457 protein-coding genes and 14 pseudogenes (2 of these 471 cut by a window edge) are annotated in these 451,572 nt (G+C 63.0%); 221 read left to right on the top strand and 250 right to left on the bottom strand.

The window, feature by feature from the left end; genetic code table 11:
* Window positions 1–103, top strand: partial view of a threonine--tRNA ligase gene (gene thrS / locus V1294_RS22325; RefSeq protein ID WP_334500187.1) — the end only. The gene continues 1,109 nt to the left of window position 1, outside the view; the window shows 103 of its 1,212 coding nt (coding positions 1,110–1,212); its start codon lies off the left edge, out of view; the stop codon is at window positions 101–103.
* 263 nt (window positions 104–366) lie between these two features.
* Window positions 367–735: a hypothetical protein gene (locus V1294_RS22330; RefSeq protein WP_334500189.1), complete on the top strand. Its 369-nt coding sequence runs from the start codon at window positions 367–369 to the stop codon at window positions 733–735.
* Between the two features lie 329 nt (window positions 736–1,064).
* Here the strand turns inward: V1294_RS22330 and V1294_RS22335 are convergent, their stop codons facing one another.
* The 7 genes and pseudogenes from V1294_RS22335 to gvpJ all read right to left on the bottom strand — a co-directional run.
* Window positions 1,065–1,370 carry a gas vesicle protein K gene (locus V1294_RS22335; protein ID WP_334500191.1) on the bottom strand — a complete coding sequence of 102 codons (306 nt, stop codon included), beginning with the start codon at window positions 1,368–1,370 and terminating at the stop codon, window positions 1,065–1,067.
* Entirely contained in the window at window positions 1,367–1,564 is a 198-nt protein-coding gene (locus tag V1294_RS22340; protein WP_334480564.1) for a gas vesicle protein, read from the bottom strand. Before V1294_RS22340 ends, V1294_RS22335 begins: the two co-directional genes overlap by 4 nt.
* Window positions 1,561–2,352, bottom strand: coding sequence for a GvpL/GvpF family gas vesicle protein (locus V1294_RS22345; RefSeq protein ID WP_334500193.1), 792 nt, complete (start codon window positions 2,350–2,352; stop codon window positions 1,561–1,563). Before V1294_RS22345 ends, V1294_RS22340 begins: the two co-directional genes overlap by 4 nt.
* On the bottom strand, window positions 2,349–2,663 hold the full coding sequence (locus tag V1294_RS22350; RefSeq protein WP_334500195.1) for a gas vesicle protein: 315 nt from the start codon (window positions 2,661–2,663) through the stop codon (window positions 2,349–2,351). The genes V1294_RS22345 and V1294_RS22350 overlap by 4 nt, the downstream gene beginning before the upstream one ends.
* Complete coding sequence (locus tag V1294_RS22355) at window positions 2,660–2,914, bottom strand: gas vesicle protein GvpG (protein ID WP_334500198.1); 255 nt, start codon at window positions 2,912–2,914, stop codon at window positions 2,660–2,662. Before V1294_RS22355 ends, V1294_RS22350 begins: the two co-directional genes overlap by 4 nt.
* Complete coding sequence (locus V1294_RS22360; RefSeq protein WP_334500200.1) at window positions 2,911–3,645, bottom strand: GvpL/GvpF family gas vesicle protein; 735 nt, start codon at window positions 3,643–3,645, stop codon at window positions 2,911–2,913. The genes V1294_RS22355 and V1294_RS22360 overlap by 4 nt, the downstream gene beginning before the upstream one ends.
* 117 nt (window positions 3,646–3,762) lie before the next feature.
* Window positions 3,763–3,954 (bottom strand): annotated as a pseudogene (gvpJ, locus tag V1294_RS22365) (gas vesicle protein GvpJ); the annotation flags it as partial.
* A 517-nt stretch (window positions 3,955–4,471) separates the two neighbouring features.
* Here gvpJ and V1294_RS22370 point away from each other — a divergent pair.
* On the top strand, window positions 4,472–5,074 hold the full coding sequence (locus V1294_RS22370; RefSeq protein ID WP_334480559.1) for a DUF4337 domain-containing protein: 603 nt from the start codon (window positions 4,472–4,474) through the stop codon (window positions 5,072–5,074).
* Window positions 5,075–5,437: 363 nt separating this feature from the next.
* Here the strand turns inward: V1294_RS22370 and V1294_RS22375 are convergent, their stop codons facing one another.
* The 6 genes from V1294_RS22375 to epmA form a co-directional block, all read right to left on the bottom strand.
* Window positions 5,438–5,794 carry a DUF6665 family protein gene (locus V1294_RS22375; protein WP_334500202.1) on the bottom strand — a complete coding sequence of 119 codons (357 nt, stop codon included), beginning with the start codon at window positions 5,792–5,794 and terminating at the stop codon, window positions 5,438–5,440.
* A 132-nt stretch (window positions 5,795–5,926) separates the two neighbouring features.
* The gene (locus tag V1294_RS22380; RefSeq protein WP_334500204.1) at window positions 5,927–7,120 is read right to left on the bottom strand and encodes a lanthionine synthetase C family protein; all 1,194 of its coding nucleotides are present in this window, start codon (window positions 7,118–7,120) and stop codon (window positions 5,927–5,929) included.
* Between the two features lie 175 nt (window positions 7,121–7,295).
* Window positions 7,296–7,547 (bottom strand): hypothetical protein, encoded by a 252-nt coding sequence (locus V1294_RS22385; RefSeq protein ID WP_334480554.1) that lies wholly within the window; start codon window positions 7,545–7,547, stop codon window positions 7,296–7,298.
* A 28-nt stretch (window positions 7,548–7,575) separates the two neighbouring features.
* Window positions 7,576–7,782, bottom strand: a complete 207-nt coding sequence (locus tag V1294_RS22390; RefSeq protein WP_334480553.1) for a hypothetical protein — start codon at window positions 7,780–7,782, stop codon at window positions 7,576–7,578.
* 6 nt (window positions 7,783–7,788) lie between these two features.
* Window positions 7,789–8,880 carry a lysine-2,3-aminomutase-like protein gene (locus tag V1294_RS22395; protein ID WP_334500206.1) on the bottom strand — a complete coding sequence of 364 codons (1,092 nt, stop codon included), beginning with the start codon at window positions 8,878–8,880 and terminating at the stop codon, window positions 7,789–7,791.
* A complete protein-coding gene (gene epmA / locus V1294_RS22400) occupies window positions 8,877–9,929 on the bottom strand; it encodes an EF-P lysine aminoacylase EpmA (protein WP_334504765.1) in 1,053 nt (350 codons plus the stop codon). Before epmA ends, V1294_RS22395 begins: the two co-directional genes overlap by 4 nt.
* Window positions 9,930–10,539: 610 nt before the next feature.
* On the opposite strand from epmA, the gene efp reads away from it, so the two are divergent.
* Window positions 10,540–11,106 (top strand): elongation factor P, encoded by a 567-nt coding sequence (gene efp / locus V1294_RS22405; RefSeq protein WP_214489432.1) that lies wholly within the window; start codon window positions 10,540–10,542, stop codon window positions 11,104–11,106.
* Between the two features lie 51 nt (window positions 11,107–11,157).
* Window positions 11,158–12,741: a M23 family metallopeptidase gene (locus V1294_RS22410; protein WP_334504766.1), complete on the top strand. Its 1,584-nt coding sequence runs from the start codon at window positions 11,158–11,160 to the stop codon at window positions 12,739–12,741.
* Between the two features lie 106 nt (window positions 12,742–12,847).
* Here the strand turns inward: V1294_RS22410 and V1294_RS22415 are convergent, their stop codons facing one another.
* Together V1294_RS22415 and V1294_RS38070 are read right to left on the bottom strand one after the other, a co-directional pair.
* Window positions 12,848–13,378, bottom strand: coding sequence for a hypothetical protein (locus V1294_RS22415; RefSeq protein WP_334500207.1), 531 nt, complete (start codon window positions 13,376–13,378; stop codon window positions 12,848–12,850).
* 133 nt (window positions 13,379–13,511) lie between these two features.
* Window positions 13,512–13,805 carry a hypothetical protein gene (locus V1294_RS38070; protein ID WP_442895371.1) on the bottom strand — a complete coding sequence of 98 codons (294 nt, stop codon included), beginning with the start codon at window positions 13,803–13,805 and terminating at the stop codon, window positions 13,512–13,514.
* 4 nt (window positions 13,806–13,809) lie between these two features.
* On the opposite strand from V1294_RS38070, the gene V1294_RS38075 reads away from it, so the two are divergent.
* Window positions 13,810–14,007: a DUF805 domain-containing protein gene (locus tag V1294_RS38075; RefSeq protein WP_442895372.1), complete on the top strand. Its 198-nt coding sequence runs from the start codon at window positions 13,810–13,812 to the stop codon at window positions 14,005–14,007.
* A gap of 151 nt (window positions 14,008–14,158) precedes the next feature.
* Here the strand turns inward: V1294_RS38075 and V1294_RS22425 are convergent, their stop codons facing one another.
* Window positions 14,159–14,905 (bottom strand): C13 family peptidase, encoded by a 747-nt coding sequence (locus V1294_RS22425; protein ID WP_334500211.1) that lies wholly within the window; start codon window positions 14,903–14,905, stop codon window positions 14,159–14,161.
* Window positions 14,906–15,048: 143 nt separating this feature from the next.
* The gene (locus V1294_RS22430) at window positions 15,049–15,528 is read right to left on the bottom strand and encodes a carboxymuconolactone decarboxylase family protein (RefSeq protein ID WP_334480540.1); all 480 of its coding nucleotides are present in this window, start codon (window positions 15,526–15,528) and stop codon (window positions 15,049–15,051) included.
* Between the two features lie 191 nt (window positions 15,529–15,719).
* On the opposite strand from V1294_RS22430, the gene V1294_RS22435 reads away from it, so the two are divergent.
* Window positions 15,720–16,169 (top strand): MarR family winged helix-turn-helix transcriptional regulator, encoded by a 450-nt coding sequence (locus V1294_RS22435; protein ID WP_442895373.1) that lies wholly within the window; start codon window positions 15,720–15,722, stop codon window positions 16,167–16,169.
* Window positions 16,170–16,236: 67 nt separating this feature from the next.
* Window positions 16,237–17,464, top strand: a pseudogene (locus tag V1294_RS22440) (lytic murein transglycosylase).
* A gap of 99 nt (window positions 17,465–17,563) precedes the next feature.
* Here V1294_RS22440 and V1294_RS22445 read toward each other — a convergent pair.
* Together V1294_RS22445 and recJ are read right to left on the bottom strand one after the other, a co-directional pair.
* On the bottom strand, window positions 17,564–18,370 hold the full coding sequence (locus V1294_RS22445) for an SDR family NAD(P)-dependent oxidoreductase (RefSeq protein WP_334500214.1): 807 nt from the start codon (window positions 18,368–18,370) through the stop codon (window positions 17,564–17,566).
* Window positions 18,371–18,403: 33 nt separating this feature from the next.
* Window positions 18,404–20,245 carry a single-stranded-DNA-specific exonuclease RecJ gene (gene recJ / locus V1294_RS22450; protein WP_334500215.1) on the bottom strand — a complete coding sequence of 614 codons (1,842 nt, stop codon included), beginning with the start codon at window positions 20,243–20,245 and terminating at the stop codon, window positions 18,404–18,406.
* 305 nt (window positions 20,246–20,550) lie between these two features.
* On the opposite strand from recJ, the gene V1294_RS22455 reads away from it, so the two are divergent.
* The gene (locus V1294_RS22455) at window positions 20,551–21,645 is read left to right on the top strand and encodes a methyl-accepting chemotaxis protein (protein ID WP_442895374.1); all 1,095 of its coding nucleotides are present in this window, start codon (window positions 20,551–20,553) and stop codon (window positions 21,643–21,645) included.
* Window positions 21,646–21,959: 314 nt separating this feature from the next.
* Here V1294_RS22455 and V1294_RS22460 read toward each other — a convergent pair whose 3' ends face one another.
* A complete protein-coding gene (locus V1294_RS22460; protein ID WP_334500217.1) occupies window positions 21,960–22,916 on the bottom strand; it encodes a Bug family tripartite tricarboxylate transporter substrate binding protein in 957 nt (318 codons plus the stop codon).
* 259 nt (window positions 22,917–23,175) lie between these two features.
* Window positions 23,176–24,000: a molybdate ABC transporter substrate-binding protein gene (gene modA, locus V1294_RS22465; protein WP_334500219.1), complete on the bottom strand. Its 825-nt coding sequence runs from the start codon at window positions 23,998–24,000 to the stop codon at window positions 23,176–23,178.
* Between the two features lie 170 nt (window positions 24,001–24,170).
* Here modA and V1294_RS22470 point away from each other — a divergent pair, with 170 nt between their 5' ends.
* Window positions 24,171–25,130 carry a helix-turn-helix transcriptional regulator gene (locus V1294_RS22470; protein WP_334500221.1) on the top strand — a complete coding sequence of 320 codons (960 nt, stop codon included), beginning with the start codon at window positions 24,171–24,173 and terminating at the stop codon, window positions 25,128–25,130.
* 159 nt (window positions 25,131–25,289) lie between these two features.
* Window positions 25,290–26,006, top strand: a complete 717-nt coding sequence (locus tag V1294_RS22475) for an IS5 family transposase (RefSeq protein WP_334500223.1) — start codon at window positions 25,290–25,292, stop codon at window positions 26,004–26,006.
* Here the strand turns inward: V1294_RS22475 and V1294_RS22480 are convergent.
* From V1294_RS22480 to V1294_RS22500, 5 genes are all read right to left on the bottom strand, one after another.
* Complete coding sequence (locus tag V1294_RS22480; protein WP_334480524.1) at window positions 26,003–26,722, bottom strand: haloacid dehalogenase type II; 720 nt, start codon at window positions 26,720–26,722, stop codon at window positions 26,003–26,005. The two genes, V1294_RS22475 and V1294_RS22480, sit on opposite strands and share 4 nt — an antisense overlap.
* 140 nt (window positions 26,723–26,862) lie before the next feature.
* Entirely contained in the window at window positions 26,863–27,864 is a 1,002-nt protein-coding gene (gene glpX / locus V1294_RS22485) for a class II fructose-bisphosphatase (protein WP_334500226.1), read from the bottom strand.
* A 75-nt stretch (window positions 27,865–27,939) separates the two neighbouring features.
* Window positions 27,940–29,259, bottom strand: coding sequence for a homoserine dehydrogenase (locus V1294_RS22490; RefSeq protein WP_334500229.1), 1,320 nt, complete (start codon window positions 29,257–29,259; stop codon window positions 27,940–27,942).
* Between the two features lie 27 nt (window positions 29,260–29,286).
* The gene (locus tag V1294_RS22495; protein WP_334480520.1) at window positions 29,287–30,507 is read right to left on the bottom strand and encodes an LL-diaminopimelate aminotransferase; all 1,221 of its coding nucleotides are present in this window, start codon (window positions 30,505–30,507) and stop codon (window positions 29,287–29,289) included.
* 288 nt (window positions 30,508–30,795) lie between these two features.
* Complete coding sequence (locus V1294_RS22500) at window positions 30,796–31,089, bottom strand: hypothetical protein (RefSeq protein ID WP_108522482.1); 294 nt, start codon at window positions 31,087–31,089, stop codon at window positions 30,796–30,798.
* A gap of 293 nt (window positions 31,090–31,382) precedes the next feature.
* Between V1294_RS22500 and V1294_RS22505 the strand changes: the two genes are divergently transcribed.
* Window positions 31,383–33,188: a PHA/PHB synthase family protein gene (locus V1294_RS22505; RefSeq protein WP_334500232.1), complete on the top strand. Its 1,806-nt coding sequence runs from the start codon at window positions 31,383–31,385 to the stop codon at window positions 33,186–33,188.
* A gap of 70 nt (window positions 33,189–33,258) precedes the next feature.
* Window positions 33,259–33,657 carry an MAPEG family protein gene (locus tag V1294_RS22510; protein ID WP_334480515.1) on the top strand — a complete coding sequence of 133 codons (399 nt, stop codon included), beginning with the start codon at window positions 33,259–33,261 and terminating at the stop codon, window positions 33,655–33,657.
* Window positions 33,658–33,668: 11 nt separating this feature from the next.
* On the opposite strand, the gene V1294_RS22515 is transcribed toward V1294_RS22510, so the two are convergent.
* The 9 genes and pseudogenes from V1294_RS22515 to V1294_RS22555 all read right to left on the bottom strand — a co-directional run bounded on the left by V1294_RS22515 (window position 33,669) and on the right by V1294_RS22555 (window position 41,182).
* Window positions 33,669–34,262 carry a class I SAM-dependent methyltransferase gene (locus tag V1294_RS22515; protein WP_334500234.1) on the bottom strand — a complete coding sequence of 198 codons (594 nt, stop codon included), beginning with the start codon at window positions 34,260–34,262 and terminating at the stop codon, window positions 33,669–33,671.
* A 14-nt stretch (window positions 34,263–34,276) separates the two neighbouring features.
* Window positions 34,277–35,326 (bottom strand): N-acetyl-gamma-glutamyl-phosphate reductase, encoded by a 1,050-nt coding sequence (gene argC / locus V1294_RS22520; RefSeq protein ID WP_334480512.1) that lies wholly within the window; start codon window positions 35,324–35,326, stop codon window positions 34,277–34,279.
* A gap of 123 nt (window positions 35,327–35,449) precedes the next feature.
* Window positions 35,450–36,442 (bottom strand): N-acetyl-gamma-glutamyl-phosphate reductase, encoded by a 993-nt coding sequence (argC, locus tag V1294_RS22525; protein ID WP_334500237.1) that lies wholly within the window; start codon window positions 36,440–36,442, stop codon window positions 35,450–35,452.
* Complete coding sequence (locus V1294_RS22530) at window positions 36,439–37,125, bottom strand: FMN-binding negative transcriptional regulator (RefSeq protein ID WP_334480509.1); 687 nt, start codon at window positions 37,123–37,125, stop codon at window positions 36,439–36,441. The genes argC (V1294_RS22525) and V1294_RS22530 overlap by 4 nt, the downstream gene beginning before the upstream one ends.
* Window positions 37,126–37,394: 269 nt before the next feature.
* Entirely contained in the window at window positions 37,395–38,384 is a 990-nt protein-coding gene (locus V1294_RS22535; protein ID WP_334500239.1) for an MBL fold metallo-hydrolase, read from the bottom strand.
* Window positions 38,385–38,588: 204 nt separating this feature from the next.
* A pseudogene (locus V1294_RS22540) lies at window positions 38,589–38,806 on the bottom strand (DedA family protein); the annotation flags it as partial.
* On the bottom strand, window positions 38,803–39,792 hold the full coding sequence (locus V1294_RS22545; protein WP_334500240.1) for an MBL fold metallo-hydrolase: 990 nt from the start codon (window positions 39,790–39,792) through the stop codon (window positions 38,803–38,805). The gene V1294_RS22545 and the pseudogene V1294_RS22540, both read right to left, overlap by 4 nt.
* A 195-nt stretch (window positions 39,793–39,987) precedes the next feature.
* Window positions 39,988–40,518, bottom strand: a complete 531-nt coding sequence (locus V1294_RS22550) for a DedA family protein (RefSeq protein ID WP_334500241.1) — start codon at window positions 40,516–40,518, stop codon at window positions 39,988–39,990.
* A gap of 220 nt (window positions 40,519–40,738) precedes the next feature.
* On the bottom strand, window positions 40,739–41,182 hold the full coding sequence (locus V1294_RS22555) for a PEGA domain-containing protein (protein WP_334500243.1): 444 nt from the start codon (window positions 41,180–41,182) through the stop codon (window positions 40,739–40,741).
* Between the two features lie 214 nt (window positions 41,183–41,396).
* Between V1294_RS22555 and parE the strand changes: the two genes are divergently transcribed.
* The gene (parE, locus tag V1294_RS22560) at window positions 41,397–43,454 is read left to right on the top strand and encodes a DNA topoisomerase IV subunit B (protein ID WP_334500244.1); all 2,058 of its coding nucleotides are present in this window, start codon (window positions 41,397–41,399) and stop codon (window positions 43,452–43,454) included.
* A gap of 233 nt (window positions 43,455–43,687) precedes the next feature.
* Complete coding sequence (locus tag V1294_RS22565) at window positions 43,688–44,500, top strand: outer membrane protein (protein WP_334480499.1); 813 nt, start codon at window positions 43,688–43,690, stop codon at window positions 44,498–44,500.
* A gap of 85 nt (window positions 44,501–44,585) precedes the next feature.
* On the opposite strand, the gene V1294_RS22570 is transcribed toward V1294_RS22565, so the two are convergent.
* On the bottom strand, window positions 44,586–45,239 hold the full coding sequence (locus V1294_RS22570) for a hypothetical protein (protein WP_334500245.1): 654 nt from the start codon (window positions 45,237–45,239) through the stop codon (window positions 44,586–44,588).
* Window positions 45,240–45,403: 164 nt separating this feature from the next.
* Here V1294_RS22570 and V1294_RS22575 point away from each other — a divergent pair, with 164 nt between their 5' ends.
* From V1294_RS22575 to V1294_RS22585, 3 genes are all read left to right on the top strand, one after another.
* Window positions 45,404–45,589: a hypothetical protein gene (locus V1294_RS22575; protein ID WP_108522470.1), complete on the top strand. Its 186-nt coding sequence runs from the start codon at window positions 45,404–45,406 to the stop codon at window positions 45,587–45,589.
* A 56-nt stretch (window positions 45,590–45,645) separates the two neighbouring features.
* A complete protein-coding gene (locus V1294_RS22580; protein WP_334500246.1) occupies window positions 45,646–46,416 on the top strand; it encodes an SDR family NAD(P)-dependent oxidoreductase in 771 nt (256 codons plus the stop codon).
* A 267-nt stretch (window positions 46,417–46,683) separates the two neighbouring features.
* Window positions 46,684–47,397 (top strand): outer membrane protein, encoded by a 714-nt coding sequence (locus tag V1294_RS22585; protein WP_334500247.1) that lies wholly within the window; start codon window positions 46,684–46,686, stop codon window positions 47,395–47,397.
* Between the two features lie 134 nt (window positions 47,398–47,531).
* Here the strand turns inward: V1294_RS22585 and V1294_RS22590 are convergent, their stop codons facing one another.
* From V1294_RS22590 to leuC, 7 genes are read right to left on the bottom strand one after another with little or no spacing between them, the layout of a single operon-like run.
* Window positions 47,532–48,746, bottom strand: coding sequence for an FAD-dependent oxidoreductase (locus V1294_RS22590; RefSeq protein WP_334500248.1), 1,215 nt, complete (start codon window positions 48,744–48,746; stop codon window positions 47,532–47,534).
* A gap of 48 nt (window positions 48,747–48,794) precedes the next feature.
* Complete coding sequence (locus tag V1294_RS22595; protein WP_108522465.1) at window positions 48,795–49,667, bottom strand: ABC transporter permease; 873 nt, start codon at window positions 49,665–49,667, stop codon at window positions 48,795–48,797.
* 13 nt (window positions 49,668–49,680) lie between these two features.
* Entirely contained in the window at window positions 49,681–50,514 is an 834-nt protein-coding gene (locus V1294_RS22600) for an ABC transporter ATP-binding protein (protein ID WP_334480490.1), read from the bottom strand.
* Window positions 50,511–51,557 (bottom strand): ABC transporter substrate-binding protein, encoded by a 1,047-nt coding sequence (locus V1294_RS22605; RefSeq protein ID WP_334500249.1) that lies wholly within the window; start codon window positions 51,555–51,557, stop codon window positions 50,511–50,513. The genes V1294_RS22600 and V1294_RS22605 overlap by 4 nt, the downstream gene beginning before the upstream one ends.
* Window positions 51,557–52,708 (bottom strand): 3-isopropylmalate dehydrogenase, encoded by a 1,152-nt coding sequence (leuB, locus tag V1294_RS22610; protein ID WP_334500250.1) that lies wholly within the window; start codon window positions 52,706–52,708, stop codon window positions 51,557–51,559. Before leuB ends, V1294_RS22605 begins: the two co-directional genes overlap by 1 nt.
* On the bottom strand, window positions 52,705–53,352 hold the full coding sequence (leuD, locus tag V1294_RS22615) for a 3-isopropylmalate dehydratase small subunit (RefSeq protein WP_334500251.1): 648 nt from the start codon (window positions 53,350–53,352) through the stop codon (window positions 52,705–52,707). The genes leuB and leuD overlap by 4 nt, the downstream gene beginning before the upstream one ends.
* A 1-nt stretch (window position 53,353) precedes the next feature.
* Entirely contained in the window at window positions 53,354–54,763 is a 1,410-nt protein-coding gene (gene leuC / locus V1294_RS22620; RefSeq protein ID WP_334500252.1) for a 3-isopropylmalate dehydratase large subunit, read from the bottom strand.
* A 1,248-nt stretch (window positions 54,764–56,011) separates the two neighbouring features.
* Here leuC and V1294_RS22625 point away from each other — a divergent pair.
* The 4 genes from V1294_RS22625 (at window position 56,012) to V1294_RS22640 (ending at window position 59,757) form a co-directional block, all read left to right on the top strand.
* On the top strand, window positions 56,012–57,706 hold the full coding sequence (locus V1294_RS22625; protein ID WP_334500254.1) for a sulfatase-like hydrolase/transferase: 1,695 nt from the start codon (window positions 56,012–56,014) through the stop codon (window positions 57,704–57,706).
* A gap of 353 nt (window positions 57,707–58,059) precedes the next feature.
* Window positions 58,060–58,302: a hypothetical protein gene (locus V1294_RS22630; RefSeq protein ID WP_334500255.1), complete on the top strand. Its 243-nt coding sequence runs from the start codon at window positions 58,060–58,062 to the stop codon at window positions 58,300–58,302.
* A 718-nt stretch (window positions 58,303–59,020) separates the two neighbouring features.
* Window positions 59,021–59,317, top strand: a complete 297-nt coding sequence (locus V1294_RS22635; protein ID WP_334480476.1) for a hypothetical protein — start codon at window positions 59,021–59,023, stop codon at window positions 59,315–59,317.
* A 209-nt stretch (window positions 59,318–59,526) separates the two neighbouring features.
* Window positions 59,527–59,757: a hypothetical protein gene (locus V1294_RS22640; protein ID WP_334500256.1), complete on the top strand. Its 231-nt coding sequence runs from the start codon at window positions 59,527–59,529 to the stop codon at window positions 59,755–59,757.
* A gap of 90 nt (window positions 59,758–59,847) precedes the next feature.
* On the opposite strand, the gene V1294_RS22645 is transcribed toward V1294_RS22640, so the two are convergent.
* Window positions 59,848–61,116, bottom strand: coding sequence for an O-antigen ligase family protein (locus tag V1294_RS22645; protein ID WP_334500257.1), 1,269 nt, complete (start codon window positions 61,114–61,116; stop codon window positions 59,848–59,850).
* 734 nt (window positions 61,117–61,850) lie between these two features.
* Window positions 61,851–63,323, bottom strand: a complete 1,473-nt coding sequence (locus V1294_RS22650; protein ID WP_334500258.1) for a caspase family protein — start codon at window positions 63,321–63,323, stop codon at window positions 61,851–61,853.
* A 416-nt stretch (window positions 63,324–63,739) separates the two neighbouring features.
* Here V1294_RS22650 and V1294_RS22655 point away from each other — a divergent pair, with 416 nt between their 5' ends.
* Together V1294_RS22655 and V1294_RS22660 are read left to right on the top strand one after the other, a co-directional pair.
* On the top strand, window positions 63,740–65,263 hold the full coding sequence (locus tag V1294_RS22655; protein ID WP_334500259.1) for a DEAD/DEAH box helicase: 1,524 nt from the start codon (window positions 63,740–63,742) through the stop codon (window positions 65,261–65,263).
* 127 nt (window positions 65,264–65,390) lie between these two features.
* Window positions 65,391–66,458 carry a GGDEF domain-containing protein gene (locus V1294_RS22660; RefSeq protein ID WP_334500261.1) on the top strand — a complete coding sequence of 356 codons (1,068 nt, stop codon included), beginning with the start codon at window positions 65,391–65,393 and terminating at the stop codon, window positions 66,456–66,458.
* A gap of 7 nt (window positions 66,459–66,465) precedes the next feature.
* On the opposite strand, the gene V1294_RS22665 is transcribed toward V1294_RS22660, so the two are convergent.
* From V1294_RS22665 to V1294_RS22705, 9 genes are all read right to left on the bottom strand, one after another.
* On the bottom strand, window positions 66,466–66,900 hold the full coding sequence (locus tag V1294_RS22665) for a TfoX/Sxy family protein (protein ID WP_334500263.1): 435 nt from the start codon (window positions 66,898–66,900) through the stop codon (window positions 66,466–66,468).
* A gap of 26 nt (window positions 66,901–66,926) precedes the next feature.
* A complete protein-coding gene (locus V1294_RS22670) occupies window positions 66,927–67,316 on the bottom strand; it encodes a HesB/IscA family protein (RefSeq protein WP_108521123.1) in 390 nt (129 codons plus the stop codon).
* A gap of 129 nt (window positions 67,317–67,445) precedes the next feature.
* Window positions 67,446–67,859, bottom strand: coding sequence for a VOC family protein (locus tag V1294_RS22675; RefSeq protein ID WP_334500265.1), 414 nt, complete (start codon window positions 67,857–67,859; stop codon window positions 67,446–67,448).
* A 9-nt stretch (window positions 67,860–67,868) separates the two neighbouring features.
* Window positions 67,869–68,240, bottom strand: coding sequence for an SUF system Fe-S cluster assembly protein (locus tag V1294_RS22680; RefSeq protein WP_334480468.1), 372 nt, complete (start codon window positions 68,238–68,240; stop codon window positions 67,869–67,871).
* Window positions 68,237–69,484 carry a cysteine desulfurase gene (locus V1294_RS22685; RefSeq protein ID WP_334500267.1) on the bottom strand — a complete coding sequence of 416 codons (1,248 nt, stop codon included), beginning with the start codon at window positions 69,482–69,484 and terminating at the stop codon, window positions 68,237–68,239. Before V1294_RS22685 ends, V1294_RS22680 begins: the two co-directional genes overlap by 4 nt.
* Window positions 69,481–70,806: a Fe-S cluster assembly protein SufD gene (gene sufD, locus V1294_RS22690; protein ID WP_334500269.1), complete on the bottom strand. Its 1,326-nt coding sequence runs from the start codon at window positions 70,804–70,806 to the stop codon at window positions 69,481–69,483. Before sufD ends, V1294_RS22685 begins: the two co-directional genes overlap by 4 nt.
* A gap of 17 nt (window positions 70,807–70,823) precedes the next feature.
* Window positions 70,824–71,576: a Fe-S cluster assembly ATPase SufC gene (gene sufC, locus V1294_RS22695; RefSeq protein ID WP_334480466.1), complete on the bottom strand. Its 753-nt coding sequence runs from the start codon at window positions 71,574–71,576 to the stop codon at window positions 70,824–70,826.
* 125 nt (window positions 71,577–71,701) lie between these two features.
* Window positions 71,702–73,183 (bottom strand): Fe-S cluster assembly protein SufB, encoded by a 1,482-nt coding sequence (gene sufB / locus V1294_RS22700; RefSeq protein WP_334500270.1) that lies wholly within the window; start codon window positions 73,181–73,183, stop codon window positions 71,702–71,704.
* 88 nt (window positions 73,184–73,271) lie between these two features.
* Window positions 73,272–74,426, bottom strand: a complete 1,155-nt coding sequence (locus V1294_RS22705; protein ID WP_334500271.1) for a cysteine desulfurase family protein — start codon at window positions 74,424–74,426, stop codon at window positions 73,272–73,274.
* 292 nt (window positions 74,427–74,718) lie between these two features.
* Here V1294_RS22705 and V1294_RS22710 point away from each other — a divergent pair, with 292 nt between their 5' ends.
* Entirely contained in the window at window positions 74,719–75,366 is a 648-nt protein-coding gene (locus tag V1294_RS22710) for an alpha/beta hydrolase (protein WP_025589847.1), read from the top strand.
* Window positions 75,367–75,483: 117 nt separating this feature from the next.
* Here V1294_RS22710 and V1294_RS22715 read toward each other — a convergent pair whose 3' ends face one another.
* Both V1294_RS22715 and V1294_RS22720 read right to left on the bottom strand, forming a co-directional pair.
* Window positions 75,484–76,161, bottom strand: coding sequence for a glutathione S-transferase family protein (locus V1294_RS22715; RefSeq protein ID WP_334500272.1), 678 nt, complete (start codon window positions 76,159–76,161; stop codon window positions 75,484–75,486).
* Between the two features lie 117 nt (window positions 76,162–76,278).
* Complete coding sequence (locus V1294_RS22720; RefSeq protein ID WP_334500273.1) at window positions 76,279–77,379, bottom strand: anhydro-N-acetylmuramic acid kinase; 1,101 nt, start codon at window positions 77,377–77,379, stop codon at window positions 76,279–76,281.
* A 176-nt stretch (window positions 77,380–77,555) separates the two neighbouring features.
* Between V1294_RS22720 and tyrS the strand changes: the two genes are divergently transcribed.
* From tyrS to V1294_RS22755, 7 genes are all read left to right on the top strand, one after another.
* Window positions 77,556–78,809 (top strand): tyrosine--tRNA ligase, encoded by a 1,254-nt coding sequence (tyrS, locus tag V1294_RS22725; protein ID WP_334500274.1) that lies wholly within the window; start codon window positions 77,556–77,558, stop codon window positions 78,807–78,809.
* Between the two features lie 69 nt (window positions 78,810–78,878).
* Window positions 78,879–80,126 (top strand): MFS transporter, encoded by a 1,248-nt coding sequence (locus V1294_RS22730; RefSeq protein ID WP_334500275.1) that lies wholly within the window; start codon window positions 78,879–78,881, stop codon window positions 80,124–80,126.
* A gap of 112 nt (window positions 80,127–80,238) precedes the next feature.
* The gene (locus tag V1294_RS22735; RefSeq protein ID WP_334500277.1) at window positions 80,239–82,536 is read left to right on the top strand and encodes a TonB-dependent siderophore receptor; all 2,298 of its coding nucleotides are present in this window, start codon (window positions 80,239–80,241) and stop codon (window positions 82,534–82,536) included.
* Window positions 82,537–82,558: 22 nt separating this feature from the next.
* Entirely contained in the window at window positions 82,559–83,287 is a 729-nt protein-coding gene (locus V1294_RS22740; protein WP_334500279.1) for a cobalt ABC transporter substrate-binding protein, read from the top strand.
* Window positions 83,284–83,565 carry a DUF3649 domain-containing protein gene (locus V1294_RS22745; RefSeq protein WP_334480456.1) on the top strand — a complete coding sequence of 94 codons (282 nt, stop codon included), beginning with the start codon at window positions 83,284–83,286 and terminating at the stop codon, window positions 83,563–83,565. Before V1294_RS22740 ends, V1294_RS22745 begins: the two co-directional genes overlap by 4 nt.
* Window positions 83,566–83,630: 65 nt before the next feature.
* Window positions 83,631–85,205, top strand: a complete 1,575-nt coding sequence (locus V1294_RS22750; protein ID WP_334504771.1) for a PepSY-associated TM helix domain-containing protein — start codon at window positions 83,631–83,633, stop codon at window positions 85,203–85,205.
* Entirely contained in the window at window positions 85,202–85,480 is a 279-nt protein-coding gene (locus V1294_RS22755; protein WP_334500281.1) for a DUF3325 domain-containing protein, read from the top strand. Before V1294_RS22750 ends, V1294_RS22755 begins: the two co-directional genes overlap by 4 nt.
* A gap of 242 nt (window positions 85,481–85,722) precedes the next feature.
* Here the strand turns inward: V1294_RS22755 and V1294_RS22760 are convergent, their stop codons facing one another.
* A complete protein-coding gene (locus V1294_RS22760; protein WP_334500284.1) occupies window positions 85,723–89,394 on the bottom strand; it encodes a YhdP family protein in 3,672 nt (1,223 codons plus the stop codon).
* On the opposite strand from V1294_RS22760, the gene V1294_RS22765 reads away from it, so the two are divergent.
* From V1294_RS22765 to V1294_RS22775, 3 genes are all read left to right on the top strand, one after another.
* The gene (locus V1294_RS22765) at window positions 89,338–90,378 is read left to right on the top strand and encodes a peroxiredoxin (RefSeq protein ID WP_417021139.1); all 1,041 of its coding nucleotides are present in this window, start codon (window positions 89,338–89,340) and stop codon (window positions 90,376–90,378) included. The genes V1294_RS22760 and V1294_RS22765 overlap by 57 nt on opposite strands.
* 100 nt (window positions 90,379–90,478) lie before the next feature.
* Window positions 90,479–91,834: a M23 family metallopeptidase gene (locus tag V1294_RS22770; protein WP_334480451.1), complete on the top strand. Its 1,356-nt coding sequence runs from the start codon at window positions 90,479–90,481 to the stop codon at window positions 91,832–91,834.
* Between the two features lie 234 nt (window positions 91,835–92,068).
* Window positions 92,069–92,518, top strand: coding sequence for an SRPBCC family protein (locus V1294_RS22775; RefSeq protein ID WP_334500285.1), 450 nt, complete (start codon window positions 92,069–92,071; stop codon window positions 92,516–92,518).
* A gap of 125 nt (window positions 92,519–92,643) precedes the next feature.
* On the opposite strand, the pseudogene V1294_RS22780 reads toward V1294_RS22775, so the two are convergent.
* Window positions 92,644–93,865, bottom strand: a pseudogene (locus V1294_RS22780) (ABC transporter substrate-binding protein).
* A 189-nt stretch (window positions 93,866–94,054) separates the two neighbouring features.
* Between V1294_RS22780 and V1294_RS22785 the strand changes: the two are divergent.
* On the top strand, window positions 94,055–96,223 hold the full coding sequence (locus V1294_RS22785; protein ID WP_334500287.1) for a carbamoyltransferase C-terminal domain-containing protein: 2,169 nt from the start codon (window positions 94,055–94,057) through the stop codon (window positions 96,221–96,223).
* 108 nt (window positions 96,224–96,331) lie between these two features.
* Here the strand turns inward: V1294_RS22785 and V1294_RS22790 are convergent, their stop codons facing one another.
* The 8 genes from V1294_RS22790 to V1294_RS22825 form a co-directional block, all read right to left on the bottom strand.
* Window positions 96,332–96,757 (bottom strand): cupin domain-containing protein, encoded by a 426-nt coding sequence (locus V1294_RS22790; RefSeq protein WP_334500289.1) that lies wholly within the window; start codon window positions 96,755–96,757, stop codon window positions 96,332–96,334.
* Window positions 96,754–97,437, bottom strand: coding sequence for a helix-turn-helix domain-containing protein (locus tag V1294_RS22795; RefSeq protein WP_334500291.1), 684 nt, complete (start codon window positions 97,435–97,437; stop codon window positions 96,754–96,756). The genes V1294_RS22790 and V1294_RS22795 overlap by 4 nt, the downstream gene beginning before the upstream one ends.
* A gap of 83 nt (window positions 97,438–97,520) precedes the next feature.
* Window positions 97,521–98,426, bottom strand: a complete 906-nt coding sequence (locus V1294_RS22800) for a DMT family transporter (protein WP_334500293.1) — start codon at window positions 98,424–98,426, stop codon at window positions 97,521–97,523.
* Between the two features lie 73 nt (window positions 98,427–98,499).
* Entirely contained in the window at window positions 98,500–99,369 is an 870-nt protein-coding gene (locus V1294_RS22805) for an NAD(P)-dependent oxidoreductase (protein ID WP_334500295.1), read from the bottom strand.
* A 3-nt stretch (window positions 99,370–99,372) separates the two neighbouring features.
* A protein-coding gene (gene prfB, locus V1294_RS22810) for a peptide chain release factor 2 (protein WP_108521180.1) occupies window positions 99,373–100,504 on the bottom strand; the annotation gives its coding sequence in 2 pieces (ribosomal slippage) (window positions 99,373–100,434 and window positions 100,436–100,504; 1,131 coding nt in all).
* A gap of 177 nt (window positions 100,505–100,681) precedes the next feature.
* Complete coding sequence (locus V1294_RS22815; protein WP_334500298.1) at window positions 100,682–103,204, bottom strand: penicillin-binding protein 1A; 2,523 nt, start codon at window positions 103,202–103,204, stop codon at window positions 100,682–100,684.
* Window positions 103,205–103,372: 168 nt separating this feature from the next.
* The gene (locus V1294_RS22820; RefSeq protein WP_334480438.1) at window positions 103,373–105,886 is read right to left on the bottom strand and encodes a penicillin-binding protein 1A; all 2,514 of its coding nucleotides are present in this window, start codon (window positions 105,884–105,886) and stop codon (window positions 103,373–103,375) included.
* Window positions 105,887–106,126: 240 nt separating this feature from the next.
* Window positions 106,127–107,476, bottom strand: coding sequence for an N-acetylmuramoyl-L-alanine amidase (locus V1294_RS22825; protein WP_334500299.1), 1,350 nt, complete (start codon window positions 107,474–107,476; stop codon window positions 106,127–106,129).
* Window positions 107,477–108,212: 736 nt separating this feature from the next.
* Between V1294_RS22825 and V1294_RS22830 the strand changes: the two genes are divergently transcribed.
* The gene (locus tag V1294_RS22830) at window positions 108,213–111,359 is read left to right on the top strand and encodes an Rne/Rng family ribonuclease (RefSeq protein ID WP_334500301.1); all 3,147 of its coding nucleotides are present in this window, start codon (window positions 108,213–108,215) and stop codon (window positions 111,357–111,359) included.
* A 170-nt stretch (window positions 111,360–111,529) separates the two neighbouring features.
* On the opposite strand, the gene V1294_RS22835 is transcribed toward V1294_RS22830, so the two are convergent.
* The 3 genes from V1294_RS22835 to V1294_RS22845 all read right to left on the bottom strand — a co-directional run bounded on the left by V1294_RS22835 (window position 111,530) and on the right by V1294_RS22845 (window position 114,836).
* A complete protein-coding gene (locus V1294_RS22835) occupies window positions 111,530–112,858 on the bottom strand; it encodes a dicarboxylate/amino acid:cation symporter (protein ID WP_334480435.1) in 1,329 nt (442 codons plus the stop codon).
* A gap of 113 nt (window positions 112,859–112,971) precedes the next feature.
* The gene (locus V1294_RS22840) at window positions 112,972–113,589 is read right to left on the bottom strand and encodes a biotin transporter BioY (protein ID WP_417021138.1); all 618 of its coding nucleotides are present in this window, start codon (window positions 113,587–113,589) and stop codon (window positions 112,972–112,974) included.
* 59 nt (window positions 113,590–113,648) lie between these two features.
* Entirely contained in the window at window positions 113,649–114,836 is a 1,188-nt protein-coding gene (locus V1294_RS22845) for a pyridoxal phosphate-dependent aminotransferase (RefSeq protein WP_334500303.1), read from the bottom strand.
* A 225-nt stretch (window positions 114,837–115,061) separates the two neighbouring features.
* On the opposite strand from V1294_RS22845, the gene V1294_RS22850 reads away from it, so the two are divergent.
* The 3 genes and pseudogenes from V1294_RS22850 (at window position 115,062) to V1294_RS22860 (ending at window position 118,337) form a co-directional block, all read left to right on the top strand.
* A complete protein-coding gene (locus V1294_RS22850) occupies window positions 115,062–116,468 on the top strand; it encodes a M48 family metalloprotease (RefSeq protein WP_334500305.1) in 1,407 nt (468 codons plus the stop codon).
* A gap of 126 nt (window positions 116,469–116,594) precedes the next feature.
* Window positions 116,595–117,363 (top strand): annotated as a pseudogene (locus V1294_RS22855) (DsbA family protein).
* Between the two features lie 191 nt (window positions 117,364–117,554).
* Window positions 117,555–118,337, top strand: a complete 783-nt coding sequence (locus V1294_RS22860) for a DUF1236 domain-containing protein (protein ID WP_334480427.1) — start codon at window positions 117,555–117,557, stop codon at window positions 118,335–118,337.
* 90 nt (window positions 118,338–118,427) lie between these two features.
* Here the strand turns inward: V1294_RS22860 and V1294_RS22865 are convergent, their stop codons facing one another.
* A complete protein-coding gene (locus V1294_RS22865; RefSeq protein WP_334500306.1) occupies window positions 118,428–119,567 on the bottom strand; it encodes a helix-turn-helix transcriptional regulator in 1,140 nt (379 codons plus the stop codon).
* A 480-nt stretch (window positions 119,568–120,047) separates the two neighbouring features.
* Here V1294_RS22865 and V1294_RS38080 point away from each other — a divergent pair.
* The 9 genes and pseudogenes from V1294_RS38080 to V1294_RS22905 form a co-directional block, all read left to right on the top strand.
* A pseudogene (locus V1294_RS38080) lies at window positions 120,048–120,281 on the top strand (adhesin); the annotation flags it as partial.
* Between the two features lie 98 nt (window positions 120,282–120,379).
* Window positions 120,380–121,219, top strand: a complete 840-nt coding sequence (locus tag V1294_RS22870) for a YadA-like family protein (protein ID WP_334500308.1) — start codon at window positions 120,380–120,382, stop codon at window positions 121,217–121,219.
* 43 nt (window positions 121,220–121,262) lie between these two features.
* On the top strand, window positions 121,263–121,856 hold the full coding sequence (locus tag V1294_RS22875) for a hypothetical protein (protein ID WP_442895375.1): 594 nt from the start codon (window positions 121,263–121,265) through the stop codon (window positions 121,854–121,856).
* A gap of 302 nt (window positions 121,857–122,158) precedes the next feature.
* Window positions 122,159–122,626: a type II 3-dehydroquinate dehydratase gene (gene aroQ / locus V1294_RS22880; protein WP_334500310.1), complete on the top strand. Its 468-nt coding sequence runs from the start codon at window positions 122,159–122,161 to the stop codon at window positions 122,624–122,626.
* A 78-nt stretch (window positions 122,627–122,704) separates the two neighbouring features.
* Entirely contained in the window at window positions 122,705–123,196 is a 492-nt protein-coding gene (accB, locus tag V1294_RS22885) for an acetyl-CoA carboxylase biotin carboxyl carrier protein (protein WP_334500312.1), read from the top strand.
* A 23-nt stretch (window positions 123,197–123,219) separates the two neighbouring features.
* Window positions 123,220–124,578, top strand: a complete 1,359-nt coding sequence (gene accC, locus V1294_RS22890) for an acetyl-CoA carboxylase biotin carboxylase subunit (protein WP_108521207.1) — start codon at window positions 123,220–123,222, stop codon at window positions 124,576–124,578.
* Window positions 124,579–124,694: 116 nt separating this feature from the next.
* A complete protein-coding gene (locus V1294_RS22895) occupies window positions 124,695–126,227 on the top strand; it encodes a sensor histidine kinase (protein WP_334480412.1) in 1,533 nt (510 codons plus the stop codon).
* Complete coding sequence (locus V1294_RS22900; protein WP_334480410.1) at window positions 126,224–126,664, top strand: response regulator; 441 nt, start codon at window positions 126,224–126,226, stop codon at window positions 126,662–126,664. The genes V1294_RS22895 and V1294_RS22900 overlap by 4 nt, the downstream gene beginning before the upstream one ends.
* Window positions 126,661–127,752 (top strand): sensor histidine kinase, encoded by a 1,092-nt coding sequence (locus tag V1294_RS22905; protein ID WP_334480408.1) that lies wholly within the window; start codon window positions 126,661–126,663, stop codon window positions 127,750–127,752. Before V1294_RS22900 ends, V1294_RS22905 begins: the two co-directional genes overlap by 4 nt.
* Before the next feature lie 4 nt (window positions 127,753–127,756).
* On the opposite strand, the gene V1294_RS22910 is transcribed toward V1294_RS22905, so the two are convergent.
* The gene (locus tag V1294_RS22910; protein WP_334480406.1) at window positions 127,757–128,551 is read right to left on the bottom strand and encodes an IclR family transcriptional regulator; all 795 of its coding nucleotides are present in this window, start codon (window positions 128,549–128,551) and stop codon (window positions 127,757–127,759) included.
* 166 nt (window positions 128,552–128,717) lie between these two features.
* Between V1294_RS22910 and V1294_RS22915 the strand changes: the two genes are divergently transcribed.
* The 6 genes from V1294_RS22915 to V1294_RS22940 are packed head-to-tail and all read left to right on the top strand — an operon-like array spanning window position 128,718 to window position 133,358.
* Window positions 128,718–129,695, top strand: a complete 978-nt coding sequence (locus tag V1294_RS22915; protein ID WP_334480404.1) for a Bug family tripartite tricarboxylate transporter substrate binding protein — start codon at window positions 128,718–128,720, stop codon at window positions 129,693–129,695.
* Between the two features lie 11 nt (window positions 129,696–129,706).
* Window positions 129,707–130,324: a flavin reductase family protein gene (locus V1294_RS22920; RefSeq protein ID WP_334480402.1), complete on the top strand. Its 618-nt coding sequence runs from the start codon at window positions 129,707–129,709 to the stop codon at window positions 130,322–130,324.
* 57 nt (window positions 130,325–130,381) lie between these two features.
* Entirely contained in the window at window positions 130,382–131,242 is an 861-nt protein-coding gene (locus V1294_RS22925; protein ID WP_334500314.1) for a fumarylacetoacetate hydrolase family protein, read from the top strand.
* Window positions 131,243–131,245: 3 nt separating this feature from the next.
* Window positions 131,246–132,049: a 2-oxo-hept-4-ene-1,7-dioate hydratase gene (hpaH, locus tag V1294_RS22930; protein ID WP_334500316.1), complete on the top strand. Its 804-nt coding sequence runs from the start codon at window positions 131,246–131,248 to the stop codon at window positions 132,047–132,049.
* A 28-nt stretch (window positions 132,050–132,077) separates the two neighbouring features.
* The gene (locus V1294_RS22935; protein WP_108521225.1) at window positions 132,078–132,458 is read left to right on the top strand and encodes a RidA family protein; all 381 of its coding nucleotides are present in this window, start codon (window positions 132,078–132,080) and stop codon (window positions 132,456–132,458) included.
* A gap of 24 nt (window positions 132,459–132,482) precedes the next feature.
* Window positions 132,483–133,358 (top strand): amidohydrolase family protein, encoded by an 876-nt coding sequence (locus V1294_RS22940; protein WP_334480398.1) that lies wholly within the window; start codon window positions 132,483–132,485, stop codon window positions 133,356–133,358.
* 22 nt (window positions 133,359–133,380) lie between these two features.
* Here V1294_RS22940 and V1294_RS22945 read toward each other — a convergent pair whose 3' ends face one another.
* Window positions 133,381–134,322: an AEC family transporter gene (locus tag V1294_RS22945; protein WP_334500318.1), complete on the bottom strand. Its 942-nt coding sequence runs from the start codon at window positions 134,320–134,322 to the stop codon at window positions 133,381–133,383.
* A 134-nt stretch (window positions 134,323–134,456) separates the two neighbouring features.
* Between V1294_RS22945 and aat the strand changes: the two genes are divergently transcribed.
* On the top strand, window positions 134,457–135,137 hold the full coding sequence (aat, locus tag V1294_RS22950; protein WP_334480395.1) for a leucyl/phenylalanyl-tRNA--protein transferase: 681 nt from the start codon (window positions 134,457–134,459) through the stop codon (window positions 135,135–135,137).
* A 52-nt stretch (window positions 135,138–135,189) separates the two neighbouring features.
* Here the strand turns inward: aat and V1294_RS22955 are convergent.
* Both V1294_RS22955 and V1294_RS22960 read right to left on the bottom strand, forming a co-directional pair.
* Window positions 135,190–136,225: pseudogene (locus tag V1294_RS22955) on the bottom strand (aldo/keto reductase).
* Between the two features lie 28 nt (window positions 136,226–136,253).
* Window positions 136,254–137,435, bottom strand: a complete 1,182-nt coding sequence (locus V1294_RS22960; protein WP_334500319.1) for an MFS transporter — start codon at window positions 137,433–137,435, stop codon at window positions 136,254–136,256.
* A gap of 103 nt (window positions 137,436–137,538) precedes the next feature.
* On the opposite strand from V1294_RS22960, the gene V1294_RS22965 reads away from it, so the two are divergent.
* Window positions 137,539–138,498, top strand: a complete 960-nt coding sequence (locus tag V1294_RS22965; RefSeq protein WP_334500320.1) for a LysR family transcriptional regulator — start codon at window positions 137,539–137,541, stop codon at window positions 138,496–138,498.
* 42 nt (window positions 138,499–138,540) lie between these two features.
* On the opposite strand, the gene V1294_RS22970 is transcribed toward V1294_RS22965, so the two are convergent.
* The gene (locus tag V1294_RS22970) at window positions 138,541–139,530 is read right to left on the bottom strand and encodes a DUF2155 domain-containing protein (RefSeq protein WP_108521301.1); all 990 of its coding nucleotides are present in this window, start codon (window positions 139,528–139,530) and stop codon (window positions 138,541–138,543) included.
* Between the two features lie 317 nt (window positions 139,531–139,847).
* On the opposite strand from V1294_RS22970, the gene V1294_RS22975 reads away from it, so the two are divergent.
* From V1294_RS22975 to V1294_RS22995, 5 genes are all read left to right on the top strand, one after another.
* On the top strand, window positions 139,848–140,627 hold the full coding sequence (locus tag V1294_RS22975) for an SDR family NAD(P)-dependent oxidoreductase (protein WP_334500321.1): 780 nt from the start codon (window positions 139,848–139,850) through the stop codon (window positions 140,625–140,627).
* Between the two features lie 101 nt (window positions 140,628–140,728).
* Window positions 140,729–141,676: an alpha/beta hydrolase gene (locus tag V1294_RS22980; protein WP_334500322.1), complete on the top strand. Its 948-nt coding sequence runs from the start codon at window positions 140,729–140,731 to the stop codon at window positions 141,674–141,676.
* 60 nt (window positions 141,677–141,736) lie between these two features.
* Window positions 141,737–142,957 (top strand): citrate transporter, encoded by a 1,221-nt coding sequence (locus tag V1294_RS22985; protein WP_334500323.1) that lies wholly within the window; start codon window positions 141,737–141,739, stop codon window positions 142,955–142,957.
* A 174-nt stretch (window positions 142,958–143,131) separates the two neighbouring features.
* The gene (locus V1294_RS22990; RefSeq protein ID WP_334500324.1) at window positions 143,132–144,031 is read left to right on the top strand and encodes a hypothetical protein; all 900 of its coding nucleotides are present in this window, start codon (window positions 143,132–143,134) and stop codon (window positions 144,029–144,031) included.
* A 268-nt stretch (window positions 144,032–144,299) separates the two neighbouring features.
* On the top strand, window positions 144,300–144,710 hold the full coding sequence (locus V1294_RS22995; RefSeq protein ID WP_334500325.1) for a hypothetical protein: 411 nt from the start codon (window positions 144,300–144,302) through the stop codon (window positions 144,708–144,710).
* A gap of 16 nt (window positions 144,711–144,726) precedes the next feature.
* Here V1294_RS22995 and V1294_RS23000 read toward each other — a convergent pair whose 3' ends face one another.
* On the bottom strand, window positions 144,727–145,665 hold the full coding sequence (locus V1294_RS23000; protein WP_334500326.1) for a GlxA family transcriptional regulator: 939 nt from the start codon (window positions 145,663–145,665) through the stop codon (window positions 144,727–144,729).
* A gap of 128 nt (window positions 145,666–145,793) precedes the next feature.
* Between V1294_RS23000 and V1294_RS23005 the strand changes: the two genes are divergently transcribed.
* Window positions 145,794–146,498, top strand: a complete 705-nt coding sequence (locus tag V1294_RS23005; RefSeq protein ID WP_334480377.1) for a DJ-1/PfpI family protein — start codon at window positions 145,794–145,796, stop codon at window positions 146,496–146,498.
* A gap of 462 nt (window positions 146,499–146,960) precedes the next feature.
* Here V1294_RS23005 and V1294_RS23010 read toward each other — a convergent pair whose 3' ends face one another.
* From V1294_RS23010 to V1294_RS23020, 3 genes are all read right to left on the bottom strand, one after another.
* Complete coding sequence (locus V1294_RS23010) at window positions 146,961–147,656, bottom strand: hypothetical protein (protein WP_334500327.1); 696 nt, start codon at window positions 147,654–147,656, stop codon at window positions 146,961–146,963.
* Window positions 147,657–147,726: 70 nt separating this feature from the next.
* Window positions 147,727–148,134, bottom strand: coding sequence for a MarR family winged helix-turn-helix transcriptional regulator (locus V1294_RS23015; protein WP_334500328.1), 408 nt, complete (start codon window positions 148,132–148,134; stop codon window positions 147,727–147,729).
* Window positions 148,135–148,240: 106 nt separating this feature from the next.
* The gene (locus V1294_RS23020; RefSeq protein WP_334480373.1) at window positions 148,241–148,651 is read right to left on the bottom strand and encodes an NADH:ubiquinone oxidoreductase subunit NDUFA12; all 411 of its coding nucleotides are present in this window, start codon (window positions 148,649–148,651) and stop codon (window positions 148,241–148,243) included.
* A 265-nt stretch (window positions 148,652–148,916) separates the two neighbouring features.
* Between V1294_RS23020 and V1294_RS23025 the strand changes: the two genes are divergently transcribed.
* Window positions 148,917–149,648, top strand: a complete 732-nt coding sequence (locus tag V1294_RS23025) for a BA14K family protein (protein ID WP_334500330.1) — start codon at window positions 148,917–148,919, stop codon at window positions 149,646–149,648.
* Between the two features lie 62 nt (window positions 149,649–149,710).
* Here V1294_RS23025 and V1294_RS23030 read toward each other — a convergent pair whose 3' ends face one another.
* A complete protein-coding gene (locus V1294_RS23030) occupies window positions 149,711–150,601 on the bottom strand; it encodes a DMT family transporter (protein WP_334480370.1) in 891 nt (296 codons plus the stop codon).
* A 176-nt stretch (window positions 150,602–150,777) separates the two neighbouring features.
* Here V1294_RS23030 and V1294_RS23035 point away from each other — a divergent pair, with 176 nt between their 5' ends.
* Both V1294_RS23035 and V1294_RS23040 read left to right on the top strand, forming a co-directional pair.
* Window positions 150,778–151,182 (top strand): response regulator, encoded by a 405-nt coding sequence (locus tag V1294_RS23035; RefSeq protein ID WP_334500332.1) that lies wholly within the window; start codon window positions 150,778–150,780, stop codon window positions 151,180–151,182.
* A gap of 18 nt (window positions 151,183–151,200) precedes the next feature.
* Entirely contained in the window at window positions 151,201–153,435 is a 2,235-nt protein-coding gene (locus V1294_RS23040; protein ID WP_334500334.1) for an ATP-binding protein, read from the top strand.
* 24 nt (window positions 153,436–153,459) lie between these two features.
* Here the strand turns inward: V1294_RS23040 and V1294_RS23045 are convergent, their stop codons facing one another.
* Window positions 153,460–153,834, bottom strand: coding sequence for an MmcQ/YjbR family DNA-binding protein (locus tag V1294_RS23045; RefSeq protein WP_334480365.1), 375 nt, complete (start codon window positions 153,832–153,834; stop codon window positions 153,460–153,462).
* 131 nt (window positions 153,835–153,965) lie between these two features.
* Window positions 153,966–154,484 (bottom strand): DUF1993 domain-containing protein, encoded by a 519-nt coding sequence (locus tag V1294_RS23050; RefSeq protein WP_334480364.1) that lies wholly within the window; start codon window positions 154,482–154,484, stop codon window positions 153,966–153,968.
* Window positions 154,485–154,781: 297 nt separating this feature from the next.
* Between V1294_RS23050 and V1294_RS23055 the strand changes: the two genes are divergently transcribed.
* Entirely contained in the window at window positions 154,782–155,258 is a 477-nt protein-coding gene (locus V1294_RS23055) for a MarR family winged helix-turn-helix transcriptional regulator (RefSeq protein WP_334500337.1), read from the top strand.
* A 163-nt stretch (window positions 155,259–155,421) separates the two neighbouring features.
* The gene (locus tag V1294_RS23060) at window positions 155,422–155,754 is read left to right on the top strand and encodes an HNH endonuclease (protein WP_334500339.1); all 333 of its coding nucleotides are present in this window, start codon (window positions 155,422–155,424) and stop codon (window positions 155,752–155,754) included.
* Window positions 155,755–155,976: 222 nt separating this feature from the next.
* Here V1294_RS23060 and V1294_RS23065 read toward each other — a convergent pair whose 3' ends face one another.
* From V1294_RS23065 to V1294_RS23080, 4 genes are all read right to left on the bottom strand, one after another.
* Window positions 155,977–156,492 carry a hypothetical protein gene (locus V1294_RS23065; protein ID WP_334500341.1) on the bottom strand — a complete coding sequence of 172 codons (516 nt, stop codon included), beginning with the start codon at window positions 156,490–156,492 and terminating at the stop codon, window positions 155,977–155,979.
* 107 nt (window positions 156,493–156,599) lie between these two features.
* Window positions 156,600–157,661, bottom strand: coding sequence for a ketopantoate reductase family protein (locus tag V1294_RS23070; RefSeq protein WP_334500343.1), 1,062 nt, complete (start codon window positions 157,659–157,661; stop codon window positions 156,600–156,602).
* A gap of 187 nt (window positions 157,662–157,848) precedes the next feature.
* A complete protein-coding gene (locus tag V1294_RS23075) occupies window positions 157,849–159,252 on the bottom strand; it encodes an MFS transporter (RefSeq protein ID WP_334500346.1) in 1,404 nt (467 codons plus the stop codon).
* 53 nt (window positions 159,253–159,305) lie between these two features.
* A complete protein-coding gene (locus tag V1294_RS23080; RefSeq protein ID WP_334500347.1) occupies window positions 159,306–160,199 on the bottom strand; it encodes a DMT family transporter in 894 nt (297 codons plus the stop codon).
* A 714-nt stretch (window positions 160,200–160,913) separates the two neighbouring features.
* Between V1294_RS23080 and V1294_RS23085 the strand changes: the two genes are divergently transcribed.
* The 3 genes from V1294_RS23085 (at window position 160,914) to V1294_RS23095 (ending at window position 166,221) form a co-directional block, all read left to right on the top strand.
* Window positions 160,914–164,657 carry a vitamin B12-dependent ribonucleotide reductase gene (locus V1294_RS23085; protein ID WP_334500348.1) on the top strand — a complete coding sequence of 1,248 codons (3,744 nt, stop codon included), beginning with the start codon at window positions 160,914–160,916 and terminating at the stop codon, window positions 164,655–164,657.
* A gap of 107 nt (window positions 164,658–164,764) precedes the next feature.
* A complete protein-coding gene (locus tag V1294_RS23090; RefSeq protein WP_334500350.1) occupies window positions 164,765–165,412 on the top strand; it encodes a DUF4145 domain-containing protein in 648 nt (215 codons plus the stop codon).
* 104 nt (window positions 165,413–165,516) lie between these two features.
* Window positions 165,517–166,221: a hypothetical protein gene (locus V1294_RS23095; RefSeq protein ID WP_334500352.1), complete on the top strand. Its 705-nt coding sequence runs from the start codon at window positions 165,517–165,519 to the stop codon at window positions 166,219–166,221.
* A gap of 161 nt (window positions 166,222–166,382) precedes the next feature.
* Here the strand turns inward: V1294_RS23095 and V1294_RS23100 are convergent, their stop codons facing one another.
* Window positions 166,383–166,781 carry a hypothetical protein gene (locus tag V1294_RS23100; protein ID WP_334500354.1) on the bottom strand — a complete coding sequence of 133 codons (399 nt, stop codon included), beginning with the start codon at window positions 166,779–166,781 and terminating at the stop codon, window positions 166,383–166,385.
* An 849-nt stretch (window positions 166,782–167,630) separates the two neighbouring features.
* Here V1294_RS23100 and V1294_RS23105 point away from each other — a divergent pair.
* The 6 genes from V1294_RS23105 to V1294_RS23130 all read left to right on the top strand — a co-directional run bounded on the left by V1294_RS23105 (window position 167,631) and on the right by V1294_RS23130 (window position 171,708).
* Window positions 167,631–167,936, top strand: a complete 306-nt coding sequence (locus V1294_RS23105) for a hypothetical protein (RefSeq protein WP_334500356.1) — start codon at window positions 167,631–167,633, stop codon at window positions 167,934–167,936.
* 431 nt (window positions 167,937–168,367) lie between these two features.
* On the top strand, window positions 168,368–169,150 hold the full coding sequence (locus V1294_RS23110) for a DUF6968 family protein (RefSeq protein WP_334500358.1): 783 nt from the start codon (window positions 168,368–168,370) through the stop codon (window positions 169,148–169,150).
* A gap of 193 nt (window positions 169,151–169,343) precedes the next feature.
* Window positions 169,344–170,144 (top strand): transglycosylase SLT domain-containing protein, encoded by an 801-nt coding sequence (locus V1294_RS23115; RefSeq protein WP_334500360.1) that lies wholly within the window; start codon window positions 169,344–169,346, stop codon window positions 170,142–170,144.
* Window positions 170,145–170,426: 282 nt separating this feature from the next.
* Window positions 170,427–170,570: a hypothetical protein gene (locus V1294_RS23120; RefSeq protein WP_334500361.1), complete on the top strand. Its 144-nt coding sequence runs from the start codon at window positions 170,427–170,429 to the stop codon at window positions 170,568–170,570.
* Between the two features lie 126 nt (window positions 170,571–170,696).
* Window positions 170,697–171,542, top strand: coding sequence for a hypothetical protein (locus V1294_RS23125; protein ID WP_334500364.1), 846 nt, complete (start codon window positions 170,697–170,699; stop codon window positions 171,540–171,542).
* 7 nt (window positions 171,543–171,549) lie between these two features.
* Window positions 171,550–171,708 carry a DUF3096 domain-containing protein gene (locus tag V1294_RS23130; protein ID WP_334480340.1) on the top strand — a complete coding sequence of 53 codons (159 nt, stop codon included), beginning with the start codon at window positions 171,550–171,552 and terminating at the stop codon, window positions 171,706–171,708.
* 45 nt (window positions 171,709–171,753) lie between these two features.
* On the opposite strand, the gene V1294_RS23135 is transcribed toward V1294_RS23130, so the two are convergent.
* The 5 genes from V1294_RS23135 to V1294_RS23155 all read right to left on the bottom strand — a co-directional run bounded on the left by V1294_RS23135 (window position 171,754) and on the right by V1294_RS23155 (window position 176,229).
* Window positions 171,754–172,425: a hypothetical protein gene (locus V1294_RS23135; RefSeq protein WP_334500366.1), complete on the bottom strand. Its 672-nt coding sequence runs from the start codon at window positions 172,423–172,425 to the stop codon at window positions 171,754–171,756.
* Window positions 172,426–172,695: 270 nt separating this feature from the next.
* Entirely contained in the window at window positions 172,696–173,670 is a 975-nt protein-coding gene (locus tag V1294_RS23140) for a tripartite tricarboxylate transporter substrate binding protein (RefSeq protein ID WP_334500368.1), read from the bottom strand.
* A 171-nt stretch (window positions 173,671–173,841) separates the two neighbouring features.
* Window positions 173,842–174,150 (bottom strand): cytosolic protein, encoded by a 309-nt coding sequence (locus V1294_RS23145; protein WP_334480334.1) that lies wholly within the window; start codon window positions 174,148–174,150, stop codon window positions 173,842–173,844.
* A 141-nt stretch (window positions 174,151–174,291) separates the two neighbouring features.
* A complete protein-coding gene (locus V1294_RS23150) occupies window positions 174,292–175,347 on the bottom strand; it encodes an SH3 domain-containing protein (protein WP_334500370.1) in 1,056 nt (351 codons plus the stop codon).
* Window positions 175,348–175,515: 168 nt separating this feature from the next.
* A complete protein-coding gene (locus tag V1294_RS23155) occupies window positions 175,516–176,229 on the bottom strand; it encodes an ROK family protein (protein ID WP_334480330.1) in 714 nt (237 codons plus the stop codon).
* Window positions 176,230–176,298: 69 nt separating this feature from the next.
* Between V1294_RS23155 and V1294_RS23160 the strand changes: the two genes are divergently transcribed.
* Window positions 176,299–176,568 (top strand): hypothetical protein, encoded by a 270-nt coding sequence (locus V1294_RS23160; protein ID WP_334500372.1) that lies wholly within the window; start codon window positions 176,299–176,301, stop codon window positions 176,566–176,568.
* A 14-nt stretch (window positions 176,569–176,582) separates the two neighbouring features.
* Window positions 176,583–177,278: a BA14K family protein gene (locus V1294_RS23165; protein WP_334500374.1), complete on the top strand. Its 696-nt coding sequence runs from the start codon at window positions 176,583–176,585 to the stop codon at window positions 177,276–177,278.
* A 2-nt stretch (window positions 177,279–177,280) separates the two neighbouring features.
* On the opposite strand, the gene V1294_RS23170 is transcribed toward V1294_RS23165, so the two are convergent.
* Together V1294_RS23170 and V1294_RS23175 are read right to left on the bottom strand one after the other, a co-directional pair.
* Window positions 177,281–178,216, bottom strand: coding sequence for an oxygenase MpaB family protein (locus V1294_RS23170; RefSeq protein ID WP_334504776.1), 936 nt, complete (start codon window positions 178,214–178,216; stop codon window positions 177,281–177,283).
* 33 nt (window positions 178,217–178,249) lie between these two features.
* Window positions 178,250–179,248, bottom strand: a complete 999-nt coding sequence (locus tag V1294_RS23175; RefSeq protein ID WP_334500376.1) for a Bug family tripartite tricarboxylate transporter substrate binding protein — start codon at window positions 179,246–179,248, stop codon at window positions 178,250–178,252.
* 40 nt (window positions 179,249–179,288) lie between these two features.
* On the opposite strand from V1294_RS23175, the gene V1294_RS23180 reads away from it, so the two are divergent.
* Entirely contained in the window at window positions 179,289–179,477 is a 189-nt protein-coding gene (locus V1294_RS23180; protein ID WP_334500378.1) for a hypothetical protein, read from the top strand.
* Window positions 179,478–179,755: 278 nt separating this feature from the next.
* Window positions 179,756–180,100, top strand: a complete 345-nt coding sequence (locus V1294_RS23185) for a tRNA-binding protein (RefSeq protein ID WP_334500380.1) — start codon at window positions 179,756–179,758, stop codon at window positions 180,098–180,100.
* Between the two features lie 130 nt (window positions 180,101–180,230).
* On the opposite strand, the gene V1294_RS23190 is transcribed toward V1294_RS23185, so the two are convergent.
* On the bottom strand, window positions 180,231–181,151 hold the full coding sequence (locus tag V1294_RS23190; protein WP_334500383.1) for a DMT family transporter: 921 nt from the start codon (window positions 181,149–181,151) through the stop codon (window positions 180,231–180,233).
* A 152-nt stretch (window positions 181,152–181,303) separates the two neighbouring features.
* Between V1294_RS23190 and V1294_RS23195 the strand changes: the two genes are divergently transcribed.
* Window positions 181,304–181,477, top strand: coding sequence for a hypothetical protein (locus V1294_RS23195; protein WP_166816488.1), 174 nt, complete (start codon window positions 181,304–181,306; stop codon window positions 181,475–181,477).
* A gap of 478 nt (window positions 181,478–181,955) precedes the next feature.
* Here V1294_RS23195 and V1294_RS23200 read toward each other — a convergent pair whose 3' ends face one another.
* On the bottom strand, window positions 181,956–182,225 hold the full coding sequence (locus V1294_RS23200) for a DUF2312 domain-containing protein (RefSeq protein ID WP_108519202.1): 270 nt from the start codon (window positions 182,223–182,225) through the stop codon (window positions 181,956–181,958).
* Window positions 182,226–182,336: 111 nt separating this feature from the next.
* On the opposite strand from V1294_RS23200, the gene pdxY reads away from it, so the two are divergent.
* Window positions 182,337–183,230: a pyridoxal kinase PdxY gene (gene pdxY / locus V1294_RS23205; protein ID WP_334500385.1), complete on the top strand. Its 894-nt coding sequence runs from the start codon at window positions 182,337–182,339 to the stop codon at window positions 183,228–183,230.
* An 86-nt stretch (window positions 183,231–183,316) separates the two neighbouring features.
* Window positions 183,317–184,381 (top strand): histidinol-phosphate transaminase, encoded by a 1,065-nt coding sequence (gene hisC, locus V1294_RS23210; protein ID WP_334500386.1) that lies wholly within the window; start codon window positions 183,317–183,319, stop codon window positions 184,379–184,381.
* A gap of 69 nt (window positions 184,382–184,450) precedes the next feature.
* Here hisC and V1294_RS23215 read toward each other — a convergent pair whose 3' ends face one another.
* Together V1294_RS23215 and V1294_RS23220 are read right to left on the bottom strand one after the other, a co-directional pair.
* Window positions 184,451–185,851 carry an adenylate/guanylate cyclase domain-containing protein gene (locus tag V1294_RS23215; protein WP_334500387.1) on the bottom strand — a complete coding sequence of 467 codons (1,401 nt, stop codon included), beginning with the start codon at window positions 185,849–185,851 and terminating at the stop codon, window positions 184,451–184,453.
* Window positions 185,852–186,004: 153 nt separating this feature from the next.
* Window positions 186,005–186,280, bottom strand: a complete 276-nt coding sequence (locus V1294_RS23220; protein ID WP_334500390.1) for a hypothetical protein — start codon at window positions 186,278–186,280, stop codon at window positions 186,005–186,007.
* Between the two features lie 157 nt (window positions 186,281–186,437).
* Here V1294_RS23220 and V1294_RS23225 point away from each other — a divergent pair, with 157 nt between their 5' ends.
* The 3 genes from V1294_RS23225 (at window position 186,438) to V1294_RS23235 (ending at window position 188,987) form a co-directional block, all read left to right on the top strand.
* Window positions 186,438–187,349, top strand: coding sequence for a ketopantoate reductase family protein (locus V1294_RS23225; RefSeq protein WP_334500392.1), 912 nt, complete (start codon window positions 186,438–186,440; stop codon window positions 187,347–187,349).
* A 296-nt stretch (window positions 187,350–187,645) separates the two neighbouring features.
* A complete protein-coding gene (locus tag V1294_RS23230; RefSeq protein WP_334480313.1) occupies window positions 187,646–188,731 on the top strand; it encodes a hypothetical protein in 1,086 nt (361 codons plus the stop codon).
* Between the two features lie 13 nt (window positions 188,732–188,744).
* Window positions 188,745–188,987, top strand: coding sequence for a hypothetical protein (locus V1294_RS23235; protein WP_334500395.1), 243 nt, complete (start codon window positions 188,745–188,747; stop codon window positions 188,985–188,987).
* A 160-nt stretch (window positions 188,988–189,147) separates the two neighbouring features.
* Here V1294_RS23235 and V1294_RS23240 read toward each other — a convergent pair whose 3' ends face one another.
* The 5 genes from V1294_RS23240 to V1294_RS23260 form a co-directional block, all read right to left on the bottom strand.
* On the bottom strand, window positions 189,148–189,630 hold the full coding sequence (locus V1294_RS23240) for a septal ring lytic transglycosylase RlpA family protein (RefSeq protein WP_334500397.1): 483 nt from the start codon (window positions 189,628–189,630) through the stop codon (window positions 189,148–189,150).
* A 337-nt stretch (window positions 189,631–189,967) separates the two neighbouring features.
* Complete coding sequence (locus tag V1294_RS23245; RefSeq protein WP_108519209.1) at window positions 189,968–190,150, bottom strand: hypothetical protein; 183 nt, start codon at window positions 190,148–190,150, stop codon at window positions 189,968–189,970.
* Window positions 190,151–190,271: 121 nt separating this feature from the next.
* Window positions 190,272–190,625: a hypothetical protein gene (locus V1294_RS23250; RefSeq protein WP_334500399.1), complete on the bottom strand. Its 354-nt coding sequence runs from the start codon at window positions 190,623–190,625 to the stop codon at window positions 190,272–190,274.
* Between the two features lie 164 nt (window positions 190,626–190,789).
* Entirely contained in the window at window positions 190,790–191,380 is a 591-nt protein-coding gene (locus V1294_RS23255) for an NADPH-dependent FMN reductase (protein ID WP_108519210.1), read from the bottom strand.
* A gap of 230 nt (window positions 191,381–191,610) precedes the next feature.
* Window positions 191,611–191,979, bottom strand: coding sequence for a hypothetical protein (locus V1294_RS23260; RefSeq protein WP_108519211.1), 369 nt, complete (start codon window positions 191,977–191,979; stop codon window positions 191,611–191,613).
* 325 nt (window positions 191,980–192,304) lie between these two features.
* Between V1294_RS23260 and V1294_RS23265 the strand changes: the two genes are divergently transcribed.
* On the top strand, window positions 192,305–192,538 hold the full coding sequence (locus V1294_RS23265; protein ID WP_108519212.1) for a DUF6894 family protein: 234 nt from the start codon (window positions 192,305–192,307) through the stop codon (window positions 192,536–192,538).
* Window positions 192,539–192,547: 9 nt separating this feature from the next.
* Window positions 192,548–192,730 carry a hypothetical protein gene (locus tag V1294_RS23270; protein ID WP_334480306.1) on the top strand — a complete coding sequence of 61 codons (183 nt, stop codon included), beginning with the start codon at window positions 192,548–192,550 and terminating at the stop codon, window positions 192,728–192,730.
* Here V1294_RS23270 and V1294_RS23275 read toward each other — a convergent pair.
* On the bottom strand, window positions 192,727–193,488 hold the full coding sequence (locus V1294_RS23275) for an alpha/beta fold hydrolase (protein ID WP_334500401.1): 762 nt from the start codon (window positions 193,486–193,488) through the stop codon (window positions 192,727–192,729). The two genes, V1294_RS23270 and V1294_RS23275, sit on opposite strands and share 4 nt — an antisense overlap.
* Before the next feature lie 226 nt (window positions 193,489–193,714).
* On the opposite strand from V1294_RS23275, the gene V1294_RS23280 reads away from it, so the two are divergent.
* Window positions 193,715–194,737 carry a hypothetical protein gene (locus V1294_RS23280; protein ID WP_334500403.1) on the top strand — a complete coding sequence of 341 codons (1,023 nt, stop codon included), beginning with the start codon at window positions 193,715–193,717 and terminating at the stop codon, window positions 194,735–194,737.
* 197 nt (window positions 194,738–194,934) lie between these two features.
* Here the strand turns inward: V1294_RS23280 and V1294_RS23285 are convergent, their stop codons facing one another.
* Window positions 194,935–195,120 (bottom strand): hypothetical protein, encoded by a 186-nt coding sequence (locus V1294_RS23285; RefSeq protein WP_190241952.1) that lies wholly within the window; start codon window positions 195,118–195,120, stop codon window positions 194,935–194,937.
* A 242-nt stretch (window positions 195,121–195,362) separates the two neighbouring features.
* Here V1294_RS23285 and V1294_RS23290 point away from each other — a divergent pair, with 242 nt between their 5' ends.
* Together V1294_RS23290 and V1294_RS23295 are read left to right on the top strand one after the other, a co-directional pair.
* Window positions 195,363–195,596 (top strand): DUF6894 family protein, encoded by a 234-nt coding sequence (locus V1294_RS23290; protein WP_108519215.1) that lies wholly within the window; start codon window positions 195,363–195,365, stop codon window positions 195,594–195,596.
* A gap of 9 nt (window positions 195,597–195,605) precedes the next feature.
* Window positions 195,606–195,764, top strand: a complete 159-nt coding sequence (locus V1294_RS23295; RefSeq protein ID WP_334505010.1) for a hypothetical protein — start codon at window positions 195,606–195,608, stop codon at window positions 195,762–195,764.
* 72 nt (window positions 195,765–195,836) lie between these two features.
* On the opposite strand, the gene V1294_RS23300 is transcribed toward V1294_RS23295, so the two are convergent.
* Window positions 195,837–196,628, bottom strand: a complete 792-nt coding sequence (locus V1294_RS23300; protein ID WP_334500405.1) for an SDR family NAD(P)-dependent oxidoreductase — start codon at window positions 196,626–196,628, stop codon at window positions 195,837–195,839.
* Window positions 196,629–197,067: 439 nt separating this feature from the next.
* Here V1294_RS23300 and V1294_RS23305 point away from each other — a divergent pair, with 439 nt between their 5' ends.
* Window positions 197,068–197,502, top strand: coding sequence for a hypothetical protein (locus V1294_RS23305; RefSeq protein WP_334500407.1), 435 nt, complete (start codon window positions 197,068–197,070; stop codon window positions 197,500–197,502).
* A 28-nt stretch (window positions 197,503–197,530) separates the two neighbouring features.
* Here V1294_RS23305 and V1294_RS23310 read toward each other — a convergent pair whose 3' ends face one another.
* Complete coding sequence (locus V1294_RS23310; protein WP_334500409.1) at window positions 197,531–197,770, bottom strand: hypothetical protein; 240 nt, start codon at window positions 197,768–197,770, stop codon at window positions 197,531–197,533.
* A 228-nt stretch (window positions 197,771–197,998) separates the two neighbouring features.
* Here V1294_RS23310 and V1294_RS23315 point away from each other — a divergent pair, with 228 nt between their 5' ends.
* Window positions 197,999–198,256, top strand: coding sequence for a hypothetical protein (locus V1294_RS23315; protein ID WP_334500411.1), 258 nt, complete (start codon window positions 197,999–198,001; stop codon window positions 198,254–198,256).
* Between the two features lie 298 nt (window positions 198,257–198,554).
* Window positions 198,555–200,636 (top strand): methyl-accepting chemotaxis protein, encoded by a 2,082-nt coding sequence (locus V1294_RS23320; protein WP_334500413.1) that lies wholly within the window; start codon window positions 198,555–198,557, stop codon window positions 200,634–200,636.
* A gap of 151 nt (window positions 200,637–200,787) precedes the next feature.
* Here V1294_RS23320 and V1294_RS23325 read toward each other — a convergent pair whose 3' ends face one another.
* From V1294_RS23325 to V1294_RS23340, 5 genes and pseudogenes are all read right to left on the bottom strand, one after another.
* Window positions 200,788–201,576, bottom strand: a complete 789-nt coding sequence (locus tag V1294_RS23325; RefSeq protein WP_334500415.1) for an acyl-CoA dehydrogenase family protein — start codon at window positions 201,574–201,576, stop codon at window positions 200,788–200,790.
* Between the two features lie 73 nt (window positions 201,577–201,649).
* Window positions 201,650–201,715 (bottom strand): annotated as a pseudogene (locus V1294_RS38085) (hypothetical protein); the annotation flags it as partial.
* A 235-nt stretch (window positions 201,716–201,950) separates the two neighbouring features.
* Window positions 201,951–202,628, bottom strand: coding sequence for a nitroreductase (locus V1294_RS23330; protein ID WP_334504777.1), 678 nt, complete (start codon window positions 202,626–202,628; stop codon window positions 201,951–201,953).
* Window positions 202,629–202,664: 36 nt separating this feature from the next.
* Window positions 202,665–202,871 (bottom strand): hypothetical protein, encoded by a 207-nt coding sequence (locus tag V1294_RS23335; protein WP_334500418.1) that lies wholly within the window; start codon window positions 202,869–202,871, stop codon window positions 202,665–202,667.
* Between the two features lie 81 nt (window positions 202,872–202,952).
* Window positions 202,953–203,615, bottom strand: coding sequence for an MBL fold metallo-hydrolase (locus V1294_RS23340; protein WP_334500419.1), 663 nt, complete (start codon window positions 203,613–203,615; stop codon window positions 202,953–202,955).
* A gap of 42 nt (window positions 203,616–203,657) precedes the next feature.
* Here V1294_RS23340 and V1294_RS23345 point away from each other — a divergent pair, with 42 nt between their 5' ends.
* The gene (locus V1294_RS23345; RefSeq protein ID WP_442895376.1) at window positions 203,658–204,671 is read left to right on the top strand and encodes a glycerophosphodiester phosphodiesterase family protein; all 1,014 of its coding nucleotides are present in this window, start codon (window positions 203,658–203,660) and stop codon (window positions 204,669–204,671) included.
* Between the two features lie 90 nt (window positions 204,672–204,761).
* Here the strand turns inward: V1294_RS23345 and V1294_RS23350 are convergent, their stop codons facing one another.
* Window positions 204,762–206,384: an ABC-F family ATP-binding cassette domain-containing protein gene (locus V1294_RS23350; RefSeq protein ID WP_334500422.1), complete on the bottom strand. Its 1,623-nt coding sequence runs from the start codon at window positions 206,382–206,384 to the stop codon at window positions 204,762–204,764.
* Between the two features lie 238 nt (window positions 206,385–206,622).
* Between V1294_RS23350 and V1294_RS23355 the strand changes: the two genes are divergently transcribed.
* From V1294_RS23355 to V1294_RS23375, 5 genes are all read left to right on the top strand, one after another.
* Window positions 206,623–207,072, top strand: a complete 450-nt coding sequence (locus V1294_RS23355; protein WP_334500423.1) for a DUF2267 domain-containing protein — start codon at window positions 206,623–206,625, stop codon at window positions 207,070–207,072.
* A gap of 87 nt (window positions 207,073–207,159) precedes the next feature.
* Window positions 207,160–207,342: a hypothetical protein gene (locus V1294_RS23360; RefSeq protein WP_334480284.1), complete on the top strand. Its 183-nt coding sequence runs from the start codon at window positions 207,160–207,162 to the stop codon at window positions 207,340–207,342.
* 15 nt (window positions 207,343–207,357) lie between these two features.
* Entirely contained in the window at window positions 207,358–207,600 is a 243-nt protein-coding gene (locus V1294_RS23365) for a hypothetical protein (RefSeq protein ID WP_334500424.1), read from the top strand.
* A complete protein-coding gene (locus V1294_RS23370) occupies window positions 207,597–208,103 on the top strand; it encodes a hypothetical protein (protein ID WP_334480282.1) in 507 nt (168 codons plus the stop codon). Before V1294_RS23365 ends, V1294_RS23370 begins: the two co-directional genes overlap by 4 nt.
* Before the next feature lie 5 nt (window positions 208,104–208,108).
* Complete coding sequence (locus V1294_RS23375) at window positions 208,109–208,333, top strand: hypothetical protein (protein WP_334480280.1); 225 nt, start codon at window positions 208,109–208,111, stop codon at window positions 208,331–208,333.
* A 27-nt stretch (window positions 208,334–208,360) separates the two neighbouring features.
* On the opposite strand, the gene V1294_RS23380 is transcribed toward V1294_RS23375, so the two are convergent.
* Together V1294_RS23380 and V1294_RS23385 are read right to left on the bottom strand one after the other, a co-directional pair.
* The gene (locus V1294_RS23380) at window positions 208,361–208,738 is read right to left on the bottom strand and encodes a response regulator transcription factor (protein ID WP_334500425.1); all 378 of its coding nucleotides are present in this window, start codon (window positions 208,736–208,738) and stop codon (window positions 208,361–208,363) included.
* Window positions 208,735–209,610 carry a S1C family serine protease gene (locus V1294_RS23385; protein ID WP_334500426.1) on the bottom strand — a complete coding sequence of 292 codons (876 nt, stop codon included), beginning with the start codon at window positions 209,608–209,610 and terminating at the stop codon, window positions 208,735–208,737. The genes V1294_RS23380 and V1294_RS23385 overlap by 4 nt, the downstream gene beginning before the upstream one ends.
* Before the next feature lie 540 nt (window positions 209,611–210,150).
* On the opposite strand from V1294_RS23385, the gene V1294_RS23390 reads away from it, so the two are divergent.
* The 4 genes from V1294_RS23390 (at window position 210,151) to V1294_RS23405 (ending at window position 214,229) form a co-directional block, all read left to right on the top strand.
* Window positions 210,151–212,400: a TonB-dependent siderophore receptor gene (locus tag V1294_RS23390; RefSeq protein ID WP_334504779.1), complete on the top strand. Its 2,250-nt coding sequence runs from the start codon at window positions 210,151–210,153 to the stop codon at window positions 212,398–212,400.
* Between the two features lie 57 nt (window positions 212,401–212,457).
* Complete coding sequence (locus V1294_RS23395) at window positions 212,458–213,561, top strand: PepSY-associated TM helix domain-containing protein (protein WP_334500427.1); 1,104 nt, start codon at window positions 212,458–212,460, stop codon at window positions 213,559–213,561.
* The gene (locus V1294_RS23400; RefSeq protein ID WP_145963683.1) at window positions 213,558–213,758 is read left to right on the top strand and encodes a hypothetical protein; all 201 of its coding nucleotides are present in this window, start codon (window positions 213,558–213,560) and stop codon (window positions 213,756–213,758) included. Before V1294_RS23395 ends, V1294_RS23400 begins: the two co-directional genes overlap by 4 nt.
* Before the next feature lie 96 nt (window positions 213,759–213,854).
* On the top strand, window positions 213,855–214,229 hold the full coding sequence (locus V1294_RS23405; RefSeq protein ID WP_334500428.1) for an avidin/streptavidin family protein: 375 nt from the start codon (window positions 213,855–213,857) through the stop codon (window positions 214,227–214,229).
* A gap of 61 nt (window positions 214,230–214,290) precedes the next feature.
* Here V1294_RS23405 and V1294_RS23410 read toward each other — a convergent pair whose 3' ends face one another.
* On the bottom strand, window positions 214,291–214,995 hold the full coding sequence (locus tag V1294_RS23410; protein WP_334480272.1) for a GrlR family regulatory protein: 705 nt from the start codon (window positions 214,993–214,995) through the stop codon (window positions 214,291–214,293).
* 374 nt (window positions 214,996–215,369) lie between these two features.
* Here V1294_RS23410 and V1294_RS23415 point away from each other — a divergent pair, with 374 nt between their 5' ends.
* Entirely contained in the window at window positions 215,370–215,813 is a 444-nt protein-coding gene (locus V1294_RS23415; RefSeq protein ID WP_334500430.1) for a DMT family transporter, read from the top strand.
* Window positions 215,814–215,826: 13 nt separating this feature from the next.
* Here the strand turns inward: V1294_RS23415 and V1294_RS23420 are convergent, their stop codons facing one another.
* The 4 genes and pseudogenes from V1294_RS23420 to V1294_RS23435 form a co-directional block, all read right to left on the bottom strand.
* Window positions 215,827–216,651 carry a tetratricopeptide repeat protein gene (locus tag V1294_RS23420; protein WP_334500432.1) on the bottom strand — a complete coding sequence of 275 codons (825 nt, stop codon included), beginning with the start codon at window positions 216,649–216,651 and terminating at the stop codon, window positions 215,827–215,829.
* Window positions 216,652–216,683: 32 nt separating this feature from the next.
* Window positions 216,684–217,371, bottom strand: a pseudogene (locus tag V1294_RS23425) (substrate-binding domain-containing protein).
* Window positions 217,372–217,376: 5 nt separating this feature from the next.
* The gene (locus V1294_RS23430; protein WP_334480266.1) at window positions 217,377–218,081 is read right to left on the bottom strand and encodes a GrlR family regulatory protein; all 705 of its coding nucleotides are present in this window, start codon (window positions 218,079–218,081) and stop codon (window positions 217,377–217,379) included.
* Between the two features lie 192 nt (window positions 218,082–218,273).
* On the bottom strand, window positions 218,274–219,311 hold the full coding sequence (locus V1294_RS23435; RefSeq protein WP_334500435.1) for a glutamine synthetase beta-grasp domain-containing protein: 1,038 nt from the start codon (window positions 219,309–219,311) through the stop codon (window positions 218,274–218,276).
* Between the two features lie 568 nt (window positions 219,312–219,879).
* Between V1294_RS23435 and V1294_RS23440 the strand changes: the two genes are divergently transcribed.
* Window positions 219,880–220,080, top strand: a complete 201-nt coding sequence (locus V1294_RS23440) for a DUF2735 domain-containing protein (RefSeq protein WP_334500437.1) — start codon at window positions 219,880–219,882, stop codon at window positions 220,078–220,080.
* Window positions 220,081–220,170: 90 nt separating this feature from the next.
* Here V1294_RS23440 and V1294_RS23445 read toward each other — a convergent pair whose 3' ends face one another.
* Both V1294_RS23445 and V1294_RS23450 read right to left on the bottom strand, forming a co-directional pair.
* The gene (locus V1294_RS23445; protein WP_334480261.1) at window positions 220,171–220,491 is read right to left on the bottom strand and encodes an MliC family protein; all 321 of its coding nucleotides are present in this window, start codon (window positions 220,489–220,491) and stop codon (window positions 220,171–220,173) included.
* Window positions 220,492–220,572: 81 nt separating this feature from the next.
* Window positions 220,573–222,162 (bottom strand): CYTH and CHAD domain-containing protein, encoded by a 1,590-nt coding sequence (locus V1294_RS23450; RefSeq protein WP_334500439.1) that lies wholly within the window; start codon window positions 222,160–222,162, stop codon window positions 220,573–220,575.
* A 402-nt stretch (window positions 222,163–222,564) separates the two neighbouring features.
* Between V1294_RS23450 and V1294_RS23455 the strand changes: the two genes are divergently transcribed.
* Together V1294_RS23455 and V1294_RS23460 are read left to right on the top strand one after the other, a co-directional pair.
* Window positions 222,565–222,687 carry a hypothetical protein gene (locus tag V1294_RS23455; protein ID WP_256474405.1) on the top strand — a complete coding sequence of 41 codons (123 nt, stop codon included), beginning with the start codon at window positions 222,565–222,567 and terminating at the stop codon, window positions 222,685–222,687.
* A 201-nt stretch (window positions 222,688–222,888) separates the two neighbouring features.
* On the top strand, window positions 222,889–223,644 hold the full coding sequence (locus V1294_RS23460) for a tyrosine-protein phosphatase (protein WP_334500441.1): 756 nt from the start codon (window positions 222,889–222,891) through the stop codon (window positions 223,642–223,644).
* Window positions 223,645–223,658: 14 nt separating this feature from the next.
* Here V1294_RS23460 and V1294_RS23465 read toward each other — a convergent pair whose 3' ends face one another.
* A complete protein-coding gene (locus V1294_RS23465) occupies window positions 223,659–224,345 on the bottom strand; it encodes a hypothetical protein (protein WP_334500442.1) in 687 nt (228 codons plus the stop codon).
* Window positions 224,346–224,412: 67 nt separating this feature from the next.
* A complete protein-coding gene (locus V1294_RS23470) occupies window positions 224,413–224,613 on the bottom strand; it encodes a hypothetical protein (protein WP_057839937.1) in 201 nt (66 codons plus the stop codon).
* 253 nt (window positions 224,614–224,866) lie between these two features.
* Between V1294_RS23470 and fabG (V1294_RS23475) the strand changes: the two genes are divergently transcribed.
* Window positions 224,867–225,547, top strand: a complete 681-nt coding sequence (gene fabG, locus V1294_RS23475) for a 3-oxoacyl-ACP reductase FabG (protein WP_334480254.1) — start codon at window positions 224,867–224,869, stop codon at window positions 225,545–225,547.
* On the opposite strand, the gene V1294_RS23480 is transcribed toward fabG (V1294_RS23475), so the two are convergent.
* Window positions 225,544–226,257 (bottom strand): GrlR family regulatory protein, encoded by a 714-nt coding sequence (locus V1294_RS23480; protein WP_334500444.1) that lies wholly within the window; start codon window positions 226,255–226,257, stop codon window positions 225,544–225,546. The two genes, fabG (V1294_RS23475) and V1294_RS23480, sit on opposite strands and share 4 nt — an antisense overlap.
* Window positions 226,258–226,449: 192 nt before the next feature.
* Between V1294_RS23480 and V1294_RS23485 the strand changes: the two genes are divergently transcribed.
* The 3 genes from V1294_RS23485 (at window position 226,450) to V1294_RS23495 (ending at window position 227,853) form a co-directional block, all read left to right on the top strand.
* Window positions 226,450–227,136, top strand: a complete 687-nt coding sequence (locus V1294_RS23485) for a DUF2161 domain-containing phosphodiesterase (RefSeq protein ID WP_334500446.1) — start codon at window positions 226,450–226,452, stop codon at window positions 227,134–227,136.
* A gap of 27 nt (window positions 227,137–227,163) precedes the next feature.
* Window positions 227,164–227,463, top strand: a complete 300-nt coding sequence (locus V1294_RS23490; protein ID WP_334500448.1) for a putative quinol monooxygenase — start codon at window positions 227,164–227,166, stop codon at window positions 227,461–227,463.
* An 87-nt stretch (window positions 227,464–227,550) separates the two neighbouring features.
* Window positions 227,551–227,853: a hypothetical protein gene (locus V1294_RS23495; protein ID WP_108519253.1), complete on the top strand. Its 303-nt coding sequence runs from the start codon at window positions 227,551–227,553 to the stop codon at window positions 227,851–227,853.
* A 123-nt stretch (window positions 227,854–227,976) separates the two neighbouring features.
* On the opposite strand, the gene V1294_RS23500 is transcribed toward V1294_RS23495, so the two are convergent.
* The gene (locus tag V1294_RS23500; protein ID WP_108519254.1) at window positions 227,977–228,597 is read right to left on the bottom strand and encodes a GNAT family N-acetyltransferase; all 621 of its coding nucleotides are present in this window, start codon (window positions 228,595–228,597) and stop codon (window positions 227,977–227,979) included.
* Between the two features lie 258 nt (window positions 228,598–228,855).
* Here V1294_RS23500 and V1294_RS23505 point away from each other — a divergent pair, with 258 nt between their 5' ends.
* From V1294_RS23505 to V1294_RS23515, 3 genes are all read left to right on the top strand, one after another.
* Window positions 228,856–229,809 (top strand): helix-turn-helix domain-containing protein, encoded by a 954-nt coding sequence (locus V1294_RS23505; protein WP_334500450.1) that lies wholly within the window; start codon window positions 228,856–228,858, stop codon window positions 229,807–229,809.
* 164 nt (window positions 229,810–229,973) lie between these two features.
* On the top strand, window positions 229,974–230,987 hold the full coding sequence (locus tag V1294_RS23510) for a carbon-nitrogen hydrolase family protein (protein ID WP_334500452.1): 1,014 nt from the start codon (window positions 229,974–229,976) through the stop codon (window positions 230,985–230,987).
* Between the two features lie 30 nt (window positions 230,988–231,017).
* Window positions 231,018–232,067: a phenylacetaldoxime dehydratase family protein gene (locus V1294_RS23515; protein WP_334500454.1), complete on the top strand. Its 1,050-nt coding sequence runs from the start codon at window positions 231,018–231,020 to the stop codon at window positions 232,065–232,067.
* Window positions 232,068–232,069: 2 nt separating this feature from the next.
* On the opposite strand, the gene V1294_RS23520 is transcribed toward V1294_RS23515, so the two are convergent.
* Complete coding sequence (locus V1294_RS23520; RefSeq protein ID WP_334480241.1) at window positions 232,070–232,468, bottom strand: PaaI family thioesterase; 399 nt, start codon at window positions 232,466–232,468, stop codon at window positions 232,070–232,072.
* Between the two features lie 139 nt (window positions 232,469–232,607).
* Here V1294_RS23520 and V1294_RS23525 point away from each other — a divergent pair, with 139 nt between their 5' ends.
* Entirely contained in the window at window positions 232,608–233,396 is a 789-nt protein-coding gene (locus V1294_RS23525) for a cobalamin-binding protein (RefSeq protein ID WP_334500457.1), read from the top strand.
* A gap of 142 nt (window positions 233,397–233,538) precedes the next feature.
* On the opposite strand, the gene V1294_RS23530 is transcribed toward V1294_RS23525, so the two are convergent.
* The gene (locus tag V1294_RS23530; protein ID WP_334500459.1) at window positions 233,539–234,816 is read right to left on the bottom strand and encodes an ArgE/DapE family deacylase; all 1,278 of its coding nucleotides are present in this window, start codon (window positions 234,814–234,816) and stop codon (window positions 233,539–233,541) included.
* A 56-nt stretch (window positions 234,817–234,872) separates the two neighbouring features.
* Window positions 234,873–235,598 carry a pyridoxamine 5'-phosphate oxidase family protein gene (locus tag V1294_RS23535; RefSeq protein ID WP_334489657.1) on the bottom strand — a complete coding sequence of 242 codons (726 nt, stop codon included), beginning with the start codon at window positions 235,596–235,598 and terminating at the stop codon, window positions 234,873–234,875.
* Window positions 235,599–235,674: 76 nt separating this feature from the next.
* Here V1294_RS23535 and pdxR point away from each other — a divergent pair, with 76 nt between their 5' ends.
* The 3 genes from pdxR to V1294_RS23550 all read left to right on the top strand — a co-directional run bounded on the left by pdxR (window position 235,675) and on the right by V1294_RS23550 (window position 237,688).
* Entirely contained in the window at window positions 235,675–237,180 is a 1,506-nt protein-coding gene (gene pdxR / locus V1294_RS23540) for a MocR-like pyridoxine biosynthesis transcription factor PdxR (RefSeq protein WP_334500461.1), read from the top strand.
* An 86-nt stretch (window positions 237,181–237,266) separates the two neighbouring features.
* The gene (locus tag V1294_RS23545; protein WP_334500463.1) at window positions 237,267–237,419 is read left to right on the top strand and encodes a hypothetical protein; all 153 of its coding nucleotides are present in this window, start codon (window positions 237,267–237,269) and stop codon (window positions 237,417–237,419) included.
* Between the two features lie 11 nt (window positions 237,420–237,430).
* Complete coding sequence (locus tag V1294_RS23550) at window positions 237,431–237,688, top strand: DUF6719 family protein (RefSeq protein ID WP_334480234.1); 258 nt, start codon at window positions 237,431–237,433, stop codon at window positions 237,686–237,688.
* Between the two features lie 36 nt (window positions 237,689–237,724).
* On the opposite strand, the gene V1294_RS23555 is transcribed toward V1294_RS23550, so the two are convergent.
* The 3 genes from V1294_RS23555 to V1294_RS23565 all read right to left on the bottom strand — a co-directional run bounded on the left by V1294_RS23555 (window position 237,725) and on the right by V1294_RS23565 (window position 238,993).
* Window positions 237,725–238,174 carry a nuclear transport factor 2 family protein gene (locus tag V1294_RS23555; protein WP_334500465.1) on the bottom strand — a complete coding sequence of 150 codons (450 nt, stop codon included), beginning with the start codon at window positions 238,172–238,174 and terminating at the stop codon, window positions 237,725–237,727.
* 172 nt (window positions 238,175–238,346) lie between these two features.
* Window positions 238,347–238,751 carry a hypothetical protein gene (locus V1294_RS23560; protein ID WP_334500467.1) on the bottom strand — a complete coding sequence of 135 codons (405 nt, stop codon included), beginning with the start codon at window positions 238,749–238,751 and terminating at the stop codon, window positions 238,347–238,349.
* 80 nt (window positions 238,752–238,831) lie between these two features.
* Window positions 238,832–238,993 carry a hypothetical protein gene (locus V1294_RS23565; protein ID WP_334480231.1) on the bottom strand — a complete coding sequence of 54 codons (162 nt, stop codon included), beginning with the start codon at window positions 238,991–238,993 and terminating at the stop codon, window positions 238,832–238,834.
* A 380-nt stretch (window positions 238,994–239,373) separates the two neighbouring features.
* On the opposite strand from V1294_RS23565, the gene V1294_RS23570 reads away from it, so the two are divergent.
* Window positions 239,374–239,634, top strand: a complete 261-nt coding sequence (locus tag V1294_RS23570; protein WP_334500469.1) for a hypothetical protein — start codon at window positions 239,374–239,376, stop codon at window positions 239,632–239,634.
* Window positions 239,635–239,692: 58 nt separating this feature from the next.
* On the opposite strand, the gene V1294_RS23575 is transcribed toward V1294_RS23570, so the two are convergent.
* Window positions 239,693–240,241: a CreA family protein gene (locus V1294_RS23575; protein ID WP_442895377.1), complete on the bottom strand. Its 549-nt coding sequence runs from the start codon at window positions 240,239–240,241 to the stop codon at window positions 239,693–239,695.
* A 328-nt stretch (window positions 240,242–240,569) separates the two neighbouring features.
* Between V1294_RS23575 and V1294_RS23580 the strand changes: the two genes are divergently transcribed.
* From V1294_RS23580 to V1294_RS23610, 7 genes are all read left to right on the top strand, one after another.
* Window positions 240,570–242,213, top strand: a complete 1,644-nt coding sequence (locus V1294_RS23580) for a L,D-transpeptidase family protein (protein WP_334500471.1) — start codon at window positions 240,570–240,572, stop codon at window positions 242,211–242,213.
* 144 nt (window positions 242,214–242,357) lie between these two features.
* Window positions 242,358–242,930, top strand: coding sequence for a glutathione peroxidase (locus V1294_RS23585; protein ID WP_334500473.1), 573 nt, complete (start codon window positions 242,358–242,360; stop codon window positions 242,928–242,930).
* Window positions 242,931–243,087: 157 nt separating this feature from the next.
* The gene (locus tag V1294_RS23590; RefSeq protein WP_334500475.1) at window positions 243,088–244,032 is read left to right on the top strand and encodes a polysaccharide deacetylase family protein; all 945 of its coding nucleotides are present in this window, start codon (window positions 243,088–243,090) and stop codon (window positions 244,030–244,032) included.
* 67 nt (window positions 244,033–244,099) lie between these two features.
* The gene (locus V1294_RS23595; RefSeq protein ID WP_334504785.1) at window positions 244,100–244,609 is read left to right on the top strand and encodes a dihydrofolate reductase; all 510 of its coding nucleotides are present in this window, start codon (window positions 244,100–244,102) and stop codon (window positions 244,607–244,609) included.
* Window positions 244,610–244,837: 228 nt separating this feature from the next.
* A complete protein-coding gene (locus V1294_RS23600) occupies window positions 244,838–245,860 on the top strand; it encodes a TRAP transporter substrate-binding protein (RefSeq protein WP_334480223.1) in 1,023 nt (340 codons plus the stop codon).
* Window positions 245,861–245,927: 67 nt separating this feature from the next.
* Entirely contained in the window at window positions 245,928–246,521 is a 594-nt protein-coding gene (locus tag V1294_RS23605; RefSeq protein WP_334500477.1) for a TRAP transporter small permease subunit, read from the top strand.
* Window positions 246,521–247,936 (top strand): TRAP transporter large permease, encoded by a 1,416-nt coding sequence (locus V1294_RS23610; RefSeq protein ID WP_334480221.1) that lies wholly within the window; start codon window positions 246,521–246,523, stop codon window positions 247,934–247,936. The genes V1294_RS23605 and V1294_RS23610 overlap by 1 nt, the downstream gene beginning before the upstream one ends.
* A 27-nt stretch (window positions 247,937–247,963) precedes the next feature.
* Here the strand turns inward: V1294_RS23610 and V1294_RS23615 are convergent, their stop codons facing one another.
* On the bottom strand, window positions 247,964–248,416 hold the full coding sequence (locus tag V1294_RS23615) for a DoxX family protein (RefSeq protein ID WP_334480220.1): 453 nt from the start codon (window positions 248,414–248,416) through the stop codon (window positions 247,964–247,966).
* A 380-nt stretch (window positions 248,417–248,796) separates the two neighbouring features.
* Window positions 248,797–251,106 (bottom strand): NADP-dependent malic enzyme, encoded by a 2,310-nt coding sequence (locus V1294_RS23620; RefSeq protein ID WP_334500480.1) that lies wholly within the window; start codon window positions 251,104–251,106, stop codon window positions 248,797–248,799.
* 261 nt (window positions 251,107–251,367) lie between these two features.
* On the opposite strand from V1294_RS23620, the gene V1294_RS23625 reads away from it, so the two are divergent.
* Window positions 251,368–253,347 carry a hypothetical protein gene (locus V1294_RS23625; protein ID WP_334500482.1) on the top strand — a complete coding sequence of 660 codons (1,980 nt, stop codon included), beginning with the start codon at window positions 251,368–251,370 and terminating at the stop codon, window positions 253,345–253,347.
* A gap of 12 nt (window positions 253,348–253,359) precedes the next feature.
* Here V1294_RS23625 and aspS read toward each other — a convergent pair whose 3' ends face one another.
* The gene (gene aspS / locus V1294_RS23630; RefSeq protein ID WP_334480216.1) at window positions 253,360–255,135 is read right to left on the bottom strand and encodes an aspartate--tRNA ligase; all 1,776 of its coding nucleotides are present in this window, start codon (window positions 255,133–255,135) and stop codon (window positions 253,360–253,362) included.
* A 191-nt stretch (window positions 255,136–255,326) separates the two neighbouring features.
* On the opposite strand from aspS, the gene V1294_RS23635 reads away from it, so the two are divergent.
* From V1294_RS23635 to rnd, 4 genes are all read left to right on the top strand, one after another.
* The gene (locus V1294_RS23635; protein WP_334500483.1) at window positions 255,327–256,799 is read left to right on the top strand and encodes a protein adenylyltransferase SelO; all 1,473 of its coding nucleotides are present in this window, start codon (window positions 255,327–255,329) and stop codon (window positions 256,797–256,799) included.
* A gap of 422 nt (window positions 256,800–257,221) precedes the next feature.
* A complete protein-coding gene (locus tag V1294_RS23640; RefSeq protein WP_334500484.1) occupies window positions 257,222–257,476 on the top strand; it encodes a type II toxin-antitoxin system prevent-host-death family antitoxin in 255 nt (84 codons plus the stop codon).
* 9 nt (window positions 257,477–257,485) lie between these two features.
* Complete coding sequence (locus tag V1294_RS23645) at window positions 257,486–257,911, top strand: hypothetical protein (protein ID WP_334500487.1); 426 nt, start codon at window positions 257,486–257,488, stop codon at window positions 257,909–257,911.
* 160 nt (window positions 257,912–258,071) lie between these two features.
* Window positions 258,072–259,220, top strand: coding sequence for a ribonuclease D (gene rnd, locus V1294_RS23650; RefSeq protein ID WP_334480210.1), 1,149 nt, complete (start codon window positions 258,072–258,074; stop codon window positions 259,218–259,220).
* A 47-nt stretch (window positions 259,221–259,267) separates the two neighbouring features.
* Here rnd and V1294_RS23655 read toward each other — a convergent pair whose 3' ends face one another.
* The 4 genes from V1294_RS23655 to purM all read right to left on the bottom strand — a co-directional run bounded on the left by V1294_RS23655 (window position 259,268) and on the right by purM (window position 263,137).
* The gene (locus tag V1294_RS23655; protein WP_334500490.1) at window positions 259,268–260,413 is read right to left on the bottom strand and encodes an autotransporter outer membrane beta-barrel domain-containing protein; all 1,146 of its coding nucleotides are present in this window, start codon (window positions 260,411–260,413) and stop codon (window positions 259,268–259,270) included.
* Between the two features lie 215 nt (window positions 260,414–260,628).
* Window positions 260,629–261,360, bottom strand: a complete 732-nt coding sequence (locus V1294_RS23660) for a glutathione S-transferase family protein (protein WP_334480207.1) — start codon at window positions 261,358–261,360, stop codon at window positions 260,629–260,631.
* Window positions 261,361–261,413: 53 nt separating this feature from the next.
* Window positions 261,414–262,067, bottom strand: coding sequence for a phosphoribosylglycinamide formyltransferase (gene purN / locus V1294_RS23665; protein ID WP_334480206.1), 654 nt, complete (start codon window positions 262,065–262,067; stop codon window positions 261,414–261,416).
* Entirely contained in the window at window positions 262,064–263,137 is a 1,074-nt protein-coding gene (gene purM, locus V1294_RS23670) for a phosphoribosylformylglycinamidine cyclo-ligase (protein WP_334500493.1), read from the bottom strand. The genes purN and purM overlap by 4 nt, the downstream gene beginning before the upstream one ends.
* A 149-nt stretch (window positions 263,138–263,286) precedes the next feature.
* Between purM and V1294_RS23675 the strand changes: the two genes are divergently transcribed.
* The 6 genes from V1294_RS23675 to V1294_RS23700 all read left to right on the top strand — a co-directional run bounded on the left by V1294_RS23675 (window position 263,287) and on the right by V1294_RS23700 (window position 271,048).
* The gene (locus V1294_RS23675; protein ID WP_108519281.1) at window positions 263,287–263,829 is read left to right on the top strand and encodes a CDP-alcohol phosphatidyltransferase family protein; all 543 of its coding nucleotides are present in this window, start codon (window positions 263,287–263,289) and stop codon (window positions 263,827–263,829) included.
* A gap of 98 nt (window positions 263,830–263,927) precedes the next feature.
* A complete protein-coding gene (locus V1294_RS23680) occupies window positions 263,928–264,605 on the top strand; it encodes a chromosomal replication initiator DnaA (protein ID WP_334480202.1) in 678 nt (225 codons plus the stop codon).
* A gap of 149 nt (window positions 264,606–264,754) precedes the next feature.
* Entirely contained in the window at window positions 264,755–266,950 is a 2,196-nt protein-coding gene (locus V1294_RS23685; RefSeq protein WP_334500496.1) for an RNA degradosome polyphosphate kinase, read from the top strand.
* A gap of 12 nt (window positions 266,951–266,962) precedes the next feature.
* Complete coding sequence (ppx, locus tag V1294_RS23690) at window positions 266,963–268,465, top strand: exopolyphosphatase (protein ID WP_334500498.1); 1,503 nt, start codon at window positions 266,963–266,965, stop codon at window positions 268,463–268,465.
* Between the two features lie 387 nt (window positions 268,466–268,852).
* Entirely contained in the window at window positions 268,853–269,509 is a 657-nt protein-coding gene (locus V1294_RS23695; RefSeq protein ID WP_334500500.1) for a TRAP transporter small permease subunit, read from the top strand.
* Between the two features lie 3 nt (window positions 269,510–269,512).
* Complete coding sequence (locus tag V1294_RS23700; RefSeq protein WP_334480196.1) at window positions 269,513–271,048, top strand: TRAP transporter large permease; 1,536 nt, start codon at window positions 269,513–269,515, stop codon at window positions 271,046–271,048.
* A 214-nt stretch (window positions 271,049–271,262) separates the two neighbouring features.
* Here the strand turns inward: V1294_RS23700 and V1294_RS23705 are convergent, their stop codons facing one another.
* From V1294_RS23705 to V1294_RS23715, 3 genes are all read right to left on the bottom strand, one after another.
* Complete coding sequence (locus V1294_RS23705) at window positions 271,263–272,375, bottom strand: TRAP transporter substrate-binding protein (RefSeq protein WP_334500503.1); 1,113 nt, start codon at window positions 272,373–272,375, stop codon at window positions 271,263–271,265.
* Window positions 272,376–272,620: 245 nt separating this feature from the next.
* Window positions 272,621–273,232 carry a class I SAM-dependent methyltransferase gene (locus tag V1294_RS23710; protein WP_334480194.1) on the bottom strand — a complete coding sequence of 204 codons (612 nt, stop codon included), beginning with the start codon at window positions 273,230–273,232 and terminating at the stop codon, window positions 272,621–272,623.
* Window positions 273,233–273,324: 92 nt separating this feature from the next.
* Window positions 273,325–274,650, bottom strand: coding sequence for an NAD(P)/FAD-dependent oxidoreductase (locus V1294_RS23715; RefSeq protein ID WP_334500506.1), 1,326 nt, complete (start codon window positions 274,648–274,650; stop codon window positions 273,325–273,327).
* A 503-nt stretch (window positions 274,651–275,153) separates the two neighbouring features.
* On the opposite strand from V1294_RS23715, the gene V1294_RS23720 reads away from it, so the two are divergent.
* Window positions 275,154–277,262: a methyl-accepting chemotaxis protein gene (locus tag V1294_RS23720; RefSeq protein WP_334500508.1), complete on the top strand. Its 2,109-nt coding sequence runs from the start codon at window positions 275,154–275,156 to the stop codon at window positions 277,260–277,262.
* A 50-nt stretch (window positions 277,263–277,312) separates the two neighbouring features.
* Here V1294_RS23720 and V1294_RS23725 read toward each other — a convergent pair whose 3' ends face one another.
* Together V1294_RS23725 and V1294_RS23730 are read right to left on the bottom strand one after the other, a co-directional pair.
* Window positions 277,313–277,528 carry a hypothetical protein gene (locus tag V1294_RS23725; RefSeq protein ID WP_334480189.1) on the bottom strand — a complete coding sequence of 72 codons (216 nt, stop codon included), beginning with the start codon at window positions 277,526–277,528 and terminating at the stop codon, window positions 277,313–277,315.
* Window positions 277,529–277,748: 220 nt separating this feature from the next.
* Window positions 277,749–278,480 carry a Crp/Fnr family transcriptional regulator gene (locus V1294_RS23730; RefSeq protein ID WP_334480187.1) on the bottom strand — a complete coding sequence of 244 codons (732 nt, stop codon included), beginning with the start codon at window positions 278,478–278,480 and terminating at the stop codon, window positions 277,749–277,751.
* A gap of 130 nt (window positions 278,481–278,610) precedes the next feature.
* On the opposite strand from V1294_RS23730, the gene V1294_RS23735 reads away from it, so the two are divergent.
* Entirely contained in the window at window positions 278,611–278,814 is a 204-nt protein-coding gene (locus tag V1294_RS23735; protein WP_334480185.1) for a hypothetical protein, read from the top strand.
* A gap of 53 nt (window positions 278,815–278,867) precedes the next feature.
* Here the strand turns inward: V1294_RS23735 and V1294_RS38090 are convergent.
* The 3 genes and pseudogenes from V1294_RS38090 to V1294_RS23745 form a co-directional block, all read right to left on the bottom strand.
* Window positions 278,868–279,014: pseudogene (locus V1294_RS38090) on the bottom strand (DUF6894 family protein); the annotation flags it as partial.
* A 606-nt stretch (window positions 279,015–279,620) separates the two neighbouring features.
* Window positions 279,621–279,878: a hypothetical protein gene (locus tag V1294_RS23740; protein WP_334480181.1), complete on the bottom strand. Its 258-nt coding sequence runs from the start codon at window positions 279,876–279,878 to the stop codon at window positions 279,621–279,623.
* Window positions 279,879–280,073: 195 nt separating this feature from the next.
* On the bottom strand, window positions 280,074–281,207 hold the full coding sequence (locus tag V1294_RS23745) for an alpha/beta fold hydrolase (RefSeq protein ID WP_334500510.1): 1,134 nt from the start codon (window positions 281,205–281,207) through the stop codon (window positions 280,074–280,076).
* Between the two features lie 162 nt (window positions 281,208–281,369).
* On the opposite strand from V1294_RS23745, the gene V1294_RS23750 reads away from it, so the two are divergent.
* From V1294_RS23750 to V1294_RS23760, 3 genes are all read left to right on the top strand, one after another.
* Window positions 281,370–281,492 (top strand): hypothetical protein, encoded by a 123-nt coding sequence (locus tag V1294_RS23750; protein WP_334480177.1) that lies wholly within the window; start codon window positions 281,370–281,372, stop codon window positions 281,490–281,492.
* A 58-nt stretch (window positions 281,493–281,550) separates the two neighbouring features.
* The gene (locus V1294_RS23755) at window positions 281,551–282,078 is read left to right on the top strand and encodes a hypothetical protein (protein WP_334480175.1); all 528 of its coding nucleotides are present in this window, start codon (window positions 281,551–281,553) and stop codon (window positions 282,076–282,078) included.
* Window positions 282,079–282,177: 99 nt separating this feature from the next.
* Entirely contained in the window at window positions 282,178–282,708 is a 531-nt protein-coding gene (locus V1294_RS23760; RefSeq protein ID WP_334500512.1) for a DUF2938 family protein, read from the top strand.
* Between the two features lie 10 nt (window positions 282,709–282,718).
* Here V1294_RS23760 and V1294_RS23765 read toward each other — a convergent pair whose 3' ends face one another.
* The 7 genes from V1294_RS23765 to V1294_RS23795 form a co-directional block, all read right to left on the bottom strand.
* The gene (locus V1294_RS23765) at window positions 282,719–283,363 is read right to left on the bottom strand and encodes a DUF1109 domain-containing protein (protein WP_334500515.1); all 645 of its coding nucleotides are present in this window, start codon (window positions 283,361–283,363) and stop codon (window positions 282,719–282,721) included.
* Window positions 283,360–283,917 carry a sigma-70 family RNA polymerase sigma factor gene (locus tag V1294_RS23770; RefSeq protein ID WP_334500517.1) on the bottom strand — a complete coding sequence of 186 codons (558 nt, stop codon included), beginning with the start codon at window positions 283,915–283,917 and terminating at the stop codon, window positions 283,360–283,362. Before V1294_RS23770 ends, V1294_RS23765 begins: the two co-directional genes overlap by 4 nt.
* A 139-nt stretch (window positions 283,918–284,056) precedes the next feature.
* Window positions 284,057–284,761 carry a c-type cytochrome gene (locus tag V1294_RS23775; RefSeq protein ID WP_334500519.1) on the bottom strand — a complete coding sequence of 235 codons (705 nt, stop codon included), beginning with the start codon at window positions 284,759–284,761 and terminating at the stop codon, window positions 284,057–284,059.
* A gap of 46 nt (window positions 284,762–284,807) precedes the next feature.
* Window positions 284,808–288,002 (bottom strand): efflux RND transporter permease subunit, encoded by a 3,195-nt coding sequence (locus V1294_RS23780; RefSeq protein ID WP_334500521.1) that lies wholly within the window; start codon window positions 288,000–288,002, stop codon window positions 284,808–284,810.
* Window positions 287,999–289,399: an efflux RND transporter periplasmic adaptor subunit gene (locus V1294_RS23785; protein WP_334500522.1), complete on the bottom strand. Its 1,401-nt coding sequence runs from the start codon at window positions 289,397–289,399 to the stop codon at window positions 287,999–288,001. The genes V1294_RS23780 and V1294_RS23785 overlap by 4 nt, the downstream gene beginning before the upstream one ends.
* Window positions 289,396–289,749: a FixH family protein gene (locus V1294_RS23790; protein ID WP_334504787.1), complete on the bottom strand. Its 354-nt coding sequence runs from the start codon at window positions 289,747–289,749 to the stop codon at window positions 289,396–289,398. Before V1294_RS23790 ends, V1294_RS23785 begins: the two co-directional genes overlap by 4 nt.
* Window positions 289,750–289,885: 136 nt before the next feature.
* The gene (locus V1294_RS23795) at window positions 289,886–290,260 is read right to left on the bottom strand and encodes a hypothetical protein (protein WP_334500523.1); all 375 of its coding nucleotides are present in this window, start codon (window positions 290,258–290,260) and stop codon (window positions 289,886–289,888) included.
* 230 nt (window positions 290,261–290,490) lie between these two features.
* On the opposite strand from V1294_RS23795, the gene V1294_RS23800 reads away from it, so the two are divergent.
* Window positions 290,491–290,895, top strand: coding sequence for a four-helix bundle copper-binding protein (locus tag V1294_RS23800; RefSeq protein WP_334500525.1), 405 nt, complete (start codon window positions 290,491–290,493; stop codon window positions 290,893–290,895).
* A gap of 19 nt (window positions 290,896–290,914) precedes the next feature.
* Here the strand turns inward: V1294_RS23800 and V1294_RS23805 are convergent, their stop codons facing one another.
* The gene (locus V1294_RS23805; RefSeq protein WP_334500527.1) at window positions 290,915–291,562 is read right to left on the bottom strand and encodes a class I SAM-dependent methyltransferase; all 648 of its coding nucleotides are present in this window, start codon (window positions 291,560–291,562) and stop codon (window positions 290,915–290,917) included.
* Between the two features lie 234 nt (window positions 291,563–291,796).
* On the opposite strand from V1294_RS23805, the gene V1294_RS23810 reads away from it, so the two are divergent.
* From V1294_RS23810 to V1294_RS23835, 6 genes are all read left to right on the top strand, one after another.
* Entirely contained in the window at window positions 291,797–292,120 is a 324-nt protein-coding gene (locus V1294_RS23810; protein ID WP_247515881.1) for an ArsR/SmtB family transcription factor, read from the top strand.
* Window positions 292,117–292,548, top strand: a complete 432-nt coding sequence (locus V1294_RS23815) for an SRPBCC family protein (protein WP_334500531.1) — start codon at window positions 292,117–292,119, stop codon at window positions 292,546–292,548. The genes V1294_RS23810 and V1294_RS23815 overlap by 4 nt, the downstream gene beginning before the upstream one ends.
* A 46-nt stretch (window positions 292,549–292,594) precedes the next feature.
* Window positions 292,595–292,801: a hypothetical protein gene (locus V1294_RS23820; protein WP_334500533.1), complete on the top strand. Its 207-nt coding sequence runs from the start codon at window positions 292,595–292,597 to the stop codon at window positions 292,799–292,801.
* Between the two features lie 25 nt (window positions 292,802–292,826).
* Window positions 292,827–293,297 carry a DUF1801 domain-containing protein gene (locus tag V1294_RS23825; RefSeq protein WP_334504789.1) on the top strand — a complete coding sequence of 157 codons (471 nt, stop codon included), beginning with the start codon at window positions 292,827–292,829 and terminating at the stop codon, window positions 293,295–293,297.
* 44 nt (window positions 293,298–293,341) lie between these two features.
* A complete protein-coding gene (locus V1294_RS23830) occupies window positions 293,342–293,773 on the top strand; it encodes a hypothetical protein (RefSeq protein ID WP_334500535.1) in 432 nt (143 codons plus the stop codon).
* Window positions 293,774–293,874: 101 nt separating this feature from the next.
* Window positions 293,875–294,324 (top strand): DUF1801 domain-containing protein, encoded by a 450-nt coding sequence (locus tag V1294_RS23835; protein ID WP_334500537.1) that lies wholly within the window; start codon window positions 293,875–293,877, stop codon window positions 294,322–294,324.
* A 79-nt stretch (window positions 294,325–294,403) separates the two neighbouring features.
* On the opposite strand, the gene V1294_RS23840 is transcribed toward V1294_RS23835, so the two are convergent.
* The 6 genes from V1294_RS23840 to ndk all read right to left on the bottom strand — a co-directional run bounded on the left by V1294_RS23840 (window position 294,404) and on the right by ndk (window position 299,707).
* On the bottom strand, window positions 294,404–294,817 hold the full coding sequence (locus tag V1294_RS23840) for a GFA family protein (RefSeq protein WP_334480142.1): 414 nt from the start codon (window positions 294,815–294,817) through the stop codon (window positions 294,404–294,406).
* Window positions 294,818–294,852: 35 nt separating this feature from the next.
* Window positions 294,853–295,317: an SRPBCC family protein gene (locus V1294_RS23845; protein ID WP_334480140.1), complete on the bottom strand. Its 465-nt coding sequence runs from the start codon at window positions 295,315–295,317 to the stop codon at window positions 294,853–294,855.
* Between the two features lie 2 nt (window positions 295,318–295,319).
* Window positions 295,320–295,634: an ArsR/SmtB family transcription factor gene (locus tag V1294_RS23850; RefSeq protein WP_065745037.1), complete on the bottom strand. Its 315-nt coding sequence runs from the start codon at window positions 295,632–295,634 to the stop codon at window positions 295,320–295,322.
* 234 nt (window positions 295,635–295,868) lie between these two features.
* On the bottom strand, window positions 295,869–298,217 hold the full coding sequence (locus V1294_RS23855) for a xanthine dehydrogenase family protein molybdopterin-binding subunit (RefSeq protein ID WP_334500539.1): 2,349 nt from the start codon (window positions 298,215–298,217) through the stop codon (window positions 295,869–295,871).
* Window positions 298,218–298,384: 167 nt separating this feature from the next.
* Window positions 298,385–299,221: a TerC family protein gene (locus V1294_RS23860; protein ID WP_334480135.1), complete on the bottom strand. Its 837-nt coding sequence runs from the start codon at window positions 299,219–299,221 to the stop codon at window positions 298,385–298,387.
* 63 nt (window positions 299,222–299,284) lie between these two features.
* Entirely contained in the window at window positions 299,285–299,707 is a 423-nt protein-coding gene (ndk, locus tag V1294_RS23865; protein ID WP_108519317.1) for a nucleoside-diphosphate kinase, read from the bottom strand.
* 326 nt (window positions 299,708–300,033) lie between these two features.
* On the opposite strand from ndk, the gene V1294_RS23870 reads away from it, so the two are divergent.
* The 3 genes from V1294_RS23870 (at window position 300,034) to V1294_RS23880 (ending at window position 302,648) form a co-directional block, all read left to right on the top strand.
* Entirely contained in the window at window positions 300,034–300,291 is a 258-nt protein-coding gene (locus V1294_RS23870) for a sulfur globule protein precursor (RefSeq protein ID WP_334500541.1), read from the top strand.
* A gap of 206 nt (window positions 300,292–300,497) precedes the next feature.
* On the top strand, window positions 300,498–300,671 hold the full coding sequence (locus V1294_RS23875) for a hypothetical protein (protein WP_334480131.1): 174 nt from the start codon (window positions 300,498–300,500) through the stop codon (window positions 300,669–300,671).
* 114 nt (window positions 300,672–300,785) lie between these two features.
* Window positions 300,786–302,648 (top strand): ABC-F family ATP-binding cassette domain-containing protein, encoded by a 1,863-nt coding sequence (locus tag V1294_RS23880; protein ID WP_334500543.1) that lies wholly within the window; start codon window positions 300,786–300,788, stop codon window positions 302,646–302,648.
* Window positions 302,649–302,669: 21 nt separating this feature from the next.
* Here V1294_RS23880 and V1294_RS23885 read toward each other — a convergent pair whose 3' ends face one another.
* The 3 genes from V1294_RS23885 to V1294_RS23895 all read right to left on the bottom strand — a co-directional run bounded on the left by V1294_RS23885 (window position 302,670) and on the right by V1294_RS23895 (window position 305,298).
* Entirely contained in the window at window positions 302,670–303,158 is a 489-nt protein-coding gene (locus tag V1294_RS23885; protein ID WP_108519366.1) for a hypothetical protein, read from the bottom strand.
* A gap of 169 nt (window positions 303,159–303,327) precedes the next feature.
* On the bottom strand, window positions 303,328–303,780 hold the full coding sequence (locus V1294_RS23890) for a DNA polymerase III subunit chi (protein ID WP_108519320.1): 453 nt from the start codon (window positions 303,778–303,780) through the stop codon (window positions 303,328–303,330).
* Between the two features lie 15 nt (window positions 303,781–303,795).
* A complete protein-coding gene (locus tag V1294_RS23895) occupies window positions 303,796–305,298 on the bottom strand; it encodes a leucyl aminopeptidase (RefSeq protein WP_334500545.1) in 1,503 nt (500 codons plus the stop codon).
* A gap of 346 nt (window positions 305,299–305,644) precedes the next feature.
* Here V1294_RS23895 and lptF point away from each other — a divergent pair, with 346 nt between their 5' ends.
* The 9 genes and pseudogenes from lptF to V1294_RS23940 all read left to right on the top strand — a co-directional run.
* Window positions 305,645–306,814: an LPS export ABC transporter permease LptF gene (gene lptF / locus V1294_RS23900; RefSeq protein WP_334500547.1), complete on the top strand. Its 1,170-nt coding sequence runs from the start codon at window positions 305,645–305,647 to the stop codon at window positions 306,812–306,814.
* Window positions 306,811–307,908, top strand: a complete 1,098-nt coding sequence (lptG, locus tag V1294_RS23905; protein WP_334480124.1) for an LPS export ABC transporter permease LptG — start codon at window positions 306,811–306,813, stop codon at window positions 307,906–307,908. Before lptF ends, lptG begins: the two co-directional genes overlap by 4 nt.
* Before the next feature lie 98 nt (window positions 307,909–308,006).
* On the top strand, window positions 308,007–310,403 hold the full coding sequence (locus V1294_RS23910; protein ID WP_442895457.1) for an LPS-assembly protein LptD: 2,397 nt from the start codon (window positions 308,007–308,009) through the stop codon (window positions 310,401–310,403).
* 72 nt (window positions 310,404–310,475) lie between these two features.
* Entirely contained in the window at window positions 310,476–311,423 is a 948-nt protein-coding gene (locus tag V1294_RS23915; protein WP_442895458.1) for a SurA N-terminal domain-containing protein, read from the top strand.
* 44 nt (window positions 311,424–311,467) lie between these two features.
* Complete coding sequence (gene pdxA / locus V1294_RS23920; RefSeq protein ID WP_334504792.1) at window positions 311,468–312,487, top strand: 4-hydroxythreonine-4-phosphate dehydrogenase PdxA; 1,020 nt, start codon at window positions 311,468–311,470, stop codon at window positions 312,485–312,487.
* Window positions 312,484–313,350 carry a 16S rRNA (adenine(1518)-N(6)/adenine(1519)-N(6))-dimethyltransferase RsmA gene (rsmA, locus tag V1294_RS23925; protein ID WP_334500554.1) on the top strand — a complete coding sequence of 289 codons (867 nt, stop codon included), beginning with the start codon at window positions 312,484–312,486 and terminating at the stop codon, window positions 313,348–313,350. The genes pdxA and rsmA overlap by 4 nt, the downstream gene beginning before the upstream one ends.
* Window positions 313,351–313,380: 30 nt before the next feature.
* On the top strand, window positions 313,381–314,439 hold the full coding sequence (locus V1294_RS23930; RefSeq protein WP_334480118.1) for an alcohol dehydrogenase: 1,059 nt from the start codon (window positions 313,381–313,383) through the stop codon (window positions 314,437–314,439).
* Window positions 314,440–314,953: 514 nt separating this feature from the next.
* Entirely contained in the window at window positions 314,954–315,367 is a 414-nt protein-coding gene (locus V1294_RS23935) for a hypothetical protein (RefSeq protein ID WP_334500556.1), read from the top strand.
* Window positions 315,368–315,588: 221 nt separating this feature from the next.
* A pseudogene (locus V1294_RS23940) lies at window positions 315,589–315,752 on the top strand (alcohol dehydrogenase); the annotation flags it as partial.
* A 141-nt stretch (window positions 315,753–315,893) separates the two neighbouring features.
* Here the strand turns inward: V1294_RS23940 and V1294_RS23945 are convergent.
* The gene (locus V1294_RS23945; protein ID WP_334500558.1) at window positions 315,894–316,268 is read right to left on the bottom strand and encodes a hypothetical protein; all 375 of its coding nucleotides are present in this window, start codon (window positions 316,266–316,268) and stop codon (window positions 315,894–315,896) included.
* A 268-nt stretch (window positions 316,269–316,536) separates the two neighbouring features.
* Window positions 316,537–316,767, bottom strand: coding sequence for a hypothetical protein (locus V1294_RS23950; protein ID WP_334500560.1), 231 nt, complete (start codon window positions 316,765–316,767; stop codon window positions 316,537–316,539).
* Between the two features lie 290 nt (window positions 316,768–317,057).
* On the opposite strand from V1294_RS23950, the gene V1294_RS23955 reads away from it, so the two are divergent.
* Complete coding sequence (locus V1294_RS23955) at window positions 317,058–317,285, top strand: hypothetical protein (protein WP_108519329.1); 228 nt, start codon at window positions 317,058–317,060, stop codon at window positions 317,283–317,285.
* 165 nt (window positions 317,286–317,450) lie between these two features.
* Here V1294_RS23955 and V1294_RS23960 read toward each other — a convergent pair.
* Both V1294_RS23960 and V1294_RS23965 read right to left on the bottom strand, forming a co-directional pair.
* Window positions 317,451–317,662: pseudogene (locus V1294_RS23960) on the bottom strand (HigA family addiction module antitoxin); the annotation flags it as partial.
* 93 nt (window positions 317,663–317,755) lie between these two features.
* On the bottom strand, window positions 317,756–318,229 hold the full coding sequence (locus V1294_RS23965) for an Lrp/AsnC family transcriptional regulator (RefSeq protein WP_334500563.1): 474 nt from the start codon (window positions 318,227–318,229) through the stop codon (window positions 317,756–317,758).
* 39 nt (window positions 318,230–318,268) lie between these two features.
* On the opposite strand from V1294_RS23965, the gene V1294_RS23970 reads away from it, so the two are divergent.
* Both V1294_RS23970 and V1294_RS23975 read left to right on the top strand, forming a co-directional pair.
* Complete coding sequence (locus tag V1294_RS23970) at window positions 318,269–318,877, top strand: RBBP9/YdeN family alpha/beta hydrolase (protein WP_442895378.1); 609 nt, start codon at window positions 318,269–318,271, stop codon at window positions 318,875–318,877.
* A gap of 341 nt (window positions 318,878–319,218) precedes the next feature.
* A complete protein-coding gene (locus V1294_RS23975; protein ID WP_334500567.1) occupies window positions 319,219–320,328 on the top strand; it encodes a hypothetical protein in 1,110 nt (369 codons plus the stop codon).
* Window positions 320,329–320,346: 18 nt separating this feature from the next.
* On the opposite strand, the gene gmk is transcribed toward V1294_RS23975, so the two are convergent.
* The 10 genes from gmk to V1294_RS24025 all read right to left on the bottom strand — a co-directional run bounded on the left by gmk (window position 320,347) and on the right by V1294_RS24025 (window position 329,595).
* Complete coding sequence (gmk, locus tag V1294_RS23980; protein ID WP_334480101.1) at window positions 320,347–321,000, bottom strand: guanylate kinase; 654 nt, start codon at window positions 320,998–321,000, stop codon at window positions 320,347–320,349.
* A gap of 3 nt (window positions 321,001–321,003) precedes the next feature.
* Window positions 321,004–321,891, bottom strand: a complete 888-nt coding sequence (locus tag V1294_RS23985) for a YicC/YloC family endoribonuclease (protein WP_334500569.1) — start codon at window positions 321,889–321,891, stop codon at window positions 321,004–321,006.
* Between the two features lie 127 nt (window positions 321,892–322,018).
* Window positions 322,019–323,299 (bottom strand): endolytic transglycosylase MltG, encoded by a 1,281-nt coding sequence (gene mltG / locus V1294_RS23990; protein ID WP_108519336.1) that lies wholly within the window; start codon window positions 323,297–323,299, stop codon window positions 322,019–322,021.
* A 126-nt stretch (window positions 323,300–323,425) separates the two neighbouring features.
* Window positions 323,426–324,691 carry a beta-ketoacyl-ACP synthase II gene (fabF, locus tag V1294_RS23995; protein ID WP_334500571.1) on the bottom strand — a complete coding sequence of 422 codons (1,266 nt, stop codon included), beginning with the start codon at window positions 324,689–324,691 and terminating at the stop codon, window positions 323,426–323,428.
* A gap of 103 nt (window positions 324,692–324,794) precedes the next feature.
* On the bottom strand, window positions 324,795–325,034 hold the full coding sequence (locus tag V1294_RS24000) for an acyl carrier protein (RefSeq protein ID WP_008969609.1): 240 nt from the start codon (window positions 325,032–325,034) through the stop codon (window positions 324,795–324,797).
* Between the two features lie 304 nt (window positions 325,035–325,338).
* Complete coding sequence (gene fabG, locus V1294_RS24005) at window positions 325,339–326,076, bottom strand: 3-oxoacyl-[acyl-carrier-protein] reductase (RefSeq protein WP_334480093.1); 738 nt, start codon at window positions 326,074–326,076, stop codon at window positions 325,339–325,341.
* A 21-nt stretch (window positions 326,077–326,097) separates the two neighbouring features.
* On the bottom strand, window positions 326,098–327,051 hold the full coding sequence (gene fabD, locus V1294_RS24010; RefSeq protein ID WP_334500573.1) for an ACP S-malonyltransferase: 954 nt from the start codon (window positions 327,049–327,051) through the stop codon (window positions 326,098–326,100).
* 112 nt (window positions 327,052–327,163) lie between these two features.
* Window positions 327,164–327,790, bottom strand: a complete 627-nt coding sequence (locus tag V1294_RS24015; RefSeq protein ID WP_334480089.1) for a LysE family translocator — start codon at window positions 327,788–327,790, stop codon at window positions 327,164–327,166.
* Between the two features lie 72 nt (window positions 327,791–327,862).
* On the bottom strand, window positions 327,863–328,888 hold the full coding sequence (locus V1294_RS24020; protein WP_334500575.1) for a fatty acid desaturase family protein: 1,026 nt from the start codon (window positions 328,886–328,888) through the stop codon (window positions 327,863–327,865).
* Window positions 328,885–329,595 carry a TetR/AcrR family transcriptional regulator C-terminal domain-containing protein gene (locus tag V1294_RS24025; protein WP_334500577.1) on the bottom strand — a complete coding sequence of 237 codons (711 nt, stop codon included), beginning with the start codon at window positions 329,593–329,595 and terminating at the stop codon, window positions 328,885–328,887. Before V1294_RS24025 ends, V1294_RS24020 begins: the two co-directional genes overlap by 4 nt.
* A gap of 338 nt (window positions 329,596–329,933) precedes the next feature.
* Between V1294_RS24025 and rpsF the strand changes: the two genes are divergently transcribed.
* From rpsF to rplI, 4 genes are all read left to right on the top strand, one after another.
* Complete coding sequence (gene rpsF / locus V1294_RS24030) at window positions 329,934–330,410, top strand: 30S ribosomal protein S6 (protein ID WP_334489649.1); 477 nt, start codon at window positions 329,934–329,936, stop codon at window positions 330,408–330,410.
* Between the two features lie 5 nt (window positions 330,411–330,415).
* The gene (rpsR, locus tag V1294_RS24035; RefSeq protein WP_002711478.1) at window positions 330,416–330,655 is read left to right on the top strand and encodes a 30S ribosomal protein S18; all 240 of its coding nucleotides are present in this window, start codon (window positions 330,416–330,418) and stop codon (window positions 330,653–330,655) included.
* Between the two features lie 130 nt (window positions 330,656–330,785).
* The gene (locus V1294_RS24040) at window positions 330,786–331,733 is read left to right on the top strand and encodes a hypothetical protein (protein ID WP_334500579.1); all 948 of its coding nucleotides are present in this window, start codon (window positions 330,786–330,788) and stop codon (window positions 331,731–331,733) included.
* Window positions 331,734–331,785: 52 nt separating this feature from the next.
* Window positions 331,786–332,385: a 50S ribosomal protein L9 gene (gene rplI, locus V1294_RS24045; protein WP_334480080.1), complete on the top strand. Its 600-nt coding sequence runs from the start codon at window positions 331,786–331,788 to the stop codon at window positions 332,383–332,385.
* 40 nt (window positions 332,386–332,425) lie between these two features.
* Here the strand turns inward: rplI and V1294_RS24050 are convergent, their stop codons facing one another.
* The 3 genes from V1294_RS24050 to V1294_RS24060 form a co-directional block, all read right to left on the bottom strand.
* Window positions 332,426–332,890 (bottom strand): PaaI family thioesterase, encoded by a 465-nt coding sequence (locus V1294_RS24050; RefSeq protein ID WP_334500581.1) that lies wholly within the window; start codon window positions 332,888–332,890, stop codon window positions 332,426–332,428.
* Window positions 332,887–333,492 (bottom strand): TetR/AcrR family transcriptional regulator, encoded by a 606-nt coding sequence (locus tag V1294_RS24055; RefSeq protein WP_334500583.1) that lies wholly within the window; start codon window positions 333,490–333,492, stop codon window positions 332,887–332,889. Before V1294_RS24055 ends, V1294_RS24050 begins: the two co-directional genes overlap by 4 nt.
* 104 nt (window positions 333,493–333,596) lie before the next feature.
* Entirely contained in the window at window positions 333,597–334,640 is a 1,044-nt protein-coding gene (locus tag V1294_RS24060) for a hypothetical protein (protein WP_334500584.1), read from the bottom strand.
* Window positions 334,641–334,892: 252 nt separating this feature from the next.
* Between V1294_RS24060 and V1294_RS24065 the strand changes: the two genes are divergently transcribed.
* The gene (locus V1294_RS24065) at window positions 334,893–336,143 is read left to right on the top strand and encodes a cyclopropane-fatty-acyl-phospholipid synthase family protein (protein ID WP_334500585.1); all 1,251 of its coding nucleotides are present in this window, start codon (window positions 334,893–334,895) and stop codon (window positions 336,141–336,143) included.
* 21 nt (window positions 336,144–336,164) lie between these two features.
* Here the strand turns inward: V1294_RS24065 and V1294_RS24070 are convergent, their stop codons facing one another.
* Window positions 336,165–336,371: a transcriptional regulator gene (locus V1294_RS24070; RefSeq protein WP_334500586.1), complete on the bottom strand. Its 207-nt coding sequence runs from the start codon at window positions 336,369–336,371 to the stop codon at window positions 336,165–336,167.
* A gap of 590 nt (window positions 336,372–336,961) precedes the next feature.
* Here V1294_RS24070 and V1294_RS24075 point away from each other — a divergent pair.
* The gene (locus V1294_RS24075; protein WP_334480067.1) at window positions 336,962–338,464 is read left to right on the top strand and encodes a replicative DNA helicase; all 1,503 of its coding nucleotides are present in this window, start codon (window positions 336,962–336,964) and stop codon (window positions 338,462–338,464) included.
* A 52-nt stretch (window positions 338,465–338,516) separates the two neighbouring features.
* Window positions 338,517–339,752 (top strand): alanine racemase, encoded by a 1,236-nt coding sequence (gene alr / locus V1294_RS24080; RefSeq protein ID WP_334500587.1) that lies wholly within the window; start codon window positions 338,517–338,519, stop codon window positions 339,750–339,752.
* Window positions 339,753–339,914: 162 nt separating this feature from the next.
* On the opposite strand, the gene V1294_RS24085 is transcribed toward alr, so the two are convergent.
* On the bottom strand, window positions 339,915–340,136 hold the full coding sequence (locus V1294_RS24085) for a cysteine rich repeat-containing protein (RefSeq protein WP_334480063.1): 222 nt from the start codon (window positions 340,134–340,136) through the stop codon (window positions 339,915–339,917).
* A 47-nt stretch (window positions 340,137–340,183) separates the two neighbouring features.
* Between V1294_RS24085 and V1294_RS24090 the strand changes: the two genes are divergently transcribed.
* A complete protein-coding gene (locus V1294_RS24090) occupies window positions 340,184–340,954 on the top strand; it encodes an exodeoxyribonuclease III (RefSeq protein WP_334500588.1) in 771 nt (256 codons plus the stop codon).
* Window positions 340,955–340,968: 14 nt separating this feature from the next.
* On the opposite strand, the gene V1294_RS24095 is transcribed toward V1294_RS24090, so the two are convergent.
* Together V1294_RS24095 and V1294_RS24100 are read right to left on the bottom strand one after the other, a co-directional pair.
* Window positions 340,969–343,233: a fused MFS/spermidine synthase gene (locus V1294_RS24095; protein WP_334500590.1), complete on the bottom strand. Its 2,265-nt coding sequence runs from the start codon at window positions 343,231–343,233 to the stop codon at window positions 340,969–340,971.
* 137 nt (window positions 343,234–343,370) lie between these two features.
* Window positions 343,371–343,820 carry a cupin domain-containing protein gene (locus V1294_RS24100; protein ID WP_334480057.1) on the bottom strand — a complete coding sequence of 150 codons (450 nt, stop codon included), beginning with the start codon at window positions 343,818–343,820 and terminating at the stop codon, window positions 343,371–343,373.
* A 165-nt stretch (window positions 343,821–343,985) separates the two neighbouring features.
* On the opposite strand from V1294_RS24100, the gene V1294_RS24105 reads away from it, so the two are divergent.
* Window positions 343,986–344,714: an adenylate/guanylate cyclase domain-containing protein gene (locus tag V1294_RS24105; RefSeq protein ID WP_334504794.1), complete on the top strand. Its 729-nt coding sequence runs from the start codon at window positions 343,986–343,988 to the stop codon at window positions 344,712–344,714.
* A gap of 21 nt (window positions 344,715–344,735) precedes the next feature.
* Here the strand turns inward: V1294_RS24105 and V1294_RS24110 are convergent, their stop codons facing one another.
* Window positions 344,736–345,104 carry a GFA family protein gene (locus V1294_RS24110; RefSeq protein WP_334480055.1) on the bottom strand — a complete coding sequence of 123 codons (369 nt, stop codon included), beginning with the start codon at window positions 345,102–345,104 and terminating at the stop codon, window positions 344,736–344,738.
* A 93-nt stretch (window positions 345,105–345,197) separates the two neighbouring features.
* On the opposite strand from V1294_RS24110, the gene V1294_RS24115 reads away from it, so the two are divergent.
* The 7 genes from V1294_RS24115 (at window position 345,198) to V1294_RS24145 (ending at window position 353,393) form a co-directional block, all read left to right on the top strand.
* Window positions 345,198–345,920 (top strand): sulfite exporter TauE/SafE family protein, encoded by a 723-nt coding sequence (locus V1294_RS24115; RefSeq protein WP_334500592.1) that lies wholly within the window; start codon window positions 345,198–345,200, stop codon window positions 345,918–345,920.
* Between the two features lie 137 nt (window positions 345,921–346,057).
* Entirely contained in the window at window positions 346,058–346,942 is an 885-nt protein-coding gene (locus tag V1294_RS24120) for a prohibitin family protein (RefSeq protein ID WP_334480050.1), read from the top strand.
* A 215-nt stretch (window positions 346,943–347,157) separates the two neighbouring features.
* Entirely contained in the window at window positions 347,158–348,561 is a 1,404-nt protein-coding gene (locus V1294_RS24125) for an adenylate/guanylate cyclase domain-containing protein (protein WP_334500593.1), read from the top strand.
* A 108-nt stretch (window positions 348,562–348,669) separates the two neighbouring features.
* Window positions 348,670–350,145 carry a DNA repair protein RadA gene (gene radA, locus V1294_RS24130; protein ID WP_108517477.1) on the top strand — a complete coding sequence of 492 codons (1,476 nt, stop codon included), beginning with the start codon at window positions 348,670–348,672 and terminating at the stop codon, window positions 350,143–350,145.
* Window positions 350,146–350,309: 164 nt separating this feature from the next.
* Window positions 350,310–350,939, top strand: a complete 630-nt coding sequence (locus V1294_RS24135; protein ID WP_247778316.1) for a CvpA family protein — start codon at window positions 350,310–350,312, stop codon at window positions 350,937–350,939.
* A 31-nt stretch (window positions 350,940–350,970) separates the two neighbouring features.
* Window positions 350,971–352,476, top strand: a complete 1,506-nt coding sequence (purF, locus tag V1294_RS24140) for an amidophosphoribosyltransferase (RefSeq protein WP_442895459.1) — start codon at window positions 350,971–350,973, stop codon at window positions 352,474–352,476.
* Between the two features lie 176 nt (window positions 352,477–352,652).
* Complete coding sequence (locus V1294_RS24145) at window positions 352,653–353,393, top strand: SDR family NAD(P)-dependent oxidoreductase (protein ID WP_334500599.1); 741 nt, start codon at window positions 352,653–352,655, stop codon at window positions 353,391–353,393.
* A gap of 40 nt (window positions 353,394–353,433) precedes the next feature.
* On the opposite strand, the gene V1294_RS24150 is transcribed toward V1294_RS24145, so the two are convergent.
* Window positions 353,434–354,420 carry an IS481 family transposase gene (locus tag V1294_RS24150; protein ID WP_334494773.1) on the bottom strand — a complete coding sequence of 329 codons (987 nt, stop codon included), beginning with the start codon at window positions 354,418–354,420 and terminating at the stop codon, window positions 353,434–353,436.
* Window positions 354,421–354,707: 287 nt separating this feature from the next.
* Here V1294_RS24150 and V1294_RS24155 point away from each other — a divergent pair, with 287 nt between their 5' ends.
* Both V1294_RS24155 and V1294_RS24160 read left to right on the top strand, forming a co-directional pair.
* Window positions 354,708–355,775, top strand: a complete 1,068-nt coding sequence (locus V1294_RS24155) for a hypothetical protein (RefSeq protein ID WP_442895460.1) — start codon at window positions 354,708–354,710, stop codon at window positions 355,773–355,775.
* A 93-nt stretch (window positions 355,776–355,868) separates the two neighbouring features.
* Window positions 355,869–357,107: an ABC transporter substrate-binding protein gene (locus V1294_RS24160; RefSeq protein ID WP_334500604.1), complete on the top strand. Its 1,239-nt coding sequence runs from the start codon at window positions 355,869–355,871 to the stop codon at window positions 357,105–357,107.
* 83 nt (window positions 357,108–357,190) lie between these two features.
* On the opposite strand, the gene V1294_RS38095 is transcribed toward V1294_RS24160, so the two are convergent.
* The 6 genes from V1294_RS38095 to V1294_RS24190 form a co-directional block, all read right to left on the bottom strand.
* A complete protein-coding gene (locus V1294_RS38095; protein WP_442895461.1) occupies window positions 357,191–359,260 on the bottom strand; it encodes an autotransporter outer membrane beta-barrel domain-containing protein in 2,070 nt (689 codons plus the stop codon).
* A complete protein-coding gene (locus V1294_RS24170; protein ID WP_334500606.1) occupies window positions 359,148–360,461 on the bottom strand; it encodes a beta strand repeat-containing protein in 1,314 nt (437 codons plus the stop codon). Before V1294_RS24170 ends, V1294_RS38095 begins: the two co-directional genes overlap by 113 nt.
* 188 nt (window positions 360,462–360,649) lie before the next feature.
* Window positions 360,650–361,906 carry a TCR/Tet family MFS transporter gene (locus V1294_RS24175; RefSeq protein ID WP_334500608.1) on the bottom strand — a complete coding sequence of 419 codons (1,257 nt, stop codon included), beginning with the start codon at window positions 361,904–361,906 and terminating at the stop codon, window positions 360,650–360,652.
* Window positions 361,903–363,288: a ribosome biogenesis GTPase Der gene (gene der / locus V1294_RS24180; RefSeq protein ID WP_334500610.1), complete on the bottom strand. Its 1,386-nt coding sequence runs from the start codon at window positions 363,286–363,288 to the stop codon at window positions 361,903–361,905. Before der ends, V1294_RS24175 begins: the two co-directional genes overlap by 4 nt.
* A gap of 55 nt (window positions 363,289–363,343) precedes the next feature.
* On the bottom strand, window positions 363,344–363,859 hold the full coding sequence (locus V1294_RS24185) for a hypothetical protein (protein WP_108517493.1): 516 nt from the start codon (window positions 363,857–363,859) through the stop codon (window positions 363,344–363,346).
* A gap of 33 nt (window positions 363,860–363,892) precedes the next feature.
* Window positions 363,893–364,546 (bottom strand): tetratricopeptide repeat protein, encoded by a 654-nt coding sequence (locus V1294_RS24190; protein ID WP_334480034.1) that lies wholly within the window; start codon window positions 364,544–364,546, stop codon window positions 363,893–363,895.
* A gap of 235 nt (window positions 364,547–364,781) precedes the next feature.
* Here V1294_RS24190 and V1294_RS24195 point away from each other — a divergent pair, with 235 nt between their 5' ends.
* On the top strand, window positions 364,782–365,648 hold the full coding sequence (locus V1294_RS24195; RefSeq protein WP_334500611.1) for a hypothetical protein: 867 nt from the start codon (window positions 364,782–364,784) through the stop codon (window positions 365,646–365,648).
* Between the two features lie 12 nt (window positions 365,649–365,660).
* On the opposite strand, the gene V1294_RS24200 is transcribed toward V1294_RS24195, so the two are convergent.
* The 7 genes and pseudogenes from V1294_RS24200 to V1294_RS24230 all read right to left on the bottom strand — a co-directional run bounded on the left by V1294_RS24200 (window position 365,661) and on the right by V1294_RS24230 (window position 372,659).
* Window positions 365,661–367,253, bottom strand: coding sequence for a class I adenylate-forming enzyme family protein (locus tag V1294_RS24200; protein WP_334500612.1), 1,593 nt, complete (start codon window positions 367,251–367,253; stop codon window positions 365,661–365,663).
* 12 nt (window positions 367,254–367,265) lie between these two features.
* Window positions 367,266–368,088, bottom strand: a pseudogene (panB, locus tag V1294_RS24205) (3-methyl-2-oxobutanoate hydroxymethyltransferase).
* A 1-nt stretch (window position 368,089) separates the two neighbouring features.
* A complete protein-coding gene (locus V1294_RS24210) occupies window positions 368,090–368,674 on the bottom strand; it encodes an NnrU family protein (RefSeq protein ID WP_108517505.1) in 585 nt (194 codons plus the stop codon).
* A gap of 86 nt (window positions 368,675–368,760) precedes the next feature.
* The gene (locus tag V1294_RS24215; RefSeq protein ID WP_334500615.1) at window positions 368,761–369,363 is read right to left on the bottom strand and encodes a hypothetical protein; all 603 of its coding nucleotides are present in this window, start codon (window positions 369,361–369,363) and stop codon (window positions 368,761–368,763) included.
* A gap of 70 nt (window positions 369,364–369,433) precedes the next feature.
* Window positions 369,434–369,991, bottom strand: a complete 558-nt coding sequence (locus V1294_RS24220; protein ID WP_334480024.1) for a TetR/AcrR family transcriptional regulator — start codon at window positions 369,989–369,991, stop codon at window positions 369,434–369,436.
* Between the two features lie 55 nt (window positions 369,992–370,046).
* A complete protein-coding gene (locus tag V1294_RS24225; protein ID WP_334500617.1) occupies window positions 370,047–370,772 on the bottom strand; it encodes a crotonase/enoyl-CoA hydratase family protein in 726 nt (241 codons plus the stop codon).
* Window positions 370,773–371,039: 267 nt separating this feature from the next.
* Window positions 371,040–372,659 (bottom strand): peptide chain release factor 3, encoded by a 1,620-nt coding sequence (locus V1294_RS24230; RefSeq protein ID WP_334500618.1) that lies wholly within the window; start codon window positions 372,657–372,659, stop codon window positions 371,040–371,042.
* Between the two features lie 155 nt (window positions 372,660–372,814).
* Between V1294_RS24230 and sugE the strand changes: the two genes are divergently transcribed.
* On the top strand, window positions 372,815–373,138 hold the full coding sequence (gene sugE / locus V1294_RS24235) for a quaternary ammonium compound efflux SMR transporter SugE (RefSeq protein WP_334500620.1): 324 nt from the start codon (window positions 372,815–372,817) through the stop codon (window positions 373,136–373,138).
* Here sugE and V1294_RS24240 read toward each other — a convergent pair.
* The 7 genes from V1294_RS24240 to V1294_RS24270 form a co-directional block, all read right to left on the bottom strand.
* Window positions 373,130–374,134: an inorganic phosphate transporter gene (locus V1294_RS24240; RefSeq protein WP_334480019.1), complete on the bottom strand. Its 1,005-nt coding sequence runs from the start codon at window positions 374,132–374,134 to the stop codon at window positions 373,130–373,132. The two genes, sugE and V1294_RS24240, sit on opposite strands and share 9 nt — an antisense overlap.
* Window positions 374,135–374,148: 14 nt before the next feature.
* Window positions 374,149–374,793, bottom strand: coding sequence for a DUF47 domain-containing protein (locus V1294_RS24245; RefSeq protein ID WP_334500621.1), 645 nt, complete (start codon window positions 374,791–374,793; stop codon window positions 374,149–374,151).
* A 142-nt stretch (window positions 374,794–374,935) separates the two neighbouring features.
* Entirely contained in the window at window positions 374,936–375,904 is a 969-nt protein-coding gene (locus tag V1294_RS24250; protein ID WP_334480015.1) for a branched-chain amino acid ABC transporter permease, read from the bottom strand.
* Between the two features lies 1 nt (window position 375,905).
* The gene (locus V1294_RS24255; RefSeq protein ID WP_334480013.1) at window positions 375,906–376,793 is read right to left on the bottom strand and encodes a branched-chain amino acid ABC transporter permease; all 888 of its coding nucleotides are present in this window, start codon (window positions 376,791–376,793) and stop codon (window positions 375,906–375,908) included.
* 89 nt (window positions 376,794–376,882) lie between these two features.
* Entirely contained in the window at window positions 376,883–378,103 is a 1,221-nt protein-coding gene (locus tag V1294_RS24260) for an ABC transporter substrate-binding protein (RefSeq protein ID WP_334480011.1), read from the bottom strand.
* Window positions 378,104–378,142: 39 nt separating this feature from the next.
* Window positions 378,143–378,886: an ABC transporter ATP-binding protein gene (locus V1294_RS24265; protein WP_334500622.1), complete on the bottom strand. Its 744-nt coding sequence runs from the start codon at window positions 378,884–378,886 to the stop codon at window positions 378,143–378,145.
* A complete protein-coding gene (locus tag V1294_RS24270) occupies window positions 378,879–379,634 on the bottom strand; it encodes an ABC transporter ATP-binding protein (protein ID WP_334500623.1) in 756 nt (251 codons plus the stop codon). The genes V1294_RS24265 and V1294_RS24270 overlap by 8 nt, the downstream gene beginning before the upstream one ends.
* A gap of 373 nt (window positions 379,635–380,007) precedes the next feature.
* Between V1294_RS24270 and V1294_RS24275 the strand changes: the two genes are divergently transcribed.
* Window positions 380,008–380,610 (top strand): PAS domain-containing protein, encoded by a 603-nt coding sequence (locus V1294_RS24275; protein ID WP_334500626.1) that lies wholly within the window; start codon window positions 380,008–380,010, stop codon window positions 380,608–380,610.
* A gap of 26 nt (window positions 380,611–380,636) precedes the next feature.
* Here V1294_RS24275 and V1294_RS24280 read toward each other — a convergent pair whose 3' ends face one another.
* Window positions 380,637–381,008: an ArsC family reductase gene (locus tag V1294_RS24280; protein ID WP_334500627.1), complete on the bottom strand. Its 372-nt coding sequence runs from the start codon at window positions 381,006–381,008 to the stop codon at window positions 380,637–380,639.
* Window positions 381,009–381,122: 114 nt separating this feature from the next.
* Here V1294_RS24280 and V1294_RS24285 point away from each other — a divergent pair, with 114 nt between their 5' ends.
* Window positions 381,123–381,281 carry a DUF5993 family protein gene (locus V1294_RS24285; protein WP_190241895.1) on the top strand — a complete coding sequence of 53 codons (159 nt, stop codon included), beginning with the start codon at window positions 381,123–381,125 and terminating at the stop codon, window positions 381,279–381,281.
* 7 nt (window positions 381,282–381,288) lie between these two features.
* Window positions 381,289–381,846: a disulfide bond formation protein B gene (locus V1294_RS24290; RefSeq protein WP_334500628.1), complete on the top strand. Its 558-nt coding sequence runs from the start codon at window positions 381,289–381,291 to the stop codon at window positions 381,844–381,846.
* On the opposite strand, the gene V1294_RS24295 is transcribed toward V1294_RS24290, so the two are convergent.
* Window positions 381,843–382,547, bottom strand: a complete 705-nt coding sequence (locus V1294_RS24295; RefSeq protein ID WP_334500630.1) for a glutathione S-transferase family protein — start codon at window positions 382,545–382,547, stop codon at window positions 381,843–381,845. The genes V1294_RS24290 and V1294_RS24295 overlap by 4 nt on opposite strands.
* Window positions 382,548–382,625: 78 nt before the next feature.
* Between V1294_RS24295 and V1294_RS24300 the strand changes: the two genes are divergently transcribed.
* The 3 genes from V1294_RS24300 (at window position 382,626) to V1294_RS24310 (ending at window position 386,153) form a co-directional block, all read left to right on the top strand.
* Window positions 382,626–383,492 carry an SDR family oxidoreductase gene (locus V1294_RS24300; RefSeq protein WP_334500632.1) on the top strand — a complete coding sequence of 289 codons (867 nt, stop codon included), beginning with the start codon at window positions 382,626–382,628 and terminating at the stop codon, window positions 383,490–383,492.
* Window positions 383,493–383,513: 21 nt separating this feature from the next.
* Window positions 383,514–384,149, top strand: coding sequence for an HAD hydrolase-like protein (locus V1294_RS24305; protein WP_334500634.1), 636 nt, complete (start codon window positions 383,514–383,516; stop codon window positions 384,147–384,149).
* 651 nt (window positions 384,150–384,800) lie between these two features.
* The gene (locus V1294_RS24310; protein WP_334500637.1) at window positions 384,801–386,153 is read left to right on the top strand and encodes a S41 family peptidase; all 1,353 of its coding nucleotides are present in this window, start codon (window positions 384,801–384,803) and stop codon (window positions 386,151–386,153) included.
* Window positions 386,154–386,464: 311 nt separating this feature from the next.
* Here the strand turns inward: V1294_RS24310 and thpR are convergent, their stop codons facing one another.
* Window positions 386,465–387,007: an RNA 2',3'-cyclic phosphodiesterase gene (gene thpR / locus V1294_RS24315; RefSeq protein ID WP_334500639.1), complete on the bottom strand. Its 543-nt coding sequence runs from the start codon at window positions 387,005–387,007 to the stop codon at window positions 386,465–386,467.
* A 100-nt stretch (window positions 387,008–387,107) separates the two neighbouring features.
* Between thpR and V1294_RS24320 the strand changes: the two genes are divergently transcribed.
* Window positions 387,108–387,257, top strand: a complete 150-nt coding sequence (locus V1294_RS24320) for a hypothetical protein (protein ID WP_334500641.1) — start codon at window positions 387,108–387,110, stop codon at window positions 387,255–387,257.
* An 81-nt stretch (window positions 387,258–387,338) separates the two neighbouring features.
* Here the strand turns inward: V1294_RS24320 and V1294_RS24325 are convergent, their stop codons facing one another.
* The 4 genes from V1294_RS24325 to V1294_RS24340 all read right to left on the bottom strand — a co-directional run bounded on the left by V1294_RS24325 (window position 387,339) and on the right by V1294_RS24340 (window position 391,874).
* A complete protein-coding gene (locus V1294_RS24325) occupies window positions 387,339–387,923 on the bottom strand; it encodes a hypothetical protein (protein ID WP_334500643.1) in 585 nt (194 codons plus the stop codon).
* Window positions 387,924–387,927: 4 nt separating this feature from the next.
* Window positions 387,928–389,616: an SWIM zinc finger family protein gene (locus V1294_RS24330; protein WP_334500644.1), complete on the bottom strand. Its 1,689-nt coding sequence runs from the start codon at window positions 389,614–389,616 to the stop codon at window positions 387,928–387,930.
* 93 nt (window positions 389,617–389,709) lie between these two features.
* Window positions 389,710–391,431: a dihydroxy-acid dehydratase gene (gene ilvD, locus V1294_RS24335; RefSeq protein ID WP_334500646.1), complete on the bottom strand. Its 1,722-nt coding sequence runs from the start codon at window positions 391,429–391,431 to the stop codon at window positions 389,710–389,712.
* Between the two features lie 92 nt (window positions 391,432–391,523).
* Window positions 391,524–391,874 (bottom strand): Lin0512 family protein, encoded by a 351-nt coding sequence (locus tag V1294_RS24340; protein ID WP_214490882.1) that lies wholly within the window; start codon window positions 391,872–391,874, stop codon window positions 391,524–391,526.
* A gap of 180 nt (window positions 391,875–392,054) precedes the next feature.
* On the opposite strand from V1294_RS24340, the gene V1294_RS24345 reads away from it, so the two are divergent.
* Window positions 392,055–392,621, top strand: coding sequence for a putative glycolipid-binding domain-containing protein (locus V1294_RS24345; protein WP_334500649.1), 567 nt, complete (start codon window positions 392,055–392,057; stop codon window positions 392,619–392,621).
* 21 nt (window positions 392,622–392,642) lie between these two features.
* Here V1294_RS24345 and V1294_RS24350 read toward each other — a convergent pair whose 3' ends face one another.
* The 5 genes from V1294_RS24350 to V1294_RS24370 form a co-directional block, all read right to left on the bottom strand.
* Entirely contained in the window at window positions 392,643–393,503 is an 861-nt protein-coding gene (locus tag V1294_RS24350; RefSeq protein WP_334500650.1) for an NAD(P)H-dependent oxidoreductase, read from the bottom strand.
* Window positions 393,504–393,626: 123 nt separating this feature from the next.
* A complete protein-coding gene (locus V1294_RS24355; RefSeq protein ID WP_334500651.1) occupies window positions 393,627–394,328 on the bottom strand; it encodes an IclR family transcriptional regulator in 702 nt (233 codons plus the stop codon).
* Window positions 394,329–394,588: 260 nt separating this feature from the next.
* The gene (gene kdgD, locus V1294_RS24360) at window positions 394,589–395,539 is read right to left on the bottom strand and encodes a 5-dehydro-4-deoxyglucarate dehydratase (RefSeq protein ID WP_334500653.1); all 951 of its coding nucleotides are present in this window, start codon (window positions 395,537–395,539) and stop codon (window positions 394,589–394,591) included.
* Window positions 395,540–395,634: 95 nt separating this feature from the next.
* Window positions 395,635–396,528, bottom strand: coding sequence for a LysR substrate-binding domain-containing protein (locus V1294_RS24365; RefSeq protein ID WP_334500655.1), 894 nt, complete (start codon window positions 396,526–396,528; stop codon window positions 395,635–395,637).
* A 93-nt stretch (window positions 396,529–396,621) separates the two neighbouring features.
* On the bottom strand, window positions 396,622–396,846 hold the full coding sequence (locus V1294_RS24370; RefSeq protein ID WP_334500656.1) for a hypothetical protein: 225 nt from the start codon (window positions 396,844–396,846) through the stop codon (window positions 396,622–396,624).
* Here V1294_RS24370 and V1294_RS24375 point away from each other — a divergent pair.
* Genes V1294_RS24375 through V1294_RS38100 form a run of 4 tightly spaced genes read left to right on the top strand, consistent with a single transcriptional unit; the run spans window position 396,839 to window position 399,890 of the window.
* Complete coding sequence (locus tag V1294_RS24375) at window positions 396,839–397,720, top strand: Bug family tripartite tricarboxylate transporter substrate binding protein (protein WP_334500657.1); 882 nt, start codon at window positions 396,839–396,841, stop codon at window positions 397,718–397,720. The genes V1294_RS24370 and V1294_RS24375 overlap by 8 nt on opposite strands.
* 37 nt (window positions 397,721–397,757) lie before the next feature.
* A complete protein-coding gene (locus V1294_RS24380) occupies window positions 397,758–398,216 on the top strand; it encodes a tripartite tricarboxylate transporter TctB family protein (RefSeq protein ID WP_334479974.1) in 459 nt (152 codons plus the stop codon).
* A gap of 1 nt (window position 398,217) precedes the next feature.
* Window positions 398,218–399,717, top strand: a complete 1,500-nt coding sequence (locus V1294_RS24385) for a tripartite tricarboxylate transporter permease (RefSeq protein ID WP_334500660.1) — start codon at window positions 398,218–398,220, stop codon at window positions 399,715–399,717.
* Window positions 399,714–399,890, top strand: coding sequence for a hypothetical protein (locus V1294_RS38100; protein WP_442895379.1), 177 nt, complete (start codon window positions 399,714–399,716; stop codon window positions 399,888–399,890). The genes V1294_RS24385 and V1294_RS38100 overlap by 4 nt, the downstream gene beginning before the upstream one ends.
* A gap of 76 nt (window positions 399,891–399,966) precedes the next feature.
* Here V1294_RS38100 and V1294_RS24395 read toward each other — a convergent pair whose 3' ends face one another.
* The 4 genes from V1294_RS24395 to V1294_RS24410 form a co-directional block, all read right to left on the bottom strand.
* Window positions 399,967–400,716 (bottom strand): DUF899 domain-containing protein, encoded by a 750-nt coding sequence (locus tag V1294_RS24395; protein WP_334500662.1) that lies wholly within the window; start codon window positions 400,714–400,716, stop codon window positions 399,967–399,969.
* Window positions 400,717–400,755: 39 nt separating this feature from the next.
* On the bottom strand, window positions 400,756–401,289 hold the full coding sequence (locus tag V1294_RS24400) for an SRPBCC family protein (RefSeq protein ID WP_334500664.1): 534 nt from the start codon (window positions 401,287–401,289) through the stop codon (window positions 400,756–400,758).
* Between the two features lie 3 nt (window positions 401,290–401,292).
* Complete coding sequence (locus tag V1294_RS24405; protein WP_334489647.1) at window positions 401,293–401,646, bottom strand: ArsR/SmtB family transcription factor; 354 nt, start codon at window positions 401,644–401,646, stop codon at window positions 401,293–401,295.
* A gap of 85 nt (window positions 401,647–401,731) precedes the next feature.
* Window positions 401,732–402,817, bottom strand: a complete 1,086-nt coding sequence (locus V1294_RS24410) for an adenylate/guanylate cyclase domain-containing protein (protein WP_334479968.1) — start codon at window positions 402,815–402,817, stop codon at window positions 401,732–401,734.
* 118 nt (window positions 402,818–402,935) lie between these two features.
* Here V1294_RS24410 and V1294_RS24415 point away from each other — a divergent pair, with 118 nt between their 5' ends.
* A complete protein-coding gene (locus V1294_RS24415; protein WP_334479966.1) occupies window positions 402,936–403,391 on the top strand; it encodes an SRPBCC family protein in 456 nt (151 codons plus the stop codon).
* Between the two features lie 34 nt (window positions 403,392–403,425).
* Here V1294_RS24415 and V1294_RS24420 read toward each other — a convergent pair whose 3' ends face one another.
* The 3 genes from V1294_RS24420 to V1294_RS24430 all read right to left on the bottom strand — a co-directional run bounded on the left by V1294_RS24420 (window position 403,426) and on the right by V1294_RS24430 (window position 405,745).
* The gene (locus tag V1294_RS24420; protein WP_334479964.1) at window positions 403,426–404,118 is read right to left on the bottom strand and encodes a GNAT family N-acetyltransferase; all 693 of its coding nucleotides are present in this window, start codon (window positions 404,116–404,118) and stop codon (window positions 403,426–403,428) included.
* 40 nt (window positions 404,119–404,158) lie between these two features.
* Complete coding sequence (locus V1294_RS24425) at window positions 404,159–405,136, bottom strand: SDR family oxidoreductase (protein ID WP_334500667.1); 978 nt, start codon at window positions 405,134–405,136, stop codon at window positions 404,159–404,161.
* A gap of 63 nt (window positions 405,137–405,199) precedes the next feature.
* Complete coding sequence (locus V1294_RS24430) at window positions 405,200–405,745, bottom strand: MarR family winged helix-turn-helix transcriptional regulator (RefSeq protein WP_334500669.1); 546 nt, start codon at window positions 405,743–405,745, stop codon at window positions 405,200–405,202.
* Window positions 405,746–405,897: 152 nt separating this feature from the next.
* Here V1294_RS24430 and V1294_RS24435 point away from each other — a divergent pair, with 152 nt between their 5' ends.
* The 3 genes from V1294_RS24435 (at window position 405,898) to V1294_RS24445 (ending at window position 407,819) form a co-directional block, all read left to right on the top strand.
* Window positions 405,898–406,575, top strand: coding sequence for a VOC family protein (locus V1294_RS24435; RefSeq protein ID WP_334479957.1), 678 nt, complete (start codon window positions 405,898–405,900; stop codon window positions 406,573–406,575).
* An 85-nt stretch (window positions 406,576–406,660) separates the two neighbouring features.
* A complete protein-coding gene (locus V1294_RS24440) occupies window positions 406,661–407,152 on the top strand; it encodes a cupin domain-containing protein (protein WP_334500671.1) in 492 nt (163 codons plus the stop codon).
* Window positions 407,153–407,603: 451 nt separating this feature from the next.
* Window positions 407,604–407,819 (top strand): hypothetical protein, encoded by a 216-nt coding sequence (locus V1294_RS24445; protein WP_334500674.1) that lies wholly within the window; start codon window positions 407,604–407,606, stop codon window positions 407,817–407,819.
* Between the two features lie 395 nt (window positions 407,820–408,214).
* Here the strand turns inward: V1294_RS24445 and V1294_RS24450 are convergent, their stop codons facing one another.
* The 11 genes from V1294_RS24450 to V1294_RS24500 form a co-directional block, all read right to left on the bottom strand.
* Window positions 408,215–408,781, bottom strand: coding sequence for a histidine phosphatase family protein (locus V1294_RS24450; RefSeq protein WP_334500677.1), 567 nt, complete (start codon window positions 408,779–408,781; stop codon window positions 408,215–408,217).
* 20 nt (window positions 408,782–408,801) lie between these two features.
* Window positions 408,802–409,227, bottom strand: a complete 426-nt coding sequence (locus tag V1294_RS24455; protein ID WP_334500679.1) for a hypothetical protein — start codon at window positions 409,225–409,227, stop codon at window positions 408,802–408,804.
* A gap of 69 nt (window positions 409,228–409,296) precedes the next feature.
* Window positions 409,297–409,653 (bottom strand): DUF6152 family protein, encoded by a 357-nt coding sequence (locus V1294_RS24460; RefSeq protein WP_334500681.1) that lies wholly within the window; start codon window positions 409,651–409,653, stop codon window positions 409,297–409,299.
* Between the two features lie 97 nt (window positions 409,654–409,750).
* Window positions 409,751–409,972 carry a hypothetical protein gene (locus V1294_RS24465; RefSeq protein WP_334500683.1) on the bottom strand — a complete coding sequence of 74 codons (222 nt, stop codon included), beginning with the start codon at window positions 409,970–409,972 and terminating at the stop codon, window positions 409,751–409,753.
* 36 nt (window positions 409,973–410,008) lie between these two features.
* Window positions 410,009–410,233, bottom strand: coding sequence for a hypothetical protein (locus V1294_RS24470; RefSeq protein ID WP_334500685.1), 225 nt, complete (start codon window positions 410,231–410,233; stop codon window positions 410,009–410,011).
* Between the two features lie 109 nt (window positions 410,234–410,342).
* Window positions 410,343–411,440: an ABC transporter ATP-binding protein gene (locus tag V1294_RS24475; RefSeq protein WP_334500687.1), complete on the bottom strand. Its 1,098-nt coding sequence runs from the start codon at window positions 411,438–411,440 to the stop codon at window positions 410,343–410,345.
* A gap of 80 nt (window positions 411,441–411,520) precedes the next feature.
* A complete protein-coding gene (locus V1294_RS24480) occupies window positions 411,521–412,807 on the bottom strand; it encodes an extracellular solute-binding protein (protein ID WP_334500689.1) in 1,287 nt (428 codons plus the stop codon).
* 45 nt (window positions 412,808–412,852) lie between these two features.
* Complete coding sequence (locus V1294_RS24485; protein ID WP_334500691.1) at window positions 412,853–413,689, bottom strand: carbohydrate ABC transporter permease; 837 nt, start codon at window positions 413,687–413,689, stop codon at window positions 412,853–412,855.
* Window positions 413,690–413,693: 4 nt separating this feature from the next.
* On the bottom strand, window positions 413,694–414,587 hold the full coding sequence (locus tag V1294_RS24490; protein ID WP_334479933.1) for a carbohydrate ABC transporter permease: 894 nt from the start codon (window positions 414,585–414,587) through the stop codon (window positions 413,694–413,696).
* A 351-nt stretch (window positions 414,588–414,938) separates the two neighbouring features.
* Window positions 414,939–415,454 carry a transcriptional regulator LdtR gene (ldtR, locus tag V1294_RS24495; RefSeq protein WP_028345688.1) on the bottom strand — a complete coding sequence of 172 codons (516 nt, stop codon included), beginning with the start codon at window positions 415,452–415,454 and terminating at the stop codon, window positions 414,939–414,941.
* A 498-nt stretch (window positions 415,455–415,952) separates the two neighbouring features.
* Window positions 415,953–416,426 carry a DUF6163 family protein gene (locus tag V1294_RS24500; RefSeq protein WP_334479931.1) on the bottom strand — a complete coding sequence of 158 codons (474 nt, stop codon included), beginning with the start codon at window positions 416,424–416,426 and terminating at the stop codon, window positions 415,953–415,955.
* A gap of 196 nt (window positions 416,427–416,622) precedes the next feature.
* Here V1294_RS24500 and hemB point away from each other — a divergent pair, with 196 nt between their 5' ends.
* The 3 genes from hemB (at window position 416,623) to V1294_RS24515 (ending at window position 419,554) form a co-directional block, all read left to right on the top strand.
* Window positions 416,623–417,684, top strand: a complete 1,062-nt coding sequence (hemB, locus tag V1294_RS24505; RefSeq protein WP_334500693.1) for a porphobilinogen synthase — start codon at window positions 416,623–416,625, stop codon at window positions 417,682–417,684.
* Window positions 417,685–418,026: 342 nt separating this feature from the next.
* Window positions 418,027–418,617, top strand: a complete 591-nt coding sequence (locus V1294_RS24510) for an RDD family protein (RefSeq protein WP_334500695.1) — start codon at window positions 418,027–418,029, stop codon at window positions 418,615–418,617.
* Between the two features lie 160 nt (window positions 418,618–418,777).
* Window positions 418,778–419,554, top strand: coding sequence for an arginyltransferase (locus tag V1294_RS24515; protein WP_247786093.1), 777 nt, complete (start codon window positions 418,778–418,780; stop codon window positions 419,552–419,554).
* 93 nt (window positions 419,555–419,647) lie between these two features.
* On the opposite strand, the gene V1294_RS24520 is transcribed toward V1294_RS24515, so the two are convergent.
* A complete protein-coding gene (locus tag V1294_RS24520) occupies window positions 419,648–421,045 on the bottom strand; it encodes an Nramp family divalent metal transporter (protein ID WP_442895380.1) in 1,398 nt (465 codons plus the stop codon).
* 122 nt (window positions 421,046–421,167) lie between these two features.
* Here V1294_RS24520 and V1294_RS24525 point away from each other — a divergent pair, with 122 nt between their 5' ends.
* The 6 genes from V1294_RS24525 (at window position 421,168) to V1294_RS24550 (ending at window position 429,828) form a co-directional block, all read left to right on the top strand.
* The gene (locus tag V1294_RS24525) at window positions 421,168–422,298 is read left to right on the top strand and encodes a PspA/IM30 family protein (protein WP_334500700.1); all 1,131 of its coding nucleotides are present in this window, start codon (window positions 421,168–421,170) and stop codon (window positions 422,296–422,298) included.
* A complete protein-coding gene (locus V1294_RS24530; RefSeq protein WP_108517633.1) occupies window positions 422,295–422,954 on the top strand; it encodes an OB-fold-containig protein in 660 nt (219 codons plus the stop codon). Before V1294_RS24525 ends, V1294_RS24530 begins: the two co-directional genes overlap by 4 nt.
* Before the next feature lie 3 nt (window positions 422,955–422,957).
* Window positions 422,958–424,724, top strand: a complete 1,767-nt coding sequence (locus V1294_RS24535; protein ID WP_334500703.1) for a flotillin family protein — start codon at window positions 422,958–422,960, stop codon at window positions 424,722–424,724.
* 212 nt (window positions 424,725–424,936) lie between these two features.
* Window positions 424,937–426,958 carry a peroxidase family protein gene (locus V1294_RS24540; RefSeq protein WP_334500705.1) on the top strand — a complete coding sequence of 674 codons (2,022 nt, stop codon included), beginning with the start codon at window positions 424,937–424,939 and terminating at the stop codon, window positions 426,956–426,958.
* Window positions 426,959–427,114: 156 nt separating this feature from the next.
* Window positions 427,115–428,359 (top strand): MFS transporter, encoded by a 1,245-nt coding sequence (locus V1294_RS24545; RefSeq protein WP_334500706.1) that lies wholly within the window; start codon window positions 427,115–427,117, stop codon window positions 428,357–428,359.
* A 245-nt stretch (window positions 428,360–428,604) separates the two neighbouring features.
* Window positions 428,605–429,828, top strand: a complete 1,224-nt coding sequence (locus V1294_RS24550) for a multidrug effflux MFS transporter (RefSeq protein ID WP_334500708.1) — start codon at window positions 428,605–428,607, stop codon at window positions 429,826–429,828.
* Here V1294_RS24550 and V1294_RS24555 read toward each other — a convergent pair.
* The 5 genes from V1294_RS24555 to V1294_RS24575 are packed head-to-tail and all read right to left on the bottom strand — an operon-like array spanning window position 429,825 to window position 433,113.
* Window positions 429,825–431,084 (bottom strand): adenylate/guanylate cyclase domain-containing protein, encoded by a 1,260-nt coding sequence (locus V1294_RS24555; RefSeq protein WP_334500709.1) that lies wholly within the window; start codon window positions 431,082–431,084, stop codon window positions 429,825–429,827. The genes V1294_RS24550 and V1294_RS24555 overlap by 4 nt on opposite strands.
* Window positions 431,085–431,131: 47 nt before the next feature.
* Window positions 431,132–431,539 (bottom strand): arsenate reductase (glutaredoxin), encoded by a 408-nt coding sequence (gene arsC / locus V1294_RS24560; protein ID WP_334500710.1) that lies wholly within the window; start codon window positions 431,537–431,539, stop codon window positions 431,132–431,134.
* Complete coding sequence (locus V1294_RS24565) at window positions 431,536–432,231, bottom strand: MIP/aquaporin family protein (RefSeq protein WP_334500712.1); 696 nt, start codon at window positions 432,229–432,231, stop codon at window positions 431,536–431,538. Before V1294_RS24565 ends, arsC begins: the two co-directional genes overlap by 4 nt.
* Window positions 432,231–432,758: an arsenate reductase ArsC gene (locus tag V1294_RS24570; protein ID WP_334500715.1), complete on the bottom strand. Its 528-nt coding sequence runs from the start codon at window positions 432,756–432,758 to the stop codon at window positions 432,231–432,233. Before V1294_RS24570 ends, V1294_RS24565 begins: the two co-directional genes overlap by 1 nt.
* Window positions 432,751–433,113 (bottom strand): ArsR/SmtB family transcription factor, encoded by a 363-nt coding sequence (locus tag V1294_RS24575; RefSeq protein ID WP_334500718.1) that lies wholly within the window; start codon window positions 433,111–433,113, stop codon window positions 432,751–432,753. Before V1294_RS24575 ends, V1294_RS24570 begins: the two co-directional genes overlap by 8 nt.
* Window positions 433,114–433,238: 125 nt before the next feature.
* On the opposite strand from V1294_RS24575, the gene V1294_RS24580 reads away from it, so the two are divergent.
* From V1294_RS24580 to V1294_RS38105, 5 genes and pseudogenes are all read left to right on the top strand, one after another.
* The gene (locus V1294_RS24580) at window positions 433,239–433,556 is read left to right on the top strand and encodes an ArsR/SmtB family transcription factor (protein ID WP_334479909.1); all 318 of its coding nucleotides are present in this window, start codon (window positions 433,239–433,241) and stop codon (window positions 433,554–433,556) included.
* Window positions 433,557–433,610: 54 nt separating this feature from the next.
* Window positions 433,611–434,975 carry an NAD(P)-binding domain-containing protein gene (locus V1294_RS24585; protein WP_334500720.1) on the top strand — a complete coding sequence of 455 codons (1,365 nt, stop codon included), beginning with the start codon at window positions 433,611–433,613 and terminating at the stop codon, window positions 434,973–434,975.
* 52 nt (window positions 434,976–435,027) lie between these two features.
* Window positions 435,028–436,197: an MFS transporter gene (locus V1294_RS24590; RefSeq protein ID WP_334504799.1), complete on the top strand. Its 1,170-nt coding sequence runs from the start codon at window positions 435,028–435,030 to the stop codon at window positions 436,195–436,197.
* Window positions 436,194–437,372 carry an MFS transporter gene (locus V1294_RS24595; protein WP_334500722.1) on the top strand — a complete coding sequence of 393 codons (1,179 nt, stop codon included), beginning with the start codon at window positions 436,194–436,196 and terminating at the stop codon, window positions 437,370–437,372. Before V1294_RS24590 ends, V1294_RS24595 begins: the two co-directional genes overlap by 4 nt.
* Window positions 437,373–437,702, top strand: a pseudogene (locus V1294_RS38105) (RidA family protein); the annotation flags it as partial.
* A gap of 69 nt (window positions 437,703–437,771) precedes the next feature.
* Here the strand turns inward: V1294_RS38105 and V1294_RS24605 are convergent.
* The gene (locus V1294_RS24605) at window positions 437,772–438,653 is read right to left on the bottom strand and encodes a DMT family transporter (RefSeq protein WP_334500727.1); all 882 of its coding nucleotides are present in this window, start codon (window positions 438,651–438,653) and stop codon (window positions 437,772–437,774) included.
* A 290-nt stretch (window positions 438,654–438,943) separates the two neighbouring features.
* On the opposite strand from V1294_RS24605, the gene V1294_RS24610 reads away from it, so the two are divergent.
* From V1294_RS24610 to V1294_RS24620, 3 genes are all read left to right on the top strand, one after another.
* Complete coding sequence (locus V1294_RS24610) at window positions 438,944–439,675, top strand: sulfite exporter TauE/SafE family protein (RefSeq protein WP_334500728.1); 732 nt, start codon at window positions 438,944–438,946, stop codon at window positions 439,673–439,675.
* Window positions 439,676–439,886: 211 nt separating this feature from the next.
* Window positions 439,887–440,141 carry a hypothetical protein gene (locus V1294_RS24615; RefSeq protein ID WP_334500731.1) on the top strand — a complete coding sequence of 85 codons (255 nt, stop codon included), beginning with the start codon at window positions 439,887–439,889 and terminating at the stop codon, window positions 440,139–440,141.
* Window positions 440,142–440,521: 380 nt separating this feature from the next.
* Window positions 440,522–441,412: a DUF1259 domain-containing protein gene (locus tag V1294_RS24620; protein WP_334500733.1), complete on the top strand. Its 891-nt coding sequence runs from the start codon at window positions 440,522–440,524 to the stop codon at window positions 441,410–441,412.
* Between the two features lie 15 nt (window positions 441,413–441,427).
* Here the strand turns inward: V1294_RS24620 and V1294_RS24625 are convergent, their stop codons facing one another.
* Entirely contained in the window at window positions 441,428–442,654 is a 1,227-nt protein-coding gene (locus V1294_RS24625) for an MFS transporter (protein ID WP_334500735.1), read from the bottom strand.
* A gap of 349 nt (window positions 442,655–443,003) precedes the next feature.
* Between V1294_RS24625 and V1294_RS24630 the strand changes: the two genes are divergently transcribed.
* Together V1294_RS24630 and chrA are read left to right on the top strand one after the other, a co-directional pair.
* Window positions 443,004–443,822 (top strand): chromate resistance protein ChrB domain-containing protein, encoded by an 819-nt coding sequence (locus V1294_RS24630; protein WP_334504801.1) that lies wholly within the window; start codon window positions 443,004–443,006, stop codon window positions 443,820–443,822.
* Window positions 443,822–445,225, top strand: a complete 1,404-nt coding sequence (gene chrA / locus V1294_RS24635; RefSeq protein WP_334500738.1) for a chromate efflux transporter — start codon at window positions 443,822–443,824, stop codon at window positions 445,223–445,225. The genes V1294_RS24630 and chrA overlap by 1 nt, the downstream gene beginning before the upstream one ends.
* A 26-nt stretch (window positions 445,226–445,251) precedes the next feature.
* Here the strand turns inward: chrA and V1294_RS24640 are convergent, their stop codons facing one another.
* The 4 genes from V1294_RS24640 to recO form a co-directional block, all read right to left on the bottom strand.
* On the bottom strand, window positions 445,252–446,199 hold the full coding sequence (locus V1294_RS24640; protein WP_334500741.1) for a cation diffusion facilitator family transporter: 948 nt from the start codon (window positions 446,197–446,199) through the stop codon (window positions 445,252–445,254).
* 65 nt (window positions 446,200–446,264) lie between these two features.
* The gene (locus V1294_RS24645; RefSeq protein WP_334500743.1) at window positions 446,265–448,202 is read right to left on the bottom strand and encodes a PQQ-binding-like beta-propeller repeat protein; all 1,938 of its coding nucleotides are present in this window, start codon (window positions 448,200–448,202) and stop codon (window positions 446,265–446,267) included.
* Between the two features lie 173 nt (window positions 448,203–448,375).
* Complete coding sequence (gene parC / locus V1294_RS24650) at window positions 448,376–450,631, bottom strand: DNA topoisomerase IV subunit A (protein WP_334479889.1); 2,256 nt, start codon at window positions 450,629–450,631, stop codon at window positions 448,376–448,378.
* 206 nt (window positions 450,632–450,837) lie between these two features.
* Window positions 450,838–451,572: the 3' portion of a DNA repair protein RecO gene (gene recO, locus V1294_RS24655; RefSeq protein ID WP_334500745.1), read on the bottom strand. Its footprint extends 18 nt past the window's final position; the window shows 735 of its 753 coding nt (coding positions 19–753); its start codon lies off the right edge, out of view; its stop codon occupies window positions 450,838–450,840.

The raw sequence follows: 451,572 nt of genomic DNA on the forward strand, positions 1-451,572 counted from the left end.
GCGCGAGCGCGACGGCTCACAGGCCGACGTTCCGCTGGCCGAGGCGGTGTCCCGCCTGCAGGCGAGGGCCCGGCCGGGCGCCCTTGTGGCTGAAGCCTTGTAGCTGGCGGACGCAGGATCCTAGGCGAGCAAGCCCTGGCAAGAGGGGTATGTCGCATGCTGGCGACACCTATCGTGGCCTAATCCAGCTGATAATGTCCGCTCACGGGGCTGAAGCGGGCTTCAAGCAATCGCTTGTGGCCCATCGGCGCACTGCCTTTGTGTACCGATCTGCATAACTTTAGGACGCTGCGAGCATATGCAAATTTATTTACGCGGGGCCAACGCGCGGTCCCCGCAGTTCCCTACGCTCTCGGGAGGACCCTGATGACCGATTGCGGAGGGACGCCATCCTTCGACGGTCAGCGTTTTCATGTATCGTCCGATTTGACCGGCGGAGATACGAACATGCGATACGTTTTCGTCATCCCGATGTTGCTTGGGTCGACGCTTCTTGCTCAGGCGGAGCCTATCGATCGTAACAAGTGGATCGCCCAGACTGAAAGAGCGAACAAATCATGCCTCGCTAAATTTCGGCAGAAATTCAGAGAAGACAAGGGCCACAATTACTCAGGCTGTGTGACAGATCAAACCAACAAAGCGATCGATGACTGCGTTGGCAGGAGTGAGTTTTCTAACTGTGTTTTAGAAAAATCATTGAAGGTATTGGAAGTCTGCGACCTATCGAACTGTTGAAAGTACACGTCTCAAGTTACCTTACCTCATACCGTGAAAGAGCCTCTCGCAACCAACGGATTTGAGACATGCCGACGGGCGCTGAGAATGTCCGTTGATCGGGGCGAACCGGAAGTGGCTGGCCCACGGTCAAAGTGACACGAATGACCCAAGCAGACATGGCGCGGTGTCAGCCCAGGGGGGCCCTCCGCAAATTAGGGGTTTGCAAATGCAGACTTCGCTTGCTCAAAGAGCTGCTTGACCAAAACGACCCCGCTTCCGCAGCGGTTACGGGGTGACGCCTGCGTCTTGGCGTCAACGCGGAACGCTTGATGCGCATCCGCTTTGCATCAGCGCAGAAGTAGTGGACCGAGAGGTCCCAGGTCGATATTCAGGTCCTCGGCGGCGAGCCCGAAGTGCTCCCGCAGGCGCGACATGCGATCGTCTAGAAGCAACAGCGTCATGCCGACGCGCTCCTCCTCCGCTTCGGTCAAACCGCCCTCGTCGAGACGCCGAAGCGCCTGCCGCTCCATGAGCTGACGCAGCAACTCCACGACGGTGAGCACCAGGCGGGCCAGATCTCGTTCGACCGTGTCAGGCGCCATCGAAATGCGCTGGCGCAGCCCCGGCTCATAATCAGCGACGCTGGCGCTCATGCGTCTCGCTCCGCTACGCCAGGTCGCGTGGTCCGGCCGAGCGACGTGATCAGGGCGCGAAGAGAGATCTGCACCATGTCGATGTCGGCGATCGCCAGCGTGATGTCTCCGGTCAGCACGATGCCGCCCGCCAGGAGCCGGTCGAGCAGGTCGACGAGCGCGATCTCTCGGGCCGGGAGCGCGGCGGGGCTCACGTGCGCTCCCCGTGTTCGCTGCCGGTGAACGAATAGGGCGGCCAGGGACCCGTGACCTCGATCGTCACGTGCGGGTTTTCGGCACCCAGTCGCCGTGCACGGGCGGCGAGCTCTTCGGCGCGCCCGGCATCCACCAAGTAGGCTGCGTTGAATACATTTTCGCCTGGAGCAGCGAACAGCTCGGCGCTCTGCGTTCGGTGTTGGCGGCGATCGATGGCAAGCCCGGCGAGAACGGCGTCCATCTGCTCGGCCGCAGTGGTTGCGCGCCGCCACGCGTGCTGGCGCCGATCGCGCTGCTCGCGGCGGTAGCGCAGGTAGTCCTTGCCCACGCGCGCCGATCCGGACCCGCGGGCTCTCTCAGCCACGGACATCGCATCGGCAGATGCGTCCGCGTGCTGCACGTAGATCTTCACCCCCACCTCCACGCTGCCCGCAAGGCGATCCAGCGTCTCGCGGAAGCGCCGATACTCCCGGCGCAGCAACTGCGCAACGCGGTCGTCGCTGCGGTGAACGGTCGCGAGGCGGAACGGCAGCGTTGGTGTGCACGCGGCAACCGCCGCCACGACCCTGTGGTGTGTACGTGCGATCGCCTCCAGCTCCGCCAGCGTCTCCAGCCTGGCTCGCAGCGCGGTCTCGTCGGCGTCGGCAGGCGCAAGCGGACTGACCACGGCGACCAGGTCTTGGTGGCGGACCAGGTGAATCGCGGCGCCGTCGACGCCGACGAGGCCGGCCGCCCGGGTTGGATCGAACGGGCGCGCGACCGCGTATGTATAGCTCGCCGCACTCATCGCCGTACCTTCAGAGTGCCGGTTTCCAGCGCCCTGACCTGCTTGCGCAATCGCGCGTTCTCGGCCGCGAGCTGCCGCGGCCGCTGGTGGGAAAGCGCCGGATCGTGCTCCCACCAGTCGATCCCCATCGCCTTGGCCTTGTCCATCGACGCGACCAACAGCCGGAGCTTGATGGTCAGAAGCTCGATGTCGAGCAGGTTGATCTTGATGTCGCCGGCGATGATCAACCCCTTGTCCAGAACCCGCTCCAGAATGTCAGCCAAATTCGGCGACGCACCCTGGCGTTCGTGCCACAGACCTTGTTCCATCATGCGATCAGCCCTCGCTTTCGTCCCTCGTCCAGCCGGTCGAGGAGCTCGTCCTCGCGTCGATCGAATTCCTCGGCATCGATTAACCCTTGATCGAGTTGCCGCGAAAGCTCGGCCAGTTCGCGCCGGACGGCTGCCGGGCCGCAATGCTGTTCGGCGGCGGCGTCGACCACCCGGTCGATGGTCCACAGTGCGAAGCGGGCTGGCGCGAGCGGCAGCAACAAGAGATGCGACAGGAGCCCCACCACCGTCACTTCTCCGCTTCGTTGCCGACGAAGCTGTAAGGCGGCAAAGGCCCGTACAACCCGACGCTTGCGTAGCCGGGCAGCTCGCCGCGCAGCCGTGACAGTGCACCGTCGAAGTCCGGCCGGGCACCGGACGCCACCAGGAACGACACGTTGACGAAGCACTCGTCGACCGGCGGGCCCCGGCGCACCTGTGCGGCATGTGGTTGCAGGCGGGCGATGACCTGGCCCGCGTCACGCGCGCTCCGTTCCGCGACGGTGGCGGCCACCTGCTCGCCGAACGCCACTCTATCCTGGTGGCCACCGCCGCCTGCGGCGCGCAGTGCTTGATTCCGCACGCGTAGCTGGTCGTTCTGGAGCAAGACGTCGCGGAGAAGAGCTTCCTCCGCATGTACGCCCTTAACGTTGAGCTCGACGTGGCCATCGATGCGGGACAGTAGTTCGCCATAACGGCGCGCCCCCGATCGAAGCTCCGTCCGCACCGCCTCGTCATCGGGCGCGATCATCCCGAACCGCATCGGCAGCACGGTGCCGGCTGCATACGCCCGTCCGATGACCGCATCGTGCTTCACCAGATCGCGCCGCTTCGCGCGCAAGTTCTCCGGCGCGTCGCTAACCACCGCGACGAGATCCTGCTCGCGCACGAGCCGGAGGGCGGGGGCGTGCTCCCCCACCCCCACCGCCCCTTCGAGCGGTAGCGGATGGGAGGCACGCGTGACACAGTAGACGTAGTTGCTCATCAGTCATCCTTTCCGTTGCGTCGCTCCGATTTCCGTGCGCGCCGGCAGCTCGAGCGGCAGCGCGCGGCCGGGCAGCAAGTGGCCGATCCGGGGGCTGCTGCCGGTGAGATCGAGGCGGCCACACACCTCGGCGAAGCGCAGGTAAGCATCGACGCCGGCAACGACGACCCGCGCATCGATGGTGAGCACTTCGAGACCGATCACCGACACACGCACGAACACGTCGATGACCAACCCGCGGTCCAGGATCAATTCAACGACCTTGTACAGTTCGCCCGACAATCTGCCGCCGCCGGTTGCTTGAGGCATTTGAGTCATTGCCATTTCAGTCATACGGTTGTCTCCTTCCGGAGGGCCACGATGGTCGCGGCGAGTGCGATACGAAGGTTGTTCAGCATCATCGTTCTCCCTTTCGATGCGTTTGCACGAGATACTGAGGGCCTCTGCGATGAGTTTTGGCCTGGCGGTAAAACATCTGTGAGGGAGTTAGACCTTCACGACGGCTGCCAAGTAGGAAGCCGCCCGGTTGCCCGAGAGGCCTCTTTGGCATTGCCGGATGGTGCAACTCGGGGAGTGAACCGCCAATCGGCGAGGCGAAACCTAACGCCGCCCGCCTATCCCGCGCGCGTGTCCTGTGACGCTTGAACTCAAGCATCCGAAGGTTTGCGTAAACCTTGATCGCTGCGTGGGAATTGCCGATCCCTTCGTATGACCGATCGCGCCTGCCGCATTCTGCGGAACAAATCAACGTGCTCGTGCGTCGCGATGGTGACATAACGCCGTTGTTTATCGTGCCTAATCTTTAGGAGCGAGAAGGAGCCGATCGATGAAAGCCGAAGACGCCGCGGACATGATGGATCAGGAGAAGGAGAACGACCGCTTCAAGCAGCGCGCGGCAGTCGGCATCGCCATTCTGGCGATGCTGCTGGCCATCACCGGGCTTGGCGGCGCCAACGCCGACAAGGAGGCGACCAACAACAACATCTATGCCGCGAACCACTATGCCTTCTACCAGGCCAAGAACATCCGCCAGACCGACTACAACCTCGCCGCCGACGCGATCGAACTGGCGTTCCTGCAGGACGGAAGCCTCAACGCCGAGGCCAGGACGGCCCTGAAGGCAAAGGCGGAGGCCTATCGCAAGACGGCGGCACGCTACGAGTCCGAGCCCGAGACGCAGGAGGGCAAGAAGGAATTGATGGCGCGGGCCAAGGACTACGAGAGCAGGCGCGACCATGCGCTGAAGCAGGATCCCTACTTCGACTATGCCGAAGCTCTTCTGCAGATCGCCATCGTGCTGATCTCGGTCTCGATAGTCGCGACGCTGCCCTGGCTTGCGATCGTCGGCGGCATCGTCGGTGCCGCGGGTGGCCTGCTGATGGTCAACGGCTATACGCTGGCGGTCGAGATACCGTTTCTGGCAGCATAGTGGTCCGCACGCACGCTGCGCCGGTCGGATGGGTGCTGTTTGGCAAGGACGAGGGGAGCACTAGACTGAGGCCGCTTCAGTTGACGGGTTCTTTCACTTCGCGAATGTCACCTGTTGGCACAAAGCAGGGATGGAAGCGAGTTTGACGAACGCGAAATAATTGGCGGCGAGCTTGTCATATCGGGTGCCGCCGATGCCCTGAATTTACTTCCGCTTGCGGCAGCACAGCTGATATCGCCGGACTTGCTACTTGCTACGGGCTCGACGGTCGTCAGCGCCCCTTGCAACCATGCCTACGAGCGTTTGACGGGCTGCGCCGCTGCATGTCGCAAGACAGCGGCGGCCCGCCGCGAAAGGCGAGTCTTAGAACAATGGCGCCCGCGCTTCTGCAGCCCCTATGGTCCTGGTTGGATGCATGCTCGGCATGGCCAATGGCCCCATGCGGGCAACCACCTCGTTCGGCACCCCGTAGACCTGTATCACGTGGTCGATTCTGTTGAGACCGCAGGCCTCGCGCTGCACGACGAAGAGCCAAAGCGCATACCCCGCCTGTTCGACGAGACCATCGCGGATTTTTCGATCCGAATTGGCCGTCCGCGGGCATGCGGCAAGTGCCGTCAGCGCAGCCTCAAGCCGCTGTCCAAGCCGCGCGAGCGCTGAGACCCTCTCCTCGGCGATTTCGTATTCGAGAGCCGCGTATCCGAAACGAAGCGGATGCATAGCCGCACTCCGAAAAATGGTCTGCCAATTATCTCTGATATTATTATTCGGCAGGGAGCCGTTCAAGACATAATACTTTTGCTCATTCCTGGCGCGCGCATTTGCCAACTCTGACGTGCCGCCGTGTTCGGGTCAGAACACGTCGATCGTCGGGAAACGAGGCTCCCCGGTGATGCAATCCCAAAGGTAAATTGCAAGGCCGACGTCGCCGGTCCAAAGCGTATACCGTCCGCGGCCAACGGCCAGCTGAGAGCCGCGATACTGGACGATGGCCGTCATAGCGAACTGGCGTGCGCGGTCGAGCCAAATCGGGTCGTTCGTGCGATGGTAGAGCTTGAGGAATGCGTAGCCATTCCCACCCGTGCCGTGGCAAAGGCCCGGGCCCTTGATAAGTGGTCCTGCGGCCCAGGTGAAGCGACCGCCATCCACAAGAAGTGCGTCAAATTCAGGAGTAGCAAAGGGCGCATCCGCAAATGTCGTCACCATACCAGGTGCGCCGTGACAATGCTGACATATCCGAAGCCACTTCTCACGCTTGCTTCTCGGGCCCCACGTTGTTCCAACCTCAGACCGCCACGCATTCGCCGCAAGTGTCTTCGGCACAAACTCGGCCACCTGCGCCTGCTGCGCCGGCGTCAACCAATCCCACCCGCGCAATAGCGGAATAACGTTGCCGGCGAAGCCGTGAACAGGCCCGAGAAAACGGTCGCGCTGGCCATAGAGATCCTGTGTCCATAGCGGGCCTTGCGGCGTGTCCTCCAGATCGGCCAGCAGCAGGGCCGCCTGCACCTCGAATAGCTGGCGCCATCGCGTTTCCTGGATCATCTCGGCCATGTGGATGGCGGCCAGCATGGACCCGGGCATGCCCCACATCAGTTCCCGGATCGGCAGTCCATTATTTGCTTCTGCGCGCGTATGCACCAGATCAGCCAGGCTCGGTGTGGGCGCCAGGCGCATGGCGAGGAGTGCCGCACCCATGTCGCCACGGAGCAATGAGCCATGTTTCGCGTAATCGGCCGACGAACTGGCTTCGAAATCGGTGATGGTCCGCTCCAGAAGCTTCGGGAGCACAGGTCGAAAGTCTGCAGCGACGCTGACAGCACCGATGCGATGCAAATAATCCAGCGCCCAGATGACGCCGGCCGCGCCCTTGTAGAAACTGGGGTCACCGTCTTCCTCCCGTTCGCCACTGGGGTGACCCGGCCAGAACGTGTCGGGATCGAAATCGGCGATGGCATCGGTCGCGATTTCTTCGATCGCAGCCCGGACAGCCAATTCACTCCAGGCGTCCTGCGCAAGCGGACGATGACGATCGAGGACAATCATGCCTGAGGGGCTCCTGAGCGCGATCCATCTTGTTTCTTCAGACGAGGGAGTTAAGGATCGCACGATTAAGCGCAACGTATCCAAAAGCGCTGCGCGCGGCAGACAGCGGCAACCGCAATCATTCGCAACGTTCCCGCGGGCACGCGACCTCCCATGTCCGATTTGGGTACGCGCCCTAGCAGCCGCGGCAGATGCTCTTGATCTTGCGGTCGAGCGCTGCGTTTTCCTTGCTCAGTGGGTCGTTCGGATCGCTCAGGTTCTTTTCGCTGGGCACATCGCTGGCGCGTGGCTGGCGATGACCGACCGGCGCCTGCGGTATCGGCTTGTCCGGGTTCTTCGTCACCGTCGACGATCCACCTTGCGCAAGGGCCTGCGGGCTGCCGCCGATCAGAACCATCAGCGCCATCAAAAGGATTGTTTTTCGCATGTTGGTCCTCTCGTCTTTCTGTTTCTTCCTATCGCACTGGCGCATCGATCGTTGCGCAATTGCGGCGTCCCTGGGCGGCGCAGTCCTGCGCCTTTCGTACATCGGCCATGGTGGCGAGCAACCAGATTCCGGCGGCCACCAGCACCACGAAGAAGCCGAGCATCACGGCGTTTTCGATTCCGCGATGGCCCTCATCTTCCGGCGGCTCCCGTTTCTCCTCGCCGTCCTCCGTCATCACGGGTCACGGCTTTGGCGGATAGAGGTGAACGTCGCCGCAATAGTCGACGATACGATACTGCGTTTCCGAGGATAGATCACTTTCCCCGGAACTTGCATGCGACAAATAATTCGGGCCAATCGGCGCCTTTCCGTGGCCACCGGGAATATCGAGCACATAATCCGGCTGGCACAGGCCGGAGACACGGCCTCGCAAACGGCGCATCAGTTCCTGGCCTTCTGCAATCGTAGTGCGCAGATGCGCGGTTCCCGGCGCTAGATCGCCATGATGCAGGTAATACGGTTTGATTCGATTTTCGACAAAAGCCCGCATCAGCGCTTCCAGGACTTTAGCATCGTCATTGACGCCGCGCAGCAGCACCGTCTGGCTCACCAGGGGGATGCCGGCATCCGCCAGCCGCGCGCAGGCCAGGCGCGCCTCGCCCGACAATTCGCGCGGATGATTGGCATGAACGGCGACCCAGGTCGTTGCGCCGTCAACACGCAACGCCTTGATCATGTCCTCATCGATGCGCGCAGGCGCCGCCACGGGCACGCGGGTATGGAGGCGGATAATCTTGACGTGATCGATGGCGGCGAGGTCCGTCATGATCTCGGCCAGCCGCCGTGGCGACAACATCAGCGGATCGCCGCCGGTCAGGATGACTTCCCAGATTTCGGTGTGCTCACGAATATAGTCCAGCGCGTCGCGATAAACCGCCTCCGGCAGCGCCGTTGCCTTGCCCGGCCCGACCATCTCGCGACGAAAGCAGAACCGGCAATACACCGCGCAGACATGCACCAGCTTGAACAGCACGCGGTCGGGATAGCGGTGGACGATGCCGGGGACGGGCGAATGCGCGTCGTCGCCGATCGGATCGGCGTTTTCGCCTGATCCGCTCACCAGCTCCAGCGCGCTCGGAATGAATTGCCGTGCGATCGGATCGTCGGGGTTTTCAGTGTCGATCAGGCCGGCGATATCAGGCGTTACGGCGATCGCATAGCGCGCGGCGACCCGCTCGAGGTCGGCGAGATCGGTAGCCTTCGCCAACCCGCGCTCGACGAGTTCGGCGGGCTGCCGCAGCGTTGCCGCCCATTTCGGATCTATCCTGTTCATGTCTCTCCTGCCGGTGGCGTCCACACCACCTGGTCGACCCGCAGCGCGCCGCTGGCCAGCATCACCAGCCGGTCGAAACCGAGGGCTACGCCGCTCGACGGCGGCATCGCGGCAACCGCTGCGAGAAAATCCTCGTCCAGCGGATAGCGCTCGCCGTAGCGCCGCTCCTTCTCGTCCATCGCAGCGGCGAAACGGCGGCGCTGTTCAGCGGCGTCGGTCAATTCGCCAAACCCATTGGCGAGCTCGACGCCACAGGCATAGACCTCAAACCGTTCGGCGACCCTCGGATCAGCCGCCTTCGTCCGCGCCAGCGCCGCCTCCGGCGCCGGATATTCGAACAAGACGGTCAAACGCCCCTGCCCCAAATTCGGTTCGACATGCTCGACCAGCACCTTGCTGAAAATGTCCGACCAGGTGTCATCATCGGTGATCCGCACCCGTCCATTTGCCGCCGCAGCGAGCGCCGCGCGGTCGCCCTCGCCATTCGCAATCGTGGGCAAAAGATCGATTCCGGCAAAACGCTCGAAGGCCGCCGCCACCGTCAACAGTTCCGGCTCAGTGAAGGGATCGGCCGTTCGCCCCCGGAACGAAAACCGGCCGATTCCGGTCGCCTGTGCGGCATGTGCGATCACGACGACGGTGTCGGCCATGACAGCGTCATAGCTTGCGTCGGCGCGGTACCATTCCAGCATCGTGAATTCGGGCAGATGCAGATCGCCGCGCTCGCGGTCGCGGAACACGCGCGCGAACTCGAATATTTTGGCCTCACCGGCGGCGAGCAGCTTTTTGGCGGCGAACTCCGGCGACGTCCGCAAATAACGCGTCGCCCGCATGCCGTCGTTGCCGACAATCTCGGTGCGGGGGGCGTGCAGATGCGTCTCGTTGCCCGGCGATACCTGGAGCATGGCGGTCTCGACCTCGGTAAAGCCCTGTTCGTCGAACCAGGCCCGCACCGCCCTTGTGATCGCGCCTCGCGCCATCAGGAACGGCTTCCGATCGGCGTGCCGCGCAGGCGACCACCATGGCGAAGGCTGGTCGGTCCCGACCATCAGCCACGGTCCTTGCTGAGCCACGGAGCGACCTCCGCCGCGCCTAAACCGGCATTCAAGGAATCGGAAAATACCATTGAAATCGTTCGACTTTCTCTGTGATGCCCGCTCAAGACGGCAACCTCCCGCGCTTCATCCATCCTGTCATGGCGAAACCCGCTCACCTTGTCCATTCCACTCGATGGAGGGGCCCTGAGTGCTGAACCTTCTGGCCGGTTCCGCAGTCCAATGGCGAGAATTTACAACAGGATACGAGCATGTCTGGCGGCTGGTTGGGAAGAACTGCAATTCTTTTGTTAGTCGGCCTTCGTCACGGTGGCGTCAGCGAGCGCGGATAGTCCCGATCGAAAATTCAAGCCTTTGACGGAAGAGACCTTCACCTCTCCAGAGAGCGCCGACCACAACGCGAAGGCCCTCAAACGGCGCGATCAGGCCAGCCGTAAACCCGGCGAAACCGGGCCGCTTGCAGCCTCCGGCGGACACCGGAACGGTAGTAAAACGGCTGGCATCGACGGGCAAAATCAGTATGTTGCAGCCCGAAACCGCCCGATCGGCCCCACGGACGCCCATGTCCGGACTCGCCGAAGGCCAGAAATTCAGGAAAACAGCTTTGAAAGTCATCGCCAGTTCTATTCGCAAGGGCAACATCATCGAGCAGGACGGCCGGCTTTACGTCGTCCTCACCGCCGAAAACATCCATCCCGGCAAGGGAACTCCGGTCAGCCAGATCGAAATGCGCCGCATTGGCGACGGCGTGAAGATTTCGGAACGCTACAAGACCACCGACCAAGTCGAGAAGGCGACCGTCGAGGATCACAATTTCAATTATCTGTACGAAGATGCCGACGGCTTCCATTTCATGAATGCCGAGACTTACGACCAGGTCCAGGTTTCCAAGGAAATCGTCGGTTCGTCCGCGCCCTATCTGCAGGAGAACATGACCGTGAAGCTGTCGCTCCACGACATGAATCCGGTCGCGATCCAGCTCCCGCAGCGCGCGACGCTGGAAGTCGTGGAAACCGAGCCGGTCACCAAGGGTCAGACCGCGTCTTCCTCCTACAAACCTGCTATCCTCTCCAACGGCGTTCGCACCGCAGTGCCGCCGCACATTGGAACGGGAACGCGGATCGTGGTCATGACCGAGGATGGCTCTTACGTCGAGCGCGCGAAGGATTAGTACCGCGCACTGGAAGTAAGGGGCACGCCGGGGGGCGATGCATTGAATACGATGGCTGTCTGCTTGCTCAGGCGTTGGCTGGCAGCCCTTTGTTTGCTCCCGGCCGGGCTCACAGCCGCCGCCGCCGAGTTCCGGACGCCGTCGATCACGGCCGTCCGCGTCGAATGGCGGGCGGTTCTCGATCGGCTCCGCACCGAGATCGCCACCCAACCGGCGATCGCTTCCCGATTTACGTTCGCCGGCCAGCGGCGCGTGCCGGCATGGGATCCGCGCTCGACGCCCGCGCTGGTGCAACTGAACGCCATCAACGCAAGCCTGTTCGCCGGGATTGGACGCAGTCCGGTGCCGGTGCTGTTGCCGTTCGATACCGCAGGCTATCTCGAAGGCGAGGCCAACGGCACACAGCTGCCGCTGTCGCGCTACCAAGCCGATTTCCGCCCCGCCGACCTGTTCCACGCCGGCCCTTCCGGCTACGACGCGGTGTTTTCGCTGCAGCCCGGCGCAAGCGGCGGTCTGCCGTCGCGAATCTTCGCCAGGCCGGTCGAAGTGCAGATTACCGGCTCGATCCTCGTCTACGACCTCGCCGATCCGCGCGGCGGCAGGGGCGAGCCGGTCAAGGCGCTGGCGTCGCAGTTCCCCGACATGCGCCGCTTCATCCGTGAAGGCTATGTGCGCTACGCCTTCACGCGCTTTGGCGTGCCCTATGTGGTGTCGATCCAGTGTCTCGATTCAACGCCGCGGGCGCGTCGGCTGGCCTGCCGCGAGGCCTATCCCATTGCCGAGCGTTTTCTGAAAGCCTTGCGCATCGCGGGCGGACAACCGGCGCAGCCACGCCACGACATTTCGTCCGATATCGTTGAACGGCCGACGGCGGTTTCGCCCGACTTCACCTATTACCCGGGCGGCGACATCATCGCCCGTAGCAGCGTGCGTCGGCGCGGCGGACGCGCCGATTTCGCCGCCTATTCGCAAATCCGTTTTCCGCTCGCGAAAACCCCGACCGCCGTCCGCTCGCAATCCTTCGGCAGCAAAAAGTCCGAGGGGGGCCGCGGCGTCTATCCGTGGCGGGACAATTTTTGCGAATCCCGCAGCTTCCAGGTCGGGCAATGCGCCGCCGGCTTCGGGCATCAGGGCCAGGACATCCGTCCCGCGCCCTGCCCGCCGAACAGCAACAGCGAAAGCAGTTGCCATCCGAGGAAGCAGGCCGTCGTGGCCGTCCGCGACGGCATCGTGATCCGCTCACTGAAGCAGCAGGCGGCGACGCTGCAGATCAACACCCGCAACGAGCACATCCGTTTCCGCTACATGCACATGAACCCGTCAGCCATGGATGCGGACGGCATTCTCAACGGGCGCCGGGTCGCCGAGGGCGAAAAGATCGGCGTGGTCTCCAACTATCTCGATTTCCCGAACGGCACCTCGTACCATCTCCACTTCGACATACAGGTGTTCACGCGCGACGGCTGGATCTGGGTCAACCCCTACACCACCCTGATCGCGTCCTATGAACGGCTGATCCGCGGCCGCGGCCGCGAGATCGGCACCGATTCGCCTGCGGTCGCCGCCGTGGTGCGCGCTGTACCGGAAGACGGCCTGCGCCACAGCGCCCGGCAAGGGGAAGGCCGCGAGAACTAGGGCAGGAGCCGATAACCGCAGAAAGGCCGATGGCCGCCGAAGGCGCGGCCCAGCCCAACCGCGCGAGGTCAGCCACGTGCGCAGACGCTGACCCGTGCTTGATCTATTAGCGATGAGGGGATTTCATTCGCTGTAGTTCATAGTCCGATCTTTCCGCGTACCATTGAGCGTATTGTTCCAGGCTGATCGGGAACGAAGCAAGCCGGTGCAGGCCATCGTCTGACGAATAGATCACTGCCGTGTACTCCCGACCACGTTGATCGGGTGTGTGGGGATAGGCAAAATCCCGGTAGTCGTTCCGCAATCCCATTCTGACATCAAACACCTGCCCAATTTCAGCGCTGCCTCGTTTGACCTCCACGATCTTCACGCGGGTGAAGAAGATGTCGTTGGTACAGCCCTCACAGTGACGGCCTCCGAGCCAAATTGCCTGTTCCACAAAACGCACCTTGGCGACGATGACATCCTTTGCATTGCTGGGCAGATTGGCCGGCACGTCAGCTGCGTCCGACGCCTGATCGAGAAAATAGGCGACCGGCATCTTGTGTTCGGCCGCAGTCGCCGAATGCGGCGCCTGCACGGCCGCACCGGAAATGGCAATGGCAATCAAGGCAATCGGGAGCTTAAGCGAACTCATTCATCACCTTCATGACGCGCGCGAAGGCCGCGAGAATTAAGGATCGGACAACCGCAATCTGATTTTGCCAACGTATCCTGGATCAACCTCGAATTGAAGTCGTAATATTTCCCGATCTTTAACCCTCCGGCATCTAGGAATTTTGGTAGCCGGCGGTAGCGCGCCGTGACGTCGCGATGGCCACATGCATTCCATTTTTGCCTGGTATTTCCTTTCCCTCACCGGCCGCATCAAGTGTCAGGAGTTCGCGCTTGGCTGTTTCGGCTTGCTGGCCATGTGCGGCGTTCTCACCCGGCTGTTGACGGAAGTCGCATTCTTCAACACGGCGGGCCGCAACTGGCGTTACGAAGACCTCATGGTCGCGCTGAGCCTGCCGTTCCTGTTCGCGTTTCATCCTGATTTGGCCGTTCGCCGCGATCACGGTCAAGCGATTGCACGATCTCAATCTGTCTGGCTGGTGGGCGCTCCTCGCGCTGGCAATCCCGTTTGCCGCAAAGCTGATCGGTGTGAACCCAGGGACATTGCAGCTGATGGGTTTTGTGCTCCTGGCTTCGCTGCCGGGATCATCAGGCAATAACCGGTTTGGCATCGACCCGCACACAAAGGAGCGCCCCAATACGCAGGGCTAACTTTTATCTCATGATGCCGCCGCGCCGAACCTGTTCCAGACCTTGATCGAGGCCACGGCCGACGTGAGTTGATATGCAAGCGCCTTCTCTGAAAACCCGGCGCTCGCTTGCACAGCAAGCCAGTGCTCATGGATGCAACGCGGCCGATTGTTCAAGGACTCGCAATGAGCAACGGCTGCACGTTTGCTCCGCCTGCCATCAGGGGATTCGACGGCTCGAAGTGCTCGCGCAGTTCTCGCTTCCGGACGAGCGCGCGCGCAACAACAAAGGCTTCCTTCAGGCTTCTAGCTCGCCGGAGCGCAACGTTGAAAAAGGCATCGCCGAAATAGGTCCACTTGGCCTTGTCTTGGCAGCCGAACGATGGATGGTCGGCATCGGCCGCGGTGATGACCAGGACATCGGGGTTAGCAAGACGAGGGATAAAGACGCCGGAATAGCAGGCCGAGATGACCACCACCTTGTGTCGCACGCTCGTCCGCGCCAACATATCGGCGAGATTGGACGGCGTGAGCGTTTGCGTGAGTCGCCCCGCTTTGACTGCAAGACCGTCGCGGGAGCCATGCGAGGTCAGAATCAAGAACAGAACGTCGTTCTCGGCGTCCATCCCATTGGCTGCCACTTGCAACGACATGGCCAGGGCCTCGATCGTTGCGCCTCCGCCTTTCTTCGAATTGTATTGCACGTTGACTGGGCCGCTCCCGAAACGGCCCGCCACGACCTGTGCTGCGCCGGTCGCCTCGCGTCTAAACACGCCTTGATCGCCGAAAAGGCCAAAGGACACCACGCTCACCCTGGGAGCGTCCTCAACCGCGTGCGTCGGCGAAACCGACGGCACGACCGTCAGGACGAGCGCGATGAGCGGTGCGCCGAGCCGGCTGATCCAGGAGTTGGACGTCATTGCGAACCTTGTCTCGTCATGGCTACCATAGCATGGCAGCCCAGTCCGTGACACGCGCGTTGGCCAACTATCTGGCCTTCATCAAACTTACACCAATCAGCATCCTGTTCGGCGGCGCTAGTAAGTCCGCGCGCCCCTGAATTCTATGACGCTGCCGCGTCCACGGCCTGCTTCCGCGCCGGGGGTGTCCAACGAAAGGCGGCGCCGAACCTGTTCCAGACATTGATCGACGCCACCGCCGACGTGAGATAGGCGAGTTCCTTCTCCGAGAACTCGGCGCTCGCCTCTGCATAGACCTCGTCGCTGACGCCCTCGCTGAGCGATGTCAGCGCCTCGGTCCATGCCAGTGCCGCACGCTCGCGCTGCGAGAACTGCGGCGCCTCGCGCCAGACCACCACGAGATTGAGTTTATCGGTGGGCACGCCGAGCTTCTCGCTCTCCAGGATGTGATACTGCACGCAGAAGGCGCAGCCATTGATCTGTGAGGCACGTAGCTTGATCAGTTCGAGCAGTTGCTTGTCCATGCCCGCCTTGCCCGCGACCTGGCTCAGCGCCAGCACGGCCTCGTAGGCGTCCGGCGTCAGCGACATGAAGTCTCTGTATTCTTTGCGGGCGTGTGACATCTCTTGTGCCTCATGTTATCAGGGCTCTGATTAATTATAAGAGCACTGATATGCTGCGCAAGGCACCACGGGACACCGCGGCGCGATCGCAAAATGCTCCGGCGAACAATCCACAGCGGGCGCCAAAACCGGTAGCCGGGAGCGCCGGCCGACGGTCGCGGCAAACATCCGCCGGCAACCCCGCCCCGTTGATGCTTCGTCCGCCGCCGCCCGGCGAAGGCAAACGCGGCGAGCAAGGCTACCTCGCCTACCTGCTGCGCCAGGCCCAGGCCGCGACGCGGCTCGCAATGGAGCGGTCGCTGGCCGACCTCGGCGTGACCCCGCCGCAATTCGTCGTACTGACCATGCTCAGGGCCTATCCCGGCCTGTCCGGCGCCGAGCTTGCGCGGGTGGCAATGCTGACGCCGCAGACGGTCGGCGTCATCATCCGCAATCTCGAGCGCGACGACGCCATCAAGAAGACCCCGCACCCCATTCATGGCCGGGTGCTGCAGTGGACGGTGACGCGGCGGGGTGCTGCTTTGCTCGACAGGTGCAAGCGACACGCGCAAGTGATCGAGCAACGGCTGACGGCCGGGCTGTCTGCCAGGGACCAGGCTATGATCCGCCGCTGGCTCGCCAAAATCGCCGCGGATTTGTGAGGGAATCGCTGGTTCCCGCGGCGTCATGGCTTTTGGCACCGGCCCGCCGCGCCGCTAGACTGACGGCATGAAACAGCCCGATTCCCCTGATGCCCCGACCCGCCGCGCCGTGCTGAAGGCCGGCATCGGCGCAGGCACCCTGCTCGCCACACCGCTTGCCGCGTTTGCAGCCCCACCCGGCTTCGACCAGTGGTGCGACAATTTTCGCGCGCGCGTAATTGCAAAAGGCATTTCGGACGCGACCTGGACGCGGGTGATGGGCCGCATCGAGCCCGATATGAGCGTGTTCCGGCAGATGCAGAAGCAGCCGGAATTCCACGAGCAGATCTGGCAATACATCAACCGCCGCGCCTCGGACTGGCGCATCATCCACGGCCGCGAAGCCCTGAAGAAGCACGAGGCGCTGTTCGCCCGCATCGAGCAGGATTTTGGCGTCGAACGCGGCACGCTGCTGGCGCTGTGGGGCGTTGAATCAGCCTATGGCGATCCGCTGGTGCAGCAGAACCATATGCGTCCCATTTTTCCAGCGCTGGCTGCGCTTGCCTGGAACGAGCCGCGCCGCCGCAGCTATTGGGAAACCGAGCTGATCAATGCGCTGAAGATCGTCGACCGCGGCTGGGGCACGCCGGAGGAAATGCGCGGCTCCTGGGCCGGCGCGATGGGCCATACGCAGTGGATGCCCGAAGTCTGGCTCAATGTCGGCATGGACTACGACAAGGACGGCCGCGTCTCGCCGTTCGGCAAGCCGGACGATGCACTCGGCTCCAGCGCACGCTATCTGCTCAACCGCGGCAAGTATCATCGCGGCGAGCATTGGGGCTATGAGGTCCGCGGAGGGTCTTCGAGCGGCAGCCGGACCTACGCGGCATGGGCCAGCGCCGGCGTCACGCGCGCCGACGGCAAGCCGTTCCCGCAACCGAACGCGTCCGCGCAGATGTGGGTGCCGGTCGCCGGCGGACCTTCGTTTCTGCTGGGCCCGAATTTCTATTCGGTGAAAAGCTACAACCCGTCGATGAATTACGCGCTGGCAATCTGCCATCTCGGCGACCGCATTCTGGGTGCGCCCCCCTTCATCCAGCCCTTCCCCGGCTCCGAACGCGCACTGACGCTCGCAGAGGTGCAGGAGCTGCAGACGCGGCTGACAAAGGCCGGCTTCGACACCGGCGGGCACCGACGGCCGCGTTGGCAACGACACCATGAAGGCGGTGAAGGATTATCAGACCAAGATGGGGCTGTTGCCGGCTGACGGCTATGGCGGGCTCAAGGTGCTGGCGCGGTTGAGGCAGGGCGGGTAACCGCCCCCGCCGTCATTGCGAGGAGCGAAGCGACGAAGCAATCCATGTCTCTGCGCGAAGAAAGATGGATTGCTTCGCTGCGCTCGCAATGACGAGCAGCTACCTCCGGGCAACCCCACCCGCATACATCCCGCCATCGATGACGAGTTCCGTCCCCGTCACGTAGCGTGACGCATCGGACGCGAGATACAGGACGCCCTGCGCGATCTCTTCAGCGTGGCCGGCGCGCCCGAGCGGTGTCACCATTTTCGCGCGTTCCTCCGGATCGACCGGCGCGTTCTGTCCGGCGCCCGCCGCTCCCGTCGGGATCTTGCCCCAGATCGGCGTGTCGATGATGCCGGGATGCACCGAGTTGACGCGGATCCCGTCGCCAAACGTAGCGCACTCCATCGCGATCGACTTGGCGAACAGCCGGACACCGCCCTTGGTCGCGGAGTAACCGGAAAGACCGGCCGCGCCGCGCAACCCCGCCAGCGACGACATCATGATGACGGAGCCGCCGCCGGTCTTGCGCATCGCCGGCAGGCAATGCTTCACGGATAAAAATACGCCGTCAAGATTGACCGCGTTCTGCCGCCGCCAATCCGCCAGCGACATCTCGGTGATCGTCGGAACGGAGATTCCGATGCCGGCGTTCGAGACCAGCACGTCCAGCCGCCCGTAGCGCTTCATCACGTCAGCCACGACCTCGATCCAGCGTTCCTCGTTGGTGACGTCGTGATGCCAAAAGCTCGCCTCTCCACCCGCCTTCTTGATCCGCGCGACGACCTCGGGACCTTTCAAATCGTCGACGTCGGTTACGGCAATTGAGGCGCCTTCGCGCGCCAGCAATTCGCAAACCGCCTCCCCAATGCCGGACGCACCACCCGTCACCAGCGCGACCTTGCCCTGAACCTGTCCTGTCATTTCTTCTCCCGTTTGTTGTTCTTGGTTGTCAAATTACCTGATCAAGGCCGGTCCCGGATCCGGCACTGCGACGTCGGTCACGCGCAACTGCACGCGTTCCGAGCCCTGAAAGCGATCGACCGCGAGCGAGCCTGCCACATGCAGCGGCTGGCCGCGGTTCTGCGTCAGCGCGTGGCCGAGCTTCTGCCCGACCGAGCGAAACGCGATGCCGTTGACGATGGCGCCGTCGCCCGACTTGAAGCGCAGGCGCAGATGCGCTTGCCCCACTTCGTCGGCATAGACCAGCTGATGCGCCGGCAGCGCGATCACGGGCTCTGGATTGGCCGCCCCGAACGGCCCGGCGCGATTTAACATGTTGGCGAACTCCACGGTTACGCTGCGCGCGCTCACCGCACCGTCGATGAACAGCTCGTGCTCGTGACGGGAGTTGGCGACGTCCTCGGCCAGCGCGCTTTCCATGAAGGCACGAAATTCCGCAAGCTTCTCCTTGCGCAGCGTAACGCCCGCGGCCATGGCGTGGCCGCCGCCCTTCATCAAGAGCCGCTCCTTCACCGCCTGCCGCACGGCCTTGCCGAGATCGACGCCCGAGATCGAGCGGCCCGAGCCGGTGCCGATGCCGCCCGGCTCCAGCGCAATCGCAAAGGCGGGACGTGCAAACTTCTCCTTCAGCCGCGAGGCGACCAGACCGACGATGCCGGGATGCCAGCCCTCGGCGGCGGTCACGATCACCGCGCCCTTGTCTTCGAGCCCGAGCGAAGCCAGCGCTTCGGCCTCGGCTTGCGCCTCCGCCGCCTGCTCGATGATGCGGCGCTCGCTGTTGAGCCGGTCGAGCTCGGCTGCGATCCGCGCGGCCTCCGAGATGTCGCCTTCCAGCAGCAGCCGCACCCCGAGATCGGCGCGGCCGATGCGACCGCCGGCATTGATGCGCGGCCCCAGCATGAATCCGAGGTGCCAGGCTTCCGGCGGCCCGTTCAGCCGCGCCACATCCATCAGCGCGGTATGGCCGATATGGTCGCGGCGGCGCATCGCGATCAGGCCCTTGGCGACGAAGGCGCGGTTGAGCCCGGTCAGGGGCGCGACGTCGGCGACGGTGCCGAGCGCCACATGGTGCAGCATGCCGAGCAGATCCGGCTCCGGCCGCTCGGCATTCCAGAAGCCGCGGCTACGCAATTCCCGGTTCACCGCCACCAGCGTGATCAGCACCAGGCCGACGGCAGCCAGATGACCGAGGCCGGAGAGATCGTCAGGCCGGTTCGGGTTCACCAGCGCATCGACCTCCGGCAATTCGTCGCCGGTCTGGTGGTGGTCGATGACGACCACCGACATGCCGAGCTTCCGTGCTTCCGCCAGCGGCTCGAGGCTGGTGGTGCCGCAATCGACGGTGACGAGCAGCGTCGCGCCTTTGCCGGCGAGCCCCCGCACCGCGTCGACATTGGGGCCATAGCCCTCGAAGATGCGGTCGGGGATGTGGATCAGCGGATCGAGCCCGCAATGGCGCAGATGCCAGGCCAGCAGCGCCGCCGAGGTCGCGCCATCGACGTCGTAATCGCCGAAGATCGCGACCTTCTCGGCGCGCGCGGCTGCGTCGGCAATGCGCCTCGCCGCCGTCTCCATCGCCGTCACGGTGTGGGGATCGGGCATCAGTTTGCGGATGGTCGGATCGAGAAAATCCTCGACCTCGTCGATCCCGACATCGCGCCCCGCCAGCACGCGCGCCAGCATCTCCGGCAATTGGTAGCGCTGCGTGATCGCCAGCGCCCGCGCCGCCCCCCTGGCATCGAGCCGGTCGCGCCACAATTTGCCGGTCGCCGAACGCAAGACGCCGAGAAACGCCGGCGGCAGTTCAACGGGCAGTGCGGATACGGGGAGCGTCATGATTCCTTCGAGTGATAGGGACAAAGCCGCCGATCGGCAAACTCGGACCATGGCGTGGTACGGCTCCGCGCGAATCGCTGCGACCAAGCCGACACAATCCCGGCCGCACCAGCTTTGAGTCTATGCCGATAAAAACGACTTGCACAAAGAAGATGCAACTTGTCCCCGCAATACTACCCGCGGGAGGCAGAAATTAAACCAATCGTTAGCCATGATCCCCGACAAAGGAGTCAATACGCACTCGTTGAGTCCCGCCGATCCGCAGAAGATCGACATCCGCACAAAGACTGAGGAATTTCCCGCCAATGTCCGTCGCGCTTCGCTCCCAGACAGCAATGATCGCAAAACAGCCAGCCAATGCAGCGGGCGCCGAGGACGAGGCCGACGTTTCCACGCTGATCGCCAGATTGACCGCCGAGGTCAATCAGGTCGCCTGCGAGAAGACCAAGTCGATCCAGAAGATCACCAACCAGATGAAGATGCTGGCGCTGAACGCGCTGATCGAGAGCTCACGCGCAGGCGCCCAGGGTGCGGGCTTTGCCGTGGTGGCGCAGGAAGTTCGCAACGTCGGCCAGCAGGTCGAGACCATTGCCCGCGAGCTCGAAAGCCAGCTCACCAACCGGACCGGCAATCTGATGAATTCGATCGCGCAGATGGCCGACCGCTCGCGCGGCGAGCGCATGGTCGATCTGTCGCTGAACGCCATCGAGCTGATCGACCGTAATCTCTATGAGCGCACCTGCGACGTGCGCTGGTGGGCGACCGATTCCGCCGTCGTCGATTGCGCCGCGGTGCCGGAGGCTGCCGCTGTCGCCCATGTCTCGGAACGGCTGGCCGTGATCCTCGGCGCCTATACCGTCTATCTCGATCTCTGGCTGTGCGATCTCGACGGCAAAGTGCTCGCCAACGGCCGCGCCGATCGCTTCAACGTCGTCGGCCAGAACGTGGCTTCGACAAAATGGTTTCGCGCCGCGCGGGGCCTGCGCTCCGGCGACGATTACGCCGTCGGCGACGTCGAATGCCAGCCCCTGCTTGGCAACGCCCAGGTCGTGACCTATTGCGCCAGCGTTCGTGCCGGTGGCAAGGCCAACGGCAAACCGACCGGCGTGCTGGCGGTCCACTTCGACTGGGAGCCGCAGGCCCGCGCCATCGTGCAAGGCGTGCGCGTCGGCGCCGCCGACAAGGCGCGCGTGCTGCTGGTCGATTCGAATTTCCGGGTAATCGCGGCGTCCGACGGCCAGGGCCTGCTCACCGAGCGCGTCTCGCTTCCACTGGAGGGACGGCGCTCCGGCTTCCATCAGGACCGCTCCGGCGCGCTGGTCGCGTTCCACGCCACACCGGGCTACGAAACGTATAAGGGCCTCGGCTGGTTCGGGGTGATCCAGGGCGGGGTGGGATAGGTTGCGCGGAATAGTCAGGACGGTCTCAGCTCGTAGGATGGGTGGAGCGAAGCGATACCCATCAGCCGCGGTCCGCAAAGGTGATGGGTCTCGCAAGGGCTCAACCAATCCTACGTGCTGCAGTGTGTGCGAAGATGATGGGTATCGCTTCGCTCCACCCATCCTACGTCCGGGCCACGTAGTAAGAACTAGGGCGCGTACTCATAAATTCGTCATGTCCGCTTCGCCCCTAAAAACGACCGAGATATTGCGCTACGGCGATATGACGCGAAGGGCCATGGGCGGTTTGCCAGGGGCCTGAAGTCAGGCGCCCATTATTCCAGGGTGATGCCGGTCGCTTTGATCGGGGCAGTCCATTTGGCGATCTCGTCTTTGAGAAAGCGAGCCAAGTATTCCGGGTTGCGATGCTCTGAGGCAACAACTTCGACACCGAGACCGTTCAATCGGTCGCGGAACGATGGCGTATCCAGCGCCGCGGCCGCTACGTCGCGGAGCTTCTGCACGATCGATGGCGGAGTGTCTTTTGGCAAGAAGAGCCCGTACCAATCAGCGACGTCGAAACCGGCGAGGCCCTGCTCATCTGCAGTCGCCAGATCGGGGAGCATCGGCGAGCGCGATCGCGAGAGGTTGGCGATCGCCTTGGCCGTGCCGCTTTTGACGTGCGGTATCACGTCTTGGATCAGGTTACAGATGTAGTCGATGCGGCCGGCAATCATGTCCTGCATCGCCGGCGCAACACCGCGATAGGGCACGTGCGTGACCTCCGCGCCGATTGCAAGGTTGAGCATGACGCAGCCCAAATGCGACGAGGAGCCAGCGCCGGCAGAACCGAAGCTCACAGTCTTGTTTGCTTTCAAGTGGCGAGTGAATTCCTGCAAACTCTCGGCCGGCAAATCCTTGGGCGCAATCAGCACCAGTGGCTGGCGCGTCAGCAGAGCTACCGGAGCGAAGTCGGTGACTGAGTTAAAGAGCGGCTTCTTGTAGAGAAGCTGGCTGTAGGTCATTGCGCTGCCGATGAAGAGAGCCCGATAGCCGTCGGACGCTGCCTGCGCCACGCGACTGGCGCCGGTTGTGCCACCGGCTCCGGAGACGTTCTCAACGACGATTGGACGACCTAAACTCTCGCTCATTTGCTGTGCGAACAAGCGCCCGACCGCATCGGTCGGCCCTCCGGCTGGATATGGAACGACCAGCGTGATTGGCCTCGTCGGCCAGTCCTGAGCGCGAGCGGCGCCGCAGGTGACGAGGACCACTGCCAAAACGATTTGCATCCCACAGCGCATTTGAACCGGAATTCTACGACCGCCCGCCCTGCGAAGGCAACGACAGTGATGGGCGCCGTGATGTAGGCGCCGGGCGCGGGACTTCTCTGCCGATCAGTCGATATGGCCGAGGGGAGTGGACGCCCCGCTTCAAGGCTTGGCGGTGCCAGTATAGAGCCTTTGGATGAACCCGCTTTTCTCCAACTCGTCGATGAAGGACGAATCGACAAAATTCGGGGCCCGCACGAAGAGCGCCCCCCAAGAGTCATCACCGACCGGGGGGCTCCATGCCTTTCGCCCTGATGACTGCTGCGGCCTCTGGTGTCGTAAGATGCTTGATCAGCGCCCCGGCGGCGTCCGGTTGCCTGGCAGTGGCACTGACGCCTGCAGTGTTGACGAACCAGTTCTGCAGCTCGGCCGGGAACAGACCGACAAACTGCACATTCTTGGCGGACGCCAGCACAGGGCCAGCGCCAATTGCTAGGTCAGCTTCTCCCGCGGCGACGACCTGCGCAATGCGGTCGGGGCCACTTGGCACGAGCTTGCCCTTCACCTGATCAGCGATCCCAAGGCGATCGAGCAGCTTGAGAAAATGCTCGCCGGTCGCGTCTACTGGTCCGTAAGTGATTGACTTCACGCTGAGCAGCATGCGCTTGAAAGCGTCGACCGAACTGATGTCGGGCTTGGGGGCACCTTCGCGTACAGCCACGCCTATGCCGACCCGGACGATGTCCATACGGCTATCACCAGCAATCTTGCCTTGCTTGATAAGATCATCCACTCGTTCGGAAGCGATGATAGCCAGGTCGAATGCCTCACCAGCCTCGATTTGTTGTCTTAAAGCCGCCCCCGGTCCGTACTGGGCTACGATCTTGTGTCCCGTGGCTCGCTCAAATTGAGGGCCAAGCTCCGCGAATACTCCGGGCATCACGGCACCGGCCAAGACCTTGACTTCAGCAGCGTTCGCCGCGACGCCTTGCGCTAACAGCGCGATGAACCCGAATTTTGCGGCGAGCAGATGTAGTGATTTTCGCCGAGAGGGGGTGCCAGGGCCGTACTCTTGTCCTGCGAGATGGCTAACGAGGTTTTTCACGGTCTGCTCCATCCATTTGCAAGCCTGCGAGCATAGCGTTTTCACGTCTGGCTGGCTTGGATTGGGCGGGAACACCACTGGGACTGGACGGGACTCCGTGCTGATTGCTACGCTCGGCGAAGTGCCTCCGCTGAAGATCGGCGAGGGAGAGCGGGACGAGGCAACACGAGATGGCCCACCCTACCGTAGATGCCTTGCGTGTAAAAGCACACGGCGATGCCGTGCGAACCCTCCACGACCAAGGCTTGACCTGGGTAACGTTCGAACCAATTCCGGACCTTGTCTGCGATATCGACTTCGGTACCCGCAAACTGCCCGAGCTTGGCCTGCTATCCGGAACCGTGCGGGGTGTGCAACATGTGCATGCGCATCGCGATAGCGGTGACGGAAACGACGATTTCAGCTTTCATCTAAACGTAAGCGGGCTCAGCACGGTGGTGAGCCGCCGCGGGGAGACGACCCTGCGAGATGGCGACGCCATGCTGCTGAGCTATTCGGCCGGACGGACGATTAAAAGACCAGCGCTTGTTGACCATCGCGTCATCCGACTGCCCCGTGCGTCGCTGCGCCCGCTGGTGCGCGACATCGATGATGCCGTTCTGCGCCCAATTCCACGCGGCACGGGCATGTTGAACCTGTTGAAAGCTTACGCCGACGCGTTGTTCGATGATCCGATGCTCGGCGCGCCGGACGTGCGGCAACTGTTGGCGACCCAACTTTGTGATCTCGTCGCTGTCACTCTGGGCGCAACCAGGGATGCGACCGCCGTCGCCGAGGGTCGCGGCATCCGCGCGGCTCGGCTGCGCGCCATCAAGAGTGACATCGAGGCTCACCTCGCCCACGGCGATCTTTCGCCGGCTGCGGTTGCGAAGCGCCAGAGGATATCAGACAGCTACATCCGCAAACTGTTCGAAGGCGAAGGAACTTCCTTTTCGGAATTCGTTCTTGCCCGCCGGCTCGTGCGCGCGCACCGCATGTTAACCGATCGGCGGTGGGCCGACCGGAATGTTGCGTGGATTGCATTCCAGTCCGGCTTTGGGGACCTGTCCTATTTCAATCGCACATTCAAACGTTTCTACGGCTCACCCCCGTCCGAAATCCGAGCGGCAATTGATCGCCAGGATATCTGAACATCGAGTGTCCTCGCCGTACTTCCAGGACAACCACCTTTTCCGTTCGATGTCTCCCGTGGGTCATTCTCAACATTGCGAATTATTCGCATGTCCGCTTCACCCCAAAAGCGAGCTGGGACGTGGCGGCAAAATTGAAGGTCCGTTGCCATTAAGCCGATGCTGCCGAATAAGCCGCGCGGCGTGCCACGGGTGAATGACCGGCGTGTTCTCAATGGCATCTTCTGGGTCTTGCGATCTGGAGCACCGTGGCGCGACCTTCCAGTCAACTTCGGTCCATACACGACCTGCTACAATCGGTTCGTCCGCTGGCGACGGGCGGGCGTAAGGGCCAAGCTCATGAGCGCACTGGCCGGCGCCCATGATGCCGCGGTGCAGATGATCGACACGTCTATTGTTCGCGTACATCAACATGGGGCGTGCATCACCCGGAATCGGAAACAGTCGATGGGACGGTCACGAGGTGGATTGACCAGCAAGATTCATGCGCTGGTCGATACCAACGGCCTGCCGGTCCGGCTCGCGCTGACGGCCGGTGAGGCGCACGATAATCGGCTTGCCTACAAACTCCTGTCTCGCCTGAAGTCGAAAACGCTGCTGTTGGCCGACCGAGGTTATGATGCAGATTGGATCAGAGCACTTGCCGCCAAGAAGGGCGCCTGGGCCAACATCCCACCGCGGCGCAATCGAAGCGAGCCGATCTGCTTCAGCCCGCATCTCTACCGTGCTCGGAACTTGGTCGAGCGCTTCTTCAACAAGATCAAGCACTGCCGCCGGGTTGCAACGCGCTACGACAGGCTCGCCGCGAACTACCTTGCGTTCGTTCAACTCGCTTCGATCAGACTATGGCTGCGCGTTAATGAGTCCGCGTCCTAGCACCCCAACCGGTCGGCGATGCCGCCAAAATCCTTGGCGACGATGTCCCAGTCGCCTTTCGCCTCGAAGTCATATTTCTGATGCGGGCCGTATTCGGTGGGACGCGCGACGAAGGCGGTCTTGAGGCCGAGCTTCTGCGCGGCCTTCAGATCGTTGTTGTGCGCAGCGACCATCATCACCTCACCCGGCGGCAGGCACAGCAATTTGGCGGCGCCGAGATAGGTTTCCGGATCGGGCTTGTAATGCTCGAACAATTCCGCGGACATGATGAGGTCCCACGGGAGGCCGGCGAACTTGGCCATGTTGGTCAGCAGCGCGACATTGCCGTTGGAGAGCGGCGAGATGATGTATTTCTTTTTCAGCCGCGTCAGCCCCGGCACGCTGTCGGGCCAGGGATGCAGGCGGTGCCAGCCCATCGTCAGGTAGTGCAGATCGGCGTCGCTCAAGCCTTGAATTGAAAACTGCGCGACCAGTTTTTCCAGCGATTGCCGGTGCAGCGTATCCAGGATCTGATAGCCGCGTTCGGGATGCTTGCGCACCTCGTCCATCGAGGCGGAGTAGACCGCACGCCAGCCATCGACCAACGCGGTCCAGTCGGCCTCGATGCCGGAGGTTTCCGACCATTTGGTGAAATCGTTGATGAGGCTGGTGCGCCAGTCGACGACGGTGCCGAACACGTCAAACACCAGCGCCTTCACCGCTGATACGTCGGACATACGAGCCCTCCCCTTGTTTTTCTTGTCGTCATTCCGGGGCGATGCGGAGCATCGAACCCGGAATCTCGAGATTCCCCGGTGCGCAATTGCTGAGGTCTGGTGCTGGCGCACCATCCCGGAATGACGAGGAGGCACCCTCCTCAATCCAAATGGAATTTATCCAACTGCCGGTGCTCGGCCTTGATGTAGCGCACCGTGCCCGTCACCGAGCGCATCACCACCGTTTCGGTCTCGATCACGTCATCCTTGCGGAATTTGACGCCCGTGAGCAGCGAACCCGTGGTGACGCCGGTTGCCGCGAACAGACAGTCGCCGCGCACCATGTCCTCGATGCCGTAGATCATCTTCGGATCGGTCACGCCCATCTTGTGCGCGCGCTCGCGCTTCTCCTCGCTGTCGAGGATCAGCCGGCACTGCATCTGGCCGCCGATGCAACGCAGCGCCGCCGCGGCCAGCACGCCCTCGGGCGCGCCGCCGGTGCCGATATACATGTCGACGCCGGTGTTATCAGGATCGGCACAATGGATCACGCCCGCCACGTCGCCGTCGGTGATCAGCCGCACCGCGGCGCCGGTCGAGCGGATGCTGGCGATGATATCGGCGTGGCGCGGGCGGTCGAGTACCAGCACCGTGATCGCGCCAGGCTCGACGCCTTTGGCCTTGGCGAGCCGGCGAACATTGTCGGCAGGCGATGCGTCGAGCTCGACCACGCCCTTGGTGTAGCCCGGGCCGATCGCGAGTTTCTCCATATAGACGTCGGGTGCGTGCAGCAGCGTGCCGCCATCGGCCATCGCCATGGTCGCGATCGCGCCCGGCATGTTCTTGGCACAGAGCGTGGTGCCTTCCAGCGGGTCGACGGCGATATCGACCTGGGGGCCGGCGTTGAGCCCGACCTTCTCGCCGATGAACAGCATCGGCGCCTCGTCGCGCTCGCCCTCGCCGATCACGACGGTGCCTTCGATCGGCAGCTTGTTGAGTTCGCGACGCATTGCGTCCACGGCCGCCTGGTCGGCGGCCTTCTCCTGGCCGTGGCCGCGCAACCGCGCTGCCGAAACAGCCGCGCGTTCCGTCACCCGCACGATCTCGAGCGTGAGAATGCGCTCGAGCAATAGCTGCGGCGGAACGGAAATATGGGTCGACATCGGCTCACTCCTTTAAACCTGCACGGGGCCCCGGCCCGATCTATCGTTCAACGCGCAACTCATGCAAATCGCGCGCTAGTTTTTCTCGATTCGTATCACCTGCGGCCGGCCGCTGATCACCTTATCGCGCTGTACCGCCTCTAGCGCACGGTACACCGCATCCTCGGAGGTTGCGTAGGTAATCAGGATGACCGGAACCGGTGACGCTTTTTTCGTGGCGCCATTCAGGTCTACACCTTCGGGATGACGCTGCACGATCGATTCCAGTGAAATCTTCTGTTCGGCGAGGCGGGTGGCGATGGTGGCGGCGGTGCCGGCGAGATCGCGCGCCATCAGGCGGATGTAGTAGCCGCCCTCATGGCGCTCCATCGGCGCCTTGGTGGTGTCGCGCAACCGCTCCACGGGACGTCCGAACGGCCTTGCGCGAATACCGCGCGCCACATCGGCGATGTCGGCAACGACGGCGGAAGCGGTGGCACTGCCTCCGGCGCCAGGCCCCACCAGCGTGATCGGCGGGATACCCTCGCCGTCGATAGTCACCGCGTTTGTAACACCCATCACCTGCGCAATCGAGGATGATTTAGGCACCATGGTCGGATGCACGCGCTGCTCGATGCCCTTGGCGGTCCGCACCGCCACGCCAAGCAGTTTGACGCGGTAGCCCAGTTCCTCAGCCGCGCGCAAATCTTCCGGCGCGATCGAGGAGATGCCTTCGACATAGACCGCGCTCTGCGCCACCTTGGTGCCGAAGGCGAGGCTCGCCAGGATCGCAAGCTTCTGCGCGGTGTCGTGGCCGTCGACGTCGAAGGACGGATTGGCTTCGGCATAGCCGAGCCGCTGCGCGTCCTTCAGACATTCGGCAAATGACAGACCCTCCTGCTCCATCCGGGTCAGGATGTAATTGCAGGTGCCGTTGAGGATGCCGTAGACGCGGTTGACGCCGGTACCGGCAAGCCCTTCACGAAGGGTCTTGATGACGGGAATGGCCGCGCCAACGGCGGCCTCGTAGTTGAGCGCGCCGCCATGCTTCTCCGCAGCCTTGGCCAGCCGAATTCCGTGCTTGGCGATCAGCGCCTTGTTGGCGGTCACCACCGACTTGCCGGACTTCAGAGCGGCCTCGATCGCCGACAGCGCCGGCTCGCCGGAGCCGCCCATCAGTTCGACAAAGCAATCGATGTTGGGGTCAGAGGCCAGCGCCAGCGGGCTTTTGGCCCAGTCGACGCCGCGTAGATCGAGCGAGCGCTTCTTTGCCTTCGAGCGCGCCGTGACGGCAACGACGCGCACGCCGCGTCCGCTGCGCTCGGACAGCGTCCGCGACTGCTCTTCGATGAGGCGGACGACTTCGGCGCCAACAGTGCCGAGCCCCGCGATACCCACTTTCAGGGGTGCGACCATGAATGAGAGAACCTGCAATAAAAGGAATTAGCGCCGGTTGGCGAGAGGAACCACGTTGTGCAACGTTTCAATGCCGCTTTCAAGGAAGCGGCGCACCCCGCGGGCCGCCTGGCGGATACGTTGCTCGTTTTCCACCATGGCGATGCGGACATAGCCCTCGCCATGCTCGCCGAAGGCGACGCCGGGCGAAACCACCACGCCGGATTTCTCCACCATCAGGGTCGCGAACTGCATGCTGCCGACGCCCTCGAAGGTCTTGGGCAGCGGCGCCCAGGCGAACATCGAGGCCTGCGGCGGCGGAATCTCCCAGCCCGCCCGGCCAAACGATTCGACCAGCGCGTCGCGGCGCTTGCGGTAGGTGTCGCGCATTTCCTTGATGCAATCGTCCGGCCCGTTCAGCGCGGCGGTGGCGGCGACTTGAATGGGGGTGAACGCGCCGTAGTCGAGATAGGATTTCACCCGCGCCAGCGCCGCGATGATCCGCTCGTTGCCGACGGCAAAGCCCATGCGCCAGCCCGCCATAGAGAACGTCTTCGACATCGACGTGAACTCGACGGTGACGTCCATCGCGCCGGGAACCTGCAACACCGAGGGCGGCGGATTGTCGTCGTCGAAATAGACTTCGGCATAGGCCAGATCCGACAGGATGAAGATCTCGTGCTTCTTCGCGAATGCCACCAGATCCCTGTAGAAATCGAGGTCGGCGACATAGGCGGTCGGATTGGAGGGATAGCAGACGATCAGCGCGATCGGCTTCGGGATCGAGTGGATGATCGCGCGTTCCACCGCCTCGAAGAATTGCGGCGTCGGTTCCGAGGGCACCGAGCGGATCACGCCGCCCGCCATCAGGAAGCCGAAGGCATGTATAGGATAGCTCGGATTGGGGCACAGCACGACGTCGCCGGGCGCGGTGATCGCCTGCGCCACGTTGGCGAAACCTTCCTTCGAGCCGAGGGTTGCCACGACCTGGGTGTCCGGATTGAGTTTCACGCCGAACCGCCGCCCATAATAGGCGGCTTGCGCCTTGCGCAGGCCGTTGATGCCGCGTGAGGCCGAGTAGCGGTCGGTCCGCGGCTTGCCGAGCGTCTCCTTCAGTTTCTCCAGCACATGGGGCGGCGTCGGCAGGTCCGGATTACCCATGCCCATGTCGATGATGTCGGCCCCGGCATTGCGCGCGGCCGCCTTGGCCTGGTTGACCTTCTCGAACACGTAAGGCGGCAGACGGCGGATGCGATAAAAATCTTCCATGGGACCCTTGCTCCGACAACCGGCAGGACAGAATCGGGGAACCTTCGCGGCTATCGAAACCGATCGGGCTTCGGTCAGAAGTCGCGCTCAATCAATGATTTAGAGCGAATTCAGGCGCGAGATCCTTTGAGCTCTGGACCCGCAATGCGGTTGAATTGGGTTCTTTTACCACGGGAGCCCGGCAGCGCCAGTTTTTATGGCGTTTTCAAGCAGCCCCAGACTGGTCCGGGTTTGGCCGGTTCGCGCCAGGAGAATGCGCCAGGATAGCGCGTCAAACCGACGAGCCCCTCACTTCTTGGCTGGTTTTGCCGGGGTGGAAGCCGTCGCCTGACGGTCGCGGGCGGCTGTCAAATCTGACTGAATTTTGGCCAGCTCGGCCGGCTTGATCGCCTCCTCGTTGCGGTCCGGCGGCAGGTCATGCACCGGTAGATAGCCACCGGCTTCCTTCGGACGCTCGGGCGCGTCTGCCGGCACGCCAAGGGCCGGCATATCCGCGATCTGCGTCGAGCAGCCGCCAAGCGCGAATGCCGACGCAAACAGCGCGGCAATCGACCACAGCCTTATCGTTCGATCTGCCGGCATCCGTCCGGAAATCCCCAACTACCTGCGCACCCCCGCATCGCGATGGCATCTATGCGCTGGTACGAGCTTTGCAACGCAGAATCGTCCCGCTGCGTTGATTTCGCTAGAACCGTTCAAACCATTGTCGCCCGAAACGATTAAAGCCAAAAGAGCAAATGTGATCGGTGCGGCTGCAATGTGTGCAACATGTGTGAACACGCAAACTTTATCGCAGTGCAACAGGGTTAACCCCAACCCTCTCGCCGTCAATCGACGCGGTGACGAACGCGAAATGAAGTTATAGTGTCCTTGATATGAGCGACGTCAACACCGAAACCCAAGGTTTGAAGACCTTCAACGCCGAAGCCTTCGCCATGAACATCGCCAAGGCGATGGAGACGAGCGGTCAGGCGCTCGCGGCCTATCTCAGGCCGCGCGAGGACGGGGAACCGAAGGACAAGCCGCCGAGCGAGATCGGTGAGGTCATCAAGACCTTCACCAAGGTGGCTGAATACTGGCTGACGGACACGCAACGCGCCGAAGACCTGCAGACCCGGATGGGCAAGGCCTATCTCGATCTCTGGGGCCAGGCCGCGCGCCGCATGGCCGGCGAAGCGGCCAAGCCGACGATCGAGCCGTCGCCGCGCGACAAGCGCTTCAAGGATCCGGAGTGGAAATCGAACCAGTTCTTCGATTTCGTGCTGCAGCTCTATCTGCTCACCGCGCAATGGGCGCAGGAACTGGTGAAGAACGCCGAAGGCGTCGATCCGCACACGCGCAAGAAGGCCGAGTTCTACGTCCAGCAGATCACCAACGCGATCGCGCCATCGAATTTCATTCTCACCAATCCCGAAGTGCTGCGCGAGACGCTGGCCTCGAACGGCGACAATCTCGTGCGCGGCATGAAGATGCTCACCGAGGATATCGAAGCCGGCCGCGGCACGCTTCGTATCCGCCAGTCCGACCCGACGAACCTTGTCGTCGGCGTCAACATGGCGACGACGCCGGGCAAGGTGATCTTCCAGAACGAGCTGATGCAGCTGATCCAGTACACGCCGACCACCGAGACAGTGCTGCGCACGCCGCTCCTGATCGTGCCGCCCTGGATCAACAAGTTCTACATTCTCGATCTCAAGCCGGAAAAATCCTACATCAAATGGTGCGTCGACCAGGGCATCACCGTGTTCGTGATCTCGTGGGTCAACCCCGACAAGGAACTCGGCAAGAAAACCTTCGACGACTACATGAAGGAAGGCCCGCTCACCGCGATGGACATCATCGAAAAGGTGACGGGCGAGATGAAGGTCCATACCGTAGGCTACTGCGTCGGCGGCACGCTGCTTGCCTCGACGCTGGCCTGGCTCGCCGAGAAGCGGCGCCAGCGCGTCACCTCGGCGACGTTCTTTGCGGCGCAGGTCGACTTCACCCATGCCGGCGATCTCCTCGTGTTCGTCGATGAAGACCAGATCTCGGCGCTCGAGCGCGACATGCAGGCGGCCGGCGTGCTCGAAGGCAGCAGGATGGCGATGGCCTTCAACATGCTGCGCTCCAACGACCTGATCTGGTCGTATGTCGTCAGCAACTATCTGAAGGGACAGGCGCCCTCCTCGTTCGACCTGCTGCACTGGAATTCCGACGCCACGCGGATGCCGGCCGCCAACCATTCCTATTACCTGCGCAACTGCTATCTGGAAAACCGGCTCTCCTCCGGCAGCATGGTGCTCGACAACACGCTGCTCGACCTGTCGAAGGTCAAGGTGCCCGTCTACAATCTGGCGACCAAAGAGGATCACATCGCGCCGGCGGACTCGGTGCTCTACGGCTCGCAGTTCTTCGGCGGCCCGGTGAAGTACGTGCTGTCTGGGTCAGGCCACATCGCAGGCGTAGTTAACCCGCCGGAGGCTGGCAAGTACCAGTACTGGACCAACGACAACATCAGGGATGTCACCCTCGCCGACTGGCTGAAGAACGCGACCGAACACAAGGGTTCGTGGTGGCCCGACTGGCGGCAATGGCTGGAGAGCCTGGACGCCGAGCAGGTGCCCGCGCGCCCCGTCGGCTCCGAGGAACTGCCCCCGATCGAGGACGCGCCCGGCAGCTACGTCAAAGTCCGCGCATAGCGCCGAGGCAGGCGGTTCGCTATAATCAGCCGTCCCGCGCCGGGATTCGAAATCGTTTGAGGGGAAACCAATGACGCGTGAATTGTTCTGGCTCACTCTGACCGTGATTTTGACCGGGTTGTTGTGGATCCCCTACATCATCAATCGCTGTCAGGTGCGCGGCCTTTCCGGCGCCATGGCCAACCCCTCGCGCAACGACAAGCCGCACGCCGACTGGGCCAACCGGCTGATGTTCGCGCACGACAACGCGGTCGAGAACCTCGTTATCTTCGCGCCGCTGGTCCTGATCCTCAACGCCATCGACTATTCCGACAAATGGACCGTGATGGCCTGCGCCGTGTATTTCTGGTCCCGCGTCGCGCACCTTATCGTTTACACGCTCGGCCTGCCGGTGTTCCGCACGCTGGCCTTCACCGTCGGTTTCCTGGCGCAGGCCGCGCTGGCGCTGGCGATCTTCAAGGTGGTGTGAGCGGCTAAAGCTCAGCCGCCTTTGCGCGCGACGACAAACAGCATCGATGCCACTTTGTCGTCGAATCCCATGACCTCGCCGCTTTCGATCGACAACGCGTTCCAGTTCCCCGCCACGGCGTAGGTCGCACGCAGCCATTCGGGCGAGGGATAATTGTAGTAGCGATCGAGCGTATCGCGGCCGTCGCCATCGCCTTCCTTGTAACTGGCGTAGAAGACGCCCTCGGCCTTCAGCGCGCGCCAGATTCTCGCCAGAACATCCGCGAGCTCCGTCCTCGGAACATGAAGCAGGCAGGCATTGGCCCAGACGGCGTCATAGGCCTCGATCTCGTCGAGTTCATGAAACAGCAGCGTCTCGACGGGGCGGCCGAGATGCTTTGACGCGACGGTAGCCATTTCCGGCGACCCGTCCGTCGCGCGCACATCGAACCCGCGCGCCAGCATTTCCGCCGTGTCGCCGCCGGCGCCACATCCAAGTTCGAGGATGCAAGCACCGGGCGGAAGCTGCGCCAGAAACGCCATCAGCCGCGCCTGGCGCGAGGTGAACGTGCGCTTGGCGTAGGCCTCGGCATTGCTGCGGTAAAATCGCAGCGTCGCTTCGTCCACTGCGGCACCTCCTGTCACGGGAACAGTGCGATCTGCTCCAGCCCCGCGGTCTCGGGCAGCCCGAACATCAGGTTCATGTTCTGGATCGCCTGACCGGCCGAGCCCTTCACCAGATTGTCGAGCGTGGAAATCACGATCGCCCGGTTCTTGATGCGGTCGGCGATGACGCCGATCTGCACATAGTTCGAGCCGCGCACGTTCTGGGTCTGCGGCAGCACGCCCTTCCTGGCCACATGCACGAAGGGTTCGTTGGCGTAAGCCTTCTCCAGCGCGGTCCGCAGATCGTCCGGCGTCGCGCCGTTGAGCTTGACGTAGGACGTGCAGAGTTCGCCGCGCGCCATCGGGATCAGATGCGGCGTGAAGTTGATCGTCACCGCCGAGCCTGCGGCGACGCCGATCTCCTGCTCGATCTCAGGCGCGTGCCGATGGGTGCCGACCGAATAGGGCGACAGCCCCTCGCCCGCCTCGCTGAACAGCGTGTTCTGCTTCAATCCGCGCCCGGCGCCGGTAACACCCGATTTTGCGTCGATGACGATGTCGTCGACGTCGATCAGTTTTGCCTTTGCCAGCGGCACCAGCGCGAGCAGCGCAGCCGTCGGATAGCAGCCGGGACAAGCGACCAGCCGTGCGGAAGTGATCTTCTCCCGGTAAAGCTCGGTGAGGCCGTACACGGCTTCGCCCTGCAGTTCGAGCGCCCGGTGCTCGTGGCCGTACCATTGCGCATAGGTGTCCTTGTTGCGCAGCCGGAAGTCGGCCGACATGTCGAGAACCTTGATCTTCGGGTTGTCCTTGAGGACGGCGGCGATGATCTCCTGCGTGGTGCCGTGCGGCAACCCGCAGAACACTGCGTCGAGGCTGGTCCAGTCGACTTTCTCCCATTCGACCAGCTTCGGCAGATCCAGCATGAAGAAGTGCGGAAACACGTCGCCCATGGCCTTGCCGGCGTGGGTATTGGCTGTCAGAGCCGTGATCTCGGCATTCGGATGCCGCGCCAGCAGGCGCACCGCGTCGGCTCCGGTGTAGCCGGATGCACCGAGAATGCCGACCTTCTTCTTCGAGCTCATCACGCGTTCCTTTCAGGCGTCATTTGCAGGCATCATTTGCAAGCGTCTTTTGATCGTCTTGCCGCGGAAGGATTGCAGCGTCGCTTCGTCCACCGGGCTCGCCTCGCAGCAACGCCCGATCAGCTACTTACCGGCAAGTCCCAGCATCAGCCGCATGTTTTGCACGGCTGCGCCCGACGCGCCCTTGCCCAGATTGTCGAGCCGCGCGACCAGCACTGCCTGACGATGTTTCTCGCTGGCAAAGACGTAAAGCTCCAGTCTGTTGGTCTCGTTGAGTGCCTCGGGCTCGATCCGGCCGCCCTTGGTCGCCGCGTTCTCGAGCGGCATCGCCGAGACATAGGTGCTGCCGGCGTAGCGCTTGGCCAGCGCGGCATGCAGGTCGGCTCCGCTGGGCTTGCCGGGAAGCGTGTCGAGATGCAGCGGCACCGAGACCAGCATGCCCTGCCGAAAATTGCCGACCGATGGCACGAAGATCGGCCGCCGCGTCAGTTTTGAGTAGAGCTGCGTCTCCGGCAGATGCTTGTGCTCGAAGCCGAGGCCATACAATTCGAAGGACGGCGCACTGCCATCCTCGAAACTTGCGATCATCGACTTGCCGCCGCCCGAATAGCCGCTCACCGCGTTGATGGTGACGGGATAGTCCGCAGGCACGAGCCCCGCATCGACCAGCGGCCGCAGCAGCGCAATGCCGCCGGTCGGATAGCAGCCGGGATTGGAGACCTTGCGCGCGGCCCGGATTTTGTCGGCCTGGTCAGGCGTGAGTTCGGGAAAGCCGTAAGCCCAGTCGCTGGCTACCCGAAACGCCGTCGACGCGTCGAGCACCTTGGGCGCCGAGGCGCCCATGCTGTCGATCAAAGCAACGGTTTCCTTGGCGGCATCGTCAGGCAGACAGAGGATGACGAGATCCACCTCCTCCATCAGCGCCCGCTTGGCGCCCGCATCCTTGCGCTTCTCCTCGGCGACGCTTTTTACGACGACGTCGTTGTGCAGCCGAAGGCGCTCCTGAATGCCGAGCCCCGTCGTTCCGGATGCGCCGTCAACGAACACGGCGGGCTTGGTCGCGGCGCCGGCGGTCTTGCCGGTGACCTTGGGCTGCTGGCTGTCGGTGAGGGTCATGGCACGCTCCTTTCGAGCTGGTTCGTTTCGTCGGCAAAGGCCCCTTGGTTTGCAAACGCGTTGGGCCGCGCCTCTTTCATCAAATGCGCGATCTGCTGCGCGCCGGCATCGGCCTGCGCGGCCAGCGACCCTGCTACCGCTGCATAGTCGGTCTCGGATTTGTGCTGGTTCAGCTTGAAGCTGCCCTCCACTTCTTCAACCGTCATCTCCATGCCCACGATCGCTTTCTTCATCGCTTCCAGCCGCCCGGCGGTCATCTTCGACGACAGCCACGGCTTTTTCGGCAGCAGCCGCTGTTCGAACTTGGCGCTCAGCGTGTCGATCTGCACGGCGAGTTCGTCGTCGGACAAGACACGCACCGGGCCGGTCAGGTGCACCGCCTGATAGAGCCACGTCGGCACCTGGTCCGGCGAGAGGTACCAGTCCGGCGACACATAGGCGTCCGCGCCCGTCACGGCCAGCAGCCACGACGCCTTCCCGTCCGCCAGCTTTACCAGCGGATTGTGACGCGCGACGTGAAACAACGCGCGCGGCGTGCCGTCATTGGCCGAGGTCAGATAGAACGGCAGCGACGAAGCGACGGGCTTGTTGCCGTCCCACGCACAAGCCAGGCCAAAGCCGCGCGCTTCCGCGAACGCGAGGCTCGCGGTGCGGTCGGACTTGAACGGTGGAGGCGTATACATCTCAAACTCCTGCTTGACGTAGGAGCCGCCAGTTCAGACCGCGTTTTCTGGAAAAGGAAGAAGCCGCGGGACCCGATCCGGCGGCAGGGGCGACGATCTCAAACGCAGACGTCCGCCCATACCGCGATAATGCGGCGGCGGCGAGCGATGGTCATGGTCGCGGCGATAGTCATGGGCGCGGCTATAAGGCCGCGCCCGCCTGGCGTCAAGTTTTTCCACGTCATTCCCGGGCGCACGCGAAGCGGGCGAACCCGGAATGACGCCCTAGGTCAGATCACCGGATTCCACGGTGCGGGGATCACCCGGTAGCCGTTGCCGTCCTTCTCGACGTTGCCGAGCCCCGGGAACGGGTAGTGGAAGCCCTGCACCTGGAGCTTGTCCGCCACCAACATGTCATAGGTCTTGCGGCGGGCCGTTTCGGCCATGGCGGCGTCCTGGTCGAAGAAGGCGTGCCAGCCGGGATTGGCCGCAAACAGGTAGGGAATGTTAGTGACGTCGGACTGGATGAACACCTTGCCCGAGCCAGACGACAGCACGTAGGAGGTATGGCCCGGCGTGTGGCCGGCGGTCTCGACCGCGAGCAGGCCGGGAGCTACTTCCTTGCCCCACTCATAAGGCGTCACCTTCTTCTTGAGCCCGGCCTCCAACACGCGTCGTGCGTTCTTGAACACACCCTGCATGCGCTCGCTGGTCTGCTTGGCCATTTCGCCATCGTCCATGAAGTATTTCCACTCGACGGACGGCACCAGCACTTCGGCGTTGGCGAACGCGGGCGCACCTTCGGCGTTGAGCAGACCGTTGATATGGTCGCCATGGAAATGCGAGATCACCACCATGTCGACGTTCTTCGGATCGAAGCCGGCCGCGGCCATGTTGGTGGCGAATTGGCCGACAGCGCCCTTGCTGGATGCAAACGCGCCCGGACCGTTACCGGTGTCGAGGACGATCAGCTTGCCGCCGGAATTGATGACCAGCGGCCCGAACTGGATGCTGACCTTGTCCTTTGGCATGTAGGCTTTCTCGAGCGCCGCGGCGACCTCGTCCTTCTTCGCGTTGAGGACGAAGCTGTCGCCGAGCGCGAACGTATTCACGCCGTCGGAAATGACGGTCACCTGCACGTCACCCACCTTGTAGCGATAGAAACTCGGCGCCTGCTTGTCGGCCATCGGCGCGGCGGCGTTGGCGAGCACAGAAGGCAGCAAGGGCGAAGCGGCCAGAGCCGCAGCTCCGGCGAGAGCGTGACGACGTGTCAATTCCATGTGAAGTTCTCCCAGTAAGACGATGAATGCGGTTCGCGAGATTCTTCCGCTTCTAGCCGTGTCCTTGGTTGCCTAGAACTATCAATGATTCTGCGATAGCGCGACGACGGCTACGCGACGGCCGTGCCAAGATGGCTCCGATCTACGTATGTTGGGGCTAACACCCCTGTCATCAGCTTATTCCAGCCTGTCCTACGCCGCCCATCACAGCCATTCGGCGAACTTGCCCATCACGTCGCCGAACAGCAGCAAGGCCGCCGACCAGACCAGCGCCGAGATGGAATTGGCGATCTGGAACGGCCAGTAGGACATCTCGAAAATGCCGGCCGCGAGCGGCACCGAAGCCCGCAGCGGCCCGAAGAACCGGCCGATGAAGATCGAGCGCACGCCCCCTTTTTCACGAACGCCTCGCCGGGTGTCAGATCACCGGACTCCACGGCGCGGGGATCAGCCGGTAACCGTTGCCGTCCTTCTCGACAAAGCCATTGGCCGGGAACGGATAGTGGAAGCCCTGGACCCGCATCTTGTCGGCGACCAGCATGTCGTAGACCCGGCGGCGGGTCTTTTCCGCCAAAACCGGATCCTGGTCGAACTGCTGGTGCCAGCCCGGATTGGTGACAAACAGCGCCGGGACGTTGGTGACGTCGGACTGGATGAACACCTTGTCCGAGCCGGATGCGAGAATGTGGGAGGTGTGGCCGGGCGTGTGGCCGATGGTTTCCACCGCCGTCAGTCCGGGAGCGATTTCCGTGCCCCACTCATAGGGCGTCACCTTGTTCTTGAGCCCGGCCTCGAACACGCGGCGGGCGTTCTTGAAATTGTTCTGCATCCGCCCCTCGGGCGCTCGGCTCATCTCGCCCTCATCCATGAAGTATTTCCATTCCGCCGCCGGCACCAGCACTTCGGCATTGGGGAAAGCAGGCGTGTTCTCGGCGGTCAAAAGGCCGTTGATGTGGTCGCCGTGGAAGTGCGAGATCACGACGATGTCGACCGCCTTGGGGTCGAAGCCCGCGGCGACCATGTTGGCGCCGAACTGCCCGACATTACCCTTGCTCGATGCAAAGGCGGCGGCGCCGTTGCCGGTATCGACCACGACCAGCTTGCCGCCGGTGTTGATCACCAGCGGCGCGAACTGGATCGACATCCTGTCCTTCGGCAAGAAGGCCTTTTCGAGCGCCGCGTTGACTTCGTCCTTCTTGGCGTTGAGCACGAAGGTGTCAGACAGCGCAAAGTTGTTGACGCCATCCGAAATCGCCGTCACCTGAGCATCGCCCACCTTGTAGCGGTAGAAGCTCGGCGCCTGCTTGTCCGCCACAGGGGCAACCGCCCTGGCGGGCGCTTGCGGCAAGAGCGGCATGGCGGCGAGCGCTGCGGCGCCGGCGAGTGCGTGACGACGTGTCAATTCCATGGAGATGTTCTTTCAGTTGAGACGATGAGTGAGGCGGCGGGATCCCCGCCGATGCGTGCCCTTGGTTCGGTTGCCGCAGAATCTATCAAACGTTTCTGCGATAGCGCGACGACGGCCAAGCGACGGAAATGCGAAGATGGTCGGCTCTGCGTATGTTGGGGCTAACACCCCTATCATCAGTCTATTCCAGCTTGTCTAGGCCGCCCGCCACAGCCATTCGGCGAGCTTGCCCATCACGTCACCGACCAGCAGCAGAACGGCCGACCAGATCAGCGCCGAAATGAAATTGGCGATCTGGAACGGCCAGTAGGACATCTCGAAAATGCCGGCGGCGAGCGGCACCGAGGCGCGCAACGGCCCGAAGAACCGGCCGATGAAGATCGAGGGCACGCCCCATTTTTTCACGAACGCCTCACCGCGCGGCAGGATCTCGGGATAGCGCGACAGCGGCCACATCTCGGCGACGTGCTCCTTGTAGCGGTAGCCGAACCAGTAGGAGACCCAGTCGCCCAGCGCCGCGCCGAGGCCGCCGGCCAGCCAGACCGGCCAGAAGCTGATGCCGCTGACGCCGATCAGCGCGCCGATCGCGACCAGCGCGCCCCACGCCGGCACCAGCAGCGAGATGAAGGCGAGCGATTCGCCGAACGCCAGCAACAGGACGATTGGGACGGCCCAGGCCTGATTGTCGCGCACGAAATCAGCCAGAGCACGCACATAATCATCCATTCCGAGCCCTTTCCGCCCCGATTCCTGTCTTTGAACCCTTCTACCGGTTCCGCCGGGAAGAACAGGTAAGCCAGCCCCTTCCGCGACATCAAGTCACAAAGGCGGGCACGGGATGTGATTACAGGCGGCCTGCCCCCGGCCCGGGACGGCACCGCGCTCCGTATCCCGGCAAGACCTGGTGCCAAGGCCTTTGGACCTGCCCCCGGCACCTCGAATCCGGTCAGCTCTGGGGCGGCGGCGTCCGTCTTGGCGGCCGTGGCCGGCGGGCCTGCGGCGCGACCGGTTGCAGGGTCACGATGACCGGATTCGGCTTGTGATCCATTGCGGCGCCGGTGGCGGCGTCGACGCCCATCCCGACCAGGCCGCCGAGAAGAACATTGCCCGCGAAACCGGCTGCACCACTACCGGGGATTTCCTTGGTCAGCGGAATGATCTGGGGCTCATATCCTTCCTTGTTCACAGTGACGGTGATGTCGGCGTTGCGCTTTGCCTGAACCACGCACGGAGTAACGCAAGTTGTTGGAATCTCTAGCCCGGTAATCTCAGCCGTCGCGCCCGCCGGTGTGCTCGAAATGGAGATATTCTCGGTCGTTCCCCGCGTCACGGACGCGCAGCCGACACACGGCGCCGCGATTGCAGCAGCCAGCAATACTCTGATGATCATTTACAGCCCCCCGCCCGCCAAAACATTCGGGCAACCCTAACGCGAACGCAAGGGGGGACCCTCGCTGGCATTGAGATATTGTTAACCGCTTGGTCCGGCCGTGAACCTCCGGGCCCCGGGTTTTCCAGCCCGGCCGTCACTTTTTGAGCCCATCCATGGCATAGTCAGCGTAACCGATTCGGCACGCCGCGCCGCGTGCAACACACAAAGAGCCATGTCCAAACCATTGAAATCAGCTGCGAAAACCAAATCTGCCAACGACCTGTTTGGAGCGGAACCGAAGGGCCGGGCCCCGGCCCGCGCCGCCGCCTCGCGAGCGACCAGCGCCGAGGCCGGCTACACCGCGGCCGACATCGAGGTGCTGGAAGGATTGGAGCCGGTACGCCGGCGCCCCGGCATGTATATCGGCGGCACCGACGAAAAGGCGCTGCATCACCTGTTCGCCGAAGTCATCGACAACGCCATGGACGAAGCCCTGGCCGGGCATGCCTCGTTCATCGAGGTGGAATTGAGCGCCGACGGATTTCTGACCGTCACCGATAACGGCCGCGGCATCCCGGTCGATCCGCATCCGAAATTTCCGAAGAAGTCCGCGCTCGAAGTCATCATGTGCACGCTGCATTCCGGCGGCAAGTTCGACTCCAAGGTCTATGAGACCTCGGGCGGCCTGCACGGCGTCGGCGTCTCCGTGGTCAACGCGCTGTCCTCGCGTCTCGAGGTCGAAGTCGCGCGCAGCCAAAAGCTCTATCGGATGAGTTTCGAGCGCGGCCATCCCAAGGGCAAGCTCGAAGACCTCGGCAAGATCAACAACCGCCGCGGCACCCGCATCCGCTTCAAGCCCGACACCGACATCTTCGGCGCCAAGGCCACCTTCAAGCCGCAGCGCCTGTTCAAGATGACGCGCTCGAAAGCCTATCTGTTCGGCGGCGTCGAGATCCGCTGGCGCTGCGATCCCGCGCTGTTGAAGGGCATCGAGGATGTGCCGGCCGAGGATAGCTTCCACTTCCCCGGTGGCCTGAAAGACTATCTCGGCGCCGCCATTCACGCCGACACGCTGGTGCATCCGGATATCTTCTCCGGCAAATCGGGACGCAACGGCGCCCACGGCGCCTGCGAATGGGCGGTCGCCTGGACGGCAGACGCCGACGGCTTCCTCTCCTCCTACTGCAACACGGTGCCGACGCCCGACGGCGGCACCCATGAATCCGGCATGCGCAGCGCGATGCTGCGCGGCCTGAAGGACCACGCCGAGCGCATCGGCCAGGGCAAGCGCGCCGCGCCCATCACCTCGGAAGACGTCATGGTGGGCGCTGCCGTGATGTTGTCCGTGTTCGTGCGCGAGCCGGAATTCCAGGGCCAGACCAAGGACCGCCTTGCCACCGCGGAAGCCCAGAAGATCGTCGAACAGGCGATCAAGGATCCGTTCGACCACTGGCTGTCGGGCAATCCGCTGCAGGCCAACAAGCTGCTGGATTTCGTCATCGAGCGCGCCGACGAACGGCTGCGCCGCCGCGCCGAAAAGGAAATCTCGCGCAAGACTGCGGTGAAAAAACTGCGCCTGCCCGGCAAGCTTACGGACTGCACCAATACGGCCGCGGAAGGCTCCGAACTGTTCATCGTCGAGGGCGACTCGGCGGGCGGCACCGCCAAGCACGCGCGCGACCGCAAGACGCAAGCGATACTCCCCTTGCGCGGAAAAATCCTAAACGTTGCATCCGCCGGCAAGGACAAGCTCACCGCCAACGCCCAGCTCTCCGACCTGATGCAGGCGATCGGCTGTGGCACGCTTGCGCATTATCGCGAAGAGGATTTGCGCTATTCGCGCATCATCATCATGACCGACGCCGACGTCGACGGCGCGCATATCGCCTCGCTCTTGATCACGTTCTTCTACAGGCTCACGCCGCGGTTGATCGACGAGGGGCACCTCTACCTGGCGGTGCCGCCGCTCTACAAGCTGACCCACGGCAGCAAGACGATCTACGCCCGCAACGACGCCCACAAGGACGCGCTTCTAAAGAGCGAGTTCAACGCCAATGCCAAGGTCGACGTCAGCCGCTTCAAAGGGCTTGGCGAGATGATGTCGGCGCAGCTCAAGGAAACCACCATGGATCCGGCCAAACGCACCCTGCTCCGCGTGGTGCTGCTGGCCGACGACCGCGAAGGCACCGCCGATTCGGTCGAGCGGCTGATGGGAACCAAGGCCGAGGCCCGGTTCGCCTTCATCTCCGACAAGGCGGAATTCGCCAGCGACGACCTGCTGGATGTCTGATTTCACCCTGAGAGACGACTTTCGGACGATTTCCGGGACTTTTGGCCGGCTAGCGCCCGAATTTGCGCGTTTTCGGGGCATTTTCCGGTCATTCGTTTTCCGGTGGCTGTGTTCCTCCCGCAACAGCTTTTTGGGCTGAACTGCGTATAGTCACGACACTGGGTTTTGGGAATCGGGTGCTCGCGCATCGTTAGAGCGATCAGATTTGACGCTTCTGGACTGAGGGAATGAATATGAAAAAGGCACTGCTCGCTCTGACCGCGCTGGCGGCTTTCACTGGATCGGCCGTTGCGGCTGACCTCGGGGCTCGCCCCTATACCAAAGCCCCCGCGCCGGTTGCCCCAGTGTATAACTGGACCGGCTTCTACATCTTCGGCGGCGCCGGCGGCGGATTGTGGAACGCGGACAGCAACGTTCAGACCTCCTTCCCCACCGTTCCCGCTGGAGTTGCGCTCACGCGCGATCAGCGCGTTGGCGGCGATGGCTGGTTCGGGACGGTGGGCATCGGATACGATTGGCAGTTCAACCGTTGGGTGGCCGGCGTCTTCGCTGACGGCCAGTTCGGCGAACTAAAGGGCTCGATGAGCGACCCCTTCTTTTTCCTCGAAGGCAGTGTGAAGCTCCGCACCAGCTACGCCGCTGGCGCGCGGATTGGCTATCTCGTTGCCCCCCAAGTTCTGTCCTATGTTAACGCCGGCTACTCCGGTTCGGAATGGTCGGGCTCGAGCCTCTCGGACTTGGGTGCCGCCGGCGGTCCGACCATTGCGACCACGCCTTCTTTCCGTCGTGATGGCTGGTTCATCGGCGGCGGCGTCGAGAACAACCTCGACTTCTTTGGCATCTCGGCACCCGGCTGGTTCATGAAGACCGAATATCGGTCGGCATTCTATGACCGCATCTCCCTGCCCGAGACTTTTGCTCCGGCTAGTGGCTTCGCGGGCCTGACGGGTACGGCCGTCACCTTCAAGCCTTGGGTGCAGACCATCAGCACTTCGCTGGTCTACCGCTTCAACTGGGGTGGCGCTCCGGTCGCCGCCAAGTACTGATCTCTGCTAAATCAGCAGCTCAAAAGCCCCGGCATCGTCCGGGGCTTTTTTGTTGCCTGGAATACGAGTCCGCTTTCGGACCGCGTCAGTTCCCCGCCACCGCCGTCTTCAGCGACCGGTACGCGCGGCGCAACCGGCACTTGATCTCTGACCAGTCCGGATCCGTCATCGCCTGCCCGCGCGCGTCGCGATAGGCCATCGCCTCGGCGCGGCCGATGCCTGATATCAGGAGCGACGGGTCATCCGCCGGCTTGCCGTAGGTGATCGCAGCGACGCGGGCGACCGTCACGCCGTATTGCCTTGGCCTTACGGCTTCGCGCCTCGCCTGCCACCAATCGAGCTCAAGCCGCGCCGCCTCCCCGGCATCGAAGCCGCCGGGCGTGGCGGATGCGAGCAGGCGGTAGTAGCTCACGAGCGCCGGCAGCGCGGCGTTGGCCGCCTCGCGGGAGCGCGTCGGCTGAAAGGCTTTCGCGGCCTGAGCAGCCGCCAGTGCGATGCGAAAACTATCCAGCGGCGAGAAGCCGAACTGCGTCCGCGACAGTTCGTAGAGATGGCCGAACAGCGCGCCATAGCGCTTCTCGTAATAGTCGCGCCACATCGCCGTCTCCAGCCGTGCGATGTCAGCCGGCTCGAAGCGGCGCAAATCCGCATGCCGCGGCCACGCCGCGTAGATGCCGATGGCGGCCAGGAAAAACGCGAAGACAAGCGCGAGCGCGAGAATGAGCGTCCGGCGGCTCATGATGGCCCCTGGGAATCGCGGTGCAACGACTTCCGGCCTTGCGAAGCCGGCCGGCTTTGTATTCGATCGGAAGCTACGGCCGCCGCGGGCAACGGTTTCCTCGCAGCGACGCATAACAAAGCCGCGGCCGCGACCAGGTCCGAGACGGCAACAGGGAGAAATCCATGGCCAGATCGCTTTCGATCATCGGTTTTCTGGCGCTTGCGATCGGCCTGTTGTGGATCGGTCAAGGCACCGGCGTGATTCCTTGGCCGCCATCGAGCTTCATGATCAATCAACTGCAATGGGCCGGATATGGCGCCGTGCTCGCCGCCGTCGGCCTGATCCTGATCTGGCAAGGCAATCGCTAGCTGTCGCCGTCATGGCCGGGCTTGTCCCGGCCATGACGAAGAAAAGGACAACCACCATGAACACAAAACTATTCGATCTCTCAGGCAAGGTGGCCATCGTCACCGGCGGCAATGGCGGCATCGGGCTCGGCATGGCCCGGGGGCTTGCACAGGCCGGCGCGGCGATCGCGGTGGTGGGCCGCAATGAGGCCAAGTCGGCGGCTGCGGTCGCGGAGCTTGCGCAAGCCGGCGCCAAGGCGATTGCGGTCGCGGCCGACGTCACCGACAAGGAAGCGGTCGCCGCCATGGCCGGCCGCGTCGCCGGCGAGCTCGGCCGAATCGATATCCTCATCAACAATGCCGGCATCAATATCCGCAAGCCGCCGCATGCGCTCGATATCGCCGAGTGGAACAGCGTGATCCAGACCAACCTCACCAGCGCCTTCCTGTGCTCGCAGGCGGTCTATCCCGCCATGAAGGCGGCCGGCCGCGGCAAGATCATCAATATCGGCTCGATGATGTCGATCTTCGGCGCCAGTTTTACGCCGGCCTATGCCGCCAGCAAGGGCGGCATCGTGCAGTTCACCCGTTCCTGCGCCTGCGCATGGGCCGCCGACAATATCCAGGCCAACGCCGTGCTACCGGGCTGGATCGATACCGATTTGACCAAGCGCGCCCGCAAGGAAATCGACGGCCTGCACGACCGGGTGCTGGGGCGCACGCCCGCGGCGCGCTGGGGCGGCATTGACGACTTTGCAGGTATCGCCGTGTTTCTCGCCTCGCCGGCGTCCGACTTCGTCACCGGCACCGCGATTCCCGTCGATGGCGGGTATTCCGTTATGGGATAGGGCTGTTTGTTAGGCTCCCCCCTAACGCTGAGGGAAAGCGATTCGCCGGGAAGGTGGTTTCCCGGCGCCGACCGAACAGCCCAATCGCTCAAATCTCCCCCGTTTTCATCTTCGGAGCCGAATCGCGGCCGTCCTTCGGCAATCTATTGGTGTAACGGTGTTGGAAGTTCCACGACTGTGGCGTGCAGGTGACAGTTTTGGCGCGACTCCTGAGATATGTAGAACAACATGCATTGCTCGCGTTACTTGTCTGGATTGGAGAAAATAATGAAAAAGTTCGCTATCGCCGCTGCTGCCTTGGTCGTCGGCACTGTCAGCGCCTCGGCCGCGGATCTGGCCGCCCGCCCGTACACCAAGGCGCCCGCGCCGATCGCTGCGGTCTACAACTGGACCGGCTTCTACATCGGCGCCGACGTCGGTTACGGCTGGGGCCGTTCGACCGGCACGTTGACCAACGCTGCTGGATTTTTCCCGGTGCCGTACAGCCTCGATCCAAGCGGCTTGATCGGCGGCGGTTTTGTTGGCTACAACTGGCAGGTCAGCAATGTCGTGCTCGGCATCGAAGCGGATTGGCAGGCTGCGGATCTGAACGAGAGCGGCAACTTCCTGCTGGGTGGCGTCCCCACCTATACCATCGGCACCAAGGTCAAGGATTACGGCTCGGTCCGCGGCCGGCTTGGCTTTGCCTTCGACCGCTGGATGGTGTTTGGCACGGCGGGCGCTGCGTGGGGTAGGTGGGACACCTCGTATGCGTTGATCGGCGGCGTTCCCTTTGTCACTGCCAGCACCAGTTCGAACGTAGGCTGGACGGCCGGCGCCGGTGTCGAATACGCCTTCACCAACAACTGGCTGGGCCGCGTCGAGTACCGCTACACCGACCTGGGCCGCTCCAGCTTCATTTCTGCCGCGACGAATAGCAGGGAACTCGGAAACCGGGTCACGGTCAACGACGTTCGCGTGGGCATCGCCTACAAGTTCTAGTGGCCTTGGCCCGGTCGTACTGATCTTATTACGTACTGGTCTGGCTGAACTTCAGCAACTCAAAGCCCCGGCGTCGTCCGGGGCTTTTTGTTGCGCCCGACACACGGGTGTTCGTCCTGCGCCGCAAGCATCGCCTATTCGGAGTGGACAGGCGACTGCACATGCTCAGGCCGTACGCCAAGACCTACAAACCGCGCCGTGATGCCCTGCAGCCAGGGCACGGCGGTGACGAGCCGCATCACGAGCGGGACCTTCAGCGGCTGATTGCCGGGCTTGAGCGCAGCGTTGATGATATTGTTCTGCACCACGACCTGCATCCGCTGCGTCATCTTCACCGGGAATTCGCGGCGCCGGCGGACGGCGTCGAGCTCGTCCTCCGACGGACATCCATGCGCCAGCTTCGCTGCCAGCAGGTTCGCGGTAGCAACCGCATCCTGCACCGCGAGGTTGACGCCGACGCCGCCGATCGGCGACATCGCATGCGCGGCGTCGCCGATGCACAACAACCCCGGCCGCGTCCAGCGCCTCAGCCGGTTGACCGCAACCGTCAACAGCTTCACCTCATCCCAGCTCTTCACCTCTGATAGCCCCGATTTCAGGATCGGCGCCATCCGCGCGATGTCGTCGAGCAGCGCCGCCAGCCCCCTCGCCTTCACCGCGTCGTGCTGCCCCTTCGGAATCACGTACGCGCATTGCCAGTAATCGCCGCGATCAAAGGTCACCATCATCTTGCCAGGATCGACCCGCGCAAACAGGTTTTCGTTTTCGCCCTCCCGCTTGCCGGCGCGAAACCACAGCACATCCATCGGCGCGCCGATTTCCTCGACCTCGAGGCCCGCGCGTTCACGCACCAGCGAATGGCGGCCGTCGCAGGCAATGGTCAGGTCGGCCTCGATATCGACCACCCCGTCCGGCGTCTTCGCCCTCACGCCCGTGACGCGCTCGCCGTCACGAACGAGATCGATCGCCTCCGTCGACATCATCACTTTCAGCGAAGCGAACCGCTTGCCGCTCTCGCGCAGGAAATTGAGAAAGTCCCACTGCGGCATGAAGGCGATGAAGGGATATTTGACGTTGAGCCGGCCGAGATCGGCGATCCGCACCGTCTCGCCGCCGAACATCCCCTCCATCTTCTGCAGGCGCTGATGCGGCAGTTTCAGGAAGCCGTCGATCAGCCCGAGTTCGTCCATCACCTGCAGCGTGGAGGGGTGCACGGTGTCGCCACGAAAATCGCGGAAGAAATCCGCGTGCTTTTCCAGCACCACGACGTCGACACCGGCACGCCCGAGCAGGTAACCGAGCATCATGCCGGCCGGGCCGCCGCCGACGATGCAGCAACGTGTTTTCATCGCTCGCTCCCTCGCTTCGGTAGAGCCGAGCCTATGCTACCATCAAGCCTATTCAACCATATTGTGTTGCTGCCAGCGCAGCAGATGGGCCTGTAACCGCCAGATCACCGCCGAAAGCGCCACGCCCACCAGCATCAGCACGATCACCGCAACCATCATCCCCGAAGCTTCCGCCCGTGCCTCGGACTCGATGATCAGGCGGCCGATACCACGCTCCGCGCCGATGAATTCGCCGACGATGACGCCGATCAGCGCAAAGGAGATCGCCGGCGAGAGCGAGGCAAACACCCAGGCCATGGTCGAGGGGATCACGACGGTGCGGGTGATCTGCCATTCGCTCGCTCCCAGCAGCCGCGCGGCATTGATAAAGCCTTCGTCGATCGACCGGGCGCCCTCGAAGGTGTTAAAGAACACCAGGAACACCACCACGATCCACGAGGTCACGATTTTCGAGGTGTCGCCGATCCCGAATGCCAGCACGATGATCGGCGCCAGCGCGATCCGGGGTATGGAATTCACCGCCGTAATGAAAGGCTGAAAGATCGCGCTGAGCCGGTCCGAACGTCCCAGAATAAGCCCCGCGACAAAGCCGCTCGACACGCCCGTGACGAAACCGAAGAAGGTGTTCTTCAGCGTGATCGCGGTCGCGATCCAGAGGTTGTTCTCGTTGCGCACCATGCACTTGGCAAAGTCGCCATTGAACCAGCCGTTGAAGGCGCCGAGCTTGGATTTGAGGCAGCTCAGGATCAGGAAGTGCTCGAAGATCTGCGAGGGCTTTGACACGAAATAGGGATCGAGCAGATCGGGGACCAGCCAAGGGACTTTGGCATGGAAGTCATATCCCCATTGCCAGATCGACAGCACGGCGACGCAGATAAAGATCTGCCAGGCCAGCGTATTGCCGATGCGACGATTCCTCATGGGTGACGTGTCCTCATGGCTTGCGTCCCTTGACGAACTCCTCGCCGAGCGAGTGCCAGATGTGCTGGAACAGCTCGGCATAGCGCGGCGTCTCGCGCACCTTGACCGCATCGCGCGGCCGCGCAAAGTCGACCTCGAACATGTCCTTGATCCGGCCCGGGCGCGCCGAGAACAGGATGATGCGGTCGGCCAGCGTCAGGGCTTCGCCGAGGTCATGGGTCACGAACAGAACGGTTTGCTGCTCGCGCTCCCAGATCCTGAGCAGCACGTCATGCATGTCGATCTTGGTGTGGGTGTCGAGCGCGCCGAACGGCTCGTCCATGAGCAGGATCTGCGGCTCCACCACCAGCGTTCGCATCAGCGCCGCACGCTGACGCATGCCGCCCGACAGCGCCGAGGGATAAGCGTGTTCAAAACCCTGGAGGCCTGCCTGCGCCACGCAGGCCGCGATGCGTTCCTTGCGCGCCGCTTCCGCAACGCCCGCCAGCTCCAGGCCGTAGCCGATATTGTCGGCAACCGTGCGCCAGGGAAACAGCGTGTCGCGCTGAAAGATGTAACCGACATTGGGCGTCGCCTTGCCCGCAATGACCGGCACGCCGTCAATCAGGATTTGACCGCTGGTCGGCTTTATCAAGGTCGCGATCATGTTGAGAACGGTGCTCTTGCCGGAGCCGGACGGCCCCAGAAGTGCTACGAACTCGCCGCGGCGGACACCGAAGGAAACATCCCGCACCGCCTCGATCGCGGTGCCGGCGAGCTGAAACGATTTGCTCAATCCCCTGACGTCAATGCGCTGGAGATTTGATTGTCCATCCGGCAGCGGCGTGGAAAGGTTCTGGACGTTCAAGCCGGGTACGCCTTTCGGGCTGCCTCGATGAAGGTCGGGCTGACCAGATCGGCCGGCGTCAGCGGCTTGATGCCGGTCATTTCCCGGAACCAGACCTTCTCGCCGCGGGCGAAAGCCGCAGCATCGATCGACGCATCGTAGTCGACGACCTTTTGCAATGCCGTGATCTCGAGAATGTTGGCGGCGCGCGAGGTGCTGCCGACATATTGCTCGATGGTGTCGTGAATTTCGTCGGGCGAATGTTTCCTGATCCATTGCGTCGCCCGCCAGATCGCGGTGACGAAGGCCTGCATCTTGGGCGGGTCCTTGTCGATGGTCGCCTGCAGCGTGAAATGCGCCGTCACCGGGACCTTGCCGCCGATATACTTGTTCCAGATCGTTTCATCGGTGCCGTCGAACAGCAGCGTGCCCCAGCCTTGCTCCTTCGAATCGTTGAGCAGCGACAGCGAACTGACGAGGACATCGACCTGCCTGGTCTTCAGGGAACCCATCATGGTGTCGACATTGCCGGTGCCGATCCAGGTCACCTTCTGGTCGAGCCCCATCGTCTCCATGTAATAGGACGACCAGACGTGGTTGGTGCCGCCCAGCGACGACACCGAGACGATCGGCTTGCGCCCGTCGGGCCGCTTCCATTCCGTCAACTTCTCGAGCGAGGTGATGCCCTGGTCCCAGAGGTCTTTGCGGATGATGAACATCACCGAAGAGGAACGGGTATCGACCGGCATCAGCACGCGTCCATGGCGGCCGCGATTAGAGAGCTGCATCGGATGCGTGATATCGCCGATGCCGATGTCGCCCTGCGCGGAGGCAATGATTTCGCGCGTCTTGACGCCGCTGCCACCCTGGATCAGCTTGCAGTCGAGGCCGGCCTCCTTGAAGTATCCCAATCTGTCGGCGACGAATTGCGTCTGATAGACCGGCACCGCGACCGGATAGATCACGCGGCCGGGCTTGTCCTCAGCCCACACTTTGCCTGAAGCGATCGAGGCGCCGCCGGCCGCGATGACCGTCAGCGCCGAACGTCTGGTGAAATGTGCCATCACGCGCGCTCCTTTTCCCTGTCTTTTTCTTTGCCAGCGACCTTCTCTAGCGCGCTCAGCACCGCGTCGCCCATTTCCTGCGTTGAAAGTCGCTTTGCTCCCGCCTCGGCAATGTCGGCGGTTCGCGCGCCGCCTGACAAGGCACCCGCCACGGCCTTTTCCAGCAGGTCCGCGTCCTCGGGCCGGTTCATCGTCATACGCAGCATCATCGCGACGCTGAGGATGGAGCCAAGCGGGTTGGCAATGCCCCTGCCCGCGATGTCGGGTGCGCTGCCATGCACCGGCTCGTAAAGCGCCTTGCGTCGGCCGAACTTGTCGACCGGGCCCAATGAGGCCGACGGCAGCATGCCGAGCGAGCCGGACGCCATCGCCGCGCAATCGGACAGGATGTCGCCGAAGATATTGCCGGTGACCATCACATCGAATTGCGCCGGCTCCCGCACGATCTGCATCGCGGCGTTATCGACATACATATGCGTGAGCTCGACATCGGAAAATTCCGCGGCGTGCAAGGCAATGACTTCCTCGCGCCACACCACGCTGGTTTCGAGCACGTTGGCCTTGTCGACCGAACAGACCTTGTTCCTTCGCGTGCGCGCCAGCTCAAAGGCGGAACGCGCGACGCGGCGAACTTGATCGGTGGTGTATTGCTCGGTGTTGAAGCCACGGCGTTGCCCGTCGGCGAGCGTCTCGATGCCGCGCGGCTCGCCGAAATAAATGCCGCTGGTCAGTTCGCGGATGATGACGAAGTCGACGTCCCTCAGCACGCTGGCCTTGAGCGGCGCCGAGTCTGCCAGCGCCGGATGGGCGACGATCGGCCTGAGATTGGCGTAAAGATCGTATTTGCTGCGCAGGCCCAGCAGGCTCCCCGCCTTGCGCGCCGCCGCGGGAACTTCCTTCGTCTCCGGGCCGCCGGTCGCACCCCACAGGATCGCGTCGGCCTCCTCCATCGCCTCGACGGTGTCAGGCGGCATCACCTTGCCGGTCGCAAGATAAGGAATGATGCCGTATTGCGCTTCGCGCAAGGCCATGGGAACGCCGCGTTTGGCGGCAAACCAGTTGAGCACGCGCTGCGACTGCGCGGTCACTTCGGGGCCGATGCCCTCGCCGCCGACCACGGCGACCTTGATCATATTGGATCGATCATTCATGCCGCATTCCCTGACGTTTTCCCTGCGAAGTGGATCCAGGGCCGCTCCGCCCGGTCGGCCGCCTGAAAGGCACGGATTTCGTCATCGCGCTGCAATGTCAGCGCAACTTCATCGAGACCTTCCAAAAGCCCGGCGCGCCGGCGCGGATCGATCGCAAAATCGTGTCGCTGTCCCGAAGGCGAGGTGATCGTCTGCTGCTGCAGGTCGATGCTGATGCGCCCCGCTCCTTGCGTTTGCTGCACCTCCGCAGCAAGGCCATCGGCGATCGCCTTGTCGACGACAACAGGCAGGATGCCGTTTTGGAAGCAATTGGCAAAGAAGATGTCGCCAAAGCTGGAGCCGATGACGGCGCGGATGCCCATTTCCTGCAGCGACCAGACCGCGCCTTCACGCGAGGACCCGCAGCCGAAATTCGGACCGGTAATGAGAATTTCCGCCTGCCGGTAAGGCTCACGGTTCAGGATGAATTCGGGGTTTTCCGAACCGTCGGGCAGATAGCGAAGTGCGCCGAAAGCCCATTTGCCGAGCGTTCCGCGAACGGAGTTTCCGACCAGCCGCTCGATGCGGATGATGACGTCGGTATCGATGTTGCCGCGCATGATGGGAGCGGCAATCGCCGTCAGGGTGGTGAACGGTTTCGGCATGTCAGCGCCCCATCGTTCGCACGTCGGCAATAGCGCCGGCGATGGCGGCTGCGGCCGCACTGGCCGGGCTGGCCAGGTGGGTACGCGCCCGCGGGCCCTGGCGGCCGACAAAATTGCGGTTGGAGGTCGAGACCGAACGCTGACCGGGAGCGACGGTTTCACCGTTGGCGGCAAGACACATCGAGCATCCCGGCTCGCGCCATTCAAACCCGGCGTCGGTAAAGACCTTGTCCAGTCCTTCGGCGACCGCATCGCGCTTGACGGTCTCCGAACCCGGCACGACCCAGGCACGGACGCCCGACGCAACCTTGCGGCCGCGCGCGATCTCGGCGGCGGCCCGCAAGTCGCTCAGTCGGCTGTTGGTGCACGACCCGATGAAGACCCAATCGACCGGTGTGCCGGCGATCGGTGCGCCGGCTACCAGACCCATATAGTCAAGCGCCGTTTCGATCGCTTGGCGGCGCGCGGGATCTGCGACCTCGCCGGGATCAGGCACGCGGCCATCGACGCCGATGACGTGCTCCGGACTGATGCCCCAGGTCACCTGCGGAATGATCTTCTCGACATCGATGACGACTTCGCGATCGAACACCGCATCGGGATCGCTGGGCAGTCTTCGCCACGCCGCAACCGCCTGCTCCCACATCTCCCCCTGCGGCGCATAGGTACGCCCGCGCAGATATTCGAAAGTCTTCTCGTCCGGCGTGATCAGGCCCATTTTGGCGCCGAGTTCAATCGACAGATTGCAGATGGTGAGCCGGCCCTCGACCGGCAGATCGCGAATGGCGCTGCCGGCATACTCGACCGCGTAGCCGGTGCCGGCCGCAGCGCCGATATGGCCGATCAGTGCGAGGATGAGATCCTTGGCCGTGACACCGGCCGGCAGCCGGCCTTCGAACCGCACGCGCATGGTTTTCGGCCGCCGCTGAATCAGCGCTTGCGTCGCGAGCACATGGGTCAACTCGCTGGAGCCAATGCCGAACGCCAGCGCGCCCAGCCCGCCATGGGTGCAGGTATGGCTATCGCCGCAGACGATCAGGCAGCCCGGAAGGCTGAGGCCAAGCTCGGGCCCAATCACATGGACGATGCCCTGCCCGGGCTCATCGACATCGAACATCCGGATGCCGGTCGCCGACGTCTCGGTTCGCAGGCCCGCCAGAAGCTCCTGTCCGACCTTGCTGGTGCCGGCCCGTCCGCGCGCCGTCGAAATCGCATGATCCGGCGTTGCGAACGTCAGTTCCGGATTGTGCACCGGCAGGTTGCGATTCCTGAGATCGAGCAGGCCACGCGAGCCGCCCAGATCGTGCAGCAGATGACGGTCGACGTGAAGCAGATCAGTGTCGTCGCTGACGCGAGCGATGACGTGCTGGTCCCATATCTTGGCCAGCAAGGTTCGGCCGGGGGTTTGCACTGCCGTATCCTCCCGTTTTTCTTGTTCTATGGCAGGTTGATGCACCGCCACCGGCCGTTTTGGCGCGGCCTGCTATTCAGGTCTCCGCCCGAACTCGCTTCCGATGATCAAAACATATTGGAGCGCTTGGGCCAATGTCTGATTTGGTGGGCCAGCTCCCACACTGGCGCGGGACGCCGCCAGATCGAAGCGGCGCCGCCAAATCCATCCCGCCCGCGGAAATACGGTACCGGTCTGGAGCTCGCCACATCACGAGGCTGGCTGGAATTGCACGAGAGCGGCACGTTCGCGAAGCTCACGCAAAGCGGCGCGGACCTGTTCGCCTGATGCTGTACGAGTTCCAGAATTAACCTGCGCGACGAACATCAAGCTTAACATGCGAGTTTCGTTGCGGCCGATCTAAACAAGTCTAGCGTGGCTGCAGTCGCGCAGATTGGCCAGTCCCCACGTTTAGCCTGCGTACTGCGCGATCAGGGGCCGCCTCGTGCCCTAGAGGCGGCCCCGCCCCCCAGGCCACGCGGCCGTTACATCGCGTGGCCTGATGCCGGGACTGTCCCGCTCCTCGCAAGATTCCGTCGCCGCTAAGACGATCACGAACCAGTCAGCACGTTCCCCGTAACCAAAGAAGCCCGCCAGGTTGAGTTGGCGGGCTTCCTACGCGGTTACTAAATCCCGCGGGGCCTTGGGGGCGATCCGCGATTGCCACGACGATACAGGGCTGCGGTTTACAAAATGCCTAATGGCGAGCGGCGCGCTCTACACAAGAGCCTGAGTAAGGCTTGCTCCCTAAGGCCGGAGACGCCCTCTTCAATGAACCTTTAAGAGCTTTCGGCGACCTACTCACTGCTTGGGTCTGCTGAGGAAGCTTTGGCGATGGTTCGGAAATCCTGGTCCTTCAAGGACGATCGTCGCTTGCTGGAATTAGCCAAATCTAAAAAGACGCATGAGCAGATAGCAAAGGCGATGGATCGATCACCGGAACGGATACGGAAACGGGCCATGCGACTCGGCGTCTCGATCAAATCGCAAGCTGCCAGCAGGTGACGCGGATCGCCTGATGTCTGACAAGGGTTGGACTTCAGCGAGATAGAAGCTTGCCCGCATGCCGCTTGTCGCGTGCCTCACCGCCAGAGCGGGCATCCCAGCGGCTCGCGCCGGACTCGTGCTTCCCGACACGAACGTTATCTTTACTTGCCTCAACGCCGCGGCAATTGTTGAATTCCGCTCACCTCCAGCTACCTTACTCACATGATCCTGACCCTGATATTGCTGGCAGCTATCGGTGTCATTGTGCTGGCAGAACGCAGCGCCGAGCACCTGCCATTCGCAATCTCGATGCTCTTCCTTAGCGCGGCCGTAATCTCATTCATCGTTGGCGATTTCGACAGAGCGATACTGCTGGCCGGTGTGCTGGCCGCAGCAATCACCGCCGCATCGACCATCAAACATAATTACAGCGCGCTTAAGCTGATTGTAACCGACTTGCCACTGATGTTTGCAGGCACAGTTCCCTTTTTCGCATCGCAGTATCCGCGCGCCGTATTAGCCGTTCTGACTGGAACTGCCGCACTCATCCTTGCTGTATCAGCTACTCTGATCCACGGAACCGGGCCATCAATTCCCCTGGATGTCAGAGTTTCTTTATTCAGCGTTGCGCTTGTTTGCGTTGTAACGGCCTTCAGGATGAGCGGCGGCGGCATTTCCTTCCAGCGGATCATGGCCCAGCGTCGGTGCTTTTACTCGACCTTCATGGCTTCGCTCATCGATCCACATTCCTGGCGGCAAGTCGGCGGATTGGCTCTGAGCGATATTGCAAATGACCCGTTGCCGCTAATGGCGGCGGTACCAGCGCGCACCACCGAATACCCCGACATTATCGTCATCCAGCATGAATCGATTTTCGATCCTCGCATTTTTGGACTTCCGATTGAGCCGACTGTCGAAGCGTTTCTGTCTCCAACGAATGGCCTCCATGGAATCCTTAACGTCGACATTTTCGGCGGAGGTTCGTGGCAATCCGAATTTAGTTTGTTGACCGGTCTTTCAAGTGCAAGCTTCGGTTCAAATGCCTATTACCTTTTCAAGCAGGGCGCGGGCCGATTTCACAACAGTCTTCCCCATGCGCTGGCTGCGCTTGGGTACAGGACCATGCTCGCGTCGAGCTGTCGTCGCAGCTTTCTCAGCTACGATGAATTTTATCGTTCGATTGGCATTAGCGAACGCATCTTTACGGACGATTTCCCTCCACCGTTCGACATCAGCCAGTTCGAGACGACAAATTCCGATGCAATTTTCCTGGAAGCGGCGTTCGCGGCCCATAGGAAGGGTATTGCTGACGACCCAGCGCCCCGCTTTCTATATGCGCTGACTAACTTCAATCACGGCCCCCACAACCGAAGGCTGGCAGCACCCGGACAGTTTGAGAGGGAACGTGCCTTTGCCGCATCAAGCCTTCCCGATCCTCAATATGCCGAATACTACGCAAGGCTCGCAGAGACAGCCTCAACCTGGAACAGGCTCAAGTTTGAGCTGACAACGAATTTTCCAAAACGTCCTGTTCTCATTGTGCACTACGGGGATCATCAGCCCGTCGTGGCGAAGCGGATCGATCGGCAACTCAAACTCCCCAACGATGCGCGGCGCGCCTTCCGCACATTTTATGCTATGGAGGCGCTAAACATCGTACCTGATCGCCTTGCTTCCGGACCGGGTGCGGACCTGGATATTGCTTTTCTTGGGACCGTCGCCCTGCAGCAAGCAGGTCTGCCGCTTGATCCGATATTTGCCACGCGCGCCAGCTTGCTCGACCATTGCCGGGAAACCTACTTTGCGTCACCTTCCGAACAGAAGCGCCGATTCCATCGCACGCTGGTGGATCTGGGCATGATAGACACGGGGCCGAGCGTTCCAAACGGTCGCTACTCGCCCACGCCGACGAAGTGATCGAATGAGCCCGCTATGTCCGCCGTGGCAACCCTAAGCGGACACCGTAACAGCCAAAGCTGATGTCCGTTCTGTGGGGTAAAGCAGACCAAGTCCCCTTTCGAGAATGCCTAGATTTGCCGCTGCCGGCGGACATCGACCCCTGCCGAAGCAGGGCGGGGTCGGCACCAGTAACTGTGACTGGTATCGTCGCGTGCCCCATGTTAGCGGGCCGCAGAAGGCCGCCCATGCGCGCGGCGAGCGCTGGGGTAGGAGTGGCTGCCCGGCCAGGGTATCCTGCTAACGCAGCAAGGGCGCGGCGTGGGTCGTGCCGGCTGCCGCAGCCCATTTTCGCGTCACATTAGGAGCACGCCGTGACCCCGCTCGATGTATTCGGAGGCGCCATGTACCTCCTCTTCTTCGCACCGTTCCTCTTTCCGCTGGCGCCGTGGTTCGCCAAAAGGCCGCGCGGGGCCTGGCTAGTCTGTTGCGCGGCCGTTTCCGTACTTGTTCTCCTTTTCCCGGCCATGTTTTGGTGGGGTGTGACTGGTCAAACTGCGGCCAAGGAGCCGTTGCAATTTTCATCGTCGCTCCAGTTTGGCTGCTCTTTGCCGTGATCACACCGCTTTCCGCCTGCGCGGCGGCGCGCAAACTTGCCCGCACGCCGACATCCGACCCGCCCCGGTCCGTTCCCTGACAGGCGGAGGATACTGGCCGATCCTCAGTAGCCCTGCTTGAAAGTTGCAAGGCCAGCTTTGCTCTACGCAGGCTATTCCCTCATTAAGTCCGACAAACCAACCGGCATTGAAGCGCGGACGTTGTCGTGATTAGCTACTGTCTTTGTATAAGGAGGCCAAAATGAGAGCGGTCGCTATTGTGCTTTCGCTGTCGATTTGCGCCATGGACTTTTTGATAGCCCCAGCTATTGCCTCAGTAATGGACGGAAAGGGGTCTCCAGGCTCCTTTCGCGGGGAGCGTGCGAGAGACAAAGCATTCGAAAAATTAAAAAAGAACGCAGCCGGGGAAAAGACATGTAGTTCTTATGCAAAGATGTGCCGGAGGAACAATGCCAACTCGCCCGCTTGCCAAACGTCTTATTCAAACTGTATGGCGACAGGCGTTTTTGTCGGCCCCAAAGGCGCGACTTTTTCTGGCATGACGAGGCAGTAAAATCGGGAAATGATCTTTCCAAAGAGGCCGCCTTAGTTGGCCTCTTTCATTTGTCGATGTCATCGGTGCCGCCTGTTGACGCATCACGGAAGTCGGCCCTAGTCCAGCAACGGCCCGATATGGTTTGATGCCGTGGGGCGGGAACTGAGACACATGGGTGGCCTCATGTACATGTTCATTCGAAAGTACACCAAGGTTCATTCGGTTGCGGATGCTGCCCGCCGCGCCAAAAGCGGCGTTGGTCAGATCCTAAGGGAATCGCACGGATTCAGATCGTATTATGTAATGGATGGGGGCGCGGGCGTCGGTGTCGCTGTGATGATATTCGAGGACCGCGAAAGCGCCAATGCGGCGAACGATAAAGTCCGGGAGTTTGTTCAAGCAAGCCTGCATGACCTTGATCTTGGAGACCCGGAAATCATCGCCGGGGAAGTCTTGGTGAATATGGAATCTGATGCGTAATGTCGGCCGACGGTCAAAATGGCGCGATTGACCCACAATGGACATCAGGCTTTGCAACAAGCAACTCGAAGCCAGCCCCATCAATGCACTCAGTTGACCTGATACATTGGCCCGCTGAGGGTTGACAGGTAACGGCCGGAATTTCTTAGCTTCTTTGGTGGTGCGGCTGTCGCGTGGCCGCATGCTATGCACGCACAAGAGGGCCTAGAATGAAGAAGACATTTGCTGCCTTTGTCGCGGTCGCAACAATTGCCGGTTCGCTCGCCGCGACGCCCGCAAGCGCACAGCGGGGCGTCACCGCTCCGGGCCGCTATTATGAGCCCGCCCCTTACGGAGCAGGTCGCGGGCCATACGACGATTTTGGCAGTTGCGAATGGGTGACACAGCGTTTCTGGGACGGCCGTGGCTGGCGGGTCCGCCGGGTGCGCGTCTGCGGCTGATCCGCGATTGCGGCGAGATTGAACGGCTCATAGCAACATCGACGTCGAGCGGAGGCCGTCGAGAACGGGTCCAGCATCTCCATGACGGCTTCAACCTGTACCCGGGCGTAGCGCGCGAGCGACGATACCGCCCGCGACGCCAACGCCCAGCACGTATACCCACCCTTCGTGAAAATCGAACAGGTGGGAATTGAGCAGCGAACTGATGAAGTTCTGAACCACGATCACCAGGCCGATCCACGATGCAAAAAGGGATTCCCGAAACAGCTGCAGATGGAAGTACCACATCGCATAGAGCACGAGGCAACCGAGCACGCCCCACTGGATTGCGACGTAAAGTGTCTGGTTATGAGGGTTGCGGATGATGTTGCCCCATTCGCCGCTCTTGCCTTCAGCTTCACGGCTGAAAAGCTGCTGGGTTGATCCGGTGCCGTGCCCGAAAACCGGCGCCTCGGAAATCGACCTGATGGAAACGCGCCAATACGCCAGTCGCAGGCCATTCGACGTCGCGGCACTGGTGTCGCGATCCACCTTGTAGTCCTGCACCGTGCGCCCGATCCGGTCACGCAAATAGGGTGATGAGAGTAGAACTCCGAACTCGACAACTGCCGCAAGCATCAGAAAATAAATCGCATGTCTGCGATTCAGATATTTGACAGCAAAGAGGATCAACAGGACAGGGAAGTAGGCGAATGCCGTTCGCGATGTCGCGATAAACCGCATGTCGAGGTAGAAGCCCAACATGACGGCTGCGAAAGCCAAGGTCCACGCGCGATGACCGTTCGCCGCGAACCACAAGATCAGCGGCGCCATGACAAACAGGCACAGCGCGAATTCGTGGCTTTGATCGATGTAGTTTCTGACGGGGACTCCAGCCAGCGCCCCCGGCGAGGAGGCTTTCCAGTCGGCGAAGTATGTCACCCATGACAATCCCATCAGCAAGACACAGGAAGCCAGGAACGCGAACAGCACCCAATGCCCGCGCTGGGAGCGTTCGTAGTGGTAGAGGAGAAGCGGCACCGCCAGCAGCTTTGTTACGGGCACGACGCCTTGAATTCCTGTCGCCCAGCTGTCCTCAGTCCAGAACAGGCCCGCAAACGCCAGTGCGAGGAAGGCCAGCGGCAGCAAGCTGGCTGGTTCACGCAACGACTCGAAAAATGCCGGCCAATGGATCGTGGGAAGAACCACGAGCATCCACAGCACCATGAAAATGGAAACCGCCGTTGTGGACCATGGAAGCGAAGCGCCGGCCAGTGCCGGGTAAAGATCGACGCTGAGAAGCCAGAGCCGGGATTGCGGCCACGCGCCGATGAGTTCAGAAAATCCCGGCCGTACGACGGGAGCGGTCAGCTCTGACATCGCACACCTGCCACTCGATCATGATCTGCAAGGAAGAAACGGCAGCGATGCTGGCGGACGCGGTCCCAGCGCGATCGGCTCGGCTTTCGAAAGGTCATCTGAAATACCCGTACACATACGCATACTCAACAAATACTACCTATCCGCGCGACATCGCCTTGCGGCACGCCCCGCCCTCGAAAGGCTCTTAATATCGCTGCGCGCAAACGGCGATTTGTTGAATAATTTCAGGCTGATTTGGGTCATCCAGCCTCCTGAGCAAAAATATTCCGCTTTCCATCCGACCCAAATCAGCGCGGCATAAGCCGTCAAACCATTGCTCCGGCTGTACCTGTACGCTCGTGTGCGCAACTCTTTACACCATTGCACACGAAACCGCGGGTGCAGCAAGCACCCGGCATTCCCTGCTCCCTCTCGTCGGAGGGAAGGTTCATGCAAGCCTCGGGCGCAATGCGTCGCGAGAGTGCGAAACTGTATCAACGTCATTGCCTGCGACAAACGCGAAGCGTTTGCGCAAGGGAGCGAAGCGACGAAGCAATCCACGTCTCTGCAAGCGGCGCAATGGATTGCTTCGCGGAGCCTGTCATCGGGCGCGCATTCGCGCGACCCGTTGGCTCGCAATGACGTGGATAGGCCGCGGCGTGCTGGATACACTGCCTTCGCGGAGTATGACGACCCTCATGGTGAGGAGCACGCCTTCGCGCGTCTCGAACCATAAGGTCCCGATGCGGCCATCAGCGCCTGAAACTCTTGATCTCCGAGACGCTGCCGTCGCGATAAGTCAGCTCCACCGAAACCGATTTGGTCTGCGGCGCGAGCTTCAGGTACGGCGTCGCTTCGTGCGGAATGACGCTGGGATCCCGGGGATCGCATGGCGGCATTTTCAGGACCTTGTCGGGCACCGTAGAGTCGATGCCGACGCGCACTTCGCGGATCGCGCAGCGATACGACATCAGATGCGTGTAGTAGACCAAGAGGCCGTTGAATTCGCGGAACGACAGCCAGCTCGTCGCGGTCATGTCGAGGATCTTGCGCTGGTCGCGGATCAGGGCGGCCTCGGGGTCGAAGCGGATCGGGAACGGACCCTGCAGTTCGCCATTGGTGTCGACATAGCGCACCTGGATGATGGCCGCCGGCGCATCGGCCGGCAATTCGACCGACGGATTGGGCATCCGCTTGCGGGTCCGCGGGTCGAGCGTATCCATGAAGCCGGTTTCGCGGAAATTGCCGCTGTCCCCCAGCCGCCAGGAAATGCCGAGCGTCGGGTCGGCGATCGAGAACACCACGGTCCAGCCGCCATTGTGGCGCGAGAACATCGCGATCGGCGCGTTGACGGAATCGTTCTGCGGTTTGAGTTGCTGCACCGGCGGCAACGCTGCCAGCTTTGGCAGCTGTTCGGCGGGCTTCGCGGCCGCTTCCGGCTGCGCCTTGCTCGCCAGACCGTTCAGGAACACGTCGTCGACCATCTGGTCGAAATAGACCGGGATCTGCTTGTGGCGGACCGTCTCAGCCAGTTCGCTGACCGCCCGCCGCGTCCGCTGCGCGACCTGAACGAGGTTCGCGCCGGGCTGCGTCAACTCCTTGGCGAAGGTGCGGGTGAACACCGAATTGGGATTGGCATCGTCATTGGAGAGCCGGTCGAGCGCGGTCTGCCGCGGCCCGGCCGAGAAGATCGAGAACACGCCTTCCGGCAATTGCGTCATCGGCGCAAGGCCGCCACGGCCGGCAATCGCGCGCGTGCCGGCACGCTCGAACGGATTGTTGCGGCAGGCGTCGAACACCAGGATGGCGGTGCGCACGTTGCGGTTCTGCAGCCGCTCGATGATGCGGTCGGCGAGGACCGAGGCGTCGCGTACCAGCTCTTCCTGTCCTTCGGTCGCCGCCGGCACGTCGGTCGGCAGCAGGAAATTCTGGCCGGCAATTTCGAAGCCGTGGCCGGCAAAAAAGAAGAACGCGGTGTCGCCGGCATCGACCGCCTTGTCGAACGCGAGCAGGGTCTGGCTGAACGCCTGCCGGTTCTGGTTTTCCGCCACCATCACCGTGAAGCCGAGCTGCTTCAGCGTATCGCCCATGGTGCGGGCGTCGTTGACTGCCTTCTGCAGCTTGGGCACGTTCCGGTAGTCGTTGTTGCCGACCACGAGCGCGACGCGCTTTTCCGCATGCGCGGGCGCGGCAAACGCCGCGATGCAACCTGCAAGGCCCGTCACCGCGAGCAATCTGGGAAAGCCAAGCCTTCATCGAATTCCCCCAGCGCACGAATGGTCCTGGTTTGGGCCGTGCGAAGCCACTTCATGCCATAGTCGGCATCCCAATGCTCACGGTTCAACGGCCACCGCTGTTAGGAATACAGCGGCCCGATTTGACGCCCAAATGACGGTTTTGGCCGTTATTTGTGCGAGAACATTAAGCTTTTTCGGCGATATGGCCGTTCCCAGATTGACTTTGGCCATTTCGCCCCTATGTTCCGGCTCAACGCGGCCTTGGATCGAAACGCGATTCCCTAGGTTAGCCGCTCGTCTGCGTAAGTCAGAGCCCCCAGCTTTTCAAAAGCGCGCCGTTTCGGGGCAAAACGCGACAGCCTTTTTACCCTCGATTCCGAACGGCGGTGTCGACTAGAGGCTCAATGTCTTTTTCCCATCTCGGCCTTTCCGATAAGGTCCTCGCCGCGGTTGCGGCCACCGGCTACACCACCCCTACCCCCATCCAGGAACAGGCAATTCCGCACGTTCTGGCACGCCGCGATGTTCTCGGCATCGCCCAGACTGGCACCGGCAAGACCGCCGCCTTCGTCCTGCCCATGCTCACCTTGCTGGAAAAGGGCCGCGCCCGGGCACGAATGCCGCGCACCCTGATCCTCGAACCGACCCGCGAACTCGCCGCCCAGGTCAAAGAGAATTTCGACAAATACGGCGTCGGCCAGAAACTCAACGTTGCGCTCCTGATCGGCGGCGTCTCGTTCGGCGACCAGGATTCCAAACTGACCCGCGGCGTCGACGTCCTGATCGCGACCCCCGGCCGCCTGCTCGACCACACCGAACGCGGCGGTCTGCTGCTCACCGGTGTCGAACTCTTGGTCATCGACGAAGCCGACCGCATGCTGGACATGGGCTTCATCCCCGACATCGAACGCGTCTGCAAGCTGGTGCCGTTCACGCGGCAAACCCTGTTCTTCACCGCAACGATGCCGCCGGAAATCAGCCGCATCAGCCAAGACTTCCTGCACAATCCCGAGCGGATCGAAGTCTCGAAACCCGCCACCACCGCGACAGGCGTATCGCAGTTCCAGGTTCGCGGCGGTCGCGAGGTGCACGAGAAGCGCGAGATCCTGCGCCGCCTGCTGCGCGACGCCAAGGATCTTCAGAACGCGATCATCTTCTGCAACCGCAAGCGCGAAGTCGCCGTCGTTTACAAATCGCTGCAGAAGCACGGCTTCAGCGTCGGCGCCCTGCATGGCGACATGGACCAGTCGGCGCGCACCGCAGCGCTCGATCAGTTCCGCAAGGGTGAGATACCGTTGCTGGTGGCCTCCGACGTCGCGGCCCGCGGCCTCGATATTCCCGCCGTCAGCCACGTCTTCAATTTCGACGTGCCGCATCATGCCGACGATTACGTGCATCGCATCGGCCGTACCGGACGCGCCGGTCGCGCCGGCACCGCGATCTCGATCGTCAGCCCGCTCGACAGCAAATCGATTGCTGCGATCGAACGGCTGATCGGCCAGACCATTCCTGCCGCCGAAGGCGATTATGCCGTGCAGTCGGTCGCCTCCGACGAGACCGACCAGCCCCGCCGCTCACGCGAGGGATCTCGGGAAGGTTCACGCGGCGGCCGCAAGCCGCGACGTGAACGCGAGCCGCGTGCTGCCAAGGGTAGCGATGGCAGCGAACGCGAACCGCGTCCCGCCAGGGATTCCGACAAGAGCGGCGAGCGCGAACCGCGGCACGCCAAGGGCGCAGGCCGCAGTGCCGGCCCGCAGCCGCAGGCAGCGGCCGCTTCCTTCACGCCGCCCGCCCCTGCGCAGCCTTCACGCGTGCCCTCGATCGGTCGTCCGGAACCGCGGCGCGCCCAGCGCGATGTTGAATCGGAGCCCGCCGATCACTCGCATCTTCCGGCGTTCCTGCTGCGGCCGGTTCGCGCCCGCGTCTGAACGAACTCGGCACGACCCAACGGCCGGAACCGTTTACCGGCCGTTCATTCTCCTCCATTAACCTGCCGCCGATAATTTAATCATTGCGGCACGGCAACGAGCGCGGCTCGATATTGGGGACGGATCAGTGGTCAAGCTGCTGGACGAACACGAACGCACTTTGGCGTTTGCCGAAGTCGCGTTGGGCCAGATCAAATCCCTCCGGCAAACCGCCGTCCCCCGCAATTACGAAATCTGGTACGTCTACGCGACCGGATACAATGCCCCCCTCAACAAGATCATCAACGAGACGCTGGCGCGCAACGGCCGACTGAGCGAGTCCGATCTCGAACAGATCTACGAAACCTATCTCTCCCACATCAAGACCTCCGACCGCATCGACAAGGTCGGCGCGCGCGTGATCGGCGAAATCGACGACGTGATGAACCTGATCACCGAGGCGCTCGGGATGTCCGAGAGCTACGACGCCAAGCTGAACGGCGCGGACGATCAACTCAGGACTGCAAAGACCCGCGAACAGATCAAGGCGGTCGTCGACGGCCTCGTGAAATCGACCCGCGAGATGCGCGAGACCAACAAGGCGCTGGAAAGCCGGCTGGCGCTGTCGAAAACCGAGATCAGCAATCTTCAGCACAGCCTCGAGGCGATCCGCGCCGAGAGCCTGACCGATCCGCTGACCGGATTGGGCAACCGCAAATATTTCGACCGCTCGATCGAGGTGGCGGTGCGGGCGGCGCTGGCAAGCGGCGAGCCGCTGTCGCTGATGATGTTCGACATCGACCACTTCAAATCGTTCAACGATTCCTACGGCCATCTCACCGGCGATCAGGTGCTGCGGCTGGTTGCGATGTCGCTGAAACAGACCATCAAGGGCCAGGACATCACCGCCCGCTATGGCGGCGAGGAATTTGCGGTGGTGCTGCCCAACACGGCGCTGCGCCAGGCGCTGACGGTCGCCGACCACATTCGCCGCGCCGTGATGGCGAAGGAATTGAAGAAGAAATCCACTGGCGAAATCCTAGGCCGCGTCACCATCTCCGTCGGCGTCTCCATGCTGAAACCGGACGATGATACGGATTCGCTGATCGAGCGCGCCGACGCCTGCCTCTACGCCGCCAAGCGTAACGGCCGCAACCGCGTGATCTGCGAAGTCGACCCCGAATACGCCGCCGAGACTCGCGGCCAGGTCGCCTGAGCGCCAACTACCGGCGCGTCGCCTTCTTCGCCTTCGCTGCCGGCCGCTGCGCCGGCTTACGGCCAACAGCCGGCTTGCTCGAAACCTTCGGCTTCGCCACCTTGCGCGCCTTCGGCCGCTTGCGTAACGCCGCGCGTTGCGCAGCGGCCAGCGCCGCCCTCGCCCAATCGGCCAGTTCCTCGGAATCGTCGAACAGGCGCGCCGGCAACTGCCAGTATGAGTTCACAGTGACGGTCTTGGCGCGCGTTTGATACTGAAACGGCTGCGACCCCTCCGCCTCGAATTGCGGAATGGTCTGGTCATCGGCGCGGAAATAGACACCGGCGCGAAGCGCGAGCGCGAAATTGGTGCCGTCGGCGGAGATGCCGAATCCGGAGAACATCTTGCGGATGGTGACGGGGCCGAAATCGGCAAACAGGTCGATCAGGAAATCGCGGTCCATCGCTCACCGCCCCGGCGATGCGGTCGCTAGACCTTCGCGGCCGTCAGTTGCACCGACTCGCCGCAACCGCAGGCGGAGACCTGGTTCGGATTGTTGAAGATGAACTGGGCCTGCATCTTGTCGGCCTTGTAGTCCATCTCGGTGCCGAGCAGGAACAACACCGCCTTGGGATCGACCAGGATCTTCACGCCGCGGTCCTCGACCACCTCGTCAGTCGGGCGGACCTCATGCGCATATTCCACCGTGTAGGACTGGCCGGCGCAGCCGCCGTTCTTGATGCCGACGCGAAGCCCGACGATCTCGGAATCGGCGCGCTTGGTCAGTTCTGTAATCCGCTGCGCGGCTGCCTCGGTCAGTTTCATGACCTGCGGGCGCGGCCGCGGCTTCGGCTTGGAAGACTGGACGGTGGTATCCATTGCAGTCGATCTCCCGCGTCGCATCATGGCGACGAACTATCTTGCCATTAAAATAACAACGAAATTCCCGCTGTGAAGGTCTCTCGCCATGAACTCGATCAGAACCCGTCGAAACCAGCTGCAAGCCTCCTAGTAAATCGCCCGAATTCCCGGTGTCGCCAATTCCAGCAGGTGATTGTCCGGATCGCGAAAATAGATGCTCTTTCCGCCGCGCGGCCAGTCCGTCCTGCCTTCGATTGCGACATTGTGCTCACCGAGCGACTTTTCCCATACTGGCAGCTCAGTCGCCGCAATGGCAAAGGCCACGTGAATAGGGCCACTGCCGTCATGCGGCGGAATGGTCCCGCCGGGTAGTTGGATCGGCTCGGGCGTCGAACCGCGGAGAAAGAGCAGCAACACGCTGCGGCCGCCAACATCATAGGCAAGAAATCGCGAGTCGGCCGTCAGCGGCACAAGCCCGAGCACCTTCTCATAAAATGCGCGAGCGCGATCGAGGTCATCAACGTAAAGCGCGGTCTCGATGACACCGGATAATTTAGGCAACGGATCCCTTCACCACATATTGAGGACGAGGCGTGCCTCGTCGGACATACGATCCGGCGTCCAGGCCGGATCCCAGACCAGGTTCACATTGACAACGCCGACGCCGGGAACGCTGGCGATCGCGTTCTCCACCATGGTCGGCAATTCGCCGGCCGCCGGACAGTTCGGCGTGGTCAGCGTCATCATCACGTCGACACCACGGTCGTCCTTGAGGTCGACCTTGTAGATCAGCCCGAGCTCATAGATGTCGGCCGGGATTTCCGGATCGAATACCGTCTTCAGCGCGGCGACGATTTCACTTCCCAGCCGCTCGGTCTCCTCGGGCGGCAGCGCCGAGATGGTTTCCATATTGGCTGATTTGACTTCGGCTGCGTCACTCATGAGAACAATTCCCGCGCCTTGATCAGCGCCTGTGCCAGATGGTCGACTTCTTCCCGGGTATTATACATCCCAAACGATGCCCGGCAGGTGGCTGTGACGTTGAACCGCTCTAAAAGCGGCATCACGCAATGGGTGCCGGCGCGCACCGCAATGCCCTGCCGGTCGATCACGGTCGCGACGTCATGGGCATGAGCCCCCTTCATCTCGAAGGAAATCACCGGTCCCTTGCCGCGCGCGGTGCCGATCAGGCGCAGCGAATTGATTTCGCGCAGGCGATCCTGGGCATAGTTCAAGAGATCGTGCTCGTGGGCGGCGATGCGCTCCTTGCCGATCGAATTGACGTAGTCGATCGCAGCGCCCAGCCCGATCGCCTCGACGATTGGCGGCGTCCCGGCCTCGAACTTGTGCGGTGGGTCGCCATAGGTGACCCAATCCCTTGCCACCTCGCGGATCATCTCGCCGCCGCCGTTATAGGGCCGCATCGCCACCAGGTGCTCATGCTTGGCATAGAGCGCGCCAATCCCGGTCGGACCATAGATCTTGTGGCCGGTGAAGGCATAGAAATCGCAATCGAGGTCCTGCACGTCGATCGGCAAATGCACCGCGCCTTGCGCACCGTCGACCAGCACCGGAATGTCGCGGTCATGGGCGAGCTTCACGACCTCCTTGACCGGGACGAAGGTGCCGAGCGCGTTCGACATCTGGGTGATGGCGACGAGCTTGGTGCGCGGCGTCAGCAGCTTCTCAAATTCCTCGATCAGGAAATTGCCGTCGTCGTCGACCGGCGCCCATTTGATCACGGCGCCATGGCGCTCGCGCAGGAAATGCCAGGGCACGATGTTGGAGTGGTGCTCCATGATCGAGAGCACGATCTCGTCGCCCGGTTTGATGTTGGGCTCGCCCCAGGACGATGCCACGAGGTTGATGGCCTCGGTGACATTGCGGGTGAAGATGATTTCTTCACTACGCGCCGCATTGATGAATTTTGCTACCTTGCCGCGCGCGCCCTCGTAAGCCTCGGTCGCGGCATTGGCGAGGTAATGCAGGCCGCGATGCACGTTGGCGTATTCGCTCTTGTAAGCTTCCGTCATGCGATCGAGCACAGCGGTCGGCTTCTGCGCGGAGGCGGCGTTATCGAGATAGACCAGCGGCTTGCCATAGACCTTCATCGCCAGCGCGGGGAAATCCTCCCGCACGCGGGCGACGTCATATGCACCGTTGGAAACCGCCGGATGCATTGTCATCCCCTTGCCTCCAGCCAGCGCTGCGCGGCTGCAATTGCGAGTTCGCGCAGATCGTCGTTGACGATCGATTCAATGGCTTCGCCCACGAACGCCTGGATCAGCAGCGCCTGGGCTTCCTTCTCGGAAAGGCCGCGGGCGCGCAGGTAGAACAGCAGGCTCTCGTCGAGCGCGCCGGTGGTGGCTCCATGGCCGCAGGTGACGTCGTCGGCGAAGATTTCGAGCTCCGGCTTGTTGTCGGCTTCGGCCTCGTCGGACAGCAGCAGCGCCCGCGTCATCATCTTGGCGTCGGTCTTCTGCGCATCCGGGCGCACGATGATGCGGCCCTGGAACACCGAATGGCCGCGGTCGTCGGCGACGGCGCGGAACACTTCGCGGCTGGCGCAATGCGGCACCGCGTGGTCCATGAACAGCGTGGTGTCGGCGTGCTGGCGGCCATTGAGCAGATTTACGCCGTTGGTCTCGACCCGGGAGCCCTCCCCTGCGAACGCAATCGCCGCCTGATAGCGGCTGACGGCAGCGCCGGAGGTCATGCCGAAGGTGTTGAAGTGCGCATGCGCGCCCAGCGTAATCACGGCGGAGGAAATATTGACGGCCTCGCGGCCATCCTCGATCAGGCGAATCTGGTCGAGCCGCGAATTGTCGCCAATCGTAACGATCAGCGAGTCGTGGACCTGATAGGCCGTCGCGCCATCGGCCGCGATGTAGCTCTCGACCAGCGTCGCGCCGGCGTCCTTGCCAAGGCGCAACAGCGAGCGGGTGAACATCGCCGCGGGCGTGGCGCCGCTCGCAACATGGATAACTTGCAGCGGCTCCTTCAGCACGAGGCCATTGGCGATCTCGATCACCACGCCATCTGTCATCATCGCGCTGTTGAGCGCCACCATCGGATTGGCGATATCGGGCGTGAATAGCTGCGCCTGCAGCGTAGCGTCGCCGGCCTCCAGCACGTCGCGCAGGGTGCGGACGGCGAGCCCCTTTTCGAGCCCGGCCAGTTCGGAGAGTTTTGGCGCGAACACGCCGTCCACCAGCACCAGCCGGCGCACGCCCTTGATCGCCTGCAGCTTCGCGGCCGTTGCGGCCCGTGCCAGGGCTGCGGCATCCGGCACGGGCGCCAGCGGCAGCACGTCGCGCATCAGCGCGCGCAGATCGGTGTATTTCCAATCCTCGATCCGCCGGTGCGGAAGGCCCACACGGTCATAGGCCTCGAAGGCGGCGCTTCGCGCCTCGGCCACGCTGCCTGTACCCGGCAGCCGGTCGCGCGCGATGGCGAAGCTGTCGCTCAGCGCGCGTCCGGTCTCGTTCTTTGCCAAAACTAGGTTCATCACAAATCCGCTTTGCGTCAGGCTGCGTCTTCGAACTGGGTGTAGCCGGAAGCCTCGAGCTCCAGCGCCAGATCCTTGCCGCCGCTTTTGACGACCCGACCCTTCGACATCACGTGCACGAAATCAGGCACGATGTAATTCAGCAGCCGCTGGTAATGCGTGATGACGACCATCGCGCGATCCGGCGAACGCAGCGCGTTGACGCCGTCGGCCGCCACACGAAGCGCGTCGATATCGAGGCCGGAATCCATTTCGTCGAGGATGCAGACGGCAGGCTCGAACAGCGCCATCTGCAAAATCTCGTTGCGCTTCTTCTCGCCGCCGGAGAAACCGACGTTGACACCGCGGCGAAGCATGTCCTGCGGAATGTTCAGTGACTTTGCGACCTCGCGCACCTTCTTCAGGAAGTCCGGCGTTGAATATTCGCTCTCGCCGCGCGCCTTACGCTGGGCATTCAGCGCGGTGCGCAGGAACGTCATGGTCGCAACACCGGGAATTTCGACCGGATACTGGAACGCCAGGAACACGCCCTTGGCGGCGCGCTCGTCCGGCGACATTTCCAGCAGGTCTTCGCCCCTGAACAGGATTTCGCCGCCGGTGACTTCATAGCCCGGCTTGCCGGCGATCACATGCGACAGCGTCGATTTGCCGGAGCCGTTCGGCCCCATGATCGCGTGCACCTCGCCCGGGTTCACCGTAAGCGACAGCCCATGGAGAATTTCGTTATCCTCGACACGGACCTTCAGATCTTTGACTTCAAGCAATGACATCTTGTCTTTCCATTTTTTACCCTCGTCCTGAGGAACGCCGATAGGCGCGTCTCGAAGGACGTGGCCCACAATCTTTCCTCCCATCCTTCGAGACGGCCGCTGCGCGGCCTCCTCAGGATGAGGCCCTACCCAACCGAACCTTCGAGCGAGATCGAGATCAGCTTCTGCGCCTCAACCGCGAATTCCATCGGCAGCTGCTGCAGCACGTCCTTCACAAAGCCGTTGACCACGAGGCCGACGGCTTCTTCCTGGCTGAGGCCGCGCTGGATGCAATAGAACAGCACGTCCTCGGAGATCTTCGACGTCGTCGCTTCGTGCTCGAAGGTCGCCGACGAGTTCTTCGCCTCGACATAGGGCACGGTGTGGGCGCCGCATTTGTCGCCGATCAGGAGCGAGTCGCAGGCGGTGAAGTTGCGCGCGCCGGTGGCTTTCCGATGCGCGGTGACGAGGCCGCGATAGGTGTTCTGCGAGACGCCGGCCGCGATACCCTTGGAGATGATCCTGGAGGTCGTGTTCTTGCCGAGATGGATCATCTTGGTGCCGCTATCGACCTGCTGGTGACCGTTCGAGATCGCGATCGAGTAAAACTCGCCGCGTGAATTGTCGCCGCGCAGGATGCAGCTCGGATATTTCCAGGTGATCGCCGAACCGGTTTCGACCTGGGTCCAGGAGATTTTTGAATTGTTGCCGCGGCAGTCGCCACGCTTGGTGACGAAATTATAGATGCCGCCTTTTCCTTCGGAATTGCCGGGATACCAGTTCTGCACCGTCGAATATTTGATCTCGGCGTCGTCGAGCGTGACGAGTTCGACGACTGCGGCATGCAGCTGGTTCTCGTCCCGCTGCGGTGCGGTGCAGCCTTCGAGGTAGCTGACGTAAGCGCCCTTGTCGGCGATGATCAGCGTGCGCTCGAACTGGCCGGTGTTGCGCTCGTTGATGCGGAAATAGGTCGAAAGCTCCATCGGGCAGCGCACGCCCGGCGGCACGTAGACGAACGAGCCGTCCGAAAACACCGCCGAGTTCAGCGTCGCGAAGTAATTGTCCGAGGTCGGCACGACCGAACCGAGATACTTCTGCACCAGTTCGGGATGTTCGCGGATCGCCTCCGAGATCGGCATGAAGATCACGCCGGCCGCCTTCAATTCCTTCTGGAACGTGGTGGCGACGGAAACCGAGTCGAACACGGCGTCGACCGCGATCCTGCGCTCGCCTTCCGGCTTGACGACGCCTTCCAGCACCTCGACCTCGCGCAGGGGGATGCCGAGCTTCTCGTAGGTCTTGAGGATTTCCGGATCGATCTCGTCCAGCGAGCCAATCTGTTTCTTCGGCTTCGGCGCCGAGTAGTAATAGAGGTCCTGGTAGTCGATCCTGGGATAATTGACGCGGGCCCAGGTCGGCTCGGTCATGGTCAACCAGCGGCGATACGCCTCCAGACGCCATTCCAGCATCCAGGCCGGCTCGTTCTTTTTCGCTGAAATGAAGCGGACGGTGTCTTCCGACAGCCCCCTGGGGGCCTTGTCGGATTCGATCAGCGTCTCAAACCCATATCGATACTGGTCGACGTCGATGCGCTTCACGCGCTCGACCGTCTCTTGTACGGCTGGCATTCCATCCTCCGCTCGCGGTTTCAAGGACCGCGGTGGAACAATTCCAAATCAGTGACGAACCATTTCAGCGAAACTCACTTAGAACGTTTCAAGCTGTGTTTCGTCGCCCTCTAAGTAAGGCATCGGCGAGCTTTCGCCAAGCCTGAAGCGCCAAATCAATGTCTGCCTCCGAGGTAGACCAGCCCAGACTGAGCCGCACCGCTCCCTGGGCCAGTTCCTTGCCATAGCCCATGGCCTCGAGGACGTGGGATGGCTGGACCTTGCCGGACGAGCAGGCGGAACCCGAGGATACCGCAATACCGCCGAGATCGAAGCCAATCACGGCCGTTTCGGCCCTCAGCCCGGGAACGGTAAACAGAGTGGTATTAGGCAGCCGCGGGACGTCCTCGGAGAACACAATCACCCCCGGAGTCTGCTTCAGGCCGCCTTCAAGGCGGTCCCTCAAGCCCCGTAGCCGGGCTGTATCGCCGTCTGAAGCCCCCATGGCGGCCCGCACGGCAGCGCCAAAGGCCGCAATACCCGCGACATTCTCGGTGCCGGCCCGGCGCCCGAGCTCCTGACCACCGCCACGCAGCAGCGGCTCCAGCCCCAGCATCTCCGCGGCCAGAACCAGCGCACCGACGCCCTTCGGGCCACCGATCTTGTGCGCAGAAAGCGTGACCAGATCGGCCTTCATTGATTTGATATCAAACGGTATTTTTCCCAGCGCCTGGATTGCATCGACATGCAGCAGCCCGCCTGCTTGATGCACGATGTCAGCGACTTCGCCGACCGGTTGAAGCGCGCCGGTCTCGTTATTGGCCAGCATGACCGAGACAAGCGCCGGCGGCCCGACGGCAACAAGCCTCCGCAAATGGTCGGTGTCGATCAGGCCGGATCCGCTGACCCGGATGGTCCCGATCGCGTCGGGCGAAAAACGCCCTCCCGATAACACCGAGGTATGTTCGATGGCCGAGACCAACAGCCGACGGACCGGTTCGCCCGCGCCCCGGCGTAGCCCCGGCGTCAGCGCTAGCGCATTCGCTTCCGTACCGCCCGACGTAAACACCACGTCCTGCGGCCGCGCGCCGACAGCCGCCGAGATGGCGGCACGGGCGTCCTCGATCAGCCGGCGCGCCTGACGGCCTTCGGCATGGACCGAGGATGGATTGCCGGCCACCTCCCAAGCAGCCGCCATCGCCTGCCTGGCCTCAGGGTGAAGCGGCGTCGTCGCATTCCAGTCGAGATAGACCCGGTCGGGCATGTCCGTACAATATTACCTATATCGGCCAGCAGCTCCCGCAAGGCTTGGCCTCGCCGCCGGCGCGAGTTGCCTTATGGCAACTGGGGATCGCGCCGTCTCTTGCAATCGCAGCCTAACGCCTTGAGCTGCCTTCGAGATGTTCAAGATGCTTGCTTTTTGCCCCTCGCCTCATGCTAGAACGCCGCCACCAGTTTCACGGGAGCGCCGGTTGCGCACCACCCAACGACGCCTGATCGCATTTCTTCTCTGCCGGATCACGGCCGTTGCCAAGGATCACTTCCAAGGATCATGAATGCCTGAAGTTATTTTCACCGGCCCCGCGGGCCGCCTCGAAGGCCGTTACCATCCGGCCAAGCAGAAGAACGCGCCGATCGCGATGATCCTGCATCCGCATCCGCAGTTTCACGGCACGATGAACCACCAGATCGTCTACCAGTGCTACTACGCGTTCGCGCATCGCGGCTTCTCGGTGTTGCGATTCAATTTTCGCGGCGTCGGCCGCAGCCAGGGCTCGTTCGATCACGGCACCGGCGAATTGTCGGATGCGGCTTCCGCGCTCGACTGGGCGCAGACCATCAATCCCGAAGCGCGCGCCTGCTGGGTCGCCGGCTTCTCGTTCGGCGCCTGGATCGGCATGCAGCTCTTGATGCGCCGGCCCGAGGTCGAGGGCTTCATCTCGATCGCGCCGCCCGCCAATCTCTACGACTTCTCCTTCCTCGCGCCCTGCCCGTCCTCGGGCCTGATCGTGCATGGCGAGAAGGACGCGGTGGTGCCGCCGAAGGACGTCAACACGCTGGTCGAGAAACTGAAGACGCAAAAAGGCATCGTGATCGATCAGCAGATCATCCCCGGCGCCAACCACTTCTTCGACGGCAAGCTGGAGCCGCTAATGGAGACGGTGACCGGCTATCTCGACATGCGGCTCGCCAACGTCCGCTGACGTGACCGTGTTGTTTCATAGCCCGGACTCAGCGCAGCGAAATCCGGGGCCGCTGGCAACGTGGTGACGATTCCCGGATTGCGCTGCGCTCCATCCGGCTACGGCGACATCTGAGTCTCACGCCGCCAGCTTCAGCAGATGCGCGTCATGGCGCACCAGGAACGCGTGCAGCAATTGCGGATAATCGGGCCCGACAGCCGTGAGCACGCTCGGCCGCTTCGCGAGCGCCTCGCGCCACGCGCGGACCTTGGGCGTATCGGCAAAGACCGAGAGATCGGTCAGCTGATCGAACACATCGAAATAGCGGAAGATCGGTGCGAACACCGCATCCACCAGGCTGAAGTTCTCTCCCGCAAAATATGGACCCGCGCCCAGCGCCTCCTCGACGCGTGCAAACTTCGCGGCGACTGCCTGCCGTTTGCTCTCGAAGATCGCGGGATCGCCTGTCGTCTCCAGTCCCCATAGCTCGCTCAGAATCGTCGAGCCGAATTCCATCCACGCGCGGTGCTGCGCCCGCTTGAGCGCGTCCTGCGGATGCAGTTTCGCGCCTCCTTGCGTCTCCTCGATGTACTCGCAGATGACATTGCTCTCGAACAGTGCGGCTTCGCCGTCCTCTGTTTCGACAAGCAGCACCGGCACTTTGCCGAGCGGCGAAATTTTCCGGAACCAGTCCGGCTTGTTGGCGAGATCAATGTCGACCCGCTCGAACGGAATGCCCTTCTCGCTGAGCGCGATCACGGCACGCTGCACATAGGGACAAAGCTTGTGGCTGATCAGCGTGAGTTTTGGCGCCATGACGGACCTCCAGACGAGGCCAGCAGGCCTCGCTACATGCATCTGCATGCAAATTAGATGCGTATGCATGTATCCGTCAAGGTCAATGCAATTGCATCAACATATCTTGAACCCAGATCAGGGCCGCGCGATGATGCCGCCGGTCATCGGGAACGGCACCCCGGTGGTGGCAGGATAGCTCAGCGGCAGGCCTTTCAGGCCGCGCGCGGCCAGGAATCCGAAGGCCTGCGCCTCGATGGCGTCGGACGCCCAGCCCAGCGTGTCCGCGGCCCGGACGGTCGCAGGCTGCAGACACTCGCGCAGCATCCGCAGCATGGTCAGGTTGCGGGCGCCGCCGCCGGCCACGATCCAGTTCTTCGGTTCTTTCGGCAGCAGCGGCACCACGCGGGCGATCGCGGCGACGGTAAACGCGGTCAGCGTTGCCGCGCCATCCTCGGGCGGTATATCGCCGAGCTTCAGCCCCACGAAATCGTTGCGATCAAGCGATTTCGGCGGGGGCAGCGAAAAGAACGGCATCTCCAGCGCGCGGTTGATCCAGGCTGCATCGACCTTGCCCAGCGCGGCAGTGCGGCCCTCGGTATCGAAACGCTGGTTCAACCAGCGGAACATGTGGTCGTCGAGCAGCGCGTTGCCCGGGCCGGTGTCGCAGGCGATCAGCGTGTCGCCGTCGATATAGGTGATGTTGGCAACCCCGCCGATATTGACCACGACGGTCGGCCCCTCCCAATCCAGCGATTGGGCCAGCGCGCGGTGATAGACCGGGACAAAGGGCGCGCCCTGCCCGCCTGCGTCGACGTCGGCGGCGCGGAAATCGTACATCACAGGAATGTGGATCGCCCTGGCGAGCGCCAGTGCGTCGCCGATCTGGACCGTCAACTTTTTCTCGGGCCGGTGCAGCACGGTCTGGCCGTGAAAGCCGACGATATCGATGTCGTCGAAGCGCAGCCGGTGTTGCGCGGTAAAGGCGGCCACCGCCTCGGCATGCGCGGACGTAACAACCCGCTCGGCCTCGCGCAGGCAGCCGGGCCGCGCCGCGCGATCCGGCAGGTCGGCCGCCTCGTACAGCGCCTGACGCAGCAGGCCGCGCTCCACGTCGGTATAGGGCCGGTATCCCGACGGTCCGAGGGCACTCACCCGGCGGCCGTCTGTCTCAATCAAAGCGACATCGACCCCGTCGAGCGAGGTGCCGCTCATCAGACCAAGTGCCGTCAGCATCATCTTAAATTGTGCCTTTGCAACGCCCTGCTCGATCCGTCCCGCCGACGACGATCAGCTTGTGCCAAACACAGACATCTTATAATGCCACAGCGCCCGGCCTCGCGGCAGCCTGTTCCGCCATGGTTCCGCAACTCGCTACAATTACAGTGAAAATAGAATGATCAAAGCAGCCCGCCATGACCGCATTTAAATCAGATTTCCTGAACATTTTACAGGAGCGCGGCTTCATCCACCAATGCTCCGATTTCGAGGGCCTGGACGCGCTTGCCGCGAAGGGCCAGGCGACCGCCTATGTCGGCTACGACTGCACGGCGCCGTCGCTGCATATCGGCAACTACCTCACCATGATGATGCTGCACTGGCTGCAGCAGAGCGGCAACAAGCCGATCACCCTGATGGGCGGCGGCACCACCATGGTCGGCGACCCCTCCGGCAAGGATGAATCGCGCGCCATCCGTTCGGTCGAGGAAATCGAGGCCAACAAGGCCTCAATCCGCGGCGTGTTCGCGAAGGTACTGCGCTACGGTTCGGGCCCGAGCGACGCCATCATGCTCGACAATGCCGAGTGGCTGACGAAGCTGAACTGGATCGAGATGCTGCGTGATATCGGCCGGCATTTCTCCGTCAACCGCATGCTGACGATGGATTCGGTGCGGCTGCGTCTCGAGCGCGAGCAGGAGATGAGCTTCATCGAATTCAACTACATGGTCTGCCAGGCCTACGACTTCGTCGAACTGGCGCGGCGCACCGGCTGCCGCTTGCAGATGGGCGGCTCCGATCAGTGGGGCAACATCGTCAACGGGGTCGATCTCGGCCGCCGCATGGGCACGGCGCAATTGTTCGCGCTGACGACGCCGCTCCTGACGACCGCGTCGGGCGCCAAGATGGGCAAGACCGCGCAGGGCGCGGTATGGCTCAATGCCGACCAGTTCTCGCCTTACGATTTCTGGCAATACTGGCGCAACGTCGAGGACGCCGACGTCGTCAAGTTTCTAAAGCTGTTCACGATCCTGCCGATGAGCGAGATCGCAAAGCTTGCGGCATTGCAGGGCGGCGAGATCAACGAAGCCAAGAAGGTGCTGGCGACGGAAGCCACCGCGCTGTTGCACGGTCGCGACGCCGCCAACACGGCCGCCGAAACCGCCCGGCAGACTTTTGAGCAAGGCGAGATCGCGGAAAGCCTGCCGACGGTGGAAATTTCCTCCGGCGAGCTCGAAGCCGGCGCCGGCGTGCTGGGACTGTTCGTGAAAGCGGGTCTCGTCGCATCGAACGGCGAGGCACGGCGCCAGATCAAGGGCGGCGGCTTGCGCGTCAACGATGCCGCCGTCACCGACGAGAAGATGGTTCTGACGCCGTCCAACCTCACGCCGGAGGGCGTCATCAAACTTTCCATGGGGAAGAAAAAGCACGTCCTGCTCAGGCCGGCTTGAGCCTGCCTGCATAGCCGTATTCATTTTTGAGGCTTGCGGGGGTGGACGGAAACGCGCTCCCTGCGTCCGATGGATAACAAGACGCCAGAGGGAGATGCGTTAGCCAGGCCGCTCAAGCCGGAGCGGGTTGCGCTCAACGTGCTGGCGCTCTGCTTTACGCTGGCGCTTATCGGCCGCGGCCTCGGCGAGAGCTTTACGGTTTTCCTGAAACCGATCTCGGAGAATTTCGGTTGGGACCGCGCCCAGGTGGTCTCGGTCTATTCGCTGACCTGGCTGGCGGGCGGGCTGATGGCGCCGGTGGTCGGCCGGCTGTTCGACCGCTACGGCCCCCGCACCGTCTATTCGGTGGGATTGCTGCTGCTCGGCGGCGCGTTCCTGGTAGCCTCGCAGGCGCAAGCGCTGTGGCAATTCCAGTTCAGCGTCGGGCTCGCCGTCGGGATCGGCATCGCCTTCATCGGCAACGTGCCGAATTCGATCCTGCTCGGCCGCTGGTTCGGCCCGCGCCTGCCGACGGCGATGGCGATCGTCTATTCCGCGACCGGCGCCGGCGTGCTGGTGCTATTGCCGGCGTCGCAGCTTCTGATCGATCATTTCGGCTGGCGTGGCGCCTACCAGATCTTCGGCATCGTTGCGCTGTGCCTGTTGTTACCGTTGCTGCTGCTGCCGTGGCGTCTGTTTTCGACGGGCTCGCCGCACATCGCGGGGAAGGCCGATCCCGATTTCGTCGACGGCGGCTGGACGCTTGCGAGCGCGATGCGCCACCACGCGTTCTGGGCGCTGTTTTCGACGTTCTTCTTCACGGCAGTCGGCATGTACGCGATCTCGGCGCAGATCGTCGCCTATCTGATCGATGCCGGCTTCCCGCCGCTGCAGGCGGCGACCGCCTGGGGCTTTTCCGGAATCGTGCTGCTGTTCGGCATGCTGGGCGTGACGCAACTCGATGCGATGATCGGACGAAGGCCATCGGTGCTGCTGAGCTACGCCATCTCGATCGTCGGCATCATCCTGCTGTGGTTGCTGCAGTTCTATCCGAACTTCTGGCTGCTGGGCGCCTTCGTCGTGACCTTCGGCAGCATGATCGGTTCGCGCGGCCCGCTGATCACGGCGACCGCGATGAAGATCTTTCGCGGCGAGCGTGTCGGCACCATCTTCGGCACGATCGCCATCGGCAGCGGCCTTGGCTCAGGGCTCGGCGCCTGGGCCGGCGGTCTGATCCACGACTGGACCCACAGTTATGATCCCGTGATCGCGTTTGCGCTGGTCGCGGTGGTGCTGGGAATGATTCCGTTCCTCGTCGTGCCGGCGCTGCGACGCTAGTGCGCGTGAGCCAGATCGTCTTGCGAGCAAGCGTACACCAATTCTAAATCAGCAACGTTGCTTCCGAACCTTCGATTTCCTAGTCAGACGTCAACTGGTGAGTTGGGGGCGTTTGGTGAACTTCAAGAACAATAAGAGCCGCGTTCTTGTTGGCGCGGCCGTGAGTGCTGTTTCGCTAAGCCTGACTGGTATGGGAGCAACTCAAAGCAACGCGCAGAGCACAGCACCGCAGGTGTTGCCTCCGGTGTCCGTCGATGCGCCTGGACAGAGAGCGCGTGTGATGAGCACTGCGCGGCCGCGTGGCACGTCTCAGCGCTCAGCCCGCGTGGCGCCCCGCCAGCCGACCGAACAACCTCCTGCGCCGGTTGCGCCTGTCGCCACGATGGGGACGACCCGGACGATCGGAGCTCCGGCTCCGCCGTATGCTGGCGGTCAGGTGGCGCAGGGTGGAACGCTCGGCCTGCTCGGCAGCACCAACGTCATGAATGTGCCTTTCAGCACCGTCAACTATACGTCGCAGTTGATCGAGAATCAGCAGGCGCGGACGGCTGCGGATACGCTGATCAACGACGCTTCCGTGCGGCTCACCACCGGTAGCAACGGGTTCGACGACACGTTCCAGATCCGCGGCTTTGCTGTTCCCTCGGGTGACGTTGGTTTCAACGGTCTCTACGGACTGGTTTCCTCCAGTCGCGTGCCCGCTCAGATCATCGAGCGGATCGAACTGCTCAAGGGCCCTGGCGCGCTCATCAACGGTATTGCCCCCGGCGGCAGCGTCGGTGGCGGCATCAACATCGTCAGCAAACGTGCGACCGAGATACCGTTCACGCGTTTGACGCCATTCTTCATGAGCGCCGGCAATTACGGTCTCCATCTGGAGACAAGCCGCCGCTACGGCGAGAATAAGGAGTGGGGCGTTCGTTTCAACGGCGTGGGACGCAATGGCGAAGCCTCGATCGACGGTGGAAACTGGCGGTCCGGACTCGGTGCATTGTCGCTCGACTATCGCGGGGAGCGCCTGCGCTGGACGCTCGATGCGATCTCACAGAACGACGACACCAAGAACTTCCGTCCACAGGTCAGCATTCTTTCCACCACGACCGCCATTCCTGCCCCTCCCGATGCTCGCAGTAATTGGTACCCGGGCACGATGCTTCGTCAAAAGGACAACACCATCGCCTCGGGCCTCGAGTACGACCTGACCGATTCGCTGACCGCCTATGCGGGCCTCGGCTATCGTGAGGGAACGAACTATCAGACGTTTCCCGCTTCCACTCCCGGCGGAGCAAACGCTCTCGGCAACTTCAATCTCACGAATTCCTATTATGATTCCTACAGCAAGACAGTCAGCGGCAATGTGGGCCTGCGGTCGCGCTTCGAGACAGGCTTCATCGGTCATACCGTCAACGTCGCCTATACCGGCTTTCTGCAAGAGGCCGGCAATGCGTACATTCCGGGCGTTGGTGCGGTCCCATCGAATATCTACAACCCGTCTCCCCTTCCTGCGATCACGGCCCCTCGTACGGCGCCGCGGCGAGCTTCCGAGGTAACATTCACAAGCGTTGCAGTCGCCGACACCATGTCATTCTTGAATGACGTGGTGCTGGTAACCCTGGGTGTCCGTCAGCAGAACGTGAAACAGGAAAACTTCAGCACTCTGACGGGTGCTTTGACGAATACCGGCGAGTTCGAAAAGACTTCGCCCCTTGCCGGGGTGGTGTTCAAGCCCTGGAACAACGTTTCGCTCTACGCGAACTACGCAGAAGGACTCTCCCCGGGCGCCATCGTCGGTGCCGGCTACAACAACACTGGTGTTAGACTCGCTCCCTTCACGTCGAAGCAGCAAGAAGCTGGCGTGAAGGTCGACTGGGGCACCGTCACGACGACCGCGGCAGTATTCCAGATTGCTCGACCGAGCACGGTCCGGACGGCATCGAACTTTCTGGCGTATGACGGCGAACAGCGCAACCGTGGCGTGGAACTGAACGCGTATGGCCTGTTGCTGCCGGGGCTGCGCGGCATGGCCAGCGCAACCTTCCTGCGTCCGGAACTGACGAACCCGGCCAATCCGCTCGAACGCGGCAAAGACGCCGCCGGCGTGCCTGACAAGACCTTCTCTGCCGGCCTCGACTGGGACACGCCGTGGGTGGAGGGCCTCTCTCTCAATGGACGCGTGATCTATACGTCGGGCTCATATCTCACGAACCTCAACAAGCCGTGGCAGAAATTCTCCGACTGGACCCGGGTCGACATCGGCGCGCGCTACGCGACTTCGCTCAACGGCCGGCCTGTCACGATACGCGCCAATATCGAAAACCTGTTTGACGAGAATTATTGGCTCACGACCGGCACCTACGTGACAGTTGGCTCACCTCGAACCTACATCGTATCTGCCGCATTCGACTTCTAACGGAACGTCCAAGGTATTTGTAATGTCAAAGCTCTCCATCGTCGCAATCGCCCTGCTTGGAGCAGTGACGCCCGTGCAGGCGCACCAGATCTGGATCGAACAGTCCGAAGGTCAGAATGCCGTCGTTCGCTTCGGCGAGTTCGGCGAGAACCTTCGCGAAGCATCACCAGGGTTGCTCGACAAGTTTGCAAAGGTCACCGGCACGCTCGTCTCCGCCAAGGGCGAGCAAAAGTCTGACGCCACCAAGACCGCCAACGGCTTCACGCTGCCGTTCTCCGCGGCCTCCGGCGACGGCATCTTGGCGGAGGATGCGAACTACCCGCTCTATGTCTGGAAGCAGCAGGGCAAGGACGTCACCAACTGGTTCTATCCCGCGGCCCGCTACATCACTAGCTTTACCGCGCAGCAGCCCAAGCTCGTGCTCGATCTCGTCCCGACCGGCGAGGACGGCCAATTCAAGCTCTTCTTCAAGGATCAGCCCAAGGCCAAGACCAAAGTGACGCTGGTGACCGAGTCGGGTTGGTCCAAGGATGCTCACACCGATGAGCACGGCCTTGTGAAGTTCGATATGCCCTGGAAGGGCACCTACGTGGTTGAAGTCAGCTTCAACGACCGCAGCGCGGGTGAGCGCGCGGGGGCCGGCGGCGCCGAGAAATATGATGCCGTAAGCTATGCCACCACGGTGACCTTCGTGAACGCCAAGGGCCTGACACCCATTCCTGCGGGCCCGCCCGCAACGCCGGGCAAATGAGTTTTATGATACATCGGGTCCGCTCCACGGGCCCGCTGATCTCGCGCATCGTGGCTGCGCTGTTCGGCGGCTATGCCTTGGCCGCACTTTTCAGCGTTGCCGTGCTCGCCCTACCCTTGAGCAAGCCGCAGGCCGTGCTCACCGGCATGCTGGCGAGCTTCGCCATCTACGCCGGTGCCGTGATCTGGGTCTTTGCGGTGCGCAGTGCGCTGAGGGCCTGGGCGGGATTGCTCATCGTGGCTGCGCCGCTGTTGCCGCTGGCGTGGTCTGTTTCCTGACGAAGGGCCTGCGCGTGAATACGGACAACGATGTGCGAGTTGCAGGCCCCGGCATCCGGCAAAGCATGTCCACCCTGCACACATGGGCCGGCCTTCTGCTCGGCTGGGTGCTCTATGCCATGTTCCTCACCGGCACCGTGTCGTATTTCAAGGATGAACTCTCGCAATGGATGCGGCCGGAGCTGCCGCGCCTGTCTCAAATTCCCGATCAGGCCGTGGTGGCACAACGGCTCGCGGACGAGCTTGGCAACATAGCGCCCGGAACATCGCAGTGGAGCATCCGCCTGCCCGACGAGCGCAACAACAGTGTCTATGCGTTCTGGCGCACAACTCCGCGCAACCCGGGCCAGCGCGGCTTCGGTGAAGGCAACTTCGATCCCGCGACCGGCCAACGCGTCGCCTCGCGCGACACGCTAGGCGGCGAGTTCTTCTACCGTTTCCACTTCCAGTTCCATTACATGCCGGTGGTCTGGGGCAGATGGCTGGCGGGCGCAGCCGCGATGTTCATGCTCGTGGCCATTGTCAGCGGCGTCATCACCCACAAGAAGATCTTCGTTGATTTTTTCACCTTCCGCTGGGGGAAGCGACAGCGCTCGTGGCTGGACGCGCACAACTCCTTGTCGGTGTTTGGTCTACCGTTTCATTTCATGATCACCTACACCGGACTGGTGACGCTGATGGCGCTGTACATGCCATGGGGCGAGCAAGTAGCTTTCAAGACGCCGGCAGAGCGCCAGCAACTTTCAGCCGAACTGAGCGCCTTCATCCAGCCGGGCAAACCCAGCGGGCAGAAAACGGCGCTGGCATCGGTGGCGGACATGGTGCGGCAGGCCCAGGAACGTTGGGGCCGCGACAGTATAGGGCGCGTAACGGCCGTTCATCCCGGAGATGCGGCAGCGCGTGTGTCGGTGGCGCGAGGAGAAGCGGGCCGTGTCTCCATGAGTCCGCAATACATGGAGTTCGAAGGGGCCACCGGCAAACTGCTGACGGTCCGTGAGTCGGTGGGGGCTGCGGCCGAAACCCGTGGCGTGCTTTACGCACTCCACCTCGGGCGCTTCAGCGACACCGAAATGCGATGGCTGTACTTTCTCGTCAGCTTCATGGGTACGGCCATGGTGGGTACGGGCCTGGTTATGTGGACCGTAAAGCGGCGACAGAAGCTGCCTGACCCGGGTTGTCCCTATTTCGGCTTCCGCCTTGTAGAGCGACTGAACATCGCCAGCATCGCCGGCCTGTCGATCGCAATGACTGCATTTTTGTGGGCCAACCGCCTGTTGCCGCACCCGTTGGAGAGCCGCGCGGACTGGGAGGTTCACGCATTCTTTATCGTCTGGGGCCTGACGCTGCTGCATGCCGTGGTACGTCCAGCCAGGTCAGCCTGGGTCGAGCAATTATGGGCGGCATCAGCGCTGCTGTTTCTGTTGCCGCTTCTCAACGCATTCACGACGCAACGTCCGCTGTGGCACAGCCTGGTAGAAGGCGACCGGGTCTTCGCCGGTATCGATATGATGTGCTGGGCGCTGGCTTTGCTTCATGCCGTTCTGGCAATACGCACTGCCCGGCAGGGGGCGATTTCCCAGTCCGGGCTCAAGCCAAAACGGCAGGCTCCGGTCGTCACCTCCCGCGAGGCAGCAGAATGAATCACCTGCTGCCCTTCGCGCTCAGCCTGGCAGGCTTTACTGCGTTGGCATTTGCCTTGTCCCGCCAACAGCGCGATATCATCGGCAGACCGCTGCAGCCGACCACGACCTACGTCCTTCGCGTTGCCGGCACTTGCGCTCTACTGTTTGCGCTCGGCATTCTTGTCGCCGAGAAGGGCTGGAGCATCGGCCTCGTGATGTTCAGCGGTCACACCAGCATTGCTGCCGGTATCGTGCTTTGTGCGCTTATCGGGCAAGCGAGGATGGTGCCTTAAGCGTCCATATCCGGAGCAGAATGAGGTTGGGGTGGGCCGTGGCGGACCATCTCCTGCCCCGGACGCGAGCAGCCAAAGTGCTGCGAGCCGGGGCTTATTCTACTTTGCATGGGGTTGTTTTCGCGATTTTGTGTCTGGGCCCTGCGGTGTGCCGCCCAAGAGCATCTGCACTGCGGCCGGGACACGAAATCGTTAATGCTTCGCGCTGACGGCGTACCGATTCGACTCCAACCCGATCCGCCTTAATTATTCGGCGGGAATTCGATCGGGTTGTTCTGCTTGCCGGTGTTGAATTCCATGATCTTTCGCGTCACGCCCGGAAAGATCGCCGAAATCGGATTGACGCGCAGCACGGGCTGGCCCGGCGTACCGACGACCTCATAGGTCACGCCGATCAGGCCCTCATTGTTGCCGTTGCCGAGGAACAGGCCAAGTACCGGAATCTGGCCGAACATGTTGTTCAGCCCGTACATCGGAACGAAGGTGCCGCTCATCCGAACTTGGTTGACGACGGTATCGATGCTGCCTTCGATGGTCGCCCCGACCATCGGTCCTTTCACGACACCATCGCGGATCGCGAGCTGTCCATTCTGCCGGGTGAACTCGGCTCGCAACGCCGTAAAGGAAACGCCGCTCTGCGTGCCGGTTGAGCCGCCAGCAGCCACACGGTCGAGCGAAGCCTCGCCCTTGATGGAGAAGTTGCGGACGTTGATCAGGCCTTCCTTGGCGCTGGGTTCGACGGTCGGAGGCTCCAACGCGAGTTCGAGCTGGCCGCCAATAATCTTGGAGTACATGTCGGTGAACCGGAAGAAGGCACCCGCATCACCGGTCTGCAGGATGATGATGTCCCGGCCCTGCCCCTGCGCGCGGCCGCGCAAATCCGCGGTCACCAGCGTATCGCGTCCGACCTTGCCGGACAGCGTGAAGTTTTTCACGATGCCGTTGCGGCGGGAGAACTTGCTATCGACGCTGCGCAACGCCTCGCCGTTGAATCCCGCCACCGCGCCGAGCTTGAGGTCGATGTCGAGGTCGATATTCCTGGACTTGTTCTTGGGATCGGCCTCCTTGCCTGTTATCGCCGACTTGAGGAAGCCGCGGCCGTCGAACACGTCGCCGCGCATCATGACCTTCACGACGCCGTCAGCGCCGCGTTCGGCTTTCAGCGAGGTCTTGTCGCCGTCCGATGGCGCGTAGGTCGGGAAGTTCGCATTCAACAGGTCGCCATTCTGGTCGACTTCCAGCGATCCCTTGATCGAGACGCCGCCGCCCTCGACCACGATGTCCTGGAACAGTGTCGATTGTTCCTTCTTCACCACGATGAACGTCGCCTTGCCCGACTTGCCGGGCACCTTGACCCAGCCCGGCAGGATGTTGTCGAGACGTAGCGAGGTCAGATCGGCCTCGATGCCGACGCGGCTGTCGTTCTCGCCGATCTTGCCGATCACCTTGATCGGAATGGAGCCGCTGACGGCGGACCCGAGATCGATCCCGAGGCGTTGGCGGCTGGCGTCATCGAGCGTCGCCTGCAGCCTGATGTCGGCGTCGCCCTCGTTCTGCTTGCGATAGTCAAGCGAGGCTGGCTGACCGTTGATCTTGACGTCGCCCTTGACCTGGTAGCCGGAATTGTTGGCGACCAGCTTCAGCGTATTGGATTCCAGTTTCTGGTTCATCACGAGCTTGTCGGCGGCAAACCCGGAGAGATCGGCCGTGACGGCGTAGGTGGTGTCGGCCTTGGTCAGCGAGCCCTTGACCGGCATGCCCATCGTGATGGAGGCGGTAATGTTGCCCTTGCTGGAGTTAGGATCGATTAAGGTGCCGGAGACGTCGCTGAGACGGTCTGAGGCGAGAATCTCTGCGGCGGCCGGCACCGGAGCATCGACCCTGAACTTCACCCGCGAGGGTGACGGCTTCGGCGCCATGTCCGGCACCTCGAAGATGAAATCCGAAATGTTGATCTTGCGTCCGGCCGGCGTGTCGGCGACGCCCTGCCCGATCGTCACCGTCGCGGTGCGGCCGGTGACCCGCGCCTTCAAATCGGCATCGCGAACCGAGGGCATTTCATCCACCGGGCGCACCGTGACGCCGGAGGCCACGATGTTGACGGCGAGACCATCATCCGGAATCGGCGGCCCCTTGCGCGACAAGTTACGCACCGGCGAATTGACGCCGACCTCGATACGCTGAAGCGTACCCTTCTCGATCCGCTCGATCACCCATTCGCGCACTTCGGGCACGATCAGGACCGGCCACATCCGTTTCAGCGCCGATGCCGACATCGGCGTGCCCGCGAAACCAAGCTGCAGACGCGCCTCGTTCGCATAGTCGACGCTGCCAGTGCCGGCGATGCCGATCTCGCCATTGCTGATATCGGCCTGCGTGAGCAGCACGCGCTTGCGGTCGGTGTCGAACTTCAACCCGATCGCGATGCGATTGAAGATCAGCGGCGGTTCGTTGTCGGTGCCGGCGAGCAGGATCGTGCCGCCGCTAAGGCCCGCCTGCCATTCGGTGGTGGCGCCGTTCGGCGGTTCGAGATGACCCAGCAACGTAATCCGGTTCGCGCCGGAAACGACCTTGAAGGGCGCGACCAGCACCCGCCGTCCGGAATCCCATTCGACGCTCATCTCCGCCGAATCGATCGGCATCGGATAATCGGGCGTATCGCTATCGATCAGGTTCCCGGCCCCGGCGATGACCTTGCCGCGCAAATAGGTCGGCACGCCATCGCGCCCCAGTTCACCCTTCAGCTCACCAGACAGCGGCAATTCCGCACTATAGGTGAGATCCTTGACCCGCATCGCCAGCAGGATGTTGGCGGCCGGCACCTTGTCGGCGCGAAGATCGACCGACCGCACGCCGTTCTGCGGCGGCCCGACCACGACCTTGAGCGACCACGGGCGTGCGCCCTCCTCGCCAAGGCTCACCGCGACCCCGCCGCCGCTCGGCCGGCGCATGCTGAGGCTGATATTGTCGAACGTCCATTTGTTGCCGCGCTGCTGGTCGTCGACGACGAGATTGCCGTTCTTGAGGCCGATCTCGTTCAGGTTCTGACCGTCGAGGCCGCTAAGGCTGAGGCTGTCGAGCCAATCGAGGCTGGCCAGCAATCCGTTCTGCGTCGTGTCGGGCACCGTCGCCGTCACGCCCTGGGCGGGCGCAGGCGCTGGACGGGGGAATGTCGGCGCCATGCCGGCATCGCGCTTGGAGGCAACGCCGGTCGCCAGCGGTTTGGCGGTGTCGCCGGCAGACACCGTCACCTGGCCGTCCGGCGTGATTCGCACCGCGAGTTCGGCATCGACCAGATTGAGGCTTTCGGCACGCAGCCGTCCCATCAGAAGCGCCGTGCCTGACAGTTTCACCTCGGCCTTCGGCGCGGTGGCGACGACGACCTGGTCACGGTCGCGAACCACGATGTCGCGGATTCGCACCGCGATTCGAATCCGTCCGGCCCGCTCGATCTGCGTACCGCCGACCTCGACCGTATTTCCATGGCCGATATTTTCCTCGATAGCGGCCGCCAGCCAAGGCGTTGCCATATCGAGATTGATGGGCCCGGCGCCGAGCCGCCACCACAGACCGCCAAAACAACTGGTGAAGATTACCGCCAGCACGGCAATCACGATCGCCAGGCGCTTGACCCAGCGTTCGCCGGTCAGCCGGAGTTGCAGCGCTGCAAATTTGTCGCCCAGCCGGCCGGAACTGGGGCGGGAGAGCAGCCGCTTTGCCCGATGGCGCGCCGCCTCGTCAGGCTCTTGATCCCAGCCGCCCGCATCATCCCACTGAGAGTTGTGGGCCTCGGCACGCGGATTCGACCCCTTGGGCGAAGTGTTCCTAGCCATTGCCTCTCGGTGTCGGCGCTGAGGTTGATCGCCGCCAACGGCGCGCTCTTCGATCGTTATCGAGCGCTCCTGTGCCGGCATCGCTGCCAATCCTCGATTAATACTGTTACTCGTGGTCGGGCCCAAGGATTGATTGGGCGGTCCCATCGACGAGCGGACGGGGGTAGCGTCGAATTCCTTGTAACCATACTCCCGGGTCATCAAACTTGCCCAGCGGCCGGAGCGAATCCGACGGTCAGAGGCAAGACCCGCAATACCCTAATGGTTGATCTGCGGAAAGCGACGAAAGGAAGGCGTATGTCCAAGAAAACGCGCAAGAAATCCTCCAAGCCAGCCCCCAAAAGCCGCAAGACGCCCGCCCCAAAACCAGCCGCGGCCAAACCCGCTCGCAAAGCCGCTAGCCGCAGCGACACGACATCGGCCAAAAAGCCTGCCGCCAAGGTCGCCAGCAAGGCAGCCAAATCCGCCGCCAAGGCAACCGTCAGAAAACCGGACAAGATGGCCAAAACCGCCAAAGCCGCTCCTGCCGAAGCGTCGCACAAGCCGCCATCGAAACCGTTAAAATCCAATCTATCGGCTCCGCCCAAACCGGATCTGGGAACCGAACTGGTCGAGGGCGCGATGGCTCCCTCCTTCAGGCTGCCCCGCGATGGCGGCAGTAGCGTCTCGCTGGCCGACTATGCTGGCAAGAAACTGGTGCTGTTCTTCTATCCCCGCGCCGACACCCCCGGCTGCACCCGGGAAGCGATCGACTTCACGCGGCTCGAGAGCGCGTTTGCCGATGAGGGAGCCGCGGTCCTCGGCATCTCGGCCGACACCGTAAAAGCCCAGGAATCCTTCCGCAGCAAGCACCGGCTTTCGGTTCCTCTGATCTCGGATGAGCAGCATGAGATGCTGGAGGCCTATGGCGCCTGGGGCGAAAAATCGATGTACGGCAGGAGCTTCATGGGAATCATTCGAACGACGGTTCTGATCGGGGCCGATGGTCGAGTCGCCAAAATCTGGCGTCATGTGCGGGTCGACGGCCATGCCGACGACGTGCTGGCCGCCGTCCGCGCCCTCTGATTTGACAGGTTCCATTTCCCAAAAATTAACCATGAAAGGGTCAAATCGGCACGCAAATTGAGCCGTACGGAACTCATCTCCGACCGGCGCGGGAGTGCCGATGTCGTACCGTTCCGGTCATCATTATTCCGATCACCACCATCCTCACGATCATGGCCGGACGCCGCCCCGCCGTCCCGCCAACTATGCGGCAAAGGCGGCTGCGATCGACGGTGACGGCTACACCATCGTGCATGCCGGCAAGCAGGTCCGGCTCGGCCCAGTCGTGTTCTGGATCGTTGTCGGCACGATCGTGTTGCTCGGCATGTGGTCGGCGGCGACCGCCACCTATTTCGCGTTTCGCGACGACGTCCTGACCCGGCTGATCGCCCGTCAGGCCGAGATGCAATACGCTTATGAGGACCGCATCGCGGAGCTGCGCGCCAAGGTCGACCGCACCACCAGCCGCCAGTTGCTCGATCAGGAGCAGTTCGACCAGAAGCTCGACCAGATCATGCGCCGCCAGACCGCACTCGAATCGCGTGCCACTGCCCTCGGCACGATCCCGGATGCCGCGGCCACCGGTTCGGTCAGGCCTCCGGCGCGCGGCGCGGCTGTGGAGACGCCGGCTTCCGGCACCCTGAAACCCTCCCCGATCAGCGACACCGTGATCTTCGTGGCGCCACCGGATCGCGAAGCGCGGCTGGAATCGCGCGCGCCCATCGCCGTCAAGCCACAGCCAAATCAGTTTGCCAAGGTTCAGGGCTTCGACAATGTGCTGGTCCGCCTGCAGACCTCGCTCGATTCCGTCGAGCGGCGCCAGATGGCGGCACTGACCGCGGTCGAGGACAGCATGGAATCGCGCGTCCGCCGGATGCGCGGCGTGTTCAGCGATCTCGGCCTCGACATGGCGCAGCTCGAAGCGGCGACGCCGCGCTCGGCCATTGGCGGCCCGTTCGTACCGGTAAAGCTTTCGGCCGATGCCGGCGCATTCGAGCGCCAGCTCAACCGAATCAATATCACCCGCTCGCAGATGCAGCGTCTCAACGCGACCCTGGCGCTGGTGCCCTACCGCAAGCCTGTTGTCGGCGAGGTCGAATTCACCTCGGGCTTCGGTGTCCGAAGCGATCCCTTCCTCGGCCGCCCCGCCATGCACACCGGCCTCGACTTCCGCGCCGCCACCGGCGATCCCGTCCGCGCCACCGCGAACGGCAAGGTGCTGTCATCGGGATGGATGGGCGGCTATGGCCGCATGGTGGAGATCGACCACGGCAACGGGTTGTCGACTCGTTATGGCCACCTGTCGGAAATTCACGTCAAGGTCGGTGACGTCGTCAGGATCGGACAGGTGATCGGCGCCGTCGGCTCCACCGGCCGCTCCACCGGCCCACACCTGCATTATGAAACGCGGATCGACGGCGACGCGGTCGACCCGCAGAAGTTTTTGCGCGCCGGCGTGAGGCTCAGCGCGGGCTAGCATCACGCCGCCAGAACTGGCGTGCTCGCTTGTCGATCGTGCGCGGAATACTCGCTCTATTCTACCCTCGCCGCTCCACAGTCACCTAAACGGAACCGGCGCACGCCCGCGTCGGTGAAATTTTTTTGCCCCCATGTCGGCTCGCAGGGAGGCCAGGCGTCCTTGTGGCAGAGACGGAGCTAACCCAACTAAATCCTGCGATATACTCCGCTCAGTAATGGAGAAAATAACGTCATGTCCCAAGGCAATACCGTTCGTTTGCACCGTGTCCTCGCCACCAAGCCGGAGAAGGTTTTTCGTGCCTTCCTTGATGCGGACGCCATGGCCAAGTGGCTGCCGCCCTACGGATTCACCTGCAAGGTTCACCATTTTGAAGCGAAGGTTGGCGGCACATTCAGGATGTCATTCACGAATTTCACCATGAACACAGGCCATTCGTTCGGCGGAGAATATCTGGAAATCGTGCCCAATGAGCGTATCCGCTACACCGATCGTTTCGACGATCCCAATTTGCCCGGCGTCATTGAGGTCACTGTGACCCTGAAAGCGGTGTCGGTCGGAACCGAGATCAACATCGAACAGACAAACGTGCCGACGGTGATTCCGGTCGAAGCCTGCTATCTCGGCTGGCAACAGTCGCTCGCCCAGCTCGCATTACTCGTGGAGCCGGATATTCCGGGATAGTGAGGGCCGAGGACAGGCACCACGCCGTGGTGCCTTATCCCTCCAGAGCGGACACCGGTTCGCGTTTAGAAAACGCGTCAAAAGAAGATTCTAGAGTCCGGTTCTGATTAAATCAGAACCGGACTCTAATGCCCGACCTCCCCGGCGATGATGTCGCCGAACTTCCCAGGCTTCGCCGTTGAACTTCATCAACTGCATCTGTTCGATCGGGAAGAAGTCGTTGGCGGCCGTGTTGATCTTGATCCCGGGCAGCAGCACCTCGCTGGTGAAATCCTTCAGGCTCGCGGCTTGCTTCATCACGTTCTCGCGCGTGAGATTGTCGCCGCACTGCTTCAGCACCTGCACCATGGTCTGCGCCGTCGCATAGCCGTAGATATTGTTGGCGTTGGTCTTGTCTCCGTCAGGGAAATATTTGTCCATGAACGCAAGCCAGGTCTTGATCCCCGGATCGTCCTTCCACAATGGATCGGTCGGATCCTTCAGATAGGCCGTTGAAATGATGCCTTTCGAATTATCGAGGCCGGCTGGCTTGAGGACCGCCGCCACCGAGGTCGAGACATTGCCGATGAAATAGACCGGCTTCCAGCCGAGCTCGGCCACCTTCCGAATCGCCTGCGCCGCGCCCTTCGGCGCCGCCCAGGTCATCATGATGTCGGCGCCGGAATCCTTCAGCGCGACGATCTGCGAATCGATGGTGGGATCGGAGACCTCATAGGACTTGTCGACGATGATCATACTGGCCTTGGCGCCAAGGCCATCGCGCAAGCCCTTCATCTGGTCCTTGCCGGCATCGTCATTCTGCCAGAGCGCCGCGATCTTGCCGTTCGGAAAGTTCTTCAGGATATAGGCGGCGTAGATCCGGCCTTCGCTCTGGTAATTCGGCTGCCAGCCCATGGTCCACGGAAAGTTCTGCGGATCGCCCCATTTGGTCGCACCGGTCGCGACGAAGAGCTGCGGGACCTTCTTGGCGTTCATGTATTTCTGGATTGCCGAATTGGACTGCGTGCCGAGCGGCTGGAAGATCAGCAGCACCTCGTCGCTTTCCACCAGCTTGCGCGCCTGCTCGACCGCCTTCGGCGGGCTGAAGGCGTCGTCATAGCTGACGAAATTGATCTTGCGGCCGTTGATGCCGCCCTCGGCGTTGACCTTGTTGAAATAGGCCGCCTGCGCCTTGCCGATCGTGCCATAGGCCGACGCCGGGCCGCTGTAGGGCATGATGTTGCCGATCTTGATTTCGGTATCGCTGGCGCCGGGATCGTATTTTTTCTGGGCGTGGGCTGTGGTGGCGACCGTTGCGACGACGGCGAACACGGTCAGGGCAACAAGGTTCTGCATGCGAACCGGCATCGTTTTCTCCCCCTATTTTTTTCGGTCTTGTTGCGGGCAAGTCTCGCAAGTCGCATCAACAGTTGCAAGCATGTGCTTATTCCGTATGACGAAACAGCATTGTTGCCCGGCGCCAATTGTGATTGATGCAGGTTCGCGTCATTACCATGCGTGCAAGGCCATGCGTTCAAGGCCCAGAGGTTGGACAGGTTGAAACCAGACATACGAATTGGCCCGCGGCATCCCAGGCTCGCTGGCCTCGGCTTCCGTTTCGCGCGCTGGCTCGCGGCGAAAACCATGGGGGCTGCGGGATTTCACCAGCTCGGCTCGGAATTCGCCGATGCGCGGATCGCGCATGTGCGCGACAAACTTGCGCGCGGCGAAACGGTCTATCTCGCGGGCCTCGGCGCACCCGGCACGCATAATTCAGGTCTGGCGCTGGTCGAGGTGACGCAGGCTCACGGGCCGCGGCTGATCGTCAACAATGAGGAAGAGCGCTTTTCGGGCAACAAGCACACGACAGAGTATCCCAAATTGTCGGTCGACGCCGCGGTGGCGACGCTACGGGAGATGGGCCGCGACATCGGCGACATCGATGCCTGGCTCACGAGCTGGGATTATCCGACGCTTGCCGGCACGCTGGCGCGCTCGGTGATCGAAGAAATGCCACAGAGTTTCAAGCTCGTGCGCACCACCGAAGCCGCAGGCTTCGACGGCCGCCGCCTCGACCAGATGACGCGGACGCCAAAGATCCTGGCCCGCCAGTTCGAGCTTGCCGAGCGCGTGCCGCTGATTTGCCTGCCGCATCACGACAACCACGCCTGGTTTTCCTACGCCGCCTCACCGTTCGCCGATGACGGCGAGCCGACGGCGATTGCGGTGCTCGACGGAACCGGCGATCAGGGCTCGATCTCGCTTTACGTCGTCGAGCATGGCGCGATGCGCCCGCTCTACTGCAACGACAGCATGTTCGATTCACTCGGCGCGTTCTACAGCGTGATTTCCTCGACACAGGGCGGCTGGACCTGGCTGTCCAGCGAGGGCCGCTACATGGGCGCCGCCGCGTGGGGCGACATGGACCGCGCCAGCAATCCCTATTATGCGCGGTTGCGCGACGTGCTGCATTTCGGCCGCGATGGCGAAGTCCGGCTCAACCGCGCGATGGCTAACTGGTATTGCGACCCCTTCGATCATCCCTACAAGCAGGCGCTGACAGAGATACTCGGCGAACCGCTCAAGCCGGACCAGCTCTGGAATCCGGATGCGGTGCTGCGTGTCGAGGACATCCATCACCGCCCTGATACCAGGGACCGCCTCGACAAGGCCGCCGCTACCCAACTGGTGTTCGAAGACGCCATGATCCATGTCGTCGATCACCTGTTGCGCACCACGGGTGCCAACCGGCTGGTGCTGACCGGCGGCGTCGCGCTGAACGCGGTCGGCAATATGCGGCTGCTTGAGCATTTCGATGAGGCCTGGTTCGCCAAAGCCCAGCAGCGCAACACGCGCCTGCATCTTTGGGTGCCGCCGGTTCCCGGCGATCCCGGCGTCACCATCGGCGCCGCCTGGCTATTCGCGCATCTCGCCGGCGCCCCGCGCGGCGCACCGATGACGCATGCTTTCTATTGCGGCACGCCACCATCGCAAGAGGATATCGTCAGCGCGGTCGAGGCCAATGACATCGCCTCGCAACGGATCGGGGATATCTCGACCTCTGACGGCCGCGACGCGATCGCCGACCTGATGGCATTCATGGTGGCGCAGAGCGGCGTGATTGCGCTCTATCAGGGCGCGGCCGAAACCGGTCCCCGCGCGCTCGGCCATCGCTCGATCCTCGCCAACCCCTGCGACGCGGAAGCGCGCGAACGGCTGAACGAGCGCGTCAAATACCGTGAGGCCATTCGCCCGCTGGCGCCGATGGCGACGCTGGACGCCGCGCGAGAATATTTCGAACTGCTGCCCGGCGCCTCGGATGCCGATTACAACGCCTATAATTACATGGTGCTGACGGCGCATTCGAAGCCGCACGCGCGCGAAAAAATTCCAGCCGTCATTCACGCTGACGGCACCGGCCGAATCCAGATCGTGCGCGCTGAAGACGATCCCCTCACCCATGCCTATCTCACGGCGCTCGGCCGCCGTATCGGCGTCGAGCTGTCCGTCAACACCTCCTTCAATGTCGCAGGACCGATCGCGCAAACGCCGCAGCAGGCGATCGACACGCTGCGCCGCTCCAAGGGGCTCGATGCCGTCATCATGGTCGCCGACGACGGCACCGTGCACGCGGCCTGGCATGGCGGCGAGCGCGATAGCGGAAGGTTCAGAAACTGGCTCGCCGACTGGAAGAAGACATCGGCTTCCAGCCAGCGCACGCGATAATTCGCTTCTTCCCTGAGATCGGGTGATCCGCCGGTTCAGAGATCGACGCGCTCGCTCGCAACCGTCTTGCGTTCCGCCATGTTGAACCGGCCGCTATAGATCGGGCGCTCACCGGGTCGTCGGACCGGGATACTGGACGATGAATATCTCCCCGCCCGTTTCGGTGCGGAATTCGCCCTCAAAGTGCGGGTCGGGATGGAACAGCACCGTTCCCGGACCATGCAGCGTTCCGTCGATTGAAAACTCGCCTTTCAGGATATGCCAGACCTGCGCGAAGCCATGATAGTGCTCGGGGTGATAGGCGCCGGGCTCAAGCCGCAGAATTCCCGCGTTCGGTTCGGTCGGACGTTCCGGTCGCGGATGAAAAAGCATTTTGCCTGTCTGGCCCGGCCACCGGATCGTCTCCCAATCGACTTCCTCGAAATGGCGCGCCTCGTAAGGCTTGTGGTCCTTTCGCGAGGCTTCGCGCGCGGTCGTCAATTCCGCATTTGCGGCCGCCGTATCGGGAATCTCCTTGCTCCTGACAGCACTCATTTTGCTCTCCCTTTTGCCGTGCTCTCTCGTTCGCTTTTCCTGCCCGCAATATTGCTCCACCACTCGACCGCGATGGCCGACTGATTTTCGATTGATGTCACCATGAGCAGGCGCGCACTGCCGGACCCGCGCGCCCATGCCATATGCGGTACGTCCGAGCGCAAATGAATCGAATCGCCTCGCTCCAGCGCGATGGTTTCGTCGCCCACCTGAAATTCGACACTGCCTTCGAGGACAAAGCACATCTCTTCGCCGGGATGCGCGACCAGCGTCGGCCTGCGCGGTTTTGCCGACAATTCGAGCTGGAAAGTTTCCAGCCGCTGCTCGCCCACGCCCGAAGCGAGCTTGCGCCAGGCATAGTTTGCGTCAGCGCCCTTCGATGGAACGGCATCGATTGACCGCACCACGCGATACGCGCGGGTCCGATCCTCGCCTTCGACGTCGGCAAACAATTCAGCCGGCGGCACCTGAAGGACGCCGGCAATTTCCAGGAGATTGCCGATCGAACACGCGATGAGTCCACGCTCGATCCGCGAGAGAAATGTCACGGATAGCCCGACCATTCCGGCGAGTTCATCGAGCGTCAAACCGCGCGCCGAGCGGGCCCTGCGAATGACAGCTCCGATTGCGGCAAGGCGCGCCGCCTCGCGGGCGCGCCGGCCAGCTTCTGCCGAAACCACGCTGCTCCCCATTTGCTTATAGGGCAAATCGTATTGCTATATAGGCAAATGTCAAGTTGGCTCGCATCGCCTGTACGAGCGAACTAACGTTCGAGAAACTTCAGCGCGCGGCCGTCGATCACTAGCAGCGCGCTGCCGATCACCAGTGCGCCTGCGATTTCACGCGGTGAAATCTGCTCGCCGAGCACGAGGGAGCCGAGCAGGATGGCCGTGACCGGCACAAGCAGCGTCACCAGCATGACGTTGGTGGCGCCGGATCGCCGCAGGACCTGGAAGAAAACGATATAAGCCAGCGCCGTCGACAACGCGGCGAGACCGAGCACCGCGAACCATGTTACCGCGCCCGGCATCGGCAATTGCCACGGCCGTTCGAAAATGCCGGCGACGACAGCCATCATCAGGCTCGATGCCATTAGTTGAAACGTGGCGGTGGCAAGCGGCGGCGAATCCGATAGCGCGCGCCGGGCTATCAGCGCGGAGATGCCGTAGCTCAGCGCCGCCGCGAGACACAGCAGGACGCCGAGCCCCTGCCCGCTGGCAAAGCCCACTCCGCTGCCGCGAAGGATCACGACGCCGACAAGGCCGACGATCACACCGGCCACACGCCCGATGATGAGCCTCTCCTCGCCCGCCGCCGCCATCACCGCCACCGTGAACAGCGGCGTGGTGGCATTGAGGATCGAAGCCAACCCGCTCGGGATGTACATCTGTCCGGTGACGATCAGCGAGAACGGCAGCACATTGTTGAACAAGGCGACGAGGAAGAACGGCCTCCAGCCCATCCACCCCTTCGGAAACGGCAGCCGCTGCGCGCAAAGCACCGGCAGCAGGATCATGGCGGCCAGCAGCACGCGCAACAGCACGAGCGTGAACGGCGGCAGCTCGCGTAGCACCACGCCATTGAAGAAGAACGATCCGCCCCACAGCACCGAGAGCAGGCCGAGCAACGTCCAGTCACGCGCATCGATCCGGCCGTCGCTGACTGTCATTCGCAAGAACCTGGTGAAATCGCGCAACCAGCTAGGACCGGACGCACGTCGCCGTCCACCCGATTTCCGAAGACTATTTCGGCTGCGACACGATCTCGATCATCTTGCCTTCGTCATCGTCGGGCGCGTTTGCCTTCGCCTTCTCATAGGCGGCAAGCGCGGCGCGGCTGACGGGCACGCCGGGCAGCAGCGTTTCGGCCAGCTTCACCGCATAGGCCGCATCCTTGTGGCGCAGCGCCGCAGTGAACGACGCGCCGGAAAAATTGCGCGCCACCATGCGCTTTGAATGCCGGATCACCTGCGGGCTCGCCACTGCGCCGGTCGAGAGCGCCTCCGCCACGAGGTTCATGTCGAGCCCGGCCTGCTCGGCCATGGCGACGCTTTCGGCCAGACTCGCGATCTGCACCGCGCCCATCAGGTTGTTGATCAGCTTGAAGACGGTGCCGGTGCCGACAGCGCCGAAGTGCCTGATCACGTCGCCGATTGGCGACAGATAAGGGCTCGCCCGATCGAGATCGGCCGCGTCAGCGCCGACCAGCAAAGTCAGCTTTCCGGCAGCGGCCGCTTGCGGCAGGCCGGTGACGGGACAATCGATATAGATCAGGCCGCGGCCGCGCAGTTCGCGCGCCATGTCGAGCGCGTGCTGGTGCGAGACGGTCGAGCATTCGATCGCGAGGCTGCCCGCCTTCATCGTTGCAGCCGCGCCATCCTTGCCGAGCCAGACCGCGCGGGATGCCCCGTCGTCGGCGACCATGGTCACGACGGCATCAGCGCCATCGGCAGCGTCCGCCGGAGATGAAGCCCAGCGTGCGCCGCGCGCGATCAGGTCTTCCGCCTTGGCCTTGCTGCGATTCCAGACCGCAACCGTAAACCCTGCATCGAGGTAGCGGCCGGCCATGCCATGGCCCATGCGCCCGAGCCCGATGAAGGCCACTTTGGTCATGGATTAATCCACATCCTCGACCGCGCCGGGCGTGGTGCCAAAGGCGCGCTGCGCCAGCGTCGCCGCCATGAACTCGTCGAGGTCGCCGTCGAGCACGCCTGATGTATCGGAGGTCTGCACGCCAGTACGCAGGTCCTTCACCATCTGGTAGGGCTGCAGCACGTAGGAGCGGATCTGGTGGCCCCAGCCGATGTCGGTCTTGGCGGCCTGATCGGCGGCGGCCTGTTCCTCGCGCCGCTTCAGTTCGATTTCATAGAGCCGCGCGCGCAGCATGTCCCAGGCCTGGGCGCGGTTCTTGTGCTGCGAACGGCCGGCCTGGCAGACCACCGCGACGCCGGTCGGGATATGGGTCAGGCGGACCGCGGATTCGGTCTTGTTGACGTGCTGGCCGCCGGCGCCGCCCGAGCGCATGGTGTCGGTGCGCACGTCCGATTCCTTGATGTCGATCTTGATGCTGTCATCGACGACCGGAAAGATCGCCACGGAAGAAAACGAGGTGTGCCGCCGCGCGTTGGAATCGAACGGCGAGATCCGCACCAGGCGATGCACGCCCGCTTCGGTTTTCAGCCAGCCATAGGCATTGTGCCCGCTGATCTGAATGGTCGCGGACTTGATGCCGGCTTCTTCGCCGGGAGTCTCTTCGAGATACTCGATCTTGAATCCGTGCTCCTCGGCCCAGCGCGTATACATGCGCAGCAGCATCGACGCCCAGTCCTGGCTTTCGGTGCCACCGGCGCCGGCATGCACTTCGAGGTAGGAATCGAAGCGGTCCGCCTCGCCCGATAGCAGCGCTTCCAGCTCGCGGCGCGCGACTTCCTTCTTCAGGGCTTTTAGCGCGCCCTCCGCCTCGACCACCACGCCTTCATCGTTCTCGGCCTCGCCGAGCGCGATCATCTCGACATTGTCGTCAAGCTCGCGCTCGACCTTGCCGATGCCCTCGAGCGCGTCCACCAGCGAGGTGCGCTCCTGCATCAGCTTCTGGGCCTTCTGGGGATCGTTCCAGAGATTGGGATCTTCGGCGAGCTTGTTCAGCTCGGCGAGGCGAGCCGTGGATTTCTCGACGTCAAAGATGCCTCCTCAGCAGCCCGACTGACTGCTTGATCTCTTCAACGAGGCGTTCGATTTCGGCGCGCATGGTCTCTTCCGTCTGCGGTCGGAACCGCTACTGAATTATATGCGAGGGATGTAGCGGCCTACGCCGCAAAGCGCAATCCGCAAGCCGGCCAGAGCCCCAATCGGAACGGGCTCTGGATTTTGATTTGACGCGTTTTCTTGACGCGAACCGGTCTCCACTTCGCTGGAAAACGCTCTACTAGTAAAGCCTGCCGGTTCCGGGACGCATGATATTGCCGGAGTCAGGCGAGATTCCCTGCATATTGCCGGCGTCAGGCGGAATTACCTGCGGCATCCGTCCGTCCTGGTCGGCGACGCCGACGACAGAATAATTATCCGGCGGCGCGGTGCCCGGCTTGAACGCTTCCAGGATGGTGCGGCCGCCCTCGCCTTGACCGGGGCGCATGCCGCTCTTGGCATCGATACGAACCAGCCTGATGCCGGCGGGAATCTTGAACGGGGTCGCCGGCTTGTCGGCGAGCGCGAGCTTCATGAACTCTTTGACGATCGGAGCCGCGGTATGGCCGCCCTGCGCGGCTCTGCCCAGGCTGCGAGGCTTGTCATAGCCAAGATAGAGACCGACGACGAGATCCGACGAAAAGCCGATGAACCAGACATCTTTTCCGTCACTGGTGGTGCCGGTCTTGCCGGCGATCGGTTTGCCTACCTCGCGCATGACCGACGCGGTGCCACCCTGCACCACCCCCTCCAGCATCGAGGTGATCTGGTAGGCCGTCATCGAATCAAGCACCTGCTCCCTGCGGTCGACGAGCTGGGGCTCGGGCTGATTCTTCCAGCCGCCCGGCGCGTCGCAGCCGCGGCACTCGCGCGCGTCATGTTTGAAAATCGTCCGTCCGTAGCGGTCCTGGATGCGGTCGATCAGGGTCGGCTTCACCCGCCGGCCGCCGTTGGCGAACATCGAATAGGCCGTGACCATCCGCATGACGGTGGTTTCGCCGGCGCCGAGCGAATAGGAAAGATAGTTCGGCAATTCCTCATAGACGCCGAAGCGTTTGGCATATTCACCGATCAGGGGCATGCCGACATCCTGCGCCAACCGCACCGTCACGGTGTTGACCGACCATTTGAGGGCTTCACGCAGCGTAATGGGACCACGATAACTGCCGACCGAAAAGTTCTCCGGGCGCCAGACGCCGGCGCCCTGCCCCTGATCGATCTCGATCGGCCCGTCGATCATGATGGTCGCTGGGGTGTAGCCGTTGTCCATCGCCGCCGAATAGACCAGCGGCTTGAACGTCGATCCCGGCTGTCGATAGGCCTGGGTCGCGCGATTGAACTGGCTTTGGTCGAACGAGAAGCCACCCACCATCGCAACCACGCGGCCGGTCCAAGGATCCATCGCGACCATGGCGCCGGACACTTCAGGCAATTGCCGCAGGCGATACTGGCCTTCGACCGCGTGGCCGTCCTTGCCGAACAGCGGATCGGCGTAGATCACATCGCCCGGCGAAAGAATTTGCGAGACCGAGTTCGGCGTCTTGCTGCGAGCCGGAGCGGAAGCCGCCTTTGCCCATCGGACACCCTCCAGCGTAATGAGGCCGGTTTGCCGGTCCTTGGAGATCGCGCCGCCCAGTTCGCGGCCGGGCTGGAAACCGATACGGGCCGACTGGTCGGAAGTCTCCAGCACCACGGCCATTCGCCAGGGCGAGATGTCGCTCAGCGATTTGACATCGGCGAGCTTCACGCCCCAATCGCCTGATATGTCGAGCTTGCTGATAGCTCCGCGCCAGCCCTGCGCCTCGTCAAAATTCACGAGGCCGGCGGCCATGGTTTTGCGCGCCATCACCTGCAGCTTCGGATCGAGCGTGGTGCGGACCGACAGGCCGCCTTCATAGAGCTTCTTTTCGCCGTAGCGCTCGAAGATGTCGCGCCGGACCTCCTCGGCAAAATACTCGCCGGCAAAGGTATGCGCGGCGTTGGACCGGCTGGTCACGGCCAGCGGTTCCTTGCGGGCCTTGTCGGCATCGGCCTGCTTGATCCAGCCGTTTTCCACCAGGCGGTCGATCACGTAATTGCGCCGCTCGACCGCGCGGTCGCGGTTGCGCACCGGGTGCAACTGGGCCGGTGCTTTCGGAAGCGCTGCCAGATAGGCGGCTTCCGCAACCGTTAGTTCGTTCACCGATTTGTCGAAATAGACCAGCGATGCGGCGGCGATGCCGTAGGCGCCGAGGCCGAGATAGATTTCATTGAGATAGAGTTCGAGGATGCGGTCCTTGGAATAGGCACGCTCGATGCGCATCGCCAGCAAGGCTTCCTTGATCTTGCGCGTGAAGGAAACCTCGTTGGTCAAAAGGAAGTTCTTCGCGACCTGCTGGGTGATCGTGGAGGCACCCTGCGGCCGGCGGTTGGAGCCAAGGTTCTGCGCATACACCACGGCGGCGCGCGCCATGCCCGTGAAGTCGATGCCGCCGTGCTCGTAAAAATTCTTGTCCTCAGCCGCGAGGAACGCGTTGGTGACGAGTTTTGGCATCGCCTGGATCGGCAGATAGAGACGCCGCTCCTTCGAATACTCGCCGAGCAGCGCGCCGTCCGAGGCATGCACGCGCGTCATCACCGGCGGCTCGTAATCCTGAAGCTGCGAATAGTCCGGCAGGTCCCTGGAGAAATGCCAGATCGCGCCCGCGACACCGGCCACGCCGACCAGGAACACGACAGTCCCGGCGGTAAACAGAAAACCCAAAAACCGGACCAGAAAACGCATTACCGAAGTTCCATTCCAACCTTGGCGCCGTAACAGTCAGCGCTTGTCCTCGTGTCCATCGGACATTTCCTCTCCCGCGACCGGGATCGCAGAGATCCGCGGGATCCAAACATGTTTATAACGCGATGTCCGAAGATGCGCCTTGAGGTTGTGAACACGTCGTGCGGATCAGTAAAGCCCGCCGGTTCCTGGACGCATGATATTGCCGGAGTCGGGCTGGTACCCTTGCTGATACCCTTGCGGGTATCCCTGCTGCGGCATGCGACCGTCCGCATCGGCGACGCCGATGACCGAGTAGTTATCCGGCGGCGCGGTGCCCGGCTTGAAGGCTTCCAGAAGGCCGCCGCTGCCCGGACCGGCGCGCATGCCGCTCTTGGGGTCAACGCGGACGAGCTTGATGCCGGCGGGCACCTTGAAGGGGATAGCGGGCTTGTCGGCGAGCGCGAGCTTCAGGAAGTCCTTGGCGATCGGTGCGGCCAGATGACCGCCGGTCATGCCGCGGCCGAGATTGCGCGGCTTGTCGAAACCGACATAGATGCCGACCACGAGGTCCGGCGAGAAGCCGATGAACCAGGCGTCCTTTTCATCGTTGGTGGTGCCGGTCTTGCCGGCGATCGGCTTGCCGACTTCCTTGACCACCGTCGCGGTGCCGGCCTGGACCACATATTCCATCATCGAGGTGATCTGATATGCGGTCATCGGATCGAGCACCTGCTCGCGGCGGTCCACGAGCTGCGGCTCGGCCTGATTCTTCCAGCCACCGGGCGCGTCGCAACCGCGGCATTCGCGGGCGTCATGCTTGAAGATGGTGTGGCCGTAGCGGTCCTGAATGCGATCGATCAGCGTCGGCTTCACACGGCGGCCGCCATTGGCGAACATCGAATAGGCCGTAACCATCCGCATGACCGTGGTTTCGCCGGCGCCGAGTGCATAGGACAGATAGTTCGGCAGCTCGTCGTAGACGCCGAAACGCTTGGAATACTCACCGATCAAGGGCATGCCGATGTCCTGGGCCAGCCGCACCGTCACCGTATTCAGCGAATTCCGCAGCGCGTTGCGCAGCGTGACCGGTCCCTGGTATTTTCCGGACGAATAGTTTTCCGGGCGCCAGACACCGACGCCCTGTCCCTGATCGATTTCAATTGGCGCGTCGACGACGACCGTCGACGGGGTGTAGCCGTTGTCCATTGCCGCCGAATACACCAGCGGCTTGAAGGACGAACCCGGCTGCCGATAGGCTTGGGTCGCGCGGTTGAACTGGCTCTGATCGAACGAGAAGCCGCCGACCATCGCCAGCACGCGGCCGGTCCACGGATCCATCGCGACCATCGCGCCGGACACTTCCGGCAACTGGCGCAGCCGATACTGACCTTCGACCGGCTTGCCCTCTTTGTCGAACAGCGGATCAGCATAGATCACGTCGCCGGCCGCCAGAACTTGCGCCACCGAGGTCGGCGTCCTGCCCTTTGCGGGACCTGATGCGGCCTTCGCCCACCGCACGCCATCGAGCGTGATGATGCCGGTCTGCCTGACCTTGCTGATGGCGCCGCCAAGCTCGCGGCCCGGCTGGAAACCGATCCGCGCCGACTGGTCGGACGTCTCCAGCACCACGGCCATCCGCCACGGCGCAATGTCGCCCAGCGATTTGACGTCGGCGAGCTTCACGCCCCAGTCGCCGGAAATATCCAGCTTGGACGGTGCGCCGCGCCAGCCGCTCGCCTCGTCATATTTGACGAGGCCGGCGACCATGGCCTTGCGCGCCATCACCTGCATCTTCGGATCGAGCGTGGCACGGACGGACAATCCGCCTTCGTACAGCTTCTTTTCGCCGTAGCGCTCGAAAATGTCGCGCCGGACTTCCTCGGCAAAATATTCGCCGGCGAAGATATGCGCGCCGTTGCCGCGGCTGGTGACGTTGAGCGCTTCCTTGCGGGCCTTGTCGGCGTCGGCCTGCTTGATCCAGCCGTTTTCCAGCAGGCGATCGACCACGTAATTGCGCCGCTCGACCGCGCGATCGCGATTGCGAACCGGGTGCAGTACCGCGGGAGCCTTGGGCAGCGCCGCCAGATAGGAGGCTTCCGCGATCGTGAGTTCGTTCACGGATTTGTCGAAATAGACCAGCGATGCGGCCGCGATGCCGTAGGCGCCAAGACCGAGATAGATTTCGTTGAGATAGAGCTCGAGGATGCGGTCCTTCGAATAGGCGCGCTCGATGCGCATCGCCAGCAAGGCTTCCTTGATCTTGCGGGTGAACGAGACCTCGTTGGTCAGCAGGAAGTTCTTTGCAACTTGCTGGGTGATCGTCGAGGCGCCCTGCGGACGCTTGTTGGAGCCGAAATTTTGCGCATACAGGACGGCCGCGCGCGCCATGCCGGTGAAGTCGATGCCGCCATGCTCGTAGAAGTTCTTGTCTTCGGCCGCGAGGAACGCGTTGATGACGAGCTTTGGCACCGCCTGGATCGGCAGATAGAGGCGCCGCTCCTTGGAATATTCGCCGAGCAGCGCGCCGTCGGACGCGTGCACGCGCGTCATCACCGGAGGCTCGTAATCCTGAAGCTGTGAGTAGTCCGGCAGGTCCTTGGAGAAATGCCAGATCGCGCCCGCGACGCCGGCCACGCCGACCAGGAACACGACAGTCCCGGCGGCGAACAGGAAACCCAAAAACCGGACCAGAAAGCGCATTGTCGAAGTTCCGTTCCAACCCTGTGCGCCGAAATCTGCGGCGTCTATCCTAATACGGCAATCCCACCGAACGAGTTGCCGCCACGCGGTCGAACAATAAAGGGTCCGGCGGACAATATTGACCGATTCCGAAGACCAGCAGTCGATTTTCTATACCGTTGCCGCTGTGGCCAAACTAGGGCTTGGGCCACCGCACGGCACGCTTTTCAGCCTGCGCCTACGCAATGCGCACTGAACTTTTCACTTGCCCGGTCCGGCAGTTGCCAGCCGTTTGGCTAAAAACGCATCAATTGCCTGCGCCATCGCCCCGACCGTCCGGTTCCGCCAGTTTTCCGACACCAGATGCTCAAGGTCGCCCTTGTTCGAGACGTAGCCGAGCTCGACCAGGACCGAGGGCACGTCGGGGGCCTTCAGGACCCGGAAACCGGCCGATTTCAGCGGATGCTTGTGCATCCGCACCGTGGTCTTCATTTCGCCCATCAGGATCCGCGCGAACCGGTTTGAAAAGGTTTTGGTCTCCCGTTGCACCAGGTCGATCAGGATGTCGGCGACCTCGGTCGGCTCGTCGGCGAGACTGACCCCGCCGATCGCGTCCGACTTGTTTTCAGTGTCCGCCAGCCGCTCGGCTTCGGAGTCGGTGGCCTTATCGGAGAGCGTATAGATGGTGGCGCCCTGGGCGTCGCCCTCGCCACGACGCAGGGCGTCGGCATGGATCGAGACGAACAGCGCCGCCGACTCGTTGCGCGCGATCTTCACGCGGTCGCCGAGCGGAATGAAGGTGTCGTCCGTCCGGGTCATGACGACGCGATACTTGCCCGACTTCTCGATCCGATCGCGCAACGCCAGGCCAAAGCCGAGCACCAGATTCTTTTCCATGATGTCGCCGCCGCCGGCCTGGGTGCCGTTATCGACGCCGCCATGGCCGGGATCGATCACGACCACCGGCCTTTTGTCCGGCGGCGACGGAGGCGCGGCCGGCGCTTCCGCCCGCGCAGCGGCGGCGTTGGCCTCGGCGATCGCAGGCCGCAGTTCGGGGCGGCTTTCGGGCGCCAGCGACTGTACAAAGGCGGTGCGGTCGACCTCTTCGAATTCGAGCACCAGCCGCGGCGGCTGGCCGTTGGCCGCCTCCAGCACATAGGATTTGGCGATCTTGGCAGGTCCCGTCAGGTCGAACACGATCCGCGATCCGCCCGGCATGACGAGACCGTAACGGAACGCCTTGACCAATCCCCGTCCCGCGACACCGACTCCGGCCGGAAGCTGGAAACTGACTTGAGGAAGATCGACGATCACGCGATAGGGGTCCGCCAGGGCAAAGGCCCGAAACTGGACCGGCTTGTCGAGATCGAGGATGAAACGGGTCTGTTTGGTATCGCCGGCCAGGCGAGCGTCCGACGCGATCGGGAAATTCGATGCCGCCGCTGGGCTCGGAATGGCGGCCGGTCCTTGATAAAGCGGCGTTTGATAGGCGGGTGCTTGATAAACCTGTGCCTGGGCCGCGCTGGGGCCGGCCATTTGGGTGCGCAGCAATGCTGCGGCGCACAATAGGCCACATCCCAGCAAAACAAGGTGATTTGCGCGGCTCGCCAACGATTCGGTGCCTCCGGAGGAGCCCTCCCTTACCGCATTAGAACCGCAGGGTTAATCAGACCTTAAGGTCGAATCTGTGAAAAGGAGCGAGTGTTGCCGCGCTGCGACGCCCGGCGGCTGGTTCCTTTTTGTGCCTTCCTTGCGCTTCCCTTGCACGTAGCCGCCAATCCACGTATGTACGGGGTGCTGACGGCTAATACTCCCGGTTGTGTCGCGTTCAGCCTCCCGGTGCAGCGCCGGAACCTTCGAAGCCGGAGGAACCTGCGTCTTTCCCGATCCCTCCACAGCCAGCGCCGCGCGCGGCTGACACGGAGTGGCGGTTTCGAGCCCGAGCGGCGTCCGGTCCCAGGTACCTTTTCCAGGGACGGTTTGAGACACGGCAAAACTGATTATCCGGACCCCAAACGGTCCGATATGCGATGGCCGGCGGGCGTTTAGGCGCCGAACCGGGCCTTCAGCGATAAATGCGGCGGTATCCTTTTCCGCCAACATGTTTAGACGGGCCGACGCTTGATGCGCCAGACTGTGTTGCCGACCAGGATCCACGGAACGATCGCGCCGACGCGAAGCGAAAGCTTCGCACGTCGCCTCGCTCCGGTGGCTCCCCGTTCGGCGCGGCGCCAAGAAGTGCGTTTTGGCCTTCCCCTCACCCCCGAATCAGGTGGACCGTCGCGTCACCGGGCCGCGCAATTTGCGCGCGCCATGCACCGCGCCCGCCGCCGTCAAGAGTTCAAAAATGCCCAACAAGATGTTGATCGACGCCACCCACCCGGAAGAGACCCGGGTCGTTGTGGTCCGCGGCAACCGCGTCGAAGAGTTTGATTTCGAGACCGCCCAGCGCAAGCAACTGCGCGGCAATATCTACCTCGCCAAGGTCACGCGCGTAGAACCGTCGCTGCAGGCGGCGTTCATCGAATATGGCGGCAACCGCCACGGCTTCCTCGCCTTCAGCGAAATCCATCCGGACTACTACCAGATCCCGGTCGCCGACCGTCAGGCGCTGATCGAGGCCGACGAGCGCGCCCATCGCGAGGCCGAGGAAGAGAGCGAGAACCGCTCCTCTAGCCGCCACCGTGGCCGCTCGCGCCACCGCAATGCGCGTCGACGCGGCCATGGCGACCGTGTCCAGAGCGGCGTCGTCGAGAACGCCGGCCAGGATCCCTCGCAGGCGGCCCAGCCCTATGAAGGCGAGGCGCATCAGCACGAAGGCGCGTATGCCGGCGAAGTGCATCCGCACGACGCTGAACATCATGATGAGCATCATGAGGACACGGCGCATCACGACCATGATGCGCATGAGACGCATGATCACGATCAAGACCATTCGCACGATCACGATCCTCAGCACGACCACGAACGTCACCACGATCACGATGCGCAAGGTCCTGATACTCGGACAGATGCCGCAAGCGAAGCACCGGTCGCGGAATTGGAATCCGGCGTGCCCGCCGCGGCGCCGGTCGAGGCGGCCGCCCCCGAGGCGACGGCCGAACACGCTCACGACGAACACGCGCATGATGAGCATCATGACGAGGAACGGGCGCGCGAAAACGCGGCCCATGCCGACGACGCGCCGCATATCGAGCATGCCGGTGAAGGCTACGCCGTTGCTTCTCCCGACGAACTCGCCCCGGCCTCCGAACGCGACGACGGCCATGACGATGAGGACGACGCCGAGGACGCCGAAGAGGAAGTCGTCGAATCCGTCGGCGGCGACGACGTGCTGGAGGAAGTTCCGGAACGCCCGTTCCGCCCGCGCCGCCAGTACAAGATCCAGGAAGTCATCAAGCGCCGCCAGGTGATGCTGGTTCAGGTCGTTAAGGAAGAGCGCGGCAACAAGGGCGCCGCGCTGACGACCTATCTGTCGCTGGCCGGCCGCTATGCGGTGCTGATGCCCAACACCGCCCGCGGCGGCGGCATCAGCCGCAAGATCACCTCGGCCCAGGACCGTTCGCGGCTGAAGGAAGTGGTGCAGGACCTCGACGTGCCCGAGGGCATGGGGATCATCCTGCGCACTGCCGGCGCCTCGCGGACCAAGCCCGAGATCAAGCGCGACTTCGAATATCTGATCCGGATGTGGGAAACCGTGCGCGACATGACGCTGAAGTCGCAGGCCCCCACTCTCGTCTATGAGGAAGGCTCGCTGATCAAGCGCTCGCTGCGCGACCTTTACAACAAGGAAATCGATGAAATCCAGGTCGCGGGCGAATCCGGCTACCAGGAAGCGCGCGACTTCATGAAGATGCTGATGCCCTCGAACGTGCGGGCAGTGCGGCAATATCGCGACGGCCAGCCGCTGTTCTCGCGGATGGGCGTCGAGAGCCAGTTAGATGCGATGTTCTCGCCGACCGTGCAGCTGCGTTCCGGCGGCTACATCGTCATCAACCAGACCGAAGCGCTGGTCTCGATCGACGTCAACTCCGGCCGCTCGACCCGCGAACATCATATCGAGGACACCGCGCTCAAGACCAATCTCGAGGCGGCCGAGGAAGTCGCGCGACAATTGCGCCTGCGCGATCTCGCAGGCCTCATCGTCATCGACTTCATCGACATGGACGAGAAGCGCAACAACCGCGCCGTCGAGCGCAAGCTGTCCGACTGCCTGCGGCAGGATCGCGCGCGCATCCAGGTCGGACGCATCTCGCATTTCGGCCTGCTGGAAATGTCGCGCCAGCGCATCCGCGCCAGCGTACTGGAGAGTTCGACCGAGCCCTGCGCGGTTTGCGGCGGCAGCGGTCATGTGCGCTCGGTCTCGTCGGTCGCGCTGCAATTGCTGCGCGGCATCGAGGAAATCCTGATGAAAGGCGCGACCCACAATCTGGTGGTGCGCACCCGCACCGACGTCGCGCTCTATGTGCTCAATCACAAGCGCGGCCATCTGCGCGACCTCGAAAATGCCTTCAAGGTGTCGCTCGCGGTGAGCGCCGATCCAACCGTTGCCGGCCAGCAGTCGTACATCATCGACCGCGGCGAGCAGGTGCACACGCTGGAGGCCGCCAAGGCGTTGCTGGCAGCGCAGGCCACCGCCTTCCCGCCGCAGGTCGAGGAAGCCTATGACGACGACGAGGCGTTCGACATCGAAACCGAATCCGAGGTCGAAACCGAGGACACCGAGGGGCTGGCCGAGGATGCCGCCGAAGCCGCAGTGGGCGAAGGCGAAGGAGACGGCCACCGCCGCAAGCGGCGCCGGCGCCGGCGCGGCCGTGGCGAGCCCCGTGAAGGCGGTGCCCCGCGCGAGGACGGCGACGCGATGCGCGTCGCGGGCGAGGCCGTCGAAAGCGTGACCGCCGAGGACGGCGAAGCCGACGAAGACGAAGGCGACGAACAGCCCGGCATGGCCCGCGGCGATCAGCCTGCCGGTGGCGAGCGGCGCCCGCGCCGTCGCGGCCGTCGCGGCGGACGCCGCCGGCGTGGTGCCGAGCTGGAAGATGGCTTGGCCGGATCGATCGCGGACGAACTCGGGCCGACCCCGACTCCCGAAGTGACCAGCGCGGTTGCCGATTTCGACGGCGGCGCGTCCGAGCCCGCGCCATCGCTGGTGCAGGCTGACTTTCAGCCCGAACCGGTCTCGCAGCCGGCGCAGATGCAGCCTGCGGCCTACGCCCGGCCCGAGCCGGTCGAGAGCGAGCCCGCGCCAACCGCTGAAGAAACCAGGCAGGAGGCCGAGCGGGCCGCGGCGCGGCGGCGTTCGACCGTGCGCGAGAAAGTCAGCTTCGTGACCAGCACTCCGGCCGAACCGGCGCCCTCCTCCGTCAGCCAGAGCGCGCCGGAGCCGTTCGAGTCTCCCGCGCCTGCTCCGACCGAGCCGGCGCCGGCCACATCGGACGAGGCCGCGCCACGCAAGGCGGGCTGGTGGTCGCGGCGCTTCGGCAGCGGCGAGTAAGGATCAAACCAAAAAAGAAAACCGCCCGGCCAAAACCGGGCGGTTTTTTATTTGCATCGAGCGGATCGCTAGAGCCCCGTTCCGATGGAATCGGAACGGCGCCCTGGATTTTTGATTTGACGCGTTTTCTTGACGCGAACCGGTCCCCACTTCGCTGGAAAACGCTCTATCTATCCCGTCGTGAGCGCCGTCTCCACGTCGGACGGATCAACCTGCTTGTTCAGATTGGCGTGCAGCTTGCTCTTGTCGAGTTCGCCCTCCCACCAGGACACCACCACGCAGGCAACGCCGTTGCCGCACAGATTGGTCAGCGCGCGGCACTCGCTCATGAACTTGTCGATGCCCAGCAGGATGGCCATGCCCGGCACCAGCCGCGGATCGACCACGGCCAGCGTCGCCGCCAGCGTGATGAAGCCGGCGCCGGTGATGCCGGAGGCGCCCTTCGAGGTCAGCATCGCGACCAGGAGGATGGTCAGTTGCTGGCCGAACGTTAGATCGAAGCCAAGCGCCTGCGCGATGAACAGGGTCGCCAGCGTCATGTAGATGTTGGTGCCGTCGAGGTTGAACGAGTAGCCGGTCGGTACCACTAGGCCCACCACCGACTTGGAGCAGCCGAGCCGCTCGAGCTTTTCCATCAAGGACGGCAACGCGCTTTCCGAGGACGACGTGCCGAGCACGATCAGGAGCTCGTCCTTGATGTAGGCCAGGAACTTGAAGATCGAGAAACCGACGATCCGCGCGACGATGCCGAGCACCACGAACACGAACAGCGCGGCGGTGACGTAGAACGTCGCGATCAGTCCGATCAGGTTCAGGATCGCGCCGGTCCCGAACTTGCCGATCGTGAACGCCATCGCGCCGAACGCGCCGATCGGGGCGGCCTTCATCACGATGGCGATGACGCCGAACACTGCGTGCGCCGCATCGTCGATAAAGGCGCGGATCGTGTGGCCGCGCTCGCCAAGACCCATCAGCGCAAACCCGAACAGGATCGAGAACAGCAGCACCTGGAGGATTTCGCCCTGCGCGAAGGCGCCGACCACCGTATCGGGAATGATGTGCAGGAAGAAATCGACGCTCTTTTGCGCCTCGGCCTGCTTGGCAAAGCCGGCGACGGCTTGCGCATTCGCCATGCCGCCGCCGAAACCCGCGCCCGGCTTGACCAGATTGCCGACGAGCAGACCGATCACCAGCGCGAAGGTCGAGATGACCTCGAAATAGACCAGCGCCTTGACGCCGATCCTGCCAACCTTCTTGGCATCTTGTATATGCGCTATGCCGGATACCACGGTGCAGAAGATGATCGGCGCGATCACCATCTTGATCAGCTTGATGAAGCCGTCGCCGAGCGCCTTGATCCAGTCGTTGGTCGCAAGCGCGGGCCACAGCCAGCCGAACAGTGCGCCGAGCACGATCGCAATCAAAACTTGAACGTAAAGAACCCGGTACCAGGGCTTTGCCGCACTTGCCGGCGCTTCGGTCGCAATTGTTGCCGCCATGACGCTTACTCCTCCCTCAGCGGTCGCGGACTGGTCGCACCTGCGCCAATCCGTCGCACACAGCCAAAATCCTTTGGGCGAGCGGAGTCAATGGTGTTGGCAGACGCGACTGCTTAGCCGCGTGGGTCGAAAATCCTCCGGATCGCCGGCACGAGGGCAGCGCCGAGCGCATTCTTGATCAGGGACGCCGCGATGAATGGCGCAATACCGACCAGCCACGCCTTTTCAACGCCGAGCTTCATGCCGAACGCAAGCCAACCAAATCCGGCAGCGAGAATGAGAATGTGTCCCAGCGCCATCGCAACGAACAGCCGGAGCACTGATCGGTCCCAGCCGCGCTCGCTCAGCCATCCCGTCACGAAGGCCGCCGCCACGAAGCCGAAGAGATATCCGGCCGTCGGACCGATCAACGGCGCAAGGCCGCCGACCGGGCCTGCGAATACCGGAAATCCAATAGCCCCCTCGGCCAGATAGGCCATGAGCGTAACGCTGCCGAGCCGCCAGCCATAGGCCGCGCCGATCACCAGCACAACCAGCGTCTGCAACGTCATCGGCACATAGGGCAACGGCAGATTGACCTTGGCCGACAAGGTCAGCAGCGCCGTCCCCAGCGCGACCAGGATCACGCTGCGCAACAGACCCCACGATCCATCAGCACGATGCGGCCACAGCAGGGCGGCAAGCGGGAAATGCGATGGCGCGGCGGTTTCAGGCATGGTTCTGGCGGACATGAATGGCTCCCCGATTGATTTTAGGTACGTATGATTTGGATGATGGTGACCGGTCGTTGCTAACCGAGCCACTGCGCGATGCGTGTCACCGCTTCACGCATCTCGTCGGCCGAGCGCGCGTAGGAGAAGCGAATGAAGCTGCGGCCGTGGATCGGATCGAAGTCGACGCCCGGCGTCGCCGCCACATGCGCCTTCTCCAGCATGCGGCCGGCAAATTCGAAACTGTCGGAGGTGAAATCCGATACATCAGCGTAGAGGTAGAACGCGCCATCGGCAGGCAGGAACCTGGTGAGGCCAGCCTTCGGCAGTCCCTCGATCAGGATGCGGCGGTTTTCCTGATAGCCGCGCTTGATCGCCTCCATCTCCGCAGCGCCTTCGAATGCCGCTTCGGCCGCGATCTGCGACAGCGTCGGCACCGAGATCGACAGGTTCTGCTGCAGCCGTTCGATCGGCCGCACCAGAGGCTCCGGCACCACCATCCAGCCGACCCGCCAGCCGGTCATGCAGAAATATTTCGAGAACGAATTGATCACGAGCGCATGTGGCGAAAGCTCCGCCGCCGTCACCGCCGGAAACGCATAGTCGAGGCCATGATAGATCTCGTCGGAAATGAAGCGGATGCCGGCGCCTTCCGCCGCATGGATCAGGCCGGTGAGCGCCTCGCGCGACATCATCGTTCCCGTCGGATTGGCGGGGCTGCCGACCAGCACGCCCTTCAGCGGCGCCTTGCGATGCGCGGCCAGCAAGGCCTCGCCCGTCAACGCATGACGCGTCGCGCTCGAGGTTTCGATCAGCACCGGCTCGCAGCCGAGCGCGGTCAGGATATGCCGGTATGGCGGATAGCCCGGCACCGTGACCGCCACCCGGTCGCCCGGCTCGAACATCGACAGAAACGCCAGAATGAAACCGCCGGACGAGCCGGTCGTGATCACAATGCGTTCGGGATCGACCGCGCAGCCGTAAGTATCGTGGTAGTGTCTTGCGATCCGCGTGCGCAGCGTCGGAATGCCGAGCGCGGAGGTGTAATCGATCCGCGCTGCATCGAGCGCGGCATGCGCGGCCGCGATCGCGACCTTGGGGGCTGACGCCGCCGGCTGCCCCACTTCCATGTGAATGACATGGCCGCCGGCCGCCTCGATGCGGGCCGCGGCCGCCATCACGTCCATCACCATGAAGGGCGGAACATCGCTCCGCGCCGATGGAGTCAACAGGGTTTTCACGCGGTCTCTAAGTGTCGATTCCAGCATCGATATCTGCTATTTGCACGAGCGGCTCCGAATTCGGGTTCCCGAACCGGTTACCGCCCCAGACTGGCCGTATTCGGTGGCTTGTTATAGCGTTTTGACGCGAAGTGATACCGGTTCACATCAACAAACACGTTGAAACAACAGACTGGGACCTGTTTCTGATCTAATCAGAACCGAACTGCCCTCGGACCACAACCGGGCCTCGCAAATCGCCAAAGATCGCTCATGCTGCTCCGCATCGCCTTACGCAAGAAACCACTGAAATTGACCACGCTGATGACGGCCGCAGCGCTCGCCGTTGCGCCAATGGCGGCTGTGGCGCAGGAGAACAAGGGTCCGCCGGTGCTCCGCGACACCGAGACGGAGCAGCTGCTGCGTGAATATACGCGGCCGATCCTGCGCGCCGCCGGCCTGGAAAAACAGAACATCCAGATGGTGATCATCAACCAGGGCGTCTTCAACGCCTTCGTTGCCGACGGCCGCCGCATCTTCGTGAACTATGGCGCGATCATGCAGTCGGAGACGCCGAACCAGATCATCGGCGTGATGGCGCACGAAACCGGCCACCTCGCCGGCGGCCATCTCGCCAAGATGCGCGAGCAGATGGCGCAGGCCCAGACCCAGATGATCATTGCTATGCTGCTCGGCGCCGGCGCGATGGTGGCGGGCGCGCAAGGCGGCGGCAGCAACAGTGGCCTGGCGAACGCCGGCGCGGCAATGTTCTCCGCGCCGGGAGAAATGATCCGCCGCAACCTGCTGTCCTACGTGCGTCAGCAGGAGGAAAACGCCGACAAGGCCGGCGTAAAATTTCTGGCCGCCACCGGCCAGTCGGCCCGGGGCATGTACGAGACCTTCAAGCGCTTCACCGACGAAAGCCTGTTCGCCGCACGCGGCTCGGACCCCTATGTTCAGTCGCATCCGATGCCGGCCCAGCGCGTCGCCGCGCTGGAAGAACTGGCGCGTTCGAGCCCTTACTGGGACAAGAAGGACGACCCTGCCCTGCAGCTGCGCCACGACATGGTGCGCGCCAAGATCTCGGCCTTCATGGAGCGGCAGGAGACCGTGTACCGGCGCTATCCGCTGTCCAACAACAGCCTGCCCTCCCGCTATGCCCACGCGATCTCGACCTATCTGCACGGCGACCTGCGCAGCGCGCTCACCCAGATTGATGCCCTGATCCAGCAGCAGCCCAACAATCCCTATTTCCACGAGGTGCGTGGCCAGGCATTGCTGGAGGGCGGCAAGCCGCAGGAGGCGATCGCGCCGCTGCGCAAGGCGGTCGCGCTCTCCAACAACTCCCCGCTCATCGAGATGCTGCTAGGGCAGGCCCTCGTCGCAACCGGCAACAATGCCTACACCGACGAGGCGATCGCCATCCTGCGCGCGGCGGTGGCACGCGAGAGCGAAGCGCCGATCGGCTACATCCAGCTCGCGATGGCCTATGGCCGCAAGGGCGACTACGCGCAGGCCGATCTGGCGTCGGCCCAGGCCGCCTACCTCCGCGGCGACAACAAGACGGCGCGCGATCTTGCATCGCGCGCGAAGACGCGCTTCGCGATCGGGACGCCGGGATGGGTCAAGGCTGACGACATTGTGAGCGCCAAGCCGCTGCCGGGCCAGAAGAGCAACTAGAATTAAGCCGCGTTCGGCTATAATCGGACTGGATCACCAAGGATTTGGTCACCCGCGACCAGCATATTCCCCAGGAGCCGGCCTTCAGCAGAATTGCCCGGGAACCCGCCGCATAAGGATTTACCGATGCCCTCGTTCCGTCTTCTCATCCCCGCATTGTTCGCTCTCGCGCTCTGCGGCGCGCCGATGTCCGCTTCCGCGCAGAGCTTCAGCGACACCCAGCGCGGCGACATCGAGACCATCATCCGGAATTACCTGATCGCGCATCCCGAAGTGCTCGAAGAGGCGATGACCGAACTCAGCAAGCGTCAGGCCGCGGCGGAATCCGCCAAGCACGAAGCCGGCGTGGCCAAGAACGCGGACGCGATTGTTCAACTCGCCGCGCAACGTCACGATCGGCAACAAGGACGGCGACGTCACCTTCGTCGAATTCTTCGATTACAATTGCGGCTACTGCAAGCGCGCGATGCTGGACATGATGGAGCTGATGAAGAGCGACCCGAAGCTGAAGGTCGTGCTCAAGGAATTTCCGGTGCTGAGCGCGGGCTCGGTCGAAGCCGCGCAGGTCGGCGTCGCGGTGCGCATGCAGGATCCGACCGGCAAGAAATATCTCGACTTCCACCAGAAGCTGCTCACCGGCCGCGGCGCCGCCGACAAGGCGCGCGCGATGGCCGTTGCCAAGGAAGTCGGGCTCGACATGACGAAGCTGGAGAAGGACCTGTCGAGCGCCGAAGTGCGCAACACGCTCGAGGAAAATTTCAAGCTCGCCGAAGCGATGGGCATGAACGGCACGCCGAGCTACGTGATCGGCAAGCAGGTCGTGATCGGCGCGGTCGGCGTCGAAAGCCTGCGGGAAAAGATCAGCAACGCCCGTTGCGGCAAGGCGACGTGCTGAGGCGACGCTGCACGCATTAAGATGAAAAGGCCGGCTCGACAGCCGGCCTTTTTGTTTGCGGCATTCTCGTGCGCATCAGTTCATCTCGCATTCACAAAACAAGGCCTTCGGAACCGATCAAATAACAGGAACATCGGGCAAATCCTTTCGTTGTTGGCGTGGGCAATGCAGAACACGTGAGGAGACATTCGATGACTAATCGCTTTTTGATTTCGGTCGCGACAGCGGCCCTGATCGCCGGAACCGGCTTTGCGAATGCGCAGGGTACCGGAATGGGCCGTGACGCAGGGTCACCAGGTTCCGCGACGCAGCAGAGCGCGCCCTCCGATCGCGGTGGTGGTGCGTCGGGCGGCACGATGCAGCGCGATAGCGGCGGCACGACGGGTATGAAGGGTGCGGAATCCGAGAAGTCGACGGGCGCTGAAAAGAACCAGCGCGCCGACGACAAGATGAAGGGCGGCAAGGACATGAAGGCCGAAGGCAAGGAGGACCGCGGCGGCATGAAGGGCGAACAGAAGGGTCAGACGACGGGCCAGGGCACGATGCAGCGTGATCAAAGCACGACCCAGCAGCGTGAGCGTGACCAGACCCCGGGCCGCGACCAGACCATGCCGCAGAAGGACCAGAAGGCCCAGGGCAAGGAAGACCGCATGCAGACTCAGACGCAGGGCGGAGCCGCGGGCCAAAGCACGACCACGACGGGTCAGGCCGGCGCGGCCGGCAAACTCTCGACCGAGCAGCGCACCCAGATCACCAGCGTAATCAAGGAGCAGCGCGTTGCGCCGGTGACGAACGTGAACTTCTCGATTTCGGTCGGCACCCGCGTACCGCGCGACGTGGTCTTCCATACGTTGCCGGAGCGCGTGGTGACGATCTATCCGGAATGGCGCAGGTATAAGTTCATCCTCGTCAAGGAGCAGATCGTGATCGTGGATCCGAACACCTTCGAGATCGTGGCTATTCTGGAAGCCTAACAGTGGTATCTTCGCAGTATCAGGGCGGGCAGAAATGCCCGCCTTTTTTTGTCCGCCTTGGCTCCACTCAACAAGATACCCGGCTTCGCTTCACTTCTGCAGAAGCAGCCGCACCAGTTCGGCCTGGCGACGCGAACCTGTCTTGTCAAAGATACTGGACAAATGGCTGCGCGCCGTCCCGACGGTGATGCCAAGTCTGTCAGCGGCAGCCTGGCGGCCATCGCCCTTGACGATCTCAAGCGCGAACGCTGCCTCTGCCGGCGTAAAACCGAACCGTTGGCGTAAGCCTTCGACGCGCGCCTGGATCTCCCGTTCGGGATCTGAGACGAGCACGATCGCGACTGCACGTTGCGAGAAGGTCCAGGGGATGATGGCCTTCGCCGCTTCCTGCTTTACCGGCGTCACGACAACATCGAGCGGCGACCGCTCCGCTCCTCGCGGCAGCGCGACGTCGCCGCCAGAACCGGTTACAGCACTGGCATCGCCAGCGCATGACTTGATCAGCCGGCGCAATGTCCGCCCGCCGTCGGCATCGGATGCGGACAAGGCGTCGGCTTCGAGCCGCAGGCCATCGCGACTATCGAGCAGCGCACGGGCCGCGCGATTGACGAACAGCGGCCGCGCCTCCGCGTCGACGAGCAGAAAACCCTGTTGCAATCCGTCCAGGCCGGTTAGCGCACGCTCATTTGCGATCGTCAGATGATACACACGGCGCTGCAGCGCGACCGCGCGAACGAGATGCTGCGCCAGCGCCGCGAACAAGCGTTTCTGGCTACCGTCGAATGGCGACCGGTTCAGCAGTCCGTGGCTCGCAATGTGCCCGGAGGCTGCGCTATCGGCAAACAGGTTGGTGACCAAGGGATCGGCGCTGAAACCGCCCGGCCGCCACAATTCGTTATAGAAGGCCGTGCTGGTAAACTCGTCCCGCGAGATGACGTCCGCACCGGTAAAGACCTCGCCGGGCCGATAGTTTCCAGTGCACGGCAAGGCCGGAATATCCGGCGTCCATTCGTCAAAGCTGCGCAAGATGTCCGGATCGGTGCGCGGCGCGTGCATGCTCACGATCCCGTTCGCCGGGTCGTAAAATCCAAACACCACCTGCGGCCCGCCAACGGCATCGCCAATTCTGTTGAGGACACCCGGCCAGAGCTGCGCGTCGAGCGCTGCATCATAGATGGATCCGACAAGGTCCAGCACCCTGTCCTCGCCGGATAGCCCATCGCCAGACATCAGCCCCTAGCCCAAGTTGTGCGTGAAGTCTGGCCTATGTACCGCCCCGGCCGCAAGGCTCGACTATGGGCATCAAGCACGATTCTGTTGCCACGAAGTCTCACTCGGCAACATTCAGCGCAAAATGCTTCCGTTTGGTTCGATGCCTCTGACGTTCGTCAGATGCGGCCACTGCATGGCTTGGGCCAAGGTCGCTTCACGGCAGATCGAAGTAACAGGAATCGCGCCGTCTGCCGTGGGAGCTTGCATGTCTGACGTTCACCAAACGGTCATTTCACCGGTCAGCGATCAGAAAGGCCGGCGATGACAAGTTTTCCAAGAGCGGGCGCGGCGGATTTGGCCACAGCACACGCCTCCGACGTGTTTCACCCACACGGCCTCCAGGCGCGGCTGCTTGTCATATCCGGCGAGACATTGCGAGGGCTGGCGCTGGCCGCCAGCGTTTCAATCGCAGCAGCAACCCTCTGGGCCGTTCCGGCGATGGGCCAGCAATCTCTCAACGGAGGGACAGCTACCGGCATACAAGCCTACGCTTCTGGCGATGGCGCGGTAGCGACCGGCGACGGCGCGACCGCGACCGGCCAAGCCAGTATCGCGAACGGTACTTACGCTACCGCGACCGGCGGGGGCAGCAACGCGAACGGCGGCAACGCGACCGCGACGGGGGTGGCCAGCGATGCGATCGGCCAAAACGCGACCGCGACGGGCCAAAGCAGCCTCGCGAACGGCACCAACGCGACCGCTACGGCCAGAACAGCACCGCGAACGGCCTTGCCGCGACCGCGACAGGTCAGTTCAGCACCGCGAGTGGCTTGCAAGCGACCGCCACGGGCCAGAACGCTAACGCGAACGGCGCGACCGCGAGCGCGTTCGGCCAGAGCAGCAATGCCACCGGCGATGCCACCACCGCCATTGGCCAAGCGAGCACAGCAAGCGCGATAGGCGCCACCGCAGTCGGTGCCAACGCGCAGGCAACTGCGACCGGCGCGGTCGCGGTCGGCCAAAATTCCACCGCCAGCGGCGTCAATTCGATTGCGATCGGTAACGGTGCGATCGCAACCGGTTCGATCGCGGTCGGCGCTGGGGCGTCGGCTGCGAATGGTGGCGCCGCCTTCGGCGACGGCACGGTCGCGACCGGCACGAATTCCGCCGCCCTTGGCACCAATGCCACGGCGACATTCGCCAATTCGACTGCGATCGGCACTGGCGCTACGACGTCAGCGGCGAACCAGGTCTCGATCGGCACAGGATCGAACACCTACCGAATGTCCGGCATCACCTCGGCGGCAAGCCTTGCTGCTCAATCCGGCCCGACCTCGCTCGTGACCACCGACGCCAACGGCAATCTCGCCGCGGCAGGTTTCAGCGGCCAGGATATCTCCCTGCTGCAATCGAACGTGGCCACGTTGCAGACGCAGATGCGGCAAGCCTTTGAGGGAACGGCGATTGCCATCGCCATGGGCGGCTCCGCGCTGCCGTCGGACAAGAAGTTCGCGATCTCGACCAACTGGGGCACCTTCCGCGGCCAGAATGCCATGAGCCTTGGAGCGCAGATGCGCTTGAACCAATATGTGGTGCTCAATGGCGGCGTCGCCGCCGGCTTCGCACAGGGCGGCGTCGGCGGACGGGCCGGCATGACCGTCGCATGGTGACGATAGGGTGGTAACGGGAAAGCGACGTGGCTGGCGAGTTCTGATGTTTGCGGCTGTCATGGCCGCAACGGCTTCTGCTAGCCACGCGCAGGCGCCCTCGCCCGCGGCGGCGCCGAAACCGGCGCAGATTGACCGCAACGGCGTGCTGATTCTGGTCCGATCGACGCTGCTCGCGCTCGACCAGGCCAACAAGACCGGCAACTACACAGTACTGCGCGATATCGGCGCGCCCGGCTTTCAATCTAACACCGCTGCGCAGCTTGGCGAAATCTTCGCCAAGCTGCGCAGCGACAACCTCGATCTCTCAGGCGTCGCTGTGATTGATCCGCAACTCAATCTGCTGCCGCAGATCGAAGCCAACGGCCTGATGCGCATGGCAGGCTTCTTTCCATCAGTGCCGACCCAGGTCAATTTCGACCTGTCGTTCGCGCCGGTGAACGGGCAGTGGCGGCTATTCGGCATCTCCGTCGGCGTCGGATCGTCCGCACCCGCTGCGCCTGAGCCGTCCTCGTCGCCGATTGCGCAGAGGCCCCCTCCTCCGAACCATGCCAAGCAGGCTGCATCAGCAAAGCCCGCGCCCGCAACCAAGCTCACGCCGCCAGCGAACAAGCCGACCGACAACCAGCAACCTAAGTAGGCCGGGCGCGCGGTCCGATCTGCAATGCGAGGTGCTGCATCTCGGGCAGCACAATTTCCGCAGTGACCTCGCCGAAAGCCTGCGAGGCCAGAGCCGGTGGTAATGTGGGGTGATCCGGCTGCCCGGTTACGGTGCCGGTTCTCCAAACATTGGTTAATGGAACAATTTCAGCAGGTTCTGTACGCCCTTTTATGAACAGGATGAGGCTTTTGAAAGGGATACAGAGCGGCCTAGAGGCTTCCCCTTGGCCCCGTTGTTACCTATAACCCCGCGACCTGCCCGCCCCCTTTGCTGGAAATTGGATGGCCCAAGCCTCTGCCGCGACGATCTATGTGCTCAACGGCCCGAACCTCAACATGTTGGGGATACGGGAGCCGGAGAAGTATGGACATGCATCGCTCGCCGATGTCGAAAAGCTTTGCGTGGAAACCGCAGCGCAATTCGGCCTGAAGGCCGATTGCCGGCAGTCCAACCGCGAAGGCGAGTTGATCGACTTCATCCACGAGGCGCATGCCAAGAAAGTGGCCGGCATCATCATCAACGCCGGCGGCTATTCGCACACTTCGATCGCGTTGCGCGATGCGCTGGTCGCGGTGAAAATCCCGACGGTGGAAGTGCATATCAGCAACATCCACGCCCGCGAGAGCTTCCGTCATCACTCCTACACGGCCATGGCCGCCTTTGCATCGCTCTGCGGCTTCGGCATCGATGGCTACCGCCTCGCAATCAATGGCCTTGCCGCCAAACTCGGCGCCAGGGCCAAAACCTGACTTCAAAAACCTGACGTCGAACGCCCCCAAGCCTGACGCTTCAACCGTCACCCACATCGAGAATTCCGGATCAAGAGCATGACCCGCCAGCCCGACAACAAGTCAGCGGACAAATCAGCCGCAAATCTGCAGAGCGACGACAGCGCGCTCATTCGCGAACTCGCGCTGTTGCTGGACGAGACCAGCCTGACCGAGATCGAGATCGAGCGCGCCGGCTTGCGGCTACGGGTCGCGCGCAACATCACCGTATCGGCGGCGATGCCGGCGGGCTTCCAGCCGGCGGCGGTTGCTGCCGCGGCAGCCATCCCCGCGGCGGGTGCCGATCTGGCCAAGCATCCGGGCGTGGTCCCCTCGCCGATGGTCGGTACCGCTTATTGGGCGCCCGAGCCCGGCGCCAAGCCGTTCATCGACGTCGGCAGCAAGGTATCGGCCGGTCAAACGCTGCTGATCATCGAAGCGATGAAGACGATGAACCAGATCCCGTCGCCGCGCGCGGGCACGGTGACGCAGATTCTCGTCGAGGACGGCCAGCCGGTCGAATTCGGCGAGCCGCTCGTGATCATTGAATAAGTTCGTCAACGTCAGGCGCTGCGATGTTCGATAAGATTCTCATAGCCAATCGCGGCGAGATCGCGCTCCGCGTGCTGCGCGCGTGCAAGGAGCTCGGCATCAACACCGTTGCCGTGCATTCGACCGCCGACGCCGATGCCATGCATGTGCGGCTCGCCGACGAGAGCGTCTGTATCGGCCCGCCGCCGTCGAAAGACTCCTATCTCAACGTCCCCGCACTGCTTGCGGCCTGTGAGATCACCGGTGCGGACGCGGTGCATCCCGGTTACGGCTTCCTGTCGGAGAACGCCCGCTTCGCCGAGATCCTCGCCGAGCACAATCTGCATTTCATCGGCCCGAAGGCCGAGCACATCCGCCTGATGGGCGACAAGATCGAGGCCAAGAAGACCGCCAAGCGGCTCGGCATCCCCGTCGTTCCGGGCTCCGATGGCGCGGTCTCGCCCGACGACGACGCCCTCGCGATCGGCAAGGCGATCGGCTTCCCCGTGCTGGTGAAGGCGGCCGCCGGCGGCGGCGGACGCGGCATGAAGGTGGCGCATTCCGCCGACGATTTGATGATGGCGCTGTCGACCGCATCCAACGAGGCCAAATCGGCCTTCGGCGACGCCTCAGTCTATCTCGAAAAATACCTGCAGAAGCCGCGCCACATCGAGATCCAGATTCTCGGCGACGGCCGCGGCGGCGCGATCCATCTCGGCGAGCGCGACTGCTCGCTGCAGCGCCGTCACCAGAAGGTCTGGGAAGAAGGCCCCTCGCCGGTTCTCGCCGCCGCCGCCCGCGCCAGGATCGGCGAGACCTGCGCCAAGGCGATGCGGGACATGAAATATCTCGGCGTCGGCACCATCGAATTTCTCTATGAGGATGGCGAATTCTACTTCATCGAGATGAACACCCGTATCCAGGTCGAGCATCCCGTCACCGAGAGCATCACCGACATCGACCTCGTGCTGGAGCAGATCCGCATCGCCGCCGGCGGCGACCTGCCCGCGAAGCAGGAAGAGATCGCCATCATCGGGCATGCCATCGAATGCCGCGTCAATGCGGAAAACCCGCAGACCTTCCGCCCGTCGCCCGGCAGGATCACGCAATTCCACCCGCCCGGCGGGCTCGGCGTGCGGATCGATTCCGCCGTTTATCAGGGCTACGTCATTCCGCCTTATTATGATTCGCTGGTCGGCAAGCTGATCGTGCACGGCAAGACCCGCGCCGAATGCCTGATGCGGCTGCGCCGGGCGCTCGACGAGATGGTGGTCGACGGCATCGAAACCACCCTGCCGCTGTTCCGGGCTCTGGTCCGGGAGGCCGACATCATCAACGGCGACTACCACATCCACTGGCTCGAGCAGTACCTTGCCGGCCAGCCGCTGGACGGCAAGACCTGAGCGAAAAACCACCTGAAATATTCGACACCGCATGGAACCGTCGGGTTCCATCGCACGTTGGAGTGCAAAGGGGTGTCAGGGGCGCTTGTTCCGTTTGTTCATGACGAGAGATCACCGTGACCGCTAATGCCCAGCGCAAGCGCGCCATGGGACACATCCTGCTGCTTGCGGCGGGGCTCCTGGTGTTGACCGCGATCAGCGCCGGTTCGGTCCATCTGGTGAACAAGGCGCGCGAGGACGCGCGCAAGGTTCTGCGCACCCTTGAGGTTGAAAACCAGATATCGCTCGTCCAACTGCAGTTGCGGCGGGCCGAAAGCGCACAGCGCGGCTACCTCGCGACATTGCGGCCGGATTTCCAGACCGATTTTGAGCAAGCCCTATCCGAACTGACGCCGGCGCTGACGAAGTTGAGCCAGCTCATCACCGACAATCCGGTTCAAAGGCGGCTCATCAACGAGATCATGCCGCTCTACAACCAGCGGATCGAGGAATTCCGCACGACGAACGAACTAGCCCGGTCGAAGCGCATGAGCGACGCCGCCAAGATCGTCCGCGAGGGCATCGGGCGCGACACCATGAAACATATCGAGGATCTCGCGCTGCGGATGCGGACGGAGGAAGACCGTCTGTTTGTGGAGCGCACGACCAACGCCGATCGCAGCCAGACGCTGGCAGCCTCGATCACCGGCATCGGCTCGGGCCTAGTCGTCGTGCTGGCCGGCATCGCTATCTTCCTGGTCCGACGTTCATCGCACGCGCGCGACCAGGCCGACGCCAGACTGCGCGACAGTCATCTCAACCTCGAGGCCACGATCGACGAGCGTACCGCGGACCTGCGCGAAGCCAATGACGAGATCCAGCGGTTCGCCTACATCGTCAGCCACGATCTGCGCTCGCCGCTGGTGAACATCATGGGCTTCACCAGCGAGCTGGAGGAATTGCGCGGCGACATCTTCAAACGGATCGCAGCGCTTTCCCGCGAGCAGTCCGCCGCGCAGCCTGCCCCGGAAAACGCCACCGATACCGCCGAACCCGTGCTCGAGGGCTCCGACAAGCAGCTCTCGGAAGATTTCTCCGAGGCGCTCGCCTTCATCAAGTCGTCGATCGGCAAGATGGACCGGCTGATATCGGCGATCCTGAGCCTCACCCGCGAGGGGCGGCGCGAGTTCGAGCCGGTCTGGATCGATACCAGGGACCTGATAGACGGCATCGTGGCGACTGTGGCGCATCAGGCCGCGGAAGCCCAGGCCGAGATCCGGATCGACGCGCTGCCGAATATCGTCAGCGATCGCCTTGCGCTGGAGCAGATCTTCTCCAATCTGATCGACAATGCACTCAAATACCTCAAGACCGGAGTCCCCGGCGAAATCAGGGTGCGTGGCCGCACCAAGCTCGGCTTTGCGATTTTCGAGATCTCGGATAATGGGCGCGGCATCGATCCCAAGGACCATCAGCGCATTTTCGAATTGTTCCGCCGCGCGGGAACCCAGGACAGGCCCGGACAGGGCATCGGCCTTGCCCATGTCCGCGCCTTGGTGCGCCGCCTGGGAGGTACCATGTCAGTCGCGTCGGAACTTCACCAAGGCAGCACATTCACGATTACACTGCCTATCAATTGGCCAGTCGGTAACCGGAACACACGGACATGAGTAATCCAGTCACCATCATCATGATCGAGGACGATGAGGGCCATGCCCGCCTGATCGAGCGAAATATCCGCCGATCCGGTGTCAACAATGAGATAATGCCGTTCACCAGCGGTACAGCCGCGCTGAACTACCTGTTTGGCAAGGACGGGACGGGTCTCGATCACAAGGGCAGCGCGCTCCTCATCCTGCTCGACCTCAATTTACCCGACACGACCGGCATCGACATTCTGAAGCGGGTCAAGGAAAACAAATATCTCAAGACCACGCCGGTGGTGGTGCTGACCACGACCGACGATTCTCACGAGATCAAGCGCTGTTACGACCTCGGTTGCAATGTCTACATTACCAAGCCCGTGAACTACGAAAGCTTCGCCAACGCCATTCGCCAGCTCGGTTTGTTCTTCTCCGTCATTCAGGTTCCTCCGGCCGCCACATGAAACTATCGACGCCGACACTGCTGTATATCGACGACGACGCCGGGCTGGCCCGGCTGGTCGACCGCGGCCTGACGCGGGCAGGCTTCAAGGTCGTCCACGCGGCGAGCGGTGAGCAAGGGCTGGCGCGGCTGGCGCAGGGCGGCATCGATGTGGTTGCGCTCGACCAGTTCATGCCGGGTCTCGACGGCCTCGAAACGCTGGAACAGATCATGGCGATAGCGGACGCCCCTCCCGTAGTGTTCGTCACGGCCGCCCAGGATTCGGCGATCGCCGTTACGGCGCTGAAGGCCGGCGCCGCCGACTATCTGGTCAAGGACACGCACGGCGATTTCATCCCCCTGCTCCAGGTCGCCGTCAACGGCGCCCTGCGGCAGGCCGAGCTTCAGCGCGCCCGCGACGAGGCCGAAGCCGAGGTCCACGCCTCGCGCGACCGCTATGCGGCGCTTGCCGCCGAACGCGAGGTGCTGCTGCGCGAAGTCAACCATCGCGTCGGCAATTCCCTGCAGATCATCGCCTCGCTGCTGCATTTGCAGGCCAATTCGACGACCCAGGACGACGTCAAGGCGGCGCTGACCAATGCGATGGGCCGCGTCGCCGCGGTCGCCCAGGTGCATCGCCGTCTCTACACCTCGCACGATCTCAAGAGCGTGTTGCTGAATCAGTATCTCGAAGCCCTGCTGGAGGACCTCCGGCGTTCGGCCGAGGGCAACAAGATGTCGCGGCTGACGCTCAAGGCCGAACCGATCGAGATCGACCCGGACCGCGCGGTGGCGATCGGTATCATCGTCAATGAGCTGGTGATGAACGCCGTCAAATACGCCTATCCCGACGGCGCCGGTCCCATTCACGTCGAGCTCAAGCCCGAGGGCGACGACCTCGTGGTCGCGATTGCGGACGACGGCGTCGGCCTCAACGCCAAGGCCGATCCGCGCTCCACCGGCATGGGGCAACGCATCGTGAGCGCGATGGCCGCGAAGCTCGACGCCAGCGCCGAGCGCGATCCGGACCATCACGGCACCAGGATCGTGCTGCGCTTCCGCCGCATCCCGGCGGCGGCGCCGAAATCGACCAGCGCCGCGGCGAGTTAAGCCGCTAATCCCTCGGGGTCGCCGCCTCGATCGCACGCGCGGTAGCGAGGAGAACGTCCGCCACCTCGATTGCGCGACGCGGGCTCAACCTGTTTCGGATGGCGGAGAGCGTAATCGCAGCGGCTGGCTGGCCGTCCGGCGTCCGGATCCAGGCTGAAAGCGACTTCGTTCCCTGCACCAGGCCGACATCGCGCAGATTGTAGCCCCGGCGGCGGGCGAGCTGGACCTGTCCGAGCACCGTCGCCGTATCAGTTCGGTAGGCGCCAAATCTTGTTTCGTTGGCGAGCACAATCTTGCGCGCCTCCGCAGAAGGCATGGCGGCCAGTATCGCCACCCCCGCGCTGCTGACGCCCAGCGGACGCCGCACACCGACCTCGATCGACAACACCTGAATCGGATAGCTGCCGATGCGGCGCGCCACGCATAGCGTGTCGAGCCCGGTGCGCACCGTCAGGAACAGGGTATCGCCGAGTTCCGCCGACGCTTCCGCGAGATGCGGCTCGGCTGCAACAATCAAGGGTGAACGCGATGGACGCGCCAGCGCCAGTTCGGGCACCTGACGACCGACGACGTAATTTCCTGTCCGCTCGCTGCGCTCGACAATCCCCTCCTCGATCAGCACATGCACGATGCGATGTACCGTCGGACGAGCGAGCGAGGTCGCTTGCACGACTTCAGCCAGAGGCACGCCTTTTTCCCCGCCAACCGCGAGCGTCCGCAGCACGGCCAATGCGCGGCGGATCGCCTGCCCGCCCTGCCGCGGCCCTCGCCCGCGCGCCTTTAACCGACCGTTTGTCATACGCGCTGTCCTGTCCACAATGTGGACAGAAACACCACAATTTGGTCGACAGCGGAAGGGCCGCGCGCAAGATCGCGGCGCGGAACAATACATGCGCATGCTGCTGGGACGGGGCTCGCGCAAAACAAAATGTAGCGGCGACTATGCCGCTTTTCGGGAGAATGCGATGAAAATTTTCGCGATCGCAGGCGTCGCTGTATCGGCACTATTCGTGGCAGCGTTGAGCACACCGGCCGACGCCCAGCAATGGCCGGCGCGGCAGGTACGCCTGATCGTGCCCTATCCGGCAGGCGGCAATGTCGACAGCGCGGCGCGCGTCATCGCCGACAGGCTGCAGGCGAAGCTGGGCCAGCCGTTCATCGTGGAAAACAAGGCCGGCGCCGGCGGCCTGATCGCCGGCGAGGCGTTCGCGAAAGCCAAACCCGATGGCTACGCCCTGTTCGTCGGCGCCAACGGCCCCGTGCTGTTCGCACCCGAGATCGCCAAGCGCGAGGCCTATAACTGGAAGCGGGATTTCCTCCCGATCACCTCGATCACGATGACGCCGCTGGTGCTCGAAGTGCATCCGACGGTGCCGGCTCAAGGTCTGAAGGAATTCATCGAGCTTGCCCGCCGCGATCCCGGCAAGCTGACGATGGCTTCCCCCGGCCAGGGCACCACCAACCATCTGCTCAGCGAGTTGATGCAGTCGTCGCTCGGCCTGGAATGGCTGACGGTGCACTACCGCGGCAACGCACCGGCTCTCAACGACCTGATCGGCGGACAGGTGCAATTTGCGCTGGACCAGATCTCGGTCGGACTGCCTTCCATCAAGAGCGGCATGCTGCGCGCGCTCGCCGTCACCGGCAGCCACCGCGCCTCCTGGCTTCCGGATGTCCCGACCTTCACCGAACTCGGCTACAAGGAACTCGACGGCCAGACCTTCACCGGACTGTTCGCGCCATCAGGCACGCCGGCCGAGATCGTGACCAAGCTCCACGATACCCTCGCGGAGATCCTGAAAGATCCCGCCATCGTCGAGAAGTTCAACGCGCTCGGCGCCGAGGCTGTATCGATGACGCCGGCGGAGTTTACGAGCTACCTCGAACGCGAGGACGCCAAGTGGATTCCCGTGGTCCGCAAGGCGAACATCAAGGCTGACTGAGGCGCATCCCGATGCGGATCGATCCTGCATATCTCGACCCCGAAACGGCCTACCGGCTGATCACCGGCGTCGTGGTGCCCCGCCCGATCGCCTGGGTGACCAGCCTGTCGGGTAGCGGGGTGCTCAACCTCGCCCCCTTCAGCGCCTTTATGTTCGTCTCGCCGAAGCCGCCGATGCTGGCCATCAGCGTCGGCCGCAAGGGCGCAATCTACAAGGATACCGCGCAGAACATCCTCAACAACGAGGAGTATGTCGTTCACATCGCGGATTCGAGCCTGATGAAGGCGGTGCACGAGAGTTCCACCGAGCATCCGCCCGATGTCAGCGAGGTCGAGGAATTGCGGCTCTCGACGCTGCCGGGCGAACGCACCAAGGTGCCCCGTCTGGCCGCCGCGCCGATCGCGATGGAATGCCGCTTCCGGCAATGCCTCGAATTCGGCGAAACCCGCAGCCGGCTCATCGTCGGCGAGGTGCTGGTCTTCCATATCAGGGATGGGCTGCTGAACAACGGCAAGATCGAAACCGAGGCGCTCGATCCGATCTGCCGCATTGCCGGTCCGCGTTACGCCAAGCTCGGCGAGATCGTTACCCTGAAACCCGTGTTCCAGACCTCGAAAACTGAATCCTGAAGCGTCGAAAGGCGCGCCGTCGCCCGTGAACGCGGCGCTGATCCGGAGATCCACCGCATGCATCTCTTAAGTTATCTCGCAAACGGCGAGCCGCACTTCGGCGCGGCTGTTGCCGGCGGCGTGGTCGACCTCACCCAACGGCTCGGACCGAAATGTCCTGACCTTCGGACCCTGATCGCCAAGGACGGCCTGGAAGTCGCGCGCCAGATGGTCGCCGGCCTCAAGCCGAGCCATGCGCTCGACGATCTCGTGCTGCTGCCGCCGATTCCCAATCCGGAAAAACTCTGGTGCATCGGCGTCAACTACAAAGACCGCAACGCCGAGTACAAGGACAATTCGGACCTGCCGAAATATCCGAGCCTGTTTGTCCGCAACCCCTCCTCGGTCGTCGGCTCCGGTCAGCCGATCGAAAAGCCTGATATCTCCGAACAGCTCGACTATGAGGGCGAACTCGTCATCGTGATCGGCAAGGAAGGCCGGCACATCCCCCGCGAGCGCGCCTGGGAGCACATCTTCGGCATGACGCTGTGCAACGAAGGCAGCGTTCGCGACTGGCTGCACCACGGCAAGTTCAACGTCACCCAGGGCAAGAATTTCGATCGATCGGGCAGCATCGGGCCGTGGATCGTCACGTCGGACGAATGCGATCCGCGTGGGCCTCATGACATTATTACCCGCGTCAATGGCGAGGTGCGCCAGAGCGATTCCACCGAGCGGCTGATGTTTCCGTTCGATTTCCTGATCGCCTACCTCTCCACCTTTGCCACCCTGAAACCCGGCGACATGATCGCGACCGGCACCCCGACCGGGGCCGGCGCCCGGTTCACGCCGCCGCGCTGGCTCAAGCCAGGCGACGTCGTCGAGGTGGAATCTGCTCGGATCGGCATCCTTCGCAACACCGTGGCGGAGGAGCAGTAACCGATGCTCGATCAACAAACCGTCGAACGGCTGGCACAGCGCCTGGACGAGGCCGAACGCAGCAAGTCGCTGATACCTGCGTTCACGCGCGAATATCCTGATCTCACGATCGAGGATGCCTACGCCATCCAGCGCGCATGGACGAAACTGCAGCTCTCCCGCGGCCGCGTCGTCAGGGGGCACAAGATCGGCCTGACATCGAAAGCGATGCAGAACGCCGTCGGTATTTCCGAGCCGGACTACGGCGTGCTGTTCGCCGACATGTTTTATCCGGATGCATCGCCGATCCCGTTCGACCGCTTCCGCGCGCCGCGCATCGAGGTCGAACTGGCGTTCGTGCTGAAGACCCCGTTGAAGGGCCCGGACTGCACGCTGTTCGACGTGCTCAACGCCACCAACTACGTCACGCCGGCGCTCGAAATCCTGGAAACCCGGATGCATCGCGTCGATCCCGAGACGAAAGCGCCGCGCAAGGTGATGGACACGATTTCCGACAATGCCGCGAATGCAGCGCTGGTCGTCGGCGGCCGGCCCATTCGGCCGCTCGATTTCGACCTGCGCTGGATTGGCGCGCTGTTGTTTCGCAATGGCCAGATCGAGGAGACCGGCATCGCCGCGGGCGTTCTCAATCATCCCGCCAACGGCGTGGCCTGGCTTGCCGACCGGCTGGCGGCTCAGGGCGAGTATCTCGAAGCCGGCGAAGTGGTGCTGGCGGGATCGTTTACGCGCCCCGTCGAAATTATCAGGGGCGACACGTTTCATGCCGATTACGGCCAGTTCGGATCGGTGTCCTGCCAGTTCGTCTGAACAAGAAAGCGTCCCAGGGAGAGAAGCGATGACACGGCGCAAGAGCATTCATATCGGCGAATTCAAGCACGCCAATCCAATTCCGAACGCCTGCCGCATCGGCAATCTCCTGATGTCCGGCGTCATTCTCGGCCGTGACGCCGCCGGCAAGATGCCGGACAAGATCGAAGACCAGTGCGCCAACATGTTCGGCCACATGAAGGCCATCGTGGAAGCCGGCGGCGGGACCACGGACGACATCATCAAAATGACCGTATGGCTGCAGGACCGCACGCAGCGTGCGCCCGTAAATACCGAATGGCTGAAAATGTTTCCCGACGAGCATTCGCGCCCTGCCCGCCATGCGCTGCAGATGGACATGGAGAACGGCGCGCTAGTGCAATGCGATTTCACCGCCGTGATCGGCTGACCGCGACCAGTCAAGGAACCTGACATGCCGACCTATCTCCCCTTCGATCCGAACCCGCGCCGTCCCTCAAAACTGCCGCCGCCGAAGAGCATCGACAGCCAGTTTCACGTGCTGGGTCCGCTGGACAAATATCCGGTGCGGCCGGGCGCCGCCTACCAGATGCCGACCGCGACCTGGGAAGCCGCGCTTCGCGTCCACAAGGCGCTCGGCATCGAGCGCGGCATCATCGTGCAGACCACGACCTATGGCGCCGATCATTCCGTGGTGCTCGACGCCCTCGCGGCGATGGGGCCGAACTACCGCGCTTGCGCCAACGCGCTGGTGTTTGCCGAAGCCGACGATGCCTATCTCGCCAAACTGCATGACGCCGGCGTGCGCGGCGCCCGCTTCAGTTTCCGGCAGGAACTGGGTGCGGTGCTCTCGGACAAGGATTTTGCCCGCGCCATCGCGAAAATCCGCGAGCTCGGCTGGTACGCAAAAATCCAGCCGGAAAAGGACGGCATCGTTTCCAGCGCCGCCAAATACGAAAACCTCGACGTGCCTGTGCTGATTGACCACATGGCGCGCCCTGACCCCGTGCGCGGCAAGGACGATCCGAACTTGCAAAAGATGCTGGCGCTGCTGTCGAAGGGCAATTTCTGGGTGATGCTGTCGCTCGGAGAGAAGACGTCGAAAAACGGCCCGCCCTGGGACGACGTCATTCCGATCGCGCGCGCCTATATCGAAGCCGCTCCCGACCGCTGCGTGTGGGCCAGCGACTGGCCGCACCCGGTTTCGGTGGTGCAGCCCCCCAACGACGCCGACCTGCTCGAACTGCTCTATCGCTACGCGCCCGACGAGGCCGAGCTACGGAAGATCCTGGTGACCAATCCGGCAAAGCTGTTCGGCTTCGAGGACTAGAATTGCGACTGATGTCGAGCGCCTAGCGCAGCGCGACCGTCACGAATGCCACGATGACGGGCAACGTCACTGCGGCCAGCACCGTGCCGAGCGCCACCGCGCCCGAGACGGCTTCGCTCAGCCGTCCGTACTGGGCCGAGAAGATATAGGCATTGGCGCCGGTCGGCATTGCGGCAAACAGGACAACCACAGCCGCGGAAATGGGCGGCAACGCCAGGACGTAGAACGCGAGGATCGCGGCAATGGCCGGCATCGCCAGCAGCTTGAGCGCGCACATGACGGCCATCGCGACTGCCTGGCCCTTGATCCTGAATCCGAACAGATTGATGCCGAGCGCGATCAGCGCCGTGGGTGAACCCGCCTGCGCCAGCAGTTCCAACGTCCTGTCCGCAACGGGATGCAGCCCCAATCCGGTCAGGCGCCAGAGAAAGCCGAAGCCGAGCGCGAGCATGATCGGATTGCGCGCGATCTCGCGCACGGCCCGCAGCACCAGCAGCGGCGCTGACTCGGAAGACTTCCGCTCGGCCCATGCCATCTGCAGCGTGCCGCAAAGCCAAAGCAGGGGCGTGTTGACCGACAGGATCAACGCCATAGAGCCGGCCGCCTGACTTCCCAGCGCCGACAGCGTCAGGGGAAGGCCGAGCATCACGACGTTGCCGTAGACCGCGCCGATCGCAAGCACCACGCCGTCGGCCCGGGATTGCCGAAGAACGGATGACGCCAGCAGCGCGACGATCCATATAGCCGCCGTTGCGCCATAATAGGCGCCCCACACCGCGAAGGCGTTGACGGCGGGAAATTCCGCGACGACCACGATCCGAAACAAGAGCGCGGGAATGGCGATGCTGAAGGCGAACTCGGAAATACCCTTGTGCGCCGTAGGCGAGATGAAACGCAGCGCTACCGCCGCATAGCCGGCCGCGATCAACGCGAACACCGGAACGACGATCAACACTGCGCTCATGCTACACTCATTTGCGGGAAGTCGGCCGGGCGGATTGCCTTACCGTCATCCGTCTCGCATTGTGCGGCCACGGCTGCGCACTGATTGTTTGCGGAACGTAGCATAGGCCCCCTCCGTCCTGCTATCATCAGCCCATGACATCGCGCGAGTCAGCCGTTTCCGAAATCACGCCCGAAGTGCTGCTGCGGGCCTATGCCTGCGGCATCTTTCCGATGGCCGAGAGCGCCGGTGATCCGACGCTGTTCTGGGTCGAGCCGGAAATGCGCGGCGTGATCCCGCTCGAGGGCTTCCGCATCGCCTCGCGGCTTGCCCGCACCGTGCGCTCGGACGCCTTCAGCGTTACCGTCGATACCGCCTTCAAGGCGGTCATTGCGGGTTGCGCGGCGCCGCAGCCGGGCCGCGACGACACCTGGATCAACAAGCGCATCCGCGATCTCTATGTCGGACTCCACGAACTCGGGCACTGCCACAGCGTCGAGGTCTGGCAGGACGGCGACCTCGTCGGCGGCCTCTACGGTGTCAGCCTCGGGCGGGCGTTCTTTGGGGAGAGTATGTTCCATCGCACCCGCGACGCATCGAAAGTGGCGCTGGTGCATCTGGTGGCGCGGTTGATCGCTGGCGGGTTCGAGCTGCTCGACACACAATATGTCACCGAACATCTGCGCAGCTTCGGCGCGGTCGAAATTCCGAGGCGCCGCTATCGCATGCTGCTCGACAAGGCGATTGCGGGCGAGCCTGCGGATTTCCTGAATTTGGCCGCCGGCCAGCCGGTCAGCGGCGCGGAAGCGCTCGCGATCATTGCCGAACGCAATTGATGCGTAGGTCTTGCAAAACACCGAGGCGCGGCGGCGTCCGCTTCCGATCGGCTCAAACCGGCGGCGGGTTCAATCGCGCAAAGCCTTCCTGGACACGATAAGGATAATAGGGATAGCAGGGCATCACCGCGCTCGCCTTGTCGAGGAGTGCGATCTGCTCGGCGGTCAGCGACCAGCCAATGGCGCCGAGATTGTCGCGGAGCTGCGCTTCGTCACGCGCGCCGATGATCACGGACGCCACGCTTGGGCGGGTGAGCAGCCATGCGATGGCGACCTGCGGCACGGTGCGACCGGTCTCGGTCGCGACCGCATCCAGGACGTCGACGACGCGATAGAGCCGCTCCTCGTCGACAGGCGGACCGAACTGCGCCGTCTCGCGCAGGCGACTGCCCGCCGGCAGCGGCTGGCCGCGTCTTATCCTGCCGGTGAGACGTCCCCAACCCAGCGGGCTCCAGACCAGCGCACCAACGCCCTGATCGAGGCCGAGCGGCATTAGCTCCCACTCGTAGTCGCGGCCGACGAGCGAATAATAGACCTGATGTGCCACATGGCGCGGCCAACCGTGACGCTCGGCAATGGCGAGCGACTTCATCAATTGCCAGCCCGAGAAATTGGAGGCGCCGACATAGCGCAGCTTGCCGTCACGGACGAGCCCATCGAGCGTCGACAGCACTTCCTCGATCGGCGTGAAGGCATCGAAGCGCGTGGAGCTGCAGCAAGTCAATGTAGTCGGTCCCGAGCCGCCGCAAGGCGGCGTCCACCGCCAAAACGAGGCGATGCCGCGATGAGCCCGCGTCGAATGGACCGTCACCCATCGGCAGGCTGGTCTTGGTAGAGATCAGCACCCTGTCGCGGCGGCCTTTGATCGCGGCGCCGAGAATCGCTTCCGACGCGCCGTTCGAATAGACATCGGCGGTGTCGAACAGATTGACGCCGGCTTCGAGGCAGATGTCGACCAGCCGCCTCGCTTCCTCGGCGCCGCTCCGGCCCCAAGCCGAGAACAGCGGCCCCTCTCCGCCGAACGTGCCAGTGCCGAAACTGATAACGGGAACCTTCAGGCCTGAGGCACCCAGGTTGCGATATTGCATTGTCGTGCTCCCTTTTGATGCTTTGCTTTCATTCCGCCGGGCACGCCGCAGCGGAAGGTACCGGCCGGTCGAGACGCACGCTCCATATCGCCAGCACGAGCCCCGCCGCGGTGATCGCCGCCGCGACGAGTGGAAGCGCGGCCAGACCCAGGCCGTGATCGATCGTTAACCCGCCGGCCCAGGCGCCGAGCGCATTGCCGAGATTGAAGGCCGCGATGTTGAGGCTGGACGCGAGCGTGCGCCCCTCCGTGCCGGCCGCTTCGAGCACGCGAAGCTGCAGCGGCGCCACAGTGGCGAAGGCGGCAGCGCCAAGCAGGAACATAAACGCCACGGCGAGGCCCTTGATCGACAACACCGCCGCAAGCAGGACGAGCACGAGCGCAAGCGCCGCAAGCGTGCCGATCAGGGCGCGTCCTAGACCACGGTCGGCGAGCCGCCCACCCGCGATATTGCCGATCGACAGGCCGACGCCGAACACGAGAAGGATCGGCGAGACCGCCGCTTCAGAGAAGCCGGTCAGCCGGGTCAGGATCGGCTGGACATAGGTAAAGACCACGAACAGGCCGGCAAAACCGAACACGGTCATGGCGAGGCCGAGCAGGACTTGCGGACGGCCGACCACCGCCAGTTCCTCGCGCAGCGAAATGGCTTGCTCATTGCCGCCCACATGGCCGGGAACGAAGATGACCAGCACCGCGAAGGCAACCACACCGATCGCGGTCACCGCCCAGAACGCGGCGCGCCATCCCAGCATGAGGCCGAACCACGCGCCGAAGGGAACGCCGAGCAGAGTAGCCACAGTCAGCCCAATGAACATGGTGGCAATCGCGGAGGCGCGCTTGTCCTCGGCGACGAGGCTCGTCGCCACAACCGAGCCGACGCCGAAGAATGTGCCATGGGCGAGCGAGGTGAGAATCCGCGCCGCCATCAACAGCCCGTAGTCCGGCGCCAGCGCGCAGGCGGCGTTGCCAAAGGTAAAGATCGCCATCAGAGCAAGCAGCACCGCCTTGCGCGGCATCCGCCGCGTCGCCAGCGTCAGGATCGGCGCGCCGACGAACACCCCGAGCGCATAGCCGGAGATCAGCAGGCCCGTCGCGGAGACCGAAACCTGCATATCGGCGGCGACCTGCAGCAAGAGGCCCATGATGAGGAATTCAGTGGTGCCGATGCCAAAGGCACCGGCGGTCAGCGCAAGGACGGCGGCAGGCATGCGTTGCTCCGGATCAGGACAGGGTTGCTGCAACGCAAATAGCGGAAGCGCGGCGGAAGAATTAGGATGCCGGCAATCCAATCATTTGTGATGCGAATTCAACATGAGCCGGCTCGATACCAACCGTTCCGCCGAGATGGAGGTCTTCGTCCGGGTCGTCGACCTCGGCGGGTTCACCGCGGCGGCAAAAAGCTTTCGCATGACCCCATCCGGCGTGAGCAAGCTGGTATCCCGCCTGGAGGCCCGGCTCGGCACGCGACTTGTGAACCGGACCACGCGCAAGCTCCAACTGACCGAGGAAGGCCAAGCCTTCTATCAGCGCTCGTTGCGCATCCTCGGCGAAATCGAGGAGGCGGAGCGCGAGGCCGGCTCCGGTGCAGCGCCGCGCGGGCATCTGATGGTGAATAGCAACATACCCTTCGGCATGCAGCACGTGATGCCGCTGCTGCCGCGCTTCCTCGCCGAGCATCCCGATATCACGCTCGACATCGTTCTCACCGATACGGTCATCGACCTGATGCAGGAGCGCGCCGACGTAGCAATTCGCGTCGGGCCGCTGGGGGCTTCGCGCCTCGTCGCGCGCAAGCTCGGGACCAGCCGCATGGCGGTGGTAGCCGCGCCGACTTATCTTGCCCGTTTCGGCGAGCCGAAGACCCCGGCTGAACTCGCCAGCCATCGCGGCATCGGTTGGACTTTTCCGCGCAGCATTCGCGGTTGGCCGTTCCGTCGCGGCGAGCGGATCGAGGAGGTGCTGCCGCCGCCAGCAGCACGCGCCAGCGACGGCGAAGCGGTCCGTCGGCTCGCGCTCGGCGGAGTCGGCTGCGCACGCCTGGCTCTATTCCACGTCGGTCCGGACATCGAGGCCGGGCGCCTGGTTCCGGTGCTGCAGAACTACAATCCGGGGGACCGGGAAGACATCCATGCGATCTACGTCGGCCACGCCGGGCCGCTGCCGACGCGCGTGCGCAGCTTCATCGATTTCCTCGCGACGAACATCCGCATGGGCGATCTTACTGTAAGGCGCACTGCCGACGGCAAGTGGCGGCTACACGGTGAATGCTGAGTATTTGGGGGCGTACAACATGCCGACGCGGAGGCGGACGTCCTAATTCCCGAACAATCCGCCAAACAGTCCACCCGGCCGCTGCTGCGGCGGGGGTGGCGGCGGCGGAGCCTGCTGCGGCTGCTGCTGGAATTGCGGCTGCGGCGGTAGTCCCGGTGGACGCGGCGCCGCCTGCTTCGGCTGCGGCGGACGCTTCTGCCCGGCCGGCGGCGCGACTGTCTTCGCCGGATCGGGCTGTGCGCTGACGATGGTCTGGTCGGGGCCTTTGCAGTCGGTCAGCCAGATGTCATAGACCGGGTGCTCGACGCCATGCAGGCCGGGGCTTGCCGCGTACATCCAGCCCGAGAAGATCCGCTTCACCTCGCCCTGCAGCGTGATCTCGTCGACCTCGACAAAGGCGTCGGTGTTGGCAGCTTCCGTCGACGGCCGCGTGTAGCAGGCACTGGTCTTCACGCGCAGCGCGCCGAACTGCACGGTCTCGCCGATATCCTCCTCGAAATTGATGATGCGGCCGGTGATCTTGTCGAGGCCGGAGAAGCTCGCCTTCTTGTTGGTGATCTTGGTGGCCGGCGGCTCGGACACGACCTCATCGCCCGGCTGTAGCGTCGCCGGCGATTGCGGCACGCCTTTGGCTGGCGGCTGGCGCTGACCCGGCGGCGCGGTGGCGACGCCCGGCTGGCCCGGCTGCGGCGGCTGAACCGCAACACCCGGTTGCGTGCCCTGGGGAGCGACGGTCGTTCCCGGCGGCGGCGCCAACGGCTGCGACTGGAAGCTTCCCGGCGGCGGAGCGCCCTGCCCCGGCGGCGGACGGTTCGGGGTCGGCAACAGGCGGCCGCGCGGCAATTCCGGCACTTCCTCGTCGTCGTCGGGAAATTGTTGCTGCTGCTGATTGCCGCGGGGAATGGCGCCCGGCGGCCGCAGCGGCGGATCGGAAAAGATATTGCCGATCTGCGCCTGCGCCGGCGGCACAAGCGAAGTCATGGTGGCGGCGATCAGCGCCGCAAGACCGGTCAGGGCAATGGTTCGAAGCATCTCGCGGCTTTTACAGGCGAATCGGGCTCGCGACATAGTACAGACTTATCCGCCGCTCGCGTCCCACCCGGTTAACACGGCGAATACGGCGCGGAAAGGGCGGCTTGCCCCCTTCCCGCCGCACTCGACCCGTGGCCCCCGGGAAGGCGGAAACCGGCTTTCGATGGTCGCACCATGATCTCGATCATGGCCCCATGATCTAGTCATGCCCCGTTTCAGATGAAATAGTCGCTTCCGTTCGCGCGAGAGGTGCCCACTCCTGGCGCGAAAACCACCAAAATCCGGGATAACCGGAGGAGCGAGAGGAAACCCCAGACATGCCCGATCGAATTCGCCTCGATGGCCGGGTTGCCGTCGTGACCGGCGCGGCCGGCGTCATTGGAACCGCGACCATCCGCCTCCTGGCCGAACGCGGCGCCCGTATCGTCGCCGTCGACCGCAGGGAAGACGACCTTAAGGCCGCGATCAAGGACCTGCCCGCCTCCGCCGAAGCGCACGCGGTCGCGGCGGACGTTACCCAGGAGGACGAGGTCGCGGACTATGTCCGCGCCACGGTCGACAGGTTCGGCGCGATCGACGCGTTCTACAACAACGCCGGCATCGAGGGTGACATCAAGCCGATCCCGGAATATTCGCTGGAGAGTTTTCGGCGCGTGCTCGACGTCAACGTCGTCGGCGTCTTTCTCGGCATGAAGCATGTGCCGCCGGTGATGCTCAAACAAAACAAGGGCAGCATCATCAACACCGCCTCGATCGCCGGCCTGATCGGATCGCCGATGATCGCCGTCTACAGCGCCAGCAAGCATGCGGTGATCGGGCTCACCAAGAGCGCCGCCTGGGAATGCACCGGTACCGGCGTGCGGGTCAATTGCGTCTGCCCCGGCCTGATCGACAGCCGGATGCTGAGCACCATCCTGCAGGGCCGCAATCCCGGCAATGAACCGCCGCCGAACGAGAAGATCGTCGACCGGATTCCGGCGCGGCGGCTCGGACAGGCATCCGAAGTCGCCTCCGTCGTGGCGTTCCTGGCCTCCGACGAGGCGAGCTACGTTTCCGGCTCCGCCTATACCGTCGACGGCGGCCGCACCGCCGCCTGACGCAACCGTCATTCCGGGGCGCATCGCAGATGCGAACCCGGAATCTCGAGATCCCGGGTTCGCTGCGCGCCCCGGGATGACAACTCAAAACGAGAGGTCCCATGCCCGTCACGCTCGATCCCGACGCCGCCGCCGTCTACAAGGCTTTCCAGGAGGCGGGCCGTCCCGCCTACGAGACGCTGACCGCACCGGAAGCCCGCGAGTACTATCTGAACGCCCGCTTCGTCAGTAATCCCGAACCGCCTGAACTGGAATCGGACAAGCCGCTGTCGATCCCGGCGCCGCATGGCGCGCTCCCGGCCCGCATCTACACACCGAAGGCGCTGCGCAAGACCAACGGTCTCGCGCCATGCCTCGTCTTCTTCCATGGCGGCGGCTGGGTGATCGGCAATCTCGATTCCCATGATGTGGTCTGCCGCATGCTCGCCCATGAAGGCGAGCTGATCGTCATCTCCGTCGATTACCGCCTCGCGCCCGAGCACAAATTCCCGGCCGCCGCCGATGACGCGATTACGGCAACGACATGGGTTGCGGACAACGCCAGACAGCTCGGCATCGACGCCGCGCAATTGCTGGTTGGCGGCGACAGTGCCGGCGGCAATCTTGCAGCCGTCGTGGCCCTGGCCGCGCGCGACGGCGACGGACCAAAACTCGCCGGCCAGGTGTTGATTTATCCCGCCACCGACTTTGCTATGAGCCACCCCTCGCACAGCGAGCCCGAGACCAGCATCCTCCTCACCCATTCCGTGATCAAATGGTTCTGCAACCATTATCTGAACCGCGCTGATGACATCGACCATTGGAAGGCCTCGCCCGCGCGCGCGAAGACGCTCGCCGGGCTGCCGCCGGCCTATGTGCTGACCGCCGGCGCCGATCCGCTGCGTGATGAGGGCGCCGAATATGCCGCGCGGCTCAAGGAAGCCGGCGTGCCCATGACCTACCGTCACTTCCCCGGCCAGTTCCACGGCTTCTTCACCATGGGCAAGCTCTTGCAGCAGGCCAACGTCGCGGTGAGCGAAATCGCCGATTGGCTCAAGACGTTGAAATAATGCACATTGCCGATTGCGACCTGAACCCGTGAATTTCTCTCGCGCTTATCCGAGGCCGTTGTGATCGAACCCATCCTTGTATTCGGGATACCCGTCGATTTCATCCTGTTTGCGCTGACGCTGCTCGGGGTCGCGCTGTTCCATCACAAGACGCTTCAGGTCGCGCTCGCCGGCCTTGCCGCGATCATCGTCTACAAGTTGATCTTCACCGGGTTCAAATACGGCACCGGCGTCGGCGGACTCGGCCACCACATGGCGCATGAGTGGGTCACGCTCGGCAATCTGTTCCTGCTGCTGATGGGATTTGCGCTGCTATCCCGGCATTTCGAGGAAAGCCGGATTCCGGATGAGATGCCGGCGCTGTTGCCGGACGACTGGAAGGGCGGCGTGGTCCTGCTCGCCCTGGTGTTCGTGCTGTCGAGCTTCCTCGACAATATCGCCGCCGCCCTGATCGGCGGCACCGTTGCGCGGCACGTGTTCCAGGGCAAGGTTCACATCGGCTATCTTGCCGCGATCGTCGCGGCCTCGAACGCCGGCGGAGCAGGCAGCGTCGTCGGTGACACCACCACCACCATGATGTGGATCGCGGGCGTCAGTCCGCTCGCCGTGGTGGAGGCCTATATCGCGGCCATCGTTGCGATGCTGATCTTCGCGGTGCCCGCTTCCATTCAGCAACAGCGCTACTCGCCAATCCAGAAGGATGCGTCGAAGGGGCTGAAGATCGACCCGGCGCGGGTGTTCATCGTCGCCGCCATTCTCGTCGCCGCACTGGCCGCGAACATCACCGCCAATTTGAAGTTCCCTGCCCTGCTCGATGCTGTCCCGGTTCTCGGCATCGCCGTCTGGGTCGTCATTCTGCTGACGGCGGGATTGCGCACGCCGGATTGGAAGGTGATGCCGGAAACCTTCAAGGGCACGATCTTTCTGCTGGCATTGGTCACCTCGGCTTCGCTGATGCCGGTCGAGAAGCTGCCGGTCGCTTCATGGCCGACCGCGCTGGGCTTAGGCTTCGTCTCCGCCGTGTTCGACAACATTCCCCTCACCGCGCTCGCGCTGAAACAAGGCGGCTACGACTGGGGCTATCTGGCCTATGCCGTGGGCTTCGGCGGATCGATGATCTGGTTCGGCTCGTCGGCGGGCGTCGCGCTGTCGAACATGTATCCGGAGGCCAAATCCGTCGGCCGCTGGGTCAGCCAGGGCTGGCCCGTGGCCTTGGCCTATGTCGTCGGATTTTTCGTGATGCTGGCGGTACTCGGCTGGCACCCTGACAAGCCGCTTTAGCCGCGTTCCATGCACAGCGGCGTTGATGGCCGGCCCCTCGCCGGCCATCATCCACTGCCCGGTTTCGCCCAACAGACTTAAGCCGCAATGTCATCCAAGTTTCAGGCTAGTTTCTACATGTAGCGAATCGGCCCGCTGATTCGGCGGACGATCGTGATGCGCGGGGGTATTGCCATGGCATTTTTTAAGCGCGAGCTTTTTATGCGCGAGCTCGGCCCGATCGAGCGCTTCGAGAACGCGCTGAAGGAAAAGTTGGCGGCGCGGCAGAAGTTGGCCGAGCGGCTGAGCGTCGCCGAGTCGGAACTTGCAGAAAAACGCACCGCCGCCGAACGGCTGGCGGTAGCCGGTGCTGCCAATGCCCGGCTCGATCGCGCCGAAGCTGCCATGCGCGCCGTCGAGGACCGCACCAAGACGATGCGTGCCGAACTGCTGGAATTCGACGAGCAGGTCGCTTCAGCCGAACGCGCACTGGCGGACGCCAAGGCCCAGCGCGACCGCGATGCGCTGGCGGACCAGATCGAGGCGATGGCTGCGGCGATAGAGCGAGCCGCGCCGGGATTTGACGGCGGCGCCACCGCGCTGGTCGAGGCCGTCACGAAAAGCGCGATGTCGATACCGGAAGCGACCAGGTTCTCGAGCAACGTGGATGCCGTTCGCCGCGAGGTTCTTGCGGCGGCAGACTTGATATGTTGGGAGCTGCGATCCGCAGCCGTACGCACACGCGCGGGTAACGCCAACCTCGCCAGCATCGCGCTATCAGAGGCGGAGCAACCGCCATCGGCGGAGATCGACCGGCAATTGATCTACACGCTCCATCCCCTGCTTTGGCGCGAGGGCGACGAGGTGCGCAAGGTTCCGGCCTTTGCGCTGGTCGGGCTGCCCAAGGCGCTGCTGCCGGTAGCGCTGCAGCATCAGCATGTGGACCATCTCAACGCCCGCCGCGTGCAGACCCTGATGCATCTTCATGGCAGCGCGGGACTCAGCGGCGAACCCGAACATGACGATCCGCAGCTCGTCGATCTCGATGCCTTGCTCGCGGAGGAGACGCCGAGCGCGCAAGCCGATGTTGCGTGAGCCGGGCGAACGGCGCCGAATCATCGCGCGCCGGAGACATCAGACATAGCCAGCAAGGTTCCCCCGGAAATCGGGTGGCCGCCGCGCCTCCATCCTGCGATCCAACGCCCTTGAAGCAGGCCGTGCCGCTCGGAGCGAAGCACGGCCATGGCAGTTGGAGGCACCGATGAAATCCGAAAGCGCAAACCGAAACGTCGTATCCGAAAACGATCCGGCAATCCGAAATCCATTCGGCGTCATGGACGTTCCAAACCCCAACGACGATGACGTGACGCAGTTTGCCCGCAACACGGTACCGGAAGAATCCGCCGCCGACGAAAATGCAAAGCCATGGAGCGCTGGAAATACGAGCGACCCGCGCGGCACGATCGAAGGCGAGTGGTCGAGCCGCTGGAAGGGTGCAGCGGACCCCACCATACCGGGCGATGCCCCCGATAAATGGAAGCCGGGCCAAGGCGAAGCAAGAATCGTCGGAGACCGCGTGTACCTGCTATTCGATTGGGATTCCGGTAAGCGCAGGGGCCTGATCGAGGCCAGGCGCGAAGGTCCGCGCCGGCTGGTCGGGAAATACATCAACCTGAACAACCCGGAGATCACGGTCCCCTGGGTCGGCCTGATGGTGAGCGATCAGAGAATAGACGGTTACTTTACGCAAGGCCGGGTGGATTTCCGGAGATAGCGTTTCTCCAATGCCCCTACCCCGCCCGCGCCGCGCGGCGCAGCGATTGCGGGGGCTGGCCGAAGGCGCGGATGAAGGCGCGGCGCATCCGCTCGGGATCGCGAAAGCCCGTGACTTCGGCAACCCGCTCGATCGCCTCGCTGGACGATTGCACGCGTTGCCGCGCCACCTCGATGCGCAGCCGCTCCACCGCCTTTGACGGCGTGCTGCCGGTCTCCGCCATGAAAGCGCGGGTGAAATGCCGCGAACTCATGCCGGCCTGCTCGGCGAGATCCTCGACGGTGAGCGGTGCATCGAGATTCTCGCGGGCCCAGGCCAACAGCGGTCCGAACCGGCCGTTCGGTGCCTTCAATTCCAGCAGCGAGGAGAATTGCGACTGGCCGCCGCTACGACGGTGATAGAGCACCAGTTGCTTCGCGGTCTTCTGCGCGATCTCGTCGCCGTAATCTTCCGCGATCATCGCCAGCGACAGATCGATGCCGGCCGATATCCCGGCCGACGTCCAGATGTCGCCGTCGCGGACGAAGATGCGGTCCGGCTCGAGCTTCACCTGCGGATAGGTTTTGAGAAAATGCCGCGTGCGCTGCCAATGCGTGGTGGCGCGGCGGCCATCGAGCAGGCCGGCCTCGGCGAGGATATAGGCGCCGGAGCAGACGCTGGCGATGCGGACGCCACGTTTGGCGATCGCGCGCACGAAGCCGAGCGTCTTCTCGCAGGTCGCCGCCTGCCGCACGCCCTCGCCCCCCGCGATGATCAGGGTGGTGATCGCGCCCGACGGCCTTAGCCCGCGCGCGAGCATCTCGACGCCGGAGGACGAGCGCACCGGTCCCGGCGTCACCGCCACAACCCTGATCGAAGGGGCGTTTTCGGCGTAGCGCGCTCCGATCTCGAACACCGAAATCGGACCGGCGGCATCGAGCAACTGAAAATCCGGAAATACGAGAACGCCGATCATCCTGCAGCTCGCTTTTTGGCTGATGTCCCGAAATGAGGGAAATATGCCATTTCGGACACGAAGCGACCATGTCAGGATGCCTTCCGTCAAGCCAATTTTGCGTCAAGCCAAATTTTCCGGAGGTCATGATGTCCGCGCCGTCTCCCACGCCCACGCCGCTTCAGATCGGTCTCGTGCTGTTCCCCAAGGTCACCCAGCTCGACTTCACCGGTCCGTTGCAGGTGTTCTCCAGCCTGCCCGGCGCACAAGTTCATCTGGTCTGGAAGCGGATCGAGCCGGTCACCAGCGATTCCGTGCTGATGCTGACGCCGACCACGACCTTTGCGGACTGCCCGCAACTCGACGTCATCTGCGTGCCCGGCGGGTTCGGCACCGACGACATGATCAACGACGAGGAGATGCTGGCCTTCCTGCGAAAGCAGGCGCCCGGCGCCAAATACATCACCTCGGTCTGCACGGGTTCACTGGTGCTCGGCGCCGCCGGCCTTCTCAAGGGTTATCGCGCGGCGACGCACTGGACGGCGATGGATTTCCTCTCGGCGTTCGGCGCGATCCCGACCAGGACGCGGGTTTGCGTCGATCGCAATCGCGTTACCGGCGGCGGCGTCACCGCGGGCATCGACTTCGCGCTGACGCTGGTCTCGCTGCTGCACGACAGGCGGACCGCGGAGACGATCCAGCTCCGGCTCGAATACAATCCTGCGCCGCCGTTCAATTCCGGCTCGCCCGACACCGCGCCGCCGGAAGTCCTCGCCTTCATGAAAGACAGGATCGCACCGGCGCAAATCCGCCGCGGCGAGATGATCGACCGCGCCGCCGCGCGGCTGGCGTAGCTCTGCCGTCATGCCCGTGAAGGCGGGCATCCAGTAATCGCAGGTGCCAGCTAGAGCCGAGAGATCACGGCGTACTGGATCGTCCGCCCCAGTGCGCAATCGCGCACAAGGCGGACGATGAAAAACAACACACGATATCGCGCGAACACAGAAAAAGGCCGCCTGGTTTCCCAGACGACCTTTCCTGTCCTACGGCAGCCACACATTAGCGGGCGATTTCAGAACCTCTGCACCAGGGGCCTATCTCCCGGCCGTGTCCTACTCGGTGACCGCTGCTAGCCGGGACAGTCGCGAACTGGAGCCCGACACCGACGCGATGGTTTCCCATCTCCGTAAGATGTCCCTATTGAGCAGCAAGCTCGCGGAGAGGACAAGACGGTCGCGTTGGTTGTGCCCGCTGATCCCGTTATCCACAGGCGAGGCTTGTGCAAAATAGGAACGCGTGCGGTGCGGCGCAGAGCTTCAGCCCGGCGCGCGCTGGCTGCCCTGCGCCAGCTTCGCAAAGATGATGCCGTGCACAATCAGATACATTGGCACCAGCACGGTCGGAATCAGCGACCATGGTAGCACTTGCACCGCTTCCGAGCCTTGCCCGGCGTGAATGATCTGCAGCGGCGAGCCATTCGCGGAGATAATTCCGAATGCAAGCGCGGCCACGAGATCGAGCATGCCGAATGTATTCCATGCCCAGACCAGCGGACCAGCTTGTCCGCGCAGCGCGAGCCAGGCCACCGGCAAAGCCAATACGCCGGTGATGACATCGCCCCAGCCCGCCGAGGTTGGAAACGGTCCGCCAAGCCGGCCTTCGGCCGCGAGGAGGAGGAAAAATCCTCCCGCCAGCCGCCAGAGGTTCAGGGCGATCAGGAAGGGCATCGGCATTCCGAGCAGCGAAGCGCGCACCGACGGCGAGATCGACGCCGCAACGGCCGTCGCGACCAGCGGAAGCGCGATCATCGTACCGATCACCGGCGGCCCTATCGGATTTGTGCCAAGGAACAGGTTCGCGGCGGCAAGTGCGGCAGCCAGACCCGTCCACAGACCGGCGCCCACTGAAAGGGCAATGCGCTGCGATGCGCTGATCGGCATCGCGCCAGTGAGCGCATTGATGCTGACGATGATCGCGGCAACGAGAACGATGGTTCCAATAAAGTCCAGCATGATACATCTCCTTATGTGTAGTTACACCTATTGAGACGAATGAAAATGCTGACCAGGCGTCCGGTTCGTCTCACCCCAAATTTCGGGAACCCAAAAGCTTCAGCGCCGCCTGGCCGTCGGCGCCGAGCAGCTTGCCGATATGCGCCTGCGCTTTCGACCAGTGGGGAAATCCGCGACGAACGAGGCCGCGTCCCTGCGCGGTAATGTCAATCATGCGTGCGCGCGGATCCTCGCCGGCGCTGATCGAAATCCAACCCTTGTCCTCCAACAGGGTTAGGTTGCGGCTCAGCGTGGTGCGCTCCATCCCAAGCAGACCCGCAAGCTTGCCGATCGGCATTTCACCGCGGAGCATCAATTGCGACAGGATGGTGAACTGCGTGACGCGGACGCCAGAACCCTGCATATGGGAATCGTACAGCCGGGTGATCTTCCGCGCGGCCTGTCGCGACGCGAGGCAGAAGCAGCCGGCCGCGGCCATGTAGTCGGTGTCGTGATCGGACGGTTGTTTCATGTCATAAGTGTATATACACCTATAATGCCCGGCAAGACACCTGGTGGTAGCGGCGGGTAAACTTACCGAGAGTTCAGCTTCCGGGCGTCCAGGCCTGATAATCGCCGGTCGCCTTGGGGCGGCGGCCGCTGACCAGCGTCGAGCCGGACGGACGGTAGGCTGCGGGCGTGCCGGTCAGGTTGGGAACATGCGGCTTTTCCCATTCCCGCGGCGTGTAGCTCTCCTCGGTCGGCGCGACGTCGACGGTGTGATGCAGCCAGCCATGCCATGATGGCGGCACCCGGCTCGCCTCAGCATAACCGTTATAGACCACCCAGCGCCGCTCGAAGCCGAGCGTCGGATCGATCTTGCGGCCCTTGGTGCGATAGTAACGGTTGCCTTGCTCGTCCAGGCCGACCAGCTCGCCGAATCGCCACGTCCACAATTGCGTGCCGAACGTCTGGCCGTTCCACCAAGTGAAAAATTTGAGCAGAAACTGCTTCATGAGGGCTCGGCCGGTTCGAGGTGACGTGTCGCTCTGATGCCATCGGCGGGGCGAATTGTCCAGCCAAAGGCTGTTTCCCGCCCTGCCCGTCGCCTTGGTCCACACGGCACATTTCGGCGGCAGTTGCCGCGGAACCGGCGCAATTCGTTCATTTCGCATACAGCTCCAGCGGGACAGGCTCGGTATGCGCACGATCAGTGCGTGGGTTTGGGAACGTCCACCTCCGAGGATGGTTGAAACCCATATCCCGGAAATGGAGCCTACGATGATTAATCTGAAAGTTTTGAGTACAGCAGCGGCGATCGCGCTTGTGTTGCCGATAGTCGCGTCGAGTATCAGCGCCGCCCAGGCGCAGGAAGGCAGAGGCGGCATAGCGGCCGGTGGCGGCGGTGCCAGGGCCGGCGGCGGTGGTGGCGGCGGCGCAGCCATTGGCGGTGGCGGTGGCTTTAGAGGCGGTGGCGGCGGCTCCGTCGCCGCACCCGGCGGTGGTGGCGGCTTCAGGGGTGGCGGCATGGCCGCGGCACCCAGCGGTGGTGGTGGCTTCAGAGGTGGCGGCATGGCCGCTGCACCCAGCGGTGGTGGTGGCTTCAGAGGTGGTGGCGTGGCCGTTGCGCCCAGCGGAAGTCCCGGCTTCCGGGCTGGCGCTGTTGCCGGCACGGAAGGTCGCCCCGGCTTCGTCCGGCCCGCGCCCGGCGTCGGTGCAGGTGCGGTCGCGGGTAGCGGCTACTACGGCGGCCGTTACCATCGTCATCATCACCGTGGCTTCTGGCCCGGCTTCGCGATCGGCGCCGGCATCGGGTCGAGTTATGGCTATTACGACAGCCCGTCCTACTACGATGACTCGTATGGATATTACGACGACAGCGTAGTAGCCGCAGCGCCCCCCGCCGACGATGATGCTGTGGCGTATTGCATGCGGAGATACCGGTCCTACGATCCGGCGTCGGGCACCTATCTCGGCAATGACGGGCTGCGGCATCCCTGCCCCGCGCAATAGCGGGATATCGTGAGTTCGAAGGGCGGCGCATTCTTACTGCGCCGCCCTTTTCGTTTGCGAAATTACGCGCGCAGCGCCACCGCCACTCCGCCGAGCGTGAACGCCAGCGCCGCGATTTCGCGCAGGCCGAGCGGCTCGCGCAGCATCGCCGCCGCCGCAAGCACCCCGATGACCGGGACCAGCAAGGTTCCAATCGAAGCCGTCGCCGCCGACAGCCGCTCCAACGCGGCAAACCAGCACACATGGCAAAGGCAGAACTGGACCAGCGTCATGTAGAGCAGCGACAGCCAGCCGACATATGATAGCGCTGCCAGTTGCGGCTGCTCGACCGCAAGCCCAACGATCGCGATCGGCAGGCAGCCGAGCCCGATCTGCCAGGCAGCCAGCGACAGCGGCGGCATCGCCAACGGGAAATGCTTGGTCAGCACGGTACCGAGGCCGACGCACACCGCACCAGCCAGCGCGCACGCGACGCCCGGCAATTTATCGACGCTGGCCTCGATGCCGTTGCCGCCGATCAGCACGGCGATGCCGGCGAGCGCGACCGTCAGCGCGACGGCGCGCAGCGGCGACAGCCGTTCCCCCAGGATCGGCCATGCCAGAAGCGCCACCCAGACCGGGATCGATATGCCGAGCACCGCGGCCTCGCTGGCACTGAGCCACAACAGCGCCAGTCCCATGAATGCGACCCAGCCGCCGATCGTCAACATGGAAACAATGAGCAATCTTAGCCACATCGGCCGCGGCACGCTCAATTTTTGCCGCCGCGCGAGCGCAATCAGCGCCAATGCCGCAGCGCCGGCGATGCCGCACAAGCCGCGCGAGGACAATGGCGGCCATTCCGTCAGTAAATGTTTCATGATCGGGAAGTTGACGCCCCACCCGACCGACGTAATGGCGAGCAGGACGAACCCGAGCGGCGACAGCCGCCCCGCGCGATCGATCGGGGGCATGGCAGGCGCAGCTCCGGAACCGGTGGATTGTTCTCGTTCTGACACAGCTAAACGTAATTGCCCTCAACAACTTTTATGTGCACTCTATCATACAGACGACCTGTCGGCGTTTCGACTTAATCGTCACATGGGATGTGCTGGTCACCTGACCGCCGCCCGAGGAAGAAGGAATCATCGTGCCGCGCGTTCTCGTGGTCGATGACGACCCGATGGTCTGCGTTGCCATCGAGGTTTGTCTGGCCCGCAAGGGTTTCGAGGTCACCGTTGCCAACGGTGGTGAAGCGGGAATGCGCGCACTCGAATCCTCCGATTTCGACGTCATGCTGATCGACGTGTTCACGCCGCATATGCGCGGCTTCGAATCGATCCGGATGTTTCACGAGCGCAGGCCGGACCTGCCGATCGTCGCGATGTCGGGCTACGCCTTCGCCAACACCGAGCGCGCGCCGGAACTCCTGCGGATGACCATCGAACTCGGCGCGGCATGCTGCCTGCGCAAGCCCTTCACGCCGGATGCGCTGTTGACCTCGGTCAATCAGTGCATCACCACACCGAAAGCTTCTGCGCGCCACTCGAGATAGTGAAGTAAGCAACTGGCAATGCCCTCGCAGCGTATCATTCTTGGGATTGGCCTCGCCATCCTCCTCGTTATCGGCGCTGCCTCGATCGGTTTGGACCTCAAGTCGCGGTCCGATACCGCTTCCGTCGACCGTGCGCTCGGCATACTCGGCAAAATCTCGGACATGCGCCCGTTGCTGCGCCGGGCCGAAAGCGCGGCGCGCGCCTTTGCGATCAACGGCGATCAGGAATTTGCCAGGGAATATCGCGAGGCCAGCGACGCGATCCTGCCGGCGCTGGCGGCGCTGATCGAGGCCGTCAAGGACAATCCAGTCGAAAAGCAGCTCATCGAAGAGACCAACGCGCTGGTGGAGCGCCAGGTTACGGTCAATGGCGAGTTGATCAGGCGCCGAATCATGGGAGACACCGCCGCGGTCGCGGCGCTTGTCGGCCAGGAAGACCGTGCGGCGACGGCCGTGATCGCCGGGAACCTCGAAAGGACGGTGGCGGAAGAGCGCCGGCTGCTGTTCGCCAGACGCGCCGAATCCGAAACCATCGGCAGGTTCCTGCTGGCGATCGATCTCGCCGGCGTCACGCTGATTCTGATCCTCGCCACCGTTCTGACGGTATCGGCCCGCCGCTCGCGCCGGCAACTGCAGGATTCGCTGAGTGCCACCCAGGCCACCAACGAGGCGCTGGAGGCCGCGGTCGCCGAGCGCACCGAGCATCTGGTTGCCGCGCATGACGAACTCAGGCTTTCGGCGGCCGTGCTGCGCAGCACCTTTCACAGCATGGCGGAGGCGGTGCTGGTCATCGACACCAAGGGAGAGGTTTTGCTCTCCAATCCGGCCGCCGAGAAGATGCTGCGCTACCGGCCGGGAATGACGGTGGAAATGCTGCGCTCGCTCAGCACGGTGTTTCATGCCGACGGCGTCACGCCGCTGCTGGTCCACGACATGCCCGCCTCGCGTGCGCTGCGCGGCGAAGCGTTTGACGCCATCGAGATCGTGGTACGCCCCGTCAGCGGCAATCCGCCGGTTCATCTCCTGATCAGCGGCCGGCCGCTGCGCGATGCCGCGGGCGCCATCAGCGGCGCCGCGCTGGTCTATCACGACGCCACCGCCTCGCGCGAAACCGAACACAAGCTGCAGCAAGCGCAGAAGCTCGACGCCATCGGCAAGCTCACCGGCGGCGTTGCGCACGATTTCAACAACATGCTGACGGTGATCACCGGTACCACCGAAACGCTGGTCGCGCGGCTTGCGCGTGAGCCGGAGCTGCAGAAGACGGCCGAACTGATCGACCAGGCGGCGGAACGCTGCAGCGAATTGATCCAGCATCTGCTCGCCTTCGCCCGCCGCCAGCCGCTGCAGCCGCGCAATGTCGACATCAACGCCACCGTGCTCGATATCGCCAAACTGCTTCGGCCGACGCTCGGCGAGCAGATCGAGGTGAACTCGATCCTCGAACAGGAAACGGCGACCGCCCATATCGACGCCTCGCAGCTCGCCAATTCCCTGCTCAACATGGCGATCAACGCCCGCGACGCGATGCCGAACGGCGGCAAGCTGTTGCTGGAGACGCGCAACGTCATGCTCGACGAAGCCTACGCGCAGGCTAATCCGGGCGTGAAACCCGGCCCCTATGTGATGCTCGCGGTCAGCGACAACGGCGCCGGCATGTCGCAGGACGTGCTGGACAAGGTGTTCGAGCCGTTCTTCACCACCAAGGAAGTCGGCAAGGGCTCGGGCCTTGGGCTCAGCATGGTCTACGGCTTCGTCAAGCAGTCCGGCGGGCACATCCGGATCTACAGCGAAGTCGGCCACGGCACCACGATCAAGCTCTATCTGCCGCCGGCCCGCGGCCAGGTCGAGGCGGCGCCCAGCGCGGCGCCACCGCTGCCGCATGGCAACGAAACCATCATGGTGGTGGAAGACGACGCGCTGGTGCGCAATTTCGTCACCACGCAATTGCAGAGCCTCGGCTACCGCACGGTGGGCGCCGCCAACGGACCGGCGGCGCTGAACCTGATCGAAGATGGTCAGGCGTTCGATCTGCTGTTCACCGATGTGATCATGCCCGGCGGCATGTCCGGCCGCGAACTGGCCGAGAAGGTGTTGAAGCTCCGGCCCGGCATCAAGGTGCTCTACACATCAGGCTATACCGACAACGCCATCGTGCATCAGGGCCGCCTCGACCCCGGCGTGCTGCTGCTGACCAAGCCGTATCGGAAGTCCCAGCTGGCTAACATGGTCCGGCGTGCGCTGACGGGATGAAGCGGTGGAAGTGGTGTTACCTTTTCACGCCTGCGGCACAGGCATTGCAAGCCCGAGCTCAAGCCGTCTCTTCTTTGACAAGCCCTGCGAGACGATAGAGTGAGACTGCCGGATGTAGTCGCCGAGCGCGGCATCGGGCAGCCCGGGCTTTGCGAAGTGCTGGATCCATTTCATGCCGCGCGATGCGAGGTACGGCGCCGGGCGCAAGCCCGGCTGATCCTTGAGCATCTCATACGCAATATCGCTCACTTTGAAGGTGACGCTCGGCTCGCCATGCTTGCCGCTGGCGATCGCAAAGACTTTGCCACCGACCTTCCAGACATGCGATCCACCCCACTGAACCACATGCGTGGTCGCAGGGAGCCTCCGGCAGAATGCATTGAATTTTCCGCGGGTCATCTTGTTGCGTTTCACCCAATCGGCCGCGCGTCGGACTTCCCATCGCGACGAGCGCCCAGCGCCTGGAGAGCATAATCAGGACAGCGCGCTTTCTGGACCGCGTGCGGGCCTATTTCATTACGAGCCATATCTCACGTTATTCTCATCGGAATGGTACCGAGGAAATCGCGCTTGCCGATTTCGACACCGCAGTGACGGAGGATGTCGTAGGCGGTGGTGACGTGAAAGTAGAAATTTGGTACCGCAAAGTGGTTGAGATAGTCCGCACCTCTCATGTGGCCCATATTCGTCGGACCGAGCGGGAATGTGATCTCGCTGTCGGCCGACTCGTCGATCTTCTTGGCGTCGAGCGTCTTCACAAAGCTGACTGTCTTGACGATGCGCGCCTTGAGCTCGGCGATTGTCTTCTCGTTATCCTCATACCTGGGCGGGTCGATGCCGGCGAGCCGTGCGCCGCCGTTCTTGGCCTGGTCACAGGCGCTCTGCACCTGCTGAGTGAATGCGAGCATATCGGGGAAGAGTCGCGCGCTGAGCAGCGTCGCGGGATCGATCGACCTTGCCGCAGCATATGTCTCAGCCTTGTCGAGAATCGCCGAGAGTGCATTGAGGCCAATCTCGAATACCGGAATTGATGCGTTCGACATCGACATGACGGGATCCTCCTTCGTTGATGGATCAGACAGGTCAAGCGGCGCGGTAGAATGACTTCTTCCGCTTGCCTGGGCGGCCTGGAAGCACCGTCGACTCGGCAACCCGGAACCCAAACGATCTCGTGCCGTCCACGCGAGCGCGCGCCTTGATGAAGCGCCCGAGGCCCCTTCGCCAAATCGTTCGCGCCGCCCAAGGTCTAATGGTGTATTCTAAGTGCATATGCACTTTATTTGTCAATATCTACGGATTCTCCTCGCTTTGTCGACATCTATCTTTTATATGTGTATACACCTTAAATGGGCAATTTCTCTCAGTTGGCGCGACAGATGGCCGAGGAGTGTCCCGCCCTTCGTGTGCGGCAGGCCTCACGCGTTCTTGCCAAACTCTACGACGACGAATTAGCGCCCTTCGGGCTGCACTCGTCGCAGTTGCCGGTTCTCGCGGCCGCCGCACTGTTCGGGGATTCGGGCGCGACCATGAGCAGGCTCGCGCAGGCCGTGCTGATGGACCGCACTACGCTGACGCGAAGCATTCTGCCGCTCGAGCGTGCAGGACTTCTACGCGTCGCGCGGTCGCCGGAAGACGCTCGCACGAAAGTCGTCGTCATCACCCGAGCCGGCGAGCGCACGATCGAATCTATCTTTCCCGTGTGGGAACGTGTCTTCACGCGGATCAAGGAAACACTCGGAGAAGATACCCTCATCGAACTTCATTCGCAGCTCGATGAAGTGATTGGGTTGCGGGGTCGGCAGCCACCGGCGCGCTGCTCTTGACCAAGCCTTATCGAAAGTCCCAACTGGCCAACATAATCCGCCGCGCGCTTGCGGGGTGAACAAGGCGCAAGCCCCTGCTCTTGCGCCGTCGTTCTCGATTCCGACTTGATGTATGAAAGGGTGAGATGTTGGACGAAGGGATTCGGGGGAAGAGCCAAGGCTAATGGCCGACGTAACCTACAAGCGCTGCTATTTCAATTGGGGCGGACGCTGCGCCTACTGTGACATTGGACTCCCGCGGATAAAGTGGGACGGCAAGGTCAAGGCCGGCATCGACCATTTCATCCCGCTTTCAAAGGGAGGTCAGAACAGCCGGAGCAACCGTGTGCTATCCTGCTACCCCTGCAATCTCGCCAAAGGCGACACCGACCCGCGCGAGACGAATCAATGGCCGCACGTCCAACGGCGGCTTGCCGAGATCGCCGCGACGCGCCCTCTCAGTCACGGGCAGCTCAGACGGCTCCTGCCCGAACTGGTGAAACAGGTTTACGTCTAGGGCATGATCCGTAGCCGAAGGGCCCCGCGTGAGCGCAAAGTGGAACCGGTTCCCCCCCCAACAAGCGCAGCCAGTTTGCACCGAGATCATGCTCAAACAAAGAGAACGCTGCCCCCTGACAGAGCGCCGTATCTTACGCTCTTCAAAGCGGGCGATTTCGCGCTCTCGTCCTCTATCCGCTAAACGCGCTGACCGAAAACCAGATGTCGCGGCTCCACATCTCTAACCGGCCGTCAGCAACAGAATCAGGGCCGAGCCGAGCGTCACGAGGACAAAGCGAGTCACGATCATGGGACGCAGCCAGACCGGGAAGACGGCGGATGCGGCGTTGATGACGTCCCTGACGTCGACCGCCCGGGCGTCGGGGTCTTGAGACTTCCGAAACTCGGCCTCCACGAACCGGACCGTGAACACCTGGCCGGCGGTGATGAATCCCCCGGCGATGAGAAGGATCGGATGGATGATCCAAGTCGCTATACGGCCGATATAGGGCGCGGTCAGGTTGAGCATGGCGAGCGTCGCGAGGACTACGCTTATCCCCAAGGGGAGCATCAGCTCTGCAAGGCTCTCTTCGATCCGCACCCGGTGCCGCGAAAGAATCTCAACCGGGAAGCCCTGTCTGGTCACTGCGGTCTCGGCAGCACGCTGGCCAGCGGCGCCGTACCGATAGGCTGCCAGACCGATGACCAGGAACGTGACCGCGGTCGCATATTGAAGGGCGGCGATGACGCCAGGCATTGCGATATTTTCGAGAACTTGCACAGCCTTCAATTCTTAACATGCATGTTCTTGCGCGCCAGCCTATGCTGGCGCGCCGTTCTCGAAGCGCGATCGCGCACTCGTCACTACGAGCCGGAGCCGCCCGACACGATCTTCTCGTTCAGTTTTTGATCGACGGTCTGCACCGTGCGGTCGATCTCGGCATTGGGCGTGCCAAGCTCATGCGAAATCAGCTTTACCAGGAGGTCGACCCGCTCGATGAAAGGCGCTCCGGCGGCAACCGCACGGGCGGCCGATGACGGCTTGAGCAGGCTTTCCGCCGCCTTGGCATATTTCTCGAACGGCACCTGATCCGCCGGGTCGGCGCCCAGACGTCGGGCGACGCCGTCGACGTGGTCATAGATCGACTGCGAGAGTTTCAGGTCGCCGTGCACGGCGTCGCGGATCGACTGCGGCTCGTGCGGCGTGATGCAGCGGTAATTGCCGGTCAGCAGCATCGACCATTTGGCCAAGGGCACGAATAGCGAGTCGAACACTTTGAGCTTCACCGGAACGTCCTTGCCGTCCAGCGTCACCGCGTCGATATCGGCTTCGAGTTCCCGCAGTATCTTGTTGTGCTGCGCGTCTTCAAAGGCGGCGGCCTTGAAGTTTGTCGGCAGGCCGACATGAAGGACGTTCGCCGCCTCTTCCGGCGGGCGGAAGGCCTGCGGATCGGGCGAACACAGCGACACCAGCCCCGGCTTGAACCGCTCCCATACCAGCGCATTGGTATAGGCCTCCTCCAGGTCCATATTCGCCAGCGCCGGGATCCGCTTGAGATAGGGCAACGGCGGCATGTTCATGATCGAAAGACAGGGCAGTTTCGCCTCGGCGATCTTGATCATCAGAACGCGGATCGTATGGTTGGTGTATTGCGGCTCCTGCATCGCTAGGCCGACCAGATCGTAGCGCGAAAGGTCGACCTCGGCGGGCGTAGTGGCGTGCAGCTTGCCGGGCAGATCGCGCGAGAAGATCGCGCGGTGCACCGCCTCGTCGCGCAGCTTGATGCGAACTTCGGTGCCGTCGCGATTGATGAGGTCCGCCGTCTTCCTCCGGCAAACCAGGGTCACGTTGTGACCCGCCATCAAAAGCTTCGTCGCCAGCAAGGAGCCGTACGAGGCTCCAAGGATCAAAATGTTGCGCGCCATACTCTCTCTTTCACAAATGATGCGGGGATTTTCTTGGAGGCCCGTCCCGGGGCGGGCCGAAATTTCGTCCGTGGCATACAACGAATTAATAGGTGTTACAATCACATAGCGGCCTGCCAAGACGGAATAAAAGGGGAGGTATTCCTAGGCCCGCGTCTCCTGCACGACGCCGCCCCGCGAAACCACGTCAGAGCTTGCGCAGGCGGCGCAGCCGTAAACTCGCCAGGCAGGCGATGATCGCCGGAACGGCGAAGCTTGCCGGCACCCAGAACGCCACGTGCATCATGCTTTCATCCGTGGCCCCGGCGGAGAATCCACTGGCATTTGCAACCAGGCCCGCGAGCGCCGCGCCCAAGGCAAACCCGGTCTGCTGGACGGTGGGGACCGCGGAGGCCGCGACGACCTCATCACCCGCCTTGGCGCCGCTCATGATCCGGTGGGCGACAAAGGGCCAGCATTGGCCGATGCCCATCCCCAGTGCGACGATGGCCGGGATCAAGGCCAGCGTCGCCGCAGAGCTTGGGAGCAGCGACGCGATCGCCATCAGGCCGATGCCCATCACCACCGGTCCGGCCAACATGAGCCGGTCCGGCCATGACCCGGATGCGCCGGCCGTGACAAGGGAAGCGATCGTCCATCCCAGCGAGCCGCTTGCAACCATGAAACCGGCCGCCAGCGGATCCAGTCCGCGCAAGTGCTGCAGGAAGATCGGCACGTATATCTGCAACGGGCTGAAGGTGATGCAAAGCAGCAGCGCCAGCCATAACCCAACGCCGGTCGGCGTATACAATGAAAACGCATCGCTCGGCAGCAGCGGCGCCGCCGCGACACGATCAAGCCGCAGCATCGCCGCCAGCGCGCCAATCGCAAGGACGATCAGGCCGGCTTTGGCCAACGACGATTCGACGATCGAGGCTGAAGACATCGCGGCGATTGCGAGCCAGATCAATGCGACGCGTCCGGCCGGCAGGCTTGCTGCGGGCGTCCGGCGTTCCGACGTGCCCGGCGGCAGGATGACATAGGCGCTGACCGCCAACATGCCGGCGACGATCGTGGTCGCGACGAACGCGCCGCGCCAATTGCCGAAGCGGGCGAACATTCCCCCGACCAGCGGCCCCAGCAAGACGGACATGCTCCAGCTGGTCGACATCAATGCAATCGTCCGTGACCAGACGGCTTCCGGGAAAGTCGCGCGCACCGCGACATAGGCTGCGGCCGCCTCCAGACCACCGCCGAATCCCTGTACCAAGCGGCCGACGACGATCCAGCCCATTGTTGGCGCGAGCGAGCAAAGCAGCGCTCCGAGACCGAATGTCGCTACCCCGGCGCAGTAGGCTGCGCGGGGACCGACCGCAGCCGCGAGCATGCCGGCACAGCTCGCTGCGACAATGGATGACGCAAGAAATGCGGTTGTCGGCCAACTCAACATGGTGACGCCGCCCAGTTCACCGACGATGGACGGCAGCACGGTCGTCAGCATCAGGACATTCATCGATTGAAGCAGCACGCCGCCCAGCAGGATCCCGAGCGTCGGTATCCACTCCCATCTGAGCAGCGATCGCCATCCCTCGCGCCCCGGGTCCTGCTGCATGCCTGTTGCTTCCATTCCGGGACTCACACGCCGGGGTTGCCTGCCGGCTACGACTACCTTGTCGCCAGTACTACACCGGCCAGAGTGAATACCAGCGCCACGATCTGCGTCAGCCCTAACGGCTCGCCCAGCGCGACCGCCGACGCGACGACGCCGATCACGGGCACCGCCATGGTGCCGATCGCCGCGACAGACGCAGGCAGGCGGGCGAGCGCGGCGAACCAGCTCACATAGGCGATGCAGAACTGGATCACGGTCGAATAGACCAAAAGCCACCAGCCGAGCCCTGTCACGTCATCGATATGCGTGGTCTCGACGGCGAGACCGATGATGACGATCGGGAAACATCCCAGTCCGATCTGCCAGGCCGCGGCCGGGATCGGCGGCAGCGGCACCGGCAGCTTCTTCGCCAGCACCGTGCCGAGCGCAAAGCCGAACGCGCCGCACAGCGCCATCACCATGCCCGGCAGTTTTGCGGCCGTGGCGCTAAAACCGTTGCCGCCCATGATGGCGGCCAATCCGGCAAACGCCATCACCAGCGCCACCGTGCGTAAGATCGTCGGCCGCTCGCCGAGCACCGGCCAGGCCAGCAGCGAGGCCCATACCGGCATGGTGTAGGCGATCAGCGCGGTTTCGCTGGCCGGCAGCCACAATAGCGCCAGCCCCATCAGCACCATCCAGCCGGTGACGTTGAGCAGCGCCGCCAGCATCAGCCGCGGCCATAAATGCCGCTCGACCTTCAGGCTCTGGGCGCGCGCCAGCGCCAGCACCGCCAGCAGCGCCGCGCCGATCACGCCGGTCGAGCCGCGCAAGGTCAGCGGCGGCAGCTCGCTCAGGAGGTACTTCGTGACGGGCCAATTAAAACCCCAGCCCACCGAGGTGATGGCGAGGAACATCAGGCCTGCGGGCGCGATCCGCGCCGGCGCGGTGGGTTTTGATTCTGTCATGGAGCCCGGCAAAGGGTGGAATCGGCGGTCACCTTGCCGCTTATCGGCGGCCGCGACCACGGGTGCGCGGACATGCCAGACCTCCCCTCCCCGTAGCCACACGTGAGTCTCATCAACGCAATCCCGAATGGCGAAAAAATACCTGCCCTGTGAACAGCGGGACGAAGCTGGTTTCCACACCTCCGACCAAAATTTTTTCCCTTGGGAATCCCTGAGGACTCACTGATACTTGGGCCCATCACAGGCGCGGGATCACCCCCTGTTTTCCCTCACTTTCCACCATATTTAGTATTTGATTCAGGAACTCGTACTAGTCCTTGACGGGCGCGACGGGTTTGGCCTAGCCTCTTTTCTGGACGGCGCGAGTTAAGTTTTGGGTCCCGCCGGACGCTCCCAAACGGGTTCCAGAGCGAGCACTCCGTCAGCCGGTCGAGGCACGGATCGAGGGCTCGTCTGCCCGTGAACGGGGGCGATCCGGCGCTGAAAAAACGAGCCGAATGGCTCAAGGCGGCGAGTTACGGCGTTGAGTTGGGATTGGCCCCGTCGATCGGCGGGACCATGGGGTGGCGAAGACAGAAACAGGGCCGGGTCCACCGGTCGAACTGGCGGATCTCAGGCCCAAGGTTGTCTTCAACCTTGGTGCCGAAGGTTCGCTCACTGACAACATCCGGCAACCGCGAAAAGCGGACCGGGCAAGAAGACGGGGCACGACCTATGCGAATCGAACGACGCAACACCACTTCCGGCCAGTCACCCTATGCAGGGATTGATTTCAGGCTGACGACATCGGAGATCCGCAACCCCGACGGTTCGATCGTGTTCCGGCTGGAAAATGTCGAAGTGCCCCAGTTCTGGTCGCAGGTCGCCTCCGACGTCCTCGCTCAGAAGTATTTCCGCAAGGCCGGCGTCGCCGCGCGCCTGAAGAAGGTCGAGGAAGAGACCGTGCCGTCCTGGCTGTGGCGCTCGGTGCCCGACACCGAGGCGCTCGCCCTCCTCCCCGAATCCGAGCGTTTCGTCAGCGAGCTCAGCGCCAAGCAGGTATTCGACCGCCTCGCCGGCTGCTGGACCTATTGGGGCTGGAAGGGCAACTATTTCTCCACGGAAGAGGACGCGCAGGCGTTCTTCGACGAGCTGCGTTTCATGCTGGCCAAGCAGATGGTCGCGCCGAACTCGCCGCAGTGGTTCAACACCGGGCTTCATTGGGCCTACGGCGTCGATGGCCCCGGCCAGGGCCACTATTATGTCGATCCGTTCACGGGGAAACTCACAAAATCGAAGTCGGCTTACGAGCATCCGCAGCCGCACGCCTGCTTCATCCAGGGCGTGGGTGACGACCTCGTCAACGAGGGCGGCATCATGGACCTCTGGGTGCGCGAGGCGCGCCTGTTCAAATATGGCTCCGGCACCGGCTCGAACTTCTCCCGCCTGCGTGGCGAAGGCGAAAAGCTTTCCGGCGGCGGCCGCTCGTCCGGCCTGATGAGTTTTCTGAAGATCGGCGACCGCGCCGCGGGCGCGATCAAGAGCGGCGGCACCACGCGCCGCGCCGCCAAGATGGTCGTGGTCGACGCCGACCATCCTGATATCGAGACCTATATCGACTGGAAGGTGAAGGAGGAGCAGAAGGTCGCGGCGCTCGTCACCGGCTCCAAGATCAACCAGAAGCACCTGAAAGCCGTGCTGAAGGCCTGCGTGAACTGCGAAGGCTCCGGCGACGACTGCTTCGACCCCGAGAAGAACCCGGCGCTGCGCCGCGAAATCAAGCTGGCGCGCCGTGCGCTGGTGTCCGACAACGTCATCAAGCGCGTCATCCAGTTCGCCAAGCAAGGCTACAAGGACATCGACTTCCCGACCTACGACACCGACTGGGATTCGGAAGCCTACCTCACGGTATCAGGCCAGAACTCCAACAACTCGGTCTCGCTGAAGGACGATTTCCTTCGCGCGGTGGAAACCGACGGCGACTGGAACCTGATCGGCCGCACCAACAAGAAAATTACAAAAACTCTCAAGGCCCGCGAGCTCTGGGAGAAGATCGGCCACGCCGCCTGGGCCTCGGCCGATCCCGGCCTGCACTTCAACACCACCATGAACGACTGGCACACCTGCAAGTCATCCGGCGACATCCGCGCGTCGAATCCGTGCTCGGAATACATGTTCCTGGACGACACAGCGTGTAACCTCGCCTCCGCCAACCTGATCACGTTCTATTCGACGACCACAAAGCGGTTCGACGTCGAATCCTACGAGCACCTGTGCCGGCTCTGGACCATCGTGCTCGAAATCTCCGTCATGATGGCGCAGTTCCCGTCGAAGGCGATCGCCGAACTCTCCTACGAGTTCCGCACGCTGGGCCTCGGCTTTGCCAACATCGGCGGCCTGCTGATGACCATGGGGCTGCCTTACGACTCCAAGGAAGGCCGCTCGCTGTGCGGCGCGCTGACCGCGATCATGACCGGCGTGGCCTACGCCACCTCGGCCGAGATGGCCAAGGAATTGGGCCCCTTCCCCGGCTACAAGAAGAACACCCAGCACATGCTGCGCGTGATCCGCAACCATCGCCGCGCAGCCCACGGCGAGAGCCGCGGCTATGAGGCGCTGGCCGTCAATCCCGTGCCGCTCGATCACGCCTCCTGCCCGCAGGCCGACGTCATCACGCACGCCAAGGCGGCCTGGGACAAGGCGCTCGAACTCGGCGAACTCAACGGCTACCGCAACGCGCAGACCACCGTGGTGGCGCCGACCGGCACCATCGGTCTCGTGATGGATTGCGACACGACGGGCATCGAGCCTGACTTTGCGCTGGTGAAATTCAAGAAGCTCGCCGGCGGCGGCTACTGGAAGATCATCAACCAGGCCGTCCCCGTGGCGCTGCGGACGCTCGGCTACAGCGAGGCTGATATCGCGGAGATCGAGGCCTACGCCGTCGGCCACGGCTCGCTCTCCAATTCGCCCGGCATCAATGTTTCGACCCTGAAGGCCAAGGGCTTCACCGACGAAGCGCTGGCCAAGGTGGAGAAGGCGCTGCCGACCGCGTTCGACATCAAGTTCGCCTTCAACAAGTGGACCTTTGGCGAGGACTTTTTGCGCGACACGCTTAACGTCGCACCGGAAGCGATCGCTGCCCCCGGCTTTGACCTGCTTTCGGCGATCGGCTTCAGCAAGCGCGAGATCGAGGCCGCCAACGTGCACATCTGCGGCGCGATGACGGTCGAGGGAGCTCCCCACCTCAAGGCGGAACATTATGCGGTGTTCGACTGCGCCAACCCCTGCGGCAAGATTGGAAAACGTTATCTGTCGGTCGAGAGCCACATCCGCATGATGGCGGCCTCGCAGCCGTTCATCTCGGGCGCGATCTCGAAGACCATCAACATGCCGAACGACGCCACCGTCGAGGATTGCAAGGCGGCGTATCTGCTGTCCTGGAAGCTTGCGCTGAAGGCCAACGCGCTCTACCGCGACGGCTCGAAGCTGAGCCAGCCCTTGAACTCGCAGCTCATCAGCGATGATGACGACGAGGACGATGCGACCGAGGCGTATTACGAGAAGCCGACGGCGGCGCGTGCCGCCCAGGTCTCGGAAAAAATCGTCGAGAAGCTCGTCGAGCGTATCGTGGTGATGCGCGAGCGCGAAAAAATGCCGGATCGCCGCAAGGGCTACACCCAGAAGGCGGTGGTCGGCGGCCACAAGGTCTACTTGCGAACCGGCGAGTATGACGATGGCCGTCTCGGCGAGATCTTCATCGACATGCACAAGGAAGGCGCCGCGCTCCGCTCCTTCATCAACAACTTTGCCATCGCGGTTTCGCTGGGTCTTCAGTACGGCGTGCCGCTGGAGGAGTATGTCGACGCCTTCACATTCACCCGCTTCGAGCCGGCGGGCCCCGTGCAGGGCAACGACTCGATCAAGTATGCGACCTCGATCCTCGACTATGTGTTCCGCGAACTCGCGGTCAGCTACATGTCGCGCTTCGATCTCGCGCACGTCGATCCCTCCGAGTCCAATTTCGACGCGATGGGCAAAGGCGTCGAGGAAGGCAAGGAGCCGTCCGACAGCCAGCAGGCCACCAAATATCTGTCCAAGGGCCTGACCCGCTCGCGCACGGATAATCTGGTCGTCATGCGCGGCGTCGATGCGGATGCCCGCGGCTCCCACAACGTCACCGCAATCGCCGGACACGGCCCCAGCGCCCGCGCCACCGACGCCCACGAAGGCGCGGTCGCGCTAAAGCAGGAAACCCAGCACGACCTGTCGCCGACAGAAAAGCTGGAAGCCCTGCAATGGAGCAAGCCCGGCAGCGCGGCAGTGGCGGTGGCTCCGAGCAAGGCCGAACGCCGGGCGGAAGCCAAGGCCAAAGGCTACGAAGGCGAGATGTGCTCGGAGTGCGGCAACTTCACGCTGGTGCGGAACGGGACCTGCATGAAGTGCGATACGTGTGGGTCCACGACGGGGTGTTCGTGATCCCTCACCCCCTACGCCGGGTATCTATCAAACAACAATGGGCGGCAGCCAGCCGCCCATTGTCATGTCCTTGCACTCGAGGGCCTGAACTCGGAGTAGTATGCGCCGTGGCTATTCTCACCTACAAATGCCCGCATTGCCTAACAGAACATATGGCTTTGCGGAGCGTCGCATCTACTGGAATGGGCGGTTGGAACTGCGCCCTTCATGTGGTCTGCCCGAAATGTCAGTTTCCCTCATGCACCCATCTGAGGTCAAACGGGCAGAATCCCGTTCATCCAGACACATTGCATTCACAGCCGGGAGACGTAACGCAACTCGGATGGGCCATCGAGACAGTGTGGCCAGCCCCACCCTCTTTGTTAATACCAGAGAACCTGCCAGCCGACGTCGAGAGAATTTATCTGCAGGCTGAGCGTAATTTTCCGGTGACCGGAAATGAAGAGGCGGCCGGAACGATGTACCGCAAGGCTCTGGACGTAGGCCTAAAGATCATCGCGCCAGATGTGACCGGCGTTCTAAAAGCCAGAATCGGAAAATTAGTTTCGAAAAACCTTCTTACGCCCTCGCTCGGCGAATGGGCGGACCAGATTCGGCTCCTCGGCAACGATACGGCTCACGAGATTGACCAACCTACGCGAGAAGAGTTGGAGGCTCTACGAAATTTTTCTGACTTGGTTCTTCGTTATCTTTTCACACTGCCCGCAATGGTCGCGGCAAGAAAAGCTCCGGTCGCTCCGCCGACCGCCCCCTAGCGTGTAGTGAGTTAGCGAAGGCGTATTCCGCCGCTGCGCCTTTGAAGACAAGGCGGATTGTTTTGCGCGAATCCGCCCACCCTCCTGAAGGAGTAGCCCGGGCCGTGAATGAATTTCCGATTGAAGATATTCATCGCATGCTCGACGGTGTCGAGGACATTATCGCCGACTTGGAAAACAAGCCCGATACCATCGACGTGGCCGATCTCGGCGAATTGTCACTGATCATTTTGGAGATAATGGGATGGACCAGTACGGCGTACATGGAGAACCGACTATCGATCAACCCGAGCCTACTGAGCAAGTTCGTGAAGATGCGAGGAACTGTCAGAAAGCGCGATGCAATTAGGGTTGCTGACCGAGTTCGCTCGTTCTTAAAGAGCGAAGATCAGGTGTCCGCTACCGAGCCGCCGTCAGCAACGCAGAGAGAACCTGCTCCGCCAACGCGAGCTAGTTACGTCGCCGAGCAATGGATGTTAGTTCCTAGGACTTCGGAAGCAAAGCAAAGGATTAATTTAGTATCCGTCCTTCTCGACAGCATCATTCTCCAAGTTAAAGGCACAAACGTACCGGAGTCGGAGCAGCTACTTACTGATCTCGAACGACAGCAATTAATCGCGATTCTAGAAACTGCTCTAAACGTTCTAAAATCACCGTTGGTAGAAACGGGGATGCTCAAGACAGCTCAGAAAACGCTAAAAGAAGCGAGCGAAAAAGCTGCAAAAGGGTCCCTCCAAAAAGGTCTTGGTAAGCTTATGGATGCCGGCGCCGATCGGATCACCGAGTTGCTAGTTAGGTGGTTTATGTGAGCGATCAACGAAGCAAGCGTAGCCCGGTTGAGCACAACGATATCCGGGGCTGTTCTGTCAGCGAACCACCGCTCGCATCCCCATATCGCTACGCTCATGCGGGAGCTGCCCGTACGTTGGCAGGTTACGCCGTGTTCTACTATCGCACTGAATTTTAACTTTCAGCGACCAGACATTCCTGGGAAATGAATCGTCTCCAGATTGTGAGCGTCAATTTTCGTGTCATCGATGAATCGTTTCATATCTAGACTATCGTCATGAACTCTGGCTGCATAAGCAAGGGCGGCTTTCAGACAGCGAACAGCGTTATCTCTCCGCGCCGGCCGAAACAACTTTCCGTCCTTCCCCGGCCGCATCTCAAGCCATTCGATCCAGTGCTCCTTTCCCGCAATACTGGGCGGCACCGCGGGTTGAAGTACTGCTTCCAACCAGTCCGCCGCAACTTCACGCTCCTTGCCACTATTCTCTTTGAACTGCTCCGGTGTACTATCGAAAGCTTCCCGCATCTCGTCGCCTAGCTGCGATATTTCAAAATAGGCATCGAATAGCGCTTCAGACACCGTATTTCCGATCCACGATTTCCGCACAGCGGACTCCTATTCGATCGAAGCTCACGAACGCAGGATACGAGCAAACCGGCACCAGACAACTTTCAAAAGCAAGTAGCCTGGATGAGCACAGCGGAATTCGGGATTCTTGTCGCTGACCGCAGGTCCCCCGCATATCGCTTCGCTCATGCTTAGCATGAAAGCTGCTATCGAAGAGTGGCTTTCTAGATCATCAGCAGTTTACGGCCATGAAGGCGTTTCAAGAGGCTGGTTACAATCGTCCCCAAAGTCACTTAAAGGAACTGCGGAATGTTCTCATGATGCTGGCCGGGTCGCAAAAACGTGGGAGGTCGCAGTTGGACAAGCAATCGGGTCTCCTGATCGGCTCCGCATTATCCGGAGAACACAGTCTAACCACATATCTTGGGCCCAAAACTCATTGAAGCTTTAAATTTGAAAAGGCGCAGCAGGCTTTCCTTTCTGCGTAGCAGCTACGCATAGACGCCTGCCAAGCGTAGACTAGGTGATCGGAGTGATATCCGAGCCTGCTCGCTCGACCGATCTTAACCTACCTGCATGCGCCGGACGGTTTGACCTCCCCCTTCTTCCACAGCCGAAATCCGCCCTCGAACGCGTTGGTGTTGGCGCCGAGGTACCTTGCGCCGCAGCAAGCGTAGCCCGGATGAGCGAAGCGACATCCGGGACTACTCTAACATCGCGCCGGATATCGCTTCGCTCATCCGGGCGACGCTCGCTACCAGCCTAGCTAACGCATCCATCGAAGCAATGAGAAGGCCGCTCGAAAGAGCGGCCTTTTGATTACAGGCGAATGAGTTTAAGTTCGGCAACAACATGAGAAGCATGCTGTCCAGACTGTTCAGGGTGATGAAATTTATCGTGCCCGCTCTCTATATCGCGGGAGCAATGGTTATCTGGCTGGCTTTTTCCAGATCTAACCCTGATGGCCTCGCCAACATTTGGATTGCAATCTACACATTTCCAATGGTCATGATCGGCACCTTTCTGCTGCAAGGCGAATTCCCATATCTGCCTGGCCGCTACTATGAAGCGCACGCCCTCTACTTCTGGCCAAGCGTTGCCCTTTTGGCTCTTGCATTATTTTTCATTTTTCACGGATTGCAGCGACTAGCTCGCAAGGTGGAATAGCAAGCGTAGCCCGGATGAATTAGTAGGGCGGATTAGCGCAGCGTAATCCGCCGCTCTCTCGCGATTGGGTCGGTGGGTTACGCTGCGCTAACCCACCCTACTCACTTCACTCGCTTACTTTGCCAGCCCGAGCGACTTCAGCGCCTTGCCGTTGTCCTCGTTGTCCGCCTTCATAAACTCCGCGAAGCCAGCCGAATCCAGATAGATCATGTGGAAGACGCGCCGGTTCATGAACTCATTGAACTCCGCGCTGTCCCAGACCTTCTTGATCGCGGTCTCGTACTGCGCGGCAATCTCCTTCGGCAGGCCTTTGGGCGGCGCGCTAGCCTGTCATCGGGCGGCGCGTCGCGCCGACCCGTCGGCTATTGCGCCCTACCGGCCTACCTGCGAAAACCAATGTCGCGTCGTGGTTGACAGTTGGGATCAATGAAATGGCCGATATCGTGGTGGCAGAGCGTGTCTTCCGGGATTCAAATTCCGGAGCGTCCGTGACTGCTCGGATTTTCGCGCCCGAGAGAAACGAGGACTCGTCAGATTGGTCCTGCAAGATATGCATTGAAGGTTTGGCAACGCCGTTCGAAAGATCCATCTTCGGGGTCGATTCATTTCAGGCGCTGGAATTGGCAACAAGCCTGCTCTGCACGCTCCTGGAAAGCCACGAGGCGAGTCTTGCTTTTCTGGACGGATCGCCGGGGGATTGCGCCTTGCCGTTGATCGCAAGCTGCCCACCCTCGTTGAAGGCGGAAGTGCGCGCGTTCATTCGTACCAAGATCAAGGATGACCTCGACTCGGGTCAAAGCGCGCTTGAGCAACGGCTAATAGCGGAGATCACTCCTGAGACCGATAACGTGGTGGCAGAGCGTGTCTTCCGAGAGTCAATTTCCGGAACATGCGTCACCGCCCGGATTTTTATGCCCGAAAGGGCCGGAAAATCATCGGAGTGGTCATGCAAGATAGAGGTTCAGGGGCTGGCCATGCCCTTCGAAAGCTCCGCTCTCGGCGTCGACTCGTTTCAATCCCTGTATTTGGGATTGCGACGGCTCTGCACGCATCTGGAAAAGTACGAAGCAAGTCTGGCGTTCCCCGACGGACCACCAGGCGATGGCGGTTTGCCATTGATCGCGTTGTGCCTTCCTCCCTCGTTGAAGCCGGAAGTTAACCGGTTCATCGAGGGCAAGATCCGCGATCATCTCGATTCGCAGGAGCAAGCGTAGCCCTAAGGGTTACGCTGCGCTAATCCACCCTACTCACGTCATTCCCTCACTTCGCCAGCCCGAGCGACTTCAGCGCCTTGCCGCTGTCCTCGTTGTCCGCCTTCATGAACTCCGCGAAGCCAGCCGAATCCAGATAGAAGATCGTCAGCGCGACACGTTTCGTTATTGTGCCCTGCTTGCCCCCAAAAGATGTATGTCAAGAAAAAGCACGAGCTTCCCACGCCTCCGCCGCTGGCGGCGCAGTGCACGGTGGGCGCGACGGAAGCTCGCGAGAGCACCGCGGGCGGCTCGGATCGTTGGCGTCGTGGCGATCCTGCTTGTGCTCGTCGCGCTGACGAACCTTGTCTATCACGTGATCCGCAAGCCGACTGAGCTGTTTGCCTTCGTTGGCGATGCGCTCGACAAGGAGCCGGCCGAGACATGGCGGCAATACGGGCCGCTCTTCCGCGCCTATTCCACCAGTACGATCACGCCCGAATTGCTGGCCGCGCTGGCGCAGGTCGAGAGTTCAGGCAACCCGGTGGCGCGCACCTACTGGCGCTGGCGATTAAGCCTGAATCCTTTCGCGATTTATAAGCCCGCCTCCAGCGCCGTCGGCCTCTTCCAGATGACCGATGCGGCCTACGCCGAGGCCGCGCGGTCCTGTGTCCGAGAGAATGCGGTCACAAATACCGGCTGCGGGTTCACCAGCCTCACTATCCGCGCGATCCCGAGCCATGCCATTGAGCTCGCGTCCGTGTATCTGGCTCGCAATGTCGCGGCGGTTCTCGCCCGCGTCCCCGATGTGCCGGCAAGCCTGCAGCAGAAGCAGGATCTCGCCGCGTTTATCCATCTTTGCGGCGGGGGCCCCGCCACAGCCTTCGCGCGCCGCAACTTTCAAATGATGCCCGGCGAGCGGTGCGGCGATCATCTCGTCACAGCCTATATCGTCAGGGTCAATGCGATGAAGCGGCAGTTCAAGCGCCTGGCGGCCGATGGCGGGTTCCAGAATTAACCTGCAGAGCGCACATCAAGCTTAACGCGCGAGTTTGGTTGCTACACTACGCAAGCCGAATAGATTCCGATTACCGGACGATTTCCCCAAGTCATCCGGGTCCACGCCAGCGAAGCCGCCAGGCGAATTGCCCTTTTGCCTGGCGGCTTAGTTTTCGGCTCTCGGCGGGTGTAGCTCAATGGTGGAGCGTTGGGTTCAAGCCAAAGAGGCCGGTTCGATTTCGCGCTTCCCGCTCCTCAACCCCGAATGCGTTCAATGCGATTTATTCAGTGGGAGATGCCTATGTCGCGCAAGCCCATTAGCGAAGTCGTTCTGGAGATCACTGACATCACCTCTCGACCTGTCATGGCAGAGAAACAACAAGCCGACAGCTACGCCCTCAAAGTAAAGGCAGCGATGACACGACTGAGCGAGAGCAAACGTTAGCCCGCAAAGTCGGTCATCCCCCGGACTGAACAACAGCCAAAGCGTCTATCGAAAATTTTTCTTGAACATTGTTCATTTTCAGATTACCCATACTTGAGCAACGCTCAAATACTGGAGAAGCCGACAATGCGACCCGCCCCCGGTATGGACGTCTCGATCGGCCAGGGCCACCCCGTCCCCCCATGGATCAAGCACGCTCCGACGATCATCACCGTCGGCATGATCGTGATCCTGACGCTGCACGGACGCATTGCGCAGCCGACGCATTACAACGAATTCGCCGACCAGTCGGTCGCCTTCGGCATCCCCCACTCAGCCGATGTGTTTTCCAACGCAGGGTTCGCTCTGGTCGCGATCTGGGGCTGGCTGACATTGCGGCCCCGACGCGCCAGCGACCATTTGCGCGCCGGATGGCCCGGCTACAGGCTGTTCCTGATCGCACTGTTGCTGACCGCTTTCGGGTCCGCGTTCTATCATCTCGCCCCCGACAATATCAGCCTGATCTGGGACAGGCTGCCGATCGCGCTGATTTGCGCCGGCCTGCTCGCCGGCGTCCGCGGAGACATCCGGGGTGGATCGAACACCGGGATCGACGTGATCGTTCTCGCCCTCTACGCCGTCGCCAGCGTCGCATGGTGGGCCATCTCAGACAGGAACGGCGCGGGTGACCTGCGACCGTATCTCCTGTTGCAAGGGCTCGCTCTCATCCTCATCCCGCTATGGCAAGCGATTTATCGCTGCCCGCGCACCGATCGCATCGCCTTCGCCACCGCGATGGTGCTGTACATCCTGGCCAAGTTGGCCGAGGTGCTCGACCACGAGATCGCGACCGCTCTCGGCTTCGTCACCGGACACACCTTGAAACATCTGATCGCGACGGCAGCCACGGCCGCCATTGTCTGGGGATTGACCCGACGATTTTCGCATGACGGTCAAGCCGCGCGTCGGGTGGATCCATCGAATCTGCTATAAGCGACGGATGCATCCCGATGCAGCCAGCCCCCTCCTGCCACTCGTCACCTTGGCCGCGGGTGTGTTTCTGCTGGTCGCGCCCCGTATCGTCAGCGTCGCGGCGGCGCTCTATCTGATCGTCACCGGCCTTCTCGGCCTGAACGCGATCTACCACTTCTTCAGATAGGTCCGGAAAGCGCGGGACCGATGCCCGCGCCTCGCTCTGGTGTCTTTAGCCTTGTGGGGCAGACGTGGTCGCCGGGGCACTCAGGACTGCGCCTCCAACCGAAACGGGTCCGACAAAGTTCGGCTGCCGGGCCATCTTGTTGCGCATAGCCGCCCGGGATAGCCGGTTGCGCGCGCGCTTTGTCGGAATGGACGAAGTGACATCCAAGGTCATTGCATTTTTCAGCGAGTCGACCTTCGCGATCAGCGTGGAAATCTGCGCGGACATCTTCTTCACGTCTTCATGTTCATCCGTGATCTGCGCGGATATTTTCTTCACGACGACCTGCTCGTCCACGACGCTCTGCCTGAGAGAAGCAAGCGCAATCGAATCCTGCTGAAGACGGGCGGCGTTTTGCTGCAACAGCGAGGTATTCTCCTGCAGGGCGGCAGCGTGTTGCTGCTGGGCCGACGGAACATCCTTTGATGCCGGGCCAGCCAAATCGGCCATCAGATCGGAAATTTTCTGGTGCGGAATCAGCTCCGCCAACATGCTGACATTCGGCAGGGCAAAATCGGCAGGCGTCATGGTGTAGACGGCCGCCGCACTGTTTATTCCAAGCGCGATCACCGATAGCGCCAGGATCGATTTCCGGCTCGATGGCTTGGTCGGCGCCGCGGCTGCCGCCGTAGATGCGGGTTGCTCGCTTTGGCTCTGCTCTTCCGATGTCTTGGTCACGTGCAATAACCTCAAAAAGAAGCCGTCGCCGGATCGTCCTCGCGACGGCTCCTTTTACGCGGCACTCAACTAGAACTGCCTGAGACTATAGGCTGATCAGATTAATTCGGCGTTAGCGTCAGTCGCGCAGGCATGAGCTGCTCCAGATACAAGCGGCGTGAGTGCTGCGAGCCCGGGCCTATTCTACTTTGCATGGGGTTGTTTTCGCGATTTTGTGTCTCGGCTCTTCGGTGTACTGCGGAAGCAATCGCAGCCACTGACCTCATCCGCTCACTTCGCCAGCCCGAGCGACTTCAGCGCCTTGCCGTTGTCCTCGTTGTCCGCCTTCATGAACTCCGCGAAGCCAGCCGAATCCAGATAGATCATGTCGAAGCCGCGCCTGTTCATGAACTCCTTGAACTCCGCGCTGTCCCAGACCTTCTTGATCGCGGTCTCGTACTGCGTGGCAATCTCCTTCGGCAGGCCCTTGGGTGCCGCAAAGCCGCGCCACACGCCCTTGTGCCACTTGTGACCCGTCGCCTCCTCGGTGGTCGGCACATCAGGGAAGTTCGGCGCGCGGTTGGGTGAGAAGAACACGAGGCTGCGGATACGCCCCGCCTTGATCAGCGCCTCGGCTTCCGGCATCGAGCACGCGGCGAAGTCGATGCCGCCGGCCGCGAGATCGGTCAGCGCAGTCGCAGCACCCGTGGACGGCACCCAACGGATCGAGCCGGGCGAAACGCCGTCGGCCTGCATCAGGCCGGCGAGCGCGACATGCCAGCTTCCGCCCTGCCCGGTGCCTGAGGCCACCACCTTGTTCGGGTTCGCCTTGATATGCGCGAACAGCTCCTTGACGTTCTTGAAAGGCGAGTCCGCCTTAACGTGGATCGCGGCGGGGTCCTGGTTGACCAGCGCGATCGGCGTATACTTCTCCCAAGTGAGATCGGTCAGCCCCACCCAGTGCATCAGGTTGATCTCGAGCGTGATGAGACCGAACGTGTAGCCGTCAGGCGCGGCGGTGGCGATCGCCTGGTGGCCGACCACGCCCGACCCGCCCGTGCGGTTCACGACGTTCACCGGCTGCTTGAGATCGCGTTCCAGCATGTGGGCGATCTGGCGCGCGACCGCGTCGGTGCCGCCGCCGGCGGCCCACGGCACGATCAGCGTGATCGGCCGCTCCGGGAAGGCTCCTTGCGCGGTTCCGGCACCGAGCAGGCTTGCGGCCGCAAGCAACGCAAGCGCAAAATTTCGAACATGGCGAAACATTCGCAAACCCTCCCCTTTGTTTTTGATGCGCCGGGTGAGACACCGCGACGCCGCGCTTATGCGCTATTCGCCATTCGGGCGGCAGAGCACCGACATGTCAAGGGGAAGCGCCGGCACTTCGCGAGCGCTATTGCGCTCGTCGCGGGGCACGCATTCGCGCGACCCGTTGGCTCATCCGGCCTGCGCTCGCTGTTCTTGCAGGATCGGTGAACCGAGTTCATCGAAACGGAAGAGCTGAAAGATCCGCTGGCCGTTGAAGTCAAGGATCCTCAAATCATCAGTCTCGTGCAGATTGCTTTCGACGGCTTGAAAATGTCCGCCGTAGCGCTGCCTGGCGAGCGACAAAGGAACCTCAAACGCGACGAACTTGCCGATGCCTTTTTGCTTGAGCACCTCAAGAAGCTTCTGATCGGTTAAGGACTCGTGCGATGTGAGAATGAGCAGCGGACCGCTCGCCGTGAGCAGCAAAAGCGATTTCATCGGATACTCCTTCGCGGTTGGACTGGACTCACCCGTCCTGTGCAGTTTAGCGCGCAGGGCGGATTAGCGAGGTAGCCCGTCAGGCCGACAACAGTTCGTCGAGCAAAAAAAGCCCGGCTCAAGGCCGGGCTTTTTCGTTCATTAGCGCCTGTCCTGACCGGGGCCTCCGCCACGACCGCCCGGTCCGCTGCCACCGCGCGGTGCGGCCTGCGGTGCGCCGCCGCCCTGCGGCGTCGCGGGCGCTGCTGCGCGCGGGGTAGCCGGGGCCGGCATCTGCGCGCGTGCGCTCGCCGGCGGGCCACCGCCACCGCGCGCCGCATTGGGCTGCGTCACGTGGGGCGTGGCACGCTCGCTCCGCGGCGCAACGGCACGCCGTTCGTCATGGCCGCGGGCCATGACCGGCGGCGTCTGCGTGCGGGCGCGGGCCGTCGGCTGCTCGCGCACGGCCGCTCTCTCGCGCACGGACGCCCTTGCGTCCTCACGCGTCGTGCGCACGTTCTCGCGCGTCATGCGGGGCTGCACCGCCGCGCGTTCGCGCACCTCGCGCGCGCTGCGCGTAGCGATGTCTTTCTCCCGCGTCACGCGTTCGGTCACACCGGCGCGGGTCCGCTCCGTCGTCCCGGCGCGCGTCCGTTCCTCGACACCGACACGTTCCTTTGCACGCGACCTCTCCTCGACACCGATACGCGCATTTGCACGCGCCTTTGCCTCGGGGAGCGCAGCGTCGCGCGCGGCCGCCGCGCGGCCGATCCGGGCCGCCGAGCGGTCGATCGTCAACCGCGTCGCGAAGCGCTCATGCGATTGCCAGTAGCCGCCCCAATGGGCGCGGCGGTGATACCAGGGACGTCCCGCATAGTGGCTCGACCAGTACGAGGCGAGCGCGAACGGCACGATGGGAACGTCGATCTCGTCGACATAGTCGGGCAGATAGACGTAGCGGTTGCGGTGGAGATATTCGAGATATCGCGACGACACCCAGCCACGATCATCCGACCAGCTCACATCGCACCAGGCCTTGCCTCTGAAGCATCCGTGGATGTTGACACGGGCGCCGCCTGGAATGCGGTCGACCGTCGGAAAGCCTTCACCGGGCCCTGCCTTGAGGCTGACCGTAGTGGTAACGATGCCCGGCGCCGCCAATGCGGCGGTCGGCATCAGCAGCATGGCTGCTGCGATAAACAATCCTCTCAGTTTCATGGCGCGTTCCTCCTCTTGAGTTGGAACGCCGTAGCGAAAAAGGCGTTCCCTGAAGGAGTGGTCGCGTTATCAGAAGCATGCAGGTGTCTCGCAGGCGCGAGACGCGCCGCTCTTGTTTGTCATTTGCGGGATGCGGCCCATGCGCTGACGCCGCCAGGACGGCATCCTCTATCGGCGTACGCCGGGCGTTTTGATTGCTCCCTTCTTCCACAGTCGAAATCCGCCCTCGAACGCGTTGGTGTTGGCGCCGAGGCGGACCTTGCGCGGCAGGTTGTCGATCTTGTCGGCGTTTCCGCCGCCCAGCATGACGTAATCCGGCTCCAGTGCAGCGAGCAGACGCTTCAGGACGTCATCGACGTCGCGTTGCCATTTCTTCCTGCCAACGCGCCTGAGGGCTGCGGCGCCGACGCATTGCTCGAACGTCTTGCCGTGGCGGTACGGCAGGTGAGCGAGCTCCATCGGTTCCAGAATGCCATCCACGATCATCGCGGAGCCAAGACCCGTTCCCAGGCCCAGGAACAGCATCCGGCCGCCCTGGTAGCTGCCGACCGCCTGCATCAGCGCATCGTTGACGACCTTTGTCGGGCAGCCGAAGGCCTTTTCGAAATTGAAACCGGCCCACCCGAGACCGAGATTGTGAGGCTCCGACAAGGGCCGGTTGTTGATCACGGGCCCCGGATATCCGACCGCGATGACGTCATAGGACCAGTCTTTCGTCAGCGCCTTGACCTTCCTCACCATCACTTTCGCGGAAAGGTCGGGACCGGACGCAAACGCGCGCCTGGTTCGCTCCCTGTTGGTCATGACCTTCACGCGCGAACCACCGACATCGATCACGAGGACCGTATGCCGCGACGCCCGCTTGCCCGTTTTCTTCGCCATGAATTCGCGCCCTGCGCTGTCGGACGAGCGTAGCCCGGATGGAGCGCAGCGCAATCCGGGATCACTCTGATGGACACCGCCCCGGATTTCGCGGAGCCTGTCATCGGGCGCGCATTCGCGCGACCCGTTGGCTCCATCCGGGCTACGCTCTCCTTGATTGTGGAATTAGAAAGCCTCTTTTTACAGTTGCACTACTACCAAGACGCTTTTTCGCTGTTTTGGCGCCAGGTGTGGCAGCCGGCACACACTCTCGGTGTTAAGCGCGTCGGCGCTCGCGAAAGAGCCGCACTGTTCACAGACTTGCCGCAAATGCGTGTGGAACTTTCATGGGGACATTAGCCGAGTATCAATCCATGCGTTTGTCAGCTCTATCGACCGCCGCGCGCGCCGGCGTGCTGTGTTGTGTCTTGTTCATGGTGATAAGCGCTCAAGCGCTCGCGCAGACGTCGGCCACGGACAATCCGGGCCCGACCGCTGCGCAGCCTTCGGCGCCCGCGCAGGAAAAGCCTGTGGCCGCTGCCGAAGAGAAACCGCCTGCCGCGGACGACAAGCCCGCCACCGTCGAGCAGAAGCCAGCGCCCGCGGAGGAGAAACCAGTAATCGCACAGGACAAGCCCGCAGCCGTCGAGGAGAAGTCGGCTGCCGCGGACGACAAGCCTGTCATCGTAGAGCAGAAGCCGGCGCCCGTGGAGGAGAAGCCTGCTGTCGCGCAAGACAAGCCGGCGGCCGCGCCGGAGAAGCCGGCCGTCGCGGACGCGAAGCCTGCGGTCGTCGAGCAGAAGCCGGCTCCGGCCGTGGAAAAACCAGCGGTTGCGCACCAGAAGCCCGCCTTGAAGCAGAAGTCTGCCGCCAAGCCATCAGAAAGCGCTGTCCGCAGCAAAGTGGCAGAGCACAGTAAAGCAGAGCACAGTAAATCAGCGCAACCGGCCAAGGCAGCCCGCAAGCCGCGCGAGCGGACCATGGTCATGCTCTGCACCCACTTCCGCACCTACAATCCGTCGTCCGGGACTTACCGGGGCTACGACGGCCAGACGCATTCCTGCCGATAGAATCATTCCATCATCGGCCGGCCGATCCAAAGCCGGTTGAGCCAGCGCACGGCAAGGTCCGGCTGCTTGTCGCCTTGCAAGCGCGCCAGCGCCTCCTGATAAGGGCCCACTGCGCGCAGGCGCATGGGAAGGCGGGGATAGATGCGCCGGATCCACGTCAGCGCCGCCTTCATGCTGCGCGCTTCGCGTTCGCCGAACTCAAATCCGAATTCCCGGGCCAGTCGCTCCGGCAGCAGATGGGCCGTCAGCGCGCGATACCATCTGGGCACGCGCAGTCCTGTGGCGGACCCTGAAAATATCTGCTCCGCGATGTCGCGGGCGGCGGGGCTGACCGCAAGGATATCCGAGTGCGACATCGCCTCCGTGTAGGCGGCGAACGACGTCCAGTCCGCAGGCAAATCGGCCGCTCGAATGCCGAACAGCGCCGCGTACAGCTTAGCCTCGGCCCAGTATTGTTCGCGCTCGCTGTCGGTGAGTGCAGGCAGGACGAGGTCATGCGTCTGCAAGGCGGTCTCCACCAGCGTGGCATGAACCCACCGCAGCGCCGAGACTTCATTGGCGTGGTAAGCCGAACCGGCTTCGAAGCGGCCTGTCGCCTGTGGCAATGTTCCGGTTATCGCAGTGTGACGCCGATGCAGCCGGCGGCTTGCGGCCAGCGCCTGATCGAGCGTGCCGAACACCATCGTGAACGTGATGTTGAATGTCCGGTGAAACCGGCCGACCGGATCGGCAAAGGTTTTGGAATGCTCCGATATCGCGGCGGCGACCCAGGGGTGCGCCAACTGCAGCAACAGCGCCCGCCCCGCGCCAAGGAAAATCGCCGCCTCGCGGTCGACCCGCCACGTCAGGGAATCCGGGCCAAAGACTCCCTTGATGGGTCCGGCCGCCGCCTCGCGAACGGCGTCGAGGCTGTTTTCAAAATCATCCGCGGACAACAGCAACGGCATGTCCTCAAGCGGGCCCGCCTGTCCTCACCCACCCTCCGGCTTGATCCCGGCCGCCTTCATGATCGGCAGCAGCCGCGCTTCCTCGCTGTCGCGATAGGCTGATATCTCCTGCGGCGTGGTCGGCCAAGTGGTGGCGCCGAGGTCGGCGTAGCGCTGTTTCACCCAGGGATCGCTGAGCGCCTTCACGGTGAGCGCGTTGATTTGCGCGACGAGGTCGGCGGGCATATTCGCAGGCGCCACCATGCCGGCCCAGGAGGTGATCTCGTAACCCGGCAGCAGTTCAGCCATCGCGGGCACGTCGGGAAGCTCGGCCAGCCGCGTCCTGGCGGTGACCGCGACCGGCCTGATCGCGCCGGAACGCACGCTCGGCAGCGAGCCCGGCAGATTGTCGAACAGCAGATCGACATTGCCGCCGAGCAGGTCGTTCAACGCCGGCGCGGCGCCCCTGTAAGGCACGTGGCGGACCTGCACGCCGGCCATGCTGTTCATCATCTCGCCGGAGAGATGCAGCGTGGTGCCGAATCCGGCGGACGCGTAGGTGTATTTGCCCGGCTCCTTCCTGAACGCTGCGAGCAATTCCTTGATATCAGCGGAAAACAGGCCCTTTTTCGCCGTCAGGATGTTCGGCAACTGCCACATGCCGGAGATGAAGGTGAAATCCTCGCGCGGATGATACGGCAGCTTGGCGTAGCTGCCGATCGCGAGCACGTTGTTGGCGATGCCGCCGAGCCCGACCGTGTAGCCGTCCGGCGGCGATTTTGCGATCACATCCGCGCCCAGCACGCCGCCGGCGCCGGCCTTGTTCTCGACCACGAAGGTTTGCCCGGACAGTTCGCTCATCTTCTGGCAGAGCAGGCGCGAGAGCGTGTCGGTGGCGCCGCCGGCCGGAAAGCCGTTGACGTAGCGCACCTGGCGGATCGGCCAATTCTCTCCGGCGCGGCCGACCCGCGGCGCCAGCCACGGCGCGGCAACAAAGGAGCCAAGGGTCGCAAGCACGTGACGGCGGTTCACAGACGACGGCATCGGTTCCTCCCTTACAAGGCATGTGCGTTGCGTCGGCAGCTTGTCGCTGTTCTTTTCTGGCGTTCTTGGCGCGCGTTCGGTTGCCACAGCTTACGGGCTGCGCGCGATGCTGGAAAGCCCGCTCATCGCGACAAAAGCCGGCGACGATGTCTTCGCCTACTCTTTCGCGAGCCTCCCCCGGATGACGCCACCCGCACCTGCTGCTCGTTTGGCTGCTGCAAGCAAGTAGCGGCCCGGAGTTCTGGTCATCCGATAGACACCACAGCTTTGTTCTTCGTCCGACTCCATTTTGTTCTCAAAGAACGAATCGGAATCGCGCAAATCAGCGCGAGCCAATTCTTAACAACGCGTTTGCTTCGCGCTGACGCCCCGATGTCATTCGGCCAAGGATCATCAACCTGCTGCCTGCGGCAACGTTCCAACCGCAAGGCAACTGCGATAAGAGACCTCGTGACGCTTCATTCAACTATTCCCTTAAATCCAGCCTTGCCAACCGAGCCCGACGACATGCCCCCGCTAAAATCCCAGGCCACCTACGACGATTTCGCCCGCCTCGACATCCGGATCGGCAAGGTCGTGGACATCAAGCCGTTTCCCCGCGCCCGCCATCCGTCCTACAAGGTCGGCGTCGACATCGGCGCTGACAGGATCATGTGGTCGAGCGCGCAGATCACGAATTATGAGCCGGCAGCCTTGCTCGGCTCGCTCGTCGTATGCGTCTGCAATCTGGGCGTGAAGAACATCGCGGGCTTCACGTCCGAACTGCTGATCCTCGGCGCAAAGGACGCGGCAGGCAACGTGATCGTGCTGGGTCCGCGCAGCGAGGTTGCAATCGGCGAGCCGGTCTTTTGAGCAGGCGTAGCCCGGATGGAGCCAACGGGTGGCGCGAATGCGCGCCCGATGACAGACTCCGCGCAATCCGGGGCGGTGTTAGAGTTATCCCGATTGCGCTTCGCTCCATCCGGGCTACGGCCGATCACATCTACCTTTGCCTTTGCGCGAGATAGAATCCCGACAGCACCGTAACCAGTCCCGCGGCCTGCAGCGCGGTCGGGGGCTCGCCGAGCAGGAGCCAGCCGATGAGTATCGTCAGCGCCGGCACGGTCGCCGGGAAAACCGCGGCACGGGCAACACCGATGGTCTGGATCGAGAACGCGAACAGGTACATCGCGGCGGGGCCGGCCAGGATGCCCTGCGCCAGGGCCTGCAGCGCATTCTCGGCAAAGCCGAGCGCCGCCACGCGGGCGAACCCGCCGGAGGCCGTATAGAGAGGCAGCAGCGAGAGCGACAGCACGCTGATGATGGTGGCCGCCGAGAAGGCGGAGACGCGCCAATGCCGCAACAGCGTGCCGAACACCGCGAACATGAATCCGATCAGCACGAACAGCAGATCGCCAAGCACGCCGTCGGGGCCGATATGACCGATCGACTCGGCCCCGATCACCACGAGACCGCCGACGATCGCGACCGCCCCCAACGCGCGCGAGAGCGGAACCCGCTCGCGGAGAAACACCGCGGCGAGCAGCAGGCCGCCGAGCGTCGCGCTGGAAGGCTGGATGACGCTGCCATGGCCGAGCGGCACGAACAGGAAGCCGGTATAGCTGATGAACGACATCACCGGCCCGCCCAGCACCATCAGCGCCAGTCCGCGGCCCCATCCGATGCCGCAGAGATTGCCGATGCCTGCGCGAAGCACAAGCGGCAGGAAAGCGATGCCCGACCACAGGAAGCGGTGCATCAGCAAATCCGCCGGCGTGAACCCGACCTTCAGCCCGTGCCGTGTCGCCACGAAGCCGAGCGCCCAGCACAACGCCGCACCAACGCCGCACGCGACCCCAAGCAGGGCCGGTTTCGTATCGGATTTTTTGATGGAAGCATCAGCGCCGCGGGCCGGCTCGTTCATCGCGGACGCTTAACTTGGGCCGAACGGCAGTTCAACCCACGTCCATGCAGGGCTGACGAGCGCATCGGCGTATCAGTGCCCGCGCATTCGCCGTTCCCGCGCGGCGTGCCGGAGGGTTACACTAGCGCATCCTACTCACGGAAAGGATCGCCATGAACGGAAATCGATATTACGGGGTTCGGGTCGAGGGCGCGAAATACGGCGTGGGTTTTGGCTCAGCGCTCGCCATCGCGATCTCCTATACAAACAACCACTCGATCCTCTGGGCGATCATCCATGGCATCCTGGGCTGGCTCTACGTGATCTACGTTGCGCTGTTTCGGTGAGCCTGCCTGCAGCATGTAGCCCGCCGCTATGACGCGGGGTACGGATGGAAGAGATAGCGACGGCGTCGGCAGAGAAACACGCAGCACCACACTTTTTGTTCTCCATCCGACTCCAATTTGTTCGCAGGGAACGAATCGGAATCGCACAAATCAGCGTGGGCCAATTCTTAACAACGCGTTTGCTTCGTGCTTCCGCGCGGGAATACTGCGGAGAACTTGCGACGAAGCTGCGCCGCGCCCTTAGCGAATGGCATAACCGACGGTTTTGCTCGAGCTTTGTGCGGTCGTGATCCTGTTCCGCGGCGTCAGAACGCAATTGCGCTCGTCATCGGGCGCGCATCCGCGCGACCCCGTTGGCTCATCCGGGCACGAGCGCCAGAAGGGCACAGGGCGGATTAGCGATAGCGTAATCCGCCGCCGCTCGCGGCGAGTCGGTGGGTTACGCTGACGCTAACCTACCCTACTTTCCTCGTCTCGCTCACGCCGCCTTGGCGGTCTTCTCCGGCGGCGCGGTTTCCATCGCCCGCATGTAGAGATCGAGCAGGCTTTCGCGCTCGTCGCGCTCGTCCTGGTCCTGCTTTCGCAGCTTGATGATCTCCCTTAGGATCTTTACATCGAACCCTTCGCCCTTGGCCTCTGAAAACACTTCCTTCTTCTGCTCGTTGAGCTCCTGCAATTCGCTGTCGATGTTCTCGATCCGCTCGACGAAAGAACGAATCCGGCCGCCGGGAATGGTGACGTCAGACATGGTGCCTCCCTGTTTAATGAGGTTGTGAAAATGCCCGCAAACAAATAACCAATGTGTTAACCTCGGAGGGTTCCCGCCCCCGGCCAATCAGATAATCCCCAGACCAATGTCATGAACGTGATTTCGATTCAGTCGCAGGTTGCCTATGGCCATGTCGGCAACAGCGCCGCGGTCTTTCCGATGCAGATGCATGGGATCGACGTCATAGCCGTGCCAACCACGCTGTTGAGCAACCGGCCGGGCTATCCGACCATCCGCGGCCGGGTGCTCGATAGAGAGCTCGTTGCCGATCTCCTGCGCGGGATCGAGGAGCGCGGCGCGGTCGACACCGCCACGATGATCCTGTCGGGCTATCTCGGCTCGGCCGACAACGCCGCCGTGATCGCGGATTTTGTCGCGCGCGCCAAGGCCAAAAATCCCACGCTGCTCTATTGCTGCGACCCCGTGCTGGGGGATCGCGACCGCGGCCTGTTCGTCCACGCCGACATCCCGCCGCTGGTGCGCGACCTGCTGTGCCCGTTGGCCGATATCATCACGCCCAATCATTTCGAGTTCGAATGGCTCTGCGGAGCGAAGACAGCTTCGATCGATCAGGTGCTCAAGGCGGCGCGCGCATTCATGGCGCGCGGAACCGTCGTCATCACCAGCGCCGAGCTTGCCGATACACCCGCAGGCGAGATCGAGACCTTGGCTGTCGAGCGCGGAAAAGCCTTTCGCGTCCGCACGCCAAAACTGCCGATCAGCCCGAACGGCACCGGCGATCTGTTCGCCGCGCTCCTGGTCGCCGCGCGTCTGCGCGGCTCCGACACGCCGGATGCGCTGAGCCACGCTGCGTCTGCCATCTTCGCCGTGCTGGAACGCACCGCGGCCAGCGGCAGCGAGGAGATGCGCATCGTCGAGAGCGCAGAGCTGCTCGTCCGACCGCAGCGCAAATTCGAATGTATCGCCGGCGGCCAGATAGCAAGTAGCCCGGATGAAGCGCAGCGCAATCCGGGATCACTCTAACGCCGCCCCGGATTTCGCGGAGCCTGTCATCGGGCGCGCATTCGCGCGACCCGTTGGCTCCTCCCGGCTACTATCTGGAGAGAAAAATGAGCCGTTTCTGGAGCCGCCTGACGCACGACCTGAAACCCTATGTACCGGGCGAACAGCCCCGCATGGCGGAACTGGTCAAGCTCAACACCAATGAGAGTCCGCTTGGTCCTTCCCCACGCGCGTTGGACGCAATCCGCGGCGAGGCGGCTGATACGCTGCGTCTGTATCCGGACCCACAGGCGTCAGCGCTGCGCGCAGCCTTGGCCACCTACCACCAGGTACGACCAGAACAAGTATTCGTCGGCAACGGCTCGGACGAGGTGCTGGCCCACGCCTTCGCCGCGCTGCTGAAGCATGATGCGCCGTTGCTCTTTCCTGATATCACCTACAGCTTCTACCCGGTCTATTGCCGTCTGTTCGGCATCGCCTACGAAACCGTCCCGCTCGATCAGGCCATGCAGATCCGCTGTTCCGACTATCGCCGGCCGGCCGGCGCGCTCATCCTGCCCAATCCGAATGCGCCGACAGGAATTGCGCTGTCGCGGGCCGAGATTAATGCCCTGCTGGAGCAACATCCTGATGCTCCCGTTGTGATCGACGAGGCCTATGTCGATTTCGGCGCCGAGACCGCGATACCGCTGGTCGCCTCCCACCCGAATCTTCTGGTCATTCAAACCATGTCCAAGTCCCGGGCCCTCGCCGGCTTGCGGGTTGGCTATGCGATCGGCAATGCCGAACTGATCGAGGGGCTCACCCGGGTGAAGGACAGCTTCAACTCCTATCCCCTTGGCCGGCCCGCCCAGGCCGGCGCCATCGCCTCTTTGGAGGACGAAGCCTATTTTCAACAGAGCCGCGCGCGCGCGATCGAAGGCCGCGAGCGGCTGAACCGCGGTCTGGTCGGGCTTGGCTTCGACGTGCTGCCGTCCTCCGCCAACTTCGTCTTCGCGCGTCATCCGGCGCACGAGGGCGGGGCGCTGGCCGCCGCGCTGCGCCAACGCGCGGTGATCGTCCGCCATTTTTCCGCGCCTCGCATCTCCGACCATTTGCGGATAAGTGTGGGCACCGACAGGCAAATCGACCGGCTGTTGTCGGCCCTGTCGGACATCCTGGGCAGCCAGTAGCCCGGATGGAGCCAACGGGGCGCGCATTCGCGCGACCCGTTGGCTTCATCCGGGCTACGCCGCTTTCGCTCAGGAGATCTCGTAGACCGACACCTTGTCGGCAATGCCGCTCAACGCCACGCGTCTCGGCGTGGGCTTCAGCCCGCTGGTCTCGAGCAGGGCGCGCGCATGCGCGACCACCGATTCCGTCACCACGATCGAGCGTGAGGCCGCAAGGCCCTGGACGCGCGAGGCGATATTCACCGTCTGGCCAAAATAATCCTGCTGGCCATTGAGCGTGACCGCGAGGCACGAGCCTTCATGGATGCCCATCTTCAGCCGCAGGCTCTGGTGCTGACGCTCGGCGCCAAGATCGCTCATCGCCTCGCGCATGCGGATCGCAGCGGCAATGGCGCGGTCGGGCGTCTCGAAGGTCGCCATCACGGCATCGCCGATGGTCTTCACGACAGCCCCTCTTTCGGACGCAATAATCTCCTGCAGCAGCCTGAAATGCTCGTTGACGAGATCGAAGGCTGTGAGATCACCGACGCGCTCATAGAGCTCGGTGGAGTCCTTGAGATCGCTGAACAGAAAAGTCAGGCTGAGGATCTTGAGGCGCTGGCCGATGGCGAGCGTGTCGGTCCGGTAGATATCGCGAAAAGTCTGATTGGTGAGGAGACGCGTTGCCGTGAGAACCGACTTGCGCCGCTTCAAAAGGTCATCCAGCGCCGGATTCGCCACCCATACGGCCGGCAATGCACGACCGTCGGTGCGGTTGTCCAGGGCGAGGCGCAGCGGCCCGGGGCGCAAGGTCACGGTATCGACCGGGACTTGGACCCTGTTGAAGATCACCGACAGGTTCTGGCGCTCGCTGGTCTCTTCGCCGCTGACCTCCAGGAACTGGGCCGCATGCGTCACGGGATCGAACATGATCAACGTGCCCTGCGGCACCTGCAAGGAAAGGATGGCCCTTTCGCCCGCCGGCAAGTCGACGATTTCGAGCGTGACCTCGTCCAGCAGCTTCTCCAGATCGTCCGGAAGATCGATCGCCGAACTCCAGAAGATCTGGCGATAATATTCGGCTGCGGACAATTCGTCGGGATTATGGGCCGCGATCTTGCGCACGCGCGGGCTTACCGTGAAGGTCACCTCGACCAGATTATCGAGCGTCGTCTCATAGCCCGCGGCGCAGAAAGCGCAATGATAATGCGCCCGATCCAGGGTCTTCAGGCTCTTGTTGGCGGAAAGCACCCCGGCGCAGCTCGGGCACATCACGTTCCAAGTCATCTCGAACATGCCGAGCCCCACCGCATTCAGCAATGCTGCGATGACCCGGTCTTCGTCGATGCCTGCCGTGCCTGCGAGATCGAGTGCGTTCATCTTGTTCAAGGCATGATCCGGGGCATCCCGGACCATACGCTCGAGCATGTCGACAACGGCTTCGTCGGACGACTGACGCAGCGCCGCAAACAATGTCCCGGTTTCGCTCATGCAACAATGCTACCTGAAAGAAGGCCGCACGAACACCCGCTAACCCGTCCCGTAGCCCGGATGAGCCATCACGACAAAAAGCCCGCGACGAAATCGCGGGCTTTTTGCGCAAGTGGCGATGGAGATGCCGGTCAGCGAAAGGCGCGACCGTGGTCAGCGAAAGGCGCGACCGGTGGTCGGAGCTGGCGCGGCCGTCTCAGCCGTCTGTGTCGTCCGCGGTGTCAGGACGCTCAGCTGGTGCGCGGTGGCTGTGGAGGTCAGCGCCGGCGACTGTTCCCTGACGTCAGCGGCTCCCAGCACGCGAACCTGGACCGCCGATATCGGCAAGCCTTTCGTTTCATAGGCCGGCAACTCCGCCGCAAAGCCGGCAGTGGCGCCCGCAATCGAGATCAGGGCGGCGGCTGCGATGGATAGGTAAGTCTTCTGCACTTCAATTCTCCGGGGTAGGATTCGAGGCAGCAGCGTACACTGCTTTTGTTGCGTTGCGACATAACGATATTGCATTGCAACAATGCAGTTCCCCGCACTCAATTAATGGTGAGAGCCCAAACAGTTAGCAGCAGGGCCTGCCGAACAGGAGAAACGCATGCAAATCGCAGTTGTCGGTGCCGGAGCGGTCGGATGCTATTATGGGGGACTGCTGCTGCGGGCTGGGCATGACGTGACCTTCATTGGCCGGCAGCCGCATGTCGACGCCATCAACGCCCACGGCCTGCTGCTCGACACCAAGACTTTCAACGGCCGCCTGCCCGCCATAGCCGCGACCGATGCAACCGCGCTTGCCCCGCCTGACCTCGTGCTGGTTTGCGTGAAGTCGGCCGATACCGAGCAGGCTGGCCTCGCGCTCGCCGGACGCTTGCGGCCGGAAACATCCGTTCTCAGCCTGCAGAACGGCGTCGACAATGCGCCGCGCCTTGCCGCCGTCACCGGCCACGCCGTCATTCCCGTCGTCGTCTATGTCGGCAGCGAGATGGCCGGGCCCGGCCATGTCCGGCATCACGGTGGCGGCGACCTCGCCATCGGCCCCTCCGCCGCGAGCCAAGCGCTGGCGCAAACGCTTGAGGCTGCCGGCGTCCGCACCACGATCGCCGACGACATAGACAAAACGCTATGGAGCAAGCTGATCATCAACTGCGCCTTCAACGCGCTTTCCGCCGTCGCCGGCATTTCCTACGGCCCGATGCTGGAAGTCGAGGGCACAAGGAATGTCGTCACAAGCGCCGTTCAGGAAGCCGTATCCGTCGCGCGCGCCAGCGGCGTATCGATCGGCAACGATCTCCTCGCACATATCCTGAACATCCCGGCCATCATGCCGAACCAGATGTCGTCCACCGCGCAGGATCTGGCGCGCGGCAAGCCCAGCGAGATCGACTTTCTCAACGGCTACGTGGTGCGCAAGGGCGCGGAGCTCGGCATCGCCACGCCGACCAATCGTGTCCTGCAGGTGATGGTGAAGCTGGCCGAACGCGGCAAGGCGATGTCCGCACGACGGACGTAGCCCGCAGGGGCGGATGAGCGAAAGCACCATCCGCGTACTTGCCTACCGACGCGGCGCAGCACGGTCTTCGCCATTGCACCCCGCGAAGTCAGCTACGAAACATTCAAGGCACCGAGCAACCGCGGTGCCTGCCGTCGCTTCGACGTGCCTACATCGCTGAGCAGGTGACGACCGGCGATCCTTGCCCGCATCATTATCTCCTCGAAAAATTTCGTACTGTTGCGGAAAAGATGCACGGCACGCACGCTGTACGTGTATCATCCGGCTATATTTATTGTTCTATTTCGGAGTAAATTATGTTCAGGCTTTTTGCATTTTTGCTATCGACGCTTCTTGTTCTCGCGGGTTGCACCATCCGTCCGTTGCCCGAAGATGTCACAGGTGTAACGACCCCGCAGATCGTCATGCGGATCCGATGTGAAACCCGCGACGCCGTCATAGAACACCTCGTCAATTGGCTTGAGGATCTCGGCCGCGACTACCCTGGCCGGCCCGGTGTAGCCTTGGGACGAGAACTGGCCGCAAAGTACAGGGCCAACCCAAACGAGATCAGAGAGTTTCGGGCGGATCTATTCAAGGGACCCCAATACGAGCAGGTACGAAATCTGATCGAGGTCTTCTACGCGATTGGCGTTGCCTACAATTTCGATTTGACGATGACCGTGGACAACGATCTTTCCGCGGGCTCGGCCAACCTCCAACGGACCGCAGCAGGCTCGGTTTTCAAGTTAGGTCTCGGCGCGTCGATGACCCGAAGACGCAGCAACGACCGAACCTTCACGATCACCGACACGTTCAGCAGTTTGCTGACCCAATTGAACGTTCGCGTGTGGGCGGACGGTCATCGTGAATGCGACGGGCATGTGGTCCAGGAGAACCACATCTATCCTATCGTGGGCCAGATAGGCGTGACCAAGCTTGTCTACGACTATCTTGAATTGACGATATTTGGCGGGTTGGCAGGCACGAAGTCGACACCCAGCCTTCCGCCAACGATGGCGGACAAATTGACCTTTACGACCACGCTCGACGCGTCCGCCACGCCAAAGATCACTTTCACGCCAACCGGTACTGCGTTTCAACTGACGGACGCGGCCATTACGGGCGAATTGAAGCGGACGGATGTTCATGAAGTGACGATGGGACTGGCGTTGCCAACCAACGCCAGCGCCTATCTCAGCAGCTTGCGTTCATTCATATTTTCGCCTGCGCGCAACATCGCCGTTGACAATCGGAGTGCCCGTCCCGGTCGCAAGGAGACGACAACGTCGGTTGTTTTGGGCGCCCGGGTCTCCGGCGGCGGCACGCCGGCCGAGGCTATGGCGGTCTACGCCGTGGACCAACTCAAGAGCCGACAATTCCAACTCGTACCAACTCCATAACCAGGAGGATATCATGGCGACCAAGAGAGCAAAGAAGACTGCCAAGCGCAAAGCGAGCAAGAAGACGGCAAAGAAAGCGACCAAGAAGGTCGCCAAGAAAACAGCCAAGAAAGCGACCAGAAAAACAACCAGGAGAGCGGCTAAGGTAATAGATCCGCTCCCGGGCGGGCACGTGCCCAAACGCAGAGCGGCCAAGAAAGCGGTTGTAATGGTAGACCCGCTCCCAGGTGGGCATTGGCCCAGACGCGCGACCTGATTGGCTGCGCGAAGGAAGCGGCTCAAAAAGCGGCGAAGACACTAAAACAGTTCCCCGCTAGCCGTGCTGACCGGGAGATCCGCCGCAACTAAAAGAGCAAAAGCCGAAGCGTAATCTGTCGCTTTCGATTCATCCAGGGCGACGGATTTGCGCCTCGAGGCTAATCCACCACGTCGAGTTTGACCTTGGCAACACCCTTCCCCACCATGCCCAGCGCATCCGCCGCGGAATAGGAGACGTCGACGACGCGACCCTGCACGTAGGGACCGCGATCGTTGACCCGTACCGTCACGGACTTGCCGCTGGCGACGTTGGTTACACGCAACTTGGTGCCGAACGGTAACGTCGGATGGGCCGCGGTCATATCGAGCGTGTTGAACTTTTCGCCGCTCGCCGTCTTCGTTCCCTCGGTGTAGAAGCTGGCAACCCCATGCGCGGCGGTTTTGATGTCACCTGCATCCTTGCGCGCGGCGAACGGGGTATGTCTTCTCACGGCCGCCGCGCGCCTGACAATTGACGATGTCGTTCGATCGTTCACCGACGCCTGCCGGCTGGCGCGCAATTCGGATTTTTGGGTGACGACCGACGACTGAGCGCAGGCCGCAAGCGATGCCGCTCCGAGGGCGACAGCCAGCAGCCGCATGACCTTCCCTGCACGCGCGGCCAAAACCGGCGGCGCTTCAAGTCGAGTACGGCCAGCTCTTGCGTCGATGAACGAAGTACGGGTGCAGCCGATGGAACACATGTTGCAATCCCCAGCTCGCGCCCCAGCCCAAGCCGAAATCCAACATGCGGCGATGCCGCAGCCCAATCCGGGCGGAAGCGTGGCCGGATGCGATTATGCACCGCTGTCTCAGCGCAATTCAGTTCGAGTGTGGTGATTGTGTCACAGCCCGCAGGACGCCTGCCGCAGAGCGCACGCTCGGGTCGCGCGCATGTGCGCGACCCGCTGGCTCATCCAGGCTACGGGCGCCAGTCGCCTACGCGATCACTCGCTTCTCGAGGATCTTCCGAAAGTCCGTTGCCAGGCTGCCGTAGTAGCCGGCCAGCACCTCGTAAAAGGTCTGCTCGGCCTTATCGGTTGCTGCCCGCGCCTGCTGTTCGCAGCGCGAGGCTTTCGTCTCGTACTTCTCCACCTTGGTCTTGAGCTCTGCCACCACCATCGTCGTTACTCCCCGCCACGCTCACGCCCATGATGCTAGGCCAGCAAAGGTCGAAAAGATGACAACCTTGAGGAGATTTCGCAGCGCAGCCGTGAGCAAGTCGTGGCTGATCGCGCGAGGACTACCGCGCCGGCACCGGCGCCGGCGGGCGCAATGATGTCCGCGCCGTGCTCGCAGCCTGTGGCTTCTTCGCCGCGACGCGCTTTCCGCTGTCGATGGATTCCAGATAGGACGTCAGCGCCCAGGCCGAGCTGGAGCCGCTGGAATAGTGTTTTTGCAGAAACAGATAGAGCGTGAGGTGAAAGCGGCCCTTGGCGAGCCCGCGCGGGCTGCGATGGCACGACGCGCAACTTTCGGCGAACAGTTTTGGCGCCGGCTTGCCCTGATCGAGATTCTGCGCGACGGCCACCGATCCGCCCGTCGCGACGATCACGGCAAGAACAAGCAGACCGCAGCGCGCTTTGTTTGGCGACATCAGTTTTTCCGGTACATGGAGCGGATGAGCCGCCTCAGGCAGCTCGGGGAAGGCGGAAGATGGCAGGCGAAGCGCAATCTGCTGTCCAGGCGTGGCGAAAAATGGGTGCGCTTCCGCCATCATTGCGGTCCAATCGGGGCGTCAAGCAGTAGCTCGGCGCCCTCTCAATACGGCGGCTTCTTCTTTTCCCGCTGCGCCCTTGCCGCCTCCATCCACCACACGAGATCATCGGCAAAGCGCGGAAACGCGTGTGACAGCGCCTTGCCGCCCTCGCCGGCCGGCTTGCCGTCTTCGGTCAGTGTCTGCGCGATCGGGCCTACCGCGATCGAACTCGAAATCACCACCATGCCCATTTCCGAAAGCGTGCCGTGCCAGACAAGCGCGGCCCGCGCGCCGGAGAAGCGGCCGGCTGAATAGCTGGCGATCGCGGCGGGGCGCCAGAACCATTCCTCGAGAAAATGATCGGTGAGGTTCTTCAGTCCCGGCTGCATGCCCCAATTATATTCGCCGGTCACGAACACAAAGCCATCAGCGGTGCGGATCTGCCCGGCCAGTTTTTCGAGCGCGTCCGGCGCGCCGCCTTTCGGATATTCCTTGTACATCCGGTCCAGCATGGGCAGGCCGATCGCCTTGGCGTCGATCAGCTCGACATCGTCGCCGCGCGCGGCAAACCCCTCGACGACGAATTGCGCGAGCCGGATGCCCATGCGGTCGGAACGGTAGGAGCCGTAAAAGACCAGGATGCGGTTGCTCATGACACCTGCCCCTCAAGACATTGGATGATGCACTCGAACCACACGGGCTATTCCCATGCAAGGCCCAAGCCTGCCAACGCCCGCTGAACAACCGTAGCCCCGGATGAGCGCAAGCGACATCCGGGGCGGTGCTGGAAGAGTCCCGGATATCGCTGCGCTTGTCCGGGCTACGCACTGAGCGCCAACAAAAAAGCGGCCGCAAGGCCGCTTTGATGAGGTGACCAACCGACTCACCAATAGCCGGGGTCGTCGCCGTAATAGGCATATGAATCGGCGAACGGCGCGGCTGCGATAGCGCCCGCCGTTCCGATCACGCCCGCAGCCACACCGGCAGCCAGCCCGACCGGTCCGCCAACATAGCCGGGACCATAATAGCGGGGACCGTAATGCACGCGAGGTCCGTAGTACACGCGAGGTCCGTAATAGCTGTAGTCATAGCGGCTCGGCGTGCGCACGCCATATCCGCCGAGCAGATAGTTGGAGTTCGGGTAGCTAAACCCGATCATCCCGGGCTCCTGGGTCGCTTCCTGCGACATCGCAGGCGTCGCAAGCGCCGTCGCAACGACCGCGGCCGCGGCAAGCAGTGTCAGTTTCGTCATCGCTCGTTCTCCATCTCTATATGAGAGCGAACGGGCGAGATCAGATGCTGGTTCCCGAGACCGGTTTCACGGCGCCGTGAGTTTCAGAGACGATTGCCTGTCTGTCGCCGGCAAGAGAAAAGGCCGGCGGGCGTTACGCCGCCGGCCTTCTCTTGCAACTGCCGGCTCGGGAGGTCCGGTTCCGCTGCGATTCCATGCCTAAAACTTCACCACTACAACATTAATAAAATCTTAATGACCGACTGTGAGTTGCATCACGGATGGGCAAAACCATCTGGCGCTAGCTTCGTACCAATAAGAGTAGCTTCGCTTACAGGAGGCCAACATGGCCCAGGTTTATTTCCACTGCTCGAACTCCCGGGAAGTGCGGATCGATCGATCCGGTGAAGCGGTGAGCGACCTCGCCGAGGCGCGCGACCGCGCAGCCGGCATCGTCCGCTCGCTGATCATGGGACGCGACGCGGAAGACTGGCGCGACTGGGTCGTGCATGTCAGCGACGATTTCGACGAAGAGATTTTCGTTCTGCCGTTCGCCTTCGTCCTCGGCAAACCGCACTGAGAGGTTGCCATGCTGCCGGCACGACCGCCCTTCATGCCGCTGCTCCGCCGCCTCGATGCGATCGTGGCACGCTGCCACCGCCTGATCGAGCGCGCCCGCGACCCCTATCGTCCCGAGCGCCACTACATGCGCGGCCCCGGCCCGAAATGGCACGCCAGGCATCGCGCCGACGTCGCAGGAATTGCTCTCTAGGACGCGGCCAACCCCGCGCCCGGCGCGTTCTGCGCCAGGTCCAAAAATCCCCCTATTCCGTCTGCGCTTTCCACGCCATGGGTGAGCACCATTCCAAGGTGATCTCCGGCCGTCGACAGGAAACGCAGGCCGTTGGCATCGGCGAACGCCTTGCGCCGCGCGTGCGCGGGATCGTCCTGTCCCTCCCAGATCATCACCGGGAAACCGGATTCCAGCACGGCTTTGCCGGCGCCATCGAGTTGGCCGAGCGCGTCAAAGCAGGCCCGCAGGCCGGACTCCGATTCCGTCGTGACCGATCGGGTCAAATGCGGCGCGGTCAGCCGCGCGAATTTCATGAAGGCGTCGAACTGCAGCGGCCCCTGCCTGGTCGGCGGCAGACCGTTCACGACATCCCAGCCGCCGAGCACCAGCGACGACAGCCGTTCGGGATAATATTTCGCGACGCCGACGCCGAGCCAGGCCCCCATCGAATGTCCGACCAGATGGGCGCGGGCGCAGTGGAGATTATCGATCACGGCGACGATATCGCCGGCCCGCTGCTCCTGACGGTAGTGATCGGTGTCCGGCGGCTTGTCGCTCTCCCCGTGGCCGAGTGAGTCCACGCATGCCACGCGGTATCTGTCGGTCAGCGCATCGACGAATCCGCCCTGCTTCCACACGCTGGCGTCCATCAGCATGCCGTGCTGCAGCACGACCAGCGGCCCCTCGCCCTCCACCGTGTAATGAATCCTCTGTCCGCGATGAACGGCAAATGGCATGCAAAATCCCCCTCAACTGGTGATACGCAGATATGATTTTTGTGGTCCGGTTCCAGCGCCCGGAACCCACGGCCGCAACCTCTCCACAAGATCGCCTTGCTTTGGTCAAACCTCGCTGGCCGTGTGGCGGCTTGGGTAAGGGGCTTTCTGGGCAGAGGGTTTTCAACGCCGCAAAGCATGCTCGCCGCCCGATGCGGGTGACATTGGACTGAGCAAGGGACCGCCAATGCAATCCACGCCAACGCTGAAAGACACCGATCCGCACGACGTATTTGCGATCGAATCGCTGCTGCACGCGCATGCCGAAAAGGCGCCGCCGCCGGCGCACGATCCGGCCGCCCCTTCGGTGGCGCCGCAAGTTCAAGTCGCAGCGAAGCCGCAGGCCCACGTTGCACCCCCGATTTCGGTCAGCGCGCCAATTCCCCAGGTTGAACCGACGTTTCCCGCTCCAGATGTTCGCGATATCCGGGTCGAGAATGTCAGGCCGGGCGAGATCAAGGTGGATGGTCTCAAGCCTCCCGGCGAACAGCCGATCGGTAAATGGGCGAAGCGCCTGATCATGGCGCTGCTCGGCCTGTGCGGCGCCATCGCTGCCGCTGCGTGGCAGCATTATGGCGATCATGCCAAGGCGATGGCCGCCGAGTGGGCGCCACCCTTCGTGCTGGCTGCATTGTCCTCCGACAAGGCTGCCGTCGCCGAGCAACCAAATGCGTCTGCAGTTCAGGCTGCCGCAGCCGATCCGGCTGCTGCGCAACCGGCAGCGACGACGCCGGCCCAGCCCGAACCTGCCGCAGCTCCCGTGGCCACAGCCTCGGCGGAATCGGCCCAGTTGCAATCGATGGCGCAGGATCTCGCCACGATGGGCCAGCAGGTCGAGGAGCTGAAAACCACCATCGCGCAGCTCAAGGCGAGTCAGGCCCAGATGGCGCGTGAGCTTGCCAAAGCCGAGGCCAAGGCTTCAGATACCAAGGCTTCAGATACCAAGGCTTCGGAGGCCAAAGCGGCCGAAACCAGGCCTGCCGAGCAGAACCTGCGGCCCAGGGTGTCGGCGCTGACGCCGCGGCCGGCCGCCCCGCCGCCGGTGCGCAAGCCGAAGCCGGCCTATTCCTATTCGCCCGCGCCGATTGCCGCTCCCGCAGCGCCGCTCCCGCCGGCCCAAGCCGCCGCACCGTTGCCGCCTGCACCGCCCGTCCAAACGATAGCCGATGACGGCGAGCCGGTGGTGCGCCCGCCGATGCCGCTGCGGTAGCTGCGTTCCCCGGATGCTGCGCGGCGCCGACAGCGCGTTCACGAGCGTCTTCGACGCGCTATGTTTGAGGCGAGATGCGCCGCTGATTTGAAGTTCATGCTAGAGATGGGTCGCGGCTCAACGGAGCAGCGCTACCGGACGATGCTCCGCATCGCCTGGGCCGCACCGCATCCGGGACAAGTGACCGCGCCAATCCGCTAGCTCTGATGCGGTCCCCGCATCATCTTCATGGCGTCCTCGATATGACGCCACTCCCTGGCTTCCTCGACATCGCCCTTGGTCTCGCAATCCTGTGCATTGTGCGCGGCTTGCGCGATCGCGGTGAGGCCGTGCTTCTCCATCATCTGGCGCGCAATCGTGTGGATCTGCATTTCCGACATCATGTCGCTCTCCCAGGGTTCCACCAGTCCACGCCGCAGCGTTCCGATCGTCGCGGCCTGCTCGTGAAACGGCCGAACCGAAAGTCTCGTTCCTCCGGCTGCGATAGATAATTTTCGGACAAATTCAGGGATCGCGCGGTTCCACCTGCAGTCCCCGTAATATCCCGTCCGCAATCTCCCCGAATATCAAGCCGGCCTTCCGACTGATATTTTTCGAGCGTGAATCGCCATCGCGGGAGTCGGACATGGCAAGAGTCTATTTCCACTACTCCAATTCCGAAGGCGTATGCATCGACCAGCGCGGTACCGCCGTCGGAAACCTCGCCGAGGTGCGCGACCACGCCGCCCGCGTCGTGCAGTCGCTGATAACGGCAGAGGGTCCGGAAGACTGGCGCGACTGGACGCTGCATGTCAGCGACGATCTCAACGATGAAATCTTCGAGCTGCCGTTTTCGTCCATGCTCGGCAAGCTGCATTGAGAGGCCGTCATGCTGGTCATGCAACCGCTGCTTCGACGCCTGACAGAGATCGTGATCCATTGCTGCAGGCTGGTCGATCTTGCCCGCAACCCCTACCGCCCCGAACTGCACTACATGCGCGGCCCCGGCCCGAAATGGCACGCGAAGCATCCGCCACATAGCGCGTAATCCGTTGATCCTCCGGGTGGTTGGGTGCTCGCAAACTCAGCTTACCCCTGACCACCTGCCACCCCATAGGATCTACAGGAGATCGCCCAACTCCGGCGGTTCGAACCAGTTCGTCAGCGACAGGCCGCCGTCGACCACGATCGCGGCGCCCGTGACATAGGCCGATATCCGGTTCGACAGCACCGCCAGCGCCAGCGGCGCCAGGTCTTTGGCCTCACCGAGCCGGCCGAGCGGAATGTGTCTTGCGAGCGCGGGTTCGGCGACGAAGCCGCCGGCCGCGATCGCGCCGGGCACCAGCGCGTTGACGCGAATGCCGAAGCGGCCGAACGTCTTGGCCAGTTCCTTCACCAGCATCGAAAGCCCCGCCTTCGACGTCGAGTAGTGCGGCAGGTTGCGCGGGGTACCGGCATGCAGCGAGGTCAAGAGCAGGAACGAGCCGGGTTGTTTGTCGGCGATCAGCTTTCGCGCCAGTTCGCGCGAGAGATGGAAGCCGGCCTCAAGATTCACCGCATGCATTTGCGCCCATGTCTCCGTGGTGACGCCAAGCGCATGATCGGCTTCGCGCCGCGGCGGCGAGGCGCTGTGCACGAAATGCGTCACGCGCCCCAGCGCACTGGCTGCTTCCGCCAGCAGCGCATCGCGCGCCGCAGGGTCGGCGAGATCGCCGATCCAGGGCACCGCCAGTTCCGGCCGGGCCGAGGCCTTGATGGCCGCCGTCACCGTGTCCCGGTTCACATCGGCAAACACCGTGCGCACGCCCTCGCCGACCAGGGCTTGCGCGATCGCGCGGCCGATCCCGTTGCCCGCGCCGGTGACAAGCGCGGCATCGCGCGCAAGGTCGAATGGATGGTTGAACAGGCTCATGTCGGGTACCCCCTTCGAGGGATGTCGTCATGCCTGGGCAAAAGCGCGAAGCCGCGTCCTCGCGCCAGATATCCCGGGCATCCACCTCTTACCTCATCTCAGCCGCGGATTCATTAGCACGCAGCCAAAGGCGGATTGATGCGAGCTTGCTACCTCGCCAATCGCTCAAAGCGAACATTGCGGATCCTGGAGGTGCTGAGCAACGCACCCGAGACATGCTCCTCGGCATTACGTGTAAATCGAATGCGATTCTGCCCGCTCACGAACAGGCACAATCGCATCGGGTCTGGCCTCGCTAATCCCTTTTAGCTTGAGACAAAGTCTACACTACGCCTCACACCTTGCGCTGTATCAATTCGGGCACCACCTGCATCGGGAGGTTGCTTTCACCTCGTCCAAAATCGTCCTAACCTTGCTCCGTAACCGGGGGGGCACCGCCATGCAGACCCGCGTTCGAAAAGTCGCCCATGTTCTGGAACGCCTTGGGCTTGCCATGGCCGGCGCAGCGAGCGGGTTGTTTGTGGCGGCGCTGGTCGGCACGAGCCATTCCGCGCTCACCAATCAGGCCTTCCTGCTATTGATGATGATCGGCGGTGCCGTCGGCTTTTATCTCGGTATCGATACGCCGCCCCATCCCCTCACGGCCTTGAGCGGCGGGCCTGCCGATGGTACCTGGGTCGGCAAGATCGATACGCCGGAACTGCTCAGCGCGATCGGCACCTTCCTCGCGGCGTTCTCGGCGTTCGCCTGCGTCGGCGTGATCGTGCTGCGCCACGATCCGCATTTGGTATGGATATCGATGATCATGGCCGGATGGGTGGTCGGTGTCTCCATGCAGATCGTCGCCGGCACGATCGCCCGCCTGCGCCGCTAATCGGCAGTAAGTAGCCCCGCATTCGCCGTCAGCTATCGTCCTCCAGCGTCAGCACCAGACCGGTCAGCGCTGCGCCGATGCCGAACATCAACCCGTAGGTCGTGACCAGCATCAGCGTGGTCTGAACAGGTGTACCGCTTTTGGCCACGAGGTCCCTGACATGAAAGGCATCGAACAGGCCGAGCAACAGCACCAGCGATAGCCCAAGCGTCACGCCCATCAAGAAATGGGTAAGCACCGCATTGAAGAGTGACTTTTCCGGACGCATGGACGCCCTGCCTTCGGCATGATGCCATACCAACGCACGGCCGAGGGAACTGGTTCCTCGGCGCGGGAACAGAATTCGTCCAGTGCCGCGGTGCGTCAGCCGGTCCCGGGGGCGTTTGCAGAACGTTAAGCAAGCGCTGGCATACCCCACGGGCATTCCCAAAAAATTTCCACAATCCCTTTTAGTAAAAAACATCCTGGTCGGCTCTTCGAGAATGGAGAATTTCCCATGCGGTTGGGACAAGCGATCTTCTTCGGTTCGGCGGCCGCCCTCCTCACCTTGGCAGCGCCGACGCTCGCCAGAAATTCCAGCGCGCATTCGCATACGGCGAAAGCAACCGAGGCGCCTGCGGCCTCCTCCTGCCAGGCCTACCAGCAGCAGGCGCCCGACGGTTCGTGGACGGAACGGCCCTGTCAGGAGACGGGCTCCAAGGCGCCAGCTCAGCCTCGCTCCGCCACAAAGGGCGTGACCGAAGAAACGCAGTGATGCGGCGCAGGGTGGGCAAAGGCGCGTTAGCGACGTGCCCACCATTCATCACCGATCGCGCATCTTGATGGTGGGCACGCTGTCGCTTTGCCATTTTCGAGCCGATAAGGCCCGTACCGCCGATGATAACGATCTTCATTTCCTCGCGCCTCTCACTGAAGCCGCGGCAACCCCGCGCTGCATCAAAGACGCACGGCAAGGCGCCGGCGTGACAGGCCCCACTGTAAACCCCGGATTAATTAGCACCACCTATACTGGTGGCCCGCATGCCCTGACCCGCGCAAATGGCCTAAATCCCATGAAAATCGGCACCCTCCTGACCGCTGCCATCGTCTCGCTTTCCGCCGTCGGCGGCGGGCTCGCCGTCTATGTGGCGGTTTCGAAATACCAGACCATGGATCAGGTCTCGGTCGCGCAGAGCCGGCTGGAGCTGGTGCGCGCGGTCGGCGACATCCCGCGCTACATGAATCCCGAGCGTGGCTTTGCCACCAACATCATGTTCGGACCTCCCGCCGTGGATCCGAAGCTGATCGCCGAACTCGACAAATATCGCAAGAACACCGATGGGGCGCGCGACAAGATGAACCGGGTCAAAGCGACCCTGCCCGGCGCGATCGATGACAGTGCCGCCGTCGGCAGCAGCATCGATGCCCTGAATACCCAGTTCGCCGGGCTACGCGCGGCCATCGACAAGGCCCTCACCGGCCCGGCGGAAGCCCGCCGCGATGCGGCCAAGAAAATCGTCTCCGACAACTCGGCCTTCAACAAGGCGATCACCACGCTGCTCGACGAGCAGGTGCGCAAGATCGCGATGCTCGACGGCACGGCCTACCGGCAAGCAAGCTACGCCAATATCGCCTGGACGCTACGCGACGTCGGTGGTCTCAACTCCAGCCTGCACAAGAATCTCATCGGCGCCAACCGGGTAGCTACCGAAGCCGAGAAGATGGATATCAGCCGCTCGCAGGGGCGAAACGATCAAATTCTGATGTCGCTGCAGGAATTGCGCGGCAATCCCGCTACGCCGGCCAATGTGGCCGCGGCGCTCGACAAGATGAACGCAGCCTATGTCGATCGTTTCGGCAAGGAGCTGAAGCTCGTCAAGGATGGCGCCATCAGCGGCAAATATGAACACGATATGGAGACCTACTACGCAGAGACCCAACTCGGTCTTGCGTCCATCATTACGGTCCGCGATGCCTTCTACGACAACGCCGAACAGGTGCTCGGCGAAGCCTACTCCTCCGCGCGTCTCAGCTTTCTGATCGCGCTCGCGGGTCTCATCGCGGTCGTCGCCGCCAGCGCCGTGCTGATCATGATGGTTCGCCGCCGCGTCTGCAAACCGATCGTCGATCTCACGGCGCGGATGTCGCGGCTGGCCAGCGGTGACCTTGCGAGCGAAATATCGGGCAGCGAACGCAATGATGAGATCGGCGCGATGGCTGCTGCCGTTGGCGTCTTCAAGGACAGCATGATTGAGGCGGAACGGCTCGCCGCCGAGAAGGCCGCCGAGAGCGACGGCAAGATGCGTCGCGCCCAGGTGCTCGACGAACTCACCCGTGTGTTCGAAGCCAAGGTCATCGAACTCGTCGGCGGGTTGTCGTCGGCGTCATCCATCATGGAAGACACCGCACAGTCGATGTCATCGACCGCCACGCTTACCAACCGTCAGGCCGCCATCGTCGCCGCCGCTTCCGATCAGACTTCGGCCAACGTGCAGACGGTTGCGAGTGCCACCGAGGAACTGGCCTCCTCGATCTCGGAAATCGGCCGCCAGGTCGCGCAATCGACCGAAATCGCCGCCCGCGCGGTCGACAATGCCCGGCGCACCGGCGACACCGCCCGCTCGCTCGCCGACGGCGCGCAGAAGATCGGCGACGTCGTGACGCTGATCCAGAGCATTGCCGCGCAGACCAACCTCTTGGCGCTGAACGCGACCATCGAAGCCGCGCGCGCCGGCGATGCCGGCCGCGGCTTTGCCGTCGTCGCCTCCGAAGTCAAATCGCTGGCCGGCCAGACCGCCAAGGCCACCACCGAAATCTCCGAACAGATCGCCGCTATACAGGCGGCGAGCGACCAGACCGTGACGGCGATCCAGAACGTCGCCAACGTGATCGCCGAGATCGACCAGATCGGCACCGCGATTGCGGCCGCGATCGAGGAACAGGGCTCCGCGACCCAGGAAATCTCCCGCAGCGTGCAGGAAGCCGCGCGCGGCACCCAGGAGGTCAATTCCAACATCACGGGCGTCCAGAAGGCCGCCGACGACACCGGCGCCGCCGCCAATCAGGTGCTTGGCGCAGCCGAGCAATTGTCCTCGCAGTCCAAGGATCTCGCCGGACAAGTCAACCGCTTCCTCTCGGAGGTGCGTGCGGCTTGATCCGAATATCGGAACGGCCGGAGAAGCCTAGAGCCTTTTCCGTTCCGATAGAATCGGAACGGGGCTCTAGATTTTTGTTTTGACGCGTTTTCTTAACGCGAACCGGTTTCCACTTCGCTGGAAAACGCTCTAGCCGATCCGCTCGAGCATTTTAGCCGCGCAGCCCGAGCACGCGGCGCGCGATCGACTGGCGGTGGACCTCGCTCGGTCCCTCGTACATCCGCATCAGGCGTGCCTTCTGCCAGAGCGCGTTGAGTGGCAGTTCCAGCGTCATGCCGAGCGCACCGAGTGTCTGCATGGCATGATCGCAGGCCTCATAGGCCATCTCGGTCGCGAACACCTTGATCATCGAGGCTTCGTGGCGGACGTCCTCGCCGCGGTCGGTCTTGTCGGCGGCATCGCGCACCATCAGCCGGCAGGCATGCATGCGCGTCGAGATATCGGCGATCCACCACTGGATCGCCTGGCGATCGGCGAGCTTGACGCCGAACGTCTCGCGCTGCCTGGCGTGTTCGCACAGCATGTCGAGTGCCCGTCTGGCGATGCCGATGCAGGTCGACCCCATCTCAAGCCGCCGCGTGCGCAACCGGAGCTGCATCGGCGCATAGCCCTTGCCGATTTCGCCGAGCACGGAGTCGGCCGGGATACGGCAATCCTCGAACACGATTTCATAGGTCGAGCCGCCGCCGAGCATCGGGATTTCACGCTCGATGACGAAGCCGGGCGTGTCCTTCTCGACAATGAAGGAGGTGATGCCACCCTGCCGCGCATCGCTGCCGACGCGGGCCATGACGATGATGAAATCGGCGGCGCGCGCATTGCTGATCCAGATCTTGCGGCCGTTGAGCACCCATTGATCGCCGTCGCGCACTGCCCGCGTCTTCATCGCGGCCGGATCGCCGCCGGCCCCCGGTTCGGAAATTGCGATCGCCGACACCATGCGTCCCTCTATAGGGCTGCATGTATTTCCGCTTCTGCGCCTCGGTGCCGGCTGCCTGCAGCATGCGCAGGTTCGGCGAGTCCGGCGGCAACACGAAAGGCACGCAGGTACGGCCGAGTTCCTCGTGGACCGCTGCCATGGTGCGGGTCGGCAGATCGTGGCCGCCAAGATCTTCGGGGGCATCGAGACCCCACAATCTTCGAGACCGTCCGCAGCCGATGCTTCTGCTCGGCGGTCAGTTCCGGATGATCGGAGCCCGGCAACTTGGACTTCAAGTAAATGCGGCTCGAGCGGAATCAGTTCGCGGTCGACGAATTTCGCGACCGTCTCGCGGATCAAGGCGGTCTCCTCATCGGTACTCATCGTCAAAACCCTCAGTCCGCGAAGCCAACATAACGCACGAAATCGCCATTGGGCTCGCGATCCGACCGCACCGCATTGGCGGGAAAGCTGTGGTCGGGATAGCCCATCGCGACGCAGGTCATGATGACCTCGTCCTCCGGGATATTCGCGACCTCGCGCACGATGTCCGAGCGCATGATGCCCTGCCCGTTGATGACGCTGCCAAGGCCGCGGTCCCAGGCAGCAAGCACGATGCCGTAGCAGAGCGCGCCGAGGTCGAAGTGGCACACCGCGCCGGGATCGAGAACCTTGTCATAGGTCAGGACCAGCGAGACCGGCGCGTCGAACTGCCGGAAGCCGCGCAGCACCCAGTCCTGCCGCATCGGCTTGTCGTCGCGCGCGATCCCCATCACGGCGAACAGCTTTTTCGCGATATCGACCTGCCGACCGCGATGCACGCCCTGATATTCGCCGTGACTGATAATGTCGCGCTTGGGGCTGGCACCCGCGATCATCTCCTCCATGTTGCGACGGCGCACCTCCTCCAGCGGCTCGCCGGTCAGGACGTGGATATGCCAGGGCTGGGTGTTCATCGACGACGGCGCGCGCTTGGCGACCTCGATGATGTCCTCGATAACGGCGCGGGAAACCGGCTCCCTGGTGAACCCGCGGACGCTCTTGCGGGTCTGAACCAGCGCCTCGAAATCCATCCGTTGCATTACGTCGGTCCGTTGCATTCCCATTGGTCAATCCCTTTTGAAACGATAATCGAAGCGGTCGCCATCCGCCGTAATCAGCCCGGCGGTGGGCGCGGGGAAATGGACGGGCAAGATCAGCGTGTCGGTGCCGGCGACGGACGCAAAGACTTTCCGCCGCGAGATCGCGGACTGCCTCGGGTCCCAATCCGGCTTTGCCGACCATTCCGGCTCGCGGCACTGGATGACGTGATGCATGAGGTCGCCGGCCACCACCGCGCGCTTGCCCTTAGAGGATGTTGACGCAGCAGTGACAGGGCGAATGCCCAGGCGTCAGCGTCAGTGTAACGGTATCGTCGAGCGCGTAATCGTCGTCAACCAGGACCGCCTGCCCGGCCTCGACGATCGGCAGGCAATTGTCGCGAAAGACCGTCCCGGGCGGGTTGGCTCCCTTGGCATTTTCCGCCTCCCACGCGGCATATCCCGCTTATGGAATATGTACTTCGCATTGGGAAACGTCGGTACCCAGCGTCCGTCGCGCAGCGTGGTATTCCAGCCGGTATGGTCGATGTGCATATGGGTGCAGAACACGTAGTCGACCTGCTCGTAGGATATGCCGAGCGCAAACAGCTCGTTGCGCCAGCACTCCTTGCCGGGAAAATCGAACGGCGGCGGATGGCCCTTGTCCTCGCCGGTGCAGGTGTCGACCAAGATGATGTGGCGCGGCGTGCGGACCACAAACGTCTGGTAGGTGATCACCATCAGCCCCAGGCCTGCGTCGAACACCTCGGGCTCCATGCCGGTGAGGTGATGCTTGAAGACGGCATCGTCATAAGCCGGAAAGAAATCCTGCGGCCGACGCCACGGCCCCTCGCGCTCAATGACAGCGTCGATGGTGATATCGCCGATCCTGAGCTGTTTCATCCCGTCTCGCTCCCCGTTATGCGGCAGCGTAACGGGCGAGTTCCACACCGACAGGCCGCCCGCAAGTTGTAGCGCCATGCGTTTCGGCTTTCCCTGTCCTCCGCCGCAAATCGAACAGAAATGCTGCCTAGCGAATGCGTCCTCTACGCGGGGGCAAGCTTGAACAAGAAAGTCAAATATTCCGCGGCGGCGATCGTCGTCTTCGCCGCAGCCATCTACATCAACAACACCAATCATCTCGCCGCCCATCGGGAGGGCAAGCCCGTCCTGCTCGCGCATCGCGGCATTGCCCAGCGCTTCGACGAACGCGAGCTGAAGAACGACACTTGCACCGCGGCGCGCATGCTGCCGTCTAGTCACGAGCATCTGGAGAATACGATAAGTTCGATGCGAGCCGGCTTTGCGGCCGGCGCCGATGTCGTCGAGCTCGACGTTCATCCGACCACCGACGGTGAATTCGCGGTGTTTCACGACTGGACGCTGGATTGCCGCACCGACGGAAGCGGCGTCACGCGCGAACACTCCATGGCCTATTTGAAAAAGCTCGACATTGGCCATGGCTATACCGCCGATGGCGGCAAGACCTTTCCGTTTCGCGGCAAGGGCATCGGCCTGATGCCGACGCTCGACGAGGTGCTGGCAACCTTTCCGCAAGCGCGGTTATTGATCAATGTGAAGAGCCGAGACCCGTCCGAGGGCGAGAAGCTCGCAGCCGTGCTGAACAAGCTTCCCGCCGAACGCCGGGCGCAGATCATGGTCTATGGTGGCGACGAGCCGGTGGAGATCGTGCGCCAGCGCGCGAGCGATATCAGGACGATCTCGCGTGGCGCGATCAAGCGCTGCCTGCTCGGCTACATCGGCTACGGCTGGAGCGGCATTGTGCCGGGAGCCTGCCGCAACGCGATGCTACTGGTTCCGGTCAATGCGGCGCCTTGGCTATGGGGCTGGCCCGACCGTTTCCTCAATCGCATGAAATCCGCCAACAGCGAGGTCTTCGTGCTCGGCCCGTACCGTGGCGGCGAGTTCTCGACCGGAATAGATTCGCCTGAACAGTTTGCGCGTCTGCCGCAAAATTATTCCGGCGGCATCTGGACCAATGAGATCGAGGCGATCGCGCCGCTCGTGCGCCGATAGTCAGTTGCCCGGACGGGTCCAAACACGAAATCTCGAAAACAACCTCATGCAAAGTAGAATCTGCCCGGCATCGCAGTCCTCACCCCTGCCCTAGCTCCGCAATCCCGGAGCTTCCTGGCCGGTGCGCGCGACATATTCGGCGTAGCCGCCGCCAAACAGATGAGGACCTTCCGGCGTCAGCTCCAGCACGCGGTTGGAGAGCGCCGCCAGAAAATGCCGGTCATGCGAGACGAACAGCATGGTGCCCTCGAATTCGGATAGCGCGTTGATCAGCATTTCCTTGGTCGCCAGATCCAGATGGTTGGTCGGTTCGTCCAGCACCAGGAAATTCGGCGGGTCGAACAACATATGCGCCATCACCAGACGTGCCTTCTCGCCGCCCGAGAGTACCCGGCATTTTTTCTCGACATCGTCGCCGGAGAAACCGAAGCAACCCGCCAGCGCGCGAAGTGAGCCCTGGCCGGCTTGCGGAAACGAATCCTCCAGCCACTGGAATACCGTGCGTTCGCCGTCGAGCAGATCCATGGCGTGCTGGGCGAAGTAGCCCATCTTGACGCTGCCGCCGACGGCAACCGTGCCGTCGTCGGGCGCGGTCGAGCCTGCCACCAGCTTCAACAGCGTCGATTTGCCCGCGCCGTTGACGCCCATCACGCACCACCGCTCCTTGCGGCGGATCATGAAATCGAGACCCTGATAGATGCTGCGGCTGCCATAGCCCTTGTGGACGTTCTTCAGGCTGACGACGTCCTCGCCCGAGCGCGGCGCCGGCAGGAATTCGAACGCCACCGTCTGGCGGCGCTTCGGCGGCTCGACGCGCTCGATCTTGTCGAGCTTCTTGACCCGGCTCTGCACCTGCGCCGCATGCGAGGCGCGCGCCTTGAAGCGTTCGATGAACTTGATTTCCTTGGCCAGCATCGCCTGCTGGCGCTCGAACTGGGCTTGCTGCTGCTTTTCGTTCAGCGCGCGCTGCTGCTCGTAGAATTCGTAATTGCCGGAATAGGTCGAAAGCGTGCCGCCGTCGATCTCGACCACCTTGTTGATGATGCGGTTGATGAACTCGCGGTCATGCGATGTCATCAACAGCGCCCCCTCGTATCCCTTCAAAAACTGTTCCAGCCAGATCAGGCTTTCCAGGTCGAGATGGTTGCTCGGCTCGTCCAGCAGCATCACGTCGGGGCGCATCAGCAGAATACGCGCCAGCGCCACCCGCATCTTCCAGCCGCCCGACAGCGCGCCGACGTCGCCTTCCATCATGTCCTGGCTGAAGCCGAGGCCCGACAGCGCCTCACGCGCCCGGCCATCGAGGGCATAGCCGTCGAGCTCCTCGAAGCGGTGCTGCACCTCGCCATAACGCGCGATGATCTCGTCCATCTCATCCGCGCGATCGGGATCGGCCATCGCAGCCTCGAGCTCCCTCAACTCGCCCGCCACGACGCTCACGGGCCCGGCCCCGTCCATGACCTCGGCCACGGCGCTCCGGCCCGACATCTCGCCGACATCCTGGCTGAAATAGCCGATAGTAATGCCGCGATCGAGGGAGACCTGGCCCTCGTCGGGCAGCTCCTGACCCGAGATCATCCGGAAAAGCGTGGTCTTGCCGGCTCCGTTCGGGCCGACCAGGCCGATCTTTTCGCCCTTCTGGAGGGCCGCGGAGGCTTCGATGAAGAGGATCTGGTGGCCGACTTGCTTGCTGACGTTATCGAGACGGATCATTGGGGCCTGAAAAGGAGGAAATCGCTGCGGCCCGCTGCTTAGGACATCCGGCGCGCTTGTGGAAGCGGTTCCGAACAGCACCATTCGGACCGATCGCTCTACCCCTAGGCGTGGGCTATCCTGCCCGCAACTGCGGCTCCGATGCAGAAGCGGTCGCGGCAAAACCTCGAGCATCGCGAACCGATCAAAGGAAACCTCGTTACTCCGTTATCTCCAATTGAAAGGACGGAGTAGTTCCATGAGCGCAACAGGTCTCGAAGTATTCGACAGAACGCTCCAGATCACCAACACCTGGTTGGACGAAATGATGGCAACGTTACCGCGCGATCGGAAGCTGGCATGGCATGTACTGGGCGCAGTGCTGCGAACCATTCGCGACCGGGTTCCGGTTAATCTCGCCGCACATCTTGGCGCGCAGCTCCCGCTGTTGGTGCGCGGCACCTACTATGACCAATGGCGCCCCAGTGAAACGCCGAAAGCATGGCGATCGGCAGACGAATTTCTCTCCATCGTTTCGGCTGAACTGAGTTCCGTGAAACCCGTCGGCGCCGATGATGCAGTGCGCGCGGTGTTTCGTGTGCTGAATCATCATGTCGATCCTCATCAGGTCGAAAAGGTCCGACACGCACTTCCTGAAGAGGTCCAGAAGTTGTGGCCCGCCGATAATCAGGTTTCCTCGGCTGCCTGATGCGGCATGTGATCGCGGTTCCGCAAATCGAGAAGAACCCTGGCGTTCACCGCGCGTTGTTTCTCAAAAGCAACAACGGAGACAGCCATGACCAAGCCTCCGCCTGTGCCGCCGGACAATCAAAGCCACAAGGGTACTGGTGATCCTAAAACCGGCAATGCGCATCAGGTCAAGAAGAGCCGCGGCCACATCGAAAATCCCCGAGAGCAGGGACAGCCCGGTAACACCGCGCAGAACACCACGCATCAGGGCTATCAGCAGGATCGCTAGTCAGGGAGCGAGGCCATGTCGACTTCAACAAAGACGCCGGCGAGCATTCGCAAGGGCGGCCCGGGCGCTTCCCACGAGAACGCCAGGGAGCCACTTCACGTCAACAAACCGCCGGCCGATGATCCACAGCGCCGGCACAGCAAAGTGTCCGGCGGCGGCGGTGAACACGACACTCATCATACCCATCATCCGGACCGAAAAGGCGGCCAACGCCGGCACGGCGGTGGCAGCCACCCAGCTTCGAAGAGCGCGTCATGAGCACCAAGCATGTGAAACTGAACAGGCCGACCAACGTAGACCTCGCTCGCAACCCGCTGATCGGCGGGTCGAAGGGCGTGACGATGGCGGGAGTCTCGCCGGACGAGTTGGAGGAGTTCGAAGGCGCCAACACCTTCGAGGGCGATATCGAGAACGACACCAATCCGCAGGGCGGCATCAATAAGGCAGAAGTTCGCGACCGACGCCGCGGACCGCCGCAAAACGATCGGGACAGCGGCCCGCGGAAAATGGCGCTGCAGGGAAGGAAGACGCATGAGCAACAACTGCGCATCCTTGAAAGCAAGCCTGATGTTCCCGATGCGAGACAGATCGAGGAGGAGACTATACGCACGCAGCACGACGGTCCCGCAAAAATCGCCAAACGCGGTGGACGCCAATCGGAATTTCCGGTGAGCCGCGCCGGCCTCAATCAGGAAAGCCAGCACAACAAACACAATCATCCGGGGCAGCCGGGCCACAAGCCCCAAAAACCACAGGGATAAAAAACATGACACGTGGAGCACACGGAGACGGCAAGCATCTCGGGCCTGGAGCGAAGGGTAAAGGCGCAGGTACCGGCGCCATGACCGAAGCACAGGATAAGCTGATCGGCGAAAACATGGTGCTCTCAAACCGCGACAAGACCGAGCATTCGCGTGATCGAGGCCAGGACAGCAAGTGGATCCAAACCGAACAGTTGAAGGATCACGCTGCCAACAAGGGCCGCGGATAAGGCGAGATGCGGCTGGCGGGCGCGGCGTTACAAGTTGATCACTCCGATTCGCGCGGCGTGCGCCACAGCGTCGGTGCGGCCGGTGGCGTCGAGCTTGTCGAGCAGTGATCCGACGTGGAATTTGGCCGTGTGAACGGATATTCCAAGTCGTCTCGCAATAGCCTTGTTCGAAGCGCCTTCGGCCATCAGCACCAGCACGTCGCGTTCGCGCGGCGTAAGTTCGATGTCAGCCGGCTCACGCGCGGTGCGCGCCTCACGTGACACAAGCGCGACCGCGGCTGCCTCCCCCGCTGTCGCCAGGCGGATGCCGCTAACGCCGCCTAGCAGCGACGCCAGCCGGTCCGCCAGCGCGGGATCGGAAATCTCGATGGCGACCACGACAACTTGTGAAGCCTCCTCGCTCACGCGTCCGCCCTTTCGCCGATCGTGAGCTTGACCCGCACCGGTTCGCCGCCGCGCCGAATCTCGACGTCAACGACCGAGCCGACGCTGTCCGGCCCGAGCGCTCTTAACAACGAACGCACACCGGAGATCTTCTCGCCGTTCCAGCCGACGATAATATCGCCTTGCCGGATGCCGGCGGCGGCCGACGGACCTGATTGATCGACACTCATCACCATCGCGCCGATACCATCGTCGAGCTTGAGGGGCTGCAGCCCAACCCCGAGATAGCCCCGCGCGATCCGGCCATGGGTTTCAAGCCTTCCCGCGACGCGGCCGATCGTCGCGCTCGGAATGACAAGAACACGCCGCACCCCCTGAACAGCCATCCCAATCGCGTCGCCGGAGGCAGTGAGCGCGAGGCCCCCCTCGTGGTTGTGTCGCAGCCGCACGCCGAGTTCGATCCGGGCGTCAATCTCGCCGCCGCGAAGGCTTCGCCAGCTTCCGCCAACCAGCGATACCGTGCCCAGCGCCGCGGTGGGAACGCCGTGCTCAGCGGCGACCACGACCGACAGCGAGCCGAGCTCCGGAACGACGGGTGAAAGCGCGACCGGGGCAGCATTCCCGGTATCGAACCGCAGCAGCGCGATGTCGGTGGTGTGATCGCGCCCCGCGATGCTGGCCGGCCCCACCGTTCCATCGGCAAGCTTGACCGAGACTTCGCCTTCGTCGGCCAATGCCTCGTCGGCCGTCACGATCAAACCGGGTTTCCAGATGAAGCCGGAGGCTCGCGAGCGGTGCGAGTGCACCGAGACGATCGCGGATTTTGTCCGGGCAACGATATCGGCAAGGGCGGCGGATAATGCGGGAAGGGTGGCTGCGGTCGGGTCGGGCATGGCATGAACTCCTGGATCGGTTGAATCCAATCTGGGAGTTCTGATCGCGTTCGGGAACTAGCCTGATGGGGAGGCGGGAACCGATTATTGCCTATTGCCGTGTGGCCTTTGGGCCGTGCGTCAAACGGCGTTGGCCAAATAAAGACCCCGCCGGTCAATCGCAATAACCGACGGGGCATTTTGAGCTGACGCCTTTGGTTGGTGTTTTCCTTCCTCAGCTATCAACTCAAATTGTCAATGCCCGAGCAGAACGCTCGTTCCGAAATCCCGCAGCATTTTTTAAAACGAATTTTGTCCGCCATGGAGGAACCGACATTTCCGCATCAAAGGGACCAAGTTCACAAGCACCGCGCGTCGATACCGTAGAGAACAATCCATCGTACGCATTCCTGGAAATCTTCTAAGAGTGACTCTAAGAACCTTTCCATTAGAGGAATCGTCGTCCCTCGCGTTATGCGTCCCACCAGGGTTGCGCTGCCAAATTTCCTGAAAGCGCGACAAGTGCTTGCAGGTTGGGGTGACGCTTTGAAGTCTCGTGATTTGTTGAGGGTCGCCGCATCGGCGACCGTATCGGTATTGGCGTTGTGGCCACTGGCGTCGTTCGCGCAATCGAATTCCGGCTCCGCGTCGCAATCACTCCCGTCAGTCGTCGTCACCTCGCCTGAGAAGCGCACCGCGGCAACGACGCGGCGTAGCCCGCGCCCAGCGGCGCGAAGCGCGGCCGCTTCCCGAAGGCCCCAACCGAAACGCGAGGCACCGGCGGCCACCGTCGTCGAGAACCCGCGCGGCGCGGTCCAGGGTTACGTCGCCGGCCGCTCGATGGCGGGCACCAAGACCAACACGCCGATCATGGAAACACCGCAAGCGATCTCGGTCATCGGCAGCGAGCAGATTCGCGACCAGAAACCCGGCAAGTTCGACGAGATCTTGCGCTATACGCCGGGCGTTGTCGCCGGAACATTCGGCGCGGACAACCGCAACGATTGGTTCCTAATCCGTGGATTCAAGTCGGACGATGTCGGCCTGTTTCTCGATGGCCTGCAGCTCTTCTACACGTCCTATGCAAGCTGGAAGCTGCAGCCGTTCAACCTCGCCCGCGTCGAAGTGCTGCGCGGTCCCTCCGCCGTACTGTATGGCGGCTCCAGCCCCAGCGGCATCGTCAACGCGGTCAGCAAGACGCCCCCGGCGGAGCCGATCCGCTACCTTGAGACCGGCGTCAATAATTTCGGCAATGCCTATCTGGGATTTGATTTCGGCGGCCCCGTCGCAACCGCGCCTGAAAACGGCAAGCTGTTCTACCGTGTGGTCGGCCAGATCCAAAACGGCGGCACCCAGGTCGATTTCACGCCCAACAATAACTACTTCATCGCGCCGTCGCTGACCTGGAAGCCCGATGCCGATACGACATTCACCGTGCTGGCGTCGGCTTCGAAGTTAGAGACTCGCAGCGAGAACTTCCTGCCGTATATCGGCACCGTGGTTAACGCGCCTTTCGGCCGGATACCTACCAAGCTATTCGCCAGCGATCCCGGCGTCGATCGGTTCACGCGCGAGCAGGAAATGCTGGGCTACCAGTTCGAGCGCCACGTATCCGACGACGTGACCTTCCGGCAAAACGCCCGCTTCGCTCATGTCGACGTCACCCTCTCGACGCTGTTTGGTCTGGGTTACGACGGTGGGATGCCCGCTACAGCGTCTCTGTCGCGCGGCTACTTCCTCACCCATGGCATCGCCAATCAGGCCAATCTCGACAGTCAGCTCGAATACCGCTTCAACACCGGCATTCTGCGCCACACCGCGCTATTCGGCCTCGACCTCAAGCATTACAAGATCGACGACTGGCAGGGGTTTGGCGGTGCTCCCTCACTTAATCTGTTGAATCCGGTTTACGGCTTCAATGCGCCCTTCAGCGGCTCCACACTTACGGACGCGACGGTGACCCAGAAACAACTGGGTTTCTATTTGCAGGATCAGATCAAACTTGATCGCTTTACCCTGGTGCTGAGCGGCCGCAACGACTGGGTTGCAACCAACAACGACAACCACATTGGGACCGGCCAGAGCCGCGAAGACAGCCAGTTCAGTGGGCGTGCCGGACTGATCTACAATTTCGATTCTGGCCTTGCGCCCTACGTCTCCTACGCCACCAGCTACAATCCGGTCATCGGCCTCAATTCCGGTCAGCTACTGCTGCCGGAGACCGGCCAACAAACTGAAGTAGGCCTCAAATTCCAGCCAAACGGCTTCAATGGTCACTTTGGCTTTGCGTGGTTTGATTTGAAACGACAGAATGCACTGACGACCGATCCGAACAACGTGTTGCTACCGACCCAGAACGGCGAAGTCACGTCGCGCGGCTTCGAGCTCGAGGCCGTCGCCAATCCGATGCCTGGACTCAAGCTGGTGGGCGCGTTCACGACCTACGATATGTTCGTCAGCAAGGATCTGAATCCGGCGCTGATCGGCAAAGTCCCGACCGCCACGCCCCGGACACTCACCTCGGGCTGGGTTGACTACACCTTCCAGAGCGGTCCATTGACCGGGTTCGGCCTCGGTGGCGGCGTGCGCTATATCGGCGGTTCCTTTGCCGACAACATCAACACGATGCCGGTTCCCTCCGTCGTGCTCGGCGACATCACCGTCCACTACGAATGGCAGAAAAACTGGCGCGCGGCGCTCAATGTCATCAACGTCGCCGATACGATCTATGTGGCGAACTGTTCTTCGGCGACCGCCTGCTTCTATGGCGACCGGCGCCGGGCGACGGCGAGCCTGTCGTACAAATGGTAGCGCGGGCATAGTCGGCAGGAGGCAACACTGAAAGCCAGAACCGTTCGCATCTGGTCGGTGGTCCATACCTGGAGCAGCCTGATATCGACGCTGTTCCTGCTGCTGTTGTGCGTCACCGGCCTGCCGCTGATCTTCCATCATGAGATCGATGAACTGCTCGGCTACGATCCAAAGCCCGAGATCGCCCAGCCGGGCGCAGTGAAGCGGAGCATCGACGAGATCGCCCGCACGGCGCTGGCGAACGATCCCGGCCGCGTGCTGCAGTACATTTTGTGGGACAAGGACGAACCGAATACGGTGATCGCCTTCACCAACAACAAGGTCGATGGCGATCCGGATGCAGCGACGCTGCGGGCGTACGACGCCCACACCGCCAAGCCGCTCGGCTCGGTCGGCGGCGGCCCGATGCTGATCTTCTTAAAACTCCATGTCGATATGTTTGCGGGCCAGCCCGGCAAGCTGTTCCTCGGCGCGATGGGATTCCTGTTCCTGGTCGCGATCATCTCCGGCGTCGTACTGTACTGGCCGTTCACGCGCCGCCTGAGCTTTGGCACGCTGAGGGACAAGTCGCGCCGCATTGCCTGGTTCGACTGGCACAATCTCTTGGGCGCCATAACCATCGCCTGGGCGCTGGTGGTCGGCGCCACCGGCGTCATCAATACGCTGGCCGAGGTAATGCTCGGCCAGTGGAAAGCCAATGAACTCGCAGACATGGTCAAGCCCTATGCCGGCAAGCCGCCGCCGGTACATCTCGCTTCGCTTGATGCAACGCTCGAGAAAGCACGCAAAGCCGCGCCCGACATGAATGTCTCGTTCGTCGCCTTTCCAGGCACGCCCTTTACGAGTTCGCATCACTTCGCTGTCTTCATGCGCGGCGACACGCCGCTGACGTCGCGGCTGCTCAAGCCGGTGCTGCTGGATGGCGAAACCGGAGAAGTATCCGATGCGCGCGACCTTCCCGTCTATCTCAAGGCGCTATTGGTTTCGCAGCCGCTGCATTTCGGCGACTATGGCGGCATGCCGCTGAAGATCATCTGGGCGCTGCTCGATATCATGACGATCGTCGTGATCGGCAGCGGGCTCTATCTGTGGATCGTCAAGCGCCGCAAGCATCGCAGCCACGCCATCGCGGGGCAGCCTTTGTTGCAGCCGTCCGAATGACTGCTGCACGCAAATCCCGATCGAGCGGCAATTGGTGGACCGTGTATGGTGGCCCGCTCCTGCTCGGCGTGCTCTCGATTGCGGGGCTATTGACGGCGCTGCTCTCCGAAGGCGCCGGCCGCTATTTTTCCTGGATCGCCGTTGGCGCACCTGTCGCCATTGCCGCGTGGTTTTTCGCGCGGCGCAAGCGCGCCTGAAATCTGCGCGCACGGCGTCAGCTTCCATCCCTTTTTCATCGGGAACATCTCTGGGCGTGCAACCGTTAGCCGCAACAAGCTCTGAGGGAGTTCCCAATGAACTGGAAAGGCAAGTGGCGCAATCAATACGGTTCAACCGTCGATATTACCGACGATGCCAACCACCGGATTGCCGGCACGTTCAAGACGGCGCTCAGGGACAGCGGCTTCTACGGGCAGGAAATCCCGGTCGTCGGCATTCACCAGGGCGATTGCATCAGCTTCGTCGCGGGCGGCAAGACGCCTGCAGGCGATGCCGCGGTCTCCTATACCGGACTCGTGCGAGACGGAAAAATGGAGACAATGTGGTTCGTGGTCGCGGATGCCGCGATCAAGGCGGCGGAGGAAGGCGCGCCCGGCAGAATCGAAAAGCGGAACTGGTGGCGCTCGATCATCACCAGTGCCGACACGTTCGAGCGTGTGGTACGATGACCTTTTTCGTATCGTGATCCGCGCCACTTCTCTCGCAGCCATCCTGGGCCTGGAAGATGCGCTACGCCGGCCGCATCAGTTTCAGCGTGGCGGCCAGCCGCAGGCTGCGCTTGCCTGCGAGTGCAATGGCTTCGAGTTCAGCACCCGCCTCGTTGCAGGTGCCGGTAAAGCCGATGCCGACCTCATGGCCGCCGAACACGGGGTTTTCGCCTTTCGCCGGCGTGTGCTCCTGGTTGAGGATCTCGCCCTTCCAGCGGCCGTCGGCCGAGGAATAGGCGCCGAGGTAATAGAAAAAAGCGTCGCCGCCGAGGATGCGGCCGTTCAGCAGCAACATGACGCCCGACAAGCCGGCTTTGACTCCGTCGAGCGCGCGAAACTGGATGGAATAGAGCCCGTTGATAATGCCGCCCTGCCCGACCGCGCCGACCGGCGGCAGCGCCTCGTCGTCGAGCCGCGTCAGTTCGGCCCAGAACAAGGCGCCGGGCCGCGGCGCGGCGCTGCCTTCAAAACGAATCTTGTTGCCTTGCAGCCTGCCCCGCACGCTGATGGCGGCGACGTCGGTGTCCATCAGCGGCTTGTAGTAGGGATCGTCATTGTGGCGCTGGGTGATGACTTCGCCGACAATCTCCCCGCCGCTCTCCTGATAGGTGCCGAGATGGGCAAAGGCCGAATTGCCGCCCAGCAGCTTGCCATTGTGCATGCACATGATGCTGCGGCCGAACGCGTCGTTCACGCCATACTCGACCTTGTAGAGCCCGTTCAGCAACGAAGATGTCCCGCACTATGGAATTGTCTCGCGGGGCGGCATAGCACCGCCGGAAGCCCGGAACCAGCCGCGTTTTAACGCAGGTTCAATGCCGCTTGAAATACTGCACGGCGCGTTCGTGCTTTTCCGCCGCCGCGCGGGATTTGAAGGTTCCAAGGTTACGGCGCCTGCCCGTTTTCGGGTTTATTTTGCGGGAATAGAGCCGGTATTCGCCCGATTGCAGTTTTCGGATCATCGGATTCGTCCACTTGTTGACGAGCCCCTCCTGCCATAATTGGGCAGCACGCCCACTTGTTCCGGTCCGACTATTCGCGTTGTCTCTGACCTTGCGATGCCGGATCGCTCTGCCGGCGCAGAATGGATGGGGGGCCCCGGTGCAACATTTCTTCCTCTATCTCCTCGCGCTCGGCGCGGGTGTCAGCGTCGTCACTCAACAGGCGCTCAACGGCAGCCTGCGCACGGCGCTGGGTTCGCCAGCCTGGGCGGGATTGGTCAGCTATGCTGGCGGCCTCATCACCATGATCGTTGCCGTGATCGCGCTCGGCGAACGCGTGCCCTCCTGGAAAACAATGGCCGATGCGCCCTGGTACGCTTGGTCCGGCGGTGTGTTCGGCGGCGCCTTCATCCTGCTGGCAATCCTGCTGCTACCCTCGCTCGGCGCGGCGACGCTGTTTGCGCTTGTCATCGCCGGCCAGGTGCTCGCCGCGGTTACGCTGGATCATTTCGGCGCATTCGGGTTGACGCCGCATCCCGTCAGCGCGGCGCGGTTCGCAGGCGCGGTGCTGCTGATTGCCGGCGTCGTCCTGATCAGGGAGTGATCGTCGGGGCGTCTCAGAAGCACAAATTCGTCACCACGTTGCCGCGCTTGTCCTTGATCGTGTAGGGACAGCGGAGCCGCTCGAGCGCTTTCTTCGCGTCCTCATCGCCAAGCGCGGCGCCGCGCTGATAGTAGGCTTTGGCGGCGTCGGAATCCTTCGGTCCGCCGCGACCTTCCTGCGCGAATGCGCCCATCCGCTCCAGCGCGCCGGGATGATTTTGCGACGCCGCCTTCTCGAACAGCGCGCGGGCCGCCGTGTCGTCCCTGGTCCCGCCATTGCCTTCGGCCAGCATCATGCCGAGTTGATACTGCGCCTCGGCATTGGTCTCGGCTGCCTTCGACAACAGTTCGCGCGCACGCGCCGGATCGGAGGATGCTCCGCCGCCGAGGGCGGCAAGGTTGCTGATGCCGCGCGGATTGCCGGCCTGGGCCGCGCGCTCGAACAGTTTGCGCGCCTGCGCCTCGTCGCGAGCGACACCCGCGCCGGTACCGTAGAGCACGCCGAGTTCGACCATGGCCGAGGTCGAGCCCTTGTCGGCCGCCTTGCGCCAGGCCGCCATCGCTTCCGCCGCCTGCCGGTTGGCGGCGTAGGCCCGCCCGAGCTGGTACATCGCCCGGCGCGATGAACTCGCGGCGCTTTTGCAGAACTTGATGGCGGTGGCGATGTCGGAGGCCGCGATATCTGTCACGCCCTTCGCGTCGGCCGGTTTGTCGGGGTCGGCGGGATCGGCCGCAACACGGTCGCACAGCACGAGATCGGCCGACTGCGCATGGGCCGGGCCCTGCGCCAGGGCCGCAGCGACGACGACGATCAGCAGGCCTTGGAGCGCCCTCTTCATAAAGCGCAGGTTGCGTCGAGACGCCCTGAAATTCAAGGTTCCAGCCCGCTCTCGCGCAACGCCGGCGCGACCTCGGGCGAGGCGAGAAACCGCAGCAACCGGTCTGTCTCAGCCGGCCTGTGCGTCGCCGCCATTCGCCCCGCGGAGAATACCGCAGGCGTTTGCAGTTCGTATGGAATGGGCCCAACCCACCTCGATCCCCCCAACCTGCTTCAACTCGCTGATCTGCTGGACCGCGAGATCGGCCTCGCCGCTGGCGAGCCGCTCGGCGGTAAATCCCTGTTGGATGATCTGCGCCTTTGCATTGATGTCGGCGGCAATGCCGAGGCGCTCGATCAGCTTTGCGAACAGAATGCCGCTGGCGCCGAGCCGCGAATAGGCCACGGAGCGGGCACCAAGCAGTGCCGCACACAACGCCGCCTCGGTTGAGATATCCGGATGGGTCGCGCCGACTCTCACGGCGATGCCAACCCAGGAGCGGGCCAGATCCACGCAACTTTCAGCGACCACCCGCCCGTCGCGGACGACCTCGTCCAACCCCTCGCGGGTCAGGATCACGACGTCGGCCGCCTCTCCGGTGCGCAACCGCTCCAACAGCGCCAATGTCGGAGCGAAATCGGCATCGATACGCGCGCCGCCGGCCGTTTGATACCGGCCAGCCAGGCCGTGCACGGCGCCCTTCAAAGCCAGCGTCGAGAGCACGCGCACGGTATCGCTCATCGTCGCTACACTTGGTGCATCAGCTTCAGCACCGCGGTCATGCGAAGGCTGCGCTTGCCGGCGAGCGCGGTCGCCTCAAGCATCGCGCCCTCCTTGTCGCAGGTGCCGGAAAAGCCGATGCCAACTTCGTGGCCGCCGAAGATGGGGTTATCTCCCATGGCCGGCGTGTGCTCCTGATTGAGGATCTGGCCCTTCCAGCGGCCATTCTCCGAGGTGTAGGTGCCGAGATAATAGAACGAGGCATCGCCGCCCAGGATGCGGCCTGCATTAAGCAACATGACGCCGGTCAGGCCGCCCTCGACACCGTCAAGCATGCGGGTGTGAATGGAATAGAGGCCGTTGACGATGCCATCCTTGCCGACGCCGCCGGCGATCGGTACGGCGTCCTGCTCGATCGGCGTCATCACCGAGTGAAACGCCACGCCGGGCAATTCCTTCAGGCCCCCTTCGAAACGATAGAGGTCTCCGTCAGCCCTGCCCTTCGCCAGCAGGGTGGCATCGTCGGTGCCGGCCATCGCGCGGTAATTCGGGTCCGGGTTGTGGCGGACGGTCTGGATCACGATGTCGACGCCATCGTCCCGCTTTTCGTACGTGCCAATATGAGCGAAGGCCGAATTGCCGCCCAGCATCCTGCCGTCGCGCGCATACATGACGCTGCGGCCGACCGCAGCGCCAAGCTGAAACCTGACTTTGTAAAATCCCTCAAACAATGCCGCATCCCCGGCAGGCCACGCCGCTGTCTAGCGCGCTTCACAACCCAGGGAAACGGTCTTGAATCGGCGTATTTGAATCAATCTCATCAAGACCCCGTGTCATCAAAACGCAATGATCCGCCAAGGCGGTTTCGCCTTGGCGGATCAGCTTTGCAGCCCGGGCACCCCCGGGGTCATATCGTGGATCGCTTAGGCCGCGGCTGCCTTGGCGTCGGTCGGGACTTCCGCGATGGTCTTCAGGATCTGGGACGCGATCTGGTAGGGGTCGCCCTGCGAATTCGGACGGCGGTCTTCCAGATAGCCCTTGTATCCGTTGTTGGCGAAGGAGTGCGGAACGCGGATCGAGGCGCCGCGGTCGGCAATGCCGTAGCTGAACTTGTTCCAGGGGGCGGTCTCGTGCTTGCCGGTCAGGCGCTTGTCGTTGTCCGGCCCGTAGACGGCAATGTGGTCCATGAGATTCTTGTCAAAGGCCGCCATCAGCTTCTCGAAGTACTCCTTGCCGCCGACTTCGCGCATATACTTGGTCGAGAAGTTGGCATGCATGCCGGAGCCGTTCCAGTCGGTGTCGCCGAGCGGCTTGCAGTGGAATTCGATGTCGATGCCGTAAGCTTCGGTGAGGCGCAGCATCAGGTAGCGCGCCATCCACATTTCGTCAGCGGCCTTCTTGGAGCCCTTGCCGAAAATCTGGAATTCCCACTGGCCCTTCGCCACTTCGGCATTGATGCCTTCATGGTTGATGCCGGCGGCGAGGCAGAGGTTGAGGTGCTCTTCCACGATCTTGCGCGCGACGCTACCGACGTTCGAGTAACCGACGCCGGTGTAGTACGGGCCCTGCGGCGCCGGATAGCCATCCGTCGGAAAGCCGAGCGGACGGCCGTCCTTGTAGAAGAAATATTCCTGCTCGAAACCGAACCAGGCGCCTTCATCGTCGAGAATCGTTGCGCGCTTGTTCGAGGCGTGCGGGGTCTTGCCATCGGGCATCATGACTTCGCACATCACCAGCGCGCCGTTTTCCCGCGCAGCGTCCGGATAGACAGCGACCGGCTTCAGCACGCAATCGGAGCTGTGGCCTTCGGCCTGCATGGTCGACGAGCCGTCAAAGCCCCACAGCGGAAGCTGTTCCAGCGTCGGGAACTTGTCGAATTCCTTGATCTGCGTTTTGCCGCGCAGATTCGGCGTCGGCGTATAGCCGTCGAGCCAAATATACTCGAGCTTGTACTTGGTCATTGAGCCTCTCTTGAGTTGCTAGTGGAATGCGGAAGACCGAAGCCTTGAAATCTGGATTTTGACGCCCAGCCCCCTGAAGGTCTCCGCATACGTGTACCCGGCCACGTCAGGCCACGCCTTACTAAGCATTTAACGTGCCAGTCGCTGCACTGCGGCAAGACCTGTCCACAGGAGGCCGGACACGCCAGCTCAAATAAAAGGTGCGACATAGAAGCGCGGCAGGCCTGCAAAACGAGCGGCTGAGCGACAGGTTTGAAGTTCGGAATCAGCTCATTTCTCCGGCATTTCCGCTTCCGGACCGTTCCGCGATTAAAGCTGCGGCACCCCTCCGAGGCACCCGCCCGGCACACAAGCCTCCCAGGGCAACCGTCCCGTCGGCTCATGCGTTGATCGTCCACGCGCTGCCTTGCAGGAAGCAGCGCCGGGAATGCCTACGAATTAGACACGATGTGACGCTCTCTTGGTCAGCTTGCATCCATCGGGGGCACGAACGATATCGCCCTTTGTAACCACTAGAGAACGAGTCGGGCGCACCATGGAGGCTAGCGCTTCGAAAGGAGAGACTGACATGATGAATACGGGTTTGAGTCAGGGGTCTGCCAAGATCTACCAATTCCCAGCCGGGGGCCGCGCGGCTCTCGGGGGACGTCGCTATGGCGAGACCAAGACGGCCGAGATGACCGCCCAGCCGGTCAACCTCGCGGACTGCAGCGGTAGCTGGTACCACGCCGCCGCCATTGCGGACGCCAGCAACGAGCGTGACCACTGATGCCTGGAAGGTGTTTGGCAGAAGCGCGCCCAAGTGAGGCGCGGACGGTGAACTAGAAAAGGGTCGGAACAACGCTGTTTCGGCCCTTTTTCATGTCTGCTGCTCGCATGTGGTGGTCGGCCGCCTGGCATGCTTGAGCGTCGTGACCCCGGCCTTGGTGATCCTCAGGGTCACGCCCTTCGCCTGATAACGCGACCCCGACAGCGTCACGCGCTTGGGTAGAGTCAGCGCCTTGCCGTCGAGCTGCAGATGGGCGCGGGAATCGTACTGAAAGAACCCGACAATGAATTGCGCCCCGTCGGCGCAGCGATAGTTCCGGAAACTCGACTGCGCGAACGCGGCTGACGGTGCGCTTGCCACCGCCGCGGCGCATAGCGCAGCCCCAAAAATCGTATTCCTGCGACAATTCATATTTCGCCCCTTGCAAAGTTCAGTATAGACGAGACGGGAGCGGACGACATGCCCTTCCGTCGTTTGTCTAGGTGACGGACCCTACCGGCTCCAGAATGCGGGCGTCGCTTTGAACCGCCGCCATCTCTTGCGCAGCGTTCTTGCCGCAGCAATCTGATCGTGGGCTTGCCAACCGGCCACTGCGCCGATGGCGAGATGAAGCGCAGGCTGGTCTTCCTGCCTGATGGTGTCGAGCAGAACGCGGGTGCTTGCGATGTCGCGCACGCGTCCGAGACTGGTCTGGAGCCTGGCGAGCCGCCTCGCGTAACGCCTGGCGGGCGCCTGCGTGGCATAAAGCGGCAGAAAGAACTCCGCCGCATAACGCAGCTTCTTGAGGTCGATCCTGAGATCGTGCTGCGCATCGACGTTGAGCTGCCGGAAATGCGCGCCACGCCTGAGCGCCTTGCGATGCAGGCGCGCCAAAATCTTGTTCGCGAGCGTCGGCATCGGTAACGACAGCGCCGCCAGCGCTTCGCTGTCGATCTCGTTGCGCCAGCCGCGGCATTCGACCAGCTGCCCCAGCGAGAGCAGGAAACGGCTGCAGCGGGGATCGGCGAGACCGGTCTGCAAGGCGGCGTAGCTCGATTTGCGCTGCCGTTCGACCGCCTCGCGCAGGCCGCCGAAATCGACATCCGGAGCCGCCGCGACCAGGCGAGTGACGGTCGTCTCGGCGAAGACATCCCACTCCCGCGCCGGGCCGAGCTGCTGCATCAGCCACCGCGCTTCGCTGTTGACCGTCTGGAATGCAGGCGACGGAATATCGCGCCGGAACAGCGCACATATCGTCCGCAAGCGGCGCAAGGCGACGCGCATCTGATGCACGCCTTCAGGGTCCAATCCCGCCTCCGCCACGGCTTGATTTTTCAGAAGATGATGCCAGCAGGTCCCCAACAGGAGCGCGATGACGTCGTCGACCACATGCTCTGTGGTAATACTGAATGGCTCGGCTTTCGCCGCCGGCTGCACGACGTCGAACGCGAGCGCATAGCCGCGCTCCGCCTTGCTGCGCGTGCCGACCTGTAGTGGCGCGGCGTCGAGCAACTGCGTTCCGAGATCGAACAGGATGCCGGCATTGCCGCTCTTCAATTCAAGTTCGATTTCGGACAGGACTTCCTGGCGCCCGCCGGCCTCGATCATCCCCTCGTCGAATGCGATTTCAACGAAAGCATCGGGCAGATCGAGCTGCCGCGCGTGCCGGCGAATTCTCGTCGCGAAAACCGGCACCAGCGCGTCGTTGGTGAGCGTCGTCACGGGATCGCCGACCTCGTCGGCGGGAAGCCGCGCCAGATCGGGGGTGACGTTGTCCACCGGTGCTTCCCACTGCCGTCGGGTCAGAGGTTGTCCGGCATTGGGTAGAAGCTTGAGTGTCTGAATGAAGTGCTTGCCGCTGCGTCGCACGCGCAGCGACATGCCATGCCGGAACAGCAGGCGCTCCGGCGTATCGTAATACACCGTTTCCAGCCGGCGAAACGCGCCGCGGTTGCGTGCATGCTGCACGATGACAGGTATCTCGCGCAGTTGCTCGAGGGCGCCTTGCGGCGCGAGCAGCTTAAGTTCGATTTCCGCCTGTTCGGGCCGTCGCACAGCAATCGCCGCGCCGGGATCGCTCACGACTGGCTGCGGCGCGTTCAACGATGTCTCCATTTGGGGCGGTGTATGAATGTTTTATGACAATGAAAAGGCGTATCCAAGTTATCCAGGAGAATGAGCCTACGAATTGAAGCGAGGATTACATAATAGGGTTTGCGCGACGCAGGATTGCGCGTAACGCGCGGCGCCGCAAGCCGGGGAACGCCTTTCTCAGAACAAGAGCAGGTTCAGCCTGATTCGCCGTGCCGGGTGAGGCCAGGGGTGGTTGACCCCGGGCACAGCAGTGCCCGGGCACAGCAGTGCGGAACCGGGCTTGTTATTGGCCTTCAAACCAAGGCCGCCCTCGGGGTGGCGGCCCCGGCCTTTCGCAAGTTGTATGGTCACCGCCCTGCAAGGGTGATAATCTCTACTTCAAATCAACAACTAGCCGGAGGAGGTCCCGCCATGCTTGCGGAGAAATTCTTCCTGGTGCTGGAAACACTCAGGAGTTTTGCTTCGGACGGAAGCGCCAAGGTGGTTAGCACCACGCCACATATCCCGGTCAAGGTGCCGCCGCCACAGAAATAGCCCAGAGGCCGCCTCAGTAGGCGGCTTCTTCGCTTTCGGGTTTTCGCTTCCTTATCCCCTTCACGAACGCCAAGCGCCAAAAATCATAATCGTCCGACAATTGATGTTTCGCCCCATGACGGGTTCAGTGTAGACGAGACGGGGGCGAGCAGCATGCCCTCCGTCGCTTGTCCGCAAGCCACGAGATCGTTCAAACCGCCGATGTCAGAATCCCCTGCCTCCCCCGCCCGCCATCTCAATCTCTCCGGCGCCAGCAATTTCCGCGATCTCGGCGGCTATCCCACCAGCGACGGCCGGACCGTGCGCTGGCGGCAGATCTTCCGTTCCAACCATCTCGGCCATCTCACCGACGACGATGCCTCCGTGCTGCGGGAGCTCGGCGTCCGCAGCGCGTTCGACTTTCGCGGCACCGAGGAACGCGCCGCCGCCCTGTGCGGCATGCCTGAAATCACCGTCCATTCGCTGCCGGTCGAACCCACCGTCGTCGCGGCGCTGCGCGCCATCGCGGCCGCCGGCACGCCGCTGTCGACGGACCACGCCGTCGAGGTGATGCGCGACTCCTACCGCAGCTATGTGCAGAAAAACACGCAGCACTTCCGCACGCTGTTTGCACATCTGCTCGAAGATCGCGCGCCGCTGGTGATCCACTGCACCGCCGGAAAGGACCGCACCGGTTTTGCCTGCGCACTGATCCTGCATACGCTTGGCGTTGCCGACGACATCATCTCGGAAGACTATCTCCTGACCAATCGCTTCTACCGCAGGGATCCCAATCACAGCACCGACCTGCCCGACGAGATCAGGCAGGTGCTGGGTTCGGTGCAGGCTTCGTTTCTTGCTGCCGCTTTCGAGGCCATCGACGCCGACTATGGCGATCTCGAAAGCTATCTCCGCGATGGCCTCGGCCTCGGCAAAGCCGAACGCGCCCATCTCGAAGCGCGTTACCTGCAAGGCTGATTTGCAAGGCGTACCTAATTTGCCCGCCGCACCGACACGACCTGCGCGGACAGCTTGCCGCCTCGATCCCTGACGTTGACCTGCACCACGTAGTCGTTGCTGGTTTCGCCCTTGGGCACATAGAGCATCGCGGTAAAACGAAGGCGGCCCCGCGCATCAAGTGTCACGGGCAGATCCTCATGCACCCGGAACGAATTGCCCTCGCGATTTCGCGGCGGCAGCCTGGCTGTCAAGACTGGCTCGACCAGCGCGCGCAGATCGAGCTTGATCGCCGTTGCTCCATCAATCCGGTAATACGCAAAAGAATCGCTGTCCCAGCGACTGTTCGCGACCTCGACGACGGCCCGGCTATCCGGCGACCACGCTGCCATCAATTCGGAGCGGTTGGCCCGCATCTCGCCAGTCTCCCAATGGGTGCCGCCGAGCGTGGCCAGCACCGCGCCATCGGTCACACGGATCAGGACGTTTTCGACGCCGTTGGGAGCATCGCGGCCGGACGGCAGGCCCTGCGCGGTCCGCCAGGCGAATGCATAATTCTTGGATGGCGAAGTGGTGTCGGCGAATACGCGCGATGCGCTATTGCCCGCACCACAGACAAGGTCGCCACCTTGATCGGCGACACAGGCCTGTGCCCGCACCACCACCGTTTGCAGTGCGTACAATGCGAGGAGCACGACCGGCAATGTCAGAGCGGAGCGCACTGCTCGATCCTACGCTCCGGCGCCTGCTCCGTAAAGCTGCAGACGGATCGCGCGGCACGTTGCTGGCTCAGGCCGCCGCTTCCATTTCCATTTCGGCATCGAGATCGGCGATGACGTCCTCGAACGCCGAGATCGCCTGCTGGATCGCAGCGATCTGCATCAATTCCCAGCTCGAGACCGGACCGCTGCGATTCTGCAGCGCTACGACCAGGTCGCGCCGCTGCTCCTTAAGCTGAACAAGCGGTAAACCGTGATCCGGCAAACCCATGACAAATCCCCCTGCCTTTTTGTTGGTATCCGGTTGTACCGAACGGATTCTGAAAACGGCTTACAGAACTCCGGCAAATTTTATCGATTCCGCCCCATCCCGTAAGTCCTACGCAATTCGCTCCCTCCGGATGGGCGCGGCTCGCGGCAATTTGGGCGCGTGAGACAGACCGTTCCAATGCAGAATTCGCCGCATCCCAGTGAAAAACTCCTGATATGGTGCGCTCCCGTTTCCCGGCAGGCGGAGGCCCTTCATGGACGGAAAAGTCATTGTCGTGACCGGCGCGCTGGGTGGGCTCGGCCGGGTGGTCGTGGACGAAGCGCTGGCACGGGGCGCCCGGATTGCAAGCGTCGATCATGCGCCGACGCAAGTGCCGGCCACGGCTGATCTGTTCGAGCTCGGCGGTGTCGACCTCACCGATGCAGCCCAGGCCGGCAAGGCGATCGCGGCCGCTGCGGCGCATTTCGGCAAGCTCGACGCGCTGATCAATATCGCCGGCGGCTTCGCATTCGAGACAGTCACCGACGGCGATCCCAAAACGTGGCAGCGGATGTACGCGCTCAACGTCATGACCGCGCTGAACGCATCGCGCGCGGCAATCCCGCATCTCATCGCGTCGGGCGCCGGGCGCATCGTCAATATCGGCGCGATGGGCGCGCTGCAGGCCGGCAGTGGCATGGGCGCCTACGCCGCCTCCAAGGCCGGCGTACACCGCCTCACCGAGGCGCTTGCCGCCGAACTCAAGGGCAAGATCACGGTCAACGCCGTGCTGCCGTCGATCATCGACACCGCGGCCAACCGCGCCAGCATGCCCAAAGCCGATTTCGCCAAATGGGTGACGCCGCAGGAATTGGCCGACGTGATCCTGTTCCTCGCCAGCGACGCCGCCAGCGCCGTCACCGGCGCGCTGCTGCCGGTGAACGGGAGGGTTTAGCCTTCAATCTCCACCAGCTTTCGCAGCACCGCCTTGAAGCGGATGCTGCGCTTGCCGGCGAGCGCGGTAGCTTCGCCTTCGGCGCCCTCGCTGTCATACGTGCCGGAGAAACCGATGCCGACCTCATGGCCGCCAAACACCGGCCGCTCGCCCTTTGCTGCCGTATGTTCGCGGTTGACGAGTTCGCCCTTCCATCTCCCGCTCGCCGCCGTGTAGGCCCCGGTATAGTCGAAGAACGCATCGCCGCCCCTGATGCGTCCGTCATGCAGCATCATGACACCGGTGTTGCCGGCGTCGATGCCGTCGAGCATGCGGATGTGGATGGAGTAGAGCCCGTTGCCGATCCCGTCGGGGCCGACCGCACCGGGCGGCGGCGCGTCGGAATCGTTGATCGGGGTCAGCACGGTCGTGAACCGGACTCCCGGCAAGGCCGCGCTGCCGCCCTCGAAATGAACTTCCACCCCGCGGCGCAGGCCGGTGAAATGCATCGCGATATTGTCGACCTCGAACATCGGGACATATCCGGGATCGTGGTAGTGGCGCGACATCACGCATTCGGCGGAGACGACGCCGTCGGCCTCGACAAAATGGCCGACGAAGGAAGAGCCGGAATCGCCGCCATAGAGCCGGCCGCCCGCGGTGGCGAACATCACGCCGGAACCTTCGCCACGCTCCGTCGTGAAACGGAATTTGTACAACCCGTTCAGCACGCCCTGCTCACTCCAAAAATCGGCAAAGGTCTATGCCCCGTGAACGATCGATCGCGGGGTTCCCTCAATTGCCGTTGGCCTTGTCCCCGGCCCCAGATTAGCCGCTGAGATGCTGCCCGATCAAACGCTTTGCCGGAATTCGGCTAGAGTCCGGACGTTGAGTCGCGGCCGTGCGCGCCGCCGGAGCAAATCTTGGAAACCGCGCTTTATCTTCCCGTCAAACGCTTCCTGGAAAAGCTCGGTTTCACCGTCAAGGGCGAGGTCGGGGGCTGCGATCTGGTGGCGTTGAGCGGCGACGATCCGCCGGTCGTGGTGATCGGCGAACTGAAGCTTTCCTTCAACCTGGAACTGATCCTGCAGGCGGTCGATCGCGCGGGCGCTGCCGACGAGATCTGGCTCGCGGCCAAATTATCGGCCCGCGGCAAGGGCCGCGAGAGCGACGCCCGCTATCGCAATCTCTGCCGCCGCTTGGGCTTCGGTATGCTGGCGGTCACCAACACGGGCGATGTCGAGGTGATCGTCCAGCCTGCGACGGCAGCCCCTCGCCGCAACCCAAAAAAGCGGTCACGGCTGGTTGCCGAGCATCAGAAGCGCAAGGGCGATCCTGCCATGGGCGGTTCGACGCGCGCGCCGATCATGACGGCCTATCGCCAGCAGGCGCTGGCCTGCGCCTCGGCGCTGTCAGGCGGGCCGCGGCGTGTGAAGGATTTGCGAATCGAAATTCCCGACGCCGGAAAAATCCTGTTGCATAACGTCTATGGCTGGTTCGATCGCGCCGAGCGCGGCATCTATGTGTTGACCGATGCCGGACATGCCGCGCTGAAGCGCTGGCCGCAGCAGCCGCTGGACCTGAGCGCCGCCGGCAATTCCGCGCCATGAGAGCTGCGACAAAAACGGGAGGACAACATGATCGTGGTGACCGGCAGCGTGACCGCGCGCGCGGACAGCTTTGACGAGGTGCGCAAATTGAGCCTCGAACACGTCCGTCGCTCGCGCACCGAGCCCGGCTGCATCTCCCACGCCGTCCATGTCGATTGCGAGAATCCGCTGCGGCTGGTGTTTTTCGAGCAATGGGCCGATCGCGCCGCCCTGCTGGCGCATTTTGCCGTCCCTGCCTCGCGCGATTTCGTCCGGTCGCCGCAGGCCCTTGCGGAAAGCGCCACCACCATCGAACTGTATGACGCTACCAGGCTGGAGAAATTGTAGATGCATGGCTGTATTGCCATGCGAAATTCGTATTGCAATGCAACATAAGGGCACCTAGGTATCTCCGCAATGATATGCGAGGCCCCTATGAGCGAAGACTGGAACACGAAATACGGCACACGGCGCGTGCGGCGGGATCCGCCGACGCTGGAGGAAGCGATCTTCGCCGCGGTAGGGATCACCGACGATCAGCAGCAGCAGGCGGAAATCGCCGCCGCGCTGATGGGCCTGCCCTACGAGGAAGTGCTGGCTGAAGTGAAAAAGACCGGCCGCGCGGTAGCGCGATCGGCCACCCGCATCATCGCGGGCGAGCAAGGTGCCCAGCGCGCCGTCGTGGTCGAGCGCCGCGTCATCAGGCGATTCGGCAACGACAAGCGCACCGGCACTTGAAGCCCCATAGCATTTTTGAAAAGACCAGAGCCCGGTTCTGATTCAATCAGAACCGGGCTCTAAAAGTTCTGGGCAATTCGCTGGACCCAACCATCAGCGAATTGCCCTGATTGAACGCGCCGCTCAGGCGGCGCGGCCCCAGCCATACATCCGCAGCAGCATCCGCCAATAGGCGCGGTTGAAATTCGCGACCGTGCGCGCGGCGTTCAGCGTGCTGTCCGCCCAGGTGGTCGCAAGCTCTGTGTGATCCTGTTTCGTCAGGTCGATGGTGCCGGTGGATTCGCCGTGGCGGAACACCAGTTGCGCGCCGAACTTGTTGGCGAGCGCCCGCATCGGCTCGTTCTGCGCGCCGGTGGTGATCCGCAGGCTCTTGTAGCCCTTGGCGCGCGCCACCGTGATCAGCTTGCGGAACAGGATGCTGCCGACGCCCCGCCGACGCACCGACGCTTCAACGCTGAAGGCGATCTCGGGCAGCGAATCCGGTGATTGGTCCGGCGGATGCAGCTCCGCTGCGCCCCGAACCACGCCGTTTTCAAAGAAGGCGATGATGGTCGTGCCGTCATTGGCGCATTTCTCGGCGTAGCGCTCGATGAAGCTGTCGTCCATGAAGCCATGGAAACGGTCGCGGCGGCTGGTGCGGTCGAGCCGCAGCAGGTGATCGCGCAACAGCGGCAATTCTTCCTGCTGGCTCAGCGTGCGCACGCTGCTATTGGCGAGCGCGGCCGCGATATGGGTGAGGTACATATCCTAAACTCCTCTGAGAGAAGCCCTCGAGGAGGCGTCGAATCCCTAGACCATTTATATTGTGCATCGCAGCATGAAATTCAAGCCCGGATTGTCCGTATACTGCCTTAAATAATGGCAATCATTCCAGCGGCTTAGCGACATCACTATTAACCAATTGTGAAGGCTGGGCACCCGGCGCAGACTGGGCACGGGGATTGCTTATTTCTGAACGCTGCAGGCTTTAAACAACACCCGGATGGTTCGTGGAGGTCCGTCGTGGCTGTCGTGCTCGACACGAGTTCGTGCCTTCCGGAGCGCCGGCTCGCGGTGTGGCAGGACATCGTCTGCGACACCTTCGTCGGCCTCGACTGCAAGTCGGACATGCGCGGCGGGTTCTGGGGCGCGGTGTCGCAATGCAGAATCGGACCGGTCGCGCTTACGCAGGTCGATTCCACCGCCCAGCGGGTATTCCGTACGCCGTCGCGAATAGCCCGCGCCAGCGAAGATTACGTGCTGATGGCGCTGGGCAACAACGGCGTGAACGGCGTCTTTCAGGACGGCCGCGAGGCGATCGTTTCCGCGGGACAATTCGTCATTTACGACACCACGCGCCCCTACGAGCTGCGCTTCGACGACAGTTTTTCGCAGACCATCTTCCAGATGCCGCGCAAGCTGCTGCAACAGCGCGTCGGCTCGTTCGATGGTTTGACCGCGACCACGTTCGCCGGCGATCGTCCGCTCGAACGGCTGACCTATGATTTCGCGCGCAATGTGAGCCGGACGATCGAGCAGGTCGATGCCGCGGCCGCAAGCCGCCTGCTCGACCAGACGCTCGACCTGCTCGCGATGACGCTGGCCGACAGGCTGCACGCGCGCCTGCCGGACCAGTCGGTCCACCGGTCGGCGCTGCTCTATCGCCTCAAGAATCATATCCTGACGCATCTCGCCGATCCCGAACTATCGCTGCCGCGCGCCGCGGCGGCGACAGGAATCTCGCCGCGCTACGCCAGCGATCTGATGGCCGCCGAACAGACCTCGTTCCGCGGCTACGTGCAGACGCAGCGGCTGGAGCGCTGCAAGCGCGACCTCGCCGACCCTGCGTATCAGGCCCGGCACATCGGCGAGATCGCCTTCGCATGGGGCTTTAACGACCTCGCCCATTTCAGCCGCATCTTCAAGCAGCGGTTCGGCGTCTCGCCGCGCGAATGGCGCGAGCAGCCGCGCCATTGACGCCTTCCGCCCCGCACCCTCCTTCCTGCCACGCCACAGCCATCCGGCGTCCATCTGCCGGTTAAGACAAGTTTTCGTGCCGCTGCGGACAAGCGGCGTGCGTCGCCATGGCTGTAGGCTTGCGACCCAGCGAATATCGGTCGCGAATGCGAAAGGATGGTGCGATGGGTCTGGTTCATCAGAAATACAAGGTGGCGGTGGTTCAGGCGGCGCCGGTTTTTCTCGATCTCGATGCCACCGTCGACAAGACCATTGCGCTGATCGAGGAAGCTTCCGCGAAAGGCGCCAAGCTGATCGCGTTTCCCGAGACCTTCATTCCCGGATATCCGTGGCAGATCTGGCTCGGCGCGCCCGCCTGGGCGATCGGCCGCGGCTTTGTGCAGCGCTACTTCGACAATTCGCTCGCCTTCAACAGCCCGCAGGCGGAAAAAATCCGCAACGCCGTGAAGCGTGCCAAGCTGACCGCGGTGCTCGGACTATCCGAGCGCGACGGCGGCAGTCTCTATATCGCGCAATGGCTGATCGGCCCCGACGGCGAGACCATCGCCAAGCGCCGAAAGCTGCGTCCGACCCATGCCGAACGCACCGTGTTCGGCGAAGGCGACGGCAGCGACCTCGCGGTCCACGATCGCGCCGACGTCGGACGGCTCGGCGCGCTGTGCTGCTGGGAGCATCTGCAGCCATTGTCGAAATACGCGATGTACGCCCAGAACGAACAGGTGCATGTCGGCGCCTGGCCGAGCTTTTCGCTGTACGATCCGTTCGCGCATGCGCTCGGCCATGAGGTCAACAACGCCGCCAGCAAGGTCTATGCGGTCGAAGGGTCGTGCTTCTTCCTCGGCCCCTGCGCTGTGGTCTCGCAGGCGATGATCGACGAGCTCTGCGATTCCCCCGAAAAGCATGCCTTCCTGCATACCGGCGGCGGCCACGCCGTGATCTACGGACCGGACGGCAGTTCGCTGGCCGAGAAACTGCCGCCCGACCAGGAAGGCATTTTGTATGCCGATATCGATCTCGGCATGATTGGGGTAGCGAAGAACGCCGCCGATCCGGCCGGGCATTATTCGCGGCCCGACGTCACGCGGCTGTTGCTCAACACCACGCGTGCCAACCGCGTCGAGCATTTCTCGCTACCTGTCGATGCCGAGGTCATGAGCGAAATCAGGCTGCAGGCCTGAGACGCTTCAATTCCGACAAGGAGCAGGCCGATGGAATCCGCGATCCCCGAGCATCTGCAAACTGCACGTACGCGCCACCGCCGGGTCGGCGACGATTATGCGCCGCCCTACCCGTCCTTCGTGGCACGGCACAAGCCAAGTGTGACGCGGGTGGTGATGGCCTATTTCGGCCTCCAGTCCCGCGGCGCGCCGCCGGCCGCCGCCGAGCAGGCGTTGGCCCGGCTCGCGTCGGATTTCGCAACGGCCGATGGCCCATCGCATTGGGACCGCGCGAGCTATGTCGACGAGGCCGGCTTCACCAACGTCGTCACAGTGGCGTACTGGGACGACCGGCAAATATTCGATCGCTGGTTTCCGGCCGCGCGCGAGCGCTGGACCGGCGAGCAGCGGACCAACAACGGGTTCGGTACCTTCATCGAAGCGCTTTATCCCTCCGTGGAGGGCTATGAGACGCTGTTGTCCTCCCTTGGAAGGCCCGAAGGCGTCGCCGTTCTCGCCGACGGCATGAGCGGCGAGGTTTTGGAGCACGCTTATTGGGGCGGTATGCGCGACCGCATCCCGTTGTCGCAAACCAGCGAGATGGCGCCGTCAGGCGCGCCCCGCGCGATCCGCGACGGCGCGCGCATCCGGATCGTCCCGCATGACAACCTCTGCCTGATCCGATCGGGTCAGGATTGGGGCAACACCGAAGCCGCCGAACGCAAGATGTATCTCGGCGATGTCGAGCCGGTGCTGCGGGAAGGCATGGATTTCTTGCGCGACCAGGGACGTTCGATCGGCTGCTACGCCAACCGTTACATGGCCGTCGTCGGCCGCGACGGCACAACGACCGAAAAATCCTACGGCATGAGCTGGTGGAAAAGCCTGTCGGCGCTGGAACGCTGGGCTGAATCGCACCCGACCCATGTCAGGATTTTCGGCGCCGCCATGAAATATCTGTCGACGCTGGGACCGGCCGCAAAACTGCGGCTCTACCACGAAGTCACCGTCGCCCGCGCCGACGAACAGCTTTTCGAATATGTGGATTGTCATCCGCAAACCGGAATGCTCAACGCCGTGCAGACGGTGGAGGCGGCCTGAAGCTACAGCACCATCTGCGTTTGCGTGACGACCGCTACCAGCTTGCCGTCCTCGGTCTCCAGCCGGGTCTGCCAGACCTGGGTGCGGCGCCCCCGATGCACCGGGGTTGCAGTGGCGATCACCGTCTGCCCCTCCTTGGCGCCGCCGATGAAGTTGGTCTTGCTCTCGATCGTCGTGGTGCCCTTGGCGTCCTCAGGCAGGTTGATGACGGTCGCCGCAGCGCCAACCGAATCCGCGAACGCCATCACCGCGCCGCCGTGAATCGTGTTGCGCAGCGTACAGAGATCGGGCCGCACCAGCATACGCGCGACCACGCGATCCTTTTCGACTTCAGTGAATTTCACGCCCTTCAGCTCCGCGAACGGCATCTTCATCGCATTGACTTTGTCGAGCAGCGACATGTTCCGGCAGTCCTCCCGTTTCTTGCAAGGTACTTCCATCGATCCCGATCGAAGCATGGACGGCGCACGTAAGCCAGGCAATGACTTCCGAGGTAATGGCTGCCGTGACAATGCCCTGTTAATTCGGCATATCGTCCGTATGCGCCAGTTCCCACCCCGCCGGATCGTTTGCCTCACCGAAGAGACCGTCGAGACGCTGTACCTGCTCGGCGAGCAGGACCGCATCGTCGGCGTCTCCGGCTATGCGGTGAGGCCGCCGGGAATGCGCCGCGAAAAGCCGCGGGTTTCCGCCTTCATCTCCGCGGACATTCCGAAGATTCTGGCGCTGGAGCCGGATCTCGTGCTGGCCTTCTCCGACCTGCAGGCGAATATCGTTGCCGACCTGGTGCGCGCGGGCGTCGCCATCCACGTCTTCAACCAGCGCGACATCGCGGGCATTTTCGCGATGATCCGCACGCTTGGCGCCATTGTCGGGGCAGCGGAACGTGCCGATCAACTTGCTAGTGATCTTGAACAGCGTCTTGCGCGGATCGCCGCGACGCCCCGGCCATCGCCCAAGCCAAAAGTCTATTTCGAGGAGTGGGACGATCCGCTGATCTCCGGCATCGGCTGGGTATCCGAACTGATCGAGATCGCCGGTGGCGAGGACGCGTTGCCAAAGCTGCGGTTTCAGCAGGCGGCCAAAGACCGGATCATTGCGCCTGATGTGGTGCGCGAGGCCGCCCCCGATGTGATCCTCGCCTCCTGGTGCGGCAAGAAGGTCGTGCCGGATCGCATCCGGCAGCGTCCGGGCTGGGGAGATATCCCGGCGGTGAAGAACAACCGCATCGTCGAGATCAAGTCGACGATCATCCTGCAGCCGGGGCCAGCGGCGCTGACGGACGGGCTGGATGCGATCGTGAAGGCGTTGTGGCCCGGCCAGTCCTGAACTCTCAGCCGTCATTGCGAGCGAAGCGAAGCAATCCATCGCTCCGCGCACGCTGAAGCATGGATTGCTTCGTCGCTTCGCTCCCTTGCGCAAACGCTTCGCGTTTGTCGCAGGCAATGACGGGGTGAGGCCGGCGGCTCGCTCACACCCTCTCCACCCCGCACCATTCCGCGATGAACAGCGCGATCGCCTTTGTCGATTTCCGCAGCGACTCCAGTTCGACATATTCGTTGAAGCCGTGCATCGCCGCACCCGTCGCGCCGAAGCACAGGCTCGGGATGTTGTAGTTCAACCCGTAGAACCGGGTATCGGTCAGCGCGGTGAAGGCACGGTCCGGCACCGTGCCGCCGTAGACGGTGCCAAACGCTTTTGCGAATGCGGCTTCCGGCGCGGCGGAATTCGTCAGCTCATAACCCTCCGACAGGAAGCCCGACCATTCCACCTGGGGCGGATTGTTGGACAAGAAACGATGATCGCGCGCGGCCGCCGACACGCAGGCCAAAATCTCCTTCTGGCATTCCGCAATCGACCAACCCGGCAGCACCGCGATCCGGCAATCGACGTCGCACCAGGCGGGCACGCTCGACGCCCAGTCGCCACCCTTGATGATGCCGGGGTTGAAGTTGAGCGGATGGGCGACCGCGTTGAAATGGCGATCCGCCTTAGCGCGCTCGTTCCACTCTTCTTCGAGCTTCTGTAGCGAATGAATCAGATGATAGGCCGCCATGATGGCGTTGGCGCCTGCGCCGGCCTCGAACACATGCACGGGGAAACCGCGCACTTTCAGGCGAAACCAGATCACGCCGACCTGCGAGCGCACCATGGTCTCGCCGGTCGGCTCCGGGATGAAGCAGGCGTCCGCGCGGTAGCCGCGCTGCAAGGTCGAGAGCGCGCCGACGCCGGTAGATTCTTCTTCGATCACCGACTGGAAGTGAATGCGCCCGGTCGGCTTCAGCCCTGCGGCCTTGATCGCATCCAGCGCATAGAGCGCGCCGATGGTGCCGGATTTCATGTCGCAGGCGCCGCGGCCGTACATCCTGCCGTCCTTGACGACCGGCGAGAACGGCGGCGTCTCCCACATGTCGAGGGGGCCTGTCGGAACGACGTCGCAGTGGCCCTGCAGGATCAGCGATTTGCCGGCATTGTTCGCCGGCCGGTAGGTGCCGACAACCGAGCGCGCCCTGGAGAAATCATGCTCGATCGGACCGAAGCCGCGCAGATCCTTCAAATCCCCGACGTCGATATGCCAGTCGTCGACCTCATAGCCGCGCTGGCGCAGGAGATCGCCGATCATGTCCTGGCACGGCCCTTCGGCGCCGCGGGTCGAGGGGATAGCAACGAAATCCCTTGTCGTCGCCAGTTGCGCATCAAAGCCGGCGTCAACGGCGTCGAGGATTTTTTGTTGCGTATCAGTCGTCATGCGGCGGCTCCAGTCGAGAATTCAAAGAGATCGGGAGCGCGCACCCTACCCCGATCTCAGCCGCCGGCGTAATGCGCAAAATGCGCATCCCGCAATGCATCTTCGAGCAGGCGGCCTTCCGAATAGCCGCGCAGCGACGCCGGGCGCTCGACGCCGTCGAGCAGCCGCGGGCACGGTTCGGGCGCGCCCAGCACGGTACGCACCGGAATGCGCTCGGCATAGATCGGCAGCTCGTAGTCCTCGTCGTCGTCGGCGACCCCCTTCGACCTGATCTTGGCGGACGCCTGCTCGATTTCCATCGCTATCACCGACGTCGCCTTGATCTCCTGCACCGTGCTTTGTCTTAAGGTCGCGGTCCGATCGGGGAAGAAGCGGTCGACCATCGCGACCAGCGCACGCTCCTTCTCGGCCGCATCGGTGACGAGGTAGGCAGTGCCGAACGCCATCACCGCACGGTAATCCGCCGAATGATTGAAGCCGCATCTGGCCAGCACCAGGCTGTCGAGATGGGCGACGGTGAGACACGCCCTCTGGCCGTCGGACTGGTTCCGCAACATGCGGCTGGCGCTGCTGCCGTGCCAGTACAGATTGTTTTCCTCCCGCCAGAAGAATGTTGGCGTGCAGTAGGGTTGGCCGTCGACCACGTAGGAAACGTGGCAGAGCATCGAGGCATCGAGCAGGCCGTGAATCGTCGCTTTGTCGTAAGAGCCGCGCTCGTGCAGGCGCTTGACCCGGTTGCGTGGTGACAACGGGTAGGAAGTGGTGGTCTCGCCTTCGGTTATCACGTCAGCTCCTCTCGGGATTGGCCCAGTCGAAGAAGTTGTACCGGCGAATTTGGTCTGCGATAGTGCCAATTCCATGCGAAAAATTCCGACCAATTCTCCGGCGACCCGGCGCAAGGCCGAGCTTCCGCTCGACCTTGACGGGCCCCATGTAACGCAAGACGCCTCCTCGCAGCACCGGCTCTACCAGGCGCTCTGCCACGCCATCACAGGCGGGATCGCCAAACCGGGCGAGCCGCTGCCGCCGCAGCGAACGCTGGCAAAGCAGACCGGCTTTCGCCGCAACGCCGTCACCTCGGCCTATGAGCGGCTGATCGCGGACGGCTTTGCGGTAGCCACCACAGGCTCCGGCACGTTCGTCGCCGCGCGCATTCCCGCCCGCGTCAACGACGCACGCAAGACCAGGATCGCGGTCGAGGCGCCGCAGCAAGGCGCGCTCGCGCTGGGCTGCACGCATATCGATGAAAGGGCGCTGCAGCGCTTCAGGTCGTTTGCCGGCCGGCGCATGCGCGCCTTCGGCAACGAGCACCTGCAATACGGCGACCCCAGGGGCAGCCGCGAACTGCGCGCCGCGATTGCCGATCATTTGTTGGCGGCGCGAGGGCTGCGCTGCGATCCGGACCAGATCATGCTGGCGTCGGGAACGCAGCACGCCTTGCGGATCGTGCTGGGCGCAATCCTCAAGCCCGGCGATCAAATCTGGTGCGAGGATCCCGGCTATCCCGCCGCGCGAAGAGCGATCGGGCATTGCGGCCTGCGCCCCGTCGCTGTCCCAGTCGATGCATCAGGCATGATCGTGGCCAAAGGCCGGGCGCTGGCGCCATCGGCGGGCGCGGCCTATGTGACACCATCGCACCAGTTTCCGCTCGGCGTGCAGATGTCGATGCCGCGGCGGCTGGAACTGCTCGACTGGGCAAGGGAGACGAGCGCCTTCGTGATCGAGGACGATTACGACAGCGAGTTTCGATACGACGGTGCGCCATTGCTGTCGCTCGCCGGCATCGATCATCTCTCGCGCGTCATCTATATGGGCACGTTTGCAAAGACGCTGTTTCCCGGATTGCGCATCGGCTACTGCGCGCTGCCGGAGCGGCTGGTCGGGCCGGTGACGACGGCCCGCGCCGCGCTCGACCGCTTTCCGGGCACGCTGCTGGAGGGCGCGGTGGCGGACATGCTCAATTCCGGCGCGTTCGCGGCAAATCTGCGCAAGGTCCGCGGGATCTATCGCGAAGCGCGTGACGTCCTGGCTTCAACCTTGTCGGCGGCATCGGACGGGCTTCTCACGGTGCCGGTGCCCTCGCAGGGCCTGCATCTGGTCGCGCGGTTCGATCCATCGACCGATCCACTGGTGGCCGCCAAGGCAAAGACGGAGGCCGGCGTCGCGGGCTGGCTGCTGGCGGAAACCTATTTTCGTGCGCGTCCCCTTCCAGGTTTCGTCCTCGGCTTTGCCGGCCATCCCCTGCCGCAACTGATCGCGTCGGCCGAACGGCTGGCGAAGTCATCGCTTGCTGCCTTTCAAATAAGTCGCAAGCCGAACAAGCGTGGAACCGGCAAGGTCAAACGGCCGAAGGCCGCGACCTGACCGCAGGCGTCGGCCGTCGCCCTATCAGAATCGCCGCCGCGTCACTAAGCTCGACGCCTGATTCAATATCACGGCGGAAACACCGGATGCCCGGCAATCGCAACGTTCTGTATCTCGTCGTCAGCGTGTTGATCGTCGCGGTCGGCGTGCTCAGCTACAATCTCTACAAAGCCAAGCAGGAACCCGAAGGCCTGCAGATCAATGTCGGGCCCGATGGGCTGAAGATCAAGACCAAGTGAGCGAGGCCGGAATGATGACGACAAAAGCTGCCCGATCGCTTGCCCTCCCCGCGGGCGTCGCGCTGTGGCTCCTTGCGAGTCCCGCCGTCGCGCAGGTAGCCTCGCGCGAGCAGGACATTATCGACCTGCGACTCGGTCAGCGCGTCCTCGTCGACGACGGATCGTGCCCGGCAGGACAAATCAAGGAAGTCCAGGGCTCGCAGATGACGACTTCAGGCGTGCTACGCACCCGCAAATGCATTCAGCGGCTGGGAACGAAGAAGCGATAGTGGTGGCACGATAGCGAACGTGAGAACGAAGGCGCGCTAGAACATGCCGTTGGTATTGGCGGCCTTCTCCGGAATCTCCTGCACGACGTCCCAGTGTTCGACAATCTTGCCGTTCTCGAGCCTGAAAATGTCGACGATGGCGCGGCCGCGCGTGCCCTTCTCGCGCACGCTGTGAACGTGCACGATCACGTAGTCGCCGTCCGCAAAGGCACGCTTGATCTCGCTGCGGGAGTCTGGAAATTTTTCGCGCAGGAAGCCGAGGAAGGCCTTGAAGCCTTCGATGCCATCCGGGGCCGTCGGGTTGTGCTGGATGTAGTGTGGTCCGAAGAACTTCGCGGCGGCGTCAAAGTCCTTCTTGTTGAGGCCGGCCTCGTAGAATTCGAGCACGGTCTTCTTGTTGGCTTCCTGTGTCGCTGCGTCAGCGGCGAAGGCCGGAGATACCGAGAACGACAACGCGCCGACGAGGGCGATAACAAGCGATCGCATGGCAGCTCCTTTATGCGGCCTGTCCCGAGGCCGAACCTATCCTACCAGCTTCCGTATCAGCCGACGACTCGCGCCACAGCGCGTCGCGCAGATCGTCAGCCGGTCCATTGCTTACAATGGCCGTGACCGGTGTGTCAGGCCTGTGGGGAGGTGGAGCTAAGCCGCGCCAGCCTTACTGGTTCGTTGCCGGCTCGAACATGCATTGCAATGTCGGCTTGGCGATCTTGGTGAAGGTCGGGCCGATTTCGGACTGCTTCGACGCCGGCACCCACGCGGTCTCGATCGTCGGCACCCCGGTCTCGCTGATGCCGCGCAGCAGCGCTTCGCGCAGGTCGGCATCTTCCACGGTCGCGGCGGCATAGTCGTGCAGGCAGCCGCAAACGCTTTCGGGATGTGCCCAGCGTCCAACCATATGCGGCGCGCAAAGCCGCACGAACTCGCCGCGCGGATCGGGCACCTTGAACAGGGAGCGGAACGAAGTCTGTGGCGGCTGAAACTGGAGCTGGACTTGAGCTTGAGCCGAGCCGCTGAGAAGGAACAACGACAGAATTACAGCGGAGCAGGTGCGTACGAACATGTAGGGCCTTTTACCGGCGATCTTTTTTGCTATCGGCGACCTTTTGCAAAAGGACTGCTTTTGCAAAAGTTCCGCCACGCTCAGTTGGCGGCCACGACCATCGGTTGGGACGCAGGCGTCGCAACCGGCGAGCCATGATAGGCGAAGGTACCGACACCCGGCAGTTGCTGGTCGGAAGAACCAGCCATCGAGGGACCAGCCAGGATGAAGGCGAAGGCGAGGATGAAGCTGGTGGTCCGCATCTGACTGTCTCCGGTAGTCGGTGGCCGGCAGTGCCCGCCGTCTCGTTGGCCAGGTGATAACCATCGGCTGTTTCCGGACATCTGCGCCAAAAACGGAAAATGGTTTCGTCGCACAGGAGAATTGTTTCGTCGGCTCGATCGGACGAAACAATGGCCGGAAAAATTCAATGAATTCAGCCGCGACGCTCGCACTTGAGAGGATCAGGCTGAACACTGGAAGCCCGCCATCGAAGCCGCTTTGGCCCTCCTCGCATGGACGAGGACGGCCTCGTTCACCGGCCGATCGGATGAACCCAAGCCCCAGTCCGGCCGACTCAACGCCGTGCAACTTTCCGTGTGCTTGTGCGTTGTGACCCCTTCCTCAACAAAGGATAGCCGTCGTGGGTAATGGCAACATCGATGTTGGCAGTGCAACCCCGACCCGCAAACCCGGCCAGCCGGTGGAGCGCCAGGGAAAGACCTCGGAAGGAAAAACCTCAGAGCATCCTGTGAGCCTTTGTGGCGCGATGTCGCAGCAAGGCAGCGAATTTCGCGGCAATGTTTCGGCGCCGCAAAAACTCGTGCAGCTGGTCGGTTGTCGCGACCGCAAGGCCGAGCCCGGCCCGGAGGGCCGCCAATATTCCAATCCGGTCAAACGGTAAGCCCGAAGCCTTCATCCCGGATCCGATCTCGGACCCGGGATCTTGGCTGGCATCGGACTTACTGGATGAATTCACCGCATTTCTGAACCGCGGCGTCGGCGGCCCCCCAGGGCATGATCGGCACCGAGGATGTCGAGTTTTTGGGGGAACCCTCGATCAGCCTGTCCGAATAGACCATATAGACCAGCACGTTGCGCTTGGCGTCGCAGCCGCGAACGATCTGCATCTTCTTGAAGAACAGCGAGCGGCGCTGCCGGAACATGTCGTCGCCCTGCTCAAGCTTGTGCTTGAAGTGGATCGGGGCAATCTGGCGGCACGCCAGCGAAATGTCCGAGACCTCCTCGGCAAGGCCGAGCCAGCCCTTGAAGCCGCCCTTTTCCGGCACCGTGAAGTGACAGGCTACGCCATCGACCTCGGGGTCGTCGACCGCGTAGGTCGCGAGCTTGTCGTTCGGGCTCAGCCACTTGAACACGGTCGAGCGGCGAAAAATCAGGTCGGGCTCGTCGGCGGCCGACGCCGGGCCGGCCTGCCAAAGCAACAGCGCCAACATCCCCAAGGCCAGACTTCTCCACTTCTTGTTCCACTTAACGATGGCCTTGGATGTCATTGATATCTCCGCTGAAGGGCTCGCCGCCTATGTAGTGGCCGGAAAGCCGCACAGGAAGGCCGCCGCCCGGAGGTGCCCAACCGACCGCCGTTTAACGGATTGTGAGGCTTTTTTGCTACGATCGGGGCGAAAATCGCTGAAATTAGAAGGCCTACGCTGGTGAACGCGTTTTGCCTCTGCAACAACAAATAATTATCGGAAGAGTGGATTCGAGTAACCGGATTTGAGGATCAAGCGCGTGAGCGGGCATCGAGTTTTCAGTGCGGGTATTGCGGGCGCAGCTAATTCAAAACGGCGATTTTGCAGACGGCGATTTTGGCAACTGGCGATGTTGACGGCGGCCGGCACCTTGGTTGCCGTTCACCAGGCAGATGCTGCTGCCCTGTTCCACTGGCAGGACTCCGATCCCAACTACTACCGACCGGCGCCGGTGGCGCAGCCGCGCAAGCCGAAGGCCCGCCGCCCCTCCGCCAAGACCGAGGCGGCGATCAAGGAAACCAACGCCAAGCCGCAGGGGCCGCTGATCATTGCGGTGTCGATCGAGCAGCAGAAGGTCCGCGTCTACGACGCCAACGGCCTGTTCGCCGAAAGCCCGGTCTCGACGGGCATGAAGGGTCATTCGACCCCGATGGGCGTGTTCAGCATCATCCAGAAGCACAGGATGCACCGCTCCAACATCTACAGCGGCGCGCCGATGCCTTACATGCAGCGCATCACCTGGTCGGGCGTTGCGATGCATGCCGGCGTATTGCCCGGCTATCCGGCGTCGCACGGCTGCATCCGCATGCCGACGGCCTTTGCCGTGAAGATGTGGAACTGGACCAGGATGGGCGCGCGCGTCATCATCACGCCCGGCCAGATCACGCCTGCCAGTTTCTCGCATCCATTGCTGGTGGCGCAGAAGGTCGTGCCGCAACCCCTCATCGCCAACGATCCGGCGAACGACGCGCCCGCGGTGAAGAGCGACAAGGGCGCGGATGCTGGCCATGCGAACAAGCTGGCGAATTCGGAGGCGGGCCTGGATCTCCGATCGACCGTCGGTCACGCGGCACCGTTGCGCGAACAGACCCACACGGCGGATGCCCGCGGCGCGATGTCGGCAATCAATGTCGTCGTATCAGATGCAACCTCGTCTGCAGCCGGAGTCCAGCCTGCCAGCGATACGTCGAACGCAGAAGCCAAAGCGGACCCACAGAAATCCGAGCCGGCAGCCAACGCGGCCGATACCAGCGCGCTCACAAAGACCGAAGTCTCCGCAAGCGAGAGCGTGAAGGCCGAGGACGAGCCCAGCGAGGCGAAAGCCGAAGCCAGTTCGGAAACAAAAATCGAGGCTCCCACGGCAGCGGTTGCGAATACGGAGCCCACCAGGATTGAAACGCCGAAGGTCGAGGCAGCCGAAAGGCCCGCCGAGCCCGTCAAGTCGGTCGCCGATACGCCGGCGGTTGCACCCGACGTGAAGAAGGATACGGCGCGGCCGCCCGGCGCGGCTGCCAAGGCCGAGCCGCCCAGGCGTCCCGGCCAGATCGCGGTATTCGTGAGCCGCAAGGATTCCAAGCTGTACGTCCGCGAGAACTTCAAGCCGCAGTTCGACGTTCCGATCACCATCGCGCCGAGCGACCGGCCGCTGGGTACGCATGTCTTCACCGCCGAGGCCGACAAAAAGGATCCCAACCTGTTGCGCTGGTCGGTGGTCTCGCTGCCGGTCACGGCCCGCAATGCGGCCCGGACCGACGAGGACGACCGCGCGGCACGGCGCCGCAAGGTGGTCGGCGGATCGCTTGCCGAGGCCAGGCCGCTGCCGATGCCGAACAGCCCCGCCGAGGCGCTGGACCGCATCACCGTTGCTCCCGAAGCCATGGCGCGGATCGCCGAGGTGCTGACCACCGGCAGCTCGATCGTGGTGTCCGATCACGGCATCAACCAGGGCGGCGAAACCGGCGAAGGCACCGACTTCATCGTCCCGCTGCGCTAATCTCTTCTTCTGACGCGTTTTCTTTACGCGAACCGGTACCCACTTCGCTCGAAAACGCTATGGTTTCCCATAACGGCTTGTTGAGCGGCAGCGTCCCGCGCGTTGCGCTATCCTTCGTCAGTTGAACCGCTGTCGAGGCTTTCCATGATGGACCGCAGGAGCGTGATATCAGCGGCGCTGGCCGCGATCGCAGCCGTCAGTTCGAACAGGCAATCCCTGGCGCAGGCCGGCATGAGCCGGATCACGGCTTACGCATTTTCATTTCCGGGATTGGCCGGCGGCGATATCAGGCTTTCCGAATTTGCCGGCCGGCCGATCCTGATCGTCAACACCGCTTCGCTCTGTGGCTTCACCCCGCAATATGGCGGGCTGCAGGAATTGTGGACCGAGTTTGGCGACCGCGGCCTGATGATTGTCGGCGTCCCATCCAACGATTTCGGCGGCCAGGAACCGGGCGGCGCGGCCGAGATCACCGCGACCGCGCAGAGCCACCACGTCGCTTTTCCGATCGCCGCGAAGGCCGTCGTCAGGGGACCGAACGCGCATCCGTTCTATAAATGGGCGGCGGAGGCGCGGCCGAAGGATGTTCCCCGCTGGAACTTCCACAAATACCTGATCGGCCGCGACGGCTACATCGCCGACGTCTTCCCGGAGTCTGTCAACCCCGTGGATACACGGGTGAAGACCGCCATCGCGCGGGCCCTGGCCGCTTCCTGAATTAACCTGTCCGCTGACAAATCGGCTGGACGTAACCGCAGCGGTTGCGTTGGCGCGGCTGCTCCAACTAGGCTACTATGTGCTTCGGGGAATGGAGGCAGACCGGACGACGGCAGCGCGGCGACCGGGTGCGGGATTCAAATTTAGGGAAAACAAGATGCGTATTGCGGCAGGGACGATCTTTGCAGGCGCGGTTTCGCTATTGGCATCAAGCGCGGCGTGGGCACAGACGCCGTCCGCTAAGGGCGCTCCCACTGCCCCGCAGGCAGCCGCCGCCCCTGCTCCGGCGGCAGCGCCTGTCTCGACCCGTCCGCCCTGCAACAATCCCAACGCGCTCGGCATCGGCCGCACCGTCGAGATCGACACCACGGGCGGGCCCGGTTTCGGCTTCGAGCATTTCAAGGAGCTCGACTTCCTGCGTGACAAGGAAGTGGTTCTGACGTTTGACGATGGTCCGTGGCCGGTGAACACGCCTGCGGTCCTGAAGGCGCTGGCGGAGGAATGCACCACCGGCATCTTCTTCCCGATCGGCAAGCACGCCACCTATTATCCCGAAATCCTCAAGCAGGTGATGGCGGCCGGCCACTCCATCGGGTCGCACACCTGGTCGCATGCCGCCCTCGTCAACAAGAAGCTGAACGAGCAGCAGCGCAAGGATGAAATCGAAAAAGGCTTCAGCGCCGTGAAATGGGCGCTCGGCGGCAAGTCGCCGGCGCCGTTTTTCCGTTTCCCTGCACTGCAACACCCGCCGGAGATGGTGACCTATCTCGGCGCCCGCAACATCGGCATCTTCTCCTGCGACCTCGATTCCTTCGACTTCAAGGCGAGCAAGGCGCAAACCATCATCGACAACGTGATGCGCAAGGTCGAAAAGAACGGTAAGGGCATCATCCTGATGCATGACTTCCAGAAGCATACCGCGGAAGCCCTGCCCGAGCTCCTGAAGAAGCTGAAGGCCGGCGGCTACAAGGTGGTTGCGATGCGCGCCAAGACGCCGGTGCAGACCATCGCCCAATATGACGAAGACATCGTCAAGGACCTGAAGCTGCCGACCGTGAGTTCGCGTCCGGTGTCCAGCGTCGTGCAGACGATCTCGGAATAGCGCTAAGCGACACGCCCCTGTGCCGGCGCTGCGTATCGAAGGCTATGTCATCGTCTCGGCGGACGGCATGCTGGCCGACGCGGGCAACGTCATGCCTGACGAGTTGAAGTTCGAGGGCGACAAGGCGTTTTTCACCGCCGCCCTCGACCGCGCCGACCTGATCCTGCACGGCCGTAATTCCTACGAGGACCAGCCGAACTCGCCGCGGCGCAGGCGCGTCATCCTGACGCGGACGGTCGAGGCGATTGCGCCCGATCCGTCCAATCCGAACGCCACGCTGTGGAATCCCGCGGGTGCGACCTTCGAAGCTGCCTGCGCGCAGGCAGGCCTGCGTGATGGCACTGTTGCGATCATCGGCGGTCCCGGCGTGTTCGGCATGTTCATGGACCGCTACGACGTGTTCTGGCTCTCGGTCGCGCCGCATGTTCGCCTGCCCGGCGGCGAGCCTTGCTTTCCCGGCGTCCCTGCCCGTACGCCGCAGCAAATCCTCGCCGCGCATGGGCTACGTGCCGGTGACGTGCGGACGCTTGATGCAGTGCATGATGTCACCGTCACACCGTGGCGGCGCAGCGCTTAGAGCGTCATCCTTTCGTACAATCAGCCTCGCCGAAGCCTGCCTCGGTCAGAGATCGCTTGACAGTACGCAGGCGCGGTTCCACCCTGAAAAGAAAAAAACATACATATCATCATTCGGGAGGACCACGACATGTTGAGGTACGCTTCAACTATGCTTGCAGCGGTGACTCTTGGAATCGTCACCATCTTTGCTCAGCCGGTTCACGCTCAAACCACTGAAAAGCCGTTAGTGCTGAAGGGTCAGTCGACCCACCCCGCATCCTCGAACTTCCATCTCATCTTCAAGCTGTGGGCGGAGACCGTCGAAAAGATGACGGCCGGACGCCTCAAGATCGAGACGCTTCCGGCGGGAGCGATCGTGCCGCCGTTCGAGGTGTTCGACGCCACCTCCAAGAACGTTCTCGATGTCGGCATGGGGCCGTTCGGCTACATCCTCGGCCGCAACACCGCGACAATACCGATGTCGCATGGCCCGCTGTACGGCATGGACGGCTCGGACTACTGGGCCTGGTACTATGACGGCGGCGGCATGAAGCTGCTGGATGAGTTCTACCGCGACGTCCTCAAGCTGAACGTCGTCGGCTTCCCGATCCCAACGGACTACCCGCAGGGCATGGGCTGGTTCAAGAAAGAGATCAACAGCCTCGCCGACCTCAAGGGCATGAAGTACCGGATCTACGGCATCGGTGCGGAAACCTACGGCCGGCTCGGCGTGTCGGTCGTCACCATTCCCGGTGGCGAGATCGTGCCGGCGATGGAGCGCGGCGTGATCGAGGGCGCCGAATGGATCAACTGCGAGGAAGACAAGAAACTCGGCCTGCACCAGGTTGCCAAGCACTACTACACGCCGGGCATGCACGAGCCGGTCACCGGTGGCCAGTTGATGATCAATGGTGACGTCTGGAAGAAGCTCACGCCGGACCTGCAGGAGATCATCAAGGTGGCGAGCGTTTACGCCACGACGCAGCGCAACTTCGCCTTCAACCGCGAGACGGCGCACGCTTGCCAGGAACTGATCAAGATGGGCGTGCAGATGCATCGTACGCCCGACGAGATCCTGAAAAATTTCCTCGACGAGTGGGAGAAGATCCAGACCGAGCACGCGGCCAAGAACCCCTTCTACAGGAAAGTCATCGACAGCCAGAAGGCCTACGCCGAACAGATCGTGCCGTTCAAGCTCTCCTGGTTCCCGCCGTACAATTTTGCCGGCGAGTACTACTGGAAGAACAAGATCTATCTGACCAAGAAGTGATCTCTCTGTAACGGAGCTGCTGGCGTCCGAACCGCCGGACGCCAGCACTGCCTGAAGAGGAGCGATCATGTCCGCGGACCCCAGCAGTGCTTCGGTCGCCAGCAATCCCGGCGGCGAATTCCCGCACGCTTTTTACTCGATCATACGCGCGATCGACCGCTTCACTGACGTGACCGGCAAACTCATCGCCCTGTCGATGTTGTTTCTGGTGGTGACGATTTCCTACGAGGTCGTCATGCGTTACGGGTTCGGCGCGCCAACCGTTTGGGTCTACGAATCCAGCTTCATGGTCAACGGCGCGGCCTTCATGCTCGGATCGGGATACGCGCTGTTGAAGGGCGCGCATGTTCGCACCGACATCTATTGGGAGAATTACTCGGAGCGGAAGAAGGGTATCGTCGACCTGATTTCCTATCTGTTGTTCTTCTATCCGGCCATGATCACGTTCATGCTGATCAGCTATGACGATGCGTTGCACTCCTATGACACCGGTGAACGGTCGCAGGAAAGCGTGTGGCGCGCGATCATGTGGCCCTTCCGGGCAACGGTCCCACTGGCTGCCCTTCTTCTCATGATCCAGGGCGTGTCCGAGGTCCTGAAGTGCTGGTACCAGGTCCAGTTCGGGCGCGAGTTCGAGCACAAGGAAAAGATCGAGATATGATGGGACTCGAACTCCTCGGACTTGTCATGCTCCTCGTGATGCTGGGGGCGATCTTCATCGGCCTGCCGATCAGCTTCACGCTGCTGTTCCTGGCGCTGTCGTTCGGCTACGTCGGCATGGGCGAGCGCGTCTTCAACCTCGCCTACCTGCAGACCATCGGCCTGATGAAGCAGGACGAACTCGTCGCGGTGCCGATGTTCATCCTGATGGGGTTCATCTGCGACCAGGCCGGACTCATGGAGCGGCTGTTCAGGGCGTTCCGCGACCTGTTTGCGCCGATCAATGGCGCGCTCTACGTGGTCGTCATTCTCACCGCGACCTTGTTCGGCATAGCTGCTGGAACCGTCGGCGCAACCGTCGCGCTGCTCGGCATCATGGCCGGTCCGATGATGATACGCTCGGGCTATGATGTACGGATGTCGGCCGGCTCCATCGCCGCGGGAGGCACGCTCGGCATCCTGATCCCGCCGTCCGTGATGCTGGTGGTGATGGCGCCGGTGCTCGATATCTCGATCATCGATCTCTATGCGGCAGCCTTCGGCCCGGGCTTCCTGCTGTCCGCGATGTTCATCGCCTACACCCTGATCCGCTGCCACTTCAATCCCAAGCTCGGCCCGCCGGTGCCGATCGAGGAGCGGCCCGATTCGATGCGGATCGTGCTGTGGGAATGCCTGGTCGGTCTCGTGCCGGTGACCGTGCTGACGATCGTGACACTCGGCGCCATCCTCGCCGGAATCACGACGGCCGCGGAGGCGGCGGCGTTCGGCGCCTTGGGGGCGATCCTCCTTGTCATTGCCTACGGCCGGTTCTCATGGAAAGGCCTGCTGGACGCCTGCTACTCCACGCTGGCAACGACCAGCATGGTGCTGCTCCTCGCGGTGGCCTCCAACGTGTTCGGCGCCGTGTTCGCATGGCTCGGCACGGCGACCTGGATGACCAACGCCCTGCTCGCTTCGCCGCTGCCGCCCTGGGGCACGATGTCCTTGCTCCTGACCCTGATCTTCCTGCTCGGCTGGCCATTCGAATGGCCGGCCATCGTCTTCATCTTCCTGCCGATGCTGGCGCCCGTGGCCAAGGGCCTCGGCTATGACATGGTCTGGTTCGGCTGCATCGTCGCGGTCGTGCTGCAAACCGCCTTCCTGTCTCCGCCAGTCGCCATGTCGGCCTACTATCTCAAGCAGGTCGTCAAGGAATGGAACCTGAGGCTGATCTATCGCGGCATGGCCGACTTCATGGTGTTGCAGGTCGCTTGCGTGGCGCTGGTGCTGATCTTCCCGGCCATCGCTATGTGGTTCCCGCAATGGCTGCAGGCGCGCAGGGTGGCGGCGCGCACCGCGCAGATCGAACAGATCGTGCCGACGCAGAACGTCGTCGTGACCCCCGATGGTCCACGCGTGGCAATCCGGAATTTCTGACTTGGTCTGGAGCCGCCACTACCGGCTTCAGACGTCCCCGTAGGCCGGTTCATTCGGCCGCGGCCCGCGGCCGTAGCCCGCGATCATGAACAACGCGCCGATGATCGACAGGTTCTTCAGGGCCTCGATCAGCGTCTTGGCATTTTCAGGCGCCGGCTGGTTCCAGAAATCGTGGAAGTAGAAGGTCGTCGCGATGACGAAGATGATCAGCAGGAACGCGAAGAAGCGCGCACCGAAATTCACCGCGATCATCAGGCCGGCCAGGATCTCGAAGCCGCCGACGCCGACCGCCAGCAATTGAGGCATCGGCATGCCCGCCATGGTTTCGAGCTGCGAGGTATAGGGCGCAAGCATCGCGGGAATGGTCACCTTGGTCGCGATGAAATCTGCCGTCGGCTGAATCGCGAAGAGCTTGGTCGCCCCCGTGTACATGAAGAGGACGGCGAACAGGACTCGCCCGAAGGTAACTAACGCTGGCATGGGATCGGCCTCACTAATGGCATGCAAAGGGTGCAGGCGGCGCGAAACGATTATGGGCGTTTCGTCACCGCTTTTCAAACGCTCAAATCGAAACCATCCGCGCAGGAGCCTGCGCGGGCTATAAACAAACCTTTTGATAGAAGCAGAACCAAGGCCCTTTTTTGGCCATGGCGTTTTCGAGACACGTTCCGCGCAGAGAAAACGCGTCAAAACAAAATACTAGAGCGGGATGACGTTTCTTCGAATCGCCATCCCACTCTATCTCTTTGGCTTGAGCATGATCTCCGCGCAAACGCGTTCCGCGTTTGTCGCGAGGGAAAACCGGTGTCCACTTTTCCGGATCATGCTCTAAGCGGGGGTTCTGTTTCCATCAGAACCCTCTATCCAAACAACGTCGGCTGCTGGCGGCCGGCACGCTCCTGGGCTTCGACGGCGGCAACCGCGGTCATGTTGAGCACGCCGCGCGCCGTCACCCCCGGGGTGAGGATATGCGCCGGACGCGCCGGCCCGATCAGGATCGGCCCGACCGGCAGCGCATCCGCCAGCGTCTTGATCATCTGGTAGGCGACGTTGGCGGTGTCGAGGTTCGGCATGATCAGGATGTTGGCATCGCCTTCCAGGTTGGAATGCGGCAGCACCAGCTTGCGCGCCGCGGCCGAGAGCGCGGTATCGCCCTGCATTTCGCCATCGGCCTCGATCTCCGGATGCTTTTCCTTCAGCAGCGCGGTGGCGCGGCGCATCTTGCGCGAGGAGTCGGTGTCATAGCTGCCGAAGTCGGAATGTGACACGAAGGCGACGCGCGGCTTCATGTTGAACCGCTGCACATGGCTTGCCGCCAGCGACGCCACCTCCGCGAGTTCCTCGGCGCTCGGGTTCGGCCGCACCTGGGTGTCGGCGATGAAATAGGAACCCTTGCTGGTGATCATCATCGACAGCGCCGCGAAATCGCTGACACCGGGCAGGAACCCGACGATCTCCCGGACATGGCGCAGATGGCTCATGTAGCGGCCTTCGACGCCGCAGATCATGGCATCGGCCTCGCCGCGGACCACGGCAAGTGCTGCGATCACGGTGTTGTTGGTGCGGACCACGGTACGTGCGGCCTCGGGCGTGACACCGCGCCGGCCGGCGACGTCGATATAGGTCTGCACATAGGAGCGATAGCGCGGATCGTCCTCGGGATTGACGAGATCGAAATCCTGCCCGGCCTTGATCGAGAGGCCGAACCGCTTGAGCCTTGCCTCGACGACGGAGGGGCGGCCGACCAGGATCGGCCGCGCCAGTTTTTCCTCAAGCACGACCTGCGTGGCGCGCAGCACGCGCTCGTCCTCGCCCTCGGCATAGATCACGCGGACCGGCTGCGTCTTGGCCTTGGCAAACACCGGCTTCATGACGAGGCCGGAACGGAACGCAAAGCGCTCCAGCAGCGCGGTATATTCGTCGAAATTCTTGATCGGGCGCGTCGCAACGCCGGATTCCATCGCGGCCTTCGCCACCGCCGGTGCGATGCGCAAGATCAGCCGCGGATCGAACGGGCTCGGAATCAGCGAGCCCGGACCGAAGCCTTGCGTCTCGCCGCTATCGAAGCCGCGGGCCACCGCGTCCGACGGCGGATCGCGCGCGAGCTGCGCGATCGCCTCAACGGCGGCATGCTTCATTTCCTCGTTGATCCCGGTGGCGCCGACGTCGAGCGCGCCGCGGAAGATGAACGGGAAACATAGGACGTTGTTGACCTGGTTCGGGAAGTCGGAACGCCCGGTGCAGATCATCGCGTCGGGGCGGGCCTTGCGCGCCTCGTCCGGCATGATTTCCGGGTTCGGATTGGCCAGCGCCATCACCAGCGGCTGGTCCGCCATCGACTGGACCATCTCGGGCTTCAGCACGTTGGGCGCGGACACCCCTAAGAAAATATCCGCGCCGCCGATCACATCCGCCAGCACGCGCGCGTTGGTCTTCTGCGCATAGACCGCCTTCCAGCGGTCCATCAGCGTGTTGCGGCCCTCATGCACGACGCCATCGATGTCGCAGACCCAGATGTTCTTGCGCTGCGCACCGAGCGAGACCAGAAGATTCAGGCACGCGATTGCGGCCGCGCCTGCACCTGAGCACACGATCTTGACGTCGGCCAGCTTCTTGCCGTTCAGCAGCAGCGCGTTGGTGATCGCGGCCCCGACGATGATGGCGGTGCCATGTTGGTCGTCGTGGAACACCGGGATCTTCATGCGCTCCTTGAGCTGCGCCTCGATCTCAAAACACTCCGGTCCCTTGATGTCCTCGAGATTGATGCCGCCGAAGGTCGGTTCCAGCGCCGCCACTGTCTCGACCACGCGCTCGATGGTGTCGGCCGCGATTTCGATGTCGAAGACGTCGATCCCGGCGAATTTCTTGAACAGGACCGCCTTGCCTTCCATGACGGGCTTGGAGGCCAGGGGGCCGATATTGCCGAGCCCCAACACCGCGGTACCGTTGGAGACCACGGCGACCAGGTTGGCCCGGGAGGTCAGCGACGCCGCTTCGGCCGGATTGTTGGCGATTTCGGTGCAGGCTGCGGCGACACCCGGCGAATAGGCCAGCGCGAGGTCGCGCTGGTTGGCGAGCGGCTTGGTCGCCTGGATCTCGAGTTTACCCGGGCGCGGCAGCCGGTGATACGCAAGCGCCGCGGAGCGGAGATCTTCAGAATAGGACGACATACACTCCCCCACGGGCTTTCTCGACCCCGAATTACCTGCCGAGGCCGGTCTTCATTCGAACCGTTAGCTTTGCGGCAGATTTAGCTGGATGTGAAGCACGGGCCGCCACTTGGATGCAACATTCGAAAGCGCCGCCGTCAACAGGGGGCTGATCGACGGGAAGCAACAAATCCGGTAGCATATTCGCCTCCCTACCCCATCCCCTTGACCGACAATATGGCAAATTTGCCTCCCGCAACGTCGGCGTCCGGAGCACAACTAATGGTAAAGATACTGATGGGCTTGGCCGCTGCGGTCGTGATCGCGGTGGGTGGCTTCTTCGGCTTCGAGTATTATACGCAGCAACGGATCGCCGGCGAAGTAGAGACAGCGTTCGAGCAGATTCGCGCGGGCGGCGGCAAGGCAAGCCACGGCAAGGTGTCGTTCGACCTGCGCAGCCGCACGGTCAGGATCGCCGATATTGCCGGCGAATCGGCGACGCAGCCCCCCGTGAACATCAAGATTGCCAGCCTGACGGCTTCCGGCGTCGGCCAACCCGACGCGGCGAAATTCTCGGCTGACAATATCGAAGGGACTGACCTGGAAGTCAGCGTTGGTATCGCAGGCCCGACAGGCGGGCGCGTCACCTACAAGGCGCCGCAAATCGTCATGAAAGACTATTCGGGCCCCGCCAGCCTGCCGGTACGGCCCGCTTCAGCCTCCATCGTCGAGGCGTATCGGTCCGCGCTGGAGCAGTTTGCTGCTGTCTCCGCATCTTCAATTACGGCACCCACTATGGTGGGCACCATCAATAACTTCGGCACGGTTACGTCGGCTGATTTCACCTATACGGGCATAGCGCTGCGGGAGATCAGGAATGGCAAGATCGGGTCCATGCAGATCGAGCGCAACGCTTTCACCGCCAGTACCCAACAACCGGCGGGCAAGGCCGACAAATTGAGCGGCGAAATCGTCAATTTCGCTTCGCGTGATTTCGATGCCGCCGCCATTGCCGCCATCCTCGATCCGCAAAAGGCGAACGACGACAAATACTACCGCGTCTACGGTCAAACGACGGCTGGGCCCTACACCATTACGTCGGGGCAAGGCTTGCGCATGCGCATCGACGGGATGACCGTCGACGATATCAGCGTGCGGCCATCGCGCCTGCAACTCCCGGCGCTGCTCGCGCTGATACCGGCGGCCGGCGCCACTCCGACGCCGGCACAGGCGCGCGAGATGATGGACAAGATGGCGAATATCTATGAGGGCATGCGGGTCGGAACAGCCGAGATGCGCGGCCTCTCGGCGGACACGCCGGAGGGCCCGTTCAAGCTCGCCGCGGTCAGGTTCAATCTGGAAAACGGCAAGGTCGGTGAATTCGCGGTCGAAGGACTCGATGGACGCTCTCCGAAGGGGCCCGTCAAGGTCGGACGCTTCGCGCTCAAATCCCTCGATATCGCGGGTCTGCTGCGAATCGCGGCGCAATTCTCGAACCCGGGACAACAGCCGTCACCCGATCAGTTTCTCGCAATGTTTCCGCTGCTAGCAGGCATTGATGTGAAAGGCGTCGCGGTGCCGTTCAAGAACACCGGCAAGCCGCTCAATGTCGATCTCGTCAACCTGGACTGGGGCCAGTTCGTCGGACCAATCCCGAGCAAGGTGCGGCTGGTTGCGAAGTTCTCCGGTCCCCTCGACGGGACCCATCCCGGACATCAAATGCTTTTCGCCGCCGGCATGGACAAGATGGCGATCGACTTCGATCTTGGTACGGCCTGGGACGAGGCGTCGCGCTCGCTCATGCTTGAGCCAGGCGCGTTCGAAGTCGGCGGCCTCGTAAAACTGTCCGCGCGCGTTTCGCTTGCCAACGTGCCGCGGCAGATATTTTCCTTCAACCCGCAGCAGGCAGCCACCATGGCGGCGCAAGTCGAGGCCGGCGCAATCGAACTCACGCTACGCGATCTCGGCGTCATCGATGTCGCGGTCGCCGAATATGCCCGCACCCAGAATGTCAGTCGCGACGCTGCCCGGCAGGCCGTCATCCAGGACATCAGGAACAACGCGACAACGGCGGCCAACAGTCCCGACGCGCTGGCGGCCGTGGAGGCGCTGGTCCGCTTTGTCGAAACTCCGCGGACCACGCTAACGCTGAAACTTACGCCACTCGGCAAGGTGCCGGCGGTGCAGCTCTTCCGGTTGCTTCAGAGCGACCCTCTGGCCGTCTTGGCGCAATTCCGAATCGAGGCTTCGACGGGGCTGTGAGCTATCCCGAGCCTAGGTCTTGTCGGGCAGGTTAAGCCGGATGTGAAGCTCGCGGAGCTGCTTGGTTGTGACTTCCGATGGCGCACCCATCAGCAGGTCCACGGCCTGCTGGTTCATCGGGAACAGCGAGATTTCACGCAGGTTCGTGGTGCCGCAGAGCAGCATCACGATGCGGTCGACGCCGGCCGCCATGCCGCCATGCGGCGGCGCGCCATACTGGAACGCGCGGTACATGCCGCCAAAACGCTCGACGACATCCTTCTCGCCATAGCCCGCGATCTCGAACGCCTTCACCATCGCCTCGGGGCGGTGGTTGCGGATGCCGCCGGAGGCGATCTCGTAGCCGTTGCAGGTGATGTCGTACTGGAACGCCTTGATGGTCAGCGGGTCCTGCGTCTGCAACGCATCGAGGCCGCCCTGCGGCATCGAGAACGGGTTGTGCGAGAAGTCGACCTTCTTGTCTTCCTCGTTGTACTCGTACATCGGGAAGTCGACGATCCAGGCGAGTTCGAACCGGTCCTTGTCGATCAGGTTCAGTTCCTCAGCCACCTTGGTGCGGGCGAGGCCTGAAAACTTCCAGAATTTCTCCGGGTCGCCGGCGACGAAGAACGCAGCATCGCCCTCCTTCAAACCGAGTTGCGCACGGATCGCGGCCGTCCGTTCCGCGCCGATGTTGTTGGCGAGCGGACCCGCGCCCTCGCCGCCCTCGCGCCACATGATGTAGCCGAGGCCGGGCTGGCCTTCGCCTTGCGCCCACGAGTTCATGCGGTCGCAGAACGCGCGTGAGCCGCCGCCCGTGCCGGGGATCGCCCAAACCTGGTTCTTGGGGTCTTCCAGCATCCGCGCAAACACTTTGAAGCCGGAGCCACGGAAGTGCTCGGAGACGTCCTGCATCTCGATTGGGTTGCGCAGGTCCGGTTTGTCGGTGCCGTATTTGCGCAAGGACTCTGCAAAAGGAATCCGCCGCCAGCCCTTGGTCACGGGCTTGCCCTTGGCGAAATCCTCGAACACGCCGGTGATGACAGGCTCCATCGCCGCAAAAACATCTTCTTGCGTGACAAAGCTCATCTCGACGTCGAGCTGATAAAACTCGCCCGGCAGGCGGTCGGCGCGCGGGTCCTCGTCGCGGAAGCATGGCGCAATCTGGAAGTAGCGGTCGAAGCCGCTCATCATCAAGAGCTGCTTGTACTGCTGCGGCGCCTGCGGCAGCGCGTAGAATTTTCCGGGGTGAATGCGTGACGGCACCAGAAAATCCCGCGCGCCTTCCGGCGAGGACGCCGTCAGGATGGGAGTCTGGAATTCGAAGAAGCCCTGCTCCTTCATCCGCTTGCGCATCGAATCCACAATGGCGCCGCGGGTCATGATGTTCTGGTGCAGCTTCTCGCGACGAAGGTCGAGGAAGCGGTACTTAAGCCTGATGTCTTCAGGATATTCCTGCTCGCCGAACACTGGCAGCGGCAGCTCGGCCGCAGGCCCGAGCACCTCGATCTCGCTGACATAGACTTCGACCATGCCGGTCGGCAGTTCCGGATTGTCGGTGCCGTCGGGACGGCGGCGAAGCTTGCCGTCGATCCGCACCACCCATTCCGAGCGGAACTTTTCCACTTCCTTGAACGCCGGCGAGTCCGGGTCGGCCACGCATTGGGTCAGCCCGTAATGATCGCGCAGATCGATGAACAGCACGCCGCCATGGTCGCGGATACGATGGCACCAGCCGGAAAGGCGGACGGTTTGGCCGATGTCGCTCTCGCGGAGCGCGCCGCATGTGTGTGACCGGTAGCGATGCATGGAATTCCCAAAATCAGATGTCGGAGGTCAGAATCGGGGGCCAAAGGCCGCGCGAATTGCGGGAGGGTTTACCCGACGCCGCGCAGGGCGGCAACCAAAGGCGGGGCTTGTTTTGGGCCCGAAACGCGAGATTTCCGCCTGCACCAGCCCGAACCGTTTGCCTATTCCGTGCCCGCGCCTATCTTTAGGTCATGACCGTCCATTTCCCGTTCCAAAACACCTATTCGGCGCTGCCGGCGAACTTTTTCGCCCGCGTGGCCCCGACGCCAGTCGCCGCCCCCCGGCTGATCAAGCTGAACCGGACCCTGGCCGTCCATCTCGGCCTCGATCCTGACGTGCTGGACAGCCCGGAAGGGGCCGAAATCCTGGCCGGAAAGCGCCTGCCCGACGGCGCCGACCCGATCGCGATGGCCTATGCCGGCCACCAGTTCGGCCAGTTCGTGCCCCAGCTCGGCGACGGCCGGGCCATCCTGCTCGGCGAAGTCATCGACAAGGACGGCGTCCGCCGCGACATCCAGCTCAAGGGAAGCGGTCCTACGCCATTCTCGCGCCGGGGCGACGGCCGCGCCGCGCTCGGCCCGGTCCTGCGCGAATACATCGTCAGCGAGGCGATGTTCGCCTTGGGCATCCCCACCACCCGCTCGCTCGCCGCCGTGACCTCGGGCGAGAGCGTGATGCGCGAGACCATGCTGCCCGGCGCGGTGCTGACCCGCGTGGCCGCAAGCCACATCCGCGTCGGCACCTTCCAGTTCTTCGCCGCGCGCGGCGACACCGATGGCGTGCGCCAGCTCGCCGACCATGTCATCGCGAGGCACTACTCCGACGTGGCAAAAGCCGAGCGGCCCTATCACGCGCTGCTCGAAGGCGTCGTAGCCCGCCAGGCCGATCTGCTCGCGCGGTGGCTTTTGGTCGGCTTCATCCACGGCGTCATGAACACCGACAACACGTCGATCTCGGGCGAGACCATCGACTACGGCCCCTGCGCGTTCATGGACGAATACAACCCGGCGCAGGTGTTCTCCTCGATCGACGAGATGGGCCGCTACGCCTACGCCAACCAGCCGCGCATCGCGCTGTGGAATTTGACGCGGCTCGCCGAGTGCCTGCTGACGCTGTTCTCCGACGAACAGGACAAGGCGATCGAACAAGCGCAGTTCATCCTCGGCGAATTCGCCGACAAGTTCACCGCCGCCTATCAGGCCGGACTGCGCAGAAAGATTGGCCTGTTCACGTCACGCGACGGCGACGAAGCGCTGGTGCAGGATCTGCTCGACGCGATGGCCAAGAACCAGGCCGACTTCACCCTCACCTTCCGCCGCCTGAGCGATGCCGCTGGAGACGCTGACAACGACAGCGTCAGGGCCCAGTTCACCGATCCCACAGCCTTCGACGAATGGGCGGCGCGATGGCGCGAGCGCCTCGCGGACGAGCCGCAATCCGCCGCCGAGCGGCAAGCCGCAATGCGCGCGGTCAATCCGGCCTTCATCCCCCGCAACCACCGCGTCGAAGCCGTGATCGCGGCGGCCGTGAACAACGACTACGCGCCGTTCGAGGAATTGCTGACGGTGCTGTCAAAGCCGTTCGAGGATCAGCCGACGTTCGCGGCCTATACAGAGCCGCCGCTGCCCGAGCAGCGCGTGCTGCAGACGTTCTGCGGGACGTGAGGCGGAGTCTTTCACCACGCCCATCCTACGCACTGTGAGGCAGGCTACTCGCGTTAACCGCAATCCTTAAGCGCGCGTCCACCATCCGCGCATGCGCGCCTCCCCCAGTTCCACGAATTAAGAAACGGTCAACGCGCTCCCCGCAATTCTATTGGCTTACTCGTGGAGAATTGCCGTGGACGCCTTTGCCTTCGAATTCATGGGAATGGTGATGATTGGGCTCTGTCTCATCGTGCTCGCGATCCCGTCGGGCCGTCGACGGTCGCGGCGCGTCCGGTACGAGTAGCGTCTGGAATTTCCCTGACTTCGAACATTCCCTCGGCTGGCCGATTCGCCGTAGCGATATAGATTTGCTTGTGGCCCTCAGATATATGTATTATACGTATTAATTGGAATCCTAGGTTTCAATGAGGGATATCGCAATGGTCAAGACCACCGCCCTGGAGTTCCAGCGCAAGTTCGGTGAATTCCAGCATCAGGCCCAGCGTGAGCCCGTGGAGATCACCCGGCACGGCCGGCGCGAATTCGTGCTGATGTCGGCCGAACAGTATGATTGGCTTACGGCCGCCGCCAAGCACACGCATCGGACAACTGACGCAACGTCGGTGGTGATCGACGCCGTGGAGCGGGCCGAGATGGATGTCGAACACACCGCGCTCGACGACCTGCTGAAGTAAAAACAGACCGTGGCGTTTCCCGATCCGAAGCCCGGACTCATCGTCCGCTATGATTATCTGTGGTCTCATGAGGCTGCAGAGGGCCGCGATCAGGGAAAGGACCGGCCGACTTGCCTCGTGGCCGCAAGCGATAGCCTGGCGCAGTCACGGTATGTCGTGCTGCTGCCGATCACGCATTCGCCGCCGAATGCGGGCACGGAGGGCGTCGAAATACCGGCGAAGGTCAAGCAGGCCTTGGGATTGGACGACGCGCCGAGTTGGGTCATCGTTTCAGAGCACAACGTCGACGAATGGCCGAACGCCGGCGTGTCGCCTATCCCCGGCAGGCCAGGCGTATTCAGCTATGGGTTCATCCCACCGGGCCTGTTCGCGCAGATCAAAGCCCGATTTCTCGAACTGGCTCGACAGCGCAAAAGCCGCAGCGTGCGGCGCTGATCAAATTCCGGGGCGGAACGATAACGTCCTATCATCCGGCCCCCAAGCCGACGCAAAAAAGCCGTGCTCAGGCTCAAATGCAGGGCTCAAATCCTGCCCAACACCCTTGACATATCAGCGTTTTCGGCAGAACGCCTGTCGGAAGCGTCATGGATAGTTCATGGATCTGATTACCACCACTTCCGACCTCGCCGCCGCCTGCTCCCGGCTCGCCCAGCACAAGGTCATCACCGTCGACACCGAGTTCCTGCGGGAGACGACCTACTATCCCTTGCTCTGCGTCGTGCAGATGGCGAGCGCGGACGAGGCCGTCGTGATCGACACGCTGGCCCCCGGCATCGACCTCAAGCCGTTTTTCGAACTGATGGGGAACGAGGCGGTGCTGAAGGTGTTTCACGCCGCCCGCCAGGACATCGAAATCGTCTGGCACCAGTCCGGCACCATTCCGCACCCGATCTTCGATACGCAGGTCGCGGCCATGGTGCTGGGTTATGGCGACAGCATCGCCTATGACCAGCTCGTCGAGCGCGTCACCGGCCACCGGCCGGACAAGACCCACCGCTTCACCGACTGGTCGCGCCGGCCACTGACGCCCGAGCAGATGCATTATGCGGTCTCCGACGTCACCCATTTGCGCGACGTCTTCGCAGCGCTTGATGCCGACTTGAAGAAGCGCGCCCGCAGCGACTGGGTCAGCGAGGAGATGGAAGTCCTGACCTCGCCCAGGACCTACGATTTCCACCCCGAGCGCGCCTGGGAGCGGCTCAAGACGCGGGTGCGCAAGCCGAAGGAACTGGCGGTGCTGATGGAAGTCGCGGCCTGGCGCGAGCAGGAGGCGCAAAGCCGCGACGTGCCGCGTTCGCGCGTGCTGAAGGACGATGCGGTCGGCGACATCGCCACCCACGCCCCGACCTCACTGGAGCGCCTCGCCAGCCTGCGCTCGCTGCCGAAAGGTTTTGACCGCTCCAAATGGGGCACCGATATCATCGCCGCCGTGCAGCGCGGCCTCGCCCGCGATCCCCACACGCTGCCGAAGATCGAAAAGCCGCGCGGCAATTCCAATGGGGCTGCGACCGTCGAGCTCCTGAAGGTGCTGCTGCGGATGACGTCGGAACGCCACGCCGTCGCCAGCAAGGTCATTGCCACCGTCGACGATCTCGACCAGATCGCCGCCGACGACCAAGCTGACGTCGCCGCGCTCCATGGCTGGCGGCGCGAATTGTTCGGCGAAGCGGCGCTGGCGCTGAAACACGGCAGGCTGGCGCTGGCGATCGAAAAAGGCCGCGTCGTCAGGGTCGACCGGGCGTAAGCTTCGCTCGCTTACCTCTCCCCGCAAGCGCGGGGCAAGGGAGCAAACTACCACTTCAACTCCAGCCCGAGCGTGCCCTGATGCGACTGCATCGCGGCGCGTAATTTTGCGTCGTAATTGACGTAGAGCCGCGCGGTGTTGGTCAGACTCAGCGATGCCGAGGCGCCGGCATCGGCCCCATACCGGCTCTCGCCGATACCCTGGAACGTAATGCTCTGCACGCCCTGGCTGACGGTGATGTCGGAGAAATTCTGCACGACATTGTCGACGAACTTGCCGTAGCCCGACAGGTCGAAAATCTTGCCGTCGAATATCCAGTAGTGACCGATCTCCGCACCGATCAATAGCCGCCCGCGCTGCACGGTGGCGCCGGTCGCCATCACCGGATCAAGGCCGCCGATCTCCTGCAGCGGGCCGGTCTGGGCGCGGACATATTCGAACGCGGCCTTGGGCACGATGCGGCCCTGGTCCCTGGTCCAGTAGTAGCTGATCTCGCTCAGGACGCCGTCGAGCTTCGCATGGTATCCGGCGGTCGCAATCCCGATGCCGGTGTCGCGGCGCGAATTGATGTGACCGAAACCGTGGACCACCGCACTGGCCCAGGTCCATGGCCCGCTGTCGACGGAAGCCGTAAAACCGATCTGGGTCAGGTCGATCGTCGCCGATTGCAGCGCCAGCGGAATGTCGATCGCGGAGCGGCTCTGGTCGATCGACAATCCGATATTGATGCCCGGCGCCACCCGCGCGCCGATTCCCGCCAGCCCGCCCCAGGTCTTTCTGGTGTCGCCGACGAAATCGCCGATCGCGCCGTTCTTCGTGTAGTTCCCGTAGCCTTCGAACCAGGTCCGGTAGCGCGGCGCTTCCGTGCTCTCGGAGGCACCACCGCCGCCGGGATTGGTCCGCTGCAGGCGGTTGAAGCCGTTGCTCGACTGATTGGCCAGCCGTTCCAGAAAATTGCTGCCGAGATTGGTCACCGCCGCACCCGACGACACCGTCGAATTGATCACCGTCGGCGTCGGACTGGGTGTCGGTGAAGGCGTAGGGGTTGGGGTTGGAGTGGGCGTCGGTGTTGGCGATTGCGCATAGGCGAACGACAGCGTGCCGGTCGCGAGGATGAACACAATCGCCAGTCGCAGGAGCGCGGGACCGGTCCCGATTTTTCGTGCCGGCGAAAGCCGCGATGAGCAGCGCATGCAATCCATTCCCAAAGGCAAAAGCGCCGGCACGAAAAATGCGCAAAACCCAATCAACCGGAGCGATTTGCCCCCAATTCGCCGGAAGGGTCAATCGGTTAGCCCCCAGGCCGGCCGCCGAATACGCATCATTGTTGTTCGGCTGCCACAGCTCGCGCGGCACGGCGACGACGTTTCCGGCAGTCGCCAAACCTTGCGAACGCCCTGCCCGGCATTCAGGCTGCGGCCTGGCAGCCCGCGATCTCCTGGAGTTCCGGATAGAATCGCGCGGTCATCCGGCCGACATACCGCCGCAAATTGGCATGGCTTGCAGCCGCCCGCTGCAAATCCGATTCGAACAGCGGACAAATCGCGCTGACCGCGAAGGCAAACATCGTCGCGTCGATGCCGGCAGGCTCACTGCCCATGAAGAACGGCTTGTCGCCGAGATAGGCCGCCATCGCATCGATCGAGCGGATTCCGATCGCGGTAATCTCGTCGGCCGAGTGACGGCCGATTCCCTGGCCGTGCAACGTCTTGCGCAGGCGGCGGCGGATCATCGAGGCGACAACGGGCCGGACCGGCGCAGGCACGCCCTTGAAGAAATTGACCGGCCCCTTGCGGAAATTGTCATCGATCATCCAGCGGAAATAGACGCTGGCCCAATATAGATTGTCCTCCGCCATTTTCTCGAACGCCCAGGCGATGGCGAGCTGCTCGGCGCTGAGGCCCTGGTCGAAATCGATCCCGTATTTCTTTTCGAGGTGCCAGCGGATCAGCGTGGAGTCGCCGAGCAACTGGCCGTCGTCCTCGATGTAGGGGATCTTGCCCTTGGGCGCCTTCGTAAAGCTCATCAGCGCCTTTTCGAACGGGAGTTTCGACATCCGTAACAAGGTCTCGGCCTTGGTCACGAACGGGCTTGCGTCGGGAAGGCCGAAATTGGGCCCGGAGCCATAGAGCGTGATCATGGAACCTCGATGATTTGCAGAGCGCGATTTACGGCGCGCACCGGCAGATAATATCAGATCGTCCGCGGCGAAATCAGGGTGCCGTCGCGATCGGCGCTGTCGGCGAACCTGCAGATGTCGCCTTCGAGGCGAAGCTTGCCGCTCGCAAGCAAGCGCAGCGCCTCCGGATAGATCCGATGCTCGATGCCGAGAATGCGCTGCGACAAAGTCTCCGCCGTGTCGTCATCGGCCACCGTCACCGCACCCTGCATCACGATCGGGCCGGCGTCAGTTTCGGGGATCACGAAGTGCACGGTCGCGCCCGAGATCTTGACCCCGGCCCGTAACGCCTGGCCGTGCGGATCGAGGCCCGGAAACGATGGCAGCAACGCGGGATGGATGTTGAGCATCCTGCCGTACCAGCGCTGCACGAATTCGGCGGTGAACAGCCGCATGAACCCGCCGAGGCAGATCAGCTCGACCTTCTTTTCTTCCAACGCCGGCTGCAGGACGGCTTCGAAGCCCGCGCGATCCTTGCCGAACGGCTTGCTCTCAATGACGATCGTCGGGATGCCGCTTGCGGCTGCCCGCTCGAGCCCCAAGGCGTCGCTCCGGTTGGAAATGACGGCAACGATCTCAGCCGGAAAATCCGCAGCCTTGGCCGCATCGATCAGCGCGGCCATGTTCGAGCCGCGCCCGGAAATCAGGATGGCGACACGGCGCTTCATTGCGAAAGATCGAGGTAGCCGTTGTAGACCACGCGATGTTCGCCCGTAGCCGGGATCACTTCGCCGAGCAAGGCGACGGTCTCGCCGCTTTCGGTCAAAACTTCCGTCACCTTCTCGATCGCATCCGGCCTGACGATGGCGATCATGCCGATGCCGCAGTTGAAGGTGCGCAGCAATTCGAGTTCGGCGATGCCGCCCTGCTCCGCCAGCCACTTGAACACCGGCAGCACCGGCAGCCGCGCCAGATCGATGCCGACGCCGAGATGCTTCGGCAGCACGCGCGGAATGTTGTCGGTGAAGCCGCCGCCGGTGATGTGGGCGAGCCCCTTGATCGCGCCGGTCTCGCGAATCGCACGCAGGCAGGATTTCACATAGAGCCGCGTCGGCGCCAGTAGCGCGCCGCCGAGCGTCATGACCGGCGAGAACGGCGCCGGCGCGTCGAAAGCCACGCGGGATTGCTCGACGATCTTGCGGACCAGAGAAAAGCCGTTGGAGTGCACCCCCGACGAGGCCAATCCGATCACCGCGTCGCCCACGGCGATATCCCCGCTGGGCAGCAGCGTGCCGCGCTCGGCGGCTCCCACCGCAAAGCCCGCGAGATCGTAATCGCCGTCCTTGTAGAGCCCAGGCATCTCAGCGGTCTCGCCGCCGATCAGGGCGCAGCCGGATTCCCGACACCCCTCGGCGACGCCGGCCACGATAGCTGCGGCCGCCTCGGGGTCGAGCTTGCCGCAGGCAAAATAGTCGAGGAAGAACAGCGGTTCCGCGCCCTGCACCACGAGGTCGTTGACCGACATCGCCACCAGGTCGATGCCGATGCCGCCATGCAGGCCGGTCTCGATCGCGATCTTGACCTTGGTGCCCACGCCGTCGGTCGCCGCCACCAGGACGGGATCCTTGAAACCCGCCGCCTTGAGGTCGAACAGGCCGCCGAATCCGCCGATTTCGGCGTCCGCGCCCGCCCGCGCGGTGGCGCGGACCATCGGCTTGATGAGATCGACCAGGCGGTTCCCCGCATCGATATCAACGCCCGAATCGGCGTAAGTGAGCCCGTTTTTGCGGTCGATCATGCCCAAATTCCAGTATGATGACGGCTGGTTACGAGGAATTCCGCGATCCTGCAATGGCTCGCAAGCGCTCGACGCATATACTATGTAGATAAGAACCGGCAGAACCCGCCAGGGGCCGGATTTAGGCCGGGAGCCGGGAAGCGACCGAGTTGAGTATTCCGAATATCATTACGCTGGGCCGCATCATTCTGGTGCCGGTCATCGTCTGGGCGATCGTTTCCAGCCAGATGGAGATTGCGTTCGCAATCTTCGTCATTGCCGGCGTCAGCGACGCCGTCGACGGCTTTCTAGCCAAGCGCTTCAACATGCAGAGCGAACTGGGCGCCCTGCTCGATCCGCTCGCCGACAAGGCGCTGCTGGTGTCGATCTATGTCGCGCTCGGCATCTGGGGCGCGGTTCCGCGCTGGATCGTCATTCTCGTGGTGTCACGGGACATCATGATCGTCACGGCCGTGATCGTGTCGTGGCTGTTCGACAAGCCGATCCCGATGAAACCGCTGATGGTGTCGAAGCTCAACACGGTGGCGCAGGTGGCGTTCGCGGCACTGGTGCTGGCGTCGCTCGGTTTCAATTTCAAACCGGCGCCTTATGACGTGATCCTGATGGGTTTTGTTACGGTCTTTACTTTGGTTTCGGTCTCGCTCTATCTCGTCGAGTGGGTGCGGCACATGAGCACGATTGAAGCGCGGTAACCGTCCTTTTTGTTTTGACGCGCTTTCTTCACGCGAACCGGTGCCCACTTCGCTAGAAAACGCTATGAAGGCCGTAAGATCCCGGCCTGGAGACTTGCGTGGCAGTCCGCGTTCAACCTCGTCAGCTAGCCCTTGCGCTGCCGCATGCGGAGAGCCTGACCCGCGACAATTTCCTCGAAGGGCCGGCCAACGAAGCCGCTCTCGCGCTGATCGAAAGCTGGCCGGACTGGCCGAACCGCATCATGCTGCTGGTGGGACCGGAGGGCTCCGGCAAGAGCCATCTCGCCGCGATCTGGGCCGAACAGGCCGGCGCGCGCGCGATATCGGCGCACGCGCTTAACCCCGCCGCCGTCCCCGGCGCGCTCGCCACAGGCGCCCTGGTGGTCGACGACCTCAAGCCCGGCGATTTCGACGAACGCGCGATGTTTCACCTCCTGAACCTCGCGCGCGAGGACGAGGCCTTTGTCCTGATCACGGGGCGCGTCCCGCCTGTCGCATTCGAGGTCGAACTGCGCGATCTCAGGTCGCGGCTGCGCGCCGCGCCCGTCGTGTCGCTTTTGCCGCCCGACGACCTGCTGTTTCGCGGCCTGATCGTCAAATTCTGCGCGGACCGCCAATTGAGCATCGACGAGACGGTCGTGAGCTACCTCGTCACCCGGATCGAGCGCTCCTATGCCGCCGCCCGCCAGGCGGTCGACCTGCTGGATACCGAGGCGCTGCGGCTCGGCCGGCCGGTGACCCGGGCACTGGCTGTGGAACTGCTGCGCAACGCCTGATTGGCAAGGCACATGCTGCGTCCTGCCGCCTTGACGGCGGCTGTAGGCGGAACATCAATGTCATTGAAACGTCATCGGCGTATCACATGCTGTGAGCTGCATTCCCCTTAAACTAGTCCTACGCCTCTCCCGAGATGGATCAAAGCCTTATGGAATCGGCACAAGTTATTGAAATAAAAGAAAAAGAATCAGTTGCCGAGGCTCCACCCTCTATTGCCACGAGCCCGGAACGATTCATCAATCGGGAACTATCCTGGCTGCATTTCAACCGCCGGGTGCTCGAGGAATCGGTCAATCCCGGCCATCCCGTGCTGGAACGGGTCCGGTTCCTGTCGATTTCCGCCAATAACCTTGATGAGTTCTTCATGGTCCGCGTCGCCGGCATCAAGGCGCAGGTCCGTGAAGGCATTGCCGAGCGCAGCCCCGACGGCCTGACGCCGTTGGAGCAGCTCGTACTCATCAACAAGAACGTTTCGGAACTCGCCTCCGACCAGCAGGCCATCTGGCGCGATCTGCGCACCACCCTGTCGGAGGCCAGCATCGTGCTCGTCGACGGCCACGACTTCACCAAGGCGGAGCGAAGCTGGCTCGAGGATCACTTCCTCCGCAACATCTTCCCGCTGCTGACGCCGCTTGCCATCGATCCGGCGCACCCGTTCCCGTTCATCCCGAGCCTCGGCTTCACCATCGCGCTGCAGTTGTCGCGGGTATCCGACGGCAAGGCGATGAATGCGCTGATCCGCATGCCCGGCAAGATCGACCGCTTCATCCGGATGCCCCACAAGGACGGCGCGGTGCACCTGATCCCGCTCGAGCAGGCTACCGGCCTGTTCATCGGGCGACTGTTTCCCGGCTACACTGTCAAGGGCCAGGGCGCTTTCCGCATCATCCGGGACTCCGAACTCGAAATCGAGGAAGAAGCCGAAGATCTGGTCCGCCTGTTTGAGAGTGCGCTGAAGCGACGGCGCCGGGGATCGGTGATCCGCCTCGAGATGGAAGCCAAGATGCCGGAAGCGCTGCGGGGCTTCGTGCAGCAGGCGCTTGCAGCCGACGACGATGAGGTATTTCTGGTCGACGGCGTGCTGGCGATGAACGAACTCTCGCAGCTCACGCGGCTCGACCGGCCCGACCTCGAATTCATGCCCTACGTGCCGCGCCATCCCGAGCGGGTGCGCGACCATGGCGGCGACATCTTCGCCGCGATCCGGCAGAAGGACCTGATCGTCCATCACCCTTACGAATCCTTCGACGTCGTCGTGCAGTTCCTGCAACAGGCGGCACGCGACCCCGACGTGGTCGCGATCAAGCAGACGCTCTACCGCACTTCGAACAATTCGCCGATCGTGCGCGCGCTCGCCGAGGCTGCGGAAGCCGGCAAATCGGTAACCGCCCTGATCGAGTTGAAGGCGCGGTTCGACGAGGAAGCCAATATCCGCTGGGCGCGCGACCTCGAACGCGCCGGCGTGCAAGTGGTGTACGGCTTTCTCGAACTGAAGACCCACGCCAAGCTGTCGATGGTGGTGCGGCGCGAGGGCGGCAACCTGACGACCTACGTCCATACCGGCACCGGCAACTACCATCCGGTGACGGCGCGCATCTATACCGATCTTTCCTACTTCACTTCGGACCCGATCATCGGCCGCGATGCGGCACGCGTGTTCAACTACATCACCGGCTATGCCGAGCCGAGCGACATCGAGCGGATGGCGGTGTCGCCGCTGACGCTACGCAAGCGCATCATCGAACATATCAAGGGCGAGGCCAATCACAGCAGGCACGGCAAGCCGGGCGTGATCTGGATGAAGATGAACTCGCTGGTCGACCCTGATGTCATCGACGCGCTGTACGAGGCCTCGCAAGCGGGCGTGTCGATCGAACTGGTGGTGCGCGGCATCTGCTGTCTGCGGCCGGGCATTCCAGGACTTTCCGAGAACATCCGGGTCAAATCCATCATCGGCCGATTCCTGGAGCATGGCCGAATCTACTGCTTTGGTATGGGGCAAGGCCTGCCCGGCCCGAAGGCGGCTGTGTATATCTCGTCCGCCGACATGATGCCGCGGAACCTCGACCGCCGCGTTGAAATCCTCTGTCCATTGCAAAATCCCACGGTGCATCAGCAGGTTCTGGAACAGATCATGGTCGCGAACCTGAAGGATACCGAGCAGAGCTGGCAGTTGTTGCCGGACGGGTCGTCAACGCGTATGAAGGCCGCGAAAGGCGAAGAGCCGTTCAATCTACACAACTATTTCATGACGAATCCGAGTCTGTCAGGCCGTGGAAAGTCTCTCAAGGAATCTTCGCCGCGCCGCCTTACGCGCCGTAACGAGCGTCAGCAATCCCCATAAGGAGTTCCGGCTGTGAAGCGACCGCGCAAGCGCGCTTCCAGCGTCGCCGTCATCGACATCGGTTCGAACTCGGTTCGTCTCGTCGTCTATGAGACGATGGCGCGCAGCCTCGTCACCATCTTCAACGAGAAGGCGCTGTGCGGGCTCGGCCGCGAGGTGCAGAGCACCGGCCTTTTGGCCGAGGACGCGGTTGCCAAGGCGCTGACGGCGCTGCGGCGATTCCGGGCGCTGTGCCGCATCCAGCAGGTGGGACGCGTCTTCGCCATCGCCACTGCGGCCTGCCGCGACGCCAAGAACGGTCCCGACTTCATCGCCAAGGCCGAGCGCATCTGCGGCGCCAGCATTGAAATCCTGTCGGGGCCGCGCGAGGCAAAACTTTCCGCGCTCGGCGTCGTCTCCGGCATCCACAATCCCGACGGCATCGTCGGCGATCTCGGCGGCGGCTCGCTCGAACTGATCGACGTGCAGAAAAACCGCGTCCACAGCGGCGTCACGCTGCCGCTGGGAAGCCTGGCGCTGCAGGACCTGTCGGACAAATCGCTGAAGCGCGCCGAACGCATTGTCAGCAGCAATCTGTCCGACGTGGCCCAGCTCAAGGCCGGCAATGGCCGCACCTTCTACGCCGTCGGCGGCACCTGGCGCGCGCTGGCGCGCATCCACATCGTCCAGAGCGGCTATCCGCTGCGGGTGATGCACGGCTATGAGTTGCCGGCCGCCGACGCACTGGATTTCGCGCGGCGCCTGCGCCGGCTCGCGGCGGCCAACATGCTCGCCGATATCGAAGTGGTCGCCGACGCCCGGCGTCCGCTCCTCACCTATGCGGCGCTGGTGCTCGAATACATCATCCGCGTCGGCAAGCCGAAGACAATCGTGTTTTCGACCTTCGGCGTGCGCGAAGGCCTGCTCTACGAGATGCTGCCGCCGCAGGAGCGTGCCAAGGACGGATTCATCTGCGCCGCGCAAACCCTCAACGGGCTACTTTCGCGCTCCGCGCGCCACGCCGAGGAACTGGTGGCCTGGACCGACCGGCTGGTGCGAGTCGTGAAGTTGCGGGAGACCGAGGAAGACCGCCGCCTGCGCCACGCCGCCTGCCTGCTCTCCGACATCGGATGGCGGGTGCATCCCGACCATCGGGGCGAGGAAACGCTGAGCCTGATCACCAACGGCAATTTCGGCTCGATCAGCCACCAGGGCCGCGCCTTTGTCGCGCTGTCGGTGTTTTATCGCTACGCCGGCTTGAGCGAGGAAAACGAGCCGCCGACCCAGATCCGCGAATTGGTGCCGCCCGCCATGAACGAGCGCGCGCGCGTGCTCGGCGCGGCGTTCCGCGTCGCCCATCTGATCTCGGCGGCGCGCACCGGCGTGCTGCCGGCGACGCATTTCCGCAGCGGCAGCCGCAAGCTGATGCTGGTGTTCGAGCATCGCATGGTCGATCTCGTCGCCGACCGCGTCGGCAGCCGCTTCAAGCAACTGGCGCGGCTGGTCGGCCGCACCGGCTCGATCGTGCGGAACTGACGGGCCGAACGGCGCCGGCTAGGTAAGTCGAGATTGATTGATGTGGCTTACTCGACGTCCGCCATGCCCCGACAGCGACCAAATTCTGCATCGCAGCGAAAATGACGCGATCTGCCAGAAGCGGTCATTCATCAGAAGTTGAACTGCCGCTCGTCGTGTGAGCGAGCGCGCCATGCCGGCACCATTGGACCGCCTCATCCAGAAGATTGGCGCTCCAGAAGACACACCCGTCCCTCCACCAAGGGATGTAGGCCCCAAGGTCCTCGTGCTCGGTCTAGCGGCTGGATGGCCGTCCGCGCTCCTGGGGCGGCTGCGACGGCTATCCAGCCGCTGGCGCCGAGATCGCCGCTAAAGTAACATTCCACCGGATCGCTCGACGGGGACTGATTGGTCGCACTGGTTGGTGCGGCCCGTTTTCACCGGGTCCACGACGGGGCTGCCTCTGAGGGTCAGCTGATGGCCACTGCAATGACCAGCGTCTCGTCTCCGCCAAGGCCGACGCCGCCCCGGGCGTATTTGGCCGTTATCCGCACCATCGACAAGTTCACGGAGTGGACCGGCCACCTCTTCGTGCTTCTGCTGATTCCCCTGATCTTCGCAAACGTGATCGAAGTTTTTGCCCGATACGTGCTCAGCGACCCAACGATCTGGGCCCTCGATATAACGACGATGTCATACGCGGCCCTCTTCATGTTGGGGTCCGCATTGGCGCTCCTGAAGGGCGCTCACGTCCGCACCGACATGTTGTGGGCAGCGTTCTCGGACCGAACCAAGGGCATGATCGACAGCCTGGCGTTTCTGCTGTTCTTCCTGCCGACGATGGCCGTGTTGTTCGTCATCTCGATTGACGACTTCCTGTACTCGGTTTCGATCGACGAGCGCTCGAGCTCCGGTGCGTGGACGCCGATCTTGTGGCCGCTGCGCGGCATTATTCCGCTGGCTGCCTTCATGCTGCTCTTGCAGGGCATCTCGGAGCTCATGAAGAGCCTCTGGGCCTGGCGAACCGGCGAGTTCTTGACTAGGCACGAGAAGATCGAGGTCTGAAGCATGAGCTTTACCGAGACCCTCGGACTCATCATGCTCGTCGGCATGGTCGCGGTCATCTTCATCGGTTTCCCGATCTCCTTCACGCTGCTATTTCTCGCCCTCGTCTTCGGTGGGCTCGGGCTGGGGTGGGAGCAGACGTTCAATCTGGCCTATCTGCAGATCTGGGGCACGATGAAGGACGAGATCTTTCCTGCCGTGCCGCTGTTCATCTTCATGGGCTATATGACCGAGCAGGCCGGGCTCATGGAGCGGCTCTTCGGAGCGCTGCGCAGCCTTCTCGCGTCGGTGCGCGGCTCGCTTTATCTGGCGGTGATCCTGACGGCGACGATCTTCGCCATGGCGACAGGCATCGTCGGCGCCGCCGTGACCGTGCTCGGCGTCATGGCCGCCCCGATGATGATCAAGGCCGGCTATGATGCCCGACTATCGTCCGGTGCTATCGCCGCCGGAGGTACGCTTGGCATTCTGATCCCACCCAGCGTGATGTTGGTGGTAATGGGCCCGACCATGGGCGTGCCGGTCAATCTGCTCTATTCGGCAGCGTTCGGTCCCGGCTTCCTGCTCGCCGGCTGTTATGTCGCCTACACGCTCACCCGTAGTTTCATCAATCCGAAGCTCGGTCCACCAATGACGATGGAGGAACGCCGATCCGCTCACGACCAGATGACCACGGAAAAGGTCGGCGCGCCTGTCGTGGGATTGGGTCTCGTCTGCCTGGTGGCGATCACCTATTTGCTCCTGGACTGGATGCTGGGTCGAGCAGATGCCCCGCGTCTTCGCGTCAGCATTGGTCCATCGGGTGTTTCGGCCGTGGCATTGGTACTGGCGTTGTTGACGACGTTTCCCTATGTCCGAAGCGCCTATTTCCGCGCCATCGTCCTCGGTATAGCGCCGCTGAGTGCGCTGATCGGCTTTACCTTGGGAACCATCGTCGGTGGCTTGGCGACGCCGACCGAGGCCGCCTCGTGTGGCGCCTTCGGTGCCGCCTTGCTGGCGCTGCTCTACGGTCGACTCAGCATGAGGTCGATCATCAACGCGGGTACTAACACCATGGTGACCTCGGCCATGGTGCTGTTTCTGGCCGTGGCCTCGACGGTGTTCGGCGCCGTCTTCACGAAGCTTGGCTCGGCGAATTTGATCACAAACTCGCTATTGGCCATTCCTCTGGGAGACGGGTGGAAGCTGGCGCTGATCATGTTCATCTTTTTCGTGCTGGGATGGCCATTCGAGTGGCCTGTGATCATCCTGGTCTTTATGCCGATCGTTCTGCCGGTGGTGGAAAAGCTCCAGTTCGGCCTGAACAAGCTCGACTTGCTGCTCTGGTTCGGGGCCCTGACCGCCGTGAACATTCAGACTGCGTTCTTGAGCCCGCCTGTTGCCATGTCAGCCTACTACCTGCGCAATGTCGTTCCGCAGTGGAGTCTGGCGACGATCTACAAGGGCATGGCCGACTACATGGTAATCCAGGTAATCGTCCTGATCCTGCTGCTGTTGTTCCCGCAGATCGCTCTGTGGCCGCCGAGCCTGTTGAGGTAGGATCTGCTTTTCCTCGCTCAGGGCCCGCGGCGAGGAGCTGGAAGGCTTGCTTGTAGTTGGTCGAGCGTCGGCGATGACCCCCAACACAAATCGGGAAGCCACACTGGCTCGTGTTGGGGGCACGCTTCGCTTGACCGAACCTCCAGAGCAAGAAGGGCGGCTAGGGCCGCCCTTCCATCTATCCTCTTGTCCCGAAATATCCGTCAACGCCATATCATTGCGTTTTCGCGGGCCAATAGTGGTCGGCCTGCAATGCGTAGGGCGGAAACATGAAGCGCTTGGCCGGCACCACCTTTGAGGCATAGGCCCGCTGGGACTCGTAGACCTTCTTGAAGAATGGATTCTTCGCGGATTCCGCGGCGGCGAACTCGTCCCACGTTTTCAGGAACGCCGCGTTGACCTCCGGCGGCGTCGTCAGGAGCTTCACGCCGTGCTTGGTCGTAAACTCCTGGATGGCCTCCGCGTTCATCCTCTGAAACGTCGCCCACCAGCGCAGGAAGGTCTCCGATGAGGCCGACTTGATCGCTTCCTTGTTCTGATCCGGCAGGCTGTCCCAGACATCTTTGTTGATCGCGAGTTCGGCGACCGAGGCGCTCTCGTGCATGCCGGGCGTGTAATGGTACTTCCAAACCGTATGCAAGCCGAGGCGCAGGTCCTCGACTCCACCAACCCATTCCGCACAATCGATAGTGCCACGCTCGGCAGCAGGCAGAATCTCACCCCCCGGCATATTGACGACAGCCATGCCCATCTTGGCATAGAGCTGGGAGACGATACCGGTCTGGCGGCACTTCATGCCCTTGAAGTCGGGGAGGTCCTTGATTGGCCGCTTGAACCAGCCGAGCGCCTGCGGACTGGGCGGGATGCTCGGGAATGCGACCAGATTGAGCTTCAGCTCCTTCTGATAGAACTCGTTCCACAGCTCGAGGCCGCCCCCGTCGTAGACCCAGCCGATGAAGTCGATTGCATCCATGCCGGCAATGCCGGCCGGAGTGTTCGCGAACAGCGTTGCAGCATTGTTCTTGCCGACCCACCAATAGGAGATGCCGTAAGCACCATCGATCACCTTCTTGTGCGTGGCATCCAGGATCTCGAAAGGCGGCACGACCGCGCCGCCTGGCAGCGCGTCGATCTTGAGGTTGCCGCCGGTCAGCTTGTCGACCCGCTCGGCGAAGAACTTCAACGCGTCCTGTGTGGTGGTCGACGCGGGCACCGCCGACTGGATCTTGAGGATTCGAGGCTGCTGGGCATGCGCCGTGACGGCGAACGCCAATGTGGCAGAGACTGCCGCGACCAGAGCCGTCCTCGTAAGCGAACTGATTTTCATTGGTTTTTACCTCCCTCTAGTGTTCGTTGTACCTCCCTTTAACAGCGTGCAGGCGAGCCATCGGGTTTCCGCCCGCGAACAATCCTACCGCGGATGAGGTGCTTCAGCCAGAGCGACCCGCCGGAGCGGGCTTACTTGCCAATGAGACGAATTTCCCTGCGAAATGGCTGACGGGCGACCGGGCCGTTAGGGTCATTCGCGACCGGGTCAAGCCAGCAGCAAGTCGGGCCATGTCCGCTATGCCGCTAGTTTGGTCGCGCGCTGCCCTCGTACATGAACGTCATCGCCTTGGGTCCGGGCATATAGCCGGTCTCCACCCGATCAATCCTGAAGCCCGCACTTTCGATCATCGTGCTGATGGGTCGATTGAGATGACAGCCGCCACTGATGCGTTTCCAGGCAGGCGTCAGCCAGTCCTGCCATCGCCGCACATTCCTGTCCGGCGCCATGCCATGCTCCACGAACAAGAGCTTGCCACTCGGCCGAAGCACGCGCCGCATTTCGGTGAGCGCCATGGCGGCATCTGGAATGCTGCACAAGGTCCAGGTGGTCACGACGGTATCGACGCTTTGATCGTCGAGTGGAATGGCTTCTGCCGACGCTTCGATGAAGCGGACCGGCATGCCCGGATGCAGAGCACCACGGGCCATCGCCGTGAGCTGGGGAGATGGCTCCAGCGCCAGTACCTCCTTCACCGGGGACCGATAGAGAGGCAAATTCCGACCCGAGCCGACCCCGATCTCGATGACCAGCCCTTCCGCCGCGCCGATCACCCGCTCGCGATAGGGACGAAGTTGAGCGTTGCGCATCGCGAGATCGCAAACCCTTGGAAGGATAATGTCGTTGTAGAAGCCCATGGCTCATTTCCTTCGGGCGCAACCTTGTCACTTTTCGAGCCGAGCGGCAACGACGGTAACAAAGTCCACCGCGGCCTCCCCGCATTTGCCGCTCACATCAGCGACATCACGCGCGCCACGAGCGCCGGCTCGCGCAGCGCGGCCTGCGGCTTGAGCAGTTGCGAGACTTCCACGGTCAACCGGTGAACCTCGGGATCCGCAGCGGCGAGCCTGGTCAAGGCCATACCGTATTGCAAGCGCTGCGCGAGGTCGGCGGGCCGAACGCCGCGCGTGGCGGGGTAGACGAAATCGGAGACGGCAACGCCCCACGGCGTTGCGATGGTGTCCTGGATGGCAGCAAAGAAGTCTCGCGCCAGCCGCTCCTTGGGAACACCTTCCGCCAGCAACTGCTCCAGGATCACGGCCTCCTGTGCCGCCACACTCATGCCCTGGCCGAACACTGGATTAAAGCGGCAGAGGGCATCGCCGATCACGAGCAGCCCTGCCGGGAACGCCTCAAGGCGCTCGAAATGCCGCCGCGTGCTGCAAGGCAGCTGGTAGCGGACGATATCAGTCAGCGGCCGCGCATCCCTGACCGCGTCATAGATGGTCGGGGTGCGCAGGCTCCTGACGAAATCCATGAATCCTGCGCGGTCGCCCGGAGGCGCATCGCCATGATTGGCTCCGACGGAAAGCAGCCACCGCTGCTTCTCGATCGGAAACAGGAACGCTCCGCGGCTGCTGGCGGGTGCTGACGGCAGGATGATATTGCCGAGCCAGTCAGCATTGTGATCGATTGGCCGCTCGACAATGGTGCTCGCGTAAGCCTGATCAATGCCGATCTCGGTTTCTTCGGGCTTCGGCAGAGAAAGCTCTTCGAGCAGCTTCAGCGTCAGGCCGCAGCGGCCGGAAGCTTCGACAACCAGGTCGGCTCCCAAGGTAACGGCAGGCCCATCTTCGCTATCGTAACGGACCGCCTCGATCCGCGTTGCGTCACGGGACGGGACGAGCCCCGTCACGCGAGAGCGCACGCAAATGTTGATGTTGGCCGTCTGCTGAACGCGTCGTCGCGTAACGGCTTCGAGCAGCGGGCGCGACATGCAGAAAGTGTCGATGCCGAGATCGCGAATCGGGAAAGGATCAAACCCGGGACGCTCAAACCTTATATCCTTACCCGTGCGGATCTTCACCGCGCCCGCTTCCGCCAGATCGTTCTCAAATCCCGGAAACAAGGTCTGCAGCGCCTTCAGCCCGCCTGCGAGCAGTATATGGGCATGCTGGGCCTGCGGCGTGCCGTTTCGGGGCGCGGCCCCGGCGGGAAGCACGTCCCGCTCGATGATCGTGACTTTCCCGAAATGCCCCGAGATCGCCTGAGCGGCCGTAAGGCCGGCCATGCCGGCGCCAATGACCACGGCATGACTTCTTGCAAGATCTGCCATCGTCTTCCTCCTGGAAGGGAGTGTGTCAAACAGGATCGAAAATGGATCAACGGACACGTACGCCCGACGCAGCAGCTCCGGGTAACCCAAGCTTATCTGATCCTTTTCGGGGCGATGGTGAACGGCGTCACAAGTTTTGGTTCGGAGCCCACGCTCTTCCGATCCCCGCGGCCGCAAGCTGATGCTGGTGTTCCAGCACCGCATGGTCTCTCGTCGCCGATCGCGTCGGCAGCCGCTTCGAGCAACTGGCGCGGCTGATCGGCCGCGCCAACTCGATCGTGCGAAGCTGAGATGATCGCCCCCACGCCCATGCCAGCGATCTCGTCTGCGTCTGCAACTTTAGGGACGCGGCTTGTGCGAACAAATATCAGAAAATGTCGAAAGGGCTTTGAAAACAGAACCTTGGCACTACAGCTTGGCGCCACGGTTAGCGGGTTGGTAACGGCCGGCTGGTAGTAGCGAAGAGGCCGTGATCAGGGGCCCGCCACCGGAAGGTATTCCCCATGCATTCGAAGCGCGAGACCCGTTCGGGCGCCCTCACCGTCAAGACCACCCTCGCCCTCATCGTCGGAGTGCTCGCGGCACTGGTCCTGATCTCCTGCGCCATTGCCGGCACAGACGCCTGGCGCAGCTACGCTGCCGCCGTCCGCGTTGCCGAGGTGAATGCAAACGCCGATCAACTGCTCAAGGGACTGGAGAACATTCAGCTCGAACGCGGCCAGACCAATACCGCCCTGCAGGCCCCTGCCCCGACAAACGCGGAGACGCGCGAGTTGATCCAGAAGCGCCGTTCGCAGGGCGATGCCGTGCTGGCTCCGGCGCTCCGGCAGATTGCCGCCACCGCGACGCCGGAAGGCAAGAAGCTGATTGCCGAACTCGAACAGGCCTATGAGCGCGTAAAGCAGCTCCGCCGCAGCGCGGATTCCGCCCTTCAGTCTCCGAAGGAGCAGCGCGATGCCGAACTGCTGAAATCGTGGTACCCGGCGGTCTCGGATCTCCTGACGCGGGTTCAATCGCTCTGGACCACAGCCTCGCGCGAGATCAGCAAGGAAGACGCCATCGTCGGCGAGCTGACGATGATCAAGCAGGGCGCGTTCCTGATGCGCGAATATGCCGGCCGCGAACGCGCCGTTCATGCCGGCAACATCTCGGCGAGCCGCGCGCTATCGACCGAGCAGCAGCGCGACATCGCCGGCTGGCGGGGGCATGTGCAATCGAACTGGCAGACGATACGCGATCTAACCGCCGGTGCGGCGCCGCCGCTGACATCCGCGGTTGCCGCCGCCGAGCAAAACTTCCTCGGCAATTTCAAAGTGCAAACCGATACGATCTACAAGGCCGGCGCGGCCGGCGGCAGCTATCCGATGACGGTTCAGCAATGGTACGACGCGTCGAACCCTGCGCTGGAATTCATCGTTCGTATCAAGGATGCCGCGGTCGAAGTCACCAACGTCCACGCGGCGGCCAAGGCTGCAGCGGCACGGGCGCAGCTCGTTCTGGTCGCCCTCGTCATGTTGCTCGGTATCGGTGTCAGCATGGCGTCGATCTGGATTCTGTCTCGCCGCGTCATCCGCCCCGTGACGGCCATGACGGCTGCCATGCAACGCCTCGCCGGCGGCGACATGTCGATCGACATTCCGGCGCTCGCGCGGGCCGACGAGGTCGGCGAGATGGCGCGGTCAGTCGCGGTTTTTCGCGACAACGCCATCAGAGCGAACGATCTCGCTGTCGAACAGCAAGCGGAACAGCAGAAGAAGGAGCATCGCCAGCAGATGATGGAGACGCTGACGCAGGGCTTCGACCAGAATGCCACCCACGTGCTCGATGCCGTCGCCACATCGATTGTCGAGATGCGCGCCACCGCCGAAAAGATGGCGGCCGTCGCGACCGAGAATACCAACAAGGCGTCCGCCGTGGCGTCGGGCGCGCAGGAAACGTCGAGTAACGTCCAGACCGTGGCGACCGCCACGGAAGAATTGTCCGCATCCGTCACCGAGATCAGCCGGCAGGTCACCCAATCGGCGGCGATCGCGGCAAAGGCCGTGCAGGAAGCGCAGGGGACCAACACCGAGATTCAGGGTCTCGCAGCCATGGCCCAGCGGATCGGCGATATCGTCAAGCTGATCAACAACATCGCTTCGCAGACCAACCTGCTGGCGCTCAACGCAACCATCGAAGCAGCGCGTGCCGGCGACAGCGGCAGGGGCTTTGCCGTGGTCGCGGCCGAGGTGAAGAACCTGGCCGAGCAGACGTCGAAGGCCACCGAGGAAATAGCCTCCCAGATCACCGCGATTCAGGGCGCCACGCAGAAATCCGTCGTCTCGATCGAGGCGATCGGCAAAACCATCGGCGAAATCAGCGAGATCGCAACGACTATTGCGTCCGCCATCGAGCAGCAGGGCGCAGCGACGCAGGAGATTGCGCGCAATGTGCAGCAGGCCGCGGCCGGCACCCAGGAAGTATCCGCCAATGTCGGCGGCGTGACCGAGGGCGCCGCAGCTACCGGCATCGCGGCAAACCAGGTCGAGACCGCCGCAAGCAATCTGTCGCGGCAATCGCAGCAATTGCGCGAGCAGGTCGACGCGTTTCTCAGTCAGGTGCGCGCGGCGTAGCGCAAGGGCCCGAACGGAAACTTAGCCGGCCGGCTAGCCTGGCCGCGCGCCTAGCGCCGAACGATCTGCAGTTCCAGCAATGCCAACCTTTGCAGGATTTGCGGGTCGCGCTCGCCCTTGTCGGCTGCGCGCAGGATCGCCTCGGCGATACATTGAACGTGCGTGGAATGGACGGGCTCGGGAAGCGAAGCCACCGCCGCATCAAGCGCCTCCTCCATCACCGAGATCACCTCGGGCGGGAAGGACGCGTTGGCGAAATTCTTCATGGCGGTGGCGACAAACAACGGCTGCCAATGAGCCTTACGGGCGGGACCGCATCGGCAGCCGCTTGAGTTTAATGTGTCCATCCCTTGGACAATTGCATAATTTTCCCGAGAAAGAATCGTTCCACGGGATCGACAAATTCGCGCACATCGCCATTGATCCACGCGCAGTCGGCGGCCGGCACCCTCAAACCTTTCCAAGGTTTCCGCTCGAGACGCGGCTTCAGAGCGTTGGACTTTGATGAAGATAACGGTCGTCGAACTGCGCCAATTGCGCAAGTTTCGCTTCGTTCAGCACCACCACGCGCCCCCGGCTGATATCGACGATTTTCGCCTCGCGCAGTTGCCTGATGACGCGATTGGCGTGGACCGGCGTGATCCCCAGCGCCTCTGCAATCTGTTCCTGCGTAAGCGGCATTTCAAATGTTTCACCCGCCGTACGGTCGACGACGGCAAGGCGGTAGCGAAGCTCCATAACGACGTGAGCGAGCCGGCTATCCGCTGGCCGCTGGCCGACATTGACGATCCATTGCCGGAATATCGCCGCATCGATCAGCGTGTCGCGCCAGAACTTTTCGGCGACGTTCGGCCGGGTGCGCGTCAAGGCACGCAACGAGGCGTGACTGATCATGCCAAGCGTGGACGGGACCACCGGGATGAGATCGTGATCCATCCTGTGTAGATGCAGACTCTGGAGATCCGGGATATCACCGGGGATATGAATTGAAAGAATTTGCCGCTGACCGCTGAAGGTCGTCTTGGCGCGCACGCAGAATCCCTCGATCACGAGACTGCATTCCGTCGGACGATCGCCGTCGGATACGACGGGACGTCCAGCCTCCCATTGCCGCACGATGATCGGCAACGCGCGGATGGCAGCAATGTCCGCCTCATCCAATCCTGTAACGGTGTTGAGCCGCCGCAACATAGCCGCCAACACCAGCTCCCGCTCCAAAGCCGCGTCCCCTTCCGTTCGATGACTTGTTGACCTGAATGAAACACGCGGACCCGAGGCCTGTTCCCAACAAAGGTTAAGGATGCGCCTGCCGCAAAATGAAAGGATCAGGCCAGCAAGGAGGTCCACTATGAAGAAAAAGCGCAATCGCAGCCGCCCGGCGCTTCCGCTCCAGGAACGGCTCAACCAAATTGCCGTTCACGCCCGCGAAAAGGCAGCTCGCCTGCCGCCGGGCCGCGAGCGAGAGCGTCTCATGGAGGTGGCGGTTGCAAACGAAGCCGCGGCCGTCATTGACCGCTGGCTCTCATCGCCGGCTTTGCGTACCCCCAAATAGGCCGACGAACCGTCTACCGGTCCCGGCCCGGCCTTGTGGCCGGGACCGCGGCTTTATCTGACCCGGTCGGCGACGATGTGGACGACGTAGAGCGGATTTGCGAATTCGTCAGTTACTTCCAGCCGCCAGTCCTGGCCCGGGCGCAACCTGCCGTCGAGGTCCTGGATGATCTGCCCTGCGGTTACCGTAGCTTCACGCCACGCAGCAGTCCGGCCATGATACGCAGGTCGCGGGGATAGCGCACGTTTACGCTAACGCGCTGGTGGCTCCTTGCTCCCGGTGCGAAGGTACTTGATCAGTGCCGCGGCCGCGAGGATCAAGACGATCACGACCAACAACCAGACAAACCCCATACCCCACATCATTCCTGGCATCATATTGTCCATCATTGGCTCACTCCGTCGCCCCGCGGATCAACTGCCACCTGAGGCTGCCTGCAACTCACTCGCTTCATGCACATGAGCATCATGAACGTGCACGGCAGCGACGCCATGATGCGAAATATCTCGGCGCCTGTTAGCCAATTCCAATTCCAGACGACACTCAAGGAAACCGCCGCTGCAAAGACAAGATACAGCGCCATCCGATAGCGGACGAAATAACTGCCCAAAGTGGTGATCAGTGAGGTCCCGCCCATAGGGGTGTCGTTGTCCCGACTTAAGGTCATTGGAACGCCTCTGCTGCGATGAAAGGGAATGTGACGGGTTGCGGGAGTAGACGATCTACCGCAACCCCTCTTGCTCCAGATCGCGCGGCCCATGCATCTCGGCCGACGACCTTCGACGGCGATATAGCGCCCGTGAGTATCAACGCCCCTTCGGCCCGCCCTGGTAGCGGAACCCCGATCCGCCGCCGGCGGTGGCGGGCGCCAAACGTGATGCCGCTCGATCATAGGCGAACGCTGAATACGGACCAGTTTGCGAGACAGCACCGATCGGCGTGCTCCGCCTGGCCTCATTCGGCCAATAGCTCTTGTCGGTAATGGTCGAGCCCGCCTGTGCAGTCGCGGAGACCGCCACGAGCGGCAACAAGAGGGACATCGTGAGAAGATGTTTGGTTGACATGTTCCGGCTCCATGATTGGAAGCGCCGTCATGTGCGCCTCTAATCATGAGTTCGGAGCTAAATGCCAGTCGGTTACAAGCTCACGCCGACGTGAAAACCGCCATCGCCGCAACAAGTCTTGGGCTCAATGCTGCGCCCGCGAAGGTGCGAAACACAATTGCGCAATCTGGCCCACTCCCGAAGTCAACCGAACGATCAATGCACGTCGTTGATGGCCTTCTTCCATCCTCGGAAGCGGTAACCATGGCCCGTCACGGTTTCGATGGAAGCTGCGAAGGGGCCGAGCTTCTTCCGCAGTGATCCGACTACGGCGTCCACCTTGTTCGAGCCCGCGAAGGGGGTGTTCCAGATTTCGGCAAGCATCTCGTCTCGGGTGATGACGCGTCCACTTGCCTGGATCAGGGTGAGTATCACAGCGTACTCCAGCCGCGTCGTTGGGCGACGTTGACCGTCCAGGACGATCTCACGATTGGCCTCGTCGAGCCGGCATCCAGATAACGGTGCTGAGGCAGCCGCGCGTACCTCATCGCCGGCAAGGAACGAATGGACCGCGTCGGCAATCGCGTCGCCATCGATCCATGGCAGGTGTATGTCGCCGTCCAGTGTTATGAGCCGCGCGCGAGGTAATTCGGCAGCGAGCTTTTGGCCAGCTTCAAGGGGGATCGCGCGGTCCTTGCGCCGGTGTATGACCAGCGCCTCGGCCTGGACGCGTGAAAGGACATCTGCCGCGACATTCATCTCACAGCTCAGGCGCAGCAATTGCGCTGCCTGCGGTGCATTCGCCCAGTCCTGCTGGTTTCGGGAGAAATTTTCCGAATCCTGTATCGAGGCGCCGGGAAGGAATAGCGCTGTAAGCGCGACCGATCCAAGGCCCCAATGCGCACTCACAAGATCGGTGATCGCATCCCGCAGATCCGGCGTCGCGATATCGGCCCCCCTCGCATACGAGCCATAGAAACACAAGCGGCGGACGCGTTCCTGGTGCGCAGCCGCATACGTGAGCGCAACCGGTCCCGCGCAAGACACCGCGAACAATGAGAACTGGCTGTCGCCGAGTTCATCGGCGAGTGTTGCGAGCAGTTGCACTTCGTCCGCTTGCGTTCGCGGTGGAACGTCGCGATCGCTCAGACCGGTGCCCGGTCGGTCGTAGCGGACGACGCGAAAGCCCTCCGCCAGGCGACCGAAGAAGCGCCGAAATCCCGGATGCTCCCAATCCCGCTCGACGTGACTGACCCACCACGCGGGGCAGAGGATGAGCCGGCCTTCGCCGACCGTGGCATAGGCGATCCGGGCTCCGTTTGCGTCCCGAATGAATCGAATGACCTGCACTGCCGGTATCGATCCTCCCAAGGCTCTCATTCGATTCTCACAACAATTTCATCGCCTTTTCAAGCCGTGTCCCGCCGCCGCCCGTTAGATTCAATAGAGTCGCGGCCGCTTCATCCTGGCTATCCTTCGCTATCTTCGATTTGCAGATGTTGGAGACAATTCATGACCATGGACATGACCACGATGGGCTCCGGCGCGTTGGTGGCAATGGGGGTTTATCACCTCGCCATTTTCGTCTTCGCCTTGCTTGGGATCGCGGCGTCGATCAAATATCTGCGCTCCTGATTTGTCAGGCGGCCTAGACGTTCGGGATCAACACTCATCGCGCCGGGGGGTGAACGACATGTTCGCGATTGACGCCGCACGACGCATTGCCGCTGTCGCGATCACCGCCGTTCAGACGCTGTCGAGCAAGCGAGTCTCGTCCGGCACGTTCCTTCTGGGTCTGCTGGCCGGTGCGGGACTGACCGCGCAAGTACACAAATGGTGGACCTCGTCCTTCGGACTCTGCTTGTCCTCCTCCGCTGGACTTGATCAAATCAACGACACGCAACCCGATTTGGTGCTTGCGTTTACGTTGTATCCGGTCACTACGTCGGCCGGACAACTCGCAGTGCTCACTGTCGCGGTTGCCGTGCTCATTGGGTTTCTGCTTTGGACCAAGCGAGCGACCTCGGCTTCCTTCTTCTTGGGCGTGCTCGCGGGCACCGGCTTCGTCTTGAGCTTCGATATCGTCTGGGTCCACTGGATCTTTGGCCTCCATCACCTGACGAATACACAAATGGACCTCGTCCTTGAGCCCCTGTTCGTCCTCCTCGGACTCGCTTTCTTGTGGTTTGCGATCACGCGAGAGCGCCGCCAAGCTACTTAACTGCTCATCGTGGAGTACCGGCTTGCCTGAGGCGCTCCGGCGCACTGTCCCGGCCGCTACCACGAGAGTTGACCATGCACGTCAGTCTCGGAGGCGACAATGATGGGTCTACCGAATTCCTATGCTGCATTGGCAATCGAGAGCATTGTGGTGGGCAGCATTGCGACACTAGTGGCGGACCTCTGGCTTCGCCTGCTCCAGGCCGTTGTTGGCATCCCGCCGGCAAATTGGGGATTGGTCGGACGCTGGGTGGCCGGATTCCCGCGCGGGGTATTCGTTCATCGCCCGATCACAGCAACTCCGGCGGTCCGCGGCGAGCTCGCGACCGGCTGGACATTCCACTATGCGGTAGGGATCGCCTATGCGGCACTCTATCTTGTGATCTTGAGATCGGGCCTCGGCTCGGAACCAAGTCTCCTTTCGGCAGTGGCGTTCGGATTGGTCGTTCTCGTTGCGCCCTGGTTTGTCATGCAGCCAGCCCTCGGTCTCGGTTTCATGGCGGCGCGTATGCCAAAGCCCACAGCCGTTCGTATCCTCAATATTTCCGTACATACGTGGTTCGGCGTCGGACTCTATCTCGGTGCCACGGCCTGGCTAATGGGCATGAGGTCAATCACAAACGCGATCTGAACTGCGACGGTCACCAGCGTAGAAGGCGCGGCCCGAGCAAGGCACCTGCTAGAGTGCACAGCACAATCGTTCCGCCGTACCAGACGGCAATAAACGGCAGCGAATCGTCCGTACAATGGAGTGCATAAGCCATTGCGCTGACGCCTCCCGCGATGAGGCCTGGGAACGCGCCGGCTCGCGAAAGATTGGTGGGAGCACCTTTTCGCACGGCCCAAATTGAAACGGCGAAGGGGACAATCGCAATGATCGGAATAGAGAGAAGGCATTCCAACCATTCATCGCCGACGATCATGCTTTCCCAATGCGACCGGGGTGCGGATCCAAGGCTGATGGCGGCAAGAACCATAATGATGAGAAACGGCACAGCGACAAGCAAGGCGGAGGAGATTTTCCGCTCCCCACCCGGCCGTGCCAGTCTCCTCAGGTAAAGCAGCGCGAGGCCGACGATCCCGATTGCAAAGGCAAGCTTTATGGCGAGAAACATCAGTGCACGGGCTGTCATCAGGTCGGCCCGGAAGCCTAAGCCAACAACGGCGACGCCGAACGCCACAATAGACCCCGCAGCAATTGCCACATAAAGCGTGCGCACGACCGAATTGCGGTCGACCGGCTCAAGGTTAGTACTCAGGAGCGCAACGAGTTCATCCGTCTTCATGTTCGCGTTTCCCGGGCAATCAGCGCAGTCAGCGCCTTGAGCCCACGGGGGACGTTTACCTTTACGCCCGACTCGGAAAGGCCGCATCTTCTCGCGGCTTCAGCTACGCTCAGTCCGTCAAGCTTCACAGCCTGGATCGAACATTGCATGCCTTCCGGCAGCCGTTGCAGCAGTCGTCTGATATCATATGTGCTTTCGGCGCCCGTATGGTCGTCATCCGCCATGATCTCATCGGCTTCGTCGATCGTCACGTCGGCGAGCGAAGCACGGTTGCGACGCAGAAAATCGATCAATTTGTAGCGCGCGATGGCGTGCACCCAGGGCGTCAATGGCTCTCCCGGGTCGTAGGTATGCCGCTTGATATGGATTGCCAATACAGCTTCTTGAACCAGATCTTCAGCCTCCGACGTACCTCTGCCGAGCGCTGCGAACTTAGTCTTGTAATAGGCGCGCAAGCGGCGGCTCAACTGATCGAGCAACGAGCGGTACGACGCCGCGTTACCGTCCAGGCTCGCAAGCATCAGGGCCTTGAGTTCGATTTCGAGGGTCGTCATGCCTGCTATCTCGTGAGTTCGCTGGCCCGACTGGTTTGGTTACAGTCTACTGCCACGACGACAAAAAAAAATCGAGGATGGCATGGCGAGCATCCGGACCCGACCCACGTCTGCGCGAACTGCCATGGTGCCGCTCCCTTCAGCATCGCGCCTCGATCGCCTTGCTGATTTCTTCCGGCGCGGCAAAAATCACGTCTGCCCGGTCACCCATCATTCCCGCGGGCACGAGGGCTGGTGCGCCGCTTTGCGGACCATCCTTTCCGGAATCGGTCTTCAGGCGCAGATTGCGCTCCCAAAAGGCGCGCGTCTTGCCATCAGTCGTGGTCACCCGATAGGTGTCGTGACAGTAGGTGATCGTCTTCACCTGCATGTTCGATTCCAGACTTTTCAGGTTGGGAACGCGGCCGCCGCCCATCATCCCGCCCATGCCTTCCATCGGTCCTTGAGCGCGCATTTGCGGCGCGGCTCCAGGCTTGGTTGCTTCCTTCAGAAAGGCAAGCAGGTCTGCGCGGTGCTGCGGGTCCCTGATGCCGTTAAACGGCATTTCATTGTCCGGTACCATGCGATCGGGATCGGTCAACCAGGCGTCCAGCGAACGGTCGTCCCATATGATGCCGGACGATTTGAGAGCATCGGAATAGCGTTCGAAGCTCGGTAACGATCCGGCCCTCCGTTCCCACAGACCGGCAAGACTGGGCCCCGTCATGTTTCGGTCCGCCTCAAGCGAATGGCATGGCGCGCAAATGCGGAAACCCCGCAGGCCCCGCGCGGCGTCGCCCGGCTCGGCAACAGCGGAAGACAACCATGCGACCATCGAAAGCGCGATCACAAAGAATCTGTTCATTGCCAACCTCCTCGCTTCCATCTGCTCCGAAAAATTCCCGTGCTCCTCATTGGACCGGCTCCAGAATGCCTTTCTTCCGCCGGCTGGAGGGCGCCGTCGAATGCGAAGCCCCTGCAGCGGAATCGTCGTCGGTCTTCAGCCCAAATCCCTTCACCAGGCCGAAGATCGCCGGGATCACGATCAGCGTCAGCAAGGTCGAGGAAATCATGCCGCCTATCATCGGCACGGCGATGCGCTGCATGATCTCGGAGCCGGTGCCGCTGCTCCACATGATCGGGAGCAGCCCGGCCATGATGGCCACCACCGTCATCATCTTCGGCCGCACGCGCTCCACCGCGCCCTCCATGATGGCGTCGTAGAGATCGCGCTTCGTCAGCGGCCGGTTTTCGGCGTCGCGGCGGGCCCTGATCTCGGCGAGCGCCTGGTTCAGGTAGATCAGCATTACCACGCCGGTCTCGGCAGCAACGCCCGCGAGCGCGATGAAGCCGACCGCGACCGCAACCGAAAGATTGAAGCCGAGCCACCACATCAGCCAGAGCCCGCCGACCAGTGCGAACGGCAGCGACAGCATCACGATCATCGTTTCTGTGACGGACCGGAAGTTGAGATACAACAGCAGGAAGATGATCAGCAGTGTTGCGGGAACGACGATTCTGAGCCTTGCGGTGGCGCGCTCGAGGTATTCGTACTGGCCGCTCCACATCACGTAATATCCAGGCGGAAACTGGATGCTGGCTTGCACGGCGCGCTGCGCCTCGGCGACATAGCCGCCGAGGTCGCGGTCGCGGATGTCGACATAGATGTAGGTCGCCAACTGGCCGTTCTCGGTGCGGATCGAGGACGGCCCGCGCGCGGGAGCGATCTTTGCGACTTCGCCGAGCGGAACAGCGCCGCCGGCCGGCATCGGCACCAGCACGTCGCTTGCAATCGCCTTTGGATTGTCGCGCAAATCCCGGGGGTAGCGCATGTTGACGGAGAAGCGCTGGCGTCCCTCGACTGTCGTCGTGACCGTCTGCCCGCCAAGCGCCGTTGCAATGGTGTCCTGGACGTCCTGGACCATGATGCCGTAGCGCGCCATCGCTTCGCGGTCCGGCGTGATCTCCAGATAATAGCCGCCGATGCCGCGCTCGGCGTAGGCGGACGAGGTGCCCGGGACCGCCTTCAGAACCTGCTCGATTTGCTTGGCGAGCTTGTCGATCTCGACCAGATCGGTGCCGATCACCTTGACCCCGACCGGGGTGCGGATGCCGGTCGACAGCATGTCGATGCGAGCCTTGATCGGCATGGTCCAGGCGTTGGAGACGCCGGGAAACTGTAGCGCCTTGTCCATCTCCGCGATCAGGCTGTCGATCGTCACGCCGGCCCGCCACTCCTGCTTTGGCTTGAGATTGACGACGGTCTCGTACATTTCTGACGGCGCCGGATCGGTTGCGGTCGCGGCGCGGCCTGCCTTGCCGTAGACGGATTCGACTTCCGGAAAAGACCGGATGATCCGATCCTGTGTCTGCATCAGTTCAGCGGACTTGGTGACAGAGATGCCCGGCAATGTTGTCGGCATGTAGAGCAGCGTGCCCTCGTTCAAATTGGGCATGAACTCGGTGCCGAGCTGCCGAGCTGGCCACACCGTCACGGCCAGAACGGCGAGCGCGATCAGGATCACCAATATTTTGGCGCGCATCACCGCCTTGATGACCGGCCGGTAGATCCAGATCAGGAAACGGTTGATCGGGTTCTTGTGCTCCGGAACGATCTTTCCACGCACGAACACAACCATCAGTGCCGGCACCAGCGTGACGGACAACAGCGCCGCCGCCGCCATCGCGAACGTCTTGGTGAAGGCGAGCGGGCTAAATAGCCGGCCCTCCTGCCCCTCCAGCGTGAAGATCGGCATGAACGATACGGTGATGATCAGCAGGCTGAAGAACAGTGCCGGGCCGACCTGGGCTGCCGCCTCGATCAGAATCGCGATCCGCGACTGTCCAGGCTCCGCCCGTTCGAGATGCTTGTGGGCATTCTCGATCATGACGATCGCCGCATCCACCATCGCGCCGATCGCGATTGCAATCCCGCCGAGGCTCATGATGTTGGAGCCTATGCCGAGCAGCTGCATCGCACCGAACGCCATCAGCACGCCGACCGGCAGCATCAGGATGGCGACCAGCGCGCTGCGGACGTGCAGCAGGAACACGATGCACACCAGCGCAACCACGACACTCTCCTCGAACAGCGTGTGCTTGAGCGTGTCGATGGCCGCGTAGATCAGGTTCGAGCGGTCGTAGACCGGCACGATCTCGACCGATTTCGGCAGGCTGCTGGCAATTTCCTTGAAACGCTTCTTGACGTTCTCGATGACGTCGAGCGCGTTGACGCCAAAGCGCTGCAGCACGATGCCGCTGGCGACCTCGCCCTCTCCGTTCAGTTCGGTGATGCCGCGCCGCTCGTCGGGGCCGAGCTCGACCCGGGCGACGTCGCGCAGCAGTACGGGCGTGCCATTGCTCACCTTCAGAACGACGTTGCCGAGGTCGTTGATGCCCTTCAGGTAGCCCTTGCCGCGGATCACGTATTCGAATTCGGATAGTTCTACGGTGCGGCCGCCGACGTCGGCGTTGCTGGCACGGATCGCCTCGCGCATCTTCTGCATGGTGATGCCGCGGTCGCGCATGCGCTGCGGATCGAGGATCACGTTGTACTGCTTGACGAAGCCGCCGACGCTCGCCACTTCCGCGACACCTTCGGCCTTGGCGAGCGCGAACTTCAGATTCCAGTCCTGGATGGCGCGCGTGTCGGAAAGGTTCAGCTCTTTCGACATGATAGCGTATTGGTAAACCCAGCCGACGCCGGTCGCATCCGGGCCGATGGTCGGCGTCACGCCGGCGGGAATACGCGAGGTCGCGGCGTTCAGGAATTCGAGCACGCGCGAGCGCGCCCAATAAATGTCGGTACCGTCCTCGAAGATGACGTAGACGAACGAGACGCCGAAGAACGAGAAACCGCGAACGACTTTCGATTTCGGTACCGTCAGCATCGCCGTCGTCAAGGGATAGGTGACCTGGTCCTCGATGACCTGCGGCGCCTGACCGGGATACTCCGTGTAAACGATGACCTGCGTGTCGGAGAGATCGGGAATGGCGTCCAGGGGCAGATGGATGAGTGCATAGAGGCCAGCCGCGGCAGCGAAGCCGGTGCCGAACAGCACCAGCAGCAGGTTACGGGCCGACCAAGCGATCAAGCGGGCAATCATTGCTGCGCTCCCTCGGCAAAGCCCTTGAGAGCCGCCTTCAGGTTACTCTCCGCATCAATCAGAAAATTGGCGGCAACGACGACGGGCTCTCCGTCCTTCACCCCGCTGCGGATTTCGATTAGTCCGCCGCCCCGGCGGCCGATCTTGACGTCACGGGGTTCGAACCGGCCCTCGCCCTTATCGACCAGAACGACCTGCCGAGAGCCCGTATCGAGCACCGAACTGTCGGGAACCGCCAGAACGGGCTCCGAGCCGCCAATCTCGATGTCGGCATCGACGTACATGTCCGGCAGTAACGCCAGATCTGAATTGTCGAGTTCGATCCGAACGCGGGCTGTCCGTGTCTCGCGGTTGACCTGGGGGTAGACGACCGCGATTTTTCCGGAGAAGTCCCGCGTCGGGAAGCTGCGCGCCCGGACGGTTACGGGCTGTCCGACCGCAAGCGAGCCGAGGTCGCGCTCGGCCACGTCGATCAATGCCCAGACAACCGAGGTGTCGGCGACGCGGAAGAGCACGTCGCCCGGTTGAGCTCTCATGCCCTGGACCGCGTTGCGTTCCAGTACGATGCCATCGCGCGGGGCCGACCACTCGACGGTCACGGGAACGACCCGCGTCCGTTCGATCGCGGTGATCACCGCGTCGGGCACGTCGAGGTTCATCAACCGCTGCCGCGAGCCGCGTCCGTAGGAGGGCTCGCCCGCGGTAGTCCTGGACGTTATTGTCGTCACATACTCGGCGGCCGCACTGGAAACTGCAGGACTGTAGACCTGCATCAAAGCCTGTCCCTTCTTGACGAAGGTGCCGGTCGTGACGTCGGCGACCGATTGCAGGTAGGTTTCCGCGCGCATCGCGATGACTGAGACTCGGCGCTCGTCTAGCTGAATCGTGCCTGGTGCGCGCACCACCGTCCGGATCGGTCGGAGGGCGGCCGGCTCCGACTTGACGCCGGTGCGCTGGATCTTTCCGGGCGAGACCTTGACCGATCCGTCGTCGCTGTCGTCGCCCTCGTAGACGGGGATGTAATCCATCCCCATCGAGTCCTTCTTCGGCGTCGGCGAAACATCCGGCAGGCCCATCGGGTTGCGGTAGTATTTGATCTTGCGGTCGGCAGGCGGCGCAGCCGCCACTTCCGCCGGATCGTCGAAACTGATGTCGGCCCCCGCGGGGACGGCGCGGTAGTCACGGCCGTCAGGTGTCTTTTTCGGCGTCAGCGAATAGAGCGGCTTGCCGTCCGGATCCTGGTAGTAGATCGCAGCGGAAGCCGGTTCGGCTTGCGCGATGACATGGGCGTGCTTGGTATCTCCACTCGACAAGACGAACGGACGCGAGATGATGACGGCCACCGTCGCAGCCCCAATGGCAGCGGCTGCCACGACTAGCAGGATCGACCGTTTCATTGGTCGGCCTGGATGACGAGTTTGTTTTCGACCGTGCCGGTTTCACCCTGCACCTTCGCGCCGAGCGACAATTGCCACCGGCCAGCCATGCCAAAGGTGGCCTTGAATCGGTAGGTGCCCGGCTCCGATCCCGGGAGCGGGGTGACCTTGGTGACCATCTCCTGCATGGCATCCGGAGCCATGTCGAGGCGCGTGGCGAAGATGACCGCGTCCGGAACAGGCTTGCCCGTCGTCTTGTCGACGAGCTTCACGGTGATGGTCTTGTCGGGGCCGGCCTTCACGGTCGGTTCGACAAGCCTGAACTCGTAGTTCTTGATGTCGGCAAGCGCGACGGAGGCGGCGCAGGTCATGACAGCGCCGGTCAGCGCAACCCAAAGGGTGCGCGAAAACTGATTGGCCTTCATAGTGATAATCCTCAGGTCTCGTGGTCAGCCGCGATGGCGGCATGGGCGCGGACGCCGCAAGAGCGCCGCGTACTCCGGCGAGCTACGCCGAAAGGACCAGGGACCGGGGAGGTTTTGGAGGGGGTGAGTATCCAATGCTTTCCACGTCGGGATCGCTGCCGGGAAGCAGCATCCGAAGCGTAACGGGCTGGATTTCAGCGACACCAGCCGGCAGCGGCGCCTGCAACGTCGTCGACACGCAGAGCGCCATCAACGGGCACTGGTCGCAATCCATAGGCGACGATTTGTCCGGGCAGCACGGCATATCGTCGGACATGGCGGTCATGTCATCGGACATCGACGTCATCGCCATCGATGCCGTCGCGCCCGTATTCGCCCGCGCCGTGAGCGGGGCGATGACGAGGCCGACGATCACAAGGACCGCCAGCAGCCGGCAAAGGTGGATCGAGCGTTTCACGGGGCCAGTTTCGCACAACCCGACCCATGATGGGAAGCAAAGTTCCATCACGAAATCGCGGGTTTCGTTAACATATCCCGATCGGGAATGATCGCATTGCGACGAATCAAATCCATCCGCACCCGGCAGGGCCAGGTTCGTATTGCCGGAGAGCCAGAACATTTTTCTGGGCCGCGACTTAAGGTAACAGCCGCCCGGTGGCGGTCTGCCCTCCAGCCAGGAGCACCACCATGCACGCCCGCGAAATGATCGGCACCCACCCGGCCGTCCAGGGCCAGATCAACGACACTCTGATCCGCTGCATCGAGGAATGTTATTCCTGCGCCCAGACCTGCACCTCCTGTGCCGACGCCTGCCTGTCAGAGCGCATGGTGCAGGAGCTGACCCAGTGCATCTGCCTGGATCTGGATTGCGCCGACATCTGCAACATCACCGGCCGCATCATGACCCGCAGGACGGGTTCCGATGACGAAGTGATGCGCCGCATGCTCAGCGTCTGCGCCGCCGCCTGCCGGCTTTGCGCGGAGGAGTGCCAGAAGCACGCTTCCATGCATGAACATTGCCGCATCTGCGCGGAAAGCTGCCGCCGCTGCATGGAGGCCTGCCAGGAATTGGCACGCGGCATGGCGCACTAACGCGCGCGGCGGGCGCGGGTTAGTCCTCGCGCCTGAATACGCTGAACTGGAAGATCTGCCGGGAATCCCACGGGGTCACGTGTTCGTGGCGCTGCGTATGCACCAGCTTGAACATGCTGCCGAGCGTCTGCCCGAGACTTGCGCTGTCATAGCGGGCGACCGGCAAGCCGCTGCATTTTTCGGGGCCGTCGAGCGCGAAGGTGGCGATGATGGCGTGCCCACCGACTTTCAGGCCACGTTCGAGGCGGGCGATGTAGGCGGCGCGATCGCTCGCGTCGGTGAGAAAGTGAAACGCCGCCCGGTCGTGCCAGATATCGTAGGGCCTGGCCGGCTCCCAGGTTGTCGCGTCCGCGACGATCCAGCGAACCCGATTGGCACTAGCGCCAAGGCGGCTCTCAAGGCGGCTCTCAAGGCGGCTTTTGGCGGCAGCCAGCGCCGCGCCTGACAGATCGAGCACGGTGACATCCTCAAACCCCTGCTCGATGAGATTGTCGACCAGCCGCGAAGCGCCGCCGCCGATGTCGATGATGGCCGAATTGCTGGTGGCGCCTGCCTGCACGATCAATTCGAGCGAAGGCGCCGGGCTTTGCTGAAACCAGCTGACCTCGTTCTCGCGCTTCGTCGTGTAGACGTTTTCCCAATGAGCCTGACGGCCGGCATCTTCCATGAGCCTCACCTCCCTGTCCGTACATGGTCATGCGGCCCGTCTTCGACAACGAGCCAACGACCATGCTCTGCTGCGCGGATGGCATCCGGCAATGCATAACCAGCGGGATATATTAATCTCAGGAGCCGGCGGTTCCCTCAGTGAGGCCTGCCATTTCGCTTCAAATTCCGACTTGACCAGCCCATATCTCCGCGGTTATGCATCGATCAATAATCCATAGGTTATCGATCCCAGATGCCGAACGCCCACGACGTGCTCTTCCGAACTCTAGCCGATCCTTCCCGTCGGGCGATCTTCGAGCGGCTGTGCCGCGAAGGAGAGCAGACGGTGGGAGCCCTGACGGCGCGGGCCGGGATCTCGCAACCGGCGGTCTCGAAACATCTCGGCGTTCTCAAGCAGGCCGGGCTGGTGCGCGACCGCCACCAAGGTCGGCAGACGCACTACAGCGCGCAGCTCGGCGCCCTGGCCCCGCTGATCGACTGGACGAGCGAGATGGCGGGGTTCTGGCAGAGGAAATTCGACGATCTCGAAGATCTGCTCAAACGGATGGACCAATGACCAACACCACGACCGAAACCCGCTCCGTCGTCGTCGAACGCGAGATGCCTCATGCCCCGGAAAAGCTCTGGCGTGCGCTCACGCAACCGCACCTGATGGAGGAATGGCTGATGAAGAACGACTTCAAGCCGGCCGTGGGCCACCGTTTCAATCTTCGCGGCGACTGGGGCGGCGTGCTGGACTGCGAGGTCCTCGCCATCGAGCCGAACAAGGAGCTGTCCTACACCTGGAATTTCAAGCACGAGGATGCGGCCTTCAATCTGCAGAGCGTGGTGACGTTTACACTCACCCCAACGCGCACGGGGACCCTGCTGCGCATGGAGCAGTCGGGCTTCCGGCCGGATCAGAAGCAGGCCTACGGCGGCGCCCACGCCGGCTGGCAGCAATTCTTCGCGAAGCTGGAAGAGGTCGTGGCGCGGGCGGACTGAAACCGCCGCGCTGCGCTTCGGCTCGTTTCAAATCAAAGGAGGGGTCATGAACTGGAATACGTCTATTCGGCAAATCCACCGCTGGCTGTCGATCGCCTTTACGGCGACCGTCATCGCCAACTTCGTCGCTATGGGATTGGGGGAACCTCCGACCTTGGTCATCTACTCGCCACTGCTCCCGCTGTTTTTGCTCCTGTTCACAGGTCTGTACATGTTCGTGCTACCCTATGCCGCCAAATGGCGCAGCGGCTGACGCAGCGGCGACAGGAATGAACGCGATGGTGCAAACGACATCGAGGAGGCCGGCAAAGGCCGCAAAGAAGGCCGCTGCCAAGCGGCCCGCCGCAACAAAGCCTACCCTGCTCTCAGGCGGCAATCCTCAGATCGCGAAGGGATATGGCGACGCACCCGTGCAGGCCTACATCGCCGCCATGCCGGGCTGGAAACGCGACATCGGGCGCCACCTCGACGCGCTCATCGTGCGCACCGTCCCCGGCGTGCACAAAGCCGTCAAGTGGAACTCGCCCTTCTATGGCGTCGAGGAGGGCAGCTGGTTCCTCAGCTTTCACTGCTTCACGAAATACGTCAAAGTGACTTTCTTCCGCGGCACATCGCTACACCCTCTCCCGTCCGGCGAGTCCAAGCACAAGGAAGTCCGCTACCTCGACATCCACGAGGACGACCTCGACGAAGCCCAGTTCGTCGACTGGGTGAAGCAAGCCAGCCAATTGCCCGGCGAACCATTGTGAGCGGCATGACAACAACCAGTACGACCCATCTTCGCGATACAGCTATGACCAACATGCTTACATTCGACGTGAGCAGAAGAGATGAGGATGGCGTTACCGTCATCACGCCGCGCGTCGATGGTGTCATGCTTACGACTTTAGCGGAGCAGTTTGAGTACAGTCATGGGCTGACGGACCCCGCTGGTGGACATGGCGGTCTCATCCCTCAGTTCTTTCGATATGGCCCGCTTGATCGGTATTTTCTCGGGAAATCTGGAACTCTCGCCAGCACACCAGGACGAATCTTTGTCCTAGGGTGCGAATGTGGCGAGGTAGGATGCTGGCCGCTAACGTGCTTGGTCAGCGCTGCGGACAGCAAGATCACTTGGCAGAGCTTTGAGCAACCGCACCGGCCGGCGCGCGACTATTCTTCGTTCGGTCCGTTCGTGTTCGAGTTAGAGCAATACGAAGAAGCATTGCATGGCCTGCCGGAGTAGGACTGCTTTCGGCGAACAGCGGGTATCGACGGCCGTTATGGATCGAGGATCTATCAGTTGGAGTGAAGCCAGTGGCAAAAGGTGGCACCGCATCTGCAACCATGACGAAAGCGACAATAGCCATGAAGAAGAGCGGCGCGAAGGAAGAAAAAGCCGGAGCTTCTCCCTCTCAGCACATCGATGCGAGAATCAAGGAGCTGGGCGATTGGCGCGGCGAGATGCTCGCGCGCATCCGAAGCATCATCAAGCAAGCCGACCCTGAAGTGGTCGAGGAGTGGAAGTGGCGCGGCGTTCCGGTATGGGAGCACGACGGCATCATCTGCACCGGCGAGACCTACAAGGCGGTCGTGAAGATGACCTTCGCCAAGGGCGCCTCGCTGGACGATCCAACAGACCTCTTCAACTCCAGCCTCGAAGGCAACACCAGGCGCGCCATCGATTTCCATCAGGGCGACAAGATCGATGAAAAGGCATTGAAGGCGCTCATTCGCGAGGCCGTGGCACTGAACACGACGGCGCGAGCTGCCCGGAAGAGACCAAAGAGCGCTTGAGGCGACGGCCGGAGGAGCAAGCACGCCACCACCTAGCGCCTCCGATCAGAGCCGGCGTTAGTATGGCATCCGGCGACACTTAACCAGGCGGCATGCGCTCGAATTTCTGCAGCGAGGAATCCATCGTATCCCAGGCATGGCCGCGGATGCCGTATGTGACCAGTTGCGGATTGAACCGGCTGGGGTCGTCAAGGCTGGTCGCGTGGACCGCTATCAGTTCCGGCATGGCGACGAATGTCACGTAGACCGGCGTTCCGCAGGTCGGGCAGAAGGCGTGGAGCTTTTCGTTCCCGCTGTCGCCCGCTACCCGCCAGTCTTTCGCTTCACCCGCGATGGTCACGTCGGCTCGCCGGGAGAAGACCAGATAGGATCCATGCCCCGTGCCGCTTCGCTTCTGGCAATCGCGGCATTGGCAGTGGGTCTCGACGACGGGTTTGCTGCTCGTCTCATAATGGATCGCGCCGCACGCACATCCGCCGGTATATTTCGTCATGGTCATTCTCCCGCTTCTGATTGATACGGCGGCGATCAAGCCGATTTCGGCTTGGCGAAAACGTCGAGGCCCTGGCCGGTTTCCAGCAAGGATTTCAGGCTGGCGAGGACGACCGGCCACCCCTTCTTGATGCCGTTCGCCATAGCGCTGCCGGCGGCGAGTTCGTCATGGGTGACGGTCAGCCGGACCATGTCCTCGTATTCCTCGATCTCGAACGTCACCCGGCTGGAGGCGGAAGGATCGGAGGCCTGCGACGGATTCGCCCAGGTGATGACGAGACGGGTCGGCGGCGAGACCTCGATGACCTTGCCGACGATTTGGACGGTCCGCTCTTCATTGGCGCGGACGTGCTCCCATTTCGATCCCGGTTTCCAGTCAGAGACGTTCTCGTGGCCCCAGTAACGCCTTGCGATCTCCGGTTTCGTGATCGCCGCGAACACCTTGTCCGGCGTCGAGCGAATATAGGTCACGTAGACAAAGCTGGTCGTCTCTTTGGTCATCGTCATTCTCCTTCGAGTTCTTTCTTCAGATCGTGCAGCAGGCTGAGCCGCTGCCGTTCGAATTTCCGCACCCACCGTTCGTAGACCTCGTGAAGCGGCACGGGGTTGATGAAATGCAGCTTTTCCCGGCCACGCTTGACCGTGCTCACGAGATTGGCCGCCTCCAGGATTTCGAGGTGCTGCGTGGCCGATTGCCGGGCCATGTCCAGGTTTTCGCAAAGCTGGCCGAGCGTCTGCCCATTCTTCTCACAAAGAAGGTCAAGCAGCTTTCTGCGTGTCGGGTCGCCCAGCGCTTTGAAAACCTTGTCGGCCTGCATCGGTCTCGCTCTTAATCGAGAACATAATATGCAGGTAAATACCTGCATGTCAAGCAACAGCAATCAAGCTCGCGATCAGGTGATCGTCACCTTTCGGATCAGGACTGACGATTGGGATTGGCGACGGGTCACGTCCGGATGCGGCTATTGGCCCACGCCTTGATGGGCGCCGTCGCAACAACCGTCGTCGGCCGGCAGTGGCTTTCAGGCCTGGCTGGGTATCCGTCGTTGGGACTATTGATCGGCGGACGTCGTGTCGGCGCGCGCACGCGATCGCGAGCCGGCCACCTGGATCGCATGCCAGATGCGGGCGGGCGTTGCGGGCATGTCGAGATGCCGCACGCCGAGCGGCGTCAGCGCGTTCATCACGGCGTTCATGATGGTGCCTGGGGCTGCGATAGCGCCGGCCTGACCGCTTCCCTTCACACCGAGCCGGTTGGCGCGGCTTGGAAAGTCTGATGTCAAACTGCCCTCGAACGCCGGAAGATCGTCGGCGCGCGGTAGTGCATAATCCATCAGCGAGCCCGAGAGGATCTGGCCGGTGTCGGCATCGAACAGCGCCTGCTCGAACAACGCCTGCCCGATGCCTTGCGCGACGCCGCCATGGACCTGCCCCAGCGTCAGGCGCGGATCGAGCAGGCGGCCGTAGTCGTCAAAGATGACGTAGCGGTCGAGCCTGACCTCACCGGTCTCGGGGTCGATCTCGACTTCGGCAACGTGGCAACCGTTGGGAAAGGTGTAGCGGTCGCACAGGTGCGTCGCCTTGTGCGCGAGGCCAGGCGCGACATCGTCGCCGGGCGTCTGGTAGGAGGCGCGCGCCACTTCCTCGAGGCTGACCTCCTGCCCGGTCGCGGCGACGCGCAATAGGCCGGCTTCGTAGTGAACCGCCTCCATACTGGCTTGCAGCAGGCGCGCGGCAAGCCGCCTCGCATTCTCGATCACGCCTTCGGCCGCCATCAGCAGTGCGGTGCTGCCCTGATGCATCGAGCGCGCCCCGCCATGCCCGCCGCCGGCGTCGAGATCATCCGTATCGCCCTGCCGAAACCGGAAGCGCTCGAGCGCCAGGCCGAACGCATCGGCCGCGATCTGGGCAAACGTCGTCTCATGGCCTTGGCCGTTGGAATGCGTGCCGACCATCAGATCGATCCGGCCGTCGTCACCGACGCGCACTTTCGCCACTTCATTGGGCTGGCCGCGCGACGTTTCGAGAAAGCAGGCGTAGCCCAGGCCACGCAGCCTGCCCCGCTTGCGCGAGCCTCGCCGGCGCGCATCGAAACCCGCGGCGGCCTTGACCGCGTGATCGATCGCGTGGGCAAAGCTGCCCTGCTCGACCGTAAGCCCCATCGCGCTTGCATGGGGAAAACGGCGAAAGATGTTCTTGCGCCGCAGCTTCAGCGCATCCATCCCGAGCTCGGCGGCAGCAATATCGATGCAGCGCTCGATCAGATAGTTCGCCTCGGGCTTGCCGGCGCCGCGATAGGCATCGACCGGCGTCGTGTTGGTGAACACGCCGCGGGTCTGAAAGGCGATCAGCGGGATGTCGTAGACGCCGCCCATGGCGCTCGCCATCGCCATGGTCGGCACGGCCGGCGCCACCGTCGAGACATGGGCGCCCAGATTGGCGAAGACTTTTGTGTCGAGCGCGAGGAAGCGGCCATCGCGGTCGAGCGCCAGACGAGCCCGGATCAGGCTGTCACGGCCATGGGCGGAGCCGGTGAAATCCTCGCTGCGATCCCCGATCCACGTGACCGGGCGACCGAGGCGGCGCGCCGCCCACAGCACCAGCACCCATTCCGGATAGAGCACGTTCTTCATCCCGAAGCCGCCGCCGACGTCGGGAATGCTGACGCGAAGCTTTTCCCTGCCGATGCGAAACACACCGTCGGCGAGCAGGTCACGGATCGCGTGTGCGCCGGCGGCCGAGGCGGTCAGGTGCAGACGACCGCTCGCGGCATCGAACTCCCCCAGCGCACCGCGCGTCTCCATCGGCGCGGCGACGACGCGGTTGTTGACCAGCTCGCATTCGACGACATGGGCGGCGTCGCGGATCACAGCTTCCACCGGGCCGATCTCGCCCCGGTTGAACTGGAACGCGATGTTGCCCCGCGCCTCCGGCCAGATCGACGGAGCGTCCGGCAGAATGGCATGCGCGATCGAGACCACCGGCGGCAGCGGCGCATAGTCGACGATGACCGCCTCGGCGGCATCGCGCGCGGCCTCAGTGCTTTCCGCAACCACGAACGCGACCGGCTCGCCGACATAACGAACGACGTCGCGCGCCAGTGCGTGACAGGGCGGCACCACGAGCGGCGTGGTCATCGGGATACTGGTCACCGCGCACGGCAGCGGGCCAATATTGTCGGCGGCCAATTCGGCTCCGGTGAGCACCGCCACAACGCCGGGCATCTGGCGCGCCGCATCGACGCTGATCGCGGCGATGCGCGCATGCGCATGCGGCGAGCGAACGACCACGCCATGAAGTGCGTTTGGCGCCACGAGATCAGCGATGTAGCGCCCGCGTCCCCGCACGAAGCGCTCGTCTTCGAGGCGATCGATGCTGCGCCCCAATAGCGGCTCGGTCATGTGAAGCTGTATGGAACCGGAGAGCTTCGAACGCAAGTAGCACCACAGTCAAGGCCGGACGGACGTACGACCGCAGGCCGGCTCACCATATCGGCCTCTGACTACAGACGCCCCGCAAATGTGGAGCTTCTGTTAGCCACCTTCCGTCGGGCCGGCAGTTTTAATCGCTACGCCGTGGCGGAATGCTCGACGCCCTGCAGCTTGCGCTTTCGCCAGATCGCCCCAGCGACGAGCACGATGATGATGCCGATGATTCCAAGGATCACCTCGCCGCCATGCCCGCCATTGGCGAACTGCGGCGCCATGCCGAGCGACTTGAGGACACCATCGAGGCCGACACCGACCGGACCATTGAAGAACGCATGCAACGGCGGCTGTACCACGGGATCCGTCGCCATCACCTCGCCGGCGATCCAGCCGAGCAAGCCTGCACCGGCCCACACCAGCGCCGGAAGACGCGTCAGCAACGCCATGATCAGCGCGGCACCGGCGACGATCAGGGGAACGCTGATGGCGAGCCCGATGACAAGCAGGGGAATGCTGCCATTGGCGGCCGCGGCGACTGCAATGACGTTGTCGAGGCTCATCACGATGTCGGCGATCGCGACGATCTGCACGGCCGCCCACAGATGCGCAGCCGCGTCCACGCCGCCCTCGTCCTCGTGTTCAGGCACCAGGAGCTTCGCTGCGATGAAGAGCAACGCAAGACCGCCGACCAGCTTGAGGAATGGCAGCCCCATCAAGGTCACGACGATGCCGGTGAAGATGATGCGCAGCAGAACGGCGACGCCGGCGCCAAGGACCATGCCCCAGAACCGCTGGCGTGGCGGCAGCCCGCGGCACGCCATCGCGATGACAAGCGCGTTGTCACCTGACAGCAGGATGTTGATCCACATGATCTTGCCGAGCGCTACCCAGAATGCTGGCTGCTGCATCTCGGCCTGGAACTGGGTGAAGAACGCCGAGATCGTCGCAGGATCTAAAATTTGCCACAGCCAGTTCACAGCGTCTCCCCCTCGGCTCTTTCAGCCGTTGCGCGCGGCGACTATTGCCGCTGTCCTAATAAATCAGCCGACGATTTCGTTGCCCGAAAAAAACTGCGCGATTTCGATCGCGGCGGTCTCCGGTGCGTCCGAACCGTGCACCGAGTTCTCGCCGATCGACTTCGCGTGGACCTTGCGGATCGTGCCGTCCGCCGCCTTTGACGGATCGGTGGCGCCCATCACGTCGCGATATTTCAGTACGGCGCCCTCGCCTTCCAGCACCTGCACCACGACCGGCCCCGAGGTCATGAAGTCGACCAGTTCGCCGAAGAACGGACGCGCCTTGTGAACGGCGTAGAAGGTTTCCGCCTGTTCGCGGGTCATGCGAATGCGCTTCTGGGCCACGATACGGAGCCCGGCCTTCTCGATCAGCGCGTTGACGGCGCCAGTCAGATTGCGCTCGGTCGCGTCCGGTTTGATGATCGAGAAAGTGCGTTCAATCGCCATTGTTTACGTCCTTGCAAAACGCTGATTGGAGAGTTGCGCCGGCTTATATCGGCGCCATCTCACGACGGCAAGCGACCGTGTGACGCGCCTGCCACCCCTTTTTGGCGTGTTTTCGTGCCGCCCACGCGCCTGAGGGGGCAAAGATTACAGCAATTTCACGGAGGTGAACCCTGTCTGAAGCCGCCGTGCCGTCTTCATTCAGCTTCGCGTCCGTAGACTTACGGATGATCGAACGCAGGGCACGCGCATCCGCCGGGTCCTAAGGCGTCACGGGACCCGATCTCACTGGTGGTGCCAGCTGGCACCGAAACTTTGAGGAGACGATTATGTTACGCAAACTCTCGCTCGTTGCAGTGGCGGCAGCTTCGCTGGGTGCGGCCGCGCTGGCGCCGACAGCGGCCTCGGCCGGCGGCTGGCACCATGGCGGCTGGCACCGCCATCATCATCATCATGGCTGGGGCGGCCCGCGCGTCTTCATCGGCGGCCCGGCCTATTACGGCGGCGGATATGGCGGCTGTTACGCGCGGCGCCTGGTTCCGACCCCTTGGGGTCCGCGCTGGCGGCTGGTGAACCGCTGCTACTGACCTGATTGAGCTTCCCCCTGACTGAGCCCCGGCCGCCGCGCCGGGGCTTTTTTGTGCCGTGGAACCGGATGCCGAACGTGCTTCGACCACTTGCAGGCGAACGTATATCGCCTTGCACGGAAACCAATTTCGCCGCTGTGACTTGACCCATCAATAATAATCAAAGCCTCGCGATTGCTGCTAGGTGGAACTCGTAGAGACCGCTCATGGATGGCCGAACCAACAACGATTTCGAACAGATGGATCACAAGACATGCGTGTCGATCTGCGACGCCATCGGCGAGCGGCTGCAGCGTAGCCTGTGCCCCGAAACCGAGCTGTCCCCGCGTTTGCGCGAGCTCCTCGATGAGTTGCGCCGCCGCGACAACGAGTTGCATTGAGCGCCACCGGATGTCGGCTTCTGCTGATAGACTTTGCCGATACGCCGATAGATTTTACCAATAATGAGTTGCGTTTGGGGTTGCGTTTGCCGGGCACTCCGGTGACAACGCCGCATGCTCTCAATAACGGATATTTCGGTCCGCATCGCCGGGCGGCTTTTGATCGACAGCAGCACGGTGCAGATCGTGCCCGGCGCACGCGTCGGCTTCGTCGGCCGCAACGGCGTCGGCAAGTCGACGCTGTTTCATGCGATCCGCGGCGACCTGCCGACCGAATCCGGCAGCATCACGCTGCCGCCCCGCTGGCGCATCGGTAGCCTGGCGCAGGAAGCGCCCGATGGGCCGGAAAGCCTGATCAACGTCGTGCTCAAGGCCGACCTGGAGCGCGACGCGCTGCTGCATGAAGCCGAAACCGCCGACGATCCGCACCGGATCGCCGAAATCCAGACCCGGCTGGTCGACATCGATGCGCATTCCGCGCCGGCGCGTGCGGCGGCGATCTTAAGCGGCCTCGGATTTTCCACCGCCGACCAGGCGCGGCCGTGTTCGGAATTCTCCGGCGGCTGGCGCATGCGGGTGGCGCTGGCGGCGACGCTGTTCTCTGCGCCGGACCTTCTGCTGCTGGACGAACCGACCAACTATCTCGATCTCGAAGGCACGCTGTGGCTGGAAGACCATCTGGCCAACTATCCGCGCACCGTGATCGTCATCAGCCACGACCGCGATCTGCTCGACACCTCGGTCGACCAGATCCTGCACCTCGATCGCGGCAAGCTGACGCTCTACAAGGGCAGCTATTCCTCGTTCGAGGAACAGCGCGCCACGCGCGAGATGCTGGACGCCAAGCACGCCAAGCGCCAGGCCGACGAGCGCAAGCGGCTGCAGGCCTTCGTCGATCGCTTCAAGGCCAAGGCTTCCAAGGCCCGCCAGGCGCAGTCCCGCGTGAAAATGCTGGAGCGGATGAAGCCGGTCACCGCGCTGGTGACGCAGGATGTGCGTGAAATCACGTTCCCGACGCCGGAGAAGATGCTGTCGCCGCCGATCATCGCCGTCGATGACGTCTCGGTCGGCTACGATCCGAAAAAGCCGGTGCTCAATCGCGTCACGCTGCGCATCGACACCGAGGACCGCATCGCCCTGCTCGGCTCCAACGGCAACGGCAAATCGACGCTGGTCAAGCTATTGGCCAACAAGCTGGCGCCTTTCTCCGGCCGGATCACACGGGCGGAAAAACTCTCGGTCGGCTATTTCGCGCAGCATCAGGTCGACGAACTCAATCTCGACGGCTCGCCCTACGACCACGTCCGCCGGCTGATGCCCGATGCGCCGGAAACCAAGGTGCGCGGCCGCACCGGCGCGATCGGGTTTTCCGGCAAGGCCGGCGATACCCTGGTCAAGAGCCTGTCCGGCGGCGAGAAGGCGCGGCTGTTGCTCGGGCTCGCCACATTCTTCGGCCCGAACATGATCATCCTCGACGAGCCGACCAACCATCTGGACATCGACAGCCGTGCGGCGCTGGCCGAAGCGATCAACGATTTTCCCGGCGCCGTCATCATGGTCTCGCACGACCGCTACTTGATCGAAGCCTGCGCCGATCAATTGTGGGTCGTCGCCAATCAGACGGTGACGACCTACGACGGTGACCTCGACGACTACAGGCGCATGGTGTTGTCGATCGGCGACGCACGCAGCGGTTCGCGCGAGCGGCCCAAAGAGACTGCAAGGCCGGAGCGCGGGAAGAGCGAAAGGCGATCGCCGCTCAAGCAGCGGATCGCCGTGGCCGAGGCCGAAATCGAGCGCATCAACGGCATCATCGCCAAGATCGACACCGCGCTTGCCTTGCCGGATCTGTTCACGCGCGATCCCAAGCAGGCCGCCCAGCTCAGCAAGGCGCGCGCCGGCGCCGAAAGCGCACTACGGCGTGCCGAGGAAGTCTGGCTTGAGGCCAGTTCGGAATTTGACGAAGCGACAGGCTGAAACTGATCGCCGTTGCCGGGTCTATGCAGCCGGCTTCTTCTTCGGCTTTGCGCCCTTTGCCGGCGCCGCCTCCGGTGCCCGCTCGATCGACGTCAGGCGTCCCGCGGTAAAAGTGTAGATGCCGGCACGCTGGCCACGTGAATAGTTGACGACCGCCACGCGGTCGCCGCGGGCATTGTTGGAAAAATTGACGTTGTCGGGTGCACCAATGCCACGCACAACGTCGCATTCGGTGTGCCCAAGCGCCACCCTTCCCGTCGTCGAGGGAGGCGGGCTGCCTGCAGCGCCGTCCGCCAGCGCGTTTGCACCAGCCCCCGGCGCCGCCATTCCGGGACAGCCGCCATCGGCGCTGACGAGTTCATCCGGCGTCACAGGCTTGTCCGGACTGAGCGGAGGCGTTTCGATCGACACGTTTCGGATGAACACGCGGCCGGTGCGCGAAAACCAGTCCGCATCCTTCGACATAAGGTCGGTCGCGCCGGAACAGCCTGCAAGCGCAGGCCCGAGCAGCAACAACGTCAGCAGTGGTTTTCGATCGATTGTTCCGCGTCGCACGCTAGACCCCGGCTCCCCAGCCTTACTGTAACCATTTGTCCGACCATCACTTTGCGGCACGACCATGGCTGCCCGCAAGGTCCGGCTCAGAATCCGCAGATTATCATTAATTCCTATAGATTCGCTATTGCCGCCGCTGCCACCGGCCCCGCTCATCGGCCTGCCAATAAGTCAGTTCGAACCCCCGCGCCTTGCAATCGGCCCAGGCCCCGCGCGCTGCGGTCAGCGCGTCATCATCGTCGCCGTTGAAGACCAGCACCACCCGCTCGTAGCTGTCGCAATCGGCCGGCAACGCCGCATTGTCGATCAGGAACCTGACATTGGCCCGGTTCGGGTTGCCGTCCTCGATCGAGAGAATGATGGGCTGGTCCTGCGCATCGCCGGCGCGCCATGTGGCGTGCGGCAGGAACGAATCGTCGCTGTAGGTCCACAAATGCGCATCGAGCGCCTCGGTGCGCTCCGGCGAAGTCGATTGCACGACCACGCGCCAGCCGCGCTCGAGCGATTTTTCCAGGAGCGGCGGCAATACGCTTTCGAGCGACATGCCCTGCAAATGATAGAACAGGATTTCCGTCATCCACCTGCAACCGAACTACTTCGTGGCTTCGTAATATTCCGCGACCAATCGGTCCAAAAGACGAACGCCGTAACCCGAACCCCAACTGTGGTTGATGTCGGTCTTCGGCGCGCCCATCGCGGTTCCCGCAACGTCGAGATGCGCCCACGGCGTGTCGTCGACGAAACGCTGCAGGAACTGCGCGGCGGTGATCGAACCGCCATGGCGCCCGCCGGTATTCTTCATGTCGGCAAACTGCGAATCGATCTGCTTGTCATATTCGGGACCAAGCGGCATGCGCCAGACGCGTTCGCCGGTTTCGGTTCCGATCTTGCTCAGCCGTTCCGCCAGCTCGTCGTTGTTGGAGAACATGCCGGCATATTCGGTTCCGAGCGCGACCATGATCGCGCCGGTGAGTGTCGCAAGATCGACCATGAATTTGGGCTTGAACTTCTTCGCCACATACCAGAGCACATCGGCCAGCACGAGCCGGCCTTCGGCGTCGGTGTTGATGATTTCGATGGTCTGCCCCGACATCGAGGTGACGATATCGCCGGGGCGCTGGGCGTTACCGTCGGGCATGTTCTCGACCAGGCCGATGGCGCCGACCGCGTTGACCTTTGCCTTGCGCGCAGCCAGCGCATGCATCAGCCCGACCACGCAGGCCGCGCCGCCCATGTCGCCCTTCATGTCCTCCATGCTGGCGGCGCCCTTGATGGAAATACCACCGGTATCGAAGCAAACGCCTTTACCAACGAAAGCAACGGGTTGATCGCCCTTCTTGCCACCGTTCCAGCGCATGATCACGGTGCGGCCGGGCTGCGTCGAGCCCTGCGCGACACCGAGCAAGGCACCCATACCGAGCTTTTTCATCGCCTTGACGTCGAGCACTTCGACCTCGACGCCGAGCTTCTTGAGCTGGCTCGCGCGGCGCGCGAATTCCACGGGATAGAGAACGTTCGGCGGCTCGTTGACGAGTTCGCGCGCGATGATCACGCCGTCCACGACATGGGATGCGGGCGCAAGCGCCTTGCGCGCGGCAGCGACGTCCTCGACGGCAATTGAAACGTTGGCGCGCAGCGCATCGTTCTCGCCGTCTTTCTTCTTCGTCTTGTAGCGATCGAATTTATACGCGCGCAGCCGGATGCCCGCCGCGATGGCAGCGGCGGCATCGCCCTGCATCGCCGCCTCGGGCAGTTCGGCGATCACGGTGACCGATTCGCTGGCGGCGTTGAGCTTGCCCGCCGTCACGCCGCCGAATTTGAGAAAATCCTTCTCCTTGATATCGGCCGTCTTGCCGACACCGACCACGATCAGGCGCTCCGCCTTGATTCCGTCCGGCGCCGGGATATCGAGCGTCGACCCGCTCTTGCCCTTGAACTGGTTGGCGGCCGCCGCCCGCTTGACGGTATCGGCCGCCTTCCCCAGCGCCTTGCGCGTCGCCTCGCCGAACTTCAATGCGTCATCGCAAAACACCACGAGAACGCCACGAGGCGCGGCGGAAAAAGTGACAAAGCCGACCTTGACGGCGTCGGACATGGGTAAATCCTCCAGAATTCAGGGCTGTCTTGCGGGTCCGGAATCGGCCCGTACTATGGAATATTCTCTTCGGTAACGGCCCAAATGGCTCCGGACCTGATGCTTTCGGCACTATGACCCGCTAGCCGCCGCACTGCCAAGGGCCGCAGTGACCGGAAGGCCACATAAGTGAATTATTGGTCATATTGGAAGCGCGCCACGGCTCGGCCATTTTGTTGACGGATCAAAGGGATGGTAGTGGGAATGCAGACGGCTGACGATTGGCGGCCCGACCAAAGGGGACCCTCAAACAGGGGTTGGTCGGAAGCCGCTCTTTGGGCGTGCAAGGTGGGATCGTACGGTAACGATGGGGTCGATCGACAGGTACATTTTCCGCACGACGCTCGCGTCGTTTGCGCTGGTCCTGGTCAGCCTCACCGGCGTGATCTGGATTACGCAGGCGTTGCGCGGCATCGACCTGATGACGAGCCAGGGCCAGACCATCATCACCTTTCTCGGCATCACCAGCCTGGTGATTCCGGCGCTGGTTTTGATCATCGCGCCGATCGCGCTGATGATCGCGATCTCCCACACGCTGAACAAGCTCGCCACCGATTCCGAAATCATCGTGATGAATGCCGCCGGCTTTTCCCCGTACCGGCTGTTCCGTCCGTTTTTCTTCGCCACGTGTGTCGTGGCGATGCTGGTCACCTTCATCGGCGCCTATCTCGCTCCCGACGGCCTGCGCCGGATCAAGCAATGGGACGCCGAGATCACGGCCGACGTGCTGACCAACATCCTGCAGCCCGGACGTTTCGCTCAGCTCGACCAGAACCTGACGATTCGCATCCGGGAACGGCAGCCGGGTGGCGTGCTCGCCGGCATCTTCGTCGACGACCGCCGCGATCCCAAGGAGCGCGTCACCATCATTGCCGACCATGGCACGGTGCTGAAGAACGAGAGCGGCTCTTATCTGGTGCTGGAGGACGGTAACCTCGAACGTTTCGAGGCAGGAAAGCGCGATCCGGCGCTGGTGGCCTTCGCCCGCTATGCCTTCGACATGTCGAAATTCTCCAATCGCGGCCGCGACGTCGCGCTGGGAATTCGCGAACGCTATCTCTGGGAACTGGTTTCGCCCCCGGAGGACGATCCGATCTTCAAGCAACTGTCCGGGCAGTTTCTCGCCGAGCTGCATGACCGCTTCATGTCGCCGATTTATCCGTTCGCGTTCGCGGTCCTGACCTTTGCCTTCCTCGGCACGCCGCGCACCACGCGCCAGAGCCGCAATTTTTCGATCGGCGGATCGATCTTTGCGGTGTTTGGGCTGCGCATGGCGGGATTCGCCTGTTCGGTGATAACGGTGAAGACGCCGGGCATGGCGCTCGTTCAATACGCGATGCTGTTCGCATCGATCGGCATCGGGCTGTGGATGATCATCGCCGGCATCGTGGTGGAGCCGCCGGCCGCGCTGATGGAAGCCATCAACAGGTCGAATGCGCGCCTTGCGCGGCTCTTTGGACGGCCCGCCACAGCATGAGCATGATGACCAATACGCTCGGGCGATATTTTGCCGGCCGCTTCCTGGTCGCGGCGGTGGGCGTGTTTGCGAGCATTTTCGTCCTGCTCGTGCTGGTCGACTACATCGAAATGGTCCGCAAGACTTCCGGGCTGGCGTCGGCATCCGCGATCACGGTGGCTCAGACGTCGCTTTACCGGGTGCCGCAACTGCTCGAAAAGCTGATGCCGTTCTGCGTCCTGATCGGCGCCATGACCTGCTATCTCGCGCTGTCGCGGCGGCTCGAACTGGTGGTCGCACGCGCGGCCGGCGTTTCCGCCTGGCAGTTCATCTCGCCGGCGCTGGCAAGTGCGATCATCCTCGGCACCGTGGCAACCGTTGCCTACAACCCGATGTCGGCGAACTTACGCGAACTCTCCAAGCGGATGGAGGCCGAACTGTTCGGCTCGGCCCCAGGCGGCGGCATCCAGGATGCATCCGGCTTCTGGCTCAATCAGATCAACAGCGACGGCCAGTCGATCATCAATGCGGCGCGCAGCGAACAGCAGGGTGTCCGGTTGACCGGACTGACCGTGTTCCGGTTCGATCCTGATCTGCAGTTCAAGGAGCGAATCGAAGCGCGCGAAGCCGCCCTCGAAGAAGGCCGCTGGGCCTTCAAATCGGTACGACGATACTCCCTGGATAAACCTCCGGTTGATCAGGAGAACTATTACCTCTCGACCACCCTCACCCCGGCCCAGGTTCGCAACAGTTTCTCCACCCCCGAAACCGTGTCCTTTTGGCAACTGCCCGGCTATATCCGCTCTTCCGAAAGCTCGGGATTTGCAACCGCGGGCTATCGTCTGCAGTACCATAAGCTCATCGCACAGCCATTTTTGCTGGCTGCAATGGTGATGTTGGCGGCTTCCGTCAGCCTTCGCTTCTTCCGGATGGGCGGCGTGCAAAAGATGGTTTTGAGTGGCGTGGGCGCAGGCTTTCTGCTCTACGTTCTATCGAAAGTTACTGAGGATTTGAGCAAGGCTGAGTTGATGCATCCGATCGCTGCGGCGTGGTTGCCCGTCTGTGTGGGTGGCCTCACCGGCTTTTTGGCCTTGTTGTACCAGGAGGACGGGTAGTGGCCGTTGTCGCCGCCCGCCAATTGAGGTCGCCTGCGTTCAGGCGGCGCACCGATGTGCGCCGCTATCGAACTCGCATGGCTGCCTTTGGCGTTTCTATGTTTGCCCTGCTCGCCGGATTCGTTTTCGCGGGCTCGATCGAGCTTGCCCTGACGGTGCCGGCCTCGGCGCAAAGCTTCACCTACAATCCGCGGCCGCCCAAGCCGCCGCCACGGCCTGCCAACAACGACGGCAAGATGCTCGTGCAAGCGGTCGAGGTGGACTACGATTACAACAACCAGCGCGTGTCGGCGGTCGGCAACGTGCAGATGTTCTACAACGGCACCAGCGTAGAGGCCGACAAGGTCGTCTATGACCAGAAGACCAAGCGGCTGCATGCGGAAGGCAACATCCGTCTGACCGACGCGGAAGGCAAAGTCACCTACGCCAATATCATGGATCTGAGCGACGACTATCGTGACGGGTTCGTCGATTCGCTGCGCGTCGACACCGAGGACGCGACGCGGATGGCGGCGACGCGCGCCGACCGTTCCGCCGGCAATTACACCGTGTTCGAAAACGGCGTGTATACCGCCTGCGCGCCGTGCAAGGACAATCCGAAGAAGCCGCCGCTGTGGCAAGTCAAGGGTGCGCGCATCATCCACGACCAGACCGACAAGATGCTGTACTTCGAAAACGCGCAGCTCGAGTTCTTCGGCGTGCCGATGGCGTATCTGCCGTATTTCTCGACGCCCGATCCGACCGTCAAGCGCAAGACCGGCTTCCTGATGCCGGCCTACTCGACGGTTACCGGCTACGGCTACGGCGTGGAAACCCCGTTCTACTGGGCGATCGCGCCGGACTATGACGCGACCTTCAATCCGCGCTTCACCACGCGGCAAGGCGTGCTGTTCCAGGGCGAATTCCGCCAGCGCCTGATCAACGGCTCCTACCAGATCCGCGCCTACGGCATTGATCAGCTCGACCAGGGCGCCTACGCCGGCCAGCCCGGCGACCGCCAGTTCCGCGGCGGCCTCGACACCAAGGGCCAGTTCGCGCTCAACGACAAATGGGTTTGGGGCTGGGACGGCGTTCTGCTGTCGGATTACTACTTCTTCTCGGACTACCGGCTTGCCCAGTACAAGGACCCGCTGGGCTCGTTCCTGAGCCTGCCGACGGAAGCGATCTCGCAGCTCTACCTGACCGGCGTCGGCAACCGCAGCTTCTTCGATGCGCGCACGATCTACTACCTCTCGTTCTCCGGCAACCAGAATCAGGTTCCGGTGATCTATCCAGTTATCGACTACAACAACGTGATCAACAGCCCGATCCTTGGCGGCGAAGTCAGCTACAGGACCAACTTCACCAACCTCTCGCGTGACACGGCGGCCTTCGACCCGATCACGACATTGGCCAACACCGCCAGCCTGTGCACAACGACGTCCGCCGATCCACTGGCGCGGACGCCGTCGCAATGCCTGTTGCGCGGCTTCCCCGGCACTTACACGCGCCTGACGGCCGAAGCGCAATGGCGGAAGTCGTACACCGATCCGTTCGGTCAAATCTGGACGCCGTTTGCGATTCTGCGCGCCGACGCCATCAATTCCTCGGTTTCGAACCAGCCGGGTGTTTCGAATTTCCTTCCTGTCGGCGACACCCAGGCACTGCGCCCGATGCCGGCCGTCGGCCTCGAATATCGCTACCCCTTCATCAACGTTCAGCCCTGGGGCACCACCACGATCGAGCCGATTGCGCAGATCATTGCTCGTCCCAACGAGACCTTTGCCGGCAGGCTGCCCAACGAAGACGCCCAGAGCATGGTGTTCGACGCCAGCAACCTGTTCGCAGTCGACAAGTTCTCGGGCTACGACCGCGTCGAAGGCGGCGGCCGCGCCAATGTCGGCGTCCAGGCGACAACGCAGTTCGACCGCGGCGGCAGCGTCAACGTGCTGTTCGGACAATCTTACCAGTTGTTCGGCCTGAACTCGTACGCCGTGGCCGACGCGACCAATACCGGGCTCGAATCCGGCCTGCAGAACACCCGGTCCGACTACGTCGCCCGCGTCAACTATTCGCCGAACCGCACATATACGTTCAGCGTGCGCTCGCGCATTGATGAGGCAACGACGAACGTCAATCGCTTCGAGGCCGAGGGACGCGCCGCGTTCGATCGCTGGTCGGTCAGCATGATGTACGGCAATTATGCGGCGCAGCCGGAACTCGGCTATCTGACCCGGCGCGAGGGCCTGCTCGGCACCGCATCGATCAAGTTAGCATCGAACTGGGTCGTGTCGGGCTCGGCGCGGTGGGACCTTGAAGCCAACAAGCTGAACCAGTACATCGTCGGTGCCGGTTATGTGGATGACTGCTTCGTGCTGGCGGCCAATTACGTTACGTCCTACAGCTACTCCGCGGGGGCGACACCGCCGGTGCTCAGCCACGCGTTCATGCTGCAGATCGGCCTGCGGACCATTGCGAACTCGTCCTCATCCGCCGGCAGCACCGGCATTCAGTAGCGTGAGGCCTGACCTTGCCGGAGAGTACCCAGCACAACGCGGTACGAGTTGGTTGATACGGCTGACATGACCATGACGACCATCAAGCTCCTTTCCCGCCGGCCTTGGTCTCGGTCACTTGCCGCCGGCTCCGCCGTCGCGCTTGCGATGCTGGCCGGCAGCGCTTCACCGTTGCCGGCGCAGTCTGTTGCCTGCATGGTCGGCGGCGAGCCCATCACCAGTCTCGATATCGAGCAGCGTACCAAGCTCATCTTCCTGACCACGCGCAAACCGGCGCCCAAGCAGGAAGTGATCGATGAGCTGATCAACGAAAAGGTGAAGATCAAGGAAGCCAAGAGGTTCGGTGTCGATCCTACCGCGAGCGATATCGACCAGGCCTATTCGGGAATGAGCCAGCGGATGCGGCTGACGCCCGATCAACTCACCAAGTCCCTGGAGAGCCAGGGTGTCCGGCCGGAAACGCTCAAAGCCCGCCTCAGGGCCGACATGGTCTGGGGCAGCCTGGTGCGCGGCCGCTTCAAGGAGAGCCTCCAGGTCGGAGAAAAAGACGTTGACGCCGCCGCCCAGCAAGGCGGCGAAGCGACCCAGACCGAAGCATTCGAATACAAGCTGCAGCCGATCGTGCTGATCGTGCCGCGCGGCTCGGCGCAAAGTGCAATCGACCTGCGGCGCAAGGAGGCGGAGTCCCTGCGCGAGCGCGTCCAGACTTGCGAGCAGGCCAACTCATACTTCAAGTCGATGCAGAACGCTGCGATCCGCGACACGGTCACCAAGACCTCGGCCGACATCCCCGGCCCGCTTCGTGAGCTCCTGAACAAGACGCCGATCGGTCACTTGACCCCGCCCGAGATCACCAAGCAGGGCGTGGAGATGGTGGCGTTGTGCGAGCGGAAGCCGACCAAGGTCGACACGCCGAAGAAGCGGGAAATCCGGGAAAAGATGTACGCCCAGAAATACGAGGCGAAGTCGAAAGCCTATCTGGCCGACATCCGCAAAGCCGCGATGATCGAATGTCGTTGATGGCCAAGGATCCGACGTCCAAGGATCTGATGTCCAAGGCTCTGATGTCCAAGCCTCCAAAAATCAAGGCACTCGCGCTAACATCCGGCGAACCCGCGGGCATCGGCCCCGACATCGCCCTCGCCGCCTGGCTGCGGCGCAAAGAGCTGGACCTGCCGCCGTTCTATCTGCTCGGCGATCGCGCCTTCTTCGCTGATCGGGCGAAACTCCTGGGCTTGCAGGTCGAGCTCGCCGATGCTGTCCCTGAGGAAGCGAGCGCGGCATTTGCGAAAGCATTGCCCGTGGTGGCGACGGGCGAAATCGCCACCGCGCGCCCCGGACAACCCGACGATACCAGCGCGACCGCCGCGCTGGCCTCCATCCGCCAGGCGGTCGACCATGTCAGGCGAGGACGAGCCGGCGCCGTCGTCACCAACCCGATCGCCAAGAGCGTGCTGTACCGCGCCGGATTCCGCCATCCCGGCCACACCGAGTTTCTCGCCGAGCTTGCCGCCGATGGCGGACAAGTCCCGCAGCCGGTGATGATGTTGTGGTCGCCGGCGCTCGCCGTCGTTCCCGTCACCATCCATCTTTCGCTGCGTGAGGCGCTGGAGCAGCTCACGAGCGAGCTGATCGTGACGACGGCCCGCATTGCGGTCGCGGATCTGAAAGCGCATTTCGGGCTGGCCCGTCCGCGCCTTGCGGTGTCGGGCCTCAATCCGCATGCCGGCGAAGACGGCTCGCTCGGCAGCGAAGACGTCGACATCGTCGCACCCGCTATCGAAACGCTGCGCACTGATGGCATCGACGCCAGGGGCCCGTTGCCGGCGGACACCATGTTCCACGCCGCGGCGCGCCACAGCTACGACTGCGCCATCTGCATGTATCACGACCAGGCGCTGATCCCGATCAAGACGATTGCGTTCGAGGATGCCGTCAACGTGACGCTGGGATTGCCGTTCATCCGCACCTCGCCAGACCACGGCACCGCCTTCGACATTGCCGGCACCGGCAAGGCCAATCCTTCGAGTCTCGCCGCAGCGTTGCGTCTTGCCGCGCGCATGGCGACGACCAAGCCTTCATGAGCGCGATCGACGATCTGCCGCCACTGCGCGACGTCATTCGCGAACATTCCCTGTCGGCGCGCAAATCGCTCGGCCAGAATTTCCTGCTCGACCTCAACCTCACCGCGCGGATTGCGCGCGCCGCGGGTCCGCTCGAAGGCGCCACCATCATCGAGGTCGGCCCCGGCCCCGGCGGGCTGACGCGCGCGCTGCTGGCGCTGGGCGCAAAGCGCGTCATCGCTGTCGAACGCGACGAGCGCGCACTGGCCCCGCTCGACTACATCGCCAGGCGCTATCCCGGCCGGCTCGAGATCGTGCACGCTGACGCGCAGCGCTTCGATCCCCGCCCGATGCTCGGCGGCGAGCCGGCAAAGATCGTCGCCAACCTGCCCTACAATATCGCGACCGCGCTCTTGGTGGACTGGCTCTCGATCGAACCATGGCCGCCCTGGTACGACATGATGGTGCTGATGTTTCAGCGCGAGGTCGCCGAGCGCATCGTCGCCAAAGAGAATGACGAGGCCTATGGCCGGCTCGCGGTGCTCGCCAACTGGCGCGCCGAGACCAAGATCCTGTTCGACATTTCCCCGGCCGCCTTCGTGCCGCAGCCCAAGGTGACCTCCTCGGTGGTGCGGCTGGTGCCGCGCAGCGCCCCTGAAACCTGCGACCGCCGCGCCCTCGAACAGGTGGCCGCCGCGGCCTTCGGCCAGCGCCGCAAGATGCTGCGGCAGAGCCTCAAATCGCTGTCGGTCGATCCGGCGCAGCTGGCGGCAGCCGCTGAAGTCGATGCGACCCGGCGGGCCGAAACAATCCCCGTATCCGCCTTTGTTGCCATGGCCCGTGAATTGACCGATATACGAAGCACAAAAGCTCAAACGCTCTGAAGAAACTTTCTGCTCAAGGGAGATATTGCCATGGCGCTGATGCGTCGCCAGTCGCTGGTCAAGTTCGATGCGCCATTGTGCGAAACCATTGTCGACACGCCGAAGCCGCAAGGTCGCGAAGTCCTCGTTCGCATCGAGCGCTGTGGTCTCTGCCATTCCGACCTGCACATCCAGGACGGCTATGCTGATTTGGGCGGCGGCAAGCGGCTCGACACCACGCGCGGCATGACGCTGCCGTTCACGCTAGGCCACGAGATCGCCGGCGTGGTCGATGAGGTCGGTCCCGATACCTCGAAGGAGCTGATCGGAAAGAAGCAGGCGGTATTCCCCTGGATCGGCTGCGGCCAGTGCCGCGACTGTGCCAATGGCGACGAGAACCTCTGCGTCAAGCAGCGCTTCCTCGGCGTCTCCATCGATGGCGGATTTGCCACCCATGTGCTGGTGCCGGACGCAAAATATCTGCTCGATTACGATCCGCTGCCGGTCAACCAGGCGGCGACGCTGATGTGCTCGGGCGTCACCGCCTATGGCGCGTTGAAGCGGCTGGTCGACCGTCCGCGGCAGCGCAATCTCCTGCTGATCGGGCTCGGTGGCGTCGGCATGATGGGGCTTTCATTCGCGCAAGCCATGTTCAAGCAGAACATCACGGTGGCCGATCTCAGCCCCGCCGCGCGCGAGACCGCGCTGAAGAACGGCGCCGCGGCCGCCTACGATCCGTCCGAGCCCGAAATCATCAGGCGCATCCTGAAAGAAACCGAGGGCGGCTTCGACGGCGTTGTCGATTTTGCCGGCAACGAGAAATCGATGGCGTTCGCGGTTGCGACGGTGGCGCGCGGCGGCAAGGTCGTGGTCTCCGGCCTGATGGGCGGCAATTTCAGCCTGCCGATGGTGCAGTGGGTCTACAAGCGCATGACCATCGAAGGCTTCATGGTCGGCACTCTCGCCGAGGCGAAGGAGCTGATGGCGCTCGCCCGCGCCGGCAAGATCAAGCCGACCCCGATGAAGGAAGAGCCGATGGCCGATGTCCAGAAATGGATCGATGAGCTGCGAGCCGGAAAAGTCGTCGGGCGGATTGTGCTGAAGAACTGAGGCAACGCGTCTCACATACCTGCAGTCCGCAGGTGCGGATTGGAGCCGAACGGGACTGCACGAGCCGCGGCCCGATTGGCGCAATCCGCCGCTCCAGCAGTCGTAGCTCTCGCCTTTCGCAAAAAATTGGCGCGCAGGCGCGCTTGATCCAGCGCTTTCATCATCATGCGCCATATCGCTACGGCCGATTGAGCAAGCGGTGCAGATGTTCGCCAACCCTGGGCATTGGTCGCGGCACGCCAGCCCAGCGCTGAAACGATTGGCTATCACGCTTCACTGGAATTGCTGACGAAGTACGGGCTGATTGACGGAAGCTTGAGCGGCCAGGGCCTGCCCCGCCAAGTACCGGGTCTGCGGCGAGCGCATAGACGCATTGCAAGTATCGCCGATCACATTTGGATCGCGCGAAATCGCGGGAAGTTCATTCTGATCACCCGCGTCGATTGGACGCAGCCGATGTTGTTCAGGTGGTCCGACAATGATGCCGGATTGCAAAGCAAAAAAGGGAAGAACAATGCTCAGGAAGGTGCTAGGTGCAGCCGCAATAGCTGCAACGGCCTATGCTTTTGTGCCCGCCGCACATGCCAGGCACATCCATCACACCGCGCATGTCGGTGTCGGATGTAGCGGCGACAACTTCGCTAAAGCTGAAGGCGAAGTCGAGGCTATGGCCGACGGCCCCGCCAAGTTCATGGCGGAAAGGGAGATTGCTCAGGCGCAGGACGCGATGCTCAGCGGGAAGATGAGTGGATGCGCAATGCATCTTGGCCGAGCGTTGCGCGCTGAAAGCGTGGCCCAAACCCCTTATCCGGGGACGATGACCCCCGCTCCGTTCGCGAGTACAGCCGCGCGAGCCCCGGCCGAAACCACACAAGAAGCGCTGCCGCAGCCGCATTGGAATTGGGCCCCGCTGCAAGGCGCGTATTAAGCCTCAGTAGAAGGGCCTGACCGCGCAGCGATCGGCCCAGCTAAACACACTCTCAGAGCGGCGCTCCTCGTTGCAAGCTTGTGGGCATCGTCCCAAGACAAGCGTCGCGCGCCGCTCCTTCTAGATCTGTGCATGGCAACCGCACTGTCACAGAAAATCAGCGTGTCTCATTCCAAGGGGGTGCAGCCCTGCACTGTCACCGAAATTCTTCACCGTAATTCTTCATGGTCGGGACCCTCGCCGAGGCGAAGGAATTGATGGCCCTCGCCCGCGCCGGCAAGATCAAGCCGACGCCGATGAAGAAAGAGCCGATGACCGGCGTCCAGGAATGGATCGACGAGTTGCGCGCCGGGAAGTCGTCGGGCGGATTGTGCTGAAGAACTGAGGTGGTGCGCTCGCGTCACTGCAACGATGGAGCCTTCGGCCCGCTCTGTCCTTTTGATTCCGATAGCTTCCCGTCGAGCTGCTTTCGTCGAAATGGCCTGAGAGGTGGGCACGGCGCGAAGTGCCGTGCCCACGCTTGAAACTACCTGCTGTACACCACGGGCGCGCGGCGGAACGCCACGCGCGGCGGCGGGCCGATGTCGCGCTGCCAGACGCGGCCATCATCGAACTGAATGCGCATGCCGTCGGGCGAATAGACGGCGCCCTCGTCGCGCGCATCGATCCAGATTCGGCTGAAGGGCGCGGTCCAGTCGGGCCAGGCCCGGTAGGATTCACCCGTTTCCGTCGTGAGGTTCACGGCGTCCCCGTTCTGCGTGACGAAGGTGGGAGCGCCGACCATGCCGTTCCGGCACATTTGGATGCACCGGTAGGTGCCGGTCAGGTTGACCGTTTCGGCTGAGGCGGCAGTGGCGGCGCATGCAGCCAGGAGGCCCAGGGCCAGCGGCAATCGTCTCATAAGGATTACTCCATTGCTTGTATGAAGATGAGCCCGACCAAGCGGACAAGGAACAAGCGCCGATGAAAGCAGCTCGTTCCCCCTGTTCCCTGCAGTTCCAACACCTCTGCGTGAGATGGAACGAGAGGCGCCGCGGGTCAATTCACGAGGAACAGTACACTTAACTTTCATGATGATCGCAGGCGCGGCGCGTCTATTTCCAGCACTGTCACAGCAATGACGGAAACCACACGACATCGCCCGGCGCCCTTCCTCGACAGGTCAGCCCTCAGCGTCTGCCGGGTGCGGAAGGCGAAGTCGTCTTATCAATTGCCGCCGAGTCTGAGCGGCCGTCATGATCCTCGGCAATGTCGCTGGGCGCAGGCTCCAGTGAGCTCAACGCCGCATCGACCTTCTCCATAAGGCGTTCCAGTTCGGCGCGCTCATTGGGCCCCGGGTCCTCCTCCAACCTGCCCAGCAGTTGTTGCTTTTGAGTGAGAAGTTTCGCAAGTGAAGTCATGGTGTCCTCGTCCGAGTACGGAGCGGGAGGGCGCGGAGAACAAATCGATCAACCATTCAGAACGGCGTCAGGTTCCTCCGCTCGCAACCACAGGCGTGAAACCCGCATCGAGTACGACAATAGCAACGGGGTTCTGCCGGTACCGCGACGAGCGTACGGCGATCGAAACCGAGACGGTTCGCTGCAATGTTCTTTGGCGGAACCTAAGCTGACGGCGCCATCAAAATCTCCGCCGGGCGGAACGAATGCCTTTCGAAGCCTTTGATTCTGGTCGACAAGAGGAGGTATCTATGAAGCTATCTGCCTTGACGATTGCGACACTGCTTACGGTCGGAACCATCGCTTCGGCCAACGCTGTTGAGTTTGGCGTCGGTCCGGGCGGCGTCTACGTTGGTCCCGGCTATGATCGCCCCTACTACCGCGATCGTGATTACAGAGATGACTGCCGGATCGTAATCCGCGAACGCACCAACCGCTTTGGTGAACGTGTCAGGATTCGCGAGCGCATCTGCGACTAAACGCGCCTCGACAGTAGCGACGATCAGCTCAGGGTCCGGCGGGGATGCTGGACCGATCGGTAGGTCAGGAATTGCGGGTGAGTGCACTTGACTTCATGATGATCGCAGGCGCGACGCGTCTGTTGGATGCACACCGTAATTCCGAGGCGGATCATTCTCATCCGATCACGCGAGCGCCGGGCCCGGATCTCCAACCTTGCGAAACCGCGCAACCTTGATCTTCCGGGCACGGCGACGCGCCTGCGCAATGTCGTAGCTATTTTGCATGCGCATCAACGTATCCATGGATACGACGCCTTCTCGATGCGCAGCGCCATTTCAGACGATAGTGCCGCGCGCTCATTGAGCAGCGCCGAGAGCGCGGGACGGGTCACACCGCCTTGGCGGCGTCGGTCACGACATGTGTATCATCAGGGATGACTTGGAATTGCGGTGACGGTCTGGACTGCCGCCTGGGAGCATCTTTCTGGCTAGCGTTGGATCAACGCCCGCCCGATCGGCTTTGACGGCTCGCTGCGCAGCACCAGCGACGTCGTGACCGAGCCGTGCCGCGCGACTGCATCCACGATCGTTTCAAGCTCCTGTGGCGACGGCACGAAAACCTTGAGAATGAAACAATCCTCGCCGGTCAGTCGCAGCACCTCCATGACGTGAGGCATTTCGGAAAATTGCTTCAGGCAGGACTGAATATATTCGTGGGTCGTGCGCAGGCGGATGACGGCCATCATCCTCAACCCGAGCGCGGTCGGATTGATCTTCGCGGTATAGCCCGTAATGATTCCGCGCTCCTCCAGTCGCTTGACCCGCTCCGAGGTCGCTGGCTGTGAGAGTCCGACCCGGCGGCCAAGTTCGGATATCGCGATACGCCCATCCTCCTGCAGGACTTCGATGATCGCGACATCAGTCGGGTCCAGCGCTGGGATTGAGCTTTCTCGAAATGACATGAAGACCTTGAATCCATCGGTAAGAGGACGTCTTTTCCGATGATTGCCCATTCCAGATCGCAGCGGAAGACGTCAATTTCGTCCGGTTGCAAAATCAACGGAGCTGATATGACCGACATCGTTATTCTGCCGGGGATCGGAGGATCGGGTGAGTTGCACTGGCAAACCCGATGGGAAAGGAGCAACCCTCGCTATCGGCGCTTCCAGCCTGCCGACTGGAATCGACCTGAACTCAAGGACTGGATCTCAGCGCTGGATCGCGCAGTCGGCGCCGCTTCGAAGCCGCCGCTCCTCCTCGCTCATAGTCTGGCATGTCTTCTGGTTGCGCACTGGCAGCAGGTTTCCGCGGCGCCGGTCGCCGGCGCATTCCTCGTTGCCGTTCCGAATCCGGAAGCCCAGGCCTTCCCCATCGAGGCCGCCAGTTTCGCCAATCCGCCACTCGGCCGGTTCAGGTTTCCCTCACTCATCATCGCAAGCGCGAACGATCCCTATGGCACGATCGAGCATGCCCGCGGGAGAGCGAATCAGTGGAGAAGCGGCATTGTAGAAGTGGGAGAGCTTGGCCACATCAATGAGGCAAGCGGGCTGGAGGACTGGCCGCAGGGAAAGGCATTGCTCACGGCTTTTGCAGCCGGAGTCGCGAATTGACAGCCAGTCCGTGGAATGGAGTTCCGGTCAGGTCAGCCCAAATGGCTCCTTGAGGGGACACGGATCCGCCGGGGTGTGAGCTTGGACCAGTTCGGGCCGCATGTCGGCCCACAGCGGCCCCGGTTCATTCGTGCGATCCGACGGCTGTATCGGACGCTGGAGCGCCTCCAGACAGTAGAAAAAACGCCGGTTTTCCACAGGTTTAGCCCGCCTCAATTGAGGCAGCGCGCAAGCCCTAATTAAACCCCATCCGCTCCGAAATTGCGGCTCATTGCCACCCAAGTCTCTGACCAGATTGGGGGCATTAAGCGTCGTGTTGCGTGCGTTGCCGGGGATACAGAATGTCGAACCGTTCCGTGAAATTCGTCCCGGCTCTCCTTGCCGGTGTGGTGGTAGGCGCCAGTCTGGCCGCCACGACGGATCTCCGGGCCCGGGTATTAACAACAGCCGCGGAAGCCGCCCCATCACAAGCGACCCAGGCCGCCGCGGACAGTTGCCTGTCCGCGCCGAAGGGCGCGAACCCCTCGGGCAGCCACTGGTACTATCGCATCGATCGCGTCACCAAACGCCAGTGCTGGTATCTCCGGGAGGAGAGCGACACGGCTGACGACAAGTTCGCACGCGCCGCGCCGCCAGCTTCAGCCCCTTCGGCAGCAGAGGAGCCGACCCAGCAACGAACAATCACGCGCAAGTCGATCTCCGACGCGCGTGCCGAATGGGTCTCCCAGCAACCCCGCGCCGAGCCAAATTCGCCCGCCAAAGTCGACCAAACGGTTGCGGCAGCTCCCGCACCGGCCGTGCAGAATAGCCCGCGCGCAACCATGCCGAATGTGCTGGCGCCAGCGCCACTGTCGTCGGTGCGATGGAATGACGCTCCCACCACAAGATCTTTGACCACGCCAACCAATCTCCAGACGGCGGCAGCCGCGCCCGCAGCCCAGCCGTCACAGGCCGAGGAAGTGCAGCAGCCCGCGGCGGCGGATCAGGTTGCGCCCGCCGCAGCGGACGCGGCGACAGCAAAGCCGACCGCATCGCTGCAGAAACTGCTTCTGGTGATGGCCGCCGCGCTTGCGCTGGCCGGCCTCACGGTAAGCGCGATCGTCAGGATCGGCCGCATGCGGGCGCGCCGCGCCATGCGCCGCAAGCGGCGCGCGATGTGGGATTCCGCAAAGACAAGGCGGCGTTCGCCGCAACCGATGTTCCATGACGAGGACGCCGGGCTGCGGCGCACCGGCGGCGTGCACAATCCGCGGATGCCCCAGGACCGGACACGCGTACCCCAGGAGCGAACGCGCGTACCCCAGGAGCGAACAACGCGCATGCCACAGGAGCGGCCACGCCCGCCGCAGGAACGACGACACGCGCCCCAGGGACACGCGCCCCAGGATCGGGAGCGGGAGCGGCAGGTTACGGAAATGCTGTCCCGGCTCGCCCGCAGCGCGCAGACCTGACCGAAATGGAAGCGGCGGCTATTTTTCCAACTGGCGCTGTAGCTTGCGAACGAACTCGGTCAGGCCGGTGCGGCGCTCACGCTTGAGCCGCTCGGCCTTGAGAATCGACTGCACCTCGGCGAACGCGTCATCGACGTTGTGGTTGACAACGATATAGTCGTATTCCGCCCAGTGACTGAGTTCATGGGTGGCGCGGCTCATGCGCCCGCGAATGACCTCGTCGGAATCCTGCGCACGCGTGTGCAGCCGTTTCTCCAGATCGGCGGCCGATGGCGGCAGGATGAATACCCGAACGACATCGACACTCGCCTTCTGATGCAGCTGTTGGGTGCCCTGCCAGTCGATGTCGAACAAGACATCCTGTCCCGCCGACAATGCCGCTTCGACCGGCGCACGCGGCGTGCCATAAAGATTGTCGAACACAGTCGCCCATTCGAGCAGTTCGCCCTGCTCCACCATCGTCTCGAACTTCTGCTTGTCGACGAAGAAATAATCGCGTCCCTCGACCTCGCCCGGTCGCATCGAGCGCGTCGTCGCTGAAACGGACATCTTCAGGCCCGGCTCGCGCTCAAGCAGCATGCGCGACAGCGTGGTCTTGCCCGCGCCCGAGGGCGACGACAGCACGAACATCAGCCCTCGCCGTTCAACCCCGTCGAAACCTCCAGCCGTCATCGGTTACTCCAGGTTCTGGACCTGCTCGCGGAATTGCTCGACCACGTTCTTCATCTCGAGCCCGGTCTGGGTCAATTCCAGATCATTCGATTTGGAGCAGCAGGTGTTGACCTCGCGGTTGAATTCCTGGGCGAGGAAGTCGAGCCGCCGGCCGACCGGCCCGCCCTTGCCGATCATCTCGCGGGCCTGCGCGACGTGCGAGGCGATGCGGTCGAGTTCTTCGCGGATGTCGGCCTTGGTCGCGATCATGATCGCTTCCTGATTGAGCCTGTCAGCGTCGAAGCGTTCGGAAGTTTCCAAGAGTGCCGCCACCTGCTCGGCCAGGCGCGCCCTGATCGCCTCCGGCTTGCGGCCGGGCGCAGCCTCGGCCTTCTTCGCCAGCCTCTCGATCTCATCCATGCGCTGGATCAGAATTTGTCCCAGCGTCACGCCCTCGCGGCGGCGCATCTCGACGAGTTGGGCGAGCGCCTGCTCGAAGGCTGCGGCCGCGGCATCCCTCGCCGCCTTGTCTTCCGCCTCGTCGCTTTCGGGTTCGACGACCTCGATGACGCCCTTGATGCCAAGCAGACCGTCGATGCTGGGCGCCACGGCGTCGATCCGGCCGGCGAGTTCGCCCGCGACCTTCACGATCGAGGCCAACACGTCTTCATTGATGCGCACGGTGGAGACCGCGTTGGCGCGCTTGACGCTGAGGTTGGCGTAGACCGTGCCCCGCGACAGCACCTCGCCGGCGCGTTTCTTGGCCAAGGCCTCCAGTTCGTCCCAGCCCGGCGGCAGGCGCAAGCGCAGGTCAAAACCCTTGGCGTTGACCGACTTCAGTTCCCATTCGAACGTATAGGGACCGCTGGCGCCGTGACTCCGGGCAAAACCGGTCATGCTCGATAGCGCCATCGCGTAACACTCTCCGAAAAACAGGGATTTCAAGACTCGAAAGGGACGGCGCGACCTTAAGCCGATTTCCGCCAAAGTGGAATTGCGTTCCGGCCGTAGCGGAAATGCCGACTTAACCGGCCGGGCGTCAGCGCTGAACCACCGGCGGCGTCGTGGTCGACTGCGCGGCGCCCTGGCGGGCCGGCGCCGTCGCAGGCGCCGCAGGACGGGCGGGCGGCTTCTTCGGCCCCGCCGGCCGCGGCGTGGTCGCGGTTGGATTGGTATCGGCCGGCCCTCCGGCCGACGTTGGCGGCGGCGCATCCTCTGATGGTTCGACGGTGTCGTTCTGAATCTGTTTTTCGAGCGCCCGCAGCTTGGCGACGTTCTTTTGGTGCTGGTCGTAGGTCTCGGTAAAGGCGTGCCCGCCGGTCCCGTCGGCCACGAAGAACAGGTCGCGTGTGCGCGCCGGGTTGGCCGCCGCTTCGAGCGAGGCGCGGCCCGGATTGGCGATCGGTCCGGGCGGCAGGCCTTCGATCACGTAGGTGTTGTAGGGCGACGGTTGCGTGATCTCGGAGCGCTTGATCGGCCGGCCCAGCGTTCCCTTGCCGCCGACCAGGCCGTAGATGATGGTCGGATCGGACTGCAGCTTGATCCTCTGCCGCAGGCGATTGGTGAATACGGCAGCCACGCGGCTGCGCTCGTCGGCCCGGCCGGTTTCCTTCTCGATGATCGAGGCCAGCGTGATGAGCTGCTCCGGCGACTTGACCAGAACATCCGGATTGCGGCGTTCCCAGATCTCCGCGAGCACCCGCTTCTGGCTCTGTTGCAAGCGGTGGATCACCTGCTCGCGCGTGGTGCCGCGCGGGAATTTGTAGGTTTCCGGCAGCAGCGTGCCTTCGCGCGGCATTTCCCGCACGCTCCCAGCGAAGATGTCGTTGTCGATGAGCCGCGCCACGATCTGTTCGGACGTCAGGCCTTCAGGGATAGTGACGGCGTGCTGCACCACCTTGCCCTCGACGATGGTGGCGATGACATCACGCAGGCTGGCATTTTTCTGGAAGGAATATTCACCCGGCTTGAGGTCGGAACTTGCCTTCAACGCAAACACGCCGCCGATGAATACCCAGGGATTGACGTTGATCACGCCCTCGCGCAGCAGCGCATCGGCGATGTCGCGCTTGCCGGCACGTGAGGGAATGTTGACGATCTTGTCTTCCCGCAGCGGGCCCGGCGTCTCCAGCATTTGCCTGCCGTAATAGTACACCGTTCCCGCCCCGATCATCAGAATGATCAGGATGGTGATGATGGCATTGCCGACGACCACGAAGGGATTGCGGGCGCGCTCCGACCGCTTCGGCGGCGGCGGCACCTGCTCGGGCTCCAGCGCAGCGCGCGGGCTTCGTGGTGAAATGGGCGGCCTCTCACTCATCGATGCAACCTGAATCCTGTCGGTTCAATCGCGGCCGGGCAATCCTATGCCCAGCCGATAGCATACGCCCACATGTAGAAGTCATCGCCGAATGCGGCAAAACGGTGGAGTAGTTATAAACACTTGCTAGTCAGCCACGCGCCGCACGATCACGGAAGCATTGGTGCCCCCGAAACCGAAGGAATTCGACAGCGCGACGTTAATCTCGCGCTTGCGCGCCGTCTGCGGCACCAGATCGATCGCGGTTTCCACCGACGGATTTTCCAAATTGATGGTGGGCGGAGCAATATTGTCGCGAATCGCAAGGATACTGAAAATGGCCTCGATCGCACCGGCAGCACCGAGCAGGTGACCGGTCGACGATTTCGTCGACGACATCGACACCTTGGAGGCGGCGTTGCCGAGTAGCCGCTCCACCGCGCCGAGTTCGATCTCGTCGCCGATCTGCGTCGAAGTTCCGTGGGCGTTGATGTAGTCGATATCGGCTACCGCAATGCCGGCGCGCTTGATCGCCGCGGTCATGCTGCGGAAGCCGCCATCGCCATCCGGCGACGGCGAGGTGATATGATAGGCGTCGCCCGACAGGCCGTAGCCCACCACTTCGGCATAGATTCGCGCACCGCGCTTTCTCGCGTGCTCATATTCCTCGAGCACGACGACGCCGGCGCCCTCGCCCATCACGAATCCATCGCGGTCCTTGTCGTAGGGCCGCGAGGCCCGGTGCGGCGTCTCGTTGAAGCCGGTCGAGAGCGCGCGCGCCGCGCAGAATCCCGCCATCGCCAGCCGGCAGATCGGCGATTCGGTGCCGCCCGCCACCATGACGTCGGCGTCGCCGAGCGCAATCAGGCGGGCGCCGTCGCCGATCGCATGCGCGCCGGTCGAACACGCGGTCACCACGGAATGGTTGGGGCCCTTGAGGCCGTGCTCGATCGAGACATAGCCGGAAGCGAGATTGATCAGTCGCCCCGGGATGAAGAACGGCGATACCCTGCGCGGCCCGCGCTCCTTCAGCAGCAACGCCGTATCGGCGATGCCGGACAGTCCGCCGATTCCCGAACCGATCAGGGTGCCGGTGGCGCATTTGTCTTCTTCGGTCGAGGGATGCCAGTCGGCGTCGTCGAGCGCCTGGCGCGCCGCGGCCATCGCAAAGATGATGAAGTCGTCGACCTTGCGCTGTTCCTTTGGCTCCATCCACTGGTCGGGATTGAACGTGCCGTCACTGCCGTCGCCGCGTGGAATCACGCAGGCGATCTGGCTCGCCAGATCGGCAACTTCGAATGTATCGATCTTTTTGGCGCCGCTCTGACCGTTGAGGATACGCGCCCACGTTGTGTCAACGCCGCAGCCGAGCGGCGTAACCATGCCCAGCCCCGTGACGACAACCCGCCTCATGTCAAAAACTCCAACCCGAAACCAGTGGCGCAAAACAAGAAACCGGGGGACCGTTCGACAACGGCCCGTCCGGCTCTGTCTCTACCCGCCCGGGACGTCGACGTCAGCTTTTCGCGTTCTTCTCGAGAAACTTCGTGGCGTCGCCGACTGTCAAAATCGTCTCGGCGGCGTCATCGGGAATTTCGCAGCCGAACTCTTCTTCAAATGCCATCACAAGCTCGACGGTGTCGAGACTGTCGGCGCCGAGGTCGTCGATGAAACTTGCGTTGTCGACAACCTTATCGGGTTCAACACCGAGGTGTTCGACCACAATCTTCTTAACCCGCTCGCCAATCTCACTCATCGTTCAACCTCGTGCTTGTTCCATTGGACCCGACCCCAAGACGCTATAGAGACGCTACGAGCTATCGTGGTCGTTAAACTTCCTTCGCTATCGCGCATAGTCTTGATTCGGCCCGGTGGTAGCCGACAAAGCCCCGGCGAACGGCAGGCGTCGCCACGCCAATATACAGGGTTTCAAAATCCTGCAATGGCCTTGTTTGCCCATCCGTCGGGGGTTCGGTTACCATACTTCCCAAGTCCTGACTACAACCTCCACCACCCCGGCGAAACGGCCTTTGGCCGCATCGATCGGGGCAATAACTCGCTCAAAACATGGCCATTCCGCCGTTGACGTGAATCGTCTGGCCGGTGACGTAGGCCGCCTCGTTCGAGGCTAGATAGACAGCCGCCGCGGCGATGTCCTCCGGCGTCCCCAGCCGCGCCGCAGGAACCTTCGTCAGGATGGTTTCGCGCTGCTTGTCGTTGAGCGCGTCCGTCATCGGCGTCTTGATGAACCCCGGCGCGATGCAATTGGCGGTCACGTTGCGCTTGGCGTATTCCGCACCCAGCGTCTTGATCAGGCCGATAATTCCGGCCTTCGACGCGGTGTAGTTGGCCTGGCCGGGGTTGCCGGTCACTCCGACAATCGAGGTGATCGCAATGATCCGGCCGAAGCGCTTGCGCATCATCAGCTTGGTTGCGGCGCGGGCGAGACGGAAGGTCGCGGTCAGATTGACCTGGATGACGTCGTCCCAATCCTCGTCACGCAACTGCACAAAAAGGTTGTCGCGCGTGATGCCGGCATTCGCGATCAGGATGTCGACCTGCCCCATCGCAGCTTCCGCTGCGGGCACCAGCGCCTCGACATCAGCGCTATCGGAAAGGTTGCACGGCAGCACGTGGACGCGATCGCCTAGCTTGCCGGCAAACGAATCCAACACCTCGCGGCGCGTTCCAGAAATAGCCACGGTCGCGCCCTGGCCATGCAACGCCTGCGCGATCGCCCCGCCAATGCCGCCGGTCGCGCCGGTCACCAGCGCCGTCCTGCCCGTCAAATCGAACATCAATCTCTCCTTCCGGGAGCTTTAGGCCGAAGCCGCCAATGCGTCCTTGGCCGCGGCAATATCGTTGGGTCCCCCGATCGACACGCCGATGGCGCCGTCGGCGATGCGCTTGACCAGACCGCTCAGCACCTTGCCGGCGCCGATTTCGAAGAACCGCGTGGCGCCGTGCGCGGCCATGTAAGCCACCGACTCGCGCCAGCGCACGGTGCCGGTGACCTGCTCGATCAGGCGGCGGCGAATCTCGTCGGGATCGGTGATCGGCGCCGCCAGCACGTTCGACACCAGCGGCGAAGCCGGCGTCCTGATCGTCACGCCGGCCAGTGCCTCCGCCATCGCATCGGCCGCGGGCTGCATCAGCTTGCAATGGAACGGCGCGGACACCGGCAGCAGCATCGCGCGCTTGGCGCCCTTGGCCCTGGCGATGTCGAGCGCGCGCTCGACCGCGGCCTTGTCGCCGGACACCACCACCTGCCCGCCGCCATTGTCGTTAGCCGCCTGGCAGACCTGACCCTGCGCGGCTTCGCCGGCGACGGCCATCGCGGCCTCATAATCAAGCCCGAGCAGTGCCGCCATGGCCCCGGCGCCGACCGGCACCGCTTTTTGCATCGCAAGGCCACGGGTACGCAGCAGGCGCGCGGTATCGCTGACGCTGAGGCTGCCGGCCGCAGCCAGCGCGGAATATTCGCCGAGCGAATGGCCGGCGACGAAGGCCGCATCCCGCCCCACGGAAAAGCCCGCCTCGGTCTCCAGCACGCGCAGCGTGGCAATCGAGACCGCCATCAGGGCCGGCTGGGCATTTTCGGTGAGCTGGAGGGTTTCGGCCGGGCCGTCCCAGATGATCGCGGTCAGCTTCTCACCGAGCGCCGAATCGACCTCGTCGAATACCGCCCGCGCGGCCGGAAAGGCTTCCGCCAGGGCTTTGCCCATACCGACCGCCTGGGAACCCTGCCCCGGAAAAGTAAATGCAGCCGTCATCGGCGCTCCCTTATTTGATTGGGGCCGTAAGACACTGACCGAGGCCGGGATGTCAAGCCGCGGTGGGGGATGACGCATTCCGCAGGGAAGGCCGGGAATTGGGCGGACAGGCTCAGCGTTCCTGCAGCGCCAACCGGACGCCCAGAGCGCAATAGATGCCGCCAACCGCCTTGCCCTGCCACTTCAGCACGGTGGGATTTCGACGGAGAAAATTGCCCAATCCTCCCGCGCAGACCGCAAAAACCACCGTACTGACGAGCCCCAACAGCACAAAAAGGATCCCCAGGATCGTCAATTGAAGCACGACCGATCCGTTTTCGGGCACCACGAACTGGGGGAGGAACGCGAGAAAAAAGAGTGCGGTTTTCGGGTTCAGCACCTCGGCCAAAACAGCTTGCCTGAATGCTTTGCCGGCCGAGATTGGTAGTCCGCCGGGCGTCAGATTTGCCGGTGTTCTCTCAAGGATTGCGCGAATGCCGAGGTAAACGAGATACGCGGCGCCAATGTATTTGATGATGCTGAACAGCAGCGCCGAAGTGGCAATGATCGCTGAGATGCCGACGATCGCCATAAAGGTATGAATCATGTCGCCGGCCGCGATCCCGACGCCGGTCGCGATTCCCACCCTGGTGCCCGAACTCGTTGCCCGTGCAACGGTGAGGAGCGTGGCGGGACCCGGAATGAATACAAAGCCGAGCACAACCGCCGCATAAGCAGCCAAGGTGGTCAGATCGATCATACGCTCGCTCCTTCGCGGCTATTGTCGCCCAGGGAAGTTACCCTATGAGCGAAAGGGGATGTCCACCTCTAGCTAGAAGCCACCTGCGGCCTGATCACCGCCAACCTCCTTCCCGGCCCGGGCGCGGCGTGCGCTGCTCACGACGTTACCAGGCCGGTCCTCGTGGTCCGGCCTGGCAGTCGCGAGCCGCAGCACGGCGGCGTAATTCGGCTGCACCTCCATTCGGTCCGCATACCGGCTCGCGGAGAGAATGCGGTGGACACGCGGCAGGTTGTAGCAGGGCACGTAAAACAGCAGGTGATGCTCAAGGTGGTAGTTCACGTAATACGGCGCGATGAACAGCCGCTCAAGGAAATTGGTGTGCGTGGTGCGCGTATTGCGCAGGGGATCGTTCGAGTCGGGGACCACCGCATGCTCGGCGATGTTGCGGATGCGGGTGATGACCATCTGCCAGGTGAGCAGCGGCAGCAGCCACAACAGCGGATAGGCCCACCACACGCCGGCGGCAGCAAGGCCTGCGAACAGCACGGCATTGACGGCACACTGCGGACCGAGCTTTTCCCAAAAATGCGCGGCGCGCCGCGCGAGCGGCCATTCCTTGGGCCCAAGTGCATTTAGCAATTGCGCTTTGCGCTGCTGATAGCCGGTCTGCCCGGTGATATCGCGCACGAACTTGCGGCGGTAGCTCATCCCCGTGATCGGAAACGGCGCTGATAGCACCAGATCCGGATCGTCTTCCTGCTGCGTGCGCGCATGGTGCTGCAGGTGATAGCGGCGATAGGCGCGGGTCTCGGCGAAGATCGGATAGGCGCAGAACCACTGGCTCAGCGTCAGGTTGACCTTCTCGTCCGCCGACAGACATCCATGTGCGCCGTCATGCATCAGGATCGCGAGCCCGAGCTGGCGCGAGCCGATGATGCCGACCGCGAGCAAAAAGGTCAGCGGGTTGGGCCACCAGGCGGCCAGCGCGATCGATCCCAGGATCAGCGCCCATGCATGTACGATCAGGGCGATGCCTTTCCACGTCACGCGCTGGCGCACCGCGATCAATTGGTCCTCGTTCAGAAAGTCACGGGCACGCATGCGTAGCGCGGTCATGATGAGGTCTCCCTGTCGGGCTTGTCGCTGTCGTCAACCACGCGCAGTCTGGCGCTGTCGACGCCAGGCGGTGTCGTGGCCTGATCGCCCAGCACGCGCAGCATCTCGCGGCACAAATCCTCTGCCGATCGTCCCATCGCATGACCCTCGACCATGACGCCGATCGCGACTGCCCAGAACCGGCGCGAGCTTTCCTCGGGCGCTCGGAGTGAGCGCCAGCCATGCCGCTCGACCTGGCTGGCATAAGCGCGGGCGCCTTCGCTGTGCAGACGTTCGATGGTGCGTTCAACCAACGGAGCGAGATCCTGACGGCGTCTGGTCAGGGTCAAAGCCTCGGCAAAGAAGGCCACCGAATCCGTCGCCGTCACCGTCTTCGCCAGCGCGTGCGTATATTCCCGCGGCGTGTGCGCCCGAAGCGCCGCCTGCTCGGTCGCGCGCGCCAGATAGAGCATCTCGCGGCAGGCGGCCTCGACGAACAGCGCCTCCTTGGTGCGGAAGTAATAGGTGATCTGGCTCGGAAAGGCGTCCGCGGCCGCCGCAATGTCCGAAATCGAGGTTCCGGCGAGGCCCCGCTCCCTGAACAGGCGGCTGGCGCCGTCGAGGAGGCGCGAGCGCATCTGGCGTCCGGCTGTACGCGTGGCGCGGGCGGCATGCTTGGGATCGCCGGCTAGAGCTTCGGGAGCTGTCTGGACGAACTTGGGAGCCATTTTGCCCTCTCATCCATTGTTTGTATGATATACAAACAAATATGTCAACCCGGCCCGGTGGCCTCACGGCCCTCGTTGGAGAGGCCAGGAACCCTTTCAAGTCCCCGCAAGAAAGCCTTGCCAGCGCGCTGAAAATCCTTATAAACCGCGCCATCCGTGGATCCCGGCCGGGAGCTGAACGGACGGTCTCAGCAATCTCACCTTTTTGGCGATGTTGATGTGGCAGGGCCAGTTGGCCCGTCGTCCCGTGCTTCCGCCTTCTGAGCATTATCGAGTCCTTTCCGGAGGTCTCGAAGGGCTTGCCGCCGGGAACCGCGCCAACACAGGAAAGGACACCCATGCCTCTTTACGAGCATGTTTTTCTCGCGCGTCAGGATGCGAGCACCCAGCAGGTTGAAGAACTGACCACCCAGATGACGGGCATCGTCGAAGGGCTCGGCGGCAAGGTCACCAAGACCGAGAACTGGGGCGTGCGTTCGCTCACCTACCGCATGAACAAGAATCGCAAAGCGCACTTCGTGCTGATGAACATCGACGCGCCCTCCTCCGCGGTCACCGAGATCGAGCGGCAGGAGCGGATCTCTGAAGACGTCATCCGCTATCTCACCGTCCGCGTCGAAGAGCACGAGGAAGGTCCCTCGGCGATGATGCGCAAGGCCGATCGTGACCGCGAGCGCGACGATCGCGGCGGCGGTTTCCGTGGTGACCGCGAAGGCGGCTTCCGTGGCGATCGTGAAGGCGGTGGCTTCCGCGGCGACCGCGGCCCGCGCCGTCCGCGCGAAGACGTCGCTGTTGAAGCGACGGAAGAGGAGTAAGAATCATGGCTGAAGCTGGTGCACGCCGTCCGTTTTTCCGTCGCCGCAAGACCTGCCCGTTCACGGGTCCGAATGCGCCGAAGATCGACTACAAGGATTCCAAGCTGTTGATGCGTTACGTCTCCGAGCGCGGCAAGATCGTGCCGAGCCGCATCACCGCCGTCTCCGCCAAGAAGCAGCGTGAACTCGCGCGCGCCATCAAGCGCTCGCGTTTCCTTGGCCTGCTGCCCTACGTCATTCGCTAAGACATGTTCGGCCGGCGGCGCTCGCGCCGCCGGTCGTTATTCATAAGATTCATAAGGCTTCCGGGTCGTCCGGTCGCCGATGGTTGGGGTCGAGACGACCTCTAACCGCTCGAAAGGGGCGGGACAGCTGATGATCGCGATCGTCCTCATTGGTATCGCTGCCGGCGCTGCATCGGGCCTGATGTTCGCGTCTGTAATTTCGCGCGCGCTGATTTCAGCGTTGTTGCTCTATCTGGCGTCGATGCCCCTGATGGTCGCGGCGATGGGATGGGGCCCCCTCAGTGCAACGATTGGCGGCATCGCTGCTGCCGTCAGCATTGGCGTGCTCTTCGGCCTGCATCATTGCATCGCCTATGCCCTTAGCGTGGCAGTTCCTGCGTGGTGGCTTGGCCACCTTGCAATGCTGGGCCGGCCGGTAAACGACGGCACGGAACAAACGCCCCCCTCGATGGAATGGTACCCGGTCGGTCGCATCCTGCTGTGGATCGCAGGCTTCGCCGCGCTCATCACGCTTACGACGCTCTTCGCATTCACCACCGATCCGGACGCGATCACGGCCGCCTTGAAGCGCGGTGTGACCCGGGTTTTTGCAATGCACCGAATCGAGACCAACGAGCGTGTGATCGACGCCGCGGCAACATTGGCGCCGGCCGCGATCGTCATCGGGCCGCTGATCATGCTGACGATCAATCTGTGGCTTGCGGCCAAGATCACCGCCACCTCCGGCCGCCTCCAGCGCCCGTGGCCCGATCTGAAGGCCACGACCCTGCCGCCGATGACACTCGTCGGCCTGTGCGTCGCCATTGCATTCTGTTTTACCGGGGGGCTGCTTGGCCTCGTCGCGAAGATTGCCGCCGGCGCGCTGTTGATGGCCTACGCGCTGACGGGATTTGCCGTCATGCATACGCTGACGTTGGCGCTGAAGAGTCGCGCGCTGTGGCTGAGCTGCATCTACGTCGTCACGATCGTTCTGGTCTGGCCCGGGCTCGCGATGATCGCGCTCGGGCTCGCCGACGCCGTGTTCGGACTTCGCCAACGCTATCTGCGCGGCAAGCCTCCACCCCTGCCCGCATCCTGAAACTGCAACATCCAACCCAATCGAATACGAACGCTCAAAAAGGAGAACGAAAATGGAAATCATCTTGCTGGAACGCGTCGCCAAGCTCGGTCAGATGGGCGAAGTCGTCCGCGTCAAGGACGGGTTTGCCCGCAACTTTCTGCTCAAGCGCGGCAAGGCGCTGCGCGCCACCGCCGACAACCGCGCCAAGTTCGACGGCATGAAGGCCGAGCTCGAAGCCAACAATCTCAAGGCCAAGGGCGAAGCGACCAAGGTCGCGGAGAAGATCAACGGCCGCAACGTGGTCGTGCTGCGCCAGGCTTCCGAAACCGGCCAGTTGTTCGGCTCGGTCAGCGTGCGCGACATCATCACCTCCTTCGAGGCCGACGGCGTCACCATCAGCCGCAGCCAGGTCCTGCTCGATGCGCCGATCAAGACCATCGGCAAGCACGCGATCGCCATCGCCGTGCATCCGGAAGTCGAAGTCAGCGTCAGCGTCACCGTGGCGCGCAGCGCCGATGAGGCCGAGCGCATCAACCGCGGCGAGGACATCTCGACCCGTCAGGAAGACCAGGACGCCGCCGCCGAGGCGCTCGCCGCCGCTGGCGAGTTCTTCGATCCGGAAGCCCAGCACGAGGACGAGGCGCCTGCGCCTGCTGCGACCGAGAAGTAACGCCTCTATCGCGCTGCAACGAGTTTCAAGCCCGGCCCCTTCAGGCCGGGCTTGGGATTCTGGCAGCCGCTTTTTCGTCGAGCATGGCAATCGACGCCAACGCGGTCGCGGTGTGCTTCTCTTTGCCGTCGATCACGCAGAACACGTCGGCCGCAACCACGGCGACCTGACGTCCGGGCTTGATCACGCGCGCCCTGCAGATCAGGCGCTCGCCGGTCGCCGGCGACAGCAGGTTCAATTTGTATTCCGCCGTCAGCGCCGACTGCCCCCGCGATGTTGCGGCCGCGATCGTGGTAGCGTTGTCGACCAGGAAGGCGGTGACGCCGCCGTGGAACAGGCCGTGCTGCTGCAACAGTTCCGGCCGGCGGTCGACCTCAAGCGTACACGTGCCGCGTGTCAGCTCGGACAGCTCCGCCCCGATATGGGTCATGAAGCCTTGGCGGCCGACATTGTCGCGGATACGGGTCGCGATCGGCGCGAAGTCGGGATCGTTATTCGCACTCATGCGGTTTCTCCCGGTTTGTGGATCCCATCGGGCGCGACCACCGCGCGGATGGCGCAGGCGATCAGGATGTCGGCTTGCTCTCTCGGATCGGCGCGGTCGCGGCCCGACAGCCATGCGCGGCAAAAAATCTGCGCCGGGCCGATGATCTGGCTGAAGAACACCGACGATGTCATCGGCAGCAATTCGCCGCGCTCAACCAGCGGCGCGCGCCATCGCTGGACGGCTTCCGCAAGACGCGAATTTTGCGCGCGCTGCGCGCCGCGGATCTCCTCGGTCCATTCGCTGCGGGAAATTTCGAACAGATAGCGTGCCTCGCGCCTGGAGCTGACGACCCATTCCAGATGCGCGCGGATCAGCCGCGCCACGCCTTCCCGCGCCCCGCAGGATTCATCGACCGCCGCGATGACGGCAGCGTGGTAACGGGCGAGAATTTCCAGGAACAGCGTACCGGCCAGCTCCTTCTTCGAGCCGAAGAAATGGAAGAAGCTGCCATTGGACGCTCGCGCGCGGGTTCTGATGGCGGCCACGGTAGCGCCCTCGAAACCGTCGCGGTCGAATACCGCCAATCCCGCCGCCAGCAGATCTTCGCGCGCCGTGGTCATTCGCGTCCATCTTTCGAGGCCGTTGGATCTATACTCTAGAGCAACGCTCTAGAACTGGTCAAGCGATGTCGCACCGTCGACCGGCATTCGGAAATCTGAAAATCCTAGCGAGAGATGGGCGGCACGGGCGGGCCGGCGGGCGCTACCGGCGGCGATGCGGGCGCCGTAGCCGTTTCCGGTGGAGGCGCCGCTGCGGAAGAACCTGCGGCCGGCTCAGGCGCGGTGGCAGCGGAAGCCGGCGGCGCCGGCGCGACCGGCGGCACCGGATCTGGCCTGAGCGGCGCCGGCTCGCTACCGGTGCTCTCCTTGGGAGCATCGACTTTGGCGGTCTCGGACGCGCCGTCGCGTGCCGGCTTTTCCGTTTCGCCTACGGGCTTCGCTGCCTCGCTGGCCGGCTTGTCGCCCTCGCCCTTGATCGCGTCGGTCTTGATCGCATCGGTCTTGGCGGGATCAGTCTTGGCGGGATCGGTCGCGGCAGTTTCAGCCTTGGCGGCATCCCGCGACGCATCTTCTTCCTTTGCGACTTCGCCGGGGGCTGCCTGCTCGGTTTTCGGCGGCTCTTCGACGGCGGGCTTGCCACGTCTGCCCTGCTTCTGCCTGACGCCCGATTTGCTGTCGGTCGCGGCCTGCAGCGGGGCCTGGCCATCTGCAGGCTTCGAGGCATCGGGCGCCGCTTGCGGACGTGCGAACCGCTTCGCGTCTCGGCCTGGACGCGCGCCCTCGCCTTGCGGCGGTGCTCCGTCGGCGTCCGGCCGGGAAACTTCCCGCGCAGGTGCCGCTGGTGGCTGCCGGCGACCGAGCCGGTCGGGCTGATCTGGTCTTCCGTCCTGCCTGGCGTCCTTCTGCTTCGGCTGATCCTTGCCCTGATACCGGGGGTCGGCGGCCCCGTTGGAGATCAGGTAGGACGAGAGCACCGAGGCCATGTCGGTGCCGGTCGTATAGTGCTGGCGCAGAAAACCCGGCAACGACGAAGCCGACACGTTCTTCAACAGGCCACGCGGGCTCTTGTGGCAGGCGTTGCACGTGTTCGAGAATATCTGGGAGGGGCTCTTGCCCGCGTCGAGATTTTCAGCCGCCCGTGCCGCGCCTGCTGTGAGGCAGCCGATCAGGAGCGTCACCGTCGCTAAACTGAGCGCTCGGCTCAACATTCCCTGCTTCTCCAGAATCGCTGCGGCATCGCATCACGTGGCCGGCGGCGGGGTCACCTTTTAGCCGATTGTGACGCGAATGGAAGCGCGCTTATTGCGCATCTGCGTGATTGCCGCATTTGAGAATATCCGCTTTGACTCCAACGCAATAGCGCCACGGCATCATCATACTTATGATAATTTGATCCATCCCTGGAACCAACCTTTCCTGGGCGCGTCGGTATAAGGGTAGCTCGTTCCATTGGTGCTTCGATGGATCGGTTGTTGCGTTATTTCTTGGGTCAATTCATTCGCCGCGGCACGATGAATTTCACGGCCGCGAGTGGGACGAAGTTTACCTGCGGTGACGGAACCGGGCGTCCGGTGTCGGTGAAGTTCCTGACCGAGCGGACCCAGCGCCGCATTCTGCTCAATCCCGAACTGGCGCTTGGCGAGGCCTATATGGACGGCACCTTCGTGGTCGAGGACGGCTCGATCGCGGATACGCTCGAAATACTGCTCGGCCAGCCCGAAATGCTCCCACGTTGGGCCAAGCTGCAATGGTGGCTGCGCTATTTCAGCCGGCACGCCAGGCAATTCAATTGGCGCGGCCGGGCGAGAAACAACGTCGCCCATCACTACGACCTCGACGGGCGGCTCTATTCCCTCTTCCTCGACGCCGACAAGCAATATAGTTGCGCCTATTTCGAGACGCCGGATACGACGCTCGACGATGCCCAGCTTGCCAAAAAACGCCACCTTGCCGCCAAGCTCCTGATCGGGCACGGCAACCGCGTGCTCGACATCGGCTCGGGCTGGGGCGGTCTTGGCCTCTATCTAGCCGAAATGACCGGCGCCGACGTCACCGGCATCACGCTGTCGTCGGAGCAATTGCTGGCCTCGAATGCCCGTGCCGCCGAAAAGAACCTGACGGGGTCGGCAAGATTCCTGCCAAGCGATTACCGCGATGTTGCCGGCCCGTTCGACCGCATCGTGTCGGTCGGCATGTTCGAACATGTCGGCATCGATTTCTATGAGACCTTCTTCCGGCGCTGTGCCGAACTTCTCAGGGACGACGGCATCATGGTGCTGCATTCGATTGGCCGTTCCACAGGTCCCGATGTGACGAGCCCATGGATCACCAAGTACATCTTCCCGGGCGGCTATATCCCCGCCCTCTCCGAGGTCCTCCCCGCGATCGAGAAGGCGGGCCTCTTGGTCTGCGACATCGAAATCCTGCGGCTGCATTATGCCGAAACGCTGAAGGCCTGGCGGGACCGCTTCATGGCGCGACGCGAAGAGGCGGTGCGCCTCTATGACGAACGGTTTGCCCGCATGTGGGAATTTTACCTGGCGGCGTCGGAAATGTCGTTCCGGAAGCAAAACCTGATGAACTTCCAGATCCAGCTCACCAAACGCCAGGGGATCGTGCCGATGACGCGGGATTACATTACCCGGGAGGAAGCGAGGTTGCGCGGAATGGAACCCGGAAGGCAGCCACAGCTGCAACTGGCGGGCGAATAGGCTCCGTCAAGCGCGGTGGCGTCAGTTCCGCAGGCTGTACGCCGAGGCATAAGGCGTACAAGCCAATGCCGGACGGGCGAGTTGGGCGCGCACCGTAGCAAGCAACTGCTCGTCACAGGGTACCGCACGCAGTTCCGGGCGCGAAATCGCTTCCATCGTGTCGATCAGCATCGACAGCCACAAACGCTGCGCGCTTGCCGATCGCCATCCCTGGATTTGCTGACCCATCGCCAGTCCTTCTGGTCCGTTATAACTGGCAACTCGAAAATCGCCGGCCCGTTCCCAATTTCGTAACCAATCCATACTGAGGTGAAGAAATCACATCCGATGTGATCTACTTCACAGAAGCCCGTGGCGGCCCGTCGTAGATCTCCGCCATGAGCCGGCAGACCTACCCAGCCCCGTTCGATTCCGACATCAGGATCGACTACGCCTTGATCGGAATCGGTGTGGGCGCCGCTGTGTTCGCGTTCATCTACCTGATGCTGGTTTGATCAACGCTTAAGACGCTGCTCGAAAACACCCCGCGCGTCCGGATATGTCCGTCCAAGTCGTGGTAAGGTTCAGGCTCTCCTAAGATTTTACCTGGCATTTTCGGTGAAGCGTTCCCGCTTCGCCTGGCTTTGGCCGCAACCCCGTCAAGGGGAGACGTCGACCGGCGGGGATTCATTCACACCTCACATGTGTGAATCGTGCATAAGGCAGCTTCACACTTCCACCGGGCCCGCGAGTGGCGCTTTATCGCCCCCCACCTCGGAGGATCGCGACCTTCCGGCGGAATCCCAACAACGCCAAGAATCTGAAGCATAATCCGACCCATGGCTCTGACTGATTCGAACGTCCTCAAACTCGCTCCCGACGCAGGAACTCCGGTCTATCGGAGCGCGCCGCACAATATCGAGGCGGAGCAGAGTCTGCTGGGCGCGATCCTGGTCAACAACGACGCGTTCTACCGGGTTTCCGACTTCCTGGAGCCGAAGCACTTCTTCGAGCCGCTCCACCAGACCATTTTCGAGACCGCCGGCAGCCTGATCCGGATGGGCAAGGTGGCTACCCCCGTCACGATGAAGACGTTCCTGCCCGCCGATACCGATATCGGTGGCATGACGGTTGGCCAATACCTCGCCCGCGTGGCGGCCGAGGCCACCACAATCATCAACGCGCAGGACTACGGCCGCACCATCTACGACATGGCGCTACGACGCGACCTGATCCGGATCGGCGAGGACATGGTCAACGTCGCCTTCGACGCGCCGGTGGACTTTGCACCCCGCGCGCAGATCGAGGATGCCGAGCGACAGCTCTATGAACTCGCCGAGTCCGGCCGCTATGACGGCGGCTTCCAGCGTTTCTCGCAGGCGATGAAGGTCGCGCTCGATATGGCGGCCAACGCCTATCAGCGCGACGGAAAATTGTCGGGCATCTCTACCGGCTTGCGCGATCTCGACTCAAAGATGGGCGGCCTGCAGCGATCCGACTTGATCATCGTCGCCGGACGCCCCGGCATGGGCAAAACCGCGTTCGCAACCAATATCGCCTATAACATTGCCGAAGCGCACCAGGCGGAAGTTCAGGCCGACGGCACCATGAAGTCTGTCAATGGCGGCATTGTCGGCTTCTTCTCCTGCGAAATGTCGGCCGAGCAGCTTGCCACGCGTATTCTCGCCGAGCAAACCGGCATTGCGTCCAGCATGATCCGTCGCGGCGGGATCAAACAGGACGAGTTTGAAAGGATACGCGACTACACGATCAAGCTCGAGCATTTGCCGCTATATGTCGACGAGACGGGCGGCCTTTCGATTTCGCAACTGACGGCGCGCGCGCGGCGGCTGAAGCGGCAGAAGGGCCTCGACATGATCGTGGTCGACTACATCCAGCTGCTGCAGGGCTCGGGCAAGCGCGGCAACGACAACCGCGTGCAGGAAGTCACCGAGATCACGACCAACCTGAAGGCGCTCGCCAAGGAGCTGAATATTCCGGTGATCGCGCTGTCGCAGCTGTCGCGGCAGGTCGAAAACCGCGACGACAAGCATCCGCAATTGGCCGATTTGCGTGAATCCGGTTCGATCGAACAGGACGCCGACGTCGTGCTGTTCGTGTACCGCGAAGAATATTATCTGCAGAACAAGGAACCCAAGCCCGGTACACCCGAGCACGAGAAGTGGAAACTCGACATGGAGCTCGCTCACGGCAAGGCCGAGGTCATCATCGCCAAGCAGCGCCACGGACCAACGGGTACGGTCCCACTGCAATTCGAAGGGCAATTCACGCGGTTTAGTGATTTTGTCGAAGGAGATAATCTACCCTACCGTGTGCCCTAGTCCGGCCTTCAGCGCGGTTGAACCATGGCGTTTCCCCGCGTAATACTGCGGCATGAACGTCGCCCCCGATCCCAAATCCATTCCGCAAGGCGCCCTGCTCTCGCCGGAGGCGAACCAGGCGGCTGCGCTCGTGACGGCCACCGGCGTGCTGACGGTCGATCTCGACGCCATCGTCGCCAACTGGCGCAAGCTCGAGAAGACGGCGGTGCCGGCCGAATGCGCCGGTGTCGTCAAGGCGGATGCCTATGGCTGCGGTGCCGAACAGGTGGCCCGCGCGCTTGCCGGCGCCGGCTGCAAGACGTTTTTCGTCGCCACCCTCGATGAGGCCCACGTGGTTCGCGCCGCGGCGCCCGCGGCCGCCATCTACGTGCTCGACGGCTTCTTCCAGAACACCGGCGAGGCCTACGCCAGGATCGACTGCAAGCCCGTGATCGGCGACCTCAACGAACTCGCCGAATGGGACGTGTTCTGCCGCCGCTCGGGTTGGTCGGGTGGCGCCGCCATTCACATCGATACCGGCATGAACCGGCTCGGACTGACGGTCACCGAGGCGCAGGGCATCATCCCGCGGATCAACGCCGGCGATCACGGCATCACCCTTGTCATGAGCCACCTCGCCTCCGCCGAACTGCTCAACAATCCCGCCAACGCCAGGCAGCTCACGGCTTTCCGCGAGATCGCGAGCCTGTTTTCCGGCGTACCGGCGTCGCTGGCGAATTCGTCCGGCGTGTTCCTGGGCGCTCAATTCCAGTTCGACCTGGTGCGGCCGGGCTGCGCGGTTTACGGCATCAATCCGACGCCCGAAGCCGACAATCCGATGCAGCCGGTCGTCGAATTGAAGGCGCGCATCGTGCAGATCCGCAATGTCGAGCGCGGCGATACCGTCGGCTATGGCGGCACCTGGACGGCGCGGCGTCCGACCAGATTAGCGATCGTTGCCGCAGGCTATGCCGACGGCTATTTCCGCGCCGCCAGCGCCAATGACGGCACCCGCGGCGCCGAGGTGGTGGTCGCCGGCAGGCGCTGCCCGATCGCGGGGCGGATTTCGATGGACCTGACGGCCGTCGACGTCACCGATCTGGACAAGAATGCCGTGCGGCGCGGCCATATGGTGACCCTGATCGGCGAAGGCATCACGGTCGACGAACTCGCCCACCATTTCGGCACCATCGGCTACGAAGTGCTGACCAGCCTCGGCAAGCGCTACGCGCGGATCTACAAGGGCGGCAATGCCACTGCAGAGCCCCCTGCTCCGCCTCCAGCGGAGCCGGCGGCCGCTTCCACCTAGACGGTGCATCGCAGGGCCTAGTTACAAAATCTGGAAAACAACCCCATGCAAAGTAGAATGAGCCCGGCTCGCAGCGCTCAGGGCCGCTTGCGCACGGGGCACGAGATGGTCCGTCGTCACAGCCCAACCTGATCTTATCCTGCTTTAGTGCGTTCGCTGCGCTTACTGCGCCTTCCGGCTGGCCAATACCTTCTTGCAGGCGTCGCTGAGCTGGTTCTGCTGCTTGGTCAGACATGCGACGACGCGACCGCCGCCGGGCGGCGTGCCGGCGCAATATTTGTCATAGTCCGCCTTGCAGGCGCCGCGCCCGTCGGCGGTTTGCGCAACTGCGGATCCGGAGCAACCCATGGCGAGCACAAGAACGGCGAAGCGCAGTTTCGACATGGAATCTCCAGATGTCCGCGAAGCACAGTGATGCCGGTTAGCTCTACATGAAGATCGCGACCTTCAACATTAATAATGTCAACCGCCGCCTGCCGAACCTGTTGCGCTGGCTGCGCGCGGCCAAACCCGACGTCGTCTGTCTGCAGGAACTGAAATCGACCGATGCCGAGTTCCCGATTCCGGCGATCGAGAAGGCAGGCTACGGCGCGGTGTGGCGCGGACAGAAGGCCTGGAACGGCGTCGCTATCCTGGCGCGCAATGCCGAGCCGGTATTGACCCGGACCGCGCTGCCCGGCGATCGCCATGATGACGAGGCGCGCTATATCGAGGCCGCCGTCAACGGCGTCATCGTCACCAGCATCTATCTTCCGAACGGCAATCCGCAGCCCGGGCCGAAATTCGATTACAAGCTCGACTGGTTCAAACGGTTGCGATCGCATGCTGGCAAATTGCTCAAGCAGGACATCCCGGTCGTGCTGGCCGGCGACTACAATGTCGCGCCGACGCCGTCAGATATCTATCCGACGAAATCCTGGGACAAGGACGCGCTGATCCAGCCGAAGAGCCGCGCGGCGTTCAAGGCGCTGGTGGACCAGGGCTGGACGGACGCGATCCGCACGCTGCATCCGGAAAAGCCGATGTTCACGTTCTGGGATTACAAGCGCAACCGCTGGCCGCGCGATGCCGGATTGCGGCTCGATCATCTGCTGCTCAGCCCGCAGATAGCGCCGCGCCTGCTCAAGGCCGGCGTCGATCGCAAGGTGCGCGGCGAGGAAGGCGCCAGCGACCATGCGCCGGCATGGATCGTGCTGAAGTAGCTGCCCGCAAGCCGCTACCCGCCAAATTTCTTGCGCAGCATAATGCCGAGAATGTTGGAATAGTCGTCCGTCCACAGCGCGCTTGCCCGGTCCGGATGCAGCGGCGTCCAGTTTTCTGCGACGCTTCCGGCATCGGCGGCGTCGCGCGCCATTACCACAAGGCGGGCATTGGCCTTCAACGTCACCATGAGATCACCGGCACTGTTGTCTTCGCGGATGAAGGCGACCAGCCCGTGGGAATGAGCAACGTTCGCCACCACCGGCGCCAGATCGAGGTAGCGATTGGAGATGTGCGCGATGATAACACCGTGCGGCGAAAGCCTCGAAAGATAACCTGCAAGCGCGTCACGCGTGAGCAGATGCACCGGAATGGAATCGGACGAGAAGGCATCCAGCACGATCAGGTCGTAACGGTCATGCGATGCTTCCAATGTCAGGCGCGCGTCTCCGGCCACCACGGGCGCATCGGGCGCGCAGCGTGACAGGAACTCGAAGCGACGCGGATCACGTGCAATGCGAATTACTTCCGGATCAATCTCGAAGAACGTCCAGAGCTCGCCGCCCTTGCGATGGCAGGCAAGCGTACCGGTGCCCAGGCCTACGACGGCAACGTGGTCCAGATTGCCGCGAACAGCGCGCGCGGCGCCGATGGCCTCCGAGTACGGACCCCCCGGATAGTAATACGTCTGCGGCAGCAGTGGACCGCTGATCGGCGTGCCGTCCTCGTTCCGCAAGCGCTGGGCACCATGAATCGTGGTGCCGTGATAAAGGACGCGGGCTCTGCCGTCGCCGACCTCGGCGACCTTATGGACGCCAAAGAAACTGCGTGCCGTTTCGATCGGCGCTAATCCAGGTCGCCACAGGGTGGTCACTGTAAAACTCAGGACGACCAGGCCGAAGAAGCGCATCGGCCGCTGCCGTTGAAACAGCATCGCGGCCGCCAGCAGCGCGAGCAGCACTTGAAACGGCAGCTCCAGCGTCGCTGGCGGCTGCAGGAGGGTGGCGTACCAGATCACCGCGAGCACCGCACTGAGCAGAAGCCACGGCGTCGTGTCTGTCAGCGCCTTGCGCAGCCCGCCGGCGAAGAAGCCGGGCATGCACAGCAGCGCCAGCGCGATCAGGATCGGATATTCGTAATTGCCGTTGAAAATCAGCGGCGCCACCAAGCCCGCGAAGGCGCCACCGATCACCCCGCCAAACGAGGTGCAGAGGTAGAATTCGGTCAATCGTCGAGGGTTTGGACGCCGGGCATAGAGTTCGCCGTGGCACATCAGCGTCAGCAGCGCGAAGGCGACGAGATTGAGGGCAATCGTGGTCAGCCAAAAGACCTTCTCCCCGCCGATCAGGCTCACCGCGAGCGGCGCCACCGCGAACGGAACAGACCGGACCACGCTGGCATGTGCGATCCATGGCCGCTCGCTAAACACAGCGACGAAAGTCAGCAGGAAGATCGCAAGCGGAACCACCCAGAGGAATGGAGCGGCAGCAATATCGGTCGTCATGTACGCCGTAACGGCGATGACTAGACCCGACGGAATGGCGGCCAGCGCAATCCAGCGCAGCCGCTCCCCTGCACTCGTGCGAACATCATCCGCAACTTCGGCCTGGGCCGTGGCAGGCACCGCGCGTGTGGCAAACAATCCGACGACACTCAAGAGAATGGCCAGCAGCGCAAACCCGATGGACCAGGCCGCCGTCTGCGTTTTCAGCGTCAGGAACGGTTCGATGACGACGGGATAGGCGAACAGCGCGGCGAACGAGCCAAGATTGGATGCAGCGTAGAGCACATATGGATTGCTCGCCTGTCGATGTCCGCTCGCGGCAAACCAGCTTTGCAGCAGCGGCGCACTGGCTGACAAGGTAAAGAACGGAAGGCCGATGGAAGCCGCGAACAGGCCGAACAGCCAAAGCGCCGTTCCATCCAGCGGCGGAGCACCCCATTCGGGCGCAATCGCGATCGGAAGCATCATCGCGGTTACACCGACCAGCAGAAGATGGAACATGACCGCCCGCCCGGGTAGCAACAGACGGTTCAACAGATGGGCGTAGGCGTAACCTCCCAGCAGCACCGTCTGAAAAAACACCATAGCGACCGACCAGACCGCCGGCGCGCCTCCGAGTTTCGGAAGCACCATCTTCGCAAACATCGGCTGGATCGAGAACAGAAGCAGTGCCGAGACGAATAACGTCGCGGCATAGAGCCATGACGTCAGTCGAGTTGTCGCAGCTTGCCGATCAACGACAGGCGAGATCCGATCCAAAGCATTGAAGAGCGACATCGATATCCCCAGCACCGGCAATTTTGGGTTGCACGGTAGCCAGTGACTCCTGAGAAAGGCTTAATCCGATCGCCGGGAAGCGGCCTCCGCCATGGTAAACGCCGCCTTGACCGCCGCCCGGTTTCGACCAGCGGAAATCAGCCCTTTTTGGTGTGCCCCCAGGCCGCGTCCCAATCTTCGCCGGCGGCATCGATGACGCGGCCGTCGGCCTCGAAGAACTTGTTCGGCACCTGGAAAATCGCGAGCATCAGCCCGCCTTCGGGGCACCAGGCGACGTGGCGGCTGCCCTCCTCGCGCCAGATGAATTCGCCGGCCTTGCATTCGATGCCCTTCGCCGGCCCTTCCTTGTCGACGAGCGAACCTTCCAGAACATAGGTCTGCTCGATGTTGACATGCTCGTGGTCGGGCAGCACCGCACCCGGCGCGAACCGCATCAGCGCGGTCATCAGGCCGGTCTTGCGATCGAACAGCAGCGTCTTGGCTTCGCAGCCGGGGAAACGGGTCTTCTGCCATTCCATGCTGTCGGGGCGGACGAGATGGGAATGCGTGTCTGCGGTCTGCGCGCCCTTCGGTGTCACGGCGTCCATGGCGATCCTCCGTTCCCGGTTATTTTGACGCGATCCTAGCAGCTTTGCGTTAAGCCGCCAGCCGGCAGGTGTGCGCTGCGGCGCTGCTGCCTTGCTCGCGCCTGTTCCGGACTGTAGGATCAGCCGATCTGCCGCTCGCGTGGATCACGGTCGAAAATGGCGGCTTTGCAACATTCGCGAATTTGTAAGGGGTGCTGGGAGCAGATGCATCTGCCGGTGCCGATTCGCGGCGTGATCTCGGCGCCCTTCCGCGCGTTCGGCGTTCGTCCGAGCCGGATGAACCCCAACACCTGCACCATCTGCGAGCTGATGTTCACGAAGGTGATGCGGGCCCGCAAGATCACCATCGACGCGACCATCATGTTTGCCGATCTGCGGGGCTATACCAGCCTGTCGCAATCACAGTCGCCGGATGCCGTCTCAGGCCTGCTCGACGCATTCTATGACGAATGTGCGAGCGCGATCTGGGAGCATGACGGGCTCCTCAACAAGACGATCGGCGACGCCGTGATGGCGGTCTTCAATTTTCCCCTGAAGCGGGAGGCGCATGCCAGAAGCGCCGTGCTCGCCGCACGCGACATTCAGAAGAACTGGCGCGACCGCCGGGAAGCTCTCGTTGCCGCGCACGGGCTCACTGCGAGCGAACTCGGGATCGGCATCGGCATCCACTCCGGCGAACTGAGTTTTGGCGAGTTCGGCCGATCGCACCGCGACCTGACGGCGATCGGCACGGTTGTGAACACCGCTTCCCGAGCCCAGTCGGTCGCCGAAGCCGACCAGATCCTCGTGACCAAGGCCGTCTTTGAACGCGCTCAGCCGGATTTGAAAGACAGCCACTCAAAGCCATACCAGCTCAAGGGATTCGACGTCCCGGTCGAGCTTTACGCCGCCTGACGCGAACGCGGCGGCCGCCTGTCACCACAGATTCTTGCCATCGATGACCGTCACCGGCACCGCATCGAGGTCGAAATCGTCGAACAGCCGCGCATTGACGCCGACCTTGGGGCTGTCGAAGTCCGGCTTGCCGGTCGACCAGTCCGGCGACTCCGAATAGGTGCCGCAGCCGCAGCCGGCGCAGAAATGATGTTTGACGGTGCGGCTGCCCCACAGGTAGGTCGCGACATTTTCCGGCGCCGACGTCAGGCGAAATTGCGCCGGCGTGTAATAGGCCCACAACGCGCCACGCTTGGAACACAGCGAGCAGGTGCAGCGTGTCACATCAGACGGCGCTTCGCTCACCTCGAATTGTGTGTTGCCGCAATGGCAGCTTCCCTTGATTGACACGACCGGCTCCTTTCCGAGTGATATTTAGACCTCGTAACCTGAGCCTGCTGCCACCATGATGTCAGCATCAGGGAATCGCGAAGGACAGCAACCTTGGGCTTCCTCTTCGTCCTCATCGTCGGCCTGCTCGCCGGCACCATCTCGGGCATTGTCGGCACGGGTTCGTCGATCATGCTGATGCCGGTATTGGTCTATCAATACGGGCCGAAGGAGGCCGTTCCGATCATGGCGGTCGCGGCCGTGATGGCGAACTTCTCGCGCATTCTCGCCTGGTGGCGCGAGGTTGACTGGCGGGCCTGCCTTGCCTATTCGGCCACGGGAATTCCGGCCGCTGCGCTGGGCGCGCGGACGCTGCTGGCGCTGCCGTCGCACGCCGTCGATATTGCGATCGGCCTGTTTCTGATCGCGATGGTGCCGGTGCGGCATTGGCTGGACCGTCACCAGATCAAGGCGCAGCTCTGGCACCTGGCGGTCGGCGGCGCCATCATCGGCTATATCACGGGCATCGTGGTGTCGACCGGGCCGCTTAGCGTGCCGTTGTTTCTGTTTTACGGGCTGAACAAAGGTGCCTTCCTCGCCACCGAAGCCGCAAGCTCGCTCGGGCTTTATCTGAGCAAGTCGGTCACTTTCGAACGCTTCGGCGCGCTGACCCCGGACGTTGCGCTAAAGGGCCTGATCGCCGGCTCCTCCCTCATGTTCGGCGCTTTCATCGCCAAACGTTTCGTGCTGCATCTCAAGCCCGACGTCTTCCGCCTCCTAATGGACGGCATCATGCTCGTCGCCGGCATCTCCCTGCTGTGGACGGCCTTTTCATAAGATCCCGCCGAAGCAGGCGCGTGATCTGAACCAATCGCGGTGAACAACCGACCAAGTGACGCGTGTCACATCCGTCAGGCAAATGACCATAGATCAATGCCGCACGGATAGCATCACCTACGTCTGGAGAGACCGAAATGCCCAGGGGAATCATCGGCGCCATCGCAGCCGTCATTGTCATCGTCATCATCGCGGCGGGAAGCTGGTACACCGTCGATCAGACCGAGCGCGGGGTGAGACTGCGTTACGGCGCGGTCATCGGCACCGCGCAGCCGGGCCTGGGCTTCAAGGTCCCGCTGATCGACAGCGTGGAGAAGGTCAGCGTCAAGACCTTCACCTATGCCTGGGACAAGATGAACTCCTACTCCTACGACCAGCAGCCCGCGGACCTCAAGATCAGCGTCACCTTGCGCGCCTCGCCCGACAAGGTCGCCGATCTCTATGCAAAATTCGGCGGACTGGACACCGCGGTCAAACAGGTGGTCAGCCCGGCCGTCAATCAGCAGGTCAAGATCGTGTTCGGCCGCTATACGGCGGTGAAGGCGATCCAGGAGCGCGGAATGCTCAACGCCGCGATCAAGGACGCCATCGCGGCGTCGCTGAAGGACGACCCGATGATCATGATCGAGAGCGTCCAGCTCGAAAACATCGAGTTCAGCGCGAACTATCTGCACTCGATCGAGCAGCGGATGCTGGCGGAAGTCGAGGTGCAGAAGCTGCAGCAGAACGCCGAGCGCGAAAAGGTGCAGGCGCAGATCACCGTCACCCAGGCCACCGCCAAGGCCAATGCCGTCCGCGCCGAGGCGCAGGCTGCGGCCGATGCCTTGCGGCTGAACGGTGAAGCCCGCGCCACCAACATCAAGCTGACCGGCGAAGCCGAAGCCGCCGCCATCGAGGCGCGCGCCAAGGCGCTCGGCACCAATCCGAACCTCGTTACCCTGGTGCAGGCCGAACGCTGGAACGGCGTGCTGCCGACCACCATGGTGCCTGGCTCGGCGGTGCCGTTCGTTTCGGTGAAGTGAGAGTCGAATAGTCGAGCGGACGATGCCGCACGAGCGCGGTATCGCTCTCGCCGGCCCAGACCGGCACCAAAGACCAACTTCCCGACCGCCTGACCACCGCCGCGTTTATCAGATATGACTCCGTTGATCGGTGGCCGCCGGTTCTCGGACGTGCCACCTTGATCGATGACTCCGTGCAAGTTGCACGATCTGATGCTCGACCGGGGAGAAGTGTCTTGAGCGTAGTAGCAGAAGCGGCTGATGTCCCCCATCCCGGTGGCCAACGGGCCGGGCGAACCTACGCCCAGCAAGACACCCAAAAGTTCGCCGAGGCGGCCATTGCAGACAGCAAGCGCGAGGGTCTGTTGCTCGCTGTCAGGGCCCGCTGGGTCGCGCTGGCGGTGATTGCCGTCAGCTTGCCGATCATCAACCCGAACTGGGACGTGATTTACTACATCATGATGCTCGGCCTGTTTGCCCTGATCGGCTGGGCCCAACTGAAGGTCGGCAAGGTGGGGCGGTCGCAGCCGGAGCTTTTCCTGATCTTTTGCGATCTGGCGTTGATTACCCTCCTCACCGTCGTGCCCAATCCGCTGAGTGCCGAAAGCTGGCCGATCGGCATGCAATTCCGGTTTGATACTTTCATCTATTTCTTTGTCTTCCTGGCAACCGCGACCCTTGCCTATTCGTGGCGAACGGTGGTCGCTATGGGCTTCTGGACCTCGGCCGTGTGGGCGATCGGCGTCGGCTGGGCCTACCTGCAGCCCGAAACCCACGCCGAGCTGTCGGAACGCGTGCGGGCCGCGATCGGCTCCGACGTCAGAATGTTCGACATCATCAACCCCACGGCGATCGACATTCGGGCGCGATTCCAGGAAATCATGGTGTTCCTGATCGTCGCCATGACGTTGGCGCTGGCGGTACGCCGCTCTAACGCCCTGCTGATCAGCCACGCCGGAATCGAGCGCGAACGGGCCAACCTCGCGCGGTATTTTTCTCCCAATGTCGTCCAGCAATTGTCTGGAAATGACGAACCTCTCAAGCAGGTCCGAACGCAGAATGTCGCGGTGCTGTTCGCCGACATCGTCGACTTCACCGCCTATACGGATGGCCGGAGCCCGATGGAGGTCATCGGGACGCTGCGACTTTTCCACGAGCGGATGGAACGGGAGGTGTTCCGGCATGGCGGAACGCTGGACAAGTATCTGGGCGATGGATTGATGGCGACGTTCGGCACGCCCTCCGCCAGCGATTCGGACGCCGGAAACGCGCTGCGCTGCGCGCAGGCCATGATCGCGTCGATCGGCGAGTTCAATCTCGAACGAAAAAATCGCGGCGAGCCGCCGATCAGGATCAGCGTCGGCCTGCATTACGGCCAGGTCGTACTTGGCGATATCGGCTTGAACCGGCTCGAATTCGCAGTCATCGGCACGACAGTGAATGCGGCAAGCCGGCTTGAATCGCTTACCCGCGAGCTTGGCTGCGCCATGATAGCCAGCGACGACCTGGTGCGGCAGGCGCGCGCGGAGGCCGCCAGTTCGGACTCCGACTTCGCGCTTCTCGCCGCCCAGCCGCCACGAACGATTCGCGGTCTCGAGCAACCGGTTGGCATCTGGACGTGTGCTGGCATCAATGCCTGATGCCCCGAAGACGATGGAGGCGTTTGCAAAGCGCTCTATCGCGTGGCGCGGCTTTTTTCGTGCTATGAAGTCCCGCCCGTTCCACCGAGACTGCGACTCACTCCCTCCATGGCCAAATCCACCCTCTCCTTTGTCTGCCAGAACTGCGGCGCGGCGTATAATCGCTGGCAGGGCAAGTGCGATTCCTGCAACGAGTGGAATACGCTGGCCGAGGAGGATACGACCGGTGCGACCTCGATGCCGGTGTCGGTCCGCTCCCGCCGCAAGGGCCGGACGTTCGCACTGGAATCGCTGACGGGAAAAAGCAACGACGCCCCGCGACTGTCCTCCGGAATGACCGAGCTCGATCGCGTCACCGGCGGCGGATTTGTCCGCGGCTCGGTCTTGCTGGTCGGCGGCGATCCCGGCATCGGCAAATCGACACTTCTCACGCAGGCCACCAGCATGCTGGCCCGCGCAGGTCACCGCGCGGTCTATATTTCGGGCGAAGAAGCCGTGGCGCAGGTGCGGCTGCGCGCCGAGCGGCTGGGATTGGCGGACGCACCAGTGCAGCTCGCCGCCGAAACCTCGGTCGAGGACATCGTCTCGACGCTGTCGGAGGGCGCGGTGCCGCGCCTGATCGTGATCGATTCGATCCAGACCATGTGGACCGATACGGTGGAATCGGCGCCGGGAACGGTGACGCAGGTCCGCGCCTCCGCGCAGGCGCTCATTCGCTTCGCCAAGAAATCGGGTGCAGCGATCATTCTGGTCGGGCACGTGACCAAGGACGGCCAGATCGCAGGTCCCCGCGTGGTCGAGCACATGGTCGACGCCGTACTGTCGTTCGAGGGCGAAGGCTCGCAACATTTCCGGATTTTGCGCGCGATGAAGAATCGTTTTGGCCCGACCGACGAGATTGGCGTGTTCGAGATGACGGGCCTGGGCCTTCGCGAGGTCTCCAACCCCTCCGAATTGTTCCTTTCTGAACGCGATCTGGGCAGCCCGGGCACGGCGGTCTTTGCCGGGATCGAAGGCACCCGCCCGGTGCTGGTGGAATTACAGGCATTGGTGGCACCGACCACGCTCGGCACCCCCAGGCGGGCCGTGGTGGGCTGGGACCCGAGCCGGCTGTCGATGGTGCTGGCGGTGCTGGAAGCCCATTGCGGGGTCAAATTGTCCGGCTACGACGTCTATCTGAACGTGGCCGGCGGCCTGCGGATCCAGGAGCCCGCGGCCGACCTCGCGGCGGCAGCCGCCCTGGTGTCATCCTTGGTGAACGCACCGTTACCGACAGATGCGGTCTATTTCGGCGAGATTTCGCTCTCGGGCGCGGTCCGGCCGGTGGCGCAGACCTCCGCCCGATTGAAGGAGGCCGCAAAACTGGGATTTGGCCGCGCCATTCTGCCCGAATCGGCTCGCGGCGAGATCGGCTCCGACGGCGGCCTGGTACTGAACAGCGTTGGTGGATTGACCAGCCTGGTCGCCGAAATCGCCGCGCGTGGTAGCCCAAGAAATGCCGGGGCCGGCAACCGGGAAGCCAATCGCGAGGGTGTGACGGAGAAAAATGCCACACCGGCGCGATTCCGTCGTGAAAACAGCTAAAGCGGCGTGACGCGCCCCGCCCTCGCCGCTATACAACGCGCGCGAAAGGCGGGCGGGATGGTACAATATCCGGCCTTGCGGGATGCGCCTTCTGCCCCTCACTTGGGGTGACCCTGACCCGTCGATTCGCTGCTTGAGAACTTACGAGCGGACCTGACCAGCCGATGCCGATAACGATACTCGATCTCGTCCTGCTCGGAGTGATGCTGATTTCGGGGCTGCTCGCCATGGTGCGCGGCTTCATGCGCGAAATCCTGTCGATCGCGGCATGGGGCGCGGCGGCGCTGGTCACGCTGTATGCCTTCTCGAAGCTGCTGCCGACCGCCAAGGCCTATTTCAACAACGACACGGTGGCGTCCGTGGTGGTGGTGGCCGGCACCTTCATCGGCACCTTGATCGTGGTCTCCGTCATCACGGTGCGGATTTCGGACATGATCCTGGATTCCCGGATCGGCGCGCTGGATCGCACGCTCGGCTTCCTGTTCGGGCTCGGCCGCGGCCTCCTGATCGTGGTGGTCGCCTTCCTGTTCTTCAGCTGGCTGGTCCCGGACAAGCAGCGGCCGGACTGGATCACCGGTGCGAAATCCCGGGTGGTCCTGCAGGGAACCGGGGATTGGTTAATGTCGCTCTTGCCGGACGACCCCGAGAACACCATCTTAAAGAGATTCAAGAAGAATAAACCGGAAGACGACCAAACTGACGCCGACCAGGCAGCCCCTGCGTCCGGCGATGGCTACAGTAAACCTGCCCGCGACAGCCTTAAAAAGCTGATCGAGAAACCCGCGGCACGCTAATTCTGGCCAAGATAGAGAGGCGATGGACGCGATGCAAAACCCTTCCGATCCCGCCGGCCAACTCGATGTAAATGCTGGCATCGAGTTGCAGGACGATCTCGAAGGCGACACGCTACGCGAGGAATGCGGCGTGTTCGGCATTTTCGGCCACCCCGAGGCCGCCGCCATCACAGCGCTGGGACTGCACGCCCTTCAGCATCGCGGCCAGGAGGCCGCCGGCATCGTCTCCTTCGACGGCAGCCGTTTCCATTCCGAACGCCGCCTCGGTCTCGTCGGCGACACCTTCTCCCGCCGCGAAGTGATCGAACGCCTGCCCGGCATCATGGCCGTCGGCCATGTCCGCTATTCCACGACAGGCGCGAACATCCTGCGTAACGTCCAGCCGCTGTTCGCCGAACTCAACGCCGGCGGTTTCGCGGTCGGCCACAACGGCAACCTCACCAACGGGCTGACGCTGCGCCGCGAACTGGTCAAGAACGGCGCCATGATGCAGTCGAGCAACGACACCGAGGTGATCCTGCATCTGGTCGCGCAATCCAGGCGTGGCCGTTTCATCGACCGCTTCATCGAATCGCTGCGCGCGATCGAAGGCGCTTACGCGCTGGTCGCGCTCACCAACAAGAAGCTGATCGGCGCGCGTGATCCGCTCGGCATCCGCCCGCTGGTGCTCGGCGACCTCGACGGCCGCCCGATCCTGACCTCGGAAACCTGTGCGCTGGACATGATCGGCGCCAAGTATGTCCGCGACATCGAGCCCGGCGAAATCATCGTGTTCGACGAAGCCGGCGCCAACAGCCACAAGCCGTTCCCGCCGAAGCCGCCGCGGCCCTGCATCTTCGAATACATCTACTTCTCGCGGCCGGACTCGATTGTCGGCGGCCGCTCGGTCTACGACGTCCGAAAAGCCTTCGGCGCGCAGCTCGCCCGCGAAAGCCATGTCGAAGTCGACGTCGTGGTGCCGGTGCCGGATTCCGGCGTTCCTGCCGCGCTCGGTTACAGCCAGCATTCCGGCGTGCCGTTCGAACTCGGCATCGTCCGAAACCACTATGTCGGCCGCACCTTCATCCAGCCGACCCAGAGCGTGCGCGAACTCGGCGTGCGCATGAAGCATTCGGCCAACCGCGCCGCCATCGAAGGCAAGCGCATCATCCTGATCGACGACTCGCTGGTGCGCGGCACCACGTCGAAGAAGATCGTCCGCATGATGCGCGACGCCGGCGCCCGCGAGGTGCACTTCCGGCTCGCTTCGCCGCCGATCCTGTATCCCGACTATTACGGCATCGATCTGCCGGACCGCGGCGGACTTCTCGCCGCGACCCACTCGCTGGAAGAGATGCGCGACATCATCGGCGCGGATTCGCTGGCGTTCCTGTCGATCGACGGCATGTACCGCGCCATGGGCGAGCCGGGCCGCGATCCCGCCAATCCGAAGTTCTCCGACCACTGCTTCACCGGCGCCTATCCGACCCACCTCACCGACCAGACCCAGGTCGAACCGCAGCCCCGGCAATTGTCGCTGCTGGCGGAAGCGAGCTGAGGCGACCATCGCTGTCGTCCCTGCCTAGGGCGCAATTGCGCTCCGGAGCAGGGACCCATAACCACCGGCCTTCGTTTTTTCGGACGCCATAGCGACAAATACAGTCTGCCATCATAACTTTCACGGCGTATGGGTCCCTGCGTTCGCAGGGACGATCGTGGAGAGAGCCTCGTCCAATGACCAAACCCCTCGCCTCCCGCATCGCCCTCGTCACCGGCGCCTCGCGCGGCATCGGCTACGCTACCGCCCGCGCGCTCGCCCGCGCCGGCGCGCATGTCGTGGCCGTCGCGCGCACGCAAGGCGGGCTGGAGGAACTCGACGACGAGATCCGGAAGGACGGCGGCAGCGCTACGCTGGTGCCACTGAACCTCACCGATTTCGACGGCATCGCGCGGCTCGGCGCGGCGCTGCATGAGCGCCACGGCAAGCTCGACATTCTCGTCGGCAATGCCGGCATCGCCGGCCCCTCCTCGCCACTCGGCCATATCGAACTGAAGCCCTGGAACGACGTGATGGCGATCAACGTCACCGCGAACTTCCAGCTCATCCGCTGCATGGACCCGCTGCTCAGGGTCTCGGACGCGGGCCGCGCCGTGTTCGTAACCTCGGGCGCCGCGAGCAAGGCGAACGCCTATCAGGGTCCCTACGCGGCCTCGAAGGCCGCGCTGGACACGCTGGTGCGTTCCTGGGCCAACGAGACCGTGAGCACGAAACTGCGCGTCAACCTGTTCAGCCCCGGCCCGATCCGCACCCGCATGCGCGCCAGCGTATTTCCCGGCGAAGACCCGATGACGCTGGATACGCCGGAACAGGCGGCGGAATTCATCGTGCCGATGTGCGGGCCTGAGTGGGACGAGACCGGCAAACTCTATGACTACAAAAGCCGCACGCTGATGAGTTTTCATCCGCCGGCGTGAGCGTCTTGCAAGACTCCTCCGTCATTGCTGTCGATGTTCACTAATTCGCTGATTGGATCGCGGTGGCCTTGGTAGCGGCGAAGGCCTTGGGAGTTTGCCCTGCCAAGGCCTGATGGGGCCTGTGGTTGTTGTAGTAGATCAGGTACTCGAACAGTTCGTTGGCGAAGTGGTCGAGATTGTCGAAGGTGGCGCCCTCGATGACGTCCTCATCGAGCGTGCGCCAGAAGCGTTCGACCTTGCCGTTGGTCTGCGGCCGATAGGGCCTGGTGTAGCGGTGTTTGATGCCGAGCTCGAGCAGCATGGCCTCGAACGGATGCTCGTCCGGCTTGGTGCGGGCGGCGAACTCGGCGCCGTTGTCGGACAGGATTTCGGTAAAGACGAGCCCGTAGGTGACGTTGAGGGTGTTGATCATTTTCAGGGTCTTGAACATGACCGGCAGCGCCTTCTTGGAGGTCAGGACCTCGGCCCAGGCCAGCCGCGAGCAACTGTCGATCAGGCTGACGATGTAGGCCGTGGCCGGGGGTGGCGCGAGAAACATATCGCGCGGCAATTGATGCAGATCGACGTGGCCGAGCTCTCCGAGCTTGTCCTTGATAATGCGGCGTTTCTCCTCGCGCATCGCCGGCGTGCGGCGGTTCAGCCCATAGCGTGTCAGCACCCGATAGATGGTCGAGGGCGAGGGTATCGTGTCGCGCCGCTCGCGCAAGACGGCATGGATCTCGTAGCGGTTCATACCCTTCTGCCGGCATGCAACGATCTCCGCCTCGATGCCCTCTGGCTCGCGCCGTTCCCGCCATTTGGGTCCACGGCGGCGCGGCAACAAATCTGCCTCATCGCCGCTCTGCAGATAGCGGTTGTAATACTTGCGGAACGTCTGCGAGCAGGTTCCGTGGTGGCGGTAGAAATCCCCAACCCGCTTGAACAGCTTCGACCGGCCCGCCTTTACCGCCTCGTACTCCGGGATCAGGAACCGCCACTTCTGCAGGTAATTGCGTTCAATCGTCCGGTCATAGCTGTTATCGCGCATTGGATCGTCCTCCAGAGGAGCGATCCAATCAGCGAATTAGTGAACATGCACAATTGCGAGCGCAGCGAAGCAATCCATTGTGCCGCTTGTTGAGACTTGGATTGCTTCGCTGCGCTCGCAATGACGGAGTCAGACCGTTGACTCCCAGGCCTCCCCACGATTGACTGCCCCTCCCAAGCGGGAGAAGCCCCGCCAAGAAAAACCATCGGGAGGCACTCATGACGCCGACGCGTAATCGCGCCCGCCAACATCTCTCCAAAGCCGTTTCCGCCTGCTTCGCCGCCGCAATGCTGATTGCGACGCCCGCACCGTCGCGCGCCGGCGACGTCCCGACCTTCGCCGTCGATGCGTCCTGGCCAAAACCACTGCCGAACAACTGGATCCTCGGTCAGGTCGGCGGCATCACCGTCGATGCGCAGGGCCACATCTGGGTGATCCATCGCCCGCGCTCGCTCACCGACGATGAGAAGGGTGCTGCGCTGAATCCACCTCGCTCCAAATGCTGCGTGTCGGCGCCGCCGGTGCTCGAGTTCGATGCCGACGGCAATCTGCTGCGCTCTTGGGGCGGCCCCGGCGAAGGCTATGAATGGGTCGGCCGTGAACACGGCATCGAAGTGGATGAGAAAGGTTTCGTGTGGGTCGGCGGCAATGCCGACAACGACAACGCGATCCTGAAATTCACCCTCGACGGCAAGTTCGTGATGCAGATCGGCAAGATCGCGCCGAGCAAGGGCTCTGGCGACACCACGCAGCTCGGCAAGCCCGCCGAGACCGCGGTCGACAAGGACGCCAATGAAATCTTCGTTGCCGACGGCTACGGCAATCGCCGCATCATCGTGTTCGACGCCACGTCAGGCGCCTACAAGCGGCACTGGGGCGCTTACGGCAAGCCGCCGAGTGATGACAAGCAGCCGCCATTTGATCCCAACGGGCCGCCTCCCCAGCAATTCGCCAATCCCGTCCATTGCGTAAAGCTTTCCAATGACGGGCTGGTCTATGTCTGCGACCGCATCAACAACCGCATCCAGGTGTTCAGGAAAGATGGAACCTTCGTTAAGGAATGGTTTTACGAAAAGAACACACTCGGCAACGGCGCAGTGTGGGATCTCGCAATCTGGCCCGACCCGAAGCAAACCTATTTGCTGAGCGCCGACGGCGAGAACAACGAAATCCGGGTGCTGAAACGGGACGATGGTACCGTGGTCGGCAGTTTTGGACGCAGCGGGCGCAATGCCGGACAGTTCCACTGGATTCACGCCATGGCGGTGGATGCCAGGGGCAACGTCTATACGGCCGAGGTCGACACCGGTAAGCGGATCCAGAAGTTCAAGCTGACCTCGGACGCGCTACGATAGGCGGATTGCCCGGCTCCACGAGAAGGACTATCGCAAAGCCGCTGGCAGGTTCCGAAAAGAGAGCCGGCGAACAACCATTTCTGGAGGAATACCATGACGATTAGAATTGCGCGGCGCTTCGCCGCCTCCGTGGCGCTTGCCGCACTCGGCCTCGCGACGCCAGCACTGGCCCAAGACAAAACCATGGATAAGACCGTCAAGATCGGCGTGCTTAACGACATGTCGAGCCTCTATGCCGATATCGGCGGCCCCAACTCGGTGGTTGCGGTCAAGATGGCGGTCGAGGATTCGGGCCTCACCCAGAAAGGCTGGAAGATCGACGTCGTCAGCGGCGACCACCAGAACAAGCCCGACATCGGCACCAACATTGCCCGACAGTGGATCGACACGGAGAAGGTCGATGCGATCGCCGATACGCCAAACTCCGGCGTCGCGCTGGCCGTCAGCAACCTCGTCAAGGAAAAGAATGCGGTGCTGCTCAATTCCGGTGCAGCGACCGCCGATCTCACCGGCAAGGCCTGCACACCGAATACGATCTCCTACACCTACGACACCTACATGCTGGCGACCGGCACCGGCAAGGCACTGACCAAGGCGGGCGGCGATAGCTGGTTCTTCCTGACCGCCGACTATGCCTTCGGTCATGCGCTCGAGCGCGACACATCGGCGGTTGTGACCGCCAATGGAGGCAAAGTGCTCGGCGGCGTGAAGCATCCGTTGAACACGTCCGACTTCTCGTCCTTCCTGCTGCAGGCCCAGGCTTCCAAGGCGAAAGTCGTCGGCTTGGCCAATGCCGGTGGCGACACCACCAATGCGATCAAGCAGGCTGCAGAATTCGGCATCGTCGCAGCCGGCCAGAAGCTCGCCGCGCTGCTGCTGTTCATCAACGACGTGCATTCGCTCGGGCTGAAGACCGCGCAAGGCCTGACGTTCACGGAATCCTTCTACTGGGACCTCAACGACCAGACACGCGCCTGGTCGAAGCGGTTCTCCGCGCTCACCAGCAAGAACGCGATGCCGTCGATGACCCAGGCCGGCAACTACGCCATGGTGCTGCATTATCTCAAGGCGATGGAAGCGCTCGGCGGCAATCCCCATGACGGCGCCAAGGTCGTGGCCAAGATGAAGGAATTGCCGACCGACGATCCGCTGTTCGGCAAGGGCCCGCTGCGCGCCGATGGCCGCCGCATCATCCCGGCCTATTTGTTCGAAGTGAAGAAGCCCGACGAGTCGAAGGGACCGTGGGACTATTACAAGCAGATCGCCACGATCTCGGCGGAAGACGCCGCCAAGCCGCTCGAAGCCAGCGAGTGTCCGCTAGTGAAGAAGTAAATCAAGCAGAAGGCGGGCAAGGCCACTCGCGCCATGTGCCCGCCTTCCTCTAGATCAGGGATGAGCCCGCCGATCGGCGCTTCTCACCAAGCATAGCGCACCACGCCCTTTCCGGCGTAGCTTGAGGTGACATTCGAGAACTCACCCTCGAAGGTCGCGGCGAGCGAGAAACCGTTCAGCCATTTCGCTTCGGCCGTTGCTGATGCGAGCGCAGCGTCTCGCGCAGGCGAAGCACCGCCCACGACGAAGGATGTGCCCGGCAAGGTCTGGAAGGTGGCAGCGATGATGCGATCGATATTGTAGTCGTGTGCCCAGCCGAAGCGGCTGCGCAGGGTCAGCATCGCCCCCGGCAATGCGAACGATCGGTCGGTGCGGAATCCCAAGTCGGAGCGCGTCGAGATAACGCTTTTGGCCGCATAGGCCAACGCAAAGGTGTTGGCACCGACAATGGCCCGTTCGGCATAGCCCGGCAGTTCGAAGGTTGCGAACTGCGCAGCAGCATAGGGTGCAATGCCGATGCCGACCCACGGGGTGATGAAACGATAACCGCCCTCGAGACGCCCCGCCCACGCATTGGCGTTGAACTGCGCGCGCAACTGGTCACTGCCCGCAATCGTGACCGTTCGGTTCGTCGTGACATCCTGCCAGCCATAGGCCAGAGCGCCGGAAAAATACGCGGCGCCGGCCGTATGACGAACGTAGGCGCCGGCCTGAAACAGGTCGGAGCGTCCCGAACCAAGACCGTTGGCGACGACGAAGTTGGTGCCGCCGCCAGCCAGGGCGAACCCCAGTTGTGTGAATGGCGAGACCCGGTAATCGGCGCCGACGGCCGTGCCGGCTATGCGGCTGGTGGCAGTATTCGATCCCTGTACCGCATTGCCGTCGGTGGTCTGCGAGCCCCCATAGCCCGCGCCCCACACGCTCCAGCGTTGGCCGAAACTGACAGGCCCAGGCGCCTTGGTGATCATGGCGTAGGCGTCGCGCTCGGCAATGGGCCGACGGCGACCGCTGGCATAGCTATCGGCCGCTCCCTCTTCCTGGAATGAAGCGGCCGCCGGCGCGGTCCCGTCGCGTCCCGCGGTAAACGGATTGGCCAGCAAATTGACGAAGAGATTCATCGCGTCGAACGTCGTCTGCTGCGAACCCGTCGCCAACTCGCCCGAGACCTGCGTCAGGTTTGCCGGGACTTTGCCGACGAAGATGCCGCCGAATGACGCCGGCACGCTACCAAAGGAATTGAATGCCTTGTCGAGCGCGGTGGCAACGGCTCGCTGGTTGATGTTGAGGCCGGTAATCTCCCCAAGGCCCGAGCCTAGAACAAGCTGCACCGTGCCGCCCGAATAAGTGAGCGAACCGGAGACGCCCGTTGGCGTCGCGACGGAATCAAAGCGCGAACCGTTCAGCGTCGCCGCGGTGAGGATGGTATAGGGCGAATTGAACCGCAGGGTGCCGTTGACGAGCGCAACCTGAACGGTCCCGGCCAACGTCGCCGCCCCCGTCACATTGGTGAGGTCGGAAGCCGCCGACGACACCTCCACCAGGTAGGTCGAAGCCGCCGTGAAGACGAGGCTCCCCTGCACAGCGATCGTCCCGATCGAGTTGCCCGGCGCCAGCGTACCGCCGCCGATAACCGTGTTGCCGACAATGCCGTTGCCACCCAGCGTGCCGCCAACGTTGACCACGAGATTGCCGGCCGACGCTATGTTGCCGTTTACAACGAGCGCTCCGCTGTCGACATTAACGTCACCCGCGAAGGAGCCGGTGCCGCTTAGCGTCCAGACCGAATCGCCAACTTTATTGAACGCACTGAAACCCTGGTACTGAGCGGCGGCGCCCAGGGCGCTGATATCGAAAGTCGCGGCACCGCTGCCGCCGAGCTGGAACGTATCACTGCCCCCGCCGAGCACGTTGCCCGATATCACCGATCCCGGCGCGAGCGTGAGAACGTTGCCGCCGCCAGCGAACTGGATCGCGGCCGTTCCTCCAGTGATGGTGCCGGCATTGAACACGGTCGATCCACCCGTGCCCGCATAGATGCCGTTACCCGCGAGGCCGGAAATGGAGCCGTAATTGGTGACCGAGACAGACCCGAGGCTGGCGCGGACGCCAGTGTCGCCGCCGCTGATCTGCGCGCCGGCATTGTTGGTCACCACCGCACTCGTCTCGGCGCGAATGGCGTAGCCGAGGCCGCCGACGCTTATGTTTCCGGAATTGACGACGGTTGCGAGCGCCATTGCTGGCATAGATCCCGTTGTTGATCAGGCTCGTGATCTGCGCGCCAACGCCGTTGGTGACATTGATGTCGGTAAAGGCATAGATGGCGGTGTTGTTCAGGCCGGTAATCGTTCCCTGGTTGGTAACGTGGGCAAAACCCAAATTGGCAACCATGCCGCCGGTAATGCTTCCACTGGCGCCGTTCGCTATTGTCAGATTGGCATTCGCAGAGGCAGCAAAGCCGGTGGAGCTCGAGATAGTGCCGAAATTCGCTACCGAAACCGATCCGCTGTTGGTGTGGATCGCAGCCGTTGCGCCGGTAATCGTCCCGGCGGCGGCGTTGGCGACTTCCATATTGCCGGTCGCCTCCAGGCCATAGCTGGCAGTACCGGTAATCGCGCCGGCATTCGTGACATTCAGCAATTGGTTTGCCTGGACACCGCTTATCCCGCCGGAAATCAGGCCGCCCGCATTGTTGGAGACGATCCCCGTGCCGTAGGCAATGAAACCGTAAGAGGTGCCGATGATATTGCCGGCATTGGTGACATTCCCGACGGCGGAAAAGCCGGAATTAACGCCGAGATCGCCGGTGATGGTGCCGCCCGCATTGTTCGTAACCGTGGCATTGACGAAGGCAAATACGCCAATGTTTGCGTTGCCCGTGATCGTGCCGGAGTTGAGGACAGTCACACTGCCATTGTTCGAGCCGACGCCGGATACGGTAGTACCGGTGATGGTGGCGCCGGTGTTGTTGGTGACGGTGACGTCATCTTGAGAGAAAACACCGTTCGTTGCGCCGGTGATGCTTCCCGAATTGCTGACCGTCGCGCTGCCGATATTGATTCCGCTATTCGCACTTCCCGTGACAGAGGCACCGCTATCGACATTGATGACAATGCCGATCTGGTTGCCCGTTCCGTAACCGCTGGTCCCGTTCTGATCGGTCGTCACGCCTGAACATGTAATGGTCGTGCCCGGCGGAGGATTGGGGCTGTTGTCGGCCCCCGGCAAACAGACCGCAGAAGCCCCGCTCGTCAGCGCGAGCGTGGCGCAACCAACGATTGCAACAGCGGCGGCGGCTTGCCAAAACGGCAATCGCGGCCGGGGGAAACACCATGTCCGAACCGGCACGCGCGTCATTTGAATGGCTTGCTTCCGAGACGTCGGCGGCCCCGGCTTTCAATAGAAAAAATGAATCGACTGATTTACTTTATATACGGGAACCGCACTGCCGAAAGTTCCCGTGCAGTCCCGCGTGGCCCAAAGATCGAGAATCAGGAATCGCTGTTGCAAACTGGCCACAGTAGCAACCGCCCTATTCGCGGCAATCAGTCTGGCGAGCGGACGATCGCCAGCGTGCGCCACGCAATCACCAACCCCAGCCCCAATAACGCCGCCGCCAGCAGGAACGGCGCGCCCGGCATTTTCACCGGCGCCTGGTCGCTGATGAAATAGGCAAAGGTCAGCGTAAACAGAAACGGTCCTGCCATCTGGGCGATGCTGTTGACGCTGTTGGTCGCGCCCTGCAATTGGCCCTGCTGATCCGGAGCAACGAGCTGTGTCGTCAATGCCTGGATCGCCGCCCCCGCCACGCCCCACAGCGCCATCACGGGAATGCCGATCCAGAACAGCGGCCCGGTCGGGGCCGCGCCATAGATGAAGAATCCCAACGCGCCGCAAGCTAGGCCGAGCAATAGCGCGCGACGCTCGCCGAGACGCGACACGATCGGCCCGACGCCGGCGCCCTGCACCACCATGGCGCACACGCCGACCAAAGCCAGCGTGAGCCCTACCGTCGTCGTGTCCCAGCCATAGCGGTAGGTGGCATAGAGCACGAAGGTGGACGGCAGCACCACATGCGCGACCTGCCCGAAAAAATTCGCCAGCGACAGGCCCGCGAGAATCCGGTTCGAGCGCAGCAGATGCAGCGCGCCGAGCGGGCTGGCGCTTTTCCAATGGAATGGTGCGCGGCGTTCCAGCGCCAGAGACTCGGGGAGGATCAGCCAGCCGTAGAGCGTATTCGCAAAGCTCAAGCCTGCCGCGATCCAGAACGGCAGGCGCGGATCCATGCCGCCGAGCAGGCCGCCAATGGCGGGACCGAGAATGAACCCGGCGCCGAAGGCCGCGCCGATCTTGCCGAACACCGCGGCTCGCCGTTCCGGCGGCGTCACATCGGCGATATAGGCAAAGGCGGTCGAGATGCTCGCCGACGTAATGCCAGAGATCACCCGGCCGATGAACAGCCAGGTCAGCGACGGCGCCAGCGCCATCAGCACATAGTCCAGCGCCAATCCGAAATTCGACAGCAGCACCACCGGTCGCCGGCCGAAGCGGTCCGAGAGCGCGCCGAGGATCGGCGAGAACAGGAACTGCATCAGCGCCCAGGCGGTGCCGAACAGGCCGAAGATCCGGGCCGCCGTCGCCGTGTCGTTGTCGACAAAACTTTCCACGAGTTTTGGCAGGATCGGCAGGATCAGGCCGAGCGCCAACATGTCGAGCAGGATGGTGACGAAGATAAAGGCCGCCGCGCCGCTGCGCACCGGCGGCTTGTCGTCGGCAACAGCAGTGGACGCGTGTTCGCTCATGACGGCCGCTTGCGCTTGTGGACGAACGGATTGGCCTTTTCGCGCAGCGTGATCCGTATCGGCGTGCCCGGCAGGTCGAAGGCCTCACGCAGGCTGTTGGTGAGATAGCGCAAATAGGATTGCGGCACCGCATCCGCCCGCGAGCAGAACAAGATAAAACTCGGCGGCCGCGCCTTGGCCTGGGTAATGTAGTTCAGCTTCAGCCGCCGGCCCGACACCGCGGGCGGCGGATTGGCGTCGACCGCCTGCTCAAACCAGCGATTGAGCGCAGCCGTGGGTACGCGCTTGTTCCATACCGCATAGGCGTCCTGGATCGCGGTCATCAGGCGATCGATGCCCTCGCCCATCAGGCCGGACACGGCGACGATGGGGGCGCCCTTGACCTGCGGCAGCCAGTGATCGGCATCGCTGCGCAGCGCCGAAATCAGATGGGTCTTGCGCTCCATCAGATCCCATTTGTTGACCGCGAGCACGATCGCCCGCCCCTCGCGCTCGATCAGATCGGCGATGCGCAGGTCCTGTTCCTCGAACCGGTTCTGCGCGTCCATCATCATCACGACGACTTCGGCAAAGCGCACCGCGCGCAGCGCGTCCGCCACCGACAGTTTTTCCAATTTCTCCTCGATCCGCGAGCGCCGCCGAAGCCCTGCGGTGTCGAACACGCGGAACTCGCGGCCCTGCCAGGTGATCTCGACCGAGATGGAATCGCGGGTGGTGCCGGCCTCGGCGCTGGTCAACAGCCGCTCCTCGCCGAGCAGATGATTGATCAGCGTGGACTTTCCCGCATTGGGGCGGCCGACGATAGCGACGCGGATCGGACGCTGCGCGAGTTCCTCATCGGATACGATGATATCGTCGTCGTCGAACTCTTCACCCTCCTCAGCCGGCTCCGGCATCAGCGCGGCGAGCGCGTCGTAGAGATCGCTCAGGCCCTCGCCATGCTCGGCTGAAATCTGGATGGGATCGCCGAGGCCCAGCGCGTAGGATTCCATCGCGCCGACTTCGCCGTGCCTGCCCTCGCTCTTGTTGGCGACCAGCACCACCGGCTTGTTGGCGCGGCGCGCGAAATCGGCAAAGGCGCGATCGTTCGGCGTCAGCCCTGCGCGCGCGTCGATCACGAACATCAGCGCATCGGCCAGTTCGATCGCGGTTTCCGTCTGCTCCTGCATCCGTGCCGTGAGCGAGCCCTTGGCGCCCTCGTCGAGGCCGGCGGTGTCGATCACGGTGAATTCGAGATCGCCGAGACGTGCATTGCCCTCGCGGCGGTCGCGGGTAACGCCGGGCTCGTCATCCACCAGCGCGAGCTTCTGCCCAACCAGCCGGTTGAACAGCGTCGATTTGCCGACATTGGGTCGGCCGATGATGGCAATCGTAAAGGACATAAATGATCCAAACGCCCTTTTTTGAAGGGCGTGTCAATCGAACGAAAAGAAAGAATCAACGCGTGAACGTACCGCTCGGCATCGGCGCCGGGAACGCGGATTGTTGCGGGGACTGTGCAGGCGCCGCCGATTGATCGGGCGGCGGCGCGGTGGTCCGCTTGCGCGTGATCTTGGCCGGCTTGGGCGCCGGCGGCGCGGCGGCGGTGCTGCCTTCCTCCTCGGGTGCGGCGTCGGGGTCCGCAGCCGCAGGGGCGGCAGCCTGTTTGCCCTTGGATTTCGCGCCGCGCTTCGATTTCGGTTCTTCCGCCGGCGGAGGCGCGGTAGCGGCCTGCGCGTTCGGGTCGTCGACCTGCTGACGGGAGCCCTTGTAGAGATCCTTCGGCACGCCCTGCTCAAGGCCCGGCACGCCTTCGGGGAACACCGGCTTGCGGTCACCCGGCAGCTTCTTCTTGGTATCGAGGAAGTCGAGCAGATCGGACGGGTCGAAATTGCCCGTGCTGCCACAGCCTGCCAGCGCGCCCGAAAGCGCGATGAGGACGGCGGTTGCGATCAAACGTTGCGGGCGGCGCATACTGGGTTTCCCAATCAACTCGGTTTGTACGCGTCAGCTCTTGGCGACCGGCGGAAGCAAGGCCTGCAGCGCTTCGGCACGCGAGCGCAGGCTCGGCGGCGTTTCGCCGTCATTGGCGATCAGATCCAGCCATTGCCGCGTCGCCGCAGCATCGTTGGCGCGCCATGCCGACAGCGCCAGCAATTCGCGCGCGGTATGGCGGAAGGTGGCGCCAGCCGCAGCAGCGGCCTCGAGGCGCTCTTTCATGTTGGGATAGCTCGTGCTTTCCAGCAGCAACTGGGCGGCGCGAATCCGCGCCAGATCCTGCTCGGCAACGCCGACGCTGCGATCGGCGGTGATCTCATCGAACAGCTTTGCCGCGGCCTGCGGATCGCGGTTGGCGACTTCCGCCGCCATGCGCAACCGCGCCAACACGCGATAGCCGAACGGCGCCTTCGCCGCGAGATCGGCGAAGGCCGCTTCGGCCTCGGCGTGCTTGTTGGCTTCTGAAAGCTCCACGGCCTTGTCGAACGCAGCCCCCGCCTCGACCGCCTTCTTGGCCTCCAGATACTGGTAGCCACGCCAGCCGCCCACGGCGGCGATGATCAAAATCATGCCGGCAATGATATAAAGCGAGTATCGGTCCCACAGCTTTTTGAGCTGATCGCGGCGGACCTCCTCGTCTACTTCATCAAATAATTCAGACACTTAAAGGTATCCCATCCCCGAGGAACCGCGCCTTGGGCGGCAGCATCGTGCGCCCGATCCCCGCATCGCCGCGACGTAGCCTATCGATATGGCGGTGGCAAGGCAAAGTGAGGTGGATCAAAGCGTTAACAACGGCGCCGCCCGCGAAATCGCCTGGCAGCGTTGACATCGCGGTTCAAAGTTTGGCGTAATCCCGCTTCCATTTCGAATCTTATCCCAATTTCTTGGGTGTTTCATGCCTCGCCATGCGCTGGTTTCGATGCTTGCCATGGGGCTGGTCATGGGACTGGCATCCCTGTCCGCAGCCTCACTGGCCGACGATATCAGGCCGAAGGCGCTCGAGACGGCATTCTCCGGCAAACTCCGCCCCGACATTTTGGGTATCTCGACCGAATCGAACGCCGAATCAGCGCGCGGCGTCTTTGATTCCCTGTTCAAGGGCCGTACCGACACCAAGACCGACATCCAGCAGCAGAAATTCGGCGGCGCCAGCTATGTCGCCGCGCTGAATTTCAGCCTCCCCGCCGGTTCGAAACAGAACGGCGAGATGCTCTCGACCAGCTTCTCCTCGCCTGCGAGCGCCAACCGCGCCTATTTCGTGGCGCGCAATCTGACCTTCGCGCAGGACCAGCAGCCGTCAAAGGCCGACATGATCAAGGAAGTCATGGGCAAATACGGCGTGCCTACCATCGTCGGCGATCAGCATCTGTATTACATCTACCGCAAGGGCTCGATCATGTCCGTCGGCGGCAAGTACAAGGAAGCGACCGCGCTGGAAGCGATCGACAAGCCGCTTGACCCCAGGGCCGCCGTCAAGCTCAACGGCGACACCGTCCGCGGCAGTTGCGTGGCGGTCGTCAAGCGCGCACAGACCAAGGCCAAGGACCCGAGCGCCATGCTGGCCGAGGCCAAGGGTGCGAATTGCGACGGCGTGTTGAGCGTGCAGCTCGTCCCGGGCACGCCGGCCGACCGCGTCGGCATCGCGCAATTCACCCTGCTGGACGTCAAGCAGTTCGTCAGCGCCGCCGCGATCGACAGTGCGGCGCTTGCCGCCGGGCCGAGCGAAGGCTCGATGCCCAAGGGCAGCGCTCCGAAGCTGTAGCGGCCGGCCGCGCTAGGCTTGCACAGTCTCGCGCAATTGCCGTTTCATCACCTTGCCATTGGCATTGCGCGGCAACGGGTCTGTCCGCACATCCATGGTTTCCGGCACCTTGTAATCAGACAGCCGCTCGGCGCACCAGGCGCGCAGCGCCTCGGCCCCGACCGTGCCACGGGTGACGACGACCGCATGCACGCGCTCGCCCAGCACCGGGCACGGCTTGGCGATGATCGCGCTCTCGACCACGTCAGGATGGCCCGAAAGCACCGACTCGACCTCCGCGGAATAGATCTTCAGCCCGCCGCGGTTGATCATGTCCTTCTGGCGATCGAATACGCGGACGAAATTCTCGGCATCGATCGCGCCGAGGTCGCCGGAATGCCAGAAGCCGGCGGTAAAACTTTCGGCCGTGGCCTTCGGATTATTCCAGTAGCCCTTGATGACCGAGCCGCCATGAATCCAGATTTCGCCGATCTCGCCGCGCGGCAGCTCATGGCCTTCGGCATCCATGACGACGATCTGGGCGCCCGGACAGGGCAGACCGACGCTGTCGATGTGGCTGGCGGTCAGTTCGCCGGGCATCATGGTTGACGGCGACGTGGTCTCGGTCGCGCCGTAGCAATTCATCAGCTTCAGCCCGGGAATCTTGGCATCGAGCTTTTCGATCGTGGCGATCGGCATCGGGGCGCCGCCAAAGCCGCCGATCCGCCAGCTCGACAGGTCGTAGCTGTCGAAATCCGGCTGCAGCAGGCAGAGATTGTACATCGCCGGCACCATCACGGTGTAGGTGACACGCTCGCGCGCCGCCATCTTCAGATATTCCGCCGCCTTGAACTCCGCCATGATGATCAGCGCGCCGGCGCAGCGGACCATGGTCATGATGTTGGCGACCACGCCCGTGACGTGGCCGAGCGGCACTGCGGCGATCGATCGATCGGCAGCCGTCAGCTTCAGGCACGATACGAACACCATCGCCGAATGAATGATGTTGCAATGGGCGAGCATCGCGCCCTTGGGCTTGCCCGTGGTGCCCGATGTGTAGAGGATCATCGCGGTATCTTCTTCGCCGACCTCGACCGGCCCTGCGAGCTCCGCGTTATCGGCCAACTCCGAAAAGCGTGAAAGCCGCGGATCACCGTCGACCGCGATCCGGTGCACCACATCGGGAATGTCGCCCGCATCGGGCACACGGTCGGCCAGCGCCGCCTCGTGGATCAGAAGGCGCGCGCCGCAATCGGTGAGCACATAGGCGATCTCGGGCTTTTGCTGACGGGTCGAAAGCAGCACCGTCACCAGCCCGGCATGGGCCGCGCCCAGCATCGTCAGCACGAATTCGATCCGGTTGCCGAGCAGCACCGCGACGCGGTCGCCGCGCTTGAGGCCGAACTTCCCGAAACCTGCCGCGATTTGCGCAGACTGCTGCGCGACTTCGCGCCATGTCATTCGCGTGGCGCCGCAGACCAGCGCTTCGCCATCGGGATTTATAGCAACCGCATCGGCTACCATCGCCGGGATGCTTTTAGGCCGTTCGCAAAAAGCCGGAATGATACGATCGCCGAAGCGCGGTTCTAGCCGCATCGCCGGAATGGAATGCTGCGACCAGTCCATGGCGCGCCCCCGTCAGCTCTTCTTCATCTCGTAGACGTGCTCAGGCCCCGGGAAAGCGCGCGAACGTACGTCTTTGGCATAGCCCCTGGATCGCCGCTTCGATCGCGGGGCCAAGATCGCCATAGCGGCGAACGAATTTCGGCGTCCGCGGCGACAGGCCCAGCATGTCCTCCAGCACCAGCACCTGACCGTCGCAGGCCGCGCTGGCGCCGATGCCGATGGTCGGAATGGCGATGGTCTGCGTGATCTTTCGCGCCAGCGGCTCGGCAACCGCCTCGACCACGACCGAGAAAGCCCCGGCATCCGAGATCGCCTGTGCATCCCTCAGGATCGGGTCCCAACTGCCTTCGTCGCGGCCCTGCGCGCGAAACGAGCCGAGCGTGTTGATCGATTGCGGCGTCAATCCGATATGGCCCATGACAGGCACGCCGCGTTCGACGAGGAACGCGACGGTTTCCGCCATGCGCGTGCCGCCTTCCACCTTCACCGCGCCGCAATGGGTTTCCTTCAATATCCGCACCGCGGAATGAAATGCCTGCTCCTTCGAGGCCTCATAGGACCCGAACGGCATATCCACCACGACCAAAGCGTGCTTCGAACCGCGCATCACCGCATGTCCCTGCAGGATCATCATGTCGAGCGTCACCGGCACGGTGGTCTCGAAACCGTGCATGACATTGCCCAGGGAATCGCCGACCAGAATGACGTCGCAGTGGCGATCCACCAGGGCTGCGGTATGCGCATGGTAGGACGTCAGCATCACGATCGGCTCGCCGTTCTTGCGCGCGCGGATATCCGGCGCAGTTTTGCGCTTGATGGCAGACTGGACCGACATGCTAGGCTCCAACCACGGGCACGCCGATCACGACCGGATGGAACGCGAATGCGAGCGCCAGATAGGCGACGAGGCCGACCGCGATCGCGATCAGGTCGTTGCCGGGACCACCGACGGGGATCGGCGGCGCGCCGGCGTCGGAACGAGATTTCAGCGAAATGCGGTCATATACCGCCCATGCGAGAAACGAGCCGAACAGGATGATCGAGCCGAGATCGCCGTTGGCGAGCAGATGCGCCGCAGCCCACAGCTTGATGCCCGTCAGCATCGGATGCTTCAGCGTCGTATAGATCCGGCCGCGGATGTAGGAAGCCACCACCATGATCACCGCGGGCAGCATCAGCGCCGACGTGATGTGCTTGAGCGCCACTGGCGGGTTCCAGACGTTATACCATCCCGTCGCGCGATAAAGCGCAAAGCCCCAGATAATCAGCGCCAGGCCTGCGAACGAGGCCAGCGCATAGCCGATCTTGTAGCCGCCCTCGCCGGTCGCGGCGATGACCTGCGCGCGCAGCTTGCGCTGGATGGTGAGCGTATGGACGCCGAAGAACAGGATCAAGCCCAGGATCAGCACCAGCAGTCCCATGATGTCCTCCCGCTGCGCGGCTGGTTTTGCCTGTTATCCGCGTATCATTTTAGGGGCTTGGTGCGCAATGCGCCACGCGGACGTGGTCACGGCTTCTCCGCCTGCTTTGCCGAATCGCGGTTATCGACGTAGCGGATCGCGATCGGCCGCCCGGCCAGTGCGCCGCCGAGCCCACTGGTGAATTTCAGAGGCTGGCATGCCTGCAGCGACGCATTGATCGCCTTCAGGTAGGTCGCGCGGGTATCCGCTGGGGCGCCGGCCGTGGCATAGGTCACGCGCGGGGTGGCGATGATCTCGCCCGAGCGCTTGAAGCTGAAGCGAACCGACATCTGCATGCCCGGCCGCGCGATGTCGGAAGGCGGCGGTGACCAGCAGGACCGCAACGCCGCGAACAGGTCGCCGATCGTATCGAGATCGTGGTCCGGCTTTCGGTATTTCGCGGCCTGGTCCTGCGGCGGTACACTTTCGATCGTGAGTTGCAGGTTCTGGCCGTACGGATAGTCGATCTCGGGAATGCACGGTCCGTCGTTGAACACGCTGCAAAACGACGGCGTGCAGGACTGGCCGTCGAGCACGCTGCAGGGCGCATGCGAAAACGGCGTCGCGTCGATCTGGCGCCGCGACTGGGCATCGGCGGCACCCATCCCGACGAAGAGTGCGGTCAGACAAACGATGGCGAGCCGGAACATGTAGTGGGGTCCTCACGGTCGACCCGACTAAGCTGATGCACGCTAGAGGCGCTATCAAGGCTGACGGCGTTCACATCCCCGCGTTCATGGCCGACAGTTCCGCAATAAGGGCCTTCTCGCTGGGCTGGTCGAGGACGCCGGCCGTATAGAGCGAGATGCCGCCATAAAGCGTGATGTAGACCTTCATCACTGCGCGGCGGCGTTCGGCCGGGCTCTCGATATCCTGGCAGAATATCCGCATGGCCTGGGTGATGACCTTGTGGACCGCAGCCTGCAGCGGCGGGTTGTGCTTCATGGTCGCGTGCGGGCGGCTGGTCATCAGGGCGTAGAGCGCGCGATTGGCCAGGGCGAAGCGGACATATTTCGCGGTGTAATCCTGTGGCGTGTCCGCCTTGACGAGGATGGCGGCGAGCCGGGTATAGGCCTCGGTCGCCACCGCATCAAGCAGCGCCTCGCGGTCGGCGAAATGATTGTACAGCGAGCGATGCGCGACGCCGACGGCCTCCGCGACCTCGCGCAGGCTTAACTGCTCGTGGCCGGCCGCCGCCACGAGGCGTGTGGCAGCCTTCAGCGCTGCGGATTTCAGATTGCCATGGCGATAGGTCGCCCGGCGTGGCTTCACCGTCATGCCTCCTTCATACAAAGGCACGGGACGCAACGCCACCACCGGACGGGTCGAAGTCTCAGGCCGACGCCCGCCGGGCAATGCGGTCCTCGCCATATTGCGGCGTGATATCCTCGTCGATCATGTCGCGGATCATTTTGATCACGGCGCCCCTCGCCCGCGCCTTGGTGGCGGCGTGGGCCGCCATGTTGAGCGTGGCGAGCTTTTGCGCAGCCTCCTCGGCGCTGCGCTCCAGCGCATCCGCCGGAACGACGCGGTCAAAGAATCCAGCGGTGACGGCTTCGGTAGGGCCGAACATTTCCGCTGTTATCACCACCCTGCTGAAATAGGCCGGCGTTAACCGCTGCCGCGCGATCTCGATCGCAAAGCGCGGCACGGTCAGCCCGATCGCGACCTCGTTCATGCCGATCCGGTAATCGCCCTCGGCGGCAATGCGATGGTCGCTGGACATGATAAGGAAGGCGCCCATCGGATAGGCGTTACCCTGGCAGGCCGCCACGACAGGCGTCGGGAACGAGAGAATGCGTAGCGCCAGTTCGGCACCCGCTTTGAGCATCAGATACTGATCCTCGGCGCTGCCCTTGGCAAAGACGTTGAGGTCGAAGCCACCGGAGAAATGTTTGCCGCGGGCTTTCAGGATCACGACAGTTTTGTCTTTTTCCGCCTGGTCGAACGCCCCGTGCAGGGCGTTGAGCATCGCAAGCGACATTACATTGGCCTTGCCGTCGTCGATTACGATGGTGCCGACCGGGCCGGAACGGGAATAGGTCGCGAGATCAGTCATGGCTTGTTGCCTCCCTGTTTCCATAAGCATCCAGTGGATACTTTAACGGATGCCAGTCCGGCGCAAGGGATTTGGCTTTTCACGAGATGCATGCAGGCATCCACTGGATGCATGAGTGCGATGAAGTACCCAAGGCCTCACCCGTCGTCGCCCGCGAAGGCGGGCGATCCAGTATTCCAGAGGCGGTAGTGATCTACGGAGAAGCCGCGGCGTACTGGGTCCCCCGCCTTCGCGGGGGACGACAGAGGGGGCGGAGCGACAGCGCCCTTACCCCTTCTTCTTCACGTCCTTGACGTTGGAGAAGGTAATCCCCTCGGCCCGTTCGCGGGTATAGCCGAGATAGAATTCGTTCTTGGCCATGAACACCGGGTCGCCATCGACGTCATCGGCGATGCCGGAGCCGTTGGCGGCGATGAAGGCGTCGAGTTTCTTGCGGTCGTCGGATGAAACCCAGCGAGCGAGCTGGAACTCCGAGACCTCGAATTCCACCGGCAGCGAATATTCCGCGTCGAGCCGCGCTTTCAGCACGTCGAGCTGTAGCGGGCCGACGACGCCGACCAGCGCCGGTGCGCCGTCGCGCGGCCGGAACACCTGCACCACGCCCTCTTCCGACATCTGCTGCAGCGCTTCTTTCAGCTTCTTCGCCTTCATCGCATCCGTCAGCCGCACGCGGCGGACGATTTCCGGCGCAAAACTGGGAACGCCGACGAAGGTGATGTCTTCGCCTTCGGTCAGCGTATCGCCGATCCTTAAAGTGCCGTGATTGGGAATGCCGACGACGTCGCCGGCAAACGCCTCATCAGCCACCGAACGGTCCTGGGCGAAGAAGAATTGCGGGCTGGACAGGCTCATGTTCTTGCCGGTGCGCACCAGCTTCGCCTTCATGCCGCGGCTGAGCTTGCCAGAGCAAAGCCGCGCGAACGCGATGCGGTCGCGGTGGTTCGGATCCATGTTGGCCTGGATCTTGAACACAAAGGCGCTCATGCGCGGCTCGGCCGCCTCGACCTTGCGCAGGTTCGAATCCTGCGCGCGCGGCGCAGGCGCAAACTTGCCGAGACCTTCCAGCAGGTCGCCGACGCCGAAATTGCGCAGCGCGCTGCCGAAATAGACCGGCGTCAGGTGGCCTTCGCGAAATGCCTCAAGTTCGAACGGCTTGCAGGCTTCGGATACCAGCGCGAGCTCATCCTTGATCTCGGCGACGTCGAGATTGGCGTTGCGGCCGGCGAGATCGGCGATGTCGATCTGCTCGGTCGCGCCGGTTTTGGCACCGCCGCCTTCGAGCAGGCGCACGCCGCCATTGACGACGTCGTAGGTGCCGAGGAAATCGCGGCCGCGGCCGACCGGCCAGGTCATCGGCGTGGTATCGAGCGCCAGCGTCTTTTCGATCTCGTCCAGCAGTTCGAACGTATCGCGGCTCTCACGGTCCATCTTGTTGATGAAGGTGATGATCGGAATGTCGCGCAGCCGGCACACCTCGAACAGCTTTCGCGTCCGCGCCTCGATGCCCTTGGCGGCGTCGATCACCATCACGGCGGAATCGACCGCGGTCAGCGTCCGGTAGGTGTCTTCGGAAAAGTCCTCGTGGCCCGGCGTGTCCAGCAGGTTGAACACCAGGCCTTCGAACTCGAACGTCATCACCGACGTCACGACCGAGATGCCGCGCTCGCGCTCGATCTTCATCCAGTCGGAACGGGTATTGCGCCGCTCGCCCTTGGCCTTGACCTGTCCCGCCAGATTGATGGCGCCGCCGAACAGCAGGAGCTTTTCGGTCAGCGTGGTCTTGCCGGCATCCGGGTGGGAGATGATCGCAAACGTGCGCCGCCGCGCCACTTCATCTGAAAGCGGCGAGCGGGACGGCGATTCGGAAGTAACGGCAATGTCGGACATGAGGCTCGAGCGTTTGGCAGGGAAAACCGGGCTAATCAAGCCTCATTTGGTGGTTGCAGAGGCCGAGGGCCAGTCCCATATCGGCAGCGGAAGGACGGCCTTCCAATTTCACAGCTCATACGCGGGGACGGCCCTGCCTGGTTCGGAGGGTCGTGATGGCCTGGATCGTGTTGTTCGTCGCCGGTCTCATGGAAATAGGCTGGGCGATCGGCCTCAAATATACCGAAGGTTTCACACGGCTCATTCCGTCCGTCCTGACGCTCGCCTGCATGGCAGGCAGCATCCTCCTGCTGGGCCTTGCCCTGAAATCACTGCCAATCGGAACCGCCTATGCGGTATGGACCGGCATCGGCGCGGTCGGTACGGCAATCCTGGGCATCGCGCTGTTCGGTGAGCCTGCCACCGCCGCACGCCTCGCCTGCATCGGACTGATTGTGGCCGGCATTATCGGGCTCAAACTCGTCACGGGATCAGCGTAGCAACAGTACGGCCCAATAGGTCAACGCCGCCACGATTCCAGAAGCCGGAATGGTGATCACCCAGGCGTAGACGATCGAACTCGCCACGTTCCAGCGCACCGCCGAAACCCGCCGTGCCGCGCCGACGCCGACGATCGAGCCGGTAATGGTGTGGGTCGTGGATACGGGAACCCCGAGAAAGGTCGCCATGAACAGGGTCGCCGCCCCCCCGGTTTCAGCGCAAAAACCCTGCATCGGCGTCAGCTTCGTAATCCGCAGCCCCATGGTGCGGACGATCCGCCAGCCTCCCATCAGGGTGCCAAGGCCCATGGCCGCCTGGCAGGAAATCACGACCCAGAACGGGATGTTAAAGTCCGCGCCGAGATGACCCTGCGAATAGAGCAGCACCGCAATGATACCCATGGTCTTTTGCGCGTCGTTGCCGCCATGGCCGAGCGAATAGAGCGACGCCGAGACGAATTGCAGGATGCGGAAGGCGCGGTCGACCGCAAACGGCGTCGAGCGCACCGATAGCCAGGACACGATCGCGACCAGCACCAGCGCCAGCAGGAACCCGACCAGCGGCGACAGCACGATCGCCAGCAGCGTTTTCGACAGACCGGTCCAGACCGCCGCCGAAATTCCGGCTTTTGCGACCCCCGCGCCGACCAGCCCGCCGATCAGCGCGTGCGAACTGGACGAGGGAATTCCGAGCGCCCAGGTAATCAGGTTCCAGACGATGGCGCCCACAAGTGCCGCGAATATCACGGTGGCATCGACGATATCAGGTTCGATGATGCCGGTGCCGATCGTATTGGCGACGTGGAGCCCGAACACCAGGAAAGCGATGAAATTGAAGAAGGCGGCCCAGAGCACCGCATATTGCGGGCGCAGCACCCGGGTCGACACGATCGTTGCGATCGAATTGGCGGCGTCGTGCAAGCCGTTGAGGAAGTCGAACAGCAGCGCGACCGCGATCAGGAAGACCAGAACCGGAAGAGCGAGGGTGGCATCCACGTGATGGCCCTGCCCTATACCTGTTCGATCACGATGGAGTTGATCTCATTGGCGACGTCGTCGAAGCGGTCGGATACTTTCTCAAGATGCTTGTAGATCTCGGCGCCCACGATGAAATCCATCGAGTTGCCGCTGCGATGCTTGAGAAACAGTTCCTTCAATCCAATATCGTGGAGATCGTCGATGCGGCCCTCCAGCTTTCCGATTTCCTCGGTAATGGCGCTCAGCATCGCGACGTTGTTGCCGATCGACTGCATCAGCGGCAGCGCACGACCGACCAGATTGGCGCACTCGACCAGCAGCGTCCCGATCTCGCGCATCGGCGGCTCGAAAGTGCGGACCTCGAACAGCACCACCGCCTTCGCGGTCTGCTGCATCTGATCGATCGCATCGTCCATCGCCGTGATCAGGTTCTTGATGTCGCCGCGGTCGAACGGGGTAATGAAAGTGCGCCGGACCGCCGTCAGCACCTCACGGGTAATGCCGTCGGCGTCATTTTCGAACTGGTTGACGCGCTGGCAGAACACCGGTGTTTCGTCGCCGCCGCGCAGCATGTCCTGAAGCGCCAGCGCGCCCTGCACGACCGTCTGGCCGTGGCGGGCAAACAGTTCAAAAAACCGCTCCTCCTTGGGCAAAAAGGCACGAAACCAGCGCAGCATGGGCATTTTTCCGTCACTCAGAAATGGCCGCCCGGGCGGCCTGTCACAAAACTGTCATAGACCATTCGAGGGAAAAGCGCGCCACGAGGCGACCCGGCAACCGGGTCATCCACTGCTTTGTGAGGCGCCAAAACCAGCCGTTTTACAGGGATCGGCGGAAATAATGCGCGATCTCGCCGATCACGCCGCGGCGGAAGGTCAGCACGCAGGCGACGAAGATGACGCCCTGGATCACCGTCACCCACTGCCCGAACCCGGCCAGATATTGCTGCATGGCGATGATGACGAAGGCGCCGACGACCGGCCCAAAAATGGTGCCGAGGCCGCCGACCAGCGTCATCAGCACGATTTCACCCGACATCGTCCAGTGCACGTCGGTGAGCGAGGCGTTCTGCGCCACGAACACCTTTAGCGAACCGGCAAAGCCCGCAATGGTTCCGGAAAGGATGAAGGCGAGCAGCTTGTATTGGTCGGTCTTGTAACCCAGCGAGATCGCGCGCGGCTCGTTCTCGCGGATCGCCTTCAGCACCTCGCCGAACGGCGAGTTGATGGTGCGGTAGATCAGGAGGAAGCCGCCGAGGAAACCGGCCAGCACGACGTAGTAAAGCACCGTGGGCTTGGCGAGATTGAATATCCCGAACAGATAGCCCTGCGGAATGCCCTGGATGCCGTCTTCGCCATGGGTGAACGGCGCCTGCAGGTAGATGAAGTAAAGGAGCTGCGACAGCGCGAGCGTGATCATCGAGAAGTAGATGCCCTGCCGGCGGATCGAGATGAAGCCGGTCACGACCGAAAGCGCGGCAGCGCCGGCGACGCCGACCAGAATTCCGATTTCCGGCGTCACACCCCAGACCTTGAGCGCATGCGCCGTGCAGTAGCCCGCAGTTCCCAGAAACATCGCGTGGCCAAATGACAGCAGGCCGCCATAGCCAATCAACAGGTTGAACGCGCAGGCGAGCAGCGCGAAGCACAGGGCCTGCATCACGAAGAACGGATAGATGCCGGTCAGCGGCACCAGCCCCAGCAGCACCGCCATCGCCGCGAATACCATCATCTCGTCGCGCATCGCGCGCGGCGTTACCGGCAGTGTGTCGTCAGTCAATGCGCTCATGTCAGGCCGCCCGTCCGGTCAGTCCCGCAGGCTTCACCAGCAACACCAGCACCATCAGGACAAACACCACGGTGTTGGAAGCCTCGGGATAAAAATACTTGGTCAATCCTTCGATCACGCCGAGTGCAAATCCGGTGATGATCGATCCCATGATCGATCCCATGCCGCCGATCACCACCACCGCGAACACCACGATGATCAGGTCGGCGCCCATCAGCGGCCGCACTTGGTTGATCGGCGCCGACAGCACGCCGGCGAGCGCGGCCAGGCCGACGCCGAGCCCGTAGGTCAGCGTGATCATCCTGGGCACGTTGATGCCGAACGCCCGCACCAGGGTCGGATTTTCGGTCGCAGCGCGCAGATTGGCGCCAAGCCGCGTCTTTTCGATCAGGTACCAGGTAGCGATGCAGACGACGAGCGAGAAAATGACCACCCAGCCACGATAGACCGGCAGGAACATGAAGCCGAGATTCATGCCGCCCTGCAGACCGCGCCATTCGCCGATCTGCGGGTAATCGGGAATCGCGTAGGGCAGCCCGGATGAGCCGAAATAGTTCTGGAACACGCCCTGCACGATCAGCGCGATGCCGAAGGTCAGCAACAGGCCATAGAGGTGGTCGAGGCCGGCCAGCCATTGCAGCATGGTCCGCTCCAGGATCATGCCGAAGATGCCGACCACGATGGGAGCGATCAACAGCGCCCACCAATATCCGATGCCTGTCAGATGCAGGAGGAAATATGCGCAGAACGCGCCCATCATGTAGAGCGCGCCATGGGCGAAATTGATGATGTTGAGCATGCCGAAGATCACGGCGAGCCCGAGACTGAGCAGCGCGTAGAACGATCCGTTGATCAATCCCACCAAAAGCTGGGCGTATAGAGCTTGCATCGGTTTCGCACTCAATCTCGTTTAAGACGCGGAATCGCGCAGGGACGCGAGAGGAAGCCCGCCGGCACGGCGCCGGCGGGCTGTCGTTGTTACTTCTTTACCAGCGGACAAACGCTTTCCGAAAGCGGCCGGAAGGCCTGGTCTGCCGGGGTCGTTCCGACCAGCTTGTAATAGTCCCACGGTCCCTTGGATTCGGAAGGCTTCTTGACCTCGAACAGGTAGGCCGGATGAAGCTTGCGGCCGTCGGCGCGGATCGTGCCCTTGCCGAACAGCGGGTCGTCGGTCGGCGCCTCTTTCATTTTCGCCACCACCTTGGCGCCGTCATGCGGATTGCCGCCCATCGCATCGATCGTCTTGAAATAGTGGATCAGGCCAGAATACACGCCAGCCTGCACCATGGACGGCATCGCCTTGTTCTTCATGCGCTCGGAGAAGCGCTTGGAAAACGCGCGGGTGCCGTCGTTCAAATCCCAGTAGAAGGTTTCCGTGAAGTTCAGGCCCTGCGCCACCTTGAGGCCGAGGGAGTGAACGTCATTGATGAACAGCAGCAATCCCGCGAGCTTCTGGCCGCCCGCGACGATGCCGAACTCCGCGGCCTGCTTGATGGTGTTGGTGGTGTCGCCGCCGGCGTTCGCCATGCCGACGATCTTGGCCTTGGAAGCCTGTGCCTGCAGCAGGAACGAGGAGAAATCCGACGAATTCAGGGGATGCCTGACGGTGCCGATAACCTTGCCGCCCGACTTGACCACGACTGCGGCAGTGTCGCGTTCCAGCGCGTGGCCGAACGCGTAATCCGCGGTCAGGAAGTACCAGGTGTCGCCGCCGGCTTTCACCAGCGCCTGTCCGGTGCTGTTGGCGAGCATGTAGGTGTCATAGACCCAGTGAATCGTGTTCGGCGAGCACTGGGCATTGGTGAGGTCCGACGTCGCCGCGCCGGTATTGATCATGAGGGAGTTCTTTTCCTTCACCAGATTGTTGACCGCCAGCGCAACGCCGGAGTTCAACACGTCCACGAAGATATCGACCTTCTCGACGTCGATCCATTGGCGCGCGATGGTGGTGCCGATGTCGGGCTTGTTCTGGTGGTCGGCGGAGACGATGTCGATTTTCCAGCCCTTGCCCGCCAGTCCGGAATCCTCGACCGCCATCTGGGCGGCAAGCGTGGAGCCTGCGCCGCCGAGGTCGGAGTAAAGTCCGGAATTGTCGGTAAGCACGCCGATCTTGACGGTCTTGTCCTGCGCCATGGCGCCACCGCCTGCGGCAAGTGCGAGCGCGGTGCCGAGGAAGAGAGATGAAATGCGATGTTTCATAGTATCTCCATAAATCCAGAGTGCAGCGGGTAGTACTGATTAAACGCCGAGATAGGTGTGGAGCTTGTCCATGTTGGCCGACAGCTCCGAATTCGCAAAACCGTCGATGACCTTGCCGTGCTCGACGATGTAGTAGCGGTCGGCCACCGTCGAGGCGAAGCGGAAATTCTGCTCCACCAGCAGGATGGTGAAGCCTTCCGACTTCAGCCGCGCGATGGTGTGGCCGATCTGCTGGATGATGACGGGCGCGAGACCCTCGGTCGGCTCGTCCAGCATCAGGAAGCGCGCCCCGGTGCGCAGGATGCGCGCGATCGCGAGCATCTGCTGCTCGCCGCCCGAAAGCTTGGTGCCCTGGCTGTTGAGGCGCTCCTTCAGGTTCGGAAACAACTCGAAGATCTGGTCGAGCGACAGGCCGCCACCGCGCACGATCGGCGGCAGCAGCAGGTTTTCGCGCACGTCGAGGCTGGCGAAAATGCCCCGCTCCTCGGGACAGAACGCGATGCCCTGGCGTGCGATCTTGTCGGACGGGGCACGCGTGATGTCCTGACCGTTGAAACGGATCGAACCGGTACGCTTACCGATAATTCCCATCACCGACTTCAGCGTCGTGGTCTTGCCGGCGCCGTTGCGGCCGAGCAGCGTGACCACCTCGCCGGCCTTCACATTGAAGTTGATGCCGTGAAGGATGTGGGATTCGCCGTACCAGGCCTGCAGGTCGGAGACGGAAAGAATTTCCGCGCCCGCCGGTTTGGCGGCGGCTTCGGCCATTTTCAACTCAGGCATGACCGGCCCCCAGGTAGGCTTCCTTGACGCGTTCGTCCTTGGACAGTTCAGAATAATTGCCTTCGGCCAGCACCTGCCCGCGCGTCAGCACCGTAATGATGTCGGACAGGTTGGCGACCACCGAGAGATTATGTTCGACCATCAGGATGGTGTATTTGGCCGAGATGCGCTTGATCAGCGCTGCGATCTTGTCGATGTCTTCATGACCCATGCCGGCCATCGGCTCGTCAAGCAGCATCATCTCGGGGTCGAGCGCCAGCGTCGTCGCAATTTCGAGCGCGCGCTTGCGGCCGTAGGGCATCTCGACCGCCGGCGTGTTGGCAAACTCGCTCAGGCCCACATCATTGAGAAGCTCATGCGCACGGCCGTTGAAGCGGTCGAGCACGCTTTTGGAGCGCCAGAAATCGAACGAAGAGCCGTGCTGGCGCTGCAGGGCGACGCGGACGTTCTCCAGCGCCGTCAGGTGTGGAAACACCGCTGAAATCTGGAACGAACGCACCAGCCCGAGGCGGGCCACATCGGCCGGCACCATCGCGGTGATGTCCTGTCCCTTGTAGAGGATCTGGCCGGCCGACGGCCGCAAGAACTTGGTCAGAAGGTTGAAGCAGGTCGTCTTGCCAGCGCCGTTCGGCCCGATTAGCGCATGAATACTACCGCGACGCACTTTCAGAGCAACGTCGCGAACGGCGAAGAAACCCGCGAATTCCTTGGTCAATCCGTGGGTTTCGAGAATGAACTCATCAGCCAAACAAAACTCCCCCGTCGGCCGTCTCCGCGAGTTTGCTCGCGCGCGGCCAATTTTTCCCTCTTCGGGCAGGCTCTACGGGACGTCCTGGAAACCGTCCCGAGCCCGCCGCCTCCGGGCCGGAATATGCCGTCAACGGTATGGGTTAGGCAAGGTGGAAAGCTGCCGCGGGGAAAACGCGCGTGCCGGTTCCGGATGCGCCATAAGTCGAATTGCGCCGACCGCCCGGCCCGGCCGGCTCGTCGTCCGCGCTCAAACGCGATCTTCGCTCCGGCAAGCCACCGTTAACGGTGTTTTGCTGCAATCAAGCCCTTTCACACAATATTTCTGCCTCCGGCGCATCATGACGCGATTTAGATAGCCAGGAATTGCCGCCTTGGAATTTCAAAGCGCCGGACCGTCGGTCGTCAAATCCATCAAGCAGCGCGACCTGCTGAACACCTGGCTGCGGCTATACGCCCGCGACCAGTCGATACCGCGCATGCCGGAATACCAGCCGACGCGGATCGAGGACGAACTTCCTGACCTGGTATTGTACACCGTCGATACCAGCACACAGCCGCCGCGCCTGACCATCCAGAGCGACGGCACACGGATGTCGAGCGCTTATGGGAATACCGGCAAGGGCCGCTATCTCAACGAGTATCTCGGCGCAAGGCTCGCTCCGATCGTGATGCCGGTCTATCATGAATGCATCGCGCGCCGCCTCCCCGCCTACACCATCGCCAATATCGATGACATCTACGGGCGAATCGTCGCCTATGAGCGGCTGTTGCTGCCGTTCTCCGACGATGGCAGCGTTACCCACATCATCGCTTCGTTGAAGACCATCAGCGAAGACGGCGGCTTCGAGATCAAGAACCTGATGCGTGGAAACGACAAGCTGCCGGTGCCGAAGCTACGCACCATCATCGACCGCGATCTCTTCCATCGCGCACCCGGCCGCATTCCGTCAGGTGACGTGCTCGAATTCGATTAGCCAGCCCGGCGAGCCTGTCGAATCGTTCAAGCCTTCCTTGCGCGCGACTTCGGCGCCACTTCCGTCGCGTAAACTTCCGGCTTGAATCCGACCAGCAATTTACCGCCGAGATCGAGTACCGGGCGCTTGATCATCGAGGGCTGCGCCAGCATCAGCGCCAGCGCCTTGCGCTCGTTGAGGCCTTCCTTGTCGCCGTCGGGCAGCTTCTTGAACGTCGTGCCTGCGCGGTTGAGCAGCGTTTCCCAGCCGATTTCGTCGGACCATTGCTTGAGCTTGTCCTTGGCGATGCCCGCAAGCTTGTAGTCGTGGAAATCGTAGGCCACGCCGTGATCGTCAAGCCAGGCGCGCGCCTTCTTCATGGTGTCACAGTTCTTGATGCCGTAGATGGTAATGGGCATTTTCGTTGCATTCCGGAAATAGCGTTACTGGTCCTGTCGGACCGTTTTTTATACAAAGCGGAACGGCGAATCTATCATAGACTCGCATACCATTCGCGAAGTTAGGACCAGCCGATGGAATTCACCCTTTTGTTTCTGGCCACGGCCATCGTGATGCTGGTCGCCTGGCGCGGTCAGCGTCCACTGGCGCTCGGCCTGTTTGGGGCTGTCCTGATCGCGTGCGTCGCCACCTATCTGCACCACGCGACCGATACGCTGAAACTGTCGTTCTGAGATACGCATGACCCAGACGCGCGCCATCACGCTGAATGCACTCAGCCTCTACGCGGTGGCGCTGGTGCTGGCGGCGGCCTATGCGGCGCAGTTCATCCTTCATGAATTGCCCTGCCCGCTCTGCCTGCTGCAGCGCATCCTGTTCGCCGCGCTGGCCGTCGGACCGATCCTCAATATCCGCTTCGGTCCCCGCCCCAGCCATTATGCGATGTCGCTGCTGGCGGCGGTCGCAGGCGCGGTCGCGTCGACCCGGCAGGTGCTGCTGCACATCATGCCCGGCGACGCGGGCTATGGTTCCGCGTTGCTCGGTTATCACTATTATAGCTGGGCGCTGCTCGGCTTCATTGCCGCCATCGTCCTGCTTGCCGCGATCCTGCTGTTCGACCGCCAGTTCGAAGAAGACAAAGCCGTGCTGCCGGCCACCGGCGGCGCCTTCGCGCAAATCGCGGTATGGCTCGTGATCGCGCTGACAGCAGCCAACGTGGTGACGACACTGCTGGAATGCGGCTTCGGCGCCTGCGCCGACAATCCTCTTGTTTACGAGCTGCTCAAGCGCGCCGCTTAGGGCCGCTTCGGTATGTCGAGCCCGCGCTGCACCGCCGGCCGGGCGAGCCCGCGTTCCAGCCATGCCGGCACCTGCTTCAGCGTATCGAATGCGACGAGATCGCGCGCACCGTAGAAGCCGATCAGGTTGCGGACCCAGCCGAGCATGGAGATGTCGGCGATGGAATATTCGTCGTCCATGATCCATTGCCGTCCGGCAAGCCGCGTCTCCATCACGTCCAGCAGGCGCTTCGACTCGGCAACGTAACGCTCGAGCGGCCGCTTGTCGGCAAATTCCTTGCCGGCGAATTTGTGGAAGAAGCCGACCTGCCCGAACATCGGCCCGATCCCTCCCATCTGAAAGTGCAGCCACTGGATGGTCTGGTATCGCCGCGCCGGATCGGCCGGCAGGAGCTTGCCGGTCTTTTCCGCAAGGTATTGCAGGATCGCCCCGGACTCGAACAGCGGCAGCGGCTTGCTGCCGGGCCCGTCCGGATCGAGGATGGCCGGGATCTTGCCGTTCGGATTCAACGAGAGGAATTCCGGCGTCTTCTGGTCGTCCTTGTTGAAGTCGACCAGATGCACCTCGTAGGGCAGTCCGATCTCTTCCAGCATGATCGAGACCTTGACGCCGTTCGGTGTCGGCAGCGAGTAGAGCTGAAGGCGGTCGGGATGTTTGGCGGGCCAGCGTTTGGTGATCGGGAAGGCAGAGAGATCGGGCATCGAAACTCGTTTTGCATGGTTATTGTTGCGCGGCTAATGTACGGCTGATGCCGCATATAACAAGGGTCCGCGCCGTTCATGACCGACCAACCGTCTCCGCTCGGCCTCACCGATGAGGAGCTTGCGGCTCATCCGACCACATTCGCGACCGATGCGCTGAAGGATCAGGTCGTCGTCGTAACGGGCGGCGCCGGCGGCATCGGGCGGGCAATCGCCTGGCTGTTCGCACGGCTGGGCGCGCACGTCGCCGTGGTTGGGCGCGATGGGGCCAAGCTCGAAGCGCTCGTGGCCCAGTTGGCCGGCCGCGGCCTCAAGGCATCCGCGCATGTCGCCGACATCAGGGAGTCCGATGCGGTCAGCACCCTGTTCGACACGATCTGGGCCGCGCAAGGCCGCGTCGACGGCCTCATCAACAGCGCCGGCGGACAATTTCCGCAAGCCGCAATCGATTTTTCCGTGAAGGGCTGGAACGCGGTCATCAACACCAATCTGAACGGCACCTGGTACACGATGCAGGCCGCCGCGCAGCGCTGGCGCGACCACAAGCATCCCGGCAGTATCGTCAACATCGTGGTCGTGACGACGCACGGCCTGTACGGCATCGCGCACACCATCGCCGCGCGAAGCGGCGTGATCGGGCTCTCGCGCGCCGTCGCGGTCGAATGGGCGCCCTTGAACATCCGGGTCAATTGCGTGGCGCCCGGCGCGATCGAAACCGAAGGCTGGAACGTCTACTCGCCGGAAGCCCGCGCCGCCTACCCGCGCTCGAACCCGATGATGCGCGTCGGCTCGCCATGGGACGTCGCCGAGGCCAGCGTCTTCCTCGCCGGACCATCCGCGAAATTCGTGACCGGTGAGACGCTGACGGTCGACGGCGGCGGCCAGCTCTGGGGCGAAACCTGGACCACGGGCAAGCCCGCCTATTTCGGCGGCGATGACACGTGACACGCTGATGGTCCTTTTCTCATGACGCGTTACCGCCTCGCCATTTTCGACTTCGACGGCACGCTGGCGGATTCCCTTCCCTGGTTTCGTGCCTCCTTCCAGGACATGATTACGCGGTTCGATCTTGCGCCCGTCCGCGACGACGAGGTGGAAGGGCTGCGCGGAATGTCCGCGCGTGAAATCATGGCGCGGCTCAACGTATCCATGTGGCAACTGCCGGCCATCGTCAGCGACATGCGAAAGCGCAAGCTCGCGGCAGCGAGCGAGATATCGCTATTCGCCGGCATCCCGGCGATACTGACCGACCTGCAACGCCTCGGCATCAAGACCGCCATCGTCAGTTCCGACAGCGAAGCATCCGTCCGGCATGTACTCGGGCCCGCCACCGCCCGGATCGCTCGCTTCGACTGCGGCGCTGCGGTGTTCGGCAAGCACAGGAAATTTCGACGCGTCGCACGCAAGCTTGGCGCGAAGCCTTCGGAGACGATCTGCATCGGCGACGAGATCCGCGACATTGAAGCCGCGAAAGCCGCCGGCATGGATTCCGGTGCGGTAGCGTGGGGCTACGCACTTCCGAGCGCGCTGCAGGCGGCGGGACCGACGCATCTGTTCAATTCGATCGAGGAGATGATCGAGCGGCTTGCCGTGGCGAAATAGTGCAGCCGAAAGCTTCCCCGCATTCTTTGTCAGCGCCGCGATCCAGGCATCAGGCATAAAGCAAAGCTGGAAGACGCGCGCTTCGAGCGTGGCAAAGATTTTGCCAGGATGATTGTGGGAGGGCGTGCCGCTCGCAAGAACCGAAGCCGTGGTAGCAACTCGATCTTGCGTTCGACCAAAAGCACCATATTCGTAAACGCTTCTGACAAAGAACCGCCCGGCCGACTGCTGGCAGTTCTTGTGTGTCAGGAGCAGGGCTTCTCGCCGCGGATAATCCACCTTGCGACTTTCAGCTGATCCCGCAACTCACTGAAATAGTGAAGGAAGCTTGTTTTTCGGAAATATCTGCGATCCTGCGGAATCCATCAGTGTCCTCCGCCCGCGACCCAGTAGATGACAACAGATTCTAGCGCCTCAGGCCTTTCTCAGGAATCTCTTCATCCGATTATCCTGTCTCCGATGCCTTGAAGCTAGCGTTGCAAACTGGTAACGAATGAACTTATAGTAGTGGCGCTGTGTATGCGGAGCTAGTCGCTACTATCGGGACTACACCCAAGGCAAACGCGAACGGCTTTCCCGGCATCGCGTTCCGTAAAATGACGTTCCGATTGATCCGGGCCCATGGCGGGCCGCAAATGAGGGCGGAAGAGCATGGGCAGGTTTCCGATAATTCTTCTCGGCGCCGCCACCGGTGCGGCATTGACACTTTTCATAACCCAGCCGCGCGCCGTTCTGATGGGGGCAAGTGCGCATGCTGGAGCGTCGGATACCTATCGCCAACTCAATCTGTTTGGCGATGCGTTCGAGCGGGTCCGTAGAGACTATGTCGAGAAGCCCAATGATGGCAAGCTGGTCGAATCCGCGATCGGCGGCATGCTGTCCGGCCTCGATCCGCATTCGAGCTACATGGACGCCGCGAGTTTTCGCGACATGCAGGTCCAGACCCGCGGCGAATTCGGCGGGCTCGGCATCGAAGTGACGATGGAAGACGGGTTGATTAAGATCGTCAAGTTGATGAAGGACACGATAGAGGAAACCCCAGCGTCAAAGGCCGGCATCGTCGCCAATGACCTAATCTCCACAATTAACGACGAGCCGGTAAAGGATCTCACGCTCAGTGAAGCTGTCGATAGAATGCGTGGCCTTGTTAACACCAAGATCAGGCTGAAGATCATTCGGAAGGGGCAGGACAATCCGATCGACGTGACGCTGGTGCGCGCAAACATCCGCGTCAGTTCGGTGCGCTCCAGCATCGAAGGCGATGACATTGCCTACATCCGTATTATTACGTTCAACGAGCAGACTACCCAGGGGTTGAAACGGGCAATCAGCGACCTGACCTCGCGGATCGGCGCCGAAAGACTGAAAGGCGTGATCGTTGACCTGCGCAACAACCCCGGCGGATTGCTGGACGAAGCGGTGACGGTGTCTGAAACATTTCTTTCGCGAGGTGAGATTGTCTCGACTCGTGGCCGCAGCGCCGAGGAAACCCAACGCCGCGCTGCCCATGGTGGTGATCTGACCAAGGGCAAGCCGGTGATCGTTCTGATCAACGGCGGCTCGGCCTCGGCTTCCGAGATCGTCGCCGGCGCGCTGCAGGACCACAAGCGTGCGACCGTGGTCGGCACTCGTTCGTTCGGCAAGGGCTCGGTGCAGACGATTATTCCTCTCGGCGCCGGCAGCGGCGCGTTGCGTCTCACTACCGCACGCTATTTTACGCCGTCGGGCAAGTCGATCCAGGCCAGGGGCATAGTTCCCGACATTGAGGTGCTGCAGGACGTGCCTGACGAATTAAAGGAGCGCGCCGATACCAAAGGGGAAGCCGCGCTGCGCGGCCACCTGAAATCGGCAGGCGACGAGAAGACCGGTTCGCAGTCCTACGTGCCGCCGGACCCCAAGGACGACAAGGCCTTGAAGACAGCGACCGACTTGCTCCACGGCCTAAAGGTCAATGCAACTGGCGAAACCGCCACAATCGACAAACCCGGCGTCAGGCTGCGATAAGCTGATCGATCTAGATTAGAATAGCTGGGAGATAGACCAGCCCTTTCCGGTCTATGCACTATTTGCGTCGAAACCGTATTGAAGCTGTCGAACCATAGGGAACCAACGTCGGAAGCTGGCTGCGCCGATGCCTCTTCATTGCGTCGAAGGACGAGATCAATGAGCAGGCGCCCCAGCACGATCCGTTGCCGCACTGAGAAGGCAGAGACCATATGGATCGCCTCTTTCGGGCCCTCGGTCTGACACGACCGCCGCGAGGTTTGCGATCGACGGCGATGACCACTGCAGGCTTCCAGCTGTGCCAATTCCCGTCATGCCCGCAACGGCCAGCGACCGTGACAAGCGTGGCCCTTCATGCTGCGGATGAGCACGAACTCCGTCACCGTCCAGAAGATCGGCTGAATCGGATGCTCGTCCACGCTACGCGCATCGTACAACAGCGTCACGTGCGGCGTAAAATTCGTATTCGCCACCCGCTTCAACCCGCTTCGCGTCAGCGCAGCACCGAGCATCCGCCGAAATGACTCCAACCGGCGCAATCCACTCTCTCCGATCAGAACGAACGGACGATTGCCCGGCCTGCCCCGAAAGCTCGCGGTGCGGTCGAACGAAACCTCGAACGGCTCGGTCCGCACCTCGGTGGCAGCCTCGCAAGCCGCCCGAATATGGCGCTCGGGCAAGCCGCCGAGGAAGAACAACGAAACGTGCAGGCGCTCGGGCGCGATGAGTTTGCCGTCGAATTTATGGGCGCGTTTGAGCACACCCGCCAACCGGTGAATTCGCTCGGCCGTGCCCGCGTCGGGAACGGCTGCGAGAAATAAGCGGGCACCACTAGTGCTTGCAAACTTGTCCATAGTATACTAGAACAGAGCATGAACATATTTGTTTGACAAGGCCGTTCGCGCGCCGATTTCGTGCGCGAGGCAGAGGTACGTGCAGCGGAGGATTGTTCTGATGAAAGCAGTGGTCATTCGGATGAGTCCGATCGGCTTCAAGGCCTTTGTTGAAGTGCTTTCGCAGCCCGCGCGCCCAGTACCTGAAATGGTCGAACTCTTTCAACGCACCGCCCCGTGGGAGTCCAGGGAGGCAAAAGCCGAGAAGTGAGCCGTGGCTATTTCCGAGCCGGTTGCTGCTTGCAGCCGCTCACGACTTCTCCGAATTTTGCTGTGGAGAGCCGTCTCTGGGTCAGGCTTCTACACCCGGCAAATCAAGCGCGGAGCGCAATCGTCCAGCGCCTCGCCGATAAAGCATCGCATGCTGAGCCGGCGCCAAAAGGTCGGCGCGCGGCACGAACCCGTCGACCACCTTGTTGAACGCGATTGCGCCGCAACCGGGAACGAGGCAATCGCGTTTTCCCTTGGGACATTGGTTGAACGAGCAGAGTCTGCCCAGATAGGCGTCGTTCGCCGGATCGAACATAAAGATATCGAGTTGATGGGGGACAACGCTGGTGTCGGCACCGGACTCAAATGCCTTGCTCAAAGCACGATTAGCCTCCCGGTGTATTTCGCGAAGACGTTGCTGGGATTCGATCCAGAGCGCCAGATCGAGATCGCGGCATTCATGCCAAACCTCGATGCGCTCGCGACGGAAATCGCTGAAACGCGGAATCTCCTTCCATAGCGCCTTCGCCACCGAGCCTATCACGGCAACCGCATGGATCTCCGGAAACGCCATCCACGCATCCGTCACGACGTCTGCGGCCACGCGAAACCGGCGTTGTTGAATCAGAAGATATTTGTTCTGCTCCTCGATCTTCGCGCGCCGCATCGCCTCACCCCAGCAGCTTCATGAAGTTGCGCTTCTGTCTGTGGCGTTCCTTCAGCGTCGCGACGTAAGCTGCTTGCTCAGCCTCGCTTTGCAAGGTAGCCATCCGGGCGATGAGCTTCGCCGCCTCTCCATAGGCGTGATTGCCACCCGTGTTCACGAACTGGTTGACGCGCTCAGCGTAGACTTCGAGCGCTTCGCGCGGGTGCCTGGTCTTGCTCGCGTCGGCGAGGGCAATCCTCCCTCCGAATGATACCTCGTCCTTGCGCGTAATGGCCCACGCCGCATCGAACATGTTTTCTTCGATCAGAATGCTGACGAGAAGATCGGCGGTAGTGTACCAGCCTGCGCGCTTCTTGCCGGCCGATCGCATCTCGAGGATTCCAATGATGCGCTGGAGCGCGGCTTTGCCGCCAAGCTCCCGGAGTTGCTTGTATAACTCGAAGCTCGGCGCCTTTTCGAAAGCCCGCCACAAGAGCGCTTCTGCGTCAGCCTTCCGGCCGGCTTTCGAAAGCAGTTCGACAGTGAACGATACGAGCCGCTCGTCGGGTTGCTGGTCCTCGAACATCCACAAGCCCTCCTCGGCCCGGCGTAGCGCTTCATCGACGCGGCCATGCGACTGACAGAATTGCGCCAGTTGCAGATAGCGCCAAGCGGAGGACAGGTCGTGGGCGCGCAACGCGATCCGTGTATCGACATCGCCGGCGCGCTCGGCAAAGAAGTCGAGGATTGCTTCCAGCCGTTCGTAGCCGGCGGAGAATTCGTCGTCGTGCCCCCGCCCTTTGCCGCTGCGCTTGGGCAGTTTCTCCCATGCCTTCATGGCAAGGCGGTTATATTCGGCGAGGCCGGGCTCGCCGAGCACGTCGGCGTAAAATCGCGCGGCATCTCCGAACGTACCGTAGTCGCGATCCACTTCGCGGGCAAAGAGGTCGCGGGCGAGTTGCACGGGGTCGGGCCGCACGGACTCGGCCGCGGCGAGATGGATGTCGCGCGCGTGATCCAACAGCTCACTGCAACCACCTTCGGAATCGTCAATGCTGTCGATGGCTCGTTCGATCCGGTGAATCGCGTATTCCGCAAGTTCCAGCGCGAGGCCTGCGCGGGATCCCGAAGCAAGATCGGCGATGGCATCGAGCGATGCCGCCACGTTTGATGTCCAGGCCGGCACCTCGCCGTATTCCAAATAGTCCGGCGTCCGCGTCGCCGCGTCAATTGCCTTGCGCAGGCGCGTCCGGAGCGTCCCGTCGTCGGCGTGCACGACCGCCGCCGCTACGTCCAGCCTGCGCAACAAGGCAGGATCCCGCTCTGCCAGTTCCATGATCATTCCGGCGAGCGCATCGACGCTTTTTTGCTTCAGATGGTCGCGGATGCGCGACAGCACACCCGCGCCTTCCGCCTCCGCATCGGGGCCCAAGAAGGCATTGGCTGCCAGCGCCACGGCGACCATGTGCTTGCAGACTCCCCAATCCCCGAATGCGGGGCAGGAGCAATGGCCACCGACATTGCTGCCGCGTCCGGTGAGCTCGGTACGGTAATCCTCGGTGCCCGCGACTTGCGCCAACACGCGCTTCGGTTCGATCGTAAGAATCTGCACGTGACCGTCGCGATGATAGGTCTCTCCGCGCGCAAACACCTTATCGCCCGCGAGGCCTCGCAATGCATCGATACTGAAGCGGGATTGATCCTTGGCTTTCATATGCGTCGTTGCAGCAAATGGCCGGGTCTCGGCCAGCGGACGGGTTGAAAGTCTAGCGAATTAGTTCTGATGCCGCCACTGTACCAAGCCCCCTCACAACACACACCCATAATGCGCCGACGACACCAGCCGGATATACTTGTCGTGCACCGATCCCGGCCGTACAGCGGCCAACGAAGCCGGCACGCGCCAGTCGGCCATGCGGCGCGCTATCTCTTCCGTGGACACTTCGAGGGTAACGGTGCGGGCGCCGGGATCGATCACGATGGCATCGCCGTCGCGCACCGCGGCGATCGGGCCGCCGCGCGCGGCTTCCGGCGAGACATGGCCGATCAGGATGCCGTGCGAGACGCCGGAAAAGCGGCCGTCGGTAATCAGCGCGACGTTCTCGCCAAGGCCACGCCCCTGCAGCTGGATCGTCAACATCACCATTTCGGGCATGCCGGGTCCGCCGACCGGGCCGACATTGCGCACCACGATGACATTGCCAGCCACGATTTCGCCGGCGCGGATCGCGGCCATTGTATCGGCTTCGGACTCGAAGACGCGCGCCGTGCCGCGGAACTGGCCCTTCTCGAGCGCCTTGCCCGACAGCTTGAGCAAGCAGCTTTCCGGCGCGAGGTTGCCCTTCAAGACGCTGATGTGATTGTTCGCCGGCGCGATCGGCTTCGACACCGGAAGGACGATCTCCTGCGGCGGCATCTGTTCGAGCGTCGGAACATCGGCGAGGTTTTCCGCCAGCGTCCTGCCGGTCACCGTCATGACGTCGCCATGCAGAAGGCCCGCGCGCAGCAGTTCCTTCATCACGACCGGCACGCCGCCGATCGCATGCAGGCTGCCCATCGCGAACGGGCCATGCGGCTGCAGATCGGCCAGCAGCGGGACGCGCTCGCCGACCGCCTGAATGCGCTCGATCGTGATCGGCACCTGGGCCTCGCGCGCGACTGCCAGCAGATGCAGATACATGTTGGTCGAACCGCCCATCGCGTAGACGGTGGTAATCGCGTTCTCGAAGGCGTGCTCGGTCATGATGTCGCGCGGCCGGATGCCAGCTTCCATCAGCCGGTACAGGGCATCGACCGAAGCGCGGGCCTGCGCGCGGACGTCGGCGTGGATGTCGCTGCCGGCGTTGTAATCGGCCGGATGCGAGGCGCCGCGCGGCAGCATCATGCCGATTGATTCCGCGATCGTGCTCATGGTGTTGGCCGTGAACATCGCGCCGCAGGTGCCGCTGCCCGGCATCACGTTGCGCTCGACTTCCAGCAGCTCCTCGCCGGAGATGCGGCCGGACTCATTTGCGGCGCGCGCCTCGGCATAATCGAGGATCGTGATGTTGTTGCCCTTGCTGGCCCATGCCCCGAACGAGACGCGCCCCGGCGTGCCGGTGCCGGGATAGAGCACGAGGCCAAAGGCGTTGGTGCGCGCCAGCGGCATCAGCGCGGCGGCGCCGGTCTTGTCGCAGCCGGAAATCACGATCATGGCGTCGCCATGATGCGCGTAGTGGCCGATCTCAAAACAGTCGGCGACGACGTCGCGCGAGGCAAGGCTGTATCCCGCCGTCGGCGTGCCCTGCGTCAGGGCATCCGACACCGCCGGCGCGCCGACGATCAGCCCCTGCCCGCCGCGCTCCGCCAGGATCTCGACCAGCAGATCGGTAATGGCGCGCACGCGGTTGTTGCAGCGATGGGCATTGGTGTAGGCGCTGGCAATCGTCACCACCGCGCTGGTCTGCGCGGCGCGGTCCGGATCGAATCCGGCGGCGCGCAACTCCACCCGCCCTCGCTTCCAGTAAATGCTGCTGTCCTGCGTCGTCATGGGGGCTCCAGGTCTTCCGGTTGATCGCGGACCAGGCGTCCGGCCTGCTTGGCACTGAACGAATTTAGCAAGTCTTGTTTGGCCGGGCTTGTTTAACCAGTCTTGCCGTCGTCGAAACTCACAATCACAGCGGCGTTCGCGATGATGATGGAGTCGCTTCCGCTCTCGGCAGGCACTTCCAGCCCGCCCTTGACCGCCGTCACGTTCACGGTGCCGTACGGCAGCTCCTTGGCAACTGCCGCGGTGTCGACGCCACTCGGGTCCGGCACCGCGACGGTGACCTCGACGAACATGTCGTTGGCGGTCTTGCCCAGCATCCGGAAGAAGCCGAGGCTGGAGTGGCGGATGGCGTCGGAGACGGCGCGCTTGGCGGCCTTGGTGGCATCGCGCCCGTGAACGTCGACGCCCATGCCCATTTCGGTGATACAGCGCACGCGTGCCATGGTGTTTCCTGCTATTGTTGAGTGGCTTTACATACGTATCAGTCGTCCGCGATTCACGCGAGCGAGTACTCATCTGCCGGTTCGGGTCCAAGTCATCAGCGCCGGGATGAAATGACGGCAGGAACCGAGCGGTGGCGACCAGCGTTCTCCGCCGGGGTTGGATCCAATTCGAGGAAGAGCATGCAGGGCGACCCCGAAATCCTGTTCTGGCGACGCACCGACGTGACCGGCTTGGAGCGTCTGAAACTCAGCATTTCCGCTGACGCTGTGGTGGCGGAATCGACCGTGATCTGCGTTGAGGACGGCGGCTTCCGGCTCGACCACAAATGGAGGCTGACGCCCGACTGGCGGGCTCAATCGCTGGACGTCGAGCGATGGGGACCGACCGGGCGAACCCATCTCAACCTCGAGCGAACGGGCAGCGGCTGGTGTGTCAATGGCCAACGACGTACTGACCTCGACGGCGCGGAAGAACCGGACCTCTCGGTTACCCCTTTTTGCAATACGTTCCCGATACGCCGGACGCCTGCCGGCGCAGGAGAGAGCCGCACGCTCGACACCTGCTTCGTGGACGGGGCCGCCATGACGGTGCAGCGTTCACGTCAAAGGTACGACCGCCTCGGCCCGGATCGGGTACGCTACGTGGACCTTGGGGTCTCGGCAGGTTTCGAGGCGGACCTTGAGGTCGATGATCGAGGCCTCGTGCTTCGCTACCAGCACCTTTTCGAACGCGTGGCGCCTTGCTGACGAAGGCTTATGCCGCGCGCGTCATGAACTCGGACAAGCCTCCATTTCGCGCGTTGCGGCGGCCGTGCGATGCGGACCATCAAGAACCTCCTTCGGATCGCCCGGCTGGACGAGATGGATGCGCGCGCCACTCTCGCCTGCACCCAGACCTGGTTTCAAAACCTGCTGGCCGTCATAGTGTCCACCATTCTGGGTGCGGTAGGCGATCGGCGGATCGCTGAAAAGTCCTGCGATGCGGCGCCGATAGGCCTCGGCAACGGCGGGCCATTCGGCCTCGGTCAGCCGGTCGCTCTGATAGACGGCGAAAGGCGGCAGGATCTGCATGCCCGGATAAAAGAGCATGCCATGCTGGATCGGCCACAGCAGCTCGTCGAGCCGCCCATTCACGCCGCGCTCGCCATAGTGCGGCGCGCGTCCACCGATCGTGACCGACAGCATCGCGCGGCGACCGCTCAAGGTACCTTCGCCATACCGGTCGCCCCATCTTTCGCCACCATGAGTCCCGACGCCATATGCAAAACCGTAGGCGAAGACGCGATCGACCCAGCCCTTCAGGATGGCCGGCATGCCGAACCACCACATCGGAAAACTCAGGAGAACGGCGTCAGCCCACAAGAGCTTCTGCTGTTCGGCCTCGACGTCGGCCGATTGGGTGCCGGTGGCGAATGCATGACGCGACTCAGCGGCATAGCTGAGGCGATCCGGTTGCGCCTGATCGAGAAAATCTCCGCGATCGGCGACCGCCTTCCAGTTGGCCGCATAGAGATCGGAGACCTGCACCGTGTGGCCCTGCGCGGTGAGGGTTTCGACCGCCAGATTCTTCAAGGCGCTGGTGAGTGATTTCGGTTCCGGATGCGCGTGAACGACAAGGACGTTGCTCAAAGACGTTGCTCCTGTTGAGGCCTGCGAAACGCGCGGGTGGCGCGACGGCCTCAACATGGTGCGCAAAATCGCAAAGGCGAACGATCGAAACCTGGAAACGCCATATGTTCAGCAATGCTGAACTCAGGCGCGCTCGACCTCCCTCATCATCATCCAGGCCATGTCCGTCAATGCCTGCGGCGACAAGCGCGCCGATGGCCCGCTCAGCCCGACGCTCGCACGAACCTCTCCACCCTCGCGCCAGGGAATGGCGACGCAGTGGAGGCCCGGCTGGTAATTCTCGAGATCGAGCGCGAAGCCGCGCGTGGCCACCGTCTTGATCTCGGATAGAATCTGCGGACCAAGCGCGTCGGCACGGCTGGCAAGGACACGCTTGCCGAGCCCAGGCATGAAGGCGAGGAACACGAGGCCGACCGCCGATCCTTCCAGAGGTTCGCGTACGCCGATAGGACATGCGCCCGCCTTCAAGGCGTGGGACGGTTCGATTGCATCGAGATAATAGACTTCGTCACCGCTCGGGACGGCGAGATAGACCATCTCTCCGGTGCGCCTTGCGACGGCTTCGAGCGCCGGGCGCAGGCGGCTGCGAAGCGCGCCATCGTCTCCGGCGATCCGCGCCAGATTGAGAATGCGGCCGCCGAGATGATAGCGCGTATCTCCGGCGCGGCGGTGTACGTAGCCAAGCTCGTCCAGCGTCTTCAGAAGATTGTGCGCGGTCGTCTTGCCGAGCTTGGTGTGCTCGGCAATATGCTGCAGCCGCGCGGCGCCACCCTCTTGTGCGATGATTTCGAGGATCGCGGTCGCGCGCTCGATCGATTGAATCAACCTGACTTCCGACATTACGCGTTCATTGGTAACAGATACTGTCCGCTAATTTGGCGTGGCGCCCCCGGACAACAAGTCCATCCATGCTGAATATTTGTGCTCCGATCGCACCTGTCGAAGCGTGTCTCGTTGCGCGAAAACGACGCGACAAGAGCCGTGAACGAGGTCGCAAGTTGAGTAATGTCGCCGGTTGTTGCCGAATTATCGTGCTTATCGGGTTGACGCGTGCCCGGACTAATTTTTCAAGCACAAGATTGCCGTCAGGCGGCTGCGAACGATCGGCTGGCAAACTCGCTTGCTTTCAGCCGGCTGACCAGAACAGACAGTTCCTCGACTTCCCCTGATGTCAGGTCGGTCAGCGGCGACCGCACCGGGCCGGAATCGCGGCCAATCACCTTCATCCCGGCCTTGATCATCGACACCGCATAACCGCGCTTGCGGTTGCGGATCGCGAGCAGCGGCATGATGAAGTCGCGCAGGCCCGCCTGGACGGTTTCGCGGTCGCGCCGCCGCACCGCCGCGTAGAATTTGGTTGAGAACTCCGGCACGAAGTTGAACACGGCGGAGGAGTAGGTCGTCACGCCCATTTCGAGATAGGGCAACGCGAAGGTTTCGGCGGTGGGCAATCCGCCGACATAGGTCAGCCGGTCGCCCATGCGCAGATGGATGCGCGTCATCTGTTCGATGTCGCCGACGCCGTCCTTGAAGCCGACAAGGTTCGGGCAGCGTTCGCAAAGTTTTGCGATCGTATCCTCGGTGAGGATGGCGTTGTCGCGGTTGTAGACGATGACGCCGAGGCTGGTCGCCTTGCAGACCGCCTCGACATGCGCCGCCAGTCCCGCCTGCTCGGAGAACACCAGATAGGGCGGCAGCAGCAGGATGCCGTCGGCGCCGGCGCGCTCGACGGCGCCGGCGAGTTCGGTCGCCATCGCCGTGCCGTAGCCGACGCCGGCCAGCACCGGCACGCGGCCGGCGGTCTGCTGCACGGCAGTGGTCACGACCTCGACGACTTCCGCCGGCGTCAGCGAGAAGAATTCTCCGGTGCCGCCGGCCGCGAACAGACCGGCCACTTCATAGCTGCACAGCCAGTCGAGATTGGAGCGATAGCGCACGGCGTCGAATTTGTTGGAGGCGTCGAACGGCGTGACGGGAAACGACAACAGCCCGTTGCCGATCGTCAGCGCCATCTCCTTCGGGGTCATTCTGCTCATCGTGGCGGTCCTCGCTGTGGAAGCCACAGGATTAGACCAGGCTCGATGCCGCGGCAGACCAATTGCTGGATCGAATGATCCATTGATTGGATGACTCAGGCGCCGCCCACGAGGTTGCGGGCGATCGCCGCGATCACCGGCAACAGCGGATTGTCATTATCGTCCCGCCAGACGAAGTAGAGTTCGGCCGCGCGTTGCTGCGGATCGGCCAGTGGCCGCAGCGCGACGCCACTGAACTGCAGATTCTCCGCCGCTTCCGGCACCAGTGCGACGCCGACACCGGAATGCACGATGGCCAGGATCGAATGGATCTGCGCGAGGTGCTGGATATAGACCGGCGCCAGCGCGGCGCGCGAAAACAGCTCCACCAGCAGGTCGTGGAAGTAACGGGCCTCATAGGGCGCGTACATGATGAAGGGTTCGGCCGCGAGGTCCGAAAGGCCGATCGTCGCGGCCTCGGCCAGCCTGTGCCCGGCCGGCACGGCCGCGATCATCGGTTCAGCCTTCACCCGGAAGAATTGCAGACCGGTGCGCGGGATCGGCGGCCGCAGCAGGCCGATATCGATTTCGCCGGCGCCAAGCCGCTTGAGCTGGTCGCCGCTGACCATCTCCTTGAGGATCAATTCGACATCCGGCAGCTGCTGGCGGCAGGCCGCCACCAGTTCGGGCACATAACTGTAGGAAGATGCGGCGGTGAAGCCGATATTGACCGAGCCGGCCTTGCCCTCGGCGACGCGCCTTGCCAGCAAGGCCGCGCTCTCCGTGAGCGTCAAGATCAGCCGCGCCTCGGTGAGGAAGCTTTGGCCGGCTGGCGTCAGCCTGACCAGGCGATTGCCGCGCTGAAGCAGTTTTACGCCCAGGATCCGTTCGAGAATCTGGATCTGCCGGCTGAGCGGCGGCTGCGTCATGTTCAATCGCGCGGCGGCGCGGCCGAAATGCAGCTCCTCCGCCACAGCCACGAAACAGCGCACCTGGCTCAGTTCGAACATACCGCTCCCTTTTTCTCAATCGCACCGACGGTTTCCGCCCTCGCTACCCTATAGCATCCCACGATTTGATCCAAAATTGGTATCGGACCATCCTCATTCTAGTTCGCTATTGGATCGATGATCGCTTATCGTGCCACCAGCGCGGCCAAAGACCGCGATGCGCGACGCCGCAGAGCGCTTGTGCAATTTCGATCGGAGGAAAAATAAATGCTTCCACGTTTCGGGCGCCGCGCCGCCCTTGCCGCCGCCGCAACCATCCTGCTCAGCCAACTGCCCGGTGTCGTTTACGCCCAAAACTTCGACCGGCGCGGTGCGCATCATCGTGCCCTATGCACCCGGTGGCACTTCAGACATCCTGGCGCGACTGATCAGCCCGAAATTGTCGGCGGCGATCGGCCAGTCGGTGGTGGTCGAGAACAAGCCCGGCGCGGCCGGCAATCTCGGCGCGGACGCCGTCGCCAAGGCGACGCCCGACGGCACGACTTTGCTGCTGACGGATGTCGGTTCCGTGGCGACGGCACCCAGCCTGTTTTCGAACCTGACCTATAATCTCGAGAAGGACCTCGCCCCCGTAACGATGGTGATGTTCGGCCCCTATGTGCTGGCCGTGCATGAATCGATCCCGGTCAAAACGGTGGCGGAACTGATTGCCTATGCCAAGGCCAATCCCGGCAAGCTCGCGGTGGCGAATTCCGGAGTCGGCGGCGCCAATCACATCACCGCCGTGGTGATGCAGAAGGAGCTCGGCATCCAGTTCAAGCATGTGCCCTACAAGGGCGGCGCGGCGGCGACCCGCGCCGTGGTCGCCGGCGAGAGCGGCGCCCTCATCAACGGCGCGTCGGCAACCCTTCCCTTCGTGACCAACAAGCAACTGGTCGGTCTCGCGGTGACCGGCGAGCACCGCGTCCCCTCCGCGCCCGACCTGCCGACCTTCAAGGAGGCCAAGCTGCCCGGTGGCGACGCCGGCACCTGGCAGGGCATCCTGGTGGCCAGCGGCACGCCGCCGGCGGTGATTGCGCGGCTCAATACCGAGATCGGCAAGATTCTGGAGTCACCGGAGATCAAGGCCAAGATCGCCGAACAGGGCGGCGAAGTCCGCGCCGGCACCCCGGACGCGATGGCTACCTGGCTGAAGGACGCCACCAAACGCTGGGGAGAAGTCATCCGCGAAGCCGGCATCAAGGGCGAATGACGGGACCCGAACTTGGGCTTGCGATGCGAGGCTTGCGATGAACGCCCGTCGAACGGACTGGCAGGATGTGCTCTTCGGGCTGTTCCTGATCGCGGTCGCCGGCATCGCGCTGGCGGCGACGCGCACTTTGTCGGGCGGCACTGCCGCCGACATGGGGCCGGGCTACATGCCGCGCGCCATCGCCATCATGCTGCTGGCCTTCGGACTCTGGTTCAGCATCCGCGGAATCCGCCGCCCGTTTGTCGGGATCGCGCCGGTCCGCCTGCAGCCCCTGCTCGCGATCACGGCGTCGGTTGCCGTGTTCGCGCTTACCGCCACGCGCTTCGGCCTTGCGCTGTCGTCGTTCGCCGCGATCCTGATCGCAAGCCTCGCGACGCGGGAAGCGCGGCCGATCGAAACCTTACTCTTCGCACTGGGGCTCTCGGCGGCGGCGGTGCTGCTCTTCGTCAAGGCGCTGGCCTTGCCGGTGCCGATCTGGCCTGGAGCATGGTTCTGATATGGAGCTTTTCGACAATCTCCTGATGGGGCTGACGACCGCCCTGCAGCTCAATAATTTGCTGTTCTGCCTGATCGGCGTCGTCATCGGCACCGCGATTGGCGTGCTGCCCGGCATCGGACCGATCCCGGCGATCGCGCTGCTGCTGCCCTTCACCTTCGGCCTGTCGCCTCCATCAGCCATGATCATGCTGGCCGGCATCTTCTACGGCGCACAGTATGGCGGCTCGACCACGGCCATCCTCGTCAACGTGCCCGGCGAAACCTCCTCGGTCGTCACCTGCCTCGACGGCCACGAGATGGCCAAGCAGGGCAAGGCCGGGACTGCGCTCGCGATCGCCGCCATCGCCTCGTTCTTTGCCGGCACCGTCGCTACGGTGGTGATCGCCGTGCTCAGCCTGCCGCTGGCCGCGCTGGCGCTGAAATTCACCGCGGTCGAATATTTCAGCCTGCTCGTGCTCGGATTGATCGCGGCCGTCGTGCTCGCCCACGGCTCCGTCGCCAAGTCGCTTGCGATGGTGCTGCTCGGCATCCTGCTTGGCCTCGTCGGCATCGACGTCAATTCGGGCGCGCCGCGGATGACCTTCGGGATCGCCGAGATATCCGATGGGCTCGACTTCGTGCCGGTCGCGATGGGCATGTTCGGCCTCGGCGAGATCATTGCCAATCTTGAACGTCCGGCGGTGATGCGCGTCGTCAGCCAGTCGATCCGCAGCCTGATCCCGAGCGGCGCCGATCTTCGCGCCGCCTTCCCGGCGATGGTTCGCGGCACCGTGTTGGGCTCCGTCCTCGGCGTGTTGCCAGGCGGCGGCGCCGCGCTGCCACCCTTCTCCTCCTATGCGCTGGAGAAGAAACTCGCCCGCGATCCCTCCCGTTTCGGCAAGGGCGCGATCGAAGGCGTCGCCGGACCGGAGGCCGCCAACAATGCGGGCGCGCAGACGAGCTTCATCCCGCTGCTGACGCTTGGCATCCCCGCCAATGCCCTGATGGCGCTGATGATCGGCGCGCTGATGATGCAGGGTATCCAGCCCGGCCCGCAGATCATGCGCGAGCAACCGCAACTGGTCTGGGGCGTCATCGCCAGCATGTGGGTCGGAAACCTGATGCTGATCATCATCAACCTGCCGCTGATCGGCGTGTGGGTCTCGATGCTGAAAATTCCCTACCGGCTTCTGTTTCCGGCGATCGTGCTGTTCTGCTGCATCGGCACGTTCGGCCTCGCCAACAATTTGTTCAATGTCTGGCTGATGCTCGGCTGCGCGCTGATCGGATACTTCTTCATCAAGGTCGGCGTCGAGCCGGCGCCGTTGCTGCTCGGCCTCGTGCTCGGGCCGCAACTGGAAGAAAACTTCCGTCGCGCGATGCTGCTGGCGGACGGCGATTTCTCGGTCTTTCTGCGCCGCCCGATCAGCGCCACGCTGCTCGCGCTCGTCGCGGTGCTGTTTCTGCTGATGGTATTCCCGGCGATCCGGCGCAGCCGCCAGGAGGCGCTGGCCGAGTGAGCGCCAGCTTCAGCCAGGGCGCTGAATGGAAGACGCTCATCAGCAAGTACATCGGGACCATTCCGCCGAGCGGTGACGCGCCCGCGATCGAACACAACGCGTCCGACGGGCCGCCGCCAACGACGCCCGTCAGGAGCGCCATCATCGCAAAGGTCGGCGCGGCCGCGAGATAGAGCCCATTGGCCACCCGATGCGCGGCGGCGTTCCGGCGGCGCGCGCCGCCGCCGGATCCGCCTGAGCAAGCATGGCTCATCGCTTTGCTCTCGCGGACTGCTCCCGGAACGCGGCCTCTCCGGCGTCCGACACCTCGACCCACCTCTTGTCGGGCGCGGCGCCTTCGACGTAGCTGTCGTGCCAGTTCCACCACTTGTAGGTTTGGGTTTGCGGATAGCCTTCGGGCGAATCCTCCCACTCCTCCTGGCGTCCTAGCGGCGTGATGTCGAGATAATTCCAGGTGCCCCCCATCTGCTCGTCGCCGCGGTTGTTGATGAAGTAGGTCCGGTAGATTTTGTCGCCGTCGCGGAAGAACACGTTGGTGCCGTGCCACTCGTCGACGCCGAAGTCGGCATCGAAGCTGTCCGTGACGGTGTACCAGGGGATCATCTCCCATCCCATTCGCGCCTTCAGGCGCGCAATGTCCGCTTGCGGCGCGCGCGAAACGAACACGAGCGTGGTGTCACGGGCGTTGAGATGGGCGATGTGGGCGACCTGGTCGGCCACCATCGAGCAGCCGCGGCAGGCATGCTCGGGCCAGCCAAACACCCCGGGCTCGTAGAAGGCGCGGTAGACGATGAGCTGATGGCGGCCTTCGAACAGATCGCGCAGGCTCGCTTCGCCTTTAGGTCCCTCGAATTTGTATTCCTTCTCCACGGCCAGCCACGGCATCCGCCGACGCTCGGCGGCCATGGCGTCCCGGGCGTGGGTCAATTCCTTTTCCTTCACGAGCAACTTCTGGCGGGCGGCTTCCCACTCTTGCGCTGACACGACGTTGGTCTGCATGGCTGTCTCCTGTTTGTTGAGATGCTTGTTGCGTGCTCGTCAGGCCGGCAGCCGGCGATCGTATTCCTGCTGCAGGCGGGCCCAGCCATCCCAGAATGGCGCCGGTTCCTTGTCGTTGGCGCGGGCGACCAGGATATCGAGATGCATGTGCCAGCCGGCGCTGACCTTGAGCATGGTCGAGCGATCGGGCAGACGGCGATGGGTCACGGTGAGCAGCACGCCCGTGCCCTTCGGCTCCAGCTCGAACGTCACGTCGCCGCTGTTGTTCCAGGCGATCGAGAGCTTGCGGAGCGGTTCGAGTTCGGTGATCCGGCTTTGCATCCGGTGCTCTTCCGGGAACCCCTCCGGCCGCTTGCCCGGAGGATCGTTGAGTTCGTCGTTGCGCCAGACGAACTCAACGGGCGAGCCGACCTTCATCTCCATCGCGCCCGCTGCGAGCCATTTGCGGCGCAGCTCGCTGTCGGTGAGATAGGCCCAGATGCGTTCGATCGGGCCGGGCAGAAGCCTTTGGATCTTGAGCGTGGTCGGCTCGATCAACTCGCCATAGGCATCGGGCTTTGTCGTTGCATTCATTGTCTACTCCTTCACCTGCTTTGCTTTCGCCTCGTCCTCTGCACGCAGCAGGGCTTCCAGCGAGTCGAGTTTTGCGCTCCAGAAACGTTCGTAGCGCTTCAGCCACGCATCGGCTTCCGCGAGCCGTGCCGCCTCGAGTCGGCATAGATGGGTGCGGCCGCGGATCGTGCGCTTCACCAGCCCGGCATTCTCCAGCACCCGCACATGTTTCGACGCGCCGGCGAAGCTCATGTGGAATGGCGTCGCCAGTTCCCCGATCGTGAGCTCCCGCTCGGCCAGATGACCAAGCATCGCGCGGCGCGTCGGGTCCGCCAGCGCGTGAAAAACAGCATCGAGATGTGTCGAATACTCAACCATGTGGTTTAGTATAGGCACGCGGCATCGATAGTCAACCGATCGGTTTAACGTTTTCGTGATGGACCCGGCGGTTCCAGAACTGCGCCTAGTAGTCCGGCGCGGTGTAAACGGCGCAGGGAGATGCGATGCCGCGCAGCGCATGCGTTCCCAGCGGCATCAGCGTTGCGCTTGTCTCAGTGGCGACCGCGCCCGAGATCAGGACCGTACGGCCGAGCGGACGGCAGAGCCCTTCGAGCCGGCTGACCAGATTCACCGCAGGACCGATCGCGGTGAAATCCAGCCGGTCGGCCGCGCCGACATTGCCCCACAGAATTTCGCCAAGGTGCAACGCCACGCCGAACGCCAGCGGCGGCAGCCCCTGCTCTCGCCGGCTCGTATCGAGATGCGCCATTCCGGCTTTCGCGGAAGCAACCGCGCGCAGCGCAGCGTCGCAGGCGTCGCGCGGCTTGTCGCCGACCGGGAAGATCGCGAGCACGCCGTCGCCGATGAATTTCAACACCTCGCCGCCAAAGGCGTGGACGGCGCCGCCGATGCAGTCGAACCAGCCGCCAAGGGCGGCGATGACGGCAGCGGGAGGCTCGGATTCAGACAGCGCCGTGAAGCCGCGCAGATCGCCATAGAGCAACACCGCCCGAATGGTCTCGCCGACTTCGCGCCGCAGCGGCCCCGCCAGCACGCGCGCGGCGCTGCGCCGGCCGAGATAGGCCTCGAGCGCGGCCGACAGCGTCGCGCGCGCCGAGAGCGCGGCGAGCGGCGCTGCAGCAAAGCGGGCGGCCTCGCGCAATCGATTGGCTTCCGTTTCCGTGAACCGGCGCGGCCCGATCCAGCCAAGCACCGGCCCGCCTTCTCCCGCGCCAACGCTGTTTTCATGCACCGCTCCGCCCGCGAGCCCGGCCAGCCAGCTCCGGCCTGCATCGCCCGACGAACTCGCCGCGCCGCCAAATCCCACCGGCGCAAATCCCACCGCCTCGATCACCTCACCGTTCCCGGCCCGCCATAGCCAGGTGCGGCGGGCGATGATCGGGTGCGGCACGGCGAGCGTCAGCGCGCCGCCGGCGAGTGGCATGTCGTCCGCGATCAAGCGCGTGCCGAGTTCGGCGAGGAACCGGTCAGCGCCCGGCGACACGCCGGCCGCATCGACCAGCCATGTCAGCGTCGAACTCAGTTGCATGGTCCGATCCTATGGCAGGGGCAATTCATTATCGTCATCGGCACTTGGTAAATTCCCGCGCCGGCATATGTTGGCACGGTTGCAGCGCCCCTGATGCCAATAAGTAGCGAGGTTTTTGATGCCTGAATCGTTTGTGGTCCAGCGCGAGACCCAGATCGCCGCACCGCGCGCCAGCGTGTTCGCCTTCCTGACGGACCCAGAGAAGATCGTGCAATGGATGGGCAGCGAGGCCGTGACGGAGATGCATCCGGGCGGACTGTACCTTCTGAAGGGCGTCGGCAGCGCGACGGCGCGCGGCACGTTCCGCGAGGTGGTGCCGGTGCATCGCCTCGCCTACAGTTTTGGCTGGGAAGGCAATGAGGAGGTGCCGCCGGGATCGGGCCTGATCGAAATCGACCTGATCGAGCACGATGGCGGCACATTGCTGCGCATGACCCATAGCGGGCTTCCCAGCGCCGCTCACCAGGCGAGCCACGCCAAGGGCTGGATCCATTATATCGACAGGCTGACCAAGGCGGCCGCCGGCCAGGATCCCGGCCCAGATCGGGGGCCGAACGGCACCCGCAACGCGTGAGGTGATATCGGTCAGGGTGGGCATCGCTGGACCATCAATCCTCTTTCTTCAACACCGTCACGTGGAGACGGCGGCGGATTTCCATCCCCTGCCGCCGGTAGAGCGCGATCGCCGAGTGATTGCTGGTGAAGACGTGCAGGAAGGGAGTTTCGCCGCGCGCCACGATCTGGCGGGAGACGGCGGATAGCAGCATCTGCCCGTAACCGCGGCCGCGGTGGGATGGATGCACGCAGACGGCGGTCATCTCGGTGTAGTGAGCGGGCTTCATCCGCTCACCGGCCATCGCGACAAGCTGGCCATCGACGCGGATGCCGAGGAACGTGCCGAGTTCATGGGTCCGCGCGCTGAACGGCCCGGGCTTGGTGAGCGCGGTCAGTTCGATCATTGCTGGAACGTCCTCGACACCGAGGGTGACGATATCGACACCGTTGGCCGGCGTTTCAACCGGCGTCCCGATCATCTGCTCGCCGGTGTCCGCCAGCGCGACCTTGAATCCGGCAGGCGGGTTCACGGCATCCGGCGTGAACAGCACGGCGATGTCCTGCGGCGACATCAGCGCACGAAGCGCTGCAAAGCTTTCGGGCGACATGTCCGCCGTCGCGGCGAACGGCGTGATCTCTGTCGGATAGCGCCACGCGCGGGCATCGCCTTCGGCCAACGCCTGCTGCGTGGTCGTCAGTGCGGTCCAGATCGGATAATCGAGGGGATGGCCAGGGCTGTCGGACATCAGGCTGCTACTTTCATTCTCACTCAAGTGCACGACAACCCTAGCGGTAGTCGCCAGGGTCTGCCACCTTGCCGCCCTCCCGGACTTCGGCGGTGTAGCGCCAGATGTCGGGCCGCGAGCCATCGATATCGGTAAAACCATAGTGGCGGGCGAGCTCGCCGGAGCTTACCGACTTCTGATTCCACTTGCCACGATCAGGATCGGCAGCAAGCGCAGCCACGGCACGGCCGACATAGCGCGGCGATTCCGACAGCGCGAAATCGGGCGGCGCCGGTGGCCGGCCGCCTCCCCGCTCCGTTAGCGCCTCGCGCCAGTTCGTTTCGGTGACGCCGAAATTCTCCAGCATCATCTCGGAGCGCAGCCAGCCCGGCGTGATCGCCACCGCCGTTGCCCCGTGGGGGTCAAGTTCGTGGCCTTGCGAGAACGCAAGACGATTCACGCTCTGCTTGACGAGGTCATAGAACACCGAGATCCGGTAATGCTGCGCGTTGTAGTCGGCGGTGCCGTCGGTGACTTCGATGAGCAGGCCGCCGGGCTGCGCGACCAATAGCGGCAGCAGATAATGCGACGTCACCAGATGCGTCTCGATGCCGAGCCGCAGGATCCGCAAGCCCTTCTGCAGGTCAAGCTTCCAGATCGGCGTGTTCCATTGCGGCGGGGCACCTTTCAGCACTTCGGCACCCCAGATGTCGTTGACGAGCACGTCGATGCGGCCGTGCTCGGCGCGGATGCGTTCGGCCAGCGCCGCGACCTGCGCCGGGTCGAGATGGTCGACGGCGATGGCGACGCCCTTGCCGCCGAGTGTGGTCACAAGCTCGGCTGTCTCCTCGATCGTCTCGGGCCGGTCATAGTCGGATCGCGTCGGGGCATCGGCGCGCGTGCTGCTGCGGCCGGTGCAGATCACCGTCGCGCCGGCCTCGCCGAGCGCTGTAGCGATGCCGCGGCCGGCGCCGCGCGTCGCGCCTGCCACGACGGCGATACGTCCACGAAGCGAGCCCTCGTGTGGCGCAACATTCATCGCAAATTCCCCTTTATGCGTCGCCGACGGCCGATCGCATCGAAGCGCCGATCGAGCGCACCGTCACGCCTCCTCCGCCGTTGCCTTGATCAGATTGTCGCGCAGCGTGACGACAGTTTCCTGCAGCCGCGCGAACTCGTCCGGCTTCAATCCGGTCGAGGCGACGAGGTTCATGTGCATGCCCTTCTCGCGCAGAAGCCGACCGGCCTCGGTGAGGCTGATGCGCACCTGCCGCTCGTCTGCAGGATCGCGCTGGCGGTGCAGATAGCCCATGACCTCGAGCTTTTTCAGGACCGGCGTCAGCGTGTTGGATTCCAGGAACATCTTTTCGCCAAGCTCGCTCACTGTCTGGCCGTCCTGCTCCCACAAGGCCACGATCGCGATCCATTGCGGATAGGTCAGGCCGAGATCCTCAAGGCCCTTCCGGTAAGCCCGGCCGAAGGCGAGGTTGGCCGAGTAGATCGCAAAGCACAGGAAATCGCCAAGGCGCCGGTCGGCCCCCGGCGGTGTCGCCCTCTGGGGAGCCTTTGAATTGTCTTTGGAATTATCTCGGGAATTCTCCCTGGAACCGGCCGCCTGACCGGATTTGGGACCATCATTCGATTTCATCGAGGTCGTCCTTTTCGACACGAACATGTGAAGTCTCGCATCCATATATATCGCATCCGATTAAATCGGAAGGGTTGACAGTCGGGTCCCCGGGGGTATTTATAGACCGCACGCGAATATATCGCACACGATCTAATCAGAGGAGAAAAGCCATGACCACCACATCTGCAAGCCAGACCTCGAATGCGCCGGCGGTCGACCTGAAGCTCGAAATCGTCGTCATCCCGGTCTCCGACGTCGAACGCGCCAAGCAGTTTTATGCAAAACTCGGCTGGCGGCTCGACGCCGATTTCGCCGGCCCCGACGATTACCGCGTGATCCAGTTCACCCCGCCCGGCTCCAACACCTCGGTGATCTTCGGCAAGAACGTCACCTCCGCCGCGCCCGGCTCCGCGCAAGGCCTCTATTTGGTCGTCTCCGACATCGAGGCCGCCCGCAACGCGTTGCTGGGCCGTGGCGTTGCGATCAGTGAAGCGTTTCACGCCGGCGGCGATGTGCACGTTGGTACGGACGAGCCCTATCTGTTCGGGCGGGTCCGGCTGAGCGGCCCGGATCCGGCACGCGGCAGCTATCGTTCGTATGCCTCGTTCAGCGATCCCGACGGCAATGGCTGGCTGCTGCAGGAAGTCACCGCGCGATTGCCCGGCCGCATCGACGGCAACGGCACCTCGTTCACCTCGTCGGCCGATCTCGCCGCCGCGTTCCGCCGGGCGGCCGCCGCCCATGGCGAGTACGAGAAGCAGAACGGCGGCAAGCACGACGAGAACTGGCCGGACTGGTATGCCGACTACATCGTCAACGAACAGCACGGCCAGCAGCAGGCCGCATGAACAGCACTTGTGCGACAGGCATCGGCGGCAGGTCCTGGCGATTTCGCCGCCGATGCATCCAACCAACCCATCATGGAGATTTGCAATGCGTACGCTATCCAAGAGCTTCTCCCTTATTCCGGTGACCGCGCTCGCGCTGGCCTTAATGCTTTCAGCCGCACCGGCATCGGCTCAGACGACACAGGGCGCCGCGAGTGATCGAACCTCGGCGGCATCCGAGCGGCCGCGCGACGACCTGGCCGGCAAACTTGTCCGGCGGATCATCCAGCGCGCGCCGTCGTCGATCCCAGGCCGCGAGATCGTGCAGGCGGAGACGGAGATTCCCGCAGGCGTCGAATCCGGATGGCACGTCCATCCCGGCGAAGAGGTCGGCTACATCATCGCTGGCGAGGTCGAGATGAAGGTCGAGGGACGTCCCACCGTCATCCTGCGCGCCGGCGACGGTTTCCTCATCCCGCCGCGGACTCCGCACAATGCGCGTGACCTCGGTCCGGAAACGGGACGGATGCTGTCGACCTATATCGTCGAGCAAGGCCAGCCGCTGGCGTCGTTCGTCGGGCAGCATGTGGAGAAGTAGGCGGCATTTCCGATTCAGTTTTCAAACAGCCCTGTCATCGGCCGGCTCGACCGGGCGATCCGGTACGTCGCAGCCTCTCCGCGTCATTGCGAGCGAAGCGAAGCAATCCATTCTTCTTTGTGCCGGGACATGGATTGCTTCGCTTCGCTCGCAATGACGGTGGATACAGTTTCGCGTTCTCGCGGCCTGTCGGGCACCGCTTTCGATCTCTCACCCGATGAACGGCTCTTCCAGACGATCCGCGATCACTGCCTCGAACAAGCGCGGCTCCCGAATGTGTCCCGCTTGCCGCACAGTGTGGCATGCTTACCCGCATCAAGCGTACGCCAGGTCCTGTTATCTCGGCCGCAATTTTCGACACCGATCCTGCCCTTCATTTTATCGGCCTGACGTTGAACCACGCCGTTGTTCCCTTGACGTACAGTCATGGGCTGGGGAACGGAGATTTCCTATGACGAAGCATCGAACGATTACTGGTTTCGTAGCTGTCGCTCTGCTCGCGGTCGTCGCGACAGCCGCCACCACGCGAGCGCCACTTCCTGCAAAGAATCATCCAAACGTCGTCGGTGGCATCATGTCGCTCAAGGAGCTTGCGGGTGACGTGAACAAACTTGCGACGGATGACTACGACGACCAATCATTTGTTTATTCGGCGAAGCGCAATTAGCCGCATGCCCTGCAGCCTGCGCCGGCCGCGTAGCGCGGCGTCGTTGAAATATGCCCTTCGTGATCCAGTTCACAGCGCAATGCTTCGGGTGGGTCCATAAACGCCCGGGGCTGACAGATGGATTTCCCAACATGGAAAGCTCATTCCCACAGAAAGAGCGCCGGACCAATTCACGGTGCTGGCTGACAACGGCCTTCCTGATCTACGGGACGATGGTCGTCGGTCTGCTCGGATACTTTATCGTTTTTCCAGATACGAAGACCCATGGGACGCAAGGCGAAGGCGCGCCCACCCAGACTGCAGCGAAGGCGCTCAGATATGAGGCCGTGATCGCCAACTGGAACCGTTACCGCAACAAAGATGCGAGGCGGACGCGCGATAATTCTCGCCAGCCATCAATCGAGAAGCAGGCGACCGACAGGTTCGGCGCGGTCGTTGCCGCCTTTGATAACGACGATCTCGCCGCTGGCGGGCGAGATACCGGTCAGCGCCTGAATGTTCGCGCCATGCGTCGCGACCAGCAGGTTTCCGCGCCCGGCCCATTTGGCGATGAGCGCGCGAGCGCCGGTGGTGAGCGCCTCTCTTTGATCTCGCAGCACCACGACATTGCCGAACGTGGCCGCGGTCTCGACTGTGCCCAGGTTCAGCAACCTGGCGGTGTCGATGCATCGGCACCACGGCGAACTCAGGATTTTCTCGAATGCAATCCCTTCCCTTTTGAGCTGCACACCAATTTTTGCCGCATCCGCCCGCCCCTTTTCGCTGAGGTTGCGCTGCGTGGCACAATCATCGACGCGGAATCCCGGCGGATCGCCGAAGCCACCCGGCGCATCGGCGTGACGCATCAGGGCGACGTGGCCGCCTGCCCGCAAGGCCTTCCAGGCATCGGCCGCGTCGTCGGCGTCGGCGACCTCTGCGGCGCTACAGAAGCCGAGAAGGAGCGCGAAGGTGGCAAAACGCATGCGACGCATGGCGGCCTCCATCAGAAATACGCGATCAGGCGGCCGGCGCAGATCGCACCGAGCCACAGCACAAGCGAGATCAGCGCCGTGGCTTTGGCGCCGCCGGAGGCTTTGTCATGCCAGCTCTCAACATGACGCCATGGGCCTGAATGCGCGATCACGACGTTGACCAGCGCCGCCGCAATCAGCAGCAGCTTGCTTTGGAACGCCGGGTTTTTCACGACATGCGATGCATCGGCGGAGAACAGCAAAAATCCCATGCTGATCGCGAGCACAAAGCCGGCGCGCGACAACGGCAACAGCAATCGCGCCATCGGTGGGATCGCAATCGCGCGCCCGAGCCCCAGCATCCTCAAATCGAGCGCCAGGATCGACCCCACCAGCACCACGAAGCCGATGATGTGCAGGATCTCGACCGCGGGATAGAGCGCGGGTGAAGAGCGCATCGCATGGCCCAGCGCGCTTTCCTGCAAAGTCAGGAAAATCGATGGGACTGCCTGATGCTCCACGCCGCCCTACCGCAATTCGATGCGCTTGCCTTCGAGCACGATGTACTCGATCCGCGCCTCGTCCGGCTTGCTGGTATGGGGATAGCCGAACACGGTGCAGGTCTTGCCGACGGCGATCAGGTCAGCAGTCGCGCCCCGCGCCTGCATGCGCGCCGGCGGCGCCAGGACGAAGTGCCAGTGCTTGCCGCCGACCTCCATCTCGATCTCGCAATGCGGGTTCTCGAAGGTCGATTTCAGGATCTTGCCGGTGACGGTGAACGATTTCGACGTATCGTATCCACCCCAGCCGTGATGGGCGATGGCGGAAGCCGGTGCGAGGGCGACTGCCAGCGACAGGAACAAGCGACGGGTGATTGAGATCATGGCGAGCCTCCATCGAGAGGATCAGCAAATCTATGGCGGAGCGCAAATGCCAGCAAGGCTCTCTCCGGCCCTCGTCCCGGTCAAGCTCGCCCAACCTTCACAGCCCCGTATACCCCGACTTCACCGGATCGTTGCTGCCGTCGAGCTGGCGCAAATAGGTCAGCCCGCACACGGTAAGCCGGTGCGGATCCTTCTCGCCCGCTTCCACCAGCGTGGTGAGATATTCGGTCACCTTGACGCGCGCCTCGTCGTTGGCCGCGGCGGAGCGGTTCACAAGCAGGTCATAGGTCTGCATGATGCGGTCGATCGCGGCTTCCATGGATTCCTCCTGAGTTGCGTGATGCGGGTGATGCGGTCAGGCCGGTATGCACGCTTCGAATTCGGCGATTGCCTTGTTGGCGAGCCTAAGCCTGTTGAATTCGCCGTGCTGGAACATCTTCACGATGATTTGGAGCAATCGCTCGTCGGTGACGAGGCTATCGGCAATGGCGCCCGTCTTGCGCAGGTAGTTCGACGCGATGGCGTAGGCATCGCCCACCACCTCGAAGTTCATGACCTGAATTCCGCGCTCGACCAGCATGCCTCACCTGTTCCGTGACAGGCCCGACAATGCGCGAGGGGCGCGATGGTTCCATCTTTTTTGGGGAGCCCTGCCTTTTGACAGTAAAAACAGCGCGTTTCGGCTTGATTCATCTCGAAATCGGCAACTCGGTCTCGGGATCGAAGAAATGCAGACGGCCGGCCTGTGCCGAAAGACGGACCTGATCGCCGCGCGCGATGATGGTTTCCGCAGGGACGCGGGCGGCGGTGACGCTGGCGCTGCCTACCCTCGTCTCCAGCAAGATCTCGGAGCCGAGCTGTTCGACGACCTCGACGCGGGCGTCGAAACCAAGGCCCGGCGCGCCCCCACCAAGCATGAGGTGCTCCGGCCGCACGCCCAGGATCACGCGGCGGCCGCTGTAGACCGTAAGCGCAGACGCGTCCGCAGGCCCGACCGTGAGCCGCAGGCCTTCTGCCTCGACTGACGTCACACCCGCTGCGCTGCGGACGCCGACGTCGATGAAGTTCATCGCAGGCGCGCCGATGAAGCCCGCGACGAACTTGTTGGCGGGCTTGCCATACACCTGCAGCGGCGTACCGATCTGCTGAATCCTGTCGTCGCGCATGATCACGACGCGATCGCCGAGCGTCATGGCCTCGACCTGGTCGTGGGTCACGAACACCGACGTGGTCGGAATCTCCGCATGCAGGCGCTTGATCTCGATGCGCATCTGCGCGCGCAGCTTGGCATCGAGGTTCGACAGCGGCTCGTCGAACAAAAACACCTGCGGATTGCGCACAATGCAGCGGCCGAGCGCGACGCGCTGCTGCTGTCCTCCAGATAATTGCCTGGGCTTGCGCTGGAGCAAATCATGCAGCCCGAGCATGCCGGCGGCGCGGTCGATCGCCGCCTTGATCTCGGCTTCCGCCGTCTTCTTGTTGCGCAGGCCGAACGCCAGATTGTCGTAGACGCTCATGTGCTGGTAGAGCGCGTAGTTCTGGAACACCATGGCGACGTCGCGGTCGCGCGGCGGCAGATGATTGACCACCTTGTTGCCGATGCGGATATCGCCGCTGGTGATGTCCTCCAGGCCTGCGATCATGCGCAGCGTCGTCGACTTGCCGCATCCGGACGGGCCGACCAGCGCCACGAATTCCTTGTCGGCAATCTCGAGATCGACGTCCTTCACGGCGTGGAACAGCGTGCCATAATGCTTGTTGAGCTTTTGGAGTGTGATCGCCGCCATTGCCCCGCCGTGACCTAACCTGATGATGCCTGTTTCAAAAAGCCCGCCGCGAGTTTCCGCGGCGGGCTTCGCGTTCGTGATTATTGCGCAGCCTTGCTGACCAGCGGCGCGCCCTCGGCAAGCACTCTTGCGATGTCCTCGCGCTTGCCGGTGACGGCCCTGGTGACGGCGTCGTTGAACGCCTTGTGCACGGCCGGCCATTGCGGGAAGTAATAGGCGCCGCGCACCTTGTCCGGGGAATCCAGCACCGATTCCTTCAAGAGCTTCATGAAGGAGTCTTCGGCGGCAATCTTCGGCCAGAACGTCGTGTTGGGCGGCGGCGCGCCGGTCATCTTGAAGAGCCTGGTCTGGCCTTCCTCGTCGAGCATCATCGCTTCCAGCATCTGCTTGGCCAGCTTCTTGCGCTCCGGCGCAATCGACTTCGGGATCGCCCAGCCCCAGATATCGTCCCAGGCGAAGGGTTTGGCCCGCTTGGGACCGAGCGGGAAGCGCGCGGCTGCGACCTTGCCGGCCACCTTGGACTTGGCCGGGTCGTTGAACGTCCCCCACCACAGCGAGTCGGCGACGGTGAACGCGGCGTCACCGGACATGAAGATGGCATTAGCCTCGTTACGGTCATAGGCCGGCATGCCGCGCGGCGAGATCTTGTGGGTGTTGATGGCGTCCCACCAATATTCGACGGTCTGCTGCATGCATGGCTCGGTCAGGCCGGACTTCCATCCGTTGGCTGCGAGTACCTTGTTGTCGCGCTCATAGGCCGGCATCAGCACGTCGCAATTGTTGCCCCACATCGACCAGAACCAGCTGAACCAGCTATGGTTCATCGACATGCCGCCGACATAGCCGAACTTGACCTTGCCGTCGGCCTGCAGCTTCTTGCTTGTTGTGATCAGTTCTTCCAGCGTCTTCGGCACTTCCTCCGGCTTGACCAGATCGGAGCGATAGAAGAACACGCTGAAGGTCTGGCCCATCGGCACGACGGTGTTCTTGCCTTCCGCATTGGCGAACACGACCGGTGCCATGCTCCATTTGTCGGCGTATTTATTGGCTTCGACGTCGTCGGTCGGTTCCAGCAGATGCGCCCAGGTCTGTCCCCAGTCGTCATTGTGCCAGATGACGTCGTACTGGTCGGCGTTCGACGTCAGCGACGCCGTCATTTTCTCGACATAGACGCCGTAGGAATTCGGCACCTTGACGATCTTGACGCCGTTCTTGGCGCCCCAGGCCTCGAACATCGCAATCGAGGCGTCCTGGATCGGGCTCGGCTGGTAGCCGATCCGCAGCTCCTTTACCTGTGCGGCGGCACCGCCGGTCGCAGCCACCAGGGCCGCGGTCGCCGCAACGAACCATCTCGCCAGTCCCTGCATCGCCTCTCCTCCTCGTTTTTGTCGTTGTGTCGTGTCTTCCCTCGGCTAAATCCTTAAACCCCGTATTACGTATTTCTGGCCGAACAGCGCGATCAAAAACGCCGGCACCAGCGCCATGACCGCGGTCGCCGCCATCAGGTTCCAGCGCAATCCCATCTCGGTGACGAACTGCGCCATCACAACCGTAATCATCGGCACGCGGTTGCCGGTCAGGATCAGCGCGAACAGAAACTCGTTCCAGGTGAACAGCCAGCATAGCACGGCGAGCGCCGAGATCGCCGGCAGCGCCGACGGCACCGCGACGCGGATGAAGGCTCCCCATCGCGTGCAGCCGTCGATCATGGCGGCGTATTCCATCGACGGGTCGATGCCGTCGAAAAAGCCCTTCATCAGCCATGAGAAGAAGCAGATATGCACGGCGACGTGCGGCAGCAGCAGCCCGGTATAGGTGTCGTAGATGCCCCAGCTTTGCGTCACGAAGTACAGCGGCAGCACCCAGGAAATATAGGGCACGCAGCGGAACACATAGATCGTTCCGAACCAGATCCGCGAGGCCGGCCCGGTGAAGCGCGACAGCATGTAGCCGCTCGATACGGTGACCAAAAGCGAGAACACGGTCGCCAGCGTCGAGATCAGCGCGCTGTTGAGGAAGGCTGCGACGATCCGCTCGTCGCTCAGCACCTCGGCGAAGCTGAGAAGCGTAAATTCAGTGCCGCGATGGATGTAATAGACGCCGGATTCCGGCCGCAGCGAGGTCAGGATCAGCCACAGCACCGGAAAGGCGAACGCAAAGCAGATGAAAGCGACGACCAGCGCGAACAGCGTCTTGCGGCCGATCGGCGGCAGCCACGGCAGGAATTCGGAGCGGCGTACCATGGCCATCGGGTCAGGCCTTTGCGATGCGATCGACGAGGCGGTAGAGCACCACGCCGATCACGAGGATGATGAGCCCGCCGACGATGGCGGCCGCCGAACCGCGGCCGAGATCGAGGTTGAGGAAGGCGTGCACATAGGCATAGAGGCTGAACAGTTCCGTCGAGCGCCCGGGCCCGCCGCCGGTCAGCGTCCACACGATGTCAAACGTGCGGAAGGCGTCGATGGCGCGGATCACCACGCATACCACGATCACCGGGCGCAGCATCGGCAGCGTCAGGAAGCGAAACACGCGCCAAGTGGTGGTGCCGTCGATGGCCGCGGCCTCGAACGGCTCCTTCGGCAGGCTCTGCAGGCCCGCCAACAGCAGCAGCGTGAACCACGGCGTCCACAGCCAGATGTCGGTCAGAAGGATGATGCCGAACGCGCTCCAGCGCTGCACCAGCCAGGGCTGCCCCTCGAGCCCGATGGCTTCAAGCACCACATTCACGATGCCGAACTGGTCGTTGAAGATCCAGCGGATCATGATCGCGGCGATGACGGGCGCCACCATCAGCGGCACCAGCAGGATCGTCTGCACCAGCTTCTGTCCGCGGAATGGACGGTTGAGCAAGAGCGCCAGCATTAGTCCCGCCACCAGCGCACCGGCGACGCTGAGAACCATGAACAGGAAGGTGTTCGGCAGCACTACGTAGAGGAACGCCGGATCCGTTATCACGGCGACATAGTGGTCGAAGCCGATCCAGGTCTTTTTGGGATTATAGAGCGCCCAGTCGCGAAAGCTGGCGTTGGCGCCGATCACGATCGGCACGACCTGAAACAGCAGCAACAACAGCGCAGCCGGCGCGATCAGAAGCAGCACGAACCGCTGTTGCTCGCCGAACATGGGACGCCGCGATGCCGACAAGCCGGTTTCCCCATTTGAGCATCAAGCCGTCACGACTCTTCTGGCCGGTACGCGTGAAGCCTGTATTTTCGGGGAGTATGGGCGGGGCGTCGAAGGCTAGTCAATCCGGATTGTGGCACGCGGCACAATCGGATTGTGCGAGAGCACAATCGGATCGGCGAAGGCAAGCGATCGGGCAGACGCTGATTGAAAACGTCAACCAGAGGTGCGCCAAAAAGCAAAACGCACCGGACCCGGAGAACCGGTGCCGATGCGCTTTCAGCAGGGCTTACTGCCTTGCCAGTTCATTGTCCGCTGTTGGCTGCCGGTCTTCTCGGATGGCCGGCTTGACCGCGAGCGGAAAAGAAATTCTCAGAGCCGATACAGGATCTGGTCGGTCCAGAACCGCTCGAGCCGGTGCAGCGACTTGTTCAGCGTCGCGAACTCCTCGTTGGAGATGCCGCCGACCTGCTCCACGGTCTTGACGTGCTTCTGGTAGAGCGCGTCGACGATCTTGCGGATTTCCTGGCCCTGCGCTGTCAAGCGGATGCGGACCGAACGGCGATCGACGCGGGAGCGCTGATGATCGAGGAAGCCGAGCTCGACGAGCTTCTTGAGGTTATAGGAGACGTTGGAGCCGAGGTAGTAACCGCGCGTGCGCAGCTCGCCCGCGGTCAGCTCCTTGTCGCCGATGTTGTAGAGCAGCAAAGCCTGCACCGAATTGATGTCGGCGCGGCCGCGGCGATCGAATTCGTCCTTGATGACGTCGAGCAGCCGGCGGTGAAGCCGCTCCACCAAAGTCAACGCTTCCAAATAGAGCGGCTGCACCGGAGTTTGACCGGCAGAGCGTTCAGCGGTTTCCACCGCCGTTGCAACGGCTTTGATCATGACACTTCCCCTGTCGTCGTTTTTGTCGACTTATTCGACGAAACTTTTGTCCCGCCTGATAGCCTCAACTTAAGGGGGCGGTTTGAAGATCCGCTTAAATAAGAGAATAAAGAGATCATGAATTTAACAGAGTGAATTGTCGATTAAGCCCGGTGGATCAAGGCTTTTTGCAATATTTCATTGACGGTGACAGCGCGATGTTCACGCTTCGTCTGCAGGCCCTGTCGCATTCGGAAACAGGTCCGTCTGAAATCGAAACGCTCGCGTAAGGTGTGTGGTGGAACCCTTTACGCCCCTTAACGGTGACCGAAGCGTTACCGCTAAAATATTTGAAAATTTTAGCGGATGGCGTCGCGGTTTCTGCACCCGGATGAATTATGGCGGGAAACTGACCCGCTCGGATTCGCGGTGACGCCCCTCACCCAACCCTCTAAGAGCAACGCTCGCTTGTCTCGACCCCGCAAGAGCCGGGCGAGGGAGCGCATCGGAGCAAGCCTCCTACGGCGGCCGTTCGCGCGCGGCCATCCAGGCGAGCGCCAGATACGCCGCCAGCATCACGGCTTCGAGTCCCACGACCGTCAGGCTGCCGCCGTAGATTCCGGGAAACATCAGCTCGATCACCGCCATCGACACCACGGTGGTGAGCCACACCACCGCGCCCCAGGGCGTCGCGAGCCACAGCCCGACGGCGGCAACGAGTTCGATGACGGCGAAATAGACGGTCGCGGTCTGCCAGGCCATCGACTGGTTCTCGAACGCCTCTTCCTCGCCGCCGATGAATCCTGTCACCTGCGCCCAGTGGTACAGGCCCTTCAGGATCGAGATAACAGCCATGATGCGCAGGAACAGCACCAGGCGGCGCGTCCACACATTCTCGTCGGGCTCGATCCGCTCCGACGACATCGCGGCCATCGACATCGCATTGTCCCTGGACTTGTCCCGCCCCTGATCGCGCGCCGAAGTATCAGACATGGGAGTTGACCTGGTCGCTGACCTCGGAATCGGGGCTCAACGCGTGCTGGAATGTCCTCATAGCCATGTCTTGGCCCGCCGGGACGGTAAAATCAATTGCCGATGAGATGGATCAAGCCTCGGTGACGGGCGACCTTCAAGGTGCTAGAACTGGAACAAATCAAAACTGACCAGCGCCTTCAGGAGTACCCATCACATGGCGATCAAATTCGGGCGTCCGATCGAAATGCGCGACGCACCGCGGCGGCAGACCGCCCTCGCCTCCACCCCGCTGGACCTGGCGATCCGCCCCCGCCGCAACCGCAAGGCGGAATGGACGCGGCGGCTGGTGCGCGAAAACGTGCTGACCACGGATGATCTGATCTGGCCGTTGTTCGTGGTCGACGGAAACAACACGCGCACGCCCATCACCTCGATGCCCGGCGTCGACCGCCTCACCGTCGATCAGGCGGTGCGCGACGCCGAGCGCGCGATGAAGCTCGACATCCCCTGCATCGCGCTGTTCCCCTATACCGAGCCGTCCTTGCGCGACGAGAACGGTTCAGAAGCGCTCAACCCGAACAATCTGGTCTGCCAGTCGGTGCGCGCGATCAAGACGGAATTCCCTGAAATCGGCGTGCTCTGCGACGTCGCGCTGGATCCCTTCACCAGCCACGGCCATGACGGGTTGATCGAGGACGGCAAAATCCTCAACGACGAGACGGTGGCGGTGCTGGTGCGGCAGGCGCTGGTGCAGGCCGAAGCCGGCTGCGACATCATCGCGCCCTCCGACATGATGGACGGCCGCGTCGGCGCGATCCGCGAGGCGCTGGATGAGGCCGGCTTCCTCGACGTGCAGATCATGTCCTACGCGGCGAAATACGCGTCCGCCTTCTACGGCCCGTTCCGCGACGCCATTGGTTCCGCAAAAACGCTGACCGGCGACAAGCGCACCTACCAGATGGACAGCGCCAATTCCGACGAAGCGCTGCGCGAGGTCGAACTCGACATCGCCGAGGGCGCCGACATGGTGATGGTGAAGCCCGGCATGCCCTATCTCGATATCGTGCGGCGGGTGAAGGACACGTTTTCGATGCCGACCTTCGTCTACCAGGTGTCCGGCGAATACGCGATGATCGCAGCCGCCGCCAACAATGGCTGGATCGACGGCGACCGCGCGATGATGGAAAGCCTGCTCGGCTTCAAGCGCGCCGGCGCGGATGGGATTTTGACGTACTTTGCGCCGAAGGCCGCGGAGAAGATCAAGGCGAATTCGTAGGGCGGGTTAGGCGAAGCCATAACCCACCAAGGTCTCGATACCGGACGGTCCCGCGGTGGACTACGCCTTCGGCTAATCCACCGCTACCATCGTGCGCGAGGCTCCCTCCGCGTCTTTGCGAGCGCAGCGAAGCAATCCATGGCGCGGCATAAGCGGATAGATGGATTGCTTCGCGGAGCCGGTCATCGGGCGCGCATTCGCGCGACCCGTTGGCTCGCAATGACGGGGTGGGAGTGACGTTCCTCACCCTCAGTATTGAACGCTGTTAATGGTCGCAGGCCCTTGGCGAGCGCTTGGCCGGTTCCCATGTTTCGTTCGGTAAATTCGGCCTGGAGGACGACCATGTCTTATAGCGGCTCTGGCAATACCGGTGGCGGCGCTTCAAATGCTGGCGGCGCTTCAAGTGCTGGCGGCGCCTGGCGGAACGACGGCGGGGTGCCGCCGCATGCGTTCGATCCGGATCTGCAGCCGGAACTGTTTCGCGGCCTGCTGACGCGGCGAGTATTTGCGTTCCTGATCGACCTCGTGGTGCTGTCGGTGCCCGTCATCCTCGGCTACATCTTCATCTTCGTGTTCGGCATCGTGACGCTGGGACTGGGCTTTATGCTGTTCTGGCTGGCGTGGCCGGCTACCATCGTGTGGGCGATCGTCTATTACGGCGCCTCGATCGGCGGCCCGCATTCGGCCACCATGGGCATGCGCGCGATGGATCTGGAGCTGCGCACCTGGTACGGCGCCCCGGGCTATTTCGTGCTCGGCGCCTGCCATGCCGTGCTGTACTGGGTCTCGATCTCGTTCCTGACGCCGCTGGTGCTGCTGGTCGGCCTGTTCAACGGCCGGCGCCGGCTGCTGCACGATATCATCCTGGGAACCGTGGTCATCAACAGCTCGGTTCGTACTCAGGTAGCGCCATCGGCACGCAGCAGCTACTGAGCGAGCAGCAAACCAATTGACCGTCAGCCCTCGGGGCGCGATGTTAGAGCCGGTCCGGCCTGGAATGAATCGGGGCCGGCCCGGCACTTTTTCGCTTTGACGCGTTTTCTTAACGGGAAAGCGCTATGGTTGATTTGTTTCGGAGGCCTGACGATCCGACGTGACCCAGCACTCGCGTGACACCCCGCAATTCTACCTGACGGCGCCCTCGCCCTGCCCCTATCTGCCGGGCCGGCACGAGCGCAAGGTGTTCACGCATCTGGTCGGCGACAAGGCCGGCGACCTCAACGACCTCCTGACCCATGGCGGCTTCCGCCGCAGCCAGTCGATCGCCTACCGCCCGGCCTGCGACCAGTGCCGCGCCTGCGTTTCCGTGCGCGTCATCGCCAACGAATTCCGTCCCTCGCGCAACTTCAAGAAGGTCCTGGCGCGCAATGCCGACATCGTCGGCGAGCAGCGCAGCGCCGTGCCGACGTCGGAGCAGTATTCCGTATTCCGCGCCTATCTCGACAGGCGGCACCGCCATGGCGGCATGGCCGACATGACCGTGCTCGATTACGCGATGATGGTGGAAGACAGCCATGTCGAGACCCGCATCATCGAATACCGCAAGCGCGGCGTCGATACCGGCATCACCGGCCGCGGCGAGGAGCTGATCGCAGTGGCCCTGACGGATGTGCTCAGCGACGGGCTGTCGATGGTATACTCGTTCTTCGAACCGTCGCAGCAGAGCCGCTCGCTCGGCACCTTCATGATCCTCGATCACATCACCCGCGCCCGCAGGCTCGGGCTGCCTTACGTCTATCTCGGCTACTGGATCGAAGGCTCCAAGAAGATGGACTACAAGGGCCGCTTCCTGCCGCAGCAGCGGCTGGCGCCGTCCGGCTGGCTGCGGGTCGACGCATCGGGCGAAATGCTGTCCGAGCCGCAGGATTAGCTCGCGCTTGTAGCCCGGATGTAGCGCAGCGAAATCCGGGGCCGCTCTCAAGATTCGCGGATTGCGCTTCGCTCCATCCGGGCTACGAACTCCTCAGCCGAAGAACGCCTCGAACAAGAGCTTCACGTTCAGCGCGACGATCACGCCGGCGACGACCCACGCCACCGCGGCGACCGAACGGGAGATGGCGAATTTGCCCATCTTGCGACGGTCGGAAACGAACTTCACCAGCGGGATCACCGCGAACGGCAATTGCATCGACAGCACCACCTGGCTGAAAACCAAAAGCTGGCTGGTGCCGCGCTCGCCATAGAGCGCGGTGACGATCACGACCGGAACGATGGCGATGCCGCGCGTCAGCAGCCGCCGCGCCCAGCTCGGCAGGCGCAGATGCAGAAAGCCCTCCATCACAATCTGGCCGGCCAAAGTCGCCGTGACCGTCGAATTCAGGCCGGAGGCGAGCAGCGCCACCGCGAACAAAGTCGAGGCGATGCCGAGCCCGAGTAGCGGCGATAGCAGTTCATATGCCTGGCCGATCTCGGCGACCTCAGTGCGGCCGGTCGCATGGAAGGTGGCGGCGGCGACGATCAGGATCGCGGCGTTGATGAACAGCGCCAGCATCAAGGCGATGGTCGAATCCGTCGTCGCCCATTTGATCGCCTCGCGGCGGCCCTTGTCGTTACGTTCATAGGCGCGGGTCTGCACGATCGAGGAGTGCAAATAGAGGTTATGCGGCATCACGGTAGCGCCGATGATGCCGATGGCGATGTAGAGCATTTCAGGATTGGTGACGATCTCGGTCGAGGGCATAAAGCCCTTCAGCACCCCGGCCACCGGCGGGGCGGCAGCCACGATCTGGATCGCAAAGCAGACACCAATCACGATCAGCAGCGAGATGACAAAGGCTTCGAGGAAACGAAAACCCTTGTTCATCAACAGCAGCAGCAGAAAGGCGTCGAGCGCCGTGATCAGCGCGCCGCTGATCAGGGGGATGCCGAACAGAAGTTTCAACGCAATCGCGGTGCCGATCACTTCCGCAAGGTCGCAGGCGATGATCGCGGCCTCGCAGGCCACCCAGAGCAGGAAGTTCACCGGCCGGGAAAAGCTGGCGCGGCAGGCCTGCGCGAGGTCGCGGTCGGTGACGATGCCAAGCCGCGCGGCGAGCGCCTGCAGCAGGATCGCCATCAGGTTCGACAGCAGGATCACCGAGAGCAGCGTGTAACCGAACTTGGATCCGCCCGCGAGATCGGTCGCCCAGTTGCCCGGGTCCATATAACCGACGGAGACCAGATAGCCGGGGCCGAGGAAGGCCAGCAGCCGGCGCGACCAATGCCCGCCAAAGGGCACCGAGATGGTCGAATTGACCTCGGGCAGGCTGCGCTGAGTGCCAGCGGCGGCATCAGCGCGCCAGCCGGCAGCAGTCGTGTCGGACATGGATACACCACTCTCAATCGGCGTCTTCGGGCCCAATGCGGGCGTTCGGGCGTCCATCTAAGCAAGATGGCCGATATCAATCTTTATTGCAACTCATTTGCAACTGCATCTAGCAATCACGAAAATGATACCTACTGAACAGATTGTAAAGCACTGAGGAAGTGCTTTAGGATGATCCTATGATCAAACTGCCGCTTGAAACCCCAACCGCTACGCTGCGCTACGCGCTTGCCCCTGACGAGGCTGGCATCGCCGCGATCGAAGAAACCTTTGCCGCGTATGAGCGGATGATGGCGATCCTCGCGGAAGTCGCCCCCGTCGGCGCAAACCTCGTCTCGCTGCACGCCCAGGCCTACGAGAAGATCCGCACCGAGACCGGCCTGCCGGCTCGCCTGGTGACGCTCGGCTTGCGCGACCGCGCCAATTACGCAGCGGGCACCGCAACGCGCCGCATCCCGCTCGACGACAAGTTGTTCGCGATCAAGGGACCAACTTCACTAACGATTAGCACTGTCCGCGGACGCATCTTGGTGCCGTTCGAAGTGCCGGGCTACCTTCCCGGCTGGGAAAGTCCCTTCCCGGCTCACCTGGTCTCGGACGGCCGTGCTTACGAAATCCACATCGCCGTTAAATCGAAATCCACAGCACCGGAGGAGAAGACCATGGTTCACGAGGGTATCCTTGCACGTATGGGTAGACTTCTTGCTGCGATTGCCAGCGAGACCATCGATAATGCCGAGAACAGCAACAAGGTCGCGCTGGTCAAGCAGGCGATCCGTGAAATCGACGCCGGCGCCGACGAAGCGCGTCATGCGCTCGGCAAGTCGCGCGCCGAGGAGTTTCGTCTGAAGCGCCGGCGCGAGGAACTGGGCGTCGAAATTGGCGGGCTGACGGACAAGATTCGTCTTGCGGTTGCAGAAAGCCGTGAGGATCTCGCGCGCGCCGGCGTCGCACGGCAAATTGATCTGGAATCCCAGGGAACGGCGCTCGAACGCGCGATGGATTTCATCGAACTCGAAATCGACGAGCAGACCAAGGCCTTACAGGCAATGCTTGGCGCGCGGCGTGAAGCCGAAACCCGCCTTGCCGATCTCGAAGCAAGCCTTGCACAGCATTCGCCGCAGGAAACCGGACGCGGGGCTGGCGCGACTAAAACAGTAAGCCCTGATCGGGCAATGGCGGCGATCGCACGCGTCACCGGCGTGCCGGCGTCCGGCGTGCCCGGCGACAAGGAGCTCGACGAACTCGACCGGTTGCACCGCGAAAAGGAAATCGCGGCCCGCCTTGAAAGGATCAAATCACAGCAATGAGTGCCCTGACCGACATCCTGCTGGCGCCGGACGTGCGGCCCTTTGCCGTGGCCGCAGCAATCATGCTGGCGCTCGGCGGCATCGAATTGCTGGCGACGCTGGTCGGCTTCTCGATCAGCGAACTTGTCGGCAAGGAAGTCACCGTCGAGGCCGACCACGGCAACGGACTCGGCGGCCTGTTCCTGTGGATCAATGCGGGACGTCTGCCGCTTTTGATCCTGATCATCCTCGCGCTCGGTGTGTTCTCGATCGCGGGATTCTTCCTGCAAGGCCTCGCGCACGGTGTGGGACTCTCGGCACCTGTCTCGATCGCCGCGCTTGCCGCCGCAGCCTTGAGCCTCCCCGTCATCCGGGTCACCAGCCGCGGCATCGCCCGCATCATCCCGCGCGACGAGACCTATGCCGTGGAGGAGGCCGATTTCATCGGTCACGTCGCCGAAGTTTCGATCGGGCCGCTCGACCAGGGATTGCCCGGCCGCGTCCGTCTCAAGGATGTCTTCGGCAACTGGCACTCTCTCGTCGCACGCGCCAGTCCCGAGTCCACCCCGCTTCCGGTCGGCGCCAGCGTGTTGCTGGTCGACCGTGACGCCAAGAGCTTTATCGCCATTTCCGCTCCAACCGACCTCATTGCACAACAACGTTCAGACAGGGCTTAAAACATGTGGGAACTTGCAGTACCCGTCGCTATTGGCGTCATTGTCGTTCTTGTTATCGGTCTCCTGCTTGCAAAACTCTACCGCCGCTCGACGCGTGACGAGGCCTATGTCCGCACCGGCCTCGGCGGCCAGAAAGTCGTCCTCGACGGCGGCTCGATCGTCCTTCCGGTCTTCCATTCGACGGCCGCGGTCAATTTGAAGACGCTGCGGCTCGAGGTCGCCCGCGGCGGACCGGACTCGCTGATCACCAAGGACCGCATGCGCGTCGACATCGGCGCCGAATTCTATTTGCGCGTCAAACCCGACAGCTCGTCGATCGCGCTCGCCGCGCAGACGCTGGGCAGCCGCACCAACAACGCAGGCGAACTGCGCGAGCTGATCGAGGCCAAATTCGTCGACGGCCTGCGTTCGGTCGCCGCCACCATGAACCTCGAAGAGCTGCAGGAGCAGCGCGCGACCTTCGTAAAATCAGTGCAGGAAGCGGTCGGCGCCGACATCCAGAACAATGGCCTCGAGCTCGAGTCGGTGTCGCTGACGCGCCTCGACCAGAGCGACATCAAGCATTTCAACCCGAGCAATTTCTTCGACGCGCACGGCCTGACGACGCTGACCAAGATCACCAGGGAACGCGAGCAGGAGCGCAACCAGATCGTCCGCACCACCGAGGTGAATATCGCGCAGCAGGACCTCGTCGCCCGCCAAACCACGCTGACGATCGAGGCTACCAAGCGCGAGGCGGAACTGGCGCAGCAGCGCGACATCGCCAACAAGACCGCCGCGATGCGTGCGCAGACCGCACAGGTCGAGCAGACCGCGGTGCAGAACGAAGCGGAATACCGCATCCAGCAGGAACTGGCGGTCGCCAACAAGCAGACCGAAGCCAATCAGTTGCGCGACACCAGAAAGATCGAGGCCGACCTGGCGGTGAAACGCCGCAACACCGAGATGGAGCGCGACCTGCAGATCGTCGCGCAGGAGAGCGCGATCGCGGTCGCCACCAAGAGCAAGGAGCAATCCGAGGCGCAGACCGTCGCCGAGACCGCGCGTGCGCTTGCGATCGCGGCCGAGGAAAAGGTCACCACCGCCAAAGCCGTCGAAATCGCCGAACGCGACAAGATCATCAACGTGATCGCGGCGCGCAAGGCCGCCGAGACCGAGGCGATGCCGATCACCGTGATGGCGGAAGCCGAAAACCAGGCCGCCAACAACAAGGCGGAAGCCATCAGCGTGCTGGCCAAGGCCGACGCCGAGGCCGCGATCACCCGCGCGACCGGCGTCAAATCGCTCGGCCAGGCCGAGGCCGAGGTAGCGGCGCTGAAGGCGGAGGCCCGCAACAAGCTCTCTTCGGCAATGGTCGACTACGATCTCACGCTGGCGCGCATCAACATCATCCCGAACGCGCTGGCCGAAGCAGTCAAGCCGATCGAGAAGATTTCCGACATCCGGATCTTCGACACCGGCGGCATGCTCGGCCGCGGCGGCAACGGCGCCATGAACGGTCATGGCAACGGTCTTGGCCTCGGCGACGGCCTTGCCGCACAGTTGCTGTCAGTCTCGGCGTTCAAGCCGATCATCGACAAGATCCTCGCCGAGGGTGGCTTCGCCGCCGGCCCGGATGCGCTGACCACCCTGACCAACGCGCTGGCCGCGCAGCAACTGGCAGCTCCCGCCGAGCCGCCGGCCGCAGAAGATGACGATGACGATGACGAGATGACACCGCCCGCAACGATCTCGGGAACGGGCAAGGCGACGCTCGGCCCCAAGACGTAAGCGGCCAGACGCCCGTACAAAATCGACGACAAACGAGGCCTGCCGCCGTGACGCGGCAGGCCTTTTTCTTGGCACCCTCCCCTTGTGCCTTGCCGGAACCAGAGGGGGCTTGCAGGTGAGGCCGACAGTCGCACGCCTCCTTGTTGCAAATGCCTCTCATTAGTGACAGTAATTGCGATTAATTCGCAATTGCAACTGAGGGGAGCAGCCGAATGCGCCAGTTCAAGCGGACTTTGGGAGACCGGACTTGGGGAGACCACGACGGAGACCGTGACGATTTTCACTTCGGCGATTTTCACGGCCATTCGCACCGGCCGCATGAGTCGCATGGCGGGCATGGCCATCACGATTTGCCGTGCCAACCGGGCCCGCCGCAGCCGGCAAAAATCGAATACCGCAGCTTCGACGGCTCGCAGAACAATCAATCCGATTCCACCCTCAACGCTGCCGGCACCGAATTCGGACGCATCGGGGAAGCGCATTTCGCCGACGGCATCTCCGTCCCGCTCGGCGGCAACAATCCGCGCACCATCAGCAATCTTGTGGTCGGCGCCGGCGACCCTGATGTGGCGAACCCGGAAGGCGTCTCCGCCTTCATGTACGCCTGGGGCCAGTTCATCGATCACGACATAACGCTGACCCGGACCAACGGCGTCAGCGACATCAGCGTGGTGGTGCCCGCGGGCGATCCCGTGCTACCCGCCGGCACCATCATTCCGATCACCCGCGCCGTCATCGATCCCACGACCGGTGCGGGCACGTCCAATCCAGCCATGGCGGTCAATTCCAACACCGCCTGGCTAGACGCCTCGATGGTCTATGGGTCCAGCGCCGCGACCGCCGCCAGCCTGCGCACCGCCGACGGCCACATGCTGACGTCGCAGGGCAACAACCTGCCGATCGTCGACGGCATGGTGGTGGCCGGCGACGTCCGCGCCGCGGAGAATCCGGCGCTCACCGCGCTGCAAACGCTGTTCGTGCGCGAACACAATTATCAGGTCGACAAGCTGCACCTCGAGCACCCGAACTGGAGCGGCGACCAACTCTACAATCACGCCCGCGCCATCGTGACGGCGGAAATCGCCAACATCACCTATTCGGAATTCCTGCCAAACCTCGTCGGCAAGAACGCGCTCACGCCCTACGACGGCTATGATCCCAATGTCGATCCCCATTTGTCGCTGGAATTCGTCGCCGCGGCGTTCCGCTTCGGACATTCGATCGTGTCGGGCGAAACCGAAGGCCTTGCGGAAAACGGCGAAGTCATCGCCGGCTCCGAGGAAGACCTGAAGGACGTGTTCTTCCAGCCGGCGGCAAACTTCATTGACAATGGCGGCGCCGACGGACAATTGCGCCACCTGGCCGCCGATCCATCACAGGCGCTCGATGCGCGCATCGTCGACGACCTGCGCAATTTTCTTTTCGATCCGCCGGTATCTCTGGATCTCGCCGCGATCAATATCCAGCGCGCGCGCGACCTTGGCCTCGGCACGCTCAACCAGACCCGCGAAGCCCTCGGCCTCGACCCCTACACGGATTTCAGCCAGATCACGAGCGACCCGGAGACGCTGGCCGGACTGAAAGCGGCTTACGGCAATGTCAACAATGTCGGCCTGTGGACTGGCGGCCTGTCGGAAAATCATGTCCCGGGCGCACTTGTCGGCGAAACCTTCCAGGCCATCCTTACGATGCAGTTCGAGGCGTTGCGCGATGGCGACCGGTTCTGGTTCGAGAGTCAGGGATTCGATTCCAAGACGTTGGCCGCGATCAAGGGCACGACGCTGGCGGACATCATTCTGCGCAATACCGACACCAAGCATATCCAGGACGATGTCTTCGTCACCTACGTGCGGCACACCGGCGTTGCCGGCGGCGTGGAGTCCGAAGATCCCGAAGCCCGCCAGATCGTCATCGGCTCCAATGGCAACGATACGCTGATCGGCGGTCCGCAGGGCGATTATCTGTTCGCCGGAACCGGCAAGCAGACAATGACGGGAAATGACGGTGCTGACCGATTCGTGTTTGATTTCGGATCCACCAAAGCTGAGATCACCGACTTCGATCCAGGCGTCGACATGCTGGTGTTTGAGAACGCTGGCCGTCTGGACTTTCGCGATGTCAAAATCTGGGGCGACCATGGCAACACGGTGGTTCAGGTCGGTGACGACCGGATCGAACTGACCGACGTGCGGCCTCATGAACTCACAAAGCACGATTTCCTGTTTGACGTTTGATGCGAGTTCAACAAACAACTTCGGCGGATCGGCGCACTCCACACGTTCACGTGTGGAGGTTTTTTGTTTGTAGAAAGGCTTGTCGGGAAACGGGTGGGTTGGATCGTCCTTAGGCCGGACAATAGGCGAGAATCGAATCTCCCAGGGAATTCCGCCATGTCACCCGACGCGACGCCTCGCCTGCCCGCAACCTTCAACCGCCTGGCCTGGTCCAATCTGGCCGCCCAATCGGCCGAACAAATTGCGCTGGCCGCGGCCCCGATTGTTGCGGTGCTGCTGCTCGGCGTCGGCGAAGGCCAGACCGGCCTGCTGCAGACCGCGCTGACGCTGCCCTTCATCCTGTTTGCAATTCCGGCCGGCCTGCTCGCCGACCGCATCTCGCGGCGCTGGGTGATGGCGGGCTCCGAGGCGCTGCGGGCGGCCGCGCTGGCTGGAATCCTGTTGCTGATCTGGCTGGGGCAAATGACGCTGCCGCTGCTTTCCCTGCTCGGCTTCATCGCCGTCTGCGGAACAGTCGCCTACAGCGTCGCCGCGCCCGCGCTGGTGCCGTCGCTGGTCAGCTCGGAGCAATTGCCTGCAGCCAATGCACGGATTGAACTCGCGCGCACGGTGGCCTTTGCGAGTGGTCCGGCGCTCGGCGGCGTGCTGGTCGGATGGGTTGGCGCAGCCCCTGCCTTCGGCTTTGCCGCGGCGCTGTCCGTGATCGCGGTCGTGCTGCTGTCGGGCATCTATGAACCGACCCGCGCCCCTGCCCCGCGCCGCCATCCGCTGCAGGAGATCAGGGAGGGCGCCGCGTTCGTGCTGCATCACCCGCTGCTGCGGCCGGTGTTCATCACCCAGTTCATCTTCAATACGGCGTCGTTCCTGCTGCTCGCCGTCTTCGTGCCTTACGCCGTGCGCCATCTCGGCCTGTCGGCCACCGGCGTCGGCGTGACGCTTGGGATGTATGGCGTCGGCATGGTGGTCGGTGCGCTGCTGGCAACGCGGATAATGCAGCGGCTCGCCTTCGGTACCGTGATCGGGCTCGGACCCGTGACCGGCTTCGTCGCCGCAATGGTGATGGCGCTGACGACCATCGTGCCAACGCCATGGCTCGCCGGCTTAAGCTTTTTCCTGCTCGGCGTCGGCCCGATCCTGTGGGTGATCTCGACCACGACGCTACGGCAATCGGTGACGCCGCCGTCGCTGCTCGGGCGCGTCTCCGCCATCAACATCATGAGCTATGGCGCCCGTCCGCTCGGCTCCGCGCTCGGCGCCATCGTCGGCGGGCTCTACAGCGCGGAAGCCTGCCTCTATCTCGCAGTCATCATCTTCGGCGCACAGGCGCTGGTGATCCTGCTGTCGCCGGCGGTCTCGCTGGCGCGGCAGCCGGACATGGTCGGCGAGCCGGCGCGCTGTTAGCGGACCGGTAGGCACGTTGGCGAAATCGTCATTGCGAGCCACCCGGTCGGCGCCTAACGCCGCCGGATGACAGGCTCAGCGAAGCTATCCATTCTTTCCTTGCGCGGCACGATGGATTGCTTCGCTTCGCTCGCAATGACGGGGTAAGCGTGTGTTTTATTCCAAATGCCCGTAGGAGGCCGATTGCTGCTTTCTGATCCCGTTTTATATGATATACGTCATCTCATATGAAAACGGGAACCGCCATGACCGACCAGACCGCCGCGATCGACGCCAGCCGCCGTACCGAGGCCTCTTCGACCGTCTTGCAGATCGCTGTGTTGGCAGGCCTTGCCGCGACCGGAACGCTCGCCACCAACATCCTGCTGCCGTCGCTGCCGCAGATGGCGGCGACGCTGAACGTCACCAGCGCGGCGGTGACCTCGGCGATCACGATCTTTCTCGCCGTGTTCGCCGTCGGTCAGCTTGCGGTCGGGCCGATCTCGGACCGTTACGGCCGCCGCTGGCCGGTGCTGATCGGATTTGGAGTATTCTTTGCCGGCAGCGTCTGGTGCGCGCTGGCGACCGACCTGACCAGCCTCTTGATCGGCCGCGTGATCCAGGCGGCGGGCGCCTGCGCCACGTCGGTGCTGTCCCGCGCGATCGCCCGCGACATGTTTTCGGGCGCTGCATTGGCGCGCGCGATGGCGCTGATCATGATCGCGATGGCGGCGGCGCCCGGCTTCTCGCCGCTGCTCGGCGGCGCGCTCGACCACACGTTCGGCTGGCGTTCCGAGTTTGTCCTGGTCGCGGCCTTTGCGGCGCTCGGCGCCATCGCCTACGGCACCGTGTTCGGCGAGACCCATCACGCAACGCGCATCCCGCTCGATCCGCTCGCCATCGCCAAAAACTATTCTGGCTTGATCGCCGACCGCCGCTTCGTGGTGCCGGCCGCAACCGTCAGCCTGATCATGGGCGGGCTGTTCTCGATGTTCTCGGCCGCACCGCGCATCCTCATCGAGGCGATGCACCTCACGCCGATCCAGTTGGGCCTGTTCTTCGCAGGCACCGTGTTGATCGTGTTCGCCGCCGGCATGCTCGCAACCAGACTGGGCCCGCGCTACGGGCTCGACCGTTCGATCCGGGGCGGGCTGTTGGCGGCCGCCACCGGCAGCATCGCGATGCTGCTGGTCTCGCTCTACAGCCCCACGCTCCTTTCCTATCTGGGCGCGCTCAGCGTGTTCCTGCTCGGCATGGGCATCGTCAATCCGCTGGGCACCGCGCAAGCGCTGTCCCCGTTCGGCGACAAAGCGGGCGCTGCCTCCGCGCTGGTCGGCTTCTGGCAGATGATGACGGCGGCCATCGGCGTCTGGCTCGCCGCGACGATCTCGCACGAGGCGCTGTTCGCGCTCGGCGTGGTGCTGACGGGGTTTTCGTTTGCCGCGGTTGGGCTCTACACGCTGCGGGCGAAGGCCGGCAACGCGGCCTAACCCGCCAGATACCGCTCGTACTTCCCCGCCACCACTTCATCCGCGGCAATATCCGGATCGAGCGTGTAGAGGTCCTGCGCGCGGCCGATGCCGCGCAGCGCATAGCGGCCGGTGGACACCAGATAGTTTCGCCCGGCGGCATCAAGGCCTGCGCGGAACGCCGACGACATCAACAATTCGCGGTCGACCGAGCGGCACATCGAGGCGATGCGGCTGACCTCGTTGACGGCCGGCCCCACCACGGTGAAGTCGAGCCGGTCATCGCTGCCGATATTGCCGTAAAATACCTCGCCGACATGCAGGCCGACATGGGCCGTGGTGACCGGCCGGTTTTCGGCCGTGCGGCGGACGGTGAGCGCCTTCATGTTGCGGCGGAAACGATGCTCGGCGCGAAGTGCTGCGCGTTTTGCCACCGCCATGTTGTCATGGGTGAACATCGCCAGCACACCATCTCCGATCAGCTTCAGCACCTCGCCGCCGGCGTCATGGATGGCGTCGATCGAGGCTTGTGCATAATCGTTGAGGAACGGGATGATCTCGCCGGGATCGATGCTCTCGCTGATCGCGGTCGAGCCGCGCAGGTCGGAGAACCACAGCACCGCGTTGATGCGCTCGGTGACACCGCGCGCGATCCGGCCGCGCAGCACCTGTTCGGCCGCGTCGCGCCCGAGATAGACGCGGCCGAGCGTCTTGGTGATGTCGGCCTGCGCCGCGGATTTGATCGCCAGCCCCAGCACCGGCACGAGGTCGCGCAGCGCCGCCAGCCCCTGCGCGCCAAAGCCATCGTCGTGCCGGGTCACCCAATAGGAATAGACGCAGTCCATCTGCCCCATTGTGCCGGCTTCGCCGAACTGGTGCACATAGGCGACCAGATGCTTGTGGCCCTTCTCGGCGAGTTCGTTCACGAACTTGAACCTGTGAGTCCCGCCATCGGCGAGGTCGACCGACAGTTCCTCATGACCGTTTTCGAGCATGTGGTAGAAGATCGAACTGCGCCAGGCCTGCGCGGCTTCGCCCTCGTTGGTCGAACCATATTCGAAGACGTCGCTTTCGTTGGTCTCGGCGTCGTTCCAGCGAAAGCCGCGGCCCTCGAAAATCGGGTGCAGCGTATCGATGAAGACCATCCCGCGCGATACGGGAAGGCCTTCGGCGCGGCAGCGTTGGCAGAAACCGCGGATCAGATCATTTTCGGGTAGGCCTGTGAGACCCTGGTTGACCAGCCAGTTCATCAGGCGCAGACGGGACGTGAGTTCCATGCCGCCATTATGCCGCGCAATCGTGACGGGTGAAAGCCTCGCGCCCTTCAACCCTTCGCGCGCGTCACCGCCTCGCCGTCTTCCTTGACGAAGGAATCGACCGGGTGATCGAGCAGATCAAGCACCAGCTCCGACGGCCGGCACAGCCGCACGCCCTTCGGCGTCACCACGATCGGCCGGTTGATCAGGATCGGATGAGCAAGCATGAGGTCGATCAGCTCGTCGTCGCTCCACTTTGGATCGGCCAGGCCAAGCTCGGCATAGGGCGTGCCCTTTTCGCGCAACAGCTCCCGTGGCTTGAGGCCCAGGGCCTTGATCAGCTCGACCAGCCGGGCGCGGCTCGGCGGCGTCTTCAGGTATTCGATGACCTCGGGCTCCTCGCCGCTCTGCCGGATCATCGCCAGCGTGTTGCGCGAGGTGCCGCAGGCGGGGTTGTGATAGATGGTCACGCTCATGGCTGAGCCTCCTTGGTCGTTGCCGCCTCGCCTGCGCCGCGCAGCAGCCAGTTCATGAAGATCAGCGCCACGACCGCGCCGCAGAGTTCGGCCGCGATAAAGCCGGGAAGATCGGCGGGACGAATGCCCGAAAACGTATTGGTCATCGAGCGCGCGATGGCAACGGCAGGATTGGCAAACGAGGTCGAGGCCGTGAACCAGTAGGCCGCGGTGATGTAGAGGCCGACCAGCCAAGGCACCGCGGACCGGTTGAATCGGATGCCGGCGAGGATGGTCGCCACCAGGCCGAACGCGGCGACTCCCTCGGCGAACCATTGCGCGCCACCGGTTCGCATTTTCAGCGAGGCGTCAATCAGCGGCAGCGCGAACATCGCATGCGCCACCACGGTTCCGGCGACCCCTCCGGCCACTTGCGCGGCAATGTAACCGAGCGCATCGCGCGCCGTCAGTTCGCCTTTCAAGGTAAAGACCAGCGATACCGCGGGATTGAAATGCGCACCGGAGACGGGCCCGAGAATGCTGATGAGAACCACCAGGATCGCGCCGGTCGGCAGCGTATTGCCGAGCAGCGCCAGTGCGACATCCTTGGTCAAGGTCTCGGCCATGATGCCGGAGCCGACCACGGTCGCGACCAATAGCGCGGTCCCGAGTGCTTCGGCCGCCAGCCGGCGTGGCAGATCGAATTCGGACATTAGCCAGCCCTGTCTTGACCGAACGTTGAGCCGTCGATACGGCCGATGTCGCGCAGCCGTGTCCCGAGCGACAGCCGGTCGATGCTAACCAAAGGCAGGCTGGTGAAGGCAGCAATTCGATTCTTGAGATACCGAAACGCCGCGACGAAGGCCGCTTCCTTCTCGATGTCCGTTCCCTCAACGGCCGCCGGGTCTTCAATCCCCCAATGGGCCGTCAACGGCTGTCCCGGCCAAACCGGACAAGACTCGCCCGCGGCGTTGTCGCAAACCGTGAAAACGAAATCCATCACGGGTGCATCGCTACCTGCGAATTCTTCCCAGCTCTTCGATCGCAATTCGGCCGTGGGGTAATCAAGGCGATTGAGAACCTTGATCGCAAATGGATTGACCGTCCCCTTTGGTTGGCTGCCGGCGGAGAAGGCGCGGAAGTTGCGATGACCATCCTTGCGCAGGATCGATTCCGCCAGGATCGAACGGGCGGCGTTTCCGGTGCACAGGAAGAGAACGTTGTAGATGCAATCAGACATGCGCTTTCCTCCTTGTCTTTGGCGGACAGCAAGGCGTGAGGTCTTCGATCAGCGGTCCGCAGATCTCAGGACGCCCGTCGCAGCAATCCCGCAACATGAACAGGACTACGGCCTGAAAGGCCTTGAGATCGGCGCGGTAGACAATCGAGCGGCTGATGCGCCGCGCCGTTACCAGTCCCGCCCGGGAAAGGACGGCCAGATGCGAAGACATAGTGTTTTGAGGCACGGCGAGTGCCTTGGCGATGTCACCGGCAGCGAGCCCGTCCGGTTCGTGCTTCGCCAGCAGGCGAAACACGTCGAGACGGGTCGATTGAGCAAGCGCTGCCAGCGCGAGAATGGCTTGTTCTGATTCCATATATCCAGACTTATCGATATATTATCTTCTGTCAACCCAACCGCCAGAAGCTATTCACCGCGCTCTATTTCGATGATTCTAGAAATATAGTTGACGATACTGGATTCGCGTGAGAGGATGTCGCCATGAAACTCGATGACGCCGCCGCCCATCTCGAAGCGCTGGGCAATCCGACCCGGCTGAAAATCTACCGCGCGCTGATCCGCGCCGGCGGTGCCGGGCTTGCGGTCGGACGCCTGCAGGAGAAGCTGAAGATCGCGCCCTCCACCCTCTCCCACCACATCAAGGCGCTGGTGGTGGCGGGCCTGGTGACGCAGGTGCGCGATGCGACCACGCTGATCTGCCACGCCAACTACGAAGTGATGCGGGAGCTGGTGGGTTTTCTGGTCGCGGAATGCTGCACGGAGAGCGCTGAAACAAAGGATGCCAAGACGGCGGCATAAGCATCATCGTTTGCGACCTTTATTTCGATATTTCCAGTTTTATGGGAGAATGCCATGAGCAAAGCCAAGACCGTCGCGATCATCGGAGCCGGGCCGGTCGGCCTCGCCGCCGCCGCCCATGTTCTGGAGCGCGGCCTGCAGCCGATCGTGCTGGAATCCGGCGACAATGTCGGCCACGCCATGCGGCAATGGGGCCATGTTCAACTGTTCTCGCCATGGGAATACAACGTCGACAAAGCGGCGGCGCGGCTGCTGGCGACGACAGGCTGGAATTCTCCCGAACCGGATCAGTATCCGACCGGCGCGGAGATGGTGGAGCACTATCTCGAACCGCTTGCGGCCCACGCCGCGCTCAAGCCGCACATCCGCACGTCGAGCCGCGTCACCGGTATCAGCCGGGCGGGCTTCGACAAGCTCAAGACCAAGGGCCGCGAAACGGCGCCGTTCGAAATCCGGTATCAGAACGGGAAAGGTCCTGAGATCGTCAAGGCCGATGCGGTCATCGACGTATCCGGCACCTGGCATTCGCCGAATCCGGCGGGCGCGAACGGCGTCCCCGCCATCGGCGAGACAGAGGCCACCGACAGGATCGCCTACGGCATGCCCGACGTATTGGGTAAGGACCGCGCACGCTATGCCGGCAAAACGGTCGCGGTGCTGGGATCAGGACATTCCGCGATCGGCACGCTGACCGATCTGGCGAAGCTTGCGGCAGAAGTACCTGAAACCCGACCGGTCTGGCTGTTGCGCGGCAGCGATCCCGCCAAGGCCTTTGGCGGCGGCGCCAACGACAAACTGGTGGCCCGCGGCGAGCTGGGTGCGGCTTTTGCCGCACTGGTGACCGCCGGCCGGATCAAGCTGGAAAGCGGATTTCGTGTTTCGCATCTCATCGCCGACGGCCCCAACCTTGTCGTGGGCGCCCTCTCCGGCTGCTCGGCCCGCCGGGTCATCGTCGACGAGCTCATCGTCGCGACGGGCTTTCGCCCGGACCTCGACTTTGCGCGCGAGTTGCGCATCCGGCTCGATCCGGCGATCGAATGCCCGGTCGCGCTGGCGCCGCTGATCGATCCCAACGAGCATAGCTGCGGCACCGTGCGGCCGCACGGTGCCCGTGAACTGGCGCAGGACGAACCCGGCTTCTATTTCGCCGGCATCAAATCCTACGGCCGCGCGCCGACCTTCCTGATGCTCACGGGATACGAGCAGGTGCGCTCGATTGCCGCCGACATCGTCGGCGACCGCCCGGCCGCAGAGCGCGTCGAACTGGTGCTGCCCGAGACCGGTGTCTGCAGCCGAGCGCTCGCGCTAGATGCCAGCAATTGTTGCGGCGGCCCTGCATTATCGGATGTTGACGCGTGTTGCGTCGCGGATGAGAAATCAAAGCAGGACGGCAAGACGGGGTGCGGCTGCGCCTCCTGATCAAGAGGGAGTGAACGGAATTTTTCTGGAAGGCCGATCCGTCATTGTCGCGATGTGCCTGGGGCAACTCGGCAGCCTGCTCCCGCACGTCGTCGTGCCATCCATTCTTGCGGCGTTCCTGATTCCGGAGTGGCATCTTAGCGGCGCGCAAGCCGGCCTGCTGGCGGGCTCGGGTGCGGCAGGTTACATGCTGGCTGTCCCGTTTTTGGCGACGCTCACCGACCGTGTCGACGCGCGCAAGATCCTGATTGCAGGCTCCGCACTCAGCGCGCTCGGCACGCTGCTGTTCGGCATGTTCGCCACCGGCCTCTGGTCGGGCGCGCTCTTCAACGCGATCGCCGGTGTGGGCTTTGCGGGCGCCTATATGCCAGGCCTGAAAGCGTTGACGGATCGTCTCGCGCCGGGCGATTCATCCCGCGCGATCACGCTTTACACGTCGAGCTTTTCGTTCGGGGTCGGCCTGTCGTTTCTGGTTTCCCAACTCGTCGCCGAAGCCTGGGGCTGGCGCAGTGCATTCTTCGTCACGGCCGCCGGGCCGCTCGTGATGCTCACCGTCTGCTTCCTGCTGCGGCCGGTCGAGCCGAAGCCGGCGACGGGACGCCTGCTGGATTTCGCGCCGGTGTTCCAGAACCGGAATGCCATGGGGTTCGTGCTGGGCTACGGCGCGCATTGTTTCGAGCTCTACGGCATCAGAACCTGGATCGTGGCGTTCTGGACCTTTGTTTCGCTGAGAAATTCAGACGCCTCGATTTTGACGCCGATCGTGGTCAGCGTCGTGTTCTCGCTGCTCGCGATGCCCGCGAGCATTCTCGGCAATGAGCTCGCACTCAGGTTCGGCCGCCACCGTGCCGTCACGGCGGTGATGTTCTCCTCCGCCGCCGTTGCGCTTCTGATCGGTATATGCGCCGAGAGATCGCCGTGGCTGCTGCTGCCCTTGATGCTGGTCTATGCCATCACGGTTCCTGCCGATTCCGGTGCCTTGACCTCGGGCATGTCGATGGCCGCAGACCCGAGCCATCGCGGCGCCACCATGGCGATGCATTCGACCGTCGGCTTCAGCCTATCCGCGCTTGGCGCATGGGCGGTGGGTATAGCGCTCGATGCGGCGGGTGGCCCGCAGAGTGCGTCGGCCTGGATGGCCGCATTTTCGGTGCTGGCGGCGGGCATCCTCCTTGGACCCCTGGCGCTCTATTGGTCGAGAAGAGAGACTCCACAGCCGTGAACCGCAGCCAGTTTTCCATCATTGTCGCGCTCGGCACGACGCAGACCCTGGCCTGGGCTTCCAGCTATTATCTGCCGGCGATCCTCGCCGATCCGATCGCGCGCGATCTCGGCGTCTCCTCGAACTGGATCTTTGCCGCGTTCTCCGCCTCGCTGGTGATTTCGGCGATGCTCGGCCCGCGCATCGGCCGGCAGATTGATCTGGTCGGCGGCCGCTCCGTGCTGTCGATTTCCAATGTCACGCTGGCCGCGGGGCTCGCCCTGCTCGGCCTCACCTATTCGATACCGGTGCTGCTTACAGCCTGGCTCCTGCTCGGCATCGGCATGGGTGCGGGCCTCTACGACGCCGCCTTCGGCGCGCTCGGCCGCATCTACGGCGACAAGGCACGGCGTTCCATTACCGGCATCACCTTGATCGCGGGCTTCGCCTCCACGGTCGGATGGCCGCTGACCGCGTGGGGGCTGGAGACGATCGGCTGGCGCAACACCTGCTTTGCCTGGGCGGCGGCACACATCCTGATCGGGCTGCCGATCAACTGGTTGATGCTGCCGCCGGTCGCGGGCGCAAAGGCCGCCATTGCCGCCGCCATCAAGCCGCACATCCCGATCGACCGCACCATGATCCTGCTGGCGTTCGCCTTCGCCGCCGCGTGGACCGTCACCGGCGCGATGGCCGCGCATTTGCCGCGCATCCTGGAATCCGCCGGCGCGACATCGCTGCAAGCGGTCGCGGCCGGCGCGCTGATGGGTCCGGCGCAGGTGGCGGCCCGCATCTTCGAGGCGAGTTTCCTCAGTCGTTATCACCCGCTGGTCTCGGGCCGGCTGGCATGCCTGACGCACCCGATCGGCGCGGCGATCCTCGGCCTGGCGGGCGGCGGCGCGGCCAGCGTGTTTGCGGTCTTTTACGGCGCCGGCAACGGCATTTTGACCATAGCTCGCGGCACGATGCCGCTCGCGATCTTCGGCCCGCAGAACTATGCCTACCGCCTCGGGATCATCGGCGCACCGGCGCGGATCGCTCAGGCCGGCGCCCCGCTGGCTTTCAGTCTCTTGATCGACGTCATGGGCAGCCGCATTCTGATCGTGTCGTCGGCGCTCAGCCTTGCCGCGCTGCTGGCGCTGTGCTTGCTGCGGGCGCCGCCGCCGCGAAGCGTGACGACAGAAGAGGATGCCTGAATGATCACCCGCATCAATCCGCCTGAACTCGGCTCGCCACCCGGCTATTCGCAGATCGTCGAGGTGACCGCGGGGCGCATCATCTTCATCGCCGGCCAGACCGCGCTCGATCGCGACGGCAATGTGGTCGGCAGCAATGATTTCGCAGCCCAGGCGGAGCAGGTGTTTCGAAATCTCACGATTGCGCTGGAGGCCCGCGGGTGCACGCCGGCCAATCTGGTAAAGCTCACGGTATTCCTCACCGACATGGATAATCTCGGCCCCTATCGCGAAGCCCGAAATCGCTTCTTTGCCTCGGTGGCGCCGCCGGCCGCCCCCGCGGTCACCCTGGTCGAGGTGTCAAAGCTCTACGGTCCGGATTTCCTGATCGAGATCGAGGCCATCGCGGCGGCGTGGGCATCAAGCAGGCTTCCTGACTTCCGACGTTGCGATCCAGATCCCGGCGAACACCGCGACAAGCCCGAGCACGAGATTCGGCGTGATCGGCTCTCCGACCAACTGAGTAGCCAGCAGCCCCGCCGCAAGCGGATTGACGGTCATGGTGTTGGCGACGCGCGTCGGCGACGCCCGCTCCAGCGCCAGCACCCACAGGATGAACGCCAGCGCACCGCCGGCAACGCCGAGATAAATCCCGGCGATCCATTGCGGCGTACTGAACTGGCTCAATGCCGCGACGCTTCCCGTCGACAAGCCGACCAGGATCAGCGCCGCGGCGCCCGTTCCCATGCCAACCGTCAGGAAGCCAAGCGCGCTCGATCGCTGGATGAAGGGGCGAGACCAGACATTGTAGAACGCCATGCACAAGACGGCCGCGGTCATGATCAGCTCGCCGCGCCAGGCTCCTGGCGGCGCGGCCGACAATCCCGTTGCAAGCGCGGCAGCGACACCAAGCACCGCAATGCAGACCCCGATCGATTTCCGTTTCGTCAGCGGCTCGATACCGAGCAGCGCGCCGACCACCATCGTATGCAGCGGCAACGTCGCCAACGCGAGGCTGGCGCGCGCCGCGGTCGTGTAGGACATCGCGATGTTGTAGAGAACGAAGAATACGCCGAAGAAGCAAAAGCCGAGCGCAGCGACGGCCGGCAAGTCCCGCTGTTGCGGCCATCGCGCCTTCAGCAACAGCGCCGCCGGCAGCACGCAACAAAAGCCGATCGCCCAGCGCAGGATCGCAAGCGTGATCGGATCGGTGTTGCCGGCGAGATAGCGCGTGATCGCCGCCGCGGTGCCGCCGAGACAACTCGAGACCAACGCGATCGCGACCCCAACCCATTCGCCCACGCCGTCTCTCCGCATTCAACGCGCCATCGACTGCAGCGCTTGGCTGAACATATGGTCGCGACAGAGCAGCGTGCGAGCAAAAAACGTTTGTCGTGCGAATCTTTCTATCCGTTGGCGACAACTGTCAGCATGGCGGCAACTGTCAGCAGCGCGATCATCGCGAGCAGGCCAGACGATACAGCTTGCGCGCCAGGACTTGCCGGGCATAACCTGAACACGGGGAAATCGCAGCCTCCCCGTCAAATGGCGATCCCATTCAAGCGCTGCTCGCTTTTCTGTGGAGCGGGCACATGGATGGAACGACACTCGAACTGCCGCTGTTTCTTCTCGCGACGTTCGCCGGCGCGCTGGTCGCCGGCCTGTCCGGCTTCGCCTTCGGCCTCGTCGTATCGGCGATCTGGCTCTACATCCTCACCCCGCTGCAAACGGCGACGCTGATCATCGCATTCGGGCTGCTCGTGCAGGGCTATTCGATCTGGAAGCTGCGCGGCGCGCTGGACTGGCGGCGGCTCTGGCCGTTCGTGGCCGGCGCCGCGCTCGGCGTTCCCATCGGCGTCGGCATCCTGACCTGGGCGAATCCCGCCCATGTGCGCATGGGCGTCGGTGCCTTCCTGGTGCTCTACAGCCTCTACGCGCTGCTGCGGCCGGCCATCCCCGCAGTGAAAGCGGGCGGCGGCGCGGCCGACGCCGGCATAGGTTTCCTCAACGGCGTGCTCGGCGGCATCACCGGGCTTGCCGGAATTCTGGTGACGATCTGGTGCGGCTTGCGCGGCTGGCCCAAGGACGTGCAGCGCGCGGTGTTTCAACCAGTGGCGGTTGCGATCTTCGCCATGAGCGCCTTGTGGATCGGCGCCAGTGGCGCGATCACGCCGGATACGATCAAGCTGTTCCTGATCGGATTGCCGGCCTTGTTCGCCGGCACCTGGCTTGGGCTGAAACTGTTCGGGTGGCTCGACGAGGCAACGTTCCGGAAGATCGTGCTGGCGCTTCTTCTGGTCTCGGGCGCCCTGCTGATCGTGTAGGCGGGCATTCGCGAGCAATATCGCAATGGATTGGGGCAGCCCCGGCCAGGCCCATTAATTATCGCATCAATCCATTTCTAAATTTCAATCAATTGCCTCCGACCTGCATAGCAGGGCGTCAAGAAGTTTTTGTCATGACGAGGTGCCGGAACCCGTTTCCGGTGGTTTCGAGGCTCCGCTCTGTTGGAACTTCAAGGCTCTGGAATTGGCTATGAATGAAGCGACCCGCTTACGTGAATTGGAAGCCGAGTGCCGTCAGCGCGCGCTGAGCGAACCGGACAAGAAATGGTACTGGCTCGCACAGGCCGCCAAATACCAGGTGCAGGCAAACCAGAACCTCGCCTTTCACGCGGAAGAGGCCAACGCGCCCGACTCTCCGGAGATCAAGCTGGCGCAATGGTCGCATGTACGTGATGAGCGACGATTGATGGACCCCCTCCCCGACGGACGGCGACCGCCCTGGTAGCCGCGCTGAAGCCGAAGGCCAAGCGATCCTACCTCCATCGATCAATTGAAGGTGAACGCAGTTTCGTTTTTCCGAACGTTTCGCGGTAAATGCGCTTGTAATAAAGGCTTTCGCGCCGTTCTCATCACACCGTTACGGTTGCCGGCGTCTGGCCACGTTGACAGTCCACTTCAGTGTGGCTGAATACGGCCATGGGGGTTTGCGATCCCCCCACGAGGCGTCATGCCCAAGTATCGCGTCCCGGTTTCCCGGAGGCGCATACACATGCCCGAATGCTTACCCAGACTCACAATAATCCATCAATGCTCGGCCGCGTTGCGTCACGTCTCGCGGGAACCTTGCCATGTGCGGCCGAACATGGGCGCAAGAAGGAGAGCACCATGAAGCAATCTCTTACGCTACTCGCGCTCGGCACAGCGCTCCTGCTGTCACAGGCCGCCCGCGCCGATGCTATCGACTGGAAGAAGGTAGACGCTGCCATCGGAAAGATCGCCACGGTAAGCGGCGAAGTGCATCGTTACGGGCTGCCGCGATCCGATCTGCACGTCACGCTGGACGGCGTCGCGATCAAGCCGGCGCTGGCGCTCGGAGGATGGGTCGCCTTCGCGCCCATGCAAGGAGAGGCGATGCTGATGGGCGACCTGGTGCTGCTAGATACAGAAATCACGCCGGTCATGACCAAATTGCTGGATAGCGGGCTGGACGTCAGCGCGATCCACAATCACGTTCTCCGCGCTTCTCCCGCGACCTTCTACATGCATGTGGCGGGACACGGCGACCCCGAAAAAATAGCAACAGCGATCCGCGCGGCGCTTTCTTCGGCAAGCAAGACGCCCTTCGATCCACCGGCCACCACCGCCACCGCGGCGCCGGCGATTGATCTCGATACCGCAGCAATCGACGCTGCAATGGGCGCCAAGGGTACCGTGAATGGCGGCGTCTACCAGTACGGCATTCCAAGGCGTGATCCGGCCAAGGAAAACGGAATGCAGGTCAACGCCGCTCTCGGCGGCGCGAACGCCATCAACTTTCAGCCGACCGGCGGTGGCAAGGCCGCCATAACAGGCGATTTTCTCGTGACCGGCAACGAGGTCAATCCCCTGATCCGGGCGCTACGTGCCGGAGATATCGAGGTCACCGCGATCCACAGCCACATGCTTGCAGAAGAGCCGCGCATGTTCTTCGTTCATTTCTGGGCCAATGATGACGCTCTGAAGCTGGCGCGCAACGTTCGCACCGCGCTCGACAAAACAGCCGTCGCGCAGCATTGAACCGTCGATCGACCGCTAGCGCTTCTCCTCCGGCGGCTTGATATGGCGGAACGAGAACAAGAGCGCGAGGTCGTAGGCGATCTTCAGCGTGCCGCAGACCACCAGCGGTAGCCCCGTAAACGACGTCGTCAGCAGCGCACCCGAGATCGCCGGACTGATCGCGGATGCCAGGCTGCGCGGCACGGCGGTGACGCTGGCAGCCGCCGGCCGCTCGGCCGGCGTCACCACGGCCATGACGTAGGAGGTGCGGGTCGGCACGTCCATCTGCGACAGCGCCGAGCGCAACAACAGCAATCCGAGCGCCAGATAGAGATTCGGCGAGAACGCCGCCAGGATCAGGAAGATGCTGGAGGGAATGTGCGTGAACACCATGGTGTTGACGAGACCGATGCGCTTGGCAATCCAGGCGGCGACCGGATAGGAAAAGGCGCTGAGCGTGCTCGACCAAAAGAAAAACAATCCGGCCGCGGACAATGACAGGTCGAAACGCTCGAACAGCCAGAGCACCAGCAATGACTGGGCAACGAAGCCGCCCGCGAACGCATCGATGCTGAACAGCGCGGCAAGTTTGTAGACTGTACCGCGCGAGGGCCCGAGCGGCGCTTGCTGTGCCCTCTCCTCGCCGCGCGCGTGTGGGACGTAACGGTAAAGCGCCGCGCTGAGTATCCCGAGCGCAGCATAGGCATAAAACATCAGGCGGAACGCGCCGAGCGTGGTGCCGCCGTGTGCAACCAGCAGATCGGGCAAGGTTGCCGCAAGCGAGCCGGCGGCGGTGCAGAGCGCCCCGATCAGGCTGTAGCGCGCAAACACCTGCGTGCGTCGGTCGTCGGTAGCGCTCTTCGCCAGCACCGCATGCTCGAGCGGAACCAGCACACCGAGATCGCCGCCCGAGGGGTTGATGGTGCCGATGAACGCCACAAGCACGATCAGGACAAAGTGCTCTACGCCCGGAAACGCAAGGCCGGTCGCCGCCATCAGACCTGCGCCAAAGATCAGGAGCGCGCGCAGGTCATGGCGCGGCGCGATCCAGCCTGTGATCAGCGTCAGCAGCGCCGTTCCCAACAGCGATGCGGTCGCAACGATGCCGACCGCGATGGCGTCGTATCCGAGTGCCGTCATATAGGCCGGCAGAATGATGATGGCAAAACCGTCGCCAAAGCCGCGCAGGCCCCGCGCGACATAAAGCAATCTGATCAGCGCGTTGGCAGTGGAGGGTTTTGGTTCAGTCGCGATATCGGTCATCCCAGCGTCCATGCGCCATCCTCGACACGTCGAGTGTGCGCAGAGCTTGGACGGCGGACCGTCTGACGGGGAGCCTGCTTCGTCCCCGATGACGCGCAAGCTAGGACCGAAACCGGCAGTTCGCAAGCGCCCCTTGGGTAGGATTGGTAGAACGAAGCGAAACCCATCGATTGGTGCCGACGAACGAAATGATGGGTTTCGCTTCGCTCTCACGCATCCAACGTGGGCCCGCTAGCGGGTTGACAGAAGAAGCCGCACGCGATTAATTCGCCCCCATGGGGATTTTGCGATCTCCCCACGAGGCGACATGCCCAAGTATCGCGTCCCGTTTTTTTACGAGGGCGCAGCCATGTCATCCTACACCACGATATCTCCGGACAAGCTTTCCAAATTGATCGGCACGGCAAATACGCCGGCCCTGATCGACGTTCGCACCGACGAGGATTTCGCCGCCGACCCGCGGCTGATTCCCGGTGCTATCAGGCGCAACCACGAGCAAGCCGCCGATTGGGGCGAGGAATTTTCCGGCCGCCCGGCCATTGTCGTCTGCCTGCGCGGTCAGAAACTGGCGCAGGGCACGGCCGCCTGGCTGCGGCATCTCGATGTTTCGGCCGAAGCGCTGGAAGGCGGTTTTGAAGCCTGGAAAGCGGCCAAACTGCCGCTGGTGCCGGCGGAAAAACTGCCCGCGCGTGACGCGAAAGGTCGCACCGTCTGGGTCACCCGCGCGCGGCCGAAGATCGACCGCATCGCCTGCCCCTGGCTGATCCGGCGCTTTGTGGATCCAAACGCCGTGTTCCTGTTCGTCTCACCGCCGGAAGTGCTGGCGGTCGGAGAGCGGTTCAACGCGGCTCCTTTCGACGTCGAGAACGTGTTCTGGAGCCACCGCCGCGAACTCTGCACCTTCGACGTCATGATCGAGGAGTTTGGCCTGGCGACGCCGCCGCTGCTGCGGCTGGCGGCGATGGTGCGCGGTGCCGATACCGGGCGGCTCGATCTGTCGCCGGAAGCACCCGGGTTGCTCGCCGCCTCGCTCGGCCTGTCGCGCATGTTCGACGACGATCTCGAACAGCTCGAGGCCGGCATGACACTGTACGACGCGTTCTACCGCTGGTGCCGCGACGCGTCAGGCGAGACGCACAACTGGCCGACCAACAAAGCGAAATCGTAATGGAAGCCACGATCGACAAGGCGGCCAAGGCCGGCGTAAGCCGCGACCTCGGTCACGGCATCAGCTTCGGCGAAGCGTTCCGGGTCTGGCTGCGGGTCGCCGTATTGAGTTTCGGCGGCCCGGCCGGGCAGATCGCGGTCATGCACCGCATCCTGGTCGAGGAGAAGAACTGGATCTCCGAGAGCCGGTTCCTGCATGCGCTGAACTACTGCATGCTGCTGCCGGGCCCGGAGGCGCAGCAGCTTGCGACCTATATCGGCTGGCTGCTGCACCGAACCGCGGGCGGCATCATGGCCGGCGGCCTGTTCATCCTGCCCGGCATCATCGCCATCATGGGCCTGAGCTACATCTACGCGGCTTACGGCAATGTCGGCTTCGTCGAGGCGGTGTTCTTTGGGTTGAAGGGTGCAGTGCTCGCGATCGTGGTCCACGCGGTCGTTCGCGTCGGCAAGCGCGCGTTGCGCAACCGGGTGATGATTGCGCTGGCGGCCATCGCCTTTGTCGCGATCTTCTTTTTCAACGTCCCCTTCCCGATCATCATCATCGCGGCCGGCGTGACCGGCTATTTCGGCGCGAAGAGCGGACGGCCGGAATTTGCCGCCATCGAGCATGGCGGCGGCGGCAAGAAGTCGGCCGCCGTCGACAGCCTGCTCGGCGACGAACTGCCCGACCACGTCCGCCCGAGCGTCGGCCGCGCGTTGCGCGTAAGCTCGGTGTGGCTGTTGCTGTGGGTGGTGCCGGTCGCGGCGCTGCTGATCGGGCTTGGACAGGCAAACGTGTTCAGCCAGATCGCGCTGTTCTTTTCCAAGATGGCGATGGTGACGTTCGGCGGCGCCTATGCGGTGCTGGCCTATGTCGCGCAGCAGGCGGTCGAGCATTATCACTGGCTGCAGCCGCGCGAGATGCTGGACGGCCTCGGCATGGCCGAGACCACGCCGGGCCCGCTGATCATGGTGCTGCAGTTCGTGGGCTTCATGGCAGCCTTCCGCGACCCCGGCGCGCTGTCGCCGATGGTTGCGGCCACGCTCGGCGGATTGCTGGCGACCTGGGTCACCTTCATTCCCTGCTTCCTCTGGATCTTCCTCGGCGCGCCCTACATCGAGACGCTGCGCGGCAACAAGGGGCTGGCGGGCGCGCTGTCTGCGATCACCGCTGCGGTCGTCGGCGTGATCCTGAACCTCTCGATCTGGTTCGGATTGCACACGCTGTTCCGGCAGACCACGCCGGTCCGCTCGTTCGGGCTCTCGTTCGACATGCCGGTGTGGGGAAGCCTCGACCTCGCAGCCTTCGTGCTGGCGGCGGCCGCGGCGACGGCGATCTTCCGTCTCAACATTGGGATGCTATGGGTGTTGGCAGGGTCGTGCGCGGCGGGCGTAGCGATGCGGTTTGCAGGGATGGTGTAAACGTGGCGTAACGCCGTCCTACGGCATTACACCCGTTCCGCCGGCGCCAGCTTGCAGACTTCGGCGGCGGCTTCGATCTGCAGCGTGGAATGGTGGATGTTGAAGCGGTGCGAGAGTTCCTCGCAGACCCCGTGCAGAAAGGCGTCGTCGGTGCCGCCGGGCCGCACCAGATGCGCGGTCAGGGCGGTCTCGTTGGTACTCATCGCCCAGATGTGCAGGTCATGCACCTCGGCAACACCTTCGAGGCCGGCGAGATAATCCCTCACCTCGGCAAGCTCGATACCACGCGGCACGCCGTCGAGCGCGAGGTTGACGCTGTCACGCGCCAGCCCCCATCCGCTCCAGAACACCACGGCGGCGATGACGAGGCTGATCGCGGGATCGAGCCACAGCCAGCCCGTCAGCATGATGACCCCCGCGGCAACGACTACGCCGAGCGAAACGCCCGCGTCCGCCACCATGTGCAGATAGGCGCCGCGAATATTGAGGTCGCCATGACGGCCGCGCATGAATAGCAACGCGGTGAAGCCGTTGACGGCGACGCCAAAGGCCGCAACCACCACAACCGTCCAGCCCGCGACCGGCGCCGGGCTGTAGAGTCGGTTGACCGCCTCGACGACGATGCCGCCGACCGCGACCAACAGCAGGCCAGCATTGAACAGCGCCGCCAGGATCGAAGCCCGGCGATAGCCGTAGGTATGTCGCTGCGTCGGCTGCTTCTGCGACAGCAGCGCCGCGCCCCATGCCAGCAGCAGCGCGATCACGTCGGAGAGATTGTGAACGGCATCCGAAATCAGCGCCAATGAATTGGCGGCATAGCCAAAGATCAGCTCCGCAATGACGAACGCGGTGTTGAGCGCGGCGCCAATGGCGAACGCCCAGCCGAAATTGTCCGGCGCGTGGCTGTGGCCGGCGTGACCATGGAAATGATCATGCCCGTGGGAATGATTGTGATGAGCGTGATCGTGCGCCATCCGCTGAGCCGTCGTCTCTGATGTTTCGACGGCGACTTATATAGCGCGCAGATTATCGAATACTATTACAGCGAGACCGCGATCAGTTCCTCCACCAGCGGACCGCCGCCGACCGGAAACACGATGAACTGCTTGCCGCCGGCCATGTAGGTCATCGGCGCGCCGACCGCGTTGGCCGGCACGGCAATCTCCGCCAGCATTTCGCCTGAAGTCTTGTCGTAGACCCAAAGATGCGGATTGAAATTGTTGAGATCCGCGATCCGGCGCGTGCCGCCCGGCGGCAAGCGCGGCGCGCTGAAATAACCGGATTGCACAACGATCATCACCGTTTTGGTGATCAGCGCCCAACTGCGGGTTGGAAATCCCAAGCGCTCACGGATGCCGAGCTGCTGAATGGTCGGAATAAGCTCGGCACGCCCAACCGGAATCCGCCAGCGGTGGTCTCCGCTGTTCATGTCGATGGCGAGCATGCTGCCGAATGGCGGCTTGAGCAGCGGCAAACCGCGCGGTCCGGACAAATAGCGGAACTCACCGATGAAGTCGTAGGGCGATTCACCCGGCCTCGGTCTGCGAACGCTGACGACAAACGGCAGGCGATAGGTGCCGACATAGAGCATGCCGGTTTCCGGATCGATCGCGGCACCGGCCCAGTTGCCGCCGCCGGCGACGCCGGGCACCTGGATGGTGCCCCGCTCGGATGGCGGCGTGAACAGCGGACCGTGATCGTATTTCGCGACGATGTCCTTTGCCTCCTGGTGGAGCTCCGGCGTGAAATCGATCAGGTCTTCGTCGCGCACGCCCTGAATGTCGATCGGGGCCGGCCGCGTCGGAAACGGCTGGGTCTTCGATGCGCTTTCGCCGGGCACGCTCGAAGCCGGTACCGGCTGTTCCTCGATCGGCCACACCGGCTGGCCGGTGACGCGATCGAAGACGTAGACGAACGCCTGCTTGGTCACCTGCGCCACCGCTTTGACCGGCTTTCCACCGACGGTAATGTCGATCAGGGTTGGCGCCGCCGGGGTGTCGTAATCCCACAAGCCGTGATGCACCAGCTGGTAGTGCCAGACTTTTTTGCCGGTGGCCGCTTCGAGACAGACGAGGCTGTCGCCATAAAGCCCGTCACCGGGACGGTGGCCGCCATAGTAATCATTGGTCGGCGTGCTTACCGGCAGATAGACATAGCCGAGATCCTCGTCCGCGCTCATCGGCGCCCAGACATTGGCGTTGCCGGCCTCCCGCCACGATTCCCGCTGCCAGGTTTCGACGCCGGGCTCCTCGCCCTGCGGCACGGTGTGGAAGGTCCAGAGCAGCCGGCCGGTCACCACGTCGAAGCCGCGCACGTCACCGGGCGGCGACGGGCTTTTCCGCCACCAGTCCATCACAGACGAACCGACCACAATGACGCCGCGCACGATCACGGGCGGCGAACTCATGGTGTAATAGTCGCGATCGACCGGGCGGCGCAGCCCTTGCGAGAGGTCAATCCGGCCGTCGTTGCCGAAGCCCGGCACCGGCTTCCCGGTCTTCGCATCCAGCGCGATCATCTGCGCGAATGCCGTGAGCATGATGATGCGCTCGTCATCGCCATTGCGCCAATAGGCGACGCCACGGTGCAGCCAGCCGTCATTCGCCGGAATGCCAAGCCCGTTTTCGTAAACCCTGGGATCGAACACCCATTTGGTTTCGCCGGTCGCAGCATCGATCGCCGCGACCTGCGACAACGTCGTCGATGTGTAGAGCACGCCGCCGATCATCAGCGGCGTCGATTCGTGGGCGCGCGTCGGGCCGATTTTCGGATTCGCTTCTTTGATCGCCATGTCAGGCGATTTCCACCGCCAGGCGACGCGGAGGTTTTTTGCGCTTTCGCGGTCGATCTGCGTTAGTGGCGAATAGCGCGACGCGGCGTAGGTGCCGGCATAAGCCGGCCATTCGCCTTGGGAAAGTGCCTTGGCGGATTCAGGAATCGCGCCGGGGATCGATTGGGCGCGGAGCGTCGCGGGCATTGCGCACAACGTGAGCGCAAGACCGATTGCTGTGATGAGCCGTCGCGATCCTGCTTTGCGCAATGCCGCCTCCCTGCCCCTCGGGCAAGCATCGGCGAGAACAAGAACGCCGTCAAAGGGGATCGGGAAAAATGGAGGCCGGATTACGAAACCGTAATCCTGCCTCTCGGGGCCTACTCCACCCCTCTCAAGAACTTGTTCGATTTCGGCAGGCCGTGTGCAAGACGGCCGGCGTCGGCGCGGTTGCCGCGCCAGTCGGACAATTCCTTGGCGCTCATGCTCTGCTCGCGGCCGGCGGAATCCTTCCAGGTCAGCCCCGCCTTGAGCTCGAACACGGCGACGTCGGACAGCTTGGCGCTGGAGTACTTCTGCAGCCGCACGCCACGGCCGCGTGCCATTTCCGGCACCTGGTCGAGCGGGAACAGCACCATCTTGTGGTTGGTGCCGATCGCGGCAACGGTGTCACCCTGCACGGTCGCGATCGCGCAGGCCTCGTTCGGCATGGTGACGTTGAGCACCTGCTTGCCCTTGCGGGTGTTGCCGACGCAATCCTCTTCCTTGACCACGAATCCCTGCCCCTCGCTGCTCGCGATCAGGAATTTGCGCTCGCCCTTGTTGACGAACAGCGACACGATCGCGGCGTCCTGCTCCATGTCGATGAACATGCGGATCGGCTCGCCATGGCCGCGGCCGCCGGGCAGTTTTGCGACGTCGAGCGAATAGAATTTGCCGTTGGTGGCAAACAGCAGAAGCTTAGAGGTGGTCTCGGCGAAGAAGGCATGGTCAAGCTTGTCGTCGGTCTTGAACGCAAGGCCCGAGATATCCTCGACATGGCCCTTCAGCGTTCGCACCCAGCCCTTTTCGGAGATCACGACCGTGCACGGCTCGCGCTCGACGAAGGCTTCCTCGATTGCAGCAAGGTCATGCTCGGGCGCATCGGCGAACATCGTGCGGCGCTTGCCGAGCGGCGTCTTCGGTCCAAAAAGGTCGCGGACCTTGCGAACCTGCTCGCCGACCTTGGACCATTGCTCGGTCTCGGAACCGAGCAGCGACTTGATGCCCTTCAACTCGCCGCGAAGGTTCTTGTCCTCGGTGCGAATTTCGAATTCCTCGAGCTTGCGCAAGGAGCGCAGGCGCATGTTGAGGATGGCGTCGGCCTGGACTTCCGTGAGCTTGAACGCCTTGATCAGCGCCGGCTTCGGCTCATCCTCGGTGCGGATGATCTTGATCACCTTGTCGATGTTCAAGTACGCGATCAGGTAACCGCCGAGAATTTCGAGCCGGTTCTCGATCTGCGTCTTGCGGTAATTGGAGCGGCGGACCAGCACGTCGCGCAGATGGTCGAGCCATTCGCGCAAACATTCCGCAAGCCCCACCACCTTGGGGATCTTGCCCTTGATCAGCACGTTGAGGTTCAGCGAAATCTTGCTCTCGAGCTCGGTGAGCCGGAACAGCGATTCCATCATCAGCGCCGGATCGACCGCGCGGGATTTCGGCTCGATCACGAGGCGGACGTCTTCGGCCGATTCGTCCCTGACGTCGCCGACCAGCGGCAGCTTCTTCTCGTTCAGCAGTTCGGCGATCTTCTCGACCAGCCGGGATTTTTGCACCAGCCACGGGATCTCGGTGATGACGACGACCCAGGTGCCGCGGGCGCCCTCTTCCTGGGTCCACTTGGCGCGGGTGCGGAACGAGCCGCGCCCGGTCATGTAGGCTTCGGCGATGCTTTCCTTTGAGTCGACAACAATGCCGCCGGTCGGGAAATCCGGGCCCTTGACCCATTTCAACAGCGACTTCGACTTGGCGTCGGGCTTGTCGATCAGATGCAGCGCGGCGTCGCACAGCTCGGCCGCGTTGTGCGGCGGGATCGAGGTCGCCATGCCGACCGCGATGCCCTGCGAACCGTTGGCGAGCAGATTCGGGAAGCCGCCGGGCAGAACCACCGGTTCCTTGCTCTGGCCGTCGTAATTCGGGCGGAATTCGACGCCGTCTTCGTCGATGCCCTCCAGCAGCAGCCGCGCGACGTCGGTCATGCGCGCTTCGGTGTAGCGATAGGCGGCGGGATTATCGCCGTCGATATTGCCGAAATTGCCCTGGCCGTCGACCAGCGGATAGCGCGAGGCGAAGTCCTGCGCCAGACGCACCATGGCGTCGTAGATCGCCTGGTCGCCATGCGGATGGAACGAGCCCATCACGTCGCCGACGATTTTCGCGGATTTCTTGAACGGCGTGCCGGGGTCAAGCCGCAACAGGCGCATGCCGTAGAGGATGCGCCGGTGCACCGGCTTCAGCCCGTCGCGGGCGTCCGGCAGAGCGCGATGCATGATGGTCGAGAGCGCGTAGGCGAGATAGCGCTCTTCCAGCGCATCGCGCAGCATGACCTCGTGGATTTCGGCCGGTTCTTCCGGCGGCAGCTGTCGTTTTCCCATGGGGAGGCGTTAAACTTTTCGGCTGAATCGGGCAAGACGGGAATGGGGCGGCACCCCCAACCGTCGTCCCTGCGAACGCAGGAAACCATAACCACAGGTGTTTGTGGCGAAAAATGGCTGAGGCCGCCGCCCCATGGATGGGCTACGGCGTATGGGTCCCTGCTTTCGCATTGCTTTCGCAGGGACGACCGGCGGCAGGAGCCAAGTCACCCCGCCGAACTGATTCGCGCCCGATTCCTCGTCACCGCGTTGATGAACCCGTCCCGTGCGTCGGAATGGCCCTGCCCGCGCGGTTCCAGCACGTGGCGGAGCAGGAATAGCCCGGTCAGACGAAAACCGTCCTGCAGGTCCTGGTCCGACCAGCCGTTTTGCCCGCCCTCGCCTTCGCGGAGGAAAGCCGGCAGCCGCAGCAGCCGGTCCCGGTAGGGCTCGCCGGCCCGCCGCGACACTGCGCCGCCGGATTTCGGCGAGACGTAGATCAGGTCAGACGTCTCGCCGGTGGCGGCGCAGTTTTCCAGATCGAGGCCGAAGCCCAGTTCGGCGAGCATCGCCAGTTCGAACCTGATGAGGTGGGCGGCCGCGCCGCCGGCATCATCAAAGTCGTCGAGCGTGCGGTCGAGCATCTCGTAGATGTCCTCGTGCGGATCGCGCTCCGGCAGCAACCGCACCAGCGAGGCCAGATGGGTGACGCCATAGGTCGCGTGCGCCGACGCCAGCAGGGTGGCCGCGCGCAAGCGCGTACCCTCAATGGCGTAATATCCGAGATGCTCGTCGAGCCGCGCCCGCCACACCGTGGTGACGCTGTTGCCCGGCTGCAGCAAGGGCCGCATCCGCTTGCCCGCACCGCCGCGCACCAGGCCGAGATGACGGCCATGCGCGCGCGTCAGCAGTTCGACGATGGCGGAGGATTCGCCATGCCGCCGCACGCCCAGCACGATACC

Source organism: Bradyrhizobium sp. AZCC 1678 (genome assembly GCF_036924765.1).
GTDB classification, from domain to species: domain Bacteria; phylum Pseudomonadota; class Alphaproteobacteria; order Rhizobiales; family Xanthobacteraceae; genus Bradyrhizobium; species Bradyrhizobium algeriense.

Coding starts and splice junctions, on each gene's coding strand:
- V1294_RS22330 (WP_334500189.1), top strand. CDS start 367: ATGACCGATTGCGGAGGGACGCCATCCTTCGACGGTCAGCGTTTTCAT.
- V1294_RS22335 (WP_334500191.1), bottom strand. CDS start 1,370: ATGAGCGCCAGCGTCGCTGATTATGAGCCGGGGCTGCGCCAGCGCATT.
- V1294_RS22345 (WP_334500193.1), bottom strand. CDS start 2,352: ATGAGTGCGGCGAGCTATACATACGCGGTCGCGCGCCCGTTCGATCCA.
- V1294_RS22350 (WP_334500195.1), bottom strand. CDS start 2,663: ATGATGGAACAAGGTCTGTGGCACGAACGCCAGGGTGCGTCGCCGAAT.
- V1294_RS22360 (WP_334500200.1), bottom strand. CDS start 3,645: ATGAGCAACTACGTCTACTGTGTCACGCGTGCCTCCCATCCGCTACCG.
- V1294_RS22370 (WP_334480559.1), top strand. CDS start 4,472: ATGAAAGCCGAAGACGCCGCGGACATGATGGATCAGGAGAAGGAGAAC.
- V1294_RS22375 (WP_334500202.1), bottom strand. CDS start 5,794: ATGCATCCGCTTCGTTTCGGATACGCGGCTCTCGAATACGAAATCGCC.
- V1294_RS22380 (WP_334500204.1), bottom strand. CDS start 7,120: ATGATTGTCCTCGATCGTCATCGTCCGCTTGCGCAGGACGCCTGGAGT.
- V1294_RS22385 (WP_334480554.1), bottom strand. CDS start 7,547: ATGCGAAAAACAATCCTTTTGATGGCGCTGATGGTTCTGATCGGCGGC.
- V1294_RS22390 (WP_334480553.1), bottom strand. CDS start 7,782: ATGACGGAGGACGGCGAGGAGAAACGGGAGCCGCCGGAAGATGAGGGC.
- V1294_RS22395 (WP_334500206.1), bottom strand. CDS start 8,880: ATGAACAGGATAGATCCGAAATGGGCGGCAACGCTGCGGCAGCCCGCC.
- epmA (WP_334504765.1), bottom strand. CDS start 9,929: ATGGTCGGGACCGACCAGCCTTCGCCATGGTGGTCGCCTGCGCGGCAC.
- V1294_RS22410 (WP_334504766.1), top strand. CDS start 11,158: ATGGCTGTCTGCTTGCTCAGGCGTTGGCTGGCAGCCCTTTGTTTGCTC.
- V1294_RS22415 (WP_334500207.1), bottom strand. CDS start 13,378: ATGAGTTCGCTTAAGCTCCCGATTGCCTTGATTGCCATTGCCATTTCC.
- V1294_RS22425 (WP_334500211.1), bottom strand. CDS start 14,905: ATGACGTCCAACTCCTGGATCAGCCGGCTCGGCGCACCGCTCATCGCG.
- V1294_RS22430 (WP_334480540.1), bottom strand. CDS start 15,528: ATGTCACACGCCCGCAAAGAATACAGAGACTTCATGTCGCTGACGCCG.
- V1294_RS22435 (WP_442895373.1), top strand. CDS start 15,720: ATGCTTCGTCCGCCGCCGCCCGGCGAAGGCAAACGCGGCGAGCAAGGC.
- V1294_RS22445 (WP_334500214.1), bottom strand. CDS start 18,370: ATGACAGGACAGGTTCAGGGCAAGGTCGCGCTGGTGACGGGTGGTGCG.
- recJ (WP_334500215.1), bottom strand. CDS start 20,245: ATGACGCTCCCCGTATCCGCACTGCCCGTTGAACTGCCGCCGGCGTTT.
- V1294_RS22455 (WP_442895374.1), top strand. CDS start 20,551: ATGTCCGTCGCGCTTCGCTCCCAGACAGCAATGATCGCAAAACAGCCA.
- V1294_RS22460 (WP_334500217.1), bottom strand. CDS start 22,916: ATGCAAATCGTTTTGGCAGTGGTCCTCGTCACCTGCGGCGCCGCTCGC.
- V1294_RS22470 (WP_334500221.1), top strand. CDS start 24,171: ATGGCCCACCCTACCGTAGATGCCTTGCGTGTAAAAGCACACGGCGAT.
- V1294_RS22475 (WP_334500223.1), top strand. CDS start 25,290: ATGCTGCCGAATAAGCCGCGCGGCGTGCCACGGGTGAATGACCGGCGT.
- V1294_RS22480 (WP_334480524.1), bottom strand. CDS start 26,722: ATGTCCGACGTATCAGCGGTGAAGGCGCTGGTGTTTGACGTGTTCGGC.
- glpX (WP_334500226.1), bottom strand. CDS start 27,864: ATGTCGACCCATATTTCCGTTCCGCCGCAGCTATTGCTCGAGCGCATT.
- V1294_RS22490 (WP_334500229.1), bottom strand. CDS start 29,259: ATGGTCGCACCCCTGAAAGTGGGTATCGCGGGGCTCGGCACTGTTGGC.
- V1294_RS22495 (WP_334480520.1), bottom strand. CDS start 30,507: ATGGAAGATTTTTATCGCATCCGCCGTCTGCCGCCTTACGTGTTCGAG.
- V1294_RS22500 (WP_108522482.1), bottom strand. CDS start 31,089: ATGCCGGCAGATCGAACGATAAGGCTGTGGTCGATTGCCGCGCTGTTT.
- V1294_RS22505 (WP_334500232.1), top strand. CDS start 31,383: ATGAGCGACGTCAACACCGAAACCCAAGGTTTGAAGACCTTCAACGCC.
- V1294_RS22510 (WP_334480515.1), top strand. CDS start 33,259: ATGACGCGTGAATTGTTCTGGCTCACTCTGACCGTGATTTTGACCGGG.
- argC (WP_334480512.1), bottom strand. CDS start 35,326: ATGAGCTCGAAGAAGAAGGTCGGCATTCTCGGTGCATCCGGCTACACC.
- argC (WP_334500237.1), bottom strand. CDS start 36,442: ATGACCCTCACCGACAGCCAGCAGCCCAAGGTCACCGGCAAGACCGCC.
- V1294_RS22530 (WP_334480509.1), bottom strand. CDS start 37,125: ATGTATACGCCTCCACCGTTCAAGTCCGACCGCACCGCGAGCCTCGCG.
- V1294_RS22535 (WP_334500239.1), bottom strand. CDS start 38,384: ATGGAATTGACACGTCGTCACGCTCTCGCCGGAGCTGCGGCTCTGGCC.
- V1294_RS22545 (WP_334500240.1), bottom strand. CDS start 39,792: ATGGAATTGACACGTCGTCACGCACTCGCCGGCGCCGCAGCGCTCGCC.
- V1294_RS22550 (WP_334500241.1), bottom strand. CDS start 40,518: ATGGATGATTATGTGCGTGCTCTGGCTGATTTCGTGCGCGACAATCAG.
- V1294_RS22555 (WP_334500243.1), bottom strand. CDS start 41,182: ATGATCATCAGAGTATTGCTGGCTGCTGCAATCGCGGCGCCGTGTGTC.
- parE (WP_334500244.1), top strand. CDS start 41,397: ATGTCCAAACCATTGAAATCAGCTGCGAAAACCAAATCTGCCAACGAC.
- V1294_RS22565 (WP_334480499.1), top strand. CDS start 43,688: ATGAAAAAGGCACTGCTCGCTCTGACCGCGCTGGCGGCTTTCACTGGA.
- V1294_RS22570 (WP_334500245.1), bottom strand. CDS start 45,239: ATGAGCCGCCGGACGCTCATTCTCGCGCTCGCGCTTGTCTTCGCGTTT.
- V1294_RS22575 (WP_108522470.1), top strand. CDS start 45,404: ATGGCCAGATCGCTTTCGATCATCGGTTTTCTGGCGCTTGCGATCGGC.
- V1294_RS22580 (WP_334500246.1), top strand. CDS start 45,646: ATGAACACAAAACTATTCGATCTCTCAGGCAAGGTGGCCATCGTCACC.
- V1294_RS22585 (WP_334500247.1), top strand. CDS start 46,684: ATGAAAAAGTTCGCTATCGCCGCTGCTGCCTTGGTCGTCGGCACTGTC.
- V1294_RS22590 (WP_334500248.1), bottom strand. CDS start 48,746: ATGAAAACACGTTGCTGCATCGTCGGCGGCGGCCCGGCCGGCATGATG.
- V1294_RS22595 (WP_108522465.1), bottom strand. CDS start 49,667: ATGAGGAATCGTCGCATCGGCAATACGCTGGCCTGGCAGATCTTTATC.
- V1294_RS22605 (WP_334500249.1), bottom strand. CDS start 51,557: ATGGCACATTTCACCAGACGTTCGGCGCTGACGGTCATCGCGGCCGGC.
- leuB (WP_334500250.1), bottom strand. CDS start 52,708: ATGAATGATCGATCCAATATGATCAAGGTCGCCGTGGTCGGCGGCGAG.
- leuD (WP_334500251.1), bottom strand. CDS start 53,352: ATGCCGAAACCGTTCACCACCCTGACGGCGATTGCCGCTCCCATCATG.
- V1294_RS22625 (WP_334500254.1), top strand. CDS start 56,012: ATGATCCTGACCCTGATATTGCTGGCAGCTATCGGTGTCATTGTGCTG.
- V1294_RS22635 (WP_334480476.1), top strand. CDS start 59,021: ATGTACATGTTCATTCGAAAGTACACCAAGGTTCATTCGGTTGCGGAT.
- V1294_RS22640 (WP_334500256.1), top strand. CDS start 59,527: ATGAAGAAGACATTTGCTGCCTTTGTCGCGGTCGCAACAATTGCCGGT.
- V1294_RS22645 (WP_334500257.1), bottom strand. CDS start 61,116: ATGTCAGAGCTGACCGCTCCCGTCGTACGGCCGGGATTTTCTGAACTC.
- V1294_RS22655 (WP_334500259.1), top strand. CDS start 63,740: ATGTCTTTTTCCCATCTCGGCCTTTCCGATAAGGTCCTCGCCGCGGTT.
- V1294_RS22665 (WP_334500263.1), bottom strand. CDS start 66,900: ATGGACCGCGATTTCCTGATCGACCTGTTTGCCGATTTCGGCCCCGTC.
- V1294_RS22670 (WP_108521123.1), bottom strand. CDS start 67,316: ATGGATACCACCGTCCAGTCTTCCAAGCCGAAGCCGCGGCCGCGCCCG.
- V1294_RS22680 (WP_334480468.1), bottom strand. CDS start 68,240: ATGAGTGACGCAGCCGAAGTCAAATCAGCCAATATGGAAACCATCTCG.
- V1294_RS22685 (WP_334500267.1), bottom strand. CDS start 69,484: ATGACAATGCATCCGGCGGTTTCCAACGGTGCATATGACGTCGCCCGC.
- sufD (WP_334500269.1), bottom strand. CDS start 70,806: ATGAACCTAGTTTTGGCAAAGAACGAGACCGGACGCGCGCTGAGCGAC.
- sufC (WP_334480466.1), bottom strand. CDS start 71,576: ATGTCATTGCTTGAAGTCAAAGATCTGAAGGTCCGTGTCGAGGATAAC.
- sufB (WP_334500270.1), bottom strand. CDS start 73,183: ATGCCAGCCGTACAAGAGACGGTCGAGCGCGTGAAGCGCATCGACGTC.
- V1294_RS22705 (WP_334500271.1), bottom strand. CDS start 74,426: ATGCCCGACCGGGTCTATCTCGACTGGAATGCGACGACGCCGCTTCAC.
- V1294_RS22710 (WP_025589847.1), top strand. CDS start 74,719: ATGCCTGAAGTTATTTTCACCGGCCCCGCGGGCCGCCTCGAAGGCCGT.
- V1294_RS22715 (WP_334500272.1), bottom strand. CDS start 76,161: ATGGCGCCAAAACTCACGCTGATCAGCCACAAGCTTTGTCCCTATGTG.
- V1294_RS22720 (WP_334500273.1), bottom strand. CDS start 77,379: ATGATGCTGACGGCACTTGGTCTGATGAGCGGCACCTCGCTCGACGGG.
- tyrS (WP_334500274.1), top strand. CDS start 77,556: ATGACCGCATTTAAATCAGATTTCCTGAACATTTTACAGGAGCGCGGC.
- V1294_RS22730 (WP_334500275.1), top strand. CDS start 78,879: ATGGATAACAAGACGCCAGAGGGAGATGCGTTAGCCAGGCCGCTCAAG.
- V1294_RS22740 (WP_334500279.1), top strand. CDS start 82,559: ATGTCAAAGCTCTCCATCGTCGCAATCGCCCTGCTTGGAGCAGTGACG.
- V1294_RS22745 (WP_334480456.1), top strand. CDS start 83,284: ATGAGTTTTATGATACATCGGGTCCGCTCCACGGGCCCGCTGATCTCG.
- V1294_RS22750 (WP_334504771.1), top strand. CDS start 83,631: ATGTCCACCCTGCACACATGGGCCGGCCTTCTGCTCGGCTGGGTGCTC.
- V1294_RS22755 (WP_334500281.1), top strand. CDS start 85,202: ATGAATCACCTGCTGCCCTTCGCGCTCAGCCTGGCAGGCTTTACTGCG.
- V1294_RS22760 (WP_334500284.1), bottom strand. CDS start 89,394: ATGCCGGCACAGGAGCGCTCGATAACGATCGAAGAGCGCGCCGTTGGC.
- V1294_RS22770 (WP_334480451.1), top strand. CDS start 90,479: ATGTCGTACCGTTCCGGTCATCATTATTCCGATCACCACCATCCTCAC.
- V1294_RS22775 (WP_334500285.1), top strand. CDS start 92,069: ATGTCCCAAGGCAATACCGTTCGTTTGCACCGTGTCCTCGCCACCAAG.
- V1294_RS22790 (WP_334500289.1), bottom strand. CDS start 96,757: ATGAGTGCTGTCAGGAGCAAGGAGATTCCCGATACGGCGGCCGCAAAT.
- V1294_RS22800 (WP_334500293.1), bottom strand. CDS start 98,426: ATGACAGTCAGCGACGGCCGGATCGATGCGCGTGACTGGACGTTGCTC.
- V1294_RS22805 (WP_334500295.1), bottom strand. CDS start 99,369: ATGACCAAAGTGGCCTTCATCGGGCTCGGGCGCATGGGCCATGGCATG.
- V1294_RS22815 (WP_334500298.1), bottom strand. CDS start 103,204: ATGCGTTTTCTGGTCCGGTTTTTGGGTTTTCTGTTTACCGCCGGGACT.
- V1294_RS22820 (WP_334480438.1), bottom strand. CDS start 105,886: ATGCGCTTTCTGGTCCGGTTTTTGGGTTTCCTGTTCGCCGCCGGGACT.
- V1294_RS22830 (WP_334500301.1), top strand. CDS start 108,213: ATGCCCAACAAGATGTTGATCGACGCCACCCACCCGGAAGAGACCCGG.
- V1294_RS22835 (WP_334480435.1), bottom strand. CDS start 112,858: ATGGCGGCAACAATTGCGACCGAAGCGCCGGCAAGTGCGGCAAAGCCC.
- V1294_RS22840 (WP_417021138.1), bottom strand. CDS start 113,589: ATGTCCGCCAGAACCATGCCTGAAACCGCCGCGCCATCGCATTTCCCG.
- V1294_RS22845 (WP_334500303.1), bottom strand. CDS start 114,836: ATGCTGGAATCGACACTTAGAGACCGCGTGAAAACCCTGTTGACTCCA.
- V1294_RS22850 (WP_334500305.1), top strand. CDS start 115,062: ATGCTGCTCCGCATCGCCTTACGCAAGAAACCACTGAAATTGACCACG.
- V1294_RS22860 (WP_334480427.1), top strand. CDS start 117,555: ATGACTAATCGCTTTTTGATTTCGGTCGCGACAGCGGCCCTGATCGCC.
- V1294_RS22865 (WP_334500306.1), bottom strand. CDS start 119,567: ATGTCTGGCGATGGGCTATCCGGCGAGGACAGGGTGCTGGACCTTGTC.
- V1294_RS22875 (WP_442895375.1), top strand. CDS start 121,263: ATGTTTGCGGCTGTCATGGCCGCAACGGCTTCTGCTAGCCACGCGCAG.
- aroQ (WP_334500310.1), top strand. CDS start 122,159: ATGGCCCAAGCCTCTGCCGCGACGATCTATGTGCTCAACGGCCCGAAC.
- accB (WP_334500312.1), top strand. CDS start 122,705: ATGACCCGCCAGCCCGACAACAAGTCAGCGGACAAATCAGCCGCAAAT.
- accC (WP_108521207.1), top strand. CDS start 123,220: ATGTTCGATAAGATTCTCATAGCCAATCGCGGCGAGATCGCGCTCCGC.
- V1294_RS22900 (WP_334480410.1), top strand. CDS start 126,224: ATGAGTAATCCAGTCACCATCATCATGATCGAGGACGATGAGGGCCAT.
- V1294_RS22905 (WP_334480408.1), top strand. CDS start 126,661: ATGAAACTATCGACGCCGACACTGCTGTATATCGACGACGACGCCGGG.
- V1294_RS22910 (WP_334480406.1), bottom strand. CDS start 128,551: ATGACAAACGGTCGGTTAAAGGCGCGCGGGCGAGGGCCGCGGCAGGGC.
- V1294_RS22915 (WP_334480404.1), top strand. CDS start 128,718: ATGAAAATTTTCGCGATCGCAGGCGTCGCTGTATCGGCACTATTCGTG.
- V1294_RS22920 (WP_334480402.1), top strand. CDS start 129,707: ATGCGGATCGATCCTGCATATCTCGACCCCGAAACGGCCTACCGGCTG.
- V1294_RS22925 (WP_334500314.1), top strand. CDS start 130,382: ATGCATCTCTTAAGTTATCTCGCAAACGGCGAGCCGCACTTCGGCGCG.
- hpaH (WP_334500316.1), top strand. CDS start 131,246: ATGCTCGATCAACAAACCGTCGAACGGCTGGCACAGCGCCTGGACGAG.
- V1294_RS22935 (WP_108521225.1), top strand. CDS start 132,078: ATGACACGGCGCAAGAGCATTCATATCGGCGAATTCAAGCACGCCAAT.
- V1294_RS22940 (WP_334480398.1), top strand. CDS start 132,483: ATGCCGACCTATCTCCCCTTCGATCCGAACCCGCGCCGTCCCTCAAAA.
- V1294_RS22945 (WP_334500318.1), bottom strand. CDS start 134,322: ATGAGCGCAGTGTTGATCGTCGTTCCGGTGTTCGCGTTGATCGCGGCC.
- aat (WP_334480395.1), top strand. CDS start 134,457: ATGACATCGCGCGAGTCAGCCGTTTCCGAAATCACGCCCGAAGTGCTG.
- V1294_RS22960 (WP_334500319.1), bottom strand. CDS start 137,435: ATGCCTGCCGCCGTCCTTGCGCTGACCGCCGGTGCCTTTGGCATCGGC.
- V1294_RS22965 (WP_334500320.1), top strand. CDS start 137,539: ATGAGCCGGCTCGATACCAACCGTTCCGCCGAGATGGAGGTCTTCGTC.
- V1294_RS22970 (WP_108521301.1), bottom strand. CDS start 139,530: ATGCTTCGAACCATTGCCCTGACCGGTCTTGCGGCGCTGATCGCCGCC.
- V1294_RS22975 (WP_334500321.1), top strand. CDS start 139,848: ATGCCCGATCGAATTCGCCTCGATGGCCGGGTTGCCGTCGTGACCGGC.
- V1294_RS22980 (WP_334500322.1), top strand. CDS start 140,729: ATGCCCGTCACGCTCGATCCCGACGCCGCCGCCGTCTACAAGGCTTTC.
- V1294_RS22990 (WP_334500324.1), top strand. CDS start 143,132: ATGGCATTTTTTAAGCGCGAGCTTTTTATGCGCGAGCTCGGCCCGATC.
- V1294_RS23000 (WP_334500326.1), bottom strand. CDS start 145,665: ATGATCGGCGTTCTCGTATTTCCGGATTTTCAGTTGCTCGATGCCGCC.
- V1294_RS23005 (WP_334480377.1), top strand. CDS start 145,794: ATGTCCGCGCCGTCTCCCACGCCCACGCCGCTTCAGATCGGTCTCGTG.
- V1294_RS23010 (WP_334500327.1), bottom strand. CDS start 147,656: ATGCTGGACTTTATTGGAACCATCGTTCTCGTTGCCGCGATCATCGTC.
- V1294_RS23015 (WP_334500328.1), bottom strand. CDS start 148,134: ATGGCCGCGGCCGGCTGCTTCTGCCTCGCGTCGCGACAGGCCGCGCGG.
- V1294_RS23020 (WP_334480373.1), bottom strand. CDS start 148,651: ATGAAGCAGTTTCTGCTCAAATTTTTCACTTGGTGGAACGGCCAGACG.
- V1294_RS23025 (WP_334500330.1), top strand. CDS start 148,917: ATGATTAATCTGAAAGTTTTGAGTACAGCAGCGGCGATCGCGCTTGTG.
- V1294_RS23030 (WP_334480370.1), bottom strand. CDS start 150,601: ATGCCCCCGATCGATCGCGCGGGGCGGCTGTCGCCGCTCGGGTTCGTC.
- V1294_RS23040 (WP_334500334.1), top strand. CDS start 151,201: ATGCCCTCGCAGCGTATCATTCTTGGGATTGGCCTCGCCATCCTCCTC.
- V1294_RS23045 (WP_334480365.1), bottom strand. CDS start 153,834: ATGACCCGCGGAAAATTCAATGCATTCTGCCGGAGGCTCCCTGCGACC.
- V1294_RS23050 (WP_334480364.1), bottom strand. CDS start 154,484: ATGTCGATGTCGAACGCATCAATTCCGGTATTCGAGATTGGCCTCAAT.
- V1294_RS23055 (WP_334500337.1), top strand. CDS start 154,782: ATGGGCAATTTCTCTCAGTTGGCGCGACAGATGGCCGAGGAGTGTCCC.
- V1294_RS23060 (WP_334500339.1), top strand. CDS start 155,422: ATGGCCGACGTAACCTACAAGCGCTGCTATTTCAATTGGGGCGGACGC.
- V1294_RS23065 (WP_334500341.1), bottom strand. CDS start 156,492: ATGCCTGGCGTCATCGCCGCCCTTCAATATGCGACCGCGGTCACGTTC.
- V1294_RS23070 (WP_334500343.1), bottom strand. CDS start 157,661: ATGGCGCGCAACATTTTGATCCTTGGAGCCTCGTACGGCTCCTTGCTG.
- V1294_RS23075 (WP_334500346.1), bottom strand. CDS start 159,252: ATGCAGCAGGACCCGGGGCGCGAGGGATGGCGATCGCTGCTCAGATGG.
- V1294_RS23080 (WP_334500347.1), bottom strand. CDS start 160,199: ATGACAGAATCAAAACCCACCGCGCCGGCGCGGATCGCGCCCGCAGGC.
- V1294_RS23085 (WP_334500348.1), top strand. CDS start 160,914: ATGCGAATCGAACGACGCAACACCACTTCCGGCCAGTCACCCTATGCA.
- V1294_RS23105 (WP_334500356.1), top strand. CDS start 167,631: ATGCTGTCCAGACTGTTCAGGGTGATGAAATTTATCGTGCCCGCTCTC.
- V1294_RS23110 (WP_334500358.1), top strand. CDS start 168,368: ATGGCCGATATCGTGGTGGCAGAGCGTGTCTTCCGGGATTCAAATTCC.
- V1294_RS23115 (WP_334500360.1), top strand. CDS start 169,344: ATGTCAAGAAAAAGCACGAGCTTCCCACGCCTCCGCCGCTGGCGGCGC.
- V1294_RS23120 (WP_334500361.1), top strand. CDS start 170,427: ATGTCGCGCAAGCCCATTAGCGAAGTCGTTCTGGAGATCACTGACATC.
- V1294_RS23125 (WP_334500364.1), top strand. CDS start 170,697: ATGCGACCCGCCCCCGGTATGGACGTCTCGATCGGCCAGGGCCACCCC.
- V1294_RS23130 (WP_334480340.1), top strand. CDS start 171,550: ATGCATCCCGATGCAGCCAGCCCCCTCCTGCCACTCGTCACCTTGGCC.
- V1294_RS23140 (WP_334500368.1), bottom strand. CDS start 173,670: ATGTTTCGCCATGTTCGAAATTTTGCGCTTGCGTTGCTTGCGGCCGCA.
- V1294_RS23145 (WP_334480334.1), bottom strand. CDS start 174,150: ATGAAATCGCTTTTGCTGCTCACGGCGAGCGGTCCGCTGCTCATTCTC.
- V1294_RS23150 (WP_334500370.1), bottom strand. CDS start 175,347: ATGAAACTGAGAGGATTGTTTATCGCAGCAGCCATGCTGCTGATGCCG.
- V1294_RS23155 (WP_334480330.1), bottom strand. CDS start 176,229: ATGGCGAAGAAAACGGGCAAGCGGGCGTCGCGGCATACGGTCCTCGTG.
- V1294_RS23160 (WP_334500372.1), top strand. CDS start 176,299: ATGGACACCGCCCCGGATTTCGCGGAGCCTGTCATCGGGCGCGCATTC.
- V1294_RS23165 (WP_334500374.1), top strand. CDS start 176,583: ATGCGTTTGTCAGCTCTATCGACCGCCGCGCGCGCCGGCGTGCTGTGT.
- V1294_RS23175 (WP_334500376.1), bottom strand. CDS start 179,248: ATGCCGTCGTCTGTGAACCGCCGTCACGTGCTTGCGACCCTTGGCTCC.
- V1294_RS23185 (WP_334500380.1), top strand. CDS start 179,756: ATGCCCCCGCTAAAATCCCAGGCCACCTACGACGATTTCGCCCGCCTC.
- V1294_RS23190 (WP_334500383.1), bottom strand. CDS start 181,151: ATGAACGAGCCGGCCCGCGGCGCTGATGCTTCCATCAAAAAATCCGAT.
- V1294_RS23195 (WP_166816488.1), top strand. CDS start 181,304: ATGAACGGAAATCGATATTACGGGGTTCGGGTCGAGGGCGCGAAATAC.
- V1294_RS23200 (WP_108519202.1), bottom strand. CDS start 182,225: ATGTCTGACGTCACCATTCCCGGCGGCCGGATTCGTTCTTTCGTCGAG.
- pdxY (WP_334500385.1), top strand. CDS start 182,337: ATGAACGTGATTTCGATTCAGTCGCAGGTTGCCTATGGCCATGTCGGC.
- hisC (WP_334500386.1), top strand. CDS start 183,317: ATGAGCCGTTTCTGGAGCCGCCTGACGCACGACCTGAAACCCTATGTA.
- V1294_RS23215 (WP_334500387.1), bottom strand. CDS start 185,851: ATGAGCGAAACCGGGACATTGTTTGCGGCGCTGCGTCAGTCGTCCGAC.
- V1294_RS23225 (WP_334500392.1), top strand. CDS start 186,438: ATGCAAATCGCAGTTGTCGGTGCCGGAGCGGTCGGATGCTATTATGGG.
- V1294_RS23230 (WP_334480313.1), top strand. CDS start 187,646: ATGTTCAGGCTTTTTGCATTTTTGCTATCGACGCTTCTTGTTCTCGCG.
- V1294_RS23235 (WP_334500395.1), top strand. CDS start 188,745: ATGGCGACCAAGAGAGCAAAGAAGACTGCCAAGCGCAAAGCGAGCAAG.
- V1294_RS23240 (WP_334500397.1), bottom strand. CDS start 189,630: ATGCGGCTGCTGGCTGTCGCCCTCGGAGCGGCATCGCTTGCGGCCTGC.
- V1294_RS23245 (WP_108519209.1), bottom strand. CDS start 190,150: ATGGTGGTGGCAGAGCTCAAGACCAAGGTGGAGAAGTACGAGACGAAA.
- V1294_RS23250 (WP_334500399.1), bottom strand. CDS start 190,625: ATGTCGCCAAACAAAGCGCGCTGCGGTCTGCTTGTTCTTGCCGTGATC.
- V1294_RS23255 (WP_108519210.1), bottom strand. CDS start 191,380: ATGAGCAACCGCATCCTGGTCTTTTACGGCTCCTACCGTTCCGACCGC.
- V1294_RS23260 (WP_108519211.1), bottom strand. CDS start 191,979: ATGACGAAACTGACACTGCTTGCCGCGGCCGCGGTCGTTGCGACGGCG.
- V1294_RS23265 (WP_108519212.1), top strand. CDS start 192,305: ATGGCCCAGGTTTATTTCCACTGCTCGAACTCCCGGGAAGTGCGGATC.
- V1294_RS23270 (WP_334480306.1), top strand. CDS start 192,548: ATGCTGCCGGCACGACCGCCCTTCATGCCGCTGCTCCGCCGCCTCGAT.
- V1294_RS23275 (WP_334500401.1), bottom strand. CDS start 193,488: ATGCCATTTGCCGTTCATCGCGGACAGAGGATTCATTACACGGTGGAG.
- V1294_RS23280 (WP_334500403.1), top strand. CDS start 193,715: ATGCAATCCACGCCAACGCTGAAAGACACCGATCCGCACGACGTATTT.
- V1294_RS23285 (WP_190241952.1), bottom strand. CDS start 195,120: ATGATGTCGGAAATGCAGATCCACACGATTGCGCGCCAGATGATGGAG.
- V1294_RS23290 (WP_108519215.1), top strand. CDS start 195,363: ATGGCAAGAGTCTATTTCCACTACTCCAATTCCGAAGGCGTATGCATC.
- V1294_RS23295 (WP_334505010.1), top strand. CDS start 195,606: ATGCTGGTCATGCAACCGCTGCTTCGACGCCTGACAGAGATCGTGATC.
- V1294_RS23300 (WP_334500405.1), bottom strand. CDS start 196,628: ATGAGCCTGTTCAACCATCCATTCGACCTTGCGCGCGATGCCGCGCTT.
- V1294_RS23305 (WP_334500407.1), top strand. CDS start 197,068: ATGCAGACCCGCGTTCGAAAAGTCGCCCATGTTCTGGAACGCCTTGGG.
- V1294_RS23310 (WP_334500409.1), bottom strand. CDS start 197,770: ATGCGTCCGGAAAAGTCACTCTTCAATGCGGTGCTTACCCATTTCTTG.
- V1294_RS23315 (WP_334500411.1), top strand. CDS start 197,999: ATGCGGTTGGGACAAGCGATCTTCTTCGGTTCGGCGGCCGCCCTCCTC.
- V1294_RS23320 (WP_334500413.1), top strand. CDS start 198,555: ATGAAAATCGGCACCCTCCTGACCGCTGCCATCGTCTCGCTTTCCGCC.
- V1294_RS23325 (WP_334500415.1), bottom strand. CDS start 201,576: ATGGTGTCGGCGATCGCAATTTCCGAACCGGGGGCCGGCGGCGATCCG.
- V1294_RS23330 (WP_334504777.1), bottom strand. CDS start 202,628: ATGGATTTCGAGGCGCTGGTTCAGACCCGCAAGAGCGTCCGCGGGTTC.
- V1294_RS23335 (WP_334500418.1), bottom strand. CDS start 202,871: ATGCATCACGTCATCCAGTGCCGCGAGCCGGAATGGTCGGCAAAGCCG.
- V1294_RS23340 (WP_334500419.1), bottom strand. CDS start 203,615: ATGGCGCTACAACTTGCGGGCGGCCTGTCGGTGTGGAACTCGCCCGTT.
- V1294_RS23345 (WP_442895376.1), top strand. CDS start 203,658: ATGCTGCCTAGCGAATGCGTCCTCTACGCGGGGGCAAGCTTGAACAAG.
- V1294_RS23350 (WP_334500422.1), bottom strand. CDS start 206,384: ATGATCCGTCTCGATAACGTCAGCAAGCAAGTCGGCCACCAGATCCTC.
- V1294_RS23355 (WP_334500423.1), top strand. CDS start 206,623: ATGAGCGCAACAGGTCTCGAAGTATTCGACAGAACGCTCCAGATCACC.
- V1294_RS23360 (WP_334480284.1), top strand. CDS start 207,160: ATGACCAAGCCTCCGCCTGTGCCGCCGGACAATCAAAGCCACAAGGGT.
- V1294_RS23365 (WP_334500424.1), top strand. CDS start 207,358: ATGTCGACTTCAACAAAGACGCCGGCGAGCATTCGCAAGGGCGGCCCG.
- V1294_RS23370 (WP_334480282.1), top strand. CDS start 207,597: ATGAGCACCAAGCATGTGAAACTGAACAGGCCGACCAACGTAGACCTC.
- V1294_RS23375 (WP_334480280.1), top strand. CDS start 208,109: ATGACACGTGGAGCACACGGAGACGGCAAGCATCTCGGGCCTGGAGCG.
- V1294_RS23385 (WP_334500426.1), bottom strand. CDS start 209,610: ATGCCCGACCCGACCGCAGCCACCCTTCCCGCATTATCCGCCGCCCTT.
- V1294_RS23400 (WP_145963683.1), top strand. CDS start 213,558: ATGACTGCTGCACGCAAATCCCGATCGAGCGGCAATTGGTGGACCGTG.
- V1294_RS23405 (WP_334500428.1), top strand. CDS start 213,855: ATGAACTGGAAAGGCAAGTGGCGCAATCAATACGGTTCAACCGTCGAT.
- V1294_RS23420 (WP_334500432.1), bottom strand. CDS start 216,651: ATGAAGAGGGCGCTCCAAGGCCTGCTGATCGTCGTCGTCGCTGCGGCC.
- V1294_RS23435 (WP_334500435.1), bottom strand. CDS start 219,311: ATGACCAAGTACAAGCTCGAGTATATTTGGCTCGACGGCTATACGCCG.
- V1294_RS23440 (WP_334500437.1), top strand. CDS start 219,880: ATGATGAATACGGGTTTGAGTCAGGGGTCTGCCAAGATCTACCAATTC.
- V1294_RS23445 (WP_334480261.1), bottom strand. CDS start 220,491: ATGAATTGTCGCAGGAATACGATTTTTGGGGCTGCGCTATGCGCCGCG.
- V1294_RS23455 (WP_256474405.1), top strand. CDS start 222,565: ATGCTTGCGGAGAAATTCTTCCTGGTGCTGGAAACACTCAGGAGTTTT.
- V1294_RS23460 (WP_334500441.1), top strand. CDS start 222,889: ATGTCAGAATCCCCTGCCTCCCCCGCCCGCCATCTCAATCTCTCCGGC.
- V1294_RS23470 (WP_057839937.1), bottom strand. CDS start 224,613: ATGGGTTTGCCGGATCACGGTTTACCGCTTGTTCAGCTTAAGGAGCAG.
- fabG (WP_334480254.1), top strand. CDS start 224,867: ATGGACGGAAAAGTCATTGTCGTGACCGGCGCGCTGGGTGGGCTCGGC.
- V1294_RS23490 (WP_334500448.1), top strand. CDS start 227,164: ATGATCGTGGTGACCGGCAGCGTGACCGCGCGCGCGGACAGCTTTGAC.
- V1294_RS23495 (WP_108519253.1), top strand. CDS start 227,551: ATGAGCGAAGACTGGAACACGAAATACGGCACACGGCGCGTGCGGCGG.
- V1294_RS23500 (WP_108519254.1), bottom strand. CDS start 228,597: ATGTACCTCACCCATATCGCGGCCGCGCTCGCCAATAGCAGCGTGCGC.
- V1294_RS23510 (WP_334500452.1), top strand. CDS start 229,974: ATGGGTCTGGTTCATCAGAAATACAAGGTGGCGGTGGTTCAGGCGGCG.
- V1294_RS23515 (WP_334500454.1), top strand. CDS start 231,018: ATGGAATCCGCGATCCCCGAGCATCTGCAAACTGCACGTACGCGCCAC.
- V1294_RS23520 (WP_334480241.1), bottom strand. CDS start 232,468: ATGTCGCTGCTCGACAAAGTCAATGCGATGAAGATGCCGTTCGCGGAG.
- V1294_RS23525 (WP_334500457.1), top strand. CDS start 232,608: ATGCGCCAGTTCCCACCCCGCCGGATCGTTTGCCTCACCGAAGAGACC.
- V1294_RS23530 (WP_334500459.1), bottom strand. CDS start 234,816: ATGACGACTGATACGCAACAAAAAATCCTCGACGCCGTTGACGCCGGC.
- pdxR (WP_334500461.1), top strand. CDS start 235,675: ATGCGAAAAATTCCGACCAATTCTCCGGCGACCCGGCGCAAGGCCGAG.
- V1294_RS23545 (WP_334500463.1), top strand. CDS start 237,267: ATGCCCGGCAATCGCAACGTTCTGTATCTCGTCGTCAGCGTGTTGATC.
- V1294_RS23550 (WP_334480234.1), top strand. CDS start 237,431: ATGATGACGACAAAAGCTGCCCGATCGCTTGCCCTCCCCGCGGGCGTC.
- V1294_RS23555 (WP_334500465.1), bottom strand. CDS start 238,174: ATGCGATCGCTTGTTATCGCCCTCGTCGGCGCGTTGTCGTTCTCGGTA.
- V1294_RS23560 (WP_334500467.1), bottom strand. CDS start 238,751: ATGTTCGTACGCACCTGCTCCGCTGTAATTCTGTCGTTGTTCCTTCTC.
- V1294_RS23565 (WP_334480231.1), bottom strand. CDS start 238,993: ATGCGGACCACCAGCTTCATCCTCGCCTTCGCCTTCATCCTGGCTGGT.
- V1294_RS23575 (WP_442895377.1), bottom strand. CDS start 240,241: ATGACATCCAAGGCCATCGTTAAGTGGAACAAGAAGTGGAGAAGTCTG.
- V1294_RS23580 (WP_334500471.1), top strand. CDS start 240,570: ATGTTGACGGCGGCCGGCACCTTGGTTGCCGTTCACCAGGCAGATGCT.
- V1294_RS23585 (WP_334500473.1), top strand. CDS start 242,358: ATGATGGACCGCAGGAGCGTGATATCAGCGGCGCTGGCCGCGATCGCA.
- V1294_RS23590 (WP_334500475.1), top strand. CDS start 243,088: ATGCGTATTGCGGCAGGGACGATCTTTGCAGGCGCGGTTTCGCTATTG.
- V1294_RS23595 (WP_334504785.1), top strand. CDS start 244,100: ATGCTGGCCGACGCGGGCAACGTCATGCCTGACGAGTTGAAGTTCGAG.
- V1294_RS23605 (WP_334500477.1), top strand. CDS start 245,928: ATGTCCGCGGACCCCAGCAGTGCTTCGGTCGCCAGCAATCCCGGCGGC.
- V1294_RS23610 (WP_334480221.1), top strand. CDS start 246,521: ATGGGACTCGAACTCCTCGGACTTGTCATGCTCCTCGTGATGCTGGGG.
- V1294_RS23615 (WP_334480220.1), bottom strand. CDS start 248,416: ATGCCAGCGTTAGTTACCTTCGGGCGAGTCCTGTTCGCCGTCCTCTTC.
- V1294_RS23620 (WP_334500480.1), bottom strand. CDS start 251,106: ATGTCGTCCTATTCTGAAGATCTCCGCTCCGCGGCGCTTGCGTATCAC.
- V1294_RS23625 (WP_334500482.1), top strand. CDS start 251,368: ATGGTAAAGATACTGATGGGCTTGGCCGCTGCGGTCGTGATCGCGGTG.
- aspS (WP_334480216.1), bottom strand. CDS start 255,135: ATGCATCGCTACCGGTCACACACATGCGGCGCGCTCCGCGAGAGCGAC.
- V1294_RS23635 (WP_334500483.1), top strand. CDS start 255,327: ATGACCGTCCATTTCCCGTTCCAAAACACCTATTCGGCGCTGCCGGCG.
- V1294_RS23640 (WP_334500484.1), top strand. CDS start 257,222: ATGGTCAAGACCACCGCCCTGGAGTTCCAGCGCAAGTTCGGTGAATTC.
- rnd (WP_334480210.1), top strand. CDS start 258,072: ATGGATCTGATTACCACCACTTCCGACCTCGCCGCCGCCTGCTCCCGG.
- V1294_RS23655 (WP_334500490.1), bottom strand. CDS start 260,413: ATGCGCTGCTCATCGCGGCTTTCGCCGGCACGAAAAATCGGGACCGGT.
- V1294_RS23660 (WP_334480207.1), bottom strand. CDS start 261,360: ATGATCACGCTCTATGGCTCCGGGCCCAATTTCGGCCTTCCCGACGCA.
- purN (WP_334480206.1), bottom strand. CDS start 262,067: ATGAAGCGCCGTGTCGCCATCCTGATTTCCGGGCGCGGCTCGAACATG.
- purM (WP_334500493.1), bottom strand. CDS start 263,137: ATGATCGACCGCAAAAACGGGCTCACTTACGCCGATTCGGGCGTTGAT.
- V1294_RS23685 (WP_334500496.1), top strand. CDS start 264,755: ATGGAATCGGCACAAGTTATTGAAATAAAAGAAAAAGAATCAGTTGCC.
- V1294_RS23700 (WP_334480196.1), top strand. CDS start 269,513: ATGAGCTTTACCGAGACCCTCGGACTCATCATGCTCGTCGGCATGGTC.
- V1294_RS23705 (WP_334500503.1), bottom strand. CDS start 272,375: ATGAAAATCAGTTCGCTTACGAGGACGGCTCTGGTCGCGGCAGTCTCT.
- V1294_RS23710 (WP_334480194.1), bottom strand. CDS start 273,232: ATGGGCTTCTACAACGACATTATCCTTCCAAGGGTTTGCGATCTCGCG.
- V1294_RS23715 (WP_334500506.1), bottom strand. CDS start 274,650: ATGGCAGATCTTGCAAGAAGTCATGCCGTGGTCATTGGCGCCGGCATG.
- V1294_RS23720 (WP_334500508.1), top strand. CDS start 275,154: ATGCATTCGAAGCGCGAGACCCGTTCGGGCGCCCTCACCGTCAAGACC.
- V1294_RS23725 (WP_334480189.1), bottom strand. CDS start 277,528: ATGAAGAATTTCGCCAACGCGTCCTTCCCGCCCGAGGTGATCTCGGTG.
- V1294_RS23735 (WP_334480185.1), top strand. CDS start 278,611: ATGAAGAAAAAGCGCAATCGCAGCCGCCCGGCGCTTCCGCTCCAGGAA.
- V1294_RS23740 (WP_334480181.1), bottom strand. CDS start 279,878: ATGTCAACCAAACATCTTCTCACGATGTCCCTCTTGTTGCCGCTCGTG.
- V1294_RS23750 (WP_334480177.1), top strand. CDS start 281,370: ATGACCATGGACATGACCACGATGGGCTCCGGCGCGTTGGTGGCAATG.
- V1294_RS23755 (WP_334480175.1), top strand. CDS start 281,551: ATGTTCGCGATTGACGCCGCACGACGCATTGCCGCTGTCGCGATCACC.
- V1294_RS23760 (WP_334500512.1), top strand. CDS start 282,178: ATGATGGGTCTACCGAATTCCTATGCTGCATTGGCAATCGAGAGCATT.
- V1294_RS23765 (WP_334500515.1), bottom strand. CDS start 283,363: ATGAAGACGGATGAACTCGTTGCGCTCCTGAGTACTAACCTTGAGCCG.
- V1294_RS23770 (WP_334500517.1), bottom strand. CDS start 283,917: ATGACGACCCTCGAAATCGAACTCAAGGCCCTGATGCTTGCGAGCCTG.
- V1294_RS23775 (WP_334500519.1), bottom strand. CDS start 284,761: ATGAACAGATTCTTTGTGATCGCGCTTTCGATGGTCGCATGGTTGTCT.
- V1294_RS23780 (WP_334500521.1), bottom strand. CDS start 288,002: ATGATTGCCCGCTTGATCGCTTGGTCGGCCCGTAACCTGCTGCTGGTG.
- V1294_RS23785 (WP_334500522.1), bottom strand. CDS start 289,399: ATGAAACGGTCGATCCTGCTAGTCGTGGCAGCCGCTGCCATTGGGGCT.
- V1294_RS23790 (WP_334504787.1), bottom strand. CDS start 289,749: ATGACCTGCGCCGCCTCCGTCGCGCTTGCCGACATCAAGAACTACGAG.
- V1294_RS23800 (WP_334500525.1), top strand. CDS start 290,491: ATGCACGCCCGCGAAATGATCGGCACCCACCCGGCCGTCCAGGGCCAG.
- V1294_RS23805 (WP_334500527.1), bottom strand. CDS start 291,562: ATGGAAGATGCCGGCCGTCAGGCTCATTGGGAAAACGTCTACACGACG.
- V1294_RS23810 (WP_247515881.1), top strand. CDS start 291,797: ATGCCGAACGCCCACGACGTGCTCTTCCGAACTCTAGCCGATCCTTCC.
- V1294_RS23815 (WP_334500531.1), top strand. CDS start 292,117: ATGACCAACACCACGACCGAAACCCGCTCCGTCGTCGTCGAACGCGAG.
- V1294_RS23820 (WP_334500533.1), top strand. CDS start 292,595: ATGAACTGGAATACGTCTATTCGGCAAATCCACCGCTGGCTGTCGATC.
- V1294_RS23825 (WP_334504789.1), top strand. CDS start 292,827: ATGGTGCAAACGACATCGAGGAGGCCGGCAAAGGCCGCAAAGAAGGCC.
- V1294_RS23830 (WP_334500535.1), top strand. CDS start 293,342: ATGACCAACATGCTTACATTCGACGTGAGCAGAAGAGATGAGGATGGC.
- V1294_RS23835 (WP_334500537.1), top strand. CDS start 293,875: ATGACGAAAGCGACAATAGCCATGAAGAAGAGCGGCGCGAAGGAAGAA.
- V1294_RS23840 (WP_334480142.1), bottom strand. CDS start 294,817: ATGACGAAATATACCGGCGGATGTGCGTGCGGCGCGATCCATTATGAG.
- V1294_RS23845 (WP_334480140.1), bottom strand. CDS start 295,317: ATGACCAAAGAGACGACCAGCTTTGTCTACGTGACCTATATTCGCTCG.
- V1294_RS23850 (WP_065745037.1), bottom strand. CDS start 295,634: ATGCAGGCCGACAAGGTTTTCAAAGCGCTGGGCGACCCGACACGCAGA.
- V1294_RS23855 (WP_334500539.1), bottom strand. CDS start 298,217: ATGACCGAGCCGCTATTGGGGCGCAGCATCGATCGCCTCGAAGACGAG.
- ndk (WP_108519317.1), bottom strand. CDS start 299,707: ATGGCGATTGAACGCACTTTCTCGATCATCAAACCGGACGCGACCGAG.
- V1294_RS23870 (WP_334500541.1), top strand. CDS start 300,034: ATGTTACGCAAACTCTCGCTCGTTGCAGTGGCGGCAGCTTCGCTGGGT.
- V1294_RS23875 (WP_334480131.1), top strand. CDS start 300,498: ATGGATGGCCGAACCAACAACGATTTCGAACAGATGGATCACAAGACA.
- V1294_RS23880 (WP_334500543.1), top strand. CDS start 300,786: ATGCTCTCAATAACGGATATTTCGGTCCGCATCGCCGGGCGGCTTTTG.
- V1294_RS23890 (WP_108519320.1), bottom strand. CDS start 303,780: ATGACGGAAATCCTGTTCTATCATTTGCAGGGCATGTCGCTCGAAAGC.
- V1294_RS23895 (WP_334500545.1), bottom strand. CDS start 305,298: ATGTCCGACGCCGTCAAGGTCGGCTTTGTCACTTTTTCCGCCGCGCCT.
- lptF (WP_334500547.1), top strand. CDS start 305,645: ATGGGGTCGATCGACAGGTACATTTTCCGCACGACGCTCGCGTCGTTT.
- lptG (WP_334480124.1), top strand. CDS start 306,811: ATGAGCATGATGACCAATACGCTCGGGCGATATTTTGCCGGCCGCTTC.
- V1294_RS23910 (WP_442895457.1), top strand. CDS start 308,007: ATGTTTGCCCTGCTCGCCGGATTCGTTTTCGCGGGCTCGATCGAGCTT.
- V1294_RS23915 (WP_442895458.1), top strand. CDS start 310,476: ATGACGACCATCAAGCTCCTTTCCCGCCGGCCTTGGTCTCGGTCACTT.
- pdxA (WP_334504792.1), top strand. CDS start 311,468: ATGTCCAAGCCTCCAAAAATCAAGGCACTCGCGCTAACATCCGGCGAA.
- rsmA (WP_334500554.1), top strand. CDS start 312,484: ATGAGCGCGATCGACGATCTGCCGCCACTGCGCGACGTCATTCGCGAA.
- V1294_RS23930 (WP_334480118.1), top strand. CDS start 313,381: ATGGCGCTGATGCGTCGCCAGTCGCTGGTCAAGTTCGATGCGCCATTG.
- V1294_RS23935 (WP_334500556.1), top strand. CDS start 314,954: ATGCTCAGGAAGGTGCTAGGTGCAGCCGCAATAGCTGCAACGGCCTAT.
- V1294_RS23945 (WP_334500558.1), bottom strand. CDS start 316,268: ATGAGACGATTGCCGCTGGCCCTGGGCCTCCTGGCTGCATGCGCCGCC.
- V1294_RS23950 (WP_334500560.1), bottom strand. CDS start 316,767: ATGACTTCACTTGCGAAACTTCTCACTCAAAAGCAACAACTGCTGGGC.
- V1294_RS23955 (WP_108519329.1), top strand. CDS start 317,058: ATGAAGCTATCTGCCTTGACGATTGCGACACTGCTTACGGTCGGAACC.
- V1294_RS23965 (WP_334500563.1), bottom strand. CDS start 318,229: ATGTCATTTCGAGAAAGCTCAATCCCAGCGCTGGACCCGACTGATGTC.
- V1294_RS23970 (WP_442895378.1), top strand. CDS start 318,269: ATGATTGCCCATTCCAGATCGCAGCGGAAGACGTCAATTTCGTCCGGT.
- V1294_RS23975 (WP_334500567.1), top strand. CDS start 319,219: ATGTCGAACCGTTCCGTGAAATTCGTCCCGGCTCTCCTTGCCGGTGTG.
- gmk (WP_334480101.1), bottom strand. CDS start 321,000: ATGACGGCTGGAGGTTTCGACGGGGTTGAACGGCGAGGGCTGATGTTC.
- V1294_RS23985 (WP_334500569.1), bottom strand. CDS start 321,891: ATGGCGCTATCGAGCATGACCGGTTTTGCCCGGAGTCACGGCGCCAGC.
- mltG (WP_108519336.1), bottom strand. CDS start 323,299: ATGAGTGAGAGGCCGCCCATTTCACCACGAAGCCCGCGCGCTGCGCTG.
- fabF (WP_334500571.1), bottom strand. CDS start 324,691: ATGAGGCGGGTTGTCGTCACGGGGCTGGGCATGGTTACGCCGCTCGGC.
- V1294_RS24000 (WP_008969609.1), bottom strand. CDS start 325,034: ATGAGTGAGATTGGCGAGCGGGTTAAGAAGATTGTGGTCGAACACCTC.
- fabG (WP_334480093.1), bottom strand. CDS start 326,076: ATGTTCGATTTGACGGGCAGGACGGCGCTGGTGACCGGCGCGACCGGC.
- fabD (WP_334500573.1), bottom strand. CDS start 327,051: ATGACGGCTGCATTTACTTTTCCGGGGCAGGGTTCCCAGGCGGTCGGT.
- V1294_RS24015 (WP_334480089.1), bottom strand. CDS start 327,790: ATGATCGATCTGACCACCTTGGCTGCTTATGCGGCGGTTGTGCTCGGC.
- V1294_RS24020 (WP_334500575.1), bottom strand. CDS start 328,888: ATGACCGCGCTACGCATGCGTGCCCGTGACTTTCTGAACGAGGACCAA.
- V1294_RS24025 (WP_334500577.1), bottom strand. CDS start 329,595: ATGGCTCCCAAGTTCGTCCAGACAGCTCCCGAAGCTCTAGCCGGCGAT.
- rpsF (WP_334489649.1), top strand. CDS start 329,934: ATGCCTCTTTACGAGCATGTTTTTCTCGCGCGTCAGGATGCGAGCACC.
- rpsR (WP_002711478.1), top strand. CDS start 330,416: ATGGCTGAAGCTGGTGCACGCCGTCCGTTTTTCCGTCGCCGCAAGACC.
- V1294_RS24040 (WP_334500579.1), top strand. CDS start 330,786: ATGATCGCGATCGTCCTCATTGGTATCGCTGCCGGCGCTGCATCGGGC.
- rplI (WP_334480080.1), top strand. CDS start 331,786: ATGGAAATCATCTTGCTGGAACGCGTCGCCAAGCTCGGTCAGATGGGC.
- V1294_RS24050 (WP_334500581.1), bottom strand. CDS start 332,890: ATGAGTGCGAATAACGATCCCGACTTCGCGCCGATCGCGACCCGTATC.
- V1294_RS24055 (WP_334500583.1), bottom strand. CDS start 333,492: ATGACCACGGCGCGCGAAGATCTGCTGGCGGCGGGATTGGCGGTATTC.
- V1294_RS24060 (WP_334500584.1), bottom strand. CDS start 334,640: ATGTTGAGCCGAGCGCTCAGTTTAGCGACGGTGACGCTCCTGATCGGC.
- V1294_RS24065 (WP_334500585.1), top strand. CDS start 334,893: ATGGATCGGTTGTTGCGTTATTTCTTGGGTCAATTCATTCGCCGCGGC.
- V1294_RS24070 (WP_334500586.1), bottom strand. CDS start 336,371: ATGGGTCAGCAAATCCAGGGATGGCGATCGGCAAGCGCGCAGCGTTTG.
- V1294_RS24075 (WP_334480067.1), top strand. CDS start 336,962: ATGGCTCTGACTGATTCGAACGTCCTCAAACTCGCTCCCGACGCAGGA.
- alr (WP_334500587.1), top strand. CDS start 338,517: ATGAACGTCGCCCCCGATCCCAAATCCATTCCGCAAGGCGCCCTGCTC.
- V1294_RS24085 (WP_334480063.1), bottom strand. CDS start 340,136: ATGTCGAAACTGCGCTTCGCCGTTCTTGTGCTCGCCATGGGTTGCTCC.
- V1294_RS24090 (WP_334500588.1), top strand. CDS start 340,184: ATGAAGATCGCGACCTTCAACATTAATAATGTCAACCGCCGCCTGCCG.
- V1294_RS24095 (WP_334500590.1), bottom strand. CDS start 343,233: ATGTCGCTCTTCAATGCTTTGGATCGGATCTCGCCTGTCGTTGATCGG.
- V1294_RS24100 (WP_334480057.1), bottom strand. CDS start 343,820: ATGGACGCCGTGACACCGAAGGGCGCGCAGACCGCAGACACGCATTCC.
- V1294_RS24120 (WP_334480050.1), top strand. CDS start 346,058: ATGCCCAGGGGAATCATCGGCGCCATCGCAGCCGTCATTGTCATCGTC.
- radA (WP_108517477.1), top strand. CDS start 348,670: ATGGCCAAATCCACCCTCTCCTTTGTCTGCCAGAACTGCGGCGCGGCG.
- V1294_RS24135 (WP_247778316.1), top strand. CDS start 350,310: ATGCCGATAACGATACTCGATCTCGTCCTGCTCGGAGTGATGCTGATT.
- purF (WP_442895459.1), top strand. CDS start 350,971: ATGCAAAACCCTTCCGATCCCGCCGGCCAACTCGATGTAAATGCTGGC.
- V1294_RS24145 (WP_334500599.1), top strand. CDS start 352,653: ATGACCAAACCCCTCGCCTCCCGCATCGCCCTCGTCACCGGCGCCTCG.
- V1294_RS24150 (WP_334494773.1), bottom strand. CDS start 354,420: ATGCGCGATAACAGCTATGACCGGACGATTGAACGCAATTACCTGCAG.
- V1294_RS24155 (WP_442895460.1), top strand. CDS start 354,708: ATGCTGATTGCGACGCCCGCACCGTCGCGCGCCGGCGACGTCCCGACC.
- V1294_RS24160 (WP_334500604.1), top strand. CDS start 355,869: ATGACGATTAGAATTGCGCGGCGCTTCGCCGCCTCCGTGGCGCTTGCC.
- V1294_RS24170 (WP_334500606.1), bottom strand. CDS start 360,461: ATGACGCGCGTGCCGGTTCGGACATGGTGTTTCCCCCGGCCGCGATTG.
- V1294_RS24175 (WP_334500608.1), bottom strand. CDS start 361,906: ATGAGCGAACACGCGTCCACTGCTGTTGCCGACGACAAGCCGCCGGTG.
- der (WP_334500610.1), bottom strand. CDS start 363,288: ATGTCCTTTACGATTGCCATCATCGGCCGACCCAATGTCGGCAAATCG.
- V1294_RS24185 (WP_108517493.1), bottom strand. CDS start 363,859: ATGCGCCGCCCGCAACGTTTGATCGCAACCGCCGTCCTCATCGCGCTT.
- V1294_RS24195 (WP_334500611.1), top strand. CDS start 364,782: ATGCCTCGCCATGCGCTGGTTTCGATGCTTGCCATGGGGCTGGTCATG.
- V1294_RS24200 (WP_334500612.1), bottom strand. CDS start 367,253: ATGGACTGGTCGCAGCATTCCATTCCGGCGATGCGGCTAGAACCGCGC.
- V1294_RS24210 (WP_108517505.1), bottom strand. CDS start 368,674: ATGGGACTGCTGGTGCTGATCCTGGGCTTGATCCTGTTCTTCGGCGTC.
- V1294_RS24215 (WP_334500615.1), bottom strand. CDS start 369,363: ATGTTCCGGCTCGCCATCGTTTGTCTGACCGCACTCTTCGTCGGGATG.
- V1294_RS24220 (WP_334480024.1), bottom strand. CDS start 369,991: ATGACGGTGAAGCCACGCCGGGCGACCTATCGCCATGGCAATCTGAAA.
- V1294_RS24225 (WP_334500617.1), bottom strand. CDS start 370,772: ATGACTGATCTCGCGACCTATTCCCGTTCCGGCCCGGTCGGCACCATC.
- V1294_RS24230 (WP_334500618.1), bottom strand. CDS start 372,659: ATGTCCGACATTGCCGTTACTTCCGAATCGCCGTCCCGCTCGCCGCTT.
- sugE (WP_334500620.1), top strand. CDS start 372,815: ATGGCCTGGATCGTGTTGTTCGTCGCCGGTCTCATGGAAATAGGCTGG.
- V1294_RS24245 (WP_334500621.1), bottom strand. CDS start 374,793: ATGCTGCGCTGGTTTCGTGCCTTTTTGCCCAAGGAGGAGCGGTTTTTT.
- V1294_RS24250 (WP_334480015.1), bottom strand. CDS start 375,904: ATGAGCGCATTGACTGACGACACACTGCCGGTAACGCCGCGCGCGATG.
- V1294_RS24255 (WP_334480013.1), bottom strand. CDS start 376,793: ATGCAAGCTCTATACGCCCAGCTTTTGGTGGGATTGATCAACGGATCG.
- V1294_RS24260 (WP_334480011.1), bottom strand. CDS start 378,103: ATGAAACATCGCATTTCATCTCTCTTCCTCGGCACCGCGCTCGCACTT.
- V1294_RS24265 (WP_334500622.1), bottom strand. CDS start 378,886: ATGCCTGAGTTGAAAATGGCCGAAGCCGCCGCCAAACCGGCGGGCGCG.
- V1294_RS24280 (WP_334500627.1), bottom strand. CDS start 381,008: ATGCCCATTACCATCTACGGCATCAAGAACTGTGACACCATGAAGAAG.
- V1294_RS24285 (WP_190241895.1), top strand. CDS start 381,123: ATGGAATTCACCCTTTTGTTTCTGGCCACGGCCATCGTGATGCTGGTC.
- V1294_RS24290 (WP_334500628.1), top strand. CDS start 381,289: ATGACCCAGACGCGCGCCATCACGCTGAATGCACTCAGCCTCTACGCG.
- V1294_RS24295 (WP_334500630.1), bottom strand. CDS start 382,547: ATGCCCGATCTCTCTGCCTTCCCGATCACCAAACGCTGGCCCGCCAAA.
- V1294_RS24300 (WP_334500632.1), top strand. CDS start 382,626: ATGACCGACCAACCGTCTCCGCTCGGCCTCACCGATGAGGAGCTTGCG.
- V1294_RS24305 (WP_334500634.1), top strand. CDS start 383,514: ATGACGCGTTACCGCCTCGCCATTTTCGACTTCGACGGCACGCTGGCG.
- V1294_RS24310 (WP_334500637.1), top strand. CDS start 384,801: ATGGGCAGGTTTCCGATAATTCTTCTCGGCGCCGCCACCGGTGCGGCA.
- thpR (WP_334500639.1), bottom strand. CDS start 387,007: ATGGACAAGTTTGCAAGCACTAGTGGTGCCCGCTTATTTCTCGCAGCC.
- V1294_RS24320 (WP_334500641.1), top strand. CDS start 387,108: ATGAAAGCAGTGGTCATTCGGATGAGTCCGATCGGCTTCAAGGCCTTT.
- V1294_RS24325 (WP_334500643.1), bottom strand. CDS start 387,923: ATGCGGCGCGCGAAGATCGAGGAGCAGAACAAATATCTTCTGATTCAA.
- V1294_RS24330 (WP_334500644.1), bottom strand. CDS start 389,616: ATGAAAGCCAAGGATCAATCCCGCTTCAGTATCGATGCATTGCGAGGC.
- ilvD (WP_334500646.1), bottom strand. CDS start 391,431: ATGACGACGCAGGACAGCAGCATTTACTGGAAGCGAGGGCGGGTGGAG.
- V1294_RS24340 (WP_214490882.1), bottom strand. CDS start 391,874: ATGGCACGCGTGCGCTGTATCACCGAAATGGGCATGGGCGTCGACGTT.
- V1294_RS24345 (WP_334500649.1), top strand. CDS start 392,055: ATGCAGGGCGACCCCGAAATCCTGTTCTGGCGACGCACCGACGTGACC.
- kdgD (WP_334500653.1), bottom strand. CDS start 395,539: ATGAGCAGAATGACCCCGAAGGAGATGGCGCTGACGATCGGCAACGGG.
- V1294_RS24365 (WP_334500655.1), bottom strand. CDS start 396,528: ATGTTCGAACTGAGCCAGGTGCGCTGTTTCGTGGCTGTGGCGGAGGAG.
- V1294_RS24370 (WP_334500656.1), bottom strand. CDS start 396,846: ATGCGCACCGCGCCGGTCGAAGTTTTGGGCGTAAACGACACCGGGCAG.
- V1294_RS24380 (WP_334479974.1), top strand. CDS start 397,758: ATGAACGCCCGTCGAACGGACTGGCAGGATGTGCTCTTCGGGCTGTTC.
- V1294_RS24385 (WP_334500660.1), top strand. CDS start 398,218: ATGGAGCTTTTCGACAATCTCCTGATGGGGCTGACGACCGCCCTGCAG.
- V1294_RS24395 (WP_334500662.1), bottom strand. CDS start 400,716: ATGCAGACCAACGTCGTGTCAGCGCAAGAGTGGGAAGCCGCCCGCCAG.
- V1294_RS24400 (WP_334500664.1), bottom strand. CDS start 401,289: ATGAATGCAACGACAAAGCCCGATGCCTATGGCGAGTTGATCGAGCCG.
- V1294_RS24405 (WP_334489647.1), bottom strand. CDS start 401,646: ATGGTTGAGTATTCGACACATCTCGATGCTGTTTTTCACGCGCTGGCG.
- V1294_RS24410 (WP_334479968.1), bottom strand. CDS start 402,817: ATGCAACTGAGTTCGACGCTGACATGGCTGGTCGATGCGGCCGGCGTG.
- V1294_RS24415 (WP_334479966.1), top strand. CDS start 402,936: ATGCCTGAATCGTTTGTGGTCCAGCGCGAGACCCAGATCGCCGCACCG.
- V1294_RS24420 (WP_334479964.1), bottom strand. CDS start 404,118: ATGTCCGACAGCCCTGGCCATCCCCTCGATTATCCGATCTGGACCGCA.
- V1294_RS24425 (WP_334500667.1), bottom strand. CDS start 405,136: ATGAATGTTGCGCCACACGAGGGCTCGCTTCGTGGACGTATCGCCGTC.
- V1294_RS24430 (WP_334500669.1), bottom strand. CDS start 405,745: ATGAAATCGAATGATGGTCCCAAATCCGGTCAGGCGGCCGGTTCCAGG.
- V1294_RS24435 (WP_334479957.1), top strand. CDS start 405,898: ATGACCACCACATCTGCAAGCCAGACCTCGAATGCGCCGGCGGTCGAC.
- V1294_RS24440 (WP_334500671.1), top strand. CDS start 406,661: ATGCGTACGCTATCCAAGAGCTTCTCCCTTATTCCGGTGACCGCGCTC.
- V1294_RS24445 (WP_334500674.1), top strand. CDS start 407,604: ATGACGAAGCATCGAACGATTACTGGTTTCGTAGCTGTCGCTCTGCTC.
- V1294_RS24450 (WP_334500677.1), bottom strand. CDS start 408,781: ATGCGTTTTGCCACCTTCGCGCTCCTTCTCGGCTTCTGTAGCGCCGCA.
- V1294_RS24455 (WP_334500679.1), bottom strand. CDS start 409,227: ATGCGCTCTTCACCCGCGCTCTATCCCGCGGTCGAGATCCTGCACATC.
- V1294_RS24460 (WP_334500681.1), bottom strand. CDS start 409,653: ATGATCTCAATCACCCGTCGCTTGTTCCTGTCGCTGGCAGTCGCCCTC.
- V1294_RS24465 (WP_334500683.1), bottom strand. CDS start 409,972: ATGGAAGCCGCGATCGACCGCATCATGCAGACCTATGACCTGCTTGTG.
- V1294_RS24470 (WP_334500685.1), bottom strand. CDS start 410,233: ATGCTGGTCGAGCGCGGAATTCAGGTCATGAACTTCGAGGTGGTGGGC.
- V1294_RS24475 (WP_334500687.1), bottom strand. CDS start 411,440: ATGGCGGCGATCACACTCCAAAAGCTCAACAAGCATTATGGCACGCTG.
- V1294_RS24480 (WP_334500689.1), bottom strand. CDS start 412,807: ATGCAGGGACTGGCGAGATGGTTCGTTGCGGCGACCGCGGCCCTGGTG.
- V1294_RS24485 (WP_334500691.1), bottom strand. CDS start 413,689: ATGGCCATGGTACGCCGCTCCGAATTCCTGCCGTGGCTGCCGCCGATC.
- ldtR (WP_028345688.1), bottom strand. CDS start 415,454: ATGATCAAAGCCGTTGCAACGGCGGTGGAAACCGCTGAACGCTCTGCC.
- V1294_RS24500 (WP_334479931.1), bottom strand. CDS start 416,426: ATGTCTGATACTTCGGCGCGCGATCAGGGGCGGGACAAGTCCAGGGAC.
- hemB (WP_334500693.1), top strand. CDS start 416,623: ATGGCGATCAAATTCGGGCGTCCGATCGAAATGCGCGACGCACCGCGG.
- V1294_RS24510 (WP_334500695.1), top strand. CDS start 418,027: ATGTCTTATAGCGGCTCTGGCAATACCGGTGGCGGCGCTTCAAATGCT.
- V1294_RS24520 (WP_442895380.1), bottom strand. CDS start 421,045: ATGGACGCCCGAACGCCCGCATTGGGCCCGAAGACGCCGATTGAGAGT.
- V1294_RS24525 (WP_334500700.1), top strand. CDS start 421,168: ATGATCAAACTGCCGCTTGAAACCCCAACCGCTACGCTGCGCTACGCG.
- V1294_RS24530 (WP_108517633.1), top strand. CDS start 422,295: ATGAGTGCCCTGACCGACATCCTGCTGGCGCCGGACGTGCGGCCCTTT.
- V1294_RS24535 (WP_334500703.1), top strand. CDS start 422,958: ATGTGGGAACTTGCAGTACCCGTCGCTATTGGCGTCATTGTCGTTCTT.
- V1294_RS24540 (WP_334500705.1), top strand. CDS start 424,937: ATGCGCCAGTTCAAGCGGACTTTGGGAGACCGGACTTGGGGAGACCAC.
- V1294_RS24545 (WP_334500706.1), top strand. CDS start 427,115: ATGTCACCCGACGCGACGCCTCGCCTGCCCGCAACCTTCAACCGCCTG.
- V1294_RS24550 (WP_334500708.1), top strand. CDS start 428,605: ATGACCGACCAGACCGCCGCGATCGACGCCAGCCGCCGTACCGAGGCC.
- V1294_RS24555 (WP_334500709.1), bottom strand. CDS start 431,084: ATGGAACTCACGTCCCGTCTGCGCCTGATGAACTGGCTGGTCAACCAG.
- arsC (WP_334500710.1), bottom strand. CDS start 431,539: ATGAGCGTGACCATCTATCACAACCCCGCCTGCGGCACCTCGCGCAAC.
- V1294_RS24565 (WP_334500712.1), bottom strand. CDS start 432,231: ATGTCCGAATTCGATCTGCCACGCCGGCTGGCGGCCGAAGCACTCGGG.
- V1294_RS24570 (WP_334500715.1), bottom strand. CDS start 432,758: ATGTCTGATTGCATCTACAACGTTCTCTTCCTGTGCACCGGAAACGCC.
- V1294_RS24575 (WP_334500718.1), bottom strand. CDS start 433,113: ATGGAATCAGAACAAGCCATTCTCGCGCTGGCAGCGCTTGCTCAATCG.
- V1294_RS24580 (WP_334479909.1), top strand. CDS start 433,239: ATGAAACTCGATGACGCCGCCGCCCATCTCGAAGCGCTGGGCAATCCG.
- V1294_RS24585 (WP_334500720.1), top strand. CDS start 433,611: ATGAGCAAAGCCAAGACCGTCGCGATCATCGGAGCCGGGCCGGTCGGC.
- V1294_RS24590 (WP_334504799.1), top strand. CDS start 435,028: ATGTGCCTGGGGCAACTCGGCAGCCTGCTCCCGCACGTCGTCGTGCCA.
- V1294_RS24610 (WP_334500728.1), top strand. CDS start 438,944: ATGGATGGAACGACACTCGAACTGCCGCTGTTTCTTCTCGCGACGTTC.
- V1294_RS24615 (WP_334500731.1), top strand. CDS start 439,887: ATGAATGAAGCGACCCGCTTACGTGAATTGGAAGCCGAGTGCCGTCAG.
- V1294_RS24620 (WP_334500733.1), top strand. CDS start 440,522: ATGAAGCAATCTCTTACGCTACTCGCGCTCGGCACAGCGCTCCTGCTG.
- V1294_RS24625 (WP_334500735.1), bottom strand. CDS start 442,654: ATGACCGATATCGCGACTGAACCAAAACCCTCCACTGCCAACGCGCTG.
- V1294_RS24630 (WP_334504801.1), top strand. CDS start 443,004: ATGTCATCCTACACCACGATATCTCCGGACAAGCTTTCCAAATTGATC.
- chrA (WP_334500738.1), top strand. CDS start 443,822: ATGGAAGCCACGATCGACAAGGCGGCCAAGGCCGGCGTAAGCCGCGAC.
- V1294_RS24640 (WP_334500741.1), bottom strand. CDS start 446,199: ATGGCGCACGATCACGCTCATCACAATCATTCCCACGGGCATGATCAT.
- V1294_RS24645 (WP_334500743.1), bottom strand. CDS start 448,202: ATGCCCGCGACGCTCCGCGCCCAATCGATCCCCGGCGCGATTCCTGAA.
- parC (WP_334479889.1), bottom strand. CDS start 450,631: ATGGGAAAACGACAGCTGCCGCCGGAAGAACCGGCCGAAATCCACGAG.